The following is a 461,373-nucleotide window of genomic DNA, read 5'->3' as shown; positions in this document are numbered from 1 at the left end:
GGTGCAAAAGGCAGCGGAAGGAAAAGAAAGGCCTTCGGTATATTACGTAGTGGGGTACGGTGAATACGGAGATTATACGGCAACGGGAGAAACGTTCATATCCGATATGATTGAAATGGCAGGCGGCGATAACATAGCGGCGGATACAACGGGTTGGGTATACAGCCTTGAAAAGTTAATAGAAAAGGATCCCGACATAATCATCGGGGCCGAGGATGCGAAGGAATATTTCGAGAAAACCAGCGGCTATAAAGATCTCACTGCCGTAAGGGAAGGCAGAGTATATGCAATAGACGTGAACCTTCTTGAACGCCAGGGGCCAAGGCTTGCCGAAGGGCTTGTGAAGCTTTATGAGATTTTCCATTCCGAAAGCCTGCCGGACAGTCCGGCAAATTAAGGAGAAACAGGTTATTGCACGGGCGAGGACAGTGTTTTGTTATTTAATTTTAAGTGATTTTCAACAAGCAAAATTTTACCTGACTGGGATGATTTATTGTGTTTTCAGGTACAAAAAAAATTTACGGCATATTTCTGATTGTTTTATCTGCGCTGCTGGTTCTGGTGGCGGCCGCGTCGCTTTTTCTCGGAACAGCGAATATAAGGTATGGAGACGTGTTCAGAATACTTCTGCATCATATCCCCGGGATGGAAAACCGCATCAGCATGGACGGGATACCCGATTCGGCCGTAACCATCATAGTGAAACTGAGGCTTACAAGAGTGATCCTTGCCATGCTGGTCGGAGCAGGGCTTGCCGCCGTTGGGTCGACAATGCAGTGCCTTTTCAGGAACCCAATGGCAGAACCGGGGCTTTTGGGTATATCTTCGGGAGCCGGTCTTGGTGCAACAATTGCGATTGTAATCGGGGCGAATACAACTTTTTTCGGTATGGGTTCTGCGGCCATTGCCGCATTTGTGGGGGCAATGTCAACTATTTTGGTTGTTTATAATATCTCAAGGACGGGCTCCAAAATATCACCCACCGTCCTGATTCTGGCGGGAACTGCGGTAAGCTTCATGAACAGCGCGATAATTCAGCTTATCATGGTATTCAGAAGGGATCGCATGGATTATATCATTCTTTGGACGATGGGCTCGTTTACAACTTCAGGCTGGAATAAGATATTAATTCTTTTTCCCTTTTTGGTTATCGGGATTACAATACTGTTACTGTATGCAAGACAGCTGAATGTCATTTCCACCGGGGAGGAGACGGCGCAATCCCTTGGAATAGAGGTTGAAAAGGTGAAGAAAATTCTGCTTGCCGTATGTTCAATGATAACGGCGGCCTGTGTTTCAACCAGCGGTATTATCGGATTCGTCGGATTAATAATACCTCATGTTTTTCGGCTTGTTGTAGGATCCGATCAGAGAATTCTGCTGCCATATTCAATTGTCGGAGGTGCAGCTTTCCTTGTAATCTGCGATACTCTGGCGAGAATAATCGCGCCTCCGGCCGAAATCCCGGTTGGAGCAATTACCGCGGTTTTTGGCTCTCCGTTTTTCATAGCGCTTCTTATTCGCAGCAAAAGGAGCGTGATGTGAATGGAGCGCTCGGTCAGTGTTGAGAACCTGAATTTTTCTTATGGTGACAGAAAGGTTCTGGNNNNTATATGTGCCCGGTTCAAACCCGGCACGGTCAACGGCCTTCTCGGCCCTAACGGTTCGGGTAAAACCACACTGCTTAAAAATATTGCATCAATTTTAAAACCTGAGAAAAACGCGGTGTATATCAACTTCAAAGACATAGCCAAAATGACATCGGCGGAAATAGCAAAGGAACTTGCGCTGGTCCCGCAAAGCACCCATATAGAATTTGACTTCACCGTGGAAGACATTGTTATGATGGGAAGGACACCGCATATAAAAGGCTTTTCAAACGAGACGGAAGAAGACAGGGAAATTGTCCGCTGGGCGCTTGAAACCACAGGTGTGAGTCATCTTAAAGACAGAAGCATAAGATCCATAAGCGGAGGAGAGCTGCAGCGCGTGATAATAGCAAGGGCGCTTGCCCAGAAAACCCCGATTATCCTCCTTGACGAGCCGGTATCCCAGCTTGACATTCACCACCAGCTTTCAATAATGGAAACGATAACAAGGCTTGCCCATGAGCAGGGGCTTACCGTTGTTACCGTTTTGCACGATCTGAATCTGGCAGCCGAATACTGTGATACCGTTTATCTTCTGAAAGGCGGGCGCATTGTATGCGGCGGAACGCCTAAAGAAGTTCTGACTTATCAGGTTATTGAAGAAGTGTATGATATAGTATGCCTGGTTTACGAAAACCCTGTCTCGAAAAAACCCCATATAATTCCCGTGAGCAGCAGATAAAGGCTTTTCACGTTTTGATTCGGGGATTATCCTGCGTTTTCGGTCATGCATGGCTTTTTACAAATTCGCGGTAATCTGCAAGCATCTCTTTCAAAAGCGCGGGCGTGTTCAGATGATACGGGCATTTGCTCGAACACTGGTTGCATTCGATGCAGTTTTCAATCAGTTCCATTTTTTCCTGCCATTCCTTTGTAATATACTGCCGGTAAGGGGCCCTTCTTAAAAGGAATTTCATTCTTGCGGCATTGTTGATGGGTATGCCTGCCGGACATGGCATGCAATAGCCGCAGCCCCTGCAGAAACTGCCCGAAAGTTCCCGCCTGTCCTTTTCAATCAATTGTTTTCTTGTTTCGTCCAGTACAGGGGGATTTTTCTCCAGCGCAATAAACTGCTCCAGTTCCTCCATTCTTTGAATACCCCAGATGGGTACCACATGCTGGTATTGCCACAAATAGCAGAAAGCTGTTTCGGCATTTGTGATGAGGCCTCCTGAAAGGGCTTTCATAGCGATAAAACCAATGTTTTTTTCCTTACAGAGCATTACAAGTTCCAGGTCTTCTTCGGAGGAAATATGGTTAAACGGGTACTGAAGGGTTTCATACAGTCCGGATAATATTGCTTTTTTCCCGTTTTCAAAGCTGTGGTTTGTAATTCCTATATGCCGGATTAATCCTTTCTGTTTTGCCTGGAGCATGGCTTCGTAGAGTTCGTCTCCCGCCATCGGTACTTTTTCAGGATTATGGAACTGGTAGATATCTATGTAGTCTGTTTTCAGTTTCTCAAGGCTTGTCTCCAGATCACGCCAGAAAGTTTTCGCGTCCTTTGCCTGGGTTTTCGTGGCGATAATAATGTTTTCCCTTACATCCGACAGCGCATTGCCGATTTTTTCCTCACTGTCGGTATATGCCCTTGCAGTGTCGTAAAAATTGATACCGCTTTCATAGGCCCTTGTTAAAATCCTTTTTGCTTCATCCATGGATACCCGTTGCAAAGGCAGTACGCCAAATCCTACACGGGTGACTTCAAGCCCTGTTTTCCCCAAAACGGTTTTACGCATAATTGCCTCCCGAGCGAGAACTTTATGATGTAATTATAACCCATAAGCCGTATGCCTTCAAGAAAATATCGGGGAAAGGCTGGTATCCCTTGCGTAATTTGCTGCGTTACAATACAATGTTGTTGAACATAAAAAACGAAAGGTGGGTGAAATATGCTTAATTTTGAGTTTTACTGTCCTACACGGGTGTTCTTCGGCCGTGATCAGCACAAAAGAGTTGGAGAAATAATCAAGAGCTATGGTTTTAAAAAAGTACTGCTTCACTATGGTGAAGGAAGTATAAAGAAAACCGGGCTGTATGATGAAGTGGTAAAAGCTTTAAATGATGCCGGAATTGATTTTGTTGAGCTTGGCGGAGCAAGGCCCAATCCCGTTCTTGGATTGGTCAGGAAGGGAATAGAAATATGCAGAAAGGAAAATGTGGACCTGGTCCTGGCAGTAGGCGGGGGAAGCGCCATTGACTCAGGAAAGGCAATAGCCGTAGGTGCCGCCAATGACTGTGATCCGTGGTTGTTCTTTATGAAGAAAAGGGAACCCGAACGCGCACTGCCGGTAGGTACGATACTGACTCTCGCGGCAACGGGAAGTGAAACCAGCGCATCTGCCGTTATTACAAATGAAGAACTTAAGCTGAAAAGAGGATATAATTCCGACTTCCACAGGCCGCTGTTTTCAATATTGAATCCTGAATTGACATATACAGTTTCACCGTATCAGACTGCGTGTGGTATTGTAGATATAATTATGCATACTGCCGAAAGATATCTGACCCAGAAAGGTGAGGCGGAGGTTACCGACCGTATTGCGGAGGCGGTGCTGAAATCAACAATCAATGCTGGCAGGAAAGCCCTGAAAAACCCGCGGGATTATAAGGCAAGAGCTACGCTTATGTGGGCGGGCAGCATTTCCCATAACGGCCTTACAGGCCTTGGCAGGGACTTTTTTATGGTATCCCATCAGATCGAGCATGAAATCAGCGGAATGTTCGAGGAGGTTGCCCACGGGGCCGGCCTGGCGGTTGTTTTCCCCGCATGGATGAAATATGCGTATAAGTATAATATCCCGCGATTCTGCCAGTACGCGGTTAGGGTGTGGAACTGCGAAATGGATTATGCCAATCCGGAAAATACCGCAATTGCAGGCATTGAAGCGACTGAAAAGTTTTTCAGGGAAATTGGCATGCCGACGACGATGAAAGAGCTTAACATTAACGTTACCGATGAAAACATAGAAGAAATGGCGGAAAAGTGCACGAATTACGGTGAGCGCACTCTGCCCGGCTATATCGAATACGGTAAAAAGGAAATTATTGATATATTGAAACTGTGCATGTGAATAAAGCCATGCCTGAATAAACACCTGCGGAAGGGGTACGGGTTACTGCGGAAAGGTGACGGCTACTGTTGTTCCCTTTCCGACATCACTTTGAAGATCGATTACGGCATTATGATATTTCGCCGCATGTTTTACAATTGACAGACCAAGACCTGTACCCCCTGTTTCCTTTGAATGGCTCTTGTCAACGCGGTAAAATCTTTCAAATATTCTCTGATGATGTTCTTTCGGTATGCCTATTCCAGTGTCTTCAACTTTAAGCACCGCTCCGCTGTTTGTCTTTTCTACCGTAACAATTACTCTTCCGCTGTTTTTATTGTAGTTTATGGCATTCTCCACAAGATTGTACACCAGCTCTTCAATCAGCCTGTAAACTCCCCTGATTACGACCGCGTCGCCTTTTACCGTTACCGAAACTTCTTTTTTTGCCGCAAGTTCACTGAGGCTTTTTGCTGCGTTTGCACAAATCTCAAGCAGGTTGATTTCTTCAAGGGGCAAATCATTTATTCCCTCGTCCAGCCTTGATATTTCTATAATATCCTCTATGAGTTTAAGGAGCCTTTTGGCTTCACAGTGTATGCGCCCGGCAAAAACAGGGATATCGTCGCTTTTTACCATATTGTTTTTAATAAGCTCGGCAAAGCCCGATATAACGGTTAGTGGTGACTTTAACTCGTGGGACACGTTCGCGGAAAATTCACGCCTGAAATTTTCAGCCATCTGTGCTTCGGTAACGTCATGAAGAATCATGATTGCTCCTTCGACTTTTCCTTCCTTTACTACGGGGTTTGCCCAAATTCTTATGCTCCTTTCGTGTTTCGTTATGATGCTCTCCGAAGGGGTACCTCCCATGGCTTTTTCAATGATAAGCTGGAAATCGTTGCTGCGGTTAAGAATTAATATGTTCTTTCCGTTGTAATCACCGGCCAAGCCGCCCAAAAGCTTTACGGCACTGGGGTTTATTGTAAGTACTCTTCCATGCCGGTCAAGTATGATAAGCCCTTCCGACATGTTGTTTATAATGGTTTCAAACTGTCTCTGCTGTTCCTTCGCTTCGGCTATCTGTCTGTCCAGATGGTTCCGCAAATAGCCGATCCTTAACAGTAACGGCGACAGTTCATCATATACGGAGCTTTCGGCGGGTTTGTCCAGGTTGATAGCATTTATCGGGGCAACAATCTGTTTTGACTGATTTACGGCCATAATCATTGACAGCACAATAACGAAAAGCGATATTAACACTATGTATGGCAATATGCTGAAATACGTTGAATATACAGTGTCAGTGGTGAACGAAAGGCGCAGTACCAAGCCGTTGTTAAGCCTGACGGCATAATAATAGGTTTGTTTGCCCAGCGTGCCGGACAAACGTACGGTTTCGCCCGTACCGGTATCCAGCGCCGATTTTACTTCGGGACGGTCCAAGTGTTTTTCCAGACTCCGGATGTCGGTCATGTTGTCAAACAATACCGTCCCGTCTCCGGCGATAACGGTTACACGGTTATTGACGTTGCGTGTCAGCTCGGTAAAATCGCTAATTTGCACGGCTTCACTGTTCAGTGATGAAGCAAGAAAAAAAGCCATATTCCTTAACTGCCGTTTCATAGTGCTGAAATTATAGTTGTACAGCACAATGCAAATCAGAAAGGATGTTATTAAAACGGCGGCAAAGGAGAGGACAACCATGTTTTTGAATATTTTTTTCTTCATTCATACTCCCATCCTGTATCCGATCCCGCGGACCGTTTCAATTTTTCTGCCATGCTCGCCGAGTTTTTTTCTCAGGGAACGGATATGTACGTCCAAAGTCCGGGTTTCGCAGTCAAAATCAAATCCCCATATTTTGTCCAGAAGCATGTCCCGCGTCAGCACAATACCGGCGTTGGACATTAAAAGGTAAAGCAGCTGAAATTCCTTCGATGTAAGCTTTATTTCATTATTGCCTGCCGTTACCATGTGTCTTCCGGTATCGATGGTTATATCCCCGACTTTTAATATGCTTTGGTCGGTCTTTGGTTCCACTCTTCTCAATACCGACTTTATCCGCGAGATAAGTTCCAGCACGCCGAACGGTTTCGTGATATAGTCGTCGGCGCCAAGGTCAAGACCTTGCACTATGTCAAACTCTGTCCCTTTTGCAGTGAGCATGATAACAGGAATGTCCTTTGTAACGGCGTTGTCTTTAAGCATTTTTAAAACCGTTAGTCCGTCGGTGCCCGGGAGCATTATATCCAGCAGGATCAAGGACGGAAGCTTCTTTTTAAGTTCCTCAAAAAAGTTTTTTGCGTCGGGGAAACCTTTGGCTTCAAATCCGCTTGTTTTAAGCGCATAAATGACCAGTTCCCTTATATTCGGATCATCTTCCACGCAGTAAATCATGCATCCCCTTCTCCTCTGTGCCTGCCTGTTATTGCAAACTCTACCCATTCGGCAATGTTTGTGGCGTGATCGCCAATCCTTTCAAAATACTTTGCTATCATAATAAGATCAATGGCATATTCCCCGTTTACCGTTTTGTTTTCAATCCTTTTTATCAGTTCATTCCTTACCCTTGTAAACAGTTCGTCAACGGCGTCGTCATAGTCTATCACTGCAACGGCAAGTTTCAAATCCCTGTTTACAAATGCGTCAATGCTCTGCGTTACCATTTTTATCGTGGCATTTGCCATGTCGCCTATATATAGTGTACCATTTTCAGCACGGATTTTTCCAATAATTATAATATCCGAAATATCCGCCGCCTGATCCCCGATTCTTTCCATGTCGGTTATCATTTTAAGGGCGGCTGAAATCAGCCTTAAATCACCGGCGACAGGCTGCTGCTGGAGAAGCAGCCGTAAACACAGGTTTTCGATTTCCCGTTCCTTTTGATCAATTTTCTCATCGATCATAATGGCTTTTTCAGCGAGCTCAAAATTTCCGGTCATAAGCGCTCCGGCAGAGTTTTCTATCGCTTCTTCACACAGGGCTCCCATTTGTATCAGTGCCTTGTTAAGGTTTTCAAGCTGTTCGTCGAATTTGCTCCTCATTACCCGAACCTCCCGGTAATATAGTCTTCGGTGCGTTTATCCTGAGGCATTGAGAAAAGCTTTTCGGTATAGTCGTATTCAATAAGCCTGCCGTTGAGAAAAAAGGCCGTTCTGTCTGACACCCGCAAAGCCTGCTGCATATTATGCGTTACTACAACAATTGTGTAATTTGTTTTCAGTTCGGAGATCAAATCTTCAATTTTAGCTGTCGAAACAGGGTCAAGGGCCGATGTGGGCTCATCCATCAGAAGAACCTCGGGGTTCACCGCCAGTGCCCTTGCAATGCAAATCCTCTGTTGCTGCCCGCCTGAAAGCCCAAGAGCGCTTTTTTTCAGCCTGTCCTTGACTTCATCCCATACGGCTGCTTTTCTGAGGGAGGTTTCAACAATTTCATCAAGCATGGCTTTTGACTTTATGCCATGCGTCCTTGGACCATAGGCTATATTGTCGTAGATGCTCATGGGAAAGGGGTTTGGTTTCTGAAATACCATTCCCACCCGTTTCCTGAGCATGTTTACGTCAATATCGCAGTAGATGTCCTCTCTGTCAAGCAGTACCCTTCCCGTTATGCTGCAGCTGGGAATTAAATCGTTCATCCGGTTGAGGGTTTTAAGAAGTGTTGATTTGCCGCATCCCGAAGGACCAATCAGTGCCGTTATTCTGTTGGCGGGTATAAGCATGTTTATGCCATACAGTGCCTGAAAGTTTCCGTAAAAGACATTCAGATTTTCTATTGTAACCTTAATCATGTCTTCTTTCCTTTCATGATTTTTTTTGCCAGTAAAGCCGATAGGCGGTTAATAAGAAGAACAATAACCAGAAGTACCGCTGCAGTTGCATAAGCCTGGTTTATATGAAGGCCTTCGCTTGCCAGGGCATACATGTGCAGCGACAGGGTACGCGCCGAGTCAAAAAGGAAATCCTTCCCTGAGGGTATTTCCGCAACGGTGCCTGCGGTATAAATTAGGGCGGCGGTTTCGCCGACTATTCTTCCTATGGCGAGAATGATCCCTGAAAGAATACCCGGAAAAGCAGCCGGAATGACAATGCTGAAAACCGTCCTGAATTTTCCCGCACCTAAAGCAAAACTGCCTTCACGGTAGGATTCGGGCACTGCCTTCAGGGCTTCTTCTGTGGTGCGGACAATCAGCGGAAGCACCATAACCGACACTGTAAAGACGCCCGATATAAGCGAAATACCCCATTTAAGGGTGGTAACAAAAAACAGAAACCCAAAAAGGCCGTATACAATGGAAGGAATGGCTGACAGTGTTTCAGTAGTAAGGCGGATTATTCCCACCGTTTTGTTTTCCCTTTTGGTGTATTCGACGAGATAGACCGCTGCAAATACACCGACAGGTACTGTGATTATCAGTGAAAAAAATACCATGATTATGGTGTTTACCAGCGCCGGTGTAACCGAGACATTAACAGAATTATATTCCCATGCGAAAAAATCGGCGGTTATATGCGGAATACCGTTATATAAAATATAACCGATTATGAAAATCAGAACCGATAATGTTATAAAGGCCGAACCGGTAACAAGCAGGCGTATGAGCAGAGCCCCCGGATTTCTCTTATAACGGCGTAATTTGTTTTTTATTTTTATATGAATGCCTACCATTGTTTATTTCCCCTTTTTAACAGCAGGAACAGTATATTAATAAGGAGGATGAAAACGAACAGCACGACACCTGAGGCAAAAAGGGCCTCACGGTGCAGCTCCGCCGCATATCCCATTTCGATGACTATATTTGCCGTTAAGGTTCTGATTCCTTTCAAAAGGCCGGCGGGCATTCTTGCCTGATTACCGGAAACCATAATGACAGCCATCGTTTCCCCGATGGCTCTTCCCGTGCCGAGAATGATTGAGGCTGTAATTCCGGATTTTGCCGCAGGAAGCACTGTGAAAAAAACGCTTCTTTCATGACTCGCGCCAAGAGCCAGGCTGCCTTCGTAAAAGCTTTCGGGCACCGCATTTATCGCTTCTGTACTTACGCTTATTATTGTCGGAAGAGTCATGATCCCGAGCAGTATTGATGCGGTCAGCATACTGTATCCGTTCCCGCCGAAAATGTTCCTTACCAGTGGTACCAAAGCCACAATACCGAAAAAACCGTATACCACTGACGGGATGCCCGCCAGAAGGTCAATTGCGGGTTTTAACAATTTCAAAACCCTGCCCGGGCAAAACTTTGCAAGAAATACCGCAGTGAAAACCCCCACAGGCGCCCCGATGATAATTGCTCCGGCAGTAACAATGATACTTCCGAGTATCATAGGCAAAACGCCGAAGGAAGGGGGAGTGTCACCCGGCTTCCATTCGGTTCCTGATAAAAATTCTTTCGCCCCGATTTTAACAATGGCGGGTATGCCGCTGCTGAAAAGAAAAAGGCAGATTAGCGCCACACATATGACTGATGTGCAGGCTGCCAGCATAAACAATATTTCATATACCTTTTCATGATTCTTTTTCATTTCGTCCCCCTGTGGTATTGTATGTGTTCGCATTGCTGAATACTTAAAAAGCATATTGCCTAATTCAGAACTTCATTCCAGCGCGTTATTTCTCCCGTATATATTGCTTTTATCTGGTCTGTTGTAAGGTTGTCCACCGGATTTTCGGTGTTAACGATAACCGCGATCCCGTCCATTGCTATAACTGTGGATACAAGGCCCTTTTCCAGTTCGCTTGCCTTAAGTTCTCTTGAAGCCATGCCAATGTCGCATGTCCTGTTTATTACCGCGTTTATTCCTGTGGAGGAATCGCTTAACTGAATTTCAATGTCCGCATCGGGATTGATTCTCTGATATGCTTCTTTAAGCTTTTCCATTACAGGAGCCACCGAAGACGAACCGGCCACGGTTATCTTTCCGGAAAGTCCGGAGTTTGTAAATTTTTCGCTGCCTGAGACAGGAATATAACGGTTTTCCTCAATAACTTTCTGCCCGTCTGAGCTAAGAATGAAACTGATAAAGTCTTCTGTTAAATCCGATATATTCCCTGCCGTTACGATGTTGAACGGACGTGATATTGTGTATGTACCGTTTTTAATGTTTTCAACCGTAGGCTCAATCCCGTTCACTTTAACCGCTTTAACCGTATCATTCAGAGAGCCTGAGGAAATATAACCTATTGCATACCGATTGTTCGCCACCGATGTCATTACGACTGACGTGCTGTTGGAGATTATGGCATCGGGTGTGGTAAGATCCTTTTTATTCCCGCTTTCGTCCTTTACTTCAATGCCCAGAAGTTCTGTAAAGGAATCTCTTGTGCCCGAACCGGTTTCGCGGGAAATGACGGTGATTTCCCTTGATGGATCAAAGACCGTTGTATTGCCGCTATTCACGGTAAAGTTCCTGACTTCCTCTTCCGTGACGGTACAGGCCGACGATATGGTTACAAAAAGTAGAAATGCGGTCGCTAATGGGAAATATTTTTTCATTTTCAGTTTTCCCCTTTCTTTTTGTTTTGCCTTAAGAATAAAGGGGAAATGTAAAAAGAATTTACATATGAATGTAAAATTTGTGTTAAGTCTTATAACGGTAAGGTCAGACATTAGATTATGAGCGGGGATTGGAATTCTTGACACTGATTTTAATAGTTTATATAATCTTGGTATAAAAGATCAACAGGTAAAATATTGTTCATAATTTTTACAAACTTTTGAACAGATTTGCCCTGGAAAAATCAGAACGGTAACATTTCGTATAAGATTAACTTGAAACAGGCAGGCTTATATAGTTTTGTTACATGAGTATGTTAATTTTTTTATAGTATTATCGAGGTTAATTTATGTTTTCTAATAAGCCTTTAATAGCAAAAAGTGTAAAATATTCCTGGTTGATTACATATGTTATTCTGTTTTTAATTCCGTTGTTGCTGTGTAATATACTTTTCGTATTGGTGGACGGCACAATCAAGGATCAGGTTGACAGGACCAATTATTTTGCACTGAAACAAATACAGCAGTATATGGATTCGGTAGTGGCAGACGCTGCACGAATTGCGTCAAGTCTTGCGTTTAATGACCGGGTGCAGGCAATTGCAACCTTTAAAGGCGACATTTCCCCGAAAGAACGCTATGATATTATCCTTCTTAACAGATCCATGCAAAGCAGCAATTATAAGTCTGAAATAGAAGAGGTTTATATCTACTTTAAAAGGATTGATACGGTTATAAGCAGCAAGCATGTGATGGATTCTGAAAAATTCTTTGATCTGTTTGCTGAAAGGTATGGAACCGATGCCGCCAAATGGATAAAAATCAACCAGGAAATGCACAGGGGCAGTTTTGTAAATATAACACCGCAAAACAAACAGCTGGCTTACATGTTCACTTACTCCATTAATCAGAATGCCGATGACGGTATAAACGTAGTCGTGATTATTAACCTGTCAAATTTTTATAAAATGATAGATGATTTAAGTATAATTAACAATGGAAACGTGGCCATTATCGATGAAAACAATCGGGTAATACTTACGTCAGATAATCTGGATTTGATGCCACTTCTTAAATTTGACGGTTTTCAGAATAATTCCCTGACTGAATATACATCATCAGACGGTAAAAGGCGGCAGGTTTCTTGCATTAATTCGAATATGCAGGGATGGAAGTATTTGTATATCATGCCCAAAGACGAATATTGGAAACAGTTAGGGGAATACAGGAAACTGGTTCTGAGCGGAATATCGTTTTCTCTGGTTGTAAGCTGTATTGTGGCCTTTTTGCTGTTTAAAAAGAATTATGAGCCTATTAAGAGGTTACTGAAATCGCTTAAAGGTCATAACGAAGAAGACAAGGGTATGATAAATGAATACAGGATTATACAGAACGCTATTCTGAGGTCACTGGATGACAAAAAGGAACTGGAGAAATGGAGAGCGTTTCAGAAAAAACTGTTAAGCGAGAGATACCTGAAGGAATTGTTAACAGGCAATGCGGCCGAGCAGACCGACAGAGATACGGCGGGTATTGAATTCGAGCATGACTGTTTTGCCGTTGCGGCGTTTTCGGCGGACATGGAAAAGCCGTCAACGGTGCTGAATTTGAATCTGCAGGAGGATATTGAGTTATTGCATTTTATAATAATGAATATTCTGGAGGAACTGCTGCAGGATATATGTAAGATCTACACCGTAAATTTTGATAATATAATATTCTGCTTGATGAATTTTAAAGAACAGGACGAAAAATATATGACAAAATTAAAGGATGCCGTCACGACTGTTCAGGAAACGGTAAAAGAACACTACAAGGTCAATCTTATTATTGCGATAGGGAATATCTATAACGGAAAGGATTTTATAAAACAGTCCTACAAGGAAACCAGGCAGTTGCTTGAGTTTGAGGAGATAGTAGGCGGAGAGGATATACTCGTATACAGCGAAGCGAAAAAATTCCTGTTAAATGAAAACAGTCATACGTATTTCTATCCGCCGGTCATGAAGGATGCGCTTGTGAATGCCGTTAAATCAGGACAGTATGAGAGAATTAAAAACATACTGGATGAATTATTCAATTATAACCTGAATAACCTTACTTTAAGCAAAAATATGGCACAGTGCTTCAAATGCGACATTATCGGCACGATAATAAACACGCTTAACAGTTTTATAAACAGTAACAGTCAGAAGTACCAGAGCGAAATCGACACAATAGAAAGGTTGATTCAGAGCAAAAATCTGAACAAGGTCAAGGAACAGCTTCTAATTGTGCTGAAGGACATATGCGAAAAGATTAATAATGAAAGAAAAGGGACGAGGCGTGCCGAAGATGAAATCATTAATTACATTAGGGAAAACTATATGGACGAAGAACTTAACGTCTCTACTATTGCCGACAGATTTGATTTACATCCCAATTATCTGTCAAGACTGTTTAAACAACAGGTAGGCATAGGCCTGCTGGATTATATCAATATGGTAAGAATAGAGGAGGCCAAAAAATTATTAAAATCCGAATACGGCAACCTTGAGACAATAGCCAGAAAAGTGGGGTATACGAATGTAAAAACATTTACGCGGGTATTTACAAAAACAGAGGGTATCACACCCGGAAAGTACAGGGAAAAGTTCAATTAATCAAAGGTATACAACCGGTTCCAACGGATTCAGATTTGCACAGGGACAAAATCTAACATTTTAGATTTTGTAACCCTTTTTTTATTCTGTCTATGGCTTTCGGTATACAGACCCAATAAACTATAAACCAGATGACAGAGCAGTTCCAAACTTTAAAACTGTTTAGTTCTGCTGAAAACAAAATAAAGGTAAGCGGTGGTAGTATGCTGTCAAAATCAAAGGCAAAACTTGCCGGTCAAAACAAATATACGTTCCGGCAAAGAGTGAAAAGGGATTTTGTTTTGAATAAATCCCTGTATCTGATGATTATACCGGTGGTTCTGTATTATGTTTTATTCTGTTACAAACCGCTGTACGGTGTGATCATTGCTTTTAAAAACTTCAGTCCAAATCTGGGAATTTTAAAAAGTCCGTGGATTGGTTTGAAACATTTCCGGGATTTTGTAAACAGTGTGTTTTTTCTGAGAACGGTGAAGAATACAATAGTTATAAACATTACAAACCTGATTTTCGGTTTCCCCGTTCCCATTATATTTGCCCTGTTACTTAATGAAATAAAAAACAGGTATTTTGCGCGGACGGTACAGACCGTTTCTTATCTTCCGCACTTCCTGTCAACGGTTGTTGTCTGCGGAATGATTATTGATTTTACCAGAGACACCGGTGTGATAAATGACATAATTGCACTGTTTGGCGGGACAAGGAAAACATTGCTGGGTTATCCCCAGTATTTTGTACCTGTCTATGTTATATCCGACATCTGGCAGGAGTTCGGATGGGGATCAATTATATTTCTTGCAGCATTGGCAGGAATAGATCAACAACTGTATGAAGCAGCAAAAATTGACGGCTGCAATAGATTTCAGCAGGTAATACATATTTCCGTACCGGGGATCATGCCGACAGTTGTGACCTTATTCATACTCAGGATTGGTAATATCATGAATTTGGGGTTTGAAAAAATAATCCTGTTATATAATCCTGCAATTTATGAAACGTCCGACGTTATTTCTTCCTTTGTCTACAGGAAAGGCCTTCAGGAATTCCGTTACGATTACAGTACGGCGGTTGGACTTTTCAATTCGGTGGTTAGTTTTGTCATGTTAATCTGTGCAAACAGGCTGAGCAGGAAATATAATGACATGAGCCTGTGGTAAGGGGGAGAACGGATATATCAACACTATAACACTGGTATTAGTTGGAGTGACGGTAAATATTATACTTACGTCCATCACGGCTTACTTCGTTTCAAGGAAAAATGTGATGTGGAACAGGCTGATGATGTTTTTGATTGTCATAACAATGTATTTTAACGGAGGGCTCATTCCCAATTATTTAAACATTAAGCAGTTGGGTCTGTATGATACCATCTGGGCGCTGATATTGCCCGGAGCAATCAGCAGTTATAACATGATTATAATGAGAACGGCGTTTTTGTCGGTGCCGGACAGCCTGGAAGAAGCGGCAAGAATAGACGGGGCGAACCATTTCACCATTCTTTTCAGAATATTATTTCCGTTAATAATGCCAACAGTGGCGGTCTTAATCCTGTATTATGCAGTAGGGCACTGGAATGGCTGGTTTAATGCAATGATATACCTGAAGTCCAGAACAAAATACCCGCTTCAGCTTATACTAAGGGAAATTCTTATTAACAATGACTCAAGCAGCATGGTGGCGACTGCAACCGGAGATACGGGCGACAAGCTCGCAATTTCCGAAACCGTCCGCTATGCAACCATAATTGTGGCAACACTGCCAATACTTTTTGTATACCCGTTTCTTCAGAAATATTTTGTAAAAGGCGTCATGATTGGAGCGGTTAAGGGCTGAATTAGACCGTTAACGTTTATCGGCTGAATGATAAACGTAGGAAATAAAATTTTAAGTTAAGGAGGAAATGTTATGAGAGGAAAGCTTATGAGAACGATAACGGTGGTAATAAGCTTTGTGCTGGCTATGACTTTACTGGCGGGGTGCTCGGATTAAACGGCGAAGACGCCTGCAGAAGGCAATGACGTTAACCAGACCCCGACGGTCGCTGAAAGTGCTGCAAGCGATTTGTCGAAAGAAGAAATAACTTATCCGGTTAAAGGCGGCGGAAAATTAACTTACTGGTTAAAACTGGACCCGAAGGTGTCTGCTTCGTCAAAAACCATTGCGGATACTGAATTTGCGAAGGAACTGGCAAAGCGAACGGGGATTGAAATTGAATGGGTTCATCCGACACAGGGGCAGGAACAGCAGCAGCTGAACCTGATGATAGCTTCCGGGGACATGGCTGATATAATTGATGCTCCATGGGGTACCTGGTATCCCGGCGGTGCTGAAAAGGCTTTACAGGATAACGTAATTCTTCCGCTGAATGATTTAATCGAGAAATATGCTCCCGATTATTTGAAAGTGTTGGAAACCGATCCTGAGAAGAATAAACAGGTAAGAACCGACGACGGAGTATTATATGGTTTTGCCTGCTTTAGGGGTGACGATATTAACACGGTATATGTCGCACCGCTTTTAAGAGGGGATTGGCTGAAGGAACTGGGGCTTTCCAGACCGACAACCGTTGCGGAATATGAGGAGGTTTTAAGGGCATTCAAGGAAAAGAAAGGTGCGACGGCTCCTTTCACCATAACAAAAAACCTTGACGAAAATTTCGTAGCCGGCGCTCTCGGCTTCAGCTTGAACTGGTATATTGACGACAACGGGAAAGTCGCATACGGAAGATTGCATCCGAATTATAAGGAATACCTTACCATTATGCACAGATGGTATGAAGAGGGATTGCTTGACAATAATTTTGCCACAAATGACGGAGATGCCATAAAAGCAAACATGTTGAACAGTACTTCGGGATTAACCATCGGTTTTCTTAGCGGTAATATGGGCACATGGATGAATGCGATGAAGGATAAGGATCCAAATTACGAACTGGTTGCTTCCCAGTATCCTACCTTGAACAAGGGAGAAAAGGTGAAATTCGCGCAAAAGGACTGGAAATTCAACGGATGGTCAACTGCAATAACCACATCATGCCAAAATCCCGAACTGGCGGCAAAATTCCTCAACTATGGCTATACGGAAGAGGGAGAAATGCTTTATAACTTTGGAATTGAAGGCGTAAGCTATGAAATGGTTAACGGGTATCCTACCTATACCGATGCGGTAATGAAGCATCCGACATTTTCGGTTGCGGAAGCCCTGTCTGTTTACACCAGAACTGCTTATGCCGACGGTCCGTTTATTCAGAGAAAGGAATATATTGAACAGGTCATGCAGTTACCGCAGCAGAAAGAGGCCTTGCAAATCCTTATCCAGGCCGATCCTTACCCGAACAAGTACCCGCCTGCGACAACCACTCCTGAAGAGGCCCAGGAACTGGCTACAATAGAAAGCGATATAAATACATATGTGGATGAAATGACGCTGAGGTTTATAATCGGCACCGAGCCGTTAAGCAATTTTGACAAGTTTGTTGAAACCGTGAAAAGCATGAATATTGACAGAGCGATTGAAATCAGGCAAAAATCGGTGGACAGATATAACAACCGCAAATGATAAATAACCGCAGGCATTTTTATACAAAAAAAGGGCTGACGTAAAACAATTGCGCCGGCCCCTCTTTTTGAATCAACCATACATATATTTTACGGGATTATTATAACATCCGTGATGTTTTATATCAAACCCAGGAGGTTATTTACGATGATAAGACTTTTTGAAAGGCATAAAAAAAGGCGATCGTTTACACTTGACGGCCTGTGGAAATTCAGGACCGATCCCGAAAGAAAAGGATTTGATGAAAAGTGGTTTGAATGCTTTCCCGAAGATTTCACCGAGGTATTCGTACCGTCCTGCTGGAATAATGAACTGGGGCTGTACGAATATGAAGGAACGGCATGGTACAGTAAAACCTTTTCGGTAAATAAGGAAAATGTGAAAATTGTTTTTCATGGCGTAACGGGATTTGCAGATGTATATCTTGACGGAAAACATTTGGGCAGTCATTATGGAAGCTTTACCCCGTTCAGTTTCAATGTAACGGGAATTTCTGAAGGTGAGCATACAATTGTTGTATGTGTCGACAATACTCATAATGACGCCGACACAATACCCCTTTCCACTGTGGACTGGTATCACTATGGCGGCATTATACGCAGTGTGGAAATCAACGAACTGGAAAATGTCTGGATAGAAAACTGCAAAATATATTATACACTTGATGACGATTTGAAAAGCGCAAGGCTCAATATGAAAGTCAGGCTTAAATCGGCAGACGGCGTCAAGCGTTCAGATACCCTGAGAATTTATATAAATGACAGCATAATATATGAAGCAGATGTTGAAATAATCGGTGAAAGCGAAATAACGGTAGAAAATCTTGAACTGAATGACGTTAAATTATGGGACACGGAAAATCCTTATCTTTACTATGTGAGGTTTGAAACGGAGGAAGACGATCTTACCGAAAGAATAGGTTTCAGAAAAATTGAAATTAAGAACAAAGTGCTGTATTTAAACAAAAAGAAGATATACCTTAAAGGAGTAAACCGCCACGAGGATCATCCCGACTGGGGGTTTGCCTTTCCGGTGAAATTGATGAAAAAGGATATAGATATAATTAAAAATTTGGGGTGCAATGCGATCAGGGGATCGCATTACCCGAATTCCGAAGCATTCCTTGATTACATGGATCAGGAAGGCCTGCTTTTCTGGGAAGAAATTCCCATGTGGGGTTTCCCTGAGTCGGTGTTGAAAAATCCTCTTGTTAAAGAAAGAGGATTAAAAATGCTGGAAGAAATGATAGAAAGAGATTATCACCATCCCTGCATTATAATATGGGGGCTGCATAATGAAATAGCTACTCATACAGAAGCCGGTTATAATATAACAAAGGCTTTTGCTTAAAAAGTCAGGAGCATGGACAATTCAAGGCTGATAACCTATGCATCATACCATCCGATGGACGATGTTTGTTTTACATTGGTGGATATAATTTCAATTAACCAGTATTTTGGATGGTATTACGGGGAAATTGAAACATGGGCGGGTTTCCTTGAGGATTTTAAAAGCAGGCTGAAGGGGCAAGGGCTCGAGGATAAGCCTATAATAGTGTCTGAATTCGGAGCGGCGGCGCTTTATGGTGAGGATACCTTCGAATGCATAAAATGGTCTGAAAACTATCAGGAAAAACTGTTAAATCACACATTAAAGCTGTTCCACGATGATCCGGATATTATCGGCTGTTACATATGGCAGTACTGCGATATAAGAACGGCTAAGGAAGTAGGGCTGACAAGGGCAAGGGGATTTAATAATAAGGGGCTTGTAAACGAATACAGAAAGCCAAAACTGGCATACTGGTCGGTGAAGAAAATATTTAAAAAGCAATAGGTCCGGACGGTCAAATATAAAAGCTGCCGGGCTGGGTTTTCTCAGAAGTTCTGTACGGCAGCTTTACCGTATTAAAGTTTTTTGCTGATTCCAGGCCGAAGTGTTATTTTTTAAGTATGAAAAAGGCTCATAAAGTGAGTGTTTTTGGGCATGGTTTGTTTAAGGAATCTTTGTTGTGCCGGGAGTAACATGATAAAATATAAATAGAAATGCTTAATACAAATACTGAATAAAAACCATCTTTACAGTTTACAGATTTTATGATACACTAATTCAGTATTTTAAAAAGACCATCAGCTCGGTTGTCGGAGGACTCCGGCCGGAGACTGGGCTGGCGGCGATACTTTGATGAAGGGAGTTGGGACGATGGACAATGTAATTAAGCAACAGATAATTGAAAAGTACCGGATTCACGAAACCGATACCGGATCTCCTGAAGTTCAGATTGCACTTCTGACCTATCGTATTAATAATTTAACCGAACACCTGAAGGTTCATAAGAAGGATTACCATTCAAGAAGAGGATTGCTGAAAATGGTAGGTCAAAGAAGGAGACTTCTGAATTACCTGATGAAGAAGGATATCAACCGGTATCGTGATATCATTGAAAAATTGGATTTGAGAAAGTAAAAAAAGCGGAGAATTTCCGCTTTTTTTGACTTTTCAGTATATCTCGCATGTTATAAAAATCTTTATATGTGAAATAATGTTAGATGTATTTTGCCACGTGGTGGCAGATGTTTGTTATATATAATAAAAAATAAAAACAATGATGTTGTGAACAGGTGGTGCAGAAGTTCAGAGAAGAGAGTTCCGGTTCCGGAATTTTCTTCCCTGATCTTTTCACCCCGTTCACAACATCAGGAAAGGATGTTGAGAGGAGATATGAAGAGAGAGTTTTCGATTGATGTAGCCGGAAGAAAGTTAACTGTAGAAGTCGGCCAGCTTGCGCAGTTCGCAAATGGCTCAGCTTTGGTAAGATACGGGGATACGGTGGTGCTGTCAACCGCTACAATGGCTCCGGAACCAAGGGAAGGAATAGATTTTTTCCCGCTCAATGTTGATTATGAAGAAAAACTGTATTCCGTCGGAAAAATCCCCGGTGGTTTTATTAAAAGAGAGGGTAAACCTTCAGACAGCGCAATACTTACCGCAAGGGTAATAGATCGCCAGATACGTCCAAGGTTTCCGAAGGATCTCAGAAACGATGTATCGGTAGTAAACATGGTGCTGTCGGTTGAACAGGATAATTCACCTGAATTTGCTGCAATTATTGGAACAATTGTGTCACTGTGCATTTCGGATATTCCGTTTAACGGGCCTATCGCAGGTGTGATTCTGGGACTTGTAGACGGTGAAGTGGTAATAAACCCGACGCTGGAACAGCGCAAGAAAAGCCGGATGTATGTAACTCTATCCGCCGACAGGGAAAAGATTGTGATGATAGAAGCGGGTGCGAATGAAGTCCCTGAAGATGTAATGATGCAGGCGATAAGGAAAGGCCATGAGGAAATAAGAAGGCTGATTGACTTTATCGACGGCATTGTAAAAGAGGTAGGAAAGGAAAAAATCACCTACGTTTCCATGGCAGTGCCTCAGGAAATCTATGATGAAGTTGAAAGCCTCTGTAAGGAAGAGTTAACCAATGCGCTCATGACTGCGGATAAGGCCGAACGGGAGAAAAATGTGGAAGAGATATCCAAGAAGGTCCACGAAACCCTTGACGAAAAATACCCTGAAGCGGTTACGCAGATTTCCGATGCGCTTTACAAGCTGCAAAGGAAGATTGTTCGTGATAAGTTACTGCATGAAAAGAAACGTGTGGACGGAAGAGGCCTGATGGATATAAGGCCGCTTCACGCCGAAGTGGGAATATTACCGAGGACGCACGGTTCGGCTCTGTTCCAGAGAGGACATACGCAGGTTCTTACAAACGTAACCCTTGGTCCCCTTGGAGACGTCCAGCTGCTGGACGGTGTGGATGTGGAAGAGACAAAGCGTTATATGCACCACTATAATTTCCCTGGTTTCAGTGTGGGCGAAGCAAAGCCTGCCCGCGGTCCCGGAAGAAGGGAAATCGGTCATGGTGCTCTTGCAGAGCGTGCCCTTGAGCCGGTTATTCCTCCGGAATCAGAATTCCCGTATGCAATCCGCCTTGTTTCTGAAGTTTTAATGTCTAACGGTTCGACTTCGCAGGCAAGTGTCTGCGGAAGCACTCTGGCCTTGATGGATGCGGGTGTACCCATCAGGGAGCCGGTTGCAGGAATATCCGCAGGGCTTGTTGTGGATGAGGAAAATCCGGATAATTTTATAACATTCATAGATATCCAGGGAATTGAAGACTTTTTCGGAGACATGGACTTCAAGGTGGCAGGAACGAAGAACGGCATTACCGCCATACAGGTGGATATAAAAGTTGACGGGCTTACTTATGAGATGGTAGAACAGGCTTTTGAAATTACGCGGCAGGGAAGGCTGAAGATACTGAATGACGTAATCCTGAAGGTAATAGACAAGCCAAGGGATCATCTGTCTCCTTATGCGCCGAAAGTGTTTACTACGACGATAGATATTGATAAAATCCGTGAGGTTATCGGGCCGGGCGGTAAGGTTATTCAACGTATTATCGCCGATACCGGCGTAAAAATAGACATTGAAGATGACGGAAAGGTTTATGTGTCCACGTCGGATGAAGAGGCAGGAAAGAGGGCAATTGAAATGATAGAGGGAATTGCGGGCGAAGTAAAAATTGGCCAGCAGTTCACCGGTAAGGTAACGCGTATCATGAATTTCGGCGCTCTCGTTGAGTTCCTCCCCGGAAAGGAAGGAATGGTGCACATTTCAAAACTGTCCAACAGACGTGTAAGGAAAGTGGAAGATGTTGTCAAGGTGGGAGACAGAATACCCGTTAAGGTAATAGCAATCGATAAGCAGGGAAGAGTAAATCTTTCAATGAAGGATTGCAAATAATTAATTTTGCATAAAAAGTCAAAAAAGAGACAACCTCATAAAAGAGGTTGTTTTTTTATTGTGTTGATTTTTTAACTATTTTCGGAGGAAAAGTATGGGGAAAAATCTGAAAGTGCTGTTTGTCTCTGCGGAAGTTGCGCCTTATGCTAAAACAGGCGGTCTTGCCGATGTGGCGGGTTCTCTTCCCGAAGTCCTTTCGGGGATGGGGATCGATATACGGGTTGTTTTTCCCGGATACAGGGGAATAGATGCCGAACAGGAGTATGTTGCCGACTTCCCTGTTACAATTGGAAACCGCCTTGAGACATGTATATTAAAGAGAATTAAGGATGCTCCGGTAACCACTTATACCGTCAATAATTACTGCTATTATTACAGGGACGGCATTTACATGCATCATGACGACGGGGAGAGATTTTCCTTTCTGTGCAGGGCAAGCCTTGATTTATGCAGGGCAATTGGTTTCAAACCCGATATAATTCACATGAACGACTGGCATTCCGGGCCGGTTGCGCTGTTGTTAAAGGAACAGTATAAACAAAGGGATTCTTTTTTCAGTAACATAAAAACTGTATTAACCATTCACAATCTTGAATATCAGGGCCATTTTGAAAAGGACATACTGTTTTTGCTGGGACTGCCCGAAGAGTTGTTCACGCCTGAAGGAGTGGAATTTTACGGCAAGTTTAACTTCCTGAAAGCCGGAATTCTTTACGCGGACAAGATTAACACCGTAAGCCCCACTTATTCCGAAGAGATTCTTACGCCCGAATACGGCGAAGGGCTGGAAGGGGTTTTATTCAACAGAAGAAAGGATCTTTGCGGAATACTTAACGGTATAAGCCATTCCCAGTTTAACCCTGAAACTGATGTCTATTTGAAGTATGGGTATAATGAAGAAAATTTAAGCGGAAAAAGGCGGAACAAGAGCCTGCTCCAGGCTGAACTCGGACTTCCCGTGGAAAATGTTCCGGTTGTGGGAGTGGTGCACCGGCTTGTGTTGCAGAAGGGCCTGGATTTGGTTATAAAAGCATTCGATAAAATGATGGAGTTGAGAATTCAGTTTATATTGCTGGGAACGGGAGATCCCAACCTGGAGAAATGTTTTGTGTCATTAATGCACAAATATCCCCGGCAGGTTGCAGTCAGAATAGAATTCAATGAGGAACTGGCGCACAAAATCTATTCGGGCAGTGATATTTTTCTTATGCCGTCAAGGTTCGAACCGTGCGGACTTGGACAAATGATAAGCCTGCGGTACGGTACAATACCGTTGGTGCGTGAAACCGGAGGGTTAAAAGACACGGTAATTGATATAGGCAGGGATTTGACAAGGGGAAACGGCTTTACTTTCAGCGAATATACCCCTTATGCCTTTTTAGGCGCGCTTCAAAGAGCGGTTGAGGTGTACAGAAACAAGCCCGGTTTGTGGCTTGCCATGGTGAAAAGGGGGCTGAAAACCGATTTTTCATGGGAAAATTCGGCAAAACAATATTTGAATATTTACAACAGCGCTTTAAGGGAGTAACATAATAACAAAAAAATTACTATAGATGAAAGGGTTGGACTGATGCCAAGCAAGGAAACGGTGAACAAAATCATAGAAGAACTGGAAAGACTATATCCCGATGCGGGATGCAGCCTTACATACAGTACGCCGCTACAGCTTCTGATAGCAACTCAACTGGCTGCCCAGTGTACCGATGAACGGGTTAATATTGTTACAAAGGAGCTGTTTAAAAAATATAAAACGGCGGAAGACTTTGCAAACGCAGATCTTAAGGCCCTTGAGCAGGACATACGCCCTACGGGATTTTACAGAAACAAGGCGAGGAATATAAAAGAATGCTGCAGAATGATAATTGAGAAATTTAACGGCGAAGTACCCGACAGTATGGAGAAATTGTTAATGCTTCCTGGGGTGGGACGCAAAACGGCCAATGTTATTCTTGGAAATATTTATAATATTCCGGGAATTGTTGTTGACACTCATGCAAAGCGCCTGTCCAACCGCATGGGGTTAACCAAAGAGGAAGATCCCGTAAAAATAGAATTTGACCTGATGAAAATTATCCCAAGGGAAAAATGGAGTAAGTTCTCAAATCAGCTGGTTTTCCATGGACGCGCGGTATGTAAGGCCAGAAAACCCGATTGCGAGGCGTGTTCCATAAGGCCGTATTGCGTTTACGGGCAGAAAACGTTAAAATAATTATGGAAGTAATTTTATTTATTAGAAATAAGCAAATTGTTGAACATATATGGTAAAATTAAATAAAAAGCCTGATACTTAAATTAAGAGATATAAAAAGACAGATTTAACAGACTTTAAGGTAAAATATATAATTTGATGAAATTGGGAGAAATACGGGTGTTAAAAAGGAAATACCGGATGATAAGCAATTTACCGGTTGAATTCACCAGATATGAGAAAGTTATCAGAAACTTTCTATGGGTGGCTGTACCTTTATTAGTTCTGTCAGATGTGTATGCAGGATGTGTCGAAAACGCTGCCGCATCCAGCTACGGCAAGATTGTCCTTCAGGTGGCGCTGTATGCAGCATTGATTACAACTAGCTTGTTGAAACTGAACTATATAAAGAAAAACAACCCGCTGTCGGGTAAAATATACAAAATTCTGAAGTACATTGATATTCTGTTGATTACATTGTTCGTAAGTACTCTCAGACATGGATTTTCATATTGCTTTATCACCGTGGTTCCGGTATTCAGCGTATGTATTACCGATGGTTTCGGGACATCAATGGGTTATATGATGTTTGCACTGGTAACTCAGATACTGTCCTTGTTGTTTGCGGATTTTATTCATCTCAACCGCATACCCGAGCTTGAGAGCTTCAATATATTAAATACCGTATTTCTTGTTATTTATGTTCTCGTATTCATTGCGTTGTTCAGAATTTTTGGGATACACAGCGAATTATACCGGTTAAAGGAAAAGGATAACCAGAAATTGGTTGCTGAACTGAAAAGAAAATATGTACAGCTTGAGCAGGCAAAGTTTGAAAAACAGGAACAATTTGAAAAGCTGAAAGAAATAAATTACCAGCTTGAGGATATGAATAAGAAACTGGCTTCAAGCCTTGCTGAATTTTTTACTTTGCAGCAGATTTCCCAGGCCATAGGCTCGATTTTTGACATGGATGAACTTTTAAAATTTGTGAATGACATTATTATAGGCGTCATGGGAGTGGCCACTTCCAACATAGCACTTTACAACAAGGAAGGGAACAGGCTGAAGGTACAGGTTACGAATATTTCCAACCCAAGGGAACGGGCAATACTCACGGACAATATAAATGTGCCTCCGTTGAGGGAGTGTGTCGATAAAGGCAGGACGATAATTGACAATGCGGTGGAACCTGAAAAGTACCCGTTTACAAAGGGCAGAAACGTTAAATCGCTTTTATGCGTGCCTTTACAGGTCAAAGGGAAGGGATACGGGCTTATACTTATTGAACATACAATTCCGAACGCATTCAGCGAAGACAATGTAAGGCTGCTTGAGGTTATAACCCAGCATATAAGCATTGCCATTGAAAACGCAAAACTGTATGAACAGTTGCAGGAATACGCAAACACTGACAGCCTGACGCAGGTTTATAACAGGTCGTATTTCCAGAAGAGGCTGCGTGAGGAAATAGCCCGTGCGAAGCAGCAAGGATACGAAGTATCGATTATATTTTTCGATGTTGATGATTTCAAAGTTTATAATGATACATACGGGCATCTGTTTGGTGACATGATACTGAAATCGATAGCATTGACGGTAAAGGAAGCCGTGAGGAAAGACGACGTTGTCGCGCGTTTCGGAGGGGAAGAATTTGTTGTGCTTCTTCCCCATACAGACAAGGAAACGGCTTATGAAAAAGCCGAAGAACTTCGCAGGAAAATATCCGAAATTGTGGTTTGCGATAAAAGTGACAATTCAGCCATATCGGTATCAGTAAGCATGGGTGTTTCCACTTTCCCAACGCTGGCACTGAACGAGATTGATCTTCTGAACAGTGCCGATGAAGCTCTGTATATGGCAAAGGCAATGGGAAAGAATCGCGTGGCCATGGCCAAATCATCAGACACCTGTCCGGTTTCAAAAGTCTGATCGGAGTTTTCCGTTCATAAGTAAAACTGCGCTTACGGTATTTTTGATTTTAAGTGATTTGGCCATACGCTTTATAATTCTTTTATACTTGGGGGTGTATTCGTGTTTCGGTATAAAGGCTGCGAACCTGTACATTTCCGGACCGTTTCCGATAAAAATTTCTATTCCTTTAATATCCTGGGTTCTGGTTATGTAAACATACTCCCACATTATACCGTTCATTCCGTGAAGTTTCAGCCGAGATTCGTTGAAATCGGTAAAAGTCATCGATGACAGTTTTTTTGAATTGTCAATAAACTCCTCAAAAGGCATGCTGAGATTCCAGACCTGAAAAAAACCAACCATTTTATTGTTTTTATGCTTAAAATTCAGATGAACAGTTATTTCATTACCCAGGTTTCTTATTTCTCCCATCCTTAGGGTTTCCGGGTACTGAAAAGTTATTTCGGAAAGGCCGTGACGCTTTATGGTTTCGGTTTTCAGTTTTTTCCCCAGAACCGATCCGGCCTGAATATACGGCTGGCTCGGTTCGGAGGCATAGACCGAAGACATTTCAAGGGGTTTCGGAAATCTTAACGACATCCTGTATCCGATATTAATCTCCACGCCGGTAATTAAAGCATCCATAATTGAGAGAATACCGGCAAAAACAAAAACCGCACACAGCAGGAGAAAAATAAGTTTTCTCTTTTTCCGGGTTAACACCAAAACATACATAAATACTCCCCACAGACCAACCGTCAACTTCACCGACGGTTACAGGAAAATATGCCTGTGTAAGTATATGCATGTTTGCCGATAAAAAGTATAAGACTTAAATTTTTTTATTCATTGCAAAACTTTGTTTTCATTTTTGCTGATGAACTCTCTGATTTCTGTCTCTTCGTCGGGAGAGAAAACGTTGGTCAGGTCTAAGACAATCATCAGCCTGTTTTCATCCAGTTTTACAACCTTTGATATAAACTTGCGATCAACGTTGGGCACCGAAGCAGGTGTATCCTCAATCCTTTCATCATCGATACGTATAATCTCATTGACAGAATCCACTGTAAAACCGACAAGTAAATCATTATGGTATACGGTGATTATTTTGCAGTTTTCGTCAAATTCCTTGTCCTGCATTCCAAGACGTTTCCTCAGATTGTAAACGGTCAGAACGCTTCCGCGGAGATTCATCAGCCCTTCTATATAAGCAGGGGCGTCAGGAACTTTGACCATTTCCTGCAGTTTTATTATTTCCCTTACCTGACTTATTTCCACACCAAATTCAGCATCTCCAACAGTAAATTTCACAAACTGACGGATTGCCATAAATTCTACCCCCTATGTAAATTACAATTGGTAGCAAAAAAACGACGGAAAATTGTTCTTTTAACATTTTATCAATAAGCGGGGGAATAAGCAACAAATATCTGGCATTGGAATGCTGTTTGCTTCCGGCGTTAAAGAAAACACCCGAACCGCCGCTTGTTAAGAGGTTTCGCGGGTACGACGTTCGGGTGTTTCCGGAGTTTTAAAAGGAAGGACTACCGATGCGCCTGCTCGCATTATGTTCTGTATGAGCCGTTTATTCTGACGTAATCGTATGAAAAATCACACGTCCACATTGTGTCTTCTGAGCTGCCTATTTTCAAATCCACTGTTATTTTTATTTCATCTTTCTTTAAAATTTCAAGGGCTTTTTCCTCGTCAAAATTAAGGCCGACGCCGTTTTGGCATACCAAAAGATCCCCTATCAGAATATCCACCAGATCAGGGTTGAAATCTGCGCCGGAGTACCCCGCGGCGGTAAGTATTCTTCCCCAGTTTGCATCCTGCCCAAACATCGCGGTTTTTACAAGTGGCGACTTGGCAATTGAACTGGTGATTTTATGAGCGGTTTCACAGTCGGGAGCGTTAACCACACGAATTTCAATCAGCTTTGTTGCACCTTCGCCGTCTTTAACAAGCATTTTTGACAACATGACCGCGGCTTTTTCCAAAGCATTTACAAAAGTTGCGTAATCGTTGTTTTCACATGATATTTCTTCATTTTCAGCCATGCCGTTCGCAAGAATGACTACCATGTCGCAAACACTGGTATCGCCGTCAACCGAAATGCGGTTAAAAGATTTATTTACAGCTTCCGTCAAGGCTTTTTGCAGCATTTCCTTTGAAATTGCGGCGTCGGTGAGAAAAACACCTATCATTGTTGCCATATTCGGATGGATCATTCCCGAGCCTTTAGCCATGCCGTACAGGGTAACATTTTTACCTGACAGGTTTATATCAAAGGAGATCTCTTTCGGATATGTATCGGTGGTCATTATGGCGCATGCTGCGTCGTGCGGACTGGTGCTGAGCATGCTGAAGGCTTTTTGAAGCCCGGATTCTATTTTCTCCATGGGAAGAGGAAAACCAATTACTCCGGTGGAACCAAGCAATACCTGTTCTTTGCCACACTTTGCGAGCCTTGCGGTTAAATCGGCCATACGCTCTGCGTCAGAATCACCTTTTTCGCCGACGCATGCATTGGCGTTGCCGCTGTTAATAACAACTGCCCTTATTTTGTTGCCCCTGATGTTTTTCATTGTCCATTTAAGGGAATGACCTTTTACGATGTTTTTTGTAAACACTCCGGCCGTATTGGCTTCAGATTCGGAAAGGATCAGCGCCAGGTCCTTTTTTCCGTCCTTTTTTATTCCGCAGGCTACTCCTGCTGATTTAAACCCTTTTGGAAGTTTAATTTCACCCATACCTACCTCCATAATGTTTAAAAATACATTAAATTTGTATAATTATACAACACATAGTGTTCGGACGTCAATGTATAACCGGGCAGTTTCGCAGTACCGTTGACAAACAAAGTTTATTAGGCTAATATTGTCATGGACTAATCCCATACTGCGCCGAACCGGCAAAAAGGCCGGCGCAGGTGAATGAAAAAATGCAACTAAAGCGCTTCAGCGTCGGTGTTTTTATATACAGGTTCGCATAAGCGCTCATTAAACAGAGGAGGCCCCCTAATGAGTAGTAATTATTACAATACGTTGAAACAGACATCTGATTATATTCGTCAGAAAATTCACAAAACCCCGTATATCGCCATTGTTTTGGGTTCAGGGCTTGGAAACCTGGCAAAGTATATGTCCAACGCCATTGAAATACCTTATGAGGAGATACCGAATTTTCCCAGGACTACGGTTGCAGGGCATGAAGGACGGTTAATTTTCGGCGAGCTGGGCGGAAGGGATATAGTCGCGATGAAAGGCAGATTTCATTATTATGAAGGATGGACGATGGAACAGGTAGTGTTTCCGATACGCGCATTTAAGCTTCTCGGCATTGAAAACCTGATATTGACTAATGCCGCCGGTGCGGTTAATACTCAGTTCAGGCCGGGAGATTTAATGCTCATTAAGGATCACATCGGTCTGTTCGCCGAAAACCCCTTAAGAGGGGAAAACATAGATGAATTGGGCCCACGTTTTCCCGACATGTCCCATGTGTATGACAGAGAACTTCTGGAAATGGCTGCGGAATGCGCAATGCGCATTCACTGTGACATAAGAAGGGGCATTTATGCATATACGAAAGGTCCGTCTTTTGAAACCCCGTCGGAAATCAGGGCACTTAAATATTTCGGTGCTGATGCCGTGGGAATGTCCACCGTTCCGGAAGCAATTGTCGCAAGGCATATGGGAATGAAGGTGCTGGGAATATCCTGCATAACAAATATGGCGGCAGGGGTATTGGAGCAGCCGTTGAACCACGAAGAAGTTCTTGAAACCGGAAAAAGGGTTGAGGAGAAATTTGCCGCCCTTGTCACCGAAATAGTCAAATCATGGCCCTGACGGTTCTTTTCTTGTTCTTTTGGCTCGGTTTATTTTTCTGAAGACTGCCGAGACCGTCATAATACCGAAAGCAATCAGACAGGCTTTGGCTATAGCAGCTACGCCGTAGGATGTTGCGGCGGTATAGTCTTTTTCGGCGATGAGCTGAATTGTGCGGTATGCATCAACTCCGGGAACCAATGGAATGATACCGGGTATCAGAAATATTGTGGCCGGAGTTTTTCTTACTCTGGCCATTAATTCACTGTAAACCGATACTGCAGCGGTACCGAGGAAAACAGCCATCAGTGCGGCGTTTGGGAACATGGCCATAAGCCTGTCATTGATAAGCATTCCTATAGTGCCCGACAGGCCCGCCCATATCAGGTTTTTTCTGTCGGTGTTAAGTGATATTGCATGGCATAATGTGGCGAAAAAGGAAAGAAAAACTCTCATAAAAACCTCCGTTCAGATTATATAGTGAGCTGTCGAAATGGCAAGCCATACTCCCATTCCAAGGGCCAGTACTGTCAGGAATGCTTCACCCAGCCTGGTAAGCCCGCTTATCGTATCAATGGCGAGAAGATCCCTGATGCCGTTGGTCATTGCCACGCCGGGAAGGAACATGATAATAGATGAAATTATAATGATATAGGCATTGCTGTTTGGAATGAAGAATTCCGAGATCATGCTTATGAAACCGCTGAAAAAACCGATTACGAAATATATCAAAAACGGGAAATATCCCGATTTCACCATGAAAAGGTTAAGCAAATAAAGCAGCCCGCCTATTGCAAATGCGATAATCCCGTCTGTTAAACCACCCTCGAAAATAAGGGCATAGGCAAAAGACGCTACGGTTGACGCAATGAGCTGCAGTGGTACGGGATAGTATTTCAGAGCCTTTATTTCTTCAAGCTCTTTTTTCGCTTCTTCGTAAGGCAACGGGTGAGATGATATTTTTCGTGAAAAGGAATTTATGCGGTCTATCTTCGTTAGGTCCAGCGTACGAACCTTTATTCTGCGTACCGATGTTTCGGATTCATGCCCGGAAGAATATACAGTTAAAAAAATACCCGTCGGAAGCACAATGGTTTCACAGGAATGCCCATAGGCGTTGCAAATTCTTGTTATGCTCTCCTCAACCCGGTATGTTTCAGCGCCGTTACGCAGCAGAATTTCACCTGCTTCCATGGCTATCTCCAGTACTTCATGGAGTTTCATATTCCAACCTCTTTCGTGAGTCTTGTTCGCGCGTAAATAATTATATCATTTAGCTTCAATGCTGTATAAGGCTAATTGTCAATTTCAGACTCCAAATTATGCATTTTAGCAAAGCCGGAATTTATTTTATTACTGCCGAATGAGACCGAAGTGAATGAAAGGGTGTTTTATGATAAAATCTTGATTGATTACTGAAAATAAAAGTCTGCTGACTGAATTTAGCTGTAAATTGTCTTGTATTAAACTGATTACAAATGATATAATGAGTTGTCAAAAATAAAAATAAATTTAAGAAACTGGAGAATCAGGCGTATGAAAAGCATAATCAGGGATATAAGCCTTGCCCCGAGCGGCAGGCAGAAAATAGAATGGGCAAAACGGAATATGCCTATTTTAAGCGCTATAGAAGAGGAATTTAAGAAAACCCGTCCCTTTGAGGGAATAAAGATATCACTTTCCATTCATCTGGAAGCCAAAACCGCATATCTTTCAAAAGTTCTTGCAGCCGGTGGCGCGATAATGGCTGTTACGGGAAGTAACCCCCTTTCCACACAGGACGACGTTGCGGCTGCCCTTGCAGAAGATGGTATCAGTGTTTATTCATGGTATAACGCCACGCCGGAGGAATACGATCATTTTATTGATGAAACCCTTAATCACGGCCCGCAGATAATAATAGATGACGGCGGAGATCTGACCCATGCCCTTCATACGAGAAAACAGGAGTTGCTTCCCGGCATTTACGGCGGCTGTGAGGAGACCACCACAGGGATTTTACGCCTCAGGGCAATGGAAAGGGAAGGAACGCTGAAATTCCCGATGATGGCGGTAAATAACGCCATGTGCAAGCACCTGTTTGACAACCGCTATGGAACAGGACAGTCGGTATGGGACGGAATTAACAGGACGACAAACCTCATAGTTGCGGGAAAAACGGTTGTAGTTGCCGGATACGGATGGTGCGGAAAAGGTGTTGCCATGAGGGCGAAGGGGTTAGGTGCCAGGGTTATTGTCACCGAAGTTGATCCGGTTAAGGCCATTGAAGCGGTTATGGATGGTTTCAGCGTGATGACGATGGATGAAGCCTCGGAAGTGGGAGATATTTTTATTACCGTGACAGGATGCAATAAAGTTATAGTTAAAAGGCATTTTGAGAGAATGAAGGACGGCGCAATTTTGTGTAACGCGGGACATTTTAACGTTGAAATTTGTATTCCCGATTTGGAGGAAATAAGCCGCAATATCACCGAAACAAGAAAAAACATAACCTGTTATGAATTATACAACGGCAGGAGGCTATATCTTTTGGGCGAAGGACGCCTTGTCAACCTGGCATGCGGTGATGGCCATCCTGCCGAGATTATGGACATGAGTTTTGCCGTCCAGGCATATGCCGCACTGTATATCCTCGAACATCATTCGGAGCTTGAAGCAAAGGTATTCGAGGTACCGTACGAGATTGATAAAAAAATCGCAATGATGAAGCTTAAAAGCCTGGGAATTAAGATAGACGAACTTACCGAGGAGCAGAGAAGATATATAAACAGCTGGTAAGCCCTGCGGTTCGAATCTGCCTTGTTATTTCGGAGGTCTTGGATGACAGTGAATGAAAGGTGCGGTGTAAGTTGGAAAAGGAAATATTGAACATGGATGAAGCCGCCGAATTGTTTGGCGTAAGTGTTAAAACCTTTATAAAACTTTTAAGGGAAGAGGATGTTCCCGCGAGGAAAATAGGAAGGGAATGGCGTTTTTCAAGAAAGGCGCTTATTGAATGGCTTGCCGGCGGAAGTTCAAAGATGTATTCCGCCAGTGAGCAGGAAACCAGGCAGTTTTTTGAGGATATAGCCGACAGGTGGGAGGAAATAAGTTCAGGATTGTATGACAATTCAATCGTTAACAAGCTGATAGATTCAAACCTTTTAAATAAGGATATAACGGTATTGGACTATGGATGCGGCGACGGCTTTATTTCCAGAGGCATTGCCTCGCATGTCGGGAAAGTTATTGCAATGGATATGTCGGTATCAATGCTGGACGAGCTGGACAGGAAAGCAAAGCTTCAGGGAATTACAAACATACTTACCGTTGAATGTGAGGAGAGCGAGGTACCGCTCAGGGATGGAAGGATTGATCTGGTTTGCGCGTCGATGATACTTCATCATGTTGAAAGCCCGAGGAATATTTTAAAGGAATTCAGCCGTGTACTCAGGCCATCAGGGATTATTTTTATCGCCGATCTTCTGCCTCATGAAGATGAAGGGTTTCAGGAAAAAATGCATGACCGCCACAGGGGGATAAATCCTGCCGAGCTTGAGCGGTGGCTTCTGGACGCCGGATTCGGAAACATCAGCATGGAAAAATTGCCTGCTTCGAATGGCAATAAAAAGGATATTTTTGTACTGACCGCCGTAAAAATGATGCAGCAGGGTATAAAAGAATAAATATCGAAGAATATTATACCCTATGTTGACTGAATCCAAAAATCAAGGCGTGGATATGATTATGCTGAAAAGGTATTTTTATGAATTTACCGAACATTTGCTTGAAGGCGACAAACCGTCGGCCTATTTCAGAAAAATTGAAGACCAGGACTTTTTCAATAATGAGTATCCGTTTACTCTTCTGAGCCGCCTTAAGAATACCGAACAAAACCTTAAATGGCACCCTGAAGGTAATGTATGGAACCATACTCTGAATGTGATTGACAACGGTGCGCTGTTAAAGGAGAAAAGCGACGACCCGCTGGTATTCATGTGGTCCTGCCTGCTGCATGACATAGGAAAGCCTGAAACAACAAAGCTGACAAAAGGCAGAATAACCGCTTATGACCACGATAAGGCCGGCGAGAGATTGGCTGCTGAATTTCTGAATTTTTTTGGCTGTGACGGCTACTTTGTATATAAAGTTTCAAAAATGGTCCGGTGGCATATGCAGGTTCTTATGGTGATAAAAAACCTGCCACAGGCCGATTTGGAGACAATGGTAAAGGAAGTGCCGGTTCACGAAATTGCGCTGCTTGCAATGTGTGACAGACTGGGTCGGGGGGAAGTGACCAGGGAGGTTCTGGAGGAGGAAAGAAAGAACATAAAGTATTTCCTGGAAAAATGCATGCCTTTGTTAAATTCGTGAAATTCAAACCCATCATGCTGTGCCCGGGGAGAAACTTGTTTGTGGTAACAGGCCTGCTTCGGGCGCCATAACGTTTAAAAGCCTGTTTAACCCGGTGTGCCATGAGGGGGCATAAGGATATATTCGGTTCGGAGGGATTGAAATGCGGTATGGCTATTTTGATGAAAAAGCCCGCGAATATGTTATTACAAGACCCGATACTCCGACACCATGGATAAACTACATAGGCAACGGGAAATACGGAGGCATAGTTACAAACACCGGAGGCGGCTACAGTTTTCACAAGGACCCACAGAACAGAAGAATTACAAGATACAGATACAACAATCTCCCCACCGACAGGCCGGGCAGGTATATTTACGTCCGCGACAGGCTGACGGGCGAATACTGGAATCCCGGCTATCAGCCCGTGCAGAGAAAACTCGACTCTTACAGGTGCAGGCATGGAATGGGTTATACTGTTCTCGAAGGGGAGTACAAGGGCATTGCAGCCGATGTGACCTATTTTGTACCCGATGACAGGGACTTTGAAATCTGGCTTGTACAAATCAGAAACCTCTGCCATGTTGAAAGAAACCTTCAGGTCTTCAGTTACGCCGAATTCTGTTTCTGGGATGCCATAATGGATCAGCAGAATGTGGACTGGGTTCAGCAGATAAACCAGGGAAGGTATGAAGACAGGCTTATAACGTGGCATCCGCATCATTTTAAGGACGCATGCGCATTCTTTGCCACAAATGCCGAAATAAACAGTTTTGATACCAATCTTGAGGCGTTTATCGGAAGATACCGCTGCGAATCTAACCCCATCGCCGTGGAAACAGGGGCATGTTCCAATTCCGTGTCTTACAGAATGAACGGTGTCGGTGCGTTTTGCATCGACGTAAATTTAAAACCGGGGGAAGAGCGGGAAATTATATTTATTTTGGGCTTTACCGAAAACAAGAGTACAATAAGGGACGAAATCCGCGATTACCTTAACGTGGAATATGCAAAAGAAGCTCTAAAAAGGCTAAAGGACTCCTGGGAGGAATATCTGGACAAACTGCAGATTGAAACCCCCGATCGGGAAACCAATCTCTTTGTTAACACATGGAATCAGTATCAGTGCAAAATAACCTTCAACTGGTCAAGATTTGTATCGATGTACCAGCTGGGGCTGGGAAGGGGAATAGGGATCAGGGACAGCGCCCAGGACACGCTCGGCGTTATGCATTCAATACCCGAGCTGGCAGGCGGGCTTATTAAACGGTTAATTCACTGCCAGTATACCGACGGGCGTGTTTATCATCTGTTTTTCCCTTTGACAGGCGAAGGCGGGATCGGTGACGCCCCAGTTGTGAAATTTGACTGGTATTCCGATGATCATCTGTGGCTGCCCATCGCCGCAAACGCATATCTGAAGGAAACGGCGAATTTCGATTTTTTGGAAAGTGTTGTGCCGTATAACGACAATAAAACCGAAGGTACCGTATGGGAGCATCTCAACAGGGCCATGGAATTCACATACAACCACCGCGGACCGCACGGCCTTGCCCTTATAGGCAGAGCCGACTGGAACGATACCCTGAACCTGGATATGGGAAACGGAATAGCCGAAAGTGTTTTTACTTCAATGCTTTTCTGCAGAGCCGCCCTTGAAATGATTCAGATGGCCGAATATACCGGACAAAAGGATTTGGCGACAAAATACAGGTATTGGTATGATGAAATGAAAAAAGCCATAAATGAATGGTGCTGGGACGGAGAATGGTACATAAGGGCATTTGACGATGAGGGTAATGTCCTTGGTTCGGGTAAAAACAGATACGGGAAAATTTTCATTAACAGCCAGTCATGGGCGGTTCTTAGCATGGTTGCGCCCGAAGAATACGCTAAGAAATGCCTCGAGTCGGTTTATCGGCACCTGAACACGAAGTACGGGATAGTTAAAGTATATCCGGCATATCCGGAATATAATCCGAAAATAGGGGGCATGACCACATACCCGCCGGGGGCGAAGGAAAACGGCGGTATTTTTGCCCATACCAACCCATGGGTAATGATTGCCGAATGTATGATGGGCAACGGAAGGCGGGCTTATCAGTACTACAGGCAGATACTCCCGTTAACGCGCAATGACGACGCCGATTTGCTTGAAGTGGAACCTTACGTGTACTGCCAGAATATACTCGGAAAAGAGCATCCGCAGTTCGGAATAGGCCGTAATTCGTGGCTTACAGGCACTGCAGCATGGAATATGGTTGCGGTAAGCCAGTATATTTTGGGAATAAGACCGGAATACGACGGCCTGACGGTGGATCCGTGCATTCCGCCTGACTGGAAAGGTTTTAAAGTGAGAAGAATTTTCCGGGGTTGTGTTTACAATATCGAAGTAAGAAATCCTGAAGGCGTAAGCAGAGGTGTGAAAAAAATTGTCGTAGACGGAGTTGAAACCGACAAAATACCCGTAAAACCTGCAGGAACGGTTTGTGAATGTGTTGTTATAATGGGATGATTGTAAAAAAGTAAAAATATTTAAACATATAAGTTCATCAGCGGGAACTTTTTACCAGTATATGCGTCTAATCAAACGTAACTGGCAACCCGCTGCAAAACAAATTAAAAAAGCATAGTTCACAACTTCAGGTTGCGGCTATGCTTTTTTTCACTGAAAATTTCACTGAAAAACTTATACCGTCATTACGGGAATAAGGAGGGGTTATATGAAGAAAAATGCTTTACTTGTTTTAATGTTCATTTTGATAATTTTTTCCGGTTGTACGGGTGGCGGAAACGTCACCGATACAACGCTGAAACCCGAGTCAGGGGAAACGGCAGGCACTACCGTTGATGAAAAGAGCCAGCCCTCAGCCAGAGTTTCCGACGCAAATAAAATTTTTTCCTGGGAACTGTTCAAAGCGCTTAACGCGGAGGAATCAAAACAGGAAACTTTTATCTCTCCGTTTTCGGTTTCGGCAGTGCTTATGATGGCCTATAACGGCGCAGAGGGAAGCACGCGGGAAGCAATGGCCAAAGCGATGCATTATGGTGGCATGTCCGTTGATGAATTAAACAGTGAATACAGGAATTTGTTAAACAGACTGAACAACATTGATGAAAAGGTGAAACTGGAAATTGCCAATTCAATCTGGATCAGGGATGAATTCAATGTAAAACCGGACTTTATCGACGTGAACAAAAATTATCTTTTTTCAGACGTCAGAAGTCTTGATTTTACAAAGCCCGACGCAGCGTTTTAAATTAACCGGTGGGTGTCTGAAAAGACTCAGAATCGTATACAGTCGGTAATTGATCCACCGATAGCCGATGATGTTATGATGTATCTGATAAATGCAATTTATTTCAAGGGTGAATGGAAAAACGCCTTTGATAAAAATAACACCGGCGAAGCCGATTTTTATTCCTATGACGGAGTTACAGATAAGGTTCAGATGATGCGGAAAACCGACACCTTCGCATTGGCCGAACTGGAAGAATGCAGTGCCGTAGCTCTCCCGTACGGAGACGAAAAAGTGGCGATGGCCGTAATTCTGCCCAAAAAGGATATTAACAAATTTATAAGCAATTTTGACGGTGAGAAATGGAATGAACTTGTTAAAAGTTTCAAAACGGTTAATGACTTAAGGCTGGAAATTCCGAAATTCCGTATGGAATACGGGGTTAAGGAACTTAATAAGGCACTGGCTTCCCTTGGAATGGGAGAGGTTTTCTCTAAAAATGCCGATTTTGGTGGAATTGCTGAGGATATATGCATGGACAGCGTTTTTCACAAGGCTGTGGTGGAAGTAAATGAGGAAGGAACCGAAGCAGTTGCCGCGACATCGGTGATTATTATGACAACGTCGCTTGAGGAGCCAAAAACATTCATTGCCAACAGGCCGTTTGTGTTTGTAATTTATGATACCGAAGAAGGGAATATTCTCTTTATCGGCAAAAAACTGTATGGGGACAGATAAACCAATTCCCGGCAGATTCAGTGGTTGCGTTGAGTAATATTCTTTTACGCACCGGCGACTTCTTCTGAAGTCAGAGAATGGAATGATTTTTTAACCATAAAAAACAATGTTAAAGCGCCCCGGGGCTGTTGCACTTTTTCCGTGATTAGCATTTTTTTCTGATGTAATATAAATGTATTAAACTTGTCATTTTCTTAACTGAAAAGTAAACGTTGTAAAGTGGTTATTTTTACTTGTGCATGGTAAAATACCGATAAAGAATATATGCACTTTTGGAACAAAATCCGAGTTTGTTCGTCAAAAAAGGTGCGTATTCAACAAAAGACAAATAAATGATACGGAGGCTTGTGGCATGAGGATGAAAAAGGCTGCAGTGTTTTTCTTGTCGCTTCTGCTGTTTTTTGCTGGGATTATTCCTGTTTCTTTCGCTTCTAATGCGACATCCAATTCTGTCATTTATCAGAAAGTTGAAACCAAAATTATCACGTCGGGTGTAACCCAGGAAACAATAACAAGGTTTACCGATCTCGGCTGGCAGACAATTTATGTGCTTAAAGCCGATTTAAACGACCCGTATGTGTATATTGACGCCCTGGCGAACGGCGAAACCATCCAGAAACCGTTATCTACAACCGATCACATGAAGGAATGGGGAGCAATAGCGGGTATAAACGGCAGTTTCTTTTTAAGTTCCGATCAGACGGGAATGCAGAATCCCATCGGACCGTTGGTGCAGTCATGGAATTTGCTGACGGCGGACGCAACTTTTAACAGGGATAAGGACAATATGGCCACCTTTGCCATTGACGAGACGAGAAGCGGTATTATTGACTACTGGAAAGCCGATATCCGCATATATGCACCTAACGGTGAATACATAAGCGTATCAAGATATAATGAACCGTATTACGGATATACCGATTTTACTGTGCAGGACAGGAAATGGACAACCACTTCAACCGGAAATCGCAACGGTTATTATACCGATGTCCTTGAAATGATAGTGGAGGACGGGGTGGTAAAGGAAATCCGGGTGAATATGCCCGGCACCGAAATACCTGTTAACGGTTACGTGGTCATAACATCAGGGGAAAATAAAAACAGAATACTGAACAATTTTAACGTGGGTGATCCTGTACGTTTTGAAGTAACGACGTCTCCGGACTGGACAAAAATACAGATGGCTGTGAGCGGCGGAGGAATGCTCGTCGTTAACGGTACAATACCCGACAAATTTACCCATGAAGTTGCAGGAAGACATCCACGGACTGCGGTGGGAACAAGCCGGGACGGAAAAACCATTTACATGGTGGTTGTTGACGGAAGGCAGTCCCACAGCATAGGCATGACAATGACCGAACTGGCGCAGTTCATGCTTGGGATAGGAGCTTACAATGCGCTTGCGCTGGACGGCGGCGGTTCGTCAACCATTGCTTCAAGGGAACCGGGAACCAATACCGTTGTCGTTCAGAACAAACCAAGCGATGGTGTTCAGAGAAGGATCCCTAACGCGATAGGTGTATTTTCCATTGCGCCTCCGGCACCGCTGGCCGGGCTTTACGTAGAAGCAGAAGAGCCGAATGTTTTTGTCAATACTTCAAGAAAGTTTACCGTAAAGGGTTATGACCAATATTTCAATCCTGTACAGATAAATCCCGACGAAGTAACATGGCGGGTCGAAGGAGTGGAGGGCAGTTTCACCGGAAATGTCTTCAGACCGCTGTCTCCCGGCACTGCGAAGATAATTGCGACGGTCGGCGACGTATCTGCCGAAACGTATGTCAAAGTTCTGGACCAGCCTGCGAAGCTGACCCTCAGCAGCAGTAGCATAACACTGATTGCAAAAGAGCAGAAAAAATTAACCGTAACAGGCGAGGACGGAGAAGGTTTTACCGCGTCAATCAATCCTGCCGATGTCAGCTGGAAAACTGTAGGCAATATAGGTTTTGTTTCAGGCGGGACATTTGTGGCGACAAATTCCGGTTACGGATATATTTCCGCATCGGTCGGCAATGCGTATGCTTACTGTGCGGTAACCGTTCTTCCCACCGTTTCAACCCTTGTTGATGATTTCGAAAAGGACAACGCTACTTTCCTGTCATACCCTTCAACGGTAACGGGAAGCTATCAGATTTCCGGCGAGCAGAAACACGGCGGAAATTTTTCGGGAAAACTGACATACAGGTTTGAAACGGCTGATACGAACAGAGCGGTGTACGCCGTATTTAACGGAGAGGGTTATACATTACCGGAAAATGCGATCAGGGTCGGATTCTGGGTATATAATGACCACGAAAATTCCAACTGGTTAAGGATAGAAGTACAGGACAGCCAGAATAAAACCCAAAGGCTTGGGGATATAACAAAAATGGACTGGATTGGATGGAGATATGTAGAAATCCCGTTAAACGGCATTTCGCTTCCTGCAAAACTCACAAGGATATACCTTGTACAAGTTAATCCGGTAGAAGAGGCTGGGGAAATTTTTATAGACGATTTGAGCATTATTACCGTTGAGCGGAATAAAATGCCGGCAAGTACAGAAATACCGGGAGTGGAGACAGTCGTGGCCACAGGCTTCGAAACGGATGCGGTTGATTTTACGTCATTCCCTTCATGGGTGCCGGCAAGCGCCGCCATCGTGAGTGACTACAAAAATACCGGTACGTCGAGCGTCAGACTGGACTATGTTTTCAAGGCAGCCCCCGAAACCCAGGCTGCGTACATTGTGCTGCCCGGTAACGGAATAAGCGTTCCTGACGGCGCCGAGACAATCGGCCTGTGGGCGTATAGCCAGAAAACCACAAAAAGCTGGCTCAGGGCCGAAGTGGTTGATGCAGACGGCAAGGTAAATTATGTGATGCTTTCAGAAGGAATTAACTGGACAGGCTGGGCATATGTCGAGGGGAAGGTATCGCATATAAAAAGGCCTGCAAGGGTTACGAGACTGTATGTTGTAAATCCGAGCCCTATAGACGAGAAAGGCAGTATTTACCTTGATGATTTGCAGTTCAGAATAAAGACAAACAAAACCGGAAATTTCAATAACATACCCCAAAATACCGTGCAGGCGGACAGCAAGAACCAGGCGGTAAAATACGTTGCCGGTGAGAAGAATTACAGGTTCTCGGTATTCGGTGAAGCACGCGAGCCTGCAAATGATGTGGAAAAATACCTTACCAATTACCTGGCTGACAAAATAAATAAATACATAGAGATAGGCGCATTTGTCGGAAACGGTTCCCACCAGGTGACATCAAAGGTAAAGAAACCTGTAATAGCCACAGGAAAAGGTTATAAATCCATGGATGTACAGGGTTCGCGGTTTATACAGCTGGATATAGAGTCCAACAGCTTAAGAAACGGTACCACAGGGCAGTGGAAGTGGCTTTTGAACCAGCTTGAATCCTTTAACGGGCAGAATGTGTTTATTTTCATGGAAAGCTCGCCCGATACATTCAGTGACAGGCTGGAAGCCCAGTTGTTTAAAGACATTCTGGCCGAATACGCCGGCAAAAAGTTCAGAAATGTATGGGTATTTTACAAAGGGGACAGCAATACGGTGACAAAGGACAGAGGAGTAAGGTATTTTTCAACCTGCGGACTGGATGTGCAGAACCTTACGGCAAACAACAAAAAGGTTGCGCAGTATATCCTTGTTACAATTATGGGAGATCAGGTGACATACGAATATAAACCCATAGAATGATAAAGCGTGCAGAAAACAGGCGGACTATGTTCCGCCTGTTTTTTTATGTGTATATCCACGCCCGCGGATGGTTCGGGTGATTTAGCCGTGCCGCGGACATGCTGTGAATCCCCGCTGCGTTCCGGTGAGCCGGCCGTTATTTTGTTTTCAGTATTTCATACAGTGCGCCGTTGAATTTTTTCTTACCCGATGTTTCTATATTTACATGCTCGATTGAGTATTTTTCATTTATGATTTTACTTGCCAGCACGACATACTCGTAAGTCTCACTTAAGTCCTGCACGCTTGTTTCGGTGTTTTGTTTTATTATTTCATAAACCTTGCCAATCTTGCTCAGGTTTCTTAAATTAAAATGCTGCTCGAAGAAAGCTTTTAAAAACAGGTAAACGTTTTTCGAGCGGGGATAAGTGAAATATTCCCCGTTTCTGTTATATCCCTGCCTGAACCTTACAAATCCCTCGGCGTTTTTGCCGTCAAGCAGCTGAACACCCGGTTCAAGGTGGATATAAAGGTCCTGTGAGGGGTCTTCGTAATGCATGTATACCGGCACATTAACCACCACACCGCCGAAATAATCGACTATTTCACGAAAACCGTCGGTTTCTACTGCAATATAATCGTGAATCTCCACATGGAAAATTTCGTAAACTAAATCGGTCAGAAAATTAATGCCCGGTTTTCCGAGAAACCTGGGATTGGCAGGTGAATAGCCGGTCATTTTTCCGACCGCGTGGGCAGCATTTATTTTTCTGCTTCCCTTTTCGTTGTAAAAATCAGGCGCTTTCTCCTTAAATTCCTTCAGTACTTCGGGCGAGTAATCTATAAATATATCCCTTGGAATGTCTATAAGTTTTACCGTTTTGTCTTTTTCGCTGATACTGGCTATAATTATTACGTCAAAGTTGGAGTAGGTAGGATCCTTGCCGATTAACAGGATGTTCCTGTTGGATGGATCCGCGACGTCGGTGTAGTATTTTTGGTTGTTTGTAAGGTTTCTGCCTTTCGCCCCGCTTTTTGAAGATTGTCCGGTGTTGTTCAACGGCGGCAGGGTAGGGGTAGGGGTAACGGTCACGCCGGAATTTTCAGCGGGTAGTTTTGCCTGTATCTCCCGCATTTTTGAAAGCTCGTTCCTTGCTCTCGAGATAATGGCATGAATGCATATTCCCGATATGGTAACCATTACAATGGTAAAAATGAGAAAAAATCTCTTTGCAGTCATGTAATCTCTCCATATTCTTAACTTATATGTTGAAGCATAAAATATTTTCTGCAGAAAGAGAATTATTAACCATACCGGTTTTAAGAAGTGCGATTATAAATATTCAGTTTTGGATTAAGCTGGAGTCAGCCTGATTTCTTAAAAGATTTCAGCGATTTTTTGGCCGCCTTTATTATGTCTTTCAGATTTTCGCCGTCAATCGGATATGAGACTACGCCTGTTGAGATTGAAAAATGAGGATCATTTGTCGCTTCTGCCTCTTTTTCAAGCTGCTCGGCCAGAATCCACGCCTTTGCGACGTTTGTATTCGGCAGAACGACTATAAAGGATGAATCTCCGAAACGCCCTACTTTGTCATCTTTCCCCATGTTTTGCTTCAGGATGCGGGCAAGGGTTCTGAGACATTTCTCAACTGCAACGTTTCCAAGTTTGCTGCTGATTTTTCTGAGATTGTTAATGTCCACCAGCAAAACTGAAAATTCGCCATTGGGATCTTTTTCAATTTGGTATTCGATAAAATCGGTAATGGCTTTTTCGGTATAAACTCCCGTCTGCGTGTCGGTTTTGGTAAGCTCAGCAAGGGAAATATCGGATTTTTCCACCCGTGCAAGCCTGCGGTTGACTTCCCGTTGTATATTGTCGGTAATTCTCGCAAGTTCGCCTGAAGCCTCAATATATTCCTTTTTCAGCTTATGAACCGATCCTTTGTATATGAAACTCGCAAAAATCAGATAGGATATGGCTTTTAACAGTAATGGAACGGCAGCGGGAACATCTAATATTTCTATTCTTGGTATCAACAGTGAACAGCAGAGCAGGAGCATACCCGCGTATAAAGCTGTTGGTGGGCTGTTTTTCCTTAATGCGGATATGATTATAACCAGCAGAATAACTCCCATGCAGGCCAAAAGACAAATGTCGATCCATTTATGCTTGTGCAATGAATCGAAGTTCAGATTTGGCAGCGCTACCGCAAGAGGAAAGGCGTAAAGCAGGATATTGATAAATGAATTGATTCCTTTGGCGTTTTTAAAAATCAAAACCACAATTAAAGCCAATAACAGAGCAAATTCCGAAAAAAACAGGTAGAACTGTGCAGGCGTTATATTCAGTGTTAAAAACGACATTATACTGAGAATCATAGGTATAATAAATGATGTACCGACGTTTTTGAGAAAAGGCTCAGGCTTTGTCGTGACCGATGTTAAATATATATATGATGAAAAAATAAGTACGATGAGCAAATGAACCTGGTTTTGAAGAGTTATGTAAAACAATTCAGCATTCCTCCGCAAATTACAACATTTAGTTTTCCTTGATCACTATATCGGTAAAATGAGTCCATAAGACAATAAAAGAAATTGCTTTCTCAATACTTTTATCGCAAGTTTAAATTTAATTAAAAAATCCATAAAAAAATTGTTGTATAATAGGGGAGGGCGGGATGTATTTATTGCATTAACAATGGGTATGAATAAAAAATAACCAATCCTGTAAAGAAAGGATGAATGAAATTGAAACAGGAAGGGAATTCTTCTTCGGTAATAAAGCTTGACGAAAAAAACGGAATATCGTTTTTTTATGTAAAGTCAGATAAATTTAAAACGGTCAGGATTGATATTTTTATTCTGGATCCCCTTGATATTGAACGGGCTACACAGAATGCCCTGGTGCCGTATATTTTAAGAAGAGGCTGCAGACGTTATCCGACCCAGCAGGACCTCGCATTAAGGCTGGAGGAATTGTATGGAGCGGGAGTGAACGTTGCGGTCCACAAAAAGGGCGAGTATCAGATAATTCAGCTGAGTGCGAGGTTTGTCTCTGACAGATTTACCGTAAACGGGGCAAACCTTTTTGAAGAGGTGGGTGCGCTGTTACTTGATATTCTGACCGATCCCGTTACTGAAAATGGCGCATTCAGCAAAGAATATTTTGAGCAGGAAAGGGAAAATCTTATCCAGAGAATTCGCAGCCGGGTAAACAACAAAATGTATTATGCAATGCAAAGATGTATGGAGGAAATGTGCGCCGGAGAGCCTTTCGCGGTTAATGACGACGGAGATGAGGAAAGGGCGAAGACATTGACAAATGAGGCGCTGTTCGAACATTACCGCGGCCTTTTAACCCACAACCCGGTTTATGTATATATTTCGGGAAACATAAATGACCACGAACTGGAAAGATATATTCGGAAATTTGAAGTTATTGAGAGAAATAATTTAATATCCCTGCCGTCAATACAGGTGAAAAAGGAAGTCGGAGAATTACGCCGGATAGAAGAACCGATGGATGTAAGCCAGGGAAAACTTTGCATAGGTTTCAGAACCCAGATTGAGGCAAACAGTCCCGAATATTATCCGCTGGTTATATATAACGGAATTCTCGGCGGAGGTGTGCATTCAAAACTGTTTCAGAATGTGAGGGAAAAAGCGAGCCTCGCATACTCTGCCTTTTCAACGATTGAAAAATTCAAGGGGCTGCTTGTTGCGGTATGTGGCATTGAAATATCAAACCGGGACAGGGCTGAGAGAATTATAATGGATCAGTTCAAAGCCATAGAGAACGGGGATATAAGTGATTACGAAATGGAAGCCACAAAGAACAGTCTTGTAACCGATCTGAAATCCATGCAGGACAGCCAGGGCGCAATGGTTGATTTCTATATCAGCCAGTACTTGTCAAATACGAATGAGAACGTGGATTCTTTCATAGAAAAAATAACATCGGTGACAAAGGAAGACGTAATACGGGTGTCGAAAAGGCTGACTCCTGATACCGTCTATTTTCTTACATCTTTGTCAGGTGAAGGTGAAAGGAGAGAGTGAAAGTTGAAAGTCCTTGAGTTTGAACGTATAAAGGAAAAAGTTTATATTTATGAACATTCCAGCGGTTTGAAGGCTTTTGTCATACCTAAGAAAGGTTATAACAAAATTTTCTCAACTTTTGCCACGAATTACGGTTCGATAAACAATACCTTTATTGCTCCCGACGAGAATAATGAGACAAGAGTGCCGGACGGTATTGCCCATTTTCTGGAACATAAGCTTTTCGAGCAGGAAGACGGCAGCATAATGGATAAGTTTTCAATGTTGGGTGCGGATTCCAATGCCTATACGTCGTTTACCCAGACGGTATATCTTTTTTCATGCACCGACAGGTTTGAAGACAATTTCAGGCTTTTGCTTGATTTTGTTCAAAACCCGTATCTTACCGATGAAAACGTGGAAAAGGAAAAAGGCATAATCAGCCAGGAGATAAAGATGTACAATGATAATGCGGACTGGAGGGTGTTTTTTAACCTTCTTAATGCGTTGTATGTTAATCATCCGGTAAAAATCGACATTGCAGGAACTGAAGAAAGCATTATGGAAATTACAAAAGAAACACTGTACAAGTGTTATAATACTTTTTATCATCCTTCGAATATGATTATAGTTACAGTGGGTGACGTTGAACCGCCGTTGGTGTTTGACATGGTGGAACGCGGCATAAAAGCGAAAAATAACCCCGGAAGGATAGAGAAAATTTTTCCGGAAGAGCCGCGGCATCATAACATGAAGCTCATTGAAAAGAGCCTTGCCGTGGCCATGCCGCAGTTTAATATGGGAATCAAAGACAATTCCGGTGTTACAGGGTATGATCTTTTAAAAAGGAAGGTTGCCCTTGAAATAATACTTTCAATGTTGATGGGGAGAAGTTCGGAGTTGTATAATCAACTGTACAACGATGGGTTAATAAACCAGGGGTTCGGATGCGATGTAAGCCTCGAAGGCTCCTTTGGGTATACCGTATGGGGAGGACAGTCGAAAGACCCAAAAAAAACAGCCGAAAAAATTATTACTGCGCTTGAAAAGGTACGTAAAAACGGACTTGACAAAAAAAGCTTCGAGCGCATTAAGAAAGCTCATGAAGGAAGGTTTATAGGGAACCTGAATTCCCCTGAGGATATCTCCCACGAATTTATACCGCTGTACTTCAACGGTGCAAATTTCTTTGAACACACCAGAGTATATGAAGAACTTACACTGGACGAAGCCGAAGAAATTTTTAAAGATCATTTTTCGGCGGAACCCTCTTTATCCATCATATGGCCGGTAAATATGTAATCCCGTGGCCGATGTTAAACTTTATGATAAAAAAGACGTATATACTGAATGCAGACAGAAAATATGTTACTATTTTATAGGTATAAATTATGAAAAATGTGGGGGATAGGTATGCATTATATAAGTTTTCCAAAACTGGGAATAGAAATTAACCTTGATCCTGTGGCGTTCTCGGTTGGCCCGATAAATATTTACTGGTATGGAATTATAACGGCGCTTGCTTTTCTGGTTATAATTATCGGTGTACTGAGAAACAGTGAGAAATACGGACTAAAACAGGATGATCTCATTGATCTGATACTAATCACCACGCCTGTTGGCATAATTTGTGCCCGGATATTTTACGTGCTTGTTAACTGGGGCTATTACAAAAACAACCTGAGTGAAGTATATAAAATCTGGCATGGCGGGCTTGCGATATATGGCGGTGTTATCGGCGGCATTTTTACGATTTACCTTTTCTGCCGCATAAGAAGGATAAATACGCTGAAACTGCTGGATCATATTGTTGTTTACCTTGTACTTGGACAGGTTATAGGCCGCTGGGGTAATTTTGTCAACCAGGAACTGTTTGGACCGAATACCGATTTACCATGGGGAATGACAGGAGACATAATAAAAAGCACAGTCGCCGGCTCGCCGTCCCAGTTTCCCGGCGTAGATCCGGAATTACCCGTGCATCCGCTTTTCTTGTATGAATCTTTGTGGAACCTTGTGGCATTTTTTGTCCTGCTGTGGTTCCGGAAACGGAAAAAACTGGACGGGGAAGTTTTTTCCCTTTATATGATTTCCTACGGTTTAGCCAGGTTTGTGATTGACAGTCTCCGTTTTGATCTGAAAATCGGAAATGTCAATGTTAACCGTGTAATTGGATTTTTATTTGCGGTAACCTTTATAATTGTTTTCACAGTTAGGCGTGTCCGCTTGAAAAACGGCGTAGCGGACGAAGAATATCAGCCGAGCGTATACAGGCAGATTATAGCCGAAATAGAGGACAAGTCCCCGGAAAATGATTTATCGCCTGACGACCAAACCGAAATTTCGGACAAAGAATCCGAACCATCGGACAGCGATATACCGATAACCGGGGATGATACTGCTTCATCAGGCGATTCGGGCGCCGAAAACAACGAGAATTCCGGCTCCGGCGGGGAAGAATGAGCCGGTTTCAGCCACAGTGGTGTATCAGAACCCACGTGCGGTGAGCCCGAAATAATGAAAATAGTAATTGGGAAGGTTGTTTCATGCTTCATGTGGAAAAAAGCCAGGGGCTTAACAAGATAAAACATTACGATTGGTTTATTTTAATACTGGTTGTGCTTTTAAGTGCATACGGGCTTGTGGTAATAGCAAGTGTCGCAAAACAGCTTAACAAATATGAGCTGTTAGTAAAGCAGAGCGTAGGGATAATTGCAGGCGCAGTGGCAATGGTGGTCCTCAGCCTCATTGACTATAAGGATTTGAAGGTGCTTGGTTTCCCTGCTTACGGTTTTTCAATACTGCTTTTGGTGCTTGTCCTGTTTATCGGGAGGGGAAAGGAAGAAACCGGAACCCAGGGGTGGTTCAAAATTGGGCCGGTGTCGTACCAGCCCTCTGAACTTGGCAAAATCACTTTTATCCTGATTGTCGCATTTTATCTGGAACGTATCGTCACAAATACAGGTAAATATAATTACATAAAACTCCTTATCTTTTCTGCGCTGCCGATTTTTCTTGTGCTGTTGCAGCCCGACATCGGCACAAGCATGGTTTATGTATTCATCTTCGTATGTATGGTCTTTTTTGCCGGTATACCCTACAAATATATTTTCATATCGGCGGGCGCGGGAGTTATATCAATAATCGTAATTTACATAACGAGATTATATGAGCGTTTCCCCGATTACCTGAAAAAACGTTTCTACAGTTTTATTAACAAGGATGCCGATCCTTTGGGGGCGAATTTCCAGGTACGCCGTTCGATACAGTATACCGGTGCGGGTCAATTATGGGGACGCGGCTGGGGTAAAGGAATGGCCGCCGAGAATGTGCCCTACTCATGGACGGACTTTATATTCTCGGTAGTGGCTGAGGAATTCGGTTTTGTCGGCGCGGCATTTTTGATTATTCTGTTTCTTGCATTGTTCGCCAGATGCATCTATGTTGCGTGGTGTGCAAGGGACAGGTATGGTTCGTTCGTGGTAATGGGGGTTGTGTCGATGTTTTTTGCCCACTTCATGGAGAATGTGGGAATGAATATAGGGCTTCTGCCCGTTACCGGAATCCCGCTGCCGTTTATCAGCTATGGTGTAAGTTCGGTGACGACAAATTTCATTGCCGTGGGGATTGTTTTAAGTATTTCTCTGCGCAAACGCAGGTTAATGTTTGAATAGTGTTAATATTACAGAAATATTACTGAAATATTACAAAAGTTAAGATTAGATTACATTGTGTTAATTCATTCATTCTTAATTTCATGAAAGGAACAGAGATTGTGCTATAATTCCTCTTGATATACAATATATTGTGTTTTTGGCAGGCTTCTATATCCGATTAAGGAGGATGGATGCCTGCTTTTTTATTTTACATTTTGATCCAGTGTTGACTATTGGTTTAATTTTGGAGTAAAATATAAACAAAGTGGTGGTAAGTGGGGAAAAGTGGAGGCCTTAACCTGAGACGGGGAAAGAGGTGATAACGGTGCTAATCGGTAAATATACCAACACGCTGGACCCCAAAGGCAGGGTTATAATACCGGCGGCATTCCGTTATGACCTCAAGGAAAAGTTTATAATTACCAAGGGAATAGAAAAGTGCCTCTACATATATCCCGAAGAAGAATGGATCAGCCTGGTTGACAGGCTGAAGAAGGCGATGCCGTCTTCAAAGGAGGCAAACCGCAAAGCGTTAAGGTTTTTTTCCTCGAACGCCGCTGAATGTGAACTGGATAAACAGGGTAGAATATTAATACCACAGCATCTTAGAGAATATGCGTCGTTGAGCAAGGAACTGCTCTTTATTGGCAGTTTGAACAAGGTTGAGGTTTGGAATCCTGAATTTTACGAAGATGCTGACGCCGAAGAAGTCGGAGCAATGCTTGAGGAAATGGATATTGAGTTTTAATTCTGGGCTGAAAAATGGAATTTTCTCATGAACCGGTATTACTGAAAGAATGCATAGAAGGTTTAAATATACGTCCGAATGGCATATACGTTGACTGCACCGTCGGTGGTGCGGGGCATTCGGCGGAAATATTAAAGCGGCTTGGACCTAAGGGCCTTCTCATAGGCATAGATCAGGACCGGGAGGCTCTTGAGGCGGCCGAAGAAAAACTTCGGAAAACGGAAAGTAAGGCAAAATTCATTATAATACACGAGAACTTTGAAAACATAAGACAAATACTTGATGAAAAAAGGATAAATGCAGTTGACGGAGTGCTTCTTGATCTGGGGGTATCATCCTATCAGATTGAGGCTGAAAAAAGAGGATTCAGGTATATGGATGATGCGCCGCTGGACATGAGAATGAACCAGGATAGTGAATTTACCGCGAAGGAACTTGTGAACACGTGGCCGAAGGATGAGATTGCAAGAATTATCAGGGAATACGGTGAAGAAAAATGGGCGGCAAGGATAGCGGAGTTTATCTGTAAAGCACGGGAAAATCAATTAATTGAAACCACGTCACAGCTGGTTGATATTATAAAGGCTGCGATACCCGCGTCCGCCAGAAGAAAAGAGGGACAGCATCCTGCAAAGCGGACTTTTCAGGCAATCCGGATAGCGGTGAACCGAGAGCTTGAAGTTTTGGAGAATGCATTGCCGGGAATTGTTGAAAGTCTTATCAGAGGTGGCAGGTTATGCGTTATTACATTTCATTCCCTGGAAGACAGAATTGTAAAACAGTTTTTCCGTAACAAATCGGGGCTTTGCAAATGTCCGCCGGATTTTCCGAAATGTGTGTGCAACCCAGTTAAGCAACTGAAAATAATCACTCGTAAGCCAATCGTTCCATCGGAAGAGGAGCTTAAACGCAACCACAGGGCACGGAGTGCAAAACTGCGAATTGCGGAAAAACTTTGATTATTAGAGCTTATACAAAAGACAAAGGTTTTTAATGCACAAAAGATAAAGTCTTAAGTTCAAATTAAGAAAAAATATACCTAAGATACCTTGTTTGAAGGTGAAAAAGTTTATTTTGACCAGTACGAAAGAAAAATTTTATGGAGCCGCAAAAGATAAAAAATATAATTGAATGATTTACAAAAGAGAAATGGGAAGATACAAAAGAAAATTAAAACAGAAGTCTTACAAAAGATAAATGCAAAAGTTCTTTGATATTCAGCGCTAACCCCGTGGCCAATATAAGTTTGGCCCGGGAGTATATTGTTTTTGGAAACCTGTTTCAGGGAAAAAGGGGTGAAGTTTAATGAAGGAAAAATATTATGTTTATGGTTCAGCGGCTCCGAAATTAAATGAACAGCCTTACCCGCGAAAAAGGCAAAGAACGGTAAGAAAGACTACCCCTGTCCCAAGTGTGGCGGCAAAACCCGTAACCGCGGAATACCCCGTGGTGCAGATTATTGTCTGTATAGTAATAACTTTTGCCGTTTTTTTCACAATTATTTACAGGTACAGCACGATAACCGAAATGAACTATAAACTCTCGGCGCTGAATAAGGAATATGAATCCCTGAAAGACAGCAACCGTAAGCTGGAGGTAAGCATTAACTCAAAAATAAACCAGGAAAACATCAGAAAAATTGCAGAAGAACGTTTAAATATGAAAATGCCTGACAGTTATCAGAAAATACCTGTTAAAGTTCCGAAAGTCAATTACAGCACTGTTAACCTGGAAGAGGAAAAGGAGAAGGAAAGTTTTTGGAAGTCGATGTTGATGTTTTTCGGCGAAAAATAGGTTTTTGAAGTATTGTATTGCAGTCAAAACCGGAACAAGTACTGAATATATATTAATAAGAATTAACGGGACAATGGATTGAGTGGCAACGAAGCGAAATGTTTTCGCGTATGCGGCAATCTATAGTCCTTTTTTAATAATATAAAGCTTTTTATTGCCCGTTGAAAGGTGGGATCATTTGGTGTCAAATGCCATTAAAGTAAAGAAGCGTTCCCTTGTACTCCTGATTGTATATACGGTGCTGATCGTGGCGTTGATTGGACGTGTCGGCTATTTTCAGATTGTAAAGGGTGAGGAGTATTCAATCAAGGCTTATGAAAGACAAACAAGAAGCAGGATTATTAATCCCAAAAGAGGAACAATATACGATCGTAACGGTAAAGGATTGGCAATAAGTGCGTCGGTGGAAACCATTTCGGTTAATCCGCCGGATTTTATGGACAAAATGAAGGATACGCCGGAAAAAATTGATCAGATAGCAAATGATTTGGCGGAAATACTGGATATGACCCCTGAAAGTATTAAGGCGAAGTTAACGTCGAATTCAAGCTGGGCGTTTATAAAAAGAAAGGTTGACAAGGAAGTAGGTCAGAAAGTCAGGGAATACCTGGTTGAAAACGAAATAACCAGCATTTATGTGGACGAAGATTCAAAACGCTATTATCCGAACGGAAGGCTTGCGTCGCATGTCCTGGGCTTTACAGGGGATGACGAGCAGGGGCTGAACGGAATAGAAAAAACCTTTGATGAAATTTTAAGCGGGAAACCGGGTATGGTGATGAGTGAGTTTGACGCCGGCGGAAGGCAGGTCAAATACAGCCCGGAAACTTATGTTGAGCCTGTGGACGGATACAACTTATACCTGACAATTGATGAGACAATTCAGTATTTTACTGAAAAAGCGCTGGAACAGGCGGTTGTGGACTATAAGCTTAAAAGGGGCGCGGCAGCCATTGTAATGGTTCCCAATACCGGCGAAATTCTTGCAATGGCTTCAAAACCCGATTATGATCCTAATGATCCCTTTGCAAAGCCTGATTTTGTGGAAAAGGAGGACTGGAAGGGGAAGGGGAGCTCGGAAGACGTGGAATTGCTCTTCCAGACCGTATTCAGGAACAAAGCACTGATGGATACATATGAACCGGGTTCAACATTTAAAGCCATTACTGCAGCGGCTGCGCTGGAGGAAGGAGTGGTAACTCCGGATACCGAGTTTGTATGCACCACCGTTCATCTTGCGGGACATAATATTAACTGCTGGAAGGCCGGCGGTCACGGCGCTGAGACTTTCCGAGTCGGTGTTTATAATTCATGTAACCCGGTATTTGTGAAAACAGCACTGGCTCTTGGAATAGATAAATTTTATCAGTACGTGAGAGCTTTCGGTTTCATGGAGAAAACAGGAATAACACTGAACGGTGAGCCTGCCGACAATGAATACCAGTGGCACAAGGACCCGAAGGAGATAGATATGGCGGTAAGCTCTTTCGGTCAGCGCTTTACAATATCACCGCTCCAGCTTATTACTGCGTACTGCGCTATCGCAAACGGCGGAAATCTGATGAAACCGATACTGGTAAAACAAATCAGTGACAGCGAAGGTAATATAATAGAAAAGGCAGAACCCCAGGTGGTAAGAAAGGTTATTTCGAAACAGACGTCGGATACTCTCAGGGAGATACTTGCGGGTGTCGTGTCCGAAGGAACAGGGCAGAATGCATATGTAAGCGGGTATAAAATCGCCGGCAAAACCGGAACATCGGAAACGGTTGAAACCGATACTGAAGGCAGGTATATTGCTTCCTTCGCCTGCTTTGCGCCCGCGGACGATCCGAAGGTGGCTCTTGTAGTGATACTTGACCATCCTCAGGTATATCCCCACACCGGAGGAACAATAGCCGCGCCCGTGGCAGGAAAACTTATGGAGGAAATACTTGATTACCTTGGGGTTGAAAGGGAATATTCCGAAAAGGACAAACAGTTGATGCTTAAGGAAATGTATGTTCCTGAAGTGAGGAACATGAAGCTTTCTGATGCAATAGCCAAACTTAAGGCTTACGAGCTGAACTATACCATTGAAGGCGACAACCAGTCTGACGACGCAATAGTCTACGAGCAGACACCGAAGCCGAACAGCAGTGTTCCGAGCGGCTCCACCGTTATACTTTACACATACAAACCCGATGATGAACTAAAGGTGACAATGCCCAACGTTCTGAACAAAGAAGTGGATGAGGCGGCGGAAACGCTAAGGAAAGCCGGCCTTAATATCAAAGTTGAAGGAATTGGGCGCGCCATGAGGCAGGAATTCGAACCGGGTACCGAGCTTAACAAAGGCCAGGTGGTTACCGTATGGTTCGAACTGACTGAAACCGACTGATAATGGAGGTAAATTTATGAAGTTGTCAAAGCTTATTGAAGGTCTGGACATTCTTAAAATAGAAGGCGACGTGGACAAAGAAATTTCAAGGATAGTGTATGATTCGCGCAGGGCCGTGCCGGGATCGCTGTTTGTATGCATAGACGGCTTTAAAACCGACGGGCACAAGTATATACAATCGGCAATGGATAACGGTGCCGTTGCATTTCTGGTGCAAAAGGACGTACCCGTCCTTGAAAACATGACTGTAATAAAGGTGCCGGACACACGCTATGCACTTGCACATGTTTCGGCGGCATTTTTTGAGCATCCGTCCGAACACTTTACGCTTATAGGCGTTACCGGAACAAAAGGGAAAACCACGGTAACTTATATGATTAAATCCATTCTCGAACAGGCGGGGCAGACGGTAGGTTTAATCGGAACGGTTGCCAATATTATAGGAAGCGAAAGAATCCCTGCACAGAGAACCACGCCCGAGTCCCTGGATCTGCAGGAAATGTTCAGCAATATGAAAGAAAAAGGCGCCGATGCCGTTGTTATGGAGGTTTCATCCCAGGGACTGAAGCTTAACAGGGTGGGGGCGATAACTTTTGATGTCGGCGTATTCACCAATCTGTCGGAAGATCATATAGGCGGAAATGAACATCCTGATATGGAAGATTACCTTAAATCGAAGATAAAGCTTTTCTCAATGTCGAAGCGGGGGCTTATAAATATTGATTCGGAATACGCGGGAAGGGTTCTTGCCGAAAGCAGGTGCCCGTGCATGACTTTCGGAATTGAAAACAAGGCGGATGTTTATGCCGAGGATATTGTTACTCACGCCGACAGTGTTGAATTTACGGTAAAAACCCCCTGGTTCGGAGGCCGTGTTAAAGTTTCGGTTCCGGGCAGGTTTACTGTATACAACGCACTGGCTGCAATCGGCGTCGCTGGAATGCTGGGAATGGGTTTTGAGCATGCAGTTAACGGGTTGAAAAACATTCATATTCCGGGCAGGGCGGAAATTGTGCCAACACCCGGCAAACCCTACACGGTTATGATTGATTACGCTCATACCCCGGACAGCCTGAGAAACATTCTTTCAACGGTGAAGGAGTTTGTCCCGAACAGACTAATCAGTGTTTTCGGGTGCGGAGGTGATCGGGACAGAGGCAAGAGACCGCAGATGGGTAAAATTTCAGGTAAGATTGCAGATTTTACTATAATAACGTCCGACAATCCAAGAACAGAAGACCCGATGGCAATTATCAGGGACATCGAAGAAGGCATAAAACAGACTGACGGACAATATATTATAATCGAGGACAGGACTGAAGCAATACGGTATGCGATGAGCATTGCAAAAGAGGGGGACATTATTGTATTAGCCGGAAAAGGACATGAAACCTACCAAATATTCAAAGATAAGACCATCCATTATGACGAAAGGGAAATTGTAAAGGAAATCCTTGAAAGTATGGAGTGAAAAAAATGGAAAAATTACGGGCTGATAAAATATCCCAATGGGTCAATGGCAGACTCATAGGTAACGAAAATGCCGTGGCTGACAAAGTCAGTACCGACACACGGACATTGACGAAAGGGAGTCTGTTTGTGGCCATTCGCGGAGAAAAGTTTGACGGCCATGATTTTATCGGTGAGGCTTTCAGGAAAGGCGCCGGAATTGTTCTGAGCGAAAAGGAATATCCTGTAAGCGGAGATAATGCTGTCATCCTTGTCAAAGACACCGTCAAAGCCCTTGGCGATCTTGCCAGAAACTATATCAAACTTTTCGACCTGACCGTTATCGGCATTACCGGAAGCGTGGGGAAAACCACTACAAAGGAAATGATAGCCCAGGTTCTGTCCACCCAATATAAAGTACATAAAACCATGGGTAATTTCAATAACCAGATTGGTCTTCCCCTGTCGGTATTGAATCTTGACAGAAGCCACTCGGTAGCGGTTTTTGAAATGGGCATGAGTGCTATGGGCGAAATAGATTATCTTTCAAGGATTATTCAGCCCGATATCGGAATTATAACCAATATAGGAATTTCCCATATAGAAAAGCTTGGTTCCAGGCAAAATATCCTGAGGGCTAAGCTGGAAATTATCAATGGAATGAAGGAAAACGGGGTTTTAATACTTAACGGCGATGATGAGCTGTTGTCAGGGCTCGAAGGACTGCTTCCGATGCCGGTTGTCTTTTACGGTATCAATGATAATTGTAATGTAAAGGGCTACGGTATCGAATCCTTGGGCGAAAAGGGAGTACGCTTTACCGTCAATATCAGGAACAGGGATGTGGATATCTTCCTTCCGGTTCCCGGAATCCATAATGTGTCCGATGCATTGGCGGCAATAGCCTGTGCCATAGAAATGGGCATAACCGATGAAAATATTCAAAAGGGATTAATACAGTATTCCAGTGAAAAAATGAGGATGAACATAGTGGAATACGGGAATGTTAAAGTGATAAACGATACATATAATGCGGCTCCTGCTTCTTCCATGGCGGCTTTGTCGGTTTTGAGGGAAATTTCAGGATCACGAAGAAGCATTGCCGTCCTGGGTGACATGCTGGAGTTGGGCGCTTACTCTGAAGAAGCCCACAAAAGCGTAGGAGCCTGTGTCGCCCATGAAAATATCAATTACCTGGTTGCAATCGGTGAATTGGCGAAAGACTACGTCGTAGGTGCAGTGGAAGCCGGAATGGACAAGAAAAGGATTTTGCATTTCCCCGATCCTGAAAGTGCGGTAGATTCCCTCAGGGAACTTATCGAGCCAAATGACGTGGTGCTTTTTAAGGCTTCAAGAGGGATGCATCTTGACAGGATAATAGAAGACATTTTCGAAGATGCAAATAAGAAATGACGATAACGTCGAAGAAAACTTCGATTACGGTACGTTGAGGAAAAATTGGACACAGTTCCGGGAGGATAAATATGAATATACCAGATCATATAGCAGTATTTGTTATTGCATTTGTAATTGCTTTGATAACGGGGATAATTTTGATTCCGGTGCTTAGGAAATTGAAATTCGGTCAGACGATCAGGGAAGAAGGGCCGAAGACTCACCTGGTGAAGCAGGGAATACCCACTATGGGTGGTTTTATATTTCTTGTTCCACTGGCTGTTGTCGGCGGATTTTATGCATTTAAGGACAGAGACATGCTGGCGCTGATTCTGACAACGTTCGGTTTCGCGCTTGTAGGGTTTGTTGACGATTTCCTTAAAGTCAAAAGGCACAACAAGGATGGGCTTACCCCAAAACAGAAAATGCTGGGTTTGCTGATTGTAGCCGCATGTTTTACAGCATATGTAGTTACAATGACCAATGCATGGGAAAAGACAGTAATACCGTTTATAGGGCTGGATAATCCGGTGAATGTTCCGGTTGGGATATTTATCCCGTTCTGCATTTTTATACTCCTTGCCTATACCAACGCAGTTAACCTGACCGACGGGCTGGACGGCCTGGCGGGCAGTATTACGGTGGTTGTGCTCGTTTTCTTTACACTGGTTTCAATGCTGAACAATGAGTGGAACACAACAAAACTTTTCTGTGCGATTTTGGCGGGGGGCTGCCTTGGATTTCTTACCTTTAATCTGCACCCTGCGAAGGTGTTTATGGGTGACGTCGGCTCTCTTGCCCTTGGCGGAGCGGTTGCGTCGGTGGCGATACTGCTTCAGATGCCTTTTGTTCTGGTTATAGCCGGAATGATTTACTTTATCGAGAATGTTTCGGTTATACTTCAGGTGGCTTATTTCAAGAGGACGGGGAAAAGAATTTTTAAAATGGCGCCGATTCATCACCATTTTGAATTAATGGGCTGGAAAGAGACCAAAATAGTAATCGCCTTTCTTATTGCGACGATATTCTTCTGTGCAATAGCTTTTGTTTCTTTGAGGTGAGTATGAAACGAAGGGATTTTGATTTCTGGATATTTGTAACGGTACTGCTGCTTCTTGCGTTGGGAATAAGCATGGTTTACAGCGCGAGTTCCTACTATGCCAGCCGTAAATTCGGCAATAAGGAGTATTACCTCGTCAGGCAGCTTATTTGGGCAACCATTGGGATTGTGGCAATGCTTTTGGTGTCAAGAATTGACTACAGAAGAATTGCGCAGTTTTCACCCATTATGATGCTTGTCAGCATCGTGCTTTTAATCCTTGTCAGAATCCCGGGAATAGGTTCGAATATAAACGGGGCATGGAGATGGTTTAACTTCGGACCTTTCTCATTCCAGCCTTCGGAAATGGCAAAACTGTCGATAATTCTGTTCTATTCGTTCAGTCTTTCCAAAAAGGCCGACGAGTTGCAGTATTTCTGGAAAGGGCTTGTACCTTACCTGCTGGTTGTAGGAATTGTGGACGCCCTGCTGATGCTGCAGCCGCATTTCAGTGCCACGATACTGGTAACCGGCGTTGCGGTGATAATACTTTTTACGGCCGGGGCGAAAATCTGGCATTTTATATTGCTTGCCATTCCCGTAATACCGCTGGGAATATATTTTGTTCTAACAGAAGAATACCGTTTGAAAAGACTGCTTACATTCCTTGATCCTTTTGAAGATCCCACCGATACAGGTTTCCAGATTGTAAACTCTCTGTATGCGATTGGTTCGGGAGGTATATTCGGAAAGGGTATTGGACAAAGCGTACAGAAACACCTTTATATACCCGAGCCCCATACCGACTTTATTTTTTCAATTGCCGCCGAGGAACTAGGGTTCATAGGTGCCACCACAATCCTGTTACTGTTTCTTGTTCTGATCTGGCGCGGCATAAGAGTGGCAATGCATGCTCCTGATACTCTCGGAAGTCTTATATCGGTCGGACTTACATCACTGATTGCTCTGCAGGTGATTGTAAATGTTGCTGTCGTAACTTCTTCAATGCCCGTTACGGGAATGCCGCTTCCGTTTTTTACATACGGCGGAAGTTCGCTGGCTTTCCTTCTGGTGGGGATAGGAATACTTCTCAACATATCCAGGCATTGCAATGACAAATACCGCCTGAAAAGGGAAAAGTATTAATCATCTTCAAAAAATAAGCCTATCACTATTTGAGCAATGCCAATAAGAATAAATACAGCGCCGAGACCGTTCATGAAATCATTGCCAGCATTGCTGACGGTGAGTGCTGAAATTATTACGCTTCCGCTTAAAAGGAAAAAACCTCCGGATATTACAGATTTCATATATCCACCTTTGTTTCACAATGTTTTGGCATGCCAATTTTACACTTCCAAATGCATATCGTGCGCTATCGCCATCGGCGATAAGGCACATGTCAGAAACAGCAGGAATTTCCCCGGATCTGGCGTCCTGTCAAAAATAAAAATCCTTTTTCATAATTAAATTAACTGATTATGCCATTGTTTGCAAGTTAAATTTATATTACAGATGCAGTAAGAGCAGTAATTTTTATCCTGAATGTCGAAGTATAAGTCCACAATAACGGTTGCCCGCCTGCCGGGAATACGGAATAAGACAAGCACCAAGTAACAGATTTTTTCAGCCGGCATAATATAAACTATGAGCTATGAAGAAACAGAACTTTTCAAAAGGCATCTCACTGTGAATAACCCCGTAACGTAGGAAGCAAAAGCCGGAGGTGTTTTTTTTGGATAAGTTTGTCGTTGAAGGCGGTAACCGTCTGCATGGCGAATTGAAAATCCCGGGGGCTAAAAACGCCGTTTTGCCGATTCTGGCTGCAACCGTTCTGAACCGCGGAACAAGCGTAATAAGGAACTGTCCGGTTCTTGAAGACGTAAAGACAATGCAGGAAATCCTTTCCTCTCTGGGGCTTAAGGTGGAACACGACGGTCAGAGCATTATAGTGGACGGCAAAAACCTTTCATCCAATACAATTCCCGAATCCCTTGCCAGCAAAATGCGGAGTTCCATCGTTCTTATGGGTTCAATGCTTGGAAGAACCGGTGAAATTTACATAAGTTACCCGGGTGGATGTGCCATTGGGCCGAGGCCGATTGATTTGCATTTAAACTCGTTACGGAAAATGGGAGCGGAAATAGATGATTTATATAAGGGTATACTTCATTGCAGGGTAAAAAAATTTCAGGGGACGGAAATTTTACTGGATTATCCGAGCGTAGGGGCGACCGAAAATATAATGCTTGCAGCCAGTCTGGCAGAAGGAGAGACAATAATCCGGAATGCGGCAAAAGAGCCGGAAATCGTGGATCTTCAAAATTTTCTCCAGGCATTGGGAGTGAAAATACACGGTGCGGGTACGGGGGTTATACATATTAACGGCTGCAGGGAGATAGAAAAGGATGTTACATACAGCGTAATTCCCGACAGAATTGTGGCGGGGACCTATATGGCGTGTGTGGCGGCCACCGGCGGTGAATTGGTTCTTGACGGTATTGATTATGAGCATGTCAGTTCAATTGCTTATCTTCTCAGAAATTGCGGTGTGTCCGTTGAGCTTTTGAATGATAAAACCATCAGGATAAAATCCGACGGAAATCTTAAGGCCATTGAAGTTATACGCACTTCGCCATACCCGGGATTTCCGACGGATATGCAGCCTCAGTTTGTGGCAATACTGTCAAAGGCAAAGGGGACCAGCGTGGTAATTGAAACTGTTTTTGAAAACCGTTACGGTTATGTTGAACAGTTAATGCGGATGGGAGCCGATATTACAGTAAGGGAAAGAGTGGCGGTTATAAAAGGCGTTAAAAGGCTTACCGGCGCGTTTCTTGAGGCCAGCGATCTAAGAGGAGGGGCGGCGCTTACTATTGCAGCGCTTGCAGCCGAGGGAACAAGCGTAATTAACAATGTGAAGCATATAGACAGGGGATATGAGGCATTTGAAAAGAATTTAGGCGCGATCGGTGCAAAAATAAGGAGGGAATGATTATTACCGGGAAAGAGCGTTTAATTGCAGTAATAATGACTGTGTGCTATAATTATTTGCGACCGCTTCTTTTTTCTTCCATAATATCGTTGGTGTGTAAGGAGTATAAATGAAAAGATCCGGTAAAAGCGATGAATTTTTAATATATCGAAAAAAATCGGGCAGGAAAAAAACCGTTAAATCGGTATTTGTTGCGGTGATACTCATCGGAAGTGCGGCAGCGGTATTAATGTTTTCTCCGCTGCTTTTATTGTCAGATATATACGTTAATGAGACGGTAAACTATACTGCGGAGGAAATTATTGAGGCATCGGGCATACAGAAAGGAGAAAACGCACTGAAATATCTCGGAGGAAGCCTCAGGCACCTGTTTCATTTCCGCATGGGTATAGCTGAAAAAAATGTGGAGAAACTGCCGTGGGTTAAATCGGCGGAAGTTAAATACGTTTTCCCGGACAAGGTATACATAAATGTAACGGAAAGGAATGCAATAGCATGGATACGTTATTTTGGCAATTATCTGCTGGTGGACGAGAAAGGTTATGTGCTTGATGTGGAAACCCAGCTGGATGACAGGTACCCGGAAATCAGGGGAGTGCAGTTGGACAGATTTGTACTGGGGGAGAAAATTCAGACGAAGGAACCAGAAAAGTTAGGCACGGTAGTGCAATTGCTGGAAGGACTTAATGCCGTGGATGCGAATTCATCTCAGAAACTGGTTGAAGTCATAGACTGGATCGACATCCCTGAAGACAAGGAGTTATATTTTTCTCTTGACAATCGGATTACGGCGAAAATAAAAATGGACAGTGAATTGGTTTACAGACTTTCATATTTGAAGGAATTATATTACAATTATATCAGGCCCGAGGAACGGGGTATGATAGATTTTTTTGACAATAAGTATGCCCGTTTTATAGCCGAATGAAAAAATTTATTATTAACATGGAAGTGAGTGAATTATGATTCCGCTGCTTGGTTTAATTATAGGTTTGATAATAGGAATTTTGATTCCGTACAATATTCCCAAAGAATATTCAAATTACGCCGCAGTGGCGATACTTGCGGCTCTTGATTCGGTTTTCGGTGGCTTGGCCGCGTCCATGAACAACAGTTTTGACATAAAAATATTCTTGTCGGGTTTTTTCGGAAATTCCCTGCTTGCCGCATTACTTGCATATATCGGTGATAGACTGGGGATTTCGCTGCACCTGGCTGCGGTATTTGCGTTTGGAAACAGAATTTTTCTGAATTTCGGATTCATACGGAGAAAGCTTATTGAAAAAAATACCGAAAAATAATGGTACTATGCTTGATTTTAAACCTTATTAATATATAATAAAATTATGAAGTGCGTTACAGGGTGAGATCTTCACATAAGATAAAGGTTAGCGAAAAAGGGGGATACGGGTTTGCTGGAATTTGATCTTGATATGGAAAACTTTGCCCGAATTAAGGTTATAGGTGTTGGCGGCGGAGGAAATAACGCAGTTAACCGAATGATTGAAGCCGGACTCAGAGGTGTGGATTTTATAGCGGTTAATACCGACAAGCAGGCATTGTTTTTGTCAAAGGCCAACACAAAAATACAGATAGGGGACAAGCTTACGAAAGGTCTCGGTGCGGGCGCAAACCCTGAAATCGGAGAAAAAGCGGCGAATGAAAGCCGTGATGAGATAGCAATGGCAATAAAGGACGCCGATATGGTGTTCGTAACGGCAGGAATGGGCGGTGGAACCGGAACGGGAGGAGCACCGGTAATTGCTCAGATAGCCAAGGAACTGGGAATACTTACTGTCGGCGTTGTAACAAAGCCTTTTCTGTTTGAAGGCAAGAAAAGGATGCAGCAGGCCGAGCGCGGCATAGAGAATTTAAGAGCGGTGGTTGATACGCTTGTCACCATTCCGAATGACAGGCTTTTACATATAGCTGATAAGAAAACATCCATACTTGAAGCATTCAGAATGGCCGACGATGTTCTTCGTCAAGGTGTGCAGGGTATCTCGGATCTGATTGCGGTACCCGGTTTAATCAACCTTGACTTTGCTGACGTAAAGACAATAATGCTGGAACAGGGCCTCGCGCATATGGGAATTGGGAGAGCGAGCGGGGAAAACAAGGCTGAGGAAGCGGCAAAACAGGCCATTTCAAGTCCGCTGCTCGAAACTTCAATAGAAGGCGCAAGGGGCGTATTGCTGAATATCACCGGCGGACCCGATCTCGGTTTGCAGGAAGTCAACACGGCTGCAGAACTGATACAGAACTCCGCTGATCCCGAAGCGACCATTATATTTGGTGCCGTTATAGATGAAAACCTGAAGGATGAAATAATAATCACGGTTATAGCAACAGGATTTGACAAGGCACGTGAACAGAAGAAACAAAGCAAACTTCTGAATGCCAGCGATGCAAGCGCTGCAATGAAGAATACCTCCGTAAAGTCGGAGTCTGAAGATGATGACGACGGGCTTGATATCCCCATTTTCCTTAAACGCAACAGGTTCAGATAACAATGGGAATAATATAAAATATAAAAAATTTTAAGTGCCAGATCAGAACGGAATGATCTGGCATTATTTATTTATGAATGTGCAGTTCCGTGAAAATTGTGATATCATTTAAATTAAACGGTAATTGTATTCCGTTCGGCTTACGATTTCCAAAAAGGAGTTGCCGTGATGAAGGACATAAAAGACATTGTAAAAATGCAAAGGGAATATTTCGCAAAAGGCGAAACGCTGGATTTGGATTATCGGATTAATGCTCTCAGAAGGCTTAAGGAATATATAAAGAAATATGAGGAGGAGATTTGCGGAGCGCTTAAAGAAGATTTGAACAAATCTCCTTTTGAGGCCTATGCGACGGAAATCGGATTTGTTTACGCCGAATTGAATGAAATGATAAAAAAGCTTCCACGGTGGAGCAGAGTGAAAAGAGTCAGAACACCGCTTACACAGTTTAAATCGGTTTCCTACATTGTATCCGAACCTTACGGCGTTGTTCTTATAATGTCACCGTGGAATTATCCCTTTCAGCTTTCAGTAACGCCGCTGATCGGGGCAATAGCGGGCGGAAACTGTGCCATAGTGAAGCCTTCGGCATATTCTCCCCGAACTTCGTCGGTTATTGCAAAAATAATTGGAGAATGTTTTGAAAATAAGTATATAGCCGTAATTGAAGGAGGAAGAGAAGCAAACGGCGAGCTTTTGAACGAAAAATTCGATTATATCTTCTTCACCGGAAGTGTCGGGGTAGGGAAAGTAGTGATGGAAGCGGCATCGAGAAACCTGACTCCGGTCACTCTGGAACTGGGCGGAAAAAGCCCGTGCATAGTGGATAAAAGCGCAAATATTGAAATATCCGCAAAAAGAATTGTCTGGGGGAAAACGGTGAACAGCGGACAGACGTGCGTTGCGCCCGACTACTGTTTTGCCCACCGGGAAATCAAACAGGATCTTATCGAGGCGATGAAAAAGTGTATCAGGGATTTTTATGGCGAATCGCCGTGCAAAAATCCCGAGTACCCTAAAATTGTGAATGAAAAGCATTTCAAGCGGCTGCTGGCGCTTCTTGACAGCGGCGAAGTTGTCGAAGGCGGGGATTTTGACGAAGAAAACCTTAAGATATCCCCTACGATACTTGACAACGTAAGCTTTGATTCCCCTGTAATGCAGGAGGAAATATTCGGGCCCATTCTCCCGGTTATAGAATATGATGATATCGAAAAGGTGATCTCGTATATAAACAGCCGCCCGAAACCCCTGGCGCTGTATCTTTTTACCGGGGACAGAAAACTGGAAAAAACGGTTATAAAAAGAGTTCCTTTCGGAGGAGGCTGTATTAACGATACCCTTGTCCATCTTGCCACGTCCCATATGCCTTTCGGAGGTGTAGGGGAAAGCGGAATGGGCGGTTATCACGGAAAGTGGAGTTTTGACACGTTTACCCATAAAAAGAGTATTATGAAAAAATCATTTTTGATGGATATTGAACTTAGATATCCGCCTTATCATGATAAATTGGGCATATTGAAAAAATTAATGAGGTAAATGCATATTGTAACTTGTCCGAACATACAAATTGAATCAACGGCATTTTAACCTGTAAAATTATTAATTAGTCTGGAGATTCCTATGAGTTTACGGTTTATATACGGAAGGGCAGGATGCGGAAAAACGCGTTTTTGCCTGGAAGAGATAAGGTCCAGGATAGAAAGCGGATGTACCGGCCAATTGTATCTTCTAGTTCCTGAACAATATACCTTTCAGGCTGAAAAGGACCTGATAGACCTGATAAAGCCGGGTGGAATCCTGAAAAACGAAGTACTCAGTTTCAGGCGCCTTGCTTATAAAGTTTTTAACGAAGTCGGGGGTATTACCTATCCTCACATTCATCCTGCGGGTAAAAGCATGATTTTATACCGCATACTTGACAAAATGGACAAAAATTTAAGATATTTCAAAAATTCAGTAGATAAGCCGGGATTTGTAGGCAGGCTTTCCGAACTTGTCAAGGAATTTAAACATTATAACGTAACCTTTGATAAACTGGATGAAATATGCGGTAAACTGGATGACAGGGATCCGCTGAAAGATAAAATAACCGAGCTTAAAAATATCTACATTGCCTTTGACAAGACGGTAAAGGAACGCTACAGGGATGCTGATGACGATCTTACCGTCGCAGCGGAGAAAATGAAAATGTCGAAACAGTTTACCGATTCGGAAATATGGATTGACGGGTTTACCGATTTCACTCCGCAGGAATATAAGATAATAGAGGTTTTGCTTACACAGGCCAGACGGGTTTCGATCACCCTTGTATGTGACAGGCTTGATGATCAGACATCCGAGCTGGATGTCTTTTCCCCTGCGAAAAAAGTCTATCGCAAAGTTCTGAATCTGGCCATGAAAAACAATGTCGCATATGAACCCCCGGTTTTTTTAAACCCGAAACCTTTATACCGGTTTAAGGATAATCCTGAACTCGCCCACCTTGAAAGCAATTTGAATGTTCATCCGTATAAGGTTTATCCCCGTGAAACCGAAAATATATCGCTGTTCTCCTCGGTAAATGTCTTCAGCGAAATAGAAGCCACGGCAAAGGACATTTTAAGGCTGTGCCGCGAAAAAGGTTTCCGGTTCCGCGACATAGCGGTGGTTACAAGAAATCTTGACGAGTACCAGGGGTTGATTGAAGCTGTATTTAATGACTACGGAATTCCGTGCTTTCTGGACAGAAAACTGGATATATCAAATCATCCGCTGGTGATACTTATTTTGTCAATGCTGGATATATTCACGGAAAACTGGTCATATGAAGCGGTTTTCAGGTATTTGAAATCAGGGCTTACCGGGATAGAACAGGATAGGATTGACAGACTGGAAAATTACGTTCTTGCCTGCGGGATACGGGGAAACCAGTGGACCGAAGAAAAAGACTGGAACATGATTCCGGAATTTTTCCCTGATGAGAATGGATCGGGACATGACGAATTTTCACTGGAAGAAATAAACAGAACACGGAAGGAAATAATCAAGCCGCTTATGGAATTCCGGTATAAAACAAAAGGGAGAAGGACTGCGGAGGAATTCTGCTCGGCATTGTTTGATTTTCTGTGTTACCTGAAAATCCCCGAGCAGATGGAGGCGATTATTGAGGATTTCCGCAGCAGGGGCGAACTGATCCTGGCAAATGAATACTCGCAGGTATGGAACATGGTCATTGAGCTCATGGACCAGATTGTTGAGGTAATGGCGGATGAAACCTTTGGCGTAGAGCGTTTCGCGAACCTTATCAGAATAGGTTTTTCTGAATATAAAATCGGATTAATACCCGCATCGGTCGACCAGGTGCTTGTGGGCAGCATAGAAAGGTCAAAGAGCCATGCGGTAAAAGCGCTTTATATCCTGGGAACAAATGACGGTGTCTTTCCGGCCAAAGGCAACGAAGAAGGAATCCTTACCGACGACGAAAGGATTAAACTGAATGAAATGGGGCTTGAGCTGGCCAAAACCAACCGGGAAAAAGTATTCGACGAGAATTTTCTGATTTACAGGACCCTTACAACACCTTCGGATTATCTGCGCATAAGCTGGCCTATAGCCGATCAGGAAGGAAGAGCATTAAGGCCTTCGATTATAATATCGCAGATAAAAAAGATATTCCCGTTATGCAAGCAATACAGCAATATTTTGCCGCCCCAGTCCAATGAGGAGATATTGAATGAAATATCGTCAAGACGCGCCGCTTTCAGGCAACTGATAACCGTTTTGCGGCAAAAGGCCGACGGAAGGGAAATACTGCCCGTATGGCGGGATATAGCCCTGTGGTATTTAAAAAACGACGAGTGGAAAGAAGAGTTTGAAAGGGCCAGAAAAGCATTCAGTTACCGGAATATAGCCCAAACCGTTGACTGGGACAAAATCAAAAAGCTTTACGGAGATACTTTCATATCCAGCGTTTCACGGTTTGAACGCTACAGTGCCTGTCCGTTTTCTTTCTTTGTACGGTACGGTCTTAAGGCGAGGGAAAGGAAAATCCTCCAGTTCAGCCCGCCTGATGCGGGTACGTTTTTGCATACTGCAGTGGAGAAATTTTCACGGGCCGTTCAAAACAGCCGGCAGCAGGGAGAGAGTGGCGCGCTGCGAAATGAAGCCTCGCAGGATGTTATTACATGGCGGACTTTTGACAGGAAGTGGTGTGAACAGAAAGTATCGGAAATAGTGGATGAAATGCTTGGAAAAATGATGGGAACAGGGCTTTCGTCATCAAAACGGATGGTTGTGCTGGCAAACAGGTTAAAAAGAGTGGTGACAAGGTCCGTATGGCTTATTGCCGAACATATACGCAGAAGCGGATTCGATCCCGTTGACTATGAAGCCGGGTTTGGAGACAATGAAAAATATCCTCCGATTGTGATTGAGCTTGACAACGGCGAAAAGGTTTTTCTGTACGGACGAATTGACCGAATTGACGCGATGGATACGCCTGAAGGAAGATACATCCGCATAATCGATTACAAGTCGGGGACAAAGGATTTCAGAATCGACAATGTATATTACGGTTTACAGATACAACTGGTTACATACCTTGACGCAATATGGGATTATTTTTCAAAGAACGGGAAGAATGTAATGCCGGCGGGTATACTTTATTTCAAACTGGATGATCCGATATTGAAAACGAACGGGCATATATCCGAGGAAGAAGTTGAAAAGGCAATCATGAAACAGTTGCGTATGAAAGGGTTGTTACTGGCCGACGTGAAACTGATTAAGGAGATGGATCGTACGATTGACGGACAGTCATTGATTATTCCCGCATCGATCAGTAAAAGCGGAACTTTGGGCAAGAACTCATCGGTTGTGACAATGGAACAGTTTAATATCCTGCGCAAATATGTACGCAGACTTCTGAAGGAATTAAGTACAGAGATCTTTAACGGGGCGGTCCCTATATTGCCGGTGAAAAGCAGGTACGAGACCGCCTGCAAGTACTGCAGCTACCTTCCCGTATGCCAGTTTGATGCCTCGCTGAAGGAAAACACCTATCGTATTCTGTATGAAAAAGACAACGACGAGATATGGAATCTTATGAAAAGGCAGTGATGCTGATTGGAACGAAGCAATAACCCTGAAAATGTCAAATATTTGGAGTTAAATAACGGCGAAACCGAATCGGGAGACCGGAAACCGGGCACCAAATGGACATCGGAGCAATTGCAGGCGATAAATGCCCGGAACTGCAATCTGCTTGTTGCCGCTGCAGCCGGTGCGGGAAAAACTGCCGTGCTCGTGGAAAGAATAATCAGAAAAATAACCGACGGGACAAATCCCGTCGACATTGACCGGATGCTGATTGTAACCTTTACAAATGCCGCGGCTGCGGAAATGCGGGAACGCATCGGCGAAGCAATTACAAGGGAACTGGACAAAAACCCGGGCTCGGAAAATATGAGACGTCAGCTGAGCCTTCTTTCAAGGGCCAACATTATGACCATTCATTCTTTCTGTAAGGAGGTTATCACAAAGCATATAGAAGCGGCTGAGATTGATCCCGGATTCAGGATTGCCGATGAAGCCGAAAGCGTACTTATGAGAATTGAGGCAATGAATGAAGTAATGAACGAGCAGTATGAGGAGGACAGGCAGGACTTCATTGAGCTGCTTGACTGGTATGGGGGCAATATAAATGATCAGAGGATACAAGAAATGGTAATTGATATTTACAATTTCATCCAGAGCAGCCCGTGGCCTGAAAAATGGCTTAAGGAAAGCGTAGAAGCGTTCAATGTGGACGAAACTTCGGATTTTGCAAGAACCCTGTGGGGGAAAGTAATTCTCAGATCATGCCGTGTTGAGCTGGAAAATGCGGGGAACATGCTGCAAAGGGCCATTGAAATGCTGCGTAATGCCGAAGGCCTTGAACAATACATACCTGTGTTTGAGGAGGATTTGTCAAATATTGAAACCCTTCTGAGTGCGGTTGCCAAAAGTGAACAGGGCGAAAAAGGCGGCCCGTCCTGGGACGATTTGTATGAAATGGTTCACCGCATTACTTTTTCGAGACTGCCGAGGGCAGGGAAAAATGCCGACGAAACAAAACAGGAAACGGTTAAAAAGATACGCGATACGGTGAAAAATATCATTAATAAAAAGATTATGGAAAAATATATAAGTGATAATTCATCAAGTATCATAAGCGATTTGCGGAAGGCCTATCCGGTAATGCAGTGCCTTGGAAGGCTTGTAAGAGAATTTACCGAACGGTATAACGAGAAAAAAAGGGTTAGATCGGTTCTTGATTTCAACGATTTGGAACATCTGTGCCTTAAAATTCTTACCGAGGAAACCGGGAACGGTATAGTGCCCTCGCGGATTGCCATGCAGTACAGGGATTATTTCGATGAGGTAATGGTGGATGAATACCAGGACAGCAACATGGTACAGGAACTTATTATAAGGATGATTTCACGGCATGACACCGATGCTCCCAACGTTTTTATGGTGGGAGACGTAAAGCAGTCCATTTACCGGTTCCGTCAGGCGAGACCCGAGATATTCATCGAAAAATACAATACATACCTGACCGATGAAGGGGCGAGGAACCGGAAGATACTTCTTTATAAAAACTTCAGAAGCCGCAGTGAGATCATAAACGCCGTAAATTTTGTATTCGGCACGATAATGTCGGAAGATGCGGGAGAGATTGACTATACAGAAAAAGAAGAGCTAAACCCCGGCGCGGTTTTTGGGAAATGTACCGCTGAAGACGCCAAAACAGGGGGATTTGTTGAATTTCACCTGATACAAACCGATGAGGACGAAAACGGTTCTCAAACCGAAACGCATGAAAAGGCAGGCGGCGATAATGTTTATGAGCCGGCGAATGATGAGGAAATTACCGAAATTATAGATAACATTCAGAGCGAAGCCAGGCTGATTGCCGGCAAAATTCTGGAACTGACCGGCTGTGACAATGAGGGAAAAAGCTTTTATGTTTTTGACAAAACAAAAAATGAATACAGGAAAGCCGAGTTTAGGGATATTGTAATCCTTCTACGGGCTACGAAAAACTGGGCTGAAGTATTCACCGACGAACTGGCGGCAAAAGGCATACCATGCTTTGCAGACACGGGAACGGGTTTTTTCAAAACCACGGAGATTCAGGTTGTGCTGTCACTGCTGCAGGTTATTGACAACCCTCTTCAGGATATTCCGCTTCTGTCGGTATTGCGCTCACCGGTTTTTTCATTTACTACGTCGGAACTGGCTGCGATACGTGCGGCCGACAGAAAAGCATCAATATATGACGCGCTGAAGGTCATGGCAGAGAAACACCCGCTGGAAGAGGGATCCGGCAGCGACAGGTCTGCAGCGGAAAAAGCGGCGATGTTTCTGGAAAAGCTTGCTATCTGGCGCGAGAAGGCACGGCATATGCCAACCGATCAGCTGATTTGGTACCTTTACCATGATACCGGTTATTACGACATGGTTGGCGCAATGCCGCAGGGCGAACAGCGCCAGGCAAATTTAAGGATTCTGTATGACAGGGCAAGGCAGTTTGAGAAAACAAGCTATAAGGGGCTGTTTAATTTTATAAATTTCATTGACAAAATCAAAAGCAGCAGGGGTGACATGGGTAGTGCCAGAATCCTGACCGAAAATGACAATGTGGTGCGGATTATGAGCATACACAAAAGCAAGGGACTGGAGTTCCCTGTTGTTTTTGTTGCCGGGTGCGGCAAGAAGTTTAATCTTACCGATGCGAGCAGAAGTGTGCTGGTTCACCAAGAACTCGGGCTGGGACCCGACATTGTGGACCTGAGACTGCGAATCTCCCATCCTTCGGCGGCCAAAATTGCGATAAGCGAGAAAATCCGTTCCGAAACCCTGTCTGAAGAAATGCGCATACTGTACGTAGCAATGACAAGAGCAAGGGAAAAACTGATAATGACCGGCTGTGTGGGTAATATCGGAAAGGCGGTGTCAAAATGGGCAGAAATTTCATACGGGGATGGACATAAAATTTGCGGCAGCAATGTGTTAAAATGCTCAAGCTACGCTGACTGGATAGGAGCTGCGCTTGTAAAGAAATATCCGGGTTTTGCTGATGAAATCAAAAATAAAAAGATATACACCTGCGGGAATGATGATGACGATCCTGATACCGGAAATACAAACAAATGGCTGATAAGGGTATGGGATAAAAAGGATATGCTGAGTACCGGGATGCGGAATGAAGAGAATGAGGCCGACTTTCAGCAGTGGCTGGACGAAATTGCCGAAAAGGGAGAGTATACCGGATACCGGAAAGAGATAGAAGAACGCCTCAGTTGGGATTATCCGTACATGATTTTGGGCAGGATACCGGCGAAGGTAACCGTAACAGAACTGAAAAGGAGGTTTGAAGCCGAGCTTTTTGACGAAGCAGGCAGAATTCCCATACAGCTTCCGGTACTTGTAAAAAAGCCTTCGTTCCTTGAAAAGAAAAAAGGTTTAAGCCCGGCCGAGAAAGGTACCGTCATGCATTTTGTAATGCAGCACCTGGATTTTACCAACCCCGATATAAAAGGGCAGATTGAGGAAATGGTCAAAAAGGATTTATTGACCGAACAGCAGGCCGAAACGGTTGACACTGAAAAAATAGAACTTTTCCTTAAGTCCGAACTGGCCCGGAGGATGCTTGCGTCAGGCAATGTACAGCGGGAGGTGCCGTTTAATATTGAAATACCATGCCATGAATTATATCCGGAACTGGTGGACGAAAAATACAGGAATGAAAATTTGCTGCTTCAGGGCATTATCGACTGCTATTTTGAAGAAAAAGACGGCCTGGTGCTCGTGGATTACAAAACAGATTATGTTCCATTCGGTGATACAAACGTGATAATTGAAAGATACAGAATCCAGATAGAGTATTATGCGAGAACGCTTGCCGTTTTAACAGGCAAAAGGGTGAAGGAAAGATATATATATCTGTTCTCTACCGGTGAGATTGTGGAAATGTAACGGATAAAAAACGGACTTTTTTAAGTATGAAGATATGTCTGGGGATAAAAAATTTTTTCGTAAAAACAGGAGGTTAAGTTGTGCTGAAAGTTGAATTTCTTGTGGCGGGAGGAATAATCACGAACTATAAATGTTCGTCAAAATGCAGGCACTGCAGCTACTCCAGCTCTCCCAAATGGCCTGATGATTACATGACGCCCGACGTTGCCGATGAGATATTTTCGATTTTAAAAAGGCTGGGGTGCAGTTCGGTTCATATCGGCGGCGGTGAACCGCTTCTGAAACCCGACAGAATTTTGGATATCCTTGATTCTGCGGCAAAGAACGGTATGGATATTGAGTATATTGAAACAAACGCGTCGTGGTACAGGGATGAAGCATCGGCGGTGAATATCCTTGCCGAACTAAAGAGACACGGCGTGCATACCCTTCTTATATCAATAGATCCGTTTCATAATGAATATATACCGTTCCGGAAAGTCAAGGATTTAGTCAGGGCGTGTTCAAAGGTGGGACTTAATGTGTTTCCGTGGCAGATGGAGTTTTGGGATGAGATTGACATGTTGGATGAAAATACACCCCATTCCTTTGACGAGTATACAAAACTTTTCGGGAAGGATTATCTTTTGAGATTGCCCGCAAAGTACGGCCTTAATATGAAAGGGAGGGCATTTGTTACATATAAACCCTATATGAGAATGCAGCCCTTCGAGCAAATAATGCGGGAAGCGGGGCCGTGCAGGCTGTTGTCGGGATTGTACCACTTCCATGTCGATTTATACGGTAATTTTATTCCCCAGTCATGTCCGGGACTGGCAGTCCCGCTAAAGGAACTGGTGGACGGGGCGGATACTGACAAGTACAGGATATTTTATAATCTGGATTCTGCGGGCGTAGCTGGCCTGGCCGGGCTGGCGATGAAGGAGTACAGGTACATCCCTAAGGCGGAGTATGCCGGAAAATGTGATCTCTGCTATGATATAAGAAACCATCTGGTTCTCGGATTGGGGCTGGATCTGCCTGATTTGAAACCCGACGGGCATTACAGGTATGTCTGATCCTGCTCCGCCTTCTTTGTCCAACGGCCCAAAACGGCTGAAAGCAGAGTGAGCACCCCGGAATTGTTATACAGGTTATTGACTTGCGGCAAAAACAGCGGTAAAATAATGATGTCACGACGTTGCGGCCCCATGGTCAAGCGGTTAAGACACCGCCCTCTCACGGCGGCAACAGGGGTTCGAATCCCCTTGGGGTCATCGGAACTAAAAAGAAGCTGTCTCGAAAATGAGGCAGCTTTTTGTTTCACCTGTTTCCTGTCGAAAAATCCTTAAAGGGTAATATTGCGATGTCATAAGGGAAAAGAATTTCAGAGGATGGCTAAAATGTAATTGCGGTATGCGTACAAGGGAAGATAATGTGTCCCCTCCACAGGGAGGATAAGCGGCTGGGCTGATAAAATAAACAGGAGATAATCGAATGATAAATAAAAAGGAGAACGAATTATGCGTTCTCCTCATTTATGCCTAAATGGCACTGGACAGTTTTTCAATGCCTATATTGATTCTCCTTAAAGTTTCCTCCCTGCCAAGCACTTCGGCTATTTCCGATGCGCCGCCCGGAGTTACAAGCTGGCCAGAAATTGCTATCCTCACCGGCCAGAAGATCTGTCCGGTTTTTAGCTGAAGTTTTTCGGCCAAAGCCGTCAGAGCTTCATATATACTCTTCTCATCCCAGTCGTTAATACTTTCCAGAACGGGCAACGCTGCCTTAAGGCTGTTTAATGAAATTTCAGGGTTGGTCTTTGACTTCTTGTTTGTATAAAGCGCCAGATCATATTCGGGAAGGTGGTTGAAAAAGCCGAGCTTTTCAGGTATCTCCGACAGGACATCCACCCTCGGCTGAAGCATTTTTGCAATCGGAAGGGTGGGAAGGTCCTTTTCCAGCCCCTTCTTAATCCATGGCAGCGCTAATTCATGAAATTTCTCCAGTGACATTGCCCGGATATATTCGCCGTTAAACCAGCGCAGCTTTGCTATATCAAAAACCGACGGTGATTTGCTGATACGCTCAACTGAGAAAATCCTCTCAAGCTCTGCCAGGCTGAAAATCTCCTGATTGGTTTCAGGCGACCAGCCGAGAAGGGCAAGGTAGTTTATTATTGCTTCAGGCAGGTAGCCCTGAGCAAGAAGATCTTCAAAAGTGGCATCGCCTTTACGCTTTGATATTTTTGAACCGTCGGGCTTTACAATCAGAGGCAAATGCACATAAACCGGCACTTCCCAGCCGAAAGCCTCATACAGGAGCTTGTATTTCGGCGTGGACGACAGGTACTCGCTGCCACGCACAACGTGTGTAATGTGCATAAGGTGGTCATCTATCACATTGGCAAAATTATATGTGGGATACCCGTCGGACTTAATAAGTATTTGATCCTCAAGCTCACTGTTGTTGACCGTTATTTCGCCGTAAACGGCATCGTAAAATGTTGTAGTGCCTTCGGTGGGCATTTTCTGGCGTATAACGTAGGGTTCGCCGGCTTCAAGCCTTTTCCTGACTTCCTCTTCCGACAGTTTCAGGCAATGACGATCGTAACGGAAAACCTCGCCTCTTGCACTGTACTCTTTTTGAAGGGTTTCCAATCGTTCCTTAGAACAGAAACAATAATATGCATGACCTTTCTTTACGAGTTCTTCAGCATATTTAAGATAGATGTCTTTACGCTGGCTTTGGATATAGGGGCCGTACGGACCGCCAATATCCGGCCCCTCGTCATGTTTTAACCCGCAAATTTTTAAAGCGCGATATATAACATCCACCGCACCCTCAACAAGGCGTTCCTGATCCGTGTCTTCTATTCTCAGGATAAATTTTCCGCCGTTAGCACGCGCAATAAGGTACTCATAAAGTGCCGAACGTAAATTACCTATATGAATATAACCTGTCGGGCTTGGAGCAAAACGTGTTCTAACAACTGACGATGACATAATTAACTCTCCTGACATTGATATAATTAAAACTTATAAAGATTACCCTCATCCTTTTTAAAAGGCCGAGGGCAACTTTACTGAAAAAATACAGCAGCTTATCGCCACTGCTTTTATACCAATCCGCATGCCTGCAATATGTCATTTAAGGCATGCAATAACTTTCCCAAATAAATGAAAATGGAGCTGGTGAGGGGATTCGAACCCCTGGCCTATTGATTACGAATCAATTGCGCTACCGCTGCGCCACACCAGCATCTCGGATCATTTGAAACTGAGATATATCGTAACAGTAACATTAATTATTATAGCAGTATTATTTATAATTTCAAGATTTTAAAGCAATAAAATTTTCTTCTATTCCATAAAGGGTAAAAATATAATAAAATATAAGTGTGGTTGATCAGTGTATTTTTTAACGGCTTATTTCACGTCCTTACAGCCTTTCACCGTTTCAGGTTAAAAAAAGAAGAAGGGAGGAATGTAAGGTGAAGCTGATTTTAGCGATTATTAGCGATGAGGACAGCAACCCGGTTATCAGTGAATTGGGAAAAGAGGGTTTTGGGGTTACTAAACTCTGTTCAACCGGTGGTTTTTTGAGATCGGGAAACACCACCATAATGGTGGGTGCCGATGAGGAAAAGGTGCCCGAAGTTATTGATATTATTAAGAGGAAATGCAAGACGAGGAAAAAGGCAATGCCCAATCTGGATTTGTCCGGCGGTACAGGTGTGATGGGGATGGCGTTCCCTGTTGAAGTAACCGTCGGAGGTGCTACGGTATTCGTTCTTAATGTGGAACGGTTCGAAAAATTATAGCGTATTTTGTTCGTTGACTGACGATGAAAATTAGCGGAAAAGGAACAGCAGGATAAGTTTATGGACAAGCACAATAATTCATCTCAAAATGGTTTTGCAATGTCGCTGGCTGATTATGAGAGAAGCCGCCTGATGGCTATAATTGAAGGAATTTCAGCCAGGATTATTTTTGGGCTTACTACAGGTGCGTTTTTAACAGGGTATTTGAAGTTTCTCGGCGCAGATGACGACCTTTGCGGACTGATAGCCGCAATCCCGGGTTTGGCCAGTGTTATACAGTTTTTTTCCCCGATGCTTCTTGAGAAACTCAGCAGGAAAAAACCTATAGTGACGGTTTTTAATGCTCTTCACCGGATTTTGCTTGCAATTCTCGTATTTATACCTATTTTGCCCGTATCAGTGGAAATGCGTCTTTATATGGCGGGCGGACTGTATTTGCTTTCACATTTGATGGTGAACCTCGTTGCACCTGCTACTACTATGTTATTTATAAGCCTTGTGCCGCAAAATATGCGGGGAAAATTCTTCAGCGTCAGGGAAAGGTACCTGATATTCGTTTCAAGTGTTGTCAATGTAATATTCGGCGGTGTTTTAGACGAGTTCGAATTGCACGGCAGGGCATTCGATGGCTATATTTTAATGTACGCAATTGTATTTATGGCAATGCTTGTTAATCTTTATGCTTACATCTCCATAAAAGAGCCGTATGTAAGCCAGCCCACATGCAAAATAAACCTTAAGCAGTTATTTGTCATGCCGCTTAAGGAAAAAAGATTCAGGAAAATTATCATTCTGTTCTTTTTATGGGGTCTTTCGATGAACTTTTCCAATCCGTATTTTTCCGTTTACATGGTATCAAAGCTGAAACTCAGCTACACGTTCATTACCGTCAGCGGGTTTGTTAACTCATTTTTCTATGTCATAACCGTAAGCATATGGGGAAAAATGGCCGACAAAAAATCTTTTACATATACGGCAATGCTGTCAATTGCATTACTCGGGATTACGAATATTATTTGGTTTTTTGCCGTTGGCCAATCGGTTCTTACATACGTCATCGTAATGCTCGTCCATATTACCGGCGGAGTGGCCTGGGCGGGAATTGGAATATCTCTTTACAATATTCCGTATGAATACACCCCCGAGGAAGGGCGGACGGTTTACCTGGGCTTTAACGCCGCACTGAGCGGGCTGATAGGGTTTGCTTCGTCGATGCTTGCATCGTACATGGTCGGCGCAATGGCGGATTACGCCGGCTCTTTTGCCGGAATGCCTGTAACGCAGTTCCAGCTGATATTTTTAATATCGGGTATATTCATACTGGTCACGTCGGCCTATATATGGTTTGCGATTATAAAGCCGAAGTTACATGGAAATGTTTAATAAAACAAATAAACAATTTACTTTTGCCGAACTCATGCTATAATAAGATTTGCATCAGGGTTAACTGTCAAATTATAAGAAGGGAAAGGAATGATGAAATGAGCCTGATTCTGTTGGAGCAGTTAAAGCCACAGATTTCCGAACTGCTTACTGACATTGTTGATTTGAGGGATTCTCTTTGACATTCCTGAGATGGAGAAAGAACTGGCCGAACTGGATCAGAAAGCGCAGGAACCGGGTTTTTGGGATGATATCGAAAATTCGCAGAAAATTCTGCAGCGAAGCAAAAATCTTAGGGATAAACTTGATGGTTTCAATAAGCTGAAAACTGACTGTGAAGATCTTTTAACCCTTGTTGAGCTTGCGCTGGAAGAAAAGGACGAAAGCGTATTTGACGAGGTCGAGAGCAATTTTAAGGAGATCAAATCCAGGTTTGAGAAGTTAAAACTGCAAACCCTGCTTAAAGGAGAATATGACAAAAACGACGCGATTTTCACTCTGCATGCGGGCGCGGGCGGTACCGAGGCAATGGACTGGGTACAGATGCTGCTCCGCATGTATACACGGTGGGCCGAGAACAATAACTATGAGACCCGCATACTTGATTTGCTTGAAGGAGAAGAGGCCGGAATTAAGAGTGTCACCGTGGAGGTTAAAGGCGAGAACGCCTACGGATTCCTGAAAAGTGAAAAAGGCGTACACCGCCTCGTAAGAATATCCCCGTTTGACGCGTCGGGCAGAAGGCATACATCCTTTGCGTCAATGGAAGTATTGCCCGTTATGAATGATTCGGATGAAATACACATTGATCCGGAAGATATTAAAATGGACGTATTCAGAGCCAGCGGTGCCGGTGGCCAGCATGTAAACAAAACATCGTCGGCTGTGAGACTTACCCATATTCCCACGGGCATTGTGGTTACATGCCAGAATGAAAGATCCCAGCACCAGAACAGGGAAACGGCGATGAAGATGCTGTACGCGAAACTTCTGGAGCTGAAGGAAAGGGAAAAGCAGCAGAAAATTAACGAGCTCAAGGGCGAGCAGATGGATATTGCATGGGGAAGTCAGATCCGTTCGTATATATTTTGCCCATATACACTGGTGAAGGACCACAGGACCGGCTATGAGGAAGCCAACGTGCAAAAGGTTATGGACGGGGAAATAGATGAATTTATAAGCGCTTATTTAAAATGGAATGCGAGAAAGTAAAAACTTTATCTCCTCCCTTTATGGGAGGTTATTTTATTATATGTGAACTTTATTATTTTGGACAGAAGCAGCAAAATCTCTACTATACACAACCCTATTATGATGTAAAGAATTTCAGAATATTCCATCAGGCGTTTCTTTGCCTTTTCAAAACTGGTAAGTTCAGGCAGTATTTCCCTGTCCGGAAACAGATCAACGGTAATAACCGTCCCGTCGGTAAGGGTGAACTTAACGGTTCCCATCAGTGTATTTTTATACAGGGGGAGTTTCATATTGTCTTCTACCAGATCGTAATGAATTTCCTGTATATAATTGTCGCCGACAGGATAAGTATAATATACGTCACTGCCCGCGATAAGCGTTACTTCATGCCCTTCAACCGTTATGTTGTCCAGAGGCTGTCCCTTGTATACAAGCGGCCCCCTTCTGAAATTGTTAAACCCGAATTCAAAAAGTTTTATTGTATCGGTATACATAGTCTCCGCCGGCGCGTCGAGAAGTATACAAACAAGCCTTTGCTGGTCCCGGCTTACCGTCGTAATTACAGTCTGGTATTTGGGATCGTTGTAATCAACCTTTCCGCCGTCCACACCGTCATAACTCCAGAACATGTCATTGAGGTTTGTCAGCACCAGTGTTTTATTCTCGTCAAACCACGGCTTTGCCTGCGATGAGAATACCTTTTCAAAATTCTGGTTGGTGGTAATGGCATGGCGGATTAATTTGGCCAAATCCGATGCTGTGGTATACTGGTTTTCATCGTAGGCCCCGGTGGGATTTACGAATACCGTGTTGATCATATCCAAACTTGCCGCATAATCATTCATCAGTTTGACGAAATCTTCCACCGTCCCACCCACTGCTTCCGCAAGGGCGATTGTCGCGTCGTTTGCGTTACTGAGCATTGAAGCGTAAATAAGACTTTCGGCGGTGTACTTTTCACCAACGGTAAGCTCCAGCAGCGCTCCCTCGGCATTGACCGCTTCCTTGCTTGCCGTCACCATGGTGTTTAAGTCAAGCTTTTCGAGGGCAATATATGCAGTCATCAGTTTGGAAGCCGCAGCAATATGTAACTTCTCATCAGGGTTTTTTGCATACAGTATCTGACCGCGTTTTAATTCGAAAAGCAGTGCAGACGGTGCTTCCACGGTTGGTTCTGAAGAAAGGGCGGCACTTGCGACAGGCATATTAATCAAGTAAATCAGGATAAGAAACCACACCAGCTTTTTAAACATAAGACCTCCGGAATTTATGTCAAGTAGTAATCAGCTTATTTTATCGCGTCAACAGGCAAACCGCCTAAAAGGTTAAGCAGCCACCTGACATTCTACATCATTAATTATACAATTAACGGCTGGTAAAGTATACAATATAATGACCAAATATTAGGTGTTTTTTCACAATGAATTTATTAATTTAATGTATTAAGTCTGCCTGAAATTCCCATAATAACATTAACCGTTATATTATTTTTACCCCAATATTGTGAAATTATCAACAATATTTGCTTAATATTTATTATGTACGGGAGGAATCCGATTGTCAAAGGAAAAAATTCAAATTTCCCCGCTGCAGCTTACCTTTTTGTTTATAACCATGGTTATATCCACTGCCGACATATTTACCCCATCCTTTGTTGCCCAGGAGGCAAAAGGGGATTCCTGGATTTCCGTCATCCTCGCTTCGGTGGCGATGATACCCGTTCTGTTTATATATATGGGGCTATACAAACAGTACAGGGAAAAGAGCCTTATTGAAATCTGCGACGAAATTGCGGGAAAGGTTGCTGGGAAAATCATAGGTTTTTTATACGTTTTTTATTTTATTTTTATTGCTTTAGGCGCTACAATGAGCCTTACGATAGTGTTAAACATTACTTTTCTTCCGATGACCCCGCCCTGGATTATAGTGCTGGTATCGGTTCTTGTAGCACTTTATGGCGTTTACAGTAATCTGGAAGTGGTCGCAAGGGTTAATGAAATACTTTTGCCTGCAGGAATGGGGGCGCTGGTGTTTCTTCTCCTTTTAAACATTAATGAATATGATTTCGATTTCTTCCGGCCTGTTTTGGCAGACGGCATTCTGAATCCCGTAAGGGGTGCCGTTATTATTTTCGGTTATTTGGGAGAGACAGTGGTAATCCTTCAAATGCTTCACCTTGTAAACAAGTCAGAAAAAATTACCACAGCAGTGTTTGCCGGGCTTTTGATAACCGGGATGGCAATCCTCGCAGGCACTTTGATTTATGCGGTTTTCGGGCCTCTGACCGAAGTCTTTATAATAACTTCGCTGGAGTTGGCAAGATTTTCTTCGATAGGGAAGTATATTCAAAATCTTGACGTTTTGATTCTGGCCATATGGATTACGGGAATTTATGTGAAAATTATGATTTTTATCTATGCAGGCACGTACGCGATGTCACAGCTGTTCAGACTTAAAAGCTATAAATCGGTTATTTTGCCCGTGGGTTTCTTTTTATGCAGCGTGACGTTTTCAAACGTGGACGTCAGGGTAACAGAGCTTTCTTTCATGCATTACATAGTTCCCGTTTATGCAATTGCAATGTCTTTTATAATTCCGGGAATTCTGCTCTTAATCGGCAAAATTAAAAGCAGAAAGAAAGGAAAGGGTCAGAAAGAATGAACGTTTTGTTTTTTTACGCAAGTATTGTTGCCTTGCTGGTTATATTTTTTATAACCGTAATGAAAAAGAAGTTCACGGTACGGCATATGGTTCTGATGCTGGGATACGGTCTGTATAATCTGATTTTTGAGCTTATATTCGGCGAGATTCTCGGACTTTACTACTACATCGAAAAAGATCGTTATATACCCAAACCATTGTGCTAACCGGATGGAGAATTCTGCCATGGTCGGTTATAAGCTATATGGTTTCCTTCTATTTGATAAATTTGTTTAACAGTTTTTTACTTAGAGTATTACCCGAGCCTTAACTGATTTTTGTTGATTTTTTTATTATTGAGGAACCAAGGGGTATCCAGTTGATGGTGGTTTTGTAAAGCAGTGCCCTGACGCCCGGTATTCCCATTGCAGCAAGCAGGCTGTCGTAACCTTTATTGTCAAGTTTGTTGAAACCTTCTCTCAGCTGCTGTAGATAAATGTTTTTCTTCGTAATGTACTGACACTGCTTATGGTAATCCAGACCGAGGGCAATGTACCGCGCGGCAAATACGCCCATGCTCAGTGAATTGAACTGGCCAAAACCCAGGAAAGGGTCAATGCTTCCTCCGGACAGCCCGGCAAAAATGATATTGTCGATTATTTTCGGGTATACATGCCCGCTTACATGATGCTGCGTAAATTCCTCGATTATGGGATATTTAATGTTTTCATAGTATAAAAAAGTATGCCAGAACTCGTTTATGTCCTGTTCGCTGCAGTCCGACACAACAAGAATGACAGAGGCTTTCTTTTCACTGAAGGGTGTGAGATATGCATATCCGTTCCTGCAGTAATGCTGATTTATCCACATATCAATCCTTGAAGTGTCGAAATTCCCGTGAATTATCGCACCTCTTATATATCCGTTAAACCATGTCTGCCATATCCCGTATTCCTTCGGATAATAGTTGTTTCCGGTTGCGACCACGACATAATCATAATGTTTTTTTAATTTGTGAGGATCGGCGTAATTATTCAGAAAAACTCTCGTTTTATTCAGTGAAGCAAAAATCTGGTTTTTTATTGAATCTTTTGTATTGGATCTGAGAAAAAAGAAACCAAGTTTTCTACCGGTTACCATAAGATTCCTGGTGGGGGAATGGTGCATCACTCTTCTGATCGGTGCAAGAGGTGTGATGTCAAGGTATAATTTTTCCCTGAAATATCTTATATAATCGCCATGAGGGGGGCGGTCCACAATTCTCAGCATGGCTGTGGAATGTGTGAAGGGTTCGCCTATAAACCCGTTTTTTTCATATAAATCAGGTACAATACCCAAACGTTCAAGTTCGTGGGCGCATGCCAGACCGGCAAGGCCGGCTCCTACAATTGCTACTTTCACAAAAACCTCCATTTACCGCACTTGATTTTATGGTTTTGGCTTGGCAGGGAATATTTTGTGTATGATATTGGCAGGTGTACTTTTTCTAAGAAGCTTTTGCTGTATGTTTAAAATATCCCTTGTTTCGTCATCCCTGAGCCTTGTAAACAAGGCTTTGGCTTCGGGGTTTACCACACTTAGCAGTGCGTGATTATACCATTTCTGAAGCATTATTTTGTATTCAAGTAAATCGGTCAGAATGTTCATCTCGTTCATGTTGAATACCCCTGTGTATATGGAATTCACTGTATTCCCAGCCGTTTCATTTTGTCATTAAGTTCTTTTATGTGTTCCTTGCTGTTTTTTTTAAAATCGTTAATCATGTCTTCAAGAATTGGATCTTTTATCATTTTTTTAAAAAAATCATATTTTTTCATCAGTACCTCTTCAAGACCGAGACTTCGGTTAAAGTAAAATGAAAGCATATCCTCCTGGTATAGTTTAAACAAAGTCATCACCTCTTATTAACTACGTTTTTTATTTTTAGCAAAACAAAGAATATTATACAGTAAATAACCAAATTGAAGTTGGATAAAATACACTATGAAATAGCTTTTAAGTGTTTAAAATTTCGTTTATAGGAGGAAAGATTATTGAAAGTAGCAATAATAGGTTCGGGCGTTTCAGGGCTGGCATGTGCTTTCCGCTTAAATCAGCTTGGCATAAAACCGACGATTTTTGAAAAAAGGTCTATAATAGGCGAAGCCATAAATTTGTACGGCATGCATTTAAACTGCTTTAATCTGTTTACAAACAACCCGCTGAAGTTTTTCGAAAAAGAATATAATCTTAAAATAGCACCCATGCGCCCCATTAAAAAAATAACCATGTATTCTGGGAATAAAAAGATTACGGTTAAGGGCGGAAATCTCGGCTGTATTTTTAAACGCGGGCCGGGGTTTGACTCGCTGGAAAGGCAACTTTTCGATAAAGTGGATGCCTTTTTCTGTTTTGATGTCTGTGTTATGCCTTCGATTATAGATGAAATAAGGAAGGAATTTGACGCCGTAGTTGTTGCAACGGGGGGTTCAGATATACCCAAGCATTTTGATCTTATGAAAAGTGAACTGATCATCCAGGTGAGAAGCGGGCTTATTGAAGGCAGATTTGAACCCTGCCAGGTTTTTTCATGGATGAAAACCGGGTATTCAAATGATTTGTATGTATGTTTGATACCCGTAAACGAAAACAGGGCGGTTATCACATTGCTGGCAGATGACATTACTCCGGACGAACTGGATTATAAATGGAAAAAGATGATAATAACTGAGAATATTACCAACAAAATATTACAAACATGGGATCACGAATACCGTGGGGGCAGGTTGAAAATGAACCAGCTTGGAAATCTTTATTTTATCGGCAATGCCGGAGGCTTAACCGATGATTTTATGGGATTTGGAATAATAAACGGTATTATCAGCGGAATTTTTGCCGCCGACGCCATAGTCAAGAGGACGGATTATCAGAAGAGTATTCAAACAATACTGGACCGTATTGATAAAATACACAATTTCAAACTGCTTGCTGAAAAAAGCGGTAAAGATATATGGAAATACATGACCGGTATAGTGGGATTTCCGGGAATACGCGGTATCATATACAGGAAATCGTTAGTAAAATTTTATCATATTGGTGGATTGATTGAGAATTTAATAAAGGAATGAGTTTCTCTATTTTTTTATTTCGAAAATAAGCTCAGCTAGGGGCTTAAAAATAAAATACACGATGTCGGAAACCGTTGGTATGTTTAATTCCGTAAACGGGATAACAAAATACATGGCTGATATCAAAATTATAACCATGGAAACCAGTAATTCCTTAAAATACTTTTTTTTAACGCAATAATAAGCCTGAATAATCGTATATATAACGGCTATTGCAATTGCATACCACATTATTACCAGTCCTCCGTATGGAAATATTTTCCCATAAGACCGCGGTGCCGGATTTTAAGATTCACATTATAACTTACAGGAATTCTGGAAAAAACTTCACACCAGTTTTCTTTTAATTTTTCCCACTGCTTTGGATATCTTACTTTGAAAACTTTGTGAAAACCTAAGAAATCGGTCCTTAAATCATTCTGGGCCCTGTTTACGGCCAAATATATTTCCGAAGCTATCTCCTGCGCAACTATGTCTTCAATTTTTTTAATAAAGGTTTCATCATATGCGGGGATTTCGCCGTACAGCTCGGTTATGAATCCGGTTGCTTTAACCGTGACGGCCGCAGTAATGTTGTCATCGGATACGTAAGGGAATTCCAGTTTTGATTCCACATTAGTTATGTCTACTGTTATTTTAAAGCCGGGATCGGTAATTTCTTTGTAAATGCTGAATGACTGTTCTATTTTATTGCTCAGTATCAGATACCCCCTCAGTTCGATCGGTGAAAGCCATCCTACAAGCCTGTCCTTGTCGATTACCGCGCCGCCGCTTACATAGGCAATAGGTTGTTCGGTGTCCTTCCAGTAAAGTTTCAGGTATTCCTGAAAGTCAATGGTAAATGGGGTTTTACTGCTGTAGTAAAATCCCATGTTTCCTATAACAAAGCCATTCTGATACGACGCAAGGGAATTAAGCGAAAGTTCTTTAACATTAAGGGCAAAACCCTTGGACCATTCACCGGCACCTTCGATAATACCTAAAAGCTCGCGAAAAAGGCTTTTTTCAAGATTCGCCGGGACTTGCATCATTTCAGAAGCTTCCCCGGGAGTAACAAAAATAAGGTTTCCGTACCTGAATTCCGAATTTCTCGTGAGCAGGTCGGTTATATCCGAAATACCCTGTCTGGCCTTTTCTTCGCCAATAAGTATAATTTTGTTATGCATCCACGTAAGGCTTCTGGTGGAAGTGCGCCGGAGGTTTCTCAACGCATCAAAGGTAGATTTCCCTGCTGCCGTTCCTATCCACGTGGTTGCTACGTTTTCCTGGTTCTGGGTCTGCCCGAATGGCTGCACCGACAGAACGGTAACACGTTGGTTGCCGTCGTGATCCAAATCAAAACCAGTCATTACCACTATTCCTATATCGCTTAATTCCCTTGCGTCCCAGCATGAGCATAAAAAAATACTTGAGAAACATAAAAGAATGATAAGGCATTTTTTCATATCAGACTCCTTTCATTGCCCGGCAAGGTGTATTCAGCTGTTTTTTTTCGAAGTATGCACAGGGTTTAATGTTTCCAGGAAGGCGGGGCGATATCTCTGATAGCTGGGTGGCCCATGAAGCAGAGTGTTCTGGATGTCTTTCAGATTAAGCGGAGCTAACGGTGAAAGGTAAGGTACGCCTACAGAGCGGATTGATGCCATGTGGATAAGCAGTACGACAAAGAGGCTTATTATACCGTACATCCCCAAAAAGGAAGCTGCAATCATAAAAGGAAATCTGATTAACCGCAGGGCGGGGTTTGTAGTATAACCCGGAACGGCAAAGGCTGAAATTGCCGTTAACGCAACCACTATAATCATTGCCTGGGATACAATACCGGCCTGTACTATGCTCTGCCCGATTACAAGACCGCCGACTATGCTTATGGAAGGTCCTATTGGTTTAGGTATGCGTATGTTGGCTTCCCTGAGAATCTCAAAAGTAAATTCCATTATAAACGCTTCAATGAAGGCGGGAAAAGGGACCCCGGCTCTTGAACTGGCTATTGTTATTAATAGCTGGGTCGGTATCATGCCTGGGTTAAAAACGGTAAGGGCAATATATAAGGCTGCACCGAATGTTGAAATCAGAAATGCGACAAATCGCAGAAACAGCAGGAACATTGCCATATAATAACTCATATAGGCCTCATCCGCGGATTTAATCAAGTCTATGAAAAGTGACGGATATATCAGCGCGAACGGTGAACCGTCCATCATTACAACCACTCTGCCCTCCAAAAGGTGGTTAACACACCTGTCCGGGCGCTCTGTTAATATTTCCTGCGGAAAAGGGGTAAATTTATTGTCACTTATAAATCTCCTCAGATGCCCGGTATCGATAACACCATCGGTATCAATCCGTTCAATCCTTTTTTTCAGCTCATCAATAAATTCCGGATTCGCAATTCCTTCAATATACATAATTGCAAAGGTATTCTTTGTTATACAGCCTTTTATACTGAATTCAATTTTGAATTTTGATGTTTTGATTCTTTTGCGCAGCAGGGCAAGATTCAGGTGGATATCCTCAACAAATCCTTCCTGGGGGCCAATGGCGGATACTTCGATCTGAGGACTTCCGACCATTCTGCCGTTGGATGTGCGTACATTGACAATCAGGGCCTCAGCGATACCGTCTATAAGGATGATGCAGTCTCCGTCATATATGGCTTTCAAAAGGTCTCCGGTATTTTTTGTGATTTTTACTTCATGGGAAGGCAGGAATTTATTTTTGATTTTTTCAGCGGTTTTAATTACACATGTATCCATAGGTTCCATAAGCCATTCAAGGATAAACCGGCTTATATTCTCCGATGAAACGATACTTTCAAAATAATAAATACAGGCTTTGCGATTTCTCATAAGTATAAAATCGCGCTTTACAAAATCATCACACCTGTCGAAAAGTCTTTCAAAATTCTGTTTATTTTTCTCAAGGGAACATGACAATTCAAAAAGGGAATCGTTGTTTATTTCCTGTTGTTTTTTTCCCTTAAAAAGCTTTGTAAAAAACCGCATGGCACATCCTTTCAGTGATAATTTTTATTTTAGCATTTGCATTAATTATGGAATTATTCATCCAGCTGCAGATATTGAATAAAAAAACCGAAAATAAAAATGACGGGTGTTTTCCCCGTCAAGCTCAAAAGTAAATTTATGTAAATAATACAGTTAAATTTAACGGTTGAAATTGAATAATTATGGAATATTTTAATCCACAATAAATGGTTTAACTTCTTTCATGAATTCATCGGCATTGTCGGTATGAGCTTCAACCTTTATAGGCTTGCTTAAGTCAAGGCTGAAAATACCCATAATGGACTTTGCATCAACTATATATCTGCCCGATGTAAGGTCCACGTCAAAATCGTATTTGTTCACGATGTTTACAAAATCCTTCACGTCGTTGATTGATTTGAGCATAATATTGAAAGTTTTCATATATTAAACACCGCCTTTCATGCGTTTATGCTTAAATTTAATAAGGTTTTATAACCCCAGTATGTTTCAGCTGTAATTATATATATATTATATATTAAAAAGATATTAGTCAATTACAATTATGTTAAAATTATAACAGCTATTTTTTTTGGCATTGAACATTTGTTTTCTTTTTGAGAAAATAGATGTCGTGGTATTTATTATCATGAGGTAATTTTATTTTTTACAGGATGACGGAAAATGAAGAAGGTTGCATTTATAACCCTTGGATGTAAAGTTAATACTTATGAAACCGAAGGAATGAAACGGCTGTTTGAAAAATCGGGCTATGAGGTTGTTGAACCCGATAACTGCGCCGATGTTTATGTTATAAATACATGTACTGTTACCCATCTGAGCGACAGAAAGTCAAGGCAGATGATAAGACGAGCGCGAAGGTTAAATCCCGATGCGGTAATAGCGGCTGTCGGCTGTTATGCGCAGGTGGCCCCTGAGGAAGTTTCAAAAATTGAGGGAGTAAACCTGGTTATAGGGAATAACCGCAAGAGTGAAATTGTTGAACTGGTTGAGGAAGTTTCCCGGGATGAAAAGAAAATTGAAGTGCTGCCGGGAAGGGAACTGAAAGAGTATGAGGAATTGTGGGCCGGGTCGTACACCGGACATACACGGGCTTTTCTAAAAATTCAGGATGGCTGTGACCAGTTTTGCAGTTATTGCATAATTCCGTTCGCCAGGGGCCGTATACGGAGCAGAAGCATGGAATCCATAATGGATGAGGCAAGAAAACTTGTAGACAATGGTTTCAAAGAAATTGTCCTGACAGGGATACATCTTACATCATATGGAAAAGATACCGGTAAAGGAACATTGCTGGATGTTATAAGGGAACTGGATAAAATGGAACGGCTTTCTCGGATAAGGCTGGGTTCGCTGGAGCCTCTTTATATGACTGAGGAAATGATAAGGGAAATGTCCGGAATAGAAAAACTTTGCCCGCATTTTCATCTTTCCCTGCAGAGCGGTTGTGACGAAACGCTGGCCAGGATGAACAGAAAATATACCACCACTGAATACAGGGGGATAGTTGAAAAAATAAGGCGGTATTTTGAGGACGTGGCAATAACGACCGACATAATGACCGGGTTTCCCGGCGAAACCGACGCGGAGTTCAGGAAAACATGCGAATTTGTTCAAAGCATAGGTTTCAGCCAGGCACATATTTTCCAATATTCTGTGCGGAAAGGAACGAAAGCCGCGGCAATGAAGGATCAGGTGCCTCCTGAAGTGAAGGAAGAAAGAAGCAAAATACTGACCGCAATCTGCAATAATTCAATGCGTGCGTTCCGGGAAAACCAGATTGGCAGAGTTAAGGATGTTTTATTTGAAGAAAAGGTTGACGGATACTATGCCGGACATACCGATAATTATATACCTGTAAGGGTTTTGAGCGATGAAAATCTGTCGGGTGAATTGTTAAGCGTACGACTTGTAAAAAATGAACATGACTTTATGATAGGGCAATTGTATAATGAAAAGTAAACTGTTTGTAAAAAAGAACATATTGTAATATTAATTTTAATATATTACTATTAAGTTAAGTTAGCTGTCAGGATTTATGGGTATAAGTATTTATACGGGACATATGCACCGAACCATTGGAACAGGGAATGGAGTGATGGGCTTGAATAACGAAACAATGATGTACAAAGTGGATAAGGATAATGCAAACCAGGCACGAGAAATCCTGTTAACGGTTTACGAGGCATTGAAGGAAAAGGGATACAATCCCATAAGCCAGATAGTAGGATATATCCTTTCAGGCGATCCAACTTACATTACAAATCATAAGAATGCCAGAAGTATCATCAGAAAAATTGAGAGGGATGAGCTTCTTGAAGAACTGGTAAAATCATATCTCAGCGAGAAGTGATTAAATACGGCTGGCTGCCTTGATTGCTGTAAAGGCAGCCATGCCTTGTGCCATAAATGTTTTTGAAACAGTTGTTTTGAATTCATCTCTTGTATCATGTTTTCGTCTGAAAAGTCCACCATGGGAAATAAATTTTAAAATCTGTTTTCAAATCTTTTTTTTGGAACTCATTGATGATTTTTTCACAAAGTCTTTAAAAGCACTTTACATTTAAATAAAACTGGGTTATTCTATATTAGAGTTTAATATGGAAACTTCCGGATATAATATCCGGTGTTATGTGATTTATAAATTGACAGATGCCTTATTTTAATAATGGAAGGAGTTTGGGATATGATACCGTTGAGAATTGAAAAGGTTCATGCCAGAGAAATTCTTGATTCAAGGGGAAATCCTACTGTTGAAGTTGAAGTTTTGGTAGAAGACGGTTCACTGGGACGTGCGGCAGTACCTTCAGGCGCGTCCACCGGTGCGTTTGAAGCAGTAGAGCTGCGTGACGGCGACAAAAACAGATACCTGGGCAAAGGTGTTCAGAAAGCGGTTGATAATGTAAACAAGATTATCGCGCCTGCGATTGAAGGAATGAATGTTTTTGATCAGGTTCTCATTGACAGAACGCTGATTAAACTTGACGGTACAAAGAATAAATCCAATCTGGGTGCCAATGCGATTCTTGGTGTTTCGCTCGCGGTCGCAAAGGCTGCTGCCAATTCTCTTGACTTGCCTTTATATAAGTATATTGGCGGTACCAATGCGAAAGTTTTGCCTGTACCCATGATGAATATTATAAACGGCGGTAAACATGCTGATAACAGTGTTACCATTCAAGAATTCATGATTATGCCTGTCGGCGCAAGCAGTTTTAAACAGGCATTGCAGTGGTGTGCCGAAGTATTCCACAACCTGAAGAAGGTTCTTAGCTCAAAAGGCTACAGCACTGCCGTTGGTGACGAAGGCGGATTTGCACCCAACCTTAAATCTGACGAGGAGGCTCTGGAGGTACTTGTTGAAGCTATCAGCAAAGCCGGATTTGAGCCGGGTAAGGATTTCAGGCTCGCCATTGACGCCGCAGCAACCGAGATGTATGAGGAGGCTAAGGCAATAGGCGAAGAAGGCAAGTACTATTTCTGGAAGACAAAGACTTTAAAGACAAAAGAAGAAATGGTCGCTTTCTGGGAAGACCTCGTATCGAAATATCCGATTATATCTCTTGAAGACGGCGTAGCAGAAGAAGACTGGGAAGGCTGGAAACTCCTCACCGAAAGACTTGGAAACAAAATTCAGCTGGTCGGTGATGACTTGTTTGTAACCAATACCGAGAGACTGGCAAAGGGAATTGAACAAGGTGTTGCAAATTCCATTCTTATTAAAGTCAACCAAATTGGTACATTAACCGAGACGCTTGAAGCCATAGAGATGGCAAACAGAGCGGGTTACACTGCCGTTACTTCCCACAGATCAGGCGAGACTGAAGATACTACAATTGCTGACATAGCCGTTGCAACAAATTCCGGTCAGATTAAGACGGGAGCGCCTTCAAGAACGGATCGCGTTGCGAAGTACAACCAGTTGCTGAGAATTGAAGAAGAACTGGGCGAAGTGGCAGAATACCGCGGCTTGAAAGCATTTTTTAACCTGAAAAACAAATAATCTCAGAAAATAGTTTTAAAGGGCTATTTCAAAACGGGACTGAAATAGCCCTTGATTTATATAAAATTCCGGCGAAAAATCTCAATAATAACAATGGTAAAATTTACTTTATTTTGGGTTCATGCAGGGATAAAGCCGGTTATCCGTTAAAATAAAATTATAAAGATGAGAACTGTGGCTAATAATGATAAGAGATAATATCTGATGTTATTTTTAAGGATTCATCGGTTTAAGAATTTATAAACTAAACCTGAAGTCAGTCTGTGTTTTCTTTTTTTGGCAAGTTTATAATGCCGGGCTGAATTTCGGATGTTACCGCGAATTGACTTAACAATATTCAGGCGATTATATGAAAAAGCTACAGTTCGGAAATTTCCTGACCTATTGTAAATGTGAGGGAGGAATGAGGCGTTATATAAATTACAAGTTCAATACTTAATTCATTCCTGCGGTTCCCGGGATCATACGATAAATCAAAGGGAATTCTGAATTTTATCAATAATAATAAAAGATTCTGCAGCTGAGAAAGTTTAATGCCTTCGGACATAAACCGCCTGAAAGCTTCGCAGGATAATATGTCTATGAATTCCTTCTGAAAGTCTTTCATTATTCATAGTCTGGTTTTACGGTTTTCATAATGCATATTATGACTTTAAAAACCGATAAGTGAATCTGTAAAACCGATTACTTCTACGTAAAGCGTTTAAGAGAATGTCATAGACGGCATAATTTTCCTCTTCATTTGCTTTCACATGAAGTATAAAACTTTTTAATGTGTTAAATAACGGTCAGGGTAACAAAACAACATGGTTTACAAAACCAAAATCATTGTTTTGTTACCCTGGAAATTCAGGCAAGCAGGCGTTTTTAATAATATTTTTTGCTGTTTTTGAGTTCCTGAACCATTCTCAATGCCTCGCCGAAACGCTGGAAATGTACAACTTCACGTTCCCGCAGCCACCTCAGGGGATCTTTGACGTCGGGGTCGTCCGCGAGGTCAATCAGATGTTCATAAGTTGCTCTTGCTTTTTGCTCTGCTGCCATATCTTCAACAAGGTCGGCTATAACGTCGCCCTTGGACTGCAGATATGCCGCGGTAAAAGGTGTACCGGCAGCGCTCATGGGATATACGGCTCTGTCATGATCGGTGTAATAGGCTCCCAGGCCTTCCCTTTCCAGTACATCCGCCGGCACGCCTTTTGTCAGCTGATGCACCATTGTACCGATCATTTCAAGATGAGCAAGTTCATCAGTACCATGATGTTATCAATGATTTATTTATTTTCGGCAGCTTCGGGTATATTTTGAGCTGTATTTCCGGATTTGAGTTCCAACGGCCGTTATCTGTTTTTAAATAAGTTATTTTCTCTATTACTTCCTTCAGCATTTTGTTTTTATCTGCAGGGTCTTCAATCATTTTATAGACTTTTATGAGACTTTCAGTCTTTGGTATAAAGTTTTTCTGTGCATTGGTGTATTTTTCATATTCTTTCAGTTTTTCTTCCAGCTGGGCCCTTTCCTTTCTGTTAGCTTCTTTCTTTTCACTGATGATTTTTGATCTTTCCAGGAAGGTATCTACCGAATAAACCCCCTGTTCCAACAAATCGTGAAGACTGTTGGATTGCTTATTAAGTGTTTCGAATTCTTTATCCAGGTTGGAAATTGATTTTTGCAATATTTCAATTTCCTTGTAATATTCGGAGTTGTTTTTCAATATGTTTTTTACCTCCAGTTTATACTCATCCAGTTGCTTTTTTAAAGCTTCAAGGGTCATGTCTTCTACAACGTACAGATAAGAGCTTATATTATCACATGCGGTGACAGGGCACATAAGAGTATCAGGCTGCCCGTTGGTATATGGCCTGCGTATCATTTTTCGGCCGCATTTCCCACATATAACAAGACCTGCTAATGGATTTTTAACCTGGTATCGCTTGGGTGCAGGCACTTCTTTGTGTTCAGAAAGATATTTTTGTGCGAGTTCCCATGTTTCAACACTTATTAGGGGTTCATGTATACCGTCAACAATTACTATATTGTCTTTAGCTCTTGGACGTTCTTTTACCAACTGGCCGTTAACCATTCTCTTTCTCTGAGGCCGGCTGTTCCATCTTATTTTTCCGATGTATACAGGGTTACGCAATATTCCCTGAACTGTAGAGGGAATCCACGGGCCGCCGGTAATAGTAGGTATTTTCATTTCATTCAGTTTTCGGACTATTTTGGATACCCCAATACGATTAGGTCCGGTATAAAGGTCAAATATTAATTTTACGATTTCAGCCTGTTCAGGATGTGGTTCAAGAGTGTAACCTTTATCATTAGGTAATTTTTTTCTTATATAGCCATAAGGAGGTTTATTGCCTACATACTTGCCTTCTTTAACAGATTGCAGACGTCCTCGCTGTAAACGCCTGTTTATTGTTTTATATTCACGTCTGGACATAAAAAGCCCGAATTCAAAATATTCCTCATCAAATTCATTATTTGGGTCATATATCTTGGTGGGAGTGATAATTTTCGTTCCCGAGTATTTAAAAGTTTGTGCGACTATTCCCTGGTCGATGGTGTCGCCACGGGCCAATCTTTCAACTTCCATTACAAGTACGCCTTTCCAGAACCCTTGCTCGACATCTGAAAGAAGCTCCTGAACAACCGGCCTGGAAGCAATGGTTTCTCCTGAAACAATCTCACGGTATATTTTTTCAACTGTTATGTTAAGTTTTTTGGCAAGCTCCAGCAAAGCCTTTTCATGACGCGCTAAAGTTTCACCTTCACCACGGGCTTCAGCCTCAGCATCAGCCCTTGACTTCCTCAGATAAATACAGTACATGCTCTCACCTTACCGAAATACATATTCAGGACAGATACGTTTTTCCAAGTAATCGTTGAGTACTCTATCATTATATGCGTCTAAACTTCTGTAGTATTAAGTTTTTACAGGTTTATGTGTATGGGTAGAAATAATTAGGATGAAGGGACAATCGTGAAATGTCTTGAAAGAATAATATCCACAATGGCTCATGAATTAGGGCATATTGTCCTGTGGCATTTCGTTTCATACGATCTCCTTTCATAAATTTGATTACTTGTATATTGAACTGGAAGTGTCAATTTTGAATTTTTGTAAGAGTTTAAGTGTCTAGTTTCAAATTTGATAATCCCGACTGCTTTAAAACTGTGCCCAATGAGTAACACAGTCAAGCACTCAATTAATAGATTATTCTGGGGGTGATTTTAGTGAAAATATTAAAGAATATGAAATCGGTAACACACCGATAAAATATAGCTGATGATGCCGTTGGGAAACCCCAGAAAAAATTAATGCAGTACTAATAATGGTAAAAATTTACTATCCATGCATCAAGTCGTTAAAAGGAATAGGATGTTTCGTTTTAAAGATTCATCGGGCATCACTTTATGAACACGTTCACCTGCATACTTTATTTTTCATCTATTGAGCCCTAAAACAAGTTTATAACCTCTCTTATAGTGTATTGGAGGTGCTGGTTATGAAGAAAGAAATTGTCGAGAGGGAAGAAGACCTGGTTGAAGAATTCAAAATAGGAAATGTTCATATCAAAATATACGACACCTACTGTAAAAACAAGACACCGGAAGAGATACAAGTAATTCTTGATCGTTGCTCATACATAGCAAGTGAAGCGTTGTCCAGGCAAAAAAGTATTTAGCTGAAAGAAGATAACAAATACTTTTGTCTCCACGAAAAGGCGAAAGATGCCCGAAAGTGGCCTTCGACGATTTTTATGGTTCAACATAGCCAATGTCGTTAACAGCCGGACAACCAATGTGAAAGCTGTTAAGGTTCAAATACTCGCATTTCAAAAATATACAGCCAGGTATGAAATTGCAATGTAGTTTGCGGGATAAAAAACAGTACACAGGATACCAAAGATATTACTTTTACCGGCCCGGTAATTCAAAAGACAATATATCTCATCGCGGTTAGAGATATTTAGACAAGCTTGTGCATTGTTTATCCATTTTTGAGTGCAATTGCGCATCTGTACAATGGTGTAACAATTAATAAGCTTAATTTGTTTATATATGTAGAAAGATATAAAAATGTTAGAAAGAAGGTGGAGCCATCGGGATAGTTAATTATTTAGGAATCACAAACTAACGTGTACGAATTTAATCACAAAAATAGTTCATAAGGAGAATTTCTGATATGGCAGAAAAAAAGTAATTACAGTAGTACTCTGTTGTATAATTATAATTGCAATTGTGTATTTTATACCAATCCCCTCCAGAATTAATGTAACCTTACAAGCTTTTCAACTGACAGACAGGTTTACAGGTAATTCTACAAATTTATCTGTCAAGGGTTGGTATTTAAATTACTTATTTCGGCCTGATGAACTTAAAGGGACATTAACTATTACCCCATATGATTTTGAAAAAAACGATGAAGCAGTTTATAAGTTCTACGGAATAATATATGAGTTACCGGATAGAAATGATGTACAATTTTCCTCAATGATACGATATAGTGAAGCTAAAGATAGTCTAATGTTTGGAACTATGAATTTTACCAAAAACTTTGATAAGGTCGTAATTGAAGATGACAATACTGTCTATGTAGCGTCTACAGAAACTGATTATGAACCGTACCAGATTTTAAATCACTTCAAAGGTCTTATTGATAAAAAATATTTCGAGAATTAGATGCTTATGTTTTATTAATAAAAATTAAGATTTTTCAACGGGGATTATATTGTTATATAATCCCTTAATTTTTAATGCAGTAAAATCATAATTTCAATTTATTTTTGAGTAAACAGCTTAGCGTTATTAATTGCTCTTAGCTATATTTTTACTAAAATTAATTATATGCACGCTTTCGAGTATTTTGCAATAAATATGCAGAATTCCGGATACGGTTTTAACCCACAGAATAAGACCATCTTGTAAAACGGGTATGTTTTAACATGCGTCATAAGTTTATTATACATGTGTATTATTAATGATTCCGAGCATTGGTATACTGGACAGGCTATTGCAAAGGATGAAGTAACTAAATCCTCCCTGTTGCGCTACTCTCAGCTCCAGCCGGGGTTTTTTATTTAGTTTGCAAATTGATAAAATATATGGTAATATTTATCATAAATAATCTGTCGATGTCCAGTAGCTCAAAAATACCCGGGGATCGACAGATCTAAAAATTGAGCAATATCAGCTATTTGCGGATTTTAATGCTTGAAAATTTAAAAATTGTGATTTTATAAAAGTGGCTTTTTATGCGGGTTTTACGGGTTTGAAGTTTACCTATAAGGAATTGAAACAAATTATATCACAGATGGACAAGCTTGAAAACGAAGGTTTGAAGTTTACCTATAAGGAATTGAAACTATTTTATTGCGCCTTCTTCAAGTGATGCGACTTTTTGTTTGAAGTTTACCTATAAGGAATTGAAACATTTTTATGCTATACTATACAATATATTGCTTAATGGTTTGAAGTTTACCTATAAGGAATTGAAACAAAATTTGTAAACGTACCCGGTATAGCATACATTCAGTTTGAAGTTTACCTATAAGGAATTGAAACTTTTATTTGTGAGGTGATTATATGAGTGCTACTGCGTTTGAAGTTTACCTATAAGGAATTGAAACAACTCCAAAGGTTCATTGCACCGTCACCATACTTAGTTTGAAGTTTACCTATAAGGAATTGAAACTTGGAGATTTCAAACTCCCGAAGAAATAGACTTTGTGTTTGAAGTTTACCTATAAGGAATTGAAACTTTGACAAGGCAAAGGTGATTGTGGCGCTGGATACCGTTTGAAGTTTACCTATAAGGAATTGAAACGATTCTCGGGCGTTTAGGTATGCCTCATACGGCATCGTTTGAAGTTTACCTATAAGGAATTGAAACGTGGTAAATCCATAGGAATATTACCTGCATCAGTCGTTTGAAGTTTACCTATAAGGAATTGAAACCCTTTATCTGAGATGTACCCTACGAGCATAAAATGCGTTTGAAGTTTACCTATAAGGAATTGAAACTTCTAAGCGGTCATGATAATGACCGCCGTCCACTCTGTTTGAAGTTTACCTATAAGGAATTGAAACCAGTTGTTGCATTCTAAACGCACTTCATAATCGTATCGTTTGAAGTTTACCTATAAGGAATTGAAACGAGTAAATGAATGAAAGCTGCACAAATGATGGTTGGTTTGAAGTTTACCTATAAGGAATTGAAACGTGAAGAAGAATTCTATAATGCCCCCACTTGTCAAGACAATTTTTTAGCTTTTCTAAGTTAGGTTCTCCTTTCTTTATTTTTGTATAATTATAACATTTATGCATTCTGTTGGAGGATGTCAAGGGCGAGCGTAAGCGAGTTCATCTTGGCCCTTGACATCCAATGCGCATACATCCTTTTGCTTTCCGGTCTGTTATGACAGACCGGCTGCCTTCCGGCGAGGACGGGGTTTGGGGCAGAGCCCCAAGGTTTTATACGACTGCCGGAAGCTGCTTACAACCCCCGAAGTAATACTCTGCCGGTGTTTTGTAATCCAACGACTGGTGAGGTCTCCGGTTGTTATAATACTCCACATATTCCCTTGTAATCTGCCGGAGCTGATGTCCTGTTTCGCAATCTTCAAGATAAAGCTTTTCCCATTTGTAGGATCGGAAGAAACGCTCTATCCGTTGGTTATCCAATGCTCTTCCTTTGCCATCCATAGATATTTTGATATTGTTGTTTTTTAGTAGATTGATGTAATCATCACTGGTAAACTGTGAGCCTTGGTCGCTATTCATAATTTCAGGTTTTCCGTGCCGTTTTATCGCCTTTTGGATTGCCTCTATGACAAATGTCCGATCCAGCGTGTTTGATAGCTCAAATCCAACAATATAACGAGAATACCAGTCTATAATGGCTACCAGATACATGAAACCACGTTTCATCCGGCAGTAGGTCACGTCTATGGACCATACCTGATTGGGATGATCAATGTTCAAGCCTCTCAGCAGGTACGGATACAAGTACTTCCCATGTAGACGCTTACTAAGATTGGGGCCAGGACAGAAGCCATGTATCCCCATTTCCCGCATGTAACGCCGGGTTCGCTTGCGATTAATGCGAATGTGATATTCCCGGTTCAAGATATTCGTCATCCTACGGTAACCGTACTCCGGATGAGCCGTGTAAATCTCATCGATGATCCTCTTAATCAGGTATTCCTCATCATTTGCTGGAACCGGCTTGTAGTAAAGGCTTGTACGATTTATGCTCAACAGTTCGGCTTGCTTGGTTATACTGAGTTTCTTCTCTTCTCTGTCAATCATCTTCATGCGGTCTTCACGGGACTTAGAGTCGGCCAGATTTTTTTTTAAGCCAGTTAACCTCATATGAGAGTTGACCAATTTGCTTAAGCAGTTCGTCCTTCTCCTTTTCATACGCCTGCTTGACTTTCTCTACTTCATCGGTTTCCTTGCTGAATACCCTGCCTGCATTGCTTATGAATTCTGCCTTCCAGCGGCTTAGCTGATTCGGATGTATTTCATATTCGGCAGCAATCTCATTCAGCGTTTTTTCTTCCCTTAAGACCTCAATCACTATTTTTGCTTTTTCTTCCGGTGTAAAATTTCTTCTCTTTTCCATAGTTCCATACTAACTTATTTTGGCCGTTTTGTCTGTCTTAATTTCTGGTATCATTATATCCCGGCTTCCAATCTGAGGTTTAAAGTTTACCTATAAGGAATTGAAACCAGATCAACAGCTGTTTTGGCTTCTTCTTTTGATAGTTTAAAGTTTACCTATAAGGAATTGAAACTTCACCGCGTGAAAACACGTATTTTAATTCCGCAACTGTTTGAAGTTTACCTATAAGGAATTGAAACATTACAACTTCATAAATATTCCTGTTATCAACTGACGTTTAAAGTTTACCTATAAGGAGTTGAAACATAAATTACTGTCGATTTTATTTTCAAGCCATTCTGTGTAGTTATGAAGAAGTCGCGTACCGTAAATAATAGCGAATATGATTATTCTTTTGAGGTTTGTCGGAGCCTTTATTTATTCTTGAAAACAATAAAAGTAGTAGTATAATTTACATAAAAGGTTTATAATTAATCTGTCGACGTCCGGCAGTGTAAAAATCCCTGAGGAGCGCCAGATGTAAAAATTGAGAATTATCAGCTCTTTGCGGATTTTAATGAATAGCTGCGGGTTTTTAAAAAGGTTTTTTTGTGCGTATTTCACTGGTTTGAAGTTTAGCTGGGAAGGGATTAGAGAAATTTACCTACAAGGAATTGTAATATCCGTGGCATATTCATTGTTACTACTCCTATACTGTTTAAAGCCTACCTATAAGGAATTGAAACAAGGCAAAATCGCTGCCGCCCTCAAACGTAATATACTGTCTTAAGCTTAACTATAAGGAATTGAAACTTTCGTTTGTACATCGTAATCTACGGTGAAGAGATAGTTTTAAGTTTACCTGTAAGGAATTAAAATATATAAAAGTTTTGAACCACTTCTTTTTCAAAAGGTTTAAAGTTTACCTAAAAGGAATTGGGACTTTTTAACTTTGGCTTAATGTAATTTACTGACCGTGTTTGAGGTTCTATCATTTTGAAAAATGACGAAATTAATGGTATAATTTACAAAAATGATCTATAATTAATCTGTCGATGTCCGATAGTGTAAAACCATGGATATCCGTACAGGACGGTATCATTCCGGTTGGTTTACAGTTGCTGCGGAATAATTTTATTGAAATTATTGAAACGCCGGAGGCATTCCCTTCCGGCGGCGTTTTAATAAAACATCTGAAGGCGTAAAGTGAGCTCGAATATTAAAAATTACATATATAATCATTGCTATTGCTGTCACTTAAATTACCGATAAGTCTACCCTTTTCATATAAGGGATTTAGAAATATAAATTTCGATTTCACGCTGTTCTATTGCGTTATAAATACAGCAGAAATCTTCAATGGAATCATTGCCGATGGTTTATCATTAAAAGACCATTTATTTCCCGTACTTAGGGATTGTCTGCAGGGCTTTACTCTCAATATATTATTGTTTATTCCCTTTGGCTGCCTTCTTGCGATAAATGTAAGAAAAAGCAATGTTTTGAAAGTAATGCTTGGTTCGTTTATTTTTTCTTCGTCTTTGGAAATTCTGCAATTGATAGAAGTGTTGTTTTCACTGACTCATGTGCGAGTCTTTGATATAGATGATATTATAGCTAATGCAATTGGAGTAATTACAGGGTTCTTTTTTGCCATACTGCTGCCGAAGATAATGAAAATAGAAGTATCAATATAAATGAGTAATTGATGAGTTTAATCATTTCAGTTTCCAAAGATAATAATATATCACTGATAACCTAATGGCACCAATTCTTCAGTACCGATGTCATTCAGAATTGCTTTGGTTTCTTTCGTCGGCATGTGAAATCTCTGGCTTAAGTAGCGGAGTGATGCCGCAAGCTCGCCGTCAGGGCCGCCGTACTGACTGATAATGTATTTTGCCAGTTTTGGATTGGGCCTTTTAATTCTTATAGGATACTGAAGTTTTTTCTCATAAATCCACATACCTACGCCTCCTTTTCCCATGGCCACGGTGAGTCTACCCATTGCCAGCAGTTCGGGTTGGGCAGGTGCCGCAAACTGAGCGGGCCGTATTTTTCTTCATATATTTTTCTTAATTTTTGCGATTCCTCATAGCACATTCTGTAATCCTTAAGTGCGTTGGCATCGGACGGATGAGTGTCCAAAAACAGGCCTAAATCAACCAGACAGAAATCATAGGCCATTATCTGTTCCAACAGTTTTTGACGTTCGTCCATGTATTTTCACTCCTTTCAGTTTACTTCCCGGTTATTGGAATCCGGGAAAACCGTTCCTCTGATATATTTTTCATTAATAATGTTTTCTGTTTTTTCAGCCTGTTTTGCCGGGAGTTGCTTGTTTATTTCTGGAAGAATGGGTTGTTTGTTGACTTTTGGCCAAAGTTCTTCTTTCTTTTCATTGTAGGGCTGATAAAGTTCACTGAATACAGTTCCTTTTTTAAGGCCTTCCATGGCCGGCAGGATACCTCTGTAAACCTGATACGGCGTATAAGTTTGGCTTAATTGCAGATCGTCCGGCATTACAGGAATACTGATGCTGGGTCCGGTGCAGCAGTTGCCGGCATATATTACCGCAGCGATTTCCTTCATCACAACACCTTCCCTGAAAATGTTTTTTCCATAGTACATCCTATGAATTTTACATAAAAAGCGTGACCGAATTATAATTCAAAAACCGGCAAAAAGGTTTTGGATTTCTTGACAAAAACAATTTTCTAAATTACTATCATGTATATAAATATTGCAGTGACGGTGAAGGAGAGGAGTAGGCAAAAACAGGCCGCCAGAGAGTATACGCCGTAGGGTGGAAGCGTATTCGGTATCTGTTTTGTCGAAGTCGCTCCGGAGTCGCACGGCTGAACTTGAAGTAAGCCGGCCGGGTGGAATCCGTTATCGTTCCATAGAGTGTCCTGTCAAAAGGGAATTTTGGTGGTACCGCGGAAGAGATCCTTTCGTCCAAAAGTGGCGAAAGGTTTTTTTTTGATACCGGTAAAATCAGGATTGCTGATTTGGATAGGAGGTGTTGTATTGACGGTTTTCTTCAAAGTATTGTCCGTATTGATTGTAGCAGTTGGTGCATTCCTGGTTTACGGGGCCGGCTTTTTGGCCGGAAGAACAAAAACAGACGGAGGTATTGTCAGCCGCCCGAATCATTGTGAAAAAGACGGCAGTTTTTCAGACGATGCCGGAAACGAATATGAGGATTACATTTCACGGAAATCATTATCGTTCAAACAAATGGGATTGCTTTTGATAATGCTGGGAAGCATTTCGGTTTTGATTGCCTTCAGATAATTAATTTTAAAAATTAAAGCAGAATTGAAATATTTATTTCAGGAGGAATGAAAATGAATATGAACGATATTCCGAAAACTTATGTGCCTGGAGAAGTTGAGGAACGCATATACAAATTCTGGATGGAAAAGGATTATTTTCACGCAGAAATTGACAGAAATAAAGAGCCTTTTACAATTGTAATGCCTCCGCCAAACATAACGGGTCATCTGCATATGGGCCATGCGCTGGACAATACGCTTCAGGATATTCTTATCCGTTTTAGAAGAATGCAGGGTTATTGTGCTTTATGGGTTCCAGGAACCGACCATGCAAGCATCGCTACCGAAGTGAAAATTGTTGAAAAGCTGGCTGAAGAAGGCCTGACAAAGGAACAGCTGGGACGTGAAAAATTCCTGGAAAGGGCATGGGCATGGAAGAAACAGTACGGCGGAAGAATTGTGGAGCAGTTGAAAAGACTTGGTTGTTCCTGTGACTGGAAACGGGAACGCTTTACAATGGATGAAAATCTCTCTAAAGCCGTTATAGAAGTATTTGTGAGACTTTATGAAAAGGGCCTTATATACAGAGGGGAAAGAATAATTAACTGGTGTCCCTGCTGCCTGACCACAATATCCGATGCCGAAGTGGAATATGAAGAAAAAGAAGGAAAACTTTGGTATATACGTTATCCTGTAAAGGGCGAAAATGAGTACCTTACCGTTGCCACAACCCGTCCTGAGACAATGCTCGGCGACACAGCCGTTGCAGTGCATCCTGAGGATGAAAGATACAAACGCTTTATAGGAAAAACAGTTATACTTCCTTTGGTAAACCGTGAAATTCCGGTGATTGCCGACGAATATGTGGAAAAGGAATTCGGAACGGGCGTTGTAAAGATCACTCCTGCTCATGACCCGAACGACTTTGAGGTTGGAAGAAGGCATAACCTGCCGGTAATTGATGTTATGAACGATAATGCCACAATGAACGAGAATGCCGGTATTTACAACGGGTTGGACAGGTATGAGGCAAGAAAGAGGATTGTGGCTGACCTGGAAAAATTAGGCCTGCTGGCTGAAGTAAAACCGCACAAACACAATGTCGGAACCTGTTACCGCTGTCATACGGTAATAGAACCAAAAGTGTCAAAGCAGTGGTTTGTTAAGATGAAACCCCTTGCGGAGCCTGCAATTGAAGCAGTAAAAAGCCGAAAGATTAAATTCGTGCCTGAACGCTTTTCGAAAATTTATTTCAACTGGATGGAAAACATTCAGGACTGGTGTATTTCAAGACAGCTTTGGTGGGGTCACCGTATTCCTGCATGGTACTGCAAGGATTGCGACCATATGCAGGTGGCAAGAACGGCGCCTGAAAAATGTGAAAAGTGCGGAAGCACCAACCTGGTACAGGACGAGGACGTTCTTGACACATGGTTCAGCTCGGCTCTTTGGCCTTTTTCCACCCTTGGTTGGCCGGAAAAGACGGAAGATCTGGAATTTTTCTATCCTACGAACGTTCTTGTCACAGGTTATGATATTATTTTCTTCTGGGTTGCACGCATGATTTTCTCCGGTTTGGAGCACATGGGAGATGTTCCGTTCAGGTATGTTCTGATCCATGGCCTCGTACGGGATGCCCTCGGCAGAAAAATGAGCAAATCTCTCGGCAATGGCGTGGATCCGATAGAAGTGATTGAAAATTACGGAACCGATGCGTTAAGGTATGCGTTGACCATCGGTACTTCACCGGGAAATGACATGCGTTTTTCTGAAGAAAAGCTGGAAGCGAGCAGGAATTTTGCCAATAAGATATGGAATGCTTTCCGCTTTGTAATGATGAATTTTGACAGGGAAGTAAATTTTGACAATGTAAAGAAAGAGAATTTTGCGTTGCCCGACAGATGGATACTGAGCAGAGTTAACACGGTAACAAGGGAAGTTACCGAAAACCTCGAGAAGTTTGAGCTTGGAATAGGGCTTCAAAAGATTTATGAATTTATCTGGGAGGAATTCTGCGACTGGTATATAGAACTGGTAAAGCCGAGACTTTTTGACCGCGAAGCCAAGGGCAGGCTTGAAGCCTTGTACGTTCTGAACGAGGTCCTGAAGAATTCAATGAAACTTCTGCATCCGTTTATGCCGTTTATTACCGAAGAAATATACCAGCACCTGTATACCGAGGATGAAAGTATAATGATTTCAAGCTGGCCGGCATACCGGGAGGAGTTAAACGATCCTGATGCGGAAGCCAGGATGAGCACGATAATGGAAGCAATACGCAGCATACGCAATATCAAAGCCGAAATGAAAGTTCCGGTAAACAAAAGACCGAAAGCTATTTTGGTAATGGAAGATCGTGAAATGGAAGCGATTTTCCGTGAAGAAGAGTCAACGTTTATCAGGCTTGCAGGAGTGTCAGCATTTGAAATCTGCAGTGATAAATCGCATGTTCCACATGATGCCGTTTCAAGCGTTATAAAAGGAGTGGAAATATATATTCCGCTGGATGAGCTGCTTGATTTTGAAAAAGAGATGGAACGGCTTCTTAAAGAAAAGGAGAATCTTGAGAAGGAACTTGACAGGGTTAAAGGAAAACTCAGCAACGAGAGTTTTGTATCAAAGGCACCGCAGAAGGTTGTTGACGCCGAAAGGGAAAAACTTGAAAAATACAGCGAACTTTACGATAAAGTGCTTGAAAGGATACAGTTTATAAAAAGCAAAATGCAGTGATGTAAGGTTATAATTACAGCAAATGCTTAAGGCAGCAGGTTATGACATAATCTGCTGCCTTTGGTCATTTTACCGTTTGAAGTAAGGTTAAATTGCATGATATAATTATATTAATGTAAAACAAGTGTATATATTTGGTTTTTGAGGCAGGGAAAAAACGGAATGAGACTTCAGAAAAAAACGAAAATAGCGTTGCTGATGCTGCTGATATCAAGTATTTTGTTTACAGTGGTTCTGATTATTTTTGCGAAACCTGCTGATTACGACAAATCAGCTCAAACAGTTCAGTATGAAGAGCCTGTGCCTGAAATTACTGTTACACCTGAACCCACAGCAGCACCTGAAGAAGAAAATGAAGAGGATCAGGAAAAGACTGAAGAAACCAAAGGCCTTACAAACGGGCAGAGATATTACAAAACGCTTGTTGAGCCGGAAAGCAAAAACATTCTTCTAATCGGACAGGATGCGCTTTACCAGGCGTATGACACAATAATTGTCCTGAGCATAGATGAAAAGAACAAGCAAATGAAATTAATTAATTTTCCAAGGGATGTTTATATAGATTACAGTGATAAAGTGTTGGAAGAACTGAAGAAAGCAAACCCGACACATGCGGCCGATCCGAGCATACAAAAGATGAATGCCGCCCATGCAATTGCCATTGATTTAAAGTACGGGGCGGAGGACGGCAAATTCGGAACATCTGGCAACACAATATACGCGATGAATTTTTGGGCCGATCTGATGGATGAGATTTTTGGAATTGAGATAGATGATTATATTATTATAAAGACAGAAGGTTTCCGTAAAGTTGTTGACCTGTTTGGCGGAGTATGGGTTAATGTGCCCGTATATATGCATTATGAGGACCCGGTGCAAAATCTTTACATACATCTTGAGCCAGGGTACCAACTTCTGAACGGCGCGCAGGCTGAAGGCTTCGTGCGTTTCAGACAAGGGTATACACGGGAAGGGGAGTTTAAAACATACTCGGTTTATTTCAGGCAAAAGAACCAGAATGCGTTTTTAAAGGCGTTTTTCGAACAGCATGTAAATCTTAAGAACCTGTCAAAGGCGGGTGAGTTGTTCGATATAATTTCGAAATACGTTAAAACAAGCGTTAAAGGAAATGAAATTTTCCAGTACGCGAATATAATGCAGAAAGCCATAAGGGGAAAGTATGAACAGATAACCGAAGTGATTGAGTGTTCCTCAAGCAAAAATATAAACGGAATTCTGTATGAAATATTAAAGACAGAAGAATAGTTGATGATAACTGGATTTGGGCTGAAAACGGGGTATTTTAAACCCCGTTTTTTGATATGAAAAAAACAAAAACTTATTAATAACCCTATTGACAACGGCACCGGGGCTGTGCTAATATCTAAAAGTCGCTGCTTGACACTGGTTAAATCAAGAAATAAAGTTGTTATTTTTTGATTTAGAACGGGAAATAATAAATTACAAATAACAACTTCGGTCTTGACAAAGGTCAAACAGCGTGATAAGATAAAGAAGCTGTCGCTGATGATAAAAAGCGGCGGGAAATAAAAGCAAAAATGTCGTAAAGACATTAAAAAATAATTAACATAAAGCACTTGACAAAAGATAAGAGACGTGATAAACTAAGAATTCGCCACGGGGAAGACGGCGAAGGCAAGGACAGCGGAAGTGGCAGAGCCGACGGGTAGTTGGAACCGGACATTGAAAATTGAACAGTGCAAGACGAATCCGTTAAGAACTTTGAGACTCTGTGTAACAGAGCTAGAGGGAAACCATCGGATTAGACGGTAAGAAGTTTAATTTGAGGGTTTGATCCTGGCTCAGGACGAACGCTGGCGGCGTGCCTAACACATGCAAGTCGAACGGGATCCGTGTTACGGAGGTCTTCGGACCGAAGTGGCATGGTGAGAGTGGCGGACGGGCGAGTAACGCGTGAGCAACCTGCCCTATGCTGGGGGATAACACCGGGAAACCGGTGCTAATACCGCATAAGACCACAGTGACGCATGTCACAGTGGTAAAAGCTGAGGCGGCATAGGATGGGCTCGCGTCCGATTAGCTAGTTGGTAGGGTAACGGCCTACCAAGGCGACGATCGGTAGCCGGACTGAGAGGTTGGCCGGCCGCATTGGGACTGAGACACGGCCCAGACTCCTACGGGAGGCAGCAGTGGGGAATATTGCGCAATGGGGGAAACCCTGACGCAGCGACGCCGCGTGGAGGAAGAAGGCCTTTGGGTTGTAAACTCCTTTGATCGGGGACGAAGATGACGGTACCCGAAGAACAAGCCACGGCTAACTACGTGCCAGCAGCCGCGGTAATACGTAGGTGGCGAGCGTTGTCCGGAATTACTGGGTGTAAAGGGCGTGTAGGCGGGGTGCCAAGTCAGGTGTGAAATACCGGGGCTTAACCTCGGGGGTGCATCTGAAACTGGTGCTCTTGAGTGCCGGAGAGGAAAGCGGAATTCCCAGTGTAGCGGTGAAATGCGTAGATATTGGGAGGAACACCAGTGGCGAAGGCGGCTTTCTGGACGGTAACTGACGCTGAGGCGCGAAAGCGTGGGGAGCAAACAGGATTAGATACCCTGGTAGTCCACGCTGTAAACGATGGATACTAGGTGTAGGAGGTATCGACCCCTTCTGTGCCGTAGTTAACACAATAAGTATCCCACCTGGGGAGTACGGCCGCAAGGCTGAAACTCAAAGGAATTGACGGGGGCCCGCACAAGCAGTGGAGCATGTGGTTTAATTCGAAGCAACGCGAAGAACCTTACCAGGGCTTGACATCCCCCTGACGGATGTAGAGATACATCTTCTCCGCAAGGAGCAGGGGAGACAGGTGGTGCATGGTTGTCGTCAGCTCGTGTCGTGAGATGTTGGGTTAAGTCCCGCAACGAGCGCAACCCTTGTCGTTAGTTGCCAGCAGTAAGATGGGCACTCTAACGAGACTGCCGGCGAGAAGTCGGAGGAAGGTGGGGATGACGTCAAATCATCATGCCCCTTATGTCCTGGGCTACACACGTGCTACAATGGCGACTACAGAGGGAAGCAAATCCGCGAGGAGGAGCAAATCCCGAAAGGTCGTCCCAGTTCGGATTGCAGGCTGCAACTCGCCTGCATGAAGCCGGAATTGCTAGTAATGGCAGGTCAGCATACTGCCGTGAATACGTTCCCGGGCCTTGTACACACCGCCCGTCACACCATGAGAGCTGGCAACACCCGAAGCCGGTAGCCTAACCGAGAGGGGGGCGCCGTCGAAGGTGGGGTCAGTGATTGGGGTGAAGTCGTAACAAGGTAGCCGTATCGGAAGGTGCGGCTGGATCACCTCCTTTCTAAGGAGACAGGCTTACTGCTAAAAGCAGTAAAGCCAATCCAGGTCGGTCGGGTTCGTCAATGCACTGTTTAATTTCCAGTGTCCGGTGTTGGATTCATAAAAGGACATTGGGAAATGTAATGATTATTATGATGTGGGGGTATAGCTCAGTTGGGAGAGCACCTGCCTTGCAAGCAGGGGGTCAGGAGTTCGAATCTCCTTATCTCCACCATAATAAAGTAATATATGCCGTACACTGAAAAGACTTCTTTGGTTTGGCATAAGTAATGTGGACGGCTAAACAGAATTAAATCATTACAGTACCTTGAAAACTGTATAATGCTGAAGCTGGTGGTAACGAGCGGAGGTAACGGAGCCTGAGAAGGTGAAGTTACGGAAGCGAGTTACAATTTTTTAGGGAAGACCGCTCACTTAGGGGTTGATTAGACAACCCTGAAGAGAAGGCCGAAGAGGTCAAGCTACTAAGAGCACAGGGTGGATGCCTAGGCACCAGGAGCCGATGAAGGACGTGGTAAGCTGCGAAAAGCTGCGGTGAGGCGCAAACAGCCGTTGACCCGCAGATGTCCGAATGGGGGAACCCACCTGAGGTAAATGCTCAGGTATCCGTACATGAATACATAGTGTACGGAGGGGAGACGCAGGGAACTGAAACATCTAAGTACCTGCAGGAAAAGAAATCAACCGAGATTCCGCGAGTAGTGGCGAGCGAAAGCGGAGGAGGCCAAACCGTATGAGGTAACTCATGCGGGGTTGTGGACTGGCGTAATGATCGCGGAGCATAGCAGAATGAGCGGCTGGAAAGCCGAGACCGTAGAGGGTAACAGTCCCGTATGCGAAATGCGAAGCGACAGGCCAGGATCCGGAGTACCACGAGGCACGAGGAACCTTGTGGGAAGCAGGGGGGACCACCCTCCAAGCCTAAATACTACCTGGTGACCGATAGTGGAGGAGTACCGTGAGGGAAAGGTGAAAAGAACCCCGGGAGGGGAGTGAAAGAGAACCTGAAACCCTGTGTTTACAAGCAGTCGGAGAGCGTTAAAGCTCGACGGCGTACTTTTTGTAGAACGGTCCGGCGAGTTACATTGCAAGGCGAGGTTAAGTACCTTAAGGTACGGAGCCGAAGGGAAACCGAGTCCGAATAGGGCGTATAGTCTTGCGGTGTAGACCCGAAACCGGGTGACCTACCCATGACCAGGTTGAAGCGGGAGTAAAGTCTCGTGGAGGACCGAACCCACTGACGTTGAAAAGTCATGGGATGAGTTGTGGGTAGCGGTGAAATTCCAATCGAACCCGGAGATAGCTGGTTCTCCCCGAAATAGCTTTAGGGCTAGCCTCAGGTTAGTCTATCGGAGGTAAAGCACTGACTGGACTAGGGGCCTTACCGGGTTACCGAATCCTATCAAACTCTGAATGCCGAATAGACGATGCCTGGGAGTCAGACTATGGGGGATAAGCTTCATAGTCGAGAGGGGAACAGCCCAGACCGCCGACTAAGGTCCCAAAATCACAGCTAAGTGGGAAAGGATGTGGGCTTGCTAAGACAACTAGGATGTTGGCTTAGAAGCAGCCATTCATTCAAAGAGTGCGTAACAGCTCACTAGTCGAGTGAGCCTGCGCCGAAAATTTAACGGGGCTAAGCTGTGTACCGAAGTTGCGGATCCAGAGATGGGTGGTAGGGGAGCGTAGTGTACGGGCAGAAGCATGACCGAAAGGACATGTGGACCGTACAGTAGTGAGAATGCCGGAATGAGTAGCGAAAGTGAAGTGAGAATCTTAACCGCCGAAAGTCTAAGGTTTCCTGGGGAAGGCTCGTCCGCCCAGGGTAAGTCGGGACCTAAGCCGAGGCCGGAAGGCGTAGGCGATGGACAACAGGTTGAAATTCCTGTACCACCGTTACCCGATTGAGAGAAGGGGTGACGCAGGGAGATAGAGTGAGCGAGCTGATGGAATAGCTCGTCCAAAGGGAATAGGTAGTCCGGTAGGCAAATCCGCCGGACGTTCCGAAGCCCTGAAGGGGAGGGAAAATAAAGTACCGAAGCACTCGACTCTGCACTGACAAGAAAAGCCTCTATCGAGGGTAAAGGTGCCCGTACCGCAAACCGACACAGGTAGACGAGGAGAGAATCCTAAGGCGAGCGGGAGAAGCGTTGTTAAGGAACTCGGCAAATTGACCCCGTAAGTTCGCGAGAAGGGGTGCTCGAAGGTGAAAGCCGGAGAGCCGCAGAGAAATGGCCCAAGCAACTGTTTACCAAAAACACAGGTCTCTGCCAAATCGAAAGATGAGGTATAGGGGCTGACGCCTGCCCGGTGCTGGAAGGTTACGGGGAACCGTTAGCGGAAACGCGAAGCGGTGAACTTAAGCCCCAGTAAACGGCGGCCGTAACTATAACGGTCCTAAGGTAGCGAAATTCCTTGTCGGGTAAGTTCCGACCCGCACGAATGGCGTAATGACTTGGGCACTGTCTCGACAACGCGCCCGGTGAAATTGTAGTACTCGTGAAGATGCGAGTTACCCGCGACTAGACGGAAAGACCCCATGGAGCTTTACTGTAGCCTGATACTGTATTTCGATATCTCATGTACAGGATAGGAGGGAGGCTGAGAAGCCGGGACGCCAGTTCTGGTGGAGCCGACGGTGGGATACCTCTCTTGAGATATTGAAGTACTAACCAGATACCATGAAACTGGTATTGGGACACTGTCAGGTGGGCAGTTTGACTGGGGCGGTCGCCTCCCAAAGGGTAACGGAGGCGCCCAAAGGTTACCTCAGCACGGTTGGAAATCGTGCGAAGAGTGTAAAGGCATAAGGTAGCCTGACTGTGAGACAGACGTGTCGAGCAGGCACGAAAGTGGGGCTTAGTGATCCGGCGGTAGAGAGTGGAATTGCCGTCGCTCAACGGATAAAAGCTACCCTGGGGATAACAGGCTTATCTCCCCCAAGAGTCCACATCGACGGGGAGGTTTGGCACCTCGATGTCGGCTCATCGCATCCTGGAGCTGAATTCGGTTCCAAGGGTTCGGCTGTTCGCCGATTAAAGCGGTACGCGAGCTGGGTTCAGAACGTCGTGAGACAGTTCGGTCCCTATCTGTCGCGGGCGTAGGATATTTGAAGGGAGCTGTCCCTAGTACGAGAGGACCGGGATGGACGAACCTCTGGTGCACCAGTTGTCACGCCAGTGGCACAGCTGGGTAGCCAAGTTCGGAAGGGATAAACGCTGAAGGCATCTAAGCGTGAAGCCCCCCCTAAGATGAGATATCCCACCGAAAGGGTAAGACCCCATGTAGACTACATGGTAGATAGGCCAGGGGTGTAAGTGCAGCGATGCACTGAGCTGACTGGTACTAATAGGTCGAGGGCTTGACCAAAGAAGGCTTTCCGAGGAAGCCGGCGGTAGGCATTATACAGTTTTGAGGGTACTTATATGTACCTTAAAAATTAAAAATTTCCGGTGACAATGACGGAGAGGAAACACCTGTTCCCATTCCGAACACAGAAGTTAAGCTCTCCAGTGCCGATGATACTTGGGTGGAAACGCCCTGGGAAAGTAGGTCGTTGCCGGAATTTTATTCCTCAATAGCTCAGTCGGTAGAGCATGCGGCTGTTAACCGCAGGGTCGTTGGTTCGAGTCCAACTTGAGGAGCCAGATGAAAGGACGGTTCTTTGGAAACTGAAAGAACCGTCCTTTCATTTTATTTTGCAGGAGTTTATATGCACGAAGTTATCTTTTCGGCAAAGAAGATAAATAAAGATGGTTTTTAATTTGAATTTTTTGTCGTTTATACAAATTTACATGGTTTTAAGTTTTAAGTATGTTTGTTTTTGTGTTGGTACAGAAAAGCAGCGGGTTTGGAATATTCCTTGTTAAAAATAACGCAAAATTTGACGATATTCGATAATGTGGTAAAATACATATATATGTTAAAAGATAAAAGTTTTTATGTTTTCTTTTTAAATGATATGATTTTTATGTACAGGAGTTTTTTTTATGAAAGTGGAATATATAAATCCTTTTATTGAGGCAAGCCAGCAGGTTTTTCAAATGGTTATCGGTGTAAAGCCGAGTTTGAAAAAGGTATATTTAAAAAAATCGCCTTATAACAGTGATTCTGTGGCGGTCATTGTTGGTTTGACCGGAACAATACGGGGGCAGGTTATAATTTCCTTAAGCGTTGAGACGGCGAAAATTATAGCGTCCACAATGATGGGCGGTATGCCGATTGAGGTTTTCGACGATATGGCAAGAAGCGCTATAGCAGAACTGGGAAATATGATAATTGGGAATACTGCTACCATATTGTCGACCAGAGGGATTAATGTCGAAATAACTCCTCCTTCGTTGCTGATGGGGGACAATATAGTTGTTTCGCAGACAAAAATGAACACCATATGTGTGCCTCTGGATTTGGGCGACAGCAGAAGTGTGGATATTGATGTATCCATTGAGGAATAACGGTATTAAAAAGATGTCGCTGATCTGTCTTTTTAAGTACTTATAATTTAAAATCCGAGGTGTAGTGAAAAATATATGCAACTGAATATAGTACTTGTTGAACCTGAAATTCCCCAGAATACAGGAAACATTGCCCGTACCTGTGCTGCGGTAGGGGCTGTGCTTCATCTTGTAGAACCTCTGGGTTTTTCTGTTTCGGACAAATATCTGAAAAGAGCAGGTCTTGATTATTGGGACAAAGTGGATATACGCTACTACAAGAATTTTGAATCGTTGAAATCGCAGTATCCCGATTTTCCCTTTTATTACGTGTCGACGAAAGGAAGTATAGTTTATTCGGATGTGTCGTATCCTGATGAGTGTTTCTTTGTATTCGGAAAAGAAACCAAAGGATTGCCTGAAAGCCTTTTAATCGAGAATTATAATTTATGCATACGCATTCCGATGCGTCCGACGATACGTTCGTTGAATTTGTCAAATTCTGTCGCTATAGTGACATATGAATTCTTACGCCAGAAGAATTTTTGTAATCTGCAACTGAAAGGACATATTCCGACAAAAAGTGATTAGATAAGATAAATGATTTTTGCAAGCACAAAAGTAAATTTCCAAGGGTTTTCAAGGAGGTTTGTTATGGTAAAACGAATAGGGCTCATGACAAGCGGTGGAGATTGCCCTGGTCTGAATACCGCTATAAGAGCTGTCGTAAAGTCGGCAATAAATAATTACGGATATGAAGTTATTGGTTTCAGGGATGGTTATCGCGGGCTTGTAGAAAACAGGTTTGTGAAAATGAAACTGTCTGATGTATCGGGAATACTGGATAAAGGAGGAACAATTCTCGGTACCACTAACAGATATAATCCCTTTGCAGTTACCGTTGACAAGGACGGGGAAAAGACTGTAAAGGACATGAGCGACAGAATAGTCGATACACTTAAGATGCACGATATTGACTGCCTTGTTGTTATCGGCGGCGACGCAACGATAAATTATGCAAACAGGCTTATTGAGGAAAAAGGGATTAATGTTGTGGCAATTCCGAAAACCATTGAAAATGACATATATGGGACCGATATGTCGTTTGGTTTTATGACTGCTGTCAATACAGCTACATATGCAATTGACAAATTGCATTCCACTGCCGAATCCCATCACAGAGTTATGATACTTGAAGTTATGGGAAGATTTGCCGGATGGGTTGCCCTTGAGGCAGGAATTGCCGGCGGTGCTGATGTTATACTAATACCCGAAATTCCATATGATATTAACAAAGTGGCAAGGGCTATTTTTGAGCGCAGAAACAAGGGTAAGAGCTTCAGCATAATTGTAATGTCTGCAGGCGCAAAACCCGAGGGCGGCATAACCGAACCCGTAAATAACGGAAATGGAAACGGGAACTATACGATGCCATATGAAGGTACCAGCGCTTTTTTGGCCAGAGAACTGGAAAAACTGACGTCCCTGGAATGTCGTATTACCGTTTTGGGTTATCTGCAGCGCGGCGGTGAACCGTCACCCTATGACAGAATTCTTGCCACAAGGTTTGGGGCATCAGCGGTTAACATTATCAATAAAGGCGAATTTAACAGGATGGTATGCGTTGATCACGAACAGATTAATTCCATTCCCATAAAAGAGATTGCAGGGAAGGTAAGAAAAGTACCTGTTAACAGCGAATTAATTCAGATTGCCAGATATATGGGCGTTTCTTTTGGTGATTAACAGGCAAAAACAACAGATGAGAGGTGTTATTCCTGAGAATTCAGGACCGGTTATGGAATGGAAAGAAATAGAAATTACTGACATTGATGTTTTTAACAAGGCGTTTGGAAACATCAGGTCGCAGGCTTCGGAAATGTCCTTCGCCAACATGTTCATGTGGCGTAAAAGCTACAATAGTCAGTTCAGTATCATAAACAATATGCTCTGCATGGTTGCCAATCCGAGAAAGTACAGACCTTTTGCCTTTTGCCCGATACCTTTGGAGGATTTCAATCCCGAAGCCTTTGAAGATACCGTTTACAAACTGAAAGAGTATTTTGATTCCCGAGGATGGAAATTATTCTTTGCCCGTGTGGAAGAACGAATGGTTGACAATTTTAAAAATTGCCTGAAGGTGGATCTTGAAATAAAGAGGATGGATGCGGTTTCTGACTATGTTTACGATACCGAAAGCCTGATTACTCTTTCAGGGAAAAAATTAAGCGCGAAAAGGAACCATATAAACAGATTTTTCCGTGAATACGGCGATTTTGAATATGTGGAATTGAGCAAGGAATATTTTTCAGAATGCGAAAGGATTTTTGACGAATGGTGCAAAGATAATGACGCCTGTGTATGCGAGGTTCCTGAAGAATGTGAAAAATGGGCGTGTTCCCAGTTGTTTGAATACTGGGACAGAATACCCGGGCTGAAAGGCGCACTTATAAAGGTAAACGGAAGGTTTGAGGCTTTTACGATAGGTGAGATGCTGAACGACGATACTGCGGTAATCCATATCGAGAAGGGAAATGCAGACATTCATGGTATTTATGCGTTAATAAACAGGGAGTTTGTTGCAAGGACTTTTCCGCATACAAAATATATCAACCGCGAAGAGGACATGGGTATTGAGGGGTTGAGGAAGGCAAAACAGTCTTATCATCCGTCAAAAATGATTTGGAAGTATAATATTTATCCTGATTTTAAGTAGAAAACAGTGGTAAATTCTGTGCAACCTGGTTATTGACAAGTCGTCTGCCCATTTTGTAGTATAAAAAGGTAATCGGAAAAAATTATCAAAGTCACCTCAAGAAAGAGGTGGCTTACGTGTTTGGTTCCAAAATACGGGAATACCTTTAAATGTGCTGATTTGGAGGTAAACATGTTAAATCGGCCCAAAGTTGCGATAGTAATGGGAAGTGATTCCGATTTTCCCATTATTGAGAAATCTTTAAAAATTCTCGATGAATTTGGCATTGAAACAAAGGTAACGGTCACCTCGGCACATAGGACACCGGAAATTACGGCGCAGTTTGCAAAAGAGGCGGAAGAAAAAGGCTTTGAGGTAATTATTGCAGCTGCCGGAAAGGCAGCTCATCTGCCCGGAGTTATTGCGGCGTATACAACTTTGCCGGTAATCGGCCTTCCAATTCAGTCTTCAGCACTTGACGGGCTTGATGCTCTTTTGTCGATTGTTCAGATGCCGGCTGGTGTTCCGGTAGCCACTGTGGCAATAAACGGAAGTGAAAATGCGGCACTTCTTGCTGTTCAAATCCTTAGTGTGAAATACCCTGAGCTGAGGGAAAAGATGAGACTATACAGGGAAAAGATGAAGGAAACGGTGATTGAGAAAAACAGCAAATTACAGGAAAAATTAAATGCCGGTAGGTTTGTGTAGGCGGTTGCCTTTATCGCATAAAATTTTCAATGTTAAATGGAGGATTAAAATGGCTGATTACAAAGACGCCGGTGTTGACATACATGCCGGGTACAGGGCTGTTGAGCTGATGAAAAAGCATATAGCCAGAACAATGCGCCCGGAGGTATTGACCGATATAGGAGGTTTTGGTGGGCTATTTTCCCTTGAGAACATTAATATCAAAAAACCTGTACTTGTTTCAGGAACCGATGGCGTGGGTACCAAACTGAAACTTGCGTTTGCGCTGGACAGACACGATACTGTAGGCATTGACTGTGTGGCGATGTGTGTAAACGATGTAATCTGCAGTGGTGCCCGGCCATTATTTTTTTTGGACTATATTGCGACGGGAAAGCTTGATCCGTTTAAAGTTGAGACCATTGTAAAAGGAATATCCGACGGCTGCGTGGCGGCGGGCTGTGCGTTAATCGGCGGTGAGACCGCCGAAATGCCGGGTTTTTATCCCGAAAATGAATATGATCTTGCCGGTTTCTGCGTGGGGATAGCGGATAAGGATGAGATTATTGACGGAAGCACGGTAAAAAGCGGCGATAAACTGATCGGAATAGCGTCGTCGGGCGTTCACAGTAATGGTTTTTCCCTTGTCAGGAAAATATTTTCCGAGGACAGGCATGAGCTGGAAAAATATTTTTCCGAATTAAACTCAACTCTGGGAGATGCACTTCTTACTCCGACAAAGATTTATGTCAAAACCGTCTTAAGTCTTGTTGAAAAATATAGAATTAAAGGAATAGCCCATATTACAGGCGGAGGTTTTATTGAAAACATACCGAGAATGATTCCCGGCGGCCTTAAAGCCGTAATTCATAAAGGCACATGGCCTGTACTGCCTGTATTTAAACTCATTTCAGAAATGGGAAATATTGGAGAAACAGACATGTTCAATACGTTTAACATGGGAATTGGAATGGTTCTGGCGGTTGATAATGATCAGGCCGGGGAGATTATAAGCTTTATTGGTGAACTTGGGGAAAAGGCGTATTTAATCGGAGAAATAACTGAAGGCGAAGGTAGAATAGAGATATGCTGAGAATAGGTGTAATGGTTTCGGGCGGCGGTACCAACCTGCAGGCTATTTTGGACAGGATTGAAGACGGCACGCTTAAGAATTGCAGCGTGGTCACGGTTGTGTCGAGCAACAGCGAAGCTTTAGCGATTGAACGGGCTAAAAGGAAAAATATCCCGGTTGCCGTTATATCCCGAAAGAGTTTTGACAATGAAGAGGATTATAACCAGGCGCTTATTGCCCATATGAAGAAGTATGGTGTGGAACTGGTGGTTCTGGCCGGATTTTTAAGCCGGCTCGGAGAAAGCTTTATCAATGAATACAAGAATGCGATTATTAATGTTCACCCGTCACTTATTCCCGCATTCTGCGGAAAAGGCTACTACGGTATTATACCGCACCGGAAGGCTCTGGAATACGGGGTTAAGATAACGGGCGCTACAGTGCACTTTGTCGAGCCTGAATATGATTCAGGGCCGATTATTTTACAAAAGGCGGTGGAAGTGTTACCCGATGATACGCCGGAAACATTGCAAAAACGGGTAATGGAACAGGCTGAATGGATAATCCTTCCTGAAGCTATTCGCCTGTTCTCGGAAGGAAAGCTGGAAATTAATGGAAGAAAGGTAATCATCAGGGATACCGATTCAGAGTAAACGAGTTGGGATAAATTTTTATTAATTTACAGGAGTGATAATAAATGATAAAAAGGGCATTGATAAGCGTATCGGATAAAAGGGGAATAGTGGACTTTGCAAAAGAACTGGAAACGCTCGGTATCGGAATCATATCCACCGGTGGCACAGCTGAGCTGCTTCAGAAAAACGGTATTAAGGTTACGGGAATTTCGGAAATCACGGGTTTTCCCGAATGCCTTGACGGAAGGGTTAAAACCCTCCATCCCAAAGTTCATGCGGGACTTCTTGCAATGAGGGATAACCCGGAACATATGAAAGAGCTTAGTGAACTTGGAATAGAGCCAATAGACATGGTGGTTGTGAACCTTTACCCGTTTAAGCAGACCATCCTGAAAGAAGGCGTTACGCTGGAGGAAGCAATTGAAAATATAGATATAGGCGGGCCTACGATGCTTCGTGCGGCTGCGAAAAATTACCGGGATGTGGTTGTGATTGTAGATCCGCGGGATTACGGGCCCGTTCTTGAAGAAATTCGCAAGACAGGAGATGTTTCCGCCAAAACCCGGCTTTATTTATGCTATAAGGTTTTTGAGCATACGAGCCATTATGATGCATTAATTCAGCAATATATGCGCTCTCAGCTGGATGAAGAGTTCTTCCCGGAAACCCTTACCCTGACTTTTGAAAAGGTCCAGGATATGAGATATGGTGAAAATCCTCATCAGAAAGCCGTTTTTTACAGGGAAGTGGGTAATATATCCGGCTGGCTGACTCAGGCGGAACAACTGCATGGTAAGGAACTGTCCTTTAACAATATAAACGATGCAAACGGTGCGCTTGAACTTCTGAAAGAATTTGATGAGCCTGCGGTTGTGGCGGTAAAACACGCGAATCCCTGCGGCGTGGGTACCGGCTCTGACATATATGAGGCGTTTATGAATGCCTATGAAGCCGACAAGGTTTCGATTTTCGGCGGAATTGTTGCGGCTAACCGGGAAATAGACTCAAAAACGGCTGAAGAAATGAGTAAAATATTCCTTGAAATCGTCGTGGCACCTTCATTTTCACCTGAAGCCCTTGAAATATTGAAAAAGAAAAAGAATCTGAGAATTTTAAGTCTTCCCGCAATAGCGGAAAAATCCGTAAAAGGCTATGACATGAAGAAAGTAGGGGGAGGCCTGCTTCTTCAGGAAAAGGATGATATTGTGTACGATGAGTCGGATATTAAGGTGGTAACAAAAAGGAAACCGACGGAAGAAGAACTGAGAACGATGAAATTCGCAATGAAGGTTGTAAAGCATGTCAAATCCAATGCAATAGTTCTGGCAATACCGAACAGGACAATAGGCATAGGCTGCGGTCAAATGAACCGCATTACTGCAGCAAGGATAGCCATTGAAGCGGGAGGGGACCTGTGCAAAGGAGCTGTTATGGCTTCGGACGCCTTTTTCCCGTTCCCGGACTGTGTGGAAGCGGCGTATAAGGCCGGGGTTACCGCCATTATACAACCAGGTGGTTCAATAAGGGATCAGGAATCGATTGATGCGTGCGACAAATACGGAATCGCAATGGTGTTTACCGGCGTACGCCATTTCAAGCACTGATTGATGAAATAAGGCGGGGTTAATCCCCGCTGTTTTATAAACTTGGAATCCGGAGGGACAATATGAAGGTACTGGTGATAGGTTCAGGAGGCCGCGAGCATGCAATTGTCTGGAAAATTTCCCAAAGCAGAAGGGTGGAGAAAGTCTTTTGTGCGCCTGGAAACGGCGGAATCAGTGAATACGCGGATTGTTTGGATATTGGTGTGCTTGACACCGAAGCCATTGTAAAAGCCTGCAAGGAAAAAAATATAGATCTTGTGGTTGTTGCTCCCGATGATCCTTTGGCAATTGGGATGGTTAACGAACTGGCAAAGGCAGGAATTCGCGCTTTCGGTCCGACACGTGAAGCGGCGCTGATAGAATCCAGCAAAAGCTTTGCAAAAAACCTTATGAAAAAATACGGCATACCCACTGCGGAATTTGAAGCATTCAGCGATATGGATAAAGCGCTGGAATATATTAAGCACAGAAAGTATCCCATTGTTGTGAAAGCCGACGGCCTGGCTCTGGGAAAAGGTGTAATTATATGCAATACCGAAGAAGAAGCGCGGGAAGCCGTTATAAGCATGATGGAAGGAAAGAAATTCGGAAATGCCGGAAAAACGGTTGTCATTGAGGAATTTTTGACAGGCCGTGAAGTTTCGGTGCTGTCATTTACCGACGGCAAAACAATTATACCTATGGTCAGCGCACAGGACCATAAACGGGTGTTTGACGGCGATAAAGGTCCCAACACCGGAGGTATGGGCGCATTTTCACCCAGTCCTTTTTACACCGAAGAAATTGCGGAAGTTTGCATGAACAGAATTTTCCGGCCCACAATTGAAGCTATGAACAGGGAAGGCCGGACGTTTAAGGGAGTTTTGTATTTCGGCCTTATAATTACCGAACAGGGCCCTAAAGTTCTTGAATACAATGCCCGTTTTGGGGATCCCGAGACACAGGTGGTACTGCCAAGGTTAAAGAATGATTTGCTTGACGTGATTGACGCGGTAATTGACGAAAGGCTTGATCAAATTAACATAGAATGGGACGATTTGGCTTCCCTTTGCGTAATAATGGCATCGGAAGGCTATCCCAAAGAATACCGTAAGGGATTGAAAATTACCGGTCTGGAATCGGTCAGAAATGACAAGGATATAATAATTTTCCATGCCGGTACGAAAAAAGTCGGCAGCGAATATTACACCAGCGGTGGCAGGGTTCTGGGCATAACAGCCCTTGGCAGGGACCTGAAAGAGGCAAGGAATAAGGCATATAATGCAGTAAGCCAAATTCATTTTGACGGCGCACATTACCGCAGGGATATTGGGGACATTTAACCATACTGTTTTATTCCTGTTTTTGAGAAAGCTTTGATTCCAGTTCCCGGATATTTGAATTTACAAGATTTGTCCGTATTATGACAAGTACCGAATCCTGGTTGTATACCGCGCTGCAAAGATCATTTATCGATAGCTCAAGCATCTGGAAAATATGGTTTTGGTTGTCTTCAGCACCTGCTTTGAGTTTGGCAAATTCCTGCTGAAGCTGATTTGCAAGTTCCTGGGCTTTTGCCCAGTCATTTTGCTTTACCGAAAAATGAATACCTGTAACTCCGCTTGTTATGCGGGGCAATTCGGCCGGAATATCGGTTTTGTAATAGCTGTAAAAATCGGCGAGAACCTGTGATAACTCAAAAGCCGAATTCTGGGCCGCCATTATGTTTTTCGCACTTACGTTCTGCGACAATGCTGCAAGGGCTTTATTGAAGTTTTCAATCTGGGTCTGGGAGACCCCTTTTTTTATAAGTTCAGGTTGTAAATTATTCCAGGTAAAATGCATTCCGTCGGTTAATACCTTAATCATTTTCCAGTTGTCGTCATGCCACTGAGGAATGCCGAACAGGCTGTCTTCGTACTGGAATGACTTATTCTCCTCGGATTCGGGTTTTTGTGAATCAACTTTTTCACCGGAGTTCTCCTTCTCTATGTTCTGTTCGGTTGCTTTTTCCTGACCGCCCTTGTCTTTTTCAGATGAACTGTCGTTCCCTTTTTCCTGTTGCATTTCTTCACCTTGTCCTTCTTCATTTTTTTTCCCGTTTTCCTTCGTATTGTCCTGTTCTTCTCCCTGAGCGTTTTCCTCGCCCTGTTTTTCACTTTTGCTGCCTTCCTTTTGCTGCTGTTCGCCTTTTTCGGTTCCGCCGCTGGGCAGAATTTGTTCTTTGTCATAAGTTCCGGTCGTATATTTCTGTGTTGTTTCCAGAAGCATCTGAAGCTGTTCGTTTTTCATCTGTTCGATGCTGTCTCGACCGCTGAACATGGGACCGCCAAGGAGGGTTATAATCTGTTCCAGCTCATTTGACGCCTTGTACATTGTGTTGGGTATTTTCTCCATATTTTTCTGCTGATCTGACTGCTCCTTGTCAGGGCATGCTGTAAGGGTAAGCAGCATTATAAATCCCAAGAATATTACGGCGGCTTTTTTAAGCATTGTTTTCACCCCGGTGCTACATCTGTGTTTTTTCATGTTTCAGATATTTATTTTAAGCTTATTGTTAAATTCTTATACAGAATAAAAAACAGAAAATGAAGATTTTGACTTGAATTATTAATTGAATTTTGGGCAAAACAAGACTTGAAAGGTGAGTGATACAATGCTTCTGACGATTGCGGTAATTCTTTTTGCCTTATGGCTGCTGGGAGTTTTAACATCCTTCACGCTGGGAGGATTAATCCATATTCTTCTTGTGATTGCGGTTATTACCGTTCTTGTTCGGATTATCAGGGGCAAAAGGATTTTTGACGACTAAAGGGCTTGTAACCAAGCCCTTTAGTAGCTTTTATACGCCGGTATGGATATCAGGCAGATTCTATATTTTAAGCTGGCTAATTACTTTTTTCAGGGTATCGGCCGATTTGCAAAGCAATTGTTTTTCTTCGTCAGAAAGAGGGACCTCAAGGACGCGTTTAACGCCGTTTCTGTCAATTACCGAGGGTACGCTGAGGCAAACGTCGTAAAGTCCGTACTGACCGTTCAGCATACTTGATACGGTCAAGATGGAATGCTCATCGCGCATAATTGCTTCAACAATTCTTCTGACAGCCAAAGCCACGGCATAATAAGTTGCGCCTTTTCTTTTAATAATTTCATATGCGGCATTTTTTACATTTTCAAAAATTTCCAGTTTGCTGCGCCCTTCCTGGCACGAACTGCACGCTTTGCAGTACTCGTCCATCGGCATGCCTGCTATTGTGGTAAGGCTCCACGCAGCAAGCTCAGTATCGCCGTGTTCACCCAATATATAACCGTGCACGTTTCGCACATCCACACCCACATGTTCTCCAATCAGATAACGGAAACGGGCTGTGTCCAGTACCGTTCCCGAGCCTATTACCTTTTCTGCCGGCCAGCCCGATATTTTTGCGGTTACGTAGGTAAGTATGTCTACGGGATTTGTTACGACCAGGATGATGGTATTTTCAGGGGTGGTGTATTTGATTATCTCGGATACGATGTTTTTAAAAATGGCGGTATTTTTCTGAACCAGATCAAGCCTTGTTTCGCCTTCTTTCTGGTTTGCGCCCGCCGAAATGATTATTATGTCCGAATCCTGAATGTCCTTGTAAGTTCCATGGTAGATCCTTACAGGCTTGGTAAAGGGCATGCCATGGTTCAGGTCCATTACCTCGCCTTCGGCCTTGTCCTTGTTTACATCTATGATTACCATTTCAGAGAACAGTCCGCTCTGCATCAGGGTGAAAGCTGTAGTCGACCCCACAAAACCCGCACCGATAATTGCCACTTTCTGTATGTCTTTTTTCATTGTTTTTCCTCCTTTCAAACGGGGGTGGTTAATTCTATAACAATCTTATACAATATATTCCCCCAGGTTGAAAGGATTAAACCTATGTACTATGTAGTTTCCCTCAAAATCAGTTCTGCGTCTATTATTGTGTCGTTCTCGGCCTTTTCACCCTTTAGCACCTTATGGAGTACTTTTACCGCAATTCTGCCGAGTTCCTCCATCCTGCTGTCTATTGTGGAGAGCGCCGGAGTACAGCAAACTGAAAGTACCGAATTATTAAATCCTATTACGCTTACATCCTCAGGTACGCGAATATTATTGGCAATCAGGCATTTTAACGCGCCTATCGCCGTTAAATCCTCGCTGGTTACAACCGCATCAAAGTCAAAACCGCTGTCCAAAAGTTCTTTAACTTTGGAATAGGCAGGCTCAAGCCCGGGCTTTACGAGAAAAATTTCCGAATTGACATTAAACCTGGACACAGCGTTTTTGAAGCCGAGAAGTTTCTGATTTGCGCTGAATGTCTCGGCATCATAAAGATACAGAAAGTTTTTCCTGCCTTTTGAAACCAGATACTCCACACTTGTTTCGAGGGCCTTTTTGTCATCGCAGCGTACCGAATAGATATTGGGGTGTTCATACAAACCGTTGATAATTATAATCGGAATATCCTTTGATATCTGTTCAATCGGTTTGTCAAGAACGGGATCCTTAAACGGCGATCCCACAAGAATAATTGAGTCGACTTTTTTCTCCACAAGCATTCTCAGATATTTTAATTTCTGTTCATTGTCATAGCCGGTGTTGCAAAGAATGGTGTTAAATTCAAGAGCAGAAAGGGACTGTTCTATACTGTGGGCCACGTTGGCATAGTACAGGTTGCGTATGTCGATGGTGACTATTCCTATGGTTTTCAGTGAGTTTGTCACCATGCCTCGGGCGATGGCGCTGGGAATATAATTATATTTTTTTAAAACAGCTTCAACCTTTTGCCTTGTTATATCCCTTACCTTAGCGCTGTCATTTAAAACTCTTGAAACAGTAGCAATCGAAACATTTGCTTCCCTTGCAATATCGTATATGTTCAACGCCGATCTCTCCTGTTAAATTTATTTTTTATCTTTTATCGGATTTATTTTTGTGTTATATTAAGTATAAACAAAACCTGTAAGCGCTTTCAACTACCTTTGCATAGGAGGATGAATTATGGGAAGTTTCATAAACGATAACTTCATGTTACAAAACCAGGTGGCAAGGACATTGTATCATGATTACGTGGAACACCTGCCGATAATTGACTATCATTGTCATCTCAACCCGAGGGAGATAGCGGAAAACAAGAAGTATGAAAACATCACCGAGGTATGGCTTGGAGGGGACCATTACAAGTGGCGTGCAATTCGTGCCAACGGGATTGATGAGAAATATATTACAGGGAACGCCGATCCTAAGGAAAAGTTTATGAAATGGGCCGAAACGGTGCCGTATCTTCTTGGGAACCCGTTGTATCACTGGACCCATCTTGAGCTGAAGAGGTATTTCGGAATCGATGATTTGCTCTCCCCGGAAACGGCAGAAAAAATATGGAACAGATGCAATGAATTACTGGCGTCGGATGAATTTTCAGTCAGGGGTCTGATTAAAAAATCCAACGTTGAATTAATCTGTACCACCGATGATCCGATAGATACCCTTGAATACCACAAGGCAATCAGAGAGGACAAGAGCTTTTCAGTCAAAGTTCTTCCGGCTTTCAGACCTGACAAGGCGCTTAATATAAATAACCAGGGTTTCGCCGAGTACATCGCGGCTTTGGAGAAGGCTGCGAATATGAAGATTTCGTCGGTTACCGATCTCAAAAAGGCACTTGAAAACCGTATTTCGTATTTCCATGAAAACGGCTGCAGGGTTTCGGATCATGCTTTGGAATATGCCGTCTATGAGGAAGTTGACGAAGAAACGGTTGACAAAATCCTCACAAGAGCTCTGAACGGCGAAAAGGTGTCCCGGCAGGAAGCTGATCAGTACAGAAGCCATATGCTGGTCTTCCTTGGACGTGAATACGCAAAGAGAGGCTGGGCAATGCAGCTTCACTTGAACTCAATCCGTAACCTGAATACCCGAATGTTCGCCGTTCTCGGTCCTGACACCGGTTATGATGCGATAGGCGACGCGCAGCAGGCAAAAGGACTGGCTGCATTACTGAATGCCCTTGAAAAGACCGGAGAGCTTCCAAAAACAATTTTGTACAGTTTGAACCCTTACGACAATGAAGTACTGTTAACAGTAATGGGATGTTTCCAGGGCAGTGAGGTACCGGGCAAGATACAGCTGGGATCGGCATGGTGGTTCAATGACCAGAAAGACGGCATGGTTGCTCAGATGAAGGCCCTGGCCAATATGGGACTGTTAAGAAGGTTTGTCGGAATGCTCACCGATTCGAGAAGCTTTTTGTCTTATACAAGGCATGAATATTTCAGACGAATACTGTGCAATTTGGTGGGAGAATGGGCAGAGGCCGGAGAGGTTCCGCTCGATATGAAGCTGCTCGGTTCCATGGTACAGGAAATTAGTTATTACAATGCCAAGAATTATTTCGGATTTTGACATGTAATTGAATAAAGGAAAAATTAATAATAGCAGAAGGGGCTGTCTACGATTTGTGATGTCTGGCAGCCCCTCATTTTTTATTAAGTATCTGTCATTGTTTTTACCCTTAAAAATTGCACAAGACGTAAACTTGTATGCCTTTATGCTTTTCGGGTTAAATTAGATTGGCGTACACTTAACATTGAGAAAAAAAACTGTAAATGTTATATTATTAATTAAAGTTTGTTTACTGTTTTTTCAAATTTTTTAATCAGGAGTGATTTTTTCTTGAGTCAGGCAGATATTATTTTTATTGAAATGTGCAAGGATATACTGGAAAACGGATACAGTTCGGAAGGGCAGAAGGTACGCCCGCGCTGGGAAGACGGAACGCCGGCCCATACCATTAAAAAGTTCGGTGTGGTAAACAGGTACGACTTATCGAAGGAATTTCCGATACTTACGCTAAGACCCATTAATTATAAGGCCGCAATAGACGAAATCCTGTGGATATGGCAGAAAAAATCTAATAACGTACGTGACCTTAACAGCCACATATGGGATCCATGGGCCGATGAAAACGGATCCATCGGAAAGGCTTACGGATACCAGCTTAAAATTAAGCATAAATATCCTGAAGGCGAGTTTGATCAGGTGGACAGGGTTCTGTATGATTTGAAACACAATCCGTACAGCAGAAGGATAATTGTCAACATGTACAATCATGCCGATCTTCATGAAATGAGACTGTACCCGTGTGCGTACAGCATGACCTTCAATGTGACCGGAAACAGGCTGAATGCGATTTTGAACCAGCGTTCCCAGGATGTGCTTGTGGCCAATAACTGGAATGTGGTGCAATATGCCGTTCTTGTGCATATGTTCGCTCAGGTTACCGGGCTTGTGGCAGGCGAACTTGTACATGTAATAGCCGATGCCCATATATATGACAGGCATATTCCGATTGTGAAGGAACTTATCCGGAGAAAGCCTTATCCTGCGCCCAAGCTTATCATTAACCCTGAAGTAAAAAATTTTTATGATTTTAAGGTGGAGGATTTTGTTCTTGAGAATTATCAGCATGGGGAGCCTGTTAAAAATATACCCGTGGCAGTTTAATCCGATGCCGTTGTTTTGCAGGCCGAACAAACAGGGTATATATTCGGAGCAGGTGATAAACCCTGATGATAGGATTTTTATGGAGTGAAAACTATGCAGGAGTGGATTATAATAGCGTCCGCGGATAAAAACTGGGGGATTGGCTATAAAAATAAGCTTCTGGTGAAAATTCCGGAAGATATGAAACATGTTTCGGCGAAAACCACCGGAAAGGTTATTGTTATGGGAAGAAAAACACTGGAGTCCTTTCCCGGGGGAAGACCTTTGCCAAACCGAACGAATGTGGTACTGACGACGAACGTCGGTTATAAAGTCGAAGGTGCGGTAGTGGTACACAGTATTCAGGAATTAATGGACGAGCTAAAGGATTACGACGGAGAAATATATGTGTTCGGCGGAGAAAGCATATACCGTCAGCTTATGCCATATTGCACAAAGGCATATATAACGCGCATAAACAAAGAATTCCAGGCGGACTCTTTTCTTCCATGCCTTGATGAAATTGATGGCTGGAAGCTTATTAAAAAGGGCCGGTGGCAGACGAGCAGGGAAGGCATTGAGTATCGGTTTGATGAATATATAAGGAGTATATGATTAAATAGGTCATATACTCTTTTTAAGAATATTTTTAACGGAGGTATCAGATGGAGAATAAGAGCATTACAGTAACAATTGACGGAAAAAAGTACAGTGTAACGAAAGGAAGCACACTTGAACAAATTAAGAATGATTTTTACAGCGACAGCAAGTCAATTGTTGTTGCCGCATATGTAAATAATGAAATAAGGGAACTGACTTACGCAGTTACCGAGGACTGCAATATAACTTTTATAGACCTTTCCACTGCCGACGGGGCGCGAATTTATGAAAGAAGCCTTACCTTTTTGCTGGTAAAGGCATTTCATGATATATTTCCCGGTGAATCGCTGGAAATTTGTCATTCGGTGAGCAAAGGGCTGTTTTTTGAGTGTTCGGTCAGGGGTTTGGATGAAAATGGCGTAAAAATTATTGAAGCGCGAATGCGGGAACTGGTGAACATGGACCTGCCCTTTGAAAAAAAGACCATGCCCACCGAAGAGGCAAAGCAACTTTTTATTAACAAGAACAGGCCTGATAAGTACGGAGCGATAAAATACCGAGAGAAACCCTATGTTACATTTTATAAATTTGACGACATGGAAGACTATTTTTACGGTTACATGGTTCCGTCCAGCGGTTATCTTTCACTGTTCAGACTTGAATATGACAATGGCGGTATTGTGTTAATATCGCCGAGAACAACAAATCCAAACACCATCGAGGAACACGACATCCCCAAAAAGCTTTTTCAGATTTTCAGTGAATACAGGCAGTGGGTAAACATCCTTGGTGTGGACAATGTAGGTAAACTTAATGATATTGTGGAGTCCGGAAAGGCGGATGAATTTATAAGAATATCCGAGGCTCTTCATGAGAAGAAGATTGCGCGTATAGCCGATATGATTGCCGAAAGGAAGGACAGGGTAAAAGTAATACTTATAGCCGGCCCTTCTTCATCCGGAAAAACCACTTTTGCCCAAAGGCTGTCAATACAATTGAGGGTAAATGGATTAATCCCCGTTACCATATCCACTGATGATTATTTTGTAGACAAGGATAAAACTCCGCTGGATGAAAACGGAAAGCCGGATTATGAAGCCCTTGAAGCGGTGGATTTGAAATTGTTTAACGAGCATCTGAACAGCCTGATAAAGGGGGCAGAAGTAAGTATTCCCACTTTTAATTTTCTTACGGGAAAGAGGGAATACAGAGGCAGAAAACTTCGTCTGGGCAAAGACCATGTTCTTATCATAGAAGGAATACACGGCCTTAATCCGAGGTTAACCGAAGAGGTCAACGAAGACAGCAAGTTTAAAATATATATAAGTGCTATAACCTCGATGAGGATTGACAAACATAACAGAATACCCACAACCGATCTCAGGTTTATTCGCAGGATTGTACGGGACTATAAATTCAGAGGCTGCCCCGCTGAAAAGACGATAGAGCTGTGGCCATCGGTAAGACGGGGCGAGGAAAGGAACATATTCCCGTTCCAGGAACAGGCCGATGTTATGTTTAACTCCTCGTTGATATATGAGCTGGGGGTTCTGAAAACTCTGGCGATACCGTTGCTTTCGGAAATTCGGCCAGACCAGCCTCAGTATGCCGAAAGCAGACGTCTGATTGAGTTTTTAAGTTACTTTTTGAACATAGAAAGCGATGAAATACCACCGAATTCAATACTGCGTGAATTTATAGGGGGTTCATGCTTTTTTAAGTAAATTGGTTAATTTTTTTAATTTTCTGTCGTAAATTGAAAATTTGGGTATTGTTTTGTCGGAATAAAATGGAATATAATATATACTGATGATATAAAAGTATATATTTGTAAAACCCAAATGACAATTGGTTCTAAGAACGGTGAGAATTGTGAATAAGGAAATAGATATTATCATCGTTGACAACAACGAGGAATATGCACTGGAGGTGGAAAAAAGTCTTAAAACGGTTCCGGCCTTCAGAATAGTAGGGAAGGTGTACGATGGGGAAACAGCAGTGAAAAAAATTATTGAGCATAAGCCGGATGTAATTATTCTTGACCTTGTAATGCCTGTCAAGGACGGCATAGCCGTCCTTGAAGAAATAAGGACCATATCTTTTGAACCGAAACCTGTCATTATTGTTTTAACAGCCATTGGAAACGAAAAAATCATAAAAAAGGCTCTGAGCCTTGGCGCGGACTATTACATAATTAAGCCGTTCGATATGGATTTGCTTCCGAAAAGGATTATGCAAATATACGGTGATTTCGAGCGCGCGGAAAGGCAATACAGAGAATACGGTAAAACTGTGAAATTGCCCAATTTCGAAAGTGAAAAAAACGAAAGTGATGAAACCGAGAAAAACACTGTCCGCGAAGATCTGGAACTTTACGTACGCAGAGTGCTTATGGAACTGGGAGTTCCTGCGCATTTAAGCGGTTATGGGTATTTGCAGATGGCCATAGTGGAAAACTCCCTTTGCGAGCGCGGAACTATTCCAATAACGAAACAATTATACCCCATGATAGCGGAGGCCTTCAATACTTCAGCCGGAAGGGTTGAAAGGGCAATACGGAATGCTATACGCAAGGTATGGCAGGAAGGAAACAGAAATGAGTTAAGCAAATACTTCATATATTCCGAGAAAAGAAAAAATCATCCCCCGACCAATTCTGAGTTTATATCCACGATTGCGAACAAAATCAAACTTACATATCTTTCAAAATGAAAAATTATTTTGGGATAAATAAATTCCCTCATGACGGGCGGGAAATTTTATTCCCGGACCCGTTGTGAGGGAATTTTCGATCACAGTATTTGTCGTAATTTAATCAGTAAGGCGAGATGTTTTCGGTTTTGCTGTTCGCTGAAGCGCCTCCGTGTATTGTGCAGTATTCGCCTTCATATATTTCATAATACCAGTCCGCAGGATAAGGATCTGACGGGAACATAGGTTTATATTCCACGGGCCTGCGTATGAAAACTCTTTCCACCACCGTTTCAGGCGGGCAGTACTCGTTTGCAAGCATGGGTCTGCCGAACTCGTCCTTGCATAACGTACATACTTTTGCTTTATAGTGAACATCGCACTTATCGCCGTAATCCGGCTCAGTACCTTCAATGAAGTATTCCTCCACAACCCTTGAACCTCTTGGATCCTGCCTGCAAAGATCTGTTGCGAGTTTTCCTGAATCCTTGCATATTTGTCTTGTAACTATTTTCGGAGGTACGGATGAATAAAACGGCACTGCATCAAGCTTCTCATGGATTTTCGTCATTACTGCCTGCCATATTTTTCTCGCATTGGCTGATTCGGCTGAAACCATGGAAATAGGAACTTCTTTGTTGTCATAACCATACCATGTGGCCGCCACATAATATGGAGTCATACCGCAGAACCATCTGTCAATATTATTGTCCGATGTTCCTGTTTTCCCCGCTACCGGTATGGTCTGACCTTTGCCGTTTTTCACAACCAGACCTGCAGCCGTACCTTCGGTTACCACGTCCTGAAGAATATCGTTCATTATGAAGGCTGTCTGCTCAGAGTATACTTTTGTTCCCTTCGGGTTCTTTTCAAGTATCACATTGCCGTTTACGTCCTCGACTTTTGTGTAAAAATAAGGTTCCCAATAAACGCCCTTGTATGCAAACACAGTGAATGCTGATGCCATTTCCAGAGGGCTCATCTGATTCGTAAAGCCGCCCATTGCTATTGAAATTTTCCCTTCGTCTTCCCATCTTGGCAGCCCAACTTTTTCAAGGTAGGTCAGACCCACCTTGAAGGTGGTGTAATCCCTTAGCACGAGAGCGGCAATAACGTTACGTGATTGGGCGACAGCCTCTCGGATGGTTGTTAACCCGAAATTCTTTCTCTCCACATTCTGGGGATATAGTCTTGTTCTTTGTTTTTCGGGGATAGACGTATCATTAAGAAGCATATGCTGAGGTACGTCGTCAATAACTGTTGCGGCGGTTATACGTCCTGTTTCGATTCCGGGCGCATACACGAGGAGCGGCTTTATACTTGATCCGGGGGAACGCTTCATTTGCGTTGCCCTGTTAAAAACGCTTCCTTTCTTTTCGCCATATCCACCGTAAAGACCGCGCACAGCGCCAGTTTCAGGATCAATCACCACCATTGCGGCCTGCGGTGTTTCACCCCGTTTTTTTGCTTCCTCGTTTACCTGCGGGAAGTAAGTATCATCGGTAAATACCTCATCAAGGGCTTTTTGGACTTTCGGATCCATTGTGGTATATATTTTCAGCCCGGAATTGTAAATCATATCTTCGGCCGCTTGGGCGCTTATGCCTTTCTGTCCGCTTAAGTCTTTAATCACGGCTTTTACAACCTCGTCAACAAAATACGACTGATTGCTGTTTTTCGTGACTTTTCCTGCACTGGGGTTATAATTAAACTGTATTTCTTCCTGCATTGCCTGTTCATATTCGGCCTCGGTTATCATGCCCTGTTCGAGCATTAACCCGAGAATCATATGCGCCCTTTCGATGTTATTTTTTTTATTCTCTTCATTAACCGGGGCGTATTTTGACGGCCACTGGGTGATTCCGGCAAGACTTGCGCATTCGGCAAGAGAAAGTTCTCTTACGTCTTTTCCGTAATAAACCCGTGCCGCGGTTTCAATACCATATATCGTTCCTCCAAACGGGATTGTATTCAAGTATCTGGTAAGTATGTCTTCCTTTGACAGGCCTTCCCGTTCAAGCTTCAGTGCCTGCCACATTTCCTGAATTTTCCGTTTTATTGTAACATCATCTGCGCCGGTCAAATTTTTTACCATTTGCTGAGTAATGGTACTTCCGCCCTGGAAAGTGTGTTCACCTCTCAGATAAGACTTTGCGCTGTAGAATGCCGCGTATATGAATCTTTTAAAATCAACGCCCTTATGTTCCCAAAAACGCTTGTCTTCCACCGCTATATAGGCATTAATCAGGTTTTTGGGTATGTCCACGTAATCAATCCAGACGCGGTTTTCATTGCGTTTCAGTTCGGCAATAACGTTTCCCTCAATGTCATAAATAAAGGTATTGAATTTTGTCAATTGCAGATCACTGGCGCTGAGCTCGGGTGTGGTAACAATATATCCGTAAATAAGACCGGCACCAAGTCCGCCTACAATAGATCCTACCAGTATCAGAACAATAAGAATCAGTTTCAACGCCCCACCCAAAACCCTGAGAGCGTATAACAGTCCAGCAACTGCCTGATGCCGCTTTTTCGGAACGGCTGTTTCAGGATTTAGTTTGTTTCCCGTTTTAAAAAGTTTTTTACCTTTGTTTTTTCTTAACATTAGATTAAAAAACCTCATAATTTTTCCTCCCAAGAGGAATGCTTATTTTCGGAGAATTTTTTTAAAAACTGTTTAATTTTATACGGTTAAAAAAGGTAAAATATACAGGCAGGAAATATTTAAGGTCGGGTTTATCCGAATAGCACCCTCTAAAAGATGTTAATATTATAACATAAATTTATGAAGTCAAAAGTTTTTTTTCGATTACACTGGAACTTTGGGGAATAATTCATTATAATTGTTAAAAGTATATTTCTTAGTATGATTTCATTTTAAGTTAATATATGCAAATTTACAACCTATGAAAGGATGGGTAAATTGAGCAGGAATGTTTTTGATGTTTTGAAGGAACGGGGTTTTATTGCTCAGACTACGAATGAAGATAAAATACGCGAAATATTGGGCAGTCAGCAGGTTACTTTTTACATAGGTTTTGATCCCACTGCCGACAGCTTGCATGTGGGGCATCTTCTGCAGTTGATTGTGATGTCTCATATGCAGAAAGCAGGGCACAGGCCGATTGCAGTGCTCGGCGGCGGAACGGCGATGGTGGGAGATCCCAGCGGAAGAACAGATATGCGTCAAATGCTTACAAAAGAGCAGATTGATTATAATGCGAGCCGGTTTAAGGTCCAAATGGAGAAGCTTATTGATTTTTCGGACGGCAAGGCTATTATGGTCAATAACGGAGACTGGCTTCTGGGATTGAATTATGTGGAATTCTTAAGGGAGATAGGCGTGCATTTTTCGGTTAACAGAATGCTTGCGGCAGAATGCTTTAAATCAAGGCTTGAAAGAGGGCTTTCCTTTATAGAATTTAATTACATGCTGATGCAAAGTTATGACTTTTTGAGACTGTATCAGGATTACAACTGTATTCTTGAATTGGGCGGAGACGATCAGTGGAGCAATATTCTTGCCGGCATTGATTTGATACGCCGTGTTAAGGGAGAAGAGGCATATGGAATGACATTCTGCCTGTTGACAACCAGTGAGGGGAAAAAGATGGGAAAAACCCAAAAAGGTGCGGTATGGCTTGATCCTGAAAAAACTTCCCCCTATGATTTCTACCAGTACTGGCGCAACGTAAACGATGCCGATGTTATAAGATTCCTTAAGCTGTTAACATTCCTGCCGATGGAAGAAATTGAAAGACTGGCCCAGTACAGGGATGAAAAAATTAATGAAGCCAAGGAAATCCTTGCTTATGAAGTAACTAAAATTGTCCATGGCGAGGAGGAGGCCCGGAAAGCTCAGCAGGCGGCAAGAGCTCTGTTCGCCGACGGCGGTGATTTGAGCAGCGCTCCGACAACCGAGATAAGCGGGGATGATTTAAAAGACGGCATCGGTATACTGGATCTGCTTATGAAGGCCGGTTTGATCCCCTCAAAAGGCGAGGGAAGAAGACTTATAAGCCAGGGGGGAATTTATATCAACGGCGAACGTGTAGATGATCAGAACAGAATAATCACTTCCGATGATTTTAAAGAAGGGCAGCTGTTTATAAGAAAGGGTAAAAAGATGTATCACAGAGTTGTTATTTCAAATTAGAAAACGGCAGAAAAGCTTTTTGATAAAAAATAAAATGTTGGTTTGATGATGATATGTTTTTATATTTTTCTTGGCTGGTGGGGGGGTTATTTTAATGGAGATTAAAGTTGGAGAAATAATAAGAGCGAAACGCGAAGAAAAAAACATTTCTTTGAGCGATTTTGCAAGGGAATTGGATATTTCGCCGGGATACCTGTCACAGATTGAGAACGGTATAAAAAAGAATCCCAATCTTGAAATACTGCTGAAAATAATCAATAAGCTGGATATTGATTTGTCCATGCTTCTGGGAGTTGAAAACCGGGAAGAAAACTACATGGTGAAAATACCGTCCCTTTTAAAACTCACACTGGCAAAAGACAGATATAACAAAGTGCTTGAGGAACCCGAAGTTTTGAAAAAATACTGTTTACTGACGGAGCGTATTCTTGATGCAAAATATATGATTAATGACATAGATTTATACAAAATGTTTCTGAACGATATCATAGATCAGGCTGAAACAATGGTCAGACGTTATATGAACATTGAAGTGCTAATAAACAGAAAACAGTAGACATTCAAGGGAAAGGTATATTTTCCAGCTTTAATCGCTAACTTGCAATTAATGTTTTGTGTATGGTATAATTGTCCGGTACATAGAAAATTGATGATAGGAGGCTATAAATCATGAAACACATAAAAACCTTGAGCGGCAATATATTAAATAAGGATTTAAAGAAGGTTGGCTGTGGCGAATGCCAGACATCATGCCAGTCGGCCTGCAAAACCTCCTGTACAGTTGCCAATCAGAAATGCGAGAGGTAATATGGCAATTATCAGATGGGGCTGTAAAAGCCCTTTTTATTTCTTAAAATTTTAATTACAGAAATAAGGGGAAGAATTGATGATTCATCAGTTTAGAATTTTTGATACGAATATGGTTCTTGATGTTAACAGCGGTGCGGTGCACATACTCGATGACGTGGCGGCAAGGGTATTGTCATGCTTTGATGAAAACGGTGCACCCGCGGAAGAAAAAGTATCGCTTCTTAAACAGGAGTTGGGCGAAGAAGTAGTTGATGAGGCTCTGTCAGAACTTGAAACGCTGAAAGCAAACGGGCTTTTGTTTTCGTCCGATCCCTATGAAGAAATATTCACATCACGAACAACGCCAACCGTTGTCAAAGCGCTTTGCCTTCACATGGCACATGACTGCAATTTGCGGTGCAAGTACTGTTTTGCGGGGGAAGGAAACTATCATGGCGAGAAGTCCCTTATGTCCCCTGACGTCGCAAGGAAGGCTATTGATTTCGTTATAGAAAATTCGGGCAACAGAAGGAATATTGAAATAGACTTTTTCGGCGGCGAGCCGCTGCTGAATCTCGAGACCGTCAAGCGCACCGTTGAATACGCGAGGGAAAGGGAAAAGAGCGCAAACAAGAGGTTCAGGTTTACAATCACTACAAACGGTCTTTTGCTCAATGACGAAATAATGGAATATCTGAATGAAACAATGGATAATATCGTTTTAAGTCTTGACGGGCGCAGGGAAGTAAACGACGCGATGAGGGTAAGGCGCGACGGCAGCGGATGCTATGACACGGTTGTGCCTAAATTCCGGAAAATGGTATCGATTCGTAAAGAGAAGGATTATTATATTCGCGGGACGTTTACGCAAAATAATCTTGATTTTTCAGAAGATGTCATGCATATGGCCGATCTGGGGTTTGATCAGTTGTCAATAGAACCGGTGGTGCTTCCCGACGGTTCAGGGCTTGAAATCAGGAAGGAACATCTGCCGAAAATATTCTCCGAATATGAAAGGCTGGCATTAAGGTTATCGGAATTAAGAAAACAGGGAAGAAAGGTAAACTTTTTTCACTTCATGCTGGACCTTGAGGGAGGGCCTTGTGTGGCAAAGCGGCTCAGAGGATGCGGCTCTGGAACGGAGTACCTTGCGGTCACGCCGAATGGTGACCTGTATCCGTGCCATCAGTTCGCAGGGTATGAGCAGTTTAAACTCGGAAATGTTTTTACCGGCATTACAAAACGGGAAATAGTGGATACTTTCAGGGAGATAACCGTTTATACGAAGAAAAAATGCAGAAACTGCTGGGCAAAATTCTACTGCAGCGGCGGGTGCGCGGCAAATGCTTGGAGTTTCCGCAAAGACTTGTTTGATGTTTATGAAATAGGCTGTGAACTGGAGAGAAAAAGAATTGAATGTGCCTTGTGGCTCAAAGCACAGGAGTTGGTAGGATAGCCTGTAAAATTTGCAGCAATTTAATCTTTACGGATTTTTCTGAATTGGGTTGCCGGCGATGGGTCTGAAATCTTTTGTTGACCAAAGAACCTGACAGGATTTATAATAACATGAGCGGCGTCTGACAAAGGAGGAGTATAGCATGCAAAAATACGGCATACTGAAGCTGGTTTCGGTTATTCTTGTGATTACAGTATGCGCATTTCTGGCTTACAACGAGGTGAAGAAGAACAATATCCGCACCGGAATAGATATCCGCGGAGGAATATATGCAGTACTGGAACCGGATATTGACAAGTCTTCACTTACCGACGACGAAATCGATAAGGGACTGGAATCTGCGAAAACAATTCTTGGAAAAAGACTTGACGCAAAAAACATATTTGACCGCAGCATAAACATAGACAGCGTTAATGATCGTATAATTATTGAAATTCCATGGGCAGCGGGGGAAACAAACTTTAACCCGCAGGATCAGCTTAATGAACTTGGAAAAACCGCTCTTTTAACATTCCAGGAAGTTGATGAGGATAAGGTTGACGAAAACGGAATTTATTTACCCACCGGTAAAATAATTATTCAGGGAAATCAGGTAAAAGATGCAAACGCAGCGCCGTACCAGGAACAGGGTAGCTGGGTCGTTGCCCTTGAACTGGATGAATCAGGTTCCGAAGCTTTCGCCGAAGCAACAGGGCGGCTGGTTGGAAAGCCAATAGCCATATTTATGGATGATCAGCTGATTTCAGCTCCTATTGTAAATCAGAAGATTGAAGGCGGAAAAGCCATCATAACCGGAATGGCCAATGCGGAAGAAGCCGCAGAGCTTGCCGCGACAATACGTTCCGGAGCGCTTCCGTTCAGGCTGGTTGCAACAAAGGTGGATTCAATAAGCCCTCAGCTCGGCGAAGGGGCGATGAATGTTGCAGTCAAAGCCGGAATAATAGGTTTTTTGCTTGTATGCCTTTTTATGATTCTGGTATACAGGCTCCCGGGTGTAATTGCAAGCATAGCCTTGTTTGGGCTTGCGGTTTTGACGATATTGTCGGTTGCATGGACCGGAATCTCCATTACTTTGCCCGGTATAGGCGGTATTATTCTTTCCATTGGTATGGGCGTGGATGCCAACTGTGTTATTTATGAAAGGATTAAGGAAGAATTAAGAGCGGGAAAAACATTGAGATCAGCGATAGATCAGGGATTCCACCGTGCATTTGCCGCGGTTTTGGACTCTAACGTTACTACTCTGATATCTGCCGTTGTTTTGTATGCGCTGGGGTCAGGTCCCATAAAGGGATTTGCATTGACACTTGGTATTGGTGTGGCAATAAGCTTCTTAACGGCTGTAACCGCAACAAAATTAATGCTTGAAGGAGTGTCAGGAATCGGCGCTTTCAAAAACAAATGGCTGTATGGAGTAAAATAACCGGAGGTAAATGAAATGAAACAGATAAACGTAGTAAAGCACCAAAAAAAGTTTTTCCTAATATCCCTGGCTGTTATAGCTGTTGGTATTATATTTTACTTTATCAACGGAATTGATTTGGATATTGAGTTCAGTGGTGGTACAAGAATAATGATAGAAACAAACAGCGAAGTTGATCCAAACCTGGCGGAAGATTTGGTGGAAAAGGCGCTGGGAAAGTCTGTAACCGCTCAGACTCAGAAGACCAATAATCCCGCTTCGGAAAATGAGACAATTTACATGCTCAGGCTGGATATTGCAAGTGAACAGACATTGACCGCCAAAGAAAGAGATTTGGTAATTGACGTGATTTCGGAAAATTTTGATGTCAAAGAAGGCGGAAATCAGGAAATGCTCAGCGTTGAGCCGAGTATCGGACGCGAAACCCTGTTGAACGGGCTAAGGGCAGTATTAATTGCTTCGGTGATTATCATTCTGTATGTAACCTGGAGATTTAGCGCAATACATGGTTTGGCGGCCGCAATTACGGCGATTATAGCCCTGATCCATGATATCCTGATAACGCTTGCAATGTATCCCATTTTGAAATATCCCCTCGGGGAAGTGTTTATTTCAGCGATTCTGACCATTATAGGATATTCACTGAACGATACGATTATTATATATGACAGAATTCGTGAAAACATGAAACTTATGAAAAAAAGTACCCTTGACGAGATAGTCAATACCAGTATCAATCAGTCGCTGACACGTACAATAAATACTTCCGCCACTACTTTGATCACGCTTATTACATTGTTTATCTTTGCCGCCGTGAATAATATAAGTTCGCTTGTGGAATTCAGCCTTCCTCTGATAGTGGGTTTTGTGGCTGGCGTTTACTCAACGGTGTTCATTGCAAGCCCGTTATGGTTAATGTGGAGAAAAAGAAACATGGCAAAATTGATGAAAAGTGCATAATCACGAATTGACTTTATATTCGGGTAAAAAATAAGTTTGCTTTTAAAAGCAAACTTATTTTTTTGCCCGAAAGATCATGTAACGGACAATACAGTGGAAAAGCTGATATAAAAAAACCTGGCGAAGACGGCCAGGTTCAACTCAGAGACAGGTTTGTTCATAATAACAAAGAGTCTTTTATGGAGAATAATAATGGCATGGGAGAAAATCATGCATTGCCATCGGGCAACCGCATGTTTCCGGGATTATCCGTGGTGTGCCTGAGACATGACTCAGGTTATTGGAAAACCGAATCCAATATTAATGCACCTATCGTCAGTTCTGCCCACAGATAAAATCCGTATATGAAGAGCGACTGAATTAGTAACGGTTTGCAGGAGAAACTGACAGGTTCCAGCATATTGATGACAGCCAGTACGGCAGAAGCCGCAGTCAGTGTAATAAGACTCCACAGACCTATCTTCAGCAGGCTCTTGGATATTCTGTTTAAACTGCTTAGTTTTTTGTAAATCATCTGTATATGCTGAAACATCGCCGTTCTCCTTTCTTATGCAGTCGTTTCACAATTACAGTTAATAGGTTAACATAATATTACGTATGTTTCAACCTGTAAAAGTTGCCATGAAAACATAAAATAATAATAAATGTGGAATATGACAGGCAATTGTTCCGGGATTGTAGTTTTGAGTTTTTGTCAGCAATATGTTATAAAAATACATAAAAGTAATATTTTAGTTATTGACAAAGGATAATTTTTTTAATTATATATAGACGGCGAATGAAAATTATGATACAATATTAAAAATTTTAAAGGAGTGACGATGTTGCACAACACTGGGGTGTTGATAAAACTTAAAAGGAAAAAGCTTATATCCCCAGGCATCGTATTTCCTTTTTTAAAAAATGAAATATTTGATTTTCGAAATAGTAAGATTTCGGTCTTACTATTTTTTTATGCCTTTTTTAAAAAATGTATGAAATTGACAATTGAAAGTGAGGGATGGGTGTGACGATCAACAAAAAAGACATATTGGGAATTGCCGAATTGTCAAGGGACGAAATAACGTCAATACTTGACACCGCCTCGATAATGAAAAGGATTATCCAAAGCGGTGACAAGAAAACAAATTATCTTAGGGGAAAAACGGTTTTAATACTTTTTTATGAAAACAGCACCCGAACCAGGGTATCGTTTGAACTGGCGGCAAAATATATGGGCGCGGACACGATTAACATTAATGTGTCTGTTAGCAGTGTGGCCAAAGGTGAAACACTTGTCGACACAGGCAAAACCCTGAACTCAATGGGTGCCGATGTGATAGTTATAAGACATAATATGTCCGGCGCACCGCATCTTTTAGCTAAACATGTAAATGCTTCTGTAATCAATGCGGGGGACGGTATGCACGAGCATCCCACCCAGGCGCTTCTTGATATGTTTACCATACGTGAATATTATAAAACCCTCAGCGGCCTTAAAGTTGCAATAATAGGTGACATATACCACAGCAGAGTTGCCAGAAGCAATATCATCGGGCTTGCCAAAATGGGAGCAAAGCCTGTTATTTACGGGCCAGCAACTTTAATACCGCCTGAAATAGAGAAAATGGGCGCTAAAATAGCTCCGACAATTAATGATGCGCTCTACCAGGCCGATGTAGTTATGGGACTGAGAATGCAGCTTGAACGCCAAAAAAATGCGTTGTTCCCTTCAAAGTCCGAATATGCCAGGTTCTTCGGAATTAATCAGGTCAATCTGTCGCTGGCCAAAAAGGATGCCCTTTGGATGCACCCCGGCCCTGTCAATCGTGGCGTGGAGATGACCTCGGGCGTAATCGACGGTTTTAATTCGGTAATAAATGAGCAGGTAACAAACGGGGTTGCCGTAAGAATGGCTTTATTATATCTGCTGGCCGGGAGGGAAAACATGAAAGTCTCCAGACATGCGTCCGGCACTGTGGATATTCCTGTTCAGGAAGCGTGCGTATAGAATATAATTTTAAGGAGGGATTGTATGAAAATACTTATAAAAAACGGTATTGTAGTAACTGATGAATATGAAAAAAGACAGAATGTTTTCATAGAAAATGGGATTGTTTCAAGGATCGAAGAAAATTACTCTGCCGATGCGGACATGGTTCTGGATGCGGATGGGTTGTATGTCCTGCCCGGCCTTGTTGACGCCCATTGCCATCTGAGGGATCCCGGATATGAATATAAGGAGGATATTGTGTCGGGTACAAGGAGCGCTGCCATGGGCGGATTTACGTCGGTTGCGTGTATGCCGAACACTAACCCCGTCGCCGATAATAAAACGGTGATAAGGTATATTATCGATAAGGCAAACAGAGAGGGAGTGGTTCATGTATTCCCGATAGGGGCGATGACAAAAGGGCTTAGGGGCGAAGAACTTGCCGAAATAGGAGAAATGAAGGAAGCGGGCATAGTAGGGGTTTCGGATGACGGGCGCTGTGTGGAAAATTCTTCGGTGATGAAAAAAGTCATGTTGTATGCGAGGATGTTTAATCTGCCCGTAATATGCCACTGTGAGGATTCAAGGCTTTCAGAGGACGGTGTGATGAACGAAGGTGCGCTGTCCACTGAAATGGGACTCAGAGGTATATCAAAGGCCGCGGAAGAAATCATGATAGCAAGGGATGTAATTTTATCAAAAAGATTTGATGTTCCTGTACATATTTGCCATGTAAGCACTGTTTTGGGGGTTGAAATCATAAGGTATGCGAAAAGAACCGGGGTCAAAGTAACCGCTGAAACATGTCCTCATTACTTTACCCTTACCGAAAGAGCATGTGCGGGCTATAATACACTGGCCAAAGTAAACCCGCCGCTGAGGAATGAGGAAGACGTTGAGGCTATAATACGCGGCCTTTGTGACGGAACAATTGACATAATTGCCACCGATCATGCGCCGCACCATATGGATGAAAAAAACGTTGAATTTGACAAGGCGGCTAACGGTATGGTCGGGTTTGAAACCGCACTGCCACTGTCATATACTGTCCTTGTCAAAGGCGGTCATATAAGTATGAGGGAGCTTGTGAGAAAAATGTCAACTAAACCTGCGGAAATCCTGGGAATAGACAAGGGCAGGCTCATTGAGGGAAAAATGGCCGATATAACCATATTTAATCCTAATGTGGACTACCAAATTGATATAAGTAAGTTTGTTTCGAAAAGTAAAAACTCACCGTTCCATGGATTTCACGTTTCAGGCAAGGTTGTTGCTACAATAGTCAACGGCAGGATTGTGGTAAAAGACGGCGAGCTTGTTGTTTAAAAAAACCCGGAATGAAAGGAATGGAGTTTATGTTCATGGACAGGTTAATGGAAAAAGTGAAAGTTCTGAAAAACCCAACCGTTATGGGGCTTGACCCGAAACTGGAATACATACCCTTTTCAATTCGTAAAAAGAATATTGAACTGTATGGAAATACTTTTAAAGCTGCTGCCGAAAGTATTCTGGAATTTAACAGAAAACTGATTGATGCCGTTTCGGATATAATACCTGCGATAAAACTACAGCTGGCATATTATGAAATGTACGGGACAGAAGGCCTTAAAGCCTTTGAGAAGACGGTAAGGTACGGCCATGAAAAAGGATTGCTTGTAATTGCCGACGGTAAAAGAAACGACATCGGGTCGACATCTGAAGCTTACTCAAGCGCATATCTCGGTGAGACACTTCTTGAGGATAATGTAACAAAACCTGTATATGACGCAGACGCGTTAACGGTAAACGGCTATCTTGGCATAGACGGCATAAAGCCGATGATAGATGACTGCATGAAATACCGGAAGGGAATTTTTGTACTGGTAAAAACATCAAATCCGTCATCGGTCCAGCTCCAGGACATGGTTGTGCAGGACGGGAGAAGGGTTTACGAAGTTATGGCCGATCTGGTTTCTGAATGGGGAAAAGATACCGTAGGGAAATACGGATATTCGCCGGTTGGGGCCGTGGTTGGTGCCACATGGCCGCAGGAACTTAAGAAATTGCGTGCAAGGATGCCGCATACCTGCTTCCTTGTTCCAGGATACGGTGCCCAGGGCGGCAGTGCCGAAGATGTGGCAGGGGCGTTCGATAATAACGGATTCGGCGCAATAATAAATGCTTCAAGAAGTCTGATGTGCGCCCATAAGCTTCAGAGATGGAACGGTAAATTTTCGGAAGAGGAATTTGATATTGCATGCCGTGAGGAAGCATTACATATGAGAAGTGAGCTTCAAAAGATTTGTAATTTTTAATCTTTTCCGGACGAGATCCGGCAGCACACTTTGACTCAGACCCACCACACATCGGTGGTGGGGACTGAATTTGGCTTATAATTTCGTATTTACTTAAATAATAGCACGAGAGGACTATAATAGGGAGGGTTGATTTATGTCAATATCATATTACCTTATTATTCCTGAAATTATTTTAACGACGGGCATTATTATAACAGCCATACTGTCACTGAAAAAAGAAAAAATAGCGGAATCAAAAGGTGATATTTCATTGGGCTCTCTGAGTAAAGAAGAAATACTTAAATTGTCGCAGAATGAACTGAAAGAATTGAGAAAAGTGGTGTCGGCCGCGACAGGGTGTCTGTTTCTTATAACTTTATTGATTGCTCTCGGCGGAATACTGCTGTTTGAGATCTCCGCTGTCAATTTTGCTGTTTGCCTGTTTGCACAGGTTTTATTCACTGTAATATTCGGAATACCGTTTATGAAGCGGATAAAATCTTTTAAGCGTGTTTAATGCTAGATATGTCATGAAGCAAGTATTCGTATTCAGTTCCTGAAATAGGATATAACCGCTGAGAAAACGGACTTCCCGGTAAAGATACGGCATGCAGGCGTATTTTTACCGAAAATTCTTATGGCTACATATTAATTTATTCTCCGGTTATATGATTTTATTGAGTTTTCAAAGGCTGATGATATGAGGGAAATCAGGTTTTCTGCCGTTTGACAAAATAGTAATTCCATTCTATAATAAATTGCAGGCAATTTTATATGCGGACATGGCGGAATTGGCAGACGCACCAGACTTAGGATCTGGCGGGTTAACCGTGGGGGTTCAAGTCCCTTTGTCCGCACCAGCGGTATTTGATAATATCTATACTCCGTACCGTGGTCATATGCGGTACAGATATTGGGAACTTGCTAATAAAGATTTTGCACAGGTCAATATCTTTATTTAGCAAGCTTTTTTTATGTTCAGGCAGATTTTTGCCAAATTTCGTCCAAAAAAATAAAGGCAGGTATTCATGTTTAAGCTTACAGCCGAAAACAGGGCAGTAAATGGCAACAATCGTACTTCATGAAAATCGGCATAAGGCGGATATGCCCGATAAATCCGTGGAAAATACGTTGTAAATTTGATAATATGGTATAATAAGGCCAGGGCTGACACATGTAAAAACATGCCGATGGCAACAAATTCCGGAAAATGGCAGATAAATGGTTAAAACGGATATATTTGGCAAGGAGAGTAAATATGAAGCATAAAGCGGTTATTTTTGACATGGACGGAACACTGGTAAATTCCATATATGCCCTGACATATTCGATAAATAATGTCCTTGAAAAGCACGGTATGGAGAAAATCAGCGTGGAACAGTGCAAGTTGTTTGTCGGAAACGGGATTAAGGAGCTGGTAAGAAAAGCCGCCGGAATTGACAATCCGGATGATGAACGGCTGGCGCTGTATTACGGTGACATGATTGACGAGTATTCGAGAAACTGGGACTTTGAAATGTATGTGTATGACGGTATCACTGAGCTGCTGGATTTCCTTAAAAAAAACGGTATAAAGCTTGGCGTGAACACAAACAAAAACGAAAACATTGCAAAACTGATTGTGGATAAGTATTTCCCGGGGTATTTTTCATATATGGTCGGGGGACGGCCTTCTGTCCCCCGAAAGCCCGATCCTGCAGGCGCGCTGCTTATTGCGGAGAAGTTCGGTGTAAAGCCTGAAGAATGCGTTTATCTCGGTGACAGCAATGTTGACATAAAAACCGCCAAAATTGCAAACATGTATGCCGCAGGGGCGTTATGGGGCTTCAGAAGCAGGGAAGAACTGCTTATGGCGGGTGCGGACGTGGTGATAGAAAAGCCGGATGAGCTAATTAAAATATTTTTAAACCCGTCCTGACAGAAATTTTTTCAGAGCATCCATTGCCACCCGATCGTGCATTTTGTTAAAACTGTGCCCTGCACCCTCTATTTCCAGGTATTCGCAGTTCTTATATATCTCTTTTGCCTTTCTTGAATAGGAAATATCGACAATATTGTCTTTCGTTCCGTGCACCAGCAGAACAGGACCGTTATAGCCTGTGATTTCTTCGAATATATTCATATTTATTACATCTTTTACGTAAACAGCCCCAAGCCTCATTGGGAAACGGCTTACCACCGGTGGAATGTTATCGGGATCAAATCTGGCAAACATCATTTTTCCGCGGCGGGCGTCATCGGGAATGCAAAATGCCGGATAGAACAGAATCAGGCGTTCAATTTCGTCAGGAATTTGTGCCGCCGTTAATGCGCACACAACCCCGCCCTGGCTGCAGCCCATGAGGGAAATCCGTGAGGAATCGGTATCATCCCGTGTCTTTATGTACCCTATAACAGCCTTTAAATCTTCCACTTCGGTAAGAACTGACATTTCGGATTGCCTGCCGTCGCTTTTGCCTATAACGCAGCCACCGCAGAAATCAAAGGTAAATGCCGCAAAGCCAATGCTTGCCGCAAGTTTGGCATAATGCCGGACTGAACGCTGATTTGCCATAAAACCGTGACAGATGATTATTGTGGGAAGAACTCCTGTGTTTTTTCGGAAAACATGGCCTCTTATTGTTAAATTGCCTCGGCGACATGAAAAGGGTCGGCACAAAATGTCCGACATGTGTATTCCCTTCATTTGCTGGCGCCCCCTTTGGAATATATTTTTTCGCTGCAATATTGGTTCATACCATGATTATATTACTGCCTGCCGCTTGAGTTCCAGCATAATTCCACAGTAAAAGTCTTATATAAAACATTGCGTTATTAAGCCGCCGATTTAAAAGAATGAATGCTTTTACGACGCTTGCTTCATGAGTTTTGAAGTAGAAAGAATTAAAGGCTTCATTGTATAAATATAAAGGTATTAACTGGAAAAAGAACTGCATATTGCGAACTGGAAAACACAAAGTTTTCGCCGTTACTATGGAAAAAAAACCGAATGTCCTTTATAATAAAGAACGAAATTATTTTGGGACAAGCCTTCATCTTTAGGTAGACTTTAAAGGAGAGACTATGGAAGTTAGGAAATTACTTTTAAACTTTATTAAAGAAAGAATATTGTCTTATATCGCGGGCATTTTGCTTCTTATTGTCGCTTCAGTCATATCCCTTCGTATTCCGAAAGTACTCGGAAGAGTAACCGACATGCTGAACAAAGGGCAGGGGACGGTCAGGGAAATCCGTTTCCAGCTTATTTTAATGATTTTGCTTGCGGTACTGGGATTTGTGCTGCGTTTTTGCTGGAGATATTTTCTTGTCGGAAACTGCCGCCATGTCGAAAGTTATTTGAGAAGAAAGCTGTTTGCGCATCTTCAGACACTTCCGGTTAATTTTTACAATAATCACAGGACAGGGGACCTTGTTGCGTATGCCATAAATGATATAAATGCGATACGCAGGGTTTTCGGGTTTGGGTTTACGGCATTAATTGAAGGCGTACTGATTAACACAGTGTCTGTTTATTATATGGCCAGAACAATTGAACCTGTTCTGACGCTTATGGCATTAGGCCCCGTCCCTGTGGTAATACTGGTTACAATACTTCTCAGGAAAACAATCCGGAACCGGTTTGAAAAGGTTCAGAAGGCTTTCGCAATGATTTCTGAAAGAGTTCAGGAGAATATAATGGGAATCCGCGTGGTTAAGGCTTTTGCCCAGGAATACCATGAGATGGAGAAGTTGGACCGGTTAAGCAGGAACAGTGTAAAAGCCAATATGCGAATGACAATGGTTTCGAGCGCATTGGGGCCGGTTACCGAAGTGTGCTTCAGTATAAGTTTTCTCTGTTTCATAATCTACGGGAGTAAAATGGTGGCAACGGGCAGAATTTCCCTCGGCGACTATATAGCGTTTAATTCGTACATGGCAGCGATAATGAAGCCGGTCATAAATATAAGCAAAATAGTTGAAACCTGGCAGCGGGGGGCGGCTTCGGCCAAAAGGCTTAATGAGATATTCAGCGAAAAGAGCGATATTGTAGACGGTGAAGAGAGCAATATCAAAGATTTTGATATAGAAATAAGAAATTTGACTTTTACATACCCCCAGACCGATACGCCGGTGCTTAAAGACATAAACCTTAAAATACCAGCGGGGACCACTCTGGGTATTGTAGGCAAAACCGGGAGCGGAAAAACAACCCTTGCCAACCTTCTGTTAAGGTTGTATCCAATACCTGACGGGCATATCTTTATTAATAATGTAGACATTAACCAGATATCCCTGGAAACATTAAGGGAGAATATTGGTTTTGTGCCACAGGACAATTTTCTTTTTTCTACAACTATAAAGAACAATATAGAATTTTACCAGGAAGGCATTGGCGATGATGAAATAATAGAAGCGGCGAAAATGTCCGGTGTTTACGATGATATTCTTGAATTTCCGGACGGTTTTGACACGGTGGTGGGGGAGCGAGGAATTACTCTGTCCGGAGGTCAGAGGCAAAGAGTGACCATTGCGCGGGCACTGGTAAAAAATCCCTCGGTGCTGATTCTTGACGACAGTCTGTCGGCCGTCGATGCCGAAACCGAAAAAGAAATACTTAGCAATTTGAAAAATGTTCTGAAACGCCGGACGGGGATTATCATATCCCACAGAGTCTCAACGGTAATGAATGCGGATAAAATAATATACCTTGAGGACGGACGGATAGTAGAAGAAGGTTCCCATGAGGAACTGATGAGACTCAGGGGGGCATATTACAGACTGTATGTGTCCCAGACTGAAGAGTCGGATGAAAGTGCGGGGGCGGAAAAATGACAGCGAGTAACGGCAAAAAACATGACAGAAGTGAGGATATATATAATAAAAAAGCCAATGTGGCAAGACTTTTATCCTATTTTATCCCGTATATTCCTCATATTGTTTTGGCCATTATTGTCGCTTTTGCAATAAATGCGACGGTAATAATCAAGCCAAGAATACTGCAGCGTGTTATAGATGACTATCTGGTGCCTGAAATATACGACAAAACGGCAATAAACAGGCTGGGTTTCGTTTATTTCGGGCTGATTCTCCTTGGCGCAGCGCTGAATTATTCGCAGAGCATTCTTTTAAATTATGTCGGGCAGAATATAATGCACAGGCTCAGAACAGAGTTGTTCAATAAAATTCAGCGCATGAACATGTCTTTTTTTGATCATTTTTCATCCGGAAGGCTTCTGACACGTGTTACAAATGATGTGGAAGCGCTTAACGAGCTTTTTTCTGGCGTGCTCATAAATCTGTTCCGCGACACGGTTATGATTATAGGGCTTGTGTGGGTAATGTTTTCAATGGATACAACCCTGGCGGTCGTTGCCATATGTACCGTGCCGGTGATCGCGGTAATAGCGGTAATATACAGGAAGGCCGCAAGAAAGAACTTCATACGCATGAAACAGGCCGTAGCAAGGATAAACGGTTTTTTAGCCGAAAACATAACCGGCATGAAAATAGTCCAGATTTTTCACAGGGAAAAGCAGAAATTTGAAGAATACAATGCAATTGAGAAGGATTATTTTGATTCCAGCCTCAGGGAGGTAATACTGAACAGTCTTGGAAAACCCATAGTGGAAGTTATAAATAACCTGGGTATCGCGGCCCTTGTATGGGTTTGCGCGGGCGACATACTTTCCGGAAGTTTTGAATACGGTGTATTATATACCTTTATTTCATACGTGCGCGAGTTTTTCCAGCCCATTAACGAAATTGCCGATAAATACACCAGTTTGCAGTCTGCGGTTATTTCATCCGAAAGAATATTCGAAATCATGGACATTGAAGACAAGGTGGAGAATTTGGATACCGGAATAGGCTGCGAAAATCTGCACGGAGAAATAGAATTTCAAAATGTATGGTTTGCGTATGAAGAAGGGAATTGGATCCTTAAAGACGTAAGTTTCCATATAAAACCCGGGGAAACGGTGGCGTTTGTCGGCGCAACGGGTTCCGGAAAGTCTACGATAATAAGTTTAATAACCCGTTTTTATGATATACAGAAGGGGAAAATTCTTATTGACGGTGTGGATATTAAGGAATACAGGTTAACTGATCTGCGGAGAAAAATAGCGGTGGTTCTTCAGGATGTCTTCCTTTTTACCGGCGATATTGCTTCTAATATCAGGCTCAATAATGATGAGCTGACCGATGAGGATGTTTACAAGGCATTAAAGGTAGCCTGTGCCGACGGTTTTGTTAATTCCCTGCCCGACGGCATAAAATCCGAGGTAAAGGAAAGGGGTTGCACTTTTTCCTCCGGCCAACGCCAGCTGCTTTCTTTTGCCCGTGCGGTGGCGCTGAATCCCGCGATCCTGATTTTGGACGAAGCAACGGCATATATTGATACCGAAACCGAGGAAATGATACAGAAATCGCTGGAGAATGTCATTGCAGGAAGGACGTCAATACTTATCGCCCACAGGCTGTCCACGATCAGAAAGGCCGACCGGATTTATGTCATTGATGACGGCAGAATTGTGGAAGAAGGGGATCATGAAACTTTAATGAATCTGAACGGATTGTATAGAAGTTATGTGGAACTGAGCCTTAGTAAGGGCATAGAGGAAAAGTAAGACTCGTGAGTTTCAGATATCGAACAAGCACTATAACCCCCTGATTTTCATAATATGGAATATACTTAAATCTTAAATATCAGGGGGTATTTTAATGCAAAAAACGAAATACCTTGTCATAGGCGGGGATATGAGAAACTTTTATCTTGCCGAACTATTGAAGAAGGAATACCATCGGGTTGAAATATATGGTTTTGACAAAAAGGACATAAAAAACAAAAATTCAAGTCTTGCCCAGATGATCAACGACTGTGACGTTATAATATGCGGAATTCCCCTTGTATCTCCGGACGGTTATGTAAACATGCCCTTTTCAACGGAAACCCTTCCGCTCGAGACTCTGATTGAAATGATACCTGAGGGTACCGTTTTCATAGCGGGAAAAATTGAAAAAGATGTAAGGAACACACTGGAAAACAGGGGTGTTAATTATATTGATCTGCTGGATCGGGAGGATATGGCGGTGCTGAATGCCATTCCTGCGGCGGAAGGGGCTGTGGAATTGATTATGAGATCCACTCCCAGAACAATTCACAACAGTCGGATACTTATCCTGGGTTACGGAAGGATTGGCAAGGTGCTGGCGCGCATTTTGACCGGCTTCGGAGCCGAGGTCTGGGTGGCTGCAAGAACGTATTCGGATCTGAGCTGGATTGAGGCTTTTGGATACAAGCCTGTCCATTTGGACGACCTGGAACGGTACATAACCGACATGAATGTAATTGTAAACACAATACCGTACCAGTATTTGACGGCAGACGTACTGAACAAGGTGCGGCCTGACTGTTATCTAATAGATTTGGCTTCACAACCCGGCGGAATTGATTTTAAGCACGCTGAAAAGCTTGGCCTGAAAACCGACTGGGCTTTAAGCCTGCCTGGGAAAGTGGCTCCTCTTACCGCTGCGGAAATAATCAAAAAAACGGTGGAAAATGTTTTGACAGAGGGAGGGAGGAAAAAATGAGCATTTCCGGTAAAAGGATAGGTTTTGGCCTTACCGGTTCGTTCTGCACGCTGCAGAGCGCGCTGGCACAGATGCAGAAACTTGTGCTGCTGGGAGCAGACGTAATTCCCGTTGTGTCATATGCAGTGAAATCGACCGATACCCGTTTCGGTACCGCCGAATATTTCCTTGAGCAGATAAAAATGATTAGCGGCAAGGAATGTATAGCTTCAATTGCAGACGCTGAACCCATAGGACCGTCGAAAAAGCTTGATCTCATGGTGGTCCTGCCCTGTACCGGGAATACATTGGCAAAGCTCGCAAACGGCATAACCGACACCCCGGTAACGATGGCATGCAAAGCCCATTTGCGAAACAACAGGCCGGTCTTGCTGGGAATTGCGACCAACGACGGCTTGGGCGCAAACGCAAAAAATATCGGACTTTTGATGAATACAAAAAATATATATTTTGTGCCGTTCAGGCAGGATGACCCTGAAAACAAACACAATTCCCTTGTATGCCGTATGGATCTTTTTATACCCGCAGTAGAAGCCGCGCTTGAGGGCAGGCAGCTGGAGCCGGTACTCGTCTGAGAGGAAAGACAGAAATTCATCTTCTTTTATTTCCACTTGTACTGATATACATGTTATGCTACTCTTATTATGAATTATTTGTTTTTTATTTCGGTTTATGGTACCACAGGGTGCTTCTTTTACAGTTTTTGGACCGGAGGTTTCATGGAATATGGCGGCATGCGGTGCGCCAATGTGGATTCCTGTTCCGGTAAGTGATGAGCTCAAGGCAATAGCCGTCTTTACTACACGGCATGGCGGGGTAAGCAGTTTCCCGTTTGAATCACTGAATTTAAGTTTTCAGCGCGGTGACAGTGCGGAAAATGTATTAAAAAATTTTGAGCTTTTGAGTAAAAGTACCGGGATACCAATGGAATATATGGTTTTAACAAAGCAGGTCCATGGGTGCGATATTACAGTGGTAAATAAACAGCATTGCGGCATGGGCCTTTTAAGAGAAAGGACTTTTGGTGAGTCGGACGGGCTTATTACCGCCGACATGAACGTGGCTCTTGTCACTTTTCATGCTGACTGTGCACCCGTTTACCTTTATGACGTTAAGCGTAAAGTTATCGGCCTTGTACATTCGGGATGGCGAAGCACTTTGCTGAAAATATCGGCAAAAGCCGTAAGAATAATGGAAAAGGAATTCAACTGCAACGCGGCCGAGATACATGCGGTTATCGGGCCCTGCATTAGGAAATGCTGTTTTGAGGTTGACAGGGATGTTTACGAAGAGTTTTTAAAGGTTTTTCCTGACTGTGCCGATGCGTTTTTATGTACAGGCAAAAAGTGGAAAATTGACCTTGCCGGAATAATTGTAAGAACATTAACCGATGAAGGCCTGAGCATGGGAAATATTCAGGATTTGAACAGGTGCACCGTGTGCGAAAAGCAGCTTTTTTTCTCCCACAGGGGCGGACAGGGCAAAAGCGGAACAGGGGCCGCCGTTTTTATGATGACTGAATGAGGTTGTGATATGAAGGCACGAAGAGCGTTCATTACTGTTACCATTATATTTTTTATAGTTTTCTTGGCAGGATGTGAAGCCAACCATGTATTCAGTGAAGGACCCGGCACAATTCCCACTGTGTCGGGCAATACCGGTATACCTGTGGACAGGCAGATTAAACTTGTAGACAGCGGGCCTGTCCACGGCGGGACCCTTACGCTTGGAACAACCCCGATTGATTCCCTGCACCCGTTTGAAACTTCCAGCAGGTATGTCAATTACATATTTCTGTTTATCTATGATCCCCTTTTTATTCAGTCCAGCGAGAACAATTTTGAGCCGTGGCTGGTTGAAAGCTACAGTCACGAAGGGTATGTAGTGTGGAACTTTAAACTCAGGCAAAATGTATATTTTCACAACGGCAGGGGACTTACGTCATATGACGTAAGGTATACTATCAGACAGCTTAAGAAATCAAACAGTCCGTTTTATGAAAGGGCCATTGTTGATAATATTAAGGATTTCAATATCATTAGCAGTTCCCAGTTTGAAATTACTCTGGACAAGCCCGACAGGGCTTTTATTAAAAAACTGGTTTTTCCGATACTTCCTCAGAACTACGAAGAAGAGGAATATCCGGTTGGTACGGGACCGTACTGTTTTGAGAGGATGACGGAAAACGAACTAAGGCTTGTGAAAAACGATAAATGGTGGCACGGGGAAACATATATTGATGAGGTGATTTTCAAGGTATATGATGAAGATAAAATGCTGGATGCTTTCCAGAATAATGAAATAGACGTTGCCTTTATAAAAAATGTGGATTTTTCCAGATACAGGTACAGGACCGATATTGATTTCAGGATATATCTGTCCAATGAAAGCCATTTTCTGTATGTAAATCCTCAAAGCATATTCGGACAGTCCAACCGGCAGACGGCGTTGTTCAGGTATGTGGCATACAGACTCCATGAATTGAACCTCGGGCAGGTTCAGTATTATGAGCTGTACAGCGAGGAACCAATTGATGTTGAGGGGTTCAGAAATGAATTGGTAAGAAGCGGGCTCAGTTATGACGAAAAGAAAAATGTTTTTACGCTGAACGGCAAAACTCTGGATAAAATACTGATTTGTGTACCGAAACAGGATCTTCCGAAACTTCATACCGCCAATTTTCTTGTGAACATTCTGAGCGATGCAGGGATACAGGCCGAAATTGTAACAGTCGGGAAAAGTAATTACAAACGGGAGATCCGGAGCGGCAAATATGATTTGTCGCCTGTATCCGATGAATTGAAGCCGTGGGAGGAATTAAGCGATACCCTGCAAAGAATTCAGCAGGATTTGGGAAACGGAAGGGAGGATAATTTCATTCTGCCTTTGTACCGAAATCAACAGGCTGTTTTGTTTAAAAATACCATACGAGGGGAAAAAAACGCGAATTACTGGAACCCGTATCAGGGATTTTATTCATGGTACAAGCCTGTTTTTAACGAAGGCAGCAAGAATAACAACCGTCAGTAATTTGGAACATGCAGTTGCATATAACCGGGGAAAACGTTGATATTAAGCCGCTTGATGAAGGAAGTATCGACAGGGTTAAGGGCTGGTATCTTGATTATGATACTTATGGTTTTGCCACAGGCAGGAAAAGTATCGGAAATGCCTTGAATGAAAGCCTGAATTCCTTTGCTGTGGGCGTGTATACCAAAAACGGAGTTTTGATAGGTCTTATAACCGGTGAATTTAAAAGGGAGAAAGAAACGATATTGTGGATACGCACATTTTTAATCGACAAGGCATGGCACAGAAAAAAATTCGGAACACGTGCCTTTAACCTTTTGTGTAAGCATGCGGCAGAGCACATGTATGTTAAAAGAATATATCTGTCGGTTTCGGCAGAAAACGCGGCGGGGATAAATTTCTGGACGAAAATGGGTATGACCTGCGTTAAAACCGTTGAAACCAATGAGCGCGAAAATAACGGGAAAATACTGATTTTCGAAAAGGTTCTACGGCCATGATGAAAAGACCGATGCTGCAGGCCTCAGTTGCCTACTGTTCTGGGATTGTACTTGCTTGTCTGATACATCATATTTTCATTATTCTTTTAATTGTTCCCGCAACAATTTTTCTTTTCCTGTACGGAAGGAAAAGAAAGGTTGTGTTTTCTACAAGTTTTCTCTTGTGCGGGACGTTTATATCTTTCGGTTTTGTCAATTATGCATATCAGTATACCCTTTTGTCGGAGCCTCTGATTCCGTATTATGAAAACAACGTAACCATAACCGGTTATATAAGCGATGCATATAAGGTGAAAAACGGCAGGATAACTTTTGAATTCCACATAGAAAAAATAAACCATTCGGAGGAGAACACCGGAAGGAAGATACTGGTCAATGTCTATAACGTAAAAAATGCGGCCGATTATTCCCTGGGAACAGGGCTGATACTGAACGGCGTTTTGAAAAATCCGCCCGGATCTAGGAATCCCGGAGGTTTTGATTACCGGAATTATCTTTATACCAGAAGGATTGCAGCCATTATCTCCTTAAATGAGAACATGGTGGAAAAAACGAGATTCGTCAAAAAATTGCCTTTGAAAAGATTTGGACTGGAATTGAGGGAATATATTGTTAATTCCCTTGAAAGAAACCTTTCAGGTGAAAAAGCGGCATTAATAGCGGCAATGCTTACAGGGTACAGGGAAAACTTAACCGAGACGATGGAGAATGCGTTCAGCGCTTCCGGACTTACCCATATAATGGCGGTATCGGGGGCAAACCTGGCTTTTCTGATTTTCCCGCTGCTGTGGATTTTCAGCATGGTGGGGCTGGACAGAAGAACAGGTTCCGTAATGGCAATCCCTTTTATTTTCCTGTATCTTCTGATAACGGGAATGGAGGCTTCGGTCTTAAGGGCGTCGGTAATGGCAATGCTTTTATTGCTTGGAAGGGCTCTTTACAGAAAAGTGGAACTTGTAAACTCGGTCGCAATAGCCGTTTTGGTACTCTTGGCCATAAACCCCTTCATGTTTTTTGATGTTGGTTTTCAGTTATCTGTAGGCGCAACTTTGGGGCTTGGTATTCTGTATAAAAGGATTGAAAAAATTTTTCCCGACAAAATACCGGGAATTATAACCGAAACACTGTCGGCGACAATGTCTGCCCAGGCAGGGGTATTACCCGTACTGATAATGCATTTTAACAAAGTGTCCCTTATTTCACTTTTGTCAAACCTTCTTGTTGTTCCCGTAACGGGCTTTGCTACGACTTTTGGTGCTGTATGTGTTGTTTTGCACGCCGTTCATCCCTTACTCGGGAAGGCAACAGGCTATGTTTTGGAAGCTGTTTCACATCTTATCCTGTATGTTACCGACAAATGCGCGTCGGTGCCGTGGGCGGAAATTTATCTGCCCGACTGGAGTTACGGAGCGGTATTCCTTTATTATGTGTTGATATTTCTTTGGGGGATATACGGGATAAATTTTTTCAGAAAGAATAAATCAGCTGTGATCGCGTGTGCTTTTGTTACGGGGATTGTTCTCCTGATACAGGGTATTATTCCGAAGCCGTTGAAAGTTATTTTTACCGATGTCGGTCAGGGAGACTGTATCTTTATACGCACACCCGAAGGACGGAATTTCCTTATAGACGGTGGCGGTACATATAATGAAGATGAAACGGGTTACCACGGAAAGAGGATAATTCTTCCCATGCTGATGCACGAAAAAGTATCCCATATCGACATGGCTTTAGTGACCCATGCCCACTCGGATCATATGGGCGGGATACTGACATTAATTGAAGTATTCAATGTAAAGTCTGTGGGCTTGCCGGCATACCCGGATGCCGAAACCGATTTCGTCCGGCTTATAAACTTGTGCAAAGACAGAAATATACCTGTCTATTTCTTTGGTGAAGGTGATATTATCGGTTTCGACAATTATACGGTTTTCGAAGTGTTGAATCCGCCTTCTTCAGAAATTGATATTTACGGCAATCTGAATAATACGTCCATATGCGGAATGCTTAGGTTTAAGGATTTAAGTATTCTGTTCACGGGAGATATAGAGACCGAAGCCGAAAGGTTGTTGTTAAAGTATGGGGATCATATTGACTGTGATATACTCAAGGTGGCCCATCATGGCGGGAAGGAGAGCACGACCCGTGAATTTCTGGATCTTGCCAAACCGGAAGTGGCGGTGATAAGCGCGGGTAGCAACAACTACGGGCATCCGTCTGATGAAGTAATAGAGCGGTTAAGTCTCAAAGAAGCCAGAATTTATATAACGAAGGAAAGCGGAGCGGTTATTGTCTTAAGTAACGGGAAAAATTACAGGTTAAAGCCATGGGTGAAAGAACGAAAGTATACTTTTTGGCCGGATTGATTAAACTTTGCCTCAGTTAATGTTTTTTTATGAATTATGTTAGATTTATTGCCGTTTTCAAAACTCAGTGTTAAACTGTGTAAGGACACTTGACAGTTGTCCGGCTGCCTTGCTGGAATTTTTAACGGTCAATATTCTTTTCTAAGGGGGGCAAAACAAATGGACCGGGAAAACCGATTGAACGACAGGATGTACTGGCTTAAAATCCTCACAAAAGTAATCGATCCTGTTTTATCCTCTGCAGCCGAAAGGAAACTGAAAGAACTTATGCCGGTTGCGAATAAGTCCAGAAGTAATGTTTCAAGGCTGGAAGCCATAGGCAGAACATTGTGCGGGATTGCGCCATGGTTGGAACTGGGACCCAATGACGGCGAAGAAGGAGTTTTAAGGCAAAAGTATGCTTTCCTTGCCAGAGAAGCCATAGACGCTGCAACTGATCCCGAGTCGCCTGATTACTGCACTTTTGTTTATGATAAGGACGCCGGCGGCCAGCCTCTTGTAGATGCGGCATTTTTGAGTCATGCCATTGTCAGGGCTCCCCGCGAATTGTGGGAGAAACTTGACACGCAAGTAAAGAAAAATCTTGTTAAGGCTCTGAAAGCCACACGCTGTATCAGGCCGGTAAGGAATAACTGGCTGCTTTTTTCGGCAATGGTAGAAACCGCTTTGTATATTATGGGAGAGGAATTTGACAAAGTACGGGTGGATTACGCAATATTCCAGCATGAACAATGGTACAAGGGCGACGGGGTATACGGAGACGGGCCGTACTTTCATTGGGATTATTATAACAGCTTTGTAATCCATCCGATGTTAATAGACGTTGTTAATACTCTTGGCGGTTCCTACGGTGATTACGGCATGGAACTGCAGAAGACAATTATGGAACGGGCGCAGAGATATGCTGCAATTCAGGAAATGCTTATTTCGCCGGAAGGAACATACCCGGCCGTCGGCAGATCAATAACCTACAGGTGCGGTGCGTTTCACCTGCTTGCTCAAATGGCGCTTATCGAAAAACTGCCCGAACGCATATCACCGGCTCAGGTTCGCTGCGCGTTGACAGCGGTTATAAAGAACACGCTTGAAAGCAGTGAGAATTATGACAGTGAAGGATGGCTGAGAATCGGTGTGTGCGGCCATCAGCCCGGGCTTGCGGAACCTTATATTTCAACCGGAAGTCTTTATCTTTGCACTACCGCATTCCTGCCCCTGGGGTTAAGACCTGAAAATGAGTTCTGGCAGGCTCCGCCGCAGAAATGGACTTCACAGAAAATATGGTCAGGAGAGGATATGCCGGCAGATCACGCGATTGATGCATGAAATAGGTCCGGTGAGTGGGTTTAAACAGGCCTGACCCCATGTTCAGGCCTGTTTTTTGCATGTTAACTGATTGTTTTCCCTGAAGTCGGTCGCACTCCTGCGACATACGGGCATTTTTATGACGGCGAATAAAGCGTCGCATTTTTGCGGCAATAAACCTGTGCTGTCTACAATTATGCATACAATTCTGTTATAATAAAGTATAAAATCTGCCTGACAGGGATAAAAAATGAGCATGAACGAACTTAAAAAACAGCTTAAGGAAAGAAACATTGGAAAATTGTATTTTTTTACCGGACCTGAACAGTTTCTGGTTAAATATTACATTAATGAAATAATAAGGATACTGCTGCCTGAAAACGTAAGATCCTTTAACTGTAATGTTTTTGAAGAAAAAGTGACATTTAAGCAGATTGAGGATGCGGTTTCGGTTTTTCCGGCTTTTTCGGACAGGCGTGTGGTAGTGGTTAAGGAAAGCAGCCTTTTTAAAACGGGTGAAAGCCAGCAGCGGTATGATGATTTTTTCAGCTCTCTCCCTGACTATATATGCCTAATTTTCACCCATACCGAGCCGGATAAAAGGACCTCGCTTTATAAGTCGCTGAAAAAATACGCTATGGTTGTTGAGTGTGAGTGGCAGAAGGCAGACGCTCTGGCCAAATGGGTGGTTAAAGTTTTTGCGTCGTATAACAAAAAGATCAGTGCCAATGACGCGGCATTTCTGGTTAATCTTCTTGATCCCGATATGACGCTGATATATCATGAAATTGAAAAAATCGTATGTTACATGGGCGAAAAGACGCAGGTAACCCGCGACGTTATAACCGATATTGTTTCACGTAGCTCAAAGGCCAAAGTTTTCGACCTAATTGATGCCATGTCTCAGCGGAGAATGTCCGATGCCCTTAAAATCATGGACGAACTGATTGAGCTTAAAGAACCCGTCCCATTGATTATGGCGATGATAGGGAGACAGTTATTCATTCTTTTGAAAATGAAAAGGCTGGAACAAAAAAGGGTGCCTCCGCCCGAAATGGCGAAGCTGCTGGGTATTATGCCTTATTTCATTGATAAAACCAGGAAACAGGCTGCGAATTTTTCGGCTGACGTTCTGAAACGCCTGGCGTATAAGTGCGCCGAAACAGATCTGGCCGTGAAAACCGGACAGATTGACGGAAGGCTTGCCATTGAGCTTTTATTGATGGAGATCAGCTAATCTGGTAATATTATAAATGTGTATAACCAGAACTTATGGTTACAATTAAGTTTTGATTGCGAAGGAGCGCTGTGTTATGGGATACATAAGGGATCTGTCCATCCAGTTTCTGCTTGGATGTACTTTGACAAACTGGATAAAACTTTTGTGGCAGAACAGGGATAAGCCGATATACTGGAAGAGTCTGCCCAAATTCATATATATTACTGTTGTTATAATTCTACTGACACCGGTACGCCTTATAGAAAAACTGCTTTTTGACATTAAGGTGAAGAACACGAGAATAGAAAAGGATCCCGTTTTTGTTCTCGGACACTGGCGCAGCGGAACAACTTATCTGGTCAATATGCTGTCTCAGGATGAACAGTTTGCCGTAACCAATGCCATCCACTGTTTTGCTCCGAATATGTTCCTTACCTGCTATAAGGCCCTCGACTGGCTTTTAAGCAGGGTACTTCCCAAAAACAGGCATATGGACAATGTTCCGCTGGATACGGTATCCTCGCAGGAAGAGGAATTTGCGATTGCCAATATGTCTACCCTTTCCAACTACCATTTGTGTTTCTTTCCGAGAAATCATGCCAAATACCAAAAATATGCGTATTTTAGGGATATGACCGAAGATGAAATCAGGGAATGGAAGAAAAAATATCTGTTTTTACTTAAGAAAGTCACATACCAGCAAAAGGGAAAGAGGCTTTTGCTGAAAAGCCCCACAAACACAAGCAGGGTGAAGGAACTTCTTGAGCTGTTCCCCAACGCAAAGTTTATTCATATATACAGGAATCCGTATAAGGTATATGTTTCGACAAAAAGGCTTTATGAAAAATTTTTCCCTGTTTTCGAACTTCAGAAGCCCATACCCGACGAGGAGGCCGATGAAGTTCAGATGGACATTTATGTAAATATGTATAAAAAATTCTTCGAGGAAAGGCATCTGATACCTGAGGGAAATCTTGTGGAAGTACGTTATGAAGACGTGGTAAAGGATCCTTTGGGCAGCATTGAGATGATATATGAAAAGCTGGGGCTCGAAGGGTTTGAAAAGGCCAGACCGCGGATTGAGAAATATATTGAATCCCAGAAAGGTTACAGGCCGAACAAATACACATTGGATCCGAAGATAATGCAGAAGGTTGCCCAGCGTTATGATTTTGCTTTCAAGGAATTTGGGTATCCCAAAACATTGTCGTAAGGCTTGCATTAAAAAACAGGTGGAAAGGTTTGGTATGCAGTTTATTACAAGCAGACAGAACAAAGCGGTTAAGGAAGTTATATTGCTTAAGGATAAGAAATACCGCAGGAAACTGCGCAAGTTCGTGACAGAAGGATACAGATTTCTTCATGAAGCGGTCAACTCCGGAGCGGTAATTGAGCATGTTTTTTTCTCGTCGGACACTGCCATGGAGGACAGAAATGAGCTCGTGGAAAGGCTGGGCCCGGAAGTACGGCTTTACGAGATACCCCATGAGCTGTTCATGCAAATGGCTGAGACAGATACTCCTCAAGGAGTTCTTGCGGTTGTACGAATGCCCGAAACAGAATTAAAGACAATTTTTAAGGAAGGTTTCAGGGGTTTGGTTCTGGATTCAATTCAGGATCCGGGCAATGCAGGGACAATGATAAGAACCGCCCATGCGCTGGGGTTCGATGCCGTTGTGGCGACAGAAGGAACGGTTGATCTTTATAACGGAAAGGTTTTGCGTTCCACGATGGGCTCAATTTTTTATATTCCGGTACTGGAAAATGTAAAGCCTGAGGATATTTTCGCCTTATCCAGGGAAAAATCAATACGGGTTATATCTTCAAGGCTTGAAAACGCCAGACCGTGTCAGGGCGTGGATTTGACGGGCAATTTTTTTATAGTGGTGGGTAACGAGGGGAATGGTATTTCGGAAATATTTCATGAGAAATCGGACGAATTTGTAAAAATCCCGATGCCTGGGGGGGCGGAATCCCTGAATGCTGCAGTCGCGGCTTCGATACTGATGTACGAAAGCAACAGACAGCAGGCAGCAGGGTTGTAAAAATTGCTGAAGAAGATTATCGGCATATTGTCAAATTTTTACCTGAATATACTTGAAAAATGGGAAAAAGTAATATAGAATAATTTATTGATTGTTATTTTGTTAACGATGGCCCGTAATGGTCAAAAATATATATATTTATATATTCAGGAGGAGATAATATGGCAATTAAAATTGGTATTAACGGTTTTGGTAGAATCGGACGCCTGGTTTTCAGAGCAGCTATGCAAAGACCTGATATTGAAGTTGTAGGAATAAACGATCCTTTTATTGATCTTGAGTACATGAAGTACATGCTGAGATATGATACCGTACATGGGCATTTCGACGGGGAAATCAGCGACAAGGACGGAAAACTGGTTGTAAACGGTAAGGAGATTACCGTATTCGCGGCAATGAATCCCGAAGAAATTGACTGGAAGAGCTGTGGCGCAGAATATATCGTTGAATCCACCGGTGTGTTCACGACAATGGACAAAGCAGCAGGGCATTTCAAGGGTGGCGCTAAGAAAGTTGTTATTACCGCTCCTTCAAAGGATGCTCCTATGTTTGTTATGGGTGTAAACCATGATAAATACACAAAGGATATGAATATAGTTTCCAATGCTTCATGTACAACAAACTGCCTTGCACCTATTGCAAAGGTTCTGAATGACAAGTTTGGTATTGTGGAAGGGTTAATGACAACCGTACATGCTATAACCGCTACTCAGAAGACAGTTGACGGTCCTTCAAAGAGAGACTGGAGAGGCGGAAGAGCTGCAAGCTTTAATATCATTCCTTCTTCAACAGGTGCTGCTAAGGCAGTTGGCAAGGTTATTCCCGAACTGAACGGAAAACTCACCGGTATGGCATTCCGTGTACCTGTTGCGGACGTTTCAGTTGTTGACTTAACCTGCCGCCTTGAGAAGCCTGCTACCTACGAAGAAATCTGCCAGGCTATGAAGGAAGCTTCTGAAAACGAATTGAAAGGTATTCTCGGATACACCGAAGACGAAGTTGTATCATCCGATTTCATTGGTGATTCCAGAACTTCAATCTTCGACGCTAAGGCAGGAATTTCACTGAATGAACACTTTGTAAAGGTTGTTGCATGGTACGACAACGAATGGGGTTATTCGAACAAGGTGGTCGACCTCATTACCCACATGGCGAAGGTTGACGCTGAATAATAAAGAAGGCTTGTTTTTGCATCAGGCATCCTTCTCAGGATGCCTGTTTAAATTAAGGAACAGCGGATAAATATAATTATTCAGCCGAGATAGCAAGTGGTGTAATACTTTGATAAAGGAGAGGGAGAACAATGGGCATGTACAATAAAATGAGCATAGAGGATATTGACGTTAAAGGGAAAAGGGTTATTGTAAGAGTGGATTTCAACGTGCCGCTGGACAGTGAAGGTCGTATTACCGATGACAAGCGTATTGTCGCCGCGCTGCCGACCATTAAGTATCTGATTGACCATGGTGCAAAAACAATACTGGTATCTCACCTCGGTCGTCCTAAGGAAGGCTTTGAACCCAAATACAGTATGAAACCGGTAGCAGTAAGGCTCAGCGAACTTCTGGGGCAGGAAGTTATCCTTGCAAAGGATGTCGTCGGCGAGGACGCGAAAACCAAGGCTAAGGAACTGAAGGAAGGCCAGGTTTTGTTGCTTGAAAATGTGCGTTTCCATAAGGAAGAAACCAAGAATGATCCGGCTTTTGCAAAGGAACTGGCTTCAATGGCGGATATATTTGTAAACGACGCTTTCGGTACTGCTCACCGTGCACATGCTTCCACCGCCGGACTGGCCGACTATCTGCCCGCAGTATCAGGTTTCCTGATTAAAAAAGAAGTGGATATCATGGGCAAGGCACTGACCAATCCTGAAAGGCCGTTTGTTGCAATTCTGGGCGGTGCCAAGGTTTCAGACAAAATTACCGTTATTGAAAATCTGCTTGACAAGGTTGATACGCTGATTATCGGCGGAGGAATGGCATATACCTTCCTTAAGGCTAAGGGATACAGCATAGGAAATTCCATTTGTGAGGACGACAAGCTGGATTTTGCCAAAGGGCTTATAGAAAAGGCAGAAAAGAAAGGTGTTAAACTGCTTCTCCCCATAAGTAACGTTGTAGGTAAGGAATTCAGCGCTGATACCGAGTACAAGGAAGTAGCTTCAAATGAAATACCCGACGGATGGATGGGTCTGGATATCGGTGAATCAACCATTAAGCTGTTCAGTGAAGAAATTAAAAAAGCCAAGACAATTGTATGGAACGGTCCGATGGGAGTTTTTGAATTCCCGAATTTTGCAAGGGGAACGAAGAAAATTGCCGAAGCAGTTGCCGAGTCAGGCGCAATATCAATAGTCGGAGGCGGAGATTCTGCAGCAGCCATTGAACAGCTTGGTTTCGCGGATAAGATTACCCATATATCCACAGGTGGCGGTGCTTCACTGGAATTCCTTGAAGGTAAAGAATTACCCGGCATTGCCTGCCTGATGGACAAAAAAAAAGAATGAAAATGGCGGCAGGTAACTGGAAAATGAATAAAACACCGAATGAAGCGGTGGAATTCATACAGAATCTGAAAGATAAAGTTAAGGATGCCGAAACCGAAGTAGTTGTAGCGGTGCCATACGTGGCCATTCCTGCGGTGGTTGAAACCTGCAAGGGTACAAACATTAAAGTCGGAGCACAGAACGTACACTGGGAGGACAGCGGTGCGTACACAGGCGAAGTATCCTGCAGTATGCTTAAAGAACTGGGAGTTCAGTACGTTATTATCGGACATTCAGAGCGCAGGGAGTACTTCGCCGAGACCGATGAGACAGTAAACAAAAAAGCCCACGCAATACTGAATGCAGGCATGACTCCGATTATATGCTGTGGTGAAAGCCTTACCCAAAGAGAGCAGGGAGTTACAAAAGAGCATATCCGATATCAGATAAAGATTGCACTGCTTGGCCTTACAAAAGAGCAGGTATCAAAACTTGTTATAGCTTACGAACCCATTTGGGCCATTGGCACCGGTAAAACCGCAACGGCTCAGCAGGCGGAAGAAGCATGCTATGTAATTCGTGAACTGGTTAAGGAGCTTTATGATGAGGAGACGGCTGAAAGTGTCAGAATACTTTACGGCGGAAGCGTTAAAGCCTCGAATGCGAAAGAGCTCTTTGACATGCCGAACATCGACGGTGGTTTGATAGGGGGAGCCAGCCTGAAACTTGATGAGTATGTTGCGATAGTCAATTATAACAAGGCATGAAATAATAATTCCGGCCCTCCGGATAACCCGGAGGGTTTTTTCGTAAAACCAAAATGAACCTGGAGGTTTGAAATATGCTGAAAAAGCTTAATAATTTTAACGGCTACAAAGGTCCTGTCGTTATAGTGGTCATGGACGGAATTGGCATGTCCGAGGTAACCGAGGGAAATGCCATTTACCATGCATATACTCCGAACCTTGACATGCTGTTCAAAAAATATCCCAATACCCTTATAAAAGCCCATGGTACGGCGGTAGGACTCCCGACCGACGAAGACATGGGCAATTCCGAAGTCGGGCACAACGCAATAGGTGCAGGACAAATATACAGCCAGGGTGCAAAACTTGTTAATGAAGCAATTGCAACGGGTAAATTATATGAAGGCAAGGCTTGGCGCGAAATTGTGGAAAATGTATTGAAACACAATTCGACACTGCACTTCATTGGCTTGTTCAGTGACGGAAACGTCCACTCCCACATTGATCACCTGAAGGCCCTGATAGTGCAGGCTAAAAAGGAAGGAATAAAAAGGGTAAGGGTTCATATACTTTTAGATGGCAGAGATGTTGGGGAAACGTCGGCTCTCGAGTATGTTGATCCTTTTGAGGCCTTCCTTTCAGAAATAAGGTCGGATGACTTTGACGTAAAAATTGCCAGCGGCGGCGGCCGTATGAAAATTACCATGGACAGATATGAGGCCAACTGGGGAATGGTTGAACTGGGCTGGAAAACCCATGTGCTCGGCGAAGGCAGATATTTTGCTTCAGCAAGGGAGGCAATTGAAACTCTTCGTTCCGAAACCCACGCGATAGACCAGGATCTGCCTCCGTTTGTAATAGCCGAGAATGGTGAACCGGTAGGGACAATAAACGACAATGACAGTGTCATTTTCTATAACTTCCGTGGTGACAGGGCGATAGAAATAAGCCGGGCTTTTGAGGAAGAGAATTTCACAAAGTTTGACAGAAAAAGGTATCCGAAGGTTGTATATGCGGGAATGCTGGAATATGACGGGGATCTTCATATCCCTAAAAGATACCTGGTTCCGCCGCCGGAGATCAAAAACACAATGGGCGAATACCTGTGCAAATCAGGAGTGACGCAGCTGGCCATTTCGGAGACCCAGAAATACGGGCATGTTACCTATTTCTGGAACGGAAACAGAAGCGGAAAGTTTGACGAAAAGCTTGAAACATATATAGAGATTCCGTCGGATATTGTGCCTTTTGAGCAGCGTCCGTGGATGAAAGCCGCCGAAATCACTGACAGGCTCATTGAAGAGCTGCGTACGGGAAAATACCGTTTCGCAAGGGTTAATTTCCCGAACGGAGATATGGTAGGCCATACAGGAAATTTCCACGCAGCCAGAATTGCAGTGGAAACCGTTGATTTGTGCCTTAAGCGGATCATGGACTGTGTGGATGAACTTGGCGGAATGGCGATTATTACCGCAGACCACGGCAATGCTGACGAGATGTTTGAACTTGATAAAAGCGGAAAACCGAAACTGGACGAAAACGGGCAGGTAAAGGCAAAAACCAGCCATACACTCAACAGGGTGCCGTTTATCCTTTATGATAATTTCAATAGGGACAGATACACGCTTAAAAAGGGCAATTTCGGGCTCGCCAATATTGCAGCGACTGCTGTAAACCTTCTGGGATTTGAAGCTCCGGATATTTGGGAAGAAAGTATGATTGTGATTGACAAATAACCAAAATTTATAATATTATAAAACGACAAGGTGGGAAGCATTCGTTGTATAGACGGGAGGATTTATGCGAATACTGGGTATAGACTTTGGTGATGCAAGAATAGGTGTCGCGGTAAGCGATCCTCTGGGGATTACTGCTCAGGCCGTTGAAACCATTCACTGGAAGGGAGAATGGAAAAAACCCCTTGAAAGGATTAAACAGCTTACCGAGTATTACGGCTGCGACACCATTGTCGTCGGGTTCCCCGAGAACATGAACGGTACGGTTGGCGAACGGGGAATCAGGACGCAGAGGTTTATTGAGAAGCTGAAAGAGTATATGCCCGGTGTGAGCGTGATCCCGTGGGATGAAAGACTTTCCACTGCACAGTCGAGACAGGTATTGCTTGAGATGGGGATCAACAGCAGAAGACACAAAGGAAAAATTGATCAGATAGCGGCCTCCATAATATTGCAGAGCTATATGGATGCCAGGAAGAGGTTTTAAGAATTCTGCCACTTTGTGGCGGTAAAAATATTAAACAGTCGGAAAGACTGAATAAAGTTAAGGAGGTTTTTGTATGCAGGACAACAAATGCAACGGATGCGACCACCCGCATGATCATGATCATGACCTGGATTTGGACTATGATTACGACGATCTGGATAATATTATTGAATTAACTGGTGAAAACGGGGAAACTCTGAAAGTGGAGTTTCTGGCAACCGTTAAGGTCGACGATCAGGAATACGCCGTACTGCAGACACTGGAAGATGATGACGAGGACGACGAAGCCGAAATTGTCATCATGAGACTGGAATTTGACGATGATGCGGACGAGTATTACCTGATTGCCGAAGAAGACGAAGAGGTACAACAGAAAGTGTTTGAAGCCTTCCAGAAGGAACTGATGGAAGGGGAAGAAGAAGACGAGGACGAAGACGAGTAAATTTGAAAGTTAGTACCGGATTTATAAAACTGTCAGAGAGAGTATGCAAGTAAAAACTCTGTCTGACAGTTTTTTTATACTTTTATACTTTTATACTTTTATACTTTTATACTACCGCCGTTCCCGTTGCGTTTTATAGCGTTTCATCGCCCTTAAGCGGCGGCCTGGAATGTAAAATATACCCTTTATAACCGCCTGACTGCTGTTTTTCCACCCAAATCTATTAAACATTGCTTCCCTGGCGGCTTTTATAATATCAGGGTTTACACCCTTCAGGTAAAAACGCACATTCCCATCAGCCATAGCATAAAAAATATTTGTTTTGTCCTGATGTCCTCATTTGGATCTTTTTCAAATTTGGTGATTGGATGAGTTTACGATTTTATTAATAAAAACAGTTATGATTCTCTTTTTATTACAGTTTCATACGAGGTCTGAGCCTTTGTGCCTGAAACAACAATTGAACGTTTTTTGGACGTTGTTCCGGTAGAAAACTATTGCTATAAATTGTCTTTGTGATATAAGGTTGACCTTCGGAATTCATAGGTTATAATGGATGATAGAGACGGTGGCTCTGTCATTTTATTTTTGGGGGTTATTTATGAGTAAAATCAATATCAGGGATATTATCAGGAATATTACTTCAAGTAAAAAAGGTGTAATTATAATGAGCGTTCTGCTGTTTGTAATAAGTACTGCAACAACTTTCCTTATTGCTCAGTCGGCTAAGCGCAGCAATGGGCTGGATACGGCCATAGTCGACACCGAAATTACACCCGAGCCAACACCAGAGGAAACCGAAGATTTGGAACCTGCAGGGAATGATGAGAACGAATATGAAATCGGAGATAAGACCGAAGACAAAAATAACATAACGCCAACGCCTTCCCCAACACCTGTTAAGAAGGCGATTGATTTTAATTTCCCCAAGGCTGGGACAAGGCCGATTGCGGTTATGATTGATAATGAGACTGATGCCGTACTTCCTCAGGGTGGGCTTGGCACGGCGCAGGTTGTCTACGAAGCCCTTGTGGAATACGGTGATACAAGATATATGGCGTTGTTCTGGAATAACCTTCCCGATTATATCGGGCCGGTGAGAAGTGCAAGGCATTATTTTCTTGATTATGCGATGGAGTATGATGCGATTTACACCCATATAGGGTGGAGTGATTATGCATACCGTGATTTGCAGTTGTTTGACATTGACAATATTGACGGAGTCATGTCCGATGCATCCGGAGTTTTCTGGGATCTTACCGATGACAAGTCCAATTACCATGATTCATATACCAGTAGGGAAAGAATTGACAATTTCCTGAAAAAATCCGGATATTCCCTGACAACAGACAAAAAATTCCCGTTTACCTATAACACCGAAGACATGACGTACAAAAACGGCGAAAGTGCGAAGGAAGTATTTATAAAGTACAGCGTGAGCAGTTCGTGCGGGTATTACTACGATGAAGAAGCAGGAAACTATAAAAGAACCCGCCTTGGTGAGTTCCAGACAGACAGGAATACGAATGAAGTTATTCGGGTGAAGAATATTATAATTTTGTTTGTAAAAAATGAGACAATAGAAGGCGACAGATACGGAAGGCAGGAGTTGTACACAACGGGCAGCGGTAAAGGATATTATATAAGCAACGGCGTAAAGCAGGATATCACGTGGGTGAAAAGTTCCCGCGATTCCCAAACCAGGTATCTTGATGCAAACAATAAGGAAATTACAATAAATCCCGGCAATACATGGATACAGATAGTCCCCCCGAATGCCGACGTACGCATAAGATAGGATATACACCTTATTCCTTTTCTTATATTATTTTCCCATCTGGGAAAGACAATTGTATGTAATGTATTGTCAAGGCACTGGTAAAACAACGGATAACCCAACCGTATTGAAACAATAATTATAATGTACCGGAAAGGTTTATTCTGAAGAACCTTTCTTTGAGAAAGTAAATTCGGCTTTTCTGAACACTGAGCGTAATTCAGCTATACAAAAACATGCCACACCGCGGTTGCCAGGGGTTAAAAAATTGGTATTTACACGCTTTGATTCCTGTGTTATAATGCTAAACTGTGAATACGGGCGGTCCGCTGTCGGACGAGTGATATATCCCGGCAAGAACGTCCAGGAATGGAGGAGTAGATATGGATATTATTCGCGAACTCGAAAAGGAATACATGAAGAAAGACATTCCTGATGTCAGAGTGGGAGATTTTGTAAAAGTAAGCGTTAAGGTTAAGGAAGGATCCCGTGAGAGATTACAGGCGTTTGAAGGAACCATTATCGGGATTCACGGAAGCGGTATCAGCCGCGCTATCGTTGTAAGAAGAGTATCATTCGGAATAGGTGTTGAAAGGGTGTTCCCAATCCATTCACCGAATGTGGAAAGCATTGAAATTATCAGAAGAGGTAGGGTAAGAAGGGCTAAGCTTTACTACCTCCGCGAAAGAGTAGGTAAAGCGGCAAAAGTAAAAGAAGAGCTTGGGAAAAAATAATAGTTAGTTACTGCGAGAAAGAGGACAAAAGTCCTCTTTCTTATTATGAGAAAATTTGCGCATAATAAATCCTATACTGGACTTGATTATGGTGGAAGGTATGAATATACAGTGGTTTCCCGGACATATGGCCAAAACAAGGAGGATGCTGGCTGAAAACCTGAAACTGATCGATGTGGTAATTGAACTACTGGATGCAAGAATACCAAGGAGCAGCCAAAATCCCGAAATTGACAAACTGACAAAAAACAAGCCAAGAGTAATAGCGCTTAACAAAAGCGATCTTGCCGATCCCCGGAAAACCGAGCGGTGGGTGGAATATTTTAACCAAAACGGTATTGATACTGTTTGCATAAACGCTTTAACGGGAGAAGGAATACCTGCTCTTGTTGTGCAACTGAAAAAAATGATGGAGCCGAAATTGAGGAAAGTGGCGGAAAAGGGACGGATTCAAAGGCCTATAAGGACAATGATTGTTGGTATTCCCAATGTGGGCAAATCGGCTCTGATAAATAAAATAGCCGGAAAGGCAGCCGCTGCCACCGGTGACAGGCCCGGAGTCACAAGAAACAAGCAATGGGTTCGGATCAATCCTGAAATACAGCTTCTTGACACCCCGGGAATACTGTGGCCTAAGTTTGACGATCCCAAAACCGGGCTGTACCTTGCATTTACCGGTGCAATCCGTGACGAGATACTGGATATTACAACCCTTGCCTCGAATTTACTTGAACTGTTGGCCAAAATGTATCCTACTGAGTTGAAAAACAGGTATAAGTTTGATACTCTGGAAGGAAAAGCAGGACATGTTCTTCTCGAAGAGGCGGGAAGAAAAAGGGGCTGCCTTGTATCAGGCGGCGAAGTGGATTATTACAGGATCAGCAATATAATCCTTGATGAGTTCAGAGGAGCGAAAATAGGCAGAATTACGCTGGAAACTCCTGATGAAAGGAGTGAGAACGATGGACAAAAAAATGACACTGGCCGAAATAAGGCAGAAGGCTGAGACGATGCCGCTTGAGGAGGCGGTGTCGTGGCTTTGCGACATTATACCCGATTATGGCATTTCTGTGGCAAAACTGGCCGATACTTTTTCAAAAAGGCTGGTCAGACTCAGGGAAGAAAAAAGAAGACTTCTTAAAATGTCGGAGTTTGAAATTCATGCGCGTAAACAAGGGTTTGTACATATCGGAGGCATAGACGAGGCGGGCAGAGGGCCTCTGGCAGGGCCTGTGGTGGCAGGATGCGTGGTTCTGCCCGAAAACTGTTTCATAGAACATCTGAACGATTCAAAAAAACTTACTCCGTCCATGAGGGACAGGCTTTTTGATATAATAATTGAAGAAGCTGTTGACTATGGCATAGGAATGGTTATGCCCGAGGAAATAGATGAAATTAACATTTACAATGCCACAAAGAAGGCTATGATGCAGGCCGTTTCGAATATGAAAAAAACACCCGATTACCTTATTATTGACGCAATGGAACTTCCGCTGCAAATATCTCAGCTTTCGCTGAAGAAAGGCGACAGCCTTAGTATTTCTGTTGCGGCTGCATCAATCATTGCAAAAGTGACCAGGGACAGGTGGATGGAAGAGGCGCACAAACTGTATCCTCAGTATGGATTTGACAGGCATAAGGGGTACGGGACTGAAGAACATATGGAAGCCATAAGGAAATACGGCTTGTGTCCGATACACAGAAAAAGCTTTACTCATGGATTGGTGGGATGAGTTTGAGAATTCCTGATTTAGTATTCCAGAATATGCTTCAGAATACCGATTTACAGAATCTTCTGAGCAGGCTTGTGGCGGGAGAAATTTTTGAAGGGCGTGTTATTGCCGTTGACGGGAATTTTTTGTTAATGCAGCTGCTTGACGGAAGTAAAATAACCGCTCAGGTCGACTCCGGCGTAAAATATAACCCTGGAGATTTAATAAAACTCAAAGTAATAGAAAGGCAGCAGGGAAGATTAACGGCAGCCGAAGTGGAGCATTATCAGGTTAACAACGGCGAAATAACGGCAGAAGGGGCAGAACCTGCTGTCAGAGTGGAAATCAGTGTATATCAGCATGAAGTCACTGAAAAAGCAAAGCTGGCCACAAATGTACCGGTGAAAGACTTAAAGGAGATAAAAGAGACAGAGGTAAGGACTCAGACAAATATAACAGGCGCAAATGTTTCCGACGAAAAGGCAAACGAAAAAGCGGGAAAACCGGCAGAATTCCTGAAATCGGTGAATATGCCGGTGAACAGGCTGACTGTTGAAATATTTAAGGCAATTGTTGACATGGGAAGTGAACCTGATACCGGAATTATAGAAAAGGCAATAAATTTAGTGAAAAATACGCCTGTCAATGAGCCAAGACATGCGGTGTTTTTAATTCTTAACGAAATGGAAGACAATGAGCATTTCCGCGAAATTATAAAAGAACTGGATCAGGGAGAGTTTCGCTTTTCCGAGGAACTGGAAAATCTAATAAAAATCCTTGAAAAATCAGGCGATGAAAAACTTTCCGAGTTTGGCGAAAGAATAAAGTCGGTGATAGAAAATTCCCTCGTAAAAGCCCAGCCGTTCCGGGAAAGAGCAGCACAGAAGCCTGGGCTTTCAGCCGAAAGAAAATTCGCCGAAACAGCGGAAGTAACCGAAAAAGTTGCGTTGCCTAAGGCGGAGCAGTTGTTTAAGGAACTGAAAAAAGAATTTTCATTGCTTAGTAAATTTATTCCGAATTCCACGGCAAACGACAGGGAAAAAATAATTTCAGTGGTGAACAGGCTGGAGACGGCAATTCTTTTCTTCAATGAAGTCCGCGGTTTTGAAATGTTTGTGCAGGTACCATTCATTATGAGAGACAACCGGGTAAACGGTGAACTGTATATAATGAAAAGGACAGGGAAAAAGGGAAAAATAAATTCCCGGGACTTCACAATGTTTCTGTCCATGTCAACCGATAATATCGGGCAGGTGGATATTTTTATCCATGTCAGGAATAAAAATATCATGATGAAAATTTTTACGGGAAACGAAAAACTTCAGCCGCTTTTCATGGATGAGTACAAATCCTTATACAACGCGTTGAAGGAAAAAGGATATAATCTTTTTGACATGGGTTTTCAGGCGGCTGATGGGAAGGTTAGCATTTTTAACGCCGCGGGAAAGGCTTCCGAACTTCTCGACATTATAAATAAATCAAAAATAGACATTAAGGTTTGAGTTTATGGAAAAGAAAAGGGAAGAGAAAAAGATAAAAAGGGCAACGGCTTTGTCTTACACACCGAATAAAGACAATGCACCGAGGATAATTGCGTCGGGAAAAGGCGCGATTGCCGAAAAAATAATAGAAAAGGCACAGGAAGAGAAAATCCCCGTTGTGGAGGATTCTGACCTGGCCTCGAAATTATCCGAACTTAAAGTGGGTTCCGAAATTCCTGTGGAACTTTACGAAGTGGTGGCTGAAATACTTGCCTTTGTGAGCCGTGTGGATGAAAAAGCCGGTGAAAAGTTCGGAAAACTTGCAGCCGATTCAGAGAAGTGAACGGGAAGGAAATCCGATGAATACAAGACGGTTGGGGAAAAAGGCGAGGATTTTGCCGTTGAGTATCTGAAACGGAAAAATTACAGGATACTGTGCCGTAATTACCGGGCGGGGAAACTGGGTGAAATAGACCTTATTGCCGTAAAGGACAATAGAATTATCTTTGCGGAAGTAAAGACCAGAACAGGAGATATTTTCGGCACACCCGCCGAAGCCGTGTCGTATAAAAAGCAGAAAACGATAAAAAAGGTTGCATCATGTTTCCTGAAAGAATATAATATGTCGGATTGTGAAATCAGCTTTGATGTCATAGAAGTAATTATGACAAAGGATTACAGACCCGTTAATATAAATCATATAGAAGAAGCTTTTTAATTCCGGTGCATGGAGGTTTGGCTGTGACAGTCGTTGATGCCCATTGCGACTCGCTTACAAGAGCGGTGAACAGCAAAAAAAGTTTGGTGAGGAATGACTTACATTGGGATATGGAAAGGGCTTTGAAATATGACGGTTTTGTTCAGGTCCTTGCCGTATTTCAGAATCCCGACAGGAGAAAGCCGTCTTTTGACAATGCGATGAAATATATACGGGAAGCCGAAAGAATTGAGAGGCAGACTTGTTTTTTCAAGCTGTGCAGAAGTTTTGAAGATATAAAAAACGGAATTGAGGATAAAAAGGTATGCGGCCTGTTGGGCATTGAAGGCGGCGAAGCCCTCGAAGGAAAACTTGAAAATCTGGATGAGTTTTATAACGCCGGCGTGAGAATAATGACACTGACGTGGAATTATGCAAACGAACTCGGGGACGGTGCCGAGATACAGCGTAACGGCGGGCTTACGGAATTCGGAAGAAAAGTTGTGAAATTAATGCAGGAAAAAGGGATGATTGTTGATATATCCCATGCCGACATAAAAACCTTTGAGGATTGCATGAGCATAAGCACGAGGCCGGTGATAGCCTCTCATTCCAATGCAAGGGCAGTATGCGACCATCCCCGGAACCTGTATGACTGGCAGATAATGGAGATAAAAAGAACAGGCGGTGTTGTGGGAATAAATTTTTACGCCCAGTTTATCAATAACAGTAAAAAAGCAGGCGTCACATCGCTGATACGCCATATTGAGCATATATGCGAAATTGCAGGCGACGGTGCCGTAGGTATAGGCGCCGATTTTGACGGAATGGATGCGCTGCCTGCGGGGATTCGCGGTGTTGAGGATTTGGACCTCGTTTTTAATGAATTGGCGAAATTGAATTATTCCGATACTGCAATTCAGAAAATTGCAGGAGGTAATTTCCTGAGGGTTTTCAGTGATGTCCTGTCGGTTTAAGTGGAATAATATATTTGTGTCATAATTTTAATTCAGTATGAGTGAGAGGGAAAATGGACAAAGCAAGGGAAACGGCTTTAAAAGCCATATATGAAACTGATATAAAGGGCGCGTATGCCAACCTGGAACTTAAAAAACTTTTGGCCGACAAGGAGCTGAATTCCAGGGACAGGGCCTTTATAACCGAACTGGTTTACGGCACTGTCACGCGGAAGCTTACGCTGGATTGGATAATTTCACATTTTTCAAAGATTCAGCTTAAAAAGATGTCCAATCTTGTGCTGCAGATTTTAAGAATGGGTACATACCAGATTATGTTTCTGGACAGAGTTCCCCCGTCTGCAGCCTGCAATACTTCGGTTGAACTTGCGAAAAGATATGCCAAGCAGTCGTCGGGCTTTGTAAATGCAGTACTGAGAAATATAGCAAGAAATAAGGAAAGGATTTCATTTGAAGATATTGATGCCCCTACTGTTTCCGAAAAACTGTCGATCAAATATTCTTTCCCTGAATACCTTGTACGGGAATGGATTTCGGTCTTTGGTGAGAATTTTACCGAAGAACTTTTGAAAGCGTTTTTGGAACGCCCCGATTTTTCGGTTCGCATTAATACTTTAAAAACTACGAAAGAATCCGTTGTGGAAGATTTAAACAGTCATGGAATTGAAACTTTACCGGGACGTTATCTTGACGAGGCTTTGTACCTTAAAAACATATCGGATATTTCAAACCTTGACGCCTTTCAAAAAGGGAAAATAACCGTCCAGGATGAAAGCTCGATGATTGTGGCGAGAATACTTGATCCAAAACCGGGTGAAAAAATACTGGATACTTGCGCGGCTCCGGGAGGAAAAACCACGCACATAGGGCAGCTTATGCAGAACAGAGGGCATATTGATGCATGGGATGTCCACGAGCATAAGATAGCCCTTATAAATGAAAATGCAAAAAGGCTTGGCGTCGAAATTATAAATGCTTCGCAGCAGGACGCGCTGTATCTCCTGAATGAGGCTAAGGGTGTTTATGACAGAGTTCTGGTTGATGCCCCCTGTTCAGGAACGGGAATAATCAGGAGAAAACCGGATATAAAATGGAAGCGAAAGAAGGAAGATCTTAGCAATTTGGTTGAGATTCAGAAAAAAATATTGTATAATGCGGGTAGGTATGTGAAACCCGGAGGCGTACTGGTTTACAGTACTTGCTCCGTTGATGTGAGGGAAAACGAAGAGGTTGTGAAGTTTTTTTTAGCTGAAAACGGTGACTTCAAACGGGAGTCAGTAAAGGAATTGCTGCCTCAGGCATTAAAAGAAAAGGCAGGAGTGGATGAGGGTATGCTCAGGTTATACCCTCATATTGACGGAACTGACGGATTTTTCATAGCAAGGATGAGAAAAATACGATAGGATTATGGATTCAGCATTAATTAATATTTACGATCTTGAATTTGAAGAACTGAAGAATGAGATTTTGAAACTTGGTGAACCGGCTTTCCGCGCAAAACAGGTGTGGAAGTGGATTTATCAGGGCACAACCCGGTTTGACGATATGACCGATCTGCCCAAAGCCTTCCGGGAGCGCCTGAAAGGCGTTTTTTATATTGGCGGAGCCGGTATTGTAAATAAATTTGTGTCTCAAAAGGACGGAACAAGGAAATATCTTCTGGCGCTGTACGACGGAAAAGTTGTGGAATGCGTTTTAATGAAATATCACTACGGCAACAGCGTTTGCATTTCCACCCAGGTAGGCTGCCGTATGGGATGCCGTTTTTGTGCATCCTCACAACCCGGGTTTGACAGAAACCTGTCAACGGGTGAGATGATTGCTCAGGTAATGGCAATTCGTAATGATACCGAAGAAAAAATAAGTCACATAGTACTGATGGGCATAGGTGAACCCTTTGACAATTATGACAATGTTGTACGGTTTTTAAGGAGAATGAATTCTCAGAATACACTGAATATAAGTTACAGAAAGATGACCGTATCCACCTGCGGTCTTGTGCCCGGAATAATAAAATTTTCCGAAGAAGGGTTTCCGGTTAATCTTTCAGTATCCCTGCATGCACCTAATGATGAAATCAGAATGAAAATCATGCCCATTGCCAAAAGATACTCAATTGACAATATACTGTCAGCGTGTAATATATATACTCAGAAAACAGGGAGAAGGGTGACTTTTGAATATACGCTGATAAAAGACGTTAACGACCGGAACGAGCATGCTGAAGAGCTTGCGAGAAAATTATCTGGGCTTTTGTGTCATATAAACCTTATTCCGGTGAATTCGGTTGAGGGAACGGGATATACGAAAAGCGAAAGAGTCGAAAGTTTCAGGAGAATAATTGAGAAATACGGGATACCGGTTACCGTCCGCAGGGAATTGGGCAGCGATATTGCTGCGTCCTGCGGTCAGTTAAGAAAAAGGTCGGTTGAACGGGACAGGATGGTGGATTAACGGTGGAATACGCAGCTATCAGCGACAAGGGAATTATCAGGGAACAAAATGAAGATTTCTGGAATATCATCCTTGACGCGGATGGTAATCCTCAGGCATTTATTGTCGCCGACGGAATGGGAGGACACAAAGCCGGGGATATTGCAAGCAAGCTGGCTGTAGAGTCAATTTCAAACAGCATAAGTTCATATCTTGAGACCAGGGATGCCGGAAGTTCGGTGGAGCAGGTGCTGCAGGAAGCGATAAATAAAGCCAATGAGGAAATATTCAGGTATTCGGAAGAACACCTGAACGGTTCGGGCATTGGCACCACTCTCACTGCCGGAATGTTATGTGACGGGAAGCTTATAATAGCCCATATCGGGGACAGCAGCTTGTACCTGGTCAGAAATGAAACCATAAAAAAGCTTACAAAAGATCATTCCTTCGTCGGGGAACTGGTAGACAGAGGAATACTCGACCAGGAAAAAGCAAGGGTTCACCCCATGAGAAACCAGATAACCAGAGCATTGGGATATGAGAAGGAAGTTCAGGTGGATTTTTACAGCCTGGACATAATGCCCGATGATATATACCTATTCTGCACCGATGGCCTTACAATGAAGCTTTCAGCCGACGAATTGCTGTCCATGCTCAAAGAGGAAGCTGATTTGAATACTGTATTGAAAAATATGGTGGCACTGGCTAATGAACGCGGTGGAGATGACAATATTACTGCAATAGTTGTGAAAATATGAGTGGATGAGTACAATTGATTTGAGGTGCTGGAATGACAGGAAAGGTTCTGAATAATCGGTACGAACTGGTGGAAAAGATAGGCAGCGGTGGCATGGCCGACGTATATAAGGCGAGATGCAGGGTATTGAAAAGATGGGTGGCAGTAAAAATATTAAAGGATGAATTTGTTAACGACGAAGAATTCCTTGAACGTTTTGAAAGGGAGGCCTATGCGGCTGCCAGTCTTAATCATCCGAATATTGTATCCATTTATGATGTCGGAAAAGAGGGCAATATCCATTACATTGTAATGGAATATATAGATGGTATAACATTAAAGGAGTATATAAGGCAAAACGGGGCTCTTCCGTGGCAGGAGGCCGCCGATATAGCAATTGCCATATTAAGCGCGCTGCACAAGGCGCACAGGCAGGGAATCATACACAGGGACATTAAGCCCCAGAATATTCTGATGACTTCGGATCATGTTCCGAAGGTTACCGATTTCGGTATAGCCAGAGCGGTAACAACTTCTACGGTAACAAGAAAGGTTGACACTGTAGGGTCGGTTCATTATTCGTCGCCGGAACAGGCAAGGGGAGGTTATACAGATGAAAAATCCGATATATATTCTGTTGGAGTAACCCTGTTCGAAATGCTGACGGGAAGAGTGCCGTTTGACGCCGACAATCCTGTTTCGGTTGCTTTAAAGCATATCGAAGAAAAGCCTGCGAGACCGTCTTCAATTGTACCTGATATACCCGAGGCGATGGACGAAATTGTTCTTCGCGCAATGGGAAAATCAAGATCGGAACGTTATGACAATGCTTTGCAGATGATAGCCGATCTTGATCACGTGAAAAAAGGAGAAGCCCTTGAGCGAAACGGCGGCGAAACCGATCTGTTCGCGACAAGAGTTATAGGTAGTTTGGAGGAGGAGAGCTTGGCAGCGAAAAAGGACAGAGGAAGGAACAGAAAGAAGGGTAAGGCCGGGAAGACTTCGAAAAAGGGCTTTTTAATTGCCTCTGTATACATTCTGCTGATAGGAATTATTGTTGGCGGAATCTGGTTGGTATACGACAAAGTCGTAAAAGACGTGGTAGGCGCCATTCTTGCGCCGAAAAAACAGCCGGTGGAAGTAATAAACTACATCGGAATGCATATAGAAGATGCCATTGCCGATCTTGAGGCCAAGAATCTGCCTTACGCCGAGCCTGTGTATGAATACAGTGACACCGTTCCGAAAGGAGTGGTTATGGACCAGAGACCGCCGGCAGGTATTTCGATCATGCCCGGCGATGACGCCATTACAAAAGTGGAACTGATTGTCAGTAATGGCCCTGAAATGGTGACAATTCCCACCGATATAAAATTTGCGGATTATGTGGAAGCTGAAATCAAGCTGAAAAACGAATTAAAGCTGCAAACGAAGGTCGTGGATGAATACAGCGACGAAGTGGCTGAAGGGCGTGTAATAAGGACCGAACCCGAAATGGGCTCTGTTGTTGCGGCAGGAAGCGAGGTTATTATATACCGAAGCCTTGGCCCGAAACTTGAGAACGTTGTTGTACCCGATGTAACGGGCCGCACCTTGGACGAGGCGAGAAATATACTTCTGGAACATAATCTGAGCATAGGGAAAATCTATCCTGAAGACAGGGAAGGGTACAAAGGAAGGATAATAAATCAGGAGCCGAAAGCCGGAACGGTGGTTAAGGAACTGACTGCGGTAAATCTGTATTTTGCCGATGAACAGTCGCCTTCTGCTGGGGACGGAAGCGGGATTGACAGCGGCATTTCCGATTCTGCCGACAGCACAAGAATAACAAAGCAGATTTATCTTCCGCCCGACCGGGAATTCGGGGACACGGTGGAAGTGGAAATTTACTATACTACCGGGGACTCGGGAGAAGAAATATTTTTAAAACGGGCCACACTTAATATGTCCGAATTTCCGTATACCGTTCTTGTGCCCGTTACTCCGGGTGTGAAGACAACGCTGTTTGTTTATATGGACGGCGAGCTTCAATACAGAGAGGAAATTCTTATTCAGCAATAGTGAAACGGAGGAGTATTTTTGCCAAAGGGCTTGATACTGAAAGGTGTGGGGGGTTTTTACACCGTAGAGAGCAGTTCAGGTATCTACGAGTGCCGGGTTAGGGGAGTTTTCAGAAAGAAAGGTATAACACCCGTTGCCGGCGATTTCGTCGAATTCTCAATAACCGACGAAACGGCAAAAGAAGGATGGATTGAAGAAATTGAAGAAAGGCAGAATTTTTTTGTACGTCCGCCGGTGGCAAATGTAAACCAGATAGCTATTGTTATCGCCGGAACGTCCCCCGAGCCCGATTTCCTGCTTGTGGATAAACTGCTCATTACTGCCGAGAGGAACGGTATTACACCGCTGATAGTAATAAACAAGATTGATTTGATAAACGAACAAGAGCTTGAAGAAGTAAAAAATATTTATGTAGGTACGGGATACCAGGTTGTTGCGATAAGCAAAGTAGGAAAACGGGGTTATGACGAGCTCCATGAAAAGCTGAAAGGTCACCGCACTGTATTTGCAGGCCAGTCAGGTGTAGGAAAATCCACAATTCTTAACAACATTATGGACGCATGGGTTATGGAAACGGGCGAAATGAGCAGGATCCAGCGGGGAAAACACACAACCCGTCACGTTCAGCTTTTGCCTTTGGACAATGACGGTTATGTCGTGGATACGCCGGGGTTCAGTTCACTTACGCTGGAAGGCATTGAACATGCAAAACTTTCTTCAATGTATCCGGAGTTCATCAGACTGGAGGGCATGTGCAGGTTCAGCGGCTGCAGCCATATAAAAGAACCAGGATGTGCGGTAAAGGATTCGGTCCAGTCCGGAGAGATATCTCGGGTAAGGTATGAATGCTATCGGCGATTGTATGAGGAGTTGAAATTGCAGTATGAAAACAGATACAGATAAGAGGGAAATAATCATTGCGCCGTCGATACTGTCTTCTGATTTCACAAGGCTCAAAGAAGCGCTGGATACCATTAAGGATTCAGGGGCCGACTGGGTGCATGTCGATGTAATGGACGGGCATTTTGTTCCGAATATTACGATAGGTCCCCCTGTTATAAAATGCATACGCAGGCAGACAGATCTTTTTATGGATGTCCACCTGATGATTGAAAAACCTGAATTATTGCTGAATGATTTTATTGAAGCGGGCGCAGACATGATTACGGTGCATGCCGAGGCGTGTACGCACCTGAACCGGACACTTCAGATTATCCGTCAGTCAGGGATTAGAGCCGGAGTTGCGCTGAATCCGGCGACGCCGCTGAATGTTCTGGACTATTCCCTTGAGCTTGTGGATATGGTTCTTATAATGACTGTAAACCCTGGATTTGGAGGGCAAAAATATATACCTCAGATGACAGCGAAAATAAAAGCAATGCGCGACAGGATTAACGAACAGGCTCCGAACGTTTTGCTTCAGATTGACGGGGGCATAAGCACCGACAATATTGCTGAAGTAACTGCGGCGGGAGCCAATGTAATAGTGGCAGGATCTGCTTTTTTCAATGCCCACGACAAGGCATGGTTTGTATCTGAATTAAGAAAAAAATCTGCTTTTGGCGGAAAGGTACAGATATGAATACGCTGGTTGTAGGAAGCGGACTTGTAGAATCCGGCGAAATAATAAAAGAATATTCACGCATATCGGATTTAATAATATGTGCCGACGGCGGGGCACGGTATTTGTATCAGGCGGGTATCAGACCTGATATTCTGGTGGGGGACTTTGATTCAATCGAGCCTGAAATAAAAGAAGCTTACCAACAAAGCGGCATTGAGATAATAAAATTCCCCGCCAAGAAGGATTATACCGATATGGAACTGGCCCTGAACCTTGCAATTGAAAAGGGGGCCACAAGAATATACATTACCGGCGCTACGGGATCAAGGCTGGATCATACCATCTCAAATATTCAGCTTCTTCATAAGCTGGCTGACAAAGGCGTTGAAGGGGTCATCATAAACCGCAACAACTACATTTACCTTCTTACCGATTGCATCAGAATTCCCAGAAAAGAAGGTTATTACCTGTCGCTTGTACCGGCGACTCCGAAAGTTGAGGGGATTACAACCAAAGGGCTGGCCTATCCCCTTAATGACGGAACCATGGTAATGGGGACAGGCCTTGGCATAAGTAATGAATTTGTTTCCGAATGGGCTGAAGTTTCCGTAAAAAAGGGCCGGCTTTACGTTATTCTTTCGAAAGATTAAACGGGATATATTTTAACAGGCCCGAGCAGTCCAGATTTAAGTCTTTTTCTGTCATATGCGGCCATATGCGCGAATCTTTTTGAATATTTCCTTTTTTCAGCTTCAAGTGTTCCCACGACTTCGTTTGCACCGGTATTGTACACTACAATTTCAAGTTTGTGCCGCCCTTTCTCCAAGCCGGACAAACTCAGTTCATAGGGCTTATATGCCGTTCGTCCCGCTTCCTTTCCGTCGACGTACACTATTGCATGGTAATGAAGACCGGGCATGCAGAGGACTGCGTTCGGTTTGTCGGAGTTATAATCAAAGTATGAGGTGTATTTCATGGGTCCTGAATATTCCGGCCAGCCGAGGCTTGCCCAGTCGGGAAAGTCTTTGCCGTCAAGGGATATTTCGTTTTTGTCGGGCAGCTGAATACTCCAGTTAAAAGGCTCGATCCCGTTTACCTCCTGCCCAGGAATCCAGTGGCATACTCTTTCCGCAGCCTTTGCGCTTAAACCTTTAATTGCCTGGCCTGTTTTGTCGGCAACAAAAACTTTTAATTCACAGCCGTTAAATCTGGTCAGGAACCTGAAAGGGCCTTTGGTGGAAACTGTTTTGAGGCTGCATTCTTTGAGATTTGCTTCATATAAAATTCCTGTATTGTCAATACATATTTCCACGTCCGTATCTTTCGTGGACTCGTTTAAAAGCATGTAGACCGTCTTTCCTTTGCCAACCCTTGTGCACAGGGAGATTTGGCTTGATGGTGATATCGTAACGGAGGAGCTGACAAGGGCTTTTAACGAATCAATTTCGCTGCACAGTATTGAATCCCGCTCAAGCAGCGGATTATACCTGAAGACGGATATAATTCTCCCTCCGGACCTTGCAAATTGTTTGAGTTTTTTCGCGACCTCATCCTTAATTGTGCAGTTCGGAGGCAGAATTACAGTATTTATAACATACCCGGAACCGGTAAGGAATCCACCTTCCGTGATTTTCAGCGAGAGTATTGCTTCGTCCCAGATATAATCGAAATCACAGGGCATATATGTAAGTTCCCTTGCAATTTCATCCACCCATTCCCAGATAAATTTTTCGGCATTGTTGGCAGTGAGATTGCCTATGCCCAGCTGCGCCCTGTACAAATCATAGCATGGAACGTACAATGCGGTGTTTCCTGCAAATTTACCAAAGGCAGAGATCGCCGAGGCAACGGCGATACGATCATATATAAGTTTCCCGAATGGTTCCTGAAGCATGTGATTCGGCATCTGAGGGCTTTCTGCCGGGCTGTCGGGGTTATTGTTGGAATACATCAGATGAAAGTCATCAATTCCGCGGATAACCTGATGATCGGTTATATATCTCATCAAATCCCCGTGCAGGCCCTGCCCCATTCCGGCAAAGGTCTCGGAAACGGCGCGCCTGCGGCCCAATAATCTTTTGACCGATCCGGCGTATCTCGGAAAATCGGTAAACACCCCAGGCTCAATCTGGGCCCATATTACGTCTACTGCAGGCCTGTCGTTATGTTTCATATTCTTGAAGAAATGGCCGCTGATTGTATTCAGTGTATTAAGGTGATGATCCAGATCCATATGGCCTGTAAGTTCGACATTGTGTTTTTTACACCATTGACTCAAAACACGGTAAAAATTTTCCGCGGCCATGTCGGTATAAACATCAAAAAAGTCATCGGTATATTTATCTATCACAGCGGGATGACTGGATTTCACGTTTACCAGAAGGTAAGGCAGCACTTCCAGAAGATCATAGCCTTTTTTTCTTTGAAATTCTTCAAAAAGGCCCTGAGTGTAGGGAAATTCAAACCTGAGATAGGGCTCGTCATAGAAAAAGCCTTTTATGACATTCCCGAAATATGCCGAGAATCTTTGATAGTATCTTTCATGCATAACGCTGACGAATTTCTCGGCGGCATCCCTGTTAAGCAGGTCAATGCAAGACATTGCCGGGTCACCGGGGTATGACTTGCACGATGATTTTGACGCGTGTTCGTCGTAATCCCATGAAACCACTACAATGTGGGCAAGTTCATCATCGCAGGTGTATTCAAAGCGTTCCTTCGGTTTTATTTTAATCCTTTCAAAGGTATTGTTCTTAAGTATCCCTGCGGCAACCACATTATCAGGCATTGTAATGGCGATTTGCTCGCCTTTTTTCAATATGCAGTTGTGGGAAATGACGAGTTTTTTTGCCCTGTATCCGTTTTCGGTACAGACCAGGCCCCCTGCCGTGCCGCTGGGGTAGCCCCAGTCGTCGAATATCCATACTTCAAGCCCTTCTTCTTTTGCGGTCCTGAACGCCGTTTCATAAGCGTCCAGTACCATGTTAATCCACCGTTCGTTCGCACGGCCGGTACAGTCCGATGCAATTATTATGTTGAATCCACGAAACCCCTGCCTTTTGCACCATTTTACCCATTCACGGATGCTTTCGTGATCTTCGTGGGCTTTAATCCCGAAAAAAGCCAGAGGCCTGTATTCATCAACATTAATGTTAAGAAATTCTGCCAACTTCGTGGATTCCATAAAATCACCTTTCAAGTACTAATGTATAAACAATTTAATTATAGCACTTTTAGTCAGGCAGAAAAATACATTACGCAAAGGCAAATGATGGTCAGGCATTAACGGCATTTTTACACATATAATCCATATATAGAAAACAAAAGCGGGGGTAATTGTGAGAAGGTTTATTCTTTCCATAGACGGAGGGGGCATTCGGGGGGTAATTCCGGCGGTTTTTCTGGCAAAACTGAAAAAAGAGCTCGAAAAGAATGGCGTAGACAAGCCCTATCACCGGGTTTTCGACATTATAGCGGGCACCTCCACCGGCGGACTCATAACACTTGCTCTTACAGTTCCGATGTACAGAAAAACTGACGGGAATTTGTATGATGAAAAAGGTGGAGTGGCGGCGGAAAAACTGCCTGATCTTTACAGGATATTCGGAAATAGGGTTTTCCCCGGAAACAGAAACAAGGTGAGAAAGCTTGTAAGGCAGATTTTTACGAGCAAATACAGTTCAGCTCCCTTTAAAGCGGTACTTGTGGAAATTTTCAAAAGCCACACCGTAAAGGAAGCTCTGACAAACGTATTAATAACCGCATTTGACATGAAAAACATGCAGCCTGTTTTTATAAAGAAGCGGCCTGCGCACGCAGGGGGCGAGGAGGATGCCGATTTTTACATGGTTGACGCGGCTTTGTCAACAGCAGCCGTTCCGACGTATTTCCCGCCCGTGCATGTATATAAGGAAGAGGGCGGCTATTGCCTAATAGACGGGGGAATTTTCTGCATAAACCCCGCACTGAGCGCTTTTATAGAGGCGCGAAAAATTTTCCCCGACTGCAATGAATATGTTATTCTGTCGCTGGGAACGGGAAACCGGAAAGAAGAGTATAGAACCGAAAAAATGGCAAACTGGGGCTTTTTCAACTGGATTGCGCCATGGCTTGGAGTGCCGCTTATCAACGCAGTTGGGGAAGGACAGAAGATAAGTACGAACCATATGCTGAAAAAACTGCCTCAGGTAACGCTGTTCAGGTTCGATGTGGAGCTTGACAGGAACAAAGGGGGTATAGACGACGGAAGCACTGAAAATATAGAATATTTATTTAAAAAAGGAATGGAAATGTGGGACAAGAACCTAAGTGAAATTAACAAGTTTGTCAGGCTGATAACCGCCGGTAAAAACAAGCCGGCAAAGTGATGACAATAAATGTTTTTTGTAAGAAAACGCCAAGTTTAATGGTAAAAAAACCGGTTCGGGAATTTTGGCGTGAAGTTTTAAAACATTATTGACAAATGATATTTTATTGAATAGTATTATATATAACTTAGTCTGATATATTATGTAAAACCGATGACTGAGAGTAGTAACATAAGGATTTTGCCAACAGAGAGCCGCAGGCGGTGGAATTGCGGCGGCAAAACTTATGTGAATGGGCTCAGGAGGGCGCAGCCGAAATGGAGACAGAGTAGGCAAGCCGGGATCTTCACCCGTTATCAAGGAAGCATGTATGTTGGTACATGGAAAATGAGGGGCGCTTTATGCGCAAATTAGGTGGCACCGCAGAGATTATAAGTCTTTGTCCTAATGTCAGGACAAAGACTTTTTTTATTAGCCTTCCCCGCGGCAGTGTCCCTTTTGAAAAAGATTTCACGCTTAAAGCGTTTGAATTGTGTAAAGATAAAAAATAAGAAAGGGTGGTAAATGTGGCGGGAATACCGTACAAAATTTATCTTTCGGAAAAGGAACTTCCACGGCACTGGTATAATCTGAAGGCCGTAATGAAGGAGCTTCCGCCTCCGATGCTCAATCCGGCTACGTTAAAACCATGTACTAAGGAAGATTTGACCCCGATATTCTGCGAAAAACTTGTGGAGCAGGAGTTCAATACAACGGACAGGTATATAGAAATCCCCGAAGGGCTTATGAATTTTTACAGAATGATTCGGCCGTCACCGCTGATCCGTGCCTACAATCTCGAAAGGGAGCTGAATACGCCGGCCGAAATTTACTACAAATTTGAGGGCACAAATACTTCAGGCTCACACAAACTCAATTCTGCCGCTGCACAGGTCTATTATGCAAAGGAGCAGGGAATAACAACAGTCACAACCGAGACAGGAGCGGGACAATGGGGAACTGCTCTTGCAATGGCATGTGCGTATTACAAAGTCAATCTCATAGTATATATGGTTAAGGTATCGGCGGAGCAGAAACCCTACAGAAAAGCCGTTATTGAAACCTATGGCGGAAAGGTGGTACCGTCTCCGTCAGACACCACCGAAGTGGGAAGAAAAATCCTTGCAGAGAACCCGGGAACCACCGGTTCACTCGGATGTGCCATTTCGGAAGCCGTTGAAACGGCGGTGAAGACCGAAAACTGCCGTTACGTTCTGGGAAGCGTACTGGACCATGTCCTCCTGCACCAGTCCATTATCGGCCTGGAGACAAAAACGGCATGCGACAAATACGGCATAGAACCCGATATTATAATAGGCTGTGTAGGGGGCGGCTCAAACTTCGGAGGACTTATCGCACCGTTCATGGGTGAGAAGATTGAGGGCAAAAACAATATCCGCTTTATAGGTGTTGAACCTGCGTCGTGTCCGTCATTCACAAGGGGACGGTATGCTTACGACTTCGGAGACACCGGAAAGACAACGCCGCTTTTGAAAATGTATACCCTCGGCTCAGGCTTTATACCTTCGCCGAACCATGCAGGCGGTCTGAGATATCACGGTATGAGCCCCATTCTGTCAAAGCTGTATCATGACGGTTATTTTGAAGTTCGCAGTGTTGAACAGACCAAAGTGTTCGAAGCGGCGGTTATGTTCGCCCGGTGCGAAGGAATTCTTCCTGCGCCCGAATCTTCCCATGCACTGAGGGTTGCCATTGATGAAGCAATAAAGTGCAAAGAGACAGGTGAAAAGAAGACAATCATATTCGGTTTGTCAGGTACCGGATATTTCGATATGACAGCTTACATGAGCTACAATGCCGGAGCAATGACCGATTACATCCCGACCGACGAAGACCTGGAAAAGGGATTTGCAACAATTCCGAAAGTGGATTTATAAAAAATGCGGGAGGCGAATCAAATGTTCCTTTCGCCTTCCGCTTCCTTCCATATATATATTTTTTCCGCCGGCACGTGCTTCGATAAAATATCGCAGGCCTCCGAAACCATCCGGTCGGTCAGTTCCTTTCCGTAATGATATACACCATTGTCGTACTCATACGGATACTGCGTTATTACCGAATCGGGTCTGTTTTTCCTCATTCTTTTCAGATAGTCGCGGGAAATTCTGAATACTCCCATTCCCACATCGTGAATTTTTCCGGCGGGAATTTCGGAAAATGTTTTTTCCACCGTTTCGCTGAAATGCAGATACCAGTCTTTTGAATAAATGAGAGGATCGAAGCAAAGCCTCACCTTAAAGCCCCTGTCCAGCGCTTTTTTTATGCATGAAATCCTTTGTGTTAATGAAGGTGTTTTATGCTCAAAGTTTTTTTGCACTGTTTCAGGTGACAGTGTCCAGGCAAGAATAAAATTTTCCAGTGGCGTTAACTTTTCAATGCTTTTAAAGCCGGCACTTTTTGTGCGCACCTCGATGGTAAGGTTTGGGTGGGACTCGGCAAAAGAATTCCAGTACCGGACATAACCCAATTTGTGTTCCAGCGCCAAAAGATCGGTGTCATAGGATATGCACAGGTAAACAGGATGGTTTTGAAGCATTTTTTCCACATGCATAAAATAGTCCTCAAGATTTACAAACACCACCATGTTGGCTGAGGAATACATACCCTGCAGATAGCAGTACTCACAGTCGTATATACAGTTCATAACCAGCGGAGTGTGGTAGAAATGGTTATGCCCGAAATCCTGGCAAACGGGAGCTCCTTTGTAAAGGAAATTATCCTGTTTCTTTGCCAGGATCAGAGACGGGGATTGCTTTTGTATTAAAAAATTCTGACCGCTTCTTGAAAAAACATCCTTATAATGGTTTATAACTATGATTCCGGCCCCGGGGAACCTGGATAAGATTTTCACTGTTTCAGGATGGTTCAGTATGCCCTTTTCTATATAAATATGGGAAAAGGCAGGGTTATACAAATCTTTTCCTGAGTTCCTCAAAACATTTCTTCCCTTCGTTTTTGGTTTTGCAAGGTTTTTTCAGCCTGTCTTCAAGAAAATTTGTCAGCTCGGCGGTAAAACCGCCATGCAGTAACTTATGGTACCGCATCATCTGATTCAGCTGATGCCGCATTGACACGGTAATTTTCATAGCCTCGGCTGCTTTTTCCAGCAACGTTTTTTCTTCGTCCGAAAAAACCGAAACCCGCCTTTTTGAAAGTTCATCATGAATTGGCATTATCCAACCGAAAATCTTGTCAACATTGGCTGATAACAGCTCGCTGACCTGCATGCCGTTTAGCTGTTCCCCTGATTCGTAATCCGATACTGTTTTGATAAAGAACATTTGATGGGGCTGCAGAAATATTGAGCCCGCGCAGAATATCCCATATGCTTCCATGTCGGTGACAGTAATGCCCGGCCCATTGTAACGTTTTTCTGTTCCGGCTGTTACCGGAACGGGGCTGGTCAAAACCGTGCCTTCAGCGAATGGATGCCTGTAGAGCATGTCCGGGTAAACGGATTTGAATGTGGCAAGGTCAATGATTTTATTGCAAAGTACGGGGGTGCCTTTTTTCAAATTCATATTGTCGGTTCCGCAAATGCCAGTATTTAAGAGTATATCACCCGAACCGGGCGAAAAGAGCGAAAAAAGAGAAGTAACACCTATAGCGGCATTAAGGCTGCCGGTTCCGGTAATAAGCAGACTGACACGATCGTCTGAAAAAAGCTGAAACCGGTTTATATCCTGCCGCCTTTTCAGACCCAGGTATTGAATTATCGGATAGGCTTCACAGTAAAGAGCGGTAAATACGTATATCATTCTTTTATACTACCACGTTTTTGCCTACTATTAAAGGCCAGTTTTTGTCTCCTTTCAATTGCTTTCCGGCCGTTATAATAACACTTTTGTCCAGTATGCAGCAGTCAAGCAATGCATTTTCGCAAACCACCGAATCCTGCATTATAATGCTGTCTTTTATTACTGCACCCCTTTTGATTTTAACCCCTCTGAACAATATGCTGTTTTCCACATGTCCCTCAATAATGCATCCGTCTGCGACAATCGAGTTCTTCACCACCGCTTCGTCGTTATATTTTGCGGGAGGTTCATCCTTAACCTTTGTAAAAATCTTTCCGTTTTTTTCAAAAAGCTCGTACCTTATTTCAGGGTTAAGCAATTCCATGTTCGCCATGTAATAGAGCTGTATATTGCACAACGGGCGCCAGTATCCCTTGAATTCATATGCATAGAGCCGCAATTCGTTGACTTTTTTAATGATAATATCCCTGACAAATTCATAGTACCCGTGAGCGGCACTTTCTTCAAGAAGGGAAATCAGCAGTTTGCGTTTTATGATGTAAACGCCCATGGAAGCAAAATCACTTTTCGGGTTAAGAGGTTTTTCCTGCATGTCGGTTATCCGCATGTCAGTATCGGTTTCAACTATGCCGAGGGCGCAAAGGTATTCTTTCGGGAAATCGGTCATGTGCCTGCAGGCGATTGTAATGTCCGCATCCTTGTCCACATGGTGTTTCAGCATATCTGTATAATTCATATTGTAAATGGCATAGCCCTGGTTAATGAGTACAAATTCCTCATTGCTTCTGTTAAGGAATGTCAGATTGCTGTACATTGCGTCGGCATTTCCCCTGTACCATCCCGTTCCGTATTCCGACAGGCATGGGGGAAGAATGAACAGACCGTCGTTTTTTCTGTCCAGGTCCCATTCCTTTCCCGAACCGAGGTGGTCAATCAGAGAATGAAAATTATACTGGGTTGGTATGCCCACGTTCCGTATTCCCGAATTTATCATGTTTGAAAGGGCAAAATCAATTGCCCTGTATTTTCCGCCGAAAGGGACCGCCGAAATGGAACGGCCGGCCGACAGTTCCTTCAGGCGGTTGTTTTTTCCGCCGGTAAGTATTATACCCATCATGCTATACATGACCGCCATCCCCTTTCAACAATGCATAACCTGACGGAATATATGTGAAAGGAAAGTCACCGGGCATTATTTGATTGTCTATGACCACATTGCAGCCTATGGTTACGTTATCGGGTATAACGGCGTCCGAACCGATTACGGTGATTTTCGAATTGTATATTTTACTGTTGAAAATGTTTTCCGCATATTCGCCTATACCGGTTTTAACGCCCGTCCCGATTACCGTTTTTTCCCCGATGATTGTGCAGTTTAGATATGACCCTTGTTTTACCGTACTGTTTGACATGATAATGCAGTTTTCAACGCAGGCATTTTCTTCAATCGTAACACCCGGGAAAATGACTGAGTTTATGACAGTGCCGTAAATCATGCACCCTTCTGCCACAATGGATCTGATGACATATCCTTTAGGGCCGATATAATGGGCGGGTTTTACCGGATTTGGGGTATAAATTCTCCAGTTGGGATCAAACAGGTTGAATTCCGGAACCCGGGTAACCAAATCCATGTTGGATTCATAATAGGACTGTATTGTTCCGACATCCCTCCAGTATCCCGAAAACGTATAAGCCCAAAGCCTTTTTCCTGTTTTAAGAAGCTTGGGTATCACATTTTTTCCGAAATCATGGCCGGAATTATTGTCATGATGGTCTTCAATAAGGCTTTCTTTCAGGACGTTTAGATTGAATATGTAAACGCCCATTGAAACAAGATTGCTTTTAGGTTCTTTCGGCTTTTCTTCAAAACCGTATATTTTGCCTTCATCGGTGGCAAGAATTACGCCATAGCGGTGTGCTTCCTCAATGGGGACCTGAATGGCGGATATTGTTACATCGGCATTGTTTTTTTTGTGAAAGTCAAGCATCATGGAATAATTCATTTTATAGACATGGTCTCCGGAAAGAATGATTACATATTTCGGATTTTGTTCTTCAATATAATGCATGTTCTGGTACACTGCGTCTGCCGTACCCGAATACCATTCTCCCTTAAGCTGTTTTGTAAAAGGTGACAGAATGGTAACGCCGCCGTTTAGTCTGTCCAGGTCCCAGGGCTTTCCGATTCCAATGTGGTGGGTAAGCTGCAACGGCCTGTACTGGGTCAGTACACCGACGGTGTCAATACCTGAATTAATGCAGTTGCTTAATGAAAAATCTATTATACGGTATTTGCCGCCATACATCACGGCAGGTTTGGCCGTCAGTTTTGTTAATATTCCGAGTCTGCTTCCTTGACCGCCCGCAAGAATAAGAGCAATAATTTCCTTACGCATTTTTTCCTCCCGGTTATGTTTTTATTTATTGGGGGATGTTAATAAAAATCTGTCTCATAAAATAGAATGCCCCTTTTTTGTAAAATTAAGAATGAGTCGTATCTCCAATTTTTTCTCGTTTATCTTCAAAAAATTTCAGAAAAAACAAAAACATTCCGGAAAATAAAATTAGCCGTTGATTTTACAGCGGGTTATTTATATAATTATAATAGTCAAAGAAAGTCAAAGTCGGAGGTTTCTCTATATGCAATATAAAGATTATTACAAAATCCTGGGGGTTGACAAAAACGCCACTCAGGAAGAGATAAAAAGGGCATACAGGAAACTTGCGAAAAAATACCACCCCGATTCCAACCCGGGCAATAAGGAAGCAGAAGAAAAATTCAAGGAAATCAATGAGGCTTATGAAGTTCTGGGGGATGAAGAGAAAAGAAAAAAATATGATCAGTTTGGAAGTATGTATTTCCAGAACGGAATGAATTTTGATCCGTCATGGTTTGGAAACTTCGAATTCAAAAAGAGTCATAACGGTTTCAGCGACTTTTTTAATATGTTTTTCGGCGATTACGGTATTAACCTGGATGATTTATTCGGCGGAAAATTCAGGGGCTTTAATACCGGTTTTTCAGGCACTCACGCCATGCGGGGAGAAGATGTTGAGGCAGAACTTTATATTACACCGGAAGAAGGCCTTGAGGGAGTTGAAAAAACGTTTACCGTCAGAACCGGTCATGGCGCAAAAACCCTGTCGGTGAAAATACCCAAGGGTATTCCCGAGGGCGGAAAAATAAAACTGGCGGGGCAGGGAAAACCGGGTATTGGCGGAGGACCAAACGGGGATTTGTACCTTGTTGTTAAATTCAGGGAAGGAAAGTATAAACTTGAAGGTAATAATCTTATTAAAAAGGCAGAAATCTACCCATGGACTGCGGCTCTTGGAGGAGAAATAAAAATTGAGGCACCTGACGGCATAATACAGGTAAAGATTCCCCCGGGGATTCAGACCGACCAGAAGATAAGGATACCAAAGCAGGGTTATGGCAGAACAAAAGAAACACGGGGAGATCTTTATATCCTGATAAAAATTGTAAATCCGAAATACCTTACCACCGAACAGCGAAGACTATATGAAAAGCTGAAAGCAACCGAAACCATTTAAATTTTTTATAACCATCTAAGTTACAGGTGGTTATTTATTTTAAGGTTTGAAAGGAGAGTACGCATGAAGTTTGAAAAATTCACCGAGAAAGCCCAGGAAGCAGTGGTGGAAGCTCAGCAACTGGCTCTCAAGCTCGATCACCAGCAGGTGGACGTGGAACACTTGCATATGGCGCTCCTTGAACAGGAGGATGGGCTTATACCGAAATTACTTGAAATAATCGGTGTCAATACGCAAAACATGAAACAGGATCTTCAGCAGGAACTGGACAGGCTGCCGAAGGTATACGGGACGAATGTGGAGCAGGTTTATGCCACAAGGCGTTTTAACCAGGTATTGCTTAAAGCCGAGGACGAAGCCAAAAGGTTTAAAGACGAATATGTCAGTGTTGAACATATATATCTTGTAATAATAAATGAAAAGAATACGCCATCAAGCAGGATTCTGGCAAAATACGGAGTTGACAGGGAAAAACTTCTTTCAGCCCTGTCCAGGGTAAGGGGAAATGAAAGAGTGACGAGCAAAAATCCGGAAGAAGGCTATCAGGCTTTGCAGAAATACGGCAGAGATCTGGTTGAACTTGCACGGCAGGGAAAACTGGATCCCGTTATCGGACGGGATCAGGAAATCCGGAGAGTAATCAGGATTCTTTCGCGCAGAACGAAGAACAATCCTGTTCTGATCGGTGAGCCCGGAGTTGGCAAAACCGCCGTTGTTGAAGGGCTGGCCCAGAGGATTTTAAAAGGTGATGTTCCCGAGGGATTAAAAGACAAGACCATTTTCGCCCTTGATATGGGGGCGCTGATTGCCGGAGCAAAATTCCGTGGTGAATTCGAGGAAAGGTTGAAGGCGGTTCTTAATGAAATAGCCAAATCCGAAGGAAGGATCATTCTTTTTATTGACGAGCTGCATACAATAGTCGGCGCAGGCAGGACAGACGGGGCGCTGGATGCCGGAAACATCTTGAAACCCATGCTCGCAAGAGGGGAACTCCACTGTATCGGTGCAACAACCCTTGATGAGTACAGAAAGTATATAGAAAAAGATGCGGCGCTGGAAAGACGTTTCCAGCCTGTTCTTGTGGATCAGCCCACAGTTGAGGATACAATATCCATTTTGCGCGGGCTAAAGGAAAGATTTGAAATTCATCATGGGGTACGCATAACCGACAATGCAATAATCGCCTGTGCCGTGCTGTCAGACAGGTATATTTCCGACAGGTTCCTTCCCGACAAGGCAATTGATTTGATGGACGAAGCCGCTTCAATGCTGAGGATGGAGATTGACAGCATGCCGTATGAACTGGACGAAATAAACAGAAAAATAATGCAGTATGAGATTGAGTACCAGGTGCTCAGCAAGGAGACCGACATTAATTCGGTAGAAAGGCGCAACCAGTTAAGTCAGGAAATACAGAGGCTGAAGCAGGAAGCCGAATCAATGAAGGCACAGTGGGAAATGGAGAAAAGTTATATTAAACGGGAAAAGGAACTGAAAGAGGAAATTGAAAAAGTCAAGCATGAAATAGAAAACGCTGAAAGGGTTTATGATCTTGAAACTTTAGCGAAACTCAGATACGGACGTTTGCCCGAACTGGAAAAGGAAATGGAGGAGTGCAAAAAACGCCTGAATTCCCTTGGCACACAGCTTTTGAAGGAAGAAGTGACCGAACAGGAAATAGCTGAAATCGTCGCCAAATGGACCGGTATACCGGTTGCAAAACTTGTTGAGGAGGAAAAACAGAAACTTTTAAACCTTGAAAATATACTCAAAAAACGTGTAATAGGGCAGGACGAAGCCGTAAAGGCGGTATCCGATGCCGTGCTTCGTGCAAGGGCGGGACTTAAAGATCTTAATAGACCTATTGGCTCATTTATTTTCCTGGGGCCGACAGGAGTGGGAAAAACACAGCTGGCAAAAACATTGGCAGAGGCCTTGTTTGACAGTGAAGAAAATCTTATCAGAATTGATATGAGCGAATATATGGAGAAGCATTCGGTGGCAAAACTGATAGGAGCGCCTCCGGGATATGTGGGTTATGAAGAGGGGGGACAGCTGACCGAAGCAGTCAGAAGGAAACCATACTCGGTGATTTTGTTTGACGAGATAGAAAAGGCCCATCCCGATGTATTCAATCTTCTTTTACAGCTTCTGGATGACGGGAGACTTACCGACAGCCAGGGCAGAACGGTGAATTTTAAAAATGCCGTAATTATAATGACGAGCAATATTGGAAGCGACATACTGCTTGAAAGCATAACCGAAAACGGCGAAATTTCTGAAACGGTCAGGAACATGGTAATGGACAGCCTGAAAAACTATTTCAGGCCCGAGTTCCTGAACCGCGTGGATGATATAGTTTTATTCAAACCGCTTGGAAGAAAGGAAATTTACGGTATTATCGACCTGATACTTAACGAGCTTCGCGAAAGACTTAAGGACAGGAATATAAAGCTGGAGATTACCGATGAGGCGAAGGAAGTAATACTTGACAGGGCATATTCGCCGTCATATGGTGCGCGTCCGCTGAGAAGATTTATTCAGAAAGTAATTGAAACCGATCTCGGAAGAAGGATAATCGCGGGGGAAATACATGAAGGTTCGGTTGCGACGATTGATGCGGACAACAGGAAAGGAGAACTTATTGTAAAAGTGTCATAGTCAGGAAATTGTGTAATGCCGGAAACAATGTGGAAACAATAATTGGATTGCAGTCGATTGACGAAATTTCACCCGTACGGCTGGAAGAAAGTGCCTGGTTTGCATCAGGCGCTTTCTTTTTATTTTGTAAATAATATATGAAAAAGAGAAACATGCATTGCGGAATGTTCCCTGACGGGAAAAAGAATTGGTTTTCCATATTGTGATGTAAAACCGGAACCGTTATAATATTGCTGTATACCCGTATTGCAATAAGAAACGGTCGTATTTTTTGTAGTAGGACGGTCTTATTAGGTACGGAATTTTGTTTTGTGTCACTTAGTTAATATTTTAAAAGTGTGGGGAGATGGTAGCATGGAAAAAAGGGAAACCTTTGCTTCACGTCTTGGTTTTATTCTCATTTCCGCAGGCTGTGCAATCGGACTGGGGGATGTATGGCGATTCCCGTACATTACCGGAAAATACGGCGGAGGAATATTTGTGCTGATTTATCTGGTGTTCATAATTATGCTCGGTTTGCCTATTATGTCAATGGAACTTGCGGTCGGGCGGGCCAGCAGGAAAAGTATTGCCACATCTTTCAAAGTCCTTGAGAAAAACGGGCAGAAATGGCACTGGATGGGTTATGCAGGCATGGCGGGGAATTACATACTGATGATGTTTTACACCACCGTTGCCAGCTGGATGCTCGCTTATTTTTACAAGTTCCTTACGGGAAGGTTTGAAGGGATTGACACTCAGCAGGTATGTCAGGTATTTGATGAATTTCTGGCAAGTCCGCTGGAAATGACTGTATGGATGGTTTTAACCACCGTAATCTGCTTCGGTATTTGTTCTTTTGGGCTTCAGGAAGGTGTTGAAAAGGTTACTAAAATTTTTATGGTCCTTCTGCTGGCAATAATAATTGTCCTTGCGGTGAGATCACTGATGCTTCCAAATGCGGTTGAAGGCCTGAAGTTCTACCTTTTGCCTGATTTTAGCCGTGTGGAGGAATACGGCCTTTGGGAAACGGTTTATGAGGCCATGAGCCAGGCTTTCTTTACCCTTAGTATCGGCATAGGCTCTTTGGCTATTTTCGGAAGCTACATTGGAAAAGAACGGAGCCTTCTGGGCGAATCCATACATATTGCGGCACTGGACACTGTAATTTCGATTATAGCCGGTCTTATCATTTTCCCCGCATGTTTTTCATTCGGCGTTGATCCCGGCAGCGGACCGGGTCTTGTGTTTGTAACACTGCCGAATATTTTCCACTCCATGGCGGGAGGCAGAATCTGGGGCTCACTCTTTTTCTTGTTTATGTCGTTTGCTGCATTTTCCACAGTTATAGCCGTTTTTGAGAATATTATTTCGTTTGCCATAGATTTGTGGAGCTGGAGCCGTAAAAAAGCGGCATTTGTAAATACATTTCTGCTTATCGTACTTTCAATGCCCTGTGTCCTTGGGTTCAACGTACTAAAATGGATTCAGCCTTTGGGACCCGGGTCCACAATTCTTGAACTCGAGGACTTTATAATCAGCAATAATATTCTTCCGATAGGTTCGCTGGTTTACGTACTGTTCTGTGTCAGCCGTTACGGATGGGGTTTTGAGAATTTCATGGAGGAGGTAAATGCGGGGGAAGGCGTTAAAATGCCCCGTGCACTCAGAGGATATCTGACATGGGTATTGCCGGCAATTATTTTGTTAGTGCTGATTCAGGGATACATCGACTTTTTCGGATAAAAGGACAGGCAATTTGTGCAATGCCGGAAACTGACGCTGCCTTTGCCAAACGTTTCCGGCATTTCTTTTGCCGAAAACGCAGCATGTTGTCTGCCGTAAAGTTTTATAATAAAATATATGAAGGGAAAAGTTTTTTTAATTTAATGTCATCAGGGAGAGGCTTCAAATGGATTTTGATTACCTAGTGCGGAAAGCGATGGAGGCAAAAGAAAAAGCTTATGCTCCGTATTCGGGATTCCGTGTCGGCGCTGCGGTACAGACAGCAAGCGGAAGAGTGTATACAGGGTGCAATGTGGAGAATTCGTCCTTCGGCGCAACCATATGTGCCGAGCGCACCGCAATTGCAAAGGCGGTATCAGAGGGAGAAAGCAAGATAGTTGCAGTGGCAGTAAGCAGCGACGGTGAAAACATTACCTATCCGTGCGGAATATGCCGCCAAGTAATATCCGAATTCGGAAACGATGAAACGAAGGTTATTTGCAGCAATAAAAACGGGCAATATAAAATATATGAAATGAAAGATATTTTACCCCATGCTTTTGCAGGGGAGGATTTTATGACTAAAAATAAAGGTATGAATACGTGAAAGGAGCTCCTTATGGGTTTTCGTTCGGGATTCGCCACAATTATCGGAAGGCCTAACGTTGGAAAGTCAACGCTTTTGAACCTGCTTACCGGTGAGAAAATTTCAATTATTTCCAGCAAGCCCCAGACCACAAGAAATACAATAAAAGCCATTATCACCACCGACGAATATCAGGTGGTTTTTATTGACACGCCCGGTTTGCACCGACCCAGGAACAAACTGGGGGACTATATGCAGAAGTCGGCAATATCAACACTGGACGAAGTGGATGTAATTCTGTACATGGTGGAAGCTACCGATAAAACCATCGGACCGGGCGACAGGGAAATAATCGAGATGCTAAAAAAACTGAGCACGCCTGTCATTCTGCTTATAAACAAGATAGATCTGGTAAGCAAACCAGCTCTTTTGCCCCTTATTGACGAATACAGCAAAGAAATGAATTTTGAGCATATAATACCTGTCAGCGCTCTTGATATAGAAACCAAAGAGCTGGTTTTAAGGGAAACGGTTAAATATCTCCCCGAGGGGCCGGCGTATTACCCCGCCGACATGGTTACCGATCAGCAGGAAAGGTTTTTGGTGCAGGAACTCATCAGGGAAAAAATACTTCATCTTGTAAGCGATGAAGTTCCTCACGGCGTAGGCGTTGAAGTAATACTTTTCAAGGAAATACCTGAAAAGGAACTGATCGAAATTCACGCCAACATTTACTGCGAAAAGGAGAGCCACAAGGGGATTGTCATCGGAAAAAACGGCGAAATGCTGAAAAAAATAGGCACTCTTGCAAGGCAGGACGCTGAAAGGCTGCTCGGATCAAAAATTTTTCTGAAATTGTGGGTGAAAACTAAAGAGGATTGGCGAAACAGCGATTATGTGTTAAGAGAATTGGGGTACAAATAAGAGATTTGTTTTTTCACCCCTTGTATTGGAATATGATACAATGTTATACTTTAAATGAACAGAAAAATATCAAAATTTTACGGGCGTCTCTGCTTGTGAGACGCTTATTTGCTGCAAAAAACAGTATGGTTGTGGGAGTAGACAAATGAACAAAATAGGATTTGATAATGAAAAATACATAAAACTTCAGTCTGAGAAGATACGTGAGCGAATCGAATTCTTCGGGGGTAAGCTTTATCTTGAATTCGGAGGAAAGCTGTTTGATGACTACCATGCCTCAAGAGTATTGCCCGGGTTTAAACCCGACAGCAAGGTTAAGATGCTGCTGGAGCTGAAAGATCAGGCTGAAATCATAATAACAATCAATGCCGATGACATAGAAAAAAGCAAGCGGCGCGGCGATCTCGGCATAACATATGATCTGGACGTATTGCGTTTGATAGACGCTTTCAGGGATATCGGGCTTTATGTTGGCAGTGTTGTAATAACCCATTACCGTTCGCAGACCACTGCCGATCTGTTCCAGAAACGCCTTGAAAATCTTGGGATCAGAGTTTACAGGCATTATCCCATACCCGATTATCCGTCAAACATAGCTCTTATTGTGAGCGATGACGGATACGGTAAAAATGACTATATTGAAACCAGCCGTTCTTTGGTGGTCGTAACTGCTCCGGGACCGGGAAGCGGTAAGATGGCGACCTGCCTGTCCCAGCTGTACCATGAGTATAAACGCGGTATTAAGGCGGGATATGCAAAGTTTGAAACCTTTCCGATATGGAATCTTCCGCTGAAGCATCCTGTAAATCTTGCTTATGAGGCAGCCACAACAGACCTGAATGACGTTAACATGATTGATCCGTTTCATTTGGAGGCTTACGGCATTACATCGGTGAACTACAACAGGGACATAGAAGTGTTCCCCGTATTGAATGCGATACTTGAAAAAATAGCAGGAAAGTCGCCTTACAAAAGTCCCACCGATATGGGGGTCAATATGGCAGGGTACTGTATTACCGATGACGAAGTGGTATGCAGGGCTTCGGAACAGGAAATCATACGCCGCTATTACAATGTCCGCTGTTCAGTGCGGCAGGGTCTGGCGGACAAACAGGAGGTTTATAAGCTCGAATTATTAATGAATCAGCTGGGAATTTCACCAAAGGACAGACCTGTGGTTGACGCGGCATTAAAGCGTGCCGAGGAAACCGGCGGACCGGCGGTTGCCATTCAGCTTAACGACGGTAGGATTGTTACTGGAAAGACGTCGCAGTTGCTCGGTGCGTCGGCTGCGGCACTGTTGAATGCGCTGAAGGAACTGGGAGGGATTCAGCATGAAATCCATCTCATATCCCCGATAGTTATTGAACCGATACAGGTTTTGAAAACCAGACATATGGGAAACCATAACCCGAGATTACACACCGATGAAGTGCTTATTGCCTTATCCATATGCGCGGCCACAAATCCGACTGCGGCGCTTGCAATGGAGCAGCTTTCCAAACTGAGGGGTTGCGAAGCTCACTCAACTGTGATACTGTCTAAAGTGGATGAAAATGTATTTCATAAACTGGGAATCAATATTACATGTGAGCCTCAGTATCAGACCAATAAACTTTATCATAAATAAGAAATGAGGGCTGCCTTTATCCCGAGCCCCTCAACCGACAGGCTGATTTTAAAATTTGCCTTGATTTGGTATACATAAACCTTCAAACAGGACAAAAAATACATATAAGATATATCCATCTGTTTGTTGAGGGGGATAATATGTTAAAGGATTTGGCGTGGCAGATGTTTAAGAAAACAGGCAATATAGAATTCTTCCTTCACTATAAAAATCTTGACCGCAGCGGGAATAAGGATTTCAGTACGGAGGCAGCCGCCGATACGGATTTGGATGGTGAAAAATGCCGTATGTCAAAGCCCGGGGAATAGTTGTCCGGGAAGTCAAGGTTGGAGATTACGATAAAATTCTTACGGTGGTTACCGAGGAATTCGGGAAAATATCTGTTTCGGCGAGAGGGGTGAGGCGGGGTGGAAACCGTTACTCTGCCGGAACCCAGATTTTTTCTTACTGTGATTGGGTTTTATACAAAGGAAAAAATACATATGTACTGAATTCCTGCGAGATCATCAGCTCATTTTACGAGATAAGGCAGGATATGACTCTGCTGGCGTATGCCGCCCATATGCTCCGGCTGCTGAACGATGCCACATATGAGAACCAGCCTGCAAAAGATTTGATCACGGTTTTTTTGTATGCTCTTAGGGCGCTTTTAAATAAAAGGCGGACGCCGTCCCTTGTTGCACGGGCTTTTGCATTAAAGACCATCCAGATGATGGGGTTTGTGCCTCATGTTTCGGGCTGCTGTGTGTGCGGAACAAAGGAGATAAATGACATTTATTTTAATTTCAGACATTGCGGCTTTGTGTGTGAAAAGTGCAATACGACTCCCGATGATGCTCTTCGTGTTAAAACAGGTGCCGCCAAGGCGATAATATATGTACTTTGCGCCGAGCCCGCAAAGGTGTTTGACTTTGAGCTTGCCCCCGAGGTTTTAAAAAATTTTGAGGATATAGTTGACAGGTATGTCGACGACAGGCTGGAAAAGGAATACAGCAAAATGGACTTCCTGCAGGAAATATAGGACAGGTTCAGAAAGACGAAACTTGTACTTGTAATCGGGTGGTTGTTATGTTAAAATTGAATGGCACTGTATTTAACAGAGGAGAATAATTGGAGGTTTTAGAATGGAGATATTGGTCAATATCCTGCATATAATTGTCTGTATTGCCATTATAGTAATTGTTCTGATGCAGTCCGGGCGTTCTGCCGGCATAAGCGGTGCAATAGCAGGTGGTGCTGAAACCTTTTTCGGGAAAAACAAAGGCCGAACCATTGACGCGATACTGAACAAGTATACAAAATTTGCACTGGCGATATTTATTTTGACGTCAATCGTATTAACACTGTTGTTAAGATAAATGTTTTCTGCGGTAAGGAACTTATAGAGCCGTTCATGTATGATGCGGACGCGGCGGGACTGTACATGCTCTGTAGAAGTATGTATAGTCTTTTTATTTTAATCCGGATATATTTTATGAAAAGGAGGGTTAGCGATGCCCGAATTTAGGATCAAATCCAATTACAAACCTTCCGGGGATCAGCCCCAGGCCATAGAGAGACTGGTTGAGTCGGTACAAAAAGGAAACAAGCACCAGACCCTCCTTGGTGTCACAGGTTCGGGAAAAACGTTTACAATAGCCAACGTGATAGAAAGACTGCAAAGGCCGACTTTGGTGATTGCGCATAACAAAACACTTGCCGCGCAGTTATGTTCCGAGTTCCGCGAATTTTTTCCCGACAATGCCGTGGAATATTTTGTGAGCTACTACGATTACTATCAGCCCGAGGCTTATGTTCCCGCCACCGATACCTATATTGAAAAGGAATCATCGATAAATGATGAAATTGACAATTTGCGGCACGCCGCCACCGCCGCTTTGTTTGAAAGGCGGGATGTTATAATTGTTGCAAGCGTGTCGTGCATTTACGGCCTCGGTGATCCTGAAGACTACACTGAACTGATGCTGTCATTAAGGCCGGGCATGCAGAAAGACAGGGATGAAGTGATAAAGAAACTGGTAGACATGCAGTATACACGGAATGAAATTGATTTTAAGAGAGGTACGTTCAGGGTCAAGGGGGATGTTCTGGACATTTATCCGGCATCATCTTCAGGAACTATTATCAGGGTTGAATTTTTCGGGGACGAGGTGGACAGAATAACCGAGGTTGATCCTCTGACGGGTGAAATAATAGGAACTCGCACTTATATCGCGATATTTCCCGCATCCCATTATGCAACGACGAAAGAGAAAATGGAAAGGGCCATTAAATCGATCGAACAGGAGCTGGAAGAAAGACTGAAATATTTCAGGGAAAATAACAAGCTCCTCGAAGCGCAGAGGCTGGAACAGAGAACAAGATACGATATTGAAATGATGCGTGAAATAGGCTTTTGTCCGGGAATAGAGAACTATTCAAGACACATCAGCGGCAGGGCTCCGGGAAGTCCGCCGTATACCCTGCTTGATTATTTCCCGAAAGATTTCCTTGTGGTCATTGACGAATCCCATGTAACGGTTCCGCAGATTGGCGCAATGTACAACGGGGACAGGTCAAGGAAAGAAACCCTTGTTGAATACGGCTTTCGCCTTCCTTCGGCGTTTGACAACAGACCTCTTACTTTTGAGGAATTTGAGCGGAAGGTAAATCAGGTTATTTATGTAAGTGCAACGCCCGGGGAATATGAAAGGAAAAATTCGGCGGTAATTGTTGAGCAGATTATCAGGCCTACCGGACTGGTTGATCCGGAAGTGGTTGTTAAACCCGTAAAGGGTCAGGTGGACGATCTTATGGAAGAAATACGGATCCGGGTTGAACGTAACGAGCGGGTTCTGGTTACCACGCTTACAAAACGAATGGCCGAAGACCTGACCCAATATCTTGCCGATGCCGGGATTAAGGTACGGTATCTGCATTCGGATATTGATGCGATTGAGAGAATGCAAATAATAAGGGATTTAAGACTTGGGGTGTTTGATGTTCTGGTGGGCATAAACCTTCTCAGAGAAGGCCTTGACTTGCCTGAAGTTTCACTGGTAGCGATACTTGACGCCGACAAGGAAGGTTTTCTGCGTTCCGAAACTTCTCTGATACAGACTATCGGCAGGGCTGCGCGGAATGTGAACGGGAAGGTTATAATGTACGCCGATTATGTGACGGGTGCCATGGAGAGGGCAATCAACGAAACCAACAGGCGAAGGCAAATTCAGATGGAATATAACAGAAAGATGGGAATTACGCCGAGAACGGTTCAGAAAAACATTCATGACACCCTTGAGACGCTGAAGGCAGCCGAAACCGAAAAGGAATACGCCGCTGATTATAAAGAAATGCCAACAGAGAAACTGATAGAGAAACTCACCGCTGAAATGAAGGCTGCTGCTAAGGAGCTGGAATTCGAAAAAGCGGCAATGCTGCGCGATAGGATTAATGAATTAAGGAAGAAACTTCAGGAACAGGAAACGGGTTGAGTGAAGTGCCCGGTCTGTTCCTCTAATTTTTTGAACGACGGGAGACTGATATGAAAAACTCTTTGCTTCCTGCTGATGTTCACCACTCATGGTCGGATTTTCTGACCTGCGAGCGCATTAGGATGATAAATGATATTGCCGAAAAAATAGGGGAAGATGTTAATCCCGATTTTGAGAATATACTCCGTTTTCTTAGAGTGAATTTGGACAAGGTCAAAATTGTGATACTTGGTCAGGACCCGTATCCGGAAAAGGGAACGGCCACAGGCAGGGCTTTTGAAGTCGGGGGGCTGAAATCGTGGGATCAGCCTTTCAGGCAGGTTTCGCTTAAAAACATCATACGCCTGATTTACAAAAGCTATAACGGCATCACTGAATACGAATGCATTCCGCCATTCAATGAAATCAAAAAGGAAATAAAGAAAGGGAAGTTCCGCATCCTTCCTCCCGACAGGCTTTTTGAATCATGGGAGGAACAGGGCGTCCTGCTTTTGAATACGTCTTTCAGCTGCATCCCGAACTGCCCTGAAAGCCATGCCCCGCTCTGGAAGGATTTTACATGCCAGCTTATTGACTACATATCGGAAAAACATGAACTTTACTGGTTTCTTTGGGGTAAACGTGCATTAAGCCTGAAGCCGGTGATAAACAGGGGAATATTCTTTTTATCCCGGCATCCCATGCTGTGTTCACGCAAATATGAGGATGATTTTTTAAAGTCCTGCTGTTTCGCTGAAACAATGCATATCGTTAACTGGCTTGGAATTTAATGTACAACAGAATTTTCAAACATTTTATTCCGGCTCTTTGTAAGAATAATTTCACAACGCTCCGGTTACCTTAAGAAAAGAACATCGGCATAAAAAATATGCCTGGCTTGCAGCGTTGCGGTCCGATGCGCGGAAGACATAAAAATGCGCCTCGGAACCGCGAATGTACGTGACTGGAGCGTGTGGTATGATATTTAAGAGAGAAAAATCTTTTTTCAGATTTTGTTTTCCTGTTTTTGTTGTAATTGTATCGTTATATTTTTCCGTCATAGCATTTACGCCGAGTCAGATGACCGTTCTGGCCGGTGAAGAGTACCGGGTTGAATTTTTTTCACCGTTCAGGCTGCAGCTTGCAGCTGAAACGGGCGGGATACATGTACAGAAACTGGACGCCGGGGACAGAACGTCATTTTTCTCAATGCCGTATACCCTTAAGGGTACTCAATACGGACAGAACAGAATCCAATTGAGCCTTTTCGGGCTGGTTCCGGTAAAGGACATCACCGTCAATGTCATACCTGCCAGAGAACTTATTGTTTGCGGCAATACCGTGGGTATAAGACTGTATATTAAGGGTATTCTTGTGGTCGGGATATCAGGCGTTCTGACTTCCGAAGGGAAGGAAGTGCTGCCTGTTAAGGATACAGGCCTTGAACCCGGCGATTTCATTGTTGCGGTAAATAACAAAGAAGTGGAAAAAATTTCAGATTTGTCAAAAATAATTGAAGAATCGGGCGGAAAGGAAATCACGCTGAAATTTTTACACGACAATCGCCTGACCGAAGCAAAAGTTACACCCGTCCAAAGTGCCGAAGACGGGAAATACCGTATAGGGATTTGGGTAAGGGACAGCACGGCGGGAATAGGTACGTTAACATATATTGAAGAGGAGACCGGCAAATTCGGGGCCCTCGGTCACGGTATTACCGATATTGATACCGGGATTATGATGCCTGTTAAAACCGGTGAATTACTTAAGTCTTCAGTGTATGGAATAAGAAAAGGCCTTCAGGGAAGCCCCGGGGAACTTCAGGGGGATTTTCTGAAAAGCCCGGAAGTTATAGGGGAAATATACTGGAACACGGCTTTCGGGGTTTTTGGAAAAATAAATAAAGATTATATGGAAGAGATGAAAGGCCGAAAATACCCGGTCGGAACAAGAAGCATGGTAAAGGAGGGACCGGCGACGATACTGTCAAACATACACGGGGAGGAAGTTGAGGAATTTTCTGTTGAAATACAGAAGATTGCCCGCAAAAATCTTTCAGGTCCCAAAAGCATGATAATAAAAATAACCGATCCAAGGCTTTTAAGCGAAACCGGGGGCATTATCCAGGGAATGTCGGGCAGTCCGATTATCCAGGACGGAAGAATTATAGGCGCGGTAACCCATGTCCTTGTAAGTGATCCCACAAAAGGGTACGGAATTTTCATAGAAACCATGCTGGGAATGTATTAGCATTTATTCTTTTTTATAGTGTTTTTACGGCAAATATTGTATTTCACACCCATGCCGCGCGACCAGTGTCCAAAATCCAGAACACCCGACCCTCCCGCACCATATCTATACAAAAACAAAAACACTGTGGTATAATTCATAAGTAATATCCGATAACAGAAAATCTGCATATTAATTCCACATAAATTAAGAAAACAGAAGCGAGGTTTTGAGACACAGATGCCAGGAGATAGACAGAAAAGAATCAGAAACTTTTGCATTATCGCTCATATCGATCACGGGAAGTCAACGTTGGCAGACAGATTGCTGGAGAAGACCGGCGTTTTGACAGAAAGGGAAATGGCGGAACAGGTCCTGGACACAATGGACCTGGAACGTGAACGCGGGATTACGATTAAGGCCCAGGCCTGCAGAATGGTATACAAGGCGCAGGACGGGCAGGAATATATTCTTAACCTTATCGATACTCCGGGGCATGTGGATTTCAATTACGAAGTATCAAGGAGTATTGCCGCGTGTGAAGGGGCAATACTGGTTGTTGACGCGTCCCAGGGCATTGAAGCTCAAACCCTGGCAAATGTATATCTTGCGCTGGAACACAACCTTGAAATCATACCGGTTATTAATAAAATAGATCTTCCGGGAGCCCGACCTGATGAAGTAAAGCGCGAAATAGAGGATGTTATCGGCCTGGACTGCAGCGATGCGCCCCTTATTTCGGCCAAAAACGGAATCAATATTGACGCCGTACTTGAAAAAATAGTTGAAGTCATACCGCCGCCGCGGGGGGATGAAAGTGCGCCGCTTCGGGCATTGATTTTTGACTCCCTTTACGACAATTATAAAGGCGTAATAACTCATGTAAGAGTTATGGAAGGGAGCGTCAGAACAGGCGACGAAATTTTAATGATGAATACGAACAAAAGATTCATCGTAACAGAACTGGGGTATTTCCGGCCCGGAGGATTGATACCAGCTGACGCGTTGTATGCCGGGGAAGTGGGGTATATATGCGCAAGCATTAAGAACGTAGGAGACACCCGTGTCGGCGATACGATAACGCTGGCGTCGAATCCTGCAAATGAACCTCTTCCCGGGTACAAAAAGGCCGTACCGATGGTTTTCTGCGGTATATATCCGGCAGACGGTTCCAAATACATAGATTTGCGTGATGCTCTTGAAAAGCTGCAATTAAACGATGCTTCGCTGTTGTTTGAACCCGAAACCTCTGCGGCTCTGGGTTTTGGTTTCAGGTGCGGCTTTTTGGGGCTTCTGCATATGGAAATAATTCAGGAAAGACTGGAACGCGAATTTAACCTTGATCTGGTGACAACAGCACCAAGTGTTGTATACCGGGTGACGAAGGTCAACGGCGAAGTTCTTATGATAGATAACCCCACGAACATGCCTGAGCCGGGTTCGATAGAAAAGATGGAGGAACCCATAGTGAAGGCGACGATTATGACACCCACCGAATACGTGGGCAGTATTATGGAACTGTGTCAGGACCGTAGGGGCGAATACATAGGAATGGAATACATTGAAAGTACCCGGGCGGTTTTAACATACGAAATACCGTTGAATGAAATTGTCTATGATTTTTTTGACGCCCTGAAGTCCCGTTCAAGAGGATATGCCTCTTTTGATTATGAATTTAAGGGATATAAAGAATCTGACCTGATTAAGCTTGATATCCGCGTAAACGGCGAAGTTGTCGATGCATTGTCGTTTATTGTCCACAGAAGCAAAGCATACGCCAGAGGAAGAAAAATGGTTGAAAAGCTCAAGGAGACAATTCCCAGGCATATGTTTGAAATACCGATACAGGCTTGTATCGGTTCAAAAGTAATCGCAAGGGAAACTGTGAAGGCCTACCGTAAGGACGTTCTTGCAAAATGTTACGGCGGTGATGTTACAAGAAAGAAAAAACTGCTTGAAAAGCAGAAAGAGGGTAAAAAACGCATGCGTCAGATAGGAAGCGTGGAAATTCCACAGGAGGCCTTCATGAGCGTGCTGAAACTTGATACATAGGCGAGGAAAATGCTGAAAGATAAAACTCTTGGAATATATGTTCATATACCTTTCTGCATAAGAAAGTGCAATTACTGTGATTTTCCGTCATATCCCGGGCTGGATGCAATTTTCCGGGACTATACCCGGGCTGTGTGCAGAGAGATTGAAACGGTGGCATCTAAACATTCGGATATGACGGTGGATACGATTTTCTTCGGGGGAGGGACCCCGTCGGTCCTTCCTGCCGACTGCATTTCGGATATAATGAATTCCCTGTCTGCAAATTTTGAAATTTCGGAAGATGCAGAAATATCGATAGAGATAAACCCTGGCACGATAACCGGTGAAAAAGCGGAAGCATACAGGAAAATTGGCTTCAATCGCGCAAGCATTGGGCTTCAGTCGGCAAGCAACAACCTTTTGAGGTTTATGGGGAGAATACACACCGAAGAGATGTTTGAAGAATGCGTGAAACTGCTCAAAGGTTCAGGATTTCATAATATAAATGCCGATGTTATTTTCGGTGTCCCGACCCAGACAATGGAAGACTGGCAGGAAACTGTTGAACTGGTTCTTGAGAAAGGTGTGACCCACGTTTCGGCCTACAGTCTTAAAATCGAAGAGGGCACGCCGTGGCATGAGCTGAATGAAAGGGGAAAACTGCCCGCGGTTGACGAAGATTTGGAAAGGGAAATGTATTATTGGGTAATAAAAAAATTGAAAGATGCAGGTTTTAGGCATTATGAAATTTCAAATTTTGCAAAGCCGGGGTTTGAATGCCGGCATAACCTGAAATACTGGACGAACAGACCTTATTTGGGTTTTGGTTCCGCAGCGCATTCCTATATTGATGACGTCAGATATTCAAATGAAGAAAATCCCTGTGAATATATCGGAAGAATTGCTGAAGGAGTATTACCGGTAGCAAGCAGCGAGTATATCGGGGCCGAAGAGAAACTTTCGGAAAGGTTTATTCTCGGACTGCGACTGGTTGAAGGGGTAAGCCTGAAGGACCTGGAACGGGAATTTGGCAGTGAAGCCCTGAAAAAATATGATGAGACAATAAGAATGCTGGTTGGAAAAAATCTTCTGTGCTTTGAAAATGACATGCTGAGACTGACAAGCCTGGGGCTGGATTTTGCCAATCAGGTGTGGGCTGAGTTCTTAATGTAATGAGGATAAACGTATGAATACTTTCTGTTTTGAAAAAAGCACTACAGGGTATATTTGCCTGTAAGGGCTTTTTTATTATTTCTTCATAAGAAATGTAATTTTTTAACCTTTCATTTGAGATGCCGAAAATTCCCGACAGCCCTGCAAATGGAATAGAATGAGGAAGCTGATTTAACAGAAATCGGTTATGCAGACCGGAAGCTTCCTGTTCACTCGTCGGCTAAAAGAACTCAACCTGAACAACAGGAATAATTAATGAATTTTGCGAATATATAAATACTTAACCTACCTCTTGACAAAAAAAAGACAGGGTGGTATTTTTATTATAGCGTTTAGCACTCAATTGAAGAGAGTGCTAATAAAATTTAAAAGGGATTTTTTGGTGAAGTATTAATAACATATTAATAATATCGCGTTTAAAGTATAAACCGGGTACAGTGGGTATATTATTTTTGTAGAACAGTACTTGCTGAAGTTTCATATATATAGATAGCATTAACCATGTGGATCACTGCAATATACAATAGCCCTTCATGGTTAAAGGTACAGGGCTATTGTATGGAGGTGAGTTTCATTTGGAAACAACGTTAAGTGAACGTAAAAAACAAATATTGAAAACGCTTGTCGATGATTATATAAGAACCGCGCAGCCGGTGGGGTCAAGAACCATTTCAAGAAAGCATGAACTTGGGCTGAGTTCAGCCACGATCCGCAATGAAATGGCTGATTTGGAAGAAATGGGGTATATTTCTCAGCCCCATACGTCTGCGGGCAGGGTTCCCTCCGATAAGGGATACCGTTTTTACGTCGATCATCTGATGCAGGTTCAGGCTCTTAAAATGGAAGAAATAAGGCAGATCAGGGACGCGATTGAGCGTAAGATCAATGAAATAAATACACTTATTCGCCGTGCATCGGATATAATATCCAGTATTACAGGGTATGCGTCGGTTGCGCTTTCTCCCAGCCTTTCAAAGGCGTCGTTGAAGTCGGTACAGGTATTGCCGGTGGATGAGAAAAAGTTACTGATAGTTATAGTGACGAGCGCCGGTGTTGTGAAAAACCACGTTATTCGTGTCAATAATGAAATAGAGATAAATCATGATGCGCTTACGATACTTACAAATTATTTGCAGAAAAAGCTGAACGGACTTATAATTGAGAATATTGAACTTCCACTTATTAATGACGTGCAGACAGAAACCGGTGTTTCGGACGAAATTATAGATCCGGTGATGGAAGGTTTGAAAAAATGCATGCAGGAAGCGGACGACACCGAGCTGATAATGAACGGTATTACAAATCTGCTGAATCATCCTGAATTCAGCGACGTAATAAAGGTTAAGGAATTGTTTGAACTGTTTAATGAACAGCACACCATAAAATCGTTAATGAGTGCTGCAATGAAAAAAGGGAAAATTAATGTACAGATTGGTATGGAAAACGAGCATGAAGTAATGCGGGACTGCAGTGTGGTTACCACCGTTTATAATCTGGGGGATACTGAGCTGGGGACGCTGGGTATAATAGGCCCCACAAGAATGTATTACTCAAGGGTTTTTTCCGCAATGAATTATTTGAGGAACCTGATTAACAGTGAAATACTCAGAATTATAAACGATGAGTAAATAGGTTTATCGTACTATTGATGGATGGAAGGATGAATAAAAAATGATGACAGATGAAAAAAATCTGGGGAAAAATGAGGATTTTGCCGATGAAAATCAGGAGGTAAAAGTGAACACCGAAGAAAACGCGACAAATGAAAAAAGTGAAATTCAAAATGACAAAGTTCAAAACGACGTTGTGGAAGAGAAACCGGCGAATGAAAGCGGACAGGCCGGAAGCGCCGGAAACGACGGTGATAACGGCGGCGAAAAAATGAGCAGAGAGGAAGAACTTCTTGTTCAGAAGGACAAGGAGATTAATGAACTGAAGGAATATCTGCAAAGACTTGCGGCGGAATTTGACAATTACAAGAAAAGGACGAGAAGAGAAAAAGAAAAAATTTATGCTTCATCGGTGGCAGATGTGGTCTCTGCTTTTCTCCCGGTTGTGGACAATATTGAAAGAGCGCTGCAGGCTTCGGAAGGAAGCCTTGAAAGCATTCGCGAAGGCGTTGTAATGATTCACAGGCAGATGATGGATGTATTGGCGAAGCTGGGAGTAAAACCCATTGAAGCAAAGGGTAAGAAATTCAACCCCGATTTCCATGAAGCCATAGCCCATATAGAGGATGAGAGCTATGGCGAAAATGAAATAGTGGAGGAATTCGTAAAGGGATATATATATAATGACGAAACCGTTATACGCCATTCGGTTGTAAAAGTAGCGAACTGAGTGACTTTCTTTGACCTTTCAATATATATAAATTTTATTTTGTTGTAATTAGGAGTGATTGTATGCCGAAAGTAATAGGTATAGATTTGGGAACGACCAACTCATGTGTTGCAGTTATGGAGGGAGGAGAACCTGTAGTTATCCCCAATGCCGAGGGAAACAGGACGACACCTTCCGTTGTTGCCTTTTCGAAAACCGGTGAAAGACTTGTAGGGCAGGTTGCTAAGAGACAGGCAATTACCAATCCCGAAAGGACAATTATATCTATAAAAAGGAAAATGGGGACAAACACAAGGATTAAAATTGACGATAAGGAATACACTCCCCCGGAAATATCCGCAATGATTCTTCAAAAGCTGAAAGCGGATGCCGAGGCTTACCTTGGTGAAAAGGTAACCCAGGCGGTCATTACAGTTCCTGCATATTTCAATGACGCGCAGCGTCAGGCAACAAAGGACGCAGGAAGGATTGCAGGGCTTGAAGTTCTGCGTATAATAAATGAGCCTACGGCTGCGGCTCTGGCTTATGGCCTTGATAAGGAACATGACCAGAAAATCCTTGTTTTTGACCTTGGTGGAGGAACATTCGATGTATCCATACTCGAAATAGGCGACGGCGTTTTTGAAGTGCTGGCTACCAGCGGAAACAACCATCTGGGCGGTGACGACTTTGACCAGAGAATTATAGACTGGATGGCTGAAGAGTTCAAGAAGGAAACCGGAATTGATTTGAGAACCGATAAGATGGCAGCGCAGCGCCTGAAGGAAGCCGCTGAAAAAGCAAAGATTGAATTATCTTCCGTTACCAGCACGAACATAAATCTTCCCTTTATCACCGCTGATGCCAGTGGCCCGAAGCATCTTGACATGACACTTACGCGTGCGAAGTTTGAAGAATTGATAGCAGACCTGATTGAAAAGACAATGGAGCCCACAAGAAGGGCACTGGAAGATGCGGGGCTTAGTCCGGCGGACATAGACAAAGTACTGCTGGTCGGAGGCTCAACAAGAGTTCCCGCGGTTCAGGAAGCCGTCAGGAAATATCTCGGCAAAGAACCTTTCAAAGGCATTAACCCTGATGAATGCGTGGCAATCGGTGCTGCCATTCAGGCTGCGGTGCTTTCGGGAGAAGTAAAAGATCTGCTGCTTCTTGACGTTACGCCCCTTTCACTCGGTATTGAAACCCTTGGCGGCGTGTTTACAAAACTGATTGAACGCAATACCACGATACCCACGAAGAAGAGCCAGATATTTACTACTGCCGCTGACGGACAGACCAGTGTTGATATCCGTGTATACCAGGGTGAAAGGGAAATAGCCGCAGAAAATAAACTGCTTGGTAATTTCCAGCTGACAGGTATACCTCCTGCGCCGAGAGGAGTGCCGCAGATAGAGGTTACTTTCGATATAGACGCAAATGGTATTGTTCATGTATCGGCAAAGGACCTCGGTACGGGTAATGAGCAGAAGATAACAATAACGGCATCTTCAAACCTTTCCGAGGAAGAAATTCAGAGAGCTATCAAAGATGCTGAAAAATACGCCGAAGAAGACAAAAAGAGAAAGGAACTCATTGAAGCAAAGAACAATGCCGATTCAATGATTTATCAGACCGAGAAAACGCTCAGAGAACTGGGCGACAAGGTTGATGCCGCCGACAAGTCAAGGATAGAAACCGAACTGAATAATTTGAGGGAAGTTGTCAAAGGCAACGATGCAGCAGCCATCAAAGCCGCAACAGAAAAACTTTCGCAGGCGTTTTATGCTGTTTCGCAAAAGCTGTATCAGCAAAATCCGGGTGCCGCAGGTGCCGCAGGAGCGGGCGGGTTTAACCCGAATGCCGCGGGGGGAACGGGCAGCGGCGGCGGTCAGGATGATGTGTACGATGCAGACTATAAAGTGGTTGACGATGACAATAAGTAACTTTTCCGAACCACTTTATAAATCCCCATAACCGACAGCAAATTACACTGACCGGTATTTCACGAAAAACGAGTCAAAGGTTTTCCTTTGACTCGTTAATTATGATTATGGGTATTGTTTTTCCCGCAAAACTTAGAGAGTTAGAAAATGTTGAAGGCTTATTTGAAGTATGTTATAATCGATAAGCTACTTTAGCAGACACAACGGCGGCAGGGGGTGATAGGGTGCCCGAACAGAAGAGGGATTATTACGAAATATTGGGAGTAAGCCGTGACGCTGATGAAAACGAAATAAAAAAGGCATACCGGAAACTTGCGAAACAGTATCATCCTGACTTGCATCCCAATGATAAGGAAGCTGAAGCGAAATTTAAAGAAATAAACGAAGCTTATGCGGTTTTAAGCGACCCCCAGAAAAGAAAGCAGTATGACATGTACGGCCATTCCGGCGTTGACGGAACAGGATTTGAAGGTTTCAGTGGTTTCGGAGGGTTTGATTTCGGCTTTGAAGACATTTTCGATACCTTTTTTGGAGGCTCGCCTTTTGGCAGGACTTCTCACAGAAGGTCGGCTCCCAAAAGGGGTAGCGATTTAAAATATACTCTTGAAATAAGCTTTACTGAGGCTGCATTTGGAACAACGAAAGAAATAAATGTTACAAGGATGCAGTTATGCAATGTGTGTGGCGGTTCGGGCTCAAAACCGGGTACAAGACCCGAAACATGCCGGTATTGTAACGGAACGGGTCAAATCAGGCATGTGCATGCCACGCCTTTTGGTCAAGTGGTGAATATGCGGACGTGTGAGTACTGCCACGGAGAGGGAACGGTAATAACCAATCCGTGCAGTGAATGCCATGGAAGCGGAAGAGTTAAGAAAACATCTAAAATCAGCATAAATATACCCGCAGGAATTGACAACGGGCAGACCATATCCCTGAGAGGTGAGGGCGAACCCGGGTTTAACGGCGGTCCTCCCGGTGACCTGTATGTCAATATCAGAGTTAAACCTCATCCAATTTTTTCAAGAGAAGGCTATGATGTAATCTGTGAAATACCCATTACCTTTACTCAGGCTGCTTTGGGCGCCGAACTGGAGATTCCGACACTGGAAGGCACAATGAAATTCACGATACCCGAAGGAACTCAGACCGGAACGGTTTTCAGGCTGAAAAACAAGGGAATTAAGCATCTGCGTTCCAATGCGAGGGGAGATCAGCTTATAAAGGTACATGTGGAAGTTCCTACAAAACTTTCGGCAAAACAAAAAGAACTGTTGAAGCAGTTTGCTGAAATCAGCGGTGATGAGGTATTTCAGCAGAGAAAATCATTTTTTGAAAAAATGAAGGAATATTTTAACAAATGAAATTTTTAAGAAGAGGGAGTTTTTCTGTGAAGTGGCTTGAAGTGGCGGTTACGGTGGATCCGGAATATCAGGAGATGGTTTCACAGGTTTTGCTGGACCAGGGAGTTCAGGGCCTTGAAATAGTGGATCCGTATGCATTCAGACAGGTTCTTGACGAGAACAGATACCTTGATTATGCCGACGACGGATTAATTGAAAGTTACGGTGAAAAAGTTATAATTAAGGCTTATTTCAGCACCGACAGAGACGCGGAAAAACTGAAAAGTACTCTGAATGATGAGTTCATGCGTTTTTTGGGCCTGATTCCGGGTTATACGCTAAGAATACGTGATGATTCCGAGTGGAAGGATAACTGGAAAAAATATTATAAGACTTTTAAAATATTCGAAAGGGTTGTAATTAAACCAACCTGGGAAGACTACAGTAAAACGGGCGACGAAGTGATTGTGGAGCTGGAACCCGGAATGGCCTTCGGAACAGGGACTCATGAAACAACGCGGATGTGTGCGGAATTTCTTGACGAACTTGTAAAAGGGAATGAAAAAGTTCTGGATTTGGGCTGCGGAACCGGAATTCTGGGTATTATCGCCGCGAAACTCGGAGCGTCGGAAGTCACCTGTGTTGACATAGACGACGCCGCGTATAAAGCATGTATCGAAAATGTCCGAAAGAATCATGTTTCGGATAAAGTGCGCGTAGTATTGGGAGAACTGAAAAATATTGAAACCGAAAAGTACGATATTATAGTTGTCAATATCATTGCCGACGTAATTTTGTCATTGCTGCCCGAATTCAGGAAATACAGCGTTCCTGAAACCAAAATACTGTTGTCGGGTATAATTGCGGACAGGAGAGACGAAATAGCAAATGCCGTAAAAGAGCATGGTTATTGTCTGGTAACCGAAAAAAAACAGGGAGAATGGGTGGCAATGCAGATATGCACAGATTTTTAGTTTCACCTGAATCGATAAAAGATAATACAGTATATATTACCGGAGAAGATTTTAAACATGTGGTGCAGGTGTTAAGGTTCAAAGCGGGTGATCGTATACTGGTGTTTGACGGCACAGGGCTGGAATACGAAACAGAACTTGTATCGGTAGAAAAGGGAAAGGTAACAGGAAAGATAGTAAAGGCATATGCACCCGATACCGAAGCGAAAAAAACAGTAATTCTTTTTCAGGGAATGCCGAAGACCGACAAAATGGAGCTGATCATTCAGAAAACAGTGGAATTGGGAGTAAGCCGGATAGTTCCGGTGTATACCAGGTACTCCGTGGTCCGGGAAAAGGACGGAAAAATTGAAAGTAAACTTGATAGGTGGAACAGAATTTCCAGAGAGGCATGCAAACAATCACGGCGTGTTCTTGTACCGAGAGTTGAAAGGCCTGTTGACTATCACCAGGCTTTAAGAATGTGGAAGGAAATTGAATCAAATGAAAGCGCAGCTTGCTCTCTGGCGGTTTTCTGCTATGAGAATGAGGACAAAAATTGTTTTAAAGAGTTGCTTAAATGTTATAATATAGACTATATTAGAGCCGTAGGGATTTTTATCGGTCCCGAAGGCGGTTTTTCAGAAGAAGAAGTTCAGCTTGCTAAAGACTATGATATAATTCCGGTAGGCTTGGGGAAGAGAATTTTAAGGACCGAAACCGCTGCAATAGCAGTTTTATCCATTATAATGCATGAAATGGGAGAAATGCGCGTATGACGAAAGTATCATTTGTAATTGTTGATGATGCTATTTTTATGAGAACTTTGCTCCGTAAACTGATAGAGGAAATTGATGGTTATACTGTTGTTGCTGAAGCTTCCAATGGAAAGGAAGCAATAGAGGCGGCACAGAAGTATCAACCTGACATTATGACACTGGATATAACAATGCCCGAAATGGACGGAATAATGGCGCTTCCGAAAATCGTGGAAGTGAGCCCGAAAACACGGGTGATTGTTGTTTCGGCTATGGGGCAACAGTCCATTGTTATCGATGCAATTAAAATGGGCGCGAAAGATTTTATTGTAAAGCCTTTTGAGAAGTATAAGGTTTACCAGACCATACAGAATGTGCTGGCGCTTTAGTAAGAATATTTTTATGGACGTTATAAAGCGCCTTAAAAGTATTGGAGGATAAAAATGATTAGGAGCATGACCGGATATGGTTATTATAAATACCAGGACGAAAATGTCAGTATGGATGTTGAAATAAAAACGGTTAACCACAGATACTGTGATATATATATACGAATGCCGAAACAGCTAAGCTGTTTTGAAGACAAAATTCGCTCACTGATCATGAGCCGCATTCACAGAGGTAAAGTGGATGTGTTTCTGAACTGGGAAAACCTTGGAGAAGGTGTTAAAAAAGTAATACTCGATAAAAACCTCGCAGTTGAATACTATAATGCAATGACTCAGCTGTCCGAAGAGCTTCAGCTGAAGGATGACATTACGACATCGGTCCTGGCGAGATTTCCTGAAATACTCAGAATAGAAAAGAAGGAAGAAAATTCCGAACGGGTTTGGGCCATCCTTGAGCAGGCGGTTAATGAGGCCCTGAACCTTTTGGTCGCAATGCGCGAAGCCGAAGGTGAAAAACTGAAGGAAAGCCTTGTTGAAATGTGTAATAACATAGAAAATTACCGTTTGAAGATAAAAGAACGTGAACCACTGGTGATTGCTGAGTACAAGGAAAGGCTTTCAGCAAGGATTAAGGAACTTTTGGACAGCGATGTCGTGGACGAATCAAGACTTGCAATGGAAGTGGCCATTTTTGCGGACAAATGCAGCATTAATGAAGAATTGGTTCGTTTAAGAAGTCATTTGGATCAGTTCCTGGATATTTTGTCTATGGACGGACCGGTAGGAAGAAAACTGGATTTCCTACTGCAGGAAATGAACAGGGAAGTAAACACGATAGGTGCCAAGTCCAGTGATTTGGATATTACAAAAAGCGTCATTGAGTTAAAGAGTGAAATAGAAAAGCTGAGAGAGCAAATACAAAATGTTGAATGAACTATAAATTATCTCTTAATATGGAGGAGTAGACATGAAGCTGATAAATGTAGGTTTCGGAAACATTGTAGCTGCGAACAGGATTATTGCGATAGTAAGCCCTGAGTCGGCGCCGATTAAGAGGATTATTCAGGAAGCAAGAGATCGTGGCATGTTAATCGATGCAACCTATGGCAGAAGAACTCGAGCGGTAATAGTGACTGACAGCGATCATATTATTCTTTCCGCCGTTCAGCCCGAAACCGTAGCCCACAGGCTTGGAGGCAAGGTAAATGATGCGGTGGTTATAGGTGAAGAAGAGCAGGAGGTTAACGAATGAATCCCGGTCTTTTGGTAGTTGTGTCAGGACCTGCGGGGGTTGGAAAAGGTACGGTTGTATCCCGCGCACGGGAGAAGAATGGAGACATTGTTTTTTCTGTGTCGGTAACCTCACGTCTTCCAAGACCGGGGGAAAAAGACGGACAGAATTATTTTTTTGTTACCCGTGAGCGTTTCGAGGAAATGATCAGAAACGGCGAGTTGCTGGAATGGGTTGAATATTGCGGTAATTATTACGGTACACCGAAAGCGTACGTAGAACAGGAACTGAGTAAAGGCAATGTGGTACTCCTTGAGATAGAGGTCGAGGGTGCGAATAATGTCAAAAAAATGTATCCGGACTGTATTACGGTGTTTATAACGCCGCCGTCGCTTGAGGAACTGAGAAGGCGTCTGGAAAAACGCGGAACCGAACCGCCCGATGTTATAGAGAAGCGTATGAAGAGGGCTGTGGAGGAAATGAAACGACTGGACAAGTATGATTATGTGATTAATAATATATCGGTTGAAGAATCCGCCAGGCAATTGCTTGACATTATTGAAAAAGAACGCAAACGGACTAAAATATAAAAGCAAAAAAGGAGTGATAATGATGATAAACCCACCGTTATCGGATCTTTTGAAAAAAATAGACAACAGATATATTCTGGTTAATGTAACCGCGAAAAGAGCCCGTATGCTGAACCAGGGGACTCAGCCCTTGACATCCAAAACTTCTACGAAGGATGTTGTTACTGCGATAAATGAAATAAACGAAGGGAAAATCAGATACAGAAAAATAAAACGCTCAGGCAGCACGCAATAGTATTTAAGATATACATTTTTTAGGAGGAAAATATATGGCTGTAGAGAAAACCATGGAAAAAATAGTGGCATTATCGAAAAACAGGGGTTTCATTTTTCAGGGGTCGGAGATTTATGACGGTTTGGCCAACACATGGGATTACGGTCCTCTTGGAGTAGAGCTGAAGAATAATGTGAAAAGACTTTGGTGGAAAAAGTTTATCCAGGAGAATCCGTATAATGTGGGATTGGATACCGCAATACTGATGAATCCGAGAGTATGGGTGGCTTCAGGCCATGTGGAAAAGTTTTCGGATCCTAAGACCGACTGCCGCCACTGCAAGGCGAGGCATCGAGCAGACAAACTAATTGAGGAATGGAACAGGGCTCACAGCATTGATATGAAAGTTGACGGCATGAGTAACGAAGAACTCACCAGGTATATTGAAGAACATGACATAAGATGCCCGAACTGCGGAAAAAAAGATTTTACGCCTGTAAAGAATTTTAATCTTATGTTTAAAACCTACATGGGCGTTACCGAAGATTCCAAGGATGAAATATATTTACGTCCTGAAACGGCCCAGGGAATATTTGTAAACTTCAAAAATGTCCAAAGAGCCACAAGGAGAAAACTTCCGTTTGGTATCGGCCAGATCGGCAAGTCTTTCAGAAATGAAGTAACTCCGGGCAATTTTACCTTCCGCACAAGGGAATTTGAGCAGATGGAACTGGAATTTTTCTGTGAGCCGGGAAAAGATATGGAATGGTTTGAATACTGGAAGGAATTCTGCCGTAATTGGCTGCTTTCACTGAATTTGCGTGAGGAAAATATCCGGATGAGGGATCATTCGAAGGAGGAACTCAGCCACTACAGTAAGGCCACCACGGATATTGAGTATAAATTTCCGTTCGGCTGGGGTGAACTTTGGGGAATAGCCAACAGAACCGATTATGACCTGAAACAGCATATGGAGCATTCAAAGGAAGACCTGAGCTATTTTGATCCGACTACAAATGAAAAATATGTCCCCTACTGCATAGAGCCTTCGGTTGGAGTGGACAGGGTTGTGCTGGCGTTTTTGTGTGACGCTTACGACGAAGAGGAACTCGAAGACGGTGACGTACGCACCGTACTGCGCTTCCATCCTGCGCTGGCGCCGGTAAAAATTGCGGTACTGCCTCTTTCCAAGAAGCTTGGCGAATATGCTTTTGAGATATATAAAGAACTGATTAAATATTATAACTGCGAATATGATGATACCGGAAGCATAGGGAAGCGTTACCGCCGCCAGGACGAAATAGGGACACCCTATTGTGTTACTTTTGATTTTGATTCAGTTGAAGATAAGCAGGTAACCATACGGGAAAGGGATTCAATGAAACAGGTGAGGATACCTGTTGCAGAACTGAAGGATTATTTCTCTGATAAGTTTGACTTGACTTAAGTGATATATTCGGGGCAGAATTATTCTGCCTTATATATCACTTTAATTTTTTCTGTGCTGAATTTTTGAACCATAAAATAGCATGTACGGGAAAAAAGGATCGGTGTAGCATAATTTGCTTTTATGTTTATAAGTTTACACTGGTGCTGCCTATGCTATTATTTTAATAAAAAATTCCGAAATTTGTATATACTGGTTAGAATACAACAACAATTAAAGATGAAATATTTTCATATGGAATTAAAAAGTCATAAAAGGTATAGAGACTTAGGAGGGAAGAATTTATGGCTAAATATGTATATTTGTTCAGTGAGGGTAATGCCTCAATGAGAAACCTGCTCGGCGGTAAGGGAGCTAACCTTGCCGAAATGACGGGCCTCGGGCTTCCGGTACCCAGAGGGTTTACGGTTACAACCGAAGCATGTACGCGTTTCTACAACGACGGGAAGGTTATTGCAAAGGAAATAGAAGATGAGATATTTGCAACCCTTTCCAAACTGGAGGAAATAGTGGGCAAGAAATTCGGAGATCCAGAGAACCCGCTGCTGGTTTCGGTGCGTTCGGGCGCTCGTGTATCCATGCCGGGAATGATGGACACCATTCTGAACCTCGGTCTTAACGATGAAGTGGTTGAAGGGCTGGCAAAGCTTACCCAAAACCCACGCTTCGCATATGACAGTTACCGGCGTTTTATCATGATGTTTTCAGACGTCGTTATGGGAATTGACAGGATGAAGTTTGAAAAATTAATGGATGAAATTAAGGAGAAAAAAGGTGTTTCAGCCGATACCGAACTGGATGCCGGTGACATGAAGACACTTTCAGAACGGTATAAGGAATTGTATTTGAAAGAAATGGGCGTACCGTTCCCGCAGGATCCAAAAGTTCAGTTAATAGAAGCTGTCAAGGCAGTTTTCCGTTCATGGGAAAATCCGAGAGCTGTTGTTTACAGACGTCTCAACGATATACCTTCTGACTGGGGAACCGCGGTAAACGTACAGGAAATGGTATTTGGCAATATGGGCAATGACTCGGGAACAGGCGTTGCATTTACAAGAGACCCGTCCACCGGTGAGAAGAAGCTTTACGGAGAATTTCTGATGAATGCCCAGGGAGAGGACGTTGTTGCCGGTATCAGAACGCCGCAGCCCATTGATGTGCTGAAGGAAATAAATCCTGATGTATACAACCAGTTTGTTGAAATTGCAGAGAAGCTCGAAAAGCATTACCGTGACATGCAGGATATGGAGTTTACAATAGAGCATGGCAAACTTTTTATGCTTCAGACAAGAAACGGAAAGAGAACCGCTCAGGCGGCGCTGAAGATTGCCGTTGATCTTGTGAATGAAGGCATGATTACCAAGGAAGAGGCTCTGCTGAGAGTGGATCCGAAACAGCTGGATACGCTTTTGCATCCGCAGTTTGATCCCAAAGCTTTAAAAGCCGCAAAGCCGATAGCTAAAGGTCTTGCCGCATCACCGGGGGCAGCAACAGGAAAGATTTATTTCTCGGCGGAGGAAGCAGCCCAGGCCTATAATGCAGGCGAAAAGCTGATCATACTTGTACGCCTTGAGACATCACCTGAAGACATTGAAGGAATGCATGTATCACAGGGTATTTTGACCGGACGTGGCGGAATGACCTCCCATGCCGCTGTTGTTGCAAGAGGTATGGGCAAATGCTGCGTTGTAGGATGCGGTGAAATTATAATAAACGAAGAAGAGGGATATTTCATAGACAAAAACGGCAGGAGATACAATAAGGGAGACTGGATTTCCCTTGACGGTTCCACCGGTAATGTTTATGGTGAAAAACTGCCTACGGTGGCACCCGAAATGACAGGATATTTTGGAACACTGATGAAATGGGCAGATGAAGTCCGCGTACTGAAAGTCAGAACAAATGCCGACACCCCGAGGGATGCACAGCAGGCTTTGAAATTTGGGGCTGAAGGTATCGGGCTGTGCCGTACCGAGCATATGTTCTTCGACAGTGACAGGATAGGCGCGATGAGGGAAATGATTGTAGCCCGCACTGAAGAACAGAGGAGAAAGGCTCTTGAAAAACTGCTGCCGATGCAGAGATCTGACTTTGAGGAACTGTTCAGAGTTATGAAAGGATATCCGGTTACAATCCGTTTCCTCGATCCACCGCTGCATGAGTTCCTGCCCAAGGAAGAGGAGGACATTCAGGCCATAGCTGCTGAAATGGGAATTACGGCAGAAGAGTTAAAAGCAATAATAACCGAATTACATGAATTTAACCCGATGCTGGGTCACAGAGGATGCCGTCTTGCCGTCAGCTATCCTGAAATTGCTGAAATGCAGACAAGAGCGGTTATTGAGGCTGCAATAAATGTCAAAAAAGAAGGTCTGAATGTGGTTCCTGAAATTATGATTCCTCTCGTAGGCGACGTGAAAGAGCTGAAATATGTGAAAGACGTGGTTGTAAAGACAGCCGAGGCGATTATCAAGGAAACGGGTGTGGAACTTGAGTACCGGGTAGGTACAATGATTGAGGTGCCCCGTGCAGCAATAACTGCGGATGAAATCGCCAAGGAAGCCGAATTCTTCTCTTTCGGAACCAACGATTTGACCCAGATGACTTTTGGTTTCAGCAGGGACGACGCAGGCAAGTTTCTTGAAGAATATTACAGCAAGAAAATTTACGAGTTTGATCCCTTTGCAAAACTCGACCAGACCGGTGTCGGGGAATTGATCAGAATTGCGGCGGAAAAGGGACGCAAAACCAGAGCCAATATCAAGATGGGTATTTGCGGTGAGCACGGCGGTGATCCGTCTTCAATCGAATTCTGTCATAACGTTGGTCTGGACTATGTTTCATGTTCACCGTACAGAGTACCTATCGCAAGGCTTGCGGCCGCTCAGGCACAGGTGAGAAATCCAAGAAATAAGAAAGCTTAAAAACATTTCAATACAAAAAGGTACTGTCATATTATGGACAGTACCTTTTTTGTTCATTATTTTTATTCGCCGGACACTGAAAAAAGAAGCGTTATCCGATGACGGAGATCTTTATTTTTATAATTGACAAAGAAAATAGTTTGTGGTAAAATAAGGATCACAATTTTAACTGTAAAAAAACACAGTTTAATATCGGAGAAACCGTTGAACAAGAGAAGTAGGAATAATCACTTGCACACAGAGAGCCGTCGGTGGTGAGAGTACGGCTGCAAGCTTATTCTGAATGGACTTGTGAGGGAAGCCCGAAATCGAAAGAGAGTAGGCGCTTACGGGGGCCCTACCCGTTATCAGCGGGGTGCATATGTTGGTATGCAGGAACGAGTGGGTGCAGTAATGCGCCAATTTGGGTGGCACCGCAGAAGCTAAGGCTTTTGTCCCATTATCGGGATAAAAGCTTTTTTTATTATATAGCCTGGAATATTCCGGGGAAAAGCATAAACTCATTTTTAAAACCAAGGGGTGGTTAACGGTGACGTTTCTGGATTACGAAGAAATTGTCGAACTGGCGAAGAATTACAGCATAGTTCCGGTATGCAGGGAAATTTATGCCGACATCACAACTCCTATTGCGCTTTTGCAGAAAATTTCACGGATAAGCACAAGGTACTGTCTCCTTGAAAGCGTTGAAGGGGGAGAAAAATGGGGCAGATACTCGTTTATATGTTTCAATCCGGTCGCAAGTGTAAGCTGTAAAGACGGGGAAATTACTTTTGACAGCGGAGAAAAGACGGCATTTCATTCCGAAAACCCCTTTGACGTATTGAGAAAATACCTCGCAAAATACAGAGCCCCTAAAATTGACGAAATGCCTCCCTTTACAGGCGGATTTGTGGGTTATTTTTCATACGGCATGATAGGATATATCGAACCCGTGTTGAAATTGAGAAGCAGTGAATTCAATGATTTTGATCTGATGCTGTTTGACAAGGTCATTGCTTATGATCACCTGAAACAAAAAATAAGCATAATTGTGCATATGAACACCGATAATGTGGAGGAAAACTACAGAAAAGCCCTGGCTGATATTGAAGAGATAACTGATCTGATTAACCGGCATATTCCTCAGTCAAAAAAAGTGACAGAAAACAAACCGCTTTTTAAAAGCAATATGACGATGGAAGAATACTGCAATATGGTGGAAAAGGCAAAGGAATATATAAAAAACGGGGATATATTTCAGGTGGTGCTCTCAAGGCGTTTTGAGACCGAATATGAAGGCAGCCTGCTAAATGCTTACCGTGTACTCAGAACAACCAATCCGTCACCGTATATGGTATTTTTGCAGAAGGACGATGTACAGCTTATCAGCACTTCACCCGAAACATTGGTAAGGCTTAAGAACGGCAGGCTCACCACCCTTCCGATCGCCGGTTCCAGGCCGCGGGGAAAAAACGACGAGGAAGACAAGGCGCTGGAAAAAGAGCTTCTTGAGGACGAAAAAGAGCTGGCGGAACACAACATGCTGGTGGACCTTGCAAGGAACGATTTAGGGAAAATATCAAAATATTCCACGGTACAAGTAACAAATTATAAAATGATTCAACGCTATTCCCAAATTATGCATATTACATCCGAGGTTGAAAGCTGCATAAAAGACGGGAAGGACGCTTTTGACGCGGTCGCGGCGCTTCTGCCGGCGGGGACACTGTCCGGGGCTCCTAAAATTCGCGCCTGTGAAATTATTGAGGAGCTGGAGAAAGAACCAAGAGGTATATACGGCGGAGCAATAGGTTACATAGACTTTACGGGGAATATGGATATATGCATAGCCATACGTATGGCCGTTAAGAAAAACAACAGAGTGTATGTTCAGGCCGGAGCGGGAATTGTCGCCGACAGCATTCCCGAACGGGAATATATCGAAACCGAAAACAAGGCAAAAGCGGTAACAGAAGCAATTTTAAAAGCAGGCGAGGTGGAATGAAAAATGATCCTGCTTATCGACAATTACGACAGTTTTACCTATAACCTTGTTCAGCTTGCCGGAACTGTTAATCCTGATATCCGTGTGGTTCGAAACGATGAAGTGAGCGTTGAGGATGTGAAGGAAATGTCTCCCACCCACATTATTATATCCCCGGGGCCGGGACATCCGAAAAAAGCAGGAATTTGTGAAGAACTGATAATGGAGATGAAGGGGAAGGTCCCGATTCTCGGCATATGCCTTGGTCACCAGGCGATTTGTGAGGCTTTCGGAGCGTCAGTTGTGTATGCGAAAAAGCTTATGCACGGAAAGCAGAGCACCATACATATAGCCAACGGAAACAAAATATTCTATGGACTTCCGCCGGTTATCCGGGCTGCAAGGTATCATTCCCTGGCGGTGCAGCGGGATTCGCTTCCCGATGAACTTCTGGTAATCGCAGAGGATGAGAGCGGTGAGGTTATGGGGGTAAAACACAGGGATTACGAAATATACGGGCTTCAGTTTCATCCCGAATCCATCCTTACACCGAACGGAAATGTAATAATGGATAATTTTCTCAGGATTGGCGGTGAGCTTTATGATTAAGGAAGCAATACAAAAACTGCTTGAAGGCGAAAACCTGCCCTTTGAAATGACGAAAGCCGTGATGGACGAAATAATGAGCGGAACTGCCACCAATGCCCAGATAGCGTCGTTTATTACCGCTATGCGCATGAAGGGTGAAACAATAGACGAGATTACCGCATGTGCTGCGATTATGAGAAAATACGGAACAAAGCTGAAACATGACGGCGACGTTCTGGATATTGTCGGTACCGGCGGAGACAGGGCGTATACTTTCAACATATCCACCGTTTCGTCAATTGTCATATCCGCCGCCGGAGTGCCCGTGGCAAAGCACGGCAACAGGAGTGTCTCAAGCAAATGCGGAAGCGCTGACGTACTCGAAGCGCTGGGAGTGAAAATTGATATACCGGTTGAAAAAAGCGAGAGAATTCTCAAAGAAATCGGAATTTGTTTCATGTTTGCCCCATATTATCATTCGTCAATGAAATACGCCGCGCCTGTAAGAAAAGAGCTGGGCGTGCGCACAATTTTCAATATTCTCGGGCCGCTCGCAAGTCCGGCCAATGCAGCTTATCAGTTACTGGGAGTTTATGATGAAAATCTGGTTGAGCCTCTTGCCAGGGTGCTGTCAAACCTCGGCGTGAAAAAGGCCATGGTTGTGCACGGGCACGACGGCCTGGATGAGGTAACCCTGACCACGTCTTCCACAGTCTGCGAGGTTAACAACGGACATCTTAACAGTTTTTTCCTTGATCCGCGCCAGTTTGGCTTTGAATATTGCAAACCCGGGGACCTGACGGGTGGAGGGCCCGAAGAAAACGCGGAAATTGCAAGGAAGATACTCGGCGGCGAAAAAGGCCCGAAAAGGGATATTGTGCTTCTGAACTCGGCCGTTTGCCTTTATATGTTTTACAATAATATGACATTAAGGGAATGTGTGAGACTTGCAGCCGATACAATCGACAGCGGCAGGGCAATGGAGCAGCTTGAAAGGTTTATCAGACTGTCAAATGAGGACTGAAAAGGGTGAGCGGAATGTTTCTTGAAAAGCTGGTAAAATCAGCCGAAATGCGCGTTGAAACCGCAAAAAAAAGAGTATCGCCGGATGAACTGAAATCAAGGGTTTTAAACACAGATGGGAATAAAAAGTTTTACAGGCGGGAAGATTTCGCCTTTGAGAAAAGTTTGAAAAAAGAAGGAATCTCATTTATTTGCGAGTTAAAAAAAGCTTCACCGTCGAAGGGAATTTTAGATTCTTCTTTTCCATACCTTGAAATCGCGGAGAATTATGAAAAGGCCGGAGCCGATGCCGTATCGGTTCTTACGGAACCTGAATATTTCATGGGAAGTGATGACTATCTTAAAGAAATAAGTGCACGCATAAACATTCCCGTACTGCGCAAGGACTTTATTGTTGATGAGTATCAGATTTACGAGGCAAAATTAATAGGTGCAGATGCGGTATTGTTAATCTGTGCCCTGCTTGATACCCGGACAATTAAAAAATACATAGAAATATGCGATATACTTGGCATTTCGGCTTTGGTGGAAGCCCATACCGAGGAAGAAATAAGGTCGGCACTTGAAGCGGGCGCAAGGGTGATTGGCGTAAACAACAGGGATTTAAGAACCTTTGAAGTGGATATCCGGAAATGTATTGATTTAAGGAAGTTTGTTCCTGAAAACGTCATATTTGTAGCCGAAAGCGGGATTAAAACACGCGATGACATATTGATGCTTGAGCAGGCAAAGGTTGATGCGGTTCTGATTGGGGAAACGCTTATGAGGAGCAGGGACAAAAAAGCCATGCTTGCATACCTGAAAGGGGAAACCAAACAGATACCGGAGGAGTTAAAATGACAAAAGTGAAAATATGCGGACTTACGCGGGAACAGGATATTGATGCGGTGAACAGAATCCTTCCTGACTATATTGGTTTTGTGTTTGCAAAAAGCCGAAGACAGATTGACGAACGCAGGGCCGCAGAATTGAAAAGGCGTTTGGATCCCCGCATAAAAGCCGTCGGAGTGTTTGTCAATGAGAAAATGGACAAAATCATAAGGCTGTGCCATAAGCAGGTTATCGATATGGTACAACTCCACGGTGATGAAAATGAAGACTATATATTGAAACTTAAAGAATTTGTACCAAATAAAATAATAAAAGCCGTCAGGGTCAGGACCCGGGCGGATATAGAAAGGGCTGCCGGCGTCCCGTGCGACTTTTTGTTGTTTGACGCTTACTCCGAAAAAATTTACGGCGGCACAGGAAAAACATTTGACTGGTCACTGATTCCTTCGGTAAACAGGCCATTTTTCCTTGCGGGCGGCATTAATCCGGAAAATGCCGTGCACGCGATAAAAACGTTAAACCCTTACTGTATTGATGTAAGCAGCGGAGTTGAAACCGGAGGATTCAAGGATCCGAAAAAAATAATCGATATTGTGGCTGCTGTAAGAGGATGCGGATGAAAGGCCGGTAAAGGCATGGATGATTGCGGGAATTTGCCGATGCTGAAAAGGAGGGTGAACAGTGGCAAAAGGAAGATTTGGCATTTACGGCGGGCAGTATATTCCGGAAACCCTGATGAATGCGGTTATTGAACTTGAAGAGGCGTACAACAGGTTCAAAGACGATCCTCAGTTCAGAAAGGAACTGGATTATCTCATGATAAATTATGCCGGAAGACCGTCTCCCCTTTATTTCGCGAAAAAAATGACCGAAAACCTGGGAGGTGCAAAAATCTATCTTAAGCGCGAAGATTTGAACCATACGGGCTCCCATAAAATAAATAACGTGCTGGGACAGGTTCTTCTTGCAAAATATATGGGAAAAACCCGGGTTATAGCCGAGACCGGGGCGGGCCAGCACGGGGTTGCCACTGCCACTGCTGCCGCGCTGATGGGAATGGAATGCGAAATTTTCATGGGAAAGGAAGATACAGAGCGGCAGGCGCTGAATGTTTACCGCATGAAGCTGCTGGGAGCGAAAGTCAATGTGGTCACAACAGGCACCCAAACTCTGAAGGACGCGGTGAATGAGACTTTGAAAGAATGGAGCAGAAGGGTGCATGACACCCATTACGTACTCGGCTCTGTAATGGGGCCGCATCCCTTTCCCACGATTGTCCGTGATTTTCAGAAAATTATAGGCTGCGAGGTCAGAAAACAAATCCTTGAAGCCGAGGGAAGACTGCCCGATGTCCTTATTGCATGCGTCGGGGGAGGAAGTAATGCAATAGGTTTGTTTTACGATTTCATTGATGAACCGAATGTCCGCCTTATCGGCTGTGAGGCGGCAGGGCGCGGGCTTCACACCAAAAAGCACGCCGCTACGCTGAACACCGGAAAAGTGGGAATTTTTCACGGAATGAAATCTTATTTCTGCCAGGATGAATATGGTCAAATCGCTCCCGTATATTCCATATCCGCGGGGCTGGATTATCCGGGCGTGGGACCTGAGCATGCATGGCTGCACGATACCGGCAGGGCGGAATATGTGGCGGTGACCGATGATGAGGCGGTAGAGGCGTTTGAATACCTGTCCCGCACCGAGGGAATTATACCGGCGATTGAAAGTGCCCATGCTGTTGCTTATGCAATAAAGCTTGCACCGAAGTTAGGCAGGGACAAGATTATGGTTATAGGCCTTTCCGGCAGGGGAGACAAGGATGTGGCGGCGATAGCGAGATACAGGGGGGTTGAAATCGATGAATAAAATATCCGGCGCTTTTTTAAACCGAAAAGCTTTTATTCCGTTCATTACTTCAGGGGATCCCTCGCTGGAAGTGACAGAGCAGCTGGTCATTAAAATGGCCGAAGCGGGCGCGGACCTGATTGAGCTGGGAATTCCGTTTTCCGACCCCGTTGCGGAAGGAGAGGTTATCCAGAATGCCAGCATGCGCGCTTTGGCCGGAGGTGTAACGGTGGATAAAATATTCGACATGGTAGGGCGCATTCGCAGTAAATGTCCGGTACCGCTTATTTTAATGACATACGTGAATCCGGTATTTGCCTATGGAACTGAAAAATTTTTTAAAAATTGCAAGGAGGCCGGAGTGGACGGAATTATAGTCCCCGATCTCCCGTATGAGGAAAAAGGGGAGCTGACGCCTTTCTGCTCAGAATATGGAATAACTTTTATTTCAATGATTGCTCCCACGTCCGGAAGCCGTATAAGAATGATAGCAAAGGAAGCAGAAGGGTTTCTTTACTGTGTGTCTTCAATGGGGGTAACCGGGGTCAGGGAACATATCGGCGATGAAGTAAACAAAATGGTGGAGATTGTAAGAAGTGTTACAGATATTCCATGTGCCGTGGGGTTTGGTGTTTCAACCCCCGAACAGGCGGCGAGACTGGCGGCTTTTGCAGATGGTGTAATTGTCGGAAGTGCCATAGTTAAAATTATAGAGAAATACGGCCCGGATTGCATACCATATGTCGTGGAATATGTACGCATGATGAAAAATGCGGTGAAAAACTGTGAGGGATTATGATGTTTTACCGGCGCTCACCCTTGCAATTATTTTAAAAATAGGATATAATGAATTGTTCCCAAATTTGGTGTATTGACAGGGATTTTAAAATGTGCTAAACTTAAACCTGCTTTGCGATAAGGCTTTTTTTTATGCATGGAAAATTTATGCATGAGTAATACGCCTTCAGTTAGTTAATTAATATACATTTCGACCAGATAGATATTATAAGGGGTGTAAAAAATGAGAGTAAAAATCACATTGGCCTGCACTGAATGCAAACAGAGAAATTATGACACTATGAAAAACAAGAAAAATGACCCGGACAGACTGGAACTGAAGAAATACTGCAAGTTCTGCAAAAAGCATACTCTTCACAGGGAAACAAGGTAAAGGGATTTTTCCTGTAACAAGCTTACACATAGTAAAAGGTTAGGAGATGTTTCTGATGGCGGAACAAGTACAGAAAAAACCCAGTGTTTATAAAAGATTTGTGAAATTTGTAAAGGAAGTCCGGAGCGAACTTAAAAAGGTTATTTGGCCTTCAAGAAGCCAACTGATTAATTATACGCTGACGGTAATTGTAATATGCCTTATTTTAGGGGTTGTTGTTTGGCTTTTTGATGCCCTTTTTGGTTTCCTATACACGCTTGTATTTGCCTGATGCGTGGCGGATACAGAGTAAAAAAGGAGGGCAGGAGCTTGTCTCCGTTTGACAATGTCTGAACAGGCATATTGGTATGTTGTGCACACTTATTCCGGTTATGAAAATAAAGTAAAGGCGAACCTGGAAAAAATACTGGAGAATAATCCCCATCTGCAGAATTATATTTTTGATATTGTTGTTCCGATGGAGGAACAGATAGAAATAAAAGATGGGAAGAAAAAGACGACGCTGAAAAAGGTTTTTCCTGGGTATGTACTTGTTAAAATGATAATAACCGATGAGTCGTGGTATGTGGTTCGGAACATAAGAGGTGTTACAGGATTTGTCGGTCCGGGTTCAAAACCCGTTCCATTGTCTGATGAAGAAATCAGGGCAATGGGGGTTGAACAGGTCGAAACGGTTGTTGATTACGAAGTCGGCGATACAGTAAGGGTTATAGAAGGGCCACTGGAAAGCTTTATCGGCACTGTGGAAGAAATCAGCATGGACAGGAAAAAGGTTCGCGTTCTTGTGTCGATGTTCGGGCGCGAAACCCCTGTGGAGCTTGATTTCACACAAATTCAGAAGCTGTAGTAAAGGGATATATTATTTTACAATATATCGGATTTAGAATGCAAACTGCCGGAGGGCAGTAATTTTTCTGGGAGGTGGATTATTATGGCAAAGAAAGTAGCGGCCTATGTGAAGCTCCAAATACCTGCAGGAAAGGCTACACCTGCTCCACCGGTTGGACCAGCTTTAGGACAACATGGTGTTAACATTATGCAATTCTGCAAAGAATTCAACGAGAGAACGGCGAAAGATGCCGGGCTGATCATTCCGGTTGTGTTAACAATTTATTCAGACAGGTCTTTTACTTTCGTGACGAAAACGCCGCCTGCTGCAGTGCTTATAAAAAGAGCATGCAAGATTGAAAAAGGATCGGGCGTTCCCAATCGTGAAAAAGTCGCTAAACTGTCGAAAGAGGATTTAAGAAAGATTGCGGAGCTGAAGATGCCTGATTTGAATGCAGCAAGTCTTGAAGCGGCAATGAGCATGATAGCCGGAACTGCAAGAAGCATGGGCGTTGTTGTGGAAGAATGATTATTTGTTTTGCAAAGTGGGAGGGAGTAATCCCGCGTAATATACCACAAAGGAGTGATATGTGATGAAGAGAGGCAAGAAATATCTTGAAAGCGCAAAGCTTGTAGATAAAACCAGGTTATATGAACCCAGAGAGGCATTTGAACTTGTTCAGAAGACAGCGCATGCAAAATTTGATGAAACTGTCGAGGTTCATGTACGGCTGGGTGTTGACTCGCGTCATGCCGATCAGCAGGTCAGAGGTGCCGTTGTTCTGCCTCATGGAACGGGTAAAACAGTTCGCGTGCTGGTATTTGCGAAAGGTGAAAAGGCAACAGAGGCTGAAAAGGCAGGCGCTGATTATGTAGGCGCTGAGGAACTTGTTGCAAAAATCCAGAATGAAAACTGGTTTGATTTTGACGTTGTTGTAGCAACTCCCGACATGATGGGCGTTGTCGGACGTCTGGGACGTGTTTTGGGACCAAAGGGCTTAATGCCCAACCCGAAAGCCGGTACCGTTACAATGGACGTGGCAAAGGCAATTGCCGACATTAAAGCCGGTAAAATCGAGTACCGCCTGGATAAGACAAACATTATACATTGCCCGATTGGAAAGGTGTCTTTCGGTACCGAAAAGCTGCTTGACAACTTCCGTACTCTGATGGACGCGATTATAAGGGCTAAGCCGGCAGCCGCAAAGGGACAGTATCTGAAGAGCGTAGTTGTTTCTTCAACTATGGGTCCCGGTATTAAAATCAATCAGCAGAAAGTTTTGGACTAAAAGTCCTTTACAAATACGATTTAATATAGTAGAATAACATTTGTTTGTGAAACTGAATATTGAACCATAGACAGCAGGAACCGCAAGGTGTAACGTATATCATCCTGCCGAGGTTAAGCTTCAAGGGTTTAAAAAGGTATACAACCCTCTGTATGTCTGTGGTTATCCAGGAAATACAGAGGGTTTTTATATATACGCTGATTGCAGGTAGCAATATAGACAAGGAGGTGCAGCAGGTGCCCAGTGAAAAAGTCTTGAATCTGAAAAAGGCCAAGGTAAAAGAACTTTCTGAAAAGATGAAAGCGGCTAAGTCTTTTATTTTGGCAGATTACAGAGGGTTGACCGTCGAACAGGATACCAAGATGAGACGGGAGATGCGTGCAGCCGGTGTTGAGTATACTGTAATAAAGAATTCAATTATCAGGTTTGCGGCACAGGAAAACGGCTATGATTTAAATCAGTATTTGGTAGGGCCGACGGCTCTGGCAATAAGTCTTAATGATCCGGTAGCACCGTCAAAATTATTGACCAAGTTTGCCAAGGAATTTGAAAAGCTTGAAATAAAAGCTGGTGTTGTTGAAGGAAAGATTGTTGACATCAACGGCATTAAGGCCATTGCAAGTCTTCCTTCAAAGGAAGAGCTGGTGGCAAAGGTTGTTGGTGGTTTGTCAGGTCCGTTGTACGGAATAGTAAATGTTTTGAATGCAAATATCCGCGGTTTGGTAGTGGCATTGAACGCCATTGCGGAAAAAAAGCAAGCTGAAGCTTAAATAAAAAATAGGATGTGGAGGTTATTACGATGAGTGAAAAGGTAACAAAATTAATTGAGGACATTAAGGGTTTAACCGTTCTTGAACTTTCAGAATTAGTTAAAGCTCTTGAAGAAGAATTCGGAGTATCTGCCGCTGCTCCCGTAGCAGTAGCTGCTGTTGCTCCTGCAGGCGGTGCAGCCGGTGGCGCTGAAGCCGCTCAGGCAGAAGAAAAGACAGAATTCACCGTTGTTCTGAAGGAAGTAGGTGCTGACAAGATTAAGGTAATCAAGGTGGTACGTGAAGTTACCGGCCTTGGCCTTAAGGAAGCAAAAGACCTTGTTGAAGGCGCACCTTCAACGGTAAAGGAAGGCGTATCCAAGGACGAGGCACAGAAGATTGTGGAAAAGTTCAAGGAAGTTGGAGCTACCTGCGAACTGAAGTAATATGTTGCAAACCTGAGAAAGCCCGCACGAAAGTTGCGGGCTTTTTTATACCTTTTTTAAGCCGGACTGATTTCCGCAGAAGGTGATTTAAAAACTTGCATTGTGAAATTGCGGATGTTAATATATTCTAAACATGTTCGGAAGTCGTATCGGCGATTATCTGAAATTTTGGTTTTCTTCCGGCTCATATGAGGTATTTATTTGATTATTGTATACAAAACTAATAAGGCAGTAGGACGGTGATAAAAAATGTTTGCAGGTTTGAGGGTTAATGAGGCAGGACACCTGGAAATAGGCGGGTGCGATACGGTAGAATTGGCGGAAAAATACGGAACTCCTCTGTATGTTATGGACGAAACGATCATTCGGAATAACTGCAGGGCATATAAAGAAGCCATAAACAAATACTATGACGGTTACGGAATGGTACTGTATGCAAGCAAGGCTTTTTGTACGACCGCAATATGCAGGATTATGGAACAGGAAGGCCTGGGGCTTGACGTTGTCTCCGGCGGAGAATTGTATACTGCGATAAAAGCAGGTTTCCCCACCGAAAGGATTTATTTTCATGGAAACAATAAAACCATTGATGAAATTAGAATGGGCATAGAATACAATGTGGGCCGTTTTGTGGTTGACAATGAAACAGAGCTGCTGAATATAGAGAAAATTGCTGCTGAAAAAAACAGGAAAGTAAAAATACTGTTCCGTGTAAAACCGGGTATTGACGCCCATACACATCAGTTTATTAAAACAGGGCAGATTGATTCCAAATTCGGTGTAGCACTGGAAAACGGTGAAGCACACGCATTTGTCGAAAAAGCGGCCGGCATGGAACATATAGAATTGGTCGGCGTACACTGCCATATCGGTTCACAGATATTCGAACTTGAGCCTTTTGGGTTGGCAGCCGAAGTTATGGTGAATTTTATTGCGGAAATAAGGGACAGGTTTGGAATACAACTGTCTGAATTAAACCTTGGAGGCGGAGTCGGAATTAAATATACCGAAAAAGATTCACCCATTGAATATGACAGGTTTGTTGAAACCATTTCAAAAACCGTTAAAAGAATATGTAATACGAAAAAACTTGGAAGAATTTATATCCTGATGGAACCCGGCAGATCAATAGTGGCTCCTGCCGGAATAACCCTGTACCGGGTAGGAAATGTCAAAGATATAAAAGGTGTAAGAAAATATGTGTCGGTGGACGGCGGGATGAGCGACAATCCCCGTTACGCCCTTTACAATGCCGAATATACCGCCTTGCTTGCGAATAAACCGGACAGCCCGAAAACCGAGACGGTTACGATAGCAGGAAAATGCTGCGAATCAGGGGATATCATAGCAAAAGACGTAAAAATGCCTGTGACCGAACCGGGTGATATCGTTGCGGTTCTTGCGACGGGAGCATACAATTATTCAATGGCAATGAATTATAACAGAATAGGAAAGCCACCGGTTGTTCTTGTAAAGGACGGCAAAGACCGCCTTATCGTCAGACGTGAAACCTACGATGACATAATCCGCCATGATTTAATACCCGACGATCTGTAGAAAAATTTAATAAGATAATGTAAAATATTATTAAAATTTAAACTGCATTCCTGAATTTGTATAAAAAGAGAGGAGGAATGCAGTTAATTTGTTGTAATAGATAAAAAGACGTTATTGCAGACAAAATAAAGTAAAGTATAACTCATAATATAAACATTGACATGACAATGTTAAATGTTTATCATAGTATGGGAAATTTTTTGAAGCGGAGGCTGAGGCTTTGTCGAAACCCGTTGTAGCAATAGTAGGAAGACCTAATGTCGGTAAATCGACATTGTTCAATTATATAACAGGGCGGAGGATATCAATAACCGAAGACACTCCGGGGATAACCAGGGACAGAATTTACGCCGAAGCCGAATGGCGGGGCAGAAAGTTTACGCTCATTGATACCGGCGGTATAGAACCCGACACCGATGATTATATAAAAAAGATGATGCTCCGGCAGGCGGAGCTGGCAATGGAAACCGCTGACGTTATTATTTTCCTGCTGGATATGAAGACAGGCTTAACCGCCGCAGACAACGATGTAGCGGCAATGCTCAGAAAATCGAAGAAACCTGTGATTGTGGCGGTTAATAAGGTTGATAACATCGGTGAGCTTCCGCCCGATGCATATGAGTTTTATAACCTGGGAATGGGGGATTTTTACCCCATATCGTCGGTTCATGGCCTTGGGATAGGAGAACTGCTTGATGCGGTGTTTGAGTATTTTCCTGAAGAGGCTGCGGAGGAACAGGATGACGACATTATCAACGTTGCTGTTATAGGAAGGCCCAATGTAGGCAAGTCATCCCTTATAAACTGCATACTGGGCGAAGAAAGGGTTATTGTAAGCGATGTCCCCGGAACAACAAGGGATGCGATAGATACACTCGTGATTCGCAACGGAAAACGGTATAATTTCATAGACACTGCCGGTATCCGGAGGAAAAGCAGAATAGAAGAAAATATTGAAAGGTACAGTGTGATACGTTCATTTATGGCTGTTGACAGATCCGATGTATGCCTTATAGTGATCGATGCGAACGACGGTGTCACCGAGCAGGATACCAAAATTGCAGGCTATGCCCATGAACAGGGAAAGGCCTCGGTTATAGCAGTGAACAAATGGGACATGATTGAAAAAGAAACAGGAACACTTGAAAAAATGCAGAAAGAAATACTTCAGAAGCTTGATTTCATGAGCTATGCACCTGTGGTTTTCATCTCTGCAAAAACCGGGCAGAGAGTTGAAAAACTGTTCGAACTGGTGGATTATGTTTTTGAGCAGGCGTCACTGCGGATACAGACCGGAATGCTGAATGACGTGCTTAATGAGGCGATGGCTATGGTACAGCCTCCGTCTGACAAAGGTAAACGCCTGAAGATATATTATATGACTCAGACAGGTATAAGACCGCCGAAATTTGTTTTGTTTATCAACGATAAGGAGTTAATGCATTTTTCCTATGAGAGGTATATCATAAACACGCTGAGAAGCAATTTTGGATTTGCAGGTACGCCGATTCAGTTAATAATGAAAGAAAAACAGGAAGAATAACCACCGAAAGCAGGGGTATGTATCTATGTTTGGTAAAATCGTCTTATGCGTGGTTGCAGGGTATTTGCTGGGAAGTTTAAACGGTTCGCTCGTAATAGGGAAGCTGTTTTATAAAAAAGATGTAAGAATGTATGGCAGCGGAAACGCAGGTGCAACCAATACGCTTCGCTCACTGGGACCAAAAGCGGCTGCCGCCGTAACGGTGGTTGATTTGCTAAAGGGAATTCTTGCGTGTTTAATCGGTCAGTTAATTTCGGGATATGTGGAGAACGCTGGTTATGTTGGAATGTATGCCGCAGGTTTTGCTGCGGTTTTGGGCCACAACTGGCCGATATTTTTTGGCTTTAAGGGTGGTAAGGGAGTATTGACTACATTCGCCGTAATCCTTTATATAACTCCTTTGCCCGCTCTTATCTGCCTTGGAATTTTCATCATAGTAGTTGCCGTTACCCGGTATGTGTCTCTTGGTTCCTTAATTGCGTCGGTTTGCTGGCCCGTTGTTTCGCTTTTTTTCAATATACCGACAGTGCTTAGGGTCTTGGGAATATTGATGGTTTTGCTTATTGTCGCCCGACACAAGGATAACATCGTGAGACTGAAAAATCATACCGAGAAGAGGATAAGTTTTAAGGGGAATTAAGGCAGTGCCGATTGATAAAGGTTAAAGCTTGGCTACGGCGAGTTAAAAAATATGATAAGTGGGGAAAAATATGAAGGTTGATTACATCAATCCCATTTTAATTGCCTCAAGCAAAATCATAAAGGCCCTTTTGCAGGAAGATATCACTTTAGGAAGGTTGTCCCTGCTTGACAGTCATAACCTTAAGGACAGTGTTGCCATCATTTTATGGATGACCGGGGATTTTGACGGGCGTTTCATATTTGCGATTAAACGCAATGTCGCATTGCAGATCGCCAGCGCTATGATGGGAGAAAGGATCACGGAACTTAACGATATGGCTAAAAGCGCCGTTGCTGAAATGGCCACGATAATACTTGGGCGTACTGGTATTATTTTTTCTGAGAGGGGTATAGACGTAAAAATAAGTTACCCGACTTTGGTTGAGGGGGACAGCGTTTACATATCTACTCTTAATCCCAGGAAACGATCCATAATAAATATTCCGTTAATTATGAGCCGAGGCAATGTAATTGACATAAAAATTGAAAGCGGAGATTTAATCCGCGAGTAAAGTAAATGAACAGGAGAATACTTATGGAAAACGGATGGATTATAGCTTTGTATTTTTCGGGAATAGCTGCATGCTTGGGAATAGCCACCGTTTTAAAGCTGAAGGTTAGGATTTTTCAGAAGCATCTGATGCCCACCTCTATGCTGGCCGGAGCGATAGGTTTTATTGCATTACAGCTTGCGAGGTATGTCTTTGGCTGGCTGGATGAAGAAACGCTGCGCAAAATCCAGCATGAACTCGGATACCTGGTTTCGCACCTCATGGCAATAGGATTCATAGCCCTGGCTTTAAAGGATCGGAACAAGAAAAGGAATACCGATATCGTCAATACAGGCTATGCAATTGTAAAAACATACATGGTTCAAGGAATTCTTGGTTTTGGCATATCGTTGTTTCTGGCAAGATTTTTTTATCCTGACATGTTTCCTCCGTTAGGAATGATGCTGCCGTTGGGTTTTGCACAGGGGCCCGGGCAGGCGGTTAACATCGGCATAAAATGGGAAGAAGCCGGTTTTACCGACGGTGCGAACATAGGCCTCGCCATTGCAAACCTGGGGTTTGTATGGGCTTTGGTTGGAGGAGTTCCGTTTCTGAATTTTCTTTTGAAAAGGGTATATAAAAATCATAAAAAATACGGCATCAATGAAGTTAAGGATATGGAACTCGAAAAACATACAAAACGTACGATGTTCGTTCCCAAAAGCATGCATATAGATGATTTGACCATTCAGCTTCTCTTAATAGGTTCGGCGTATCTTGTGACTTATCTGCTGCTTTGGGGAATGTCGAAGATTCTTACACACCTTGGGACATTTGGTGAGACAGTTTCGGAAATGTTATGGGGATTTAATTTCGTGATAGGCACGGTAGTTGCGCTGGCGGCCCGCGGTATTATAGACAGATTGCGCGTTAAACGCGTAATCCGGCACAAATATGCCGATAACTACCTGCTTCAGAGAATTTCAACCTCGTCCTTTGACTTTATGATTACCGCTTCCCTTGCCGCTGTTTCATTAAGCGTGCTGAAGTCAAATCTGGGGCCGATACTCATAATCACCACTGCCGGTGGACTGTTCATGATGGTATATTGCTACTATCTTGGGAAAATGATTTATAAAGATGAGCAGCTTGAACATATAATTGCGCTTTACGGCTTGTGGACTGGAACGATAACAACGGGTATTGCGCTGCTCAGAGAAATTGACCCGTATGCAAAATCCAGGGTTTCCGAAAACCTGGTATTAGGCAGCGGATTCGCAATATTCGTAGGTTTTCCGTTAATGTTTATACTGGCTCTGCCAATTCATGGCTTTAAGCACAACCAGCCGATATATTATTTCTGGACCTTCGTTGCAATGATAGCGATGGACATTTTAATGACGGTTTTACTGTACCTGAACAGACCGGGCAGAAAGCAGGAAGGAAAACAAAATAAAAAGAGGGTATAGATCAACCCTCTTTTTCTATAACTTCGTTCTGGGGCTTACCAAGTTTGAATTCAAATTTCTTTTTTCTGTTTTTGTCTTCATCAGCCGGAGGTTCAACCATTTTGCAGTTTCCTTCAAAAACCGCTCCTTGGTCGGATACAAGAGTATGTATTTCCACATCTCCCTTTAGGCGGGCGGTTGATTCGAGATGCAGGTTGTTTCTGGCGTAAATGTTTCCTGTAACCGTTCCGGACAAAATAACATTTTCACACCATATATTCCCTTTAACAACCCCATTGGCGAGAACTGTAACATCCCCTGCCGCTTTAATATCGCCTTCCACACGTCCTTCTATCTTTATTGAACCGTCGGACTCAATATTTCCCGTAATTGTCGTATTTTCACCGATAACCGTGTCGATCACTGTATGTTTATTTTTTTTCATAATATCATCCTCCAGAATATATTTAATTTTGTTCCGTCCCAATGAATATAACCGGATCTATGGGTTCACCGTTCAGTAATATTTCAAAATGCAGATGCGGCCCGGTTGTTACTCCGGTATCGCCGACTTCTGCAATTTTTTCCCCTGCTTTAACTTTCTGCCACTTTTTTACGAGGATTTTTGAACAGTGGGCATAACGCGTAACCAGGCCATTCCCATGATCAATGTCAACCATGTACCCGTATCCGCCGTTTTTACCTACTGCTATAACAGTACCTGATGCGGCTGCATATATTGGATTTCCTATCTCTCCTGCGATATCCACCCCTGTATGGGAATGATATTTCTTGTAGATTGGATGAAGTCTGTTACCAAATCCCGACTCTATAAAACCTTCGGTCGGCCAGATTGTAGGCAGGCTGTTGAGATAATTCTCCAGCTCGAATTTTTTCTCAGCCAGTTCAGAGAAAAGTTTGTCTTCTTCTTTATCGGCATCTTCAAGAAATTTCAGCAATGCTTTTAATTCCGAGATTTTACCCGCGAAAGAGATCGCAGGATTTGATGCTATGGCTGATCTGTTGATTGCAAGTGTTTTTGTTTCCTTGTCGATATAATTTTTCACCAGGTTCTGGATCTGATAATGAAATTCTTCGATTTTGTCCTGTGAAATTTTTTCAAGTTTTTCTATTTCAGATATGACAGATAAATTTTGAATGGCCAATTTTTGTTGTTCGGTAAGAAATAAATTCAAAGCGCTGTATTCTTTACGCAGCCGCAGATTTTCTTCTTTTATGAGCATTAATTGATAAATAAGAGCCATTATTACCGACACAAAAAATGTCGCGAGCAGGAATAGTTTCAGCACAGGATGAGTGGTCTTCAAGGTTTTCACCCTGCCGGAATTATGAGGTATAAGCATTAAAGTGAAATATTTCCTTCTTTTTTGTGCTTTCCCTTTTTTCCTTTTCATAACTTCACCTTACGCGTATTTTTCGGTAAAACAGATGATTTTGTCGCAAAAGTTCTGTTTACATTTATAATCTCTTCGGGATTAAAATATATGTCTGGAATTCCAGAAGCAGTACATAAAGGCAAAACCAAAAATATTGGCAATATTTGCATAGCCGTTCTTTATTATAATATAAAAAGTTTACAAAATGAAGATATAAATCGAATTTTATTATTCCGCGGCAGAGACAGGATGCATAATACCGATGAATAGTGTTTTTTGTATATGCTTGAAAATAACGTTTGCCGGTGACGGAAAAAATATGCCGAACTATTCAAGGATTCATAATGCCGGAGAATTGAAGTTCAGGAATAATTAATTTGTATACATGGATTTTCAATGCTATATTAGTGTCAGAAAACAATCATTATTACAGGTTGGGCGAAAGGAAGGAGAACATGATTATCCAGAGTAAAATGGTATTTGTTTCGGGGCAGTTTATTCCTGCTCAAATTCATATGGATAACGGCAAAATTTCAAAAATCTCACCCTACGGTGAGTCAGTTCCCGATACTGATTATGAAGATAAATTGATCGTTCCCGGTTTCATTGACATACATACCCACGGAATGGGTGGCTATTCCGCCGATGATCCTTCACCCGAAGGACTGATTAAGTGGCTTAAAGCTTTGCCTTCTGAAGGCGTTACGGCGTTTCTTCCCACTACCACTACGCAAAGTAAGGAAAATACAGTAAGAGCACTCAAAAATATTGCCGACGTAATGAAACAGAATCACTCCGGTGCCGAAATTTTGGGTATACATCTTGAGGGTCCGTTTATTGATTACAACCATAAAGGAATGCATATAAAGGATCATCTGAGGGCGCCATCGGTTGAAGAATTCATGGAATATCAGAAAGCGGCGGACAACTCGATTAAATATATGACAATTGCCTGTGAACATGACAGTGATTTTGCACTTATCCGTTATGCAACCCGGAACGGGGTTACCGTGTCCATCGGTCACAGCGGGGCAAGTTTTGAAAATGCAATGCTGGCTCTTGCAAACGGCGCGATGTCGTTTACGCACAGTTTCAATGCGATGAAAGGGCTTCATCACCGGGAACCTGCGGTTGCGGGCGCATTAATGAGTTCCAATGCGTTTGCGGAGGTAATTGCCGACGGATATCATGTACATCCGAGTGTGGTAAAGATACTGTTTAATGCAAAAGGAAATTCAAATGTAATACTTGTAACTGACGCTATAGGCGTTAAAGGCCTTCCTGAAGGGGTGTATGAAATATCAAATGTAAAAGTGTCGCTGGACAAAAACGGTACGGCGCGAAATTTCGGAACTGACACAATAGCGGGAAGCTCCCTGAAAATGAATGAAGGAGTTAAATTCCTTGTTGAACGTTGTTCGGTTTCAGTTGAAAATGCAATTCTCGCGGCGACTTTGAACCCTGCAAGGGTCCTTGGCGTTGAAAACAGAAAAGGGCAGATCAGATATGGAAATGATGCCGATCTTACCGTCCTTGATTATGATTTCGGCGTAACGGCTGCTTATTGCAGAGGTATGCTGGTTTATTGCAGTAATAATTGCAGGGATTAGCGGCGAATTTATACATGTCTTTTGCACGTATACCGCAGCCTTCTAATTTAACAGGTTGTATGTCAACGGGTTGCCATGTAAAATTATTTGAAGATTTAATGTATCAGGGTAAATAATATGACATGGCTTAAGTAAATTATTTGTTTCCAAAAACAGGAATTTGTCCGATTAAAAATTAACTGGTATTATGGACATATAATACTGACAGCGGGGGATTTGTGTCAAAGTATGAAAAATCTGGTTATAGGAATACTTGCGCATGTGGATGCAGGAAAAACAACATTATCGGAAAGCATGCTGTATTTGAGCGGCAGGATAAGGAAACTCGGAAGGGTGGACAATAAGGACACCTTCCTTGATACTTACGAATTGGAAAGGGCGCGGGGAATCACAATATTCTCGAAGCAGGCGGTGTTTAAAATAGGGGATATACAAATAACCCTGCTGGACACCCCCGGACATGTGGATTTTTCGACCGAAATGGAAAGAACCCTTCAGGTGCTGGATTATGCCATACTGGTGATTAGCGGTTCGGACGGTATTCAGAGCCATACGAAAACTTTGTGGCGTCTTCTTGATATATACCGGATACCGGTGTTTATATTTGTAAATAAAATGGATCAGAGAAGGAACGATAAGGATACCTTAATGACGGAACTGAAAAGGAGGCTTTCCGACCGCTGCGTGGATTTTACGCATATCGGGAGCAATGATTTTTATGAACAGCTGGCCATGTGCGGCGAAGTGCTGATGGACGCATTTATTGAAACGGGAAGTATTGATAATAACATTATCCGGGGGGCAATAAAGAAAAGGGAAGTGTTTCCGTGTTATTTCGGTTCGGCTTTAAAACTTGACGGCGTGGAAGAGTTTATGAACGGTATTGTGGAATATTCAGAAATGCCTGTATATCCGAAAAGATTTTCAGCAAGGGTTTTTAAAATAGGAAGGGATGAGAAGGGAAACCGCCTTACGTATATGAAAATAACGGGCGGAAAGCTGAATGTCCGGGATGTTGTAAAAAGCGGCGAATGGGAAGAAAAGGTTACGCAAATTAGAATTTATTCGGGGCAGAAGTTTGAAGCTGTAAATGAAGCAGAAGCGGGAACGGTATGCGCCGTTACGGGACTTACCCATACCAGGGCCGGCGAAGGGCTGGGAGAGGAGAAGGATTTTTTTGTGCCCGTTCTTGAACCTGTCCTGTCATACCGTATTGTGCTTCCCGAAGGCTGTGATCCGAGGATGATGCTGCCGAAGCTCAGAGAGCTGGAAGAAGAAGAACCGGCTCTACGTATTGTCTGGAATGAACAGCTTAAGGAGATTCAGGTTCAGATAATGGGTGAAGTGCAGCTTGAAATTCTTCAAAGTATGATAAAAGACCGATATGGCGTTGATGTTTCCTTTGATTCGGGCCGCGTTGTTTACAAGGAGACAATTGCCAATACAGTCGAAGGGGTAGGGCATTTTGAACCGCTGCGGCATTACGCCGAGGTCCACCTTCTGCTGGAACCGGCAGAGCGCGGAAGCGGCCTTGAATTTGCGGTGGACTGCAGCGACGATGTGCTGAGCAGGAACTGGAAAAACCTTATCATGACACATCTCAGGGAGAAAGTCCATAAAGGAGTTCTTACAGGCTCGCCGATTACCGATATGAAAATAACACTGGTGTCGGGAAAGGCGCATAATAAGCATACTGACGGCGGAGACTTCAGGGAGGCCACCTACCGCGCCGTGCGACAGGGTTTAAAGGAGGCGCAGTCGGTGCTTCTCGAACCGTATTACTCTTTTCAGCTTGAGATCCCCGAAAAAATGGTGGGCCGTGCGATGGCCGACATCGAAAGGATGCATGGAACATGCCAGATTTCTCAGGTAAGGGATGATATGGCGATTATCACCGGGAGTGCGCCTGTTTCAACCTTTCAGAACTATCAGAAAGATGTAACGGCGTATACAAAGGGGCTTGGAAAGCTATTCTGCACACTGAAAGGATACGATATCTGCCACAATCCCGAGGAAGTGATAGCCGAAATTGGATACGATTCGGAGAAAGACTTTGAAAACCCGACGGGGTCGGTATTCTGCGCGAACGGTACAAGCTTTTATGTTCCGTGGTACATGGTTAAGGAATACATGCACGTGGAAAGCTGGTTTCAGGCAAGAAACAGTTCCGATGACGCCGAACAGGACCGAGAAAAGTTATATACGCATGAAAAATGGATCTCAGCTGAAGAGGTTGACAGAATTCTCCAAAGAACATATTTTTCCAATCAGGGAAAAAAATCCTCGTGGCGAAAGAGAAAGCCCGCAAAAGAAAAAGCAGGCGGTTACAGCCAGTCGTTGTATATAGGGAGGCCTAAGGAGAACAAAGAAAAGTATCTCCTGGTGGACGGGTATAATATTATTTTTGCATGGCCCGAACTTAAGGAAATGGCAAAAGAAAACATGGATGCCGCAAAGTCGAGGCTTCTGGACTGGCTGAGCAAATACAAAAGCGTGGAAGACTGTGAGGTTATTGTTGTGTTTGACGCCTACCGTGTTCAGGGGCATCCGGAAGAATTCCTGGAATACGGAAACATTTATGTGGTCTATACCAAAGAGGCTCAGACCGCCGACCAGTACATTGAAAAATTCGCCCACGACAACAGTGAAAAATTCGATATAACCGTTGCAACGTCGGACGGTTTGCAGCAGGTCATTATCAGGGGCGAGGGCTGTGCCCTTATGTCGGCGTCTGAACTCAGGGAAAAGGTGAAATTTACAAACGAAACCATTGTTAGAATATATAAGGAAAAACAGCCGGTGGACCGGAATTTTCTGATGGATAAACTGTCAGAAGAAACCAAAAAACAGATGCGGAATCTATTGAGCGAGGATGACGTTTAACCCGGACTTTCAATCGGTTTTGCCGCTGTTTCCGTCTTTTTCGGAGTCCTGCCGCGCTTCGATGAACCTTTTGAATTTTTCAAGAATATCAGGGTTTTTTTCAAAAAACATGTTCAGCATGTCGATGTTTTTCATTGTATTTAAACCTATATTATGCTCGATCAGCTCGGTTTCCGCAAGAATGTTTTCGGTAATCCCGATGTTTCTCAGAAACCTTTCAATAACCTTATGCCGTTCAAGCAGAAATTTGCCGTATTTCTTTCCTGCTTCGGTAAGGATAATGATGTCATATTTCCGGTAATCCACAAGCCCGAGTTTTGCAAGTTTCTGAACCATCTTTGTGGCGGAGGACGGTCTGACGTTCAAAAGCTTCGAAAGCGTGTTTGTTCTGATATACCCTTCTGTCTCCATGTTCCTGTATATCATTTCAAGATAATCCTCCATACCTGAGGTTAAAAGTTTATTCTCCTGATTTAACAGCTGATATCCCCTGACGGTGTGGAATCCGTTATCTTTGCTCATATTTCCACCTCTTTCGTCGGACTGATTTAACCGCTATTCAAACCTTATTCGTAACACCGGCAGTTTATGTTTCATATATTGGTTTTGAATAAAAAAATTAGCCGCCGCTAAAGTTTTAAACCAATACAATATGGGGGAAATGGAGATGAGTAAAAGAATTGTTCCTTTAAACTGTCTGCCGATAGGCAAAAAGGGTAAAGTTGTAAAACTGATATCCGAAGGGATTATCCGCAGAAGGATGCTGGACATCGGGCTTATACCCGACACGGTTGTGGAGGCCGTTCAGAAAAGCCCGTCCGGAGATCCGACGGCTTATTATATCCGCGGAGCGGTAATGGCGCTGAGGTCGGAAGAAGCCGGAAAAATTCTTGTTGAAATGGCTTAGCTGAATCTATTGGAGGAGGATGCACAAAATGGGGCTTACAAACAAATCCACCGGTATAAGTCTATTGCAAAGTGAGCTGAAAATTGAGCGTATTACACCGGACGACAAGGTGGTAGCACTTTCCGGAAATCCTAATGTAGGGAAAAGCACTGTTTTTAACAGTTTAACGGGACTTAACCAGCATACCGGAAACTGGCCGGGGAAAACCGTTACGAATGCCCAGGGAAGGTACAAATACAAGGACAAAAATTTTATTTTGGTGGATATACCCGGCACTTATTCGCTTATGGCAAACTCGGCAGAGGAGGAAATTGCACGGGATTTTGTCTGTTTTGGAAATCCTGACGCGGTTGTAGTGGTTACTGACGCCACATGCCTTGAAAGAAACCTGAACCTGGTGCTTCAGACCCTCGAAATAACCGAACGTGTTGTTGTCTGTGTGAATCTGATTGATGAAGCGCAAAGAAAGAAAATACGCATAAACTGCGATAAGCTTTCCGAGATCCTTGGCGTGCCTGTTGTTGCAACGGCGGCTCGGATTAAAAAAGGACTTAACGAACTGATGGATGCGGTTTATGAGGTATCGGGCGGGCGGATACCGCTAAAACCTATAAAAATTACATATGACGATGAAATTGAATATGCGGTTGCTCTGATACAGCCCAAAATTCAGCAACTAACCGAAGGCAGAATAAACCCGCGGTGGGTTGCGCTGAGGCTGCTGGACGGGGATAAAACCCTACTAAACTCCATAAACAGGTATCTTGGCTTTGATCTTATGAGTGACAATGAACTGGCTGAACTGCTGAATAAAGCAAAAGAATATCTTGCCGGCAAAGGCGTTACGACAGATGTATTCCGCGACAGAATCGTAACCCGGTTAATAAAAATTGCCGAGGAAATAAGCAGCATGACAGTTACATTTGCAAACAGGCAGTATGACCGGTTCGACAGAAAAATTGACAGAATTCTGACTTCAAAAGTGTTTGGCTTTCCCGTTATGCTTGCCCTTTTGGCAGTGGTATTCTGGATTACCATTGAGGGGGCGAGCTTACCGTCAGGGCTTTTGGCAGATTTTCTGTTCGGAATTGAGGAAAAACTAAGTTCACTTTTTATAACCCGCCGCTGGCCGGCATGGCTTCATGACATATTGGTACTTGGAATGTTCCGAACCCTTGCCTGGGTTGTCTCCGTAATGCTTCCGCCAATGGCGATTTTCTTTCCGCTGTTCACGCTTCTTGAGGATTTAGGGTATTTGCCGAGGGTGGCGTTTAACCTGGACAATTTTTTCAAGAAAGCCTGCGCTCACGGGAAACAGGCGCTGACTATGTGCATGGGTTTCGGCTGTAACGCTGCGGGGGTAGTTGGGTGCAGGATAATTGACTCCCCAAGGGAGCGTTTGATTGCAATACTTACGAATAATTTCGTCCCCTGTAACGGACGGTTTCCTACACTTATAGCAATGAGCGTTATTTTTATCGGCGGGGTGGTCAGTGAAAATTTCAAGTCGCTCATTTCAACCCTCGCCGTAACCGCTGTTGTGATTTTGGGAATATTGATGACACTTCTCGTTTCCAAAATTCTTTCCAAAACGGTTTTAAAAGGGTTCCCGTCCTCATTTACGCTCGAGCTGCCTCCCTACCGGAAGCCTCAGGTGGGACGTATTCTTATACGTTCGGTTTTTGACAGGACGCTTTTTGTCCTGGGCCGCGCCGTTGCGATCGCCGCGCCTGCGGGAATTGTTATATGGCTGATGGCGAATATAAAAATCAACGATGCAAGCCTTCTGACCCACGCCGCAAATTTTCTGGATCCTTTCGGGAAAATGCTCGGAATGGACGGTTATATTTTAATGGCCTTTATACTTGGTTTGCCTGCCAATGAAATTGTTATTCCGATTATCGTAATGAGTTATTTGTCAGCAGGGGCAATGCTTGAACCCAGCTCACTGGAAGACCTGAAAAACCTTCTGGTATCCAACGGATGGACATGGGTTACAGGTTTATGCGTTATGCTGTTCTCGCTGATGCATTTTCCGTGCGGTACAACCCTGTGGACGATAAAGAAAGAAGCAGGAAGTGTAAAATGGGCACTGGCCGCGTTTGCGATACCCACGCTGGCGGGCTTTGTTATTTGTTTTATCGTGGCAAACGGCGCACGGCTTCTTGGGCTGGTTTAATATTCTTAATAACAGGGCAATAAAGCCGGAGGCGCCATTATCCGCGCTTCCGGCTGCAATTTTCATGCTTTAATGACTTTTCATATATGAAGTATCCATGTGGCGAATGTGAAATATATCATAAGCGATGTGGCATCGACAATGGTCGTAAGAAGCGGGCTTGCCATTATCGCAGGATCAACTTTGAGCATTTTCGCCAGTATTGGCAGCACACAACCGATAATTTTGGCCAGCATAACGGTGAAGAATAATGTTACGCATACCGTCAATGTCACGAGCAGATTAATTTTTTCCAGGAAATATATTCTTATAAAATTCAGCGCGGCCAAAACAAAACCACAGATAAAACTTACCTGAACCTCTTTAAGTATAACCCTGAAAATATCCCTCGTCGTAATTTCGCCAAGGGCCAGGCCCCTTATTATAAGCGTTGAAGATTGCGAGCCGGCGTTTCCGCCTGTGTCCATCAGCATCGGAATGAATGAGGTAAGAATTACTATCGACTGTAATATATTATTATATTTGTTAATAATATTACCTGTAAAAGCCGCGGATATCATCAGGATCACAAGCCATGTAATTCTGTGTTTTGCAAGCACCCAGGGGCTTGTTTTCAGGTATTCTTCATCCGACGGATGCATGGCGGCCATTTTCTGAAAGTCTTCGGTGTTTTCCTGATCAATAATGTCCACGACGTCGTCAATGGTCACAATGCCTACAAGCCTTCGTTCATTGTCCACAACGGGCATTGAAATTAAATCATACTTTTTGAACAATGAAGCAATCTTTTCCTGGTCATCATGAGTATTTACATAAACCGGATCAGTATCCATGATGTCTTTCACAACAGTGGTTTCGTCACTCAATATAAGCTTTCTTATCGGTATTACGCCTTCAAGGATCCTGTTTTCATTCAGAACATAACAGGTATCAATTGTTTCCTTATCCACGCCTGTTTCCTTTATGTGTTCCAGGGCCTGTTTTACGGTCATTTCCTTTTTAAGATCCACATATTCGATTGTCATGATGCTCCCGGCTGAATCTTCCGGGTATTTGAGAAACTGATTTATAAGCTTTCTTGTTTCATCATCTGTGGCCTGCAGGACTCTTTTGACAATGTTTGAAGGCATTTCTTCAAGAAAGTCAATCGTATCATCCAAAAACAGCTCATCAATGATATTTTTGATTTCCCTGTCGGTAATTGATGCGATAATATATTCCTGAAGCTGGTTGGAAATATATGAAAACACTCCTGCGGCAATTTCTTTCGGCAATATCCTAAAAATTATCAAAAGCTTTTGCTTGTCCAGTTCTTCCAGTAATTGCGCTATATCAACCTCATTCATTTCAATCAGTTTTTTCCTTGCTTCGCTGTAATTGCCGCTGTCGATAAGATTAAGGATTAACTCTTTCATTTACGGTGCCTCCTTCCGACAGAGCCACCTCCCCGGAGGAGTAGTTATGGCTCTGATTCTGGTATTGCTGTTTTTTTGCATTGAATTGGCAGGTAACGGGACAGGATCCACAACTACCACCTCTCTTTCGTAAATTGATCCATGGAAACGGCAGTGCCGCAAAAGACAAAAAGAAACATTTATGTTGAAGTTTAAACGTTAATTTTAAACATCAACATAATATTGCGTCCTGCCAAAACATAAGAAAACCCAAACACCGTTTAATAGTTGCGGGTTAAAAAAAGCTCTATTTGTTGTTGTGATATGAAATCAGGGAAAGCATGTACGGAAAGGGGTTAACATGACATATGCCGCAAAATGAGGTTTATGCCGAAAAAAACAGAGTTTGGCATTGCCGGTACTGAATTTTTTCCATACACACGCTTTCCGCTGTTATCGATATTACTACTGCCGCCAGACTCCATTTTTTTCACCTCACTTTGCTTTTTGAAAATCCGAACCACGAAAATTAACGATCGGGTAAAAAAACACCGAAAATACCGTTTAAAGTCTTTTGTATCAATACTATTCTATGTTTATAACCGCCGGTTGTCAATAACAAAAACTCCGGTTTAAAACCGGAGTTTCGTTAATTTCAACTGACTTAGATATCCAGTGGCGTTATCACCGTCAGGTCTTTATGCAATTGCAGGATTGAGGCGGGAACCTGAGGGGTTATAGGTCCGAACAATGCTTTTTTCAGTATTTCTTTTTTGTCCTCACCGCTGGCGATAAGTAAAACCTTTCTTGCCTGCATGATGGCTTTTATCCCCATCGTAATCGCTTTTCTCGGTACTTCGTCCCTTGACTTGAAAAACCTTGAATTGGCGTTAATTGTGCTTTCGGATAATGAAACACAGTGTGTGCCGGGAATGAACTCATCAGACGGTTCGTTGAATCCGATATGACCGTTATGTCCTATGCCGAGAAGCTGTAAATCAATTCCACCCACGCTTTCAATTAAATCGTCGTAACGTCTACACTCCGCGTCTATATCCTTGGCTTTCCCGTCCGGAAGATGGGTGTTGGCCATGTTAATATTGACCCTTGAAAACAGGTGTTTGTTCATGAAATACCGATAGCTTTGATCGTGGGTGGGATCCAAACCATAATACTCATCAAGGTTGATTGTGGTTACATGGGAGAAGTCAATCACCCCGTTTCTGTTCAACTCCACAAGACGCTCATATGTGCCAATTGGCGAGGAGCCTGTTGCAAGGCCCAATACGCTTTTTGGGTTCAGGATTATCTGAGCAGCTATGAGGTCTGCGGCCTTCCTGCTCATTTCTTCGTAGTCCTTAACATTGATAATTCTCATAATCGCTCACCTTTCCCGCTGTGAATATTCAGCAAATCTACGCTTTGTATGCTTGTGATAATTATATCATTGTACTCTTTTTTTATAAAGTTTTGATGGATGCTTTCCCGGGTCACTGAATTATTTTGAGCGTGCCCCCGATCCCGATCCAAATTGTGTTATTGACTTGTCGCCAAGAATCGTCTATATTATGAAAGTATGCTGGCATCGAAAGGAATCTCTGAAGGAATTATTTTGATGAGAAGAAAATACATAGGCGACAGATCGTTTTACAAAATGGCATTGACCGTGGCAATGCCGATAATGCTGCAGAATTTCATAACCAACCTGGTTAGCATGCTTGACAATCTGATGGTGGGGGCTTTAGGCACCGAGCAGATGTCCGGTGTCTCAATTGTTAACCAGATTTTGTTTGTTTTCAATCTTTGCATATTCGGCGGGCTTAGCGGAATAGGAATATTCACTTCTCAGTTTTACGGAAAGAACGACGATGAGGGTATCAGATATACTCTGCGGATGAAACTGATAATCGCCGTTTTAATTACTGCGGCGGCTATGCTGTTATTTACCTTTTACGACGACTTTTTTATAAACCTGTTTCTTCATGAGGTTGACGACAGTGGTGATATTGCTCTGACGCTTTCGTTCGCGAAAGAGTATTTTAGGGTAATTCTTGCCGGCCTTGTTCCGTTTGCATTATCCCAGATACTGGCAAGCACGCTGAGAGAGACGGGTAACACTTTTACCCCGATGACGGCCGGCCTTGCGGCGGTTGTTATAAACGGAGTTTTTAACTATCTTTTGATATTCGGAAAAGCAGGTTTCCCTGAACTGGGAGTGACCGGCGCGGCGATTGCCACGGTAATGTCCAGGTTTGCCGAGTTTGTCATTCAGGCATGTTACATTTTTGTAAAACGGGCAAAGTATACTTATATTAACGGCGCGTTCAGAAGCCTGAAGGTACCGGGGAAGCTATTTGTTTCCATTCTTGCGAAGGGAATGCCTCTGCTTGTCAACGAACTTCTCTGGTCAGGGGGGATGACTGCATTATCCGTTGCCTATTCGCTGCACGGAATATCCGTTGTGGCGGCAATTTCAATCGCTACTTCTGTGATTAACCTTTTTAATATTGCTTTTCTTTCATTGGGATCAAGCATAGGGATAATTGCCGGAAAATCCCTTGGGGCAGGCAGACACGAAGAAGCGGTTGACAACGTCCGGAAAATGATTGCGCTGTCGCTTTCGGTCAGCGTTTGTGTGGGCGTTGCGCTGTATTTTACCTCCGGCGCAATTGTAAATCTTTTTAAGACAGGTGAAGAATCAAAGCGGCTGGCGCTGTATTTTATCCGTGTCTGCTCTTTCGTGATGCCTCTGAACGCCTTTTCAAACGCATCTTATTTCACGCTCAGAAGCGGAGGCAAGACCATTATTACTTTTGCATTTGATTCGGGCATTCTGTGGCTTGTGTCGGTCCCGCTTGCCTTTTCACTTTATTATGTTGCGGGACTTCCTGTAAAAGTAATCTTTCCGGTAATCCAGTTTGCGGAAATAATAAAGGTAATAGTGGGTTTTATACTTTTAAGAAAGAGGGTATGGGTGAAAACAATAGTGTAAATCGGGATTTCGGATTTAACGGCTTTCTTCCGGCGAATCCATAAGTCCGTATTCAAGAAGGATTTGTTCCAGACGCTCCTGGGACATGGGCTTTGGGATTGTGAAACAGGTGTTCTCGTCTATGGCTTTTGCAAGCTTGCGGTATTCATCGGCCTGGGCGGAACGGGGAGCATATTCTATCACTGTTTTGCGGTTGATTTCGGCCCGCTGGACCACATTATCCCTTGGTATGAAATACAGAAGCTGAGTTCCCAGTTCTTCACAGAAGGCCCGCAGAAGCTCGATTTCCCGGTCCACGTTCCGGCTGTTGCATATTATTCCGCCGAGCCTTGCCCCGCCTTTCATCGCGAACCTTGCTATGCCCTTTGCTATATTGTTCGCGGCGTACAGAGCCATCATTTCACCGCTGGCGACAATATATATTTCCTTTGCCTTGCCTTCCCTGATTGGCATTGCAAACCCGCCGCAGACAACATCGCCGAGAACGTCATAAAAAACATAATCCAGGTCTTCGGTATATGCCCCCAGTTGTTCAAGAAGCCCTATTGAGGTTATAATTCCCCGGCCTGCACACCCGACACCGGGCTCGGGACCGCCTGATTCAACGCATTTGACACCGCGAAAACCCGTACGCACAATGCTGTCCAAATCCACGTCCTCGCCGGTTTCACGGATTGTATCGAGAACGGTGCGCTGGGCAAGAGTCCCGAGAAGCAGGCGTGTGGAATCAGCTTTTGGATCGCATCCGACAACCATTACTTTCCTGCCCATTTCGGCAAGTCCGGCTGTAAGATTTTGTGTGGTGGTGGATTTTCCTATTCCTCCTTTGCCGTAAATTGCTATTTGCCTGGTTTTGCTGCCCATAATACTCACCTCCGCTGGTTTTATATGATATATTCAGGCTGCGGCAGCGCGCTTGCCAGATGAAGTTTTTCCATAATGTCACGCCGGATATGAAGGAATTCGGTACTTCCACGGTGGCGGGGATGGGTGAGTTTTACCTCCATAATTTCACTTATCCTTCCCGGACGCGGAGTCATAATTACAATGCGGTCCGAAAGGTAAACGGCTTCATCTACGTCATGGGTTACAAGGATCATTGTGGTTTTATTCTGCCTGTGAAGTTCCAGCAATTTATCCTGGATATCCGCACGGGTGAATGTGTCCAGTGCCCCCATTGGCTCATCGAGAAGCAAAACCTCGGGGTTATTGATTAACGCCCGGGCTATTGCAACACGCTGCGCCATTCCTCCGCTGAGCTGATGGGGATATGCCTTTTCAAACCCTTTTAGCCCTATAAGTTCGATAAATTTTGCTACAAGGTCCCTGTTCTGCCTGTATATACCACGGGCTTTAAGGCCTGCGGCAATGTTTTTCTCCACCGTCAGCCACTGAAAAAGTCCGCCCTGCTGAAAAACATAACCCCGCTGCGGATCGGGGCCGGTTATAGGCTGACCGTTCAACGTGAGCTGCCCCGTCTCCGGCTTCTCAAGTCCGGCTATGAGCCGTAAAAGCGTGGTTTTTCCGCAACCCGACGAACCTATAATTGAAAGAAATTCACCGCGTCTTACCGAAAGGTTAATGTCCTGAAGCGCTTCGACGTGGTTGTCGTAATCGTCGTAGTAGGTGTGACTTACATTTTTTATTTCCAGAATTATGTCCTTGATCCCCGGCAATTCCTTATTCATTCCTTTACCCATCCTTTCTGCCACCGCAGCACCCTTGATCTTATAACGCCGATGATTTTCATTATAAGGCTGAAAAGCACAGCCATTACGAGGATGGCTGCAAACACCTTGTAATAGGCCGACCACACTTTGCTTAAGTTTATGTAATATCCCAGTCCGCCGGGCTGCCCCATCATTTCTGCCATGACCAGAGTGGTGAAGGCAAATCCGTTTGCGTTGGATATTCCGGTAAAAATCTGGGGCATGGCCTGAGGAATCGCCACATGGAATACCAGGTACGGGGTTTTTGCGCCCAATGTCCGGGCTACTTCAAACAAAGCTTTCGGAGTGGATTGTATTCCCTGGGCGGTAAGCGATGCAATGGAAAACCACCCGCAAATGACTATTAAGAATACCGCTGCCATGAACGGGGTGGGGAACAGGGTCAGAGCAAAAGGCATCCATGCGACCGACGGTATTACGCCGGTCATTTTCAGAACGGGATAAAGCCAGTAATACACTTTCGGGAACCAGCCTATAAGAATTCCCGTTCCGACCCCCAGGATAACCCCGAGGGAGAAGCCTGCGAAATACAGTTTCAGCGAATAAAGAGTGTTCTCCAGTATGAAATCGGGCTCGATGAGGAAAGGCTCGAGAATTTTGGCCGGACCGGGGAAGAAAGGCTGGGGCAGCAACAGGAGTTTTGTGCCCAGAATATCCCACACGGCAAGGACAATACCCATTACAAACCTGAAAGGTGCCCGGCTTGCAAATTTTGCCTTTCTGTCGGGGTCAAAGTATGAATATATGCCAACGGCTGCATATAACAGGATAACGGCACCTATAACCAGCCTGTACAGAGTGTTGAAAGTAAGGTTAAATCCCGCTACGGTATAGGTTTTTATTTCCACATCCGCTATCTGCCTTACAAAAAGGTTAACAGCAATGGCTGCCGCAAAGCCGGCAAGGGTAATCGAAAAACTCAGCCACCACCGGGCGGGGGATATAATTTTCGTTTTTTGGCGAAGCTGTCTTTCTTCAGCAGGCTTGACTGCTTCGGAAATTGGCGCCGCTGGAATAAATTCGGTTAGATCACGCATTGCCTGATGCCTCCTGTGTTTTTATTGTCACACTTATCCTGCCCGAGGCGTAACGCCGTAGGGCAGGATATCAAGTTTATTTACCGGCGTTTACGTCAATTTCATAATACGCGCGGTCGGTAAAACTTTCGGGATCTGTCGTAAGATAACCGATACCGTAAAGCTGCTCCGCAAAGTACAGCACATTGTCGCGTACCCTTGTCGGGTGCTGGGCCCTTTCTTCATAAGTGGGGTATTTATAACTCCTGATTAGTTCAATTGCCAGTTCTCTGTCCTCAATTTGAGAATACTTTTTGTCGATGATGATATCCACCGTTTCTTCGGGGTTTTCGGCTATCCAGTTCTGAGCCTTGTGATAAGCGCGAAGAAGTGCCGCAAGCTTTTCGGGCTCTTCATTTATCCATTTTTCCGAAGCATAAAGGAAGCAGCAGTATTTGTCGGCAAAAGGTTCGTCTTTGGATATGTCAAGGAGAACGCGGTAGTTTCCTGTTTTCTCCAGTACCGATCCAAACGGATCCCACAGCGCCGCAACATCGACTTCACCCTTGTTCAGCGCTTCCACTGCCAGGTTACCGTCCTCGAACGGCAGGAACGTGACTTCTCCGTCTTCAGGCTTCGCCGAAATGCCGTTTTTTTCAAGCCATACCGCTGCAACCTGGTGCGGTGTGCCGCCTATTTCGTCCACGCTGATTTTTTTGCCTCTTATGTCCTCAACGCTTTGTATCGGTGAATCTTTTTTGACAAGGAGCTTAATGCATCCATAGTGCAGTCCGTCGACGACTTTGACCTTTACGTCGTTCTCAATGGAGGGGAAGAACTGAAAATCGCCGTTGACAATGGGTATAGTACCGTTGTTAAGGCCTATTTTGCGTGTTTCGGTATCGGCGGAAATGAGGTTTACATCAAAACCTTCCTCGGCAAAAAATCCCTTTTCATAGGCTATGTAAATCGGGGCGGCGCAAAGGGAGCCGCTTTTTCCTGGAATATCAATTTTTCCGTATTTGAATTTCTCAGTGGTGTCTGTCGTTTCCGCGCCTGACGCAGGAAGCTGATTTGCCTGCGCATTGTCATTGCTTCTGTTTGCGCTGCCGCATGCCGCAATCACTGCGGCAACGAGAATAAGTACCAAAAAAATGCATACTGTTCTGAATTTTCCCATGAAATATTCCTCCTTCAGTTTTTTATTTCAAAGGCTTTTTTAAATGCCTGTTCCAAATCGGCAATAAGGTCATCAGGGTCTTCAAGGCCTGCGGATATGCGTATCAGATTTTCGGGAATATCGGCCAGTTTCTTTTCTTCGGGTTCAAGCTCGCTGTGGGTGGTCTGCGGTGAGTTGACGATGAGGCTGCGGGCGTCACCAATATTGACGTGATAGTGGAACAGCTGAACCGAATTCAGAAATGCCTCCCGCTGGGCTTCGGTTCCCTTGAAACCAAAAGAGAGTATGCCGCCCGCGCCTTTCGGAAAGTCCCGCTCTGCCAGTGCACGGTACGGGCTGTTTTTAAGTGTGGGATACCGAACCCATTCCACCGCTTCATGATTGCTTAAGTATTCGGCCAGAATTTCAGCGTTCCGAACCTGTTTTGCAACCCGTTCAGACAATGTTTCAAGGCCTATAAGCGCAAGGTAGGCGTTGAAAGGCGACAAAGCCGCGCCGAAATAGTTCAGGTAGTTGAATCTGATTCTTGAGGTAAAAGGCGTTTCAGGGAATACTTCGGGAAAGCTTCGGTGGTTTCCGTTTATGTCACGAAGGGTGTAATATCTTTCGGAAAACTGCGGGAATTTTTCCGACTGCCAGTTAAATTTGCCGCTTTCCAGCACAATCCCTGCAATGATGTTTCCGTGACCGGTAAGGCCTTTTGTGGCCGAATAAACGACTATATCCGCGCCGTGGGCAATGGGATTGTAAAGGTACGGGGTGGCGACCGTGTTGTCTACCACCAACGGTATGCCGTGTTCATGGGCAACTTCGGCGATGGCGTCAATGTCCAGCAGCACTGTGTTGGGGTTGCTTATGCTTTCCACGAAAATGGCTTTGGTGTCAGGCCTGATCTCCTCCGCAAGCTTTTCGGGATTTTCTATGTTCCGGGCAAAATCTATCGTAATGCCGAATTTCGGATAAATTTTCTTGAAACTGTCCGCGCTTCCGCCGTACAGGAAAGGAGATGTGAGGATTCTGCCTCCGCCTTCGGCTATATTGAGAAGCGTGTAACTTATTGCCGCCATACCCGAAGCCAGGGCAACCGCGCCGGCCGCACCGTCAAGGGCCGCGACGCGCTGCTCGAGGATACTTACCGTTGGGTTTCCTACGCGGCTGTAGAGATTTCCTGTCTCGCGAAAGCCGAACAAAGCCATAGCATGCGCCACATCTCTGAAATCATAGGATGTGGTCTGATATATTGGAGGTGATACTGCATAGTTGTGTTCTTTGGGGTCGTATCCGGCTCTGAGCCTTTGCGTGTCAAAACGGTAATTGTTCTTTTCAGGAACAACGGACATACTTGTTCTCCTTTCTTTGATTCAAATGTTAAACATCGGGGATTGTCCTTCCTCGTACAGTCACAACACATGTCAAACCACCTCCTTAAATGCAATGCTTTAGTCTGTTTTACACCGAAATGCTATATTGTTTTTATCATCCATGGGAGAAAGTGTTTTCAGGTATGACAGGAGTAATGTAAATCATCCGGCTTATGTCGCGGCTGCCGGGTATCCCCGCCGCGTCGGCACGGCATCTCTGGCAATGCCGGAACACTTTTATATATTTTTCCGCTTCAGTTCTTGCTTTACTGATAAGTCCGCAGTCCGGCGCACTGCACCAGCTGAGCCCGTGCTGAGGAATCAGCGGGATGATGTTGAATATTGAGGCGCCGTGTTCGGCCACGGTTTTTGACACGTCCGTAACATGCCCGGCATTGATTTCGGGGATTAATACCGTATTTACCTTGACGGTGATACCGGCACCGGATATTTTTTTTATGCCCGATAGCTGATTGGCTATGAGTATTTCCGCAGCCTCGCGCCCGGCCACGAATTTCCCCCCGTAAACAATGCCTTCGCATATCCGTGCCTGTATATCGGGGTTAATGGCATTCACGGTGACCGTGAGGCTGTCAATGCCGGCTTCGATTATGTCTTCAGCATAATCAGGAAGCAAAAGCCCGTTTGTGCTCATGCATTTAATAATGTCGGGGAATTCCTTTTTTATAAGCCTGAATGTTTCGAGAGCATAGGGGGTTGCGAGGGGTTCCCCCGGTCCTGCCACGCCTGCGACGGTGATGTCCGGGCATAGGGCGACGGCTTTTCTGACAGTTTCAACCGCTTCCGAGGGGGAAATTATTCCTCTGGCCACACCGGGACGGTTGACGGTGTCATTGAAACTCCGTTTGCAGAATTTGCAAAAAATATTGCAACCGGGGGAAACGGGAAGATGAACCCGTCCCTTGTAATTTTTTGCTCCGGCGGCAAAGCAGGGATGCAGTTTCATAAGATATTCAAAATTTGTTTTCATTTGACATTTCTCCTTTTACAGCTGGTTTTTCAGAAAATTTTCTTCAAGAAGCCTGGAGATTATTTCCTCTATTTCGCCAGAAGCTTCAAACACCCTTTTGCCCCTGCTTATAACCGTCCTTGCGGCATATTCCCCGATTTTTAATACAAAAATTGCGTCGCAGTCCTTAAGGACATGAAGGATATGTTCAAAGCCGCTGTCGCAGTTTCCCCGGCATCCCGGTACTGTTTTGCGGGTTTCAACAAATTGTGCGGTGTCACCTATGTCATATATCTGCCAGTATTTTGCCGAACCAAAATGCTGGTCAATAAACGTGCCGTCAATACTGGCAAAACCAACCCGGTAGCTCATGAAATCACCCCCCTATGCGTAAGTGGAAAGGACCATATGGTAGATGTCCTCAATAACCCTGAGTCCTCCTGTAAACCCGGCATAGTTTGTAGTAAGGATCAGCCGGTAAGGAGAGGGAAGAGCGGCAGAAAGGAAATCGTAACCTTTTTCCTTCGCAAGTTCCCTGTCCCAGCCCGAGCCTATTATGAGCCCTCTGCCTTTGTGCCGGATTTTTCTCAGAATTTCCTGCGCTTTCCCGGCATCGGGCTCAAAATAGACGGGAATTTCCCGCTTGTCGCTTATACTGCTGAGATCGGCCCGGATGGCCTCATGGTATTTTTCAGGCGTGCCGTCTGTGACAAACTGTTCTTTCGGTACTATTCCCACTTCATGGAGAAGGAATTTAGACAGCGCGACGACATACCCGGCGTCATGCAGTATATGAACATGGTTTGGAAGTCCGTACCTGAATTCCAGAAGAAACGTGGCCAGGTTTTCAATTTCTTCATAATAGGCATCTGATTCGTGCTTTATGAATGCACGGGCTTTTTGCTCGTCAATCTCGGCACCGTGGTCAACCGCAAATTCCAGAACCTGATTAAGGAAGGATTCGGTTTCATTTGCGCCAATAGGGATGTGACTGAACCAGGTGTAATCCTGCCCGTACCTGGATTTAAGATTGTCCGCGATGGGTTTGCCGTACCACGGAGAGACAAGGATATTGAAATTGGCTTTCGGGATTGACTGCCATTCCTTAACGCCGTCTGACTCCGGCCCGAACAGCACGTTTGCTTTAAGCCCGATTCCGGCAAGCAGACGTTTGTATTCCGCAAGATTTCCTTTCCAGAAAGGATCCTGGTAGGGGATTGACGCAAACAGATTGACGGTGTTTTTTTCCGAACGCGGTCTGTTTTCGGATTCAAACCTGCTTACATACTGGTCTATGATTGCATTTACAACGATACTGTGGGCCTCGAAGTTTGTGGCATTGAATCCTGCGGTTTCAACGGCGACAACAGGTTTTCCCTGGCGGGCGAACTCAGCCACAACACTGTTTATGTCATCGCCTACGATAGCAGCGGTGCAGCCCGTCATTACCACCTGCAAATCTGTATCAAGCACTTTGTATGTATTTGCTATAATTTGCCTTAGTCTGCCTGTTCCGCCAAAAACCACTTCTTTTTCGGAAAAATTCGTGCAGGGGGAAGTGCACCCGCCGGCGTAACCTGCTGAACGCTCAAAAAATCCTGCAATCATCTCCCCGCACCCCGGACCGGAGTGAAGTATCGGTACCGCCCTGGGGATTGCCACCACGCTTTGCAACGCGCCTATAGCGCAGGTAAAACGCTGCTGTTCTATAACCACCGGTTTGATCATAGACCCGGCCCCCCTTCGAGAAAGTAGTCGGTGGGCTGTTCCAGCCACCATTTCGTATACGGGATGACAGCATGTTTCCGCAGGTTTTTCACAAACTCGTCGTTCTCGATTGCTTCCAGTAACCGTTCACCGTAATTCACGAGACCTTCGTAGCCCATTGAAAAGTGTTCGTCCCCGACAAGAAGGGTTGGAATTCCGAGTTTCGCCCCCCACAGCGTCATACCGCCGTGCCTTGCCAGTAATACGTCGGGCCGAATACGGTTAAGGGCGTTGACAAGTTCAGATTCCTGCCTGTTGCAAACGTTGTAATTGGGGACGTTTCCGTAGTCAGACACCCGTTGGGCAAGCTGGTCATTTTCGGGCCTTTTGCTGTCATAAACCGGATCATGGTGAAAAATGGCGGCGCCTACGGCATTTAAACCCAGCTCACCAAGCACGTCCAGAAGGGCATGGCCATGAGCCGCACCGGCAGTGACATAGGCGGTTTTTCCGCTCAGTTCCCTGCGCAGTTCTTCTATCCTCGGCAGATATTTCTTTTTCTTTTCGGCTATGACTTTCTCTGCTATGTCTTCCTTGCCGAGTATTTTTCCCAGTGCCCTGAACCACCTGTCTGTTTGCGCAATTCCGTAAGGCGGGGCTGCAGGTATTTCCGGGACCCCGAACTCCTGTTCAAGCACGGCGCCAAGATAACTTCCGAGCGTAGAGCATGCCTGAACAGTCGCGGTGGCTTCACCGGCCGATTCAAGACTTTCAACCGTCGAATAGGGGGTAATGTAGTTAGGTTTTGCACCAAACGGGGCAAACCATTCGGCGAATACGTCGCTTCCCCAGAAATTAATGACATTAATGAGATCACTGCGACGTCGCAGGGGTTTTTTTATAAGCTTTCTTGCAATGGCGTGATATGCGGCGTCAAAACCTGTTGTCCAGACTTTGGAACGAAAACCTTCGCAGAAAACCGCTATGACGGGAATCCCCAGTTCTTCCTCAGCCTCAACGCATACGCTTTCCACATCGTCCCCGATGATGGCCAACGCGCAGGTTGTCAGCACAAATATGGCGTTCGCCCGGGTACGGCTGTACACTTCACGGATTGCCCGGGCAAGTTTGGCGCTTCCGCCGTAAATGGTGTCCCTTTCCTGCAGATTTGTGGAGAAAATATAACGGCGTGTAGGATTTTTAAGATCCCTTATGGGGGAATTCACCCTGTATGTAAAAGCAAATTCATGAAGGCAGGAGGCGCATCCCAACGGTCCGTGACTGATTACCGCCGCGTCCTGTATAAGAATTGTCATGCATGCTGCTTTGGAGGTTGCGCAGCCCATACACTGGCTGAAAGAACGATCCCGGTCTTTGAGACCGGTTTTCCCGGCTCTGACCAGTTCCTCGGCATCGCCATGGTATCCGGTGATTGAGTTGATGCGGATTTCCCGTATCTGGACCTCGGGAATGGACAAATTTATCCCTGTCATATGCCATTCCTCCATCGGGATTTTTTTTATGTTAAAAAAGTGCCGCCCGCTTTTGGCGAACGGCACCATTTATTCCCTGAAATACAGTAAAATCAGACAAACGGGGACGTTCGCCCATATATGAAGTTATGGGTGTGATGACAGCAACAACACATTATCTGAGTATGGAACGGCATTATCATCTTTTTTGCTCCCGCGCTGTTAGCCATATTGACACTCCAAATTCATATATAATATATATGTTTTATAGGTATAATATAGTAATTTATAACACCACGTCAAGAGATTTTTTCATATTAACTTTGTTTATATTTTTGCTTTGCTGGTATTGTATAGAATCACCGCCACTCTGCTGCTTACAGGGCCAAAGGCATACGGCACGTCGTCTTCGCGGTTAAAATGCCTTAAAGAGACCAGTCTGTTCGCGGAAAAGGGTTTGTTGTCAATTATCCTTATTTCTGCTTCAGAAAAAGGTGTGTCGCGGTAATATGGGTCAAAAAGTTCAATTCCTTCTTCAGTGAGACCGGTGAGAGTAACGTAATGCCCACAGTCCAGAAAGACCCGCACTATTGCGGCGGCGCCGGCTTTAAGAGCCTTAATAATGGGGCTGTTTTCGTCTATGTAAACATCGTTTCCGGTCAGTGCCTCGGCACGGATGGGGAATTTTGTCGCCCTGGCGTATTCATTAAGCCAGCAGGCTATGAAAGACATGGCCATGCCCGATGTGCCGTTTTTATGAGCTTCTCCTTTATCATTGTAGCTGTCGAGTGTGCAAATCATACAGTGGCGAAGTACGTCAGGCGGGAATTCCTCCCGGTCGAAAAGAAAACTTATGGCATTAAGGAGGCTGGTAGGACCGCAGTCATATTCGGTTCGCTGGTATTGCAGAGGTATCCTCATAAGTCATCTCCTCCCGGTCTGTTATCAGTTCCATGACAAGTTTTACGCATTTCTCCAGTTCATGTATATTGCTGTATTCCCGAAGACTGTGCGCCTCATGCATTCCACAGGCAATTACAAGGCCGGTGATCCCGTGCAGCGCAAAATTGTTCAGGTCGCTGCCTCCGAAAGTTGAGTGAATACGAGGAATAATGCCGGCTCTCCCGCATGCCCTGACAAAACGTCTTACCACCACCGAATTCAGCGGAGTTTCGTATGCTTTAAGCTCAATCCTGTAAGTTGCCTCGATATTTGCGCCTGCTTTGGATGTTTCGTCAATGAAAACCGATTTGACTGTGTTCCAGTATGCCATTACGGCGTCATGGGAAAGGCTGCGGATTTCACCACTGACTGTGCACAGGGAGGGAACGATATTGTCTGCCTCGCCGCCGGTTATTCGTCCGATATTGAAAGTAAGCCCCGGAGCGGGTTCCCCGTGATAAAGATTTGCAATTGCGCGCGCGGCAGCGGCTATCGCGTTAATGCCGCTTTTCGGCGCAAATCCGGCGTGTGCGGCTTTGCCATGAATTTTTATTTCGAACGAAAGAATTGTGGGAGCAGCATTCGCCGCTTCGCCGACTTCGCCGCCCAAATCCAGCACATAGGCTTCTTTTGATTTCAATGCGCTGTAATCGAAAACCGCAGAACCCGCGCCGTATTTTTCCTCCGCAACAGGGAAAAGAAGCTCCAGGGGGCGGTGGGGGATGTTTTGCTCTTTCAGTCTCAAAACCGCTTCAAGGATGACACTGATTCCCGCAATGTCGTCGGCACCCAGGATTGTGTCTCCCGCAGAAGTGATATCTCCGTTTTGATGAAGGACTGCACGTTTTCCTTTTGCGGGTTCCACCGTATCCATATGGGCGGAGAACAAAAGCGGTGGCACGTTTATGCTTCCGGGAACGTAACAGTACAGGTTACCGCAATTGCCGTTAATTTTCTTTCCCGCGTCATCTACAAGAATATTGTCGCTTACATATGTAAGATAATTAATCAGCGTATCGCAGAATTCCCTTTCCCGGAAGGACGGACTGTATATTCCGACAAGTTCGCTGAATGTTTTCCATAAACGCTCACTCATACGGATACCCCACATTTTTTATGACTTAAACCCGATTGCGGTTAATGTGCTCGTATTAAAATGTATTAAACATATATAAAATATATGATTTAAAATATAACATATAAGAATTATATGAATTTAAATGCAAAATGTCAATCATTTATTTCCAGTTTTGAATAAAAAATTTTTAAATAAAAAAAACCCCCTGCAAAGGGGTTAAAAATCATACAGGCGACATCCCGAAAACGCCCGCTTGCCTTCAGAAAATACGTGAGCCGAAAAATATTTCACGCCCCGATATCCTTAAAAGCCTCTTTAAGCCGGTTGAGGCCCTGCTGCAGTACAGACCTTGGACAGGCGATATTGAAACGCTGAAAACCTTCGCCGCCTGCTCCGAACGTCGGTCCGGGCGAAAGCCACAGTTTTGCCCTGTGAATCAGCAGTTGTTCCAGTTCCCTGTCCGAAAGCCCGAAGCTGCTGAAGTCAAGCCATACAAGATAAGTGCCTTCAGGCTCCACCAGATGAACCGATGAAAGTTCTTTTTTCACAAACTCCCTGAACAATTCCAGATTGCCGGTTAAATAGGCAATCAGTTCGTCCAGCCATTTTGATCCTTTCTCATACGCCGCCTGACACGCAACTATTCCCATCAGGTTTGGCTGGCTGTAACCCGTTTTTTTCAATTCTTCGGTAAACAGTTTCCGTATTTTCTGATTGCTGATAAAAATATTGGAAATCTGGAGTCCGGGAAGATTGAAAGTTTTGGACGGAGCGGTACATGTAACGGTAATGTCGGCGTATTCGGGCTTAAGGCTTGCAAACACCAGGTGCCTGTACCCGGGATATACGAAATCCTGATGTATTTCATCGGAAATAACATATACTCCGTGTTTCAGGCAGATATCTCCCACCGCAGTGAGTTCCTCTTCCGTCCAGACGCGACCAACCGGGTTATGCGGATTGCACAGAATGAACAGCCGGACTTTTTCTTCGGCAACCAGTCTTTCGAATTCATCTATATTCATAAAGTAGCGACCGTTTCTGTATATCAGCGGATTGACAATTAACCGCCTGCCGTTGTCCTTCACCGAGTTTTCAAACGGATAATATACCGGCTGCTGGATTAAAACCGCGTCGCCGGGCTTTGTAAGTGCGCGGATGGCCGTACAAACGGCAAACACGACGCCCGGGCATTTTACCACCCATTCACGGCGTATTTGCCATCCGAAACGTTCATAATACCATTTATAAAGGGCATTGAAATATGATTCGTCTATCGTGTCGCTGTAGCCGAAAATGCCGTGTTTTACACGTTCTGAAAGCGCCTCAATAATTTCAGGAGGAGATTTGAAATCCATGTCGGCAACCCAGAAAGGGAGCACATCCGCAGGCATGCCTTTTTTCTGAGCAAGATCATACTTTATCGAGTTGGTGCCGTGCCTTTCAGTGATTTCGTCAAAGTTATACATTTGCTTTTCCCCCGTAAATAGCTTGTCTGAGATCTTCGATCAGGTCATCGGCGGCTTCAAGGCCTACCGACAGCCGGAGTAGACATTCCCCAATACCTCTGGCTTCCCTTTCCTGCTGTGGTATATCGGCATGAGTCTGGAGCATCGGGTAGGTTATAAGGCTTTCCACGCCGCCGAGGCTTTCGGCATACTGAATAATTGAAACCCGCTCAAGAATGCGGTGAGCCGTTTCCTTACTGTCGGTTTCAAATGAAAGCATTGCCCCAAATCCCGAAGTTTGTTTTTTCGAAATCTCATATCCGGGATGGCTCGGAAGCCCGGGATAATGCACTTTTCTTATTTTGTCCTGTTTTGAAAGCCATTCGGCGATCCTGAAAGCAGTTTGCTGCTGTCTTTCAAGGCGTACCGCCAGTGTCTTTATGCCCCGGATTAACAGCCAGCTGTCAAACGGGGAAAGGCACGCCCCGGTTGTTTTGGACAAAAACCTGAGACGTTCGGCAAGAGCTGCGTCGGACACAACAATGAACCCTGCAAGGGTATCATTATGCCCGCCAAGGTATTTTGTTCCACTGTGAACCACTATATCCGCACCCAACTGCAGCGGGCGCTGAAAGTACGGTGTAAGAAAGGTATTGTCAACGACGAGGAGGAGGCTGTTTTCCCTGCAAAGCTTAGAAACGGCGGCAATATCGGTTACATGCATCATCGGGTTTGTGGGAGTTTCAATGAAAACTGCCCTTGTTTCGTTCCGTATGCATTTTTTGATGTTTTGTACGTCAGTGGTATCCACGAAATCGAAAGTCAAGCCGTTCTTTTTTGAAATGTGGCTGAACAGGCGATGAGATCCCCCGTACAGGTCGTCGGTGGCTATTATGTGATCTCCCGGTGAAAAAATTTCCATAAGAGTAGTGATGGCTGCCATGCCGGAAGAAAAGGCAATGGCGTCCGCACCGCCTTCAAGGTTTGCCACGGTCTGTTCAAGGTATTCCCTTGTGGGGTTTTGGGCTCTGGAGTAGTCAAAGCCCGTGCTTAATCCCACGCCGGGATGTACAAAGGTAGCTGACTGAAAAATGGGTACACTGACAGAACCTGTAGTATCATATCTTTTACTACAGCCATGGACGCACAGGGTTGAAAAATCCATAAGCATCTTCCTTTGCCCAAATTATATATAAAACATCATAGCATCGTCTCTTTTGTGTTTTTCAGCTTCGCTTACAAGATCGGCAAGTGTTATTCCGCTTAATGTTTTAATGATGCTTTGATCCAGCACATCAAAAACCGAAAGTTTCAGGGCTTTTTCAATGTCAGGCGCCTTGTCGGGGACGGTGTCGTTGGTTTGCTCAAACAGGGATACTTCCACGGCCGAAAGTATGTCGAGCACGGTAATTTCCCTGGGCGACCGTGAAAGCAGGTATCCGCCCTGCGAACCTTTGGAGGAAATTACAAGTTCAGCCTTTTTGAGCAGAGAAAACACCTGCTCAAGGTATATCTTTGATATGCCGAGTTCCTCGGAAATGTTGATAATGGTAATATACTCACCGTTATTATATTGTAGCCCCATATAAATCAGTGCTGCCAAAGCATATCGTCCTTTTGCCGATATTCTCATCCATTATCACTCACATTTCATATATAAATAGTATGTATTAATAATAAATTCATTAAGAAAATCTGTCAATACCGGAATTGTATTTTGCCATGCTGCTTATGCTGTAACAGTGCTGATATCACAGTGCCTGGAATTTTTCGGCGGTTTTTTGCAAAGGTATTGACACCGTAATTTATAAGTAGTATTATAAACATATAAAACATATATGAAATAAATGAAAAGGGTGTGTTAATATGGCAAGGATTTATCAGAATGTAACCGAACTGATAGGAAGAACTCCTTTGCTTCATCTGGTTAATTATGAAAAAAAACATGGACTTCAGGCGACCGTAATAGCAAAACTGGAGTATTACAATCCCGCAGGAAGCGTTAAGGACCGAATTGCAAAATCCATGATTGAGGACGCGGAAAGAAGAGGAATCCTGAAGCCTGACACCGTCATAATAGAGCCCACCAGCGGGAATACCGGTATTGCTCTCGCGGCAATAGCTGCGGCCCGCGGTTACCGTGTAATTTTGACAATGCCCGAGACAATGAGCATTGAGAGAAGAAACCTGCTGAAAGCGTATGGAGCTGAGCTTGTACTTACCGAAGGCTCAAAGGGTATGCCCGGCGCAATTGCAAAGGCAGAGGAACTGGCTAAAGAAATCCCGAATTCTTTTATCCCTGGGCAGTTTGACAATCCCGCCAATCCCGAAATCCACAGAAGAACAACAGGTCCTGAAATCTGGGAAGACACCGACGGGAAGGTTGATATTTTCGTGGCAGGTATCGGAACGGGCGGCACAATAACCGGAGCCGGTGAATACCTAAAGTCCCAGAAACCTGATATCAGAATAGTTGCTGTTGAGCCCGACGCATCTCCCGTTCTTTCGGGCGGAAAGCCGGGGCCACATAAGATTCAGGGAATTGGGGCAGGTTTTGTTCCCAGAGTGCTTAATACCGGTATTTATGATGAGATTGTTCGCGTAAAGAATGAAGACGCATTTGCCACAAGCAGAGATCTGGCAAGAACAGAAGGAGTGCTTGTCGGCATTTCTTCAGGAGCTGCGCTCTGGGCAGCCACCGAAGTGGCAAAACGGCCTGAAAATGCAGGCAAGGTTATTGTTGTAATTCTTCCCGATACGGGCGAGAGGTACCTTTCAACGCCTCTGTTTTCTGAGTAATACCCCCAATCGGATAAAACCCCCTTCGAAAAGGCGTTCCTTTCAGCTGGAACGCCTTTATTTATGGCTCCTTTCGGTGAAATATGCGTTTTAAATTGTCATATGTTATATTATAATTTCGGTAAGGAATTATAATTGCCACAGAGTTTGGCTGTAAGGCGGGTGGAAAATGAAACCGGAAGAAAGAAAACACCGTTTGGCATTGACTCTGCTTTTTTCAGGCATAGTTTTTTGTTTCCTTATTATAACCACCGCCGTGGTCGGGGGTATTATAGTTTTTTTGATTCGCAGGGGAATATTATCGCCGAATGGAGAGGCGCCGAGAAGCGTTCCGCTGTTTTTGACCATGATGATCGCAAGCATACTTATCGGAGTGGTGCTTACCGCCATTACAAGCCGTATTCCGCTGAAACCCGTCAACGATGTGATAAACGCAATGAACCGTCTTGCGGCGGGAGACTACAGGACGAGGCTCCATTTCGGAAAACTCCTCGGCAGGCATCCGACTGCGGTGGAAGTGAGCAGAAGCTTCAATAATCTGGCGGAGGAACTTGAAAAGAACGTTATATTCCGTACCGATTTTATAAACAACTTTTCCCACGAGTTCAAAACCCCGATAACTTCCATCGCGGGTTTTGCGAGGCTGCTCAAACGCGGGGATCTGACAGAGGAGCAGAAAGCTGAATATATTGACATTATAGAAAAGGAAGCTCTCCGTCTTTCGGCGATGGCCACAAATATTCTTACCCTGACAAAAGTGGAGAATCAGGCGGCTCTGACCGGGGTATCAAGTTATAATCTTTCGGAACAGATCAGAAACTGTGTTCTTCTTCTTGAAAACAAATGGAGCAAAAAGAATATCACCCCGGTGCTTGATTTTGGGGAGCATTACATCAGTGCGAACGAGGAAATGCTCGGGCAGGTGTGGATAAATCTTATAGACAATGCCGTAAAATATGGCGACGAAGGCACTGAGATGATAATTGACATTGCCGAGAATGAAAAAAGGATATCTGTGTCGGTGGCAGACACGGGCGTTGAGATACCGCCTGAGGCGAAAGAAAAAATTTTCCGAAAATTCTACCGGGAAAGCAAATTCAGCTCAACGGAGGGTAACGGCCTGGGGCTTGCCATAGTGAAAGAAATCGTCAGATTGCACAACGGGGATATCACCGTGTCATCGTCAAATCGCAAAACGGTTTTTACCGTATCGCTTCCCAAGTAAATTCCGTTATACTGTCAGACAGCTCATGATATGAAAAAAAGCCGGCGGACGTAATATTCATACGTCTGCTTTTGAGCAAAATCATTCGGTTGGTTATAATGCTTTAAATTAAGACAAATTTAAAAATGCTTTCTTTTCCGGTTACATTCTTGCATGTTTCGGACTAAAGAAACATAATAAGATTATTACTGACAGTAATGTCAATACATTTCATAAAAACGGCGTTAACAACACAATGGAACTGTATTGCCACAGAGTTTTGTGTGTTTGTGTTGTTGCCTGTATGGCAGCAAAGCTTTTTCGTGTCAGAGAACAGCTTTTAATTATAAAAGTCGCATTGGAAGATATAAAGAAAGGTAACCTTAACCGCCGGGTGCGTGCAAGAGAAAACGACATGATAAAAGACATATGATACAGTATCAATGAAATTGTAACAGGATATCAGGCACAGCTTATCAGAATGAAAAAATCCGAACAGGCTTATAAACGCATGATGACAAGCCTTTCACATGATGTAAAAACACCGCTGACCTCGTTGGTCGGGCACCTGGAAGACATACAAAACAAAATGGTGGCAGGGGAAGAAAATGACGAATACATCAGCGTGGCTTTGGACAAGGCACACCACTTGAAAGATTTTGTGGAATCACTTTTTGAATGGGTCAAGCCGGATGCAAGAGCAAATATTCCAGTTTGAAATTTGTGACTTGAATGAAGTCTCCCGTAATATTATTGCCGACTGGATCCCTGTACTAACCAGGTATTGGCCAGATACAAGTCTGATGAGATAACAGACAAAATAATAAAAAAGGCGCAGGAGTCAAGGGTTTGCCGCAAATCACATCTTAGTTTAACTTTGCAAATTTAGTGGATATGTTCTTGTTTTGTTCATATCATGCACGAACTCCAGGCTGAGTTCCATTTTCCCTTTGAAGCATTAATTCCGGGCGCAGATTAACTAATGCCAATGGTATAAGCGTTTCTGTATAATTTTCACATAAACACTTTACAAAAAATTAACTTAATTTAACAGTAATATGATAGTCTGTAAAATTTTTTATTATTATAATGGATAAGGAAAAAAGTAATAAAATGAGGGGTGAAGAAAATGAAAAATCACTGGAAAAAAATTGCGTCGGTCATTTTTGCGGTTTTGTTCATTGCATCGGTGTTTTCGGTGCTGTTAGGCGGCGGCAGTAATGCTGAAACCTTTCAAAGCCGTAATAAAACAGCATTAACTGGAGTGATAACTGCAAGCCGGAAAGCGCCGAAATACATATTCCTGTTTATCGGGGATGGCATGAGTTATCCTCAGATACAAACTGCATCCTATTATCTTGGCGCAAAGTCAAGTGACGGCGAAGTGGTCGCTGTGCCTCTAAGCTTTATGAAATTTCCCGTTACAGGCGTGGCCGAAACATATGACAGTTCTTCATTTGCCCCCGACTCGTCGTCAACGGCAACATCCATTGCTACCGGAAATAAAACGTACAGTGGCGTTATCAATATGGATACCACATATACAAAAAAGTTTGAAGCCATTTCAGAGAAGTTAAAAAAGCAGTTGGGATATAAAATCGGCATCATTACGTCTGTCAACTTAAACCACGCGACCCCGGCGGCGTTCTACGCGCACCAGCCTTCCAGGAGCAATTATTATGAAATAGGTCTGGAAATGATTGAAAGCGGTTTTGACTTCTTCGCGGGAGGTGCGCTGATCAGCCCGAACGGGGAAAAGGGTGATCAGAAAAGCCTGTATGATATAGCGAGGGAAAAAGGATACAAAGTGGTAACAAAGCAGAAAGATGCCGAAAAATTAAGCGCTAATGACGGAAAGACAATTGTTATATCCGAAACCCTCGCTGACTACGATTCAATTTCATATGAGATTGACGCGAAAGACGGGGAGTGGAGGCTTGCAGACTATGTAAGAAAAGGCATTGAGATGCTTTACAATGATACGGGTTTCTTTATGATGGTGGAAGGCGGAAAGATTGACTGGGCGTGTCACGCTAACGATGCGGCGACGGTAATACATGACACAATTGCGTTAAGCAATGCGGTTGAAGTGGCGGTGGAATTTTACAATAAGCATCCTGAAGATACTCTGATACTGGTTACCGGCGATCATGAAACAGGCGGTCTTTCAATAGGTTTTGCCGGAACGGATTATGATACGTTCTTAACCAATCTTTCCAATCAGAAAATATCTTATGCCAAATTTGATACTGATTATGTCGCCGGGTATAAGAAAAACAACACGAAATTTTCCGATGTTTTAACGGATATTGAAGAGAATTTTGGACTTGTACCCAAATATAAAGCCAAATCAGATACAAACCCCAATTTAATTCTGACCGACTATGAGTATGAGAAATTGTATGAGGCGTACAGGAGGACCATTGACGGGTACAGACAGCTGAACGAGGAAGAATATATACTTTATGGGACTTATGAGCCGCTGACCGTTACCATTACTCATATACTAAACAACAAATCGGGCATTAACTTTAGTTCCTATGCCCATACCGGACTTCCGGTGCCTGTTTTTGCCGTTGGAAACGGAGCCGAGCTTTTTGAAGGTTATTATGATAACACTGACATATATTTTAAACTGGCAAAACTTACTTCGGTAAAATAAGTGCTGAGGTGTTTAAATGCGGCATCTGAGCCACAGGCATGGCATGCATTTGCCATGCCTGTGGCTGTATAATGCGGAAAAATTCGGAAAGGACGGGTTACTATATAACGTGAAAGGGAAAATATTTACGGTACTCAAGTCAAATCTGCCGGAAATTATCTGTTTTGCCCTTCTGATTTTTTTATTGTTTCTTCCGAACGAATATGAAAAAATAAAAATCTACCAGGGCGCGGACAGAACGGTGGGCAGAGTACTACAAACCGATAACAGCAAATTAATAAATACGGGATTGATACAGACCGGCGAGCAAAGGTGCAGGATAAAGATTTTAGGCGGCCGTTTTAAGGGCTCGGAAGGTGAGGCTGTTAACATGTTGAACGGTTCCCTTGAGCAGGACAAGATTTTCAGGGAAGGCGATATGGCGCTAATTGTTGTCAGTTATCGCAATGATGAGATTAAAGCCGTAAATATGATTGATCATTTTCGGTTAGGCAAAGAAATTCTGCTTATGGCAATATTCGTAATGCTTCTTATTCTGTTCGCCGGCAGAATTGGCCTAAGGGCGCTTATGTCATTTGCGGTGACGGTTTTGATTATATGGAAGGTATTGGTACCGGGGTATCTGAACGGGAACGATCCTGTTCTGACCGGTTTGGTAATTACAATTATACTGACGGTTATTGTTATCACTGCCGTATACGGATTTGACTGCAGGGCTTTGTCGGCTACAATTGGCGCAATTCTTGGAACTGTTATGACCGCCGTGCTTGGAATAATTTTTACAAAAGCCTTCAAAATTCACGGAGCGGTTATGCCCTATTCGGAAAGCCTCCTTTACAGTGGTTATGCTCATTTGAACCTCACAAGGATATTTATGGCCGGTATTTTTATCGGTTCTTCCGGGGCGGTTGTGGATTTGGCCGTTGATATAACCTCTGCGGTCTGCGAAGTTGTGGGCAAAACTCCTGATATCTCATGGCGTGACGCCGCTTTGTCCGGTATTCGCGTCGGGCGCGCCGCCCTGGGAACAATGACGACAACTTTGCTGCTGGCCTATTCGGGCGGGTATGTTACGCTTCTGATGGTGTTTATGGCTCAGGGAACGCCGGTTATTAACATATTGAATTATAAGTACGTATCGGCGGAAATACTCGATACCGTTGTAGGGAGCATTGGCCTTGTTACGGTTGCGCCGATTACGTCGCTGACCGCAGCCATACTGCTTACGAGGAAACGGAAAAAGTGATTGTGTCAGTTTATACTGTCACCAAAGAGCTCTCCGGCGCTTAAGTACATTATCAGTTTGCAGCTGTTGACAAAAAAGAAAATATGTGCAAGACTAATCAATAAAGCATTTCACCCGGCATATTCAGGCGGAATTACCCACCGTAATTTTGCCGGGTTTTTTCTATATATTTTTGCAGGGCATGCTTTTATCGGCGGCATGCCTGCAAAGGAGGTTTAAGACACGTGAACGGCACGAAATTCAAAGGCACTCCGCAGCTTGAAACAGAAAGGCTTGTATTGAGAAAGCTCAGACCCGGGGACGAAAATGATATTTTTGAATATGCATCCGATGATGATGTGGCGCGGTTTGTGACCTGGAATACGCACAAATCGGTTGAAGATTCCAAAAATTTTATAAGATTTACACTTGACAGGTATGAAAAGGACGAGGCGGGTGATTGGGGCATTGTCCTGAAATCAAACGGCAAACTGATAGGGACTGTTGGATTTGTAGGGATTGATTTGAAAAACAGGCGTGCCGAAATAGGCTATGTTCTCTCCAAAAAGTACTGGGGACAGGGAATTATGACTGAAGCGGTAAACCGCCTGCTGGAGTTCGCTTTCACCGAAATGGACTTGAACAGGATTGAATGCTGCCACCTTATACCCAACGAAAAATCGGGAAGGGTTATGCAAAAGGTTGGAATGAGTTATGAGGGTATTGCCAGGGAAAAATTGTTTTTTAAGAACAGGTATTGGGATGTAAAACAATATGCAATTCTCAAATCGGACTGGTTAAAACGAAACGGCTGACATGTCTTAAAACACGGGAAAAATATGCCCGTGCAATTTCATGTTTCCCGCACTCCGCAATTTCTGCTGACAGTGCTGCGGAAGGGGGGAGTCTTGTTTTTTTTGTTCTGTTGTCCGCATATTTTCCGGATATCATTATTTGATATGAAACCGGTCAATTCAAAACCAATCACTGCCCGCTTAACCGTTTTTATATGATTTTCCTGATTTGACTGTAAACACGTATGAATGAAATCCCATGCAAATCTGAATTTCCGCAAATTCCGGACTGTATTGCACGGAAGCGCAATTTTAAGAATATATTATATAAAACAAATATGAATAATATGAAATTATTATTGACTGTATCATATAAATAATATATAATCATACAAAATTAAACATATATGAATAATATTATTTAACGGGGAATCACGCAATGGTATTTAGGAATGTAAGGTATCATCACCGGTATTTTGNCAACGGGGAGTATTATCATGACGAAGACCTCTTTGATTATACTGAAGCGGTTAATGAGTATAGAAGAAGTTTTCCTTCAAAATCCGATGTGATGGAAAACACCCCTGATCCTGCAGTGCGTGAAATGCTTGTACATATGGAGAAAGCGGGTTGTGAAACCTGCTTTGACCGGTTTGACAGTCAGAAACCCCACTGCAGCTTTGGAATTGCGGGTGTTTGTTGCAGAAATTGCAACATCGGGCCGTGCAGAATTACCAGAAAAAGCCGCAGAGGGGTATGCGGTGCCGATGCGGACCTTATTGTGGCAAGAAATCTCCTGAGGTGGGTGGCGGCAGGCGTTGCAGCCCATGGAGCAAGAGGGCGCGAAATAATGCTGGCGCTTAAAGCGGCAGGGGAAGGAACATTGGATATGCCCGTACTGGGTGCTGAAAAACTGAAAAAGTCAGCCGCTCAGCTGGGGATTGCCACCGAAGGGAAAACGGTTGGGCAGCTGGCGGCGGAAGTCGCGGACATCCTTCTGGAAGATTTGTCAAGAACGGTACCGGCAGAGCACAAAATTTTAAATGCTTTTGCAACAAAGGAACGGATTGATAAATGGAAGGAACTGGACATACTGCCGATAGGGGCATATCATGAAGTATTTGAAGCTCTGCACCGGACGACCACCGGAACCGACGGGGACTGGAAAAACGTGATGAAACAGTTTCTGCGGTGCGGCCTTGCTTTTGCATGGACCAGTGTGCTTGGGTCTTCAATAGCCATGGACAGCCTGTTCGGTTTACCGCGAAGAAGCAGGGTTAAGGCAAACCTCGGAGCTTTAAGGGAAGGTTATGTGAATATTGCCGTTCATGGTCATTCACCGTTATTGGTAAGCGAAATAGTGAAACAGGGCAGAAGCGATGAATTCATACGTCTTGCGCAGGAAAAAGGCGCGCTTGGGATAAGATTTTACGGTATATGCTGTTCCGGGCTTTCGGCAATGTACCGTTACGGGGGAGTTATTCCGTTGTCCAACGCGATGGGGGCGGAGCTTGTTCTCGGTACCGGGGCCCTGGATTTATGGGTTGCCGATGTTCAGGACGTTTTCCCGTCGGTAATGGACGTGGCAAAATGTTTTAAGACAACTGTTGTAACAACCAGTGATTCAGGAAGGCTTCCCGGAGCCGAGCATTATGGATATGACCACCACCATTCAAATTTGACTGAAACCCGGAACCTGGCAAGAACGATTGTAAAAAGGGCCATAGAAAGTTTTGGGCAGAGAAGGGGAGTTCCTGTATTTGTTCCGCAGTGTGAAGTGGAAGCTGAAATAGGATTTTCGGTGGAGTACATTATGAACCGTTTCGGGGGCGTCGAGAAAATTGCCGATGCGTTAAAAAGCGGAAAAATCCGTGGCGTTGTCAATCTGGTCGGATGCAACAATCCCAGGGTTATGTATGAAAAGGCGATAACCGATGTCGCCCAAAAGCTGATAGAAAACAATATTCTTGTCCTCACAAACGGCTGTGCGTCTTTTCCCTTATTGAAAATGGGGTATTGCAGTGTCGGGACGCTGGAAAAAGCCGGGAAGGAACTTAGGGGATTTTTGCAGCCCGATCTGCCGCCGGTATGGCATATGGGTGAATGCCTTGACAATGCGAGGGCTTCCGCGTTTTTCAGGGTTCTGGCCGATGCCGTCGGCAAAGATATAAAAGACATGCCTTTTGCCTTTGCAAGCCCCGAATGGTCCAATGAAAAGGGGGTCGCTGCAGCGCTTGGGTTCAGGCTTCTCGGAATAAACTCGTATCATTCGGTATATCCGCCGGTGCTGGGGTCTGAAAAAGTAATGAAATTCCTTTTTGAAGACACGAAAGAAACTCTTGGCTCGGTTATGGTGGTTGAAGTGGATCCCGGTAAGCTTGCCGACAGAATTATCGCCGATATAAACCGGAAAAGAAAGGAACTGATGTGGAATTAGCCTGTTAAAGGGGGATGTGAATTGCTGAAAAACATTTCGGGAACTGTTTGTTTAATTTTAACCGCCATACTTTTGATGCTTTTTCCGGCGTGCGTCAGTAAAGGCGGATTGTCAGAAAAAAATGGACTGAATGCTCAAGAAGAAATAAAAACCGTAAAGATAGCCTATCTTCCAATCACTCATGCAGTTCCGCTGTATATAGAAAACGAACTGTCGAACGGGAAGTTCAGGCATTTCAGTCTTGAACTTGTTAAATTTGGTTCTTGGACCGAACTGGCGGAAGCACTGAATGCCGGAAAAGTAGACGGAGCTTTGATGCTTATTGAACTTGCAGTTAAAGCGAAAGAACAGGGAATTGATTTAAAGGCGGTGGCTCTCGGACATCGGGACGGCAACGTGGTGATAGTGTCTGAAAATATAAACAGTGTTGAGGATTTAAGGGGGAAAACCTTTGCAATACCCAGCAAACTGTCAACTCACAATATTTTGTTACATATTTTGCTGGAAAATAACGGCCTTTCATACAGTGACGTGAATGTGGTTGAACTGCCGCCGCCCGAAATGCCGGCAGCGCTCGCCGAAGGCAGGATTGCCGGTTATTGTGTGGCCGAGCCTTTCGGTGCCCAATCGGTGATCGCAGGAAAAGGAAAAAAACTGTTTGAGTCTCGTGAGCTTTGGGAAGGTTCGCTGTGCTGCGGCCTTATCCTCAGGAGTGACTTTATAAAAAATAATCCCGGCGTGGTTGAAGAATTTGTAAAGGAGTATGTAAAAGCCGGAGTGAAGGCCGAATTAAAAAACGAAGAGGTTAAGAACGCGACGTCAAAATACCTGAAAACAAACCCCGATGTGCTGGATTTGTCACTTCAGTGGATTTCATACAATGACCTGAGACTGGAAGAGGATGATTACAATGAACTTGTAAATTACATGATAGAGTTGGGGCTTTCTGAAAACCCGCCCGGGTACGAAGAATTTGTAGACAATTCTTTTATAGACAGGTGAAGGAATGAAATGAAAGGGTTCAGGAAGGCGTTAGAGGTTGTAATAAGCATATCTGTACTTACAGCCCTATGGGAACTGATTGCGCTTGCGGGCAGGTTTGAAAAATCACTTTTTCCTTCACCGGCTGCGGTTCTTGCGGGAATATCGGAACTTGTGGAAGATCAGACGCTATTTGCGAATATCAAGGTCAGTCTTGTCCGGTTTTTTACCGGGTATTTGTCTGCCGTTGCCGCAGGCATAGGTCTCGGCCTGTTGCTTGGATGGAATAAAAGCATATGGGCTTTTGTTGATCCCGTTGTGCAGATATTAAGACCCATTTCACCCATCGCATGGTTCCCGTTCATAGTTCTGTGGTTTGGAATAGGGGATGCTCCGGCTGTTGTAATCATTTTTATAGCCGCTTTTTTCCCGGTCCTGCTTTCAACGGTTTCAGGAGTGGGAAACGTGGATTTGATCTATCTTAAAGTGGCTGAAAATTTTGGAATAAGAGAGCCCCGGCTGCTTTTTAAAATTATTCTTCCTGCAGCTTTCCCGATGATAGTGAACGGCCTCCATCTGGCCCTTGGCTCGGCATGGGTATTCCTTGTGGCGGGGGAAATGGTAGGTGCGCAGTCAGGGTTGGGGTTCATGATTATAGATGCGAGAAATTCACTGAGAACGGATTTGGTATTGGCAGGGATAATTATAATCGGGCTTTTGGGTTTTTTACTGGATCGGTTGATAAGAATTCTTGAGGACCGGATAAAAAGTCGTTGGATGGCACTCCCGGGGGTGGAAGACTGAAAAATGTATATTTTAATTAATGAAGTTTCGCGGGAATATTTTTTTAAAGATAAAGGCGTAACTGTCGCCCTCGAGAAAATAGACATGGAAATTGAAAAAGGGGAATTTGTTTGCTTGCTTGGACCGAGCGGATGCGGAAAATCCACTCTGCTGAATTTAATAGCAGGTTTTGACGTACCGACTTCAGGTGTCATAAAGATTAACGGCGAGATAGTAACAAAACCTTCAAAAAACAGAATTATGATATTTCAAAATTATGGGCTTCTTCCATGGAGGACTGTTTTGAAAAACGTTGAACTTGGGCTTGAAGGGGAAAAATTAACGAAAAAGGAGAGGCGTTTTATTGCAGAGGAATATATTGAACTTGTAGGCCTTTCGGCCTATAAAAACCATTACCCGGTCCAGCTTTCCGGGGGAATGCAGCAGAGGGTCGCGCTGGCAAGGGCGCTGGCAGTGGATCCGGAAATACTTCTTATGGACGAGCCGTTCGGCGCGCTGGACGCAATGACCCGAATGACCATGCAGGATGAGATTGAAAGAATATGGAAGGAAAAGAAAAAAACAATATTATTTGTGACTCACGATATTGAAGAGGCGGTTTTTCTGGCTGACAGAATTGTGGTAATGACACCGTCTCCGGGAAAAATAAAAAACGTAATTAAAGTGCCATTGCCAAGGAAAAGAGACAGGACATCACCGGATTTTTTAAAAATAAGGGACAGCATTTTTGAAGAATTCGGACTTAAGCACTGCACCGAACCTGAATTCTATTTATAATAAAAGGTCCGGCTGAAAAATCTGAATTACAGGCCACGGATACAAAGCAGCGCATGGGTAATGCACTTTTCCATCGGTAACCTGAACAATTCCGCACTGCCGTGTTTTGTTGCATATTCCATTTAACTTTTTAATATTTCAATTCAGCCAGAAGTTTCACAATTACAAGTATTTATTTTTAATATTTTTATTTAGGCGGGCACAATAAAACATTAAAATTTCCGTCCCATTTTCTTTAAAGTTAACAGATGTTATAATCAGGTTTAAAGGCATACTTATGCCAGAAGTACGTTAATACCTGATTTATTCAAGTCAGGCATGATTGTCTCAGGGGATGATTAAATGGCTGACTATAAAAGAATTGCAGAGCACTGGAATGAGGTGTTTGGAAAAACCGAAACAGGTCAGATTAAAACAACGGACGTGGGACATGATGATTTGAATAAGGCGCTGGACTGGCTTTGTTTCAATTCAGAATCCATAATCGATTTCGGATGCGGAATTGGTGTTATGCTGTTTAAGTGCTGTTTGAGAGGCACAAAAATTCATAAAGGTATAGATATTTCAGATAAAGGGATTAGAGTAGCCATGGAACTCCAAAGGATAAATAATTTTGAAGGTTTCACCTTCACTGCCGGAGGAGTTGAGGAGCTTGACAAAATTGTTGATGATTCCTTTGACGGCGCAATACTTGCAAATATCATCGACAATTTGTTTCCGGAAGACGCTGTTAAAGTATTGGCAGAAATAAAGCGTATTTTAAGAACAGGTGGCAAAATACTGTTAAAATTGAATCCTTACCTTACGTATGAAAAAATTAAAGAATGGAATATAAAGATTATAGATATTGATAAAAACATGCTGGATGACGGGTTATATTTATGGAATCAGACTGCGGAAGAATGGAGAGGGTTGCTGGAAAACTATTTTAGCGTTGTGGAATATAAAGAGATTTATTATCCTGAATATGATCAATATAACAGACTGTTTTTGCTTTGCAATGATAAAAAATAAAAGCCAGGAAGAACAGGATGATGCGATGAAGAGGCTGTTACTTATTCCTGTCAGTGTTTCGGCTCTTTTTATAATTCCGCTTTAACAAGCGTTTTAGACTACGAAGGAATAGACGTAAAACTTTTTAATTTTTCATTCTTTATATATTGATTTTTAAAATGTAGAAGGTACAATATCATCCTGTGAGGAATGAATGGAGTTAAATGCTTTCCCGGTTTAAGACAGCGTTTCCTACGGCATGCACGCCCGCTGTTTCGGAAAAGCTGTAAGATTAATTTAAGATTGACACAGTAAAAGCCATGAAAACTGGTTGGCATTGCGACATAAATAATTTTTATGGCGGTTAAATGTGAAAAGCCGTGGTATTGTTGACGTTATTTTATTGTGTGAGGTGAAGAAATTTATGATAAAAGCAGCGGTATTTGGATATGGAAATATTGGGAAAGCTGCAATTGAAGCCATTAATGCAGCTCCTGATTTTGAACTTGCCGGAGTTGTCAGCAGTTCGCTTGAAAAGGGTGCGCTGGGGAAAATACCGGTCGTACGCGATGTAGACGAGTTAAGCGATGTACAGATTGTTATTTTGTGCATACCAAGCCGAAATGTTCCTGATATAGCAGAGAAAATCCTGTTAAAGGGAATTTCAACGGTGGATTGTTTTGACATTCACAGTGAAACGTATAATCTTTTTACCCGTCTTGATGCGGCGGCAAAGAAAGGAAACAGCAGATGCGCGACGTCCATAGGATTCGATCCGGGAATTGATTCCGCCATTCGTGCGTTATTTGAGGCAGCGGCCCCTAAAGGACTGACGTATACCAATTTCGGACCGGGCATGAGCATGGGGCATTCTGTAGCCGTCAGAAAAATCCCCGGAGTTAAGGATGCGATGTCTGTTACAATACCGGTAGGTGCAGGGGTACACCGCCGCATGGTTTATGTTGTATTGGAAGATGGAGCCGATTTCAATAAGGTAACTGCGCAAATAAAATCCGATCCATATTTTGTTAACGATGAAACCCATGTAATACAGGTGTCAAACCTGGATATGCTGATTGACAGGGGGCACAGTGTAAGCATCCAGCGGAAAGGCGTATCGGGCTCAGCACAGAACCAGCGTTTCACTTTTGAAATGAGCATAGATAATCCCGCAATGACCGCACAGATGATGGTTTCCGCCGCAAGAGCAGTCCTCAGGCAGGCACCCGGCGCGTATACCATGCTGCATCTTCCGCCGATTGATTTACTTTACGGCACCGAAGAGGAACTTATCCGCCGCTTGGTGTGATTAAACCGCATTGCCGTTCCTGCAGAATTTAAATTGGTCCTTCCTCAGATATGTTTTTGAAGCAAATTACGAAGGGTATTTCTTACGGAAGGTGCGCAGGCGGATAATAAGTTCATAACCGTGATTATCCGTAGAAGCTCCAATATTGATAAAGCCGGCCTTTTTAAACGCCGGCTTTATCAAGTGTTACTACGACAAAAGCAGTCATGAGGCCTCCGGCTGCTTGTAATTTTTTATATTTTCCGAAGGGACTGTGGAACAATGCAGGGCTGATTTAATCCGTTTGGGAAAATTAAACAAAAAGCCGGAGAAAAGAAAAGTTAACACAGTTCTGAAAGAAACCGCTTTATTTTCACTGTATGCATCTGATGGCAGCGGTATATCCCGGAGTTTTTAGAGAAGAATGTTAAAAGCAAATTATATATGGAATCAGCGGCTGGCAAGGCGTTGCAGAACCTATCACAATATCCGGCTCTGTATGTTGGTGTAGCTCATCATTGCAGTTACTTACATCCTCTGGTCAATTTTACTTTTTTCAGACAGAACATGGGTAAGTATCTCATTTATTATTCCCTGGCTGACAGGTTTGCGTACCACCCGCAACGGGTTCACGCACAACAGTTCATATGTATTTTCCGCTGATGTTACAAACACGATACTGCAGGCGGGCCTGAGCCTGTTAACCTCCAATTGCCGGACTTTTTTTGCGGTTTCAAGGCCTGTAAGCTTTTTCATGTAATAGTCGAGAAAAAGAAGATCAAAACTGATATTCTCTTTATTAAGCGTGTCAATAAGCTCTTCTCCGCTTTCAAATCGCCATATATTAAATATATTATTATTTTCTTCGCCGTATTTTCTGATGAATGTTTCAATAATTTCACAAAAAATGGGAAAATCATCGCAAATACCTATATTCAGCATTACAACCACCTCATGACCAATTATTTAACCATAAGGGTACTTTAATCATTCTAACTTATAAAAATTTTAATTTCAAGTGTATTTTTACCTTTATTGTTGGTTAAGTTAATCATTGATAAGTGATACAGTTAAAATCGGGTGATAATCGGTGACCATAGACTACAAGGCTCTTGGCGAAAGAATTGCAAAACGCCGGAAAGTGCTGAACTTAACCCAGGAAGACGTGGCAGAAGCTACGGGGCTTAGTAATAACTATATATCAAACATAGAAAACAATCATTCGATTCCAAGTATTGATACGCTGCTTAAAATCTGCGAAGCCATTGATACAACGCCGGATTACCTGCTTCTTGGCATTTCATCGCGTTCGGACGCGGAGGAAGATCTGCGGAATAAAATAAACGAAAAACTCAAACTGTGCAGTCAGAAAAAACTTAAACTGATTGAACATTTTGTTTCATGGATCATAGATGAGGATATTTAATATAAAAGTTGCAGAAAATGACATGTTAATTAATTTTCGTCTTAATTTGAGGACAGGACAGAGATTTTTATTTAGCGGTGTTTTCATGTCAACGCGGAAATTATTTTAAATTCAGCCGGTTCTCAATACAAATCCGGGGCTGAATATAAGAGAAAGCCGGACCAAATTTTGAAAAAGGTTTGTTTTGAAAAATTAAAAGGAGTGCTTGTTTTCTGCACTCCCTAAAGGAATGGATTATGTAATCTGAAAAATATTGTATTTAATAATTTGGCTTATAATAGTACATTAAAGAATTGTCATAAGGGGAATAATTTGGCTTATGCCTGACTAAAGGACCGGGACCCCATTTCGAAATGTAAAGGGTTGAAGAATAAACCCGCGCAGAGTGATCGTCGTTTACGTATCTGACACGGTATCCGCTAACTGCAGCGGCTGACGGTATGGTAGGGTCCGACGAATGATTCGCAGAAGTGACATACGCGTAGCTGCCATCTTTCCAGTATTTTTCCTGCTCCGGAGCGTTTATCCAAATGTCATTTGATGCGGATGTGCTATGCCAGGCATATGAATGGCAATTATAATATTGAGTTGACTTCCGGACAATAATTGCGTTTGGATAATTATCTTCAACATATTTATCCAGCAAATCCAAATCGTTTTGGTCAGCTTCGGCAATGCATCTATAGGCTTTAACAATTGTTCCATTAGGAGTCCGGACGGTAGTTTCTTCATAATCAGGTGCATCACAGGCAGTAAAAATGCATAGGATGGTAAATAACAATAAAATTGTCGCAATACATCTATTATTTCTGAAATTAAATTTTGTTATCATGGATTTCCCTCCATATTTTATTCAATATCTTCGATAATGCTTTGAATTTTTTCTTCTATTGTGTTCCAGATTTCATCCCATTCACCTTTATGGGATTCCTTGATATTCCCCGTTTCAAGGAAATGAGAAACAATGTCGTGATTTTTTATTTTCTCACTAATTTCAGGGTAATCCATGTCGAGCACATGCGCCATAATAAAAAGAGTTGAAGTGATGCCGAATTTTCCGGAATATTTATTTTGCTTTAGTTCTGCCATTTTATATGCATGCTTCAAAAGTGCTTTCCTGTCAGACACTTTTGAGAGTATGGAAGGTTGTGCGATAATGTATTCAAGAAATTGCAGCCTGAGAGATGGATATTTGTCAGTGGCAAGTAATTTGTCAAGATCCAATTTTGAATAGAATTGGACCAGTGCGTCTCCTGCATCATCACGCGACTGCAGCTCGCGCAGACCGTTAAAATCATTAGTTATTTTTTCCAACCCTTTTACAGGTGAATTGAATAAAAATATATCTCCAAACTTAGGATATTTCATGCAAGTAGCAATCAGCCCTTCTGTAGACATGGATTTCAAAGTTTCTTCCGGGATTTGAAGAACAGCATTCATTTCTGCGGTGGACTCCATTTTTATCCATTTATCTTTATTAACATCAGGTGAGATAGGAAAATCGTAAGAGTCTGCACTTATCGAATTAAGCCAGTAGGTATTTTTTTCAAAAGCATTGCCCATGAAGAGTATTGAACTAACCAATAACATGCAGAGAATAACGGAGAAAACTAAAAGATATGTCTTTTTTACCTTCATACAGTATTACCCTCCCAATTTGAAACAATGACCAGTAATAACTATGATAAGATACCGGTATCCTATGGTAATATAATAACATAATTACTATAAAATGTAAATGTGTAAAATAAATTAATAATCAAGGCATGTAATTGTTTCCTTTTGCGTTTTCCGTTCACAGGGCCTTAATAAGATTCAGGCGTTTTCTCAAATACTTATGTAAGGCTACGTACTGATGCCATATAATTAATTTTGTTCTACAAAAAAGTGCCCTCTTCTTACAGCCGTGTTTTTGGTGATTGGCATAAATATTCACGCCGTAATTTATAATTTTAAAATTTTATTCGGTATTCGTTACGATTATGCCTGTAGTGATTTTACGAAAGAAACATGAATCGAATTTTGAACCGGACAAATTTTTGTTATAATTGTTTGAGTGTGAAAAATAAAGCAGGGAAGAACTCGGAAACAGAATGAATGATGCTATGATTGAGCCATAAAGAGAGGTTCTGGACAATTAAAGGCTGAAGAACAGGTGTTAATTAGTGGTAATTTTTTAAAATAAATGATTAAACAGGAGATGTTTTATGAAAAAGAACGATATATACGAGATTGAAATAACAGGCATGACTCATGACGGCATGGGCGTCGGCAGGGTTGACGGCATGGCTGTTTTTGTGCAAAGAGCGATAGAAGGTGAAAAGGTTGTAGCGAAGATAATAAAGGTGACAAAAAATTATGCCGTCGCAAGGATTGAAGAATGGATTACAACAAGCCCCGAGCGCACCGAGCCGTTTTGCCCGGTATACAAAAGGTGCGGCGGATGCAGCCTTCAGCATATGTCTTATAATATGCAGCTCAAATTCAAACACCGTGTTGTAACCGATAACCTTGAAAGGATAGGCGGTTTTTGGGGGATACAGGTCAGTCCGGTGATTGGAATGGACAACCCGATGAATTACAGAAACAAGGCCCAGTATCCTGTGGGAATGGGCGACAATGGGCCTGTGGCAGGCTTTTACGCAAGGCGAAGCCATATAATTATCGATTCCGAAAGGTGCGGAATTCAGCACCCGGCCAGTGAAAAAGTTAAAAACACGGTGCTGGAGGCCGTAAAGGAACTGAAAATACCTGTATACAATGAAATTACGGGCGAAGGGATTTTGCGCCATATAGTGACGAGGGTGTCCTATTCAACAGGGGACGTTATGGTTATACTGGTTGTTACCGATGAAAAGGTGCCCGGACTGAAAAAAATAATTCAGAAAATTACGCGTGAAATTCCCGAGGTGATAAGCATAGTTTTAAATATAAACAAACGAAGGGACAATGTAATACTGGGCGATAAAGTCAGAACCGTGTACGGCAGTGACACGCTGGTCGACAGGCTTGGCCATTTGAAATTTCACATTTCGCCGCTGTCTTTCTATCAGGTAAATCCTGTACAGACTGTGAAGTTATATAACAAGGCTGTTGAATTTGCAGGCCTGACAGGTAACGAGACAGTATTCGACCTGTATTGCGGCATTGGAACAATTTCGCTGTTCCTTGCAGAAAAGGCGAAGGAAGTAATCGGTGTTGAGGTTGTGCCCGAGGCGGTGGAAGCCGCCACGAAGAACGCGGTGCTTAATAATATTTCCAATGCGAGATTTTACTGCGGTGAGGCAGAAAAAGTGGTACCTGAACTGTATAATGAAGGAATCAGAGCCGACGTTGTGGTTGTGGATCCGCCAAGGAAAGGCTGTGATGAAGCGCTTTTGCAGACAGTGGTGAAAATGCAGCCTGAAAGGATTGTATATGTATCATGCAACCCGTCAACGCTGGCGAGGGATTTAAAATATCTGGCGGCAAACGGGTATAATTTGGACAAAGTCCATCCGGTGGATCTGTTTCCGTGGACCGAGCATGTTGAGACGGTAGTATTGATGTCAAAGGTGAAAAATCAAGTGTAAAAAAAACCTTGATATAAGGGCATTTCGAGGTTTCCATCCCAAAAACCACTGCACGTAAATTAGCTAATTTTCACTTCATGAGAACAAGTCGAAACAGCTAAAAAACCTTGTGACAGAGCGATTTAGATGTCAGCGCTTGGCGAGTGGTCAGGTTGGATGTCAGCCTTCGTGAGTGCACGATTTAGATGTTTTTTTAGAAATTTTTGAGGTTGTGTGAACAGGTTGGATGTAGGGATAAAAAACACAAAAATAGGCTATTCAACATTCTTAAAATATGGCACAATGTTTATTATCCATTGTGTTGAATGAGCCTTCAGGGGGAGGAATTTGAGTGAAAACAAGTGAATATGAAACCCCATTTGCAAAATTGCACATCTATAAAAATGGGCATCCAATAGACTTTGAAATACAGCCGTTTGATTATGGGATGTACCTTAATGACAATAGTTTCAAGAAACCAGAAGGATTGTATATAGTCACCGTTGATATGGACTTTCTTCACTCTGGAGATATTTTAGTGTGCGAATTTGATCAAGGGTATTTACAGGATGATGGTGGCGGTGAACATATGCTGAATATTGTCGGGACAATAGGCAATTACACAGTTGGAATGGGTACTACAGATACCCAAGACATTAATGAATGCTATGGTGATAATGGAAGATGGTTGCCATATGAAGTTTGGGGAAACACAGGTTGTGGATATGAAGTTCACATTATAGATAATCCAGAGCATTATAAAGAAAGAAAACACTTTCAGCAGATATTTTTTTATATTGCATGGGAAGCTGGAACGACAGATGAAGCATGGGAATTAATATCTTTTGTTACAAGCTGAGCCGTCTGCTAATAAAGGTTAGGAAAGAGGAGGCTTGCCATGTCTGATAACAAAAAAATTCATTTTATACCACCCCTGCCTCCCCAACGAGAAAAGCGGGTAGGTATCTACTGCCGTGTGAGTACAAACAGTATGGAACAGCTGAAAAGCCTTTCCTCCCAAGTGTCAGCTCTGACAAGATTAGTTGCAGCAAATCCCAAATGGTTGTTAGTAGATGTATATATAGATATTGCTTCAAGCAAGACAGGTTCCTCTCGAAAAGAATTTACCCGTATGCTGCAAAATTGTAAGTCACATGATATAGAAATTGTTTTAACAAAGAGCATCAGCAGATTTGGCCGAGACACTGTAGAGATTCTTGATGCCTTGAACCAGCTAAAAAATCTTGGCGTTCGCGTTATATTTGAACAGGAAGTGCTTGATACAGCTGATACGGATAATGATCTCATGATTTCAATAATCGAATCAATAGCGCAGGCAGAGAATGAATCACGCAGTGAAAATATTAAGTGGGGAATCAAACAACGTGCTGCGCAAGGTACCTCAAAGCTTTATAATAGAAAATGCTATGGGTATTATAATGATGAAGATGGCAACCTGGCTATTAATGAGTCAGAGGCAAAAAACGTGCGATTAATATATAACCTTTACTTACAGGGCAAGAGTGTTTTAGGTATTGTAAAAGAGCTTGAACGGCTTGGGATCAAGTCGCCTACCGGTAAAGATAAATGGAGTAAACGTACTATTGATGTCATGCTTAGTAACGAGAAGTATATAGGAAATGTCCGGCTACTGGATGACGGCAAACATAGCGAGAGTTGTCAAGAATTTTGTGTCTGATTAAAGTAACGTAACTGGAAAATTTGTTGTATTTCATAAATGTGAGCATTTATCATTGGTACCGCTTTTTTCCATTTTGTCCGCCTCAAGTTCTCCCTCTGTAAATATATGTTAATTTCCAATACTTCGACAGAGTTAAAGTAACCACCCGATCTTATCCGAATTTTTTCAACTAGACTGTTGATACTCTCTACACTGTTGGTAGTATAAACATGCTTCCTCAAGGATTCGGGGTATTTAATGAAAGCCATATAATGTTCTGCTTTCTCCATGAGAATGTTCATATATCGGCTATATTTACTCTTAAATTTACTGCAAAGGTCATAAAACTTTTGAACAGCTTCATCAAAGGAAGAAGCAAATTTTATTTTATCGAGTTCTTTATTGAATTCTGCGGCATCAGCTTTGGTCATGTATTTGCGGATATTTCTCTGAAGGTGTACAAAACAGAGCTGATGATCAGCATATGGATATACAGCTTTGACGGTCTCGATAATACCTGGGAAATCATCACTTACAACCACTAAAACTCGTTTAAGACCGCGGTTTATCAAGTCTTCAAAGACCTTGTTCCAATCGGCTCTGTTTTCTTTGCCGAAGAAGGTGTAAAGGCCAAAGATGTCTTTCTTACCTTCCATATCAACGCCAAGGATTATGTAGCATGCGGCTTTCTTCACTTTTGAGCCGTCTTTTATCTCACAATGATAAGCATCGATTAATAAAGCAAACACCGATTCGGGTAATTCCCGTTGTTTGAAAAGGTCTAATTCACTTTTTAGGTCATCTTTGATTTTGTTGAGTTCATCATCAGAGTAAGGAAGGTTGAGGCTTTTGAGGGTATTTAAGAGAGAAGATTCTGAATAACCGTTGACAACAAGGGACATAAGAAGGTCTGTATAGGATTCATCCACCCTTTTATACGGTTCAGGTAGGATGTGGGGTCTGAAATCGCCAGTGCGAGTTCTTGGGACAGAGATGTCCAGGTTACCCATAGGTGTACCAAGTTTTCTATCATAAAAGCCGTTGCCTTTGTCGTTCTCGTTTTTCAAGAGATAGATTTGGCGTTCAGACAACATAAACCAGTCGAGCAAATCCTCCAGCAACTTTTTGAGGGCAGGGCGTGATGGATCTGAATCAGAGCAATACTGGTTTAATACTTTTTCAACCGCCATATTTTTGACTGTTTCATAATAGGTATTTTTATCCATAATTACCAGCCTCCTTTGTGATTTTATTATACACCAGACACAATTTTATTTTAACACCCAGGTTAACTGGCTTAAAAAAAAATCTGGCCGACTCTAAGTCCCGTGAAGACCGCATGAAGATGATTGACAGAGAAGAGAAGAAACTCAGTATAACCAAGCAAGCCGAACTGTTGAGCATAAATCGTACAAGCCTTTACTACAAGCCGGTTCCAGCAAATGATGAGGAATACCTGATTAAGAGGATCATCGATGAGATTTACACGGCTCATCCGGAGTACGGTTACCGTAGGATGACGAATATCTTGAACCGGGAATATCACATTCGCATTAATCGCAAGCGAACCCGGCGTTACATGCGGGAAATGGGGATACATGGCTTCTGTCCTGGCCCCAATCTTAGTAAGCGTCTACATGGGAAGTACTTGTATCCGTACCTGCTGAGAGGCTTGAACATTGATCATCCCAATCAGGTATGGTCCATAGACGTGACCTACTGCCGGATGAAACGTGGTTTCATGTATCTGGTAGCCATTATAGACTGGTATTCTCGTTATATTGTTGGATTTGAGCTATCAAACACGCTGGATCGGACATTTGTCATAGAGGCAATCCAAAAGGCGATAAAACGGCACGGAAAACCTGAAATTATGAATAGCGACCAAGGCTCACAGTTTACCAGTGATGATTACATCAATCTACTAAAAAACAACAATATCAAAATATCTATGGATGGCAAAGGAAGAGCATTGGATAACCAACGGATAGAGCGTTTCTTCCGATCCTACAAATGGGAAAAGCTTTATCTTGAAGATTGCGAAACAGGACATCAGCTCCGGCAGATTACAAGGGAATATGTGGAGTATTATAACAACCGGAGACCTCACCAGTCGTTGGATTACAAAACACCGGCAGAGTATTACTTCGGGGGTTGTAAGCAGCTTCCGGCAGTCGTATAAAACCTTGGGGCTCTGCCCCAAACCCCGTCCTCGCCGGAAGGCAGCCGGTCTGTCATAACAGACCGGAAAGCAAAAGGATGTATGCGCATTGGATGTCAAGGGCCAAGATGAACTCGCTTACGCTCGCCCTTGACATCCTCCAACAGAATGCATAAATGTTATAATTATACAAAAATAAAGAAAGGAGAACCTAACTTAGAAAAGCTAAAAAATTGTCTTGACAAGTGGGGGCATTATAAAAATTCTCTAAAAAATTCTTTATTCTGTCACAAAAGCCTCTTTTGATTTGTCTTGTTTATTGGAAATAAAAATCAAAGGAAGTATTAACATGCTTATGAGAAAACTTTTAACTGCTGCATTGAGTGTTTTGCTAGTCACTTTTGCATTAACGCCGACAGCGTTGGCCACAGAAGAAACAAGTGCAACGCCGGAGTCAGATGTGTCCATTCAGTATGTTTACATCAACCAGGCAAGTACTTCGCTGACCATTTCAGCAAGTGGAACTGCCACTGTGTATGGGTATGTGCAAAAAACACCGGCCGGTAAAAACATTTACCTTACGTCTACTTTGCAGCGTTATTCTAACGGATCATGGACAGATGTTAAAAGCTGGTCTAAATCTTCATCATCTTCGTCAGCATCCATATTGGAAACATACCAGGTATCCAGTGGAACTTACAGGGTTGAGACATATTACTATGTATCTGGCGATGGCGGATATGAGTCGGATGAGATTTTCAGCAAGACTGTAACTTATTAACAAATAAAGTTATAGAATTTACATGGCATAAATGATTCCAGTGGGCTGATTTACATAATCAACTCTATTAGTTTTAGATAGCCTTGAGTTTACGCATTTTGGAAATGTTATTGCAAAACCATGTTTAAAATATGTGCATAAGGAGGTAAGACTATGTATAAAAAAACCAATTTTCGTATTTCGACAGCAATGCTGCTTGTGCTAATTTTAATGTTCGCTATAACTGCTACTGTCTCCGCTACAACGCTGGATGTTAATCGGGTAACGCAAGCTAAAACAAAATGGTGTTGGGCAGCTACTTGTGAAATGATAGGTACTTATCAAAACCCGGACTCAAACCGCACTCAGTGGGATGTGGTAAAGAAAATTAAAGGCTCAGATTATCCTAATGTAGGAGGGACAGTCACAGATATCAAGAACGGCATCAAGTACGCATCCATGGATTTAGTAACGTACACTTCAGGCAGCACTCTTTCGTGGTCCGATCATACTTCAAACATTGACAGCTCCAACCCAATTGCTATGTGGATTGCCTGGGATAACGGTGACGCACATGCGGTGGTATGTGCCGGAACAAAAACAATCAGTGGTACTAATTACTTATATGTCATTGACCCATGGGAAGACACCGATTCAACATGGTATGGGTATGAGGCAATAAAAAACGGTACGACACTGTTAACAGGCAAAGGAAAATATACAAAATCTTTTTGGAAGAACTGATGGGATATGAGATAACCATTTATAACCAAGAATAGGAGGTAAGAATAAATGAAAAAACTGTTAATGTTACTATTAGTTGTATTGATGACCGTGGTGCTGTCTATTCCGGCATTGGCTGCCGCCGATGATTTGTCGGGATTAACGGATACCATTGTAACCTCTGTTAATGGTCTGCTTAGTGATAAGCTTAGTCGTAAAGTCACGTCAAATGACATAAACTATGATAATGCTTTTAAAGTTTACGTCGGCGTAGATGTGTTCAAAATGGAAACAACAAATATAAGTGAATTAAAGAATGCATTAGAAGCTGGAGGTTACATCTACGAGATCCCTTTATATATTGATGGTGATACCATCCTTGTGGACATAGCAAAAGGACAGCCATTGAATAATAATGCGGAGTTCACCGAAGAAGAAAAGGAGAACATTATTGCAAACGAAGGCAAATGGCAGGTGACTGCTGTAAAGTATTACAGAAACGAAATCGTAAACTATGCAACTGAGGTCAGCGCTAAGATTGGAAAAGTCCCTGAGGGAGCAATACTTGTTGGTGGCTTACCGCGTTTCCGTTTTGCCGTAGCGCTTATTCCTGATGAGAATGGAGAAGTTGTAGGATTACTTCCACTGAGCAAAATATCTGGTGTGGAAAAGCTTCAAACTTTTAAATCTGCTGATCAGAATTTCTATAATTACAAGGAGATAAAAGAGTATATCAATAAATTGCCGCCGGCAAATCCGGATGAGGCTGGCAGTTTCGGCTTCTTAGATGTTGAGGCTCCGGACAGTAACCACACCATGACCTACGTAGCAATTATCGTCGTAATAATATTATGTGCGCTGACCGTTATATTTATCGTGTACCGGAAAAAGGCTAAGATCATAGAATAGGAGGGTTAAAATGAAAAAGTTATTATCAATATTTTCAATTGTTGCATTGACGCTTATTCTTGTATTTCCTGCCGATGCTTCCATAGATGCCCGAGAACGACCTAATGGCGCGTCTTTCCATATAAAAAATGTGGTGGACTATGCGCAGGCTTATGGTATCCGTGGAAACGACAATGTAACACGAATTCCTGTATGTCTTGAAATCGGTAATGATGTGTCCACCGATCTTATTGTTTCTATTGAGTCGAAACTGAATAATGCCCAGGCATCAAGCGGAGTACTAAATTTTACTGTATCTGGAAGCTTCTATCGCACATCAGATGGGGAAATTGTGTCAGTATACGGTCTGTCAGGTTCCTTTGAGTATGACGGAAACGATACAGAAATAACCGGCAAAGACAGCTATCATCGCCCTACACTGACTGATTGGTCAGGCACCAGCAAAACCAGTACAGATAAAGTCGAGCCTTATAGCATCAGCATCTTAAAGGGAGATTATGTTTTATACTATAAAAACAAAGAAAACAACACAGCATGGATAAAAATTGCAGTTAGCGAAAGTGGTATGTACTCAGTTGGTGGAGACTATGTATCCTATGAAGTAAATTAGCGAGGGGGAACTAATATGAAAAGTAAGAGGATTTTTCTTGGATTACTGCTGGTACTGTTTATTATGGCTTTATTGCCTGTGTCGATTTTAGCTGCCAGTACAGCAACGCAAAAAATAACCATGCTGCCGGTAAACCAGGCAGACTTGGCTTTAGATACGAGTAATCCTGAAATAGGGCTTGCCTTTTTCATTGAGGACGAAATGAAAACTTCTGGGTATCAGACGACTCAAAAAACAGGTTATGGCTACTTTTATTTTAAACAAAGCGGAGACGTAGAAATGCTTTAATCGGCGATGAGATATGGGGTAAATCTTTGTTATATCTTTGCATTGATGAGAGTAAATTAATTGGTTTATTAAACATTCGATATGAGCTACCTAAGTATCTTGCTGAAAAATATGGTCATATAGGTTATGGAGTGAGGCCATCTGAGAGGAAAAAAGGTTATGCAACTACAATGCTTAGGCATGCCTTATCAGTATGTAAAGAAAAAGGAATGACTCAAGTTATTCTTGGATGTTATAAAGATAACGTGGCATCGGTAAGCATTAAGATATAGAGCTTGCGTCATCAAAGTAGTAGGCCGGTAAGCTACTTAAAAATGGAGTCATATAATAAAGAAATTTATAAACAGGAACGTTTTATTCGCGGCTTCTGCTTTTTATATCAGCCTGTCAAGCATCATAGCCATATACTCCCCGCATCTCGACCGCAGCATTGATGATTACTTACTTCTGTTGGCCGACCCGCAATCTTCATTCTGAATCACCTTTGTATTCAAAGACATCCACTCTCCATATAATAGGGTAATTTTTCGCCCAATTTTGTATGGCTTTTACTTCTTCTTTTGTATTGACCAAAATATATGTTTCATCGCCGTAATGTTCACTGGAAAAAATAATCTCATTTTTGTTTTTTAGAAATAAACTGAACCATTTTATATACCCTTCCGGAGCCAAATGGTTTGTCAAAACTTCTTGTTTGAAATCAGGGGTTATGTTTCCTGTATAAACTATTTCTTTTGACAGATTGTTTGGCACTCTTTGACCGAACTTTTCTCCTGATTTAATTGCTTCAACGTCGTCTTCCCAAAGACGCATTTCAAATTCGTCAGCAATCTCAAGGGAATTTTTTGCCAGGTGAATCCACCATTCATAATTATAGAAAATTGGATATAAATCATTTGTTCGTGTTTTTTCCACCATAAATGAGATTAGATATGCCATATACTTTCCTCCTTATCGTTTTTATGAAGTTGACGTTTTTTTTTATTCTTCTGACAAGTAGAACGTCAGCGTTATAAGGTTCAAGGGCACGAATATCGAGCTTAGTAACTATCCCGCCAGGACCGCATCCGGTACCACTTGGCTGGTTGGTGAGCATGTATGTTTGCCATTGGTTATTTTTCTGTAATTTAGACGATGAGGCGGTCTTCGACTCCATAAGCAAGTAAAGCATCTATGTGACGGTCGAGATTTTGTTTTGTCGAGCTTACACGAGCATACCTGTATATACGTTAGATAATCAACACTTCCATTTTATACGTTAAACAATCATTCGTAAATAGTTATCGTCACCGGCAAAGGATAAGGAGGAAGAATAGAACAAGAAATTGAGAGATAAGAAATATGTGAAACTTGATATGATTCGTTCAGGCGTATATAATACGAATTCCGGTAATTGTATATTTTTGTAAATGAATGTTGATTAAAAACATTGAATGATTCAACATGGTATGGATATGAGGCATTAAAAAACGGTATGACGCTGTTAACAGGTAAGGGAAAATATACACGATTTTTTTTGGAAGAAAATAACGGGATGTAAGATCGCCATTCATAACTAAGAATAGGAGGTATGATTGAATGAAAAAACTATTTCTATAATTACAAGGAGATAAAAGAGTATATCAATCAGTTGCCACCGGCAAATCCGGATGAGGCGGGGGATTTTGGCTTCTAATGTCAGCCTATTTAGAATTAATTAAAAGTGAAAGCGGGGTATATTAATGAAAATATTGCATTATCGGCTTGCGAAGAATCAAAATAATATGTAATTTTAATTTATGGTGAAATATCAAAACTCAAATAAACGCAAAGCGAGAATGGGGGAACCTAATAGTGGGGAATCTGTCTGAACTGCCAAATATTGGATTAACGTTGAAAAAACAGCTTATTGATGTTGGTATTAATACAGCTGAAGAACTAAAAAATATAGGGAGCCGTGATGCGTGGCTGCGTATTCTTCAACGGGATCCTTCCGCATGTTTGACAAGGTTGTTGGCGTTGGAAGGTGCCGTCCGGGGTATAAGATGGCATAACCTGGACGATGAGACAAAGAAATCCCTTAAAGAATTCTATTACAGACATAAGAAGGGAAAGTAGCATGCCTAAGGGAACGGTTCTTTTGACAGTTTTCTTCGGAAGCTTTTGGTCTGGAACGTAATTAGTAATTTATGATATATATGAATTGAAGATTAAGCTATGTTTATGGAAAGAAAAACAGCATGTATATTGCAAAATTACTTTTATGCGTAATACTCGGATTCCTTTTGGCAGGTGTCTGGTTTGGTTTTAATTTAATTATTGTAACACTTATACAAAGGCTAAAAATACCGTGGTTGTCGTTCATAAATATATTATTTGCAAGTGTGTTACCTGTATTTTTTGTATATTTGACTTTAGGGATTTATCCTATTCAAATAGGCGGAATACAGCAGATAAAGGTATATGTGATTGCAATAGTGACAACAGTAGTCACAGCCGTCATTGTTATCAGAAAAAAGACAGTAATACATAAGAAAGGGTAAAGAGATACTATTTTATGGATTAGACGGATTAATGATGGAAATACCTCAAAGATTGATGATGCAGTCGTTTGTGTATGGAATGCTAAAAATATTAGGTGTTTCTTGGTTGGATCTTTATACCGTTATCGTTACAGGATTTATTTGGTGTCTGTGCATTGTAATTCAAACGATTTTATTTAAGGAAAAGTTTGATGATGATATGATTTATGACATTTTGGCTTCAATGGTGTTTTCGTTGGGAATCGGGTATGTATATCAAAAAACGGGACTGATTATTATATCAATGATTGCTCATTTTTGTGAACGTGTTTTAAGCTGCGTTATTTTTAGCAAAAAAGCATAATACCGGTTTATAATACCGAGAAATTAATACGGAGGTAGCTTAACCAGACGGTTCTGCATAAAATCCCGGGTATATGTAGATTTTATAATTTTTAGGCGAAGAATAATTAAATGGGAACTATTTTCACTACTGTACAAGATACTATTGAATAAATATAATTATTTACAAATATACTTGTCCATAACAGTTTTTATATCCGTGTGTTAAAATCAGATGCTGATCTTGGAAGGAATATGGAAGTGGATGTAAGTATAGTTGAAATTAAGGATTCAAATAAGAAGTCTCAATTTGCCGAGGAGATCCTCAGGCGTTTGCCGGAATGGTTTGGTATTGAAAAGGCTTTGATTGAATATGTAAATTGCGTGGCATCTTTGCCGTTTTGGATCGCATTGAGCCGCGACGGCAGGTGTATTGGTTTTATCTCGGTAAAAATTCATTATGGCCACACAGGAGATATTTATGCTTTGGGAGTATTGCCCGAATATCACAGGAGAGGCATAGGAAGATTATTAGTGGCTAAAGCGGAAGAATATTTGAAAAATAATAATTGTAAGTACATAATTGTGAAAACTTTAAGCGAAATGGCGGAGTATGAACCATACGAAAGAACAAGGAAATTTTACAGAAGTGTTGGTTTCGAAGAATTAATAACATTAACTGAAATGTGGGATTCCGAAAACCCTTGCTTAATTATGATTAAAAAATTATAAGTTCATGCATGCATCAGTTGTATCAGCCTGCACACGCTGAGTAATGACGGCCTATGCAGAACTTTTAGCTGTTAGGAAGCTTAAATATCATAAACTTGCTGTAAAAGCATAGAGTGCATAAAATCAATAAGCTATTGAAAGCGCTTTAATCCCTTTTGTGGAAATATCATTAGTTTCATAAAGCAGGCTCATAACTGTTGAGATTGCTGAAGCCTGATTAGCCAAAAAAACGCATACTGATTTCACTTTGAGGGGAAAGAAAAATATGAGGAAATCCAATGTAGTTCTTGCTGTTTGCAGAAGCTATGATGAAGAAAAGGTATATGAATCTGTCAGGGATGCGGTCGCTGCTCTTGGCGGCATCGGGCATTTTGTAAGTCCCGAGGAGAATATCCTCGTTAAGCCGAACCTTCTTTATCCGTCAAAAACAGAAAAGTGCATAACAACCAACCCAGCTGTTATAAAAGCAGTACTCCGCCTTCTCAGTGAAGCAGGTTACGCCCGTGTGAAGGTTGGCGATTCTCCTGCCACCGGAAGCTGCAGGCAGGCCATGAGTCAGCTCGGTTTATCGGAAGAGCAGCTTTATGGTGCCAAAATTGCCGACATGTCTCGTGAAGTCTTTGTCAGGTACCCGGAGGGAAAGGCGGCGAAAAGCTTCTGGTTCTGCGAGGAGGTTCTTCAGGCAGATGCCATTATCGGAGTATGCAAGATGAAAACCCACGCCTTTCTGAAAATAACGGGCGCAGTCAAAAATATGTATGGTTTGATCTGTGGTACAAGAAAAGCGCAAGGGCATGTAAGATATCCTAACGCGGCAAAATTCTCAGAAATGCTGGTTGACATACATAATCTGGTGAAACCGCGCCTTCATGTAATGGATGCGGTTGTCGCCATGGAAGGTAACGGCCCGGGCTCCGGAACGCCTACGGAAATGGGGCTGATTATTATTTCAGCGGATCCGGTGGCAATTGATACAGTCTTTGCCAGACTTGTGGATTTGGATCCTGTTCTTGTTCCCACGAATACTCAGGGAATGGTTGCAGGAATTGGAACATGCAGAGAGAACGAAATTGCGCTGATGCTTCTTGATAACGGGATTCTTACAGATATAAGCTTTGACGAAATGTTTTCACGCTTCGGGAAGAAGGATTTCGACGTGTCCCGTGAAAAGGATCGACTTAGCGTTCTCAGCCTGCTGTCTAAGGTTACAGGCAGATTTACAAGAAGGCCGTATATTGATGCGGGTAAGTGTGTGAAATGCGGCATATGCGTGAATCACTGCCCTGTGAAAGGCCGTGCTGTCACTTTTAAAAAAGGAAAAGATAATATTCCCGTCTACGACTACAGAAAATGCATCCGTTGTTTCTGCTGCCAGGAGATCTGTCCGCAACATGCCATTATAGTAAAATAATATCAGCACATGGTTACAACACTGCGAGGTTTCTTTATTTTACAACACAGGTAGTCTAACTGATGTGCTCGCAGTTTATATATTGATATATTCCCGTAAATGGCGATTTTTAAAATGACCGATGAATCCGTTGGCATTTCCCGAGGATTATCGGAGCTGATGCTCAGTGGGACAAATATCTGCAAAATAGTGATCTGACATACAGAAAAGTGTATTGTGCGGACGTAGCACATAGAAAGATATGTAGAGAATGGAGGAATAAAGGTCCACAGTTAAAAATAGGAATTATTCGGAAATGCCGCTTTACAAAATATTCCTTTTATACTAAAATAAATTATAAAGTAATAAGTATTAAGTAAGCACTATGGGAGCTGGTAAAACCGGCTGAGAGTGGACCTTTTAGGTCTTTACCCTTGACCTGATCTGGGTAATGCCGGCGTTGGCAAGTGCAACTCTCAGCACAATCCCATTACCTGGATTGTGCATTTTCTTTTTCCATGTGCTTGATTTCCCAGTGCTTGGTAAAGAGGAATTGGTATGTCTACCCGAAAACTCACTTTATCAGCATTACTTATTGCCTTAGGTACACTGTTAGCCCATGTTATTTATATTCCGGTAGGTGTATCCAAGTGTTTTCCCATTCAGCATACCATTAATGTTTTGTCAGGTGTGCTCCTGGGACCTGGTTATGCTTTGGCAAATGCCTTTATCATCTCACTATTAAGAAATATTCTGGGGACCGGATCCCTGCTGGCTTTTCCCGGCAGTATTTTCGGAGCTTTTTTAGCAGGACTTCTGTTTCGTAAAAGTAAAAAATATTATTTAGCTGTATTGGGGGAAGTTTTTGGAACAGGTATTTTAGGGGGTATTGCCTGTTACCCCATCGCTAAGTTTGTTTTAGGGCAGGAAGTGGCAGTATTTTTCTTTGTCCTGCCATTTTTGGTGAGTACTGCTGGTGGGAGCATTATTGGTTATTCTCTTTTAAAAATAATCGATAGAATACCTTTATTAAAAAAACTAATTGCCAAATAAGTTGTTTTATGCTCGTGTTGATGTTCTCTGTCAGGCTTCTGCAAAGGGCTGGAACAGGTGCTCGAAGAGATATGTTCAGATATAACAGAGCGCAGATAATAAAGGAGATGAAAGTTATTATGAATAAAGAATGGTCGGAAATGAACAAGATCATGCAGAAACAACTGACCAGGACATCATTCACTGATGGAATAAATACACTTTTACAGCTTCGGGAAATATTGATGCAAGAGGTCATGTCCTGGAAAGATGAGCTGGACGAAAAAGATTATTGCGCTATTCCATTCATAAATGCAAACGGTTATCACAGTAAAACTATTGCGTATTCAATATGGCACATTTCAAGAATTGAGGATATTGTTGTACATACGTTGATTAAAAATAACCGACAAGTTTTCTTTGAAGGAAATTATCAGAAGAGAATGAATTCACCTATTATTACAACAGGAAATGAGCTTGTAAAAGAGCAGATTTCCGAGTTTTCAAAGTGTCTGAATCTGGATGTCTTGTATGAGTATATTACAGCTGTTAAAACCTCCACCGACGAATGGTTAAGATCAATTGACTACACTGAGCTTAAAAGAAAGTTCGGTGATGAGGACAAACGCAGAATCCGTGAACTGAATGTTGTGAGCTCAGATGAAAAAGCAGTATGGTTGATAGATTACTGGTGCAATAAGGATGTTAAAGGACTTATACAAATGCCTTTGTCACGACACTGGATTATGCACGTTGAGGCAGGCATTCGTATTAAGAATAAGATAAAGAATAAGATTAAGTGAATACCGATTGGGAGAGATATAACGTAGAAGCATACCATTGGGAGTGTAAGTGTGAATAATTTTGATTATTGGAATCAAACCTTGTACAAATGATAATAAGCTGTGATTATGTAGAAATATATCAAATTAATTAATTTGGTATTACTTTTCATACTGATATGGAACATAAGGTAAAATCGCCCATGTAACATCATCGGCAGAAATATTTTTGTGCTCCAATTGTCTGTATCCAACGGTTGCTTGTGCACAGGGATAATCTACACAATCAAAGCAAGAATTAAGCTGTTTTGTATGTAAACATTTTAACGGCTCACATAACCCATGTCCATCCTGATAGCAGTGGCAATTGGTTGTATCACAGCCAGTGCAACGCATATCCCAAGCGGATTTACCATATACCGCATTAAGATGCGGGATTAGCATTTCTCTAAATTCTTCGGTTATACCAGTGTAATGCACGCATAAATCACATCGATGCCCACATTTGCCATAAACGGCGTTTTCTTTTGAAAACGGCTTGCGATTCGGCTTTTTCTTAATAAGTATCAGCTTCTTCACAGCTTCCAGAGTTTTTAAATCGTAAACGCTAATAAAGAGCCATTTACCATCGTGGAAGGTATGTGCACGGTCGTAAAGCTGTTGTATCTCAAGCGGAAACTCATGCCTTATTGCTTCAAACTTTTCTCTTTCTGCCTTACCGAGAACAATTTGAAAATCGTAATGGTCATCGTACAGAAATATTGCCACAACGGTTTTCTTTCCTTGCCGAAATCTTACACATGGGATACCATAATTCATTCCTGAAATCTCGTCAAGCCGATATTTGCCACGCATGAATTTTACAGTTTCTAATCTTACTTTGTCGAACTCTTTCATTATTCTCGCCTCATGAATTTATGCTATCGCCATTGCTGCAACATAAATCAGGTACTGATCTGTCCTTGTTAGCGCCATATAATGACTATACTTAATGGAAACCATACAGTTTTGATGTCTTCTACTTGAAAAGCCCATGCACTACAATCAATATCTATTACAGGAAAATAATAACATTTAAATATATAAAAGTCAATGTGATCATAAAAGCTTTTTGGATTTTGTATTTTTGTGACAGACCATTGATGTGGCGTGGGTCAATTTTTACCGGCGCTATGAGTCAATTATATCCCGGCGGTAACACAAAGTGGAGCTGAAGAAGTGTTTTTTTAGAGGCGCTTTAAAGGGTGGTTCTTGATGATATTTCAGCCTATTACAGAAGATTTATTAGATATTGTACTGGAAATTATTAACTCAAATGAAAACGGTGTTCCTTCAAGAACAATAGAAGAGGTGAAAAATGAGTTTCTTAACCTGAATACTGAAAGCTATCTTATATTTCTGGAGAATAAGTATATAGGAATTATTGACTTTCTTAAAAATAATCCCTATGACAATTGTCCATGGATAGGTCTGCTCATGATTTCATGGGGAATACCACTCTAAAGGGTATGGTAAAATGGCATATAATTTGTTTGAAGAAAAGCTAAAACGGCAGGGGTGTAAAAAAGTTAGAATTGGAATACTGCAAGAAAACAAGATTGCAAAAAAATTTTGGACTTCATTAGGATTTAAGTTTTGTTGATATAATTTAAAGAAGGGAGAGGGTGCAAGATAAAAATCACCGATTACCGGAAAATAATTCTTTGGCCAACACTATTATCAACACTCGCCTTTTTTTATGCCGTTAGTTCATGTGCCTTGGGCTTTTGTGGCCTTAGTTATTGTCGCGATTGTTTCCAATTATTTTACAACTGCTTAATGATATGTCTTTGGTTTGGAATCCCAAATAATAATTCATTCTATTGCGACAAAAGCTTGATTTAACTGTTTTTTAAAATGACAGGAGAAGATAATGTAATCCGGCCAGACATTAAAGACCTTGGGGAAATTCTTTTAATATTGGTTCAAGAATAACTGATTTACAGAAATTATTTTATTGAATAATTGGCTGTAATTTTTAAGGTTACATAAAAAAGACAGGAAAAGAATACTTTCTTTTCCTATCCTTAATCATTCCGTTTTAATCAGAATATTTTACAAAGCCATTATATGTCGCACTGGTACAATTCCAAGTCTTTTTTTAATATATGCCATACCAGATTTTGTACTCCACATTAGGGTCTATACCCTTAAGTTCCTGATTTTGAGAATACAAACCAGTCAACATTAACAGGACCTGAGAATACAAGAACAATATCTTTTACACCCGCAGTATTACTAATGGTAGCGGATACATCCCTATAAGTATCAAAGCTTCCTGTGGACCCCACGTAAATTGTTCCAAGTAATGTACCCGATGGACTTCCCAATCTTACCTGAATGGTAGTAGCATTCTGGGTAGCTACTCTTGCTGTTACGGACGTTGCGCCGTCACCAAAATCAATATTTTTATAGGTAGTGGAATAACCATTTTCAATATAGCCAATGGCGCTGCCACCACCTGGTAAGCTAAAGATTTGAAGGTTGGGACCATAACTGCTGTCATAATCTTCGGCTTGAATATTGGAAAATGCACTTCTTGTACCTCCGACAGGGGAGGTAGGCCCTGAATTTACATTTGCTGGTGTAAATACGAAGTAGTCCACATTCACTGGTCCTGAAAAGACAAGGGTAATATCATGCACACCTGTAATATTGCTAAGGTTGGCAGTTACATTCTGATAAGAATCCCAACTATTTGTCGAAGGAACATATATTGTACCAAGTAAAGTACCGGTTGCTCCTCCTGCTCTCACCTGAATGGAAGTTGAGATCTGAGTGGCAACTCTTGCTGTTATAGAACTTAAGCCGTTGGCGAAATTAACGTTATTATAGGTAGTGGAATAACCATTTTCAATATAGCCAATGGCGCTGCCACCGCCTGGTAAGCTAAAGATTTGAAGGTTGGGGCCATAACTGCTGTCATAATCCTCGGCCTGAATGATAGAATATGCGTCTCTTGTGTTATCACCAGGTGCAGGCACTGGTGAACTTCTGCTAAATATGAAGTTGTCCACATTGACTGGACCTGAGAATACCAATACAATATCATGAACGCCGGTAATTTTGCTGATGTTTGTAGATACGGTTTGATATGTATTCCAGCTGCCGGTAGAACTTACATATAAGGTACCAAGTAGAGTTCCGGTAGGACTGTCAGAACGGATTTGAATTGAGGTATTAACCTCCGTTGCAACAGTTGCAGAGAACCCTGTTGCACCACTACCAAAATCTATATTGCTGTAAGTTACGGTATTACCATTTTCAATATAACCAATTCCTCTGCCATTATTTGGCGTTCCAATCACTTGTAAAGTGGAGGAATTTGTGCTGTTATATTCTTCCGCTTCGATTATTGAAAATGCATCTCTTCTAATTGGGCTTTGAGATGGGGCAGGAGTTGGATTTGCACCTATTCTGATTTCATTCTTGTATACATTAGCGTACCCACTGCTCTGATAACCTTCAACGGTAAGAGCAACTTCATACATCTTACCCATTCGCATGCCCATTCTTTCCCACTGTTTAAAATGTTCAGTGACAGATATTGTTCCGCTTGTTCTCTTGGATGTACGAACACTCCAATATTGTTGGAATGTCGCAGTTCCATCGATGGAAGGCTGATTTACCCGGGTAGTTTCATATATTTCATAAGTACCGCCATCCACTGTGATGGTTCCTTTGGGTGTTGCTCCAGGTGGACGCCAGCTGCCCCAGCTTTCTACAATGTAATATTCAACCAGTGGATTTCTTGTCCAACCGTAAACACACAAATAGGAATTTCCGTTTGGATTGTAATCACAGCCATATTCAACTACTATATCTCCTAATTCTTGATAGGTTTTGTCGGAATTAAATTTTCTCCCTTTTCTAAATAGTGCATTACCGATATTACTCCATTGACAACTAAAAGTACCACCGTCGTTAAGTTCCATAATCGTATTTCCGTAGTCTTTCCAGAGCTCATAGTCGTAGCCTCCATGTGTGCCTGTCTCATTGTCGTAAATTATTCGCCCGGCGAGTACTGGTATACTATGTAGGATGATCATGATAGCCATAATTATACTCGTTGCCATAGCTGCCATCTTCTTAACCTTACGCTTCATAAACTTTTACCTCCTTTACTTATATTATTTATGTCATATTACATTAGAGACATAGTAAATTTACGGTCGAAGATAGCAGTGTGTTATTATTTGTTAAATTTATTAATAACTATCACGTCTTTACCAGTACCCCATAATGATGTTAAAAATGTTATTTATTAGTTATATTTTTATAGTAATTACAGTTTTTAGTTTTGTCAATAGGACAAACTTAAAATTTAAAGGAAGCTGACGAAAAGGATTGCAGAAGGCTGTGTTACTGTTGAAATGGAAGCGGCATCATTTTTTGCCGTCTCGAAATTCAGAAATGTTTTATTGGGAGCAGATTCGGAATGCAAGAATCAATGTTCAACTTTCCGGTCAGGGAGCAGCTTATATGGGTTGTTTAATGACGAGAACGTGATTGAACATAAAGCAAGGTATACCAAACAAATTAAGCTTAAAGATTTACCCTTAAACATTCATTTCGGAGCAATGGATTGCTATGAATTGCTGAAGTTTAATGTTCTGAAGAAATATTATCCTCTGTTAAAATCAAAGCGAGAATTTCTGACTTCACCAAGCTATGTAGGTAATGTCATTTTGGTTATCGAAAGTGGTAGTGAATACTTAACAGCAAATGACCTGTTTTTGGCGGCGAAAAAGGCATTAGGTGCAATAGCGAAACACATTGGAGGCATCACTCAAGAATATGAAGGAACGAAAGAGTTTTATGCTCAGCTAATTCGGAATGTTAGAAATAGACGTTCCAGATCGGCATACCTGTGTAAAGCGGAACTATTTCTTTGTCAGTTACTGCTTCGAGCTTCTCGGCGTGCCAACGGAAGGTTACGTCCGGAAATGCATCAAGATTGATTTCACGTACGCCGTCCTATATCATTTCGTCACCGTGAAGACTGTCAAACCATTTTGTTGCAGTTGATTTAATTTAATTCATCTTCAATCAGGCTAAACACCCACCGGATGCTTGTATCATCAGAGGCGGGATCGTCCTTTTCTGAAGCGTCATAATAACCGTAAGTAAGATATACGTCTCCGTTTTTCTGCAAAAGCAAATAGTAGAATACCGTGTCTGGCGAGTCATTCACCAACAAACGCCAGGCTTTTTGATTATTGCTGCGCAAACTGCTGGCAGAGCCGCGAACTCCCCTAAAGTATCGATCAAAATTGTCTTTTGTTAACCCAACTTCTTCAAATGTGCCTGCATTCAGCCAGCTGGTGGAACTCTTGTCCTCTAATACCAATAACTCTTTTTCATTTGTGACGTAATACTTTGGTGTAGTTTCTGTTGTATAACTGAAGGCATATGCGCCTGACTCATAAATGATATCTCTTACTTTATAGTATTTTCCAAAAGGATCTATTCTTTTGGAATCAGAATCTTTTGGATTTGTCAAAAAGCATACAGCAACCACGATGCAGGTAACTACAGAGGCAATGATAACCCAAAATGCCGGCTTCTTATAATTCATCACATGTTTCATCCTTTCTTTCACACCCACCTCACCGAAGACCAGCGGCTTCCACCAGTGGTCAAGTCGTTTGATATGTGCCTGCTCATGGACGATAACATAAGCAAGATCAGCACTGTTCAGCCTGTAGGGCAGATAGATGACCGGACGGAAAAAGCCTAAGACAAAAAGGGCAAATCATCCTTACTTTTTGATAATACGCCGAATTTCTTCGATCTCGGCATCCGATAAATCCTGGCGTTTCGCAAAGGCAGCGATAAAGGCGGGAAGTAAATTCTCAAAGTTCTTTTTAATCATTTCGTCCATTTCCGCAAGCTGTATCTCCTCCTTACTGACGAGGGAAGAAACGATGGAGCCTTCGTTTTTGACAACACCCCCGGTCGCTCAGCTGCTTGATGACAGTGTAGGTCGTCGTTCTGCTCCAGCCCAGTTCTTCGTTGCAGAGCTTGGCGAGCTTTGTACGGGAAGTGGGCTCATTTTTCCAGAGTATCAGGCAAAAGCGGTATTCACTTTCAAATACTTCGGGTACAGCCATGATAATATATCATCTAGTCTACTATATTATACATCTAATTTTAGTCTAACAGAGTAGACATGGGAAGTCAAAGAGGTACTTGAATGTACAGAACGATCGCGATTGCAAATGCGTAGATATTGCGTGGAAATGAAAAGACTCTCCACCGTCGAAATTCAGAAATTCATAATGTAAAAGCAGGATCTATTCAGTATCTCACGATACCACTTGGATATTTTGGTGGCTGGATGGTGGATGTCATCTGCGAACCATTCATGGAGAGTATTTCTAAGGAAAGCATACCGGCTATCATGTTTGGTACAGGGAAGGGCTCCGGGGCAGGTATGATGATATTTATACTTGGATTATTAGGTATGACGATATGTCTCGTTTTTGGAAGAATTCTTAAAAAATATAAATACAAAGATCTGGTTTGATATTCATTTAAGCTGACTAAAAAGATAAAGCTCCCCGTTATCGATATATTTGTCGTTAAACGGGGACTTTTTTTATCCTTAATTCTTTAGTCGGTTTGATGAAAATTGGAGACATTTATACCATACCGTTCTGACGGTGGTTATAATTTCCTTACTCTGTGGTTCTTACATGAATTATAATATTGACAATTAAAGTTCTATATAGTATTTTTCTATATAGAACATTTCTTTTCAGGGGGTAATTGTAACGAAGACTTATGGAGGCTTTCTTTTGTCCAGAATTCAGCATCTTAGCAGACGAGTGTTTGAAAAACTGTTGAAAGAAAGTGGCGTCGACATTTTTAATGGTGCGCAGGGCCGCATACTTTATGTCCTGTGGGAGCATGGACAGTTAACAATAACAGAGATCAGTAGGTTAACTTCATTGGCTAAAACGACACTTACCAGTATGCTCGACCGCATGGAAGCGGGGGGGTTGATAGAAAGAATACCCGACAAAAAAAACCGCAGGCAGATATTTATATCGGTGACGGAAAAAGCAAAACAATACCGTGAAAAATATGACTTGATATCGGATAAAATGAACAAAATATTTTATGATGGTTTCACGGAAGATGAAATCATCAGTTTTGAGAACCAACTCAGACGAATCATCAAAAATCTTGAAAAGGAAGGAGTATAAAAATAATGGGAAAAATATCTGTTGGTCCGGAAAATAAATTATGTCCGCAAACATTGTTTCTGTATGGTACATATAAGGAGGACGGGACACCGAATTTTGGCTTGTTCTGCTGGTTCAGTTATTGTTGGGACGGCGAATTGGTGTTATGGCTTGTATCGGTGGTGAAAAATTAACGAAAGATCTTATCCGGGCAAACAAAGTGTTTTCTGCTAACCTTGTCAGCGAATCCATGCTTCATCTTGCAGACTATTTAGGTAATACAGAAGGATATAAGAAGGAAAAAATGAATATTCCAATTGAAGTCGAACGTGGTGCGGTATTGAATGTTCCGGTATTAAAGAGCAGTCCGTGGGTATTTGAGCTTGAAGTTAAGCGTTCCGTACTGCTGAATGTAAGCGAGGTTTTTCTGTGTAAAATCCGCAATACATTAGTTGAAGAAGAGCTTAAAGATAATGCAATAAGTGCAGAGGAACGGTTACGTATGGCTGCGCCTGTAATGTGGATCGGAGAGGGACAATATTATACACTAAATTATACAGCTTTGGGCAAAACCGGAGATTGGAAAGACTTATTCAGTAAAAAGCGATAGACAGCCTAAAGTGTGATAAGCACCCTTATCTCATGAGATAGCTGGCATTATTCAAATAAACGATACTGCCTGGACGATTGAAGACAACGAGGTAGGATTTTTCTTACTGGCAGAAACAGAAAGGCCACTGCTTATTGACAGCGTTATTAATACGCCGAATGCAAAGCAGATAAACAGATTACCGGATTGAAAATTACCAGGCAGCCTGAAGCTTTTAAGACTAATTTTGGCATTGATTTTTTCATTTGCCAATCTTAAGAACTCCTGTGCTGAACACGATTAAGATAATAATCATCCGGAAAGGTTATGGTATTTTTACAGTATCTCCTAATCCGGCACCGATAAGATTATGTTCGAATGGTGACCAGCACTCTGATGGGGACTTTTTTTTTAGTTAAACTTTACTTTTAAAAAGCGTTGGGCGTAGTGTAATATTATTACTGGGAATAAGTTCTGCGCCCGTTTTAAGATAATAAGTAATTTAGGAGGATACCTGCGGAAAGGATCAAAATTTTATAAGTTGGTCCTGTATTTGAAGAATGTGAAAATAATAATGAGGAATTAAAGCGGCTTGAGGCAGAGTTTCCGAAATATCGGAAAGTAAAAATCAAAGAAGGTTTTTTGATGCTTTTGGATAAGAGGCTTGGAGTCATAGAGGCCGTGGACGGGGATGTTTATTATGTGAAGTTCTGGGAATTATCAATTCCCGCAAGGCTGAGCAAAGACTTTGAAAAGTATTCTGTAAGACCGAAGACGGGAGATGATGTTCTTTTTCTTTGGAAAAGGAGTGGAATATCAGAGATCACTTCAGTATGCAAGAATATGTTGGAAGAGTAATTAATTCCAATATCACTTTTTCAGTTAATATCACAAAAGTTATTTTGAATTTTGCACAATAGTTTACAAAGTGGAATTGATGTTTTCAAATCTGGGCATTCGGAGTGGCATTCAAAACATAATATGATTTTTTTCTGCGGAAAAATTTTAAACGGAAAGCAGAAGAGAAAAGCAACAGGATTGATTTGCCTATAAACTTGGGATATACCATGGAAATACTGCCATATCAAATTATAAAGGAAGTTACTGCTTGAGGAAGTTAAAAATTAAGGAAGCTGATATACGGGGGTTAATATGAAGCACTATAAGTCATGGTCGGGTTTGAAAAAGCAACTGACAGAGCTTCTTTGCGAGCCGCTGAAATATAGAATTACTTATTTTCTGACACGATATCACAAAGTCCATAATTCTTATGGGCGTGCATCAATCCGGCTTGATGGAAAGGAATTGGTTATATTTTCCTGGACGGCAGCGTACAAGCAGGAACATGATGTTTATAATCGCTGGAAAGAAACCGGTGAATGGGATTATAATGCGCCGGAACTTAAGAGAAAATGGAATCAGGAAGCAACTCTTTCTGATTATGATTTTCTCAAGGCAGCAACAGATTTTCTGCAACTTTCCATTGAGGAAGCGCTTGAAAGTGAAAATTACCTAATTCGTGTATTCGCTATTATGGATAAGCGAGTAGGGAAACGGACATTGGAAGCAATTAGCGAATCAGAGGAATATAAATCTTATCCCTCGTGGGTCAGACAATTTTACGAGCTGAGGCTGGGGATTAGCTTGTGCCGCTAATACGATCATCCGTGATAATCATGCGTGTTTACAAATTCCGTATGCCGGTTTTCTATGCGATATACCGGAAAACAAAAAATAAAGATTATCCACTGCCTTAAATCCCCTCTCTGCAAAAGTTTTGTTATTTTTCAATTATGTCTGAGCATAGATAATAAAAATCCAGTATTAACATTTCAGAGTTTTAAACATTGCCACTGTTTACTTGTTTATCAACGAAATCACTTCCCCAAAATATATCTGTTTCAGGAGTGATTCGTTACAGCAAAAAAAGAAAATTTAAATAATATTTGTGAGTAGTTATTTAACTGGGAATTAATCCATGAGCTGGTGTCGTTTGTATAATAAAATCTCTGGGATTGAAGGAAAAATTCCCGGTGTTTCAAGGAAGGCTTTAATAATGCATTTAAAAGTTATGTCCAGGACAAAGCCCGCCGGATGAACGCGGGCTAATTCTTGGGGGCTTCCGGTTAGAAACAATTAATGCAATTTATGGTTGCATTTACAGATAAAATTCCCCTTGACAGGACAAGTTGATATATATTAAAATATTCGCCAAAATAAAATAAACGGAAAAGCGATGACGAAGAGAAGTAGCATGAATTATCGTTTACAGTGAGCGGGGAATGGTGAGAACCCCGTAAAGTGAATTCATGCGAATAACACTTCACCAGCTTCAATCTGAAAGTCATATTTGTATATGACGAGTAGGTGCGACGTAAGCCGTACGTTACAACGGCAAACACTAAGGAGTGACTGTACAAAGGGGTACAGTAATTCAGGTGGTACCGCGGACAATGATAGTGCTGTTCGCCCTGAAATTTCTATTTCGGGCGAGCAGCTTTTTCATATTTATGGGCTGTTCTCCCGAAGCGGAAAATCAGATAAAAGATGGGGAGGGAGCTTCTTATGTCAGAGATTTATCGTACAAGGACAATGAATCAAATCACCGAAGAAGATATAGGCTCCGTCATTAAAATTGCCGGCTGGGTGGAGAACATCCGGGACCACGGCGGCGTATCTTTTATTGACCTCAGGGACATGTACGGCGTCATGCAGGTTGTATTCAGAAACATGGAACTTCCAAAAGGTATCAGAAAAGAGGAATGCTTATCAATTGAAGGTGTGGTGGAAAAACGGGATGAAGAAACGTACAATCCCAAGATTCCCACCGGTACGATTGAGCTCGTGGCACAAAAGGTCACGGTTTTGGGCAGGGTTTATAAGGAGCTGCCGTTTGAAATTTCCGCGTCGAAAGAAATACGTGAGGAAGTGCGCTTAAAATACCGTTATCTTGATTTAAGAAACCGGAAGGTAAAGGAAAATATTCTGTTCCGTGCCCAGGTTATCAACTTTTTGAGGCAGAAGATGACCGAGATGGGCTTTGTTGAAATCCAGACGCCGATTCTGTCGGCATCCTCTCCCGAAGGAGCAAGGGATTATATCGTTCCGTCAAGAAAACATAAAGGGAAATTCTATGCACTGCCACAGGCACCCCAGATATATAAGCAGTTATTAATGGTCTCAGGATTTGACAGATATTTCCAGATCGCCCCCTGTTTCCGTGACGAGGATGCGCGGGCTGACCGCTCTCCGGGCGAGTTCTATCAGCTTGATTTTGAAATGAGCTTTGCCACCCAGGAGGATGTTTTCCGCGTGGGTGAGGAGATACTGACTGCGACATTTAAGAAGTTCGCTCCTGAAGGTTATGAAATCACCGAGGCACCGTTCCCAGTGTTCAGCTACAAGCAGGCCATGCTGGAGTTTGGTACGGATAAACCGGACCTGCGCAATCCTCTGCGTATCATTGATGTGACTGATTTTTTCCAGAAATGCGCATTTAAACCCTTCCGGAATAAGACGGTCAGGGCCATCAAGGTTCATGCCGAGATGTCCAAGGGTTTCCATGAAAAATTGCTGGATTATGCACTGTCCATCGGCATGGGCGGGCTTGGCTACCTTGAGGTCCAGGAGGACATGACCTATAAAGGTCCCATTGACAAATACATCCCCGAAGAAATAAAAGGGGAGCTGGCGCAGATTGCCGGCCTTATTCCGGGCGATGTAATATTCTTTATTGCTGACAGGGAAAAACTTGCCTGCAAATACGCGGGGCTAATCCGCGATGAGCTGGGCAAGCGCCTTGACCTCTGTGAGAAGAAGGCTTACCGCTTTTGCTATGTCAATGATTTTCCGATGTATGAAATAGATGAAGAAACCGGAAAAATAAAATTTACCCATAACCCCTTCTCCATGCCGCAGGGTGGGCTGGAGGCGCTTATTACCAAGGATCCTCTGGATATTCTGGCTTACCAGTATGATATCGTCTGCAACGGTGTTGAGCTCTCTTCAGGCGCAGTCCGTAACCATGACCTGGATATCATGGTAAAGGCCTTTGAGATTGCTGGTTACGATGAGGAGATTCTGAAAAAGAAGTTCGGAGCGCTCTATAATGCATTCCAGTACGGAGCGCCGCCCCATGCCGGTATGGCGCCGGGAATTGAACGGATGATCATGCTCCTCAGGAATGAGGAAAACATCCGCGAGGTCATGGCGTTCCCCATGAACAGCAACGCACAGGATCTGTTGTGCGGCGCACCCGGCGAAGTAACCGAACAGCAGCTGCGTGAAGTGCATATAAAAATCAGGAATTAAGCGTGTTTAAATCATCCGGATGAGCTTGAAAGTCGGTTGCTGTAAGAAATGGAGTGAGGATTATGGCAATTTCAAAAAACGAAATAGAGAAACTTGCGAAACTTGCGAAACTGAGCTTTTCGGATGAAGAGCTTGAACGGTTTACCGCTGAGTTTGATGAGATTATAGCTTTTGCAAATACAATAAACCAGTATATTGAAGGCGGAACTGAGCAGATAAGAAGCGTGGGTGCCAGGATTGTCTCATTTGATGACCTGCGCCCCGATGAAGTAGAACCGTCCCTGCCCAGTGAGAAAATCCTTTCCAATGTTGAAGGGCATAACGGATTTTTCAGGGTGGAAAGGAGCAAAAAATGAGAATGGGAATAACTGAACTTGCAGTAAAGCTTCGTAAACGCGAAATTTCTGCGGTAGAGCTTACAAAGGCATACATTGATGCCATTGAAAAACTGAATCCAACCCTCAATGCCTATGTGCATCTGACCTTTGATACTGCACTGGAAGCTGCCGAGCAGGCCGACCAGATGCTTAAGGAGGACGATGCGCCGCTGCTCTGCGGCATTCCCATGGCCCTGAAAGACAATATCTGCACCGACGGGATTCCTACCACTTGCTGCTCTAAAATCCTGGAGGGCTTTAAACCTTACTATGATGCTACCGTCTGGGAGAGGCTGAAAAAACAGGGTGCGGTTCTTCTGGGCAAGACCAACATGGACGAATTCGGCATGGGAAGCACTTCGGAAACCAGTTGCTATGGTGCGCCGCTTAATCCCAGGAATACAAATTATGTTACAGGCGGTTCTTCGGGCGGTTCGGCCGCGGCCATCTGTGCAAATCTGGCGGTATACAGCCTTGGCTCGGATACCGGCGGTTCAATACGCCAGCCGGCTTCCTTCTGCGGCGTGGTGGGGCTTAAGCCCACCTATGGCGCGGTATCCCGCTATGGGCTTATTGCTTACGGCAGCTCCCTGGACCAGATTGGCCCCCTGACAAACAGCGTGAAGGACGCTGCCATTGTTTTCGATGCCATTAAGGGCGTTGATAGACGCGATCAGACCAGTGTGGATTATGATTATGGTTCCTCCATGGCTGAATGCCTTGATCGGGATATAAAGGGTATACGCATTGGTGTGGCCGAGGAATTCTTTGACGGTATCAATCCGGAGATCAAATCAAAGGTTGAGGAAGCCATAAAGCTGTTTGAAAGGAATGGTGCCGTGATAGAAAACATCAGGATTCCGGCCATGAAGCTTGCGCTTCCGGTATATTACATTATCGCCTGTGCTGAAGCATCCTCAAACCTCGGGAGATATGACGGTATCCGATATGGCTATCGCACAGCCTCATATTCCAGTATTGATGACATGATCGTCAAAACCAGGAGCGAAGGTTTTGGTGACGAGGTTAAACGCCGTATTATGCTGGGAACTTATGTACTGTCCAGCGGTTATTACGACGCCTATTACAAGAAAGCCTGCCTGATTCGTGAAGAGATAAACCGGGAATTTGATGCCGTTTTTGAAAAATGTGACGTACTGGTTGCTCCTACGGCGCCCAGTACCGCATTTCCGCTGAATTGCAAAAGAAAAAGCCCCGTAGAAATGTACCTGGCGGATATATGCACCGTGCCTGTAAATATTGCAGGTGTTCCGGCCATTTCGGTTCCATGCGGTGAGGACGCCAATGGGCTTCCCATCGGTATGCAGATTATCGGCAGGCGGTTTGGTGAGGTAACGGTTCTTCAAGTGGCCCATTTTTATGAGCAAAATGCAGGACAGATCATTGGTGCTTATGAAGGAGGTGTCAGGATATGAATTATGAGATTGTCTGCGGGATTGAAACCCATATTGAACTGGCGACCAGAACCAAGATTTTCTGCGGCTGCACCACTGAATTCGGGGGCGAGCCCAACACCCATTGCTGCCCTGTTTGTACCGGTCAGCCCGGAGCCCTTCCCGTACTCAACCAAAAAGTGGTGGAATATGCCATAAAAGCCGGCCTGGCACTGAATTGTAAAATCAATACCAAGTCCCATATGGACCGAAAAAATTATGTATATCCTGATTTGCCAAAAGCCTACCAGATTTCACAATATGATGAACCGCTATGTGAAAAGGGTTATATTGAGCTGGACAGCGGCAAGCGTATCGGTATTGCCCGGATTCATATCGAGGAGGATGCCGGAAAGCTAATCCACGAGAAAGGGTATACCTTTATTGACTATAACCGCAGCGGTGTTCCGCTGATTGAGATTGTTTCCGAGCCGGATATTTCTTCCGCTGAAGAGGCAAAGGAATATGCCGAAAAGCTGCAGCTTATTATGCGCTATATCGGAATATCGGACTGCAAGATGCAGGAAGGATCAATGCGCTGCGATGTTAATCTTTCGCTGCGAAAGCCCGGTGATTCAAGTTTGGGCGTGAGGACTGAAATCAAGAATATCAACTCACTGAGTTTCATTCAAAAGGCCGTCATGGCCGAAGCCGAGAGGCAGGCTGATATTCTCGATGCGGGCGGAACAGTTGTACAGCAGACCATGCGCTACGATGAAGCAACCAATACCGTTACCCCTATGCGTGATAAGGAAAACTCCGAAGATTACCGTTACTTCCCTGATCCTGATATTTTGAGATTCAGCATTGATGAGGAGAAAATCGAAGAAATAAGGAAGTCTCTGCCCGAACTGCCTTTTGAAAAGCTCAAGCGTTATGTGAATGTTCTGGGGCTTCCTGAGGCTACAGCAAAACAGATTTCCAGGTACAGAAAGGTAGCTGAGTTTTTCGAAGGAGCACTGGCAGAAGGTGCAAGTGTGAAAAATGCGGCCAACCTGATTGTAGGCACTATTTTTGCCACAATGGGCACCGAGGAGGAAAAGGAATTATTCGACGTCCTCATTTCACCGGCACAGTATGCTGCGCTGGTTAAACTTGCCGATGAGAGGAAAATTAATATCGGTGTCGCCCAGGCGACCCTGCAGAAGATGCTGGAGACCGGCAAACCGGTGGAGGAGTTTATTAAACCTGAAGATCTTGTGGGTATCTCCGATGAGGAACTTGAAAAGTTGTGCAGGGAAGCCATGGATGCCAATCCAAAGGCGGCAGCCGATGTCAGAAGCGGTAAGGACAAAGCAATTAACGCGATGTTCGGCTACATTATGAAGAAAACCGGCGGGAAGGCGGATATTCGCAAGGCTGAAGTCATGTTGCGTAAACTGATCGGTCAATAAAATGCAGGATATGGCAGACGCAGCGTCAATGAAGGAGTGTGAGCATGATAAGCAGAGCCAACTTTAGGGATTATAGCGGAAAACAACGGGATAAATGCGTTTATTGGATAAAAAATAACAGAATCCACGGGACGGGAAATATGAAACAATGATGTTATTGAATTTGGTTATATCAGCTATAAATGAAATTTTTAGTTCTATATCTTGCAAAATGTTGATTAATCTGCTAAAATAAACTTAAATTATTCGATTAATCCGGAAGCAGGATTTAATGACAGATAGAAGTTTTACTGCATGACAGAAATATATCAGATATGCATAAGCAGGGGTGAGTAATTTAGCGTTGTTTTATGCGGTACAGTAAAATATGAAATTTGAATTGCAGCTTCCTGCAATTACTGTTAACTGGTATTAATGCAGCAAAAGTTGTTTTGGTAACATAATCAGAAGGCTGATGTTTACTTTATGGAATCCGTATAAGGATTACGGTAATCATGCATGAAACAATTAAAGAGTGTTTTATCGGAAACAAAGGCGTTTCACCGACGATGTGAAGCGCCTTTTTTGTATTTTTATCCGGTTATAGCCAGCGATTGGCCAGCAGTTATTAAAAATTTTACGGGATAGATCAAAAAATATTCTGAAAGGAGAATGGGTCATGGAAAGATGTATTGATGGGGTTTGTTCGGGTATATTCGGCTCAGCTGTGTTTAGTGACACGGTAATGCAGGAGCGCCTGCCAAAACCTATTTATAAGAAGCTGAAGAAAACAATCAAAGAAGGCCTTCCGCTTGATCCGGAAGTAGCTGAGGTCGTAGCCTGTGTTATGAAAGATTGGGCGGTTGAAATAGGGGCAACCCATTTTACCCACTGGTTCCAGCCACTGACAGGTGTTACAGCCGAAAAGCATGACTCCTTCCTGACACCGACAGGGGACGGCAAAGCCATTATGGAATTCTCGGGCAAGGAATTAATAAAGGGTGAGCCTGATGCTTCATCTTTCCCTTCCGGCGGTCTTCGTGCGACATTCGAGGCCAGGGGCTACACTGCATGGGATTGTACATCGCCTGCCTTTGTGAAGGATAAAACGCTTTATATTCCTACAGCCTTCTGCTCTTATAACGGGGAAGCACTTGACCTGAAAACTCCGCTACTGCGTTCTATGGAGGCGCTTTCCAAGCAGGCGATCCGTATCCTTAGACTCTTCGGCGATACCACCACCAAGCGGGTTGTAACGACTTTGGGACCCGAGCAGGAATACTTCCTTGTGGACAAGGAGCTTTTCATGAAACGCAAGGATTTGATTTACACCGGAAGAACCCTGTTTGGTGCCAAGCCACCAAAGGGACAGGAGCTTGAGGATCACTATTTCGGAATACTGAAAGAAAAAGTATCCAGATTCATGCATGATTTGGATGAAGAGCTCTGGAAGCTCGGGGTTTCTGCTAAAACAAAGCATAACGAGGTTGCTCCTGCACAGCATGAGCTGGCACCTATGTTTGCCACCACCAATATAGCAACCGATCATAATCAGCTGACCATGGAAATCATGAAAAAAGTGGCCGACAGGCACGGACTTGCGTGTCTTCTGCATGAGAAGCCGTTTGCAGGCGTCAATGGATCAGGCAAACACAACAATTGGTCCATTTCAACCGATGATGGAAGGAACCTCCTTGATCCCGGTACCACACCGCTGGACAACGCACAGTTCCTTATATTCCTCGTAGCTGTCATCAAGGCTGTCGATGAATATGCGGATCTGTTGCGCTTCTCGGTTGCCACAGCTGGAAATGACCACAGGCTTGGGGCAAACGAGGCACCTCCGGCAATCATGTCCATCTTCCTCGGTGATGAGCTGACCAGTGTAATAGAGCAGATAGAGACAGGTGTCGTCAAAAACAACGGAACCAGCAGAACCCTGGAAATCGGTGTTTCAACACTTCCCGTTCTTCCCAAGGATAACACCGACAGAAACAGAACTTCTCCCTTTGCGTTTACAGGCAATAAGTTCGAGTTCAGGTCGGTGGGTTCGTCACAGTCCATAGCTACGCCGAACTTCATAATAAATACCATTGTAGCCGAAGCCCTCAGCCAGATTGCCGATCGCCTTGAAAATGCCGGGGATTTCAGGGCCGAAGTGAATGCTGTGGTTAAGGAGATCATAAGTAAGCATAAGCGTATTATTTTCAATGGCAATAACTATTCCGAGGAGTGGGTTGCTGAAGCCGAGAGAAGGGGACTGCCCAATCTGAGGACCACTGTTGATGCCATTCCGGCACTTATAGCCGAAAAGAACATTAGGGTACTTGAAAAGCATGGCGTTTTGAACCGCGCCGAAATATATTCCCGCTATGAGATATGCCTTGAAAACTACATCAAGACAATCCGCATAGAAGCCCTGACCATGATTGAAATGGCAAGCAGGCAGATCCTCCCGGCGACACTTTCCTATGTCAGAAAGGTTGCGGACACCGTAGCATCCCTCAGGGCTGCAGATGCGGATTACTCCTGTGTCAAGGAAGAGCTGGATGAGCTCGTAACGCTTACATCCGGCCTGAAAGCCGCCATCGACAAGCTGGATCAGAAGATTAAAGAGGCTGATGCAAGTGAAGGGGATTCGCTGAGTCATGCCCGCGCATACAAGGATGTAATTATTCCGCAGATGAATGAACTGCGTGCTGTTGCAGACAGGCTTGAAACCATCGTGGATGCAAGCCTGTGGCCAATACCCACATACGGCGATCTCCTTTTTGGAGTCATCTGATAAGCACTTGTTTGAAGCCCAATTTTATGTGTTGGCGAAGAATCGGGTTAATTGAAAAAAAATATCGTATGTAAAACTGGCAGGTAACCGGACGTGGCTATCTGCCAGTTTTTGCACATGCTCAACATCCTTATGGAATGCTCCGTTTAAGGATTTTTCGGTATTGACGGAAAAACCTGTCCGGCGCATAAAGATCTGCGCAAGAACAGCTTTGAAATTAACAAAGTCTGTCTGGCTGTTCATACAGCCGGGATATTTGTTGATTCTGTATAAAAATTTGTTATTTCTATTGTAAATCTTATACAAGTGCATGCATAGTAATCATACTTGTCACCCGGTATAATGTAAACAGAACCCAAATTCATCCAATATTGGAGATTTCAGAGGATGATCCGGCAAAGGCGCCTTTCAAGCACAGCTTGAAGGCGCCTTTTCAGTTATACGGTTTTTCGCGGAATATCTCGCTTAGGCAAAAAGGCTGCTCCTTAAGTTCATCCCCGAAGCGAAGCAATGCATTCATTCTGAGCTCAAAAATTCAATGTTGATATTACGGTAAAAGGAGGATTAGTTTATGAGACAGGTGGCAATTTATGGCAAAGGTGGTATTGGTAAGTCTATTATTACCCAAAACCTTACCGCAGGCCTTGGTGAAATGGGCAAGAAGGTTATGGTGGTTGGATGTGATCCAAAGGCAGACTCTACCCGGCTGCTTCTTGGCGGATTGGCCCAGAAAACCGTTTTGGATACCCTTCGGGATGAGGGCGAGGATATTGAGCTGGAATCCATATGGCGGAAGCGGCCAAGGCGGGGGCATATTATGTGGACTGTACTCTGCAGGGCATTGGAGAACGGGCCGGAAACTGTGATTTCCATAAATTCGTGGGTGTAGCGGAGAGGAGCTTTGACCTGGGCATTGACAGGAAACCGCTGTATGAAAAGCTTGGGTTTGTATATAGGCAGTCAAAAAATCCAGAGCTGAACCTTTTATGATGAAAACAGTTGCATGATTTGTTACCGGCGGTACAGATAAAATGCTTTTATGCAATTTAGGGGATAAAGCAGTATTGTCACACCTGTTTATGAGGAACTGTTGTTTAGAGGTTATATCTGGAATGAATTTAGATTGACAATGAAATCAAAATTTATGCATTGAATATTATTCTGTTTGCCGTATGGCACGTCGGGTATATGGTTCCCAATATGATATCCGGCGACTGTTTTGCTGTAATTACAAAGGTTTTTGCTGGTGCTGTATATGGAGTCATCCTTGGCTTTATCAGATTAAAAACCGGAAACTGCTGGTCAACAATCTTGGTGCATGGTGTTATGAATTTTTTTGGTTTAGTTTGGTTTATTGTATAAATACAGGTGTTTCCCATTAGGCAAATGGGATACCGGGTTTCTTTATATTATGAATTGACCTCACACATACTGATGTATTATATTTAAGCAATTTTAGTCGGGTGTTTTTCCGTCATTTCTGCTATACTGAATACAGGAGGCTTAAAATAGAATTATCGGACAAAGTCAAAGCTGTAAGCAGAATAGATTATATCATTGCACATATGGATGAAAGCATCGTGCTGGATGATATAGCAAAGGCAGTTGGTTACAGTAAATATCATGCCGGAAAAATCCGATGATGCGCCGTATCCGGGATTGGGTGCAAGTTCGGAAACTGAGGTGCGTGCGGCTGTTCCGGTGAGAAAAATTATAAATTAAAGGAAGGTATTAATATGGAAGAACTCTTAAAAATAAAAACTGCGATTATTGATGAATTTAATTCGCTGGGAATTGAAGGGTTAAATTTGACTGATTTGAATTTATTGAAAGGTTCGTATATCAATTTGGAATATACGCTTTCTAATGGACAAAAGGTAAAACTGCTGGAAGATGATAAGATGTATTTGGGAAATCAGGTTGAAATCGAAGGAAAAGAACGGTGTTACGGTGTGGCTGCAGATGAGAATTATTTGCTTGTCTGCGAATATGGATGCAATGGCTCGGATCCGGAAATAGTCGTTTATAAAAGAAGGCAGGATAAAAGTGTTACAGAACGCTAAGCTTTGAGAAGGGGCTTTCCTGTATTACATGGGAAAGTTCCTTTTCATCGGCAGGAACGTTTAACCGGTTTTGACGTATTTCACATAATCCATATGCCATAATATGTCGTTAATATTCATTTATTAACATGGTGAAACATAAATTGACAGAGCTGCCTTATGAGTATAGTTTTGTCGAGTTGATTAGGAGGGGGATTTATGGCTAACATTATTCAAATAAATGATACCACCTGGCGGATCGAAGACAACGGAGTACGTTTTTTCCTGCTGGCCGGAACAGAAAAGGCACTGCTTATTGACAGCGGCATGAATACACCGGATGCAAAACAAATTGCGGAAAATATCACAAAATTGCCGGTAATGCTTCTGAATACACATGCTGATCCCGATCATATTTCAGGGAACGGCAGCTTTGACTGTTTTTATATGCATCCTGACGAAGAGGATAATTATCGGGCACACGGCGGGGTGGGCGGTATTCTGCCTGTAAAAGATAATGACGTCATAGATCTTGGAAACCGGCCGCTGAAAATTATTTTCATTCCCGGCCATACACCCGGCAGCATAGCTGTATTGGATATAAACAACAGGGTTCTTGTTTCGGGGGATACTGTTCAGGATGGAAACATTTTCATGTTTAAGGAACACAGAAATATGTCTCTGTATGTTGAGAGCCTGAGGAAGTTGTCCATGTATACTGATGAATTTGACACAATATATCCGTCTCATGGTTCATTCCCGGTTTATCCGGCATTGATTTCAAGCCTGATTGAGGGGGCGGAGCAGATTATCAGCGGAACGGCGAAAGGTAAGGTCGTCAATCTGTTCGGCACACCGGTAATGCTCTATAAATTTCCATATGCAGGCTTTCTGTGCGATATTCCTGAAGACAAGAAATAAAGTAGTCAAAAAGTTTCAGATTATTCTTGTAGAAGTCAGCAGATTTGTAATTATACCAATGAGTATATGAAAAGAGGATTATAGATGGATTCGCTGATTTTCCAAGATATTTTAAAAGATTGTGTGCTTTGCCCCAGAGAATGTCATGTGGACAGAACCAGTGGCAAAATAGGGTATTGCAGGACCACCGATGAATTGGTTGTTGCAAGGGCGGCGCTTCATATGTGGGAAGAACCGTGCATATCAGGAAAAGAAGGATCCGGTACGGTATTTTTTTCCGGTTGCGCGTTAGGATGTGTATATTGTCAGAATAGGGCCATATCAAAGGGACTGGCAGGGAAAACCATTACAGTAGAAAGGCTTGCGGAAATTTTCCTGGAACTTCAGGAAAAGGGAGCCAATAATATCAACCTGGTTACCCCAAGCCACTATGTTCCGCATATCATAGAGGCTTTGGATATTTCACGCCAAAAAGGGCTCATTATTCCTGTTGTATATAATTGTAGCGGGTATGAGAAAGTAGAAACCTTAAAGATGCTTGAAGGATATATTGATATTTATTTGCCCGATTTGAAATATATGTCGGACGAACCCGCGATAAAGTACTCCAATTGCAGGAATTATTTCGCGGTTGCTGCAGCGGCAATTGAGGAAATGGTCAGACAGGTGAAAGAAACGAGATTTGATGAGCGGGGAATAATGCAAAAAGGTGTGATAGTAAGGCACCTGACGTTGCCGGGATACCTTGAGGACTCCAAGAGAATAATAAAATACTTATATGAAACCTACGGAAACAGGATATTCATCAGCATTATGAATCAGTACACCCCGATAACAAAGAATAGGGTATACCCGGAGCTTAACAGAAAGATAACCGAGGAGGAATATGAGGAACTTGTGAATTTTGCAATAGAAATAGGGGTGGAAAACGGATTTATACAGGAAGGGGAGACAGCTCTGGAAAGCTTTATCCCCGAGTTTAACGGCGAAGGAGTGTAGCCGCAGGATTGAAAGGATAAAATAATACCTCGGCATTTCCAAGGAAGCGGATTGATTTCAGGAATTACCGGATAGTTGCTTATTGTTATAAGCAATTCCGTATATAACTGTTTTTTAAAGGCAATATCCCAAATACTTTGAAAAAAGAGGCAAATGCAACCGGACTTGTGGAACGCAGTTAAGAAGAAAATATATTGAAAATCTGATTTTATTCGTAGAAAATGTTATGGGAGGAAAATGCAGCTATCGTCTTTAGTAGGCGAAAATACCATTGCCGAACTTACGATAATTTAAATACAGGGGAAGAAGTGATTTATGAAAAAAAACCGATTTAAGGGAAGATTGATTATTGTGTTATCCTGTGTAGCCGTAATTGCCGTCGCTGCGGCAGCAGCGCTTTTAAACCAGGAAAATGGAACATATGTGAAATATAAAGAATTTAACAAACTCCTTTCAGATGGAAAGATAAAAAGTGTTGCAATTTACACAGACAGAGTCGAATTTCAGAAAGAAGGAGATAGCAGAAAGTATTATACGGACAACCCGGAAACCGACGGTTTTAAAGAGAGACTTCTGTTGTCCGGAATTGATGTTAAGGATAATACCAAAGGTGAAGGCGGATTTGCCGTAGTTTTTGACATTTTTTTTGATGCGGCCTTTATAGCCATAATTGTTACCGTGATTTATAAGATTTTCGGAGAATACTTTACCTCCTTCAGGGTGGTAAAGCATACCGGGGTAACATTTGATGATATTGCCGGCATGGATGATTTGAAAAGGGAAATGATGTATGCGGTTGATATACTTAAACATTCGGACGAGTACAGGAAAAAAGGTATTCGGCCGACCAGGGGTATTGTGCTGGAAGGCCCGCCAGGGAACGGAAAAACGTTGTTTGCTAAGGCTTTGGCGGAAGAAGCCGGCGTTAATTTTATAGCCACCAAGGGTGCTGACTTTCAAAGCATGTTTATGTCAGTCGGGCCAAGGAAGGTAAAGCAATTGTTCCGCAAAGCGCGCAGGAATAAGCCCTGTATAGTGTTTATTGATGAATTTGACGGTATCGGTGAACGGAGGAATTTTGCGGGTTCGGGTGTGGATAAGGAAAATAATCGCATTATTACGGCCATGCTGAATGAGATGGACGGTTTTGAAAATGAAGACGGGGTTTTGGTGATAGCGGCAACAAACTCTTATGCTTCTCTGGATCCGGCACTTATACGTCCGGGCAGGTTTGACTTGAAATATACCGTTCCCAATCCGGATCAGGAGACAAGAATTAAACTGATCAGGATGTATACAAGGAAAAATCGCCTTTCAGCCGATATACAGACAGAAGAACTTGCAAAAAAATTTAACGGGTTAAGCTGTTCGGCTATCGAAACGGTTTTAAATGAGGCGGCTGTAGTGATGATGTCCGAAAGGAAAAGTGAAATTGATATGAACTGCATTATAAAAGCATGCAGAAAAACGGGCATATTAAAAAACATGTCTGCAATCGACCTTAAATGACAGATTATAAATTAAAGTGCAATGACTCTCCCGTTTATGAAATAACTAAATCATAACGGCATAAAAACGATTGAACAGATGTATAACCCGGAGGCTTTTTTTATGAAGAAGTACACCAATATACTGTTTGATTTGGACGGCACATTGACCGATCCTAAAGTCGGGATTACAAAATCGGTGGCATACGCACTGAAAAGTTTCGGCATAGAGGTTAAGGATCTCGACAGTTTGTGTAAATTTATCGGCCCGCCGCTTAGAGTATCGTTCAGGGACTATTACGGATTCAGCGAAGAAGAGTGCAACAGGGCTGTTGAAAAATACAGGGAATACTTCAGTGAAACGGGTATGTTTGAAAACAGGGTCTATCCCGGCATAGAAGAACTTTTGAAAAGTTTGAAAAAAAACGGCAGGAAGCTGTTTGTCGCAACTTCCAAGCCCACTGTTTTTGCCGTGAAAATTCTGGAACATTTTGATTTGCTAAGATATTTTGATGATGTTTCAGGAAGCGAACTGGACGGTTCGAGGGACAGAAAAGGCGATGTTATAAGGTTTGCATTGCAGAAAAACGGCCTGACCGGTTTGACAAATGTAGTAATGGTTGGTGACAGGGAACACGACGTTGTCGGTGCAAAGGAAAATAACATTGATGTGATTGGTGTCCTGTACGGCTACGGCGACAGAGCCGAGCTTGAAAAAGCAGGCGCGGACTACATTGTTGAAAACGTTGAAAATCTTCATTCCTTGTTATGCCGTAGTGGCGGTTCTTGACATAATTTATGACGGGCTTATGATTATTAACTGCAGTTTGGTAACAATGAACCGGCTACAGAGGTGCATATATGAAAACGGTAGGGATCGTAGCCTGCTCCAACGGGCAAAAGATGGAATTAAAAAAACAAAACGAGGAATTGGTTAACTATTTGGAATCGATTGGGAATAAAGTTATTCTAAGCAATTGTATATATGAAAAGGACGGAGTTTTTTCAGGCTCCGGAAAAGAACGTGCCGCTGAACTGATGAGAATGTTCAATAACCCTGATATTGAAGAAATTTACGATATTTCAGGTGGGGATGTGGCGAATCAGATACTGGATGATCTGGACTACGCAGCAATTAAGAACAGCAAAGCCATTTTTTGGGGGTATAGCGATCTTACGACCATAATTAATGCGATATATTCCCAGACAGGCAAATGCAGTGTTCTATATCAGGTGAGACATCTGGTTTGCGGCGGTTGTGCAGAGAAACAGCGGTACAGGTTTGAAAACAGGAAAGAACTATTTAATCCGGCTTTTGTCCTGGTTCAGGGAAAATCCATGGAAGGAGTTGTTGTTGGCGGAAACATCAGATGCTTTTTGAAATTGTCCGGAACAAAGTATTTCCCCGATCTCAAAGGCAAACTTTTATTGTTGGAGTCATACGGAGGAGAAGTGCCTCAGATGACAACTTATCTGGCACAGTTAAAGCAAATAGGGGCTTTTGAGCAGGTAAAAGGCATTTTACTCGGAACCTTCACTAAAATGGAAGAAAACAAATGTCAACCTGACATTGTTACACTTGTGAAAGAGTTCGCAGGCGAAAGGATTCCTGTTGCCAAAACCAGGGAAATTGGTCATGGAAGTGATTCAAAGGCGATCATAATCGGGGAAAGATTAGTAGTGTCAAATTAAGTTAATACGCCCGAGACTGCCAAGATGTATTTACCAAATTCCCTAAGTGAAGTTTTTATTTGGTTCGTGAAATGAACATACGTGATTAAACGAACAATTCATTTCCCGCAAAATGCTTGGCGTAGAATGGAGCAGGTTTTTAAACTGCTCCATAAAAGTATGAACATATGTCATTTCTTAATTTGTTGCAGAATGTCAAACACGGATTCAGGCGAATTAACTATGTTTCTGAAAAAAACTTGCCATATATTTGAGCAAAATGTGATTTTTTTGAAAATCATGATATTGTTGTTGCGGCAGCGTCCGTTATATGGTATTCTATATAACAAATTAAATATAGCCCGAAGAAGCAGCTTGAATCTGAGGCCAATCCTTGGAGACTGGCTGTGGAGGGAGCTCTGGAGAATCCCATTCATTGGGTGCCGACGGTGCAAAGCAGGCGGGCTGTAATCCCTTCTGCTGAATCTCTCAGGCAGACGGACAGAGCCGGGTATAAGCTGTCGTAATCGACAGGACTTGAGCGCATATCTTACGCGAAACACCGAAGAATGCCCAGCTGAATATGCCGGAACCGCCGTCAGGCGGTTCTTTTTTGTTGGTGAAACTCCAGGGAAGAGAATTTTATGGGGGTATTATGCATGTTATCAATTGTGCAGACAATCAACAACTACCTTTCTGACTACGTTTTGGTGATCCTGCTTGTAACAGTAGGCGTCTGGTATACCGTTAAGACTCGGTTTGTGCAGGTGCGTTGTTTTCGTGAAAGCATGCGCCGGACTTTTGGTTCACTGAATCTCAATGGTGAAAAGCAAAAGGCAGGCATGTCTTCGTTCCAAGCGCTGGCAACAGCCGTTGCTGCCCAGGTTGGTACCGGCAATATCATTGGTGCCAGCGGCGCGATTCTGACCGGTGGCCCCGGTGCGATATTCTGGATGTGGGTTATTGCCTTTTTCGGCATGGCAACGATTTATGCCGAAGCTGTTCTTGCGCAGGAGACCCGCGTGAAGGCGCCTGACGGCAGCATTCACGGCGGTCCGGTCTACTATATCACAAAAGCTTTCAAGGGTGATTTCGGGAAATTCCTGTCGAAGTTTTTTGCAATTGCAATCACGCTTGCGCTGGGATTTTTCGGATGCATGGTTCAGTCCAATTCCATCAGCTCCACATGCGAGAATGCCTTCGGTATTCCGGCATGGATTATGGGAATTGGGCTGGTTGTTATTTGTGGGATCATTTTTCTGGGAGGAGTACAGCGACTGGCCTCTGTTGTAGAAAAGGTTGTCCCGTTCATGGCGGTGCTTTTTATCCTGGGCAGTGGTATAGTATTACTGTTGCGGATTCAATATCTACCTGCGACCTTTGGCATGATTTTTAAATACGCTTTCAGGCCCAATGCCATTATCGGCGGCAGTCTGGGATATGCCCTGAAGACAGCCGTCAGCCAGGGCGCAAAACGGGGGTTGTTTTCTAATGAAGCCGGTATGGGTTCAACTCCGCATGCCCATGCTCTTGCAAATGTAAAGATTCCGCATGATCAGGGTGTGGTTGCAATGGCCGGTGTATTTATCGACACTTTTGTAGTACTTACTATGAACGCTTTGGTGATTATTTCCACCATGTATACAAAAGACGGAATCCTTGCAGACGGTGTAATCCCTGACACCATTGGAAAGTCAAACCTTGCCCAGGTTGCATTTGGCACTGTCTTCGGCGAAGCCGTCGGTTCTGTCTTTGTGGCGGTATGCCTGTTCTTTTTTGCATTTTCTACCATACTCAGCTGGAACCTGTTCGGAAAGATAAACATGATTTACCTGTTCGGAGAAAAAAGCCGCAATGTTTATACAATAACTGCGCTTGGGTTCATCTTCGTTGGCACGCTGACCACCAGCGACATGGTGTGGGAACTCTCCGACATGTTCAACCAGTTAATGGTCATTCCCAACGTGCTGGCGCTGTTTGCGCTGACAAATGCCGTAGTGGACAGGCTGAAATCAGGCAAATAAATGGTTGGACATTATGATAAAAATATGGAGTAAAAATACGAACCGGGATCGGCTAAAAGCTAATCCCGGTTTTATTTTATGTATGGAATGTGTTATCAGAATATTTTTAGACTACATAAATATTTTAAAAGATATACCAAACGACATCCCTGTGAAGAAATAATTCAAAAGGAACAGGAAGCTCTCAGAAATGATTTGCTGAAAACAGGTATACCCAATTTAAAGAAATTTTCTTCTCTGTTAGATTACAAGGTTTAAATACAAAGTCTAAACAAATATACAATGATAATGTTATATGTTACAATATTATGTAAGACATAAAATATAAATTATAACAAGTTTCAGTTATATATTACTTAATATGGGAGAATTATATAATGATACTCTTTGAAAAAGATGAATTTGATAAATTTTTTAATCCGCTTTGTTGTAAGAATAAAAAAGTATATTATGAGTGTATTCTACAGCTTATTGAAAAATCTAAAACAGTTCCCTTGCTTTATGAAACAGAGGCAAGAGATACATTAGTATTATACCTCAGAAATTGTACTTATGCTATTGAAGATGAGGAAGGGTTAAGTGTCGATTATGCAGAAATAAGTAATAAAAAGTCTGAATTTGAAAATGCAAGTGAAATTCTCAGGTATTTCAGACAGTGCGGTTGGATTTCGGAGCGGGAGTTAGGGCGAAGCGGAGATAATATTGCCACGGTTACGCCCCAGTGCAGAAAGATGATAGAAGCCATTGAACGGATTTTTAACAGAGATAACAGAGCAGCACTGACCAATCATATATTTGCAATCTATGACATTTTGCATTCTGCATTTGTGACCGATCACGGAAGAACCCATAGGCCATATGTAAATATCTTAGTACCTGTTTGTGATAGTGTGGAGGATCTGAAGAATGAGCTGTTAATTTTAAGAGACAGTATCGAATCCATTATGCGGATGGTTATTAAAATGACTGAAGCAAACCAGTTAGGGCAGTTCTTGATAAGAGATGAAATGATGGAGTCTTTTTTTAATGACTATTTTTTTATAAAAAAGGACGGGTTAATTCCGGGTTATATTGAAGAAATTGAAAAGATGCTTAGGATTATACCGGAGACAGATGTTTATAAGAATATGATTAAAGAATATCAGGAGTTTTATAAAGTAGATGAGAGTACTGCTAAAAGCGTAATAGACAATCAATTGAACGGCATAATGAGCTTCATTAGTTATGATTATGTTAAAGAGATGGATTATATTGACAAGAAAATAAATAAATATTACAGTCTCTATGCAACAAGAATTCTTATGGTATTAAGCAACAATGTAAATTTGCAGACATACTTAAATAAAATACTGATGACTATTAAAGACTTTGACATGGATGTAAAGAAAGAATTTCTGGAGCGTTTATCAGTATCTTTTAATTTAACGGAACATAAATACGTCGGAAAGAAATCAATTGAAAGAAGGAAAAAACGTAAACCCAACACTAAAAGTGGTGCAATAATTACAAGCGGGTTATCCGATGACGAGAAGCTGAAACTTACTGAAGAGATTTTATACGCATATCCTGACAAATATGGTGTAAAACAAGCCAAAAATTATTTTGACAGGTTATTAAAGAACAGAGATGAATTAATTCCTGATGAATCAGTTGTAAAATCAAGAGATGACGCCATGATGGTAGCGGCGAGTATTATATATTCTGGCAGTATGGAATTTCCTTATGAAGTAGAATTTTTGGGCGGAACTGTTGAAACAGGGGTCGCGACAATAAGTAAAGTAAAAATTAAGAGGAAGGTAAGTGAAAATGGGTGAAATTAAATTGAACCTTTCTATCAAGGAAGAAAACATGCCGCTGTTTAAACGATGTGTACGTAAGTTATTGGGCTCAACGTTTATTGTCGGGGATAAAGATGAAAATTTATATGCTTTTATCTCAAGGGAGTCAAACAGGCAGGATGTTTCTGACTATCTTCGTATGATAGGTTTTGATGTATTAGTGGATGAAAAGGTGCGTATTGCAATGCTGAAACCATATGAAGGTGATGAAGAGACACCTGGATTAAAACGTTCTAATGTTGTGGTATTCACTTCAGAGCAATATCATCTTTTATTGGTTTTATGGGAAGCTTATTTAGAAAGTCTTGGGTATAGCGAGCAAAACATTGTATTTTTAGGTGATTTAATAGATAAAATGAAGGCGTACAATGTAGATATGGACGGAAGTAAACTGTTCGCCGCTTTAAAAATATTTAAAAAGTATGATCTTATAGATTTTGATCCGAATAACAAATCTGAGGATGCAATCATTACATTATATCCTTCTTTGCAATTCGGGTGGAATATTGAACAGTTCAGGACAGTTGTTGAGGAGTATATGAAAGAGAATCAGTATGAAGTGAGTCCGGAAGATGAAAATATAGATTTTGAAAGTGGAGAGGACGATACAGAATGATTTTATTGAACAGACTTAGATTAATCAATTGGTATGCATTTAACAATGTTACGGTTCCTATTGGAATTTTTACTTTAATTGCAGGAAAGAACGGGAACGGCAAATCAGTTTTGTTAGACGCAATTAAGTACGCGCTTTATGGAGATACTGTATTTAATAAATCTACGGAAAATAAAGGCAGCAGAACTGTAGTTTCATATACCAGGGGGTTATTGGACGTTACCGCGGGAACATACATGAGACCTGCCGATAGAATACCAAATGTTTATACGCATATTGTCCTGGAAATGTCAGAAGCTGAGCTTAATCGTAATTTCATACTTGGAACGGTAATTGAAACGGATTCAGGAAATGGATTTAGGACCCAAAGATATGTCATCGAAAACAAGACATTGGATGATATTAAACATACGTATGAGCTTGACGGAAAAGAATTTCCTTATAGTGCTGCTGAACTGCAGAAAGAATACGGGCTTAAGATGATGGATGCAACAAACGGGCTTTTAAGATTTATGCAAAGGACTGGTTTACATTTTAATAATCAACAGATGGCCACGTTTAGAAGAAAGCTTCGAAGTATTATGTCATACGATCCTGAGGCTAAGATAGATCAGTTCATACGTGAGAATGTCCTTGAGGAGAAGAAGGTTGATCTTTCAAAATTAATTGAAGTAAAGAGCAATATTGATGATTTAAATAAAAATTTTGAGCTGATTGACAAAGAAATTACAGAACTTGATGAGATTATTAATACTTTCAGAGAATTAAAGCAAAAAGAAAACAGATTATTGGCAGACGATGTAAAAATTGCATACCAAAAATATTTGGAGTGTGAGGAAAGGCTCAAGGATTGTAAGCATAATATGGAGATTGCTGAACAGCAAATGAAATTTGACATACAAATGTTAGAAAATCTGGAAGTGCATGAAGAAGAAATAAGAGAGCTGTACAATAATGCAAGGGAACATTTGAATTCCATGGATTGTGCAAAGGCCATAGAAGATGCGAAAAAAGCTTTAGATAACGCATTGGCTGAAAAAGAACGGTTAAAGAAAGAAAAAGACGCACTTTGCTGTTTTCAGACAAAAATTAATGAACTGCTATCCTGGTTCGATAAAATGCAGTTTGATGTAATTAATAAAAAAATACTTTCATCATTGACTTACAATACAGTAACCAAAGCTGAGAAACAAAACGCAGTAAGAATGTTTTTATCACAAATTCAGGAATATAGAGATAAGTTAATAGAAAACAGAGCCGAAATTAATAATTTTTTAGCTGAAAATCAGAAAGAGCAGAACAAATGTTTGAAAATTATAGATGCTTATGAAGATAAAAGGGTTATTTTTTCTGAAATTCCGGAATATGTAGCACTTAAAAATGAAATTAACCGGGAATTCACAAGAAGAGGAATTAATTCTGAGGCAAAGTTTGCATTTGAGTATGTTATAGGAATTAGCGATGAGGAGTGGCGTGATGCAATCGAGGCATATCTTGGAAACCGCAGGTATACGATTTTGGTAGAGCCTGAATACTATGATATAGCAGATGATGTGTTAAATGTGTCAAATAATAAATACGCACATTTATTTAACACCAAACTTTTGATGAAAAAGGACATTAAGCCTGAGCCAGACTCAGTAGTACATTTTATTGAAGTGAAGAATCCGGTAGCGAAGAAATATTTTGAATGGCAGCTTGGAAAATTGCATGCGACCGCTGTAGATAAGGTTAGAAATTATGAAAACGCTATATCAAAAGAAGGAAGAGTATCTGTAGCAATGGACAGTTACTTTTTGCGTTTTGACAGGATTAAGTTTTATTGTTTAGGTTTAAGTGCTATGGAATTAAACAGGGCAAGGGCAAAGAAAAATTTGGAGAAGTTAAGGCAGGAATACATGGCGGTACAGGAGACACTAAATGATGTGAATGCTAAAATAGCTTATCTTGATAAAATGAGAGGATTTTTCCTCGATTACAATTATGATGCATGCGAAGAATATGACAAAGCTGTATCAGAATGTATGAAAAAGGAAACAGAACTTAAAGTCTTAGAGGAAGCACAGAAAAATAATATAGAATATATGGAACTTGTTCAGAGAGTGGAAATTCTTAAAAAGGAGTTGGAGAATATAGAGAATGAACGGGGCAGACTTCAAGAAGACAAATTTAGGGTTAAGGTAATGTATGAAAAGTATAGTAAGGAAAAAGAAAATATTGAAACAGAAATTGTGAGTGTAAAAGCAAAACTTCAGGAATATGAATGCAAAAATAGTGAGGTGTATAGTAAAGCTATAGAAGATTACAAAAAATATGTTGATAACGGAAAAACAGGACCTGGTGGGCCGCTTAAGGATAGACAGCGTTTGGAACGTGAGGTCAATGAAGCGAGAAGACAATTAATAAGTAAACAAGCAACATATAATGCGTTACGAGCAACTGAAAAGCCATTGCCAGAGACAATTGAGTCAGTTGCTGAGTATCAAAAAAGAAGAGAACGAATTTGGGTGGACAACAGACAAGAAATACAGGCTAAGTTAAAAGAACAGACACAGCGTTACGAAGAAATTTTTAAGAACGAGTTTGTACTTACAATATTAAAATATTGTGAAACTGCGCGAAATGATATAAAACTTATTAATGCAGAATTAGCTAATTTGAAATTCAAATCTCATTATGAATTTGACGTTAAATATGTAAAAGACGGTTCAGATTATGAAAAAATTATTGAATATGCAAAATATTTAAAAGAACGTGAGAAACTTGGAGTATCAACAGAACAGATGTCAATTGAAGATATGGTATTAAATTCTGACAACAAAGGCAAGGAATTAGAGCAGGAAATAAAGAGGATTGTAAATCATATTACGGAGAACGGTGACAAGGAGCAAATTGATAGTTATGCCGATTATCGTAACTATATGACATATGAAATCTTATTAACTAATGATGTTCTTTCAAAAGCTAAGTTATCTAAACAATCAGGTTACAATTCGGGCGCAGAAGTGCAGATTCCTTATATGTTGATACTCTTGTCCGCTTTGTTGATGATTTATAATGAGAAGAATAATTCAACACGCTTGGTATTCATTGATGAGCCGTTTGCAAAAATGGATCCGATTAATGTAAAAATCATGTTGGATTTTATGAAAAAGCAAAATCTTCAAATGATTTTCTGCGCACCTGATAAAACAGAGTTAATCGGTAATGAATGTGATGTTATATTGCCTGTCCTTAGAACAAAACCAGATTTAATGGAAATTGGCATAGTAAAAATACATTAAGGGGTGTCAGAATTTGAGTTATGAAGAAAAAATCCTTACGTGTTTAGTAAACAAATACCGTAGCAGTAAAAAAGATTCAGGTACCAATAAAATTTATAAGAGAACACAGATAAAGCCAGAAAAGATTTATAAAAAGTATAGTGCAAATGATGGGGATTTTGATGAAATAAATAGATTAAATGCCACTGTGGAATTACTGGAGAAAAGAGGGTACATAACCAGCGTCAGGGAATCTTTTGGCACACAAATTAAATGTATTTATCTTATTGATGAGAAGGTAGACGAAATTGAAAGATATCTGGAGGAAAAATATGGTTTTGTATCTAAGAATACACAACTTGAATATGTCAAGAATTTAATTAAACTATATAAAGAGGCTTCGCCTATATGTAAGGAAGAGTGCAAACTTTTAGAACAGGCTGTTCTCAACAGAAAATTACCAAAGAATATAAAGTTGCTTGATGACATTTTTAAAGCAATAGCGTTTATTGAAAACAATCAGGAACAATTATACATCCGAGAAGTATCGATGAAAATATACGGCGATTCTAAATATTTTGAAAAAGTAACGTTGCAGCCGGTATGTTCAATATTACGAAAATATACCAATAAACCTTTAGAAGACTCAGAACTGTTGGATGAAATATTATTATATTATCATATTCTGAGAGAACCCCAGAAAATATGTATTAAGGGAAATGCTGTTATTTACATGTTCGGAACTGAAGTTGATATAAGCAGATTTTCAGATGGAATAGAAATAATGGCATCGGATTTAGTCAATATAGAGTCTGTAATTTTACATGCATCTAAGTTCATGACTATTGAAAACAGAACATCTTATTTAAGATACAAACATCCCGATGTTGTAACATTTTATTTGGGAGGATATGCAAACCGTTATCAGCGGGATTTTATTAAAATGGTTTATAAGGCAAATCCAACAATAACATATTTACATTTTGGTGATATTGATCCTGGGGGATTTTGGATTCATTATAATTTGTGTCAAGTTACGGGGATAGAATTTGGTATGTTTTGTATGTCTGTTGAGGAGCTTAGGAATAATGTCTACCAACCATATTTACGCAAACTTACAGATAATGACATCATAAGACTTCAAGAACTTAAAGATATGGATATTTATGCAAAAACAGTAAAGTTTATGCTGGATAACAATGTTAAGCTGGAACAGGAGATTGTGAGTTATACATTGATGAATACGAAGAAATAAAACGGAAGCTACATGAACATGGAAAATGTTGATGGTTCACATACAAAATATTAAATTAATGTTGCTTTAGGGAAGACACCTGGCGGAACGGTAAATAAATGATTGAAGACGGCCTTGGAGCTGTTATTTCTTAATGTCTGGAAAACCTAATTATTTACATGGCCTTTCTATGTGATATATAGGAGCCGGGATATTGTTGATAAAATACTAAAATTGACACTTTTCGGTTAATAAGGTTTTGTTTTATTACCGGTATCTGTAAATTAATGGGCCTATCTTTTCTCAAACACGAAACATTCTTATTATCGGAAACAGCAATCTAAGTATCCATGTTTTTTAAAAGTGATTTTACCAAAATGAGGGAGTTGTATGCGTATTTTTGTATGGGCAAGGCTCATTGAACAAGTGGTGAATTCCGGCGCATTAGGGATATTAATACAATCCAGTGACGGATGTGTTAGTCTTATACAAATTTTAATCCAAAAAAGGAATTAAAATATAAAAATTTTATAAAAAAGGTATTTACAAATAATGTAAAATAAGGTATGATCATTAGCAAGAAGTTAATAAAAGTAATCAATCTGAAATAACTGGAAATATAATCAGATAGATGCATAATTTGCCGTAAGAGTGACAATTGCAGAGGGGTCTGGTATTTTACACACAGTTTGTAATTGTAATCCGCTTATTTGTTTGAACTATAGGTTAATCTGTCGCAAAAGTGAGGTGATTGATGATAACTGCGGCAAATCTGTAGTCAAATAATAAGCCGGATACCTTCAATTAAATAAGAAAGGGGATCATAAATGAAGAGAAGATTGATGAAAGGAATCTCTTTATTGACCCTGGTGTTTTTAATTGGTATCATGCTCCAATTGTCACTGAAAAGCGAACTTACGGCATATGCTTCTTCGGATGATCCCTATAAGCAACGCTTCTTGGAATTGTGGGAAGAACTTCATGACCCTTCCAACGGATATTTCAGCTCTCATGGGATACCATATCACGCCGTCGAGACATTGATAGTCGAGGCACCTGATTATGGGCATCTTACCACCAGTGAAGCCATGAGCTATTACCTCTGGCTGGAAGCTTTGTACGGAAAATTTACCGGAGATTTTTCATATTTTATGAAGGCTTGGGAGACTATCGAAAAGTATATGATACCTACCGAACAGGATCAGCCTAACAGAAGCATGGCAGGATACAATCCCGCTAAACCCGCCACATATGCTCCCGAATGGGAAGAGCCCAGTATGTATCCTTCACAGCTGGATTTTTCAGCTCCCGTAGGAATAGATCCAATTTACAATGAGCTGGTCAGTACCTATGGAACCAATACGATCTACGGAATGCACTGGCTGCTTGACGTAGACAACTGGTATGGTTTCGGAAGACGGGCTGACAGGATCAGTTCACCGGCCTATATCAATACGTTCCAGAGAGGAAGCCAGGAATCTGTGTGGGAAACGATTCCGCAGCCTTGTTGGGATGATTTGACCATTGGCGGGAGGAACGGATTTCTGGATCTTTTCGTCGGGGACAGCCAATATTCGGCGCAATTTAAGTATACCAATGCGCCTGATGCGGATGCCAGGGCAATTCAAGCAACTTATTGGGCTAATCAGTGGGCGAAGGAGCATGGTGTAAATCTCAGTCAGTATGTTAAAAAAGCTTCCAGGATGGGAGACTACCTCCGGTATGCGATGTTTGACAAGTATTTCAGAAAGATAGGCGACTCAAAACAGGCCGGAACCGGTTATGATGCAGCTCATTATCTCTTGTCCTGGTATTATGCGTGGGGTGGCGGTATTACGGCGGACTGGGCATGGATTATAGGCTGCAGCCATGTTCACGCGGGTTATCAGAATCCGATGACCGCATGGATTCTGGCAAACGATCCTGAATTTAAGCCTGAATCGCCCAACGGCGCAAATGACTGGGCAAAGAGTTTGGAACGTCAGCTGGAATTCTATCAGTGGTTACAGTCGGCTGAAGGTGCCATAGCCGGCGGAGCGACCAATTCATATAAAGGACGTTATGAGACTTTGCCTGCAGGTATATCCACATTCTATGGCATGGCTTATGAGGAACACCCGGTCTACCTTGATCCCGGAAGCAATACCTGGTTTGGATTCCAGGCATGGACAATGCAAAGAGTGGCCGAATATTATTATCTGACGGGCGACACCAGAGCTGAACAACTGCTTGACAAGTGGGTGGACTGGATTAAATCCGTTGTAAGGCTTAACAGCGACGGAACATTTGAAATACCCGGCAATTTAGAATGGTCCGGGCAACCTGACACATGGACAGGCACATATACAGGCAATCCTAATCTTCATGTAAGTGTAGTCTCTTACGGAACCGATCTGGGCGCTGCCGGTTCTCTTGCCAATGCCTTGCTATACTACGCAAAAACCTCCGGTGATGATGAAGCCCGGAACCTTGCGAAAGAACTGCTTGACCGTATGTGGAATCTGTACAGGGATGACAAGGGGCTTTCGGCTCCAGAAACAAGGGAGGATTATGTAAGATTCTTTGAACAGGAAGTATATGTACCGCAAGGCTGGTCCGGAACCATGCCGAATGGCGACAGAATTGAGCCGGGCGTCACTTTCCTGGATATTCGGTCCAAATATTTGAACGATCCTGATTATCCAAAGTTGCAGCAGGCATACAATGAGGGCAAGGCTCCTGTATTCAATTATCACAGATTCTGGGCACAGTGTGATATCGCAATAGCAAACGGTTTGTATTCCATTCTTTTCGGCTCGGAGCAGGCTAATGATTCGTTTATTACTCCTACTTCGGCTACATTTGATAAAAATAATCAGGAAGACATTAGTGTAACGGTAACATATAACGGCAATACCCTGCTTGGAATAAAATCCGGGTCTTCCTATCTTATAGAAGGTGTGGATTATATTGTAAACGGTGACGTAATAATCATAAAGAAAGAATTCCTGGCCGGACAAGCCACAGGAAGCATATCCCTTCTTTTTGACTTCAGCGCAGGTCTTGACCGTACGTTAACGATAGATATCATTGATACCGGCGGCGGAGAAGAGCCTGTGGAGCCCGTGGAACCGGTTGAAGGAGTACTTATAATTCAGTCCTTCAATGCCAATACTCAGGAGATAAGCAATTCCATAATGCCAAGATTCAGGATTTACAATAGCGGGAATACAAGTATACCTTTGTCTGAGGTAAAGTTAAGGTATTACTATACCGTGGACGGTGATAAACCCCAGAATTTCTGGTGCGACTGGGCAAGCATAGGCAGCAGCAATGTAACCGGAACCTTCGTGAAGATGGACGGTGCCACGACCGGCGCTGACTATTACCTTGAAATCGGTTTTACACCACAGGCCGGAACCCTTGAGCCCGGAGCTTCAATTGAGGTTCAGGGAAGATTTTCAAAGATTGATTGGACCGATTATACTCAGACCAATGATTATTCCTTTAATCCGACGGCAAGCAGTTATGTGGATTTTAATAAAATTACGGCATACATTTCTGGGAATCTGGTATACGGTATAGAGCCGTAATAGCGGATTAAAAACAACGGGCATGATGGGATATGACGTTCAATTGATCATAATTTCGGGTGCATGGTTACCATGCACCCGGAATTAGACGTTGTATATGGTGAGAATACATTTGAAACCGTTGAAGGGAGGAGGTTTTAATATGCGAAAATTTTGGTCCTTTGCAATTATAATCAGTTTACTTGTCACCGGTCTCTTTATACATACTCCTAAGGCTGAAGCGGCAGGATATAATTATGGGGAAGCATTACAAAAAGCTATTATGTTTTATGAATTTCAAAGGTCTGGAAAACTGCCGGAAAACAAAAGGGATAATTGGCGGGGAGATTCCGGACTTAACGACGGAGCGGACGTTGGCCTTGATCTTACCGGCGGTTGGTATGATGCCGGTGATCACGTAAAGTTTAACCTTCCAATGGCCTATTCCCAGACAATGCTTGCATGGGCTGCGTATGAGGCCGAAGAAGCTTTGGAACGAAGCGGGCAAATGGGCTATCTTTTGGATGCCATCAAATGGGTCAGCGATTACCTTATAAAATGCCACCCTTCGCCAAATGTATTTTATTATCAGGTCGGGGACGGTCATCTGGATCACTCGTGGTGGGGGCCGGCTGAAGTAATGCAGATGGACAGGCCGGCGTATAAAGTGGATTTGGCTAATCCCGGCTCTACGGTAGTCGCCGAAGCCGCTGCGGCTTTGGCATCAGCAGCGGTGGTATTTGCGGACAGAGACCCTGCATACGCGGCGACATGTATACAGCATGCGAAGGAACTGTATAACTTTGCTGAAATTACCAAGAGTGACAGCGGATATACCGCAGCCAGTGGTTTTTATGATTCACACAGCGGCTTCTATGACGAGCTTTCATGGGCTGGTGTATGGCTATACCTGGCGACCGGAGATGAGACATATCTTAACAAGGCCGAACAGTATGTAGCCTATTGGGGAACGGAGCCGCAGACCAATATAATATCATATAAATGGGCACATTGCTGGGACGATGTTCATTACGGCGCATGCCTGCTTTTGGCTAAAATAACCGGTAAGCAGATTTATAAGGAAGCTATTGAGAGACATCTGGATTATTGGTCGGTAGGATATAACGGTGAACGGGTACATTATACGCCTAAAGGGCTGGCATGGCTTGACAGCTGGGGTTCTCTCCGTTATGCGACCACCACCGCATTTTTGGCCAGTGTTTACGCCGACTGGGAAGGCTGCAGCAGGGAGAAAGCCGCCATATACAATGATTTTGCAAAACAGCAGATTGATTATGCTTTAGGAAGTTCCGGCAGAAGCTATGTGGTAGGTTTCGGAGTAAATCCCCCCAAAAGGCCTCATCACAGAACAGCCCACAGTTCCTGGGCCGACAGCATGAGCGTCCCCGATTATCACAGACATGTACTTATCGGAGCTTTGGTGGGAGGACCCGGAAAAGATGACAGTTATACCGATGATATAAACAATTATATAAATAATGAAGTAGCCTGCGACTATAATGCCGGATTTGTCGGTGCTCTCGCCAAGATGTATGAAGATTATGGAGGAAGTCCGATACCCGATTTGAACGCCTTTGAAGAAATAACAAATGATGAATTTTTTGTCATGGCGGGTATCAATGCTTCCGGGCAAAACTTCATAGAAATTAAGGCTCTGCTTCATAACCAGTCCGGTTGGCCCGCAAGAGTAGCCGACAAACTTTCATTCCGTTACTTTGTGGATTTAACCGAGCTTATTGAAGCAGGATACAGTGCAAGTGATGTTACAATAACCACCAACTACAACGCCGGAGCTAAAGTTACGGGCCTGCATCCGTGGAATGAGGCCGAAAATATCTATTATGTAAATGTAGACTTTACCGGAACCAAAATTTATCCGGGCGGTCAGTCGGCATACAGAAAGGAAGTCCAGTTCAGAATTGCGGCTCCTCAGAACACCAATTTCTGGAATAATGATAATGACTATTCTTTCAGGGACATTAAAGGAGTAACATCGGGTAATACCGTTAAGACGGTTTATATACCTGTATATGATGACGGGGTTCTGGTATTTGGAGTAGAGCCGGAAGGTGGCAGCGGTGAAAACAACTCTTCCATTTCAATTACCAATGCCACGTTTGATAAAAATCCTGCTAAGCAGGAGAATATTCAGGTTGTAATGAACTTAAACGGCAATACCTTGAACGGAATTAAGTACGGAAATACTTATTTAAGGGAAGGGACGGATTATACGGTATCCGGCGATACGGTTACAATTCTGAAAAGTTTTCTTAATTCCTTCGATACCAGTACTGTTCAGCTTATATTTGATTTCAGCGCAGGAAGAGATCCGGTTCTTACAGTAAACATTATTGATACCACTACCAGTGCTTCAATTGTGCCGACTACGGCAGACTTTGACAAAAATCCTGACGCAAGCCGGGATGTGAAGGTTAAATTAGTGCCGAACGGAAATACTCTTTTAGCGGTTAAAAAGGACGGCGAGGCTTTGGTTTTGGGTAGGGATTACAGTATTGACGGTGATGAGGTTACTATTTTCAGGGAATATCTTGCAGACCAGCCTGTGGGCAGGGTTACTCTGACCTTTGATTTTGACAGAGGAACCGATCCTGTTCTGACAATTAATATAACCGATTCAAGGCAGGTAGAAACGGGAGTTATTCAGATACAGATGTTCAACGGCAATACTTCCGATAAAACAAACGGAATAATGCCGAGATACAGGCTTACCAATACCGGAACAACTCCGATTAGATTATCCGATGTTAAAATCCGTTACTACTATACCATTGACGGGGAAAAGGATCAGAACTTCTGGTGTGACTGGTCCAGTGTAGGAAGCAATAATATAACCGGGACTTTTGTCAAAATGGCTGAACCCAAAGAAGGCGCGGATTATTACCTGGAAACCGGCTTTACCGATGGAGCGGGTTATCTGCAGCCCAATCAGAGTATTGAGGTTCAAAACAGGTTCTCCAAAGCTGACTGGACAGATTACATTCAAACCAATGATTATTCCTTCAGCACAAATACCTCTTACGGCAGTAATGACAGGATCACTGTATACATTTCAGGCGTGTTGGTCAGTGGAATTGAACCGTAATTTGCAAATTAAAGAGTTTACTTATTCCAAGAAATAAAGTTTTGCTGCCGCTTTAACCTCTATTAAGTGGAAGCGGCAGCTTTTTCTATTTTATTGGAAGTAATTTTTTCGTAAATCAATTTTCAGTTTGATTACGCAAACTATCTAATTCTTATATAAGTGATGTATAAGTCTTTTCTAATAGATAGTAACCGGTAGTATGTGCCGAATAACGAACCCCAAAATATACAAAATTCTCAAAAAACTTAAAAGAAAATATATACGATTTAATGAAAGGACAGAACAAATGAATTTTCAGAAAATAGGACAGGAAAATATCCGTGAGCAATTAAATTAACCCTATTCCTTTTAATGTGTTTTCATCGAAATCGTATTCACCATTCCATAAATTAATGTCACTATGAGGGTAAATGATATTTTCCTGTATGATAAGATTACCCTTGTCATACCAAGGAAGTTCTAAAGTGTATTCATTTATTTCATCTTTAATTGATTGTTTTTCTTTCATTGAAATGTTTTGGTTCAGCTTGTATTCCCATTCACTGATTTTACCGGATTTTTTTAGTTCGCTATAGATGGAACTCGGTATTATGGTAATACTATTGATGCCTCTGAAAAGTTTAACAACTTCTTTGATTTTTAAGTCATAAGGAAGAAGGTTATCAAGGCTATCAATTCGCTTAACAATTTCTTTGAAATATTCTGACGATAAAATATCAGGATTTTTCTTCCTGTCATATACCATTTCCATCATGGCCTGTTTATCATTTTGAATATCAGTTTCGTATAATAATTTTCCATCATATGCTTTAACAGCATTACATGAAAAAGAATAGATCTGAGAATCTATGACAGAATTGAGACCATCGTGGTTATCGTATATATAGACATTTGGCGTTTCGGCATCATATAACCTGTCTCTCCATACTCTTCCCATTCTTTGTATCAGACTTTCAATACTACACATAGAAGTAAGTATGTAATCAAAATCTATATCCAAACTTGCCTCAACAACATGTGTTGATACCCACACACCGGGATTACTATTTCTGTCTTTTTTGTTCGGGGCAAACTCCAATATCTTATTTTCCAGCATTCTTCTATGTTTTCTGATATATCTGCTATGTATTATCCACGTATTAACCTTGTCTTTTAATTTTTCATATATTTTCTGAGCTTTTGATACAGTGTTTGTAATAATCAAAACTTTGTATCTTTCGGCCAAATCAATAATTAGTTCTAAATCGAAATCTCTGTTTTCAAAAAATTTTATACGGTGTCTTGTAGGTAAGCCTGGTTTATGGAAAAATACAGGCCCTTTAAATGGGATTTTATATCTTTCCATTAAATCTCCAAGTATAGGTGGAAATGTTGCGGTAATAATCGCGAATTTACTCCCAAGGCCGGTTGCCAATTTTAAACCGTATAAAATACTGGCTACGATTTCCGGACTGTACATTTGGATTTCATCTATTACTATTTTTGAGTATGCCAAGGTAGCCAATAAGTATTCGAACCCATTGTATTTAAAAACAAATTTAAATATTTGGTCAACTGTACAAACAGTAAGAGGGGAGGAGAAAAGTTTTGCCTTTTGATACTCTTCCTGTGCATCAGTGTTTCCGTTTTCTTTTTCTTCTCTTATATAAGTTGAAATGGCGTTTGAATGAAGAAGCTTAACGTTTTTATACTTAATTTTGTCTTTTATTCTGGCATAAATTGAATTATTGGCAATTTGCAAAGGCAAGGTGTAGAATCCTTTTTCTTCTCCTATCCACAAAATAGCTCCTTCTGTTTTTCCTATGCCGGTGGAACCGACAATTATCAGGTTTTTATCTTTATTAGCATTCATATAGATTTGAATGTCTCTAAGGTTAGGGTAAATGCATTTTATTTTTTCCGCAGCAGATAATCCGTCTTCGTCTCGGGTATTGTCCTCAATAATGTCTATACCAGCACTTGCACAATAATCAACTTTATGTAATAAGCCCTTAATCATCACATATCTTTTAAAGTTTTCGAAATCAGTAAAGAGGCCATTATTATATATGTCAATATATGGCGTGAATTCACAGTTTAGTTTTGACCTAAAATTATATGCCAACAGTGGAAAATTAAAGTTTTCAATATCATTAGGTAAACAATTTTTAATATAATATTTCAGCACTTTTTTATCGGTTTCAGGCCTATTATGATGATAATATATACAATTACAGAGAATTTTATAATTTTTAAGTCCGTATTTGCTAATAACGTCTTTATAATCTATAAAAGCACAGCTAAGGTGGTTATGATAAATTTGAGGTATATTATGCTCTAATGCCAAGGGAAAAGGAATATTAAGTTTTTGGTAAAAGAATTTCTGCATAAAGGCATTAGTTTTTCCTAAGTCATGGCATATTATGGCAAGTTCAAGAAGTTCCCATTCCTCATTGGACAAAAGGCGGGAATATAATAATTTTAGTTGCTTATAAAGTTCCAATGCTTTTTGTGTATGCTCAAGAATGGTTTGAGTCGGGTTCAATTTAGCATAATACTCCATAGTTTATTCTCCTGACATCGCAATAACTGTTTTCATTCGTAATGGTAAATTATTAACAAGTGGCTCCATCGTATTTTATATCGAAATATAAATTTGCATCCAGAATAGAACGAAATTTGCTTGATTCATTTATATTCCATAATGGTTGATTATTGACTATATTGCATTGCACATTTGAAAAGGCTATAAACAAATTTACATTCCATAATGGTTAATTATTAACTTCTTCATCGTATATTGTAAGCTCGTAACTCACACTATTTACATTCCATAATGGTTAATTATTAACGCAACACCGTATGATGCGAAGGGATTGCTGAACAGCATTTACATTCCATAATGGTTAATTATTAACCCCGTCCCGATAGATATATTCAGCACCAAATATTGTGCTTTTTGTTTCTGTCTAACGGTAAATTTAAGCTGTAAAAAACTTAATATGTTTTTTATTTATTTTTTCAAATTGCTGTATTTTGCGTTTTACATTGATCTGTCGAGCCTCTGCAACATAGTGGTTATTAATGATCGACAGATGTTACGCCAAGAAAACTAAATCACCTTTACTGTCTTTGTAAATTTTAGTTCCAATAGTTAATTCTTTTTCTTTGGGCGCAAATAATGCTTCTATTCGTTCTTCCCAATATCTCGTCTGACTTTTATTTATTATATATTTCTTATTCAGTCTGTAAATAGTTCCGATTTCATTTTCTACCTTATAACTTACAGGAATATATGCATTATATTTCAGAATTTCTTCATAATCCAATATTTCCTCTATTATATCCACTGTTTCCAAACTGTTAATTCTAACTATATCTTCCGTTCTGCCCAAATAAAGAAAATTTTGCGGGTACAATAATCCATTATATATTGTTTCAACGATATCTTGATTTTTAGGAACAATATGAATAAGCAAATTAACATCTGCCAATAGTTCCACATGGCCTACTCCAATTACAACTCCGTATTTTCGGCCATTTTCCTCAAAATATCCTTGGTGGCGTTCTTTTTCAAACTGCCTGTTAGGGCTGAATTCATATCTGGTATATATGTCATTACATACGGATGCCCAATTTCCCTGGACACTAACATCCATATCTACGTATTTTTTAAATCCACAGGCATTATGAACCATCCCTATTACCGTAGAATAAGGAGGTAAAGGAAATGTTTCCCTTAATTGAAAACTTCCCGGTACACTGTATGAAGCAAAAGGTTGTTCTATTTCAATCCTTATTCCTTTCAACCGGATTTCCCTACCTTTCAGTAGTTATCTTGCTGAATTGTTAATACAAATTGGTTTCCACCGATTACTCTGAATATACTTTTACCACCCGTTTTTTCAGTTCGTTGAAAAATTCCCCAATAGTCATTGGATTGAATTCATTTATAATTTCTTCATTGTTGTCTAATGAAGTATCGAGATATCCCACTATTGTATCTTCTTGAATTCCTGCATCTTTAATTGTGTCTTTGAGCATTATGATGTTTAACTTATGTCCTTCGGTAAATTTAATACGGTTGAGAAAAAACGGATTTTTCCTCCTGTAAATGCCACCTATGACAAAAATGGGGGATAAATTTTCTCTTCTGCCTTTTATATCGGCGTAGAGGAACTGAATTGCATCCAGCATTACATTCATCCTTTTTATTTTTTCATCATTGGGAAGCTTTATTTTATCATTTTCGTCAATTCCCAATCTGTCTAAATCCACAGATACTGTATAGGTACAGTAAGAATATTGAATTTCATTTTGGACGATGTTACTGCCTTCACCACCGCCACGTTTAACAAGAGACAAATTTGTTTGATAGTCCATATCTGCTCTATAAGGTTCTAAAGCAATTAACGGACTTACACGAAGGACCTTTGTTCGCGAACGGCTGCCCTCGCTTTTATTATCTTCGGCTTCTGCTTCGTTTTTTTTCTCACCTTTACTTGTACTCTCTGTTTTTAAGTATCCTGAAAAATCAATCTCAGGATATTCTTTTATGGTCGCACTTTTTGAAAATTGCCAGACTGTTTTACCTGTTCCTGATTTTTCCACAGGTGTATCTATAAAATTTGCAACCGATTTAATACAGTAACTTAATTTTTGCGGAGAGGCGTAGGGATATTCAGTCCCGTCACTTCTGGTAAATTTTTTTAAAGTTGCAACGTTACCAAAACCTTCTCCATAGTTGATACTAATATTTTCTGTAATAATACCCAAGTGGAGTGCTGGTTTATTCATTCTCATCCTCACCCTTTTCTGTTAAATTTTTATTATTAAATTCATTTTTATCGCTAACATCATCTTGTCCTAATAATCCCAATACAAATGCATAACCCAATATTTTGAATTGATTTTGGTCATTAAGCATATTAATAAAAGTAATAGGTATTTCCTTTTTAGTATCGTTGAAGATTCTTATTGCTGTATCCATAAATAGAGATACATTATTTATTCTTAAAGCAGTTAATAATTTATAAATATAAGATTTAAGTTTTCCGCTTTCTTGGATTTCATTGTTGTCCGCAAAGGTGCCTTTTATTTCTAAACCACACTTTCTCAAAAAAAATGTTGTTTTTTCTAATTTATTAATTCGCTCCGTTCGTTCCATTCCGGTGACCCCTTTCATTAAATTTGATATTTGAACCTTTAAAACTGCATAAAGAAAATCAACTTTCTGACTGGAATCCAATGCGTCCTTCAGAATGTCATATAAAAGCATATATAAGTCCCTGTTATTCAATATATTTTCTATGGTTTTATCATATATGTTAATTATCTTTCTTGGTTCTTTTTTATTTGCTTTCTGACTAAACATATAGTATTTATTCAATAATTGCCTAAATTCTTTTTCTCTTTCACTTAAGACTGTTAAAACCGAAGGAACAATAATATTAAATTGGTACGTTGTTCCATTTTTATATGCCACACGTTTTACAACTTGTATATTTGAGTTTGCTTGCTTTTTGGCGGATTCTACATTGCTTAAATAGTTAAATGCTCTTGCAATACTGTAATAAACGGCGTTCTCAATGTCGACCAATGTATTCATTTTAAAGTTTAAGTTATTCATTCTAATTATAGCCTCAATACTTGTATTGCTGTTTATAAACAGGGCGTTGTTTCCCACAATATAAAAACCTAATGGAGCGCACGAATAAACTGTTTTACATATAGGACACACCACAATATCCGGATTAAAATTCCAGTAGTTAGATATTTTCCTTTTTATATCTACTCCTACGTCATTTAACCATCTCATCGAACCTTCTTTTTGGGAAGAAACATTCCTGCCACATTCAATGCATTGATTGGCACTCTTCCTCTGTTTTTTATTAAGATATTGTATTACGGGGTCAATAAATGTATTTTTATAACAATCGGACATTTCTTTATTTTTATTGTTATTATTAAGAAAAGCAATATTATCCCAAAATAGTTTTACTTTTGTATTAACTATATCTTTTAATAAGAAAATGTCTTTGTGCTTTTCAAGGCACTCCACAATTTCCTTAAGATAAATTTTTTTTGTATCAAAATCTATATCTTTTCTTTTAAGCAAATCTAATGTGTTTAATATGTCTGTTTTTTCATTTCTCTTTTTAATAATTTCATAACCCTTAAATTTTTTTAATTTACTGCTCAAAAAATTAAGAAACTCTTTATACTGAGAGCTATCTTCTGTAAAATCATGTGATATGAGCGCATGATATTTATCAATAATCATGTAATAATTTGTATCTTTTTCAAATTTATTAATTAAGGTTTTTAGGTAGTATTCTGTGAAATTTTCAAAGACGTCACTGGAAAACGTTAATGTATTTCCTTTGATAGTATAGTTAACATCAAGAAAATCATTTTCCATGGTTTTTAATACCTGTATAAAGCCGTAAATACTGGCATTATATAAAAAGTTATTTAATCGCAAAGTGATTTGAGGCATGAGGTACACCCCTTGTTAAATCACTTTAAAATGACCAAATCCGCTGGAAGTCCTGCTGCCCATACCTGAGCAATGCAAAAAATTAAGTAAAACAGGATTACCTTTCAAGTAAAAACACCCAATGGTTACAGGAAATTTAATTCCGTAATGAGTCACGATAATTTTTTTTACTTCATTGTTATTAAATTTTATATCCAGTTCGTCAATCATCCACGGTTTAATTTCATGTATATTTTTTGTCTTAAATTTTTTTTGAATAGGATCTTGATTTTTATAAAATTTGTCCTTCCACTTTCCATCTTTGTAATTAGATAAAATATTTTTGTAAAAACTGATTATTGATTTTCTATATTCTAAAGGCAGTCTATTATTTTTTAATCTAAATTTAACGCTGATATCCATTTCTATAGACACCTTTTGTCATTATTATTGTTTAACTACAAATATAGCATAAAAATCAAAAAAATTAAACAAGTAATTTGAAAAATCGGTAAAGGTAATCAGTCGGAAAAATACATACAATTGCTTTAAAAGTACTATTTTTAAAGCTTTAGAGCAAAAAACTTTCGGTTGGGTTTTATGAAATTTTCTGAATGTTGATGAAGTTTAATTTTATGATGTAATTCCTTATAATATTTTCAGGGATTAAAATGCCCTAAACAGAACAATGAAAGGAAGTTATAAAAATGGCGGAGTTCAGAGCTTTCAACTATGGTGCCAATGCTGTTTGTTTTCAGAAAAACGGCCGTAAATACGGAATGATTTGTTCGTGGGCGACTCAGGTTGATTACGACAAAATTGTGATGCTTATTGGCGCTCAAAGTGTCACCGGAAAAAACATTTCAAAGGGTGATATTATCGGTGTGAGTGTGTTGAGTACTCAGCAGGAGAATGTTGTAAACATTTTAGGGAATAATCATTCCGATGAAGTGGACAAGTTTTTAAACATAGATTATACCTTAAACAATTCCGCGATATTAATCAATAGCGCAAGCGTCAATATGGTGATTGAAGTAATAGATGTACTGCATTTGCCCGGGATAGAAGAGGATAGTCTGGTATACGGCCTTATAAAATCATTCACAAAAAGTGATAAGCCTATGTTGACAATTCGGTAGTCAAAAAAGACAAGGGAACGAACGCTTCTCTTGTCTTTTTTTATTAAACGTAAAATCCGAAAAAAGCGTTTGATGGACGATATATACAGTGTTTTTATTTGTTTTCTTTTTCATAGTCAGCTTGTCAATGCAAAAACCATGTCTTTAAGGGAATTCTTTAGTAAAAAAATTGAGCGTCTTAAAAATTTTAATACCAAATTGAAAAAACTCTACACAGATAGACAGAAGTTTGTTAAAATTATAACAGTCTAAGTTATAAGGATATATTTTTAGACTATAAATATATGGAAACATGTTTGCCTGTTGGCTTGTGAGAATATCCGGGAAGAGAAATTTTTATTCCTGGACTCATAATGAAGATTATGAACAAGGAGAAAAGGAATATGAAAATTACGGTATGTATTGGTTCATCATGCCACATTAAGGGTTCTCGCCAGGTGGTAGAGGAATTCAGGCGTCTAATTCGCAGATATAATCTTGAGGATAAGGTTGAACTTGCAGGAACTTTCTGTATGGGCGAATGCCTAAAAGGTGTTTGTGTGGCAGTGGATGACAAAGTCTGCTCCGTGTCCCACGATACAGTAGAAGAGTTCTTTAACAAAAATGTTCTGGAGTGCGTGAAATAAGGAGTTTTTGTGCTCACAAAGCTTGCTGGTTTCTGCAAGAATAAGTATTTAGCTGTTCCGTCATTTAAAAGCCTGTCCGGAGTCGGTAAACGATGTTGTATTGACCGGCAGATTTTGTTCCGGTACGAAGCCAATGGAAATATCCGGTTTCCGGCTCCGGTGATGCTGAGTACGAAGGTTTTTACGCGCTTTTGATTTTTCACAGTTATAGTAATTTCCCTTCCGCGTACGTGAGAACATTTTTACATATGGGTTTTTCGCCTTTACTGATTATTCCGGCTTAAGCGTTTTTTTATAAAACCGCCGGTTTTGCAGTAACCGTATACTGCCAATATTGTAAGTACGGAATAGTAAGCTCCTTTATAGCGGGCGGCGGTTTCAATCACCATAAAAAGCATTATTGAACCGATCATATAAAAAGAAATTATCTTGAGTATCAGCGGAGGCTTTTCTTCCAATGATAAGAAAAGCAGTGCGGCAATGGCTCCTGACATAATTAAAATGTTATAAAGATTTATTATTAAAGAATAGGTTTGTTGCAAATCGCCGGACTTAAATCTTGTGTATTGTGTTTGCCATTCTGTTATAACTCTTGAAACATAACTTTCGTCAAACCAAACACCCAATTTCTTTCTGAAGTGCGGAATTACACGCATTCCCATATTTTTATACCGTTCAACGCCTAATTTGAAAAAGTGCTTTTGGATTTCAGACGGGTCGCCCAAATTATTTTTCACCTCGTCAAACAATTCTGCGTCTTTTTCGTTCCACCTCCCTTGTGTCTGTTCGTTTGCCCCGATAAATAAATTCCATCCGAAGCTGTATGAAGGCTTTGTGTATCCGCTTACCGAAGATGTAACAAAACCCGTAGCCCAAACAATCACCGCAAAAGAAAATACCAGCAATAATGACTGCTTAATTTTTATTGTTATCTTTACTTTACTGTAAAGAAATATTACAAGTATAGAGGCGATGATTAATATAATGCCCGTCGGCCTGAAAAAGTTTGCTACCGCGCAGGTGATTCCGGCGGCAACAATCCAGAAATGTTGCTTTTTGCTGTTGAACCCCACGGTTAAAAAGAAAACGGCGGTTATGATGATTGACGCATATATCGGTTCGCCACCGGACAATAAAGTAAATGTAATAATCGAAGGATTTAATGCTATCGCCAGACCTCCGATCATGCCAATTCGAGGGTTCGTGCATTTTTCCATAATATATGTTCCAAAGGCTGCCTCAAAAGTACCGAAAATCAAATTTATGATCCTCGGTAACCACGTTCTTTCGCCTAACAGCCTGTAAAACAATGAAATAAAAATAGGGTAGTTAAGGGCATGGGGAAATATGCCAAAATATAATTTATTGTCGAGATTTCCGTTTTTAATTTTCCTTGCAACGGAAAGGTAAATCGCATAATCGCCCTGTGGTGTCAATCCTAAGAAATAAACAGCCAAAAAGCGGATAAATACCGATACTGATAAAATAAATATAAACCGTTTTACCACGTTTCCGTCAAAAAACTTCTCCCTGAGAAAATATATTGTAACGAGGCTTGCTGCATAAAAAAGAGAATAAACCAATACTACAAGCAGGGATTTATTAACACCCTTAAAGATATTAACAGTCAGTAGAATGCATAATAAGCCGACAATAACAATTTCAACGTAACGTAGAATTTTTTTTAAAAAACAAACAAGCTTCGTCAAGCCAACGCCTTCTTTCATATAGAGTTTTAATATATAAACAAATAATACATTCCCTTTTTAACATTATATGTATATATATTTTAACAAAATGGCATAAAATTACAACTTAATAAGATAAATTAGTATCTTTTGATTTTGTATATTTTTCATCAATAAAGCAGGACAGTGCGGCCTGTTTTTTAATGGGTGATTTTTTTCATTTCATAAAAATGGCATTAATTCCCTTTACAAGACGATATTGGAATCCGGCTGCTGGTTTTATCGTGCATATTAGACAAAAATTTTGATAAGACTATCGTAATCTGTCGAATAACAAAGATATTTATCAAAATTTGACTTATTTCTATTGACCTTAAAGTTTTTCTCATATAAGATAAATACAAATAGTTCATAGATAAGCAATTTCAACAGTTTAACAGACGTACAATGTCGAATCAATTTGAAGGGAATGATTTCAATGAGCATCAGAACGAAGATGTTAATTGCGTTTATTCCCATTATACTGGTGGCAACGCTGTTGGTCTCGTCGGTCTCGGTTTTTGAGTCGAAAAAAGGGCTGGAGCGGCAAATAGAAGAAAGAATAGATACATCCCTTGAAAAAATAAATGAATCTATTGAACGCGAATTCACATCCCACAGACGAATCGCAGAAGCAATAGCTTCGGTGTACAAAGCGCAGGGAAATAAGTTGACAAAAGCCGACTACAAAGCGATTATTGAGAAAATGGTTTCTTTAAACGCCAATACACTGGGGTCCGGGTTGTGGCTTGAAAAGTACGCGTATGATAATAATACAAAGTACTTTGGACCGTATGTTTACAAGGACGGTGATTCGCTGGCATATACGGAGGAATATGAAACAGAAGGATATGACTATCATAATAAGGAATGGTATATCGCCGGTGTGAATGCCGGAAACGGAGTAGCGTGGACAGCGCCGTATTATGACGAAACATTGGGAATTACAATGATAACCACAGCCGTACCAATTAATATGGAGAGAGGCATAGTTGGGGTTGTATCCGCTGACTATGATTTGACAACAATACAAAAAATTGTCTCTGAAGTGAAGTTGGAAAAAAGCGGTTTTGCGTTTCTGCTTGATTCAAACGGGCAATTCATTGCCCACAAAGACTCTGACAAGGTTATTAATCAAAATATTAAAGACGACGGGAATTTTGGCCCAGTGGCAGATAAGATAATGGGCAATGACAAAGGCTCGGAGTATGTCAAATTCGACGGAAAAGATTTTAAAGCATATTATTTAACACTTAAAGGCACCGGCTGGAAACTGGTTGTAATGGCTCCGAACGAAGAACTGTTCTCATCTGTAAAGGAGAGTGTTAAAGGGGTAATTTTGATTACCATAGGAGCCATTGTATTAGCATCTGCATTCATAACTTATTACAGTGCTTCTTTTACCAAACGCATCAAACAGTTTGTCGACAACCTTGGGTTTATAGCAAAGGGCGACTTTACCCGGCCGGTTGAAGTAAGGACCAAAGATGAAATAGGAAAAATGGGCAGCTATTATAATAACGTTCTTGAAGAACTGAAACATATTGTTAATACAATTTCTGAGAACTCAAAGAACATTGCAGGTATGACCGAAGAGTTGTCCGAAAGGACAAAGATGGCGGCTAATACATCGGAAGAGGTTGCAAAAACGGTTGAGGAAATTGCAAAAGGCGCGGTACAGCAGGCAAAAGACATCGAGAACATAGCGGACAACATAGGAGAGTTGGGTAATTTGCTTGAGCAGGATGTGAAATATATTCAGGAACTTAATGGCGCCGCAGCGAAAATTGAGAAACAGAAAGAGGACGGTAATGAAATTCTCAGAGCACTTGTTGAAAAGACTGAAAAGAGTAACGAAGCCATAAATGAAATTTATCAGGTTATAGTAAGCAGTAATGAAAGTGCTGAGAAAATTGAAGAAGCCAGCGCAATGATTAAGAGTATTGCTGATCAGACAAACCTTCTGGCTCTGAATGCCGCAATAGAGGCGGCAAGGGCAGGGGAGGCCGGAAGAGGTTTTGGCGTCGTTGCTGACGAAATCAGAAAATTGGCAGAACAAACAAACAGTTTTACCAGCGCTATAAGTGCGGTAATTAATGAAATCAGGAATAAGTCCCAGTCAGCGGTTGAGACAATGAATGAAGTCAAGCATATCTTTGACGCACAAAATGAAAGTGTAAAACAGACCGAAGATAAGTTCGGTGGAATTGCAGAAGCAATAGATGTCATAAAATCCATAATTGATAATCTTAATGATTCATCCGAGGCCATGACGGAACATAAAAACAAAATCATAGAGTTAATTGAAAGTCTGTCGGCAATTTCTGAAGAAAATGCAGCCGGAACGGAACAGGCATCTGCCTCTACGGAAGAACAATCTGCCGTAATTCAGGAAATAGCCGATTTTGGGGAGAATTTGGCCGGAATTGCGGAAGGGTTGAAGCAGTTGGTTGCAAAACTTAAAGTATAGAGAATAAAGGCATGGAAGGTATAAATACAGATCGGCTCCGGTGGTTCAGCGCGCCGGGGCCGTTTTTATAACAGATACATCAATGCAGCGGGTATATATGGATATATGCCGGGAGGATGTAATCCGATTCTGAATTGACATACTTTATAAGTATCCTGATGGACCGGCCCATGGTCACAAACATGAAATTTATAATAAAACGGATACTCCCGAAACAAAGCTCTAAAATCATCCGGTGAAATATTCCTGGTACTTTTTGTATAAGCAGGAATTGAGTTTTTACTGAACCTGTTTTAAAATTATGTATCAAACAGAAAAAAGAGAGGGCTTTTGTATATGAAGCTTCTACATATGAAATATGCATTGGCGGTGGCTGAAGCAAGATCCATCAATAAAGCGGCGGAAGAGCTGCTTGTCGGCGCACCGGCACTGAGCCGCGCGATTAAAGAGCTTGAAAATACTCTTGGGGTGACACTGTTTGAGCGCAGTGCCAGGGGAATGTTTTTAACGCCCGAGGGGGAACTTTTTATCAGTTATGCAAAGAAAATTCTGAAACAAATTGACGATATTGAAACAATATTTAAAGAAGGAATAACGGCAAAAAGGCAGTTTTCCATTTCGGTTCCCCGGGCCAGTTATATTGCCGATGCTTTTGCAGAGTTTTCAAAAAGAATAGATCCCAAATCGGAAACTGAAATTTTTTATAAAGAAACAAATGCATACCGGGTGATAAACAGCATACTGAAAGAAGATTGTAAATTGGGTATTCTCCGTTATAACGAGCAGTATGACAGCTATTATAAAGCTTTGCTGGATGAAAAGGAACTTTCAAGCGAGCTTATTGTGGAGTTCAGCTATGTTTTGCTTATGAGCAGAGATTGTCCTCTTTCCAGACTGGATAGAATAACATTTGATAGTTTGAAATCATATTGTGAAATTGCCCATGGCGATCCGTATGTGCCGTCTCTTCCCCTGTCGGCTGTTAAAAGGGAGGAATTTCCGGAGCATGAGGGCTGCCGGATTTTTGTGTTCGAACGGTGTAGTCAGTTTGAACTGCTGTCAAAAAACCCTAACACCTATATGTGGGTTTCCCCGACCCCGCAGGATTTGCTTGATCGTTACGGACTTGTGGAACGTACATGTGCCGATAATAAGCGGAAATTCAAGGACGTGCTGATACACCGGAAAGATTATAAACTCTCTGATTTGGACAAGATGTTTATCGAAGAACTGGTGAAGGCAAAACGGAGAGTGTTTAACAGAAGTGAAGCCTGAAAAGTAAAAATCCTGAGAAGTAAATTTTGACCGCGGAAAGGCGGTTTTTTTATTCCGCAAAGTATCTAAGGTTTCCATATATTCCGTAAAAGTAACGAGGTTTAAAAAAATGCAATATTGAATTGAAAAAAAGGCAATACCCAGTCAAAAATAAGTTTGTTAAAATTATAACAGATATAAATTTGTTAAAAAAATAACATTGTTTAAAAATTGGAAATTAGACTGGAGGTAGGAATATGGAAAACAAAGAAAGAAAGATTGTAGACAGTGTGGACGCGTTAAAGAAAGTCATTGCCCGGGTAAGGGAAGCGCAAAGGAAATTTTCAACCTATTCCCAGGAACAGGTGGATGAAATTTTTAAGGCTGCTGCCACTGCCGCAAACCAGGCAAGAATTCCGCTGGCGAAAATGGCGGTGGAAGAAACCGGTATGGGCGTTGTGGAAGATAAAGTTATAAAAAACCACTATGCCGCCGAATATGTTTACAATACGTATAAGAACGTAAGAACCTGCGGGGTTTTGGAAGAAGATAAGGCATACGGTATCAAAAAAATTGCCGAGCCTGTCGGTGTGATTGCCGCTGTTATTCCTACCACTAACCCTACTTCCACGGCAATTTTTAAAACCCTGATCGCGCTGAAAACACGCAATGCCGTTATTATCAGCCCACATCCGAGAGCTAAAAAATGCACCATCGCTGCGGCAAAAATCGTATTGGATGCTGCCGTTGCCGCGGGGGCTCCGGAAGGGATTATTGACTGGATTGATGTGCCGAACATTGAGTTGACCAATCTGCTTATGAAAGAAGCAGACATTATCCTTGCCACAGGTGGTCCCGGTATGGTGAAGGCGGCTTATTCCTCCGGGAAACCGGCTATCGGTGTCGGGCCTGGCAATACTCCGGCCGTTATTGATGAAAGCGCCGACGTTGTCCTTGCCGTGAACTCCATTATTCATTCCAAAACGTTTGATAATGGTATGATTTGCGCATCAGAACAATCGGTAATTGTTCACAAGAATGTTTATGACGCTGTAAAAGCTGAATTTGCGGCCCGTGGATGCTATTTCCTTAAAGAAGATGAAATTGAAAAGGTACGCAAGACGATTTTTGTCAACGGCGCGTTAAATGCCCAGATTGTTGGTCAGCCGGCATACAAAATTGCCGAACTTGCCGGTGTGAAAGTGCCTGTAGGCACAAAAATCCTCATCGGAGAAGTTGACAGCACAGACCCGTCGGAAGAATTTGCCCATGAAAAGCTGTCACCTGTCCTTGCGATGTATAAAGCTGAGGATATTCATGACGCTTTTGAGAAAGCCGAACGTTTGGTTGCCAACGGAGGTTACGGTCATACCGCAGCAATTTATTTGGATGTAACCACCGAACAGGCTAAAATTGACGAATTCGCTTCGCGTTTGAAGACCTGCCGTATACTTGTGAATACTCCGTCTTCTCAGGGAGCTATCGGCGACATTTACAACTTTAAGCTTGCGCCGTCGTTAACTCTTGGCTGTGGTTCCTGGGGCGGAAATTCGGTTTCCGAAAATGTTGGGGTAAAACACCTGCTTAATATCAAAACGGTTGTTGAAAGAAGGGAAAATATGCTGTGGTTCCGCGCTCCCGAAAAAATATACATCAAAAAGGGATGTTTGCCGGTAGCCCTTAATGAGTTGAAATACGTCATGGGTAAGAAACGCGCTTTTATAGTTACCGGCAGCTTCCTCTATCACAATGGTTACACAAAGCCCATTACCGACAGACTTGACGAACTGGGCATTGAACATACAACGTTTTTTGATGTTTTACCCGATCCGACGCTTTCCTGCGCAAAAGCGGGAGCTGAGCAGATGAGAGCCTTCCAGCCCGATACCATTATTGCCTTCGGTGGCGGATCTGCGATGGACGCCGCGAAAATCATGTGGGTAATGTATGAGCATCCCGAAGTTGATTTCATGGACATGGCTATGCGTTTTATGGATATCAGGAAAAGGGTTTATACATTTCCGAAAATGGGAGAAAAGGCGTATTTTGTTGCAATACCGACTTCTGCGGGTACCGGATCCGAAGTAACTCCTTTTGCGGTTATCACCGACGAAAAGAGTGGAGTAAAATATCCCCTCGCAGACTACGAGTTGCTCCCCGACATGGCAATTATAGATGTGGATTTTCACATGAGTGCTCCCAAGGGCCTTACCGCCGCAGCAGGTATAGATGCCCTCACCCATGCGCTTGAGGCGTACGTTTCTCTTATGGCCACTGATTTTACCGACGGACTGGCGAAACAGGCTCTGCAGATGATTTTTAAATACCTGCCCCGCGCCTATGATAACGGTCAGACCGATGTGGAAGCACGTGAAAAAATGGCTAATGCCGCCACCATTGCAGGTATGGCGTTTGCAAATGCTTTCCTTGGTGTTTGCCATTCCATGGCACATAAGCTGGGCGCTTTTTATCATTTGCCTCATGGTATTGCCAACGCGCTTATGATAGAAGAAGTAATCCGTTTCAACGCTTCGGAAGCACCGGCCAAAATGGGAACTTTCCCGCAATACGGATACCCGCACGCTTTAAGACGTTATGCCGAAATTGCTGAGGCGCTTAATCTCGGCGGCGAAAACGATCATGAAAAGCTGGAAAATCTCATTAAAGCCATTAATGATCTGAAGGCAAGGGTGGGGATCAAGTCATCAATCAAAGAGTATGGCATAAATGAGAAGGAATTCCTGGAACGCCTCGACGAGATGGTTGAACAGGCATTCGACGACCAGTGCACCGGTACCAATCCGCGATATCCGCTGATGAGCGAAATAAGGCAAATGTATCTGAATGCTTATTACGGCAAAAAACATTTTGTCGATGAAGAAAAGCCAAATGAAGCGGATATCGCCGGGACAGAGGATGAAAACAAAGTTAAAAAGGCGTATCTGAGAGCCAGAGTCGGAGCGAAGAGAGCATGAGGCGGAGGCAGTGTTTATGAATGCAGATCGTATCATTGCGGTAAGAAACAATAAAACAGTCTACCGTGATGGAGAACGCGTTCTTAAAGTGTTTGACGAAACCTATTCGAAAGCCGATGTGCTGAACGAAGCACTGAATCAGGCGCGCGTTGAAGAGACCGGGCTTAATATTCCCAGAATTCTTGAAGTTACGGTTATCGACGGGAATTGGACAATTGTTTCGCAATACATTAAAGGGAAAACGTTGGCGCGGTTAATGGAAGAAAATCCTGACAGGAAAGATGAGTATTTGAATTTGTTTGTTGATCTGCAGCTTGAAATGCACAGTAAAGTCTGTCCGGGATTAAATAAACTTAAGGACAAATTGAGCCATAAAATCAACGAAACCGATCTCCCGGCTACCGTGCGTTATGATCTGCAAACCCGGCTGGAGGCAATGCCAAAACACAACAAAGTTTGCCACGGTGATTTTAACCCGTCCAATATCGTCATTACCGAGGACGGTACGCCGTATATCCTGGACTGGGCTCATGCGACCCAGGGCAACGCCTCCGCCGACGCTGCAAGGACTTATCTTTTATTCTGGCTGAATGGCGATATTGACGGTGCCAATAAATATCTCGAGCTGTTTTGCGCGAAAAGCAATACCGAAAAGGAATATGTGCAAAAGTGGATGCCTATAGTGGCAGCCTCCCAGTTAGCCAAAGGCAATGCCAAAGAGCGGGAATTCTTATGTTCATGGATTAATGTCGTAGATTATGAATGAGGGGACAGGATATATGAAAGTTACAATATGCATTGGTTCTTCATGCCACATAAAAGGCTCTCGCCAGGTGGTTGAAGGGCTGCAGTATCTGATACGCAAACACAATATCGGCGATAAGGTGGAGCTCGGCGGAACATTCTGCATGGGCAAATGCCAGCAGGGTGTTTGTGTTACCGTGGATGACAAATTCTGTTCCGTGTCTCCCGAAACACTGGATGAGTTTTTTAATGAGAATATTTTAAAACAGGTGGAATGAGATGATTGTTCAGATTTGTGTTGGATCTTCCTGCTATCTGAAGGGAGCCGAACGAATTGTTGAACTGTTTCAGACGGCCATAGCGGAACATAAGTTGGAAGATGACATTACACTTGCCGGCAGCTTTTGCACCGGCAAGTGTAATCGTATAGGTGTAACGGTTACGGTGAATGACGAGGTTTATACAGGTATTACGACCGAAAATTTTAAGGATTTTTTTACTGAAAAGGTGTTAAAACCTATAGAAGCGGAAAGAAAGGGTCTGGGGAATGGAATGTCTGACGCTGAAAAAATCTAACTGCAAAAACTGTTACAAATGCATTCGCCACTGCCCTGTAAAATCTATCCGCTTTTCGGGAAATCAGGCGTATATTATCGGGGATGAATGCATTATGTGCGGGCAGTGTTTTGTTGTATGCCCGCAGAACGCGAAACAAATTGTGGATGAAACCGAAAAGGTCAAAGTGCTGTTACAGAGCGGTGCTCCTGTTGTGGTGAGTCTTGCCCCGTCCTTTGTCGCAAATTATGAAGTGGGTATTGAAGCCATGCGTGAAGCCATTAAAAAGCTTGGATTTTATGATGTGGAGGAAACCGCTATCGGAGCAACCATCGTAAAAAGGGAATATGAACGTTTGGTAAAAGATGAGGAACGGGATATTATCATAACTTCCTGCTGTCATTCGGTAAATTTGCTGATTCAGAAACATTTTCCCCGTTGCTTGCCTTACCTTGCCGATATAATGTCTCCGATGCAGGTGCACTGTAAAGATATTAAAAAGCGTATTCCGAATGCCAAAACGGTTTTTATCGGCCCATGCGTTGCGAAAAAGGATGAGGCGCAGCAATACAAGGGCATTGTGGACGCCGTACTGACATTTGACGAACTGACGGCATGGCTGAAAGCCGAAAATATTACACTGGAAAAGAAAACCGATTCGAATGAAAACAGCCGGGCAAGATTTTTTCCGACAACCGGCGGTATTCTCAAAACCATGGATAAGAAAAATCCTAAATATGTTTACATGGCCATTGACGGGGCCGAAAACTGTATTGCCGCTCTCAGGGATATTGAAAAGGGCAATCTTCACCATTGCTTTATTGAGATGTCTGCATGCGCCGGCAGTTGTATAGGCGGACCGGTTATGGAAAAACATCACCGTTCACCGGTGAGGGATTTTGCCGTTATCTCAAGATATGCAGGGAAAAAGGATTTTTTGGTGGAGCAGCCTTCCCGGGCGGAAATCCGTAAGGATTTTGAAATAATAGAACAGAGGCTCAGGGAGCCCACCGAAGAAGAAATTCTGGATACACTGCGTCAAATGGGAAAAATGAAGCCGTCTGACGAACTGAATTGCGGTTCGTGCGGTTACAACACCTGCAGGGAAAAAGCCATAGCCATTTGCCAGGGAAAGGCTGAAATTTCCATGTGTCTGCCTTTTTTGAAGGAAAAGGCGGAGAATTTTTCGGATACGATTGCAAGGAATATTCCCAATGGGCTTATTGTGCTGAATGAAAAGCTTGAAGTTCAGCAAATAAACAATGCGGCGCTGAAAATATTAAATCTGCGCAGAGCTTCGGATATTCTGGGCGATCAAATCGTGCGGGTGCTGGACCCCGGTGACTTTTTGACGGTGCTTACGGAAGGAACCGGTATTCGTGACAAGCGCGAATATTTGGCAGAGTACAAAAAATATGTGGAAAAAACCATTATCTATGATAAAGAATACCGGCAAATTCTTTGCATTCTTCGTGATGTCACCGAGGAAGAAAACCAGCGGGCAAGGAAGGAAAGTATCACCCATCAGACGATAGAAATCGCGGACAAAGTGGTGGATAAGCAAATGCGGATTGTGCAGGAAATTGCGTCTTTACTGGGTGAGACTGTGGCAGAGACCAAGATTGCACTTACAAAGCTGAAGGAGTCGATCACTAATGAATAACCTGTGTGTTGATATCGGTTATAAAAGTATCAACCACGAGGGCGAGCAGCTTTGCGGCGATCACGTTGATGTAATCGAGCATGGCGAGAACTCAACGGTAATAGTGCTTGCCGACGGGCTTGGCAGCGGGGTGAAAGCATGCATTCTTTCCACGCTTACATCGAGGATTATATCTACCATGCTGGCAGAGGGTCTCAGCCTTGAAGAATGTGTTTCCACAATTGCCGCCACTTTACCGATTTGTTCCGTCAGAGGGGTTGCTTATTCCACCTTTACTATTTTACATCTTATTGAGAATGAGACGGTGGAGATAATTCAATATGATAATCCTGATGTCATTTTTATCCGGAACGGTGAGATATTCCACTATCCTAAACAGGAACTTAATATTGACAACAAGAAAATTCTGAAATCTGTCATAAAGCTGCAGGAAAATGACTGCATGGTTGCGATGAGTGACGGTTGTCCTCATGCCGGTATCGGGCGTGCTTTCAATTTCGGGTGGAAATGGGAAGACATAGCGGATTTCATGAAAACCGTGTATATTGCCGGTCACACTGCGAAAAACCTTGCCACAATGCTGGTGGATGAATGTAATAAGCGGTACGGCAAACGTCCCGGTGATGATGCGACCGCGTGCGTGGTGAAAGTGCGTAAACGTGAGCCTATGAACGTTCTTTTTGGCCCCCCGCGCAACAGGGATGATTGTGACCGGATGATGTCCCTGTTTTTTTCCAAGGAAGGAAAGCATATTATCTGTGGCGGTACAACCGCTTCAATAGCGGCGAAATATCTTGGTAAGGAAGTAAAGACAAGCCTTAACTTTGAAAGCGCTGACATTCCGCCTGTTGCGGAAATAGAGGGTGTGGATTTGGTTACCGAAGGAGTTATAACCATGAGCAGGGTGATTGAATATGCCAAAGATGCGTTGGGAAAAAACGAACTGTATGAACACTGGGCATTTAAACGTGACGGCGCTTCTATGATTTGCCGGATGTTGTTTGAGGAGGCAACTGATATCAATTTTTTTGTGGGAAGGGCCGTCAACCCGGCGCATCAAAATCCCGATTTGCCGATTACCTTCAACATAAAAATGAACCTTGTGGAAGAATTGTCGGCGTGTTTGAGACAAATGGGGAAGCGTGTAAAAGTATGCTATTTTTAAGAAGGAGAAAATTACATTTTGACATAAATTATTTTTGATATTAAGATTAAATTCGTATGCCTGCGTGAAACAGCGGGTATTGCCTGAAAAGTCAGTTGGTTTTAAGAAGGTGAAAAAATGCGGAAGTTCGATACAAAAGTCCAGCATTTAAAATACAAGGTTTTGAAGGAAGTGGCACGGCTCGCATGGAACGATACTTTGCTTGAAAACCTGATGGATATTCCGCAAATGATTATACCCGGAAAGACACCGACCATGCGCTGTTGTGTTTATAAAGAGCGTGCAATTGTAGCGGAACGCGTAAAGCTGGCTATGGGTGGCAACAAGGATAATCCGAATGTTATTGAAGTCATTGAGATAGCCTGCGATGAATGCCCGATGGGTGGCTACGAAGTCACTAACGCCTGCAGAGGATGTCTTGCTCACCGCTGTGAGGATGCCTGCAAATTCGGCGCTATTTATTTTGACCAGAATCATGTGGCGCATATAGATAAGACTAAATGCAGGGAATGCGGCGCATGTTCGAGGGTTTGCCCTTATTCCGCCATAATCAGCCTCCGCCGTCCCTGTGAGAATGCGTGTAAAATAAAGGCAATTCATATGAGCGAGGCCAAAACCGCTGCCATTGACAACAAAAAGTGCATTGCGTGCGGTGCGTGCGTGTATCAGTGCCCGTTTGGCGCGATTATGGATAAGTCTTATATTCTGGATGCGATTGATATTATAAAGAAAAGCGATAACAACAGGAAATACAAAGTTTATGCGGTAGTGGCTCCGTCAATTTCCAGCCAGTTTACTTACGCAAAACTCGGTCAGGTGATTACGGGGTTAAAAGAACTCGGCTTTTATACTGTTATTGAAGCGGCATTGGGAGCGGACATGGTGGCTTATTCCGAAAGCAGGGAACTTGTAGAGAAGGGATTTTTGATAAGCTCCTGCTGTCCGGCGTTTGTCAGTTATGTGGAGAAGAACTTCCCGGGTCTGGCCCCGTCCATTTCCCATAATCTTTCGCCTATGGCAACTATTGCAAAGTATTTGAAAGAACGCGAGAAAAACTGCAAAGTGATTTTCATCGGCCCGTGTACCGCCAAAAAGGCGGAAGTTCAAAAAGAAAGTGTCAGACCTTATGTGGATGTTGTCTTAACTTTTGAGGAATTACAGGCGCTGTTTGATTCCAAAGATATTGACATTACCACTTTGCCTGAGGATGTTCTGGACAATGCGTCGTATTATGGCAGAATTTTTGCCCGCAGCGGAGGTCTTACCGATGCGATAGCTGAAGGGCTGAAAGAGCACGGCTTTACGGACTTTGAACTGAAATCAAGCATCTGTGACGGCATTGAACAATGCAAAGTTGCTCTGATGAAAAAAAGCAAAAACATGTCAGATGCGAACTTCATTGAAGGAATGGCCTGCGTAGGCGGGTGTATCGGCGGTGCCGGTTGCCTTACGCATGGCGAGAAAGATAAGGCCGAGGTTGATAAATATGGTAGGGAGGCCTTTGAAAAAACCATTTCAGATGCAATATCGGTGTTGATATAAACAGTAAAATACTGCAAAGTTTACAAACCACCCGGATTAGGGTGGTTTTTTAATTAAATTGGCCGAATATTGAGTTAAAAATAAATAATATAGAACAGGTCGATATTTGTCGATATACGTTTATATTAAATATATTAAACGGGAGATAAGCAGGTCTTGATTAATGACAAACCCCGGTTATGAAGGAGATGGTTAAGAGGGATAAAAGAAAACAGGGAAATTAATTACGAAGACGGTTATATGCGATGACGACTGCAGGACTGGAAGGCAGGTATTGGACAAAGGTAAAAAAACATTATGGAGTGGTGTAGTATGATGAACAATAAAATCACTGAGGAAGAGTTCTATCAGTTTAAAAAGTTGCCCGTGCAGAAAAAAATAGACAGCATGGAGGCTTATTTAATTGGTATAAACGGACGCAGATACAATATGGAAGAAGTAGGTGGTATGGTATTCGGAGAAGAAAACTATAGCTTTAAGGTTTCGTTAATCCACAGGTGCTACAACTTTTTCGGACAGAACAGCGGGAAATATGCCCCCGGATGTAATTTTGAAAGGAATTACGGTTACAGAGTAACGAGGAAAGATATTGAAGACTTTGTTAATACATATCCCAATGGAACGTTCGACATAGGAATTACCTTTGAAGATTTTCTGAAAACAAGAATCGCCGGTGCCGGAACACAGGAAACAAATTCCAGGCCTTTTCAGGGGAGTAATTTTTCGCAGTTTGATATTCCTGACGGTAACGCTCTTAACAGCCGGGATAATCCAGGATATAATATGCAAGCTTCGTCACTGTTCATCGGAATTGGTTTTATAGGCGTTTTGGTTTTATTAATTCTGTTATTTACCGGGAATTTATTTAAACATTGGTTCATTTCTCTTTTCATTTTGCTTATGACCATAGGAGCATTTAATTTACCCGCATTACTGCAGGATGAAAATTCACAGGGCACACAGGAATCCCATGGAAATAATCAATACACCGATTATCAGAGTTATGAACATGGATACACCGGTTATGAAAATCATGGTAATACGTCTGTTTTTCGCAGAAAAGTAAAAGCACCGTATCTTCAAAAACCGATCGGTGGGCGAAAAACATATAACGGTTTTGAGATTAATCTTACAAATTTCCTGAAGGGGAAAAGCCTGTCTAATATACTTACCAACATTCTTGTCATTGTTTTAATTAGTAATATCGTCATCAGCGCTGCAATTACGCATGAGCCCATAAGTACACGTTTCTGGGCGTTGTATATTGCCATAGCCACTACAAAGGGAATGATATTTGACGCCAAAGGAGTGGGTTTATTCGGTAAGCTGTTAATTCTGGGAATAGTATGGCTGGTAGCTTACAATTATATATAAAATTTTTCGCAATGCATGCGATTTTACTCTTATGCGAAATATAAAGATCAGCGGAAGCAGCAATTTTTTGATCCTGCTCACATCTGTGTGCCCCGGTCCTGTTCCGGTGTGATACAATGATATTGTTAATTTAACGATAATTTATGTTTACGGAGGCCATAATTATGAGTGCGGGTTTTTCAGGAGGTTCAAGACAAATCCTGATTGCAGGGAACGGAGCTGCGGGTTTTTCAGCCGCAAAGGCAGCCAGAGCCCAGGACCCGGACGCCGAAATAACCATGTTTTGTGCCGAAAACAGGTTGCCATACTACAGGCTGCGCTTATGTGATTATATTGGTAAAAACATTGATTATGACAAACTTAAGCTCAACAGTGAGGAATGGTTTGAAAAAAACAGGATCAGGGTGGAACTGGGAGCAAAAGTTACGGCAATACACCCCGGAAAGAAAAAAATCGCGGCAAGCGGCAGGGAGTATCATTACGACAGCCTGATACTTGCCACAGGCAGTACGCCGATTATGCCGCCATTTAAAGGTAAAGAGCTTAAAGGAATCCATACGGTATGGACAGTTGAAGACATAGCCGGTATTAACGAAAGCCTTCAGGGTGCAAAAAAAGCGGTTGTCATCGGTGGCGGGCTGCTTGGGCTTGAAGCCGCATACAAAATTTCCGAAACGGGTATCGGCGTGTCACTGATAGAAGCCATGCCGAGGCTTTTGCCCAAACAACTTGATGAAGACGGATCCGAGGTATTCAGAAATAAGGTGGAAAGCCTTGGAATATCGGTTTTATGCGGAAAATCCGTAGAAGGCTTTGAAGGGGATATTAAAGGGCATGTTAAAAGTGTGCGTATGACCGACAGCACACGGCTTGAAGCCGATATTGTAATAGTGGCGGTTGGCGTTGCGCCAAACACTGATTTATGCCGGAATTGTGGCATTATAATGGACCGTTTTGTTGAAGTTAATGAGAAAATGGAAACCAATATTAAGGATATATACGCAGCAGGAGATGTGGCAAGCGTCAATGGCAAATGGTTCGGACAGTGGGCGGTGGCAGGCAAACAGGGACAGGTTGCCGGAACCAATGCCGCTGGAGGAAATGCCATATACAAGGCAGCCGATGTTCCTTATGTTCTTGCCACTATGGGAACGAGAGTTGTTTGTTCAGGAGATACCGGCATTGCCCGCTCTGGAAATTCAGTGGCGGATTATAAAACAGAACGGAAAATAGACAAAAAGGCTTTTTCTTATTCAAAGCTGATTTTCCGCAATGGATTGTTTGTCGGGTTTATGCTTGTCGGTGAACCTGCAAAAGCTTTTAATAAACTTCAGGCCATGCTCATGACCGAAGTAAGTGCCGAGGCTGTCAATAATATTCTGCATAACTGATTACGGTGTGTGATGCTTAAACCGAAATTTTTCCAAAGGGCAGCATAATAAAACCTCCACTCGCGGGGGTTTTATTATGTTTATATAGTATTATCCTGTTCGGTTTAATGGAAGATGTAATGGACAAACTGAAAAACATAGGGGAAAAAGGGGCAATTGAGCAAATGGGTCGAAAACAAAAAATACTCTCTTCCGGTGATATCACAGGAATAGAGTATTTTTTGCATTCCGTTATTCAGGCATATGTATTGGAAAGGATTGTAACAACTGAGTCTGATTTATTTCCAAAGCGCAGGATTTCCGATTGGTGTTGAAGATGCTCCGTCAGTGCTATTGTAAAAACCACTATACCCAGTATGATCCCATTGATGGACAATCTTCATTTTATATGCATTGGTAACGTCAATGGAAAATTCGCAGGGAAGGCTTCCGGGTTTTATTTCATCGGAAGTGTAAACCAGCCTGTCGTCAAGATAGATTAAATATCTTGATCTGCCGTTTTTAAATCCTTGTATGGCATTTTTTGCATCTTCAGTTAAATAAATTGTACCGGTGAATTTGCTGTATTGATCGTTCAACAAATAGATCACTTCTTTAGTGTCAGGATACCAATATCTTTCATAAGTGGAGCCGTCATTTGCCATAAAATCGATACCTTCATATATACCCGAATCGTTCACGAAATATCTGTGTTCTCCCGTAAAAGTTTTTAAATCCCCAAGCCACGCGGCGGGCTGGTTATACTCCGGATCCTGACCCAATACGACGGTTTGGGTTTCAGCGTCCCACGATACCGGTAAACCAAGGGCTTCTGCAATTGCTCTAACCGGCAGGTAAGTCGTACCATTCATTACAAAGGGTTCAACAGGATTTCCTTTTGTGTCTCTCAGATCCAGTATTTTACCGTTAAGTTTGACTTTAATGGAATTGTAATACAGTTCGGCGGTTTTCATTGTTGCGGCGGCAAGCCCTGGTAAAGCCGACTCTGCGATCAATACGGTTACCAAAACACCTAACATGAAGGATTTGAAACTAAATTTTTTCATAATTCTGCACCTACCTTCCATTTTATGTTTTGGTTTATTATGTTAATATTTTTAATAATGATTTTGGGACTCGTCAACACAGATGGATTTAAATCGTTGAAGGTTTGCAATTTTGTTTATCATGTCCGGCAGGGCAGTGCCCGGGGACTTTTTATTTTGCTGCGGAAAATTATTAAAGTTACCTAAACAAGAACGACAATAAGATGTGTAACCAAAGCGGCGCACCAGGCAACGAAACACTGCCATGCAATTACTCCGAAAGCCCATTTTGCCCCAAGTTCTCTTTTAATTGAAGCAATGGCTGCGACACATGGGGTGTAGAGGAGGGAAAACACCAGCAGTGACGCTGCAGTGGCCGGTGCCATTACAGCGGGTACGTCCTGACCAAAAAGGATTTTAAAAGTGGATACAACGTTTTCCTTTGCCAAAAATCCGCTTATCAGCGATGTGCATATCCTCCAGTCCCCAAGCCCAACCGGCTTCATTATTGGTGTCAGCCAGCCGGCAATAATCGCCAGAATGCTGTCCTGCTGGTTTTCAACCGGGTAGAAATGGGGATCAAAACTCTGCAGTATCCAAATGACAATAGTTGCAAGAAAAATAATGGTAAACGCTCTCTGAAGGAAATCCTTGGCTTTTTCCCACAAAAGCTGTCCGACATTCCGGGTGCTTGGCATACGGTAATTGGGAAGTTCCATCACGAACGGTACCGCCTCACCCTTGAAAAGGGTATTCTTAAACAGCAGCGCGACAAGGATGCCAACGGCAATGCCGAGAAAGTAAAGTCCGCTCATAATAAGCGCTTTGTATTTCGGGAAAAACGCGTCGACGAAAAACGCATATATGGGCAGTTTTGCCGTACAACTCATAAACGGAGTAAGAAGGATTGTCATCTTCCTGTCCCGTTCACTTGGCAGGGTACGGGTGGACATAACCGCCGGAACGGTGCAGCCGAATCCTATCAGCAGTGGGACTATGCTCCGGCCGGACAGTCCTATTTTACGAAGCAGCTTGTCCATAAAAAACGCCACACGGGCTATATAACCACTGTCTTCAAGCAGAGAGAGGAAGAAGAACAGCGTGACGATTATCGGAAGGAAGCTTAAAACCGTTCCCACACCGGTAAAAATTCCGTCAATGATAAGCCTGTGCAATACAGCATTTACGCCAAGCCTGGTCAGCCCTTTATCGGTAAGTTCGGTAAGAGCATATATTACTTCTTCCAGCCAGCCCTGGAGCGTGCCACCAATCACGTCAAATGTCAGCCAGAAAACGGCTGCCATTATCAGAACAAATATTGGTATTGCAGTCCATTTACCTGTAAGAACGCGGTCGATTTTTTCACTCCGTATGCTTTCCCTGCTTTTTTGGGGCTTTGTCACGCTGGCGTCGCACACTTTCCTGATAAATGCATACCGCATATCGGCAATTGCGGCATGCCTGTCAAGCCCGCGTTCTTTTTCCATTTGAAGAATAATATGCTCTATTGTTTCTATTTCGTTTTGATCAAGCTCAAGCTGTGATATGACCAGAGGGTCGCCCTCAATTACCTTGCTTGCTGCAAAGCGGGGAGGAATCTGAGCCTTTTTTGCATGGTCCTCAATCAGATGATATATACTGTGCAGACAGCGGTGAACGGCGCCACGTTCGCCGTTTTCGTCACAGAAATCCTGATGCAGGGGTTTTTCCTGATAGCGGGCAACGTGAATTGCATGTTCCACCAGTTCGTTTATTCCCTGATTTTTCGCTGCGGATATAGGAACGACGGGAACACCGAGCATGGCTTCCATGGTATTTATGTCTATGGTTCCGCCGTTTGCGGTCAGTTCGTCCATCATATTCAGCGCAACAACCATGGGGACATTCATTTCCAGCAGTTGCATGGTAAGATACAGGTTGCGTTCTATATTGGTGGCGTCTACTATGTTGATAATGGCCTTTGGCTTTTCGTAAAGAACGAAATTACGGGATACGATCTCTTCGTTGCTGTAGGGCGACATTGAGTAAATGCCGGGTAAATCGGTAACAATTGTATTTGGATGCCCCTTGATTACGCCGTCTTTACGATCAACCGTCACGCCGGGGAAATTGCCCACATGCTGATTGGCGCCTGTGAGCTGATTAAAAAGCGTGGTTTTGCCACAGTTCTGATTTCCGACCAGTGCAAAGGTCAACGTTGTTCCTTCAGGTAACGGGGTGCAATTGCTTTTTGAACGGGACTTTCCCCTTTCACCGAGATTGGGATGAACGGTCTTTGATGTTGAGCGCTTTTTTTCCGCTTTTTTTGCAGGTTCGGATACAGGCCTGACTTCTATTTTTTTTGCGTCGTCCAGCCTCAAAGTCAGTGCATAACCGTGGATTATTACCTCAACAGGATCACCCATCGGTGCGTATCTAACTATGGTGACCTCCGCGCCGGGAATTACCCCCATGTCCAGCAAATGCTGTCGCAAGGCACCTTCTCCGCCTACTTTGGTTATGACCGCTGTTTTTCCGATTTCTATCTCATTTAGTGTCATACAATGCCCTCTTTTCTTATGGCTTCCGGATGGTGCAGTGGGCAAAACAGGCATGAATGTAATTATGAATCGGCTGTGTGAAGTTTTACCCCGTTGTTAATCAGAGTAATAACGCGCTTGAGGATTCTTAATCCCTCAGACGCATCTTCCTGGCCCAGAGCCGCCAGAATCCGGGCATGACCGTCATTCATCTGCGAGTAAAGCTCATTTGCGTACATGACGCCTTTTTTTGTCAGTAATATGCAAAACTTTCGCTGATCTACGGTATCTTCATGCCGGACAATTAACTGACGCTGCTCCAGTTTTTTTAAGATATTCGCAACTCGGCCGGGCGTTAAACCGAAGTGTTTTATTATATCAGTAGCGTAAGTTCTACTTTTTTGTTGGCTCAGCCACAGCAAAACGCCCATTTCGCCGCTCATGGACAGGGCATTTGCAATCTGTGTAAGGAGTTTTGCATTGTCAATGTGCATTTGGCTGAGTTCGACTGCCATACTGTCTATGTCCATGGAGCACCTCCGGATAGTTTCTACTGAAAAGTATTTTATGTCAACATTAAAAGATGATCAATGGTAAAAGTCGGGTAATTTAGGCTGTTTACACAATTTAAATTTGCTCAACTTGTACAAGGCAGGAGATTAAGTCTGTAAAGGACGTACCATACAGCAAAGGACGGATGTAACGGGGTGAACGGAGAAGGATGATCTGGTTATAAAGGCTGTTGAATTGACTAATTACAGGCGTTAAACGGCAGTAAAGAAAAAATTATGCCACCCATCCGTACTGTATTCTGTTATTTTGGGTTTTTATTTTCCGGATTTTTGATATATTCTAAGAATAGTGCGCCAGAATTTTTTATTTTTTTAGTTCCTTTTATTTATAGATTGTAAAATTTTGAAAAGGCTTTAAGGATGAAAATTACCTGCAGAGAACAAAAAACAAAGGGTAAATATACCAATGATAAGTTTATGAAATATATGCTTTAATCTGAAAGGAGAAAAAACCATGGGTACAATGTGCAATCAAAACTGTGGCAGTTGTACGGATGACTGCGCTGCAAGAACGGAACGGAAAGTTGATTTCCGTGAAAAGCCGCATGAAATGAGCAGTATTAAAAAAGTCATCGGTATTGTAAGCGGCAAGGGAGGAGTGGGCAAGTCGCTTGTAACCTCAATGCTGGCGGTTACAATGAACAGAAGGGGTTATCATACCGCAATTATGGATGCTGACATCACAGGGCCTTCCATTCCTAAAGCATTCGGGATAAAGCAAAAGGCAACGGGCAATGAATTCGGCCTGTTACCCGTCAGAAGCAGGACAGGCATAGATATTATGTCCGTCAATTTGCTTCTGGAGAACGATACCGATCCTGTTGTATGGAGAGGTCCGATGATTGGCAATTTGGTGAAACAGTTCTGGACGAACGTTATATGGAGCGATGTGGATTTTATGTTCATTGATATGCCGCCCGGCACCGGAGACGTACCTTTGACGGTTTTCCAGTCCATTGCCGTTGACGGGATTATTGTCGTAACTTCGCCTCAGGATTTGGTATCAATGATTGTGTCAAAAGCCGTCAGAATGGCTGAAATGATGAATATTCCTATTATAGGCCTTGTAGAAAACATGTCGTATTATAAATGTCCTGACTGCGGCACCGAACATAAAATTTTCGGCGACAGCCATATTGATGAAATCGCGGGTATGCACAATTTAAAAGTGCTTGCAAGGCTTCCTATCAATCCTGAAATCTCAGCCGTGTGTGACAAGGGACTGATAGAGCTGTTCGAAGGCAACTGGCTTGAGCCTGTGGCAGATATACTGGAAAAAAGCCTTGATAACAAATAATGTATATACCGGCAGACAGTGGAATTCATCCCGATTAGAAAAACTAATGGTGTTGATTTTGAAAAACAATACCATTAGTTTTTTTGCAAAATCAGGGTTTATTTTTTCAAAGATCACGCAAAACAGTATGTATAATGGCAAAGACCGACTGAAAGGCTGAATTTCAGTTTGTCGCCGGACAAATATCCCGGCAAGAGGGGGAAAGGGATTAAATGACGTAATCCTCCACCGGTGGAAGTATTCTGCTTAAAAACTGTTTTGTTCTTTCCTCGTGTGGATTGGTGAATATCTCTTCGGGCGGCCCCTCCTCAACAACAACCCCGCCGGCCATGAATACAATGTGATTGGCGACATCCCGGGCAAAAGACATTTCATGGGTTACTACAAGCATGGTTACACCTTCTCCGGCCAGCTGTTTCATAACCGCAAGCACTTCGCCCGTAAGTTCAGGGTCAAGGGCGGAAGTGGGCTCGTCAAACAATATTACATCCGGATTGACGGCGATTGCCCTCGCAATTGCTACTCTCTGCTGCTGTCCGCCTGAAAGTTTGGAAGGGTAATAATCCTCCCGGTCCGAAAGCCCCACTTTGTTCAAGGCTCTTTTTGCAATTTCAATGGCTTCGGCCTTTGGTACTTTCCTTGCCACGATCAAACCTTCAGTAACATTTTCAAGAGCGGTTTTGTTGTTAAAAAGATTGAAACTTTGGAATACAAATGCCGTTTTTTTTCGTATTCTTGAAATCTCGGATGAAGACGCTGTCCTGACATTCACATGCATGCCGTCAAGGATTATTTCTCCTTTATCGGCCCGTTCGAGAAAATTAATGCAGCGGAGAAGAGTGGTTTTTCCGGAACCGCTGGGGCCCAGAATAACAACCACATCGCCCTTGTTCACTTTTATGCTGACACCTTTCAGAACCTCATTATTATTAAAGGATTTATGTATGTCAATTAATTCGAGCATGATTCAGCCTCCGGTTTTTTTGTTTTTTGTTGCTTTTTATTTCGTTCCCGCCGTGGTCCCGGCAAGGGTTTTATAAGAACCAAAACGTTTTTCAAGCATTGAAAAAAGCAGCTGGATCAGTGAACATAAAATAATATAGATGAACAGAATGTCCAGATAGGCTTCAATATAGTTATAACCGTATGAAGCCGCAATTTTTGCAATGGCTGTGATGTCTTTTACCGTCATCATGAAGGCAAGGGAGGTTCCCTTGATCAAATTGATTGTAAGATTGCAGATATTGGGAATTGCCGTAACCAGGGCCTGCGGAATTATTATCCTGACATAGGCCTGGACGGCGGACATTCCGATGGAAAGCGCAGCCTCCAGCTGTCCCTTATTTACGGTCAGAAGGGCGGAACGGAATATTTCGGAAAGCCCGGCGCATGTGTTAATTGAAAAAACTATGTAGGCGTAAATGATTGGGTTTATGTCAAATACGTTAATATTCCATCCGATGCCTTTGGCTATTGAGTTAAACAGGCTCGGAAGCAGGCTGTAAATAATCAGAATCTGCAAAACAACAGGTGTGCCTCTGATAAATGAAACATATGCGGACACTAATTGTTTTATGATTTTTATGTTATAGATTTTCGAGACGGCCATAAAAAATGCAACCGGCGTTGATATTATAAGAGCAACTGCGGTAATGCTAAGAGTCACGGGGATACCGGAAAGCGCCTGGAAAAACGTTTCTATCATAAATTTGACATCCAGTTCCATACGGTGCACCTCCTATTCCGTCAGGCTTCTTTTACCTCTCAAAAGGGATTTTTCCAGAACGCTGAAAGTCTTTTCAATAACAAGCGTAAGGCACCAGTATATCAAAGCAAGGGCAATATATGTTTCCAGGGCATAGGCGCCGAAATTTCTTGAAATAATTAACGAGCCTCTGCCCATTATATCAACCAGCCCGATTGTAAAAGCCAAAGCTCCGTCTTTCATCAGGTTTATTAAAAGATTGCAAAAATTCGGCAGAGCCACGGCGGTTGCCTGGGGAAGCATGATTCTGTAAAATGCCTGAAAAGGACTTAAGCCTATGCTGACTGCGGCTTCCCACTGGCCTTTGTCAACAGACTCGTAGGCTGACCGCATGATTTCTGAAATAGTTGCCCCGTAAAGCAGTGTATATGTTACAAGAACGAAAACGCCTTTATTAACGTTATTGATGTCTATGCCGGCGGTGGAAAGCAGAAGTTCGGGCAGGCCATAGTAAACAATAAACAGCAGAACAATCGGAGGGGTGCAGCGCATCACGCCAATATAAGCGTCGGCCAGGATCTTTGAAATTTTTCCCCCTGATATTTTGGCTCTTGCCAGGACAAATCCCAGCAAAGAGCCGAAGATAACGGAGCCTACAAGCATTAAAACTGTTACGGGAAAGGATGTAAGCAATTCAAAAAATACTTTCGGAATATAGAGGGGACTAAATGGTCTCATAACAATCTGCCTTCTTTACTGTCAAAATTATTTGTCAATGTATTTGAAAATGTCTTCGCCGAAATATTTCTGGGATAATTCCGAAATAACACCGTCTTTTCTGAGCTGTTCAACAGCTTCATCATAGGCGTCTGCCAACGCCTGATCGTTTTTGTTGAACAAAGGATATGTCGGAATGGCTCTATACGGCACATATGCAAGTTTATCGGCAAAATCCCGGTATGGGGCATTTTCAGCCAGAACATTGTTATAAAAGCTTAATTTTATGTCAAAATACGCGTCATATCTTCTTTCAAGGACCCATGTATATGCATCGGAAATATTGAAAACTTCCGAAGCAACAAGGTTTACCTGATTGTCGGGATGGGTTCTGTTGTATTCCTCCACTATGGCCCACTGGGCGTTTTGCGGCGCAATGGGAACAAGTTTGCCGCTGTATTTTGCAAATGATTCCATATCGGTGATTTTGTCGGCGTCTTCAGCTCGTATGGTTAAACCTATTATACTTGCCGTGTCAAAACCTCCAATGACTGCCCTGCCGCCAAAAAGTTTTTTACCTTCCGCAAGGCTTATGCCTTCCACATTCACGGCCCAATTTATAACTTTTGCATTGTAATGCACATAAAGGTTCAAATCGTTACGGCTTCCTTCGTATCCGCAAATGTGCAGAATGTTGTTTTCACTGTGTCTGTTCGCCGTTTCCAGCACAATAAGCTCTGACGGCGCAATCACTTCATTGTAAAGCTCGGGGGTGATGCGGGAATCCTGAACGTTCTGTACGCTTAAATAAATTCCGTCGGCTTTTCCTTCGGTTATGACTCTTCGCGCCAATGTGGAAAGATCTTCCGCTATCGTGTTTAATGCGTGTTTGACGGCGTCTTTGTTCTGCATTGTAAGATCGGCAAGAACCTTGTCTCTGTTTCCCGTTTTTTCATAGAGCATTTTAAAATATGTAGCAGGAGCAAAAATATTATAAAATGTAAGAACTTCGTCACCGAAAGAATCTGTTAAAGTTCTGACCAGTCCGACCTGTTTTTCAATCCAGGGGTGTTCAGGACCTATCGGTTTTAGATCCAGTAATTTTTCAGGAGATTCTATATTGAATAAAACCGGGTTCGGATACTCAAAAAAACCGTCACTCATGATTTTGACAAAGTCAGGCCTGAATTTGGCAACAAACTTTTTATGACCTTCAATGTTTTTACGGATGATATCCGGATTTCTGAGCCCTTCGGTAAATTCACCGCTGTCTGCGAAATGGAACCAGAAACCGACAGGAACTCTTTCCACGGGTTTATTGTTGAATGCGTCAAGTACCAACTGCCTTTTTGACATGCCAGATTCTCCTTCCGTTTTATTTGCGAATGTTTTATTGGTGTATTATCAGGCGTCAGGGGCAACAGATCTCATGTCTGCTTTTATCGCTTAAATAACAGTAATTTACATGATTTTCTTTCATAAAAATGCTCCTTTTTAAATTCATATTATTCATATATGAATTTATAACATTATATAGCATGGTAGCTGGACTTTGTCAATTATTTTTTTTATTAAAAATATATGAATACTATGTATTTAGTTATGAAATATTTTACCGGAGACTGTTGAGTAATGTCAGCAGAAACAGAAAGGACAACTTGAGTTGAATGAAGCGGGAATGACGCCTTCCCGCAATGATGTATGAAGGCGTAAAAAAGAGAAAATTCATTTAAAATCGGTTCAAGCATAGTTTCCTGGAATTGTGAATTTATTTCAAGGCTAATTTATTATTTTTTTGCAAATCATACTATATCTACTTGTCTGATTTGGTTTAATAGTGCTATATTGTTGACATTGAAAGATACGAGGAGGAAAAATTCATGGAGTTCTTAAGCAATCTCGGACCGTTTATTCTGGCAGTAGTGGCTGTAATCATCAATGGCGTGCCGCAGCTTCTTTATGCACAGGCGCGTGGTTTTGCTTTAAAGCCTGCGGGTTTTGCCTATTTAATCGGGGGATTTGGCAATCTTATCACAGGCTCGGTAACACCGATTTCCGCCCAGGCTGAAACCATCACCGTTGCCAGTGTTAAAAAGAATTTAAGGGATAATGTCAGCTCCATTCTTCTTGCAGCGGTATTCATGATTATTATTTCTGCTTTCGGAGGCGTTACGAAAATTTCCGAATTTGCGGGCGTGGCGGTTATTTCCGGAATGATGAGCGGAGTCGGGCTAATCTTGGCCGGTGTGTCGCTGGATATGTTTAACCAGGATAAACGCACTTCGCTGGTATCAATCGTTACGGCCATTGCGGCCTATGCTGTTTTTTACAACAGCCCGAACAAGGTTGTCTGGACAATTTTTATTTCTGTTGTGGCGTCAACCGCGGACTTTTTGCTGTTGCAAAAACGCAGAGTGGACATAGCCGCGTCGGTCGAAGAAGGCCGGGAATATATGCGAATGAGCAGTGAATGGCGCTTTTGGAAAAAAGAGTACTGGAAAGACTTTAAACTCATTAAGCCCAGAATTAACGTAAATGTTATTCTTGGGGCGTTAAGCCTGGTTATGCTTAACATAGGCGCCAATATATCCTTTGGAGGCATAACCGCAAGCATTGCGGGAACAAGCCAAAATTACGACCACCTTTCCATTATCAACTCTCTGGCTGACTTCCCCAGTGCCTTATTCGGGGGGCCGCCGATTGAAGCCATAATATCAGGTACTGCCGGAGCTCCGTGGCCTGTGGCGTGTGGTATAGTTTTCATGTTTACTACGGGTATTTTGATTTTGGCAGGCCTGATTGACAGGCTGGGAAAATATCTTCCAAGCCAGAGTATTGCGGGTTTCTTACTTGTAATCGGCTTTGCACTTACTTTCGCCCCCAATTTGAGTGCTGTGGCAGGCTCGGAAAATCCGATGAGCGGTTATATTGCGATGGGAGTGACAGCCTGGTCAAAAAATCCCTTCATTGGCATGGTGGTGGGTATTTTGGTTCGCTATTTCGCTCAATACGTAGGTTTAATATGAAAATATTTAACTAAGCTTGTGGAAAGGGATGATGAAATGCTCGGTTCAAAATGGCCTCCGTTCTGGAAAATACGCATAGACGAAGAACTTGAAGTTGAGTTGCCCCTTGTTGACATTGGGGACGGGTTTTATATATATTCCTTTGATATGACAGGCGAGTCAAAGTGGAACAGACATGCTGCAAAGGCGCTGTCTAAAAAACTGGCGGCATACAGTTTTGACGGGTTTGTTACGGTACAGACCAAGTCCTCGGGACTTTGCCAGGAACTGGCGAGGGATATGGACTGTTACCTTGAGCTGCGCAAATCCCGCAAACCTTTTATGCAGGAGCCAAAGCATGTGACGGTTAAGTCCATAACCACGCATGGTGAACAGGAATTGTGGGTAGGCAGGGAAAAATACGAACGGTTTCGGGGCAAAAAACTGTGTTTTGTCGATGATGTGGTGTCTACAGGCGGAACGGTGGACGCGGCTTTAATGATGGCGCAGGAAATCGGTTTTGAAATTTCGGTAATTGCCTGTGTTTTAACCGAGGGCGAAAAAAGAAGCAATTATAGAGGAATTCCGCTGGTATCCCTCGGACATATTCCGCTGCCGGGTAAAATTTCCGACAGTGAATAGAAATTGAAAAACTTAATGAAATCAACCCGTCAATATGAATTAAAATACTCTCTTTCGGGCAGATACGTTTATAAACGAAAGAGAGTATTTTTATTTTTATAAAGCGGTATTATTTTAATTTTCAGCGTTTGTCGCGAAAAGTCATTCCGGATGATTTATTATTCCGAAATACTCATATTGTCTGCGTCATGTGACGGTTGTAAAATAATAAGTGCCGAATTTAACCGGGAGGGATAAGCATGAAATATATTGTTGCTGTCAATGCCAGTCCGAGGACTAACTGGAATACAGCCAAACTGGTGGAGGCCGCGGCAAGGGGAGCCAGGGAAGCGGGGGCTGACGCTGAAGTCATTCACCTTTATAAGCTTGAGCCTTTTAAAGGATGTATTTCATGTTTCCGTTGCAAACTGCCTGAAAGTTTTGGCAGATGCGCCGTTAAGGACGGTTTAACTGAGGTATTGGGTAAAATCCGTAAAGCCGACGGTCTTATCCTCGGCTCACCGAATTATCTGTCTGAAATGACGGCAGGATTCAGAGCCCTTTATGAGCGGCTGGTATTCCAGTCATTGACCTATAACAAAGAACGGCCTAACTGCAACGAACACATGATTCCCGTCCTTCTAATCCATACCAGTAACTGTGACGAAAGCTATTACGACAAAATAGGCTATACAGTCATGCTTGACAGATATAAACAGACGCTGGAACGCTTTGTCGGACCGACAAAAGTCATGATCTGCGGGAACACTTTGCAGGTTGATGATTACAGCAAATACGACTGGACAGTTTTTGATCCGGAAGAGAAAAAATCCCGCCATGAAAAGGTGTTCCCGTTGAAATTAAAAGAAGCCTATGAGCTGGGAGCAAGCCTTGTTTGAATTTAACAATTACGCGAAGCGTTCATATTTCCCAGCCAAAGGCGACAAAAAGCAGGCTATTTTATTTAGTTTCTGCAAATTTTATTTCAAGCAGTCTATGGTACAAATTCCAATTATTGAATACAATAATTTTCAATTCTTCAACGGCGCGGGTTACAATCTGATATAGCATTCCTTTGGCGCTGTAATAACCGTCCTCAGCCTCCAACTCCCCGTTTTCTCCATAATAGAAATGATTGTCGATAAATGATACCACTTTCGGAAATTCCTGCCCGATGACATTATGTGCGTTTATGGGACATATATCGGCTAAATACTCGTAAGGATCACTGTTAGATTTAAAAGTGGTATATGTTATGGGCGTCCAATTATTTTTTCTTAAGAAATTTACGTAATTCTTCATATCATCCAAATTCTTGAAATATTCAATTGTTATACAATCGTAATCCAAATTACTATAACAACTTCCCGGTTTGAACAAGTTGTTTATAAAAGACGCTATTTTATTGTTTGTACGCACATTCGACGATAGATGTTTTTCCGAAAGCCGAACTTCTGGATATTTACCTCTTAAATATTCAGCTATATCTTTTCCTTCATTTTTATGTAAAAACTGTTTTTTATCATAAGAAAATATAATAGGTATTTCATTTTCTATGGATTTTTTCAATATTATTTCCAATTGGGAGTCCCTGATTCTCTGAGCCTCGTCAACAAATAAAACCGAGCAATTGTCTAAACAGGTGTCAACAAACTTTTCATCAACGTCCTTAATGGGATATATGTTCCAATCGTATTTAACTTTGAGCAGATTATGCCCTAAGTTTAAATTCCCGCAGTGGATAATTAAAGGGGTCAGCCCGTTGGAGATCATTTCTTTGGCAATATCATATATCAACAGCGTTTTTCCGGTGCCTGCGTTTGCGGATAAACAGAAATATGTAAAGGGGGTGTTTCCCAATTCGGCTTTTATTTCATCTTTGATTTTCTGCTGTGCGTTTGTCAGAAAATATTCTCCGTTAATAAACTTATCGGTGGAATTAAAAGGCGAGATAAGATATTTTGACGGGAGGAATTCTTTATCCGGGTCTGTACTGTAATCAACAAACTGATTTTTTATGCATTGGGCGATGACATCAGTTTGGATTTTAGTAATGGAATCGGAAGTAATATCATATTCATAAAAACCATTGTTGTCAACAAAACAGAAAATTCTAACAGGCCGGCTTAAAAACTTTAAATAATAGTAATTTTTTTTCATTTGTTTAACAATTTTAGTTTCATTAAACTCGCTTTTCAACTCTATATTGATTATGTTGTCATTCCCAAATCGCAACAAATCAAATTCTTTTCCTATCTGCGGTATTGAGTATCCGACAAAATATCCGTCAAGATCGGCACTGTTACAACCAAAAGAAGTTATTTCCTCACAGAACGAACGAAGATTACTGATTTCATGGCTTTTCAATTTCCGGAACCTTTTGTCTGTTGCACAGTTCTCATCAAGGGCAGCTTCACCTTGATATACGGAAACCAGATAAGACGGTCTCAAAAATCCACCCTCCCCTTGGTCTTTCGTGCTTTAAAACTTTGCTTTCGCCTATTGTAGATAGCTGTTCATAGCACACAGATTTTAATAATTTTATTAAACCTGTAATATTCATACTTTGTGTAAGTTATACTTATGTTGTAACAAAACAATTGTAATAATGCAATAATAAAGATGTGCGTATTTATCATTACCTTATAGGTTTAAAAATAGAAATACTTTTTTGAATGACAAATAGTCGTTCTTCTTACTTTTATAATGGCTAAAGTCGTTGTTGGTAATGCTTGCTCAGTCTTAAAATGCAATTTTTAAACCTGTCTGTTTCGTAGTGTAAGGCATTTATTCCCGTATACTACGGTTCGTTTAAAAATTTATGTTTCATCGGTTTAATTATGTGGAAAATAGGGTATAAGCATTTTTTCGGCTTTTAACGTGGTAAATTGTTATTAAATGGATGTTTAATGTCAAAGTCAAAAGAAAGGGGATATGATGACAGCGGAGTTCAAGGTGTTCGATGGTATCTCGTTGATTTTACGGAATGCTGAAATTCACAAATTTGATTCCTATTCTTCCTATCCTTCGGGCTTTGTTGAGATTGTGTACTGTAAAGACGGAAGAATTGAATATGCTTTGAAAAACATGGTCATTTACTTGAAAAAAGGAGATCTGGGGATTATACAAGGAAGCGGAAGAGAATTGTTTATATGTTATCCTACAAGGCATTACCAGGGAGTATCTGTGATAATTGATCTTGCAACAGTGCCTGATAATTTAGCCTCATATTTGGACGGAGTGGATGTCAGCATAAACAAGATAACAAATAAAATCTGCAGATGTAAAAACTATTATGTAATGCAGGCCACAAAACGCCTCGAAGCGGTATTTGAAGAACTTATTGATGAAGTACCTGAAAATTATAAAACAGGTTATTACAGGGTAAAAATACTGGAATTATTAATGCTTTTGTCAGGCATAGACTCGGAATGTTCAAAACACCATGAGCAGTGTTGCTCACGGGAACAGGCCGAACTTATAAGGAAGGTTTGCGACTATATCAGGGAGAATGTACATGTTCGTTTAACCATTGAAGAGATTGCAAAGCAATTTCATATTTCATCCAGCCAGCTGAAAAAATGTTTTCATTGCGTGTGCGGAACACCGGTCTATTCTTTCATACGAAGTTACAAAATGCAGCTTGCGGCTAAGGATTTGAAGGATACCAATCTATCCGTAACCGAAATTGCAGCATCCTACGGGTATGAAAACAGCAGTAAATTTGCCAATGCTTTTAAAGCCGTTATGGGAATGTCACCCAGTGAATACAGAAAAGAAATGAGAAGGCAGAGTGCCTTTTTGGAATTAATCGGATGAAATAAACCTTTATAAAGTTAATTGCATTTGGGACGTAGCGAGTACTTTCACGCTACGTCGTTTTTTATGTTTACGCTTCTTGTCCCATAAAGACACTTAAGCCTTTTTATAAACTCCCCGTATAAGCGATTTGGAATTTATTTTTAATAAGGAATGTCTTTTTGGAGTAACAAATTTATTTTTTGGAGTAGAAAAGAAATCTACCCGCAAGTAAAATAAAGTCTGTCCGGAAAACCAGCTGGTAAATGTAATTGAGGCATTATTAGCCGCACGGTGAAAATTTTTGCCCGTATCGGGAATGTTTATTTTAATCTACGGCTGCTTGCAGCTGCCGGAAAGGAGAGGCACTTTGAATGACTTAATTAAGAAAAACCTTTCAACGTTCGTACTGGCTGCCGTGTTGTTAGTTCTGTCGGTGTGGTCCCTGTTCATAGGCGTTTTGAATTTGGACATTTCAGGGATATTTAAAGGCGACGTGAAACAAATTGAGTTACTGCTGATTTCAAGGCTTCCCCGACTGCTTGCGATTATTTGCACGGGGGTTGGCATGAGTGTCGCAGGGCTTATAATGCAGCAGCTTTGCATGAATAAATTTGTGTCGCCGACGACCGGAGCAACCATTTCATCAGCGCAGTTCGGAATCCTTATCGCCCTTTTGTTCATGCCTTCATCAACCCTGTGGAGCAGAGCTTTGTTCGCGTTTGCCACTGCGATAATAGGTACATGGGTGTTTATCGGTTTCATACAACGAATAAGGTTCAAGGATCCGATTATGGTACCGCTGGTCGGTGTTATGTTTGGGAATATCATAAACGGAATTACCAGTTTTCTGGCGTATAAGTACAATATGACACAGGCGCTGTCCTCGTGGCTTGTCGGGCATTTTTCGATGGTGCTCCGCGGCAGGTATGAAATAGTGTATCTGGTGGTACCTCTTGTAATTCTTGCGTTTGTTTACGCCAATCATTTCAACATTGTTGGAATGGGGAGGGATTTTTCCGAAAACCTTGGCGTTAATTACAACCTGGTTCTATTTATGGGACTTACGATAGCCTCGATGATTACCGCTTCGGTTGTGGTTGTCGTTGGCGCCATATCCTATATCGGCCTTATTGTTCCGAATCTGGTCGCGATGTTTAAAGGCGACAAAATCAGGGGTACGCTTATTGACACGGCTCTGTTCGGCGCAATTTTCGTTCTGGTTTGTGACATGCTGGCACGTGTACTGATAGCACCTTACGAGTTACCCATTGAGCTAATTATAGGAATAGCAGGAAGCGTTGTTTATATTGTATTACTGTTCTACCGGCTTAAGCACGGACGAAAGGCGATAAAACTTTGGAAAGCCAAAAACGTGGAAGGTCGGGAAGGGGGAAAGAAGTGTGAAACAACAAGCTTTAAATCGGTCGGTGAACCGTCCTTCCGCCGATAAAAAACTGTTGTTAATATTTTTCCTGGCATTGTCGGCATTGATTTTATATATGTTTGTGAATGTACGATTTGACAATCCAAAGCTGTTCCGTTATTCGATGAAAATTCGGTCGCCGAAGCTTGCGGCAATGGTTGTTACCGCGGTGGCGATGGGAGCTGCGTCGATTGTATTCCAGTCGATCATTAACAACAGAATAGTAACTCCATGCCTGCTTGGCATGAATTCTTTATACACATTGATTCATACTGCCGTGTATTTCTTTTTCGGTGCTGGAAATATCATTGTGTCAAATTCAAATTTATTTTTCGCCGTTGATTTAGTTGTAATGGGGATTACGGCCACTTTTATATATGGTTACTTATTCAAAAAAACAAAATATAATGTGCTTTACGTCATTTTGGTAGGAACGGTGCTTACCTCCTTTTTCTCAAGCATTCAGAACACATTGGTAAGGGTCATGGACCCCAATTCCTATGACAGTTTGTTGAACAGTCTGATAGCCAGTTTCAGCAACATAAATACCGAGATAATAATTTTTTCGGTAATGGTGCTTACCGCACTGGCGTTCATCCTGCGCAAAGAATTGGCACTGCTTGATGTTATCGGTCTGGGGAAAGAACAGGCGATAAATCTGGGAATTGATTACGACAGGTGCATTAAAAGGCTGTTAATAGGCGTCACTGTATGCATTGCGGTGGCGACGGCGATGGTGGGGCCGATATCATTCATTGGATTGATTATCGCCAATCTCACCAGACAGCTTTTGAAAACCTATCGCCACAGGCAGTTGATCCTTGGTTCGGCAATGTTTGGAATAATTGTGCTTGTGGGCGGGCAGTTGATTGTTGAACAGGTGTTTACCTATTCGGTGCCCATAGGTGTAATTATCTCCACAGCCGGCGGCGTTTATTTCCTATATCTTTTGCTAGCGAACAGGAGGGTTTGAATGATCATCGATAAAATTACAAAAAAATATGGCGGTAAAAAAGTGGTGGATGAAGTAAGTTTCGAAATACCGAAAGGAAGAGTCACCGCGCTTATAGGTCCCAACGGAGCGGGTAAAAGCACCGTAATGGGAATGATATCAAGGTTAATCGCAAGGGACGGCGGAGAAGTAAATTTTGAAGGAAAAGACATTTCCAGGTGGAAGAGCAGGGAACTGGCGAAAAAGCTTGCCATTCTCACCCAAAGCAATAACATTCAGATGAAGCTTACGGTTGAAGAGCTGGTTTCTTTCGGGCGATTTCCGTATTCCGGGAGCCACCTAACAGCCGAGGACAGAAAAATCGTCGACAGAGCCATTAAATATATGGAGCTGGAAGAGTTTCGAGACAGATTTATTGATGAATTGTCCGGCGGCCAGCGGCAAAGGGCTTATATAGCCATGGTTATAGCTCAGGATACTGAGTATGTGTTGCTTGATGAGCCTACCAACAATCTGGATATATACCACGCTACAAACATGATGAAAATTGCCCGCCGACTTTGCGATGAGCTGGGCAAAACGGTAATAATGGTGCTTCATGAAATAAACTATGCCGCATTTTATTCAGACTACATCTGTGCCTTCAAAAACGGAAAAATAGTCAAGTTCGGCACAGTCAGGGAAGTAATGACGAAAGAAACTCTTTCAAAGATATACGATGTTGATTTTGAAATAATGGAAATAGAGGGGAAACCCCTGTCCATATACTATTAGTCCCGCCTTTAATTATAATTTCTTAAAACTCTTTCAAAAAAATTATAGTGAAGGAGCATTGAGTCATGAAGAAATATTTATTGGCTTTTTTAGCCTTTATAGTCATAATATCCCTTACCGCCTGCGGCGGCGTTGACGAAAAAAGCAAGGAGACTCAAAAGTCGGAAAATGTAAATGTAAACGCCGGTGTATTGAATGAATCCGATAATGCAAACACAGTCAGCAAATCAAACAGACCCGAAACGGTTACAGTAACATCGGTCAACGGACAATCTGAGCCGGTAGAAGTTGAAGTTCCGTATGATCCGCAAAGGATTGTGGTTCTTGATCTGGCCGCACTTGACATTATCGACAGCCTTGGCCTCGGAGACAGGGTTGTGGGTGTTGCTGACAGCTCAAACGTGGAATACCTGAAGGGCTATATGGAAAAAGAAAACACAGTAAATGTAGGTACGGTTAAAGAAGTTGATTTCGAGGCCATCATGGCATGTGAGCCCGATGTAATATTCATGGGGGTTCGCATGGGCGATAATTATGATGCTCTTAACGAAATAGCTCCCGTGGTGCGGCTGATTACAGATTCGGAAATTGGTGTAGTTGAAAGCACCAGAAAAAATGCGATGACAATAGCGTCGATTTTCGGTAAGGAAGCTGAAGTGGATGCCTTCTTTGCGGGATTCGATGAAAGAATAGCCGCGCTGAAAGAGGTTGCTGCCGGCAAGACTGCGATTGTCGGTATGTGCACGAACGGAGGATTCTATATCCTTGGAAACAACGGCCGCTGTTCGATAATAGGCGTAGAAATTGGTTTTGAAAACCTGGGAAATGGTGCAGCCAATGCAAATTCGGGCGGAGGAAGTGAGGGCGGCAATGGCAGAAATAGCGGCGGAAGCGGTTCACCGCATGGTAATGAAGCATCCTTTGAATTGATTGTGGCATTAAAGCCTGATTATATATTCGTAATGGATCGTGATGCAGCTATTGGTACAAACGGTGCAAAGCCGGCGAAAGAAATAATGGAAAATGAGCTTGTGATGAGTACCGATGCATATAAAAACGGTAATCTGATTATCCTGGAACATCCTGCTGTATGGTATGTGGCAGAAGGCGGTATTAAAGCCCTGAGCATAATGCTCTCCGATTTGGAAAGTGCATTGCTTAAATAAAAGCATACCCTTCCCCCGAAAAAAGCCGACAGTGCGCTTGAGTGAGAATCACTCCCCTGAATAAATACACCGATGAGTTGGCAAGTTGATTGATTTTTGAAAGGTTTTCTGACATTAATTTACGTTGCAAAGTAAAACCTCCTTTAGGGGAATAATGTCAGAAAACCTTTTTTATATAACAATAATTCTGGTGTAAAATAACACACTGGCGATTTCAACAACTTTTGCCGAAATATTATAATAATAATGTTTTTGATATTGAAAAATTCGTGTGTATGCTTATGACAATGATTTTGAAGATGAAAAAGATGGCATAGCGAATGAATATTGAAAGTAGTCAAACGAAATAAAAGCGCTAATGCCATTTCACCTGTTTTTCAGGAGGTTAAATACCATGGACTGGAATTCTGATCAATATTTAAAGTTCAAAAGTGAACGTACACAACCTGCTGTGGATCTGGTAAACCGTATCAGTGCAGTAAATCCTGAAAAAATACTGGATATTGGATGCGGGCCCGGAAACAGTACCGAAGTTTTGTATAATAAATTTCCAAAGGCTTATATTCTTGGAGTGGATATTTCCGAGGAAATGATCAGGACGGCAAGAATGAAATACCCAAATTTGGATTTCAGAATATGTGATGCCGGCAAGGATTTGTCGCAGCTGGACAATGATTTTGATATTGTGTTTTCAAATGCATGCATTCAGTGGGTGCCTGACCATAGAAATTTAATAAGAAACATGTTACTTAAGCGTTTTGCCCGATACCAGGAAGAAAGAATTTGAAGATGAGATAATGGAGCTTTTAATTAAAGGGTATCCCAGGCAAAAGAACGGGGATATTATTTTAGATTCCCCAGGTTCTTTTTCATTGCGTATCCGAGAAAATGAATGCGACACATTTTACGAAATTAAACAGCCGTGACAACAGACTGTGTAACGTTATGCAAGCGGAGCACGGGGAATAAACCGCAATAAAACGAACCGTGGTAAATCTGTGGAATGGATTAATGATATAATTGAACTTGTTAATACGAATGTAACCCGGAAAGGATTTTGAAAGCGTGAGAATGTCTCATTTTGTCTGTCCGGTTTGCAATAGTGAACTTATGCTTGAAGGAAATATATTCAGGTGCCGAAACAATCACTGCTACGACAGGGCGAGAAGCGGGTATGTCAATTTATTAATGTCGCAGGCGAAAAAAGTGCACGGCGACGATAAAACAATGCTTCTGGCAAGGAGGAATTTCCTTGAAAAAGGATACTATAAACCGTTATTGGATAAGCTGACGGAAATAATAATCAGGTGTGTCAAGAACAATGATGTTTTGCTTGACGCAGGTTGCGGGGAAGGATGGTATACCGATAACATTTACAGGGAACTTAAAAGCCGTGATTATAATGTCCATGTTATCGGAATTGACATTTCCAAAAATGCGGTGGAGCTTTTGGCGAAACGCAACAAGGAAATTGAAACGGCAGTTGCAAGTGTATATAAAATGCCTGTAAAAAGTGAAAGTTGCGACATTGTCCTTTCGGTATTTGCCCCCGTCTGCGCGGAGGAAATCAAACGGGTACTGAAACGGGATGCCGTTTTTATAAGGGTTTATCCCCTTGAAAGGCACTTGCTTTCGTTAAAAAAGCTTATATATGACAATGTTGTTTTGAATGAATTGCCCAACAGGGACATTGAAGGGCTGAAACTGGCGGAATCACATACCGTGAAGAATATTATTAATCTTGGGACAAACGGCGATATTTTGAATCTGTTTATGATGACTCCATATTATTACAGAACGAGCCAAAGCGATAAAGGTAAAATTGCCGAAACAGACAAATTAAGTACCGAAACTGAATTCGGGATTGATGTTTACCGGCGCTTGTAAAAGCGCTTATTTAATGGGGTTGAAGGTAATGGCACATGATATTTTTAAAATTATATCGCCATTATATATGAAGGATAACTTTAATATTATTGCAATCGATTGCGCAAAAAATGAATTTTATATTGCCAATTTTTTTATTTATTTATCATTATTGTTAAGAGTATACATTTTTTATTAAAATAAACATACAGGTATTGCACAATTGTCACAAATATGGTAATATTATTATGCGATAAAACCCATTGAAGGTAATTTTTGTATAGTTTGCACAATCGCTTGCATGACAACAACGGGGCACCGGCCGCAATGATTTTTTTTAAGATGGTAATATAAGCCATTGGAGGGTCCGGGATGAAAGCAGGTCCCAAAAAAGCGGTTTTATTTTTAGTGGTATCGTTAGTACTGGTTGTTCTTCTGAAATTTGTGCTGCCGCCGGTGTTAAAAATCGGCGCCGGGGCATCGGTTACCGAAAACCAAAGCACGGTCCTAATCACTTCAAAGGTTTACCCCGACCGGATTACATTTAATGAAAATGCGGTACTTATGCTGGAAATAAAGCTCAGTCAGGGGACGGTTAAGGAAATATATGCCGATTTGTCTCAGTTGGGCGGGAATCCAGTGACGTATATTGATCCGGAACTCAATGCCCTGACCGTTGCGGTAAGGTATGATATTGAACCAGGAATAAAGGAAATTCCCATTACGGTGACCGACGAATACGGCAACCGCCATTTCCATACGGCAACTCTGGAAGTGGAGAAGAGAGTATATGAGGATAACACGGATTTTGACTGGGATGAGGCAAGGATATATTTTCTTCTGACCGACCGCTTCAGTGACGGTGATAAGTCCAACAATAACCTCTACGGTGAAAGCTACAGCAAAGAAAATCCGGGGGCATATTACGGCGGTGACTTCCAGGGGATTATTGACAAACTGGATTATTTAAAAGAACTCGGAATAAATACAATCTGGATTTCGCCGATAGTTGACAATATCGACTATGGACTGCCGACCGATAAAAACATATCTTATTATGCCTATCATGGCTACTGGGCTAAAAATTTTGAGGAAACGGAAAAACAGTTTGGTGATCTTGAGACATTTAAAAAACTGATTGATGAAGCCCATGACAGAGGAATAAAGATTATGGTGGATGTGGTCTTGAACCATGCGGGATATGGGCTTAAAGAAACCGATGAGTTCTATGACATACCGGGATATCCTACATATGAAGATCGTATGAGGTTTGCGGGAATGTTCCGTACCGTAAACGAAGGCGGGTATGTAAAAAACGAGCTCAGCGGGCTGCCTGATTTCAGGACTGAAGACGCACAGGTGAGAAACAAACTAATCGAATGGCAGGTAAAATGGCTCGAGAAAGCCAGAACCGAAAAAGGAAATACCATCGACTTTTTCAGGGTGGATACCGTCAAGCATGTTGACAATACCACATGGAAAGCATTTAAGAATGCGTTGACACTGATTAAGCCTGATTTCAAACTGATAGGCGAATGGTATGGCGCGGGAATAAACAATACCGCCGGCCAGCTCAGGTCGGGGCAGATGGATTCCCTGCTGGATTTTGAATTCAAGGATGTGGCTTTCAAATTTGTTAACGGGAAAATTGACGAGGCTTTTCAATATCTTCAGAAACGGGACGAAATAATGGATAACACGGCCACTCTTGGGCAGTTTCTGAGCAGTCATGACGAAGACGGGTTCCTTAAAGTAAGGCTAAAAGGCGACAAGGGCAAGATGAAGGTCGCTGCGGCGCTTCAGATTACTTCAAAAGGCCAGCCTGTCATATACTACGGCGAAGAACTTGGGCTTTCCGGTGAAAGCAATTACCCGTACTACGACAACAGGTACGTAATGCCGTGGGATGAAATTGAGAATAACCCTGAGATGCAGGACTTCCTTAATCATTATAAAAAACTTCTGAATATCAGAGCCAAATATTCCAAGGTGTTTTCCAGAGGAAGCACGGTTAAAGCCGCGGGCGGCGACAATGAAGGATATCTGGTTGTAAAAAGGGCTTACGGGGATAAGGAAATCTATGTGGCGTTAAATGTCAAGCACGAACCCGCAGATAATGTTGAAATAGCCGTTTCGGCGCCCGACGGATCGGTGTTCAGGGATGAGTACAACGACGTTACATATACGGTGAAAAACGGTAAAATAGTCATATCCATACCCGGAAATACATACGGCGGAACTGCTGTTCTCACAACGCATACCGCTTCAACAGGCATTCTCCCGGTACCGGAAGGACATATAAGAATCCATTACAACAGGCCAAATGGCGATTATGACGGATATGGCCTGTGGATATGGGAGGATGTGGCAAACCCTTCAACAAACTGGCCTGTCGGTGCGATACCTTTTGATCCCGGACAAAGAGACAATTACGGTGTATACCTGGACATTGAACTGAAAGAGAACGCAAAGAGAATAGGGTTTCTTGTCGTGGACAGGAACAGAGGTGATGCTGGCAAGGACGGGGGAGACAAAATTTTTGTAATTTCTAATCCAAAAATAAATGAAATATGGATAAAACAAGGCTCTGACGAAGTATTTAAGTACGAGCCGGTAGATTTGCCCAAAAACACCGTCAGAGTTCATTATCTGAGACAGGACAATAATTATGAACAATGGGGATTACGGATATGGGGTGATGTTATGAAAACTTCCGGAGAAAACGGAAAAAGGCCTTCGGACATTGAAATGTTTTCAAATGCCATGGTGGATCGTTACGGGGCATATCTTGATATTCAGCTTAAAGAGAATGCGAGGAATATAGGGATGGTTGTAGTGAACCGCGAAAATGGTCAAAAAGACGGTGGAGACAAAAATTTCAGTCTGCTTCATAAATATAACCACATATGGATTAGGGAAAACGATGATACAGTATATGTTTCGCCTTATTGGGAAACACCATATGAAATTGTAGCCGCCGAACTTGCGGCTGTAAACGAAATCCGGATTAAGTTTGCCGCAACCGACGGATTGGATTGCGAAACCTTGAGAAAAGAAATACGCATTTTTGACAATGAAAGCAATCCGATAGGAATTGAAAAAATAGAAATAACAGGGGATACCGTTCTGGCAACTGCAAATTTTGATTTGAATAAACTTCCGCTGAAGGTTTCCTATAATGGGAAGAGCATTTCCGCCAGGTACAGCTGGCGACTGATAGATGCCTTGTATTACTACGACGGAGATGATCTCGGGGCTACATATATTAACGGGAAGGCGTTGCTTAAGTTGTGGGCGCCGACGGCATCGAAGGTTGTTGCGAATTTTTTTGATAAGAAAGATCCCGCGCGGTTAATCGGGAGCCTGGAACTTACCCGCGGAGACAAGGGAGTCTGGTCGGTGCTGGCAAAGCCTGAAGATTTCGACGGTGTGGATGATTTGAGAGGATATTACTACCAGTATGAAGTGACAAACTACGGTGTTACAAAGAAGGTGCTGGACCCTTACGCAAAATCGATGGCAGCGTTCCGGGTCGATGCGAGGGGGAATCCCGGGCCTGACGGCGATACCGTCGGAAAGGCCGCAATTGTTGACTTAAGCAGGACCAATCCGGAAAAATTCGTAAGCGCTGATATTGAAGGATTTGAAAAGCGCGAGGATGCCATCATCTGGGAGGTACATATAAGGGACTTTACATCCGATCCTTCCATTGAAAGCGACTTAAACGCGAGATGGGGTACATACAGGGCTTTTATTGACAAACTTGACTATATAAAATCCCTTGGCGTTACCCATATTCAGCTGCTTCCCGTCATGGCGTGGTATTACGGCGATGAAGCCGCAATGGGCGAAAGGGAGCTGGAATATTCCACAAAGTGCAGCAACTATAACTGGGGATATGATCCCCACAACTATTTCTCGTCTGACGGGGCGTATTCAGAAAATCCCAATGATCCCGAATTGAGGATAAGGGAATTAAAAGAACTGATTAACGCAATCCATGAAAAGGGTATGGGAGTAATTCTTGATGTTGTGTATACCCACATGGCCAAGGCAAGCCTGTTAGACGATATTGTGCCCGATTACTATTTCTGGAAGGATGAAACAGGCAAGTTAGTGGGCGGATTTGGGAACAACCTTGCGACAAACCGCAAAATGGCCGAAAAATTAATGACGGATTCCGTAAAGTATTGGTTCAGCGAATACAAAATTGACGGAATGAGGTTTGACATGATGGGCGATGCCACGTACGAGGCGATACAGAATGCTTATAATGAAGCCAAAAAAATAAATCCGAACGCGTTGTTCATAGGCGAAGGATGGAGAACTTTTTCAGGACATCTGGCCGATCCTGAACTGGCCGGCAAGGGCGCCGATCAGGACTGGATGGACAAAACCGATGATGTGGGCGTATTTTCGGATGAAATAAGAAATGAACTGAAATCGGGCTTTGGCCACGAAGGTGAGCCAAGATTTATCACCGGCGGGGCAAGGGATATACAGACCATATTCAATAATATCAAGGGACAGCCGGGCAATGTGAAAGCCGATAATCCCGGAGACGTGGTGCAATACATCGAGTGTCACGATAATCTTACTTTATATGACGTTATAGCGTTGTCGATAAAAAAGGATCCCTCAAAGCCTGAAAACGACCTTGAAATTCACAAACGAATCAGGCTTGGAAATGTTTTAGTACTTACTTCACAGGGAACGGCGTTCCTGCATGCGGGGCAGGAATACGGGCGTACAAAGCGGTGGTTGGGGAAAGGAGTGCCTCAGGGCAAATACACAGAGCATAAAGACGTCTACGGAAACGTGATTGGGTACTTAATTGACGATTCATACAATTCAAGCGACGCCATTAACATGTTTGACTGGGCTAAAGCAACAGACGCCGAAAAGTACCCCGTGAACAGCGTAACAAGGAAGTATACCGCGGGCCTGATTGCGCTTCGCAGATCCACCAATGCCTTCAGGCTTGGAACGAAAAAGCTGGTTGATTCAAATGTTACGTTGATTGATGCGCCTGAAATTCGGAGAAAAGATCTGGTGATAGCATATAAGTGCCGGTCCACCGATGGCACAGGGGTTTATTACGTATTTGTAAACGCCGATTCAGAAGTAAGGAAACTGACTTTAAATGAGGATTTGACAAGAGGTGTTGTAGTCGTGGACAATGATGAGGCCGGAGTGGATGAAGTAACTGAAAGATCGGGGTTTGAGCTGACCCCTGATTCAATTACCCTTGAACCTTTGACGGCCGTCATTATAAAGATGCCTTCATAACCATTTTTGTAAATAAGTTTCCTTTAGGCGCAGTTACATAAAAAACACCCGGCCAACCCGGCCGGGTGCGGTGCATTTATCAGGAAATGATTTATTTATCCTTTATTTCTGCGGTTTTGTAAATGAATTTGACATTCCCGTCCATCCAGTCGCTTATTCCGGCAAAAGCCCTGTAATTCTTAGACACTTTTACAGTTGCTTTCAGCCTTTCTGTAAATGTTTCTGCGTCGTCAACGCTGTCAGCAAGTTTCTGAATCCCTTTTTCGTTAAACTGTGAAAGTCCCTCCGAAAGCTGCATTGCGCCGTCCTTTAGCCGTGTTATGCCGTCTGTCAGTGCCGGAACGCTGTTTTTCATTGCGTTTACACCGTCGTACAGCGCAACTGCACCGTTATACAGGACTTTGGTTCCGTTTTTAAGATCACTTGCGCCTTTGCTCAACTCAGAAGCACCGCTGGCAGCCTGAGCGACACCTGAGGTATAATTTCTGAGCCCGAGGTAGAATGTATTGTAATCGTCAAGCGAAGACTTAAGTGATTTTATTGATTTTACACCCTCGGCTGCGGCCGCCAGTTTTGACTGGACTTCTTCACCGGCCATTTTTTCGGCAACAATTTTCTGTATTTGTTCTTCGGTTTTTTCTTCAATCAGTGCCTGGATTTCGTTTTCAGCCATTTTTGAATTGATGTTTGCCGTTATGATATTTTTAACCTGCTCGGTTTCCATTTGTTCACTGACTTTCTGTGCAATCAGCGACTGAATATTACTGCTCTGCATTTGTTCATCGGTGTTTTTTGAAATCAATGCCTTGATATCGCCGCCTGCCATTTTTTCATTGACGGCGGATTCAATCATGTTTTGCGTTGCTGTGTCAATACGCCCTGCCGAAACGGCTGCATCATACTTTGCCTTATTCATTCCCGTCGCGGCGAGAATTACCTGTTCTTCCACGTTTTTGCGGACAGCTTCGGTAACCTGCGTCAGTACCTGATTCTTAACTGTTTCGGTAACCTGTGCCGTTACCTGTTCTTTGACCGCTGATGTAACGCCTGCTTCCACCTGTTCACGCACTGCATTGGTGACCTGTGATTTAATGTAATCACGATTTTCCTCAACGGCGGCGGTTATCTGTTCAAGTGCCTGGTTGTAGAGTTTTGTTTCATCAAGCAAATCAAGAATTTCATTCAGGACCGATGCGTAGTTGTCGATTGTAAGCGTAGGAACCGAAAAGCCTGCTTCCTTCAGTTGCGCCTCGGCAGTGGCAAGAAATGTTTCAAAAACCTTTTTGGCTCCGTCGTTTAATTTATCGTTGTTTGCCGCGAGTGTGTCAAGCCCCTGCAACAGCGCCGCAGTTCCATTATATAACTGCTCTGCGCCGCTGTTAAGATCGTTTGCCCCGTCTTTTAATTTGGAGGCGCCGTCGGCAAGCTGATTGATTCCGCTGACCAGTTCGCCTGATTTTTCAAGGAGGGTACAAATGCCGTCGTATAACGCTGAAGAACCGTCAAGAAGCTGTGCCATGGCGTTGTTGAGTTCTGTTATTGAACCGGTTAAATCGTATACTGAATTGATTTTTTCCGTGTCGATGCTGTTAAATAATGCATTGCTTGCAACAGTAACGGTCATCCCGAGGGAAAAATCGCTGGCATCGGCTGTTATTTCCACGTATGACGGGATTTCAAATTTATTCCTGTCAATCCCGAGGTCTTCCTGAAGTCCCGGAAAGGCGAAACCTATTACTATCGTCCGGTCGCCGTCGTTTATAACTTTTCCGTTTGATACTTCCACATTGGAAAAATTGTCGTTGTCCAGTATCATACCCGTAAATACCGCAAACGGAACATAAATTTTTTCATCCTTGCGGTTTATTTTAACAGTTTCATACTGATTGTTTCTATAATCAAAACGGATGGTTACCTTGCCGCTTTTTCCGGCAAGTTCATCAGGTGATATTGCCTGCCCGTCAAGGTTATAGGAAACGGTAAGATTAACCGGCAGTTCCTTCTCCGTTGTACCCTGGTAATAAATGTCCTTCCCGTTTGCGTCCCATACAATGACGTTGTTCCCGCCAGTCGTGTATTCTTCATCGCCTTTGATGTTTTCCACATTCTCAAGTTCGGTTACATCGTTTATTTTGTCGGCAGAAAGCGTGTTTTTCAGCCAGTCACTGACGATAATTTTCTGTACCGTACCGTTCGCGTCGGCTATGACGTATACCGTTTCATCCTTGAAAACACTTTCCGGGACAGTTGATGCCGGTACTTTTTCAGTTATATCCGCCGGCTTGTTTTCCGAAGTTTTGCCGTTGTCATTCAAAGCTACGGAATAAACCGCTCCGACTGCAATGAGAATTGTGCACAGAAACAAAGATATGATTTTCAACGCTTTACCTTTCATTGGACGACAACCCCCGATCTATCGCAGATTTTTGTCATGCCGAATGTTGTTTTACAGATTAATTTATCGCAAAGGAGTAAAAGCGCAGGCAGAATGAAAATTACCATCAGCATGCTTATAATGGCGCCGCGCGCCAGCAGTCTGCACATGGAGCTTACAATGTCAATGTCTGAATATACCGCAACACCGATTGTCGCAGCAAACAATCCCATACCCGACACAATTACCGACTGAACCGACGTTCTGAGTGCAGTCAGTACGGCCGGTTTCCTGTCTTTGCCGCCGGTACGCTCGGAAATATACCTTGTTGTCATAAGTATTGCATAGTCCACAGTCGCACCCAGCTGAATGGTACTGATACAGATGGGGGCGATAAACGGCAGGCTTTGCCCGAAATAATGCGGCAGCCCGAGATTAATGAATATTGCGAGCTCGATTACTACAATAAGTATGAACGGGAGAGATATGCTTTTCGTGACCAATGCGATGATAACGAATATTGACACGATTGAAAAAATATTAACAACTTTGAAGTCATAGTCTGTTACTTCAATCATGTCTTTTACGCACGGAGCTTCACCGATGAGCATGCCGTTCCTGTCATACTTTTTCAGTATAGCGTTCAGCTTGTCAATCTGCTCGTTTACGCTGTCGCTTGCAACCCTGTATTCGGAATTTATAAGCATGAATTTCCATTTGTCACTTTTCATGGCCGAGTTAATGGATTCAGGCAAAATTTCCTCAGGTATCCGTGAACCCATTACCGATTCAAGGCCAAAGACATATTTAACGCCGTCCACCTGTTTCATTTCATTTATCATAGCCCGGATATCTTTCGACGGCAGCGAACTGCTGACAAGGACCATGTGTGTCGAACCGATTCCAAATGTTTCACGGAGTTTTGTGTTTGCAATGACAAAATCAATATTCTTAGGCAGGCATTCGCCCATGTCGTAATATACCTCGCTGTTGGTTTTCCGGTAACCGTAATATGCCGGAGGGATAAGAAGCACAAAAATTATGAGAAACACAGGGAATATCTTTAATATGCCGTTTTCCATTTTCTCCGGGTTTGGAATAAGAGGGCGGTGCTTTGTTTTCTGCAGCGGTTTGTCCAGTATAAGGATAAGTGAGGGCAGTACCGTCACGCTTCCGATAACGCCAAGAAGTACTCCTTTAGCCATTACAATGCCGAGATCCCGGCCCATAGTAAATGACATGAAACAAAGGGCGATGAAACCTGCTATTGTTGTGGTTGAGCTGCCTATAACGCTTGACAGTGTTTCTTTTATTGCGACCGCCATTGCCTCTTTCTTATCGGTATAGTACATGCACTGTTCGTTGTAGCTGTGCCAGAGAAAAATTGAGTAGTCCATTGTAACAGCCAGCTGTAGAACAGCGGCAAGGGCTTTTGTAACATATGAAATTTCTCCGAGGAAGAAATTGCTTCCAAAATTGAGCATAATCATCATACCGATGGAAAAAAGAAAAACAAAGGGTATGAGCCAGCTGTCAAGACACAGGGTCATTGCCACACAAGCAAGGATTACGGCTATTGTAACATAGATCGGTTCCTGTTGTTCGCACAAATCTTTAAGATCGGTTACCAGTGCCGACATACCCGATACAAAGCATTGCTTACCGCATATTGCACGGATTTCCCTTATTGCGTCCATTGTAACGTCGGCTGATGTAGGCGAGTCAAAAAATACCGCCATCATTGTGGCATTTCCCGCATTAAATGCCTGATAAAACTCATCGGGAAGCATTTCTGCCGGCACCGACAAGTCCATGACCGAATCGTACCAGATAACCGTGGCCACATGTTCCACTTTGGAGATCTTTTCCTTAAGTGCGGCCACGTCTTTGTACGGCATATTTTCAACAATGATGAACGAAAAAGCGCCTTTATTGAAATCGTTCATCAGTTCTTTCTGACCGATAACTGTGTCCATGTCCTCGGGCAGGTAGTCAAGCATGTCGTAGTTTACTCTTGTCCTGAGATACCCCAATATTGACGGAATCATAAGAACAAGCGCCAATATCAGAATAGGTATTCGACATTTCACTACAAACTTTGCAAATTTCATTTGTTCTCAGCCTCCTCAAAGCAGCCTTCCACAGGGTACAGATAATGCCAGAAATAACAGCACTGCCGGACAATGGGTGTATTTTACTCTCAGCTTACCGGTTGACGTTGCTAACGCATTATATGCCGAACCTGAACAGACATCAACAGACAAAAAAAGGTCGGTGTCTAAAAAACAGACACAGACGGCAAATTTGACTAAAAATTAAGCATCGGTGAAATTTTGTCTGAAAACCGGACAAATTTTCACCGATGCCTAATATTTTCTGAAAGATGTTTCCGCGCCAGGCGTAAGTTTGTGACAGAAAAGTTTTAAAAGTCGCTGATTAAATGCGTTAAGACCTTTCTTATGTAATTAGTTAAATTCTTAAAACGGTTTGAAACTGCATTTGAAAGACTTTCGGATTTATATATCAACACCGAGAAACAGTCTGACCAGATATCCTATTATAAAAGAGATGACTGCCACTCCAAGGCTGATACCAGCCATTTCAAAAAATCTCTGTCCGAAGGAAAGATCTTTCGCAACCGATATATAGAAATTAAAAACAAGTATTATAATTATCGCCACTATAATTGTAACCGCAAGACTCAGCACATAGTTGGAAAATAAAAGGTATGGAAGTACCAGGAATACGACGGTGATGATATACGTTACGCCGGTGTATATGGATGATTTAAGCGCACGGCTGCTGTCCTGTTCAGTTCTGGCAGAAAGGTATTCTGATGCTGACATGGACAGCGATGCGGCTATGCCTGTTATAAGACCGGAAAGCGCTATAAGGCGTGTATTTTTCAATGCGAAGGTAAGGCCGGCCAGGGTACCCGTGAGTTCCACCAGCGCGTCATTTAGTCCGAGAACCATGGAACCAACAAATTGCAATCTTTCTTCTTCAATTATTCCAACCAGTTCTTTTTCGTGCCTGTCTTCTTCATTTGCGATTTTTTTGAATTCCTCAATTTTTTGCCCAAGTTCCCCATACAGTTTTTCAGAATTTCTTTCCCCGCGCTCCATCAGCTTTATACCGAAAGTAATGCCGAATATAACTGAAATAAAGGTGTAGAAGTATATTTTAAAAATGTTGGGTTTTATGTCCGTTCCGGTAAATTTTTTCAGCGCATTGTGATGGTAGAGTTCATCCTGGGCGATTTGCTGAAGAATTTGGCTGTTCTGTCTGTTTTTTTTGAAAGATGATAATTTCAAATAAATATAATGTTCCGTAATTTCATTTTTTTGAGCTTTTTTAAGAGATTTTATTGTGTGAGCATCCAGACCGTAACTCAATTCAACCACTTCCTTCCGAAATAATAAGTTTTACGCAATACTGCCTGTTTCAGGTTATGATTTCGACTCTCATATAAGTATACCATAAGGCAAACAAACCATAAACCGGTTGTGCCGAAACGGCACACCGGTTTTTTCAAATGCTTATGCTTTCCTGTTTCTCCGCTGAAGCAGCTTTACAAGTTCAACAACGGGAATTACCAGAATGGCAAGAGTAAGGGCGGTTACATACTCTGCTGGGCTTATATGGGTGAAACCAAAAGCATTACGCAGAAACGGAATATATATAACGGCTGCGGTCAGAATGAAAGAAAGGAGCATTGATCCAAAGAGGTAGAAGTTATGTTTTTTTATACCGAAAATAGAGCCATATTGCGACCGCATGTTATACGAATGAAAGATTTCAGCCATTGACATTGTCAGAAATGCCATCGTCATGCCGTCATTACTGTTCGCAATTCTCCATGCGCCGTTTTCAATCCGTTCACCGATAAAATAAGCGGCAAGGGTAAGTACTGCGACCATAACCCCCTGATAGAAAATACTGAATCCCATCCCGCCCGAGAAAATGCCTTCCTTTGGGTCACGCGGTTTGCGTTTCATGATGTCGGCTTCTCCTTTTTCCATGCCAAGGGCGATGGCTGGGAGCGAATCGGTAATAAGATTAATGAAAAGTATATGGGCAGGCTTCAGAATTGTAAAGCCAAATATTGTAGCAATAAAAATGCTTATGACCTCCGAAAGGTTTGAAGAAAGCAGGAACTGTATAGCTTTGCGGATATTGTCGTATATCCGTCGGCCTTCTTCCACTGCGGCAACAATTGTGGCGAAATTGTCGTCGGCGAGTATCATGTCCGCAACGTTTTTTGTCACGTCAGTGCCGGTAATCCCCATTCCAATGCCGATGTCAGCGTTTTTTATTGAAGGGGCGTCATTCACGCCGTCGCCGGTCATGGCAGTGACATATCCCCTGCTTCGCCATGCGTTGACTATTCTTGATTTGTGTTCGGGCTTGACCCGGGCGTAAACCCCGTAATGCTCGACATTATTGACGAAGTCCTCATCGCTTATTTCATCAAGCATGGCTCCTGTGATTGCCTGGGAAGGATCGTTTATAATGCCCAGCTGCATCGCAATGGCCGTTGCTGTGTCAATATGGTCCCCGGTGATCATGACCGGGCGTATTCCGGCTGTCCGGCATTGCTCAATGGCAGCGGGAACTTCGTCGCGGACGGGGTCCATCATTCCCGCCAGTCCGATAAAGGTCAGGTCGCTTTCATCCTCAGAAGACAGAAGCGGGGGCTGTGTTTCCCATTCACGGTACGCGGCGGCGAGAACACGCAGTGCTTTGGCCGCCATGCGTTTATTTTCGGATATAAAGAATTGGCGTTTTTCCTCGGTCAACGGAAAGACACATCCGTTTTCATAATATTTTGTGCATTTCGAAATTACGACATCGGGAGCACCGGTGGTATGTTGAATAAATCCGCCCCCGGGTTTTTTGTGCAGTGTGGTCATCAGCTTGCGTTCCGAATCGAACGGTATCTCGGCAACGCGGGGGTATCTGGCTGTCAGTTCGTTTTTGGGCAGACCGATTTTTTTTGCAAAATTTACGACAGCGGCCTGTGTCGGATCACCTTCGGCATGACCCTGTTCGTTCAGTTCTGCATCCGAACACAGAGCCAGCGAAGAGGCAAGAAGTTTTTCATCGAAAGCCGAACATTCCACAACGGTCATCTTGTTCTGCGTCAGCGTTCCGGTCTTGTCGGTACAGATTATCTGCGTGCAGCCGAGGGTTTCAACGGCGGTTAGTTTCCGGATTATTGCATTGCGCTTTGCCATCTTGGTTACACCAATCGAAAGCACAATGGTGATAACAGCAACAAGGCCTTCGGGAACTGCAGCAACTGCAAGGCTGACGGCAAGCATGAATGAACTCAGCAATGTGTCCGCAAGGCCGGTACCCGGTGTTGCAGGAGAGATGAAATGGCGCAGCAGGCTAATTCCGAACATTATAACGCAAATGCCGAGTACAAGCACCGTAAGTATGCGGCTGAGCTGAGCCATTTTTTTCTGCAGAGGGGTTTCACCCTCCTGGGCTGTTGTAATTGCATTGGCTATTTTACCCATCTCAGTGTTCATGCCTGTTGCCGTAACAACCATTTTGCCACGCCCGTAAACGACCGAACTGCCCATATAAACCATGTTTACCCTGTCGCCGAGCGGAATATCGGTGCCGCTGTCTTCAAGAACGGCGTCGGTTTTCTCTACGGGTACCGATTCTCCGGTAAGCGCCGCTTCTTCAACCTTAAGACTTACGCAGCTTATAAGACGTCCGTCGGCGGGCACGGCGTCTCCAGCTTCAAGCAGTACAACGTCACCGACCACAAGTTCTTCACTTTTAATATGGACAATACGACCGTCACGCATCACTTTTGAGGTGGCAGCCGCCATTTTCTTAAGTGCGTCGATTGCCGCTTCTGCTTTACTTTCCTGAATTACGCCGAGTGCAGTATTGAGTACCACGACAAAAAGAATGATAAATACATCGGACAATGATTCTCCGGAAAGTTTGGCGGTGATTGCCGAAATAACCGCAGCGGCCATCAGTACGAGAACCATTGGATCGGAAATCTGAGCGAGAATTCGCTCTGAAAGAGTGGTTTTTTTACTTTCCTCAAGTTTATTCGGGCCATGTTTGACCAGTCTTTGTTCTGCCTCGGAGGAAGTAAGTCCGTTCGCTGTGCTTCCGGTCGCCCTAAGTACCTCGTCCTTTTCCATAAAATAATGTTTCAAAGCAGACTCCCCTTTCCTTAAAATTAGTATCCACCGCACAAGGTAAAAAAAAACGAGACCATGCGCGTTATTTCCGCGCATAAGTCTCGTTCATTTCCCGCTTTAGAGAGGCGGTAAACTCCAAGCCAGACGGATTGATTTCCGCCATGATGTTGACCTGGAGTGCGCCAACGGCGCGAACTACTCCCTTATGCATAGAAAATATTAACATACCCCTGATGCTGTGTCAATTGTTTTCGTACTTCTCTGTTATGGTAATTATAAAATGTAAAAGTACAGCGGAAAGAGGGAATGTTATGACTTTGGTATGTTATCCCAAATGCACGACCTGCCGGAAGGCAAAAAAGTGGCTGGAGGAAAAAGGTGTGGTTTTTAAGGAAAGAAACATAAAGGAAAACAGTCCCACTGTGGAGGAACTGAAAGAATGGCACAAGAAAAGCGGGCTGTCGCTTAAAAAATTTTTCAATACCAGCGGGCAACTTTACAAGGAGCTGAACCTGAAAGACAAACTGACGGCCATGAGCGAGGAAGAACTGTATAATCTTCTGGCGTCCGACGGTATGCTCGTTAAACGTCCGATTCTTGTAAGTGAAAATTTTGTTCTTGTAGGCTTTAGCGAAAAGGAGTGGGAAGCTGCATTTGAAACGGTATGACAATCCTTATGGAATTTGAATTCAGAACCCCTGTCAGATGATGTAACCTGATTCCGGCAAATGGTCGGGTCAGGATCTTTTTTTGGGCAGCCTTGACAATGTTATAACCAACGGTTATACCCTATATGTCAATAACACTCCGGTAAAATAAGTTTATGGAATAACGGCAAAAAAGGCTTTCCCGGTTTGTATGCCGGAAAAGCCTTTTTTTATAAGGTACTGAAATTTTTTAGGCGTATGGGGTAAATTATGTAAACCATTTAGCCGATAATGATGTTTGTAAAGTAAATGCGTTTTGCATTTCTTTAATTTACATTCACCGTCAACGAAAGTTGCTTGGGACTGCTCAGTTCAATATTATCTTTTCGTAATTTCCATTTTACACCAAAATAGAATGGGAGGGGTATAGTATGGTAAAATTTATCAGTTTTTACGTTAACAGAAAGAAGATGATATTATGGTAGACATAATTGGTCAGGTAGCTGAGACCGAGGAGGATACGCTGAAAAACAGATATCTTACTTTTTCACTCGGTCAGGAAACATACGGCCTGGAAGTGGAGTATGTCACTGAAATTGTAGGTTTTCAAAAAATTACCGAAATACCGGAACTTCCTGAGTATTTAAAAGGGGTAATAAACCTTAGAGGTAAAATCATTCCTGTGATGGATGTAAGATTGCGTTTTAAAAAAGAGCCGAAAGAGTATAATGACAGAACCTGTATTATAGTGATTGACATTAACGGTGCCTCTGTCGGACTGATTGTTGATGCGGTTTCAGAAGTAATTGCCATACCGGAGGAAAATCAGGCCGATCCGCCGCAACTGAACAAAGAGGTTAAAAACAAATGTATTAAAAAAATTGGAAAAGCGGGAAACGACATTAAATTGTTAATTGATTGCGAAAAACTGTTAAGCAAAGAAGAAATTTTAGAAATGAAAAAAATAATTTGACGGGCAATTTAAAAAGAAACAATTAATGTGATGTAAATGCTGGGGGGATTTTTTTATGTTTAAATGGTTTGGGAATTTAAGGATAGGTCTCAGAATCATTATAGGATTTTTCATTATTGTAGCCTTGGCCTGCATCATTGGAATTACAGGAATTGTAAATCTTAATAATGTTCAGGATTCCTATTCCCTTGATTTTAAAAGTGTTGCCAACGCATTGGAATATGTTGAAAGAATAAGTTCGCATTTCCAACAAATTAGAGTTAATATCTTTGGTTTTGTTTTATCCGCCGACTCGGAGGAAGAAAGGGAATATTATGTTAACAGAATTGCTCAGCATGTAAATACAGTAAATGAAAACATTAATTACTATTATGACATTTTAAATAGCTATGATGCCAGTGAAATTGAAACAGAATTAAAACTGCTTGGCAATGTTCAGACTGCAATAAACCAGTTCGATACGATGAGAAAACAGGTAATGGAGAAACTTAATGAAGGTTCAATTACCTCGGATGAGTTTGTTGCGTTATTTTCCAGCGGCGGGGAAGCTCATACTTTGGCAAGCAATGCCGACAGTGCCATTCAGGAACTAATTGATTACAATGTTAAATATGCGGCGGACCAGATTGCTGAAAATGAGCAGAAAGCCCAAAGTTCAGTTGGAGCAATGATAATTATACTGGTTGTCAGTGTTATATTTGCGGTTTTTATGAGCATCATAATATCCCGTGGTATATCCGGGCCCATAACCAAGGTTGTTGTTGCTGCAGGCAAGCTTGCAGAAGGGGATATGGACATAATCTTTGATATCAGTTCCAAAGATGAAACAGGAAAACTTATAAATGCTTTCAGAACTCTGGTTGAAAGTACAAGGGAACAGGCAACAATAATCGAGAGAATAGCAGACGGGGATCTTACGGTTGATGTACCAATACGGTCAAAAAAAGATTTGCTTGGCCAAAAGCTGTCTCAAATGGTGCGTAATATTAATGAACTGATAATGAATATTTCTGCAGCAGCTGAACAGGTCTCGTCAGGGGCAAAACAGATATCCGATTCCAGCATGTCACTTTCCCAGGGAGCTACCGAACAGGCAACCTCCATTGAGCAGCTTTCGGCTTCAATAGAAGAAATATCCTCGAAAACAAAGATTAATGCGGAGAATGCCGATAAAGCCAATGAATTGACCGAAAAGGCAAAAACTTACGCCGTTACCGGCAATGAGCATATGCAGGAAATGCTTAAGGCGATGGATGAGATTAACCAGGCTTCAGGCAATATAAACAAGATCATCAAGGTAATAGATGATATCGCGTTCCAGACCAATATACTGGCGCTGAATGCGGCGGTTGAAGCAGCAAGGGCCGGCCAGCACGGCAAAGGTTTTGCCGTGGTTGCCGAAGAAGTCAGAACTCTTGCGGGGCGCTCTGCAAACGCTGCCCGTGAAACAACTGCATTAATTGAGGATTCCATCAGAAAAGCCGAAACAGGAGCGAGGATTGCAAAAGAAACCGCCGACGCTTTGGAGAAGATTGTGGACGGAGTTGAATCAGTATCCAATCTTGTAAGTGAAATACAAAGGTCTTCAAATGAACAGGCTACAGCCATTGCTCAGATAAATCAGGGTATTATGCAGGTATCACAGGTGGTTCAGGAGAATTCCGCAACGTCCGAGGAAAGCGCAGCCGCAAGCGAAGAATTGTCCAGCCAGGCTGAAATGCTCAAACAGATGGTGTCGAGATTTAAACTCAGGAAAACTACAGGCGGCGGTAATTCATATGATAGGCTCAGCCCCGAAATTGTAAAAATGATTGAGCAAATGTATGAAAACCGGGAACATGAATATGAAGCTAAACCGGAAGGAGAGCAGAACCAGAAGGCAATGCTTGTAGGCGACGGTCAGTTTGGGAAATATTAATCGGAATTATATTAAGACCGGAGAAATGTATACCAATTCCTCCGGTTTTTTGCAGTCTGCGATAAATAAAATATTTTGGCATTCTATTTTTTAATCCCGCAGATAATGTTATAATTTAAAAAAACAACTACAATAAAAAATTATTTTGCCGGGCAGGGTTGAAATATAGGATGCGCATTTCCGGTTTTATTGTTTAATCGGCTATGGCGTTTTAACAAACTATAAACCAGGGAGGAAAATATATGAAAAAGCTGAAAATTGCAGACGGAATACACATGCTTACAATGAATGTGGATGACATACTTTTTGAAGGTATTTGGGAAATTGCCAACGGGGTTACTCTTAACTCGTATATAGTTCAGGGCGAAAAAACCGCGATAATTGACGGTGTCATCGGCTGGGACGGAGTTCCTGAAACCCTTTACAAGAACATGGAGGAAATAGGGGTCGACCCGAAAAGTATTGATTATCTGATTGTTAATCATATGGAACCCGATCATTCGGGCTGGATTTCAAATTTCAGAAAAATAAAGGATGATTTTACCGTAATATGTACCGAAAAGGCTGCAAGAATGGTAAAAACCTTTTATGACGAAGACAGGGTAAGAATTGTGAAGGAAGGAGATACGCTGGACCTTGGCAGAGGCAAAGTATTGAGCTTTCATCCGGTACCTAACGTTCACTGGCCCGATACTATGTATACTTATGAAAGAGATACGAAAACCCTTTTTTCCTGTGATATGTTCGGAGCTTTCGGCAGGATGAATGAGCATTGCTTTGATGATGAGCTTACTCCGGAAGAAATGGATTTTTTTGAATTTGAAGGGATAAGATATTACTCAAACGTAATGGCGACTTTTACGCCAAGTCTGAAAAAAGCGATTGAGAAGGCTAAAACATTGGATATAAGGATAATAGCCCCCGGTCATGGCCCTGTTTACAGGAAAAATCCCCAGAAAATCATGAATGACTATTACAGATTCTCCCAATATGCCGAAGGAGCAGGAAAAAATGAAGTTACCATTCTGTGGGGTTCCATGTACGGGATGACGAAAAAGGCCGTGGATTTTGCTGAAAGGGTGCTTCAGAGAGAAAAAGTAAAATATAATAAGCTGGAGATGCCGCAGGAAAGCGAAAGTGCAATGATTGCCGCCGTTTTTGAATCGGCAGGGGTCATTATCGCCGCTCCCACTTATGAATACAAGCTTTTCCCGCCTGTTGCCGCGGCTTTGAATGAGATTGGCAGGAAGCGCATTACCGGCAAGACGGCATTCAGATTCGGATCATACGGCTGGTCCGGCGGCGCGGAAAAAGAGCTTAAGGAAATAATGGAAAGAAATAATATGAAGTGGGATTTTATTGAATCCGTGGAGTTTGAGGGCGCACCACGGGAGGAAGACCTGAAAAGGATAGAAACAGGAATTTTGGAACTTTTAAAGAAAATGAAGGAAAAAGTAGTGGAATAAAAAACGAAACACGGGGACTGTTATTGGTCCCCGTGTCTGATTTAAAACAAAATTCCTTTGTTGACGAATTACAATCAAACAACCTGAAAAATATAAAACTTAAGATAACCTGTTTCAGGCACATTCCACAAAATAGGATGATCAGGCGCCTGCTGGCGGGCTTCAATCTGTCTCAGTGATACTGACGCATCCTTTGCGGCGCTTGCCAGCACTTCGCGGAATAAATCATCGGTCATGAAGTGGCTGCAACTGCACGTAGCAAGATATCCGCCACGGGGGAGCAGTTTCATGGCTTTCAGGTTAATTTCCTTATACCCGCGGGCGGCGGCCTGTACGGTATTCCGGGATTTCGTAAAAGCCGGCGGGTCAAGAATAATAAAGTCAAAGTCCTTGCATTTCCGTTCAGCCAGTCTTGTCAGAAGGTCAAAAACGTCTTCGCAGATAAAATCCATTTTCCCGTCCAGACCGTTGCGTATCGCATTTTCCCGCGCCATGTCAATGGCCTGCTGTGAAATGTCCACGCACGTTACGTGCTCAGCTCCTCCCAATGCTGCGTTAAGGCCGAAAGAACCGGTATGGGTAAAACAGTCCAGTACACGTTTGCCCTTTGCTATCCGTGCCACGGCAGCTCGGTTATATTTCTGATCCAGGAAAAATCCTGTCTTTTGCCCGTTTTCGACGTCCACCAGATATTTAATACCGTTTTCGCATATTTCGATAACCGCAGATTCAGGCAAGGGGATGCCATCAAACCTGTACCAGCCTTTATATTCCTGCAGACCTTCCTTTGTACGCAGAGCAATATCATTACGCTCAAAAATACCGGCAATGTCTTCTCCCATTTCTTTAAGCACATCCCAAAGGGCACGGTAAACAGTATCCTTTACAAGTTCCATGCCAAGGCATGTGATTTGTACTGACAGGATGCTGCCGTAGCGGTCCACTGTCAGCCCCGGCATCTGGTCAGCCTCGCCGTGGATCAGGCGGCAGCAGGAAAAGTCCCCTCCGGGCATTACGGTTTTGCGGTAACGTATTGCATACTCAACGCGGCGCCGCCAGAAACGGTCGTCAAACACATCATTGGCATTACGTGAAATGAGCCTGACGGTAATTTTGCTGTTATTATTGTAAAAACCCGTGCCAAGAAAAGCATTTCCGGCAAACACATCCACCAGTCCGCCGTTTTGGGGTTCGCCTTCTGTTTCACGGATTTCTTCCCCGTATATCCATGGATGCCCGTCTCTGACACTGCGTTCGGCTTTCTTAGATATTATTACTTTGGGATATGGTCGTATCTGTTTCACTTGTTTCACCTTTCGAAGCTTTTTTCTGCGTCATTTTAACATATTTTATCTTATGCCTTCAATACAGGCATTATCAGCTTAAAAGCCGTAATATTATGCAATATAGCATTTAAATAAAAAAGCTTTCTATGGCGAAGTTCAGTTCCCATAGAAAACTGATTATAAGAAAATGTCAAAACACATACTCAATTGTTTTTTTCAGCGGCCTCTGCAATTTCTTTTGTTTCATGAACCGTTCCGCGAGGATGTTGAGGGGGTGCGTATATGGAATAAAGTTTTAACGGCCTGTTTCCGGTATTTATTATATTATGCCACTTACCGGCAGGTATTATAATTATATAACCGTCGGATACATCCTTTTGGTAATTCAGGTTATGCTTGCTGTCGCCCATTTTTACGAGTCCGGTGCCTTCTTCGATGCGTATAAACTGGTCGACGTTAGGGTGTATTTCCAGACCGATATCTTCACCCACACCAATACTCATCAGTGTAAGCTGCATATATTTACCCGTCCATAATGCAGTGCGGAATGTATTATTTTGTTTTGTGGCCCTTTCAATATTTATAACAAATGGCTCGGGGCCGTAATCCTTTAATTCTGTTACAGGGTTATCGTGATGAGAAAAATTATGAATATGGCTGTCCCTGTCCTGCATATGGAATTCCGTTGGTTTATTTAAACTGTATCGACGATAGATAACATTTGGATTTGTTTTTTTAAAGCCAGTATAGTGCGGGTAATGGTATATCCTGCGCATAATTACCTCATTTCCTTTAAATTTCCTACATGAATAATATATGCTTTATGTAAAACAGATGTGTTTATTCTTTATTTTTTTGTGTGCAAAGTTATTTAAGAAGAGATGCAATTTGTTTATATATAAGTAATTTTCAAATAAAATTTTACGGGTCTCTTGACATTAAGGACCATAAATGGTACTTTATAATAAAAACTGCGGGGGAACTCGTTAAACGAGTTGAGAAAGGTAAGACCTGACCCTTTGAACCTGTCAGTTAACACTGGTGTAGGGAAGCAGTTTTTATCAGATTAATATTAAATGATAAATAACAGCTCTCTCCACCAGGGGGGAGTGTTTTTTTATGAAAACCGAAATACAGGAGACAAATTCTCTTAAAATTACATGTCCAGGAATCAACTCGTTTGTTTCGGCCGGCGGATAATGTATATTACCCAACAGTTCCCCTCATTATTTGATGAATTTCCCATTTAAGTAAAATTAAAATATAAGACGAAAGGAGAGTCAAGCATGATCACAAAACAGGAGATCCGGGAGCAAATCATCCGGACGGTTGAAACGGTGAAACGGACAAATCCCATGGCAGGCTCGATTACCAATATGGTAACAATTAATTTTGTTGCAAATGCACAACTTGCCGTCGGGGGCTCGGCAGCAATGGTTTATCTGCCCGAGGAAGCTGAAGCTTTGGCAAAAGCGGGCGGAGCTACATATGTGAACGTGGGAACTCTTTTGCCGGTTCATGAGCAGACTTTGCCTCATGTGGCAAGAGTGCTGTATGAATTACGTAAACCATGGGTGCTTGATCCTGTGGCGGTGGGAATTGGTTCACTCAGAAACCGGATGTTACAGCGGTTTAAAGAGTATAAACCCTCCGTAATAAGGGGCAATGCTTCTGAAATTATGGCATTGGCGGGATTATGGGAACTGGAAGGCGGCACTAAAGCTTCCAATGTTCGTGGCGTTGATTCAACAGATTCAGTAGACTCGGCAAAAGCAGCGGCCGTTGCGTTAGCCAGATGGACCGGCGGGGCCGTTGCCGTATCCGGCGAAACCGATTTAATAACCGACGGTTCGGTTATAGTTTACTCTTACGGTGGATCGCACTTTATGCAAAAAATTACCGGCGCAGGCTGTGCTTTAGGTGGAGTTATCGCGGTTTATGCAACGGCTGCATCACCTTTTATCGCCGCGCTGACGGGAACCGCGGTGTTCAATCTGGCTGCAACCCGTGCTGAAAATAAGGTCCTTGGCCCCGGAAGTTTTCAGGTCCGTTTTCTTGACGAACTTTACAAGGCAAGTCCGGAAGATATTGCCGACAATAGGTTTGATATTGAAGAGATTTAATTGTAACGATCTGGGAGGTGAAATCAGTGAGTATAAGAAAAAATTTGGATATATCCGCATACCTGGTGATAGGTCCGGAAAATACGAACGGAAGACCTGTGAAAAAAATTATTAAAGACGCAGTTGAAGCCGGGTTCACATGTATACAAATCAGATCCAAGGTTGCATCTGCCAGGGAACTTATTGAATTAACACGTGAGGCCGCGGAAGTAATAGCCCTGTTGGGAAAATCCGATAATGTGGCCCTGCTTGTGGACGACCGGCTGGACGTTGTTCTGGCTGCAAGAAAGCAGGGAATAAAAGTCGACGGTGTGCACGTGGGGCAGTCGGATATACCTGTGGACGTATGCAGGGAATATCTGGGAGAGGACTCGGTTGTCGGGCTGTCGGCAAGAACCCATGAAATGATTGAGTATATAAAAACAGCAGATGTTTCGGGAATTGATTATTTTGGAGTCGGACCGGTGCATGAAACAATGACTAAGCCTGATTGCGGGCTCGATACAGACGGAAAAATAAAAACCAGAAGTTTTGAGGAAATTGCAGAGATAGTAAGGCTCAGCAAAATTCCTGTAGTAGTGGGTGGAGGCGTGAAGGTTGCTGATATACCTCAGCTTGCGCGGACCGGAGCCGCCGGTTTCTTCGTTGTATCCGCAGTGGCCGGAGCCGATGATCCCAAACAGGCTGCCCTGGAACTTGTAAATGCGTGGAAACTCCATACCGAAGCCGGAAGGAAAAATTAATAAACCGAAAACAGGTGGGAATATGATTAAAGGGGTTATTTTTGACATAGACGGGGTAATACTGGACTCGATGCCAATTTGGAACAAAGCCGGGGAAATGTATCTGCGGAAGCTGGGGTTGCAGCCCAACCCCGGTCTTTCAAAAGCCATGGAAAGCATGAGCATGCATGAAGGAGCTAAATTTTTAAAAGAAAAATACCATCTGGATATGAATGAGGACGAAATTGTAAAAGGCATCAATAAAACCATTGAGGATTTTTACGCCTATGAAGTCAGGCTTAAAGAAGGAGTGGAGAAGTTTCTGGAAGGTCTCAAGGAGAGGAAAATAAAAATTGTGGCAGCGACATCCTGTGACAGAGAGGTTTTTGAAAAAGCACTGGTAAGGCTTAATGTAATCAGATATTTTGAGAAAATTTTTACATCCACCGAGACAGGTTCAGGCAAGACAAAACCCGATATTTTTCTTGCGGCTGCTGATTATATGGGAACACGTCCCTGCGAAACATGGGTTTTCGAAGACGCCCTGTATGCGATTAAAACGGCAAAAGACGCCGGCTTCAGAACAGTAGGGGTATATGATTATTACAACAGCGACAAATGGGATGAAATAAAAAATACCTGTGACATATGTTTTGAAAAACTGGACGATGTTAACGTCTTTCTGGAAAAAGCATTGGCATCGGAGCTTTAAGGGCAATAAACCGGAAAGGCATATTGTCAGCTGTTTTGAAATATTTTTTGAAATACATAAGGAGGGGAAGCATATGAAAACTGTTTTGACCATTGCGGGAAGCGATCCCAGCGGAGGGGCAGGAATTCAGGCGGATATTAAAACAATGACAGCAAACGGCGTTTATGCAATGAGCGCAATTACCGCACTTACTGCCGGTAATACGACCGGAGTATCGGGTATTATGGAAGTAACGCCGGAATTTTTGGGAATGCAGTTGGACAGCATATTCACCGATATATACCCGGACGCCGTAAAAATCGGCATGGTTTCGTCTGCGCCGTTGATCGAAGTCATAGCTGAAAAGCTGAAATATTACAATGCAAGAAATATTGTCGTCGATCCGGTAATGGTTTGTACCAGCGGATCTAAAGTTCTTAAGGATGACGCAATAGAGCCTTTGATGAACAAATTGTTTCCGCTGGCGGTGGTAATAACGCCGAACATTCCCGAAGCGTCCATTTTGTCCGGGATATCTATTGAAAATAAGGAAGATATGATTATAGCCGCCGAAATTATCAGCAAACGGTTCGGTTTAGCGGTCCTCTGCAAGGGTGGATACAGTGGGAACCACGCCGATGATTTGTTGTACTGTGATAACAGGTACAAATGGTTCAGGGGAGAGAGGATTAACAATAAGAACACCCACGGAACAGGATGCACTTTGTCCAGCGCCATAGCCTGCGGCCTTGCCAAAGGGATGGATCTGGAAACGGCAATACAGTCTGCAAAGGACTACGTAACAGGCGCGCTGAAATCAATGCTAAAGTTGGGCAAAGGCAACGGGCCTATAGACCATATGTGGAATATATGTAAATAGAAAATCACCGGGTTTGAAGTCAGGAATTGCCGTATCGGACTGTGTGGAAAAAACTGGCTGGAGAAGGGTAATGTCAGATATTTAAAACAATAACTCTGAAATAAGCATTTTCTGTTATTTAGAGGCTTATTCAAATTATACATATAAGGAGATGGAGACATGAAAACGGTTCTGACTGTTGCAGGAAGCGATCCCAGCGGAGGAGCAGGAATTCAGGCGGATATTAAAACAATGACGGCAAACGGCATTTATGCGATGAGTGCGATCACCGCGCTTACGGCACAGAATACAACCGGAGTATCGGGTATTATGGAAGTAACGCCGGAATTTTTGGGAATGCAGTTGGACAGCATATTCACTGATATATACCCGGACGCCGTAAAAATCGGCATGGTTTCGTCTGCGCCGTTAATTGAAATCATAGCTGAAAAGCTGAAATATTACAATGCAAGAAATATTGTCGTCGATCCGGTGATGGTTTCCACCAGCGGTTCTAAACTTCTTCAGGACAATGCGATTGAAGCCCTGAGAAGCAAATTGTTCCCCATGGCAGTGGTAATAACGCCGAACATTCCCGAAGCGTCCATTTTGTCCGGGATATCTATTGAAAATAGGGAAGATATGATTAAAGCCGCCGAAATTATCGGTAAACAGTTCGGCTGTGCTGTTCTCTGCAAGGGTGGGCACAGCGTAAACGACGCCGATGATTTGTTGTACTGTGATAACAGGTACAAATGGTTCAGGGGAGAGAGGATTAACAATAAGAACACCCACGGAACGGGATGTACTTTGTCCAGCGCCATAGCCTGCGGCCTTGCCAAAGGGATGGATCTGGAAACGGCAATACAGTCTGCAAAGGACTACGTAACAGGCGCGCTGAAATCAATGCTTAAGCTGGGCAAAGGCAACGGGCCTATAGACCATATGTGGAATATTTGTAAAAATAATATATAACTCTGAGCCATGGGTTGACGCATGAATTCAGGGCATTGTTGAAAATAGTGTGCATATGTAACTGATTGCCGGAGCTTCGGCAAAACTCACTGAAGGGAGACGCTCCGGCAGTTGTTTTTTTATGCTGAGAATTTTTGAAATGGTACAATTCCACACATACATATCAAGTATTTACTATTTGTAATTCTGTCCCTGATACATTCCGTGTTTTATCATGTAACTGTGCAGCCTGTTCAGAACATGACGTTTGTTGATGGTCCATTTTGGCGCGGCAAGGTTTTCACGGTTGCCGTCGCCTGTTACCCTGTGAACGACCATTTCCTGCGGCAGCCGGGTTATAGCTTCCGCCACCCATTTAACATAGGTTTCTTCATCGAGCAGGGGAAAGGGCTTTTCCTGGTATTCCTTATAAAGAAGACTGTCTTTAAGTATATGGAGCATTGACAGTTTGACGCCGCTTACCGGCTGATTTGCGGTATATTCAACCGTGGCCATAAAATCGTCGTAAGTTTCCCCCATCAGCCCCACTATCAGATGGACTATTACCTGAATGCCCGCCTTATTTAAGCGCGCAACGGCATTTTCAAAAACCGGCAGTTCGTATCCCCTGTGAAAGAGGTCTGCGGTTTTCTGATGGATTGTCTGAAGGCCAAGTTCAACCCATATCGGCTTGGATTCAGACAGACGGGACAGCTCTTTTATCATTTCGTCCTCAAGGCAATCAGGCCTTGTACCTATTGAAAGCCCTACAATTCTTCCATCTGCAAGAATTTCTTCATAAACAGGCACAAGTTGCTCCACCGGACCATAAGTGTTTGAAAAGGACTGCAAATATGCGATATATTTGTCGGAAACGGTTTTAGAGGCCACCATCCGGATTGCTTCATTAATTTTTTCAGGGATACTCAAAGGCCCCGCTATTGCAAAGTCACCCGAACCCCTTGAAGAACAAAAGGTACAGCCACCAGTACCCTTCGTGCCATCCCTTGTAGGACAGGTGCAGCCGATATCCAGCGAGATCTTATAGGTTTTTTCGCCGAAGATTTCCCTGAAATATTGATTTGCGGAATAATACGGTTTCTGATCGGGCCAGAGTTTCATGGAACGCTCTCCGGAACAGGTATATATTCAATAAAAGTGTTTTAAGCATTATAACAGTTAATAACATTTCCATTATAGCATATCAGATATCAGAAAATACAGTTTATACATAAAGTATTTTTGTCAGTTATTTATTGCTGAAATTCTTCAGTGAATGTAAAATTATTAAGCAGTTATGCGGAGCCGTGGTGTATTATTTGCATGAAAAATCAGGTCTTGTCTATAAATGAAGCGGGCAAGGCGAATAGTGGCGTGGTGTGCTTATGAAGTATTTCTGTACTGTTAATGAACGAAAAGGAACAAGTTATCTTGAATTTTATAAAGGAAAATGGGACAATAAAACCTTCTGGAAATCGGATTCTTTACTGCTGGACTTCGATATTTATGCAGATTTCGATTTATATAAAGCTTTTGCTGCAGCCATTCCGGGATTTGACCCTCATGGAGTGTTCGAAGTAAACCGCTCCCAATGGGAAACTGTTCTTGATTATGCGTCGAAAATGGATACAGGGGCGGAGATGGTTCTTGCCGAGGCGGTTGAATGGGTTGAAGAAACTCTGAAACAAGAAGGTATGTTTACTATTTTGGGGATATAAGTATTTTGGGTTTTCAAAAAATTTTGATACTGCCTTAACTGGAAAATATTTGCATATGATAATAAGGCCTACAAGGCGGATAAAATACTTACTATGAACTGTTTCTTTCTTTTTTGGCTCTGAATCTGAATGTACACATACTGTCTCCCCCTGCAAGGCTTTTTTCCCGTTCAAGTTCAATGTTCCATTTCACGGCAAGGGAGTAGTCAAGGTCGCACCACGTGCATGAACACAGTTCACTTAACTGATGTTCGCGGAAAAACTCTGCAGACGGGCATTTATGTACATTAAAGAAAAATTCGTTATCATCCGCTTTTATTATTTCCATCTCATAACCGGGGCTGTTGTATGGAAAACGGTTAATACAGAAATTCATGACTTTTTCAAGTCTTTTGATCGGATTTTTCGCTTTAAATTTCGTAAATGCCCAGAAAATGCCGCTCAGCTTGTTGTATACTTTCCACGTTATTTCAGAGGTTAATTTTATGGCTTCCTGTTTTTCAATGTTTTCCGCTGTCAGCTTTTCATAAAGTATCAGTGTAAGTAAAGACAGCCTGACCACCAGTGATGCGCCGGGTGTTTCCCTTTCTTCCAGGTATGGCAGGCGTTTTTTGTATTCTTCCCAAATTTCGTTTGTCAGGCTTGAAACCGTGCTTTCAGGCAATTTTCCGGACAACACCTTCTGAAACATCCTTCCGGCGGATTTATTGACAACGCGGTATACAATTTTATCGCCAATTGTCACATTCATAGTTCTTCACTTCTTTGTTCCACACCATGAGTTTTTTCCGTAAGTGCCCATTATCGTCACAAAGCCCGTTTCACCGTCTTTTGAGTGCATTGAATTGGTTATTCCCATATAATGGGGAGAATTCAGTATGGCAAAAAGTTGAGGCTATATACGGACATTCACTCCGCGGTTCTTAAGATAAAGCTTAAGCTCACGAATATCTATTTTTTTGGTATGGAATACGCTTGCAGCAAGTCCGGCGTCAATTCTGTCGTATTTGAAAAGCTCATAAAAATCCTCCGTTTTTCCCGCACCTCCGCTGGCGATAATGGGAATTTTTACTGCTCCCCCAATTGCACAAAGCATCGGGAGATCAAAGCCCCCGCGTACACCGTCGGTATCCATGGAATTCAGGACTATCTCGCCGGCGCCGAGATCCTCGCCGTGTTTTGCCCATTCAACAGCGTCGATACCGGTGTCGGTTCTTCCGCCATTGGCAAAAACGTGAAACTTTCCGTTAACGCGTTTAACATCCATACTGAGCACCACGCACTGGCTTCCATAACGCTTTGCAGCCTCACTGATTAATGAGGGATTCCTGATTGCGCCGGTATTAACGCTTACCTTGTCGGCTCCGCATTTAAGAACCATGTCGAAATCCTCAAGTGTATTTATCCCTCCTCCGACGGTTAGGGGAATGAAAATCTCCGAAGCCACCGCACGCAGAATGTCGGTAAATATTTTCCTTCCTTCATAGCTTGCCGTAATGTCGTAAAAAACAAGCTCATCGGCTCCCGATTTATTATAATATCGTGCCAGTTCCACAGGATCGGCCATGTCGCGGATATTTTCAAAGTTTACGCCCTTAACCACCCTTCCGTTTCGTACATCAAGGCAGGGAATTATTCTTTTACTAATCATAAACTGACCTCCAAATAAATATCAAAATTACGGTTGCAATTCGTGGGGATGTTTACAAAAAACTTAAAAGCACGCTAAAAAGACAAATCATTTGCAGACCTAAAGAATTTTAAACCTCGGCAAAGGCTTTAAGCAGGCGAAGACCTGCATCCCCGCTTTTTTCGGGATGAAACTGGGCTCCATATACCAAGCCGGCTCGTACAAGCCCCGGAACCATGACGCCGTATTCCGAAATTCCGAGTATGTTTTCCCGGCAGTATTTAGCGTAATAGCTGTGAACATAATATACCCATTCACCATTGCTGAAATATTTGAATATAGGATCATCTTTTACAATTTCAAGCCTGTTCCAACCCATATGTGGTATTTTCAGGCAAGAATCTGTGTCGGCTTTAAGCGGTACGATCTTTCCAGGAATAAGCCCTAAGCCTTCATGCTCGCCGAATTCAAAACTTTTTTCAAATAAAAGCTGCATGCCAAGGCAGATACCAAGCAGAGGCTTAATTCCCGCCAGTTTTTTGATTGTGTTCACCAGTCCTGTTTCATCCAGCTTTGCAATTGCGTCACCAAAGGCGCCTACTCCAGGCAAAATTATCCGGTCGGCGGCAATCAAATCTTCTTTTTTGTTTGTTACAATGCACTCAAGCCCAAGATAATGAAGGCTTGAAATTAAGGAAAAAAGGTTTCCAACCCCGTAATCCACGATTGCGATCATTAAAACTGCTTCCTTTCATTGAAACTGTGCGACTTAATCAAAAACCGTGCAATAAAAAATCAGCAAAACTTTTTATTACTTTAGTATGATAAAGCGATATAGTAATAAATTAATTTTAACATGAATGTAACAAAAACACCATACAAAATTTTTACAGCCAAATGCATAAAAATTTGTATTATTTGCCTGCAATATAAAATGTGTTATAATATGAAATAATTTCTAAACAGCAATAAATTTTCCTTTATATATGCATACAAAGTTGAATTGCCAAAGCGGTTTATTTATAATTGTTAAATGAGTGGCGAAGTTATGTCTAATTAGATGTCTGAAAATATTTAATTAATTCAGGAGGTTTGGACAAATGGAAGAAGTATATGAATTTTTAAAAAAATGCGGAACGTATTATTTGGCTACGGTAGAGGGAGACCAGCCGAGAGTAAGGCCTTTTGGCACTGTTGATATCTTTGAAGGTAAACTTTATATCCAGACAGGAAAATCAAAGGCGGTGTCAAAACAGATTCAGGCAAATCCGAAGGTTGAAATCTGTGCATATGCTGACGGAAAATGGCTGAGACTGACGGGAAAGCTTGTTAGGGATGACAGAGTGGAGGCCAAAAAGCATTTACTTGACAACTACCCTGAACTTCAGTCCATGTATTCTCCGGAGGATGACAACACAGAGGTTCTTTATTTTGATGAAGCTACTGCTGTATTCTATTCGTTTACTGAACAGCCAAGAATAATTAAATTCTGAGATTAATTATTCGGATAAAGCTATCGTAAAATGTTATTAAAAATAGGAATACTTGTAGGCGGTAAGTTTTTTAAGAAATAAGTACAGGGCTTTCGGGGTGTGGTATTTATCCGAAAAGCCCTGTTTGCAACTGTTCATATTGAAAAAAGCAAGCGATTTTATATTTATTGAGAATTAACAACCCCAAAAGGTCAAGTGACGGAGTTGATTTATTTATATACTTATCAGTTATCTTAACTATTAGTTTTATCACTTTAATGGTAAAATATATCCGAATGGTAGAGCATACCGGTCAATACCTCAGAACTAATCACCGCTATGTTTCGCGGCCTATGGTATTATTGATGATTAATTAAGAATAAATGAGGTGGAAAAATGTCATATACTTTTTATGATCTCGCTGTGGATGTATTAATGACAGTCAGAAAACCTCTTACCATATATGAGATTTGGGAACACGGCATAAATTTGGGCTTAGCGCAAAAACTCGGCACGTCAGGAAAAACTCCGTGGCAGACCTTGGGAGCGAGGATTTATGTTGATTTGAAGGAGAATCCGAATACCAAATTCGTCCAGGTAAGCAAAAGGCCTGCAATGTTTTATTTAAAAGAGCTGTATGGCAATTCTGAAGATTATCAAAAAAATGAAGAAAAGAAAGTATACTTGGAGAGTAAGGTTAACGCAAAACCGGAATATTGTGAAAAGGATTTACATGTTCTCCTTACAGCTTTTGTATATTCAAATCCGCATTTTAATTGCTATACAAGAACAATCCTGCACGAAAATTCGAAAAAAGCTGCAAAGGGCTACAACAAATGGTTACACCCTGATATGGTAGGGGTTTATTTCCCGTTTGACAAATATCAGAATAATGTGCTGAAACTGTTGGATACTTTCAAGGAGAATTCGTATAAATTATTTTCATTTGAGATAAAAATTGAACTGAACTTATCAAATTTACGGCAGTCATATTTTCAGGCGGTGTCTAATTCATCATGGGCAAATGAGGGTTATCTGGTAGCTTTGAAGATTGAAGACGAGCCTTCTTTGATAGATGAAATTCGTAGGCTTAACAGTGCGTTTGGAATCGGCGTAATAAGGTTAGATGCGAAAAATATTGAAGAGAGTGAAATTTTGTTCTCGGCGAGAACCAATAACACTCTGGATTGGGAAACAATTGACCGGCTTGCAGAAGAAAATCCGGATTTCAGTGATTTCATCGATAATGTTATTGAAGATATTAAGATTGGAAAGGTCAAAAGTAAATACGACAGAATCTTAAATGCGGATGAGTATGAGAAGTATATAAAAGAAAAGGGTCTGGTTTGAACTGTGGAATATTGGGGGTATAAAATCTGATGCAGCCTGATTTGAAAGATTATCTGGTTGTTGGAATTTCTTCAAGGGCGCTGTTCGATCTTGAGAAAGAAAACAAAATTTATGAGGAAAAAGGTTTACAGGAATACTGCAGATATCAGATTGAACATGAGAATGAAATATTAAAGCCGGGGGCAGGTTTCCAACTGGTAAAGGCCCTTTTGAGAATTAATTCCCTTGTGTCTTCCGGAAGAAAGATTGAAGTTATTATCATGTCCAGAAACAGTGCAGATACAAGTCTCAGGATATTTAACTCAATTGAACATTATGGCCTTGACATTACCCTTTAATACCGATTTGTTTCTTTCGGCAAACGAAAGCGATGTTCAGGAAGCAATCAATGCGGGAATTGCCGCCGGTATTATTTGTACTCATCCGGGATTTTCCATTGACCCGTATAAAGAAATTGAACAGATAAGAATTGCCTTTGACGGGGATGCGGTTTTGTTTTCTGACGAATCGGAAAGAATATATCAGGAACAGGGGTTGGAAGCCTTTTTAAAGCACGAGAAAATTAATGCGCATAAGCCGTTGCCTGAGGGACCTTTTGCAAAGTTGCTGAAAACCTTATCTTTTCTTCAAAATGAATTTCCGGCCGATAAAGTACCGATTAGAACGGCTTTGGTCACAGCACGGAATGCGCCTGCCCATGAAAGAGTCATACGGACGCTGAGGGAATGGGATGTACGTATTGATGAAGCATTCTTTCTCGGAGGATTGGAAAAAAGTAAAGTCCTTAAAGCTTTTGGTGCACACATTTTTTTCGATGATCAGCCGGCCCATGTGAATCCGGCTTCGAAACTTGTACCGTCGGCGAGGGTGCCGTATAAAAACAAAAACAATTCATAGGGCCTGTAATAGATTTGTTGCAATATAAGGAAAATTTAAGCTGAGGGCAATTATACAAATAAAAAATTAAAACCCTTGGAATCCAAGGGTTTTACGTTGAATCACCAATGGGCAATGGGGGACTCGAACCCTCGACTTCTACCTTGTGATGGTAGCACTCTCCCAGCTGAGTTAATTGCCCGAACATTATCTCCATATAAAATATAACTCTGTTTTTACTGTGTTTCAAGAGTTTTTTTGTTTTGGCATCCATAAAATATGATATATTTATATTAACGGGAATTTTATGTCTACTAAATTTTATCATTCAGGAGTTAAAATGGATTTAGGAACCGTAATGCTGATGCTGGCAGTCGGATCTTTTCTTTTCGGACTGCTGTTGTCAATATTCAAGTTTAATAATAACAGGCCTGAGGAAATACCGTACTGGATTGCAGCAAAAATTTTGCAGGCTGTCGGTTCTTTACTGCTTTATTACGAGGCAGATTCTGTTGCTCTCCTGACAATACTGGCAGATATTTTAATACTCGCCGGCTGTGCATATGAAATATGGGCTGTTCGAATCTTGATGGGGCATTCGGTAAACCCCGGCTCCCATATTTCAACAGCGGTTGCCATTATATTAGCCTCTTTGGTTTCAATATTTATGGAATACCCGTTCCGGAACGGGTATATTTTTCTCCTCCAGAGTATTTTATATTTTCTGCCGGGACTGTTTCTGCTTGGTAAATCTTATGGAAAATTTTCATTGCGTCTGATCTTGGGTATAAGTTATTTTTCAACCGGAGCGGTATTTCTTACAAGTTCGGTTGTATGTCTGTTTTTTCCGGAAAATGCTTTGAGTCTTAGAAAAAGCGCTGTTTTTAATATAATTCCCATAGCAAGTTTCTGTATATTTTTGATAAGCGGATTTATTATGCTGATGCTTGCGAAAGAAAAAAGCGATATGCTGGTTCAGGAAATGCAGAAGAATTTGAAAAAGAGTGAAATAAGATTTCAAAATATTGTGGAAACAGCCATAGAAGGTATTCTAATTTTTGACGAAAATTACAATATTACTTTTGCAAATAAGAACATGGCTTCAATGCTTGGGTATACCGTTGAAGAAATGATTGGAAGAACATATGTTTCTTTTATTCCCGAAAGCCACACGGATGTATATAATTATCAGGTATCTCTAAGTAAAAAGGGCGAAGATTCGGTTTATGAGTGCTGCCTTATGAAAAAAGACGGAGAAAAAAACTGGTTTTTAATTTCCGCGAAAGCAATTTTCGATGATTACGGAAATTTTGAGGGTTCCTTTTCGGTGCTAACCAACATCAATGAAAGAAAAAAGCGGAGATGCAGTTGGAAGAAAAAAATCGCGAATTAGCCGAACTTAGCAATAAGGACAGCCTTACCGGAATAGCCAACAGAAGGTGTTTTGATGCTACGCTGGAACAGGAATATTCGAATCTGAAACAATCAAACGGCGTTTTGTCCATTATAATGATTGATATTGACTTTTTTAAAGAATATAACGATTACTACGGTCATGTCATGGGAGATGAATGTCTGCGTAAAATCGGAGGAGTACTGAAATACTGTATAAGGTGTTCAGCTGATTTGGCTGCCAGGTATGGAGGGGAAGAATTTGCGTGTATTTTACCTGATACCGACATTAATTACGCGGTTAAAATAGCCGAGAGAATTAAACAATATATTCATGAGTTGAAAATAGAACATAAAAAATCTTCTGTTTCCGAATATGTTACTGCAAGCTTCGGTGTGGCTACAGTCAGGTATTCGCCTGAAAGGACGCCTGCCGAGATTGTGGCCATTGCGGATAAATTGATGTATAAAGCCAAGATTTCCGGACGTAACAGGATTGAGTACGCCGAGGTATGAGAACATTTCTGTTTTTTTGTTCTTCCTGACCAACATGACACGGAAGCAAAAAGAACTGCGCCGGTATTTTCCGGCGCAGCTTTTTAAAAGTTCTCAACTACCTTGTGCAGTATACCTTGAACTGAGAAACAAGTTCTGTTAATTTTTGAGCGCTGTTTTTGGAACTCAAACAATTGTTTATTACTTCGTTGGCTTTTTCGACAATCTTCGATGTCTTTTGGGCAATATTAGATGTTCCGGTTGCGCCATCATTGGTCGCCATGGTTATCTTTTCCACCGCTTTGGACATGTTCTGAATGGATGCCGCCAATTGTTCCGCAGTAGCGCTGATTTCGGTCACAATATTGTTTACAAGCTCAGCGTCGTTGTCGTACTGTTCGCTTATTTTTAACATTTCTTCGTAGTCGCTGATAACCGTTTTGTCTATAAAGTCCAGAACTTCCTGTGAGCTTTGTATAAGATTTTCAACCGATAAAATCACGTTCTGGGTGACTTTTTGGATTTCGTTAACCGCCTTTTTTGAATTTTCTGCCAGTGTTCTGATTTCATCGGCAACAACGGCAAAACCTTTACCTGCCTCACCGGCCCTTGCCGCTTCTATGGATGCGTTCAGCGCCAAAAGATTTGTACGGGATGTTATTTCCAGAATTGCGTCGGTCAGAACACTGATTTGTTCCACGGCCTTTGACTGTTCAATTGCGTTTTTCAGCCTGTTGTTGGTATTTGTATAAATTTCCGTTGCAGTTTTATGCGATTCTATGGTATTCGCCTTAATTTTATTTGCTCTCTTGCTGATTTCTCCGGCGGTTATGGCTCCGTCCTGAGCTTTTGATGCCAGTGAATCAATGGCTGATTCAATTTCGGAAGTTGTTGCGTTAATTTCCTGGGTGGATGCTGCCGTTTCCTCCATACCTGCAAACAGTTCTTCGGTTGTTGCGGACACTTCTTCTATATCAGAGTTCAGTTCTTCCATGTTCCTTGTTGTAGCCGCAACGGTTTCGGAAACATTTACAGCTTCGTTGATGACTCCGTTTACGAGCTCTCTTATGGAATTCTGCATTTTATCAATAGATTTGTTCAAAAGACCTATTTCGTCTTTCCTGTTTAAATCCTTATCGGGTATTTGCTGCGTGAAATCACCCGATGCTGTTATGCTAAGAAGTTTCGAAGCACGAACAATGGGTTTTGTTATGCCCGATGCTATAACATATGTCAGTACAATGCCTACCAGGAGATAAATTACCAATACAAAAGGCGTATAAGACTGTATTCTGGATAATCCTGCCAGTACTTCATTCTCTGGGGCAACTACCGCCAGATACCAGTTTGTTCCTTCTACAGGGGCAAAACCCGCTATATTTTTTTCCCCCTCATAGGTATAACTCATGCTCCCGCGCTCACCTGCAAGCATTCGTTCCACTAATTGCACCAAAGATGCAAGAGACGGGTCGCTTTTTGATTCCTCAACAGCGTTATACATGTTTAAAACCAGGTCTTTGTTATTATGAGCTATTACCGTACCTTTATCATTAATCATAAATGCCCTGCCTGACTGCCCAAAGGTAATATCATCAACGACATTACTGAGTGTCTCGCCGCTTCTTACTGCTACAAGTACTCCGACAATCTTGCCGTTTTCTTTTATTGGTACACCGAAAGCCAGAATTATTGATCCGTTATTTTTACTGATTATCGGATCGGATACAACTCTTTCTCCCGACATTGGTTTTATGAAATGTACTCTGTCACTGATGTCGGTAATTGTACCGTCTGTAGCAATCATTTTACCTGCTGTGTTGACAATACCCATTCTGATATGGCCTCTGTGTTCAACTTCTTTGCTGAGTAATGCCAATTTTTCTTCAACAGGTATATCGGTGTCATATATCAGGGGTAATGAAGCCAGGGTTTCAAGGGTATTTAATTCGTCGTCAATGCGGCTTTTTACTGTTTTTGCACCCTGGTAGGCTATGTTTGCAATGGAATTTTTGGCTTCTGATTCAATTGTTAAGGCCGACACACGGTAAATTAAGTAGCTGATTCCAAGGCAGGCAGCGGTAAATAACGGAAGATAAAAAAGCGCAATTTTTGTCTTCAGACTTTTAACCATATCAACTCCTCGCTTTTTCTGAAAATTTATGAGCTTGTCCAAAAAATACAGCAAAAAGCTATTTCTCCACACATTTACGCCCGGACGTTTTTAAGAAACCCAGGCTTTAATCATGGATTTTAATAATTGAATTTGCTGGTGTATGGAAGAATTAGCTAAGATATATATACTATCATATTATTTTTGTCGATACAAGTAACATATTGTCGTATTTTATCCTTAAGCCCAGAATTGGTTTTAAATATTCAAATCAGCTAAAAAGCTATTCTGTTATTTTGAGTGAAAGCCGAAAACCTCAGCGCAGGACAGTAACGTTAAAGCAGGCAACAAAACGGGCATTTTGCAGAAGATTTACACTTTGCCGTTGCAATATAAGTTTTTGTGTTCAGTTTTTATTTCCCCGGAGGTTAATTCAGTTTTTTCTTTTTGATTTTTTATTGAACCCGAACGTATCAGCGCGATTTTAGCGCAAGCCGGTCCAATTAATTCATACAATACTGAAGATGATAATATTATTGTAAGCAACATATTTCCCATGCCGCCGGGTAAAATTCTTTCCCCAAGGAAAGCAAGCCCAATTGCAACGCCCGCTTGAGGAATTAAAGCCAATCCCAGATAATCTCTTACTTCCTTTGTGCTTTTTGCTATTAAGCAACCAATATAGGCGCCGATATATTTTCCGACAATTCGTGTTACAAAATAGAATACTCCAATTATCCCTAATGAACGGAAAGAACTTATATCCAATCTCATTCCTGATACTACAAAAAATACCGACAAAACAGGAGGCGTAAAATTTTCAACCTGTTTGAACAATTCCCTGTCTTTGGTTATATTAATATATGTTGTACCAAGCACCATACATGAAAGTAAAGGTGAAATATCCGCGGCAGCGCACAGGCCTGCAATTCCGAGCAGAAGTGATATGGTTAGTATCAGTCGATTGTCCTGGCTTCGGTTGGGTGTGATTAGCTTGCTTAATATAATTCCACCGATAAAACCCATTGCGAGAGCACCAATATTGTAAACAACCGGTATAATAATTTGGGAAACTGAGACATTTTCCCCAATGCTTGAACTAACAAATGCAGACGCCAGGCTGAAGGATATAAGGCATACAGCGTCGTCAAAGGCAACCACCTGAAGTAATGTATTAACGAAATTCCCACGAGCATGGTATTGCCGAATCGTAACCATTGTGCTGGCAGGTGCAGTTGCTGTGGCAATAGCACCTAAAATCATACAAAAACTCCAATTCAAACAAAATACAAAATGTGTGAAAAGAGTTACCATAATTCCCGGCACTAAGGATTCCGTTATAATAATCACAAAAACGCCAAAACCTGTTTCTTTAAATGCTTCCTTCGTAAAAAATTGACCAATACCGAAGGCTATAAAAGCTAAGGCTATATCGCTGATAAAACTCATGTTTTCAACCATTTCATGCGGAATGAAGTTCAGAACATATGGACCTATCAGAATGCCGGCAATTATATAACCGGTTACATTTGGCAGTTTTGCTATTTTTGTAATGCGCGTTAGCAAAAAGCCTGCTGCTAAAATTAATGCTAAAGATAAAAGAGTAACAGTTGTGTAATTAAAGTTATACAAAAGATTAGACATTTACCGAAATTCCTCCAATCAATCAAATTTGTCCTTAATCTTGCTTCTATTCCGGATATATGCTATGATTATAATCAAAAATTTTATAAAGTAAATTTATATTTTATTTGAATATGATAAATAAACTTTATAATCGGGGATGAATAGAGTGATTGACGTTAAGCTCTATACATTATTGGCGGTAGTTGAATATAAGAGTTATACACGGGCAGCAGAATACCTGTCATTAACACAGCCGGCGGTAACTCAGCATATAAAGCAGTTGGAAAAGGAACTGAATATAAAAATTTTTAACCGTGTGGGAAATGAAATAAAACCGACAAATGAAGGTAATATTGTCATTCAGTATGCACGAAGGATAATTGCTCTATATGAAAGAATGAAACAGAATATTCAGGATGAACGGCGCCATGTCAGACGTCTTACCGTAGGGATTACTCATACCGCAGAAAGTAATGCCGTGGCAGAAGTGCTGGGAAGGTACAGTTCTCAGAATCGCGGTACGACTATAAGAATAGTTTCTGATTCCATAAATAATCTTTATAGTATGCTTAAGAATTATGAAATAGATTTAGCTGTTGTAGAAGGAAAAGTACAGGATCCCAGTATTAATTCAATTTTGCTTGATACAGATTCCTTAATGCTGGTAGTTTCCAACAATAACCCGTTAGCCAAAAAAAGTATTGTAACAATAAATGAGCTAAAAAAGCAGCCGTTAATTCTGCGCAGTCCGAAATCAGGCACAAGGAACCTGTTTATGGCCCATTTGGAAAGCAGGAATATGTCCCTTGATGATTTTAATGTTATACTGGAAGTTGATAATATTGCCACAATTAAGGATCTTGTGCGGAGGGATATCGGTGTATCCATTCTTGCCAAGAGTGCATGCCTGGACGAAATGAAAAAGGGAAAAATTTCGGTACTCCCCATTGAAAACCTCAGTATGATACGTGAGATTAATATTCTGTATCACAGCGATTTCGAACATGTGGACATACTGCAGTATATTATGAAGGAATACAATAAAGTAATTAAATTTTATAATTCATGAAAGTTTTTTTTAAGCCGGATGAAATGAAATTTTCATTGTAATAACCCCATAAATTTCTGTAATACGGATATTATGTTAGTTTGAAGGGAAGTTGTAAAATAAAATGCCGTAATATATAGAAAACTCATGGTAATCCATTGTAAAATGTTTAATAACCAAAGAAAAACATTAGCAAAGGAGTACCATGAGTTATATGAATAATAACACAGAAACAAGAAAAAACAAACACCTAAATGAAAGAGAAAGATACGCCATAGGAGAGTTGTCAAGAATTTTGTGTCTGATTAAAGTAACGTAACTGGAAAATTTGTTGTATTTCATAAATGTGAGCATTTATCATTGGTACCGCTTTTTTTCCATTTTGTCCGCCTTAAGTTCTCCCTCTGTAAATATATGTTAATTTCCAATACTTCGACAGAGTTAAAGTAACCACCCGATCTTATCCGAATTTTTTCAACTAGACTGTTGATACTCTCTACACTGTTGGTAGTATAAACATGCTTCCTCAAGGATTCGGGGTATTTAATGAAAGCCATATAATGTTCTGCTTTCTCCATGAGAATGTTCATATATCGGCTATATTTACTCTTAAATTTACTGCAAAGGTCATAAAACTTTTGAACAGCTTCATCAAAGGAAGAAGCAAATTTTATTTTATCGAGTTCTTTATTGAATTCTGCGGCATCAGCTTTGGTCATGTATTTGCGGATATTTCTCTGAAGGTGTACAAAACAGAGCTGATGATCAGCATATGGATATACAGCTTTGACGGTCTCGATAATACCTGGGAAATCATCACTTACAACCACTAAAACTCGTTTAAGACCGCGGTTTATCAAGTCTTCAAAGACCTTGTTCCAATCGGCTCTGTTTTCTTTGCCGAAGAAGGTGTAAAGGCCAAAGATGTCTTTCTTACCTTCCATATCAACGCCAAGGATTATGTAGCATGCGGCTTTCTTCACTTTTGAGCCGTCTTTTATCTCACAATGATAAGCATCGATTAATAAAGCAAACACCGATTCGGGTAATTCCCGTTGTTTGAAAAGGTCTAATTCACTTTTTAGGTCATCTTTGATTTTGTTGAGTTCATCATCAGAGTAAGGAAGGTTGAGGCTTTTGAGGGTATTTAAGAGAGAAGATTCTGAATAACCGTTGACAATAAGGGACATAAGAAGGTCTGTATAGGATTCATCCACCCTTTTATACGGTTCAGGTAGGATGTGGGGTCTGAAATCGCCAGTGCGAGTTCTTGGGACAGAGATGTCCAGGTTACCCATAGGTGTACCAAGTTTTCTATCATAAAAGCCGTTGCCTTTGTCGTTCTCGTTTTTCAAGAGATAGATTTGGCGTTCAGACAACATAAACCAGTCGAGCAAATCCTCCAGCAACTTTTTGAGGGCAGGGCGTGATGGATCTGAATCAGAGCAATACTGGTTTAATACTTTTTCAACCGCCATATTTTTGACTGTTTCATAATAGGTATTTTTATCCATAATTACCAGCCTCCTTTGTGATTTTATTATACACCAGACACAATTTTATTTTAACACCCCATCCTTATAGTTCTTGGGAAAGAGGAACGAACGAAAATATTAATAAACTGATAAGAAGATTTATACCAAAAGGAACAGATATATCAAAAGTAAGTAAAGCAAAAATAAAAAGTATAGAGAGATGGATTAATGAATATCCAAGAAGAATGTTTGGTTATAGGTCAGCCATAGAAATGGCGGTATGATGTATAGAATTTATTCCAGTAAGCAATGGATTTACCAAATTTTTCACGGCATTTAATATTGCAATTTATATTATGTTAGTTTGAAAAAAATATAAATTGTACTCCGGATATTTTATGTTATAATAGATAAGCTAACCTTTTTTAAAATGCAGTCTGAACTGATTGCATTATTTTTTGTTATTCTGCCATAAATTTTGACTGTAGAAGGGGAGATAGGGGACAGAACTATGAAGAAGGCATCAATTGAGAAAAACCTGACTGAAGGGAATGTCGTCAAACAGCTTATACTTTTTGCACTGCCGTTTTTGCTTTCTAATATGATACAAAGCCTCTATAATGTTGCCGATATGCTTATAGTAGGTATCTACTCAGGAACCGCCGGCATCTCAGGAGTTAATATTGGCGGTCAGGTCACATTTATAATGACAAACATTATTATAGGGCTTACAACCGGTGGAACCGTAATTATTGGTCAATACCTTGGCTCCCGCGACAGAAAGGGAATGAGGGAAACCATAAGTACCCTTCTTACCTTCCTCCTTGTTGCCGGTATTGGCTTAACGATTATTATGTTAATTTTGTCGGACGGAATTCTGCGCCTTCTGCAGACACCTGCCGAATCATATCAGGAGGCAAGGAATTATCTGGACGTTACTCTTCTGGGGACGATATTTATCTTTGGCTATAATGCATTTGCGGCAATTTTGCGAGGCCTCGGCGACAGTAAAAGGCCGTTGTATTTTGTAACCATAGCATGTGTAACGAATGTTTTTCTTGATCTTTTGTTAGTGGGAGTTTATAGAATGGCAGCAAAGGGAGCGGCTATCGCGACGGTTATTTCTCAGGCATTAAGCATGATTTTATGCATTATTTACCTTAAAAGAAGTGATTTTGAATTTGACTTCAAGCTTAGTTCCTTTAAATTTTATAAAGAGCGTTTTAACATGATTATTAAGATAGGTATACCGATTTCAATACAGAATGTAATTGTGAACTTTTCTTTCCTCGTGCTTACCACTATTGCAAACAGCATGGGAGTAAGTGCGTCCGCCGCTGTCGGAATTGTTGGAAAATATAACGGATTCGCAATATTGCCTGCCATAGCCGTAAGCTCTTCGGTATCTGCGATGGTAGCGCAGAATATGGGAGCCGGGGAAACCGAACGCGCCAGAAAAACATTCCACACAGGCTTGGCGCTTTCGTTTTCAATTACATTTGTAGTATTTGCCTTAACACAGATGTTTCCGGAGAAAATTCTTTCGCTGTTTGACAGTAACCCAGAAACAATTGCTGCAGGGGTTGAGTATATCAGAACATTTTCCTTTGATTACCTGCTTGTACCGCTTACATTTTGTCTGAACGGGCTTATTACTGGTTCAGGGCATACGGTTATATCGTCGGTCTGCGGTATTCTTTCATCAATCGGTTTCCGTATCCCGATAGGGATAATTTTTGGGGTGGTAATGCAAAAAGGACTGTGGGGGCTTGGGCTTGCGGCGCCGGTCGCCACTTTCGCGTCGGGAATTATCCTTTTCATTTTCTATATCTCGGGGAAATGGAAGGAGAATAAAGTTGTCGGGCCAGTAAGTGTCGAACCTTAACCGGCCTTGGTTGAAAAAGCTTTGGATTGGCATATAAGTCTGCGGCTTATAGCCTTTCCAAAGCTTTATTCATGTTTTCATTTCCATGTTTGTTTTATATACCTGCAAATTTCGATAGTACCAATCCTATGTTTCAATAAACTTTACAATGATGTGATGATCGCTATAATATTGATTTTAAAAATTAGATTTAAAATTGAAAAAACAGGAAAAATATAGTATTATATATCTAAGAGGCTTTTATTTTCTTTAGGACGTGTTGTTCAATTATGATGCACGGGTCACCAGTTTGTTGAGCTTTGCGCGAAGCAGATTATGGGTTGGAAAAGGAGTTTAAGTGAACAAATGGATACCTCCCGACTGAAACGGAGGATAAATCCAATGCCTCCGGATGTGGAGGAACGGCTTGTATACGAAAATCTGATGGAAGCCTACGGAAGAAGACCGCCATACCAGCAAAATGACTATCTGGGGTGGATTAAAAGCAAAAAGGCCTGAGACGATGGAAAGTGGATAAATCAAATGATTGAGGAGCTGCGGGGCGGTAACAGATACATAGGGATGGATTACCGTGCCCAATAAGCTATAATTATTGTTTATTATTGGTGTAAGTTAATATAAACACAAATAAACTAATATAAATATCAAATGATAACATGAAATAGTAATTGACAATTAATTGTAAGAAACATATAATAATACTATTTGAACAAAGGCGTTCATTAGATAATGTGATATCAGGAGTATGCCGTGTCATATGGTTGTTATGGCTGCCCGAAATTATGTGAAATGAACGTCTTTTTTATTTGGATTTGATGCGAATATATGAAAACAAAGGAATACTGCCGTGTTTTATGATGGAAATGTGATTTTTAGGTTAAACGTACTGAGTCGTGGATTATATCAAGGTTTTTCGGGCCAAGTTGTTATAAACTGGGGAAACATCATAAAAACTCATGGGCAGTTATATCTTATAAGGGGGTAAAAACCTATGTGTGGAATTATTGGATATATAGGAAAAGAAAATGCGGTACCGATTATTTTGGACGGTTTGAAGAGGTTGGAATACCGGGGATATGACTCGGCTGGTATAGCAATTATGAACGAGAAGGGTTTTGAAGTTGCTAAACAGAAAGGACGTTTGACGGCTCTGGAAGAATTAATCAAACAACGTCCGATTAAAGGATATATAGGAATCGGTCATACCCGGTGGGCTACTCATGGAGAACCGTCGGATATCAATTCGCATCCCCATGTGGGAAGTAAAAACAAAATTGCCATTGTACATAACGGCATAATTGAAAATTACAAGCAGATAAAAGAAAGGCTTGAGCAGAAGGGAATAAAATTTGTTTCCCAGACCGACAGTGAGGTTATTGCTCAGCTCGCCGAATATTATTATAACGGTGATATAGTTGAGACGGTTATAAAAACGGCAAATGCACTGGAAGGTTCATATGCTTTGGGAATTATGTGCCTTGACGAACCGAATAAGTTAATTGCAATAAAGAAGGACAATCCGCTTATAATAGGCGTTGCAGAACACGGAAATTTTATTGCGTCTGACGTACCGGCCATTCTTAAACACACAAACAGAGTTTATTATCTCAATGACAAGGAAATTGCCGTATTGACCAAATCGGGTGTGGAATTCTATAACATGGACAGAGAGCCGATATACAAAGAACCGGAGATTATAACCTGGAGTGTTGACAGCGCCGAAAAAGGCGGATACGAGCATTTCATGCTGAAGGAAATAATGGAACAGCCGAGGGCTATAAGGGATACAATTCAGTCGGTTCTGGCAAACGGAGATAACGGAAAGGTTATTGAAAGTCTTGATGTCACCAGGTTCAGCAAGTTTGTAATTACAGGCTGCGGTTCGGCATATAATGCGGGCGTGGTTGCAAAGTACGTATTTGAAAAGCTATGCCGCGTACCGGTGGAAGTGGAACTTGCCAGTGAGTTCCGCTATAAGGATCCGATAATCGATAATAATACCCTGGTCATCCTGATAAGTCAGTCGGGAGAAACTGCAGATACCATTGCAGCCATGAGAGAGGCAAAGCGAAGGGGAGCCGTTACATTGTCCATTGTAAATGTTATGGGCAGCACCATTGCTAAGGAAACCGATTATACATTATACACAATGGCCGGCCCGGAAATAGCTGTAGCTACTACAAAAGCTTTTTCTGCTCAGTTGGTAATGCTTTATCTGCTGGCTGTGACTTTCGCCAGAAAATTAGGCAAATTATCAGATGAAGAAGAAAGAAAGCTTTTTAGTGAAATTGCCTCTCTGCCGGATAAAGTTTCTGAAATGCTGAAGAATGTCGATACAATACAGAAATATGCCACAACCTGCGTCGGATATAAAAGCATTTTCTTCATAGGCAGAAATATAGATTATGCGATTGCTCTCGAAGGATCCCTTAAGCTTAAGGAAATTTCATATATTCATTCAGAAGCTTATGCGGGTGGCGAGCTAAAGCACGGAACAATTTCGCTGATTGAGGACAATACCCTGGTTGTAGCCATTTCCTGCTGTGAAAGATTGTATGAAAAGATTTACAGCAATGTGGAGCAGGTTATCAGCAGAGGTGCAAAAGTGTTGTTTATAGGTAACTGCATAAAGGCGTTACCCGGCGAAAAACTTGAAATTGTAAATATCCCTGTGATTAATGAACTGTTCTCTCCGTCTCTGTCGGTTATTATCCTGCAGCTGTTCAGCTATTATGTCGCAGCCAACAAGGGACTGGATATTGACAAACCGCGCAATCTCGCCAAGAGTGTAACTGTTGAATAAATAAACTTTAAATGTGTTGTTGTTGTTGTATAATTCAAATAAAGTTGACTCCATTAAAATAAAGTTCGCTCTATAAAAATAAAGTTCGTTCCAAAATCCCGTAGCAGATGCAGGAGAAATCTTCATTTGCTGCGGGGTTTGCATTTTAACAGGTGAAAGGGTTAAGGTGTAAGGAATAAGGTTATTATGGTTAAGAAGTATTAGATAAGGTTAGAAGTATTGATTTTAAAGGGATTGAAGACTATATTGAAGATAATATTGATAAAGCAATGGAAAAGTGAAATGAACTCTTATCCCTTAACCCTTGAAACTTTACCCTGTTCATCTTGCACCTTACCCCTATTTAGAACCGACTTTATTTTAAAAAATGTTACAAGAAATAAGGTAAAAGTGTTAATAAATGGGATGAAAATATTGAATTTTAGAGCGGACTTTATTATCTGGAAGAGATTAGGAGAATAGGGTTAAGACTAGAAGGCATAAGGGTTTGAGGGAAAGTCGTTTGGAGCGGAGTTTATTTTAAATATACAGTTGGATAGTGTCTTGTCAAGTGGTGTAAAATGATTTCTACTTTATCATTTTTTCACCTCATTTATGTAATAAAGCTACTGGTGTCAATGTAAATTCATTTATCGATGTAATCTTTGACATTGATTCCAGACTGAAATAGCGCCGCCCTACTTTCCATTCATCATTTTGTTCCATGAGCATTGCTCCTACCAATCGGATTACCGCCTCACGATTTGGAAATATGCAAACAACATCCGTTCGACGGCGAATTTCCCGGTTAAGTCTCTCAAGAGGATTGGTGGAGTGTATCTGTGCCCAATGCTCACGGGGAAAAGCCATATATGCCAGGATTTCTTCTTCTGCTTCTTCAAGAATTTTCATTGCTTTTGGAAAACGATTTTTAAGCTCATCTACTACATGCCTTAACTGTTCCCTCGCAGATTCCTGATCATTCTGGGCAAATATTGTCCGTATTATCGATGATACCATTCCCTGATAATGCTTTGGTACCTGGCTTAATACGTTTCTCATAAAATGTACACGGCATCTTTGCCATGCACTTCCCGTTAAAATCTTCTTTATTGCAGCCTTCAGCCCTTCATGTGCATCACTGATTACAAGCCTTACACCTTTTAGACCCCTTGCTACCAGCCTTCTTAAAAACTCCTCCCAAAAAGCCCCGTCTTCACTCATCCCTACATCAAAACCTAATATTTCCCGTTCACCTTGTTGATTAACTCCTACTGCTATAACTAGTGCCATACTGCATACCCTGCCTCCTTCCCGAACCTTGGGGAAAGTGGCATCAAGCCAAAGGTAAGGATATTCTCCTTCCAGTCTACGGTTTTTAAATTCTTCTACAAATTCATCCAGTTGCTTACTGATTCTTGATACTTCGCTTTTATCAATCCCTTTCATTCCAAGAGCTTCTACAAGTTCATCCACCTTCCTGGTACTTACTCCATGAACATAGGCTTCCTGAACTACATTCAATAATGCTTTCTCTGACATTTTCCTCGGTTCTAAAAGACTTGGAAAATAACTTCCGTGACGTAACTTGGGAATGCTTAACTGTAATGTTCCTACTCGAGTATCCCATTCTCTTAGACGATATCCATTGCGATAGTTGTTTCTATTATTATTCCTTTCATACTTTTCAGCACCTATTATTGATGTAACTTCCGCATCCATTAGGGCATTAATGAGTAATGTTAATGCTTCTTTTAAAAAATCTTTATCTTTTTCAACAACATACTTGCTAAGTTGTTCTAAAAGTGCCATTCTATTATTAGTAGCCACGGTATGACCTCCTCTACTTTATTTGTTTTGTTTTGTTTCCCTAATAAAGTAGAAATCATATCGTGGTTACTTTTGTCAATTAGCCTCCACGAAATTTACACCACTACTTGAGACTATAACTACAGTTGTATAATTTAAATAAAGTTGACTCCATTAAAATAAAGTTCGCTCCATAAAAATAAAGTTCATTCCATAATCCCGTAGTAAATGCAGGATAACCCCTGTTTTGCTGCGGGGTTTGCTTTTTTTACAGGGGAAAGGGCTAAGGTATAAGGACTAAGTTATTAGATTTTTCATTAGAATTTTGATTAGAATTATTTGTTGGTTACAGCCTTAAAACTATTGATTTTAAAGGGATTGAGAGAAGTATTGACTACTGTATTGAAGATAATATTGATATAGCAACTGAAAGGGTGAAATAAAACCTTAACCCTTAACCCATGAAACTTATTCCTATTTTCCTTTCAACATATCCCTATTTGGAACCGACTTTATTTTAAAAATTACTACAAGAATTAAGGAATAAATGTTATTAAATGGAATGAAAATATGGAATTTTTGAACCGACTTTATTATCTGGAAGAGATTAGGAGAATAGGGTTAAGGCGAGAAGGGATAAGGGTTTGAGGGAAAGTCGTTTGGAGCGGAGTTTATTTTAAATATACAGTTGTATAATTCAAATAAAGTTCACTCCATGAAAATAAAGTTCGCTCTATAAAAATAAAGTTCGTTCCAAAATCCCGTAGCAGATGCAGGAGAAATCTTCATTTGCTGCGGGATTACTTTTTAATAGGTTAAAAGGGTTAAGGTATAAGGTATAAGATTGAAAGTATTGCTTTTAAAGGGATTAAGAGTATTATATATTGATGCCGGAAGTGAAAAAAGAATAGAAGAAACACATGAGAAGATGCAACCTTATACCTTTTTCCTTTCACCTTATACCAATTTGGAACCGACTTTATTTCAAAAATTACTACAAGAATTAAGGAATAAATGTTATTATTAAATGGAATCAAATATGGAATTTTAGAACTGAACTTTATTATATGGAAGAGATCGGGAGAATAGGGTTAAGGCGAGAAGGAATAAGGGTTTGATGTAAAATCGTTTGGAGCGGAGTTTATTTTAAATATACAGGTGAACAAAACTCAGAATAAAAAATAATTAAAAAGCTTGATAAATTTTGTCCCACAATTTACTATATTATACTGAATGAATTCACAGGGAGCGTAGATAGAGTAAAGAAAGAAAAAAAAGATTTGGACTGTTATTTCGCCAAGAATGCATGCATTACGTACAGAGTACGCCCGACAAAATCAGCTCGCTTCTGTTCGTGCAAAGGTGGTTATGTATATTTTATACCATTTTCATCCATAAAAACTGTTTGAATATTATATTTTTGAGTCACGTACGGGTAAGATGGTTAATATTAATGGTTCTTTCCAGAGTTAGTTGAGCAATCGCATTTTTTCAAGCCGGAGAGTTTTGGTTCTTAATGTTTCAAAACTGCATCGCCCATACATAACTCGTTTTATTACCTTCAGTTTATTAATACTCCCTTCTACAAGCCCATTGCTATATTCATATTTTATCGCATTCCTCACGGCATCCAAATCCCGTTCAAGTCCACATATAAAACTGTCTATTTCCGGTATACCTAGCTTTTTTGCTTTCTCCATCCATTTATCGAGTGCGTCAACATTTTTACCAGTGAGAAGTCCTTTAAATTCCCATATTATACTATGTATCTTTTCAAAACAAGGATATTCATTGCATATCCTTTCAAATTGTTCCCGGCTGATTGACTTCACATTCTCTATTGGGTGGTATAATAGCTTAAAAATATTTTTTCTTTCAATTGTTTCCGTTTTTCTTCCACCTTCTCTACTTCTATCGTAATATAATTTTCTACACCTTTTCCAATCTGTTATGTACTGCCGCACAGTTGATGATGAACCATCATATCCCATCCCACGTATCTTTTTTTCAATCTCAGAACCCATAATCCCTTTCTCAAGACATTCATCAATTTCTTTTATGTATGGTGTTAGTTTCCCGTTTTTCTTTTTGCCATAGGAAGCATGGACTGGATTAAAGTTTTCATCAAGATATCTCCGAATTGTTGATCTATTAAGTCCAGTACGTCTGGATATCTCATGATTGCTACAACCTATTTTCTTTAACTCACGCACTTCATTCACACGTTCCATTTTTTGTTTCACTTTCTCTTCGTGCACGGTCATCATCTTTGTTTGAAATGAAGATTCTCTTTCTTCGGGCGTCATTGACATCAGCCTATCATAAGCCCGTATATCCATATTTATGCTTTGGCAGATTGCTGTTTTGCACTTTCCTGCTGCTAGAAGTTGTTCTATCCGCTCATATTTCTCTTTTAATGTAAGTTTTCTATTTTCATCTGCCTGTTTAATTGTTCCTGTTCCTTCATTGGAAGTTTCCTGACTAACCGCTTGTATTAAGATTTGTGGCTTTAGCTTCTTTTTTAGATACTCCTTCCCATATGAGGTCAGATTCTTCAGTAAGTGAAAACGATCACTTATTTGTAAAGCCCCCGGATGTGCATCTGCAATTGCATTATTATAGGTGACAGACCCGTCTCTCGATACCACATGAAGATTTGGGTATGTTTTTAGCCACTTGCAGACAGTTTCATAATCTCTTGAGTTAATCATATCAATTATTTGACGTTTGGAGATATCCACCATAATTGTTCCATAGCTTTCACGTTTCCTAATGGCGAAATCATCAATGCAGACAGCTATTACATTCTCCTTATCAACAACAGGTATTTCTTTTTTTTAAGAGGTTGCAGATAGTACTTTTACCAACATCCGCAACATTCTCCCTCAGAGTTTTAGACGCCGCAACAGAACTGCAATTTAATGACAGGCGTACAATTTCATCCTCAAGGCGTTGTGTTTTCTTCGCCTTATCGGAAATGAAATCAAATCTTTCTGCAAAAGTAGTATGATTACAGTCAGGATTATTACAAAACATCTTTCTATTACGCATAATAATAAATACCTTATTACCTTGTATTGGAAGATCCTGAAAGGTTCTGCTATATGTGGAATGTGTTTTGGATGATGGCCAACCGCAGAATGGACATATTACTTCTTTACGGTTGGAAGCTACTGTTATATAGCATCTGCCATTAATTATTTCATGACAAATGTAGTCTAGATTTTGATCTAACTGCTTAATAAACTCATCCATAAAATTACCTCTTTTCTTTTGTTTAATACTTTTTCATTATACCATACTTTTATATTAAATCAACTAACTCTGGAAAGAACCATATTAATGTGCCAAATGCCGAACTATCTTATATCTATGATTTAGTAGTAAAGCATAATGTGACCATTAGTCGGTCGTTAAGGAATATAGTTTATACGTATTTTGCCATGCTTAAAAAGGGAAACAAGGTTCAGCAAGAGAATTTAATTTGTTTTCAAGCGTTAGATATACAAAAGTTGATATGACTGGATGTAGTATAAATAGCGCAAAGCAATGGTGGTGTGTTGCAGGATATAAACATAAAAAGAATTATTGAGTTTAAAGGGAATTTTGTATATGTATGCAGTTTAAAAGTTAGACTAGGCGAAGTTAAAATATAAAGACAAATTTAGAGGGAGGTAAAGTATTTAAATGCTAAAGACAATTTTTGAGCTTTGTAAGCCCCGAGAGGAAACATTGAAAGGTGGAAGCATAGAGGATGCTCAGGAATTAAATCTGTTTTTAGACAAGAAAATAGACCCGAATGATTTTTTTTCGAAAACCTATGTTACTAAAAATATGACTTTACTTTTTAGGAAAGCTTTTGCCAGGTTTATCGGGCAAAGTGATGGTTCAGGTCTGATTGTATTAAAGCAGTCAATGGGTGGCGGCAAGACTCACAACATGATTGCGCTTGGTCTGTTAGCACAGTATCCAAGCATGAGAAAGCAAATATTAGGGGCTGACTTTCCATATTTATATGAGGGTAAAATAGAGATTGTAGGTTTTACAGGGCGAAATACTACAGAACTGCCATGGATAGAAATTGCACGCAGGTTAAACAGACTCAATTTACTCGTACCGAGTGTGAGAGAAGGATTAGAACCACCAAGTGATAGTGATTGGCGTGAACTTTTGGGAGGAGGTCCTCTCCTGTTGCTTTTGGACGAGCTGCCATTTTATTTTGAAACTGCAGAGACAATACCTAAAGGTGACTCTACTAAGGCAGTTTTTGTAAGTAGTGGTTTGGCTAATTTGTTTAATGCTTTAAATTATCCTGACCTGTCAAGAGTAGTGGTGGTGATATCCGACCTTGAAGCGAAATATGAGAGGGGAAGCGAATATGTTATTAATAAAACGGCGCTTTCACTCAAGGATGAGGCAGAACGAACTGCAGAAATATTAAAACCCATTGATATTAGCAGTCCAGAAATTTACGAAATCCTTCGGAAGAAACTTTTTGAACAGTATCCTGCAATACCCCAGGCGGATCCTAATGTTAATGCTATTGCTGATGCTTATTTTGATTTTTTATCCAGCCTTGAAAAATCAGGGCTAATAGCCGATGCAGCAGACAAGATCAAGTTAAGGTTTAAAGAATGCTATCCTTTTCATCCAGGGATTGTTGAATTGATAGCTAACTTCAGAAACAACTTAAAGTTTCAACAGACACGGGGATTGCTAAGATTATTCAGACGATATGTTCGGTACCTGTATCTCAATCGAGACAAATTACCCCATAAGTATTTTATAACTGTAAGCGACTACGATTTAAGTCAGGAAAACGGCAACGATATGAGAGATTTGCTAGTGTCAATAAATCCTGATTTGGACAATGCTATAAATAGGGATGTGCATTCTTTAAGCGGTGGGTCTGCGGCTCAACAGATAGATAAAAAGCATAATACTAGTCTTGCGAGTAAGTTTGCCAAGGCCATTTTATTTGCATCGTTGCCCTCAACTGATACAGAAGCAATAGGTTTAACTGAGGAAGAAATATATGCCTATACTCTCGAACCGAATGATGATGTAAACAAGGCCAAAAGCGTGTTTGAAGAGTATTGGCGTCGTACATCATATTCAAAAGAGAATCAGCGAGGTAAAAAGTATTTCGGTTACAATGAGAATGTCATAGCGCAAATGGTAAGATATAGAGAAACGATTACTGATAGTACGGCAGAAGATACACTACAAAGAACGCTAATGACATACTTTGAACCACGTGATAAGGATTGCTACCAGGCTGTATATCAAAACATAGTGGCGCTGCCTAAGGATTTGAGCAGCTTGCTGCCTAAACGAGAAGAAATTACATTGGTAATCTCTAAGCCTGTAAATGCCGCTGGTGAGCTAAATCCTTTACTTGTTGAGTGGTGGACGGAACTTGAACATAACAAAAACAGGTTGTTGTTTTTAACAGGTTCAAACAGATACTACAAAGAACTGATAGAAAGCATGAAGGACTATTTGGCGTGGGACGAAGTTATGAATGCATTAAACGGGATAGGGGTTAGTTCAATAGATCCAGAGTATAAGCGAGCTGAAAGTGAATTGGGTAACAGTGCCTTGAGGGTTTTGGAACGAATCAAATCGACCTTCCAGAAATTATATTACCCAAATAACGATATTACAAAGGATTACCTACATCAAATAGAGATAGATTACAGTACTATAACTAAGAAATCTGAGGCGGAGCCAGTGAAGACAAGGCAAAGTAGGAATAGTGTTTTTTCTGCTAAATCTGTGGTAGACCAACTGCTTGGTAACAACCGTGACGGGGAAGAAGTAATTAAACAGTCGCTTAAAAACGAGGGAAAGTATATTGAAATTGATATCAACGATCCAAAAGAAATGGCCGAGCTTGACGAAGACGTCCAAGCTTCTTTGTTAGATATTGCTACATCCCAGCGGACCTCTATCACATGGGATGAGATAAGGCAACGTGCAGCTGACAGGCCAAAATGGGTATGGCATGTACCAGATTTACTGGATAGGTATAAAGATTGGAAAATAAGAACTGGGAAATGGCTCGAAGATGGCTATGAAATAATACTCAAACCGCAGCATAAAGCAGCTGTAACGGTAGACAGCGATGTTGAATATGATTTTGAAAATGATGAGATTGTTTTGAAGTTAAATGTTAAGAATGCAGATACAGTCTATTATAATCCAGGCACCACAATAGATTTAGTTACCGCCAAAAATGTGGATAATTGGGACGAATTCAGATTGAAGCCTGGCAGGAACGATAAGTTTACATTTGTTGCAATGGATTCCTCTGGCGCAAATATTGATGGTGATCCATATGTATTTACTTGCCCTATAAAACTAAGAAAGGCTGAAGAGGCTACAGATATGCAAGGACTAAAGCATATAAAAGTGAAAAGCTTGCCAGAAGCAGATATCTATTACACAACAGACGGCTCTTCGCCTGTTACTAGCGATACAAGAGTTTTATTAGAAGGAGATGAGATAATTGTTGATCCTGCACAAGTTCAACTTCTTCTAATAGTTGCTCAAAACGATAAGGGGTATTCGAATGTACTTGAAATTAACACCAAAATGGGGCTTGTTATTAACCCAGCAAAACCTGTTAAATATCAGCCACGCAGCAATAACTTTGTGCGTTTCAGCGATAAAGTGGCTTATTATTATGAGATACAAAAGTTGAAGTCCAGCAATGCTAAACCCGTGAAGATTTACCTTGACATAAGAGGCAACCAGGATTCTAAACGTGAAATGACAGTGATACTTTCTGAAGGAGAAGGAATAGATATTGATTTACTCCAGAATTTGGTTGAGAACCTGTCAACGGAGATTATTAGAGACAGTCAAGCGCAGGTTAGCGGTAGATTTGAAACCATGCGTTTTGAAACAGGGAAGGACTTTTTGGAATGGTTGAAGTTACAGAACAAGAAGATAGAAGATTGCAGTGGAGAAGTAGAACAACCGTAAAAGTATAAGGAGCTTGAGATATATGGGCAAAACACAAATCAAGACGCTAACATATGGTTATGGTTTTAATCCAGAAGAGACTCACCACCATTTTATGGTGATTATCCCTAAGAGTAAAAAAGAAAAGGTAAAAGTATACGAGCGTTTTGTATGGCGTGGAGAAGAGGATTTAAAAGGTATAGATGAAAGCAGGACGACAGAGAACAAATTAAAAGTGGTAGTTGCTTACAATATCTGGGAAAGATTATCCTCATACCTCTCCCAGGAATTTAACTCCAGACTTAGAAAAGAAGGATATAAGATTTATAAATGGAAAACAGGGAACAATCCTGTTAACAGGCTTATGGGGAAAGAGTTAGTACTTCTGTTGTGGGCAGTGGAAGATGTTGAGGATGTTGACATTCTGCCGAAAGCAATAATCAATTGGCAGGGGCTCAGGCCAGAGGAAAGATGGTTTTTGTATGGACTTGCCAATGCGGCAACGGGTAGTGCCAACGAAAAAAACATGGGTTGGCGAAAGGGAATAAAATATGGTCTGTTAGAAAACCCAGTTGATGAAGAAAAAACAAGGCAGTTGAGTATTTGGGACTACGAAGGAGGCAGTAATTTGTGAGCGAAAGCATAATAGAAAAGGTTTTTTTCCCTAAACTTATGTCATATGAGACGTATAAAGAACGAAAATCAGGAGCGGGGCAAATACTGACAGGCCTTGGCAAGTGGTGGGGCAGAAAACCTCTTGTGTATGCTCGTGCGCTGTTATTAGGCATTCTGCTTCCTGCTTCAGATGACATTAAAAGGGATACAGAAATCTATATGAAATTATTGGGTTTATCAGAACGTGAGCTATTAAAGCGAAAAAATAAAAAGTTAGAGCCTATTGTCGTATATGAGTATATGACTGATGAGGAAAAAGCAGATTGCGGTGCGGTCATTGAGTATAAAACCAATGGCTCAGTGCTCCATACTTTCAAGAAAGAGGTAGTAAAGAGAATAAAAGATGAGAACTACAGCCTTGATACGTTACCTGCTGAAATAGCTTTTAAATATGCTACTGAGGAAGAAAAGAAGCAGTATTTTAAAGTACATCTTGGATTAAAGTGTAACCAGTATGAATTGGAAATTTTCAAGCGATTACCTTATGATTTGAAATTAAAATACTGCGAAGGTTTGGATAAGGTTGATAATCTATCGAGAGAGACATGGGAAGATATTAATAATTATTTGGGAACAAATGCATATTCATATCAGGAAATAGTAAAGCAATTGGGAGAGAGGCGTTTTGGACACGTTCCAACAGTTGGCGATCCTTTTTGTGGAGGGGGTAACATACCCTTTGAAGCAGCAAGATTGGGTTTTAATGTGTATGCTTCTGATCTAAACCCAGTTGCAATGCTCTTGACATGGTCTGCCCTGAACCTTTTAGGGCTGCCAGAAGATAAAATAAAAAAGCTGAAAGCATTTCAAGAGAGGATATTTAAACTTGCTGATAAGCAGATAACAGAATGGGGCATAGAGCACAACTCGCAAGGGCATAGAGCAAACGCTTATCTTTACTGCACAGAAGCGGTTTGCCCTGATTGTGGGTGGAGGGTACCACTAGCTCCCTCGTGGATAATTGGAAAGAATACGAGAACCGTTGCTATTTTAAAAGAAAACGCTGAGAGTAAAAGCTTTGATATAGAGATAAAAATGAATGCAAGCGATGAAGAGATGGAAATAGCCAAGAAAGGTACCGTGATGAGGAGTGAACTCAAATGCCCGCACTGTAAAAACAGCGTGCCTATATCGAAGATAAGGGGAGACAAAAAGGACGAAAAAGGCAATACCATTTGGGGCTTAAGGCGTTGGGAAAAGCATGAATTTGTGCCAAGGGAAGATGACGTATTCCAGGAGAGGCTTTACTGTATAAGGTATGAAAAGGAGTACAAAGATGAAAATGGAAGAATAAGGACAGAAAGGTATTACAAAGCACCAGATGAGGAGGATTTGGAAAGGGAAAAGAAGGTAATTGAGCTTTTAGGAGAAAGGTTCAGCGAGTGGCAACAAAAAGGGTATATTCCAAGCGATGTGATTGAAGAAGGCTATAATACATCTCAGCCAATAAGAGAGAGAGGCTGGGCATACTGGCATCAGCTTTTCAACCCCCGCCAGCTCCTTTTACACGGGCTTTTGATGGAGCTGATTGACAAAGAAGCAAAGACAAGAGAAGAGAGAATTGTGGGACTGCTGGGGGTGAATAGGTGCTGTAATTGGAATTCTAAGTTATGTATATGGGATCCTACAAAATCTGGTGGGATAGGACATACAGCTCAAACTTTTTATAACCAAGCCTTAAATACTTTATTTAATTACGGTGTAAGAGGATTAAAAGCTCTAGATGAATCTTGGTTTTTTAAATTAAATAGGTTATTTAATATTGAACACAAAGTTTTATATACTAATCTTTTAGATGCCAGAATACTACAAAACTATTGCATGGTCTGGCTTACTGATCCCCCCTATGCCGATGCAGTTAACTACCACGAGCTTTCGGAGTTCTTTTTAGCATGGGACAAGAAGTTTTTAAAAGAAGTTTTCCCTGAGTGGTATACGGACAGCAAAAGGGCATTGGCTATAAAAGGGTCGGATGACCAATTTAAGCTTGCCATGACGGAAGCCTTCAAGAATATAGCCGAACATACACTTGAAGGCGGTTATGTTATAATAATGTTCACGCATCAAAGCGCAAAGGTATTTGCAAGCCTTGTTCAAATTCTGCTCTCAGCGGGCTTAAGGATTATGAATGCGTGGTCTGTCGCTACCGAAACAGAATCGGTAGGAATTGATGAAGGTAACTACGTTCAGTCAACAGTGGCGATAATTCTCAAAAAGGATTCGGCTTATAAGAGGCAAAAAGCTTTCTTAAGACAGCTTCGTGGTATTGTAAAAAATGAAGTGGAGAAGCAGATCCATTATATGATGGAGGTTGAAAATGGGCTTAAAGGCAATAAAATCTTTACATCAGCTGATCTAGAGCTTGCAGGGTATTATGCGGCATTGAGGGTATTGACTGCATATGATATTAGCGAATCAGAGGAAAAAATGACAGAATTCCTGGAAGATATGCGCTCGTATGCAAGCAGCATTATCCTGCCTGAGGGATTTAAGGGATTGGGTTACGATATTGAAAGCATTAGGGAAGTGTGGGCCAGCTTGAATAACTACGAGAAATATTACATTCGCGGCCTTGAGTTTGAGAAGGAAGGGGAAAGGAAAATAAAGTTATACCAGGATGCTGCCAGAGGGCTGGGCATACTGGATTATGATGATTTGCTGGGAGAAAATAGGGTAAATAGGGCAAGAGTAAAAACGGCAACGGAGTTTGGAATGACAATTTTAGAAACTCAACATGGGTTTAGTAATACGATGCTGAGATATATACTTGCTGCAATCAACGTGACGCAGGAAAAAATAAGGGAAATAGGCGATGAGACTACAGCGATTAGCATTGGCCACGAGTGGCTGAAAAACAAGCTTGGCAGTGAATACTGGCATAAAAAACTAAAGGTGGAGATACTATTGAGATATATCTCAAATCTCAGCATATTACCTCAATGGGTAGAAGATTCAAGAATAGCACGCCACCTGTTGGAAAGGGTTGTAAATGATAGAATGTAACCTCGCTGGAAAGGGGGCGAAAGGGGACACCTCAGCTTTTGGGTTGTCCCCGCCTGATTATGTTGAATCACTACTCTTCACGCCGAAACAATCTATTAGACGAGTTCTTGAACCCATCTCTCAAAAATGCCCAGGGTTACGATAGACTTGCAGGTTACTTTTGCTCATCTGTTCTTGAAGTGGCTGGTGAGGCAATAGAAAGTGTAGATGGGCCAATTAGAGTGGTATGCAACTCAAATGTGAAAAAAGAAGATGTAGAGGTTGCGAAGATGGTAAAGCGCAAATTGGTAAAAGAATGGAAATATTCAAGGCCAGAAGAAAAGGCAATTTTGTGCCAGGAAAGGTTCAAAAAACTCTATGACCTTTTGAAAAGTGGGAAGATGCAAGTAAAGGTAATGCCTGATGATGTATATGGTCTAGTTCATGCGAAGGCAGGGGTAATAACAAGGCATGATGGCAGTAAAATAGCATATATAGGCAGTGTTAACGAGACACGTGCTGCATGGACAGAAAACTATGAGATGTTGTGGTCTGACGATTCAGAAAAAAGTGTTAAATGGGTACAAGAGGAGTTTGACTTCTTCTGGAATAATCCATATGCGCTTGAACTTTGTGATGCTATTATAGAAGATATAGGCAGGATAGCTCAAAGACGCGTGGTTTCATTAGATGAGTGGCGGAAAAATCCAGAACCCGCTTCCGTTGTCATAGAATCTCCCATGTATAAAGATGGTTTGGAGCTTTGGAATCATCAGAAATATTTTATAAAAATGGTATTTGAGGAGCATGTAAACAAAGGTGGAGCACGCTATATCCTTGCTGATGAAGTGGGTTTAGGTAAAACCGCCCAGCTGGCTTTGATAGCTGAGCTGACAGCGCTATACAGTGATAAGCCCGTACTTATACTGGTCCCTAAAACACTTCTTTTCCAGTGGCAGGATGAGCTAAAGAGTATGTTTGGAATTCCATCAGCTGTATTTGATGGAAATAAGTGGGTGATTGAAAATGGACGAGAAGTTAAACCCAGCAATGGCAGACCAGCAATTCTTCAATGTCCGAGGAAAATAGCGATAATTTCTCATGGGTTAATAAAACGGGCTTCACGAGCAATTGAACCTTTGCTGGAGCTTGAATACGAATGCGTATTAGTTGACGAAGCACATAAGGCTCGCAGGAAAAATTTAAATAAACCTGCAGAAGAACCAGAGTCTAATAATTTGATGAACTTTCTAGTGAAGCTATCGCTCAGAACGAAGACAATGATACTGGCAACAGCAACACCCATTCAGCTCCATCCTGTTGAAGGGTGGGATTTGTTGTACATTTTAGCTCAAGGGAGTGAACGAATACTTGGTTCAGAAATAAGTCAATGGAAGCGACATCATTTAGATGGAATAGCATATATATGCGGTCAGAAAGAAATGCCTCTGGGAAGTGACGCGTGGCAATGGATAAAAGATCCATTACCTAGTGAAGACGAGGATAATATGAGCTTTTTGTTTGGAGACCTTAGAAAGTTTTTAGGTTTAAGAAAAGATGAAACAAAAGCAAGGTTTAATTATAGTGAATTAGACCCGCATGTTAGGGACATAGTAGACTTAATAGCAAGAGAAGACTTTTTTAAGAATTACAATCCATTTATAAGGTTTATGGTCAGGAGACGACGCGAAACGCTTGAGAAACTTATAGACCCTGAAACAGGCAAGCCATACCTGGAGAAAATAGAAATTAAATTTGGAGAGGGGCAGGACAGAGGGCTAAGTATGCCGTGGAGGATACAAAGGGCATATGACCTTGCACTGGATTTCACAAGTTTATTGAAAGAAAGGGGAGCTAAAGGTTTTTACAAGACGTTGCTTTTGAGAAGGGTATGCAGCTCAATACATGCGGGCTTAAAAACAGCTCGCGCTATATTTGCAAAGAAAGCCATAGATGAATCAATTTTAACCGAAGACGAATTAGAGGATATGGAAGATGATGATTTGTTAACTCTCGACCTTAGTAATGCGAAGGAGTTAGAATATTTATCCGAAATTATCGATATACTGGACAATAACCGAGAAGAGGACCTAAAATATAACAAAATTAAAGAAATTCTATTAAAGATGAAATGGATAGAACGTGGATGTGTGATATTCTCAGAGTATTTTGATACTGCTCAGTGGACGGCCCAGAGGCTTTCTGAGGATATTCCAGATGTAGGGATTGGGCTTTATGCAGGAATTGGCAACAGTTCGGGAATTTACAAGAAAGGCAAGCTTCATGTAATGCCTCGTGATGAGATAAAAGGGCTGGTACTTGATGGCAGGTTAAAGGTTTTGGTAGGGACTGATGCGGCAGGGGAAGGTTTGAATTTGCAAGCCCTTGGGACGGTAATTAATATTGATTTGCCGTGGAATCCAATAAGATTGGAACAGAGAATAGGTCGTATACGTCGTGCGGGCCAGCTCTATAAGGAGGTATATGTATATAACTTGTTTTATCGAGGTTCGATAGAAGAGCACGTCCATAATAAGCTGAAAAAACGCATAAAACATACCGAAGAAATAATAGGCCCAGTTTCACCTCTGTTGGGGGATGAGAGAATAAAAGATATAATTGAGGATATCGATGAAAAAGAAGAACATCCATTTGACATAAAATATCGCCAGCATGTTGCAAAAGTAGATTGGGAAAATGTGAGTACTGTTCTTAATGATGAGGAAAGAGTAGAACACCTTATAAAACCGTGGATGTAGAAATTTAAGGAGGAATTGGAGATATGCCACTTTTTAAAATATCAAATGGTAAGGCAAAGAAGTTAAGCCTTAAAAGCTTCTAAAAGAAAAAGACCGAGAGTTGTCAAGAATTTTGTGTCTGATTAAAGTAACGTAACTGGAAAATTTGTTGTATTTCATAAATGTGAGCATTTATCATTGGTACCGCTTTTTTCCATTTTGTCCGCCTTAAGTTCTCCCTCTGTAAATATATGTTAATTTCCAATACTTCGACAGAGTTAAAGTAACCACCCGATCTTATCCGAATTTTTTCAACTAGACTGTTGATACTCTCTACACTGTTGGTAGTATAAACATGCTTCCTCAAGGATTCGGGGTATTTAATGAAAGCCATATAATGTTCTGCTTTCTCCATGAGAATGTTCATATATCGGCTATATTTACTCTTAAATTTACTGCAAAGGTCATAAAACTTTTGAACAGCTTCATCAAAGGAAGAAGCAAATTTTATTTTATCGAGTTCTTTATTGAATTCTGCGGCATCAGCTTTGGTCATGTATTTGCGGATATTTCTCTGAAGGTGTACAAAACAGAGCTGATGATCAGCATATGGATATACAGCTTTGACGGTCTCGATAATACCTGGGAAATCATCACTTACAACCACTAAAACTCGTTTAAGACCGCGGTTTATCAAGTCTTTCAAAGACCTTGTTCCAATCGGCTCTGTTTTCTTTGCCGAAGAAGGTGTAAAGGCCAAAGATGTCTTTCTTACCTTCCATATCAACGCCAAGGATTATGTAGCATGCGGCTTTCTTCACTTTTGAGCCGTCTTTTATCTCACAATGATAAGCATCGATTAATAAAGCAAACACCGATTCGGGTAATTCCCGTTGTTTGAAAAGGTCTAATTCACTTTTTAGGTCATCTTTGATTTTGTTGAGTTCATCATCAGAGTAAGGAAGGTTGAGGCTTTTGAGGGTATTTAAGAGAGAAGATTCTGAATAACCGTTGACAACAAGGGACATAAGAAGGTCTGTATAGGATTCATCCACCCTTTTATACGGTTCAGGTAGGATGTGGGGTCTGAAATCGCCAGTGCGAGTTCTTGGGACAGAGATGTCCAGGTTACCCATAGGTGTACCAAGTTTTCTATCATAAAAGCCGTTGCCTTTGTCGTTCTCGTTTTTCAAGAGATAGATTTGGCGTTCAGACAACATAAACCAGTCGAGCAAATCCTCCAGCTGTATAATTTAAATAAAGTTGACTCCATTAAAATAAAGTTCGCTCCATAAAAATAAAGTTCATTCCATAATCCCGTAGTAAATGCAGGATAACCCCTGTTTTGCTGCGGGGTTTGCTTTTTTTACAGGGGAAAGGGCTAAGGTATAAGGACTAAGTTATTAGATTTTTCATTAGAATTTTGATTAGAATTATTTGTTGGTTACAGCCTTAAAACTATTGATTTTAAAGGGATTGAGAGAAGTATTGACTACTGTATTGAAGATAATATTGATATAGCAACTGAAAGGGTGAAATAAAACCTTAACCCTTAACCCATGAAACTTATTCCTATTTTCCTTTCAACATATCCCTATTTGGAACCGACTTTATTTTAAAAATTACTACAAGAATTAAGGAATAAATGTTATTAAATGGAATGAAAATATGGAATTTTTGAACCGACTTTATTATCTGGAAGAGATTAGGAGAATAGGGTTAAGGCGAGAAGGGATAAGGGTTTGAGGGAAAGTCGTTTGGAGCGGAGTTTATTTTAAATATACACCAGCAACTTTTTGAGGGCAGGGCGTGATGGATCTGAATCAGAGCAATACTGGTTTAATACTTTTTCAACCGCCATATTTTTGACTGTTTCATAATAGGTATTTTTATCCATAATTACCAGCCTCCTTTGTGATTTTATTATACACCAGACACAATTTTATTTTAACACCCAAAAGACCTGCAAAAGTTGGTTGAAGAAAACTGTGAAGAGCTATTGAGCATACGTTTTATTGCTTCTGAATTTCCTACAGGCGAAAGGCATAGAGGAAGAATTGATACTTTAGGAATTGATACTGAAGGTAACCCTACTATTATTGAATACAAAAAGACCGAAAACGATAATATATCATTAATCAGGGGCTATTTTATCTTGATTGGTTAGTTGATCATAAAGGAGATTTTGAAGTGGCAGCAAAGAAAAAACTTGGTAATGATATTGAGATCAATTCAGACAGTGTTATGAAGAAACTTGATAAAAGCAAGCTATATAGATTATAATAAGGAGGAGGTCTCGCAACATTTTACTGTGGGTTTATTTAACTGCTTGTATTTTTCTTTTTTTCAGACAGTGTAAATATTTTTGTGTAAACAGTTTTTTCCTTCTATGTTAGTGCTAAAAATATATTCTAAAGTCTAAAAGTTTACATAATCAAATTTTTAAATACAATTCTAATAAAGGTAATGTCACCGCCGGGATATAATTGACCTATAGGAAGTGCTGACGAAAGCCTGGACTTAAAATAGAGCAGGAGGTGCCCCCATGTATTCATATGCGAGAGATCTGTGGATATAAATGGTTTTTCATATTGAAAGGATGAAGGTTATGGAAAGAAAAAAAGTCATATCTTTTTCGGACAGTTTTTTCAAGAATTTAGAAGAATTTGGATTGGACTTTGATGAAATAAAACAAAAAATCCTGTTTCACGTTGATGAAAAGGAAAAAGACTTTAGTTTGGATAAAAGGATGTTATTTTATACGCCATATATAAAGGACGGCAAAAAATATATGCTGGCCGGATATGTAACCAAAAAGGAGAAATCTATTCTTATAGAAGCCTCCAGTATATGGGATAAAGGGTTTAACCCTGAAGATATAATTGTTATTAAAGAAACAAATATTAGGGTTATTAAATAGTAAAAGTTAAAGTCAAGAGTGTTTTTTAGGTATAAACCGATAAAAACTGTTTGGATTGAACATAAAGTAAAGGTAAATAAAGTTGTTCCTTTCAGATAATTCAGATAAAGTTCACTCCGTAATAATAAAGTTGATTTCATAAAAATAAAGTTCGTTCCAAAATCCCGCAGAGATGCAGGAGCAATCCTGATGGCTGCGGGATTATGTTTTTTAGGAAGGAGTAATTAACTATTTTTCCTTTCACCTTATCCTGATTGGAACCGGCTTTATTTAAGAAATTACTACAAGAATTAGGAAAGAAATGTTATTAAATGGAATTAAAAAACAGAATTTTAAGACCGGGTTTGTCATCTGAAAAAGAAGTGGTAAATAGGGCTGATGATAGGTGTACTTCAGGCACTTAAAGTATGTTATGAGAATATTCATAGGCAGATATTAAAATCAGGAGAAAAAAATACGATATAACATACATATATGCATGTTAGCGCTAACACCTTACCAAAATGTTTTTGGTTATAAAGATTTTTTGAATGTTTTGGAGATTCGCCTCTTCAGAACATTTTTCATAATAACCTGTAAAATTAGTAAATATGGATTTATGAAAGAAGGAAGTGAGGACACATGACAGACAGTAACACGAGTTAACAAAATGTAAATAAACTTTTGTTTAAGAACAGAACATTTAAAATAAATAATTTTGAAGGTTTTTAAAATATAAAAGTCTTGAGTGTAACCTTCAAAGAGTTTTAATTACACTGTATCTTTTTATAAGCTTATAAGGAGGACTACTTGTGATTAAGAAACAAAAAAATATATCTAAAATTTTATCATTTGTTATGGCGTTAAGTATGATTTTGACTACAGGAGTTTATATAACCCAGACAAAGGTATTTGCAACAAGCGCAGTAACATTTGAGGATGTAAAGACAACGGATTGGTTCTATAACAATGTAATGGAGTTAACAAAAAGAGGATTAATTTCAGGCTATCCTGACAAAACTTTCAGGCCAAACTCCAATATCAAAGTGGATGAATTTGTAAAAATATTGGTTTCTGCTATTGATGAAAGCGTTATATCTTCGAGAAATGGTTATTGGGCAGAAGGGTATATTAATAAGGCTAAGGAATTAGGCATTATTCAGGACGGAGAATTTTCAAGTTATACCCGAAATATTACCCGTGGCGAAATAGCAAGGATGATTGTCAGAGCAGGTACAGGAACAGTTGCCGATGAAAAAGGAATAAATTTGGAAATTCCTGAAAATTACACAGAGTATGCACCCATAATTACTGATTATTCAACCCTTGATACTGCCTCGCAGGATATAGCGTTAAAAATATTCGTTTCAGGAATCATAACAGGATTTGCAGACGGAACTATTGGGTTTAATAAAAATGCTACAAGGGCTGAAGCGTCTGCAATCCTTATGAGATTTCTCGAAAAAGACCAAAGAAGAATTCCTCAGTTGCCTGAAGATTTAGGTAACACATTATATGAAGAAAAACAAATACCCAACCCGGCATCTGTTTTTGAGAAAAGGAAAAATGGCCTTAATGCCTTTTCTGCTGAAGAATTAAAGATTTTGCTGGACGAAATATATCCTGGCGATAATCTGACCCAGGAATGGATTGATACATATCCGGCAGAAAAATTATATGAATATTTTGGTCAAAAATATCACGATACTTTTTATGATTATATTAGAACAAGTGAAAAAGTTATTGATAATTCTACAGTTGAGTGCGATATAACTGTAAGATTGTCAGACGGCAGCATAAAAAAACATAAAGTAAGACTTAAGATGGATGATAATCTGTTTTGGAGTGTAATTTCCGACGATATAGTTCAGTAAAAAAAGAATGGAGAATGAAAGTTTAAATCTTGATAGTTATAGTTAACTTTCAGTATCCTAGACAAAGGTATTTGAAAATACACCGGAAATTTTACTTATGTAAAACTGACTGGTTTTGTAAAAGCATATGTTCCAAAAATCCCGCAGCAGATGCAGGAGAAATCTTCATTTGCTGCGGGGTTTGTTTCTTACAAGTAAAAGGGTTGAAAGGAGTGTAAAGATACAAAGAAAATGATGGAAAGCAATTGTGTTTTTATAGGTCTTATGTTGTAAAACAAAGACATTTGGATATATTTACAGAAATTCAACAAAGCGGATATAATTCAAAATGACCGTAGCGGGGGGCAAAATGGACAGACGTTTCACATTTAATGAAGATGTGAAAAATTATGATAAATGGAGACCGAGATACTGTAAATAATTATTTAATGATATTATTCATTATTCAGAACTAAATGAGAATAAAAAACGATGGAAGTTGGAATTGATACCGGTCAGGCAACTGTGCCGTTTCTGGAAACAGGGTGCGAGGTAACAGCTATTGAACTTGGAAAAGACATTGCAGAATTTTACTTAAGAAAAGTAGAAGAGAGGCCACATTAACAATTGCAAGAATCATGGATGAATTAACAAACATGCCTGCTCTGTTTACTTCAGGTGATAATGATTTGTTTGTCAAAGGATATACACAGAATCACAGACTTCAACCATATCAAACCAATAAATTGATTAATAATATAGGCACCCAATATTTTACTTTGGTTTATTGGGAAAATTAATATGTAACATTGTATTTGCGGTTTCCTTTTTATTTGATTTGTTTGAGGACAAAGGTAAAACACGTAAGTAGATAATTATAAGTATTGTGCTCAGTAAAATGCGGTTTTGTAACAGGATATATAATATGATAAAATAATGTAAATTAGTTTAATGATGTATCTTTACAAAAGAACAAATGTTCTGTACAATATTTCAGTGGGGTCAAAGATACTATGAAATTGTATGAAACAAGGGACATAATATATGGTTTTATTACATATGATGATTGGGAACGGGAAATAATTAATCATCCTGTATTTCAGCGATTAAGAAGGATTAAGCAGCTTTCCCTCACTGATATGGTATATCCTGGCGCCAATCATACCAGATTTGAACATTCTTTGGGAGTTATGCATCTTTCAACTCTTTTTTTTCGACAGCATATTAAATAAACGAAAGCAATTTTTAAAAGAGATATTGAATTTTAATGAAGCAGGGCTTGAAAGAGATCGAAAGATTATCAGGTTTGCTGCTTTACTCCATGATATCGGTCATTCGCCTTTTTCACACGCCGATGAAGAACTGATGCCTTATATTCCTGAAGATCATCCTAAGTACAAGAAGGGTGAGGATAAGAGATTTTCGCATGAGGACTATAGTATAGCGGTTATTAAAACCTTTTTTAAGGACATAATAGAAAATTACAAAGATAACGATAACTATGATATAAAAGTTGAGGATGTTACGGCTCTTTTGGGCGATGAAACGGTTAAACCCAAAAGAAGTCATGTGTGGAAGAATATAATATCAAGTCAGTTGGATGCGGACAGAGCGGATTATCTTTTAAGAGACTCGTTACATTTGGGAATAAGTTATGGTATATATGATAAGGAAAGACTGGTAAATACTATGAGCATAGCAACAGATCCCGAAACTTATAGTACTAATCTGGCAGTTGAAGAAGGTGGGTGGCATGTTGCAGAAAGCTTGGTTATTGCAAGGTATCATATGTTTACTCAAGTCTACTTTCACAAAACCAGGCGGGCGTTTGATCATCATATAGAAAATGCTTTAAAGGAAATACTTTTAAAACATGGAGATAGAAGCGGTTTTTTTCCGCCGCCTGACGGAGAAGAAAATTTAAAAAAATATTTGGAATATGATGATTGGGCAATGTATGGTTTACTGAAGGAAGGGCTTGGTGGCGAGCATGGAAAAATAATACTGGAAAGAAAACAGGATAAATGTGTATTTCAGACAAGTGAAGTTCCTGATGAAGATGAGCTTGACAGATTTGAAGATTATATATAATACTTTTAGGAATGATATCAGTTTTGAGGATTCATCTGAAAAATCATGGTATAAAACAGGAAAAGAAGATATATTTATACTTTGCAATCCCGGCGAAAAATGCGAAAAACTGGAGCCATTGTCCCTGAGATCATCAATTGTGAGGAGTATGCAACCGATTAAGCAAAAGAGGCTTTATGTAAAAAACGGTGGTGAAAAGATAATCAGAGAAAAAATTGAAGAATATTTAGAAAGGAAGAGATAGAATGAATATAAAAAGCAGTTTATGGAAAGGGTAGGAATGATTTCTTATTTGGCAAAAAGATTTGATAAAAAGACTCAATTTGGCAAAACAGCGTTAATGAAATATATATACATACTTCAGGAAGTATTTAATATACAGTTGGGCTATGAGTTTTCACTGTATACATATGGCCCTTATTGCAGTGATGTTTTGGCGGATTTGGATTACACTGAGGCTATTGACGGTGTGAAAATATATTCTGTTGATTTGGGGACAGGTGGTTATTGTATTAAACCATCAAAGAAAACGGATGAGTATATCAAGAAATCTGAGGATTTTATATCACAAAATGAGGAACGGATAAACGAAATTATAGAATTATTTGGTGATATGACCGCAAGAGATCTTGAGCTCAGAACAACAATAATTTATTTGTATAAAAATTATCTTCAAAACAGGTGGGAAATAAACAGGTATGAAATATCGGACAGTGTACGTGAATTAAAGCCGTATTTCAGTTTGGAAGAAATTCTGAATGCCTATAATCAGTTAGAGGAAATGAATATTTTTGCCATATTGTGTAATTAAAACAAGTTGACACTAAGAGTATTAAACCCGTGAATGTTCAGGAAAATCCTGGTATATCACGGGTTTTAGTTTTTTGTAAAAATTCATATGAATAAACAAATGATAAAACCCAAAAAGTGAAAAACATATCACATTTTTATATTGCATTTATAAAAAATGTATGTAATAATCTTTCTTAATTTATATTTCTTAAATAAGATGTATACAGATGCCTCCGGAAGAGAATTAAGGCAAACAAATTGCACAAAAAATTTTATTTTGTCCGCTATTATATGACTCTTGACAGGAGGTAAAGAATTGGACCAAAGAAGCGCCCCCATATATGAAGCTTTGGAAAGGCTCAGAGCGGAGCGTATAGTACATTTCGACGTGCCAGGACACAAAGGCGGACGGGGCAATAAGGAACTTACCGAGTTTCTTGGGGAAAAGTGCCTTAAAGCAGACGTTAACTCAATGAAGCCTTTGGATAACCTGAATCATCCGGTATCGGTAATAAAAGACGCACAGCTGTTGGCAGCGGAAGCTTTCGGTGCCCATAGCTGCTTTTTTATTGTCAATGGCACGACCGCGGCAGTTCAGGCGATGGTAATGTCAGCCTGCAAAGCAGGGGAAAAGATACTTATGCCCCGAAACGTACATATAAGTGCTATAAATGCTCTTATCCTGAGCGGAGCTGTGCCGGTGTACATAGATCCCGGCATAGATAAAAGGCTTGGCATAGCACTGGGAATGTCAGTCGACGATGTAAAAAGGGGAATTGAGGAAAACCCGGATGCCAAGGCAATTCTGGTAAATAATCCGACTTACTATGGAATCTGTTCTAATTTAAAGGAAATAGTCCAACTGGCTCACAACCACAACATGCTTGTTCTTGTTGATGAAGCGCACGGTACCCATTTTTACTTCGGGGAGAACATGCCCGTTTCCGCAATGCGGGCAGGCGCGGACATGGCTTCAGTGAGTATGCACAAAACAGGCGGGTCACTGACCCAAAGTTCACTTTTGTTATGCGGCGAGAATGTTAACAGCAATTATGTAAGGCAGATTATAGGTCTTACACAGACAACAAGCGCTTCGTATCTTCTGCTGACGTCTCTGGACCTGGCAAGGAAGAACCTCAGTTTAAACGGAAAGGAGATTATCAATAGAACCGTTGAACTTGCAGAATACGCAAGAAAGGAAATTAACAGCCTTGGGGGATATTATGCGTTTTCCAGGGAACTGGTGAACAATGACAATATATATGATTTCGATGTAACAAAACTCTCTGTTAATACAAGGGATACAGGTCTTACCGGAATAGAGGTTTACGATATTTTGCGGGATGAATACGGAATTCAGGTCGAATTTGGAGATCTGTGCAATATTTTAGCCATTGTGTCCGCAGGCGACAGGGCCATGGAAATTGAACGCCTTATTTCAGCCCTGTACGAAATAAAAAGACTTTATTCAAGGGAGCCTGCCGGCATGCTCGACTATAATTACATAAATCCCCATGTGGTTTATACTCCGCAGAAAGCATTTTACAGCAGTAAGAAAATGATGCCGTTAAAATGCAGCAAAGGAGAAGTCAGTGGGGAATTCGTAATGGCATACCCTCCCGGTATTCCAATCCTGGCTCCCGGTGAAAGAATAACTGAAGAAATAATAGATTATATATTTTATGCGAAGGACAAGGGCAGTCTGCTGATGGGCACCCAGGATATGAAACTGGAGAATATTCTGGTTGTGGAGGGATAAATATGGATTTATGGTTTACCGAATATCACTCGAATTACGCCCGTTTTTCCATTAAGGTTGACAAGCCGGTTATAAGCCTGGAGAGTGAATTCCAGCGCATAGACGTGTTTGATTCCTATGAATTTGGCAGGGTTCTGGTCTTGGACGGCTGCCTTATGCTTACAGAAAAAGACGAGTTTATATACCATGAAATGATTACGCATATACCTATGGCGGTAAACCCTGAAATCCAGGATGTGCTTGTTATTGGAGCAGGAGACGGGGGAGTGGTCAGAGAGCTTACAAAATATGATTCTGTAAAACGAATTGATATGGTTGAGATAGACAAGCTTGTTGTGGATATCTGCAGGGAATATTTGCCCCAAACCTCGTGCAGGCTTGATGATTCCCGTGTGAACATATATTTTGAGGACGGGCTTAAATTTGTGAGAAGAAAAAATAATGAATATGATTTGATAATAGTGGATTCAACCGATCCCTTCGGACCGGGAGAGGACTTGTTTACAAGAGAGTTTTACGGAAATTGCTACAAAGCATTAAAACAATGGGGTATTATGGTAAACCAGCATGAAAGTCCTTATTACCCTAATGACGCTCTGTCGATGCAACGGGCCCATAAACGAATAAAATCGATTTTCCCTGTGGCCGAGGTTTATCAGGCCCATATACCGACCTATCCGTCGGGACACTGGCTTTTTGGATTTGCGTCAAAAGGGTTTCATCCGGTTGCTGACCTTAAAGAAAACTGGAATTCCCTTGGTTTAAAAACGAGGTATTACAACACCGAACTGCACAGGGGTTGTTTTGCACTGCCAAATTATGTAAAGGAGCTGCTGGAGAATGCATGATAACAATGCAAGCAAAATTATAGGCTGTGATAACAGTTATGAAGAAAGCAGAATAGTAGTATTCGGCGCGCCTTTTGACGGAACGGTTTCGTATAGACCGGGTGCAAGGTTTGGAAGTTCTGCGGTACGCAGTGAAAGTTACTCGATAGAAACATACAGCCCTTATCAGGACAGGGATCTTGAAGATATCCGCGTATTTGATGCCGGAGATCTGGAACTTCCTTTGGGTAATACGGTTAAGGTACTTGAAATAATTGAAGAATATGCGTACAGAATTTTAAACGACGGTAAAATCCCGTTTATGATAGGCGGGGAGCATCTGGTCAGTTTAGGTGCCGTACGCGCCGCGGTGAAAAAATACAAAGACCTTCATATTATTCATTTTGATGCTCATTCGGATTTAAGGGACGAGTATTTGGGTGAAAGCTTGTCCCATGCGACGGTGATGCGGCGTTGCTGGGAACTGGTGGGTGACCGCAGAATTTTTCAGTTCGGTATCAGAAGCGGTTCCAGGGAGGAAATTTACTGGGGAAAAGACCATGTTTACACCAGTTTCTTTGATTTCAGCCGTCTGGATGGAGTGGTGGAGGCATTAAAAGGAAAACCGGTTTATTTGACAATTGATTTGGATGTACTTGATACATCGGTATTCCCAGGTACGGGGACTCCTGAGGCAGGCGGTGTGACGTTCTCCGAGCTCCTTGACGCGGTTGGAAAAGTATCGTGCCTCGATATAGTTGCTCTTGACATGACGGAACTTTCTCCGCCGCTTGACCCGAGCGGAGCGTCAACGGTGCTTGCATGCAAGCTTTTGAGAGAGGTTCTTTTATATGTGTACAAATAACATGAAACAGCGTGTTGTGTTTTAATTATGGCAACGGTTTAAAATATTTGTTTTTTAATATATTTTAAATATTAACTGAACGGAGGTTTAGAGATGGGAAAAGCTCTGATTATCGGTGCAGGAGGAGTGGGCAGGGTTGTTGCCCATAAATGTGCGCAAAATCCCGATGTATTTGAAGAAATTTTAATTGCGAGCAGGACAAAAGAAAAATGCGATCAGCTCAAAAAAGAACTGGACGGGGGAAAAACCAAAGTACATACTGCAAAAGTTGATGCCGACAATACGGAAGAGCTCATAAGTTTAATCAATGACTTCAAACCCGGCATAGTCATCAATGTTGCAC

At 42.2% G+C, this 461,373-nt stretch carries 381 protein-coding genes, 6 tRNA genes, 3 rRNA genes, 12 pseudogenes, 1 CRISPR repeat array, 3 riboswitches and 5 other annotated features (2 of these 411 running past the window's edge); of the genes and pseudogenes, 296 read left to right on the top strand and 106 right to left on the bottom strand.

Features of this window, described 5'->3' with window-relative positions; all coding sequences use genetic code 11:
- From CST_RS10430 to CST_RS10420, 3 genes are all read left to right on the top strand, one after another.
- Positions 1-397: the 3' portion of an ABC transporter substrate-binding protein gene (locus tag CST_RS10430; protein ID WP_015359869.1), read on the top strand. The gene continues 593 nt to the left of window position 1, outside the view; 397 of the gene's 990 nt are visible here — the last part of the coding sequence; the start codon falls outside the window, past its left edge; it ends in the stop codon at positions 395-397.
- Positions 398-495: 98 nt separating this feature from the next.
- Entirely contained in the window at positions 496-1,545 is a 1,050-nt protein-coding gene (locus tag CST_RS10425) for a FecCD family ABC transporter permease (protein ID WP_015359868.1), read from the top strand.
- Complete coding sequence (locus CST_RS10420) at positions 1,546-2,331, top strand: heme ABC transporter ATP-binding protein (RefSeq protein WP_015359867.1); 786 nt, start codon at positions 1,546-1,548, stop codon at positions 2,329-2,331.
- 43 nt (positions 2,332-2,374) lie between these two features.
- Here CST_RS10420 and CST_RS10415 read toward each other — a convergent pair whose 3' ends face one another.
- Positions 2,375-3,388 (bottom strand): aldo/keto reductase, encoded by a 1,014-nt coding sequence (locus tag CST_RS10415; protein ID WP_015359866.1) that lies wholly within the window; start codon positions 3,386-3,388, stop codon positions 2,375-2,377.
- Positions 3,389-3,541: 153 nt separating this feature from the next.
- Here CST_RS10415 and CST_RS10410 point away from each other — a divergent pair, with 153 nt between their 5' ends.
- Positions 3,542-4,723, top strand: coding sequence for an iron-containing alcohol dehydrogenase (locus tag CST_RS10410; RefSeq protein WP_015359864.1), 1,182 nt, complete (start codon positions 3,542-3,544; stop codon positions 4,721-4,723).
- Between the two features lie 42 nt (positions 4,724-4,765).
- Here CST_RS10410 and CST_RS10405 read toward each other — a convergent pair whose 3' ends face one another.
- The 7 genes from CST_RS10405 to CST_RS10375 are packed head-to-tail and all read right to left on the bottom strand — an operon-like array spanning position 4,766 to position 11,204.
- Complete coding sequence (locus CST_RS10405) at positions 4,766-6,433, bottom strand: sensor histidine kinase (RefSeq protein ID WP_015359863.1); 1,668 nt, start codon at positions 6,431-6,433, stop codon at positions 4,766-4,768.
- On the bottom strand, positions 6,434-7,102 hold the full coding sequence (locus tag CST_RS10400) for a winged helix-turn-helix domain-containing protein (RefSeq protein ID WP_015359862.1): 669 nt from the start codon (positions 7,100-7,102) through the stop codon (positions 6,434-6,436). It lies immediately after the preceding gene.
- Positions 7,099-7,752 (bottom strand): phosphate signaling complex protein PhoU, encoded by a 654-nt coding sequence (gene phoU / locus CST_RS10395; RefSeq protein ID WP_015359861.1) that lies wholly within the window; start codon positions 7,750-7,752, stop codon positions 7,099-7,101. Before phoU ends, CST_RS10400 begins: the two co-directional genes overlap by 4 nt.
- A complete protein-coding gene (pstB, locus tag CST_RS10390; protein WP_015359860.1) occupies positions 7,752-8,501 on the bottom strand; it encodes a phosphate ABC transporter ATP-binding protein PstB in 750 nt (249 codons plus the stop codon). The genes phoU and pstB overlap by 1 nt, the downstream gene beginning before the upstream one ends.
- Positions 8,498-9,379: a phosphate ABC transporter permease PstA gene (gene pstA / locus CST_RS10385; protein ID WP_015359859.1), complete on the bottom strand. Its 882-nt coding sequence runs from the start codon at positions 9,377-9,379 to the stop codon at positions 8,498-8,500. Before pstA ends, pstB begins: the two co-directional genes overlap by 4 nt.
- Positions 9,373-10,233, bottom strand: a complete 861-nt coding sequence (gene pstC / locus CST_RS10380; RefSeq protein WP_015359858.1) for a phosphate ABC transporter permease subunit PstC — start codon at positions 10,231-10,233, stop codon at positions 9,373-9,375. Before pstC ends, pstA begins: the two co-directional genes overlap by 7 nt.
- 59 nt (positions 10,234-10,292) lie before the next feature.
- Positions 10,293-11,204: a substrate-binding domain-containing protein gene (locus CST_RS10375; protein WP_015359857.1), complete on the bottom strand. Its 912-nt coding sequence runs from the start codon at positions 11,202-11,204 to the stop codon at positions 10,293-10,295.
- A 350-nt stretch (positions 11,205-11,554) separates the two neighbouring features.
- Here CST_RS10375 and CST_RS10370 point away from each other — a divergent pair, with 350 nt between their 5' ends.
- The 10 genes and pseudogenes from CST_RS10370 to CST_RS10325 all read left to right on the top strand — a co-directional run bounded on the left by CST_RS10370 (position 11,555) and on the right by CST_RS10325 (position 26,330).
- Entirely contained in the window at positions 11,555-13,846 is a 2,292-nt protein-coding gene (locus CST_RS10370) for a helix-turn-helix domain-containing protein (protein WP_015359856.1), read from the top strand.
- A 203-nt stretch (positions 13,847-14,049) separates the two neighbouring features.
- Positions 14,050-15,003 carry an ABC transporter permease gene (locus CST_RS10365; RefSeq protein ID WP_015359855.1) on the top strand — a complete coding sequence of 318 codons (954 nt, stop codon included), beginning with the start codon at positions 14,050-14,052 and terminating at the stop codon, positions 15,001-15,003.
- A 46-nt stretch (positions 15,004-15,049) separates the two neighbouring features.
- On the top strand, positions 15,050-15,679 hold the full coding sequence (locus CST_RS10360) for a carbohydrate ABC transporter permease (protein WP_242823550.1): 630 nt from the start codon (positions 15,050-15,052) through the stop codon (positions 15,677-15,679).
- Between the two features lie 228 nt (positions 15,680-15,907).
- Entirely contained in the window at positions 15,908-17,404 is a 1,497-nt protein-coding gene (locus CST_RS10355; RefSeq protein ID WP_015359853.1) for an extracellular solute-binding protein, read from the top strand.
- A gap of 114 nt (positions 17,405-17,518) precedes the next feature.
- Positions 17,519-19,240: pseudogene (locus tag CST_RS10350) on the top strand (glycoside hydrolase family 2 protein).
- A 366-nt stretch (positions 19,241-19,606) separates the two neighbouring features.
- A complete protein-coding gene (rpsO, locus tag CST_RS10345) occupies positions 19,607-19,870 on the top strand; it encodes a 30S ribosomal protein S15 (protein WP_015359852.1) in 264 nt (87 codons plus the stop codon).
- A 255-nt stretch (positions 19,871-20,125) separates the two neighbouring features.
- Positions 20,126-22,210: a polyribonucleotide nucleotidyltransferase gene (locus tag CST_RS10340; protein WP_041746671.1), complete on the top strand. Its 2,085-nt coding sequence runs from the start codon at positions 20,126-20,128 to the stop codon at positions 22,208-22,210.
- A 94-nt stretch (positions 22,211-22,304) separates the two neighbouring features.
- On the top strand, positions 22,305-23,738 hold the full coding sequence (gene glgA, locus CST_RS10335) for a glycogen synthase GlgA (protein WP_015359850.1): 1,434 nt from the start codon (positions 22,305-22,307) through the stop codon (positions 23,736-23,738).
- Positions 23,739-23,780: 42 nt separating this feature from the next.
- Complete coding sequence (nth, locus tag CST_RS10330; protein ID WP_015359849.1) at positions 23,781-24,419, top strand: endonuclease III; 639 nt, start codon at positions 23,781-23,783, stop codon at positions 24,417-24,419.
- A gap of 138 nt (positions 24,420-24,557) precedes the next feature.
- Complete coding sequence (locus CST_RS10325; RefSeq protein WP_169316003.1) at positions 24,558-26,330, top strand: sensor domain-containing diguanylate cyclase; 1,773 nt, start codon at positions 24,558-24,560, stop codon at positions 26,328-26,330.
- Here the strand turns inward: CST_RS10325 and CST_RS10320 are convergent.
- The 3 genes from CST_RS10320 to argJ form a co-directional block, all read right to left on the bottom strand.
- Positions 26,319-27,047 carry a hypothetical protein gene (locus CST_RS10320; protein ID WP_015359847.1) on the bottom strand — a complete coding sequence of 243 codons (729 nt, stop codon included), beginning with the start codon at positions 27,045-27,047 and terminating at the stop codon, positions 26,319-26,321. The genes CST_RS10325 and CST_RS10320 overlap by 12 nt on opposite strands.
- Before the next feature lie 111 nt (positions 27,048-27,158).
- On the bottom strand, positions 27,159-27,641 hold the full coding sequence (locus tag CST_RS10315) for a chemotaxis protein CheW (RefSeq protein ID WP_015359846.1): 483 nt from the start codon (positions 27,639-27,641) through the stop codon (positions 27,159-27,161).
- A gap of 236 nt (positions 27,642-27,877) precedes the next feature.
- Positions 27,878-29,065 carry a bifunctional glutamate N-acetyltransferase/amino-acid acetyltransferase ArgJ gene (gene argJ, locus CST_RS10310; protein WP_015359845.1) on the bottom strand — a complete coding sequence of 396 codons (1,188 nt, stop codon included), beginning with the start codon at positions 29,063-29,065 and terminating at the stop codon, positions 27,878-27,880.
- A gap of 270 nt (positions 29,066-29,335) precedes the next feature.
- Here argJ and CST_RS10305 point away from each other — a divergent pair, with 270 nt between their 5' ends.
- Positions 29,336-30,163 (top strand): purine-nucleoside phosphorylase, encoded by an 828-nt coding sequence (locus CST_RS10305; RefSeq protein WP_015359843.1) that lies wholly within the window; start codon positions 29,336-29,338, stop codon positions 30,161-30,163.
- Here CST_RS10305 and CST_RS10300 read toward each other — a convergent pair.
- Both CST_RS10300 and CST_RS10295 read right to left on the bottom strand, forming a co-directional pair.
- Positions 30,152-30,598 carry a threonine/serine exporter family protein gene (locus tag CST_RS10300; RefSeq protein WP_015359842.1) on the bottom strand — a complete coding sequence of 149 codons (447 nt, stop codon included), beginning with the start codon at positions 30,596-30,598 and terminating at the stop codon, positions 30,152-30,154. The genes CST_RS10305 and CST_RS10300 overlap by 12 nt on opposite strands.
- A 12-nt stretch (positions 30,599-30,610) precedes the next feature.
- Positions 30,611-31,366: a threonine/serine exporter family protein gene (locus CST_RS10295; protein WP_015359841.1), complete on the bottom strand. Its 756-nt coding sequence runs from the start codon at positions 31,364-31,366 to the stop codon at positions 30,611-30,613.
- A 312-nt stretch (positions 31,367-31,678) separates the two neighbouring features.
- Between CST_RS10295 and CST_RS10290 the strand changes: the two genes are divergently transcribed.
- From CST_RS10290 to CST_RS10265, 6 genes and pseudogenes are all read left to right on the top strand, one after another.
- On the top strand, positions 31,679-32,920 hold the full coding sequence (locus CST_RS10290) for an adenosylhomocysteinase (RefSeq protein WP_015359840.1): 1,242 nt from the start codon (positions 31,679-31,681) through the stop codon (positions 32,918-32,920).
- A 71-nt stretch (positions 32,921-32,991) separates the two neighbouring features.
- Positions 32,992-33,807: a methyltransferase domain-containing protein gene (locus CST_RS10285; protein ID WP_015359839.1), complete on the top strand. Its 816-nt coding sequence runs from the start codon at positions 32,992-32,994 to the stop codon at positions 33,805-33,807.
- A 55-nt stretch (positions 33,808-33,862) separates the two neighbouring features.
- Positions 33,863-34,495, top strand: coding sequence for an HD domain-containing protein (locus CST_RS10280; protein ID WP_015485112.1), 633 nt, complete (start codon positions 33,863-33,865; stop codon positions 34,493-34,495).
- A 142-nt stretch (positions 34,496-34,637) separates the two neighbouring features.
- Positions 34,638-36,992, top strand: coding sequence for a glycoside hydrolase family 94 protein (locus CST_RS10275; protein WP_015359837.1), 2,355 nt, complete (start codon positions 34,638-34,640; stop codon positions 36,990-36,992).
- A 208-nt stretch (positions 36,993-37,200) separates the two neighbouring features.
- Positions 37,201-38,454: pseudogene (locus tag CST_RS13760) on the top strand (serpin family protein).
- Between the two features lie 352 nt (positions 38,455-38,806).
- On the top strand, positions 38,807-42,163 hold the full coding sequence (locus CST_RS10265) for a phosphodiester glycosidase family protein (protein ID WP_015359836.1): 3,357 nt from the start codon (positions 38,807-38,809) through the stop codon (positions 42,161-42,163).
- 136 nt (positions 42,164-42,299) lie between these two features.
- Here the strand turns inward: CST_RS10265 and CST_RS10260 are convergent, their stop codons facing one another.
- Together CST_RS10260 and CST_RS10255 are read right to left on the bottom strand one after the other, a co-directional pair.
- Positions 42,300-43,382, bottom strand: a complete 1,083-nt coding sequence (locus tag CST_RS10260; protein ID WP_015359835.1) for an LCP family protein — start codon at positions 43,380-43,382, stop codon at positions 42,300-42,302.
- 125 nt (positions 43,383-43,507) lie between these two features.
- Positions 43,508-44,659: a diguanylate cyclase domain-containing protein gene (locus CST_RS10255; RefSeq protein WP_015359834.1), complete on the bottom strand. Its 1,152-nt coding sequence runs from the start codon at positions 44,657-44,659 to the stop codon at positions 43,508-43,510.
- Positions 44,660-44,896: 237 nt separating this feature from the next.
- On the opposite strand from CST_RS10255, the gene yfmF reads away from it, so the two are divergent.
- The 12 genes from yfmF to ftsW all read left to right on the top strand — a co-directional run bounded on the left by yfmF (position 44,897) and on the right by ftsW (position 59,793).
- Positions 44,897-46,207, top strand: coding sequence for an EF-P 5-aminopentanol modification-associated protein YfmF (gene yfmF, locus CST_RS10250; RefSeq protein ID WP_015359833.1), 1,311 nt, complete (start codon positions 44,897-44,899; stop codon positions 46,205-46,207).
- A gap of 3 nt (positions 46,208-46,210) precedes the next feature.
- Positions 46,211-47,488, top strand: coding sequence for an EF-P 5-aminopentanol modification-associated protein YfmH (gene yfmH / locus CST_RS10245; protein ID WP_015359832.1), 1,278 nt, complete (start codon positions 46,211-46,213; stop codon positions 47,486-47,488).
- A 111-nt stretch (positions 47,489-47,599) separates the two neighbouring features.
- The gene (gene lgt / locus CST_RS10240; protein WP_015359831.1) at positions 47,600-48,649 is read left to right on the top strand and encodes a prolipoprotein diacylglyceryl transferase; all 1,050 of its coding nucleotides are present in this window, start codon (positions 47,600-47,602) and stop codon (positions 48,647-48,649) included.
- Between the two features lie 83 nt (positions 48,650-48,732).
- The gene (rodA, locus tag CST_RS10235; RefSeq protein ID WP_015359830.1) at positions 48,733-49,860 is read left to right on the top strand and encodes a rod shape-determining protein RodA; all 1,128 of its coding nucleotides are present in this window, start codon (positions 48,733-48,735) and stop codon (positions 49,858-49,860) included.
- A gap of 307 nt (positions 49,861-50,167) precedes the next feature.
- On the top strand, positions 50,168-50,590 hold the full coding sequence (gene mraZ, locus CST_RS10230) for a division/cell wall cluster transcriptional repressor MraZ (RefSeq protein WP_015485109.1): 423 nt from the start codon (positions 50,168-50,170) through the stop codon (positions 50,588-50,590).
- 14 nt (positions 50,591-50,604) lie between these two features.
- A complete protein-coding gene (rsmH, locus tag CST_RS10225; protein ID WP_015359828.1) occupies positions 50,605-51,549 on the top strand; it encodes a 16S rRNA (cytosine(1402)-N(4))-methyltransferase RsmH in 945 nt (314 codons plus the stop codon).
- Between the two features lie 346 nt (positions 51,550-51,895).
- Entirely contained in the window at positions 51,896-52,384 is a 489-nt protein-coding gene (locus CST_RS10220) for a septum formation initiator family protein (protein WP_015359827.1), read from the top strand.
- Positions 52,385-52,565: 181 nt separating this feature from the next.
- Positions 52,566-54,764: a penicillin-binding transpeptidase domain-containing protein gene (locus CST_RS10215; protein WP_015359826.1), complete on the top strand. Its 2,199-nt coding sequence runs from the start codon at positions 52,566-52,568 to the stop codon at positions 54,762-54,764.
- A 16-nt stretch (positions 54,765-54,780) separates the two neighbouring features.
- Positions 54,781-56,235 carry a UDP-N-acetylmuramoyl-L-alanyl-D-glutamate--2,6-diaminopimelate ligase gene (locus tag CST_RS10210; protein WP_015359825.1) on the top strand — a complete coding sequence of 485 codons (1,455 nt, stop codon included), beginning with the start codon at positions 54,781-54,783 and terminating at the stop codon, positions 56,233-56,235.
- Between the two features lie 5 nt (positions 56,236-56,240).
- On the top strand, positions 56,241-57,626 hold the full coding sequence (locus tag CST_RS10205; RefSeq protein ID WP_015359824.1) for a UDP-N-acetylmuramoyl-tripeptide--D-alanyl-D-alanine ligase: 1,386 nt from the start codon (positions 56,241-56,243) through the stop codon (positions 57,624-57,626).
- A gap of 71 nt (positions 57,627-57,697) precedes the next feature.
- The gene (mraY, locus tag CST_RS10200; protein ID WP_015359823.1) at positions 57,698-58,669 is read left to right on the top strand and encodes a phospho-N-acetylmuramoyl-pentapeptide-transferase; all 972 of its coding nucleotides are present in this window, start codon (positions 57,698-57,700) and stop codon (positions 58,667-58,669) included.
- Positions 58,670-58,671: 2 nt separating this feature from the next.
- A complete protein-coding gene (ftsW, locus tag CST_RS10195; RefSeq protein WP_015359822.1) occupies positions 58,672-59,793 on the top strand; it encodes a putative lipid II flippase FtsW in 1,122 nt (373 codons plus the stop codon).
- On the opposite strand, the gene CST_RS13560 is transcribed toward ftsW, so the two are convergent.
- Positions 59,790-59,957 carry a hypothetical protein gene (locus CST_RS13560; RefSeq protein WP_015359821.1) on the bottom strand — a complete coding sequence of 56 codons (168 nt, stop codon included), beginning with the start codon at positions 59,955-59,957 and terminating at the stop codon, positions 59,790-59,792. The genes ftsW and CST_RS13560 overlap by 4 nt on opposite strands.
- Before the next feature lie 425 nt (positions 59,958-60,382).
- Here CST_RS13560 and murA point away from each other — a divergent pair, with 425 nt between their 5' ends.
- The 9 genes from murA (at position 60,383) to CST_RS10150 (ending at position 74,411) form a co-directional block, all read left to right on the top strand.
- Complete coding sequence (gene murA / locus CST_RS10190) at positions 60,383-61,642, top strand: UDP-N-acetylglucosamine 1-carboxyvinyltransferase (protein ID WP_015359820.1); 1,260 nt, start codon at positions 60,383-60,385, stop codon at positions 61,640-61,642.
- 109 nt (positions 61,643-61,751) lie between these two features.
- The gene (locus tag CST_RS10185) at positions 61,752-62,570 is read left to right on the top strand and encodes a cell division protein FtsQ/DivIB (RefSeq protein ID WP_015359819.1); all 819 of its coding nucleotides are present in this window, start codon (positions 61,752-61,754) and stop codon (positions 62,568-62,570) included.
- A 34-nt stretch (positions 62,571-62,604) separates the two neighbouring features.
- Positions 62,605-62,943 carry a small basic family protein gene (locus CST_RS10180; RefSeq protein WP_015359818.1) on the top strand — a complete coding sequence of 113 codons (339 nt, stop codon included), beginning with the start codon at positions 62,605-62,607 and terminating at the stop codon, positions 62,941-62,943.
- A 111-nt stretch (positions 62,944-63,054) separates the two neighbouring features.
- Entirely contained in the window at positions 63,055-64,152 is a 1,098-nt protein-coding gene (gene ftsZ / locus CST_RS10175) for a cell division protein FtsZ (RefSeq protein WP_015359817.1), read from the top strand.
- Positions 64,153-64,320: 168 nt separating this feature from the next.
- Positions 64,321-65,691: an aldehyde dehydrogenase gene (locus CST_RS10170; protein ID WP_015359816.1), complete on the top strand. Its 1,371-nt coding sequence runs from the start codon at positions 64,321-64,323 to the stop codon at positions 65,689-65,691.
- Positions 65,692-65,775: 84 nt separating this feature from the next.
- On the top strand, positions 65,776-69,252 hold the full coding sequence (addB, locus tag CST_RS10165; protein WP_015359815.1) for a helicase-exonuclease AddAB subunit AddB: 3,477 nt from the start codon (positions 65,776-65,778) through the stop codon (positions 69,250-69,252).
- A 6-nt stretch (positions 69,253-69,258) separates the two neighbouring features.
- Positions 69,259-73,155 (top strand): helicase-exonuclease AddAB subunit AddA, encoded by a 3,897-nt coding sequence (gene addA, locus CST_RS10160; protein WP_015359814.1) that lies wholly within the window; start codon positions 69,259-69,261, stop codon positions 73,153-73,155.
- An 80-nt stretch (positions 73,156-73,235) separates the two neighbouring features.
- Entirely contained in the window at positions 73,236-74,213 is a 978-nt protein-coding gene (locus CST_RS10155) for a radical SAM protein (RefSeq protein WP_015359813.1), read from the top strand.
- Positions 74,214-74,339: 126 nt separating this feature from the next.
- Positions 74,340-74,411: transfer RNA gene (locus CST_RS10150), tRNA-Glu, on the top strand.
- A 267-nt stretch (positions 74,412-74,678) separates the two neighbouring features.
- On the opposite strand, the gene gltX is transcribed toward CST_RS10150, so the two are convergent.
- The gene (gene gltX, locus CST_RS10145) at positions 74,679-76,139 is read right to left on the bottom strand and encodes a glutamate--tRNA ligase (protein ID WP_015485108.1); all 1,461 of its coding nucleotides are present in this window, start codon (positions 76,137-76,139) and stop codon (positions 74,679-74,681) included.
- A 181-nt stretch (positions 76,140-76,320) separates the two neighbouring features.
- A tRNA-Thr gene (locus CST_RS10140) sits at positions 76,321-76,395 on the bottom strand.
- A 232-nt stretch (positions 76,396-76,627) separates the two neighbouring features.
- Between CST_RS10140 and CST_RS10135 the strand changes: the two genes are divergently transcribed.
- The 3 genes from CST_RS10135 to prfB all read left to right on the top strand — a co-directional run bounded on the left by CST_RS10135 (position 76,628) and on the right by prfB (position 79,552).
- Positions 76,628-76,957, top strand: coding sequence for a cyclic-di-AMP receptor (locus tag CST_RS10135; protein WP_015359811.1), 330 nt, complete (start codon positions 76,628-76,630; stop codon positions 76,955-76,957).
- Between the two features lie 60 nt (positions 76,958-77,017).
- A complete protein-coding gene (locus CST_RS10130) occupies positions 77,018-78,340 on the top strand; it encodes an MFS transporter (RefSeq protein WP_015359810.1) in 1,323 nt (440 codons plus the stop codon).
- 104 nt (positions 78,341-78,444) lie between these two features.
- A protein-coding gene (gene prfB, locus CST_RS10125) for a peptide chain release factor 2 (protein WP_335743712.1) occupies positions 78,445-79,552 on the top strand; the annotation gives its coding sequence in 2 pieces (ribosomal slippage) (positions 78,445-78,507 and positions 78,509-79,552; 1,107 coding nt in all).
- 5 nt (positions 79,553-79,557) lie between these two features.
- Here the strand turns inward: prfB and CST_RS10120 are convergent.
- Positions 79,558-80,787, bottom strand: a complete 1,230-nt coding sequence (locus CST_RS10120; protein WP_015359808.1) for a D-alanyl-D-alanine carboxypeptidase family protein — start codon at positions 80,785-80,787, stop codon at positions 79,558-79,560.
- Positions 80,788-81,091: 304 nt separating this feature from the next.
- On the opposite strand from CST_RS10120, the gene CST_RS10115 reads away from it, so the two are divergent.
- Together CST_RS10115 and CST_RS10110 are read left to right on the top strand one after the other, a co-directional pair.
- A complete protein-coding gene (locus CST_RS10115) occupies positions 81,092-82,195 on the top strand; it encodes a GerAB/ArcD/ProY family transporter (RefSeq protein ID WP_015359806.1) in 1,104 nt (367 codons plus the stop codon).
- A 59-nt stretch (positions 82,196-82,254) separates the two neighbouring features.
- A complete protein-coding gene (locus CST_RS10110) occupies positions 82,255-82,401 on the top strand; it encodes a hypothetical protein (RefSeq protein WP_242823549.1) in 147 nt (48 codons plus the stop codon).
- A 100-nt stretch (positions 82,402-82,501) separates the two neighbouring features.
- On the opposite strand, the gene CST_RS10105 is transcribed toward CST_RS10110, so the two are convergent.
- From CST_RS10105 to CST_RS10095, 3 genes are read right to left on the bottom strand one after another with little or no spacing between them, the layout of a single operon-like run.
- Positions 82,502-83,575: an FAD-dependent oxidoreductase gene (locus tag CST_RS10105; protein ID WP_015359804.1), complete on the bottom strand. Its 1,074-nt coding sequence runs from the start codon at positions 83,573-83,575 to the stop codon at positions 82,502-82,504.
- A 27-nt stretch (positions 83,576-83,602) separates the two neighbouring features.
- Positions 83,603-83,830, bottom strand: a complete 228-nt coding sequence (locus CST_RS10100) for a hypothetical protein (protein WP_015359803.1) — start codon at positions 83,828-83,830, stop codon at positions 83,603-83,605.
- A gap of 26 nt (positions 83,831-83,856) precedes the next feature.
- Positions 83,857-84,039: a hypothetical protein gene (locus CST_RS10095; RefSeq protein ID WP_242823548.1), complete on the bottom strand. Its 183-nt coding sequence runs from the start codon at positions 84,037-84,039 to the stop codon at positions 83,857-83,859.
- Positions 84,040-84,207: 168 nt separating this feature from the next.
- Here CST_RS10095 and CST_RS10090 point away from each other — a divergent pair, with 168 nt between their 5' ends.
- Complete coding sequence (locus tag CST_RS10090; protein ID WP_015359801.1) at positions 84,208-85,281, top strand: NAD(P)-binding protein; 1,074 nt, start codon at positions 84,208-84,210, stop codon at positions 85,279-85,281.
- A 233-nt stretch (positions 85,282-85,514) separates the two neighbouring features.
- Here CST_RS10090 and CST_RS10080 read toward each other — a convergent pair whose 3' ends face one another.
- From CST_RS10080 to CST_RS10070, 3 genes are all read right to left on the bottom strand, one after another.
- The gene (locus CST_RS10080) at positions 85,515-86,726 is read right to left on the bottom strand and encodes a Ger(x)C family spore germination protein (RefSeq protein WP_015359799.1); all 1,212 of its coding nucleotides are present in this window, start codon (positions 86,724-86,726) and stop codon (positions 85,515-85,517) included.
- A gap of 33 nt (positions 86,727-86,759) precedes the next feature.
- Positions 86,760-88,286 carry a spore germination protein gene (locus tag CST_RS10075; protein ID WP_015359798.1) on the bottom strand — a complete coding sequence of 509 codons (1,527 nt, stop codon included), beginning with the start codon at positions 88,284-88,286 and terminating at the stop codon, positions 86,760-86,762.
- Positions 88,287-88,478: 192 nt separating this feature from the next.
- Complete coding sequence (locus tag CST_RS10070) at positions 88,479-88,709, bottom strand: HPr family phosphocarrier protein (protein ID WP_015359797.1); 231 nt, start codon at positions 88,707-88,709, stop codon at positions 88,479-88,481.
- Positions 88,710-88,949: 240 nt separating this feature from the next.
- Between CST_RS10070 and mtaB the strand changes: the two genes are divergently transcribed.
- The 3 genes from mtaB to eno all read left to right on the top strand — a co-directional run bounded on the left by mtaB (position 88,950) and on the right by eno (position 92,289).
- Positions 88,950-90,248, top strand: a complete 1,299-nt coding sequence (mtaB, locus tag CST_RS10065) for a tRNA (N(6)-L-threonylcarbamoyladenosine(37)-C(2))-methylthiotransferase MtaB (RefSeq protein ID WP_015359796.1) — start codon at positions 88,950-88,952, stop codon at positions 90,246-90,248.
- Positions 90,249-90,384: 136 nt separating this feature from the next.
- Positions 90,385-90,639, top strand: a complete 255-nt coding sequence (locus CST_RS10060) for an IreB family regulatory phosphoprotein (RefSeq protein WP_015359795.1) — start codon at positions 90,385-90,387, stop codon at positions 90,637-90,639.
- 333 nt (positions 90,640-90,972) lie between these two features.
- On the top strand, positions 90,973-92,289 hold the full coding sequence (eno, locus tag CST_RS10055; protein ID WP_015359794.1) for a phosphopyruvate hydratase: 1,317 nt from the start codon (positions 90,973-90,975) through the stop codon (positions 92,287-92,289).
- Positions 92,290-92,647: 358 nt separating this feature from the next.
- On the opposite strand, the gene CST_RS10050 is transcribed toward eno, so the two are convergent.
- The 3 genes from CST_RS10050 to CST_RS10040 form a co-directional block, all read right to left on the bottom strand.
- Positions 92,648-92,896, bottom strand: coding sequence for a hypothetical protein (locus CST_RS10050; protein ID WP_015359793.1), 249 nt, complete (start codon positions 92,894-92,896; stop codon positions 92,648-92,650).
- A 260-nt stretch (positions 92,897-93,156) separates the two neighbouring features.
- Positions 93,157-93,519 carry a manganese catalase family protein gene (locus CST_RS10045; protein WP_015359792.1) on the bottom strand — a complete coding sequence of 121 codons (363 nt, stop codon included), beginning with the start codon at positions 93,517-93,519 and terminating at the stop codon, positions 93,157-93,159.
- 19 nt (positions 93,520-93,538) lie between these two features.
- The gene (locus tag CST_RS10040; RefSeq protein WP_015359791.1) at positions 93,539-95,122 is read right to left on the bottom strand and encodes a recombinase family protein; all 1,584 of its coding nucleotides are present in this window, start codon (positions 95,120-95,122) and stop codon (positions 93,539-93,541) included.
- A 679-nt stretch (positions 95,123-95,801) separates the two neighbouring features.
- Here CST_RS10040 and CST_RS10035 point away from each other — a divergent pair.
- Positions 95,802-95,981: a hypothetical protein gene (locus tag CST_RS10035; RefSeq protein ID WP_015485105.1), complete on the top strand. Its 180-nt coding sequence runs from the start codon at positions 95,802-95,804 to the stop codon at positions 95,979-95,981.
- A gap of 556 nt (positions 95,982-96,537) precedes the next feature.
- Positions 96,538-96,978 (top strand): hypothetical protein, encoded by a 441-nt coding sequence (locus tag CST_RS13555; protein WP_034840035.1) that lies wholly within the window; start codon positions 96,538-96,540, stop codon positions 96,976-96,978.
- Between the two features lie 587 nt (positions 96,979-97,565).
- A CRISPR array of direct repeats spans positions 97,566-98,517; the repeat unit is 30 nt; unit sequence GTTTGAAGTTTACCTATAAGGAATTGAAAC.
- 252 nt (positions 98,518-98,769) lie between these two features.
- Here CST_RS13555 and CST_RS10025 read toward each other — a convergent pair.
- A protein-coding gene (locus tag CST_RS10025; protein ID WP_188118544.1) for an IS3 family transposase occupies positions 98,770-99,922 on the bottom strand; the annotation gives its coding sequence in 2 pieces (ribosomal slippage) (positions 98,770-99,652 and positions 99,651-99,922; 1,155 coding nt in all).
- Between the two features lie 1,220 nt (positions 99,923-101,142).
- On the opposite strand from CST_RS10025, the gene CST_RS13845 reads away from it, so the two are divergent.
- Positions 101,143-101,598 (top strand): VanZ family protein, encoded by a 456-nt coding sequence (locus CST_RS13845; protein WP_081594895.1) that lies wholly within the window; start codon positions 101,143-101,145, stop codon positions 101,596-101,598.
- A 62-nt stretch (positions 101,599-101,660) separates the two neighbouring features.
- On the opposite strand, the pseudogene CST_RS10010 reads toward CST_RS13845, so the two are convergent.
- The 3 genes and pseudogenes from CST_RS10010 to CST_RS10000 form a co-directional block, all read right to left on the bottom strand.
- Positions 101,661-101,867 (bottom strand): annotated as a pseudogene (locus tag CST_RS10010) (manganese catalase family protein); the annotation flags it as partial.
- Positions 101,868-101,869: 2 nt separating this feature from the next.
- Positions 101,870-102,121, bottom strand: a complete 252-nt coding sequence (locus tag CST_RS10005; protein WP_015359783.1) for a spore coat protein CotJB — start codon at positions 102,119-102,121, stop codon at positions 101,870-101,872.
- Positions 102,122-102,136: 15 nt separating this feature from the next.
- Positions 102,137-102,493: a spore coat associated protein CotJA gene (locus CST_RS10000; protein ID WP_015485101.1), complete on the bottom strand. Its 357-nt coding sequence runs from the start codon at positions 102,491-102,493 to the stop codon at positions 102,137-102,139.
- Positions 102,494-102,646: 153 nt separating this feature from the next.
- Positions 102,647-102,866, top strand: a binding site (T-box leader).
- Positions 102,867-102,931: 65 nt separating this feature from the next.
- Here CST_RS10000 and CST_RS09995 point away from each other — a divergent pair.
- The 17 genes from CST_RS09995 (at position 102,932) to purD (ending at position 121,689) form a co-directional block, all read left to right on the top strand.
- Positions 102,932-103,198, top strand: coding sequence for a hypothetical protein (locus tag CST_RS09995; protein WP_015485100.1), 267 nt, complete (start codon positions 102,932-102,934; stop codon positions 103,196-103,198).
- A gap of 53 nt (positions 103,199-103,251) precedes the next feature.
- Positions 103,252-105,909, top strand: a complete 2,658-nt coding sequence (locus tag CST_RS09990) for a valine--tRNA ligase (RefSeq protein WP_015485099.1) — start codon at positions 103,252-103,254, stop codon at positions 105,907-105,909.
- Between the two features lie 162 nt (positions 105,910-106,071).
- Positions 106,072-107,175, top strand: a complete 1,104-nt coding sequence (locus tag CST_RS09985) for an LCP family protein (RefSeq protein ID WP_015485098.1) — start codon at positions 106,072-106,074, stop codon at positions 107,173-107,175.
- 534 nt (positions 107,176-107,709) lie between these two features.
- Positions 107,710-109,242: ribosomal RNA gene (locus CST_RS09980) — 16S ribosomal RNA — on the top strand.
- Positions 109,243-109,379: 137 nt separating this feature from the next.
- Positions 109,380-109,455: transfer RNA gene (locus CST_RS09975), tRNA-Ala, on the top strand.
- A 240-nt stretch (positions 109,456-109,695) separates the two neighbouring features.
- Positions 109,696-112,610, top strand: a 23S ribosomal RNA gene (locus CST_RS09970).
- Between the two features lie 79 nt (positions 112,611-112,689).
- A 5S ribosomal RNA gene (gene rrf, locus CST_RS09965) occupies positions 112,690-112,806 on the top strand.
- Together the 16S, 23S and 5S rRNA genes with 2 tRNA genes alongside form the textbook arrangement of a ribosomal RNA operon.
- 6 nt (positions 112,807-112,812) lie before the next feature.
- Positions 112,813-112,888 (top strand) — tRNA-Asn (locus CST_RS09960).
- A 342-nt stretch (positions 112,889-113,230) separates the two neighbouring features.
- Positions 113,231-113,695: a chemotaxis protein CheX gene (locus tag CST_RS09955; protein WP_015359779.1), complete on the top strand. Its 465-nt coding sequence runs from the start codon at positions 113,231-113,233 to the stop codon at positions 113,693-113,695.
- A 75-nt stretch (positions 113,696-113,770) separates the two neighbouring features.
- Positions 113,771-114,265: a tRNA (uridine(34)/cytosine(34)/5-carboxymethylaminomethyluridine(34)-2'-O)-methyltransferase TrmL gene (gene trmL, locus CST_RS09950; RefSeq protein WP_015359778.1), complete on the top strand. Its 495-nt coding sequence runs from the start codon at positions 113,771-113,773 to the stop codon at positions 114,263-114,265.
- A gap of 63 nt (positions 114,266-114,328) precedes the next feature.
- On the top strand, positions 114,329-115,420 hold the full coding sequence (locus CST_RS09945) for a 6-phosphofructokinase (protein WP_015359777.1): 1,092 nt from the start codon (positions 114,329-114,331) through the stop codon (positions 115,418-115,420).
- Positions 115,421-115,472: 52 nt separating this feature from the next.
- Positions 115,473-116,390, top strand: a complete 918-nt coding sequence (locus tag CST_RS09940; RefSeq protein ID WP_015359776.1) for a DUF2156 domain-containing protein — start codon at positions 115,473-115,475, stop codon at positions 116,388-116,390.
- A gap of 171 nt (positions 116,391-116,561) precedes the next feature.
- On the top strand, positions 116,562-117,077 hold the full coding sequence (purE, locus tag CST_RS09935; protein WP_015359775.1) for a 5-(carboxyamino)imidazole ribonucleotide mutase: 516 nt from the start codon (positions 116,562-116,564) through the stop codon (positions 117,075-117,077).
- A gap of 49 nt (positions 117,078-117,126) precedes the next feature.
- On the top strand, positions 117,127-118,149 hold the full coding sequence (gene purM, locus CST_RS09930) for a phosphoribosylformylglycinamidine cyclo-ligase (RefSeq protein ID WP_015485096.1): 1,023 nt from the start codon (positions 117,127-117,129) through the stop codon (positions 118,147-118,149).
- Positions 118,143-118,781: a phosphoribosylglycinamide formyltransferase gene (gene purN / locus CST_RS09925; RefSeq protein WP_015359773.1), complete on the top strand. Its 639-nt coding sequence runs from the start codon at positions 118,143-118,145 to the stop codon at positions 118,779-118,781. The genes purM and purN overlap by 7 nt, the downstream gene beginning before the upstream one ends.
- A 44-nt stretch (positions 118,782-118,825) precedes the next feature.
- Positions 118,826-120,367 carry a bifunctional phosphoribosylaminoimidazolecarboxamide formyltransferase/IMP cyclohydrolase gene (purH, locus tag CST_RS09920; RefSeq protein ID WP_015359772.1) on the top strand — a complete coding sequence of 514 codons (1,542 nt, stop codon included), beginning with the start codon at positions 118,826-118,828 and terminating at the stop codon, positions 120,365-120,367.
- 62 nt (positions 120,368-120,429) lie between these two features.
- Positions 120,430-121,689 carry a phosphoribosylamine--glycine ligase gene (gene purD, locus CST_RS09915; protein ID WP_015359771.1) on the top strand — a complete coding sequence of 420 codons (1,260 nt, stop codon included), beginning with the start codon at positions 120,430-120,432 and terminating at the stop codon, positions 121,687-121,689.
- 10 nt (positions 121,690-121,699) lie between these two features.
- On the opposite strand, the gene CST_RS09910 is transcribed toward purD, so the two are convergent.
- A complete protein-coding gene (locus CST_RS09910) occupies positions 121,700-122,839 on the bottom strand; it encodes a hypothetical protein (RefSeq protein WP_015359770.1) in 1,140 nt (379 codons plus the stop codon).
- A gap of 163 nt (positions 122,840-123,002) precedes the next feature.
- Between CST_RS09910 and CST_RS13445 the strand changes: the two genes are divergently transcribed.
- Positions 123,003-123,158 carry a lmo0937 family membrane protein gene (locus CST_RS13445; protein ID WP_015485094.1) on the top strand — a complete coding sequence of 52 codons (156 nt, stop codon included), beginning with the start codon at positions 123,003-123,005 and terminating at the stop codon, positions 123,156-123,158.
- Positions 123,159-123,218: 60 nt separating this feature from the next.
- Here the strand turns inward: CST_RS13445 and CST_RS09905 are convergent, their stop codons facing one another.
- On the bottom strand, positions 123,219-124,172 hold the full coding sequence (locus tag CST_RS09905) for an L-lactate dehydrogenase (RefSeq protein ID WP_015359768.1): 954 nt from the start codon (positions 124,170-124,172) through the stop codon (positions 123,219-123,221).
- 89 nt (positions 124,173-124,261) lie between these two features.
- On the bottom strand, positions 124,262-125,242 hold the full coding sequence (locus CST_RS09900; RefSeq protein WP_015359767.1) for a LacI family DNA-binding transcriptional regulator: 981 nt from the start codon (positions 125,240-125,242) through the stop codon (positions 124,262-124,264).
- A gap of 118 nt (positions 125,243-125,360) precedes the next feature.
- Between CST_RS09900 and uxaC the strand changes: the two genes are divergently transcribed.
- From uxaC to spo0A, 5 genes are all read left to right on the top strand, one after another.
- Positions 125,361-126,761: a glucuronate isomerase gene (gene uxaC / locus CST_RS09895; RefSeq protein WP_015359766.1), complete on the top strand. Its 1,401-nt coding sequence runs from the start codon at positions 125,361-125,363 to the stop codon at positions 126,759-126,761.
- A 270-nt stretch (positions 126,762-127,031) separates the two neighbouring features.
- Positions 127,032-127,862: a thymidylate synthase gene (thyA, locus tag CST_RS09890; protein ID WP_015359765.1), complete on the top strand. Its 831-nt coding sequence runs from the start codon at positions 127,032-127,034 to the stop codon at positions 127,860-127,862.
- A 93-nt stretch (positions 127,863-127,955) separates the two neighbouring features.
- Complete coding sequence (locus tag CST_RS09885; RefSeq protein ID WP_015359764.1) at positions 127,956-128,456, top strand: dihydrofolate reductase; 501 nt, start codon at positions 127,956-127,958, stop codon at positions 128,454-128,456.
- 50 nt (positions 128,457-128,506) lie between these two features.
- On the top strand, positions 128,507-130,165 hold the full coding sequence (locus CST_RS09880) for a nucleoside kinase (RefSeq protein ID WP_015359763.1): 1,659 nt from the start codon (positions 128,507-128,509) through the stop codon (positions 130,163-130,165).
- Positions 130,166-130,313: 148 nt separating this feature from the next.
- Complete coding sequence (spo0A, locus tag CST_RS09875) at positions 130,314-131,153, top strand: sporulation transcription factor Spo0A (RefSeq protein WP_015359761.1); 840 nt, start codon at positions 130,314-130,316, stop codon at positions 131,151-131,153.
- A 103-nt stretch (positions 131,154-131,256) separates the two neighbouring features.
- On the opposite strand, the gene CST_RS09870 is transcribed toward spo0A, so the two are convergent.
- Entirely contained in the window at positions 131,257-133,737 is a 2,481-nt protein-coding gene (locus tag CST_RS09870) for a transglycosylase domain-containing protein (protein ID WP_242823547.1), read from the bottom strand.
- A gap of 309 nt (positions 133,738-134,046) precedes the next feature.
- On the opposite strand from CST_RS09870, the gene tyrS reads away from it, so the two are divergent.
- From tyrS to secF, 6 genes are all read left to right on the top strand, one after another.
- Complete coding sequence (gene tyrS / locus CST_RS09865) at positions 134,047-135,288, top strand: tyrosine--tRNA ligase (RefSeq protein ID WP_034842752.1); 1,242 nt, start codon at positions 134,047-134,049, stop codon at positions 135,286-135,288.
- Between the two features lie 94 nt (positions 135,289-135,382).
- Entirely contained in the window at positions 135,383-135,844 is a 462-nt protein-coding gene (locus CST_RS09860) for a helix-turn-helix domain-containing protein (protein ID WP_015359758.1), read from the top strand.
- A gap of 113 nt (positions 135,845-135,957) precedes the next feature.
- A complete protein-coding gene (scfA, locus tag CST_RS13260; protein ID WP_015359757.1) occupies positions 135,958-136,095 on the top strand; it encodes a six-cysteine ranthipeptide SCIFF in 138 nt (45 codons plus the stop codon).
- 79 nt (positions 136,096-136,174) lie between these two features.
- A complete protein-coding gene (scfB, locus tag CST_RS09855) occupies positions 136,175-137,533 on the top strand; it encodes a thioether cross-link-forming SCIFF peptide maturase (protein ID WP_015359756.1) in 1,359 nt (452 codons plus the stop codon).
- Positions 137,534-137,675: 142 nt separating this feature from the next.
- The gene (gene secD / locus CST_RS09850) at positions 137,676-138,956 is read left to right on the top strand and encodes a protein translocase subunit SecD (protein ID WP_015359755.1); all 1,281 of its coding nucleotides are present in this window, start codon (positions 137,676-137,678) and stop codon (positions 138,954-138,956) included.
- A gap of 15 nt (positions 138,957-138,971) precedes the next feature.
- Positions 138,972-139,916 (top strand): protein translocase subunit SecF, encoded by a 945-nt coding sequence (gene secF / locus CST_RS09845; RefSeq protein ID WP_015359754.1) that lies wholly within the window; start codon positions 138,972-138,974, stop codon positions 139,914-139,916.
- Between the two features lie 277 nt (positions 139,917-140,193).
- Here the strand turns inward: secF and CST_RS09840 are convergent, their stop codons facing one another.
- Positions 140,194-140,448 carry a hypothetical protein gene (locus CST_RS09840; RefSeq protein WP_015359753.1) on the bottom strand — a complete coding sequence of 85 codons (255 nt, stop codon included), beginning with the start codon at positions 140,446-140,448 and terminating at the stop codon, positions 140,194-140,196.
- A 474-nt stretch (positions 140,449-140,922) separates the two neighbouring features.
- Between CST_RS09840 and CST_RS09830 the strand changes: the two genes are divergently transcribed.
- From CST_RS09830 to CST_RS09805, 6 genes are all read left to right on the top strand, one after another.
- Positions 140,923-141,906: an aspartate carbamoyltransferase catalytic subunit gene (locus CST_RS09830; RefSeq protein WP_015359751.1), complete on the top strand. Its 984-nt coding sequence runs from the start codon at positions 140,923-140,925 to the stop codon at positions 141,904-141,906.
- 24 nt (positions 141,907-141,930) lie between these two features.
- Positions 141,931-143,214 carry a dihydroorotase gene (locus CST_RS09825; protein WP_015359750.1) on the top strand — a complete coding sequence of 428 codons (1,284 nt, stop codon included), beginning with the start codon at positions 141,931-141,933 and terminating at the stop codon, positions 143,212-143,214.
- A 29-nt stretch (positions 143,215-143,243) separates the two neighbouring features.
- Positions 143,244-144,182: an orotidine-5'-phosphate decarboxylase gene (pyrF, locus tag CST_RS09820; protein ID WP_034842755.1), complete on the top strand. Its 939-nt coding sequence runs from the start codon at positions 143,244-143,246 to the stop codon at positions 144,180-144,182.
- 136 nt (positions 144,183-144,318) lie between these two features.
- The gene (locus tag CST_RS09815) at positions 144,319-144,681 is read left to right on the top strand and encodes a hypothetical protein (protein WP_015485091.1); all 363 of its coding nucleotides are present in this window, start codon (positions 144,319-144,321) and stop codon (positions 144,679-144,681) included.
- Positions 144,682-144,940: 259 nt separating this feature from the next.
- Positions 144,941-145,024: transfer RNA gene (locus CST_RS09810), tRNA-Leu, on the top strand.
- A 398-nt stretch (positions 145,025-145,422) separates the two neighbouring features.
- Positions 145,423-146,082: an HAD family hydrolase gene (locus CST_RS09805; protein ID WP_015359748.1), complete on the top strand. Its 660-nt coding sequence runs from the start codon at positions 145,423-145,425 to the stop codon at positions 146,080-146,082.
- On the opposite strand, the gene CST_RS09800 is transcribed toward CST_RS09805, so the two are convergent.
- Positions 146,068-146,835, bottom strand: coding sequence for an alpha/beta hydrolase family protein (locus CST_RS09800; protein WP_015359747.1), 768 nt, complete (start codon positions 146,833-146,835; stop codon positions 146,068-146,070). The two genes, CST_RS09805 and CST_RS09800, sit on opposite strands and share 15 nt — an antisense overlap.
- Positions 146,836-147,227: 392 nt before the next feature.
- On the opposite strand from CST_RS09800, the gene CST_RS09795 reads away from it, so the two are divergent.
- From CST_RS09795 to CST_RS09625, 33 genes and pseudogenes are all read left to right on the top strand, one after another.
- Positions 147,228-148,976: an ABC transporter ATP-binding protein gene (locus CST_RS09795; RefSeq protein WP_015359746.1), complete on the top strand. Its 1,749-nt coding sequence runs from the start codon at positions 147,228-147,230 to the stop codon at positions 148,974-148,976.
- On the top strand, positions 148,973-150,769 hold the full coding sequence (locus CST_RS09790) for an ABC transporter ATP-binding protein (RefSeq protein ID WP_015359745.1): 1,797 nt from the start codon (positions 148,973-148,975) through the stop codon (positions 150,767-150,769). Before CST_RS09795 ends, CST_RS09790 begins: the two co-directional genes overlap by 4 nt.
- A 94-nt stretch (positions 150,770-150,863) precedes the next feature.
- Positions 150,864-151,733 (top strand): dipicolinate synthase subunit DpsA, encoded by an 870-nt coding sequence (dpsA, locus tag CST_RS09785; RefSeq protein WP_015359744.1) that lies wholly within the window; start codon positions 150,864-150,866, stop codon positions 151,731-151,733.
- Complete coding sequence (locus CST_RS09780) at positions 151,730-152,308, top strand: dipicolinate synthase subunit B (protein ID WP_015359743.1); 579 nt, start codon at positions 151,730-151,732, stop codon at positions 152,306-152,308. Before dpsA ends, CST_RS09780 begins: the two co-directional genes overlap by 4 nt.
- Before the next feature lie 151 nt (positions 152,309-152,459).
- The gene (gene pgeF, locus CST_RS09775) at positions 152,460-153,257 is read left to right on the top strand and encodes a peptidoglycan editing factor PgeF (protein ID WP_015359742.1); all 798 of its coding nucleotides are present in this window, start codon (positions 152,460-152,462) and stop codon (positions 153,255-153,257) included.
- A gap of 9 nt (positions 153,258-153,266) precedes the next feature.
- Entirely contained in the window at positions 153,267-154,763 is a 1,497-nt protein-coding gene (locus tag CST_RS09770) for an ABC transporter substrate-binding protein (RefSeq protein WP_015359741.1), read from the top strand.
- 8 nt (positions 154,764-154,771) lie between these two features.
- Positions 154,772-155,263, top strand: a complete 492-nt coding sequence (locus CST_RS09765) for a GNAT family N-acetyltransferase (protein ID WP_015359740.1) — start codon at positions 154,772-154,774, stop codon at positions 155,261-155,263.
- Positions 155,260-157,629 (top strand): DNA internalization-related competence protein ComEC/Rec2, encoded by a 2,370-nt coding sequence (locus CST_RS09760; RefSeq protein ID WP_015359739.1) that lies wholly within the window; start codon positions 155,260-155,262, stop codon positions 157,627-157,629. Before CST_RS09765 ends, CST_RS09760 begins: the two co-directional genes overlap by 4 nt.
- Before the next feature lie 159 nt (positions 157,630-157,788).
- The gene (locus CST_RS09755; protein WP_015359738.1) at positions 157,789-158,952 is read left to right on the top strand and encodes a DUF2264 domain-containing protein; all 1,164 of its coding nucleotides are present in this window, start codon (positions 157,789-157,791) and stop codon (positions 158,950-158,952) included.
- 229 nt (positions 158,953-159,181) lie between these two features.
- Positions 159,182-160,168: a DNA polymerase III subunit delta gene (gene holA, locus CST_RS09745; protein WP_015359736.1), complete on the top strand. Its 987-nt coding sequence runs from the start codon at positions 159,182-159,184 to the stop codon at positions 160,166-160,168.
- A gap of 76 nt (positions 160,169-160,244) precedes the next feature.
- Positions 160,245-161,363 carry a sulfotransferase family protein gene (locus CST_RS09740; protein ID WP_015359735.1) on the top strand — a complete coding sequence of 373 codons (1,119 nt, stop codon included), beginning with the start codon at positions 160,245-160,247 and terminating at the stop codon, positions 161,361-161,363.
- Positions 161,364-161,397: 34 nt separating this feature from the next.
- Positions 161,398-162,195, top strand: a complete 798-nt coding sequence (locus CST_RS09735; protein WP_034842771.1) for a TrmH family RNA methyltransferase — start codon at positions 161,398-161,400, stop codon at positions 162,193-162,195.
- Between the two features lie 161 nt (positions 162,196-162,356).
- A complete protein-coding gene (gap, locus tag CST_RS09730) occupies positions 162,357-163,367 on the top strand; it encodes a type I glyceraldehyde-3-phosphate dehydrogenase (protein WP_015359733.1) in 1,011 nt (336 codons plus the stop codon).
- A gap of 131 nt (positions 163,368-163,498) precedes the next feature.
- The gene (locus tag CST_RS09725) at positions 163,499-164,701 is read left to right on the top strand and encodes a phosphoglycerate kinase (protein WP_015359732.1); all 1,203 of its coding nucleotides are present in this window, start codon (positions 163,499-163,501) and stop codon (positions 164,699-164,701) included.
- A complete protein-coding gene (tpiA, locus tag CST_RS09720) occupies positions 164,698-165,447 on the top strand; it encodes a triose-phosphate isomerase (RefSeq protein ID WP_015359731.1) in 750 nt (249 codons plus the stop codon). Before CST_RS09725 ends, tpiA begins: the two co-directional genes overlap by 4 nt.
- A gap of 74 nt (positions 165,448-165,521) precedes the next feature.
- Positions 165,522-167,162 carry a 2,3-bisphosphoglycerate-independent phosphoglycerate mutase gene (gpmI, locus tag CST_RS09715; RefSeq protein WP_015359730.1) on the top strand — a complete coding sequence of 547 codons (1,641 nt, stop codon included), beginning with the start codon at positions 165,522-165,524 and terminating at the stop codon, positions 167,160-167,162.
- Positions 167,163-167,226: 64 nt separating this feature from the next.
- A complete protein-coding gene (gene ruvX, locus CST_RS09710; protein WP_015359729.1) occupies positions 167,227-167,649 on the top strand; it encodes a Holliday junction resolvase RuvX in 423 nt (140 codons plus the stop codon).
- A gap of 73 nt (positions 167,650-167,722) precedes the next feature.
- Positions 167,723-168,091, top strand: coding sequence for a DUF1292 domain-containing protein (locus tag CST_RS09705; protein ID WP_015359728.1), 369 nt, complete (start codon positions 167,723-167,725; stop codon positions 168,089-168,091).
- Positions 168,092-168,692: 601 nt separating this feature from the next.
- Positions 168,693-169,889, top strand: a complete 1,197-nt coding sequence (locus CST_RS09695; protein ID WP_015359726.1) for a DUF3048 domain-containing protein — start codon at positions 168,693-168,695, stop codon at positions 169,887-169,889.
- Positions 169,890-170,251: 362 nt separating this feature from the next.
- Entirely contained in the window at positions 170,252-170,602 is a 351-nt protein-coding gene (rplS, locus tag CST_RS09690) for a 50S ribosomal protein L19 (protein WP_015359725.1), read from the top strand.
- A gap of 100 nt (positions 170,603-170,702) precedes the next feature.
- Positions 170,703-171,608, top strand: a complete 906-nt coding sequence (gene ylqF, locus CST_RS09685; protein WP_015359724.1) for a ribosome biogenesis GTPase YlqF — start codon at positions 170,703-170,705, stop codon at positions 171,606-171,608.
- Entirely contained in the window at positions 171,565-172,335 is a 771-nt protein-coding gene (locus CST_RS09680; protein WP_015359723.1) for a ribonuclease HII, read from the top strand. Before ylqF ends, CST_RS09680 begins: the two co-directional genes overlap by 44 nt.
- Positions 172,332-173,816: a hypothetical protein gene (locus CST_RS09675; protein ID WP_242823546.1), complete on the top strand. Its 1,485-nt coding sequence runs from the start codon at positions 172,332-172,334 to the stop codon at positions 173,814-173,816. Before CST_RS09680 ends, CST_RS09675 begins: the two co-directional genes overlap by 4 nt.
- A gap of 4 nt (positions 173,817-173,820) precedes the next feature.
- Positions 173,821-174,138, top strand: a complete 318-nt coding sequence (locus CST_RS09670; RefSeq protein WP_015359721.1) for an EscU/YscU/HrcU family type III secretion system export apparatus switch protein — start codon at positions 173,821-173,823, stop codon at positions 174,136-174,138.
- Positions 174,139-174,171: 33 nt separating this feature from the next.
- Positions 174,172-174,513 (top strand): annotated as a pseudogene (locus CST_RS09665) (YraN family protein); the annotation flags it as partial.
- A 23-nt stretch (positions 174,514-174,536) separates the two neighbouring features.
- The gene (locus tag CST_RS09660) at positions 174,537-175,469 is read left to right on the top strand and encodes a dipeptidase (RefSeq protein ID WP_015359719.1); all 933 of its coding nucleotides are present in this window, start codon (positions 174,537-174,539) and stop codon (positions 175,467-175,469) included.
- 53 nt (positions 175,470-175,522) lie between these two features.
- Positions 175,523-176,872: a 16S rRNA (cytosine(967)-C(5))-methyltransferase RsmB gene (gene rsmB / locus CST_RS09655; protein ID WP_015359718.1), complete on the top strand. Its 1,350-nt coding sequence runs from the start codon at positions 175,523-175,525 to the stop codon at positions 176,870-176,872.
- 4 nt (positions 176,873-176,876) lie between these two features.
- Positions 176,877-177,923 carry a dual-specificity RNA methyltransferase RlmN gene (gene rlmN, locus CST_RS09650; RefSeq protein ID WP_015359717.1) on the top strand — a complete coding sequence of 349 codons (1,047 nt, stop codon included), beginning with the start codon at positions 176,877-176,879 and terminating at the stop codon, positions 177,921-177,923.
- A gap of 2 nt (positions 177,924-177,925) precedes the next feature.
- Positions 177,926-178,660, top strand: a complete 735-nt coding sequence (locus CST_RS09645; protein WP_015359716.1) for a Stp1/IreP family PP2C-type Ser/Thr phosphatase — start codon at positions 177,926-177,928, stop codon at positions 178,658-178,660.
- 32 nt (positions 178,661-178,692) lie between these two features.
- Complete coding sequence (pknB, locus tag CST_RS09640; RefSeq protein WP_015359715.1) at positions 178,693-180,699, top strand: Stk1 family PASTA domain-containing Ser/Thr kinase; 2,007 nt, start codon at positions 178,693-178,695, stop codon at positions 180,697-180,699.
- 18 nt (positions 180,700-180,717) lie between these two features.
- Entirely contained in the window at positions 180,718-181,602 is an 885-nt protein-coding gene (gene rsgA, locus CST_RS09635; protein WP_015359714.1) for a ribosome small subunit-dependent GTPase A, read from the top strand.
- Positions 181,583-182,281, top strand: a complete 699-nt coding sequence (rpe, locus tag CST_RS09630; protein WP_015359713.1) for a ribulose-phosphate 3-epimerase — start codon at positions 181,583-181,585, stop codon at positions 182,279-182,281. The genes rsgA and rpe overlap by 20 nt, the downstream gene beginning before the upstream one ends.
- Positions 182,278-182,913 carry a thiamine diphosphokinase gene (locus CST_RS09625; protein WP_015359712.1) on the top strand — a complete coding sequence of 212 codons (636 nt, stop codon included), beginning with the start codon at positions 182,278-182,280 and terminating at the stop codon, positions 182,911-182,913. Before rpe ends, CST_RS09625 begins: the two co-directional genes overlap by 4 nt.
- Here the strand turns inward: CST_RS09625 and CST_RS09620 are convergent.
- Positions 182,910-185,447: a glycosyl hydrolase gene (locus tag CST_RS09620; RefSeq protein WP_015359711.1), complete on the bottom strand. Its 2,538-nt coding sequence runs from the start codon at positions 185,445-185,447 to the stop codon at positions 182,910-182,912. The genes CST_RS09625 and CST_RS09620 overlap by 4 nt on opposite strands.
- A 154-nt stretch (positions 185,448-185,601) precedes the next feature.
- Between CST_RS09620 and CST_RS09615 the strand changes: the two genes are divergently transcribed.
- Together CST_RS09615 and CST_RS09610 are read left to right on the top strand one after the other, a co-directional pair.
- Positions 185,602-186,630 carry a patatin-like phospholipase family protein gene (locus CST_RS09615; protein ID WP_015359710.1) on the top strand — a complete coding sequence of 343 codons (1,029 nt, stop codon included), beginning with the start codon at positions 185,602-185,604 and terminating at the stop codon, positions 186,628-186,630.
- Between the two features lie 144 nt (positions 186,631-186,774).
- Positions 186,775-187,020 (top strand) — a binding site (T-box leader).
- 116 nt (positions 187,021-187,136) lie between these two features.
- On the top strand, positions 187,137-188,507 hold the full coding sequence (locus CST_RS09610) for a TrpB-like pyridoxal phosphate-dependent enzyme (protein ID WP_015359709.1): 1,371 nt from the start codon (positions 187,137-187,139) through the stop codon (positions 188,505-188,507).
- Between the two features lie 17 nt (positions 188,508-188,524).
- Here the strand turns inward: CST_RS09610 and CST_RS09605 are convergent, their stop codons facing one another.
- Genes CST_RS09605 through CST_RS09590 form a run of 4 tightly spaced genes read right to left on the bottom strand, consistent with a single transcriptional unit; the run spans position 188,525 to position 192,787 of the window.
- On the bottom strand, positions 188,525-189,565 hold the full coding sequence (locus CST_RS09605) for an SPL family radical SAM protein (protein WP_015359708.1): 1,041 nt from the start codon (positions 189,563-189,565) through the stop codon (positions 188,525-188,527).
- Complete coding sequence (locus tag CST_RS09600) at positions 189,537-190,388, bottom strand: 5'-methylthioadenosine/S-adenosylhomocysteine nucleosidase family protein (protein ID WP_015359707.1); 852 nt, start codon at positions 190,386-190,388, stop codon at positions 189,537-189,539. Before CST_RS09600 ends, CST_RS09605 begins: the two co-directional genes overlap by 29 nt.
- Before the next feature lie 4 nt (positions 190,389-190,392).
- Entirely contained in the window at positions 190,393-191,514 is a 1,122-nt protein-coding gene (gene glgD / locus CST_RS09595; RefSeq protein WP_015359706.1) for a glucose-1-phosphate adenylyltransferase subunit GlgD, read from the bottom strand.
- The gene (locus CST_RS09590; RefSeq protein ID WP_015359705.1) at positions 191,507-192,787 is read right to left on the bottom strand and encodes a glucose-1-phosphate adenylyltransferase; all 1,281 of its coding nucleotides are present in this window, start codon (positions 192,785-192,787) and stop codon (positions 191,507-191,509) included. Before CST_RS09590 ends, glgD begins: the two co-directional genes overlap by 8 nt.
- A 244-nt stretch (positions 192,788-193,031) precedes the next feature.
- Here CST_RS09590 and CST_RS09580 point away from each other — a divergent pair, with 244 nt between their 5' ends.
- The 46 genes from CST_RS09580 to CST_RS09360 all read left to right on the top strand — a co-directional run bounded on the left by CST_RS09580 (position 193,032) and on the right by CST_RS09360 (position 240,924).
- Positions 193,032-193,946 carry a DnaJ C-terminal domain-containing protein gene (locus tag CST_RS09580; RefSeq protein WP_015359703.1) on the top strand — a complete coding sequence of 305 codons (915 nt, stop codon included), beginning with the start codon at positions 193,032-193,034 and terminating at the stop codon, positions 193,944-193,946.
- Between the two features lie 63 nt (positions 193,947-194,009).
- Positions 194,010-196,607, top strand: a complete 2,598-nt coding sequence (gene clpB / locus CST_RS09575; RefSeq protein WP_015359702.1) for an ATP-dependent chaperone ClpB — start codon at positions 194,010-194,012, stop codon at positions 196,605-196,607.
- A 354-nt stretch (positions 196,608-196,961) separates the two neighbouring features.
- Positions 196,962-198,332: a sodium-dependent transporter gene (locus CST_RS09570; RefSeq protein WP_015359700.1), complete on the top strand. Its 1,371-nt coding sequence runs from the start codon at positions 196,962-196,964 to the stop codon at positions 198,330-198,332.
- 166 nt (positions 198,333-198,498) lie between these two features.
- Positions 198,499-198,918 (top strand): cytidine deaminase, encoded by a 420-nt coding sequence (gene cdd, locus CST_RS09565; protein WP_015359698.1) that lies wholly within the window; start codon positions 198,499-198,501, stop codon positions 198,916-198,918.
- A 12-nt stretch (positions 198,919-198,930) separates the two neighbouring features.
- Positions 198,931-199,821, top strand: coding sequence for a GTPase Era (gene era, locus CST_RS09560; protein WP_015359697.1), 891 nt, complete (start codon positions 198,931-198,933; stop codon positions 199,819-199,821).
- 145 nt (positions 199,822-199,966) lie between these two features.
- Positions 199,967-201,451, top strand: coding sequence for a DUF1846 domain-containing protein (locus tag CST_RS09555; RefSeq protein WP_015359695.1), 1,485 nt, complete (start codon positions 199,967-199,969; stop codon positions 201,449-201,451).
- A gap of 140 nt (positions 201,452-201,591) precedes the next feature.
- Positions 201,592-201,759, top strand: coding sequence for a YqzL family protein (locus tag CST_RS13255; RefSeq protein WP_015485085.1), 168 nt, complete (start codon positions 201,592-201,594; stop codon positions 201,757-201,759).
- The gene (gene recO, locus CST_RS09550) at positions 201,732-202,472 is read left to right on the top strand and encodes a DNA repair protein RecO (protein WP_015359693.1); all 741 of its coding nucleotides are present in this window, start codon (positions 201,732-201,734) and stop codon (positions 202,470-202,472) included. The genes CST_RS13255 and recO overlap by 28 nt, the downstream gene beginning before the upstream one ends.
- Before the next feature lie 103 nt (positions 202,473-202,575).
- On the top strand, positions 202,576-202,809 hold the full coding sequence (secG, locus tag CST_RS09545; RefSeq protein ID WP_015359692.1) for a preprotein translocase subunit SecG: 234 nt from the start codon (positions 202,576-202,578) through the stop codon (positions 202,807-202,809).
- A 135-nt stretch (positions 202,810-202,944) separates the two neighbouring features.
- Entirely contained in the window at positions 202,945-204,924 is a 1,980-nt protein-coding gene (uvrB, locus tag CST_RS09540) for an excinuclease ABC subunit UvrB (RefSeq protein ID WP_015359690.1), read from the top strand.
- 50 nt (positions 204,925-204,974) lie between these two features.
- On the top strand, positions 204,975-205,694 hold the full coding sequence (locus CST_RS09535; RefSeq protein WP_015359689.1) for a uracil-DNA glycosylase: 720 nt from the start codon (positions 204,975-204,977) through the stop codon (positions 205,692-205,694).
- Between the two features lie 187 nt (positions 205,695-205,881).
- Positions 205,882-207,153, top strand: coding sequence for a SpoIVB peptidase (spoIVB, locus tag CST_RS09530; protein WP_015359688.1), 1,272 nt, complete (start codon positions 205,882-205,884; stop codon positions 207,151-207,153).
- A gap of 219 nt (positions 207,154-207,372) precedes the next feature.
- Complete coding sequence (lepA, locus tag CST_RS09525) at positions 207,373-209,184, top strand: translation elongation factor 4 (RefSeq protein WP_015359686.1); 1,812 nt, start codon at positions 207,373-207,375, stop codon at positions 209,182-209,184.
- 9 nt (positions 209,185-209,193) lie between these two features.
- The gene (gene hemW / locus CST_RS09520; protein ID WP_015359685.1) at positions 209,194-210,339 is read left to right on the top strand and encodes a radical SAM family heme chaperone HemW; all 1,146 of its coding nucleotides are present in this window, start codon (positions 209,194-209,196) and stop codon (positions 210,337-210,339) included.
- Positions 210,340-210,914: 575 nt separating this feature from the next.
- Positions 210,915-211,967 carry a heat-inducible transcriptional repressor HrcA gene (gene hrcA, locus CST_RS09515; protein ID WP_015359684.1) on the top strand — a complete coding sequence of 351 codons (1,053 nt, stop codon included), beginning with the start codon at positions 210,915-210,917 and terminating at the stop codon, positions 211,965-211,967.
- A gap of 43 nt (positions 211,968-212,010) precedes the next feature.
- Positions 212,011-212,679: a nucleotide exchange factor GrpE gene (grpE, locus tag CST_RS09510; RefSeq protein ID WP_015359683.1), complete on the top strand. Its 669-nt coding sequence runs from the start codon at positions 212,011-212,013 to the stop codon at positions 212,677-212,679.
- A 62-nt stretch (positions 212,680-212,741) separates the two neighbouring features.
- Positions 212,742-214,601 (top strand): molecular chaperone DnaK, encoded by a 1,860-nt coding sequence (dnaK, locus tag CST_RS09505; RefSeq protein ID WP_015359682.1) that lies wholly within the window; start codon positions 212,742-212,744, stop codon positions 214,599-214,601.
- A gap of 224 nt (positions 214,602-214,825) precedes the next feature.
- A complete protein-coding gene (gene dnaJ, locus CST_RS09500; protein WP_015359681.1) occupies positions 214,826-215,965 on the top strand; it encodes a molecular chaperone DnaJ in 1,140 nt (379 codons plus the stop codon).
- A 26-nt stretch (positions 215,966-215,991) separates the two neighbouring features.
- The gene (gene prmA / locus CST_RS09495) at positions 215,992-216,918 is read left to right on the top strand and encodes a 50S ribosomal protein L11 methyltransferase (protein WP_015485084.1); all 927 of its coding nucleotides are present in this window, start codon (positions 215,992-215,994) and stop codon (positions 216,916-216,918) included.
- On the top strand, positions 216,903-217,676 hold the full coding sequence (locus CST_RS09490; protein ID WP_015359679.1) for a 16S rRNA (uracil(1498)-N(3))-methyltransferase: 774 nt from the start codon (positions 216,903-216,905) through the stop codon (positions 217,674-217,676). Before prmA ends, CST_RS09490 begins: the two co-directional genes overlap by 16 nt.
- Complete coding sequence (locus CST_RS09485; RefSeq protein WP_015359678.1) at positions 217,673-218,044, top strand: response regulator; 372 nt, start codon at positions 217,673-217,675, stop codon at positions 218,042-218,044. Before CST_RS09490 ends, CST_RS09485 begins: the two co-directional genes overlap by 4 nt.
- A gap of 54 nt (positions 218,045-218,098) precedes the next feature.
- Positions 218,099-218,977: a YicC/YloC family endoribonuclease gene (locus CST_RS09480; protein WP_015359677.1), complete on the top strand. Its 879-nt coding sequence runs from the start codon at positions 218,099-218,101 to the stop codon at positions 218,975-218,977.
- A 34-nt stretch (positions 218,978-219,011) separates the two neighbouring features.
- On the top strand, positions 219,012-219,296 hold the full coding sequence (gene remA, locus CST_RS09475) for an extracellular matrix/biofilm regulator RemA (protein WP_015359676.1): 285 nt from the start codon (positions 219,012-219,014) through the stop codon (positions 219,294-219,296).
- On the top strand, positions 219,293-219,865 hold the full coding sequence (gene gmk, locus CST_RS09470; protein ID WP_015359675.1) for a guanylate kinase: 573 nt from the start codon (positions 219,293-219,295) through the stop codon (positions 219,863-219,865). The genes remA and gmk overlap by 4 nt, the downstream gene beginning before the upstream one ends.
- Before the next feature lie 19 nt (positions 219,866-219,884).
- Entirely contained in the window at positions 219,885-220,100 is a 216-nt protein-coding gene (gene rpoZ / locus CST_RS09465) for a DNA-directed RNA polymerase subunit omega (RefSeq protein ID WP_015485083.1), read from the top strand.
- 34 nt (positions 220,101-220,134) lie between these two features.
- The gene (locus CST_RS09460; protein WP_015359674.1) at positions 220,135-221,526 is read left to right on the top strand and encodes a glycine--tRNA ligase; all 1,392 of its coding nucleotides are present in this window, start codon (positions 220,135-220,137) and stop codon (positions 221,524-221,526) included.
- 284 nt (positions 221,527-221,810) lie between these two features.
- Positions 221,811-224,450, top strand: a complete 2,640-nt coding sequence (gene ppdK, locus CST_RS09455; RefSeq protein WP_015359673.1) for a pyruvate, phosphate dikinase — start codon at positions 221,811-221,813, stop codon at positions 224,448-224,450.
- Positions 224,451-224,645: 195 nt separating this feature from the next.
- Positions 224,646-224,892: a binding site (T-box leader), on the top strand.
- Between the two features lie 87 nt (positions 224,893-224,979).
- Positions 224,980-226,434, top strand: a complete 1,455-nt coding sequence (trpE, locus tag CST_RS09450; RefSeq protein ID WP_015359671.1) for an anthranilate synthase component I — start codon at positions 224,980-224,982, stop codon at positions 226,432-226,434.
- A 3-nt stretch (positions 226,435-226,437) separates the two neighbouring features.
- A complete protein-coding gene (locus tag CST_RS09445; RefSeq protein WP_015359670.1) occupies positions 226,438-227,022 on the top strand; it encodes an anthranilate synthase component II in 585 nt (194 codons plus the stop codon).
- Complete coding sequence (trpD, locus tag CST_RS09440; RefSeq protein ID WP_015359669.1) at positions 227,015-228,025, top strand: anthranilate phosphoribosyltransferase; 1,011 nt, start codon at positions 227,015-227,017, stop codon at positions 228,023-228,025. The genes CST_RS09445 and trpD overlap by 8 nt, the downstream gene beginning before the upstream one ends.
- Positions 228,026-228,039: 14 nt before the next feature.
- Positions 228,040-228,864, top strand: a complete 825-nt coding sequence (trpC, locus tag CST_RS09435) for an indole-3-glycerol phosphate synthase TrpC (RefSeq protein WP_015359668.1) — start codon at positions 228,040-228,042, stop codon at positions 228,862-228,864.
- A complete protein-coding gene (locus tag CST_RS09430) occupies positions 228,861-229,475 on the top strand; it encodes a phosphoribosylanthranilate isomerase (RefSeq protein WP_015359667.1) in 615 nt (204 codons plus the stop codon). Before trpC ends, CST_RS09430 begins: the two co-directional genes overlap by 4 nt.
- A gap of 61 nt (positions 229,476-229,536) precedes the next feature.
- Entirely contained in the window at positions 229,537-230,721 is a 1,185-nt protein-coding gene (trpB, locus tag CST_RS09425) for a tryptophan synthase subunit beta (RefSeq protein WP_015359666.1), read from the top strand.
- Entirely contained in the window at positions 230,714-231,499 is a 786-nt protein-coding gene (gene trpA, locus CST_RS09420) for a tryptophan synthase subunit alpha (RefSeq protein ID WP_015359665.1), read from the top strand. The genes trpB and trpA overlap by 8 nt, the downstream gene beginning before the upstream one ends.
- A 222-nt stretch (positions 231,500-231,721) precedes the next feature.
- Positions 231,722-231,871 (top strand): 50S ribosomal protein L33, encoded by a 150-nt coding sequence (rpmG, locus tag CST_RS09415; RefSeq protein ID WP_015359664.1) that lies wholly within the window; start codon positions 231,722-231,724, stop codon positions 231,869-231,871.
- A 55-nt stretch (positions 231,872-231,926) separates the two neighbouring features.
- The gene (secE, locus tag CST_RS09410) at positions 231,927-232,142 is read left to right on the top strand and encodes a preprotein translocase subunit SecE (RefSeq protein WP_015485081.1); all 216 of its coding nucleotides are present in this window, start codon (positions 231,927-231,929) and stop codon (positions 232,140-232,142) included.
- 54 nt (positions 232,143-232,196) lie between these two features.
- Positions 232,197-232,718 carry a transcription termination/antitermination protein NusG gene (gene nusG / locus CST_RS09405; RefSeq protein ID WP_034842817.1) on the top strand — a complete coding sequence of 174 codons (522 nt, stop codon included), beginning with the start codon at positions 232,197-232,199 and terminating at the stop codon, positions 232,716-232,718.
- An 84-nt stretch (positions 232,719-232,802) separates the two neighbouring features.
- Entirely contained in the window at positions 232,803-233,228 is a 426-nt protein-coding gene (rplK, locus tag CST_RS09400) for a 50S ribosomal protein L11 (RefSeq protein ID WP_015359661.1), read from the top strand.
- A gap of 64 nt (positions 233,229-233,292) precedes the next feature.
- The gene (gene rplA, locus CST_RS09395) at positions 233,293-233,988 is read left to right on the top strand and encodes a 50S ribosomal protein L1 (protein WP_015359660.1); all 696 of its coding nucleotides are present in this window, start codon (positions 233,293-233,295) and stop codon (positions 233,986-233,988) included.
- A gap of 46 nt (positions 233,989-234,034) precedes the next feature.
- Positions 234,035-234,186, top strand: a sequence feature (ribosomal protein L10 leader region).
- Entirely contained in the window at positions 234,141-234,758 is a 618-nt protein-coding gene (gene rplJ / locus CST_RS09390) for a 50S ribosomal protein L10 (RefSeq protein ID WP_015359659.1), read from the top strand. It overlaps the preceding feature by 46 nt.
- Positions 234,759-234,787: 29 nt before the next feature.
- Positions 234,788-235,183 (top strand): 50S ribosomal protein L7/L12, encoded by a 396-nt coding sequence (gene rplL / locus CST_RS09385; RefSeq protein WP_015359658.1) that lies wholly within the window; start codon positions 234,788-234,790, stop codon positions 235,181-235,183.
- A gap of 249 nt (positions 235,184-235,432) precedes the next feature.
- Positions 235,433-236,740 carry a diaminopimelate decarboxylase gene (gene lysA, locus CST_RS09380; protein WP_015359657.1) on the top strand — a complete coding sequence of 436 codons (1,308 nt, stop codon included), beginning with the start codon at positions 235,433-235,435 and terminating at the stop codon, positions 236,738-236,740.
- 220 nt (positions 236,741-236,960) lie between these two features.
- A complete protein-coding gene (der, locus tag CST_RS09375; protein ID WP_015359656.1) occupies positions 236,961-238,283 on the top strand; it encodes a ribosome biogenesis GTPase Der in 1,323 nt (440 codons plus the stop codon).
- Positions 238,284-238,308: 25 nt separating this feature from the next.
- Positions 238,309-238,923, top strand: coding sequence for a glycerol-3-phosphate 1-O-acyltransferase PlsY (gene plsY / locus CST_RS09370; protein ID WP_015359655.1), 615 nt, complete (start codon positions 238,309-238,311; stop codon positions 238,921-238,923).
- A 70-nt stretch (positions 238,924-238,993) separates the two neighbouring features.
- Positions 238,994-239,476, top strand: a complete 483-nt coding sequence (locus CST_RS09365) for a chemotaxis protein CheX (RefSeq protein WP_015359654.1) — start codon at positions 238,994-238,996, stop codon at positions 239,474-239,476.
- A 5-nt stretch (positions 239,477-239,481) separates the two neighbouring features.
- Positions 239,482-240,924 carry a sodium/glutamate symporter family protein gene (locus tag CST_RS09360; RefSeq protein WP_237266327.1) on the top strand — a complete coding sequence of 481 codons (1,443 nt, stop codon included), beginning with the start codon at positions 239,482-239,484 and terminating at the stop codon, positions 240,922-240,924.
- Position 240,925: 1 nt separating this feature from the next.
- Here CST_RS09360 and CST_RS09355 read toward each other — a convergent pair whose 3' ends face one another.
- Complete coding sequence (locus CST_RS09355; protein WP_015359652.1) at positions 240,926-241,348, bottom strand: bactofilin family protein; 423 nt, start codon at positions 241,346-241,348, stop codon at positions 240,926-240,928.
- Between the two features lie 22 nt (positions 241,349-241,370).
- Positions 241,371-242,318 (bottom strand): M23 family metallopeptidase, encoded by a 948-nt coding sequence (locus CST_RS09350; protein WP_015359651.1) that lies wholly within the window; start codon positions 242,316-242,318, stop codon positions 241,371-241,373.
- Positions 242,319-242,677: 359 nt separating this feature from the next.
- Here CST_RS09350 and nagA point away from each other — a divergent pair, with 359 nt between their 5' ends.
- Both nagA and CST_RS09335 read left to right on the top strand, forming a co-directional pair.
- On the top strand, positions 242,678-243,910 hold the full coding sequence (gene nagA, locus CST_RS09340; RefSeq protein ID WP_015359648.1) for an N-acetylglucosamine-6-phosphate deacetylase: 1,233 nt from the start codon (positions 242,678-242,680) through the stop codon (positions 243,908-243,910).
- Between the two features lie 228 nt (positions 243,911-244,138).
- A complete protein-coding gene (locus tag CST_RS09335; protein WP_015359647.1) occupies positions 244,139-246,793 on the top strand; it encodes a translation factor GTPase family protein in 2,655 nt (884 codons plus the stop codon).
- 9 nt (positions 246,794-246,802) lie between these two features.
- On the opposite strand, the gene CST_RS09330 is transcribed toward CST_RS09335, so the two are convergent.
- Complete coding sequence (locus CST_RS09330; protein WP_015359646.1) at positions 246,803-247,315, bottom strand: iron dependent repressor, metal binding and dimerization domain protein; 513 nt, start codon at positions 247,313-247,315, stop codon at positions 246,803-246,805.
- 145 nt (positions 247,316-247,460) lie between these two features.
- On the opposite strand from CST_RS09330, the gene CST_RS09325 reads away from it, so the two are divergent.
- Positions 247,461-247,700 carry a FeoA family protein gene (locus CST_RS09325; protein WP_015359645.1) on the top strand — a complete coding sequence of 80 codons (240 nt, stop codon included), beginning with the start codon at positions 247,461-247,463 and terminating at the stop codon, positions 247,698-247,700.
- A gap of 28 nt (positions 247,701-247,728) precedes the next feature.
- On the top strand, positions 247,729-249,879 hold the full coding sequence (gene feoB, locus CST_RS09320; protein ID WP_015359644.1) for a ferrous iron transport protein B: 2,151 nt from the start codon (positions 247,729-247,731) through the stop codon (positions 249,877-249,879).
- An 80-nt stretch (positions 249,880-249,959) separates the two neighbouring features.
- Here the strand turns inward: feoB (CST_RS09320) and mgtE are convergent, their stop codons facing one another.
- A complete protein-coding gene (gene mgtE, locus CST_RS09315) occupies positions 249,960-251,294 on the bottom strand; it encodes a magnesium transporter (RefSeq protein ID WP_015359643.1) in 1,335 nt (444 codons plus the stop codon).
- 643 nt (positions 251,295-251,937) lie between these two features.
- Positions 251,938-252,651, bottom strand: coding sequence for a glucosamine-6-phosphate deaminase (gene nagB, locus CST_RS09310; protein ID WP_015359642.1), 714 nt, complete (start codon positions 252,649-252,651; stop codon positions 251,938-251,940).
- Between the two features lie 237 nt (positions 252,652-252,888).
- Here nagB and CST_RS09305 point away from each other — a divergent pair, with 237 nt between their 5' ends.
- Entirely contained in the window at positions 252,889-254,265 is a 1,377-nt protein-coding gene (locus CST_RS09305; protein WP_015359641.1) for an MATE family efflux transporter, read from the top strand.
- A 15-nt stretch (positions 254,266-254,280) separates the two neighbouring features.
- On the opposite strand, the gene nifH is transcribed toward CST_RS09305, so the two are convergent.
- The 14 genes from nifH to CST_RS09235 all read right to left on the bottom strand — a co-directional run bounded on the left by nifH (position 254,281) and on the right by CST_RS09235 (position 268,802).
- The gene (gene nifH / locus CST_RS09300) at positions 254,281-255,129 is read right to left on the bottom strand and encodes a nitrogenase iron protein (protein WP_015359640.1); all 849 of its coding nucleotides are present in this window, start codon (positions 255,127-255,129) and stop codon (positions 254,281-254,283) included.
- 20 nt (positions 255,130-255,149) lie between these two features.
- Positions 255,150-255,965: an ABC transporter ATP-binding protein gene (locus CST_RS09295; protein ID WP_015485080.1), complete on the bottom strand. Its 816-nt coding sequence runs from the start codon at positions 255,963-255,965 to the stop codon at positions 255,150-255,152.
- Positions 255,950-257,032, bottom strand: a complete 1,083-nt coding sequence (locus CST_RS09290; protein WP_015359638.1) for an ABC transporter permease — start codon at positions 257,030-257,032, stop codon at positions 255,950-255,952. Before CST_RS09290 ends, CST_RS09295 begins: the two co-directional genes overlap by 16 nt.
- A 76-nt stretch (positions 257,033-257,108) precedes the next feature.
- Entirely contained in the window at positions 257,109-258,191 is a 1,083-nt protein-coding gene (locus CST_RS09285) for an ABC transporter substrate-binding protein (RefSeq protein ID WP_015359637.1), read from the bottom strand.
- Between the two features lie 14 nt (positions 258,192-258,205).
- Positions 258,206-259,531 (bottom strand): O-acetylhomoserine aminocarboxypropyltransferase/cysteine synthase family protein, encoded by a 1,326-nt coding sequence (locus CST_RS09280; protein ID WP_015359636.1) that lies wholly within the window; start codon positions 259,529-259,531, stop codon positions 258,206-258,208.
- A 136-nt stretch (positions 259,532-259,667) separates the two neighbouring features.
- Entirely contained in the window at positions 259,668-260,543 is an 876-nt protein-coding gene (locus CST_RS09275) for a radical SAM protein (protein ID WP_015359635.1), read from the bottom strand.
- A gap of 15 nt (positions 260,544-260,558) precedes the next feature.
- Positions 260,559-260,894, bottom strand: a complete 336-nt coding sequence (locus tag CST_RS09270) for a NifB/NifX family molybdenum-iron cluster-binding protein (protein WP_015359634.1) — start codon at positions 260,892-260,894, stop codon at positions 260,559-260,561.
- Between the two features lie 12 nt (positions 260,895-260,906).
- Positions 260,907-262,250: a nitrogenase component 1 gene (locus CST_RS09265; RefSeq protein WP_015359633.1), complete on the bottom strand. Its 1,344-nt coding sequence runs from the start codon at positions 262,248-262,250 to the stop codon at positions 260,907-260,909.
- Positions 262,247-263,722, bottom strand: coding sequence for a nitrogenase component 1 (locus tag CST_RS09260; RefSeq protein WP_015485079.1), 1,476 nt, complete (start codon positions 263,720-263,722; stop codon positions 262,247-262,249). The genes CST_RS09265 and CST_RS09260 overlap by 4 nt, the downstream gene beginning before the upstream one ends.
- A gap of 306 nt (positions 263,723-264,028) precedes the next feature.
- Positions 264,029-264,622 carry a C39 family peptidase gene (locus CST_RS09255; protein ID WP_015359631.1) on the bottom strand — a complete coding sequence of 198 codons (594 nt, stop codon included), beginning with the start codon at positions 264,620-264,622 and terminating at the stop codon, positions 264,029-264,031.
- Positions 264,585-265,739, bottom strand: a complete 1,155-nt coding sequence (locus CST_RS09250) for a M20/M25/M40 family metallo-hydrolase (RefSeq protein ID WP_015359630.1) — start codon at positions 265,737-265,739, stop codon at positions 264,585-264,587. The genes CST_RS09255 and CST_RS09250 overlap by 38 nt, the downstream gene beginning before the upstream one ends.
- Positions 265,740-266,008: 269 nt before the next feature.
- Positions 266,009-267,190 carry a MalY/PatB family protein gene (locus CST_RS09245; RefSeq protein WP_015359629.1) on the bottom strand — a complete coding sequence of 394 codons (1,182 nt, stop codon included), beginning with the start codon at positions 267,188-267,190 and terminating at the stop codon, positions 266,009-266,011.
- Positions 267,183-268,334, bottom strand: coding sequence for a trans-sulfuration enzyme family protein (locus tag CST_RS09240; protein ID WP_015359628.1), 1,152 nt, complete (start codon positions 268,332-268,334; stop codon positions 267,183-267,185). The genes CST_RS09245 and CST_RS09240 overlap by 8 nt, the downstream gene beginning before the upstream one ends.
- Positions 268,335-268,355: 21 nt before the next feature.
- On the bottom strand, positions 268,356-268,802 hold the full coding sequence (locus CST_RS09235) for an RrF2 family transcriptional regulator (RefSeq protein WP_015359627.1): 447 nt from the start codon (positions 268,800-268,802) through the stop codon (positions 268,356-268,358).
- A 233-nt stretch (positions 268,803-269,035) separates the two neighbouring features.
- Here CST_RS09235 and cysK point away from each other — a divergent pair, with 233 nt between their 5' ends.
- The 13 genes from cysK (at position 269,036) to CST_RS09165 (ending at position 283,154) form a co-directional block, all read left to right on the top strand.
- Complete coding sequence (cysK, locus tag CST_RS09230) at positions 269,036-269,968, top strand: cysteine synthase A (protein WP_015359626.1); 933 nt, start codon at positions 269,036-269,038, stop codon at positions 269,966-269,968.
- A 169-nt stretch (positions 269,969-270,137) separates the two neighbouring features.
- Positions 270,138-271,193 carry a sensor histidine kinase gene (locus CST_RS09225; protein ID WP_015359625.1) on the top strand — a complete coding sequence of 352 codons (1,056 nt, stop codon included), beginning with the start codon at positions 270,138-270,140 and terminating at the stop codon, positions 271,191-271,193.
- 283 nt (positions 271,194-271,476) lie between these two features.
- Positions 271,477-271,605: a hypothetical protein gene (locus CST_RS13955; RefSeq protein WP_439709779.1), complete on the top strand. Its 129-nt coding sequence runs from the start codon at positions 271,477-271,479 to the stop codon at positions 271,603-271,605.
- 48 nt (positions 271,606-271,653) lie between these two features.
- Entirely contained in the window at positions 271,654-271,890 is a 237-nt protein-coding gene (locus CST_RS13950) for a sensor histidine kinase (protein WP_015485078.1), read from the top strand.
- Between the two features lie 411 nt (positions 271,891-272,301).
- A complete protein-coding gene (locus CST_RS09215; RefSeq protein WP_015359624.1) occupies positions 272,302-273,834 on the top strand; it encodes an alkaline phosphatase in 1,533 nt (510 codons plus the stop codon).
- A gap of 16 nt (positions 273,835-273,850) precedes the next feature.
- A complete protein-coding gene (locus CST_RS09210; RefSeq protein ID WP_015359623.1) occupies positions 273,851-275,080 on the top strand; it encodes a YibE/F family protein in 1,230 nt (409 codons plus the stop codon).
- Between the two features lie 224 nt (positions 275,081-275,304).
- Positions 275,305-275,874, top strand: coding sequence for a GNAT family N-acetyltransferase (locus CST_RS09200; RefSeq protein WP_015359621.1), 570 nt, complete (start codon positions 275,305-275,307; stop codon positions 275,872-275,874).
- A gap of 418 nt (positions 275,875-276,292) precedes the next feature.
- Complete coding sequence (gene cooS / locus CST_RS09190; protein ID WP_015359619.1) at positions 276,293-278,290, top strand: anaerobic carbon-monoxide dehydrogenase catalytic subunit; 1,998 nt, start codon at positions 276,293-276,295, stop codon at positions 278,288-278,290.
- Between the two features lie 21 nt (positions 278,291-278,311).
- The gene (locus CST_RS09185; protein WP_015359618.1) at positions 278,312-279,292 is read left to right on the top strand and encodes an ABC transporter substrate-binding protein; all 981 of its coding nucleotides are present in this window, start codon (positions 278,312-278,314) and stop codon (positions 279,290-279,292) included.
- 9 nt (positions 279,293-279,301) lie between these two features.
- Complete coding sequence (locus CST_RS09180) at positions 279,302-280,075, top strand: ABC transporter permease (RefSeq protein ID WP_015359617.1); 774 nt, start codon at positions 279,302-279,304, stop codon at positions 280,073-280,075.
- Between the two features lie 3 nt (positions 280,076-280,078).
- Entirely contained in the window at positions 280,079-280,852 is a 774-nt protein-coding gene (locus tag CST_RS09175) for an ABC transporter ATP-binding protein (RefSeq protein ID WP_015359616.1), read from the top strand.
- A 342-nt stretch (positions 280,853-281,194) separates the two neighbouring features.
- Positions 281,195-281,866 (top strand): class I SAM-dependent methyltransferase, encoded by a 672-nt coding sequence (locus tag CST_RS09170; RefSeq protein ID WP_015359615.1) that lies wholly within the window; start codon positions 281,195-281,197, stop codon positions 281,864-281,866.
- 403 nt (positions 281,867-282,269) lie between these two features.
- Positions 282,270-283,154, top strand: coding sequence for a diaminopimelate dehydrogenase (locus CST_RS09165; protein ID WP_015359614.1), 885 nt, complete (start codon positions 282,270-282,272; stop codon positions 283,152-283,154).
- A 507-nt stretch (positions 283,155-283,661) separates the two neighbouring features.
- On the opposite strand, the gene CST_RS09160 is transcribed toward CST_RS09165, so the two are convergent.
- Positions 283,662-284,075: a response regulator gene (locus CST_RS09160; RefSeq protein ID WP_015359612.1), complete on the bottom strand. Its 414-nt coding sequence runs from the start codon at positions 284,073-284,075 to the stop codon at positions 283,662-283,664.
- Between the two features lie 148 nt (positions 284,076-284,223).
- On the opposite strand from CST_RS09160, the gene CST_RS09155 reads away from it, so the two are divergent.
- A complete protein-coding gene (locus CST_RS09155) occupies positions 284,224-284,559 on the top strand; it encodes a helix-turn-helix domain-containing protein (RefSeq protein ID WP_015359611.1) in 336 nt (111 codons plus the stop codon).
- A gap of 259 nt (positions 284,560-284,818) precedes the next feature.
- On the opposite strand, the gene CST_RS09150 is transcribed toward CST_RS09155, so the two are convergent.
- Entirely contained in the window at positions 284,819-285,391 is a 573-nt protein-coding gene (locus tag CST_RS09150; protein WP_015485075.1) for a DUF7689 domain-containing protein, read from the bottom strand.
- A 17-nt stretch (positions 285,392-285,408) separates the two neighbouring features.
- Positions 285,409-286,197: a hypothetical protein gene (locus CST_RS13110; protein ID WP_015485074.1), complete on the bottom strand. Its 789-nt coding sequence runs from the start codon at positions 286,195-286,197 to the stop codon at positions 285,409-285,411.
- 569 nt (positions 286,198-286,766) lie between these two features.
- Between CST_RS13110 and rlmD the strand changes: the two genes are divergently transcribed.
- The 3 genes from rlmD (at position 286,767) to CST_RS09130 (ending at position 289,809) form a co-directional block, all read left to right on the top strand.
- Complete coding sequence (gene rlmD / locus CST_RS09140) at positions 286,767-288,131, top strand: 23S rRNA (uracil(1939)-C(5))-methyltransferase RlmD (protein WP_015359610.1); 1,365 nt, start codon at positions 286,767-286,769, stop codon at positions 288,129-288,131.
- Between the two features lie 331 nt (positions 288,132-288,462).
- A complete protein-coding gene (locus tag CST_RS09135; RefSeq protein ID WP_015359609.1) occupies positions 288,463-288,969 on the top strand; it encodes a hypothetical protein in 507 nt (168 codons plus the stop codon).
- A gap of 39 nt (positions 288,970-289,008) precedes the next feature.
- Positions 289,009-289,809 carry a recombinase family protein gene (locus CST_RS09130; RefSeq protein WP_015359608.1) on the top strand — a complete coding sequence of 267 codons (801 nt, stop codon included), beginning with the start codon at positions 289,009-289,011 and terminating at the stop codon, positions 289,807-289,809.
- Here the strand turns inward: CST_RS09130 and CST_RS09125 are convergent.
- The gene (locus CST_RS09125; RefSeq protein ID WP_015358103.1) at positions 289,791-291,017 is read right to left on the bottom strand and encodes an IS256 family transposase; all 1,227 of its coding nucleotides are present in this window, start codon (positions 291,015-291,017) and stop codon (positions 289,791-289,793) included. The two genes, CST_RS09130 and CST_RS09125, sit on opposite strands and share 19 nt — an antisense overlap.
- A 74-nt stretch (positions 291,018-291,091) precedes the next feature.
- Between CST_RS09125 and CST_RS09120 the strand changes: the two are divergent.
- From CST_RS09120 to CST_RS09090, 7 genes and pseudogenes are all read left to right on the top strand, one after another.
- Positions 291,092-291,973, top strand: a pseudogene (locus CST_RS09120) (IS3 family transposase); the annotation flags it as partial.
- Between the two features lie 358 nt (positions 291,974-292,331).
- On the top strand, positions 292,332-292,733 hold the full coding sequence (locus CST_RS09115; protein ID WP_242823545.1) for a hypothetical protein: 402 nt from the start codon (positions 292,332-292,334) through the stop codon (positions 292,731-292,733).
- 153 nt (positions 292,734-292,886) lie between these two features.
- Complete coding sequence (locus CST_RS09110) at positions 292,887-293,456, top strand: C39 family peptidase (protein ID WP_015359605.1); 570 nt, start codon at positions 292,887-292,889, stop codon at positions 293,454-293,456.
- Positions 293,457-293,504: 48 nt separating this feature from the next.
- Positions 293,505-294,344 carry a hypothetical protein gene (locus CST_RS09105; protein ID WP_015359604.1) on the top strand — a complete coding sequence of 280 codons (840 nt, stop codon included), beginning with the start codon at positions 293,505-293,507 and terminating at the stop codon, positions 294,342-294,344.
- A 10-nt stretch (positions 294,345-294,354) separates the two neighbouring features.
- Positions 294,355-294,954 carry a hypothetical protein gene (locus CST_RS09100; RefSeq protein ID WP_015359603.1) on the top strand — a complete coding sequence of 200 codons (600 nt, stop codon included), beginning with the start codon at positions 294,355-294,357 and terminating at the stop codon, positions 294,952-294,954.
- Between the two features lie 15 nt (positions 294,955-294,969).
- The gene (locus CST_RS09095; protein ID WP_015359602.1) at positions 294,970-295,242 is read left to right on the top strand and encodes a hypothetical protein; all 273 of its coding nucleotides are present in this window, start codon (positions 294,970-294,972) and stop codon (positions 295,240-295,242) included.
- 26 nt (positions 295,243-295,268) lie between these two features.
- Positions 295,269-295,514, top strand: coding sequence for a GNAT family N-acetyltransferase (locus CST_RS09090; RefSeq protein WP_051492260.1), 246 nt, complete (start codon positions 295,269-295,271; stop codon positions 295,512-295,514).
- A gap of 196 nt (positions 295,515-295,710) precedes the next feature.
- Here the strand turns inward: CST_RS09090 and CST_RS09085 are convergent, their stop codons facing one another.
- Both CST_RS09085 and CST_RS13440 read right to left on the bottom strand, forming a co-directional pair.
- Positions 295,711-296,181, bottom strand: coding sequence for a hypothetical protein (locus CST_RS09085; RefSeq protein WP_015359601.1), 471 nt, complete (start codon positions 296,179-296,181; stop codon positions 295,711-295,713).
- 188 nt (positions 296,182-296,369) lie between these two features.
- Positions 296,370-296,468: a recombinase family protein gene (locus tag CST_RS13440; RefSeq protein ID WP_144050623.1), complete on the bottom strand. Its 99-nt coding sequence runs from the start codon at positions 296,466-296,468 to the stop codon at positions 296,370-296,372.
- Between the two features lie 607 nt (positions 296,469-297,075).
- Here CST_RS13440 and CST_RS09080 point away from each other — a divergent pair.
- The 6 genes from CST_RS09080 to CST_RS09050 all read left to right on the top strand — a co-directional run bounded on the left by CST_RS09080 (position 297,076) and on the right by CST_RS09050 (position 302,042).
- Positions 297,076-297,339, top strand: coding sequence for a TfoX/Sxy family protein (locus CST_RS09080; protein ID WP_015359600.1), 264 nt, complete (start codon positions 297,076-297,078; stop codon positions 297,337-297,339).
- Positions 297,340-297,819: 480 nt separating this feature from the next.
- The gene (locus CST_RS09070) at positions 297,820-298,107 is read left to right on the top strand and encodes a CPBP family glutamic-type intramembrane protease (protein ID WP_169316002.1); all 288 of its coding nucleotides are present in this window, start codon (positions 297,820-297,822) and stop codon (positions 298,105-298,107) included.
- Positions 298,108-298,340: 233 nt separating this feature from the next.
- A complete protein-coding gene (locus tag CST_RS09065) occupies positions 298,341-298,817 on the top strand; it encodes a GNAT family N-acetyltransferase (protein WP_015485070.1) in 477 nt (158 codons plus the stop codon).
- Positions 298,818-299,082: 265 nt separating this feature from the next.
- Complete coding sequence (locus tag CST_RS09060; protein ID WP_015359595.1) at positions 299,083-300,228, top strand: DUF362 domain-containing protein; 1,146 nt, start codon at positions 299,083-299,085, stop codon at positions 300,226-300,228.
- A 354-nt stretch (positions 300,229-300,582) separates the two neighbouring features.
- A riboswitch (TPP riboswitch) is annotated at positions 300,583-300,690 on the top strand.
- Between the two features lie 75 nt (positions 300,691-300,765).
- Positions 300,766-301,260, top strand: a complete 495-nt coding sequence (thiW, locus tag CST_RS09055) for an energy coupling factor transporter S component ThiW (protein WP_015359594.1) — start codon at positions 300,766-300,768, stop codon at positions 301,258-301,260.
- 71 nt (positions 301,261-301,331) lie between these two features.
- Complete coding sequence (locus tag CST_RS09050; RefSeq protein ID WP_015359593.1) at positions 301,332-302,042, top strand: hypothetical protein; 711 nt, start codon at positions 301,332-301,334, stop codon at positions 302,040-302,042.
- A gap of 141 nt (positions 302,043-302,183) precedes the next feature.
- Here the strand turns inward: CST_RS09050 and CST_RS09045 are convergent, their stop codons facing one another.
- The gene (locus tag CST_RS09045; RefSeq protein ID WP_015359592.1) at positions 302,184-302,918 is read right to left on the bottom strand and encodes a DUF3788 domain-containing protein; all 735 of its coding nucleotides are present in this window, start codon (positions 302,916-302,918) and stop codon (positions 302,184-302,186) included.
- A gap of 357 nt (positions 302,919-303,275) precedes the next feature.
- Between CST_RS09045 and CST_RS09040 the strand changes: the two genes are divergently transcribed.
- Together CST_RS09040 and CST_RS13935 are read left to right on the top strand one after the other, a co-directional pair.
- Positions 303,276-303,524, top strand: a complete 249-nt coding sequence (locus CST_RS09040; protein ID WP_015359591.1) for a hypothetical protein — start codon at positions 303,276-303,278, stop codon at positions 303,522-303,524.
- Positions 303,525-303,537: 13 nt separating this feature from the next.
- A complete protein-coding gene (locus CST_RS13935; protein ID WP_015359590.1) occupies positions 303,538-303,663 on the top strand; it encodes an N-acetyltransferase in 126 nt (41 codons plus the stop codon).
- Positions 303,664-304,210: 547 nt separating this feature from the next.
- Here the strand turns inward: CST_RS13935 and CST_RS09035 are convergent.
- Complete coding sequence (locus CST_RS09035; RefSeq protein WP_015359589.1) at positions 304,211-306,166, bottom strand: carbohydrate-binding protein; 1,956 nt, start codon at positions 306,164-306,166, stop codon at positions 304,211-304,213.
- A 267-nt stretch (positions 306,167-306,433) separates the two neighbouring features.
- Here CST_RS09035 and CST_RS13755 point away from each other — a divergent pair, with 267 nt between their 5' ends.
- The gene (locus CST_RS13755; RefSeq protein ID WP_015359588.1) at positions 306,434-307,021 is read left to right on the top strand and encodes a hypothetical protein; all 588 of its coding nucleotides are present in this window, start codon (positions 306,434-306,436) and stop codon (positions 307,019-307,021) included.
- 68 nt (positions 307,022-307,089) lie between these two features.
- Here CST_RS13755 and CST_RS09025 read toward each other — a convergent pair whose 3' ends face one another.
- The 3 genes from CST_RS09025 to CST_RS13835 all read right to left on the bottom strand — a co-directional run bounded on the left by CST_RS09025 (position 307,090) and on the right by CST_RS13835 (position 308,173).
- Complete coding sequence (locus tag CST_RS09025; protein WP_237266324.1) at positions 307,090-307,662, bottom strand: hypothetical protein; 573 nt, start codon at positions 307,660-307,662, stop codon at positions 307,090-307,092.
- 159 nt (positions 307,663-307,821) lie between these two features.
- Entirely contained in the window at positions 307,822-307,935 is a 114-nt protein-coding gene (locus tag CST_RS13840) for a hypothetical protein (RefSeq protein WP_275450127.1), read from the bottom strand.
- A gap of 31 nt (positions 307,936-307,966) precedes the next feature.
- Positions 307,967-308,173: a BlaI/MecI/CopY family transcriptional regulator gene (locus tag CST_RS13835; protein WP_250637179.1), complete on the bottom strand. Its 207-nt coding sequence runs from the start codon at positions 308,171-308,173 to the stop codon at positions 307,967-307,969.
- Positions 308,174-308,292: 119 nt separating this feature from the next.
- On the opposite strand from CST_RS13835, the gene CST_RS13545 reads away from it, so the two are divergent.
- The 28 genes and pseudogenes from CST_RS13545 (at position 308,293) to CST_RS08885 (ending at position 342,909) form a co-directional block, all read left to right on the top strand.
- Entirely contained in the window at positions 308,293-308,589 is a 297-nt protein-coding gene (locus CST_RS13545) for a hypothetical protein (RefSeq protein ID WP_169316001.1), read from the top strand.
- Between the two features lie 271 nt (positions 308,590-308,860).
- Entirely contained in the window at positions 308,861-309,271 is a 411-nt protein-coding gene (locus CST_RS09010; protein WP_015485067.1) for a MarR family transcriptional regulator, read from the top strand.
- Positions 309,272-309,416: 145 nt separating this feature from the next.
- Positions 309,417-309,860: a flavin reductase gene (locus CST_RS09005; RefSeq protein WP_015359583.1), complete on the top strand. Its 444-nt coding sequence runs from the start codon at positions 309,417-309,419 to the stop codon at positions 309,858-309,860.
- 624 nt (positions 309,861-310,484) lie between these two features.
- Positions 310,485-310,697: a hypothetical protein gene (locus tag CST_RS08995; RefSeq protein WP_015359581.1), complete on the top strand. Its 213-nt coding sequence runs from the start codon at positions 310,485-310,487 to the stop codon at positions 310,695-310,697.
- 294 nt (positions 310,698-310,991) lie between these two features.
- On the top strand, positions 310,992-311,495 hold the full coding sequence (locus CST_RS08990) for an SF0329 family protein (protein ID WP_015359579.1): 504 nt from the start codon (positions 310,992-310,994) through the stop codon (positions 311,493-311,495).
- Positions 311,496-312,066: 571 nt separating this feature from the next.
- Positions 312,067-312,316, top strand: a binding site (T-box leader).
- 88 nt (positions 312,317-312,404) lie between these two features.
- Entirely contained in the window at positions 312,405-314,150 is a 1,746-nt protein-coding gene (aspS, locus tag CST_RS08985) for an aspartate--tRNA ligase (RefSeq protein ID WP_015359577.1), read from the top strand.
- A gap of 62 nt (positions 314,151-314,212) precedes the next feature.
- Positions 314,213-314,506: an Asp-tRNA(Asn)/Glu-tRNA(Gln) amidotransferase subunit GatC gene (gatC, locus tag CST_RS08980; protein WP_015359576.1), complete on the top strand. Its 294-nt coding sequence runs from the start codon at positions 314,213-314,215 to the stop codon at positions 314,504-314,506.
- A complete protein-coding gene (gatA, locus tag CST_RS08975) occupies positions 314,503-315,963 on the top strand; it encodes an Asp-tRNA(Asn)/Glu-tRNA(Gln) amidotransferase subunit GatA (RefSeq protein ID WP_015359575.1) in 1,461 nt (486 codons plus the stop codon). The genes gatC and gatA overlap by 4 nt, the downstream gene beginning before the upstream one ends.
- Complete coding sequence (gene gatB, locus CST_RS08970; RefSeq protein WP_015359574.1) at positions 315,960-317,375, top strand: Asp-tRNA(Asn)/Glu-tRNA(Gln) amidotransferase subunit GatB; 1,416 nt, start codon at positions 315,960-315,962, stop codon at positions 317,373-317,375. The genes gatA and gatB overlap by 4 nt, the downstream gene beginning before the upstream one ends.
- Before the next feature lie 658 nt (positions 317,376-318,033).
- Positions 318,034-320,139: a glutamine synthetase III family protein gene (locus CST_RS08965; RefSeq protein WP_015359573.1), complete on the top strand. Its 2,106-nt coding sequence runs from the start codon at positions 318,034-318,036 to the stop codon at positions 320,137-320,139.
- 571 nt (positions 320,140-320,710) lie between these two features.
- A pseudogene (locus tag CST_RS08960) lies at positions 320,711-320,932 on the top strand (AAA family ATPase); the annotation flags it as partial.
- Between the two features lie 2 nt (positions 320,933-320,934).
- A pseudogene (locus CST_RS13745) lies at positions 320,935-321,129 on the top strand (hypothetical protein); the annotation flags it as partial.
- Between the two features lie 73 nt (positions 321,130-321,202).
- Positions 321,203-321,292: a CPBP family glutamic-type intramembrane protease gene (locus CST_RS13930; RefSeq protein ID WP_369461592.1), complete on the top strand. Its 90-nt coding sequence runs from the start codon at positions 321,203-321,205 to the stop codon at positions 321,290-321,292.
- Positions 321,289-321,501: a CPBP family glutamic-type intramembrane protease gene (locus tag CST_RS13925; protein ID WP_015359570.1), complete on the top strand. Its 213-nt coding sequence runs from the start codon at positions 321,289-321,291 to the stop codon at positions 321,499-321,501. The genes CST_RS13930 and CST_RS13925 overlap by 4 nt, the downstream gene beginning before the upstream one ends.
- A 101-nt stretch (positions 321,502-321,602) precedes the next feature.
- Positions 321,603-321,782 (top strand): hypothetical protein, encoded by a 180-nt coding sequence (locus tag CST_RS08950; protein WP_034836399.1) that lies wholly within the window; start codon positions 321,603-321,605, stop codon positions 321,780-321,782.
- Between the two features lie 93 nt (positions 321,783-321,875).
- Positions 321,876-322,202, top strand: a complete 327-nt coding sequence (locus CST_RS08945) for a hypothetical protein (protein WP_015359568.1) — start codon at positions 321,876-321,878, stop codon at positions 322,200-322,202.
- Positions 322,203-322,400: 198 nt separating this feature from the next.
- Positions 322,401-323,102, top strand: a complete 702-nt coding sequence (locus CST_RS08940; protein WP_015359566.1) for an MBL fold metallo-hydrolase — start codon at positions 322,401-322,403, stop codon at positions 323,100-323,102.
- An 84-nt stretch (positions 323,103-323,186) separates the two neighbouring features.
- Positions 323,187-324,101, top strand: a complete 915-nt coding sequence (locus CST_RS08935; RefSeq protein WP_015359565.1) for a radical SAM protein — start codon at positions 323,187-323,189, stop codon at positions 324,099-324,101.
- 315 nt (positions 324,102-324,416) lie between these two features.
- On the top strand, positions 324,417-325,610 hold the full coding sequence (locus tag CST_RS08930) for an ATP-binding protein (protein ID WP_015485065.1): 1,194 nt from the start codon (positions 324,417-324,419) through the stop codon (positions 325,608-325,610).
- Between the two features lie 102 nt (positions 325,611-325,712).
- The gene (locus CST_RS08925) at positions 325,713-326,378 is read left to right on the top strand and encodes an HAD family hydrolase (protein WP_015359563.1); all 666 of its coding nucleotides are present in this window, start codon (positions 325,713-325,715) and stop codon (positions 326,376-326,378) included.
- 71 nt (positions 326,379-326,449) lie between these two features.
- Positions 326,450-327,280 carry a S66 family peptidase gene (locus CST_RS08920; protein WP_015359562.1) on the top strand — a complete coding sequence of 277 codons (831 nt, stop codon included), beginning with the start codon at positions 326,450-326,452 and terminating at the stop codon, positions 327,278-327,280.
- 388 nt (positions 327,281-327,668) lie between these two features.
- A riboswitch (glycine riboswitch) is annotated at positions 327,669-327,774 on the top strand.
- A gap of 144 nt (positions 327,775-327,918) precedes the next feature.
- Positions 327,919-329,283, top strand: a complete 1,365-nt coding sequence (locus CST_RS08915; protein ID WP_015485064.1) for an alanine/glycine:cation symporter family protein — start codon at positions 327,919-327,921, stop codon at positions 329,281-329,283.
- Positions 329,284-329,660: 377 nt separating this feature from the next.
- The gene (locus tag CST_RS08910; RefSeq protein ID WP_015359558.1) at positions 329,661-331,097 is read left to right on the top strand and encodes a Wadjet anti-phage system protein JetA family protein; all 1,437 of its coding nucleotides are present in this window, start codon (positions 329,661-329,663) and stop codon (positions 331,095-331,097) included.
- A complete protein-coding gene (locus CST_RS08905) occupies positions 331,090-331,737 on the top strand; it encodes a DUF4194 domain-containing protein (RefSeq protein ID WP_015359557.1) in 648 nt (215 codons plus the stop codon). Before CST_RS08910 ends, CST_RS08905 begins: the two co-directional genes overlap by 8 nt.
- Positions 331,734-335,021: an SbcC/MukB-like Walker B domain-containing protein gene (locus CST_RS08900; protein ID WP_015359556.1), complete on the top strand. Its 3,288-nt coding sequence runs from the start codon at positions 331,734-331,736 to the stop codon at positions 335,019-335,021. Before CST_RS08905 ends, CST_RS08900 begins: the two co-directional genes overlap by 4 nt.
- A 13-nt stretch (positions 335,022-335,034) precedes the next feature.
- The gene (locus CST_RS08895) at positions 335,035-336,255 is read left to right on the top strand and encodes a Wadjet anti-phage system protein JetD domain-containing protein (RefSeq protein ID WP_015359555.1); all 1,221 of its coding nucleotides are present in this window, start codon (positions 335,035-335,037) and stop codon (positions 336,253-336,255) included.
- A gap of 806 nt (positions 336,256-337,061) precedes the next feature.
- Positions 337,062-339,806: an exoglucanase-2 gene (locus CST_RS08890; RefSeq protein WP_015359554.1), complete on the top strand. Its 2,745-nt coding sequence runs from the start codon at positions 337,062-337,064 to the stop codon at positions 339,804-339,806.
- Positions 339,807-339,948: 142 nt separating this feature from the next.
- Positions 339,949-342,909 carry a glycoside hydrolase family 9 protein gene (locus CST_RS08885; RefSeq protein ID WP_015359553.1) on the top strand — a complete coding sequence of 987 codons (2,961 nt, stop codon included), beginning with the start codon at positions 339,949-339,951 and terminating at the stop codon, positions 342,907-342,909.
- A 328-nt stretch (positions 342,910-343,237) separates the two neighbouring features.
- Here CST_RS08885 and CST_RS08880 read toward each other — a convergent pair whose 3' ends face one another.
- The 5 genes from CST_RS08880 to CST_RS08860 all read right to left on the bottom strand — a co-directional run bounded on the left by CST_RS08880 (position 343,238) and on the right by CST_RS08860 (position 349,789).
- A complete protein-coding gene (locus tag CST_RS08880) occupies positions 343,238-345,451 on the bottom strand; it encodes a CRISPR-associated helicase/endonuclease Cas3 (protein WP_015359551.1) in 2,214 nt (737 codons plus the stop codon).
- A gap of 535 nt (positions 345,452-345,986) precedes the next feature.
- A complete protein-coding gene (gene cas5b, locus CST_RS08875; RefSeq protein WP_015359550.1) occupies positions 345,987-346,697 on the bottom strand; it encodes a type I-B CRISPR-associated protein Cas5b in 711 nt (236 codons plus the stop codon).
- 64 nt (positions 346,698-346,761) lie between these two features.
- Positions 346,762-347,685 (bottom strand): type I-B CRISPR-associated protein Cas7/Cst2/DevR, encoded by a 924-nt coding sequence (cas7i, locus tag CST_RS08870; protein ID WP_015359549.1) that lies wholly within the window; start codon positions 347,683-347,685, stop codon positions 346,762-346,764.
- A complete protein-coding gene (gene cas8a1, locus CST_RS08865; RefSeq protein ID WP_242823544.1) occupies positions 347,678-349,309 on the bottom strand; it encodes a type I-B CRISPR-associated protein Cas8b1/Cst1 in 1,632 nt (543 codons plus the stop codon). The genes cas7i and cas8a1 overlap by 8 nt, the downstream gene beginning before the upstream one ends.
- 93 nt (positions 349,310-349,402) lie before the next feature.
- A complete protein-coding gene (locus tag CST_RS08860; RefSeq protein ID WP_015485061.1) occupies positions 349,403-349,789 on the bottom strand; it encodes a CRISPR-associated endoribonuclease Cas6 in 387 nt (128 codons plus the stop codon).
- Between the two features lie 284 nt (positions 349,790-350,073).
- On the opposite strand from CST_RS08860, the gene CST_RS08855 reads away from it, so the two are divergent.
- On the top strand, positions 350,074-350,505 hold the full coding sequence (locus CST_RS08855) for a flavin reductase (RefSeq protein WP_015359546.1): 432 nt from the start codon (positions 350,074-350,076) through the stop codon (positions 350,503-350,505).
- Positions 350,506-350,867: 362 nt separating this feature from the next.
- A complete protein-coding gene (locus tag CST_RS08850; protein WP_081594904.1) occupies positions 350,868-351,131 on the top strand; it encodes a (2Fe-2S) ferredoxin domain-containing protein in 264 nt (87 codons plus the stop codon).
- A 263-nt stretch (positions 351,132-351,394) separates the two neighbouring features.
- Here CST_RS08850 and CST_RS08840 read toward each other — a convergent pair whose 3' ends face one another.
- Positions 351,395-352,858, bottom strand: a complete 1,464-nt coding sequence (locus CST_RS08840) for an ArnT family glycosyltransferase (RefSeq protein ID WP_015359544.1) — start codon at positions 352,856-352,858, stop codon at positions 351,395-351,397.
- Positions 352,859-353,297: 439 nt separating this feature from the next.
- Here CST_RS08840 and CST_RS08835 point away from each other — a divergent pair, with 439 nt between their 5' ends.
- The 11 genes from CST_RS08835 to CST_RS08785 all read left to right on the top strand — a co-directional run bounded on the left by CST_RS08835 (position 353,298) and on the right by CST_RS08785 (position 367,991).
- Positions 353,298-355,328 carry a methyl-accepting chemotaxis protein gene (locus CST_RS08835; protein WP_015359543.1) on the top strand — a complete coding sequence of 677 codons (2,031 nt, stop codon included), beginning with the start codon at positions 353,298-353,300 and terminating at the stop codon, positions 355,326-355,328.
- A gap of 336 nt (positions 355,329-355,664) precedes the next feature.
- A complete protein-coding gene (locus tag CST_RS08830) occupies positions 355,665-356,603 on the top strand; it encodes a LysR family transcriptional regulator (RefSeq protein ID WP_015359542.1) in 939 nt (312 codons plus the stop codon).
- Between the two features lie 236 nt (positions 356,604-356,839).
- Entirely contained in the window at positions 356,840-359,557 is a 2,718-nt protein-coding gene (adhE, locus tag CST_RS08825; protein WP_015359541.1) for a bifunctional acetaldehyde-CoA/alcohol dehydrogenase, read from the top strand.
- Positions 359,558-359,573: 16 nt separating this feature from the next.
- The gene (locus tag CST_RS08820; RefSeq protein WP_015359540.1) at positions 359,574-360,323 is read left to right on the top strand and encodes a phosphotransferase family protein; all 750 of its coding nucleotides are present in this window, start codon (positions 359,574-359,576) and stop codon (positions 360,321-360,323) included.
- Positions 360,324-360,336: 13 nt separating this feature from the next.
- Positions 360,337-360,579: a (2Fe-2S) ferredoxin domain-containing protein gene (locus CST_RS08815; RefSeq protein WP_015359539.1), complete on the top strand. Its 243-nt coding sequence runs from the start codon at positions 360,337-360,339 to the stop codon at positions 360,577-360,579.
- Between the two features lies 1 nt (position 360,580).
- Positions 360,581-360,877, top strand: coding sequence for a (2Fe-2S) ferredoxin domain-containing protein (locus tag CST_RS08810; protein WP_015359538.1), 297 nt, complete (start codon positions 360,581-360,583; stop codon positions 360,875-360,877).
- A complete protein-coding gene (locus CST_RS08805; RefSeq protein WP_015359537.1) occupies positions 360,849-362,519 on the top strand; it encodes a [Fe-Fe] hydrogenase large subunit C-terminal domain-containing protein in 1,671 nt (556 codons plus the stop codon). Before CST_RS08810 ends, CST_RS08805 begins: the two co-directional genes overlap by 29 nt.
- On the top strand, positions 362,512-363,684 hold the full coding sequence (locus tag CST_RS08800; RefSeq protein ID WP_015359536.1) for a SpoIIE family protein phosphatase: 1,173 nt from the start codon (positions 362,512-362,514) through the stop codon (positions 363,682-363,684). The genes CST_RS08805 and CST_RS08800 overlap by 8 nt, the downstream gene beginning before the upstream one ends.
- A 117-nt stretch (positions 363,685-363,801) precedes the next feature.
- Entirely contained in the window at positions 363,802-365,226 is a 1,425-nt protein-coding gene (locus CST_RS08795; RefSeq protein ID WP_015359535.1) for a 4Fe-4S dicluster domain-containing protein, read from the top strand.
- A 312-nt stretch (positions 365,227-365,538) separates the two neighbouring features.
- Positions 365,539-366,600 carry a hypothetical protein gene (locus tag CST_RS08790; RefSeq protein ID WP_015359534.1) on the top strand — a complete coding sequence of 354 codons (1,062 nt, stop codon included), beginning with the start codon at positions 365,539-365,541 and terminating at the stop codon, positions 366,598-366,600.
- Positions 366,601-366,764: 164 nt separating this feature from the next.
- Complete coding sequence (locus tag CST_RS08785; protein WP_015359533.1) at positions 366,765-367,991, top strand: NAD(P)/FAD-dependent oxidoreductase; 1,227 nt, start codon at positions 366,765-366,767, stop codon at positions 367,989-367,991.
- 278 nt (positions 367,992-368,269) lie between these two features.
- On the opposite strand, the gene CST_RS08780 is transcribed toward CST_RS08785, so the two are convergent.
- The 3 genes from CST_RS08780 to CST_RS08770 form a co-directional block, all read right to left on the bottom strand.
- Positions 368,270-369,037 carry a stalk domain-containing protein gene (locus tag CST_RS08780; protein ID WP_015359532.1) on the bottom strand — a complete coding sequence of 256 codons (768 nt, stop codon included), beginning with the start codon at positions 369,035-369,037 and terminating at the stop codon, positions 368,270-368,272.
- 182 nt (positions 369,038-369,219) lie between these two features.
- Positions 369,220-371,556 (bottom strand): ferrous iron transport protein B, encoded by a 2,337-nt coding sequence (feoB, locus tag CST_RS08775; protein ID WP_015359530.1) that lies wholly within the window; start codon positions 371,554-371,556, stop codon positions 369,220-369,222.
- 62 nt (positions 371,557-371,618) lie between these two features.
- On the bottom strand, positions 371,619-372,065 hold the full coding sequence (locus CST_RS08770) for a MarR family winged helix-turn-helix transcriptional regulator (protein WP_015359529.1): 447 nt from the start codon (positions 372,063-372,065) through the stop codon (positions 371,619-371,621).
- Positions 372,066-372,561: 496 nt separating this feature from the next.
- Between CST_RS08770 and CST_RS08765 the strand changes: the two genes are divergently transcribed.
- Positions 372,562-373,404 (top strand): Mrp/NBP35 family ATP-binding protein, encoded by an 843-nt coding sequence (locus CST_RS08765; protein ID WP_015359528.1) that lies wholly within the window; start codon positions 372,562-372,564, stop codon positions 373,402-373,404.
- Positions 373,405-373,612: 208 nt separating this feature from the next.
- Here CST_RS08765 and CST_RS08760 read toward each other — a convergent pair whose 3' ends face one another.
- From CST_RS08760 to CST_RS08745, 4 genes are read right to left on the bottom strand one after another with little or no spacing between them, the layout of a single operon-like run.
- Positions 373,613-374,368: an amino acid ABC transporter ATP-binding protein gene (locus CST_RS08760; RefSeq protein ID WP_015359527.1), complete on the bottom strand. Its 756-nt coding sequence runs from the start codon at positions 374,366-374,368 to the stop codon at positions 373,613-373,615.
- Between the two features lie 36 nt (positions 374,369-374,404).
- Positions 374,405-375,130: an amino acid ABC transporter permease gene (locus CST_RS08755; RefSeq protein ID WP_015359526.1), complete on the bottom strand. Its 726-nt coding sequence runs from the start codon at positions 375,128-375,130 to the stop codon at positions 374,405-374,407.
- Between the two features lie 12 nt (positions 375,131-375,142).
- Positions 375,143-375,847, bottom strand: a complete 705-nt coding sequence (locus CST_RS08750; RefSeq protein ID WP_015359525.1) for an amino acid ABC transporter permease — start codon at positions 375,845-375,847, stop codon at positions 375,143-375,145.
- Positions 375,848-375,874: 27 nt separating this feature from the next.
- Positions 375,875-377,182, bottom strand: a complete 1,308-nt coding sequence (locus CST_RS08745; RefSeq protein ID WP_015359524.1) for a uroporphyrinogen decarboxylase family protein — start codon at positions 377,180-377,182, stop codon at positions 375,875-375,877.
- A 524-nt stretch (positions 377,183-377,706) separates the two neighbouring features.
- Here CST_RS08745 and CST_RS08740 point away from each other — a divergent pair.
- From CST_RS08740 to CST_RS08730, 3 genes are all read left to right on the top strand, one after another.
- A complete protein-coding gene (locus tag CST_RS08740; RefSeq protein WP_015359523.1) occupies positions 377,707-378,852 on the top strand; it encodes a solute carrier family 23 protein in 1,146 nt (381 codons plus the stop codon).
- 18 nt (positions 378,853-378,870) lie between these two features.
- Positions 378,871-379,473, top strand: a complete 603-nt coding sequence (locus CST_RS08735; protein WP_242823543.1) for a phosphoribosyltransferase family protein — start codon at positions 378,871-378,873, stop codon at positions 379,471-379,473.
- Positions 379,474-379,712: 239 nt separating this feature from the next.
- Positions 379,713-380,351, top strand: a complete 639-nt coding sequence (locus CST_RS08730) for a flavodoxin family protein (protein ID WP_015359521.1) — start codon at positions 379,713-379,715, stop codon at positions 380,349-380,351.
- A gap of 61 nt (positions 380,352-380,412) precedes the next feature.
- Here CST_RS08730 and CST_RS08725 read toward each other — a convergent pair whose 3' ends face one another.
- The gene (locus CST_RS08725; protein ID WP_015359520.1) at positions 380,413-381,903 is read right to left on the bottom strand and encodes a DNA/RNA helicase domain-containing protein; all 1,491 of its coding nucleotides are present in this window, start codon (positions 381,901-381,903) and stop codon (positions 380,413-380,415) included.
- A 483-nt stretch (positions 381,904-382,386) separates the two neighbouring features.
- Between CST_RS08725 and CST_RS08720 the strand changes: the two genes are divergently transcribed.
- The 8 genes from CST_RS08720 to CST_RS08685 all read left to right on the top strand — a co-directional run bounded on the left by CST_RS08720 (position 382,387) and on the right by CST_RS08685 (position 394,723).
- The gene (locus tag CST_RS08720; protein WP_237266320.1) at positions 382,387-383,271 is read left to right on the top strand and encodes an AraC family transcriptional regulator; all 885 of its coding nucleotides are present in this window, start codon (positions 382,387-382,389) and stop codon (positions 383,269-383,271) included.
- A gap of 349 nt (positions 383,272-383,620) precedes the next feature.
- A complete protein-coding gene (locus CST_RS08715) occupies positions 383,621-384,703 on the top strand; it encodes an ABC transporter permease (protein ID WP_015485057.1) in 1,083 nt (360 codons plus the stop codon).
- Positions 384,654-385,649, top strand: coding sequence for an iron chelate uptake ABC transporter family permease subunit (locus tag CST_RS08710; RefSeq protein ID WP_015359517.1), 996 nt, complete (start codon positions 384,654-384,656; stop codon positions 385,647-385,649). Before CST_RS08715 ends, CST_RS08710 begins: the two co-directional genes overlap by 50 nt.
- Positions 385,650-386,402 carry an iron ABC transporter ATP-binding protein gene (locus tag CST_RS08705; RefSeq protein WP_015359516.1) on the top strand — a complete coding sequence of 251 codons (753 nt, stop codon included), beginning with the start codon at positions 385,650-385,652 and terminating at the stop codon, positions 386,400-386,402.
- Between the two features lie 65 nt (positions 386,403-386,467).
- Positions 386,468-387,568: a siderophore ABC transporter substrate-binding protein gene (locus tag CST_RS08700; RefSeq protein WP_015359515.1), complete on the top strand. Its 1,101-nt coding sequence runs from the start codon at positions 386,468-386,470 to the stop codon at positions 387,566-387,568.
- Between the two features lie 394 nt (positions 387,569-387,962).
- Positions 387,963-388,355, top strand: a complete 393-nt coding sequence (locus CST_RS08695) for a methyltransferase domain-containing protein (RefSeq protein ID WP_015359514.1) — start codon at positions 387,963-387,965, stop codon at positions 388,353-388,355.
- 284 nt (positions 388,356-388,639) lie between these two features.
- A complete protein-coding gene (locus tag CST_RS08690) occupies positions 388,640-389,455 on the top strand; it encodes a putative RNA methyltransferase (RefSeq protein ID WP_237266398.1) in 816 nt (271 codons plus the stop codon).
- 351 nt (positions 389,456-389,806) lie between these two features.
- Positions 389,807-394,723, top strand: a complete 4,917-nt coding sequence (locus CST_RS08685) for a pullulanase (protein ID WP_015359511.1) — start codon at positions 389,807-389,809, stop codon at positions 394,721-394,723.
- A gap of 91 nt (positions 394,724-394,814) precedes the next feature.
- On the opposite strand, the gene CST_RS08680 is transcribed toward CST_RS08685, so the two are convergent.
- From CST_RS08680 to CST_RS08665, 4 genes are all read right to left on the bottom strand, one after another.
- Positions 394,815-397,118: a hypothetical protein gene (locus CST_RS08680; protein WP_015359510.1), complete on the bottom strand. Its 2,304-nt coding sequence runs from the start codon at positions 397,116-397,118 to the stop codon at positions 394,815-394,817.
- Positions 397,115-399,208, bottom strand: a complete 2,094-nt coding sequence (locus tag CST_RS08675; RefSeq protein WP_015359509.1) for an efflux RND transporter permease subunit — start codon at positions 399,206-399,208, stop codon at positions 397,115-397,117. The genes CST_RS08680 and CST_RS08675 overlap by 4 nt, the downstream gene beginning before the upstream one ends.
- A gap of 405 nt (positions 399,209-399,613) precedes the next feature.
- Entirely contained in the window at positions 399,614-400,501 is an 888-nt protein-coding gene (locus CST_RS08670) for a VIT1/CCC1 transporter family protein (RefSeq protein WP_237266319.1), read from the bottom strand.
- Positions 400,502-400,636: 135 nt separating this feature from the next.
- On the bottom strand, positions 400,637-403,288 hold the full coding sequence (locus CST_RS08665; RefSeq protein WP_015359507.1) for a calcium-translocating P-type ATPase, PMCA-type: 2,652 nt from the start codon (positions 403,286-403,288) through the stop codon (positions 400,637-400,639).
- Between the two features lie 296 nt (positions 403,289-403,584).
- Between CST_RS08665 and CST_RS08660 the strand changes: the two genes are divergently transcribed.
- The 4 genes from CST_RS08660 to CST_RS08645 all read left to right on the top strand — a co-directional run bounded on the left by CST_RS08660 (position 403,585) and on the right by CST_RS08645 (position 408,277).
- On the top strand, positions 403,585-403,941 hold the full coding sequence (locus CST_RS08660; protein ID WP_015359506.1) for an arsenate reductase family protein: 357 nt from the start codon (positions 403,585-403,587) through the stop codon (positions 403,939-403,941).
- Between the two features lie 457 nt (positions 403,942-404,398).
- Positions 404,399-404,893, top strand: coding sequence for a chemotaxis protein CheW (locus CST_RS08655; RefSeq protein WP_015359505.1), 495 nt, complete (start codon positions 404,399-404,401; stop codon positions 404,891-404,893).
- 55 nt (positions 404,894-404,948) lie between these two features.
- The gene (locus CST_RS08650) at positions 404,949-406,811 is read left to right on the top strand and encodes a methyl-accepting chemotaxis protein (RefSeq protein WP_015359504.1); all 1,863 of its coding nucleotides are present in this window, start codon (positions 404,949-404,951) and stop codon (positions 406,809-406,811) included.
- Positions 406,812-407,053: 242 nt separating this feature from the next.
- A complete protein-coding gene (locus tag CST_RS08645) occupies positions 407,054-408,277 on the top strand; it encodes an FprA family A-type flavoprotein (protein WP_015359503.1) in 1,224 nt (407 codons plus the stop codon).
- Between the two features lie 74 nt (positions 408,278-408,351).
- Here the strand turns inward: CST_RS08645 and CST_RS08640 are convergent, their stop codons facing one another.
- Positions 408,352-409,581 (bottom strand): class I SAM-dependent rRNA methyltransferase, encoded by a 1,230-nt coding sequence (locus CST_RS08640; protein ID WP_015359502.1) that lies wholly within the window; start codon positions 409,579-409,581, stop codon positions 408,352-408,354.
- A 185-nt stretch (positions 409,582-409,766) separates the two neighbouring features.
- On the bottom strand, positions 409,767-410,339 hold the full coding sequence (locus CST_RS08635; protein WP_015359500.1) for a cupin domain-containing protein: 573 nt from the start codon (positions 410,337-410,339) through the stop codon (positions 409,767-409,769).
- A gap of 189 nt (positions 410,340-410,528) precedes the next feature.
- A riboswitch (TPP riboswitch) is annotated at positions 410,529-410,631 on the top strand.
- Positions 410,632-410,849: 218 nt separating this feature from the next.
- Here CST_RS08635 and thiM point away from each other — a divergent pair.
- The 5 genes from thiM to thiD (CST_RS08610) all read left to right on the top strand — a co-directional run bounded on the left by thiM (position 410,850) and on the right by thiD (CST_RS08610) (position 414,933).
- Positions 410,850-411,686 carry a hydroxyethylthiazole kinase gene (gene thiM / locus CST_RS08630; RefSeq protein ID WP_015359499.1) on the top strand — a complete coding sequence of 279 codons (837 nt, stop codon included), beginning with the start codon at positions 410,850-410,852 and terminating at the stop codon, positions 411,684-411,686.
- A 26-nt stretch (positions 411,687-411,712) separates the two neighbouring features.
- Positions 411,713-412,429, top strand: coding sequence for a thiamine phosphate synthase (locus tag CST_RS08625; protein ID WP_015359498.1), 717 nt, complete (start codon positions 411,713-411,715; stop codon positions 412,427-412,429).
- 22 nt (positions 412,430-412,451) lie between these two features.
- Entirely contained in the window at positions 412,452-413,120 is a 669-nt protein-coding gene (locus CST_RS08620; RefSeq protein WP_015359497.1) for an HAD family hydrolase, read from the top strand.
- Positions 413,121-413,193: 73 nt separating this feature from the next.
- A complete protein-coding gene (gene thiD, locus CST_RS08615) occupies positions 413,194-413,979 on the top strand; it encodes a bifunctional hydroxymethylpyrimidine kinase/phosphomethylpyrimidine kinase (RefSeq protein ID WP_015359496.1) in 786 nt (261 codons plus the stop codon).
- Between the two features lie 159 nt (positions 413,980-414,138).
- The gene (gene thiD, locus CST_RS08610; protein ID WP_015359495.1) at positions 414,139-414,933 is read left to right on the top strand and encodes a bifunctional hydroxymethylpyrimidine kinase/phosphomethylpyrimidine kinase; all 795 of its coding nucleotides are present in this window, start codon (positions 414,139-414,141) and stop codon (positions 414,931-414,933) included.
- 174 nt (positions 414,934-415,107) lie between these two features.
- Here thiD (CST_RS08610) and mnmL read toward each other — a convergent pair whose 3' ends face one another.
- Complete coding sequence (gene mnmL, locus CST_RS08605) at positions 415,108-416,034, bottom strand: tRNA modification radical SAM protein MnmL/YtqA (protein WP_015359493.1); 927 nt, start codon at positions 416,032-416,034, stop codon at positions 415,108-415,110.
- Positions 416,035-416,297: 263 nt separating this feature from the next.
- Between mnmL and CST_RS08600 the strand changes: the two genes are divergently transcribed.
- On the top strand, positions 416,298-416,630 hold the full coding sequence (locus CST_RS08600; RefSeq protein ID WP_015359492.1) for a hypothetical protein: 333 nt from the start codon (positions 416,298-416,300) through the stop codon (positions 416,628-416,630).
- Positions 416,631-416,721: 91 nt separating this feature from the next.
- Here CST_RS08600 and CST_RS08595 read toward each other — a convergent pair whose 3' ends face one another.
- The 3 genes from CST_RS08595 to hisH form a co-directional block, all read right to left on the bottom strand.
- On the bottom strand, positions 416,722-417,381 hold the full coding sequence (locus CST_RS08595; RefSeq protein WP_015359491.1) for an L-2-amino-thiazoline-4-carboxylic acid hydrolase: 660 nt from the start codon (positions 417,379-417,381) through the stop codon (positions 416,722-416,724).
- A 144-nt stretch (positions 417,382-417,525) separates the two neighbouring features.
- Positions 417,526-418,281: an imidazole glycerol phosphate synthase subunit HisF gene (gene hisF / locus CST_RS08590; RefSeq protein ID WP_015359490.1), complete on the bottom strand. Its 756-nt coding sequence runs from the start codon at positions 418,279-418,281 to the stop codon at positions 417,526-417,528.
- A gap of 109 nt (positions 418,282-418,390) precedes the next feature.
- Complete coding sequence (gene hisH / locus CST_RS08585; RefSeq protein WP_015359489.1) at positions 418,391-418,996, bottom strand: imidazole glycerol phosphate synthase subunit HisH; 606 nt, start codon at positions 418,994-418,996, stop codon at positions 418,391-418,393.
- Between the two features lie 364 nt (positions 418,997-419,360).
- Between hisH and CST_RS08580 the strand changes: the two genes are divergently transcribed.
- The 3 genes and pseudogenes from CST_RS08580 (at position 419,361) to CST_RS08570 (ending at position 421,979) form a co-directional block, all read left to right on the top strand.
- Positions 419,361-419,753: a pyridoxamine 5'-phosphate oxidase family protein gene (locus CST_RS08580; protein ID WP_015359488.1), complete on the top strand. Its 393-nt coding sequence runs from the start codon at positions 419,361-419,363 to the stop codon at positions 419,751-419,753.
- 375 nt (positions 419,754-420,128) lie between these two features.
- Entirely contained in the window at positions 420,129-421,082 is a 954-nt protein-coding gene (locus CST_RS08575) for a COG2958 family protein (RefSeq protein WP_015359487.1), read from the top strand.
- Positions 421,083-421,111: 29 nt separating this feature from the next.
- Positions 421,112-421,979 (top strand): annotated as a pseudogene (locus CST_RS08570) (5'-nucleotidase).
- Positions 421,980-422,087: 108 nt separating this feature from the next.
- Here CST_RS08570 and CST_RS08565 read toward each other — a convergent pair.
- A tRNA-Val gene (locus tag CST_RS08565) sits at positions 422,088-422,160 on the bottom strand.
- Positions 422,161-422,298: 138 nt separating this feature from the next.
- Here CST_RS08565 and CST_RS08560 point away from each other — a divergent pair.
- Positions 422,299-423,351 (top strand): PAS domain-containing protein, encoded by a 1,053-nt coding sequence (locus CST_RS08560; RefSeq protein ID WP_015485056.1) that lies wholly within the window; start codon positions 422,299-422,301, stop codon positions 423,349-423,351.
- On the top strand, positions 423,327-423,866 hold the full coding sequence (locus CST_RS08555; protein WP_015359484.1) for a GGDEF domain-containing protein: 540 nt from the start codon (positions 423,327-423,329) through the stop codon (positions 423,864-423,866). The genes CST_RS08560 and CST_RS08555 overlap by 25 nt, the downstream gene beginning before the upstream one ends.
- 97 nt (positions 423,867-423,963) lie before the next feature.
- On the opposite strand, the gene CST_RS08550 is transcribed toward CST_RS08555, so the two are convergent.
- Positions 423,964-426,018: a methyl-accepting chemotaxis protein gene (locus tag CST_RS08550; protein WP_242823542.1), complete on the bottom strand. Its 2,055-nt coding sequence runs from the start codon at positions 426,016-426,018 to the stop codon at positions 423,964-423,966.
- A 309-nt stretch (positions 426,019-426,327) separates the two neighbouring features.
- A complete protein-coding gene (locus tag CST_RS08545; RefSeq protein ID WP_015359482.1) occupies positions 426,328-427,599 on the bottom strand; it encodes a cation:proton antiporter in 1,272 nt (423 codons plus the stop codon).
- A 148-nt stretch (positions 427,600-427,747) separates the two neighbouring features.
- On the opposite strand from CST_RS08545, the gene CST_RS08540 reads away from it, so the two are divergent.
- Together CST_RS08540 and CST_RS13420 are read left to right on the top strand one after the other, a co-directional pair.
- Positions 427,748-428,650, top strand: coding sequence for a LysR family transcriptional regulator (locus CST_RS08540; protein WP_015359481.1), 903 nt, complete (start codon positions 427,748-427,750; stop codon positions 428,648-428,650).
- Positions 428,651-428,776: 126 nt separating this feature from the next.
- Positions 428,777-428,906 (top strand): annotated as a pseudogene (locus CST_RS13420) (IS30-like element ISCth2 family transposase); the annotation flags it as partial.
- 9 nt (positions 428,907-428,915) lie between these two features.
- Here CST_RS13420 and CST_RS08535 read toward each other — a convergent pair.
- Positions 428,916-430,143, bottom strand: a pseudogene (locus tag CST_RS08535) (IS256 family transposase).
- A 59-nt stretch (positions 430,144-430,202) separates the two neighbouring features.
- Here CST_RS08535 and CST_RS13350 point away from each other — a divergent pair.
- The 3 genes and pseudogenes from CST_RS13350 to glmS form a co-directional block, all read left to right on the top strand.
- Positions 430,203-430,388: pseudogene (locus tag CST_RS13350) on the top strand (transposase); the annotation flags it as partial.
- 227 nt (positions 430,389-430,615) lie between these two features.
- Complete coding sequence (locus CST_RS08530; RefSeq protein ID WP_015359478.1) at positions 430,616-431,989, top strand: MATE family efflux transporter; 1,374 nt, start codon at positions 430,616-430,618, stop codon at positions 431,987-431,989.
- Positions 431,990-432,980: 991 nt separating this feature from the next.
- Positions 432,981-434,792 carry a glutamine--fructose-6-phosphate transaminase (isomerizing) gene (gene glmS / locus CST_RS08525; RefSeq protein ID WP_015359476.1) on the top strand — a complete coding sequence of 604 codons (1,812 nt, stop codon included), beginning with the start codon at positions 432,981-432,983 and terminating at the stop codon, positions 434,790-434,792.
- A gap of 588 nt (positions 434,793-435,380) precedes the next feature.
- On the opposite strand, the gene CST_RS08520 is transcribed toward glmS, so the two are convergent.
- From CST_RS08520 to CST_RS08510, 3 genes are all read right to left on the bottom strand, one after another.
- Positions 435,381-436,601, bottom strand: a complete 1,221-nt coding sequence (locus CST_RS08520; protein ID WP_003512473.1) for an IS256-like element ISCth5 family transposase — start codon at positions 436,599-436,601, stop codon at positions 435,381-435,383.
- A gap of 1,448 nt (positions 436,602-438,049) precedes the next feature.
- Positions 438,050-439,408, bottom strand: coding sequence for an ISL3 family transposase (locus CST_RS08515; protein ID WP_257745869.1), 1,359 nt, complete (start codon positions 439,406-439,408; stop codon positions 438,050-438,052).
- Entirely contained in the window at positions 439,395-439,835 is a 441-nt protein-coding gene (locus CST_RS08510; protein ID WP_015358154.1) for an ISL3 family transposase, read from the bottom strand. The genes CST_RS08515 and CST_RS08510 overlap by 14 nt, the downstream gene beginning before the upstream one ends.
- 477 nt (positions 439,836-440,312) lie before the next feature.
- On the opposite strand from CST_RS08510, the gene CST_RS08505 reads away from it, so the two are divergent.
- The 4 genes from CST_RS08505 to CST_RS08490 are packed head-to-tail and all read left to right on the top strand — an operon-like array spanning position 440,313 to position 449,965.
- On the top strand, positions 440,313-443,570 hold the full coding sequence (locus tag CST_RS08505; RefSeq protein WP_242823541.1) for a DUF499 domain-containing protein: 3,258 nt from the start codon (positions 440,313-440,315) through the stop codon (positions 443,568-443,570).
- A 22-nt stretch (positions 443,571-443,592) separates the two neighbouring features.
- Positions 443,593-444,183, top strand: a complete 591-nt coding sequence (locus CST_RS08500; RefSeq protein WP_015359474.1) for a DUF3780 domain-containing protein — start codon at positions 443,593-443,595, stop codon at positions 444,181-444,183.
- Positions 444,180-447,227, top strand: coding sequence for an anti-phage-associated DUF1156 domain-containing protein (locus tag CST_RS08495; protein ID WP_015359473.1), 3,048 nt, complete (start codon positions 444,180-444,182; stop codon positions 447,225-447,227). The genes CST_RS08500 and CST_RS08495 overlap by 4 nt, the downstream gene beginning before the upstream one ends.
- 59 nt (positions 447,228-447,286) lie before the next feature.
- A complete protein-coding gene (locus CST_RS08490) occupies positions 447,287-449,965 on the top strand; it encodes a phospholipase D-like domain-containing anti-phage protein (RefSeq protein WP_041746577.1) in 2,679 nt (892 codons plus the stop codon).
- A 103-nt stretch (positions 449,966-450,068) separates the two neighbouring features.
- On the opposite strand, the pseudogene CST_RS08485 reads toward CST_RS08490, so the two are convergent.
- Together CST_RS08485 and CST_RS13825 are read right to left on the bottom strand one after the other, a co-directional pair.
- Positions 450,069-451,188: pseudogene (locus CST_RS08485) on the bottom strand (IS256 family transposase); the annotation flags it as partial.
- A 530-nt stretch (positions 451,189-451,718) separates the two neighbouring features.
- Positions 451,719-451,841 carry a hypothetical protein gene (locus tag CST_RS13825; RefSeq protein ID WP_015359469.1) on the bottom strand — a complete coding sequence of 41 codons (123 nt, stop codon included), beginning with the start codon at positions 451,839-451,841 and terminating at the stop codon, positions 451,719-451,721.
- 75 nt (positions 451,842-451,916) lie between these two features.
- Here CST_RS13825 and CST_RS13540 point away from each other — a divergent pair, with 75 nt between their 5' ends.
- The 11 genes from CST_RS13540 to CST_RS08445 form a co-directional block, all read left to right on the top strand.
- Entirely contained in the window at positions 451,917-452,111 is a 195-nt protein-coding gene (locus tag CST_RS13540; protein ID WP_015359468.1) for a hypothetical protein, read from the top strand.
- 441 nt (positions 452,112-452,552) lie between these two features.
- Entirely contained in the window at positions 452,553-452,864 is a 312-nt protein-coding gene (locus CST_RS08480; protein ID WP_015359467.1) for a hypothetical protein, read from the top strand.
- A gap of 791 nt (positions 452,865-453,655) precedes the next feature.
- The gene (locus CST_RS08475) at positions 453,656-454,717 is read left to right on the top strand and encodes an S-layer homology domain-containing protein (protein WP_015359466.1); all 1,062 of its coding nucleotides are present in this window, start codon (positions 453,656-453,658) and stop codon (positions 454,715-454,717) included.
- Between the two features lie 471 nt (positions 454,718-455,188).
- Positions 455,189-455,320, top strand: coding sequence for a hypothetical protein (locus CST_RS13820; protein WP_015359465.1), 132 nt, complete (start codon positions 455,189-455,191; stop codon positions 455,318-455,320).
- A gap of 633 nt (positions 455,321-455,953) precedes the next feature.
- Positions 455,954-456,787, top strand: a complete 834-nt coding sequence (locus CST_RS13660) for an HD domain-containing protein (RefSeq protein ID WP_015485051.1) — start codon at positions 455,954-455,956, stop codon at positions 456,785-456,787.
- A complete protein-coding gene (locus tag CST_RS13655) occupies positions 456,750-457,031 on the top strand; it encodes a hypothetical protein (protein WP_157882699.1) in 282 nt (93 codons plus the stop codon). The genes CST_RS13660 and CST_RS13655 overlap by 38 nt, the downstream gene beginning before the upstream one ends.
- A 21-nt stretch (positions 457,032-457,052) precedes the next feature.
- Positions 457,053-457,598 (top strand): Panacea domain-containing protein, encoded by a 546-nt coding sequence (locus CST_RS08465; protein WP_242823540.1) that lies wholly within the window; start codon positions 457,053-457,055, stop codon positions 457,596-457,598.
- Positions 457,599-457,895: 297 nt separating this feature from the next.
- The gene (locus CST_RS08460; RefSeq protein ID WP_015359462.1) at positions 457,896-459,338 is read left to right on the top strand and encodes an aminotransferase class I/II-fold pyridoxal phosphate-dependent enzyme; all 1,443 of its coding nucleotides are present in this window, start codon (positions 457,896-457,898) and stop codon (positions 459,336-459,338) included.
- Positions 459,339-459,340: 2 nt separating this feature from the next.
- Entirely contained in the window at positions 459,341-460,186 is an 846-nt protein-coding gene (gene speE, locus CST_RS08455; RefSeq protein WP_015359461.1) for a polyamine aminopropyltransferase, read from the top strand.
- Positions 460,179-461,030, top strand: a complete 852-nt coding sequence (gene speB / locus CST_RS08450; RefSeq protein ID WP_015359460.1) for an agmatinase — start codon at positions 460,179-460,181, stop codon at positions 461,028-461,030. Before speE ends, speB begins: the two co-directional genes overlap by 8 nt.
- Before the next feature lie 93 nt (positions 461,031-461,123).
- Positions 461,124-461,373, top strand: partial view of a saccharopine dehydrogenase family protein gene (locus tag CST_RS08445; protein WP_015359459.1) — the start only. It continues 950 nt past the right edge of the window; the window shows 250 of its 1,200 coding nt (coding positions 1-250); its start codon is at positions 461,124-461,126; its stop codon lies beyond the right edge, outside the window.

Source organism: Thermoclostridium stercorarium subsp. stercorarium DSM 8532 (assembly GCF_000331995.1).
GTDB lineage: Bacteria > Bacillota > Clostridia > DSM-8532 > DSM-8532 > Thermoclostridium > Thermoclostridium stercorarium.
The sequence above is the reverse complement of the archived record's forward strand: the minus strand, read 5'-3'. Positions and strand labels throughout refer to the sequence as shown.

Excerpts from the sequence above, each read along its gene's own strand:
- CST_RS10415 (WP_015359866.1), bottom strand. The coding sequence starts at position 3,388 with ATGCGTAAAACCGTTTTGGGGAAAACAGGGCTTGAAGTCACCCGTGTA.
- CST_RS10410 (WP_015359864.1), top strand. The coding sequence starts at position 3,542 with ATGCTTAATTTTGAGTTTTACTGTCCTACACGGGTGTTCTTCGGCCGT.
- CST_RS10405 (WP_015359863.1), bottom strand. The coding sequence starts at position 6,433 with ATGAAGAAAAAAATATTCAAAAACATGGTTGTCCTCTCCTTTGCCGCC.
- CST_RS10400 (WP_015359862.1), bottom strand. The coding sequence starts at position 7,102 with ATGATTTACTGCGTGGAAGATGATCCGAATATAAGGGAACTGGTCATT.
- phoU (WP_015359861.1), bottom strand. The coding sequence starts at position 7,752 with ATGAGGAGCAAATTCGACGAACAGCTTGAAAACCTTAACAAGGCACTG.
- pstB (WP_015359860.1), bottom strand. The coding sequence starts at position 8,501 with ATGATTAAGGTTACAATAGAAAATCTGAATGTCTTTTACGGAAACTTT.
- pstA (WP_015359859.1), bottom strand. The coding sequence starts at position 9,379 with ATGGTAGGCATTCATATAAAAATAAAAAACAAATTACGCCGTTATAAG.
- pstC (WP_015359858.1), bottom strand. The coding sequence starts at position 10,233 with ATGAAAAAGAATCATGAAAAGGTATATGAAATATTGTTTATGCTGGCA.
- CST_RS10375 (WP_015359857.1), bottom strand. The coding sequence starts at position 11,204 with ATGAAAAAATATTTCCCATTAGCGACCGCATTTCTACTTTTTGTAACC.
- CST_RS10370 (WP_015359856.1), top strand. The coding sequence starts at position 11,555 with ATGTTTTCTAATAAGCCTTTAATAGCAAAAAGTGTAAAATATTCCTGG.
- CST_RS10365 (WP_015359855.1), top strand. The coding sequence starts at position 14,050 with ATGCTGTCAAAATCAAAGGCAAAACTTGCCGGTCAAAACAAATATACG.
- rpsO (WP_015359852.1), top strand. The coding sequence starts at position 19,607 with ATGGACAATGTAATTAAGCAACAGATAATTGAAAAGTACCGGATTCAC.
- CST_RS10340 (WP_041746671.1), top strand. The coding sequence starts at position 20,126 with ATGAAGAGAGAGTTTTCGATTGATGTAGCCGGAAGAAAGTTAACTGTA.
- glgA (WP_015359850.1), top strand. The coding sequence starts at position 22,305 with ATGGGGAAAAATCTGAAAGTGCTGTTTGTCTCTGCGGAAGTTGCGCCT.
- nth (WP_015359849.1), top strand. The coding sequence starts at position 23,781 with ATGCCAAGCAAGGAAACGGTGAACAAAATCATAGAAGAACTGGAAAGA.
- CST_RS10325 (WP_169316003.1), top strand. The coding sequence starts at position 24,558 with ATGAAATTGGGAGAAATACGGGTGTTAAAAAGGAAATACCGGATGATA.
- CST_RS10320 (WP_015359847.1), bottom strand. The coding sequence starts at position 27,047 with ATGTATGTTTTGGTGTTAACCCGGAAAAAGAGAAAACTTATTTTTCTC.
- CST_RS10315 (WP_015359846.1), bottom strand. The coding sequence starts at position 27,641 with ATGGCAATCCGTCAGTTTGTGAAATTTACTGTTGGAGATGCTGAATTT.
- argJ (WP_015359845.1), bottom strand. The coding sequence starts at position 29,065 with ATGGGTGAAATTAAACTTCCAAAAGGGTTTAAATCAGCAGGAGTAGCC.
- CST_RS10305 (WP_015359843.1), top strand. The coding sequence starts at position 29,336 with ATGAGTAGTAATTATTACAATACGTTGAAACAGACATCTGATTATATT.
- CST_RS10300 (WP_015359842.1), bottom strand. The coding sequence starts at position 30,598 with ATGAGAGTTTTTCTTTCCTTTTTCGCCACATTATGCCATGCAATATCA.
- CST_RS10295 (WP_015359841.1), bottom strand. The coding sequence starts at position 31,366 with ATGAAACTCCATGAAGTACTGGAGATAGCCATGGAAGCAGGTGAAATT.
- CST_RS10290 (WP_015359840.1), top strand. The coding sequence starts at position 31,679 with ATGAAAAGCATAATCAGGGATATAAGCCTTGCCCCGAGCGGCAGGCAG.
- CST_RS10280 (WP_015485112.1), top strand. The coding sequence starts at position 33,863 with ATGATTATGCTGAAAAGGTATTTTTATGAATTTACCGAACATTTGCTT.
- CST_RS10275 (WP_015359837.1), top strand. The coding sequence starts at position 34,638 with ATGCGGTATGGCTATTTTGATGAAAAAGCCCGCGAATATGTTATTACA.
- CST_RS10265 (WP_015359836.1), top strand. The coding sequence starts at position 38,807 with ATGAGGATGAAAAAGGCTGCAGTGTTTTTCTTGTCGCTTCTGCTGTTT.
- CST_RS10260 (WP_015359835.1), bottom strand. The coding sequence starts at position 43,382 with ATGACTGCAAAGAGATTTTTTCTCATTTTTACCATTGTAATGGTTACC.
- lgt (WP_015359831.1), top strand. The coding sequence starts at position 47,600 with ATGCATTATATAAGTTTTCCAAAACTGGGAATAGAAATTAACCTTGAT.
- rodA (WP_015359830.1), top strand. The coding sequence starts at position 48,733 with ATGCTTCATGTGGAAAAAAGCCAGGGGCTTAACAAGATAAAACATTAC.
- rsmH (WP_015359828.1), top strand. The coding sequence starts at position 50,605 with ATGGAATTTTCTCATGAACCGGTATTACTGAAAGAATGCATAGAAGGT.
- CST_RS10220 (WP_015359827.1), top strand. The coding sequence starts at position 51,896 with ATGAAGGAAAAATATTATGTTTATGGTTCAGCGGCTCCGAAATTAAAT.
- CST_RS10210 (WP_015359825.1), top strand. The coding sequence starts at position 54,781 with ATGAAGTTGTCAAAGCTTATTGAAGGTCTGGACATTCTTAAAATAGAA.
- CST_RS10205 (WP_015359824.1), top strand. The coding sequence starts at position 56,241 with ATGGAAAAATTACGGGCTGATAAAATATCCCAATGGGTCAATGGCAGA.
- mraY (WP_015359823.1), top strand. The coding sequence starts at position 57,698 with ATGAATATACCAGATCATATAGCAGTATTTGTTATTGCATTTGTAATT.
- ftsW (WP_015359822.1), top strand. The coding sequence starts at position 58,672 with ATGAAACGAAGGGATTTTGATTTCTGGATATTTGTAACGGTACTGCTG.
- CST_RS13560 (WP_015359821.1), bottom strand. The coding sequence starts at position 59,957 with ATGAAATCTGTAATATCCGGAGGTTTTTTCCTTTTAAGCGGAAGCGTA.
- CST_RS10185 (WP_015359819.1), top strand. The coding sequence starts at position 61,752 with ATGAAAAGATCCGGTAAAAGCGATGAATTTTTAATATATCGAAAAAAA.
- CST_RS10180 (WP_015359818.1), top strand. The coding sequence starts at position 62,605 with ATGATTCCGCTGCTTGGTTTAATTATAGGTTTGATAATAGGAATTTTG.
- CST_RS10170 (WP_015359816.1), top strand. The coding sequence starts at position 64,321 with ATGAAGGACATAAAAGACATTGTAAAAATGCAAAGGGAATATTTCGCA.
- addB (WP_015359815.1), top strand. The coding sequence starts at position 65,776 with ATGAGTTTACGGTTTATATACGGAAGGGCAGGATGCGGAAAAACGCGT.
- gltX (WP_015485108.1), bottom strand. The coding sequence starts at position 76,139 with ATGTCATCGTCAGTTGTTAGAACACGTTTTGCTCCAAGCCCGACAGGT.
- CST_RS10130 (WP_015359810.1), top strand. The coding sequence starts at position 77,018 with ATGGACAAGCACAATAATTCATCTCAAAATGGTTTTGCAATGTCGCTG.
- CST_RS10120 (WP_015359808.1), bottom strand. The coding sequence starts at position 80,787 with ATGTTTAAAAAGCTGGTGTGGTTTCTTATCCTGATTTACTTGATTAAT.
- CST_RS10110 (WP_242823549.1), top strand. The coding sequence starts at position 82,255 with ATGAAAAAGAAGTTCACGGTACGGCATATGGTTCTGATGCTGGGATAC.
- CST_RS10100 (WP_015359803.1), bottom strand. The coding sequence starts at position 83,830 with ATGAACGAGATGAACATTCTGACCGATTTACTTGAATACAAAATAATG.
- CST_RS10095 (WP_242823548.1), bottom strand. The coding sequence starts at position 84,039 with ATGCTTTCATTTTACTTTAACCGAAGTCTCGGTCTTGAAGAGGTACTG.
- CST_RS10080 (WP_015359799.1), bottom strand. The coding sequence starts at position 86,726 with ATGAAAAAATGCCTTATCATTCTTTTATGTTTCTCAAGTATTTTTTTA.
- CST_RS10075 (WP_015359798.1), bottom strand. The coding sequence starts at position 88,286 with ATGCGGTTTTTTACAAAGCTTTTTAAGGGAAAAAAACAACAGGAAATA.
- CST_RS10070 (WP_015359797.1), bottom strand. The coding sequence starts at position 88,709 with ATGAAAACTTTCAATATTATGCTCAAATCAATCAACGACGTGAAGGAT.
- mtaB (WP_015359796.1), top strand. The coding sequence starts at position 88,950 with ATGAAGAAGGTTGCATTTATAACCCTTGGATGTAAAGTTAATACTTAT.
- CST_RS10060 (WP_015359795.1), top strand. The coding sequence starts at position 90,385 with ATGGGCTTGAATAACGAAACAATGATGTACAAAGTGGATAAGGATAAT.
- eno (WP_015359794.1), top strand. The coding sequence starts at position 90,973 with ATGATACCGTTGAGAATTGAAAAGGTTCATGCCAGAGAAATTCTTGAT.
- CST_RS10050 (WP_015359793.1), bottom strand. The coding sequence starts at position 92,896 with ATGAAAGACTTTCAGAAGGAATTCATAGACATATTATCCTGCGAAGCT.
- CST_RS10045 (WP_015359792.1), bottom strand. The coding sequence starts at position 93,519 with ATGATCGGTACAATGGTGCATCAGCTGACAAAAGGCGTGCCGGCGGAT.
- CST_RS10040 (WP_015359791.1), bottom strand. The coding sequence starts at position 95,122 with ATGTACTGTATTTATCTGAGGAAGTCAAGGGCTGATGCTGAGGCTGAA.
- CST_RS10035 (WP_015485105.1), top strand. The coding sequence starts at position 95,802 with ATGAAGAAAGAAATTGTCGAGAGGGAAGAAGACCTGGTTGAAGAATTC.
- CST_RS10005 (WP_015359783.1), bottom strand. The coding sequence starts at position 102,121 with ATGGACGAACGTCAAAAACTGTTGGAACAGATAATGGCCTATGATTTC.
- CST_RS10000 (WP_015485101.1), bottom strand. The coding sequence starts at position 102,493 with ATGAAGGAAATCGCTGCGGTAATATATGCCGGCAACTGCTGCACCGGA.
- CST_RS09990 (WP_015485099.1), top strand. The coding sequence starts at position 103,252 with ATGAATATGAACGATATTCCGAAAACTTATGTGCCTGGAGAAGTTGAG.
- CST_RS09985 (WP_015485098.1), top strand. The coding sequence starts at position 106,072 with ATGAGACTTCAGAAAAAAACGAAAATAGCGTTGCTGATGCTGCTGATA.
- CST_RS09955 (WP_015359779.1), top strand. The coding sequence starts at position 113,231 with ATGAAAGTGGAATATATAAATCCTTTTATTGAGGCAAGCCAGCAGGTT.
- trmL (WP_015359778.1), top strand. The coding sequence starts at position 113,771 with ATGCAACTGAATATAGTACTTGTTGAACCTGAAATTCCCCAGAATACA.
- CST_RS09945 (WP_015359777.1), top strand. The coding sequence starts at position 114,329 with ATGGTAAAACGAATAGGGCTCATGACAAGCGGTGGAGATTGCCCTGGT.
- CST_RS09940 (WP_015359776.1), top strand. The coding sequence starts at position 115,473 with ATGGAATGGAAAGAAATAGAAATTACTGACATTGATGTTTTTAACAAG.
- purE (WP_015359775.1), top strand. The coding sequence starts at position 116,562 with ATGTTAAATCGGCCCAAAGTTGCGATAGTAATGGGAAGTGATTCCGAT.
- purM (WP_015485096.1), top strand. The coding sequence starts at position 117,127 with ATGGCTGATTACAAAGACGCCGGTGTTGACATACATGCCGGGTACAGG.
- purN (WP_015359773.1), top strand. The coding sequence starts at position 118,143 with ATGCTGAGAATAGGTGTAATGGTTTCGGGCGGCGGTACCAACCTGCAG.
- purH (WP_015359772.1), top strand. The coding sequence starts at position 118,826 with ATGATAAAAAGGGCATTGATAAGCGTATCGGATAAAAGGGGAATAGTG.
- purD (WP_015359771.1), top strand. The coding sequence starts at position 120,430 with ATGAAGGTACTGGTGATAGGTTCAGGAGGCCGCGAGCATGCAATTGTC.
- CST_RS09910 (WP_015359770.1), bottom strand. The coding sequence starts at position 122,839 with ATGCTTAAAAAAGCCGCCGTAATATTCTTGGGATTTATAATGCTGCTT.
- CST_RS13445 (WP_015485094.1), top strand. The coding sequence starts at position 123,003 with ATGCTTCTGACGATTGCGGTAATTCTTTTTGCCTTATGGCTGCTGGGA.
- CST_RS09905 (WP_015359768.1), bottom strand. The coding sequence starts at position 124,172 with ATGAAAAAAGACATACAGAAAGTGGCAATTATCGGTGCGGGTTTTGTG.
- uxaC (WP_015359766.1), top strand. The coding sequence starts at position 125,361 with ATGGGAAGTTTCATAAACGATAACTTCATGTTACAAAACCAGGTGGCA.
- CST_RS09885 (WP_015359764.1), top strand. The coding sequence starts at position 127,956 with ATGCAGGAGTGGATTATAATAGCGTCCGCGGATAAAAACTGGGGGATT.
- CST_RS09880 (WP_015359763.1), top strand. The coding sequence starts at position 128,507 with ATGGAGAATAAGAGCATTACAGTAACAATTGACGGAAAAAAGTACAGT.
- CST_RS09870 (WP_242823547.1), bottom strand. The coding sequence starts at position 133,737 with ATGTTAAGAAAAAACAAAGGTAAAAAACTTTTTAAAACGGGAAACAAA.
- tyrS (WP_034842752.1), top strand. The coding sequence starts at position 134,047 with ATGGGTAAATTGAGCAGGAATGTTTTTGATGTTTTGAAGGAACGGGGT.
- CST_RS09860 (WP_015359758.1), top strand. The coding sequence starts at position 135,383 with ATGGAGATTAAAGTTGGAGAAATAATAAGAGCGAAACGCGAAGAAAAA.
- scfA (WP_015359757.1), top strand. The coding sequence starts at position 135,958 with ATGAAACACATAAAAACCTTGAGCGGCAATATATTAAATAAGGATTTA.
- scfB (WP_015359756.1), top strand. The coding sequence starts at position 136,175 with ATGATTCATCAGTTTAGAATTTTTGATACGAATATGGTTCTTGATGTT.
- secD (WP_015359755.1), top strand. The coding sequence starts at position 137,676 with ATGCAAAAATACGGCATACTGAAGCTGGTTTCGGTTATTCTTGTGATT.
- secF (WP_015359754.1), top strand. The coding sequence starts at position 138,972 with ATGAAACAGATAAACGTAGTAAAGCACCAAAAAAAGTTTTTCCTAATA.
- CST_RS09840 (WP_015359753.1), bottom strand. The coding sequence starts at position 140,448 with ATGTTTCAGCATATACAGATGATTTACAAAAAACTAAGCAGTTTAAAC.
- CST_RS09825 (WP_015359750.1), top strand. The coding sequence starts at position 141,931 with ATGAAAATACTTATAAAAAACGGTATTGTAGTAACTGATGAATATGAA.
- pyrF (WP_034842755.1), top strand. The coding sequence starts at position 143,244 with ATGTTCATGGACAGGTTAATGGAAAAAGTGAAAGTTCTGAAAAACCCA.
- CST_RS09815 (WP_015485091.1), top strand. The coding sequence starts at position 144,319 with ATGTCAATATCATATTACCTTATTATTCCTGAAATTATTTTAACGACG.
- CST_RS09805 (WP_015359748.1), top strand. The coding sequence starts at position 145,423 with ATGAAGCATAAAGCGGTTATTTTTGACATGGACGGAACACTGGTAAAT.
- CST_RS09800 (WP_015359747.1), bottom strand. The coding sequence starts at position 146,835 with ATGTCGGACATTTTGTGCCGACCCTTTTCATGTCGCCGAGGCAATTTA.
- CST_RS09795 (WP_015359746.1), top strand. The coding sequence starts at position 147,228 with ATGGAAGTTAGGAAATTACTTTTAAACTTTATTAAAGAAAGAATATTG.
- CST_RS09790 (WP_015359745.1), top strand. The coding sequence starts at position 148,973 with ATGACAGCGAGTAACGGCAAAAAACATGACAGAAGTGAGGATATATAT.
- dpsA (WP_015359744.1), top strand. The coding sequence starts at position 150,864 with ATGCAAAAAACGAAATACCTTGTCATAGGCGGGGATATGAGAAACTTT.
- CST_RS09780 (WP_015359743.1), top strand. The coding sequence starts at position 151,730 with ATGAGCATTTCCGGTAAAAGGATAGGTTTTGGCCTTACCGGTTCGTTC.
- pgeF (WP_015359742.1), top strand. The coding sequence starts at position 152,460 with ATGGCGGCATGCGGTGCGCCAATGTGGATTCCTGTTCCGGTAAGTGAT.
- CST_RS09770 (WP_015359741.1), top strand. The coding sequence starts at position 153,267 with ATGAAGGCACGAAGAGCGTTCATTACTGTTACCATTATATTTTTTATA.
- CST_RS09765 (WP_015359740.1), top strand. The coding sequence starts at position 154,772 with ATGCAGTTGCATATAACCGGGGAAAACGTTGATATTAAGCCGCTTGAT.
- CST_RS09760 (WP_015359739.1), top strand. The coding sequence starts at position 155,260 with ATGATGAAAAGACCGATGCTGCAGGCCTCAGTTGCCTACTGTTCTGGG.
- CST_RS09755 (WP_015359738.1), top strand. The coding sequence starts at position 157,789 with ATGGACCGGGAAAACCGATTGAACGACAGGATGTACTGGCTTAAAATC.
- holA (WP_015359736.1), top strand. The coding sequence starts at position 159,182 with ATGAGCATGAACGAACTTAAAAAACAGCTTAAGGAAAGAAACATTGGA.
- CST_RS09740 (WP_015359735.1), top strand. The coding sequence starts at position 160,245 with ATGGGATACATAAGGGATCTGTCCATCCAGTTTCTGCTTGGATGTACT.
- CST_RS09735 (WP_034842771.1), top strand. The coding sequence starts at position 161,398 with ATGCAGTTTATTACAAGCAGACAGAACAAAGCGGTTAAGGAAGTTATA.
- gap (WP_015359733.1), top strand. The coding sequence starts at position 162,357 with ATGGCAATTAAAATTGGTATTAACGGTTTTGGTAGAATCGGACGCCTG.
- CST_RS09725 (WP_015359732.1), top strand. The coding sequence starts at position 163,499 with ATGGGCATGTACAATAAAATGAGCATAGAGGATATTGACGTTAAAGGG.
- tpiA (WP_015359731.1), top strand. The coding sequence starts at position 164,698 with ATGAAAATGGCGGCAGGTAACTGGAAAATGAATAAAACACCGAATGAA.
- gpmI (WP_015359730.1), top strand. The coding sequence starts at position 165,522 with ATGCTGAAAAAGCTTAATAATTTTAACGGCTACAAAGGTCCTGTCGTT.
- ruvX (WP_015359729.1), top strand. The coding sequence starts at position 167,227 with ATGCGAATACTGGGTATAGACTTTGGTGATGCAAGAATAGGTGTCGCG.
- CST_RS09705 (WP_015359728.1), top strand. The coding sequence starts at position 167,723 with ATGCAGGACAACAAATGCAACGGATGCGACCACCCGCATGATCATGAT.
- CST_RS09695 (WP_015359726.1), top strand. The coding sequence starts at position 168,693 with ATGAGTAAAATCAATATCAGGGATATTATCAGGAATATTACTTCAAGT.
- rplS (WP_015359725.1), top strand. The coding sequence starts at position 170,252 with ATGGATATTATTCGCGAACTCGAAAAGGAATACATGAAGAAAGACATT.
- ylqF (WP_015359724.1), top strand. The coding sequence starts at position 170,703 with ATGAATATACAGTGGTTTCCCGGACATATGGCCAAAACAAGGAGGATG.
- CST_RS09680 (WP_015359723.1), top strand. The coding sequence starts at position 171,565 with ATGGACAAAAAAATGACACTGGCCGAAATAAGGCAGAAGGCTGAGACG.
- CST_RS09675 (WP_242823546.1), top strand. The coding sequence starts at position 172,332 with ATGAGTTTGAGAATTCCTGATTTAGTATTCCAGAATATGCTTCAGAAT.
- CST_RS09670 (WP_015359721.1), top strand. The coding sequence starts at position 173,821 with ATGGAAAAGAAAAGGGAAGAGAAAAAGATAAAAAGGGCAACGGCTTTG.
- rsmB (WP_015359718.1), top strand. The coding sequence starts at position 175,523 with ATGGACAAAGCAAGGGAAACGGCTTTAAAAGCCATATATGAAACTGAT.
- rlmN (WP_015359717.1), top strand. The coding sequence starts at position 176,877 with ATGGATTCAGCATTAATTAATATTTACGATCTTGAATTTGAAGAACTG.
- pknB (WP_015359715.1), top strand. The coding sequence starts at position 178,693 with ATGACAGGAAAGGTTCTGAATAATCGGTACGAACTGGTGGAAAAGATA.
- rpe (WP_015359713.1), top strand. The coding sequence starts at position 181,583 with ATGAAAACAGATACAGATAAGAGGGAAATAATCATTGCGCCGTCGATA.
- CST_RS09625 (WP_015359712.1), top strand. The coding sequence starts at position 182,278 with ATGAATACGCTGGTTGTAGGAAGCGGACTTGTAGAATCCGGCGAAATA.
- CST_RS09620 (WP_015359711.1), bottom strand. The coding sequence starts at position 185,447 with ATGGAATCCACGAAGTTGGCAGAATTTCTTAACATTAATGTTGATGAA.
- CST_RS09600 (WP_015359707.1), bottom strand. The coding sequence starts at position 190,388 with ATGATATACGTATTTACCGCTCTTTACTGTGAAGCCTATCCGATAATT.
- glgD (WP_015359706.1), bottom strand. The coding sequence starts at position 191,514 with ATGTATAGCATGATGGGTATAATACTTACCGGCGGAAAAAACAACCGC.
- CST_RS09590 (WP_015359705.1), bottom strand. The coding sequence starts at position 192,787 with ATGCGTAAGGAAATTATTGCTCTTATTCTTGCGGGCGGTCAAGGAAGC.
- CST_RS09580 (WP_015359703.1), top strand. The coding sequence starts at position 193,032 with ATGCAATATAAAGATTATTACAAAATCCTGGGGGTTGACAAAAACGCC.
- clpB (WP_015359702.1), top strand. The coding sequence starts at position 194,010 with ATGAAGTTTGAAAAATTCACCGAGAAAGCCCAGGAAGCAGTGGTGGAA.
- CST_RS09570 (WP_015359700.1), top strand. The coding sequence starts at position 196,962 with ATGGAAAAAAGGGAAACCTTTGCTTCACGTCTTGGTTTTATTCTCATT.
- cdd (WP_015359698.1), top strand. The coding sequence starts at position 198,499 with ATGGATTTTGATTACCTAGTGCGGAAAGCGATGGAGGCAAAAGAAAAA.
- era (WP_015359697.1), top strand. The coding sequence starts at position 198,931 with ATGGGTTTTCGTTCGGGATTCGCCACAATTATCGGAAGGCCTAACGTT.
- CST_RS09555 (WP_015359695.1), top strand. The coding sequence starts at position 199,967 with ATGAACAAAATAGGATTTGATAATGAAAAATACATAAAACTTCAGTCT.
- CST_RS13255 (WP_015485085.1), top strand. The coding sequence starts at position 201,592 with ATGTTAAAGGATTTGGCGTGGCAGATGTTTAAGAAAACAGGCAATATA.
- recO (WP_015359693.1), top strand. The coding sequence starts at position 201,732 with ATGCCGTATGTCAAAGCCCGGGGAATAGTTGTCCGGGAAGTCAAGGTT.
- secG (WP_015359692.1), top strand. The coding sequence starts at position 202,576 with ATGGAGATATTGGTCAATATCCTGCATATAATTGTCTGTATTGCCATT.
- uvrB (WP_015359690.1), top strand. The coding sequence starts at position 202,945 with ATGCCCGAATTTAGGATCAAATCCAATTACAAACCTTCCGGGGATCAG.
- CST_RS09535 (WP_015359689.1), top strand. The coding sequence starts at position 204,975 with ATGAAAAACTCTTTGCTTCCTGCTGATGTTCACCACTCATGGTCGGAT.
- spoIVB (WP_015359688.1), top strand. The coding sequence starts at position 205,882 with ATGATATTTAAGAGAGAAAAATCTTTTTTCAGATTTTGTTTTCCTGTT.
- lepA (WP_015359686.1), top strand. The coding sequence starts at position 207,373 with ATGCCAGGAGATAGACAGAAAAGAATCAGAAACTTTTGCATTATCGCT.
- hemW (WP_015359685.1), top strand. The coding sequence starts at position 209,194 with ATGCTGAAAGATAAAACTCTTGGAATATATGTTCATATACCTTTCTGC.
- grpE (WP_015359683.1), top strand. The coding sequence starts at position 212,011 with ATGATGACAGATGAAAAAAATCTGGGGAAAAATGAGGATTTTGCCGAT.
- dnaK (WP_015359682.1), top strand. The coding sequence starts at position 212,742 with ATGCCGAAAGTAATAGGTATAGATTTGGGAACGACCAACTCATGTGTT.
- CST_RS09490 (WP_015359679.1), top strand. The coding sequence starts at position 216,903 with ATGCACAGATTTTTAGTTTCACCTGAATCGATAAAAGATAATACAGTA.
- CST_RS09485 (WP_015359678.1), top strand. The coding sequence starts at position 217,673 with ATGACGAAAGTATCATTTGTAATTGTTGATGATGCTATTTTTATGAGA.
- CST_RS09480 (WP_015359677.1), top strand. The coding sequence starts at position 218,099 with ATGATTAGGAGCATGACCGGATATGGTTATTATAAATACCAGGACGAA.
- remA (WP_015359676.1), top strand. The coding sequence starts at position 219,012 with ATGAAGCTGATAAATGTAGGTTTCGGAAACATTGTAGCTGCGAACAGG.
- gmk (WP_015359675.1), top strand. The coding sequence starts at position 219,293 with ATGAATCCCGGTCTTTTGGTAGTTGTGTCAGGACCTGCGGGGGTTGGA.
- rpoZ (WP_015485083.1), top strand. The coding sequence starts at position 219,885 with ATGATGATAAACCCACCGTTATCGGATCTTTTGAAAAAAATAGACAAC.
- CST_RS09460 (WP_015359674.1), top strand. The coding sequence starts at position 220,135 with ATGGCTGTAGAGAAAACCATGGAAAAAATAGTGGCATTATCGAAAAAC.
- ppdK (WP_015359673.1), top strand. The coding sequence starts at position 221,811 with ATGGCTAAATATGTATATTTGTTCAGTGAGGGTAATGCCTCAATGAGA.
- CST_RS09445 (WP_015359670.1), top strand. The coding sequence starts at position 226,438 with ATGATCCTGCTTATCGACAATTACGACAGTTTTACCTATAACCTTGTT.
- trpD (WP_015359669.1), top strand. The coding sequence starts at position 227,015 with ATGATTAAGGAAGCAATACAAAAACTGCTTGAAGGCGAAAACCTGCCC.
- trpC (WP_015359668.1), top strand. The coding sequence starts at position 228,040 with ATGTTTCTTGAAAAGCTGGTAAAATCAGCCGAAATGCGCGTTGAAACC.
- CST_RS09430 (WP_015359667.1), top strand. The coding sequence starts at position 228,861 with ATGACAAAAGTGAAAATATGCGGACTTACGCGGGAACAGGATATTGAT.
- trpA (WP_015359665.1), top strand. The coding sequence starts at position 230,714 with ATGAATAAAATATCCGGCGCTTTTTTAAACCGAAAAGCTTTTATTCCG.
- rpmG (WP_015359664.1), top strand. The coding sequence starts at position 231,722 with ATGAGAGTAAAAATCACATTGGCCTGCACTGAATGCAAACAGAGAAAT.
- secE (WP_015485081.1), top strand. The coding sequence starts at position 231,927 with ATGGCGGAACAAGTACAGAAAAAACCCAGTGTTTATAAAAGATTTGTG.
- nusG (WP_034842817.1), top strand. The coding sequence starts at position 232,197 with ATGTCTGAACAGGCATATTGGTATGTTGTGCACACTTATTCCGGTTAT.
- rplK (WP_015359661.1), top strand. The coding sequence starts at position 232,803 with ATGGCAAAGAAAGTAGCGGCCTATGTGAAGCTCCAAATACCTGCAGGA.
- rplA (WP_015359660.1), top strand. The coding sequence starts at position 233,293 with ATGAAGAGAGGCAAGAAATATCTTGAAAGCGCAAAGCTTGTAGATAAA.
- rplJ (WP_015359659.1), top strand. The coding sequence starts at position 234,141 with ATGTCTGTGGTTATCCAGGAAATACAGAGGGTTTTTATATATACGCTG.
- rplL (WP_015359658.1), top strand. The coding sequence starts at position 234,788 with ATGAGTGAAAAGGTAACAAAATTAATTGAGGACATTAAGGGTTTAACC.
- lysA (WP_015359657.1), top strand. The coding sequence starts at position 235,433 with ATGTTTGCAGGTTTGAGGGTTAATGAGGCAGGACACCTGGAAATAGGC.
- plsY (WP_015359655.1), top strand. The coding sequence starts at position 238,309 with ATGTTTGGTAAAATCGTCTTATGCGTGGTTGCAGGGTATTTGCTGGGA.
- CST_RS09365 (WP_015359654.1), top strand. The coding sequence starts at position 238,994 with ATGAAGGTTGATTACATCAATCCCATTTTAATTGCCTCAAGCAAAATC.
- CST_RS09360 (WP_237266327.1), top strand. The coding sequence starts at position 239,482 with ATGAACAGGAGAATACTTATGGAAAACGGATGGATTATAGCTTTGTAT.
- CST_RS09355 (WP_015359652.1), bottom strand. The coding sequence starts at position 241,348 with ATGAAAAAAAATAAACATACAGTGATCGACACGGTTATCGGTGAAAAT.
- CST_RS09350 (WP_015359651.1), bottom strand. The coding sequence starts at position 242,318 with ATGAAAAGGAAAAAAGGGAAAGCACAAAAAAGAAGGAAATATTTCACT.
- CST_RS09335 (WP_015359647.1), top strand. The coding sequence starts at position 244,139 with ATGAAAAATCTGGTTATAGGAATACTTGCGCATGTGGATGCAGGAAAA.
- CST_RS09330 (WP_015359646.1), bottom strand. The coding sequence starts at position 247,315 with ATGAGCAAAGATAACGGATTCCACACCGTCAGGGGATATCAGCTGTTA.
- CST_RS09325 (WP_015359645.1), top strand. The coding sequence starts at position 247,461 with ATGAGTAAAAGAATTGTTCCTTTAAACTGTCTGCCGATAGGCAAAAAG.
- feoB (WP_015359644.1), top strand. The coding sequence starts at position 247,729 with ATGGGGCTTACAAACAAATCCACCGGTATAAGTCTATTGCAAAGTGAG.
- mgtE (WP_015359643.1), bottom strand. The coding sequence starts at position 251,294 with ATGAAAGAGTTAATCCTTAATCTTATCGACAGCGGCAATTACAGCGAA.
- nagB (WP_015359642.1), bottom strand. The coding sequence starts at position 252,651 with ATGAGAATTATCAATGTTAAGGACTACGAAGAAATGAGCAGGAAGGCC.
- CST_RS09305 (WP_015359641.1), top strand. The coding sequence starts at position 252,889 with ATGAGAAGAAAATACATAGGCGACAGATCGTTTTACAAAATGGCATTG.
- nifH (WP_015359640.1), bottom strand. The coding sequence starts at position 255,129 with ATGGGCAGCAAAACCAGGCAAATAGCAATTTACGGCAAAGGAGGAATA.
- CST_RS09295 (WP_015485080.1), bottom strand. The coding sequence starts at position 255,965 with ATGGGTAAAGGAATGAATAAGGAATTGCCGGGGATCAAGGACATAATT.
- CST_RS09290 (WP_015359638.1), bottom strand. The coding sequence starts at position 257,032 with ATGCGTGATCTAACCGAATTTATTCCAGCGGCGCCAATTTCCGAAGCA.
- CST_RS09285 (WP_015359637.1), bottom strand. The coding sequence starts at position 258,191 with ATGGGAAAATTCAGAACAGTATGCATTTTTTTGGTACTTATTCTCGTT.
- CST_RS09280 (WP_015359636.1), bottom strand. The coding sequence starts at position 259,531 with ATGTCCGTTGTTCCTGAAAAGAACAATTACCGTTTTGACACGCAAAGG.
- CST_RS09275 (WP_015359635.1), bottom strand. The coding sequence starts at position 260,543 with ATGAAAACAAATTTTGAATATCTTATGAAACTGCATCCCTGCTTTGCC.
- CST_RS09270 (WP_015359634.1), bottom strand. The coding sequence starts at position 260,894 with ATGAGCTACCGGGTTGGTTTTGCCAGTATTGACGGCACGTTTATTGAC.
- CST_RS09265 (WP_015359633.1), bottom strand. The coding sequence starts at position 262,250 with ATGATCAAACCGGTGGTTATAGAACAGCAGCGTTTTACCTGCGCTATA.
- CST_RS09260 (WP_015485079.1), bottom strand. The coding sequence starts at position 263,722 with ATGACAGGGATAAATTTGTCCATTCCCGAGGTCCAGATACGGGAAATC.
- CST_RS09255 (WP_015359631.1), bottom strand. The coding sequence starts at position 264,622 with ATGAGGATACCTCTGCAATACCAGCGAACCGAATATGACTGCGGTCCT.
- CST_RS09250 (WP_015359630.1), bottom strand. The coding sequence starts at position 265,739 with ATGAGTGAGCGTTTATGGAAAACATTCAGCGAACTTGTCGGAATATAC.
- CST_RS09245 (WP_015359629.1), bottom strand. The coding sequence starts at position 267,190 with ATGTATAACTTTGACGAAATCACTGAAAGGCACGGCACCAACTCGATA.
- CST_RS09240 (WP_015359628.1), bottom strand. The coding sequence starts at position 268,334 with ATGGATTTTTCAACCCTGTGCGTCCATGGCTGTAGTAAAAGATATGAT.
- CST_RS09235 (WP_015359627.1), bottom strand. The coding sequence starts at position 268,802 with ATGAGAATATCGGCAAAAGGACGATATGCTTTGGCAGCACTGATTTAT.
- cysK (WP_015359626.1), top strand. The coding sequence starts at position 269,036 with ATGGCAAGGATTTATCAGAATGTAACCGAACTGATAGGAAGAACTCCT.
- CST_RS09225 (WP_015359625.1), top strand. The coding sequence starts at position 270,138 with ATGAAACCGGAAGAAAGAAAACACCGTTTGGCATTGACTCTGCTTTTT.
- CST_RS13955 (WP_439709779.1), top strand. The coding sequence starts at position 271,477 with ATGGCAGCAAAGCTTTTTCGTGTCAGAGAACAGCTTTTAATTATAAAA.
- CST_RS13950 (WP_015485078.1), top strand. The coding sequence starts at position 271,654 with ATGAAAAAATCCGAACAGGCTTATAAACGCATGATGACAAGCCTTTCA.
- CST_RS09215 (WP_015359624.1), top strand. The coding sequence starts at position 272,302 with ATGAAAAATCACTGGAAAAAAATTGCGTCGGTCATTTTTGCGGTTTTG.
- CST_RS09210 (WP_015359623.1), top strand. The coding sequence starts at position 273,851 with ATGCGGCATCTGAGCCACAGGCATGGCATGCATTTGCCATGCCTGTGG.
- CST_RS09180 (WP_015359617.1), top strand. The coding sequence starts at position 279,302 with ATGAAAGGGTTCAGGAAGGCGTTAGAGGTTGTAATAAGCATATCTGTA.
- CST_RS09175 (WP_015359616.1), top strand. The coding sequence starts at position 280,079 with ATGTATATTTTAATTAATGAAGTTTCGCGGGAATATTTTTTTAAAGAT.
- CST_RS09170 (WP_015359615.1), top strand. The coding sequence starts at position 281,195 with ATGGCTGACTATAAAAGAATTGCAGAGCACTGGAATGAGGTGTTTGGA.
- CST_RS09165 (WP_015359614.1), top strand. The coding sequence starts at position 282,270 with ATGATAAAAGCAGCGGTATTTGGATATGGAAATATTGGGAAAGCTGCA.
- CST_RS09160 (WP_015359612.1), bottom strand. The coding sequence starts at position 284,075 with ATGCTGAATATAGGTATTTGCGATGATTTTCCCATTTTTTGTGAAATT.
- CST_RS09150 (WP_015485075.1), bottom strand. The coding sequence starts at position 285,391 with ATGATAACAAAATTTAATTTCAGAAATAATAGATGTATTGCGACAATT.
- CST_RS13110 (WP_015485074.1), bottom strand. The coding sequence starts at position 286,197 with ATGAAGGTAAAAAAGACATATCTTTTAGTTTTCTCCGTTATTCTCTGC.
- rlmD (WP_015359610.1), top strand. The coding sequence starts at position 286,767 with ATGAAAAAGAACGATATATACGAGATTGAAATAACAGGCATGACTCAT.
- CST_RS09130 (WP_015359608.1), top strand. The coding sequence starts at position 289,009 with ATGTCTGATAACAAAAAAATTCATTTTATACCACCCCTGCCTCCCCAA.
- CST_RS09125 (WP_015358103.1), bottom strand. The coding sequence starts at position 291,017 with ATGGATAAAAATACCTATTATGAAACAGTCAAAAATATGGCGGTTGAA.
- CST_RS09110 (WP_015359605.1), top strand. The coding sequence starts at position 292,887 with ATGTATAAAAAAACCAATTTTCGTATTTCGACAGCAATGCTGCTTGTG.
- CST_RS09105 (WP_015359604.1), top strand. The coding sequence starts at position 293,505 with ATGAAAAAACTGTTAATGTTACTATTAGTTGTATTGATGACCGTGGTG.
- CST_RS09100 (WP_015359603.1), top strand. The coding sequence starts at position 294,355 with ATGAAAAAGTTATTATCAATATTTTCAATTGTTGCATTGACGCTTATT.
- CST_RS09095 (WP_015359602.1), top strand. The coding sequence starts at position 294,970 with ATGAAAAGTAAGAGGATTTTTCTTGGATTACTGCTGGTACTGTTTATT.
- CST_RS09085 (WP_015359601.1), bottom strand. The coding sequence starts at position 296,181 with ATGGCATATCTAATCTCATTTATGGTGGAAAAAACACGAACAAATGAT.
- CST_RS09070 (WP_169316002.1), top strand. The coding sequence starts at position 297,820 with ATGATGCAGTCGTTTGTGTATGGAATGCTAAAAATATTAGGTGTTTCT.
- CST_RS09065 (WP_015485070.1), top strand. The coding sequence starts at position 298,341 with ATGGAAGTGGATGTAAGTATAGTTGAAATTAAGGATTCAAATAAGAAG.
- CST_RS09060 (WP_015359595.1), top strand. The coding sequence starts at position 299,083 with ATGAGGAAATCCAATGTAGTTCTTGCTGTTTGCAGAAGCTATGATGAA.
- thiW (WP_015359594.1), top strand. The coding sequence starts at position 300,766 with ATGTCTACCCGAAAACTCACTTTATCAGCATTACTTATTGCCTTAGGT.
- CST_RS09050 (WP_015359593.1), top strand. The coding sequence starts at position 301,332 with ATGTTCAGATATAACAGAGCGCAGATAATAAAGGAGATGAAAGTTATT.
- CST_RS09045 (WP_015359592.1), bottom strand. The coding sequence starts at position 302,918 with ATGAAAGAGTTCGACAAAGTAAGATTAGAAACTGTAAAATTCATGCGT.
- CST_RS09040 (WP_015359591.1), top strand. The coding sequence starts at position 303,276 with ATGATATTTCAGCCTATTACAGAAGATTTATTAGATATTGTACTGGAA.
- CST_RS13935 (WP_015359590.1), top strand. The coding sequence starts at position 303,538 with ATGGCATATAATTTGTTTGAAGAAAAGCTAAAACGGCAGGGGTGTAAA.
- CST_RS09035 (WP_015359589.1), bottom strand. The coding sequence starts at position 306,166 with ATGAAGCGTAAGGTTAAGAAGATGGCAGCTATGGCAACGAGTATAATT.
- CST_RS13755 (WP_015359588.1), top strand. The coding sequence starts at position 306,434 with ATGGAAGCGGCATCATTTTTTGCCGTCTCGAAATTCAGAAATGTTTTA.
- CST_RS13840 (WP_275450127.1), bottom strand. The coding sequence starts at position 307,935 with ATGATTAAAAAGAACTTTGAGAATTTACTTCCCGCCTTTATCGCTGCC.
- CST_RS13835 (WP_250637179.1), bottom strand. The coding sequence starts at position 308,173 with ATGGCTGTACCCGAAGTATTTGAAAGTGAATACCGCTTTTGCCTGATA.
- CST_RS09005 (WP_015359583.1), top strand. The coding sequence starts at position 309,417 with ATGGCTTGTATCGGTGGTGAAAAATTAACGAAAGATCTTATCCGGGCA.
- CST_RS08995 (WP_015359581.1), top strand. The coding sequence starts at position 310,485 with ATGCTTTTGGATAAGAGGCTTGGAGTCATAGAGGCCGTGGACGGGGAT.
- CST_RS08990 (WP_015359579.1), top strand. The coding sequence starts at position 310,992 with ATGAAGCACTATAAGTCATGGTCGGGTTTGAAAAAGCAACTGACAGAG.
- aspS (WP_015359577.1), top strand. The coding sequence starts at position 312,405 with ATGTCAGAGATTTATCGTACAAGGACAATGAATCAAATCACCGAAGAA.
- gatC (WP_015359576.1), top strand. The coding sequence starts at position 314,213 with ATGGCAATTTCAAAAAACGAAATAGAGAAACTTGCGAAACTTGCGAAA.
- gatA (WP_015359575.1), top strand. The coding sequence starts at position 314,503 with ATGAGAATGGGAATAACTGAACTTGCAGTAAAGCTTCGTAAACGCGAA.
- gatB (WP_015359574.1), top strand. The coding sequence starts at position 315,960 with ATGAATTATGAGATTGTCTGCGGGATTGAAACCCATATTGAACTGGCG.
- CST_RS08965 (WP_015359573.1), top strand. The coding sequence starts at position 318,034 with ATGGAAAGATGTATTGATGGGGTTTGTTCGGGTATATTCGGCTCAGCT.
- CST_RS08945 (WP_015359568.1), top strand. The coding sequence starts at position 321,876 with ATGGAAGAACTCTTAAAAATAAAAACTGCGATTATTGATGAATTTAAT.
- CST_RS08940 (WP_015359566.1), top strand. The coding sequence starts at position 322,401 with ATGGCTAACATTATTCAAATAAATGATACCACCTGGCGGATCGAAGAC.
- CST_RS08935 (WP_015359565.1), top strand. The coding sequence starts at position 323,187 with ATGGATTCGCTGATTTTCCAAGATATTTTAAAAGATTGTGTGCTTTGC.
- CST_RS08930 (WP_015485065.1), top strand. The coding sequence starts at position 324,417 with ATGAAAAAAAACCGATTTAAGGGAAGATTGATTATTGTGTTATCCTGT.
- CST_RS08925 (WP_015359563.1), top strand. The coding sequence starts at position 325,713 with ATGAAGAAGTACACCAATATACTGTTTGATTTGGACGGCACATTGACC.
- CST_RS08920 (WP_015359562.1), top strand. The coding sequence starts at position 326,450 with ATGAAAACGGTAGGGATCGTAGCCTGCTCCAACGGGCAAAAGATGGAA.
- CST_RS08915 (WP_015485064.1), top strand. The coding sequence starts at position 327,919 with ATGTTATCAATTGTGCAGACAATCAACAACTACCTTTCTGACTACGTT.
- CST_RS08910 (WP_015359558.1), top strand. The coding sequence starts at position 329,661 with ATGATACTCTTTGAAAAAGATGAATTTGATAAATTTTTTAATCCGCTT.
- CST_RS08905 (WP_015359557.1), top strand. The coding sequence starts at position 331,090 with ATGGGTGAAATTAAATTGAACCTTTCTATCAAGGAAGAAAACATGCCG.
- CST_RS08900 (WP_015359556.1), top strand. The coding sequence starts at position 331,734 with ATGATTTTATTGAACAGACTTAGATTAATCAATTGGTATGCATTTAAC.
- CST_RS08890 (WP_015359554.1), top strand. The coding sequence starts at position 337,062 with ATGAAGAGAAGATTGATGAAAGGAATCTCTTTATTGACCCTGGTGTTT.
- CST_RS08885 (WP_015359553.1), top strand. The coding sequence starts at position 339,949 with ATGCGAAAATTTTGGTCCTTTGCAATTATAATCAGTTTACTTGTCACC.
- CST_RS08880 (WP_015359551.1), bottom strand. The coding sequence starts at position 345,451 with ATGGAGTATTATGCTAAATTGAACCCGACTCAAACCATTCTTGAGCAT.
- cas7i (WP_015359549.1), bottom strand. The coding sequence starts at position 347,685 with ATGAATAAACCAGCACTCCACTTGGGTATTATTACAGAAAATATTAGT.
- cas8a1 (WP_242823544.1), bottom strand. The coding sequence starts at position 349,309 with ATGGAAAATGATTTTCTTGATGTTAACTATACTATCAAAGGAAATACA.
- CST_RS08860 (WP_015485061.1), bottom strand. The coding sequence starts at position 349,789 with ATGGATATCAGCGTTAAATTTAGATTAAAAAATAATAGACTGCCTTTA.
- CST_RS08855 (WP_015359546.1), top strand. The coding sequence starts at position 350,074 with ATGGCGGAGTTCAGAGCTTTCAACTATGGTGCCAATGCTGTTTGTTTT.
- CST_RS08850 (WP_081594904.1), top strand. The coding sequence starts at position 350,868 with ATGAACAAGGAGAAAAGGAATATGAAAATTACGGTATGTATTGGTTCA.
- CST_RS08840 (WP_015359544.1), bottom strand. The coding sequence starts at position 352,858 with ATGAAAGAAGGCGTTGGCTTGACGAAGCTTGTTTGTTTTTTAAAAAAA.
- CST_RS08835 (WP_015359543.1), top strand. The coding sequence starts at position 353,298 with ATGAGCATCAGAACGAAGATGTTAATTGCGTTTATTCCCATTATACTG.
- CST_RS08830 (WP_015359542.1), top strand. The coding sequence starts at position 355,665 with ATGAAGCTTCTACATATGAAATATGCATTGGCGGTGGCTGAAGCAAGA.
- adhE (WP_015359541.1), top strand. The coding sequence starts at position 356,840 with ATGGAAAACAAAGAAAGAAAGATTGTAGACAGTGTGGACGCGTTAAAG.
- CST_RS08820 (WP_015359540.1), top strand. The coding sequence starts at position 359,574 with ATGAATGCAGATCGTATCATTGCGGTAAGAAACAATAAAACAGTCTAC.
- CST_RS08815 (WP_015359539.1), top strand. The coding sequence starts at position 360,337 with ATGAAAGTTACAATATGCATTGGTTCTTCATGCCACATAAAAGGCTCT.
- CST_RS08810 (WP_015359538.1), top strand. The coding sequence starts at position 360,581 with ATGATTGTTCAGATTTGTGTTGGATCTTCCTGCTATCTGAAGGGAGCC.
- CST_RS08805 (WP_015359537.1), top strand. The coding sequence starts at position 360,849 with ATGGAATGTCTGACGCTGAAAAAATCTAACTGCAAAAACTGTTACAAA.
- CST_RS08800 (WP_015359536.1), top strand. The coding sequence starts at position 362,512 with ATGAATAACCTGTGTGTTGATATCGGTTATAAAAGTATCAACCACGAG.
- CST_RS08795 (WP_015359535.1), top strand. The coding sequence starts at position 363,802 with ATGCGGAAGTTCGATACAAAAGTCCAGCATTTAAAATACAAGGTTTTG.
- CST_RS08790 (WP_015359534.1), top strand. The coding sequence starts at position 365,539 with ATGATGAACAATAAAATCACTGAGGAAGAGTTCTATCAGTTTAAAAAG.
- CST_RS08785 (WP_015359533.1), top strand. The coding sequence starts at position 366,765 with ATGAGTGCGGGTTTTTCAGGAGGTTCAAGACAAATCCTGATTGCAGGG.
- CST_RS08780 (WP_015359532.1), bottom strand. The coding sequence starts at position 369,037 with ATGAAAAAATTTAGTTTCAAATCCTTCATGTTAGGTGTTTTGGTAACC.
- feoB (WP_015359530.1), bottom strand. The coding sequence starts at position 371,556 with ATGACACTAAATGAGATAGAAATCGGAAAAACAGCGGTCATAACCAAA.
- CST_RS08770 (WP_015359529.1), bottom strand. The coding sequence starts at position 372,065 with ATGGACATAGACAGTATGGCAGTCGAACTCAGCCAAATGCACATTGAC.
- CST_RS08765 (WP_015359528.1), top strand. The coding sequence starts at position 372,562 with ATGGGTACAATGTGCAATCAAAACTGTGGCAGTTGTACGGATGACTGC.
- CST_RS08760 (WP_015359527.1), bottom strand. The coding sequence starts at position 374,368 with ATGCTCGAATTAATTGACATACATAAATCCTTTAATAATAATGAGGTT.
- CST_RS08755 (WP_015359526.1), bottom strand. The coding sequence starts at position 375,130 with ATGGAACTGGATGTCAAATTTATGATAGAAACGTTTTTCCAGGCGCTT.
- CST_RS08750 (WP_015359525.1), bottom strand. The coding sequence starts at position 375,847 with ATGAGACCATTTAGTCCCCTCTATATTCCGAAAGTATTTTTTGAATTG.
- CST_RS08745 (WP_015359524.1), bottom strand. The coding sequence starts at position 377,182 with ATGTCAAAAAGGCAGTTGGTACTTGACGCATTCAACAATAAACCCGTG.
- CST_RS08740 (WP_015359523.1), top strand. The coding sequence starts at position 377,707 with ATGGAGTTCTTAAGCAATCTCGGACCGTTTATTCTGGCAGTAGTGGCT.
- CST_RS08730 (WP_015359521.1), top strand. The coding sequence starts at position 379,713 with ATGAAATATATTGTTGCTGTCAATGCCAGTCCGAGGACTAACTGGAAT.
- CST_RS08720 (WP_237266320.1), top strand. The coding sequence starts at position 382,387 with ATGATGACAGCGGAGTTCAAGGTGTTCGATGGTATCTCGTTGATTTTA.
- CST_RS08705 (WP_015359516.1), top strand. The coding sequence starts at position 385,650 with ATGATCATCGATAAAATTACAAAAAAATATGGCGGTAAAAAAGTGGTG.
- CST_RS08700 (WP_015359515.1), top strand. The coding sequence starts at position 386,468 with ATGAAGAAATATTTATTGGCTTTTTTAGCCTTTATAGTCATAATATCC.
- CST_RS08695 (WP_015359514.1), top strand. The coding sequence starts at position 387,963 with ATGGACTGGAATTCTGATCAATATTTAAAGTTCAAAAGTGAACGTACA.
- CST_RS08690 (WP_237266398.1), top strand. The coding sequence starts at position 388,640 with ATGTCTCATTTTGTCTGTCCGGTTTGCAATAGTGAACTTATGCTTGAA.
- CST_RS08685 (WP_015359511.1), top strand. The coding sequence starts at position 389,807 with ATGAAAGCAGGTCCCAAAAAAGCGGTTTTATTTTTAGTGGTATCGTTA.
- CST_RS08680 (WP_015359510.1), bottom strand. The coding sequence starts at position 397,118 with ATGAAAGGTAAAGCGTTGAAAATCATATCTTTGTTTCTGTGCACAATT.
- CST_RS08675 (WP_015359509.1), bottom strand. The coding sequence starts at position 399,208 with ATGAAATTTGCAAAGTTTGTAGTGAAATGTCGAATACCTATTCTGATA.
- CST_RS08660 (WP_015359506.1), top strand. The coding sequence starts at position 403,585 with ATGACTTTGGTATGTTATCCCAAATGCACGACCTGCCGGAAGGCAAAA.
- CST_RS08655 (WP_015359505.1), top strand. The coding sequence starts at position 404,399 with ATGGTAGACATAATTGGTCAGGTAGCTGAGACCGAGGAGGATACGCTG.
- CST_RS08650 (WP_015359504.1), top strand. The coding sequence starts at position 404,949 with ATGTTTAAATGGTTTGGGAATTTAAGGATAGGTCTCAGAATCATTATA.
- CST_RS08645 (WP_015359503.1), top strand. The coding sequence starts at position 407,054 with ATGAAAAAGCTGAAAATTGCAGACGGAATACACATGCTTACAATGAAT.
- CST_RS08635 (WP_015359500.1), bottom strand. The coding sequence starts at position 410,339 with ATGCGCAGGATATACCATTACCCGCACTATACTGGCTTTAAAAAAACA.
- thiM (WP_015359499.1), top strand. The coding sequence starts at position 410,850 with ATGATCACAAAACAGGAGATCCGGGAGCAAATCATCCGGACGGTTGAA.
- CST_RS08620 (WP_015359497.1), top strand. The coding sequence starts at position 412,452 with ATGATTAAAGGGGTTATTTTTGACATAGACGGGGTAATACTGGACTCG.
- thiD (WP_015359496.1), top strand. The coding sequence starts at position 413,194 with ATGAAAACTGTTTTGACCATTGCGGGAAGCGATCCCAGCGGAGGGGCA.
- thiD (WP_015359495.1), top strand. The coding sequence starts at position 414,139 with ATGAAAACGGTTCTGACTGTTGCAGGAAGCGATCCCAGCGGAGGAGCA.
- mnmL (WP_015359493.1), bottom strand. The coding sequence starts at position 416,034 with ATGAAACTCTGGCCCGATCAGAAACCGTATTATTCCGCAAATCAATAT.
- CST_RS08600 (WP_015359492.1), top strand. The coding sequence starts at position 416,298 with ATGAAGTATTTCTGTACTGTTAATGAACGAAAAGGAACAAGTTATCTT.
- CST_RS08595 (WP_015359491.1), bottom strand. The coding sequence starts at position 417,381 with ATGAATGTGACAATTGGCGATAAAATTGTATACCGCGTTGTCAATAAA.
- hisF (WP_015359490.1), bottom strand. The coding sequence starts at position 418,281 with ATGATTAGTAAAAGAATAATTCCCTGCCTTGATGTACGAAACGGAAGG.
- hisH (WP_015359489.1), bottom strand. The coding sequence starts at position 418,996 with ATGATCGCAATCGTGGATTACGGGGTTGGAAACCTTTTTTCCTTAATT.
- CST_RS08580 (WP_015359488.1), top strand. The coding sequence starts at position 419,361 with ATGGAAGAAGTATATGAATTTTTAAAAAAATGCGGAACGTATTATTTG.
- CST_RS08575 (WP_015359487.1), top strand. The coding sequence starts at position 420,129 with ATGTCATATACTTTTTATGATCTCGCTGTGGATGTATTAATGACAGTC.
- CST_RS08560 (WP_015485056.1), top strand. The coding sequence starts at position 422,299 with ATGGATTTAGGAACCGTAATGCTGATGCTGGCAGTCGGATCTTTTCTT.
- CST_RS08545 (WP_015359482.1), bottom strand. The coding sequence starts at position 427,599 with ATGTCTAATCTTTTGTATAACTTTAATTACACAACTGTTACTCTTTTA.
- CST_RS08530 (WP_015359478.1), top strand. The coding sequence starts at position 430,616 with ATGAAGAAGGCATCAATTGAGAAAAACCTGACTGAAGGGAATGTCGTC.
- glmS (WP_015359476.1), top strand. The coding sequence starts at position 432,981 with ATGTGTGGAATTATTGGATATATAGGAAAAGAAAATGCGGTACCGATT.
- CST_RS08510 (WP_015358154.1), bottom strand. The coding sequence starts at position 439,835 with ATGGATGAGTTTATTAAGCAGTTAGATCAAAATCTAGACTACATTTGT.
- CST_RS08500 (WP_015359474.1), top strand. The coding sequence starts at position 443,593 with ATGGGCAAAACACAAATCAAGACGCTAACATATGGTTATGGTTTTAAT.
- CST_RS08490 (WP_041746577.1), top strand. The coding sequence starts at position 447,287 with ATGTTGAATCACTACTCTTCACGCCGAAACAATCTATTAGACGAGTTC.
- CST_RS13825 (WP_015359469.1), bottom strand. The coding sequence starts at position 451,841 with ATGGATAAAAATACCTATTATGAAACAGTCAAAAATATGGCGGTTGAA.
- CST_RS08480 (WP_015359467.1), top strand. The coding sequence starts at position 452,553 with ATGGAAAGAAAAAAAGTCATATCTTTTTCGGACAGTTTTTTCAAGAAT.
- CST_RS13820 (WP_015359465.1), top strand. The coding sequence starts at position 455,189 with ATGGAAGTTGGAATTGATACCGGTCAGGCAACTGTGCCGTTTCTGGAA.
- CST_RS13655 (WP_157882699.1), top strand. The coding sequence starts at position 456,750 with ATGAAGATGAGCTTGACAGATTTGAAGATTATATATAATACTTTTAGG.
- CST_RS08465 (WP_242823540.1), top strand. The coding sequence starts at position 457,053 with ATGGAAAGGGTAGGAATGATTTCTTATTTGGCAAAAAGATTTGATAAA.
- speE (WP_015359461.1), top strand. The coding sequence starts at position 459,341 with ATGGATTTATGGTTTACCGAATATCACTCGAATTACGCCCGTTTTTCC.
- speB (WP_015359460.1), top strand. The coding sequence starts at position 460,179 with ATGCATGATAACAATGCAAGCAAAATTATAGGCTGTGATAACAGTTAT.